This window comes from Microbacterium sp. (assembly GCF_051860965.1).
In the GTDB taxonomy this organism is placed as follows: Bacteria; Actinomycetota; Actinomycetes; order Actinomycetales; family Microbacteriaceae; genus Microbacterium.
Genome location: NZ_JBIMKU010000005.1, coordinates 1 through 387,416, shown reverse-complemented (window position 1 = coordinate 387,416; position 387,416 = coordinate 1). Strand labels below are relative to the sequence as shown.

At 68.4% G+C, this 387,416-nt stretch carries 390 protein-coding genes, 1 tRNA gene and 3 pseudogenes; 238 read left to right on the top strand and 156 right to left on the bottom strand.

The genetic code is table 11. The annotated features are described in order from the left end of the window. The first annotated feature begins 600 nt into the window (after nucleotides 1-600). Nucleotides 601-1,545 carry a sugar transferase gene (locus ACTIFV_RS12340; protein ID WP_439593076.1) on the top strand — a complete coding sequence of 315 codons (945 nt, stop codon included), beginning with the start codon at nucleotides 601-603 and terminating at the stop codon, nucleotides 1,543-1,545. 59 nt (nucleotides 1,546-1,604) lie between these two features. Beyond that, nucleotides 1,605-2,993 carry an SIR2 family protein gene (locus ACTIFV_RS12335; protein ID WP_439593075.1) on the top strand — a complete coding sequence of 463 codons (1,389 nt, stop codon included), beginning with the start codon at nucleotides 1,605-1,607 and terminating at the stop codon, nucleotides 2,991-2,993. 1,724 nt (nucleotides 2,994-4,717) lie between these two features. On the opposite strand, the gene ACTIFV_RS12330 is transcribed toward ACTIFV_RS12335, so the two are convergent. Further along, a complete protein-coding gene (locus tag ACTIFV_RS12330; protein WP_439593074.1) occupies nucleotides 4,718-5,782 on the bottom strand; it encodes a protein kinase domain-containing protein in 1,065 nt (354 codons plus the stop codon). Between the two features lie 272 nt (nucleotides 5,783-6,054). On the opposite strand from ACTIFV_RS12330, the gene ACTIFV_RS12325 reads away from it, so the two are divergent. Both ACTIFV_RS12325 and ACTIFV_RS12320 read left to right on the top strand, forming a co-directional pair. Next, the gene (locus ACTIFV_RS12325) at nucleotides 6,055-8,835 is read left to right on the top strand and encodes an AAA family ATPase (protein ID WP_439593073.1); all 2,781 of its coding nucleotides are present in this window, start codon (nucleotides 6,055-6,057) and stop codon (nucleotides 8,833-8,835) included. Between the two features lie 15 nt (nucleotides 8,836-8,850). Beyond that, nucleotides 8,851-9,066 carry a hypothetical protein gene (locus ACTIFV_RS12320; RefSeq protein WP_439593072.1) on the top strand — a complete coding sequence of 72 codons (216 nt, stop codon included), beginning with the start codon at nucleotides 8,851-8,853 and terminating at the stop codon, nucleotides 9,064-9,066. Here ACTIFV_RS12320 and ACTIFV_RS12315 read toward each other — a convergent pair. After that, a complete protein-coding gene (locus tag ACTIFV_RS12315) occupies nucleotides 9,057-9,314 on the bottom strand; it encodes a hypothetical protein (RefSeq protein ID WP_439593071.1) in 258 nt (85 codons plus the stop codon). The two genes, ACTIFV_RS12320 and ACTIFV_RS12315, sit on opposite strands and share 10 nt — an antisense overlap. A 76-nt stretch (nucleotides 9,315-9,390) precedes the next feature. Between ACTIFV_RS12315 and ACTIFV_RS12310 the strand changes: the two genes are divergently transcribed. After that, on the top strand, nucleotides 9,391-9,702 hold the full coding sequence (locus tag ACTIFV_RS12310) for a hypothetical protein (RefSeq protein WP_439593070.1): 312 nt from the start codon (nucleotides 9,391-9,393) through the stop codon (nucleotides 9,700-9,702). A gap of 68 nt (nucleotides 9,703-9,770) precedes the next feature. On the opposite strand, the gene ACTIFV_RS12305 is transcribed toward ACTIFV_RS12310, so the two are convergent. The 11 genes from ACTIFV_RS12305 to ACTIFV_RS12255 are packed head-to-tail and all read right to left on the bottom strand — an operon-like array spanning nucleotide 9,771 to nucleotide 20,498. Further along, nucleotides 9,771-10,223: a single-stranded DNA-binding protein gene (locus ACTIFV_RS12305; RefSeq protein WP_439593069.1), complete on the bottom strand. Its 453-nt coding sequence runs from the start codon at nucleotides 10,221-10,223 to the stop codon at nucleotides 9,771-9,773. 25 nt (nucleotides 10,224-10,248) lie between these two features. After that, a complete protein-coding gene (locus ACTIFV_RS12300) occupies nucleotides 10,249-10,776 on the bottom strand; it encodes a hypothetical protein (protein WP_439593068.1) in 528 nt (175 codons plus the stop codon). After that, nucleotides 10,773-11,171, bottom strand: a complete 399-nt coding sequence (locus tag ACTIFV_RS12295; protein WP_439593067.1) for a hypothetical protein — start codon at nucleotides 11,169-11,171, stop codon at nucleotides 10,773-10,775. Before ACTIFV_RS12295 ends, ACTIFV_RS12300 begins: the two co-directional genes overlap by 4 nt. After that, nucleotides 11,168-12,985 carry a type IV secretory system conjugative DNA transfer family protein gene (locus tag ACTIFV_RS12290; RefSeq protein WP_439593066.1) on the bottom strand — a complete coding sequence of 606 codons (1,818 nt, stop codon included), beginning with the start codon at nucleotides 12,983-12,985 and terminating at the stop codon, nucleotides 11,168-11,170. Before ACTIFV_RS12290 ends, ACTIFV_RS12295 begins: the two co-directional genes overlap by 4 nt. A 26-nt stretch (nucleotides 12,986-13,011) precedes the next feature. Beyond that, nucleotides 13,012-14,316, bottom strand: a complete 1,305-nt coding sequence (locus tag ACTIFV_RS12285) for a ParA family protein (protein WP_439593065.1) — start codon at nucleotides 14,314-14,316, stop codon at nucleotides 13,012-13,014. Next, entirely contained in the window at nucleotides 14,313-15,914 is a 1,602-nt protein-coding gene (locus tag ACTIFV_RS12280; RefSeq protein WP_439593064.1) for a hypothetical protein, read from the bottom strand. The genes ACTIFV_RS12285 and ACTIFV_RS12280 overlap by 4 nt, the downstream gene beginning before the upstream one ends. Continuing rightward, the gene (locus tag ACTIFV_RS12275; RefSeq protein WP_439593063.1) at nucleotides 15,914-17,407 is read right to left on the bottom strand and encodes an SCO6880 family protein; all 1,494 of its coding nucleotides are present in this window, start codon (nucleotides 17,405-17,407) and stop codon (nucleotides 15,914-15,916) included. Before ACTIFV_RS12275 ends, ACTIFV_RS12280 begins: the two co-directional genes overlap by 1 nt. Further along, nucleotides 17,404-18,909: a hypothetical protein gene (locus tag ACTIFV_RS12270; protein WP_439593062.1), complete on the bottom strand. Its 1,506-nt coding sequence runs from the start codon at nucleotides 18,907-18,909 to the stop codon at nucleotides 17,404-17,406. Before ACTIFV_RS12270 ends, ACTIFV_RS12275 begins: the two co-directional genes overlap by 4 nt. Continuing rightward, nucleotides 18,828-19,124, bottom strand: a complete 297-nt coding sequence (locus ACTIFV_RS12265; protein ID WP_439593061.1) for a hypothetical protein — start codon at nucleotides 19,122-19,124, stop codon at nucleotides 18,828-18,830. The genes ACTIFV_RS12270 and ACTIFV_RS12265 overlap by 82 nt, the downstream gene beginning before the upstream one ends. A 23-nt stretch (nucleotides 19,125-19,147) precedes the next feature. Then, on the bottom strand, nucleotides 19,148-19,759 hold the full coding sequence (locus ACTIFV_RS12260) for a M23 family metallopeptidase (RefSeq protein ID WP_439593060.1): 612 nt from the start codon (nucleotides 19,757-19,759) through the stop codon (nucleotides 19,148-19,150). 1 nt (nucleotide 19,760) lies between these two features. Beyond that, nucleotides 19,761-20,498 carry a hypothetical protein gene (locus ACTIFV_RS12255; protein WP_439593059.1) on the bottom strand — a complete coding sequence of 246 codons (738 nt, stop codon included), beginning with the start codon at nucleotides 20,496-20,498 and terminating at the stop codon, nucleotides 19,761-19,763. A gap of 381 nt (nucleotides 20,499-20,879) precedes the next feature. Between ACTIFV_RS12255 and ACTIFV_RS12250 the strand changes: the two genes are divergently transcribed. Continuing rightward, complete coding sequence (locus ACTIFV_RS12250; protein WP_439593058.1) at nucleotides 20,880-21,197, top strand: hypothetical protein; 318 nt, start codon at nucleotides 20,880-20,882, stop codon at nucleotides 21,195-21,197. Nucleotides 21,198-21,563: 366 nt separating this feature from the next. Here ACTIFV_RS12250 and ACTIFV_RS12245 read toward each other — a convergent pair whose 3' ends face one another. Further along, nucleotides 21,564-24,191: an exo-alpha-sialidase gene (locus ACTIFV_RS12245; RefSeq protein ID WP_439593057.1), complete on the bottom strand. Its 2,628-nt coding sequence runs from the start codon at nucleotides 24,189-24,191 to the stop codon at nucleotides 21,564-21,566. Between the two features lie 169 nt (nucleotides 24,192-24,360). Here ACTIFV_RS12245 and ACTIFV_RS12240 point away from each other — a divergent pair, with 169 nt between their 5' ends. The 7 genes from ACTIFV_RS12240 (at nucleotide 24,361) to ACTIFV_RS12210 (ending at nucleotide 32,803) form a co-directional block, all read left to right on the top strand. Then, nucleotides 24,361-25,035: a GntR family transcriptional regulator gene (locus ACTIFV_RS12240; RefSeq protein ID WP_439593056.1), complete on the top strand. Its 675-nt coding sequence runs from the start codon at nucleotides 24,361-24,363 to the stop codon at nucleotides 25,033-25,035. Nucleotides 25,036-25,104: 69 nt separating this feature from the next. Then, on the top strand, nucleotides 25,105-25,977 hold the full coding sequence (locus ACTIFV_RS12235; RefSeq protein WP_439593055.1) for a dihydrodipicolinate synthase family protein: 873 nt from the start codon (nucleotides 25,105-25,107) through the stop codon (nucleotides 25,975-25,977). Between the two features lie 72 nt (nucleotides 25,978-26,049). Further along, nucleotides 26,050-27,342 (top strand): ABC transporter substrate-binding protein, encoded by a 1,293-nt coding sequence (locus ACTIFV_RS12230; RefSeq protein WP_439593054.1) that lies wholly within the window; start codon nucleotides 26,050-26,052, stop codon nucleotides 27,340-27,342. A gap of 70 nt (nucleotides 27,343-27,412) precedes the next feature. After that, nucleotides 27,413-28,327, top strand: coding sequence for a carbohydrate ABC transporter permease (locus ACTIFV_RS12225; protein WP_439593053.1), 915 nt, complete (start codon nucleotides 27,413-27,415; stop codon nucleotides 28,325-28,327). Nucleotide 28,328: 1 nt separating this feature from the next. Further along, nucleotides 28,329-29,228, top strand: a complete 900-nt coding sequence (locus ACTIFV_RS12220) for a carbohydrate ABC transporter permease (protein ID WP_439593052.1) — start codon at nucleotides 28,329-28,331, stop codon at nucleotides 29,226-29,228. Between the two features lie 18 nt (nucleotides 29,229-29,246). Then, nucleotides 29,247-31,142 (top strand): glycoside hydrolase family 127 protein, encoded by a 1,896-nt coding sequence (locus ACTIFV_RS12215; protein ID WP_439593051.1) that lies wholly within the window; start codon nucleotides 29,247-29,249, stop codon nucleotides 31,140-31,142. Beyond that, nucleotides 31,091-32,803: a fucose isomerase gene (locus ACTIFV_RS12210; RefSeq protein ID WP_439593050.1), complete on the top strand. Its 1,713-nt coding sequence runs from the start codon at nucleotides 31,091-31,093 to the stop codon at nucleotides 32,801-32,803. Before ACTIFV_RS12215 ends, ACTIFV_RS12210 begins: the two co-directional genes overlap by 52 nt. A 588-nt stretch (nucleotides 32,804-33,391) precedes the next feature. Here the strand turns inward: ACTIFV_RS12210 and ACTIFV_RS12205 are convergent. The 3 genes from ACTIFV_RS12205 to dgoD are packed head-to-tail and all read right to left on the bottom strand — an operon-like array spanning nucleotide 33,392 to nucleotide 36,131. After that, on the bottom strand, nucleotides 33,392-34,243 hold the full coding sequence (locus ACTIFV_RS12205) for an SMP-30/gluconolactonase/LRE family protein (RefSeq protein WP_439593049.1): 852 nt from the start codon (nucleotides 34,241-34,243) through the stop codon (nucleotides 33,392-33,394). Then, the gene (locus ACTIFV_RS12200; RefSeq protein WP_439593048.1) at nucleotides 34,240-35,007 is read right to left on the bottom strand and encodes an SDR family NAD(P)-dependent oxidoreductase; all 768 of its coding nucleotides are present in this window, start codon (nucleotides 35,005-35,007) and stop codon (nucleotides 34,240-34,242) included. The genes ACTIFV_RS12205 and ACTIFV_RS12200 overlap by 4 nt, the downstream gene beginning before the upstream one ends. Beyond that, nucleotides 35,001-36,131: a galactonate dehydratase gene (gene dgoD, locus ACTIFV_RS12195; protein WP_439593047.1), complete on the bottom strand. Its 1,131-nt coding sequence runs from the start codon at nucleotides 36,129-36,131 to the stop codon at nucleotides 35,001-35,003. Before dgoD ends, ACTIFV_RS12200 begins: the two co-directional genes overlap by 7 nt. Nucleotides 36,132-36,247: 116 nt before the next feature. Between dgoD and ACTIFV_RS12190 the strand changes: the two are divergent. The 7 genes and pseudogenes from ACTIFV_RS12190 to ACTIFV_RS12160 form a co-directional block, all read left to right on the top strand. Further along, a pseudogene (locus ACTIFV_RS12190) lies at nucleotides 36,248-36,439 on the top strand (FadR/GntR family transcriptional regulator); the annotation flags it as partial. A 21-nt stretch (nucleotides 36,440-36,460) separates the two neighbouring features. Beyond that, nucleotides 36,461-37,009 (top strand): FadR/GntR family transcriptional regulator, encoded by a 549-nt coding sequence (locus ACTIFV_RS12185; RefSeq protein ID WP_439593087.1) that lies wholly within the window; start codon nucleotides 36,461-36,463, stop codon nucleotides 37,007-37,009. After that, on the top strand, nucleotides 37,006-37,851 hold the full coding sequence (locus ACTIFV_RS12180; protein WP_439593046.1) for a fumarylacetoacetate hydrolase family protein: 846 nt from the start codon (nucleotides 37,006-37,008) through the stop codon (nucleotides 37,849-37,851). The genes ACTIFV_RS12185 and ACTIFV_RS12180 overlap by 4 nt, the downstream gene beginning before the upstream one ends. Continuing rightward, a complete protein-coding gene (locus ACTIFV_RS12175) occupies nucleotides 37,848-38,612 on the top strand; it encodes an SDR family NAD(P)-dependent oxidoreductase (protein ID WP_439593045.1) in 765 nt (254 codons plus the stop codon). Before ACTIFV_RS12180 ends, ACTIFV_RS12175 begins: the two co-directional genes overlap by 4 nt. Nucleotide 38,613: 1 nt before the next feature. Beyond that, nucleotides 38,614-39,600: a phosphotransferase family protein gene (locus ACTIFV_RS12170; protein ID WP_439593044.1), complete on the top strand. Its 987-nt coding sequence runs from the start codon at nucleotides 38,614-38,616 to the stop codon at nucleotides 39,598-39,600. Continuing rightward, nucleotides 39,597-40,910: a phosphopyruvate hydratase gene (eno, locus tag ACTIFV_RS12165; RefSeq protein WP_439593043.1), complete on the top strand. Its 1,314-nt coding sequence runs from the start codon at nucleotides 39,597-39,599 to the stop codon at nucleotides 40,908-40,910. The genes ACTIFV_RS12170 and eno overlap by 4 nt, the downstream gene beginning before the upstream one ends. Further along, entirely contained in the window at nucleotides 40,907-41,824 is a 918-nt protein-coding gene (locus tag ACTIFV_RS12160; protein ID WP_439593042.1) for a glycoside hydrolase family 43 protein, read from the top strand. Before eno ends, ACTIFV_RS12160 begins: the two co-directional genes overlap by 4 nt. Here the strand turns inward: ACTIFV_RS12160 and ACTIFV_RS12155 are convergent. Next, on the bottom strand, nucleotides 41,814-42,866 hold the full coding sequence (locus tag ACTIFV_RS12155) for a LacI family DNA-binding transcriptional regulator (RefSeq protein ID WP_439593041.1): 1,053 nt from the start codon (nucleotides 42,864-42,866) through the stop codon (nucleotides 41,814-41,816). The genes ACTIFV_RS12160 and ACTIFV_RS12155 overlap by 11 nt on opposite strands. Nucleotides 42,867-43,021: 155 nt before the next feature. Here ACTIFV_RS12155 and ACTIFV_RS12150 point away from each other — a divergent pair, with 155 nt between their 5' ends. The 7 genes from ACTIFV_RS12150 (at nucleotide 43,022) to arfA (ending at nucleotide 55,131) form a co-directional block, all read left to right on the top strand. Next, entirely contained in the window at nucleotides 43,022-44,701 is a 1,680-nt protein-coding gene (locus ACTIFV_RS12150; RefSeq protein WP_439593040.1) for an ABC transporter substrate-binding protein, read from the top strand. Nucleotides 44,702-44,759: 58 nt separating this feature from the next. After that, complete coding sequence (locus ACTIFV_RS12145; RefSeq protein ID WP_439593039.1) at nucleotides 44,760-45,755, top strand: ABC transporter permease; 996 nt, start codon at nucleotides 44,760-44,762, stop codon at nucleotides 45,753-45,755. Nucleotides 45,756-45,769: 14 nt separating this feature from the next. Beyond that, nucleotides 45,770-47,461 (top strand): dipeptide/oligopeptide/nickel ABC transporter permease/ATP-binding protein, encoded by a 1,692-nt coding sequence (locus tag ACTIFV_RS12140; RefSeq protein WP_439593038.1) that lies wholly within the window; start codon nucleotides 45,770-45,772, stop codon nucleotides 47,459-47,461. After that, nucleotides 47,458-48,480 (top strand): ABC transporter ATP-binding protein, encoded by a 1,023-nt coding sequence (locus tag ACTIFV_RS12135; protein WP_439593037.1) that lies wholly within the window; start codon nucleotides 47,458-47,460, stop codon nucleotides 48,478-48,480. Before ACTIFV_RS12140 ends, ACTIFV_RS12135 begins: the two co-directional genes overlap by 4 nt. A gap of 42 nt (nucleotides 48,481-48,522) precedes the next feature. Next, on the top strand, nucleotides 48,523-50,301 hold the full coding sequence (locus ACTIFV_RS12130; RefSeq protein ID WP_439593036.1) for a beta-L-arabinofuranosidase domain-containing protein: 1,779 nt from the start codon (nucleotides 48,523-48,525) through the stop codon (nucleotides 50,299-50,301). A 46-nt stretch (nucleotides 50,302-50,347) separates the two neighbouring features. Continuing rightward, a complete protein-coding gene (locus tag ACTIFV_RS12125) occupies nucleotides 50,348-53,464 on the top strand; it encodes an RICIN domain-containing protein (protein WP_439593035.1) in 3,117 nt (1,038 codons plus the stop codon). 122 nt (nucleotides 53,465-53,586) lie between these two features. Then, on the top strand, nucleotides 53,587-55,131 hold the full coding sequence (gene arfA, locus ACTIFV_RS12120) for an arabinosylfuranosidase ArfA (protein ID WP_439593034.1): 1,545 nt from the start codon (nucleotides 53,587-53,589) through the stop codon (nucleotides 55,129-55,131). A 644-nt stretch (nucleotides 55,132-55,775) separates the two neighbouring features. Here the strand turns inward: arfA and ACTIFV_RS12115 are convergent. The 6 genes from ACTIFV_RS12115 to ACTIFV_RS12090 form a co-directional block, all read right to left on the bottom strand. Beyond that, nucleotides 55,776-56,012: a hypothetical protein gene (locus ACTIFV_RS12115; protein WP_439593033.1), complete on the bottom strand. Its 237-nt coding sequence runs from the start codon at nucleotides 56,010-56,012 to the stop codon at nucleotides 55,776-55,778. Nucleotides 56,013-56,120: 108 nt separating this feature from the next. Further along, a complete protein-coding gene (locus ACTIFV_RS12110; protein WP_439593032.1) occupies nucleotides 56,121-56,768 on the bottom strand; it encodes a histidine phosphatase family protein in 648 nt (215 codons plus the stop codon). After that, nucleotides 56,765-58,258 (bottom strand): FGGY-family carbohydrate kinase, encoded by a 1,494-nt coding sequence (locus ACTIFV_RS12105; protein WP_439593031.1) that lies wholly within the window; start codon nucleotides 58,256-58,258, stop codon nucleotides 56,765-56,767. Before ACTIFV_RS12105 ends, ACTIFV_RS12110 begins: the two co-directional genes overlap by 4 nt. After that, on the bottom strand, nucleotides 58,259-59,764 hold the full coding sequence (locus ACTIFV_RS12100) for an FGGY family carbohydrate kinase (protein WP_439593030.1): 1,506 nt from the start codon (nucleotides 59,762-59,764) through the stop codon (nucleotides 58,259-58,261). Beyond that, nucleotides 59,761-60,822 (bottom strand): 2-hydroxyacid dehydrogenase, encoded by a 1,062-nt coding sequence (locus tag ACTIFV_RS12095; protein WP_439593029.1) that lies wholly within the window; start codon nucleotides 60,820-60,822, stop codon nucleotides 59,761-59,763. The genes ACTIFV_RS12100 and ACTIFV_RS12095 overlap by 4 nt, the downstream gene beginning before the upstream one ends. Nucleotides 60,823-60,939: 117 nt before the next feature. Further along, nucleotides 60,940-61,731, bottom strand: coding sequence for a DeoR/GlpR family DNA-binding transcription regulator (locus tag ACTIFV_RS12090; RefSeq protein ID WP_439593028.1), 792 nt, complete (start codon nucleotides 61,729-61,731; stop codon nucleotides 60,940-60,942). Nucleotides 61,732-61,926: 195 nt separating this feature from the next. Here ACTIFV_RS12090 and ACTIFV_RS12085 point away from each other — a divergent pair, with 195 nt between their 5' ends. The 3 genes from ACTIFV_RS12085 (at nucleotide 61,927) to ACTIFV_RS12075 (ending at nucleotide 65,202) form a co-directional block, all read left to right on the top strand. Next, nucleotides 61,927-63,006: a substrate-binding domain-containing protein gene (locus tag ACTIFV_RS12085; RefSeq protein ID WP_439593027.1), complete on the top strand. Its 1,080-nt coding sequence runs from the start codon at nucleotides 61,927-61,929 to the stop codon at nucleotides 63,004-63,006. A gap of 148 nt (nucleotides 63,007-63,154) precedes the next feature. After that, nucleotides 63,155-63,934, top strand: coding sequence for an ATP-binding cassette domain-containing protein (locus ACTIFV_RS12080; RefSeq protein ID WP_439593026.1), 780 nt, complete (start codon nucleotides 63,155-63,157; stop codon nucleotides 63,932-63,934). Nucleotides 63,935-63,951: 17 nt separating this feature from the next. Further along, a complete protein-coding gene (locus ACTIFV_RS12075; protein WP_439593025.1) occupies nucleotides 63,952-65,202 on the top strand; it encodes a sugar ABC transporter permease in 1,251 nt (416 codons plus the stop codon). A gap of 272 nt (nucleotides 65,203-65,474) precedes the next feature. On the opposite strand, the gene ACTIFV_RS12070 is transcribed toward ACTIFV_RS12075, so the two are convergent. From ACTIFV_RS12070 to ACTIFV_RS12045, 6 genes are all read right to left on the bottom strand, one after another. Next, nucleotides 65,475-66,506: a LacI family DNA-binding transcriptional regulator gene (locus tag ACTIFV_RS12070; protein ID WP_439593024.1), complete on the bottom strand. Its 1,032-nt coding sequence runs from the start codon at nucleotides 66,504-66,506 to the stop codon at nucleotides 65,475-65,477. Between the two features lie 13 nt (nucleotides 66,507-66,519). Then, nucleotides 66,520-69,024 (bottom strand): glycoside hydrolase family 2 protein, encoded by a 2,505-nt coding sequence (locus ACTIFV_RS12065; RefSeq protein WP_439593023.1) that lies wholly within the window; start codon nucleotides 69,022-69,024, stop codon nucleotides 66,520-66,522. Continuing rightward, complete coding sequence (locus ACTIFV_RS12060) at nucleotides 69,021-70,400, bottom strand: glycoside hydrolase family 28 protein (protein ID WP_439593022.1); 1,380 nt, start codon at nucleotides 70,398-70,400, stop codon at nucleotides 69,021-69,023. Before ACTIFV_RS12060 ends, ACTIFV_RS12065 begins: the two co-directional genes overlap by 4 nt. A 30-nt stretch (nucleotides 70,401-70,430) precedes the next feature. Next, complete coding sequence (locus ACTIFV_RS12055; protein ID WP_439593021.1) at nucleotides 70,431-71,273, bottom strand: carbohydrate ABC transporter permease; 843 nt, start codon at nucleotides 71,271-71,273, stop codon at nucleotides 70,431-70,433. Nucleotides 71,274-71,284: 11 nt separating this feature from the next. Further along, nucleotides 71,285-72,214, bottom strand: coding sequence for a carbohydrate ABC transporter permease (locus ACTIFV_RS12050; RefSeq protein WP_439593020.1), 930 nt, complete (start codon nucleotides 72,212-72,214; stop codon nucleotides 71,285-71,287). 100 nt (nucleotides 72,215-72,314) lie between these two features. Further along, entirely contained in the window at nucleotides 72,315-73,595 is a 1,281-nt protein-coding gene (locus ACTIFV_RS12045) for an ABC transporter substrate-binding protein (RefSeq protein WP_439593019.1), read from the bottom strand. A 223-nt stretch (nucleotides 73,596-73,818) separates the two neighbouring features. On the opposite strand from ACTIFV_RS12045, the gene ACTIFV_RS12040 reads away from it, so the two are divergent. From ACTIFV_RS12040 to manD, 4 genes are read left to right on the top strand one after another with little or no spacing between them, the layout of a single operon-like run. Next, the gene (locus tag ACTIFV_RS12040; RefSeq protein ID WP_439593018.1) at nucleotides 73,819-75,771 is read left to right on the top strand and encodes a glycoside hydrolase 5 family protein; all 1,953 of its coding nucleotides are present in this window, start codon (nucleotides 73,819-73,821) and stop codon (nucleotides 75,769-75,771) included. Beyond that, the gene (locus tag ACTIFV_RS12035; RefSeq protein WP_439593017.1) at nucleotides 75,768-76,730 is read left to right on the top strand and encodes an ROK family protein; all 963 of its coding nucleotides are present in this window, start codon (nucleotides 75,768-75,770) and stop codon (nucleotides 76,728-76,730) included. The genes ACTIFV_RS12040 and ACTIFV_RS12035 overlap by 4 nt, the downstream gene beginning before the upstream one ends. Then, nucleotides 76,727-78,055: a glycoside hydrolase family 28 protein gene (locus ACTIFV_RS12030; RefSeq protein ID WP_439593016.1), complete on the top strand. Its 1,329-nt coding sequence runs from the start codon at nucleotides 76,727-76,729 to the stop codon at nucleotides 78,053-78,055. Before ACTIFV_RS12035 ends, ACTIFV_RS12030 begins: the two co-directional genes overlap by 4 nt. After that, nucleotides 78,052-79,290 carry a D-mannonate dehydratase ManD gene (manD, locus tag ACTIFV_RS12025; RefSeq protein ID WP_439593015.1) on the top strand — a complete coding sequence of 413 codons (1,239 nt, stop codon included), beginning with the start codon at nucleotides 78,052-78,054 and terminating at the stop codon, nucleotides 79,288-79,290. Before ACTIFV_RS12030 ends, manD begins: the two co-directional genes overlap by 4 nt. 126 nt (nucleotides 79,291-79,416) lie before the next feature. Here the strand turns inward: manD and ACTIFV_RS12020 are convergent, their stop codons facing one another. Further along, nucleotides 79,417-79,806, bottom strand: a complete 390-nt coding sequence (locus tag ACTIFV_RS12020; protein ID WP_439593014.1) for a DUF2510 domain-containing protein — start codon at nucleotides 79,804-79,806, stop codon at nucleotides 79,417-79,419. 258 nt (nucleotides 79,807-80,064) lie between these two features. On the opposite strand from ACTIFV_RS12020, the gene ACTIFV_RS12015 reads away from it, so the two are divergent. Further along, nucleotides 80,065-81,159 (top strand): hypothetical protein, encoded by a 1,095-nt coding sequence (locus ACTIFV_RS12015; protein WP_439593013.1) that lies wholly within the window; start codon nucleotides 80,065-80,067, stop codon nucleotides 81,157-81,159. Between the two features lie 56 nt (nucleotides 81,160-81,215). Here the strand turns inward: ACTIFV_RS12015 and ACTIFV_RS12010 are convergent, their stop codons facing one another. Continuing rightward, a complete protein-coding gene (locus tag ACTIFV_RS12010) occupies nucleotides 81,216-81,821 on the bottom strand; it encodes a TetR/AcrR family transcriptional regulator (RefSeq protein ID WP_439593012.1) in 606 nt (201 codons plus the stop codon). Nucleotides 81,822-81,906: 85 nt separating this feature from the next. Between ACTIFV_RS12010 and ACTIFV_RS12005 the strand changes: the two genes are divergently transcribed. From ACTIFV_RS12005 to ACTIFV_RS11995, 3 genes are read left to right on the top strand one after another with little or no spacing between them, the layout of a single operon-like run. Continuing rightward, nucleotides 81,907-82,878 (top strand): ATP-binding cassette domain-containing protein, encoded by a 972-nt coding sequence (locus tag ACTIFV_RS12005; protein WP_439593011.1) that lies wholly within the window; start codon nucleotides 81,907-81,909, stop codon nucleotides 82,876-82,878. Next, nucleotides 82,878-83,675, top strand: coding sequence for an ABC transporter permease (locus tag ACTIFV_RS12000; protein ID WP_439593010.1), 798 nt, complete (start codon nucleotides 82,878-82,880; stop codon nucleotides 83,673-83,675). Before ACTIFV_RS12005 ends, ACTIFV_RS12000 begins: the two co-directional genes overlap by 1 nt. Continuing rightward, the gene (locus ACTIFV_RS11995) at nucleotides 83,672-84,349 is read left to right on the top strand and encodes a hypothetical protein (protein ID WP_439593009.1); all 678 of its coding nucleotides are present in this window, start codon (nucleotides 83,672-83,674) and stop codon (nucleotides 84,347-84,349) included. The genes ACTIFV_RS12000 and ACTIFV_RS11995 overlap by 4 nt, the downstream gene beginning before the upstream one ends. A 51-nt stretch (nucleotides 84,350-84,400) precedes the next feature. On the opposite strand, the gene ACTIFV_RS11990 is transcribed toward ACTIFV_RS11995, so the two are convergent. From ACTIFV_RS11990 to bla, 3 genes are all read right to left on the bottom strand, one after another. Next, nucleotides 84,401-85,096: a 4a-hydroxytetrahydrobiopterin dehydratase gene (locus ACTIFV_RS11990; protein ID WP_439593008.1), complete on the bottom strand. Its 696-nt coding sequence runs from the start codon at nucleotides 85,094-85,096 to the stop codon at nucleotides 84,401-84,403. A gap of 136 nt (nucleotides 85,097-85,232) precedes the next feature. After that, nucleotides 85,233-85,589: a MarR family winged helix-turn-helix transcriptional regulator gene (locus ACTIFV_RS11985; protein ID WP_439593007.1), complete on the bottom strand. Its 357-nt coding sequence runs from the start codon at nucleotides 85,587-85,589 to the stop codon at nucleotides 85,233-85,235. Nucleotides 85,590-85,803: 214 nt separating this feature from the next. Further along, on the bottom strand, nucleotides 85,804-86,562 hold the full coding sequence (bla, locus tag ACTIFV_RS11980; protein ID WP_439593006.1) for a class A beta-lactamase: 759 nt from the start codon (nucleotides 86,560-86,562) through the stop codon (nucleotides 85,804-85,806). Nucleotides 86,563-87,111: 549 nt separating this feature from the next. On the opposite strand from bla, the gene ACTIFV_RS11975 reads away from it, so the two are divergent. From ACTIFV_RS11975 to ACTIFV_RS11960, 4 genes are all read left to right on the top strand, one after another. Then, nucleotides 87,112-88,632, top strand: a complete 1,521-nt coding sequence (locus ACTIFV_RS11975; RefSeq protein WP_439593005.1) for an alpha/beta hydrolase — start codon at nucleotides 87,112-87,114, stop codon at nucleotides 88,630-88,632. Further along, complete coding sequence (locus tag ACTIFV_RS11970; RefSeq protein WP_439593004.1) at nucleotides 88,629-89,318, top strand: hypothetical protein; 690 nt, start codon at nucleotides 88,629-88,631, stop codon at nucleotides 89,316-89,318. The genes ACTIFV_RS11975 and ACTIFV_RS11970 overlap by 4 nt, the downstream gene beginning before the upstream one ends. Nucleotides 89,319-89,379: 61 nt before the next feature. Continuing rightward, complete coding sequence (locus tag ACTIFV_RS11965) at nucleotides 89,380-90,342, top strand: DUF5996 family protein (RefSeq protein WP_439593003.1); 963 nt, start codon at nucleotides 89,380-89,382, stop codon at nucleotides 90,340-90,342. Between the two features lie 45 nt (nucleotides 90,343-90,387). After that, nucleotides 90,388-90,876 carry a VOC family protein gene (locus tag ACTIFV_RS11960; RefSeq protein WP_439593002.1) on the top strand — a complete coding sequence of 163 codons (489 nt, stop codon included), beginning with the start codon at nucleotides 90,388-90,390 and terminating at the stop codon, nucleotides 90,874-90,876. Nucleotides 90,877-90,889: 13 nt separating this feature from the next. Here the strand turns inward: ACTIFV_RS11960 and ACTIFV_RS11955 are convergent, their stop codons facing one another. Beyond that, nucleotides 90,890-91,342: an HIT family protein gene (locus ACTIFV_RS11955; RefSeq protein WP_439593001.1), complete on the bottom strand. Its 453-nt coding sequence runs from the start codon at nucleotides 91,340-91,342 to the stop codon at nucleotides 90,890-90,892. Nucleotides 91,343-91,615: 273 nt separating this feature from the next. On the opposite strand from ACTIFV_RS11955, the gene ACTIFV_RS11950 reads away from it, so the two are divergent. Beyond that, nucleotides 91,616-92,575 carry a CPBP family intramembrane glutamic endopeptidase gene (locus tag ACTIFV_RS11950; RefSeq protein ID WP_439593000.1) on the top strand — a complete coding sequence of 320 codons (960 nt, stop codon included), beginning with the start codon at nucleotides 91,616-91,618 and terminating at the stop codon, nucleotides 92,573-92,575. 175 nt (nucleotides 92,576-92,750) lie between these two features. Here the strand turns inward: ACTIFV_RS11950 and ACTIFV_RS11945 are convergent, their stop codons facing one another. Together ACTIFV_RS11945 and ACTIFV_RS11940 are read right to left on the bottom strand one after the other, a co-directional pair. Continuing rightward, a complete protein-coding gene (locus ACTIFV_RS11945) occupies nucleotides 92,751-93,038 on the bottom strand; it encodes a hypothetical protein (protein ID WP_439592999.1) in 288 nt (95 codons plus the stop codon). 90 nt (nucleotides 93,039-93,128) lie between these two features. Then, on the bottom strand, nucleotides 93,129-93,881 hold the full coding sequence (locus ACTIFV_RS11940; RefSeq protein ID WP_439592998.1) for a MerR family transcriptional regulator: 753 nt from the start codon (nucleotides 93,879-93,881) through the stop codon (nucleotides 93,129-93,131). A gap of 287 nt (nucleotides 93,882-94,168) precedes the next feature. Here ACTIFV_RS11940 and ACTIFV_RS11935 point away from each other — a divergent pair. From ACTIFV_RS11935 to ACTIFV_RS11905, 7 genes and pseudogenes are all read left to right on the top strand, one after another. Then, nucleotides 94,169-94,591, top strand: a pseudogene (locus ACTIFV_RS11935) (ATP-binding protein); the annotation flags it as partial. Between the two features lie 297 nt (nucleotides 94,592-94,888). Continuing rightward, nucleotides 94,889-96,910, top strand: coding sequence for a LuxR C-terminal-related transcriptional regulator (locus tag ACTIFV_RS11930; RefSeq protein ID WP_439593086.1), 2,022 nt, complete (start codon nucleotides 94,889-94,891; stop codon nucleotides 96,908-96,910). Nucleotides 96,911-96,999: 89 nt separating this feature from the next. Next, on the top strand, nucleotides 97,000-97,701 hold the full coding sequence (locus tag ACTIFV_RS11925) for an alpha/beta fold hydrolase (protein ID WP_439592997.1): 702 nt from the start codon (nucleotides 97,000-97,002) through the stop codon (nucleotides 97,699-97,701). 85 nt (nucleotides 97,702-97,786) lie between these two features. After that, the gene (locus ACTIFV_RS11920) at nucleotides 97,787-98,335 is read left to right on the top strand and encodes a small multidrug efflux protein (protein ID WP_439592996.1); all 549 of its coding nucleotides are present in this window, start codon (nucleotides 97,787-97,789) and stop codon (nucleotides 98,333-98,335) included. 29 nt (nucleotides 98,336-98,364) lie between these two features. Next, complete coding sequence (locus tag ACTIFV_RS11915; protein ID WP_439592995.1) at nucleotides 98,365-98,958, top strand: DUF4260 domain-containing protein; 594 nt, start codon at nucleotides 98,365-98,367, stop codon at nucleotides 98,956-98,958. Continuing rightward, a complete protein-coding gene (locus ACTIFV_RS11910) occupies nucleotides 98,958-100,235 on the top strand; it encodes a glutaminase (protein ID WP_439592994.1) in 1,278 nt (425 codons plus the stop codon). Before ACTIFV_RS11915 ends, ACTIFV_RS11910 begins: the two co-directional genes overlap by 1 nt. 137 nt (nucleotides 100,236-100,372) lie before the next feature. After that, on the top strand, nucleotides 100,373-101,032 hold the full coding sequence (locus ACTIFV_RS11905; RefSeq protein WP_439592993.1) for a DUF1345 domain-containing protein: 660 nt from the start codon (nucleotides 100,373-100,375) through the stop codon (nucleotides 101,030-101,032). 413 nt (nucleotides 101,033-101,445) lie between these two features. Here ACTIFV_RS11905 and ACTIFV_RS11900 read toward each other — a convergent pair whose 3' ends face one another. From ACTIFV_RS11900 to ACTIFV_RS11890, 3 genes are read right to left on the bottom strand one after another with little or no spacing between them, the layout of a single operon-like run. Next, entirely contained in the window at nucleotides 101,446-102,435 is a 990-nt protein-coding gene (locus tag ACTIFV_RS11900) for a carbohydrate kinase family protein (protein ID WP_439592992.1), read from the bottom strand. Then, nucleotides 102,411-102,743 (bottom strand): hypothetical protein, encoded by a 333-nt coding sequence (locus ACTIFV_RS11895; RefSeq protein WP_439592991.1) that lies wholly within the window; start codon nucleotides 102,741-102,743, stop codon nucleotides 102,411-102,413. Before ACTIFV_RS11895 ends, ACTIFV_RS11900 begins: the two co-directional genes overlap by 25 nt. Next, nucleotides 102,743-103,648, bottom strand: coding sequence for an SIS domain-containing protein (locus ACTIFV_RS11890; RefSeq protein ID WP_439592990.1), 906 nt, complete (start codon nucleotides 103,646-103,648; stop codon nucleotides 102,743-102,745). The genes ACTIFV_RS11895 and ACTIFV_RS11890 overlap by 1 nt, the downstream gene beginning before the upstream one ends. Before the next feature lie 182 nt (nucleotides 103,649-103,830). On the opposite strand from ACTIFV_RS11890, the gene ACTIFV_RS11885 reads away from it, so the two are divergent. Genes ACTIFV_RS11885 through ACTIFV_RS11850 form a run of 8 tightly spaced genes read left to right on the top strand, consistent with a single transcriptional unit; the run spans nucleotide 103,831 to nucleotide 110,686 of the window. Next, the gene (locus tag ACTIFV_RS11885) at nucleotides 103,831-105,141 is read left to right on the top strand and encodes an ABC transporter substrate-binding protein (RefSeq protein WP_439592989.1); all 1,311 of its coding nucleotides are present in this window, start codon (nucleotides 103,831-103,833) and stop codon (nucleotides 105,139-105,141) included. Between the two features lie 8 nt (nucleotides 105,142-105,149). Continuing rightward, nucleotides 105,150-106,082: a carbohydrate ABC transporter permease gene (locus ACTIFV_RS11880; protein ID WP_439592988.1), complete on the top strand. Its 933-nt coding sequence runs from the start codon at nucleotides 105,150-105,152 to the stop codon at nucleotides 106,080-106,082. 8 nt (nucleotides 106,083-106,090) lie between these two features. After that, a complete protein-coding gene (locus ACTIFV_RS11875) occupies nucleotides 106,091-107,002 on the top strand; it encodes a carbohydrate ABC transporter permease (protein ID WP_439592987.1) in 912 nt (303 codons plus the stop codon). Continuing rightward, nucleotides 106,999-108,006, top strand: coding sequence for a D-2-hydroxyacid dehydrogenase (locus tag ACTIFV_RS11870; protein ID WP_439592986.1), 1,008 nt, complete (start codon nucleotides 106,999-107,001; stop codon nucleotides 108,004-108,006). The genes ACTIFV_RS11875 and ACTIFV_RS11870 overlap by 4 nt, the downstream gene beginning before the upstream one ends. After that, on the top strand, nucleotides 107,990-108,769 hold the full coding sequence (locus ACTIFV_RS11865; RefSeq protein WP_439592985.1) for a DeoR/GlpR family DNA-binding transcription regulator: 780 nt from the start codon (nucleotides 107,990-107,992) through the stop codon (nucleotides 108,767-108,769). Before ACTIFV_RS11870 ends, ACTIFV_RS11865 begins: the two co-directional genes overlap by 17 nt. Beyond that, complete coding sequence (locus ACTIFV_RS11860; RefSeq protein ID WP_439592984.1) at nucleotides 108,763-109,605, top strand: class II fructose-bisphosphate aldolase; 843 nt, start codon at nucleotides 108,763-108,765, stop codon at nucleotides 109,603-109,605. The genes ACTIFV_RS11865 and ACTIFV_RS11860 overlap by 7 nt, the downstream gene beginning before the upstream one ends. Before the next feature lie 18 nt (nucleotides 109,606-109,623). Next, nucleotides 109,624-110,004 (top strand): hypothetical protein, encoded by a 381-nt coding sequence (locus tag ACTIFV_RS11855; protein WP_439592983.1) that lies wholly within the window; start codon nucleotides 109,624-109,626, stop codon nucleotides 110,002-110,004. Nucleotide 110,005: 1 nt separating this feature from the next. After that, nucleotides 110,006-110,686: a polysaccharide deacetylase family protein gene (locus ACTIFV_RS11850; protein WP_439592982.1), complete on the top strand. Its 681-nt coding sequence runs from the start codon at nucleotides 110,006-110,008 to the stop codon at nucleotides 110,684-110,686. A 43-nt stretch (nucleotides 110,687-110,729) separates the two neighbouring features. On the opposite strand, the gene ACTIFV_RS11845 is transcribed toward ACTIFV_RS11850, so the two are convergent. Further along, nucleotides 110,730-111,416, bottom strand: a complete 687-nt coding sequence (locus tag ACTIFV_RS11845) for a hypothetical protein (protein WP_439592981.1) — start codon at nucleotides 111,414-111,416, stop codon at nucleotides 110,730-110,732. 72 nt (nucleotides 111,417-111,488) lie between these two features. Between ACTIFV_RS11845 and ACTIFV_RS11840 the strand changes: the two genes are divergently transcribed. Genes ACTIFV_RS11840 through ACTIFV_RS11820 form a run of 5 tightly spaced genes read left to right on the top strand, consistent with a single transcriptional unit; the run spans nucleotide 111,489 to nucleotide 116,811 of the window. Next, on the top strand, nucleotides 111,489-112,313 hold the full coding sequence (locus ACTIFV_RS11840) for a fumarylacetoacetate hydrolase family protein (RefSeq protein WP_439592980.1): 825 nt from the start codon (nucleotides 111,489-111,491) through the stop codon (nucleotides 112,311-112,313). 15 nt (nucleotides 112,314-112,328) lie between these two features. Then, a complete protein-coding gene (locus ACTIFV_RS11835) occupies nucleotides 112,329-113,696 on the top strand; it encodes a hypothetical protein (RefSeq protein WP_439592979.1) in 1,368 nt (455 codons plus the stop codon). After that, nucleotides 113,693-115,459 carry an IlvD/Edd family dehydratase gene (locus ACTIFV_RS11830; RefSeq protein ID WP_439592978.1) on the top strand — a complete coding sequence of 589 codons (1,767 nt, stop codon included), beginning with the start codon at nucleotides 113,693-113,695 and terminating at the stop codon, nucleotides 115,457-115,459. Before ACTIFV_RS11835 ends, ACTIFV_RS11830 begins: the two co-directional genes overlap by 4 nt. Next, entirely contained in the window at nucleotides 115,460-115,921 is a 462-nt protein-coding gene (locus ACTIFV_RS11825; RefSeq protein ID WP_439592977.1) for a hypothetical protein, read from the top strand. Next, on the top strand, nucleotides 115,903-116,811 hold the full coding sequence (locus ACTIFV_RS11820) for a 1-phosphofructokinase family hexose kinase (RefSeq protein WP_439592976.1): 909 nt from the start codon (nucleotides 115,903-115,905) through the stop codon (nucleotides 116,809-116,811). The genes ACTIFV_RS11825 and ACTIFV_RS11820 overlap by 19 nt, the downstream gene beginning before the upstream one ends. Here ACTIFV_RS11820 and ACTIFV_RS11815 read toward each other — a convergent pair. Beyond that, entirely contained in the window at nucleotides 116,808-117,695 is an 888-nt protein-coding gene (locus tag ACTIFV_RS11815) for a ribokinase (protein WP_439592975.1), read from the bottom strand. The genes ACTIFV_RS11820 and ACTIFV_RS11815 overlap by 4 nt on opposite strands. Before the next feature lie 156 nt (nucleotides 117,696-117,851). Between ACTIFV_RS11815 and ACTIFV_RS11810 the strand changes: the two genes are divergently transcribed. From ACTIFV_RS11810 to ACTIFV_RS11765, 10 genes are read left to right on the top strand one after another with little or no spacing between them, the layout of a single operon-like run. After that, on the top strand, nucleotides 117,852-118,856 hold the full coding sequence (locus tag ACTIFV_RS11810) for a LacI family DNA-binding transcriptional regulator (protein ID WP_439592974.1): 1,005 nt from the start codon (nucleotides 117,852-117,854) through the stop codon (nucleotides 118,854-118,856). Next, nucleotides 118,853-119,779, top strand: coding sequence for a carbohydrate kinase family protein (locus ACTIFV_RS11805; protein WP_439592973.1), 927 nt, complete (start codon nucleotides 118,853-118,855; stop codon nucleotides 119,777-119,779). The genes ACTIFV_RS11810 and ACTIFV_RS11805 overlap by 4 nt, the downstream gene beginning before the upstream one ends. A 57-nt stretch (nucleotides 119,780-119,836) precedes the next feature. Beyond that, nucleotides 119,837-120,499 (top strand): hypothetical protein, encoded by a 663-nt coding sequence (locus ACTIFV_RS11800; protein ID WP_439592972.1) that lies wholly within the window; start codon nucleotides 119,837-119,839, stop codon nucleotides 120,497-120,499. Continuing rightward, nucleotides 120,496-121,299 (top strand): energy-coupling factor transporter transmembrane component T, encoded by an 804-nt coding sequence (locus tag ACTIFV_RS11795; RefSeq protein ID WP_439592971.1) that lies wholly within the window; start codon nucleotides 120,496-120,498, stop codon nucleotides 121,297-121,299. Before ACTIFV_RS11800 ends, ACTIFV_RS11795 begins: the two co-directional genes overlap by 4 nt. Then, entirely contained in the window at nucleotides 121,290-122,162 is an 873-nt protein-coding gene (locus tag ACTIFV_RS11790) for an energy-coupling factor ABC transporter ATP-binding protein (protein WP_439592970.1), read from the top strand. Before ACTIFV_RS11795 ends, ACTIFV_RS11790 begins: the two co-directional genes overlap by 10 nt. Continuing rightward, nucleotides 122,143-122,937, top strand: a complete 795-nt coding sequence (locus ACTIFV_RS11785; RefSeq protein ID WP_439592969.1) for an energy-coupling factor ABC transporter ATP-binding protein — start codon at nucleotides 122,143-122,145, stop codon at nucleotides 122,935-122,937. The genes ACTIFV_RS11790 and ACTIFV_RS11785 overlap by 20 nt, the downstream gene beginning before the upstream one ends. After that, nucleotides 122,934-123,677 (top strand): BtpA/SgcQ family protein, encoded by a 744-nt coding sequence (locus ACTIFV_RS11780; RefSeq protein WP_439592968.1) that lies wholly within the window; start codon nucleotides 122,934-122,936, stop codon nucleotides 123,675-123,677. The genes ACTIFV_RS11785 and ACTIFV_RS11780 overlap by 4 nt, the downstream gene beginning before the upstream one ends. Nucleotides 123,678-123,704: 27 nt before the next feature. After that, on the top strand, nucleotides 123,705-124,463 hold the full coding sequence (locus ACTIFV_RS11775) for a glutamine amidotransferase (RefSeq protein WP_439592967.1): 759 nt from the start codon (nucleotides 123,705-123,707) through the stop codon (nucleotides 124,461-124,463). Further along, entirely contained in the window at nucleotides 124,460-125,134 is a 675-nt protein-coding gene (locus ACTIFV_RS11770) for a M24 family metallopeptidase (protein WP_439592966.1), read from the top strand. The genes ACTIFV_RS11775 and ACTIFV_RS11770 overlap by 4 nt, the downstream gene beginning before the upstream one ends. Next, on the top strand, nucleotides 125,134-126,111 hold the full coding sequence (locus ACTIFV_RS11765; protein WP_439592965.1) for a nucleoside hydrolase: 978 nt from the start codon (nucleotides 125,134-125,136) through the stop codon (nucleotides 126,109-126,111). Before ACTIFV_RS11770 ends, ACTIFV_RS11765 begins: the two co-directional genes overlap by 1 nt. A 6-nt stretch (nucleotides 126,112-126,117) precedes the next feature. Here the strand turns inward: ACTIFV_RS11765 and ACTIFV_RS11760 are convergent, their stop codons facing one another. Then, the gene (locus ACTIFV_RS11760) at nucleotides 126,118-127,197 is read right to left on the bottom strand and encodes a M20 family metallopeptidase (protein ID WP_439592964.1); all 1,080 of its coding nucleotides are present in this window, start codon (nucleotides 127,195-127,197) and stop codon (nucleotides 126,118-126,120) included. Then, nucleotides 127,194-128,018 (bottom strand): nitrilase family protein, encoded by an 825-nt coding sequence (locus ACTIFV_RS11755; RefSeq protein ID WP_439592963.1) that lies wholly within the window; start codon nucleotides 128,016-128,018, stop codon nucleotides 127,194-127,196. Before ACTIFV_RS11755 ends, ACTIFV_RS11760 begins: the two co-directional genes overlap by 4 nt. A gap of 51 nt (nucleotides 128,019-128,069) precedes the next feature. Here ACTIFV_RS11755 and ACTIFV_RS11750 point away from each other — a divergent pair, with 51 nt between their 5' ends. The 5 genes from ACTIFV_RS11750 to ACTIFV_RS11730 all read left to right on the top strand — a co-directional run bounded on the left by ACTIFV_RS11750 (nucleotide 128,070) and on the right by ACTIFV_RS11730 (nucleotide 133,398). Then, nucleotides 128,070-128,972, top strand: coding sequence for an HAD family hydrolase (locus tag ACTIFV_RS11750; RefSeq protein WP_439592962.1), 903 nt, complete (start codon nucleotides 128,070-128,072; stop codon nucleotides 128,970-128,972). Between the two features lie 220 nt (nucleotides 128,973-129,192). Next, the gene (locus ACTIFV_RS11745) at nucleotides 129,193-130,482 is read left to right on the top strand and encodes an ABC transporter substrate-binding protein (protein ID WP_439592961.1); all 1,290 of its coding nucleotides are present in this window, start codon (nucleotides 129,193-129,195) and stop codon (nucleotides 130,480-130,482) included. 67 nt (nucleotides 130,483-130,549) lie between these two features. Then, the gene (locus ACTIFV_RS11740) at nucleotides 130,550-131,473 is read left to right on the top strand and encodes a carbohydrate ABC transporter permease (RefSeq protein ID WP_439592960.1); all 924 of its coding nucleotides are present in this window, start codon (nucleotides 130,550-130,552) and stop codon (nucleotides 131,471-131,473) included. Between the two features lie 12 nt (nucleotides 131,474-131,485). Beyond that, nucleotides 131,486-132,328 (top strand): carbohydrate ABC transporter permease, encoded by an 843-nt coding sequence (locus ACTIFV_RS11735; RefSeq protein ID WP_439592959.1) that lies wholly within the window; start codon nucleotides 131,486-131,488, stop codon nucleotides 132,326-132,328. 65 nt (nucleotides 132,329-132,393) lie between these two features. Then, nucleotides 132,394-133,398, top strand: coding sequence for a LacI family DNA-binding transcriptional regulator (locus ACTIFV_RS11730; RefSeq protein ID WP_439592958.1), 1,005 nt, complete (start codon nucleotides 132,394-132,396; stop codon nucleotides 133,396-133,398). Nucleotides 133,399-133,457: 59 nt separating this feature from the next. On the opposite strand, the gene ACTIFV_RS11725 is transcribed toward ACTIFV_RS11730, so the two are convergent. The 4 genes from ACTIFV_RS11725 to ACTIFV_RS11710 form a co-directional block, all read right to left on the bottom strand. Continuing rightward, a complete protein-coding gene (locus tag ACTIFV_RS11725; RefSeq protein ID WP_439592957.1) occupies nucleotides 133,458-135,287 on the bottom strand; it encodes a glycoside hydrolase family 2 protein in 1,830 nt (609 codons plus the stop codon). A gap of 78 nt (nucleotides 135,288-135,365) precedes the next feature. Further along, the gene (locus ACTIFV_RS11720; protein WP_439592956.1) at nucleotides 135,366-138,101 is read right to left on the bottom strand and encodes a hypothetical protein; all 2,736 of its coding nucleotides are present in this window, start codon (nucleotides 138,099-138,101) and stop codon (nucleotides 135,366-135,368) included. 424 nt (nucleotides 138,102-138,525) lie between these two features. After that, nucleotides 138,526-138,981 carry a BLUF domain-containing protein gene (locus tag ACTIFV_RS11715; protein WP_439592955.1) on the bottom strand — a complete coding sequence of 152 codons (456 nt, stop codon included), beginning with the start codon at nucleotides 138,979-138,981 and terminating at the stop codon, nucleotides 138,526-138,528. Next, nucleotides 138,978-139,190 carry a hypothetical protein gene (locus ACTIFV_RS11710; protein WP_439592954.1) on the bottom strand — a complete coding sequence of 71 codons (213 nt, stop codon included), beginning with the start codon at nucleotides 139,188-139,190 and terminating at the stop codon, nucleotides 138,978-138,980. The genes ACTIFV_RS11715 and ACTIFV_RS11710 overlap by 4 nt, the downstream gene beginning before the upstream one ends. A gap of 440 nt (nucleotides 139,191-139,630) precedes the next feature. On the opposite strand from ACTIFV_RS11710, the gene ACTIFV_RS11705 reads away from it, so the two are divergent. The 9 genes from ACTIFV_RS11705 (at nucleotide 139,631) to ACTIFV_RS11665 (ending at nucleotide 143,718) form a co-directional block, all read left to right on the top strand. Then, complete coding sequence (locus tag ACTIFV_RS11705) at nucleotides 139,631-140,203, top strand: RNA polymerase sigma factor (protein ID WP_439592953.1); 573 nt, start codon at nucleotides 139,631-139,633, stop codon at nucleotides 140,201-140,203. Further along, nucleotides 140,200-140,790 (top strand): Asp23/Gls24 family envelope stress response protein, encoded by a 591-nt coding sequence (locus ACTIFV_RS11700; RefSeq protein ID WP_439592952.1) that lies wholly within the window; start codon nucleotides 140,200-140,202, stop codon nucleotides 140,788-140,790. The genes ACTIFV_RS11705 and ACTIFV_RS11700 overlap by 4 nt, the downstream gene beginning before the upstream one ends. Further along, entirely contained in the window at nucleotides 140,787-141,104 is a 318-nt protein-coding gene (locus ACTIFV_RS11695; protein WP_439592951.1) for a hypothetical protein, read from the top strand. The genes ACTIFV_RS11700 and ACTIFV_RS11695 overlap by 4 nt, the downstream gene beginning before the upstream one ends. Nucleotides 141,105-141,248: 144 nt before the next feature. Next, on the top strand, nucleotides 141,249-141,734 hold the full coding sequence (locus ACTIFV_RS11690; protein ID WP_439592950.1) for an Asp23/Gls24 family envelope stress response protein: 486 nt from the start codon (nucleotides 141,249-141,251) through the stop codon (nucleotides 141,732-141,734). After that, nucleotides 141,731-141,919: a DUF2273 domain-containing protein gene (locus ACTIFV_RS11685; protein WP_439592949.1), complete on the top strand. Its 189-nt coding sequence runs from the start codon at nucleotides 141,731-141,733 to the stop codon at nucleotides 141,917-141,919. Before ACTIFV_RS11690 ends, ACTIFV_RS11685 begins: the two co-directional genes overlap by 4 nt. Further along, nucleotides 141,919-142,314: a hypothetical protein gene (locus ACTIFV_RS11680; RefSeq protein ID WP_439592948.1), complete on the top strand. Its 396-nt coding sequence runs from the start codon at nucleotides 141,919-141,921 to the stop codon at nucleotides 142,312-142,314. Before ACTIFV_RS11685 ends, ACTIFV_RS11680 begins: the two co-directional genes overlap by 1 nt. Next, on the top strand, nucleotides 142,311-142,892 hold the full coding sequence (locus ACTIFV_RS11675) for a DUF6286 domain-containing protein (protein WP_439592947.1): 582 nt from the start codon (nucleotides 142,311-142,313) through the stop codon (nucleotides 142,890-142,892). The genes ACTIFV_RS11680 and ACTIFV_RS11675 overlap by 4 nt, the downstream gene beginning before the upstream one ends. Further along, complete coding sequence (locus ACTIFV_RS11670; protein WP_439592946.1) at nucleotides 142,889-143,503, top strand: hypothetical protein; 615 nt, start codon at nucleotides 142,889-142,891, stop codon at nucleotides 143,501-143,503. Before ACTIFV_RS11675 ends, ACTIFV_RS11670 begins: the two co-directional genes overlap by 4 nt. Nucleotides 143,504-143,544: 41 nt before the next feature. Beyond that, entirely contained in the window at nucleotides 143,545-143,718 is a 174-nt protein-coding gene (locus tag ACTIFV_RS11665) for a CsbD family protein (RefSeq protein ID WP_439592945.1), read from the top strand. Between the two features lie 78 nt (nucleotides 143,719-143,796). Here ACTIFV_RS11665 and ACTIFV_RS11660 read toward each other — a convergent pair whose 3' ends face one another. The 4 genes from ACTIFV_RS11660 to ACTIFV_RS11645 all read right to left on the bottom strand — a co-directional run bounded on the left by ACTIFV_RS11660 (nucleotide 143,797) and on the right by ACTIFV_RS11645 (nucleotide 146,233). Continuing rightward, on the bottom strand, nucleotides 143,797-144,195 hold the full coding sequence (locus ACTIFV_RS11660) for a PPOX class F420-dependent oxidoreductase (protein ID WP_439592944.1): 399 nt from the start codon (nucleotides 144,193-144,195) through the stop codon (nucleotides 143,797-143,799). Nucleotides 144,196-144,310: 115 nt separating this feature from the next. Then, a complete protein-coding gene (locus tag ACTIFV_RS11655; RefSeq protein WP_439592943.1) occupies nucleotides 144,311-144,589 on the bottom strand; it encodes a GlsB/YeaQ/YmgE family stress response membrane protein in 279 nt (92 codons plus the stop codon). A 184-nt stretch (nucleotides 144,590-144,773) separates the two neighbouring features. Further along, a complete protein-coding gene (locus tag ACTIFV_RS11650) occupies nucleotides 144,774-145,262 on the bottom strand; it encodes a class F sortase (protein WP_439592942.1) in 489 nt (162 codons plus the stop codon). Between the two features lie 146 nt (nucleotides 145,263-145,408). Beyond that, nucleotides 145,409-146,233, bottom strand: coding sequence for a DUF4397 domain-containing protein (locus ACTIFV_RS11645; protein WP_439592941.1), 825 nt, complete (start codon nucleotides 146,231-146,233; stop codon nucleotides 145,409-145,411). Nucleotides 146,234-146,429: 196 nt separating this feature from the next. Between ACTIFV_RS11645 and ACTIFV_RS11640 the strand changes: the two genes are divergently transcribed. Continuing rightward, nucleotides 146,430-147,425, top strand: coding sequence for an NADP-dependent oxidoreductase (locus tag ACTIFV_RS11640; protein WP_439592940.1), 996 nt, complete (start codon nucleotides 146,430-146,432; stop codon nucleotides 147,423-147,425). Next, nucleotides 147,422-147,688: a hypothetical protein gene (locus tag ACTIFV_RS11635; RefSeq protein ID WP_439592939.1), complete on the top strand. Its 267-nt coding sequence runs from the start codon at nucleotides 147,422-147,424 to the stop codon at nucleotides 147,686-147,688. Before ACTIFV_RS11640 ends, ACTIFV_RS11635 begins: the two co-directional genes overlap by 4 nt. A gap of 60 nt (nucleotides 147,689-147,748) precedes the next feature. On the opposite strand, the gene ACTIFV_RS11630 is transcribed toward ACTIFV_RS11635, so the two are convergent. Then, entirely contained in the window at nucleotides 147,749-148,132 is a 384-nt protein-coding gene (locus tag ACTIFV_RS11630) for an SHOCT domain-containing protein (RefSeq protein WP_439592938.1), read from the bottom strand. A gap of 235 nt (nucleotides 148,133-148,367) precedes the next feature. Between ACTIFV_RS11630 and ACTIFV_RS11625 the strand changes: the two genes are divergently transcribed. Then, a complete protein-coding gene (locus ACTIFV_RS11625) occupies nucleotides 148,368-149,099 on the top strand; it encodes an alpha/beta fold hydrolase (RefSeq protein WP_439592937.1) in 732 nt (243 codons plus the stop codon). A 75-nt stretch (nucleotides 149,100-149,174) separates the two neighbouring features. Here ACTIFV_RS11625 and ACTIFV_RS11620 read toward each other — a convergent pair whose 3' ends face one another. The 3 genes from ACTIFV_RS11620 to ACTIFV_RS11610 form a co-directional block, all read right to left on the bottom strand. After that, nucleotides 149,175-149,354 carry a hypothetical protein gene (locus ACTIFV_RS11620; protein ID WP_439592936.1) on the bottom strand — a complete coding sequence of 60 codons (180 nt, stop codon included), beginning with the start codon at nucleotides 149,352-149,354 and terminating at the stop codon, nucleotides 149,175-149,177. Beyond that, nucleotides 149,351-150,529 carry a 4-hydroxybenzoate 3-monooxygenase gene (locus ACTIFV_RS11615; RefSeq protein ID WP_439592935.1) on the bottom strand — a complete coding sequence of 393 codons (1,179 nt, stop codon included), beginning with the start codon at nucleotides 150,527-150,529 and terminating at the stop codon, nucleotides 149,351-149,353. Before ACTIFV_RS11615 ends, ACTIFV_RS11620 begins: the two co-directional genes overlap by 4 nt. Before the next feature lie 104 nt (nucleotides 150,530-150,633). Next, nucleotides 150,634-151,386 carry an IclR family transcriptional regulator gene (locus ACTIFV_RS11610; protein WP_439592934.1) on the bottom strand — a complete coding sequence of 251 codons (753 nt, stop codon included), beginning with the start codon at nucleotides 151,384-151,386 and terminating at the stop codon, nucleotides 150,634-150,636. A 120-nt stretch (nucleotides 151,387-151,506) separates the two neighbouring features. Between ACTIFV_RS11610 and pcaH the strand changes: the two genes are divergently transcribed. The 8 genes from pcaH to ACTIFV_RS11570 are packed head-to-tail and all read left to right on the top strand — an operon-like array spanning nucleotide 151,507 to nucleotide 157,892. Then, nucleotides 151,507-152,319 carry a protocatechuate 3,4-dioxygenase subunit beta gene (gene pcaH, locus ACTIFV_RS11605; protein WP_439592933.1) on the top strand — a complete coding sequence of 271 codons (813 nt, stop codon included), beginning with the start codon at nucleotides 151,507-151,509 and terminating at the stop codon, nucleotides 152,317-152,319. 1 nt (nucleotide 152,320) lies between these two features. Then, nucleotides 152,321-152,881 (top strand): protocatechuate 3,4-dioxygenase subunit alpha, encoded by a 561-nt coding sequence (gene pcaG / locus ACTIFV_RS11600; RefSeq protein ID WP_439592932.1) that lies wholly within the window; start codon nucleotides 152,321-152,323, stop codon nucleotides 152,879-152,881. After that, a complete protein-coding gene (locus ACTIFV_RS11595; RefSeq protein ID WP_439592931.1) occupies nucleotides 152,871-154,199 on the top strand; it encodes a lyase family protein in 1,329 nt (442 codons plus the stop codon). Before pcaG ends, ACTIFV_RS11595 begins: the two co-directional genes overlap by 11 nt. After that, entirely contained in the window at nucleotides 154,196-154,960 is a 765-nt protein-coding gene (locus tag ACTIFV_RS11590; RefSeq protein WP_439592930.1) for an alpha/beta fold hydrolase, read from the top strand. The genes ACTIFV_RS11595 and ACTIFV_RS11590 overlap by 4 nt, the downstream gene beginning before the upstream one ends. After that, nucleotides 154,957-155,352, top strand: a complete 396-nt coding sequence (gene pcaC, locus ACTIFV_RS11585) for a 4-carboxymuconolactone decarboxylase (RefSeq protein ID WP_439592929.1) — start codon at nucleotides 154,957-154,959, stop codon at nucleotides 155,350-155,352. The genes ACTIFV_RS11590 and pcaC overlap by 4 nt, the downstream gene beginning before the upstream one ends. Then, nucleotides 155,349-156,080, top strand: coding sequence for a 3-oxoacid CoA-transferase subunit A (locus tag ACTIFV_RS11580; RefSeq protein ID WP_439592928.1), 732 nt, complete (start codon nucleotides 155,349-155,351; stop codon nucleotides 156,078-156,080). The genes pcaC and ACTIFV_RS11580 overlap by 4 nt, the downstream gene beginning before the upstream one ends. Then, entirely contained in the window at nucleotides 156,077-156,724 is a 648-nt protein-coding gene (locus ACTIFV_RS11575; protein ID WP_439592927.1) for a 3-oxoacid CoA-transferase subunit B, read from the top strand. Before ACTIFV_RS11580 ends, ACTIFV_RS11575 begins: the two co-directional genes overlap by 4 nt. Before the next feature lies 1 nt (nucleotide 156,725). Further along, the gene (locus ACTIFV_RS11570; RefSeq protein WP_439592926.1) at nucleotides 156,726-157,892 is read left to right on the top strand and encodes a thiolase family protein; all 1,167 of its coding nucleotides are present in this window, start codon (nucleotides 156,726-156,728) and stop codon (nucleotides 157,890-157,892) included. 47 nt (nucleotides 157,893-157,939) lie between these two features. On the opposite strand, the gene ACTIFV_RS11565 is transcribed toward ACTIFV_RS11570, so the two are convergent. The 3 genes from ACTIFV_RS11565 to ACTIFV_RS11555 are packed head-to-tail and all read right to left on the bottom strand — an operon-like array spanning nucleotide 157,940 to nucleotide 159,044. Further along, a complete protein-coding gene (locus tag ACTIFV_RS11565; protein ID WP_439592925.1) occupies nucleotides 157,940-158,221 on the bottom strand; it encodes a DUF1905 domain-containing protein in 282 nt (93 codons plus the stop codon). A 9-nt stretch (nucleotides 158,222-158,230) separates the two neighbouring features. After that, entirely contained in the window at nucleotides 158,231-158,725 is a 495-nt protein-coding gene (locus ACTIFV_RS11560) for an SRPBCC family protein (protein ID WP_439592924.1), read from the bottom strand. After that, nucleotides 158,718-159,044: an ArsR/SmtB family transcription factor gene (locus ACTIFV_RS11555; RefSeq protein WP_439592923.1), complete on the bottom strand. Its 327-nt coding sequence runs from the start codon at nucleotides 159,042-159,044 to the stop codon at nucleotides 158,718-158,720. Before ACTIFV_RS11555 ends, ACTIFV_RS11560 begins: the two co-directional genes overlap by 8 nt. 244 nt (nucleotides 159,045-159,288) lie before the next feature. On the opposite strand from ACTIFV_RS11555, the gene ACTIFV_RS11550 reads away from it, so the two are divergent. Genes ACTIFV_RS11550 through ACTIFV_RS11525 form a run of 6 tightly spaced genes read left to right on the top strand, consistent with a single transcriptional unit; the run spans nucleotide 159,289 to nucleotide 167,333 of the window. Further along, nucleotides 159,289-160,590, top strand: a complete 1,302-nt coding sequence (locus ACTIFV_RS11550; RefSeq protein WP_439592922.1) for a C-glycoside deglycosidase beta subunit domain-containing protein — start codon at nucleotides 159,289-159,291, stop codon at nucleotides 160,588-160,590. 44 nt (nucleotides 160,591-160,634) lie between these two features. After that, the gene (locus ACTIFV_RS11545) at nucleotides 160,635-162,110 is read left to right on the top strand and encodes a C-glycoside deglycosidase beta subunit domain-containing protein (RefSeq protein WP_439592921.1); all 1,476 of its coding nucleotides are present in this window, start codon (nucleotides 160,635-160,637) and stop codon (nucleotides 162,108-162,110) included. Beyond that, complete coding sequence (locus ACTIFV_RS11540; RefSeq protein ID WP_439592920.1) at nucleotides 162,107-163,033, top strand: alpha/beta hydrolase; 927 nt, start codon at nucleotides 162,107-162,109, stop codon at nucleotides 163,031-163,033. The genes ACTIFV_RS11545 and ACTIFV_RS11540 overlap by 4 nt, the downstream gene beginning before the upstream one ends. After that, complete coding sequence (locus ACTIFV_RS11535) at nucleotides 163,030-164,184, top strand: GDSL-type esterase/lipase family protein (protein ID WP_439592919.1); 1,155 nt, start codon at nucleotides 163,030-163,032, stop codon at nucleotides 164,182-164,184. Before ACTIFV_RS11540 ends, ACTIFV_RS11535 begins: the two co-directional genes overlap by 4 nt. Beyond that, nucleotides 164,181-165,674, top strand: a complete 1,494-nt coding sequence (locus tag ACTIFV_RS11530; protein WP_439592918.1) for a family 43 glycosylhydrolase — start codon at nucleotides 164,181-164,183, stop codon at nucleotides 165,672-165,674. Before ACTIFV_RS11535 ends, ACTIFV_RS11530 begins: the two co-directional genes overlap by 4 nt. A gap of 27 nt (nucleotides 165,675-165,701) precedes the next feature. After that, the gene (locus ACTIFV_RS11525; RefSeq protein WP_439592917.1) at nucleotides 165,702-167,333 is read left to right on the top strand and encodes a DUF5597 domain-containing protein; all 1,632 of its coding nucleotides are present in this window, start codon (nucleotides 165,702-165,704) and stop codon (nucleotides 167,331-167,333) included. Nucleotides 167,334-167,400: 67 nt separating this feature from the next. Here the strand turns inward: ACTIFV_RS11525 and ACTIFV_RS11520 are convergent, their stop codons facing one another. The 3 genes from ACTIFV_RS11520 to ACTIFV_RS11510 form a co-directional block, all read right to left on the bottom strand. Beyond that, nucleotides 167,401-169,575 (bottom strand): glycoside hydrolase family 3 N-terminal domain-containing protein, encoded by a 2,175-nt coding sequence (locus ACTIFV_RS11520; RefSeq protein WP_439592916.1) that lies wholly within the window; start codon nucleotides 169,573-169,575, stop codon nucleotides 167,401-167,403. An 80-nt stretch (nucleotides 169,576-169,655) separates the two neighbouring features. Next, nucleotides 169,656-170,948 carry an ABC transporter substrate-binding protein gene (locus ACTIFV_RS11515; RefSeq protein WP_439592915.1) on the bottom strand — a complete coding sequence of 431 codons (1,293 nt, stop codon included), beginning with the start codon at nucleotides 170,946-170,948 and terminating at the stop codon, nucleotides 169,656-169,658. Nucleotides 170,949-171,105: 157 nt separating this feature from the next. Next, nucleotides 171,106-174,297 (bottom strand): glycosyl hydrolase, encoded by a 3,192-nt coding sequence (locus ACTIFV_RS11510; protein WP_439592914.1) that lies wholly within the window; start codon nucleotides 174,295-174,297, stop codon nucleotides 171,106-171,108. Nucleotides 174,298-174,467: 170 nt separating this feature from the next. Here ACTIFV_RS11510 and ACTIFV_RS11505 point away from each other — a divergent pair, with 170 nt between their 5' ends. Together ACTIFV_RS11505 and ACTIFV_RS11500 are read left to right on the top strand one after the other, a co-directional pair. Then, complete coding sequence (locus ACTIFV_RS11505; protein ID WP_439592913.1) at nucleotides 174,468-175,430, top strand: carbohydrate ABC transporter permease; 963 nt, start codon at nucleotides 174,468-174,470, stop codon at nucleotides 175,428-175,430. 3 nt (nucleotides 175,431-175,433) lie between these two features. Continuing rightward, nucleotides 175,434-176,270, top strand: a complete 837-nt coding sequence (locus ACTIFV_RS11500) for a carbohydrate ABC transporter permease (protein WP_439592912.1) — start codon at nucleotides 175,434-175,436, stop codon at nucleotides 176,268-176,270. On the opposite strand, the gene ACTIFV_RS11495 is transcribed toward ACTIFV_RS11500, so the two are convergent. After that, nucleotides 176,260-177,246: a LysR family transcriptional regulator gene (locus ACTIFV_RS11495; RefSeq protein WP_439592911.1), complete on the bottom strand. Its 987-nt coding sequence runs from the start codon at nucleotides 177,244-177,246 to the stop codon at nucleotides 176,260-176,262. The two genes, ACTIFV_RS11500 and ACTIFV_RS11495, sit on opposite strands and share 11 nt — an antisense overlap. A gap of 138 nt (nucleotides 177,247-177,384) precedes the next feature. On the opposite strand from ACTIFV_RS11495, the gene ACTIFV_RS11490 reads away from it, so the two are divergent. Genes ACTIFV_RS11490 through ACTIFV_RS11445 form a run of 10 tightly spaced genes read left to right on the top strand, consistent with a single transcriptional unit; the run spans nucleotide 177,385 to nucleotide 186,724 of the window. Next, nucleotides 177,385-178,179 carry a TIM barrel protein gene (locus ACTIFV_RS11490; protein WP_439592910.1) on the top strand — a complete coding sequence of 265 codons (795 nt, stop codon included), beginning with the start codon at nucleotides 177,385-177,387 and terminating at the stop codon, nucleotides 178,177-178,179. Further along, nucleotides 178,176-179,708, top strand: coding sequence for a GMC oxidoreductase (locus tag ACTIFV_RS11485; RefSeq protein ID WP_439592909.1), 1,533 nt, complete (start codon nucleotides 178,176-178,178; stop codon nucleotides 179,706-179,708). The genes ACTIFV_RS11490 and ACTIFV_RS11485 overlap by 4 nt, the downstream gene beginning before the upstream one ends. Nucleotides 179,709-179,755: 47 nt before the next feature. Then, the gene (locus tag ACTIFV_RS11480) at nucleotides 179,756-180,178 is read left to right on the top strand and encodes a C-glycoside deglycosidase beta subunit domain-containing protein (protein ID WP_439592908.1); all 423 of its coding nucleotides are present in this window, start codon (nucleotides 179,756-179,758) and stop codon (nucleotides 180,176-180,178) included. Next, nucleotides 180,175-181,281: a sugar phosphate isomerase/epimerase family protein gene (locus ACTIFV_RS11475; RefSeq protein WP_439592907.1), complete on the top strand. Its 1,107-nt coding sequence runs from the start codon at nucleotides 180,175-180,177 to the stop codon at nucleotides 181,279-181,281. Before ACTIFV_RS11480 ends, ACTIFV_RS11475 begins: the two co-directional genes overlap by 4 nt. Beyond that, complete coding sequence (locus tag ACTIFV_RS11470; protein WP_439592906.1) at nucleotides 181,278-182,321, top strand: sugar phosphate isomerase/epimerase family protein; 1,044 nt, start codon at nucleotides 181,278-181,280, stop codon at nucleotides 182,319-182,321. Before ACTIFV_RS11475 ends, ACTIFV_RS11470 begins: the two co-directional genes overlap by 4 nt. 14 nt (nucleotides 182,322-182,335) lie before the next feature. Beyond that, complete coding sequence (locus ACTIFV_RS11465; protein WP_439592905.1) at nucleotides 182,336-183,118, top strand: nuclear transport factor 2 family protein; 783 nt, start codon at nucleotides 182,336-182,338, stop codon at nucleotides 183,116-183,118. A 10-nt stretch (nucleotides 183,119-183,128) separates the two neighbouring features. Beyond that, nucleotides 183,129-183,545, top strand: a complete 417-nt coding sequence (locus tag ACTIFV_RS11460; protein WP_439592904.1) for a C-glycoside deglycosidase beta subunit domain-containing protein — start codon at nucleotides 183,129-183,131, stop codon at nucleotides 183,543-183,545. Between the two features lie 14 nt (nucleotides 183,546-183,559). After that, nucleotides 183,560-184,723 (top strand): Gfo/Idh/MocA family protein, encoded by a 1,164-nt coding sequence (locus ACTIFV_RS11455; RefSeq protein ID WP_439593085.1) that lies wholly within the window; start codon nucleotides 183,560-183,562, stop codon nucleotides 184,721-184,723. Nucleotides 184,724-184,734: 11 nt separating this feature from the next. Then, nucleotides 184,735-185,736 (top strand): sugar phosphate isomerase/epimerase family protein, encoded by a 1,002-nt coding sequence (locus ACTIFV_RS11450; RefSeq protein WP_439592903.1) that lies wholly within the window; start codon nucleotides 184,735-184,737, stop codon nucleotides 185,734-185,736. Nucleotides 185,737-185,743: 7 nt separating this feature from the next. Next, the gene (locus tag ACTIFV_RS11445; RefSeq protein WP_439592902.1) at nucleotides 185,744-186,724 is read left to right on the top strand and encodes a Gfo/Idh/MocA family protein; all 981 of its coding nucleotides are present in this window, start codon (nucleotides 185,744-185,746) and stop codon (nucleotides 186,722-186,724) included. Nucleotides 186,725-186,730: 6 nt separating this feature from the next. Here the strand turns inward: ACTIFV_RS11445 and ACTIFV_RS11440 are convergent, their stop codons facing one another. Both ACTIFV_RS11440 and ACTIFV_RS11435 read right to left on the bottom strand, forming a co-directional pair. Next, complete coding sequence (locus ACTIFV_RS11440) at nucleotides 186,731-188,167, bottom strand: hypothetical protein (RefSeq protein WP_439592901.1); 1,437 nt, start codon at nucleotides 188,165-188,167, stop codon at nucleotides 186,731-186,733. An 84-nt stretch (nucleotides 188,168-188,251) separates the two neighbouring features. Continuing rightward, a complete protein-coding gene (locus ACTIFV_RS11435) occupies nucleotides 188,252-189,517 on the bottom strand; it encodes an ROK family protein (RefSeq protein WP_439592900.1) in 1,266 nt (421 codons plus the stop codon). Nucleotides 189,518-189,621: 104 nt separating this feature from the next. Here ACTIFV_RS11435 and ACTIFV_RS11430 point away from each other — a divergent pair, with 104 nt between their 5' ends. The 11 genes from ACTIFV_RS11430 (at nucleotide 189,622) to ACTIFV_RS11380 (ending at nucleotide 201,813) form a co-directional block, all read left to right on the top strand. Beyond that, a complete protein-coding gene (locus ACTIFV_RS11430) occupies nucleotides 189,622-190,662 on the top strand; it encodes a Gfo/Idh/MocA family protein (RefSeq protein ID WP_439592899.1) in 1,041 nt (346 codons plus the stop codon). Beyond that, nucleotides 190,659-191,426 (top strand): hypothetical protein, encoded by a 768-nt coding sequence (locus ACTIFV_RS11425; protein ID WP_439592898.1) that lies wholly within the window; start codon nucleotides 190,659-190,661, stop codon nucleotides 191,424-191,426. The genes ACTIFV_RS11430 and ACTIFV_RS11425 overlap by 4 nt, the downstream gene beginning before the upstream one ends. A gap of 104 nt (nucleotides 191,427-191,530) precedes the next feature. Continuing rightward, nucleotides 191,531-192,550, top strand: a complete 1,020-nt coding sequence (locus ACTIFV_RS11420) for a VOC family protein (protein ID WP_439592897.1) — start codon at nucleotides 191,531-191,533, stop codon at nucleotides 192,548-192,550. 77 nt (nucleotides 192,551-192,627) lie between these two features. After that, the gene (locus ACTIFV_RS11415) at nucleotides 192,628-193,587 is read left to right on the top strand and encodes a fumarylacetoacetate hydrolase family protein (protein WP_439592896.1); all 960 of its coding nucleotides are present in this window, start codon (nucleotides 192,628-192,630) and stop codon (nucleotides 193,585-193,587) included. Further along, on the top strand, nucleotides 193,584-194,576 hold the full coding sequence (locus tag ACTIFV_RS11410; RefSeq protein ID WP_439592895.1) for a cyclase family protein: 993 nt from the start codon (nucleotides 193,584-193,586) through the stop codon (nucleotides 194,574-194,576). Before ACTIFV_RS11415 ends, ACTIFV_RS11410 begins: the two co-directional genes overlap by 4 nt. Nucleotides 194,577-194,609: 33 nt before the next feature. Further along, complete coding sequence (locus ACTIFV_RS11405; protein WP_439592894.1) at nucleotides 194,610-195,746, top strand: FAD-dependent monooxygenase; 1,137 nt, start codon at nucleotides 194,610-194,612, stop codon at nucleotides 195,744-195,746. Continuing rightward, nucleotides 195,743-196,747: an amidohydrolase family protein gene (locus ACTIFV_RS11400; RefSeq protein ID WP_439592893.1), complete on the top strand. Its 1,005-nt coding sequence runs from the start codon at nucleotides 195,743-195,745 to the stop codon at nucleotides 196,745-196,747. Before ACTIFV_RS11405 ends, ACTIFV_RS11400 begins: the two co-directional genes overlap by 4 nt. After that, on the top strand, nucleotides 196,744-197,715 hold the full coding sequence (locus ACTIFV_RS11395) for a fumarylacetoacetate hydrolase family protein (RefSeq protein WP_439592892.1): 972 nt from the start codon (nucleotides 196,744-196,746) through the stop codon (nucleotides 197,713-197,715). Before ACTIFV_RS11400 ends, ACTIFV_RS11395 begins: the two co-directional genes overlap by 4 nt. A gap of 172 nt (nucleotides 197,716-197,887) precedes the next feature. Then, nucleotides 197,888-199,348: an MFS transporter gene (locus tag ACTIFV_RS11390; RefSeq protein ID WP_439592891.1), complete on the top strand. Its 1,461-nt coding sequence runs from the start codon at nucleotides 197,888-197,890 to the stop codon at nucleotides 199,346-199,348. 30 nt (nucleotides 199,349-199,378) lie between these two features. After that, nucleotides 199,379-200,947, top strand: a complete 1,569-nt coding sequence (locus tag ACTIFV_RS11385) for a GMC oxidoreductase (RefSeq protein ID WP_439592890.1) — start codon at nucleotides 199,379-199,381, stop codon at nucleotides 200,945-200,947. Further along, complete coding sequence (locus ACTIFV_RS11380; RefSeq protein ID WP_439592889.1) at nucleotides 200,944-201,813, top strand: ThuA domain-containing protein; 870 nt, start codon at nucleotides 200,944-200,946, stop codon at nucleotides 201,811-201,813. Before ACTIFV_RS11385 ends, ACTIFV_RS11380 begins: the two co-directional genes overlap by 4 nt. A gap of 5 nt (nucleotides 201,814-201,818) precedes the next feature. Here ACTIFV_RS11380 and ACTIFV_RS11375 read toward each other — a convergent pair whose 3' ends face one another. The 3 genes from ACTIFV_RS11375 to ACTIFV_RS11365 all read right to left on the bottom strand — a co-directional run bounded on the left by ACTIFV_RS11375 (nucleotide 201,819) and on the right by ACTIFV_RS11365 (nucleotide 204,345). Beyond that, complete coding sequence (locus tag ACTIFV_RS11375; RefSeq protein WP_439592888.1) at nucleotides 201,819-202,601, bottom strand: SDR family NAD(P)-dependent oxidoreductase; 783 nt, start codon at nucleotides 202,599-202,601, stop codon at nucleotides 201,819-201,821. 144 nt (nucleotides 202,602-202,745) lie between these two features. After that, a complete protein-coding gene (locus ACTIFV_RS11370) occupies nucleotides 202,746-203,948 on the bottom strand; it encodes an NAD(P)/FAD-dependent oxidoreductase (protein ID WP_439592887.1) in 1,203 nt (400 codons plus the stop codon). A 76-nt stretch (nucleotides 203,949-204,024) separates the two neighbouring features. Further along, nucleotides 204,025-204,345 carry a DUF7882 family protein gene (locus tag ACTIFV_RS11365; RefSeq protein ID WP_439592886.1) on the bottom strand — a complete coding sequence of 107 codons (321 nt, stop codon included), beginning with the start codon at nucleotides 204,343-204,345 and terminating at the stop codon, nucleotides 204,025-204,027. 140 nt (nucleotides 204,346-204,485) lie between these two features. Here ACTIFV_RS11365 and ACTIFV_RS11360 point away from each other — a divergent pair, with 140 nt between their 5' ends. The 3 genes from ACTIFV_RS11360 to ACTIFV_RS11350 all read left to right on the top strand — a co-directional run bounded on the left by ACTIFV_RS11360 (nucleotide 204,486) and on the right by ACTIFV_RS11350 (nucleotide 205,659). Further along, the gene (locus tag ACTIFV_RS11360; protein ID WP_439592885.1) at nucleotides 204,486-204,833 is read left to right on the top strand and encodes a hypothetical protein; all 348 of its coding nucleotides are present in this window, start codon (nucleotides 204,486-204,488) and stop codon (nucleotides 204,831-204,833) included. Nucleotides 204,834-204,847: 14 nt separating this feature from the next. Then, nucleotides 204,848-205,144 carry a DUF7882 family protein gene (locus ACTIFV_RS11355; RefSeq protein ID WP_439592884.1) on the top strand — a complete coding sequence of 99 codons (297 nt, stop codon included), beginning with the start codon at nucleotides 204,848-204,850 and terminating at the stop codon, nucleotides 205,142-205,144. Nucleotides 205,145-205,326: 182 nt separating this feature from the next. Beyond that, on the top strand, nucleotides 205,327-205,659 hold the full coding sequence (locus ACTIFV_RS11350; protein WP_439592883.1) for a hypothetical protein: 333 nt from the start codon (nucleotides 205,327-205,329) through the stop codon (nucleotides 205,657-205,659). Between the two features lie 27 nt (nucleotides 205,660-205,686). Here the strand turns inward: ACTIFV_RS11350 and ACTIFV_RS11345 are convergent, their stop codons facing one another. Next, nucleotides 205,687-206,583 carry a universal stress protein gene (locus ACTIFV_RS11345; RefSeq protein ID WP_439592882.1) on the bottom strand — a complete coding sequence of 299 codons (897 nt, stop codon included), beginning with the start codon at nucleotides 206,581-206,583 and terminating at the stop codon, nucleotides 205,687-205,689. Further along, nucleotides 206,580-208,055, bottom strand: a complete 1,476-nt coding sequence (locus ACTIFV_RS11340; protein ID WP_439592881.1) for an APC family permease — start codon at nucleotides 208,053-208,055, stop codon at nucleotides 206,580-206,582. Before ACTIFV_RS11340 ends, ACTIFV_RS11345 begins: the two co-directional genes overlap by 4 nt. Nucleotides 208,056-208,184: 129 nt before the next feature. Here ACTIFV_RS11340 and ACTIFV_RS11335 point away from each other — a divergent pair, with 129 nt between their 5' ends. The 3 genes from ACTIFV_RS11335 to ACTIFV_RS11325 all read left to right on the top strand — a co-directional run bounded on the left by ACTIFV_RS11335 (nucleotide 208,185) and on the right by ACTIFV_RS11325 (nucleotide 212,002). Continuing rightward, nucleotides 208,185-208,871, top strand: a complete 687-nt coding sequence (locus tag ACTIFV_RS11335) for an SGNH/GDSL hydrolase family protein (protein ID WP_439592880.1) — start codon at nucleotides 208,185-208,187, stop codon at nucleotides 208,869-208,871. Between the two features lie 24 nt (nucleotides 208,872-208,895). Further along, nucleotides 208,896-209,882 (top strand): endonuclease/exonuclease/phosphatase family protein, encoded by a 987-nt coding sequence (locus tag ACTIFV_RS11330; protein ID WP_439592879.1) that lies wholly within the window; start codon nucleotides 208,896-208,898, stop codon nucleotides 209,880-209,882. A gap of 167 nt (nucleotides 209,883-210,049) precedes the next feature. Further along, on the top strand, nucleotides 210,050-212,002 hold the full coding sequence (locus ACTIFV_RS11325; RefSeq protein ID WP_439592878.1) for a diguanylate cyclase domain-containing protein: 1,953 nt from the start codon (nucleotides 210,050-210,052) through the stop codon (nucleotides 212,000-212,002). Between the two features lie 3 nt (nucleotides 212,003-212,005). Here ACTIFV_RS11325 and ACTIFV_RS11320 read toward each other — a convergent pair whose 3' ends face one another. After that, nucleotides 212,006-212,299, bottom strand: coding sequence for a DUF7882 family protein (locus ACTIFV_RS11320; protein ID WP_439592877.1), 294 nt, complete (start codon nucleotides 212,297-212,299; stop codon nucleotides 212,006-212,008). Nucleotides 212,300-212,342: 43 nt separating this feature from the next. Between ACTIFV_RS11320 and ACTIFV_RS11315 the strand changes: the two genes are divergently transcribed. Further along, nucleotides 212,343-212,600 carry a hypothetical protein gene (locus ACTIFV_RS11315; protein ID WP_439592876.1) on the top strand — a complete coding sequence of 86 codons (258 nt, stop codon included), beginning with the start codon at nucleotides 212,343-212,345 and terminating at the stop codon, nucleotides 212,598-212,600. A gap of 2 nt (nucleotides 212,601-212,602) precedes the next feature. Here ACTIFV_RS11315 and ACTIFV_RS11310 read toward each other — a convergent pair whose 3' ends face one another. Next, nucleotides 212,603-213,385 (bottom strand): EAL domain-containing protein, encoded by a 783-nt coding sequence (locus ACTIFV_RS11310; protein WP_439592875.1) that lies wholly within the window; start codon nucleotides 213,383-213,385, stop codon nucleotides 212,603-212,605. A 115-nt stretch (nucleotides 213,386-213,500) separates the two neighbouring features. Between ACTIFV_RS11310 and ACTIFV_RS11305 the strand changes: the two genes are divergently transcribed. After that, complete coding sequence (locus ACTIFV_RS11305; RefSeq protein ID WP_439592874.1) at nucleotides 213,501-213,812, top strand: DUF7882 family protein; 312 nt, start codon at nucleotides 213,501-213,503, stop codon at nucleotides 213,810-213,812. A gap of 391 nt (nucleotides 213,813-214,203) precedes the next feature. Further along, nucleotides 214,204-214,437 carry a hypothetical protein gene (locus tag ACTIFV_RS11300; protein WP_439592873.1) on the top strand — a complete coding sequence of 78 codons (234 nt, stop codon included), beginning with the start codon at nucleotides 214,204-214,206 and terminating at the stop codon, nucleotides 214,435-214,437. A gap of 41 nt (nucleotides 214,438-214,478) precedes the next feature. On the opposite strand, the gene ACTIFV_RS11295 is transcribed toward ACTIFV_RS11300, so the two are convergent. Both ACTIFV_RS11295 and ACTIFV_RS11290 read right to left on the bottom strand, forming a co-directional pair. Further along, a complete protein-coding gene (locus tag ACTIFV_RS11295) occupies nucleotides 214,479-214,979 on the bottom strand; it encodes a VanZ family protein (RefSeq protein ID WP_439592872.1) in 501 nt (166 codons plus the stop codon). Then, nucleotides 214,976-215,587 carry a M15 family metallopeptidase gene (locus tag ACTIFV_RS11290; RefSeq protein ID WP_439592871.1) on the bottom strand — a complete coding sequence of 204 codons (612 nt, stop codon included), beginning with the start codon at nucleotides 215,585-215,587 and terminating at the stop codon, nucleotides 214,976-214,978. Before ACTIFV_RS11290 ends, ACTIFV_RS11295 begins: the two co-directional genes overlap by 4 nt. 86 nt (nucleotides 215,588-215,673) lie before the next feature. On the opposite strand from ACTIFV_RS11290, the gene ACTIFV_RS11285 reads away from it, so the two are divergent. From ACTIFV_RS11285 to ACTIFV_RS11275, 3 genes are all read left to right on the top strand, one after another. Beyond that, entirely contained in the window at nucleotides 215,674-216,345 is a 672-nt protein-coding gene (locus ACTIFV_RS11285) for a response regulator transcription factor (RefSeq protein WP_439592870.1), read from the top strand. Further along, on the top strand, nucleotides 216,342-217,424 hold the full coding sequence (locus ACTIFV_RS11280) for a sensor histidine kinase (protein WP_439592869.1): 1,083 nt from the start codon (nucleotides 216,342-216,344) through the stop codon (nucleotides 217,422-217,424). The genes ACTIFV_RS11285 and ACTIFV_RS11280 overlap by 4 nt, the downstream gene beginning before the upstream one ends. 129 nt (nucleotides 217,425-217,553) lie before the next feature. Further along, a complete protein-coding gene (locus ACTIFV_RS11275) occupies nucleotides 217,554-218,939 on the top strand; it encodes a hypothetical protein (RefSeq protein WP_439592868.1) in 1,386 nt (461 codons plus the stop codon). A 138-nt stretch (nucleotides 218,940-219,077) separates the two neighbouring features. Here the strand turns inward: ACTIFV_RS11275 and ACTIFV_RS11270 are convergent, their stop codons facing one another. The 4 genes from ACTIFV_RS11270 to ACTIFV_RS11255 all read right to left on the bottom strand — a co-directional run bounded on the left by ACTIFV_RS11270 (nucleotide 219,078) and on the right by ACTIFV_RS11255 (nucleotide 221,889). Beyond that, on the bottom strand, nucleotides 219,078-219,482 hold the full coding sequence (locus ACTIFV_RS11270) for a DUF6855 family protein (RefSeq protein WP_439592867.1): 405 nt from the start codon (nucleotides 219,480-219,482) through the stop codon (nucleotides 219,078-219,080). A 33-nt stretch (nucleotides 219,483-219,515) separates the two neighbouring features. Then, entirely contained in the window at nucleotides 219,516-220,364 is an 849-nt protein-coding gene (locus ACTIFV_RS11265; protein WP_439592866.1) for a PhzF family phenazine biosynthesis protein, read from the bottom strand. Further along, on the bottom strand, nucleotides 220,361-220,879 hold the full coding sequence (locus tag ACTIFV_RS11260; RefSeq protein ID WP_439592865.1) for an NADPH-dependent FMN reductase: 519 nt from the start codon (nucleotides 220,877-220,879) through the stop codon (nucleotides 220,361-220,363). Before ACTIFV_RS11260 ends, ACTIFV_RS11265 begins: the two co-directional genes overlap by 4 nt. A 125-nt stretch (nucleotides 220,880-221,004) precedes the next feature. Then, on the bottom strand, nucleotides 221,005-221,889 hold the full coding sequence (locus tag ACTIFV_RS11255; RefSeq protein WP_439592864.1) for a helix-turn-helix transcriptional regulator: 885 nt from the start codon (nucleotides 221,887-221,889) through the stop codon (nucleotides 221,005-221,007). Between the two features lie 92 nt (nucleotides 221,890-221,981). Here ACTIFV_RS11255 and ACTIFV_RS11250 point away from each other — a divergent pair, with 92 nt between their 5' ends. After that, nucleotides 221,982-222,347: an aldo/keto reductase gene (locus tag ACTIFV_RS11250; protein WP_439592863.1), complete on the top strand. Its 366-nt coding sequence runs from the start codon at nucleotides 221,982-221,984 to the stop codon at nucleotides 222,345-222,347. A gap of 203 nt (nucleotides 222,348-222,550) precedes the next feature. Here the strand turns inward: ACTIFV_RS11250 and ACTIFV_RS11245 are convergent, their stop codons facing one another. Further along, entirely contained in the window at nucleotides 222,551-224,269 is a 1,719-nt protein-coding gene (locus ACTIFV_RS11245) for an IlvD/Edd family dehydratase (RefSeq protein ID WP_439592862.1), read from the bottom strand. Nucleotides 224,270-224,372: 103 nt separating this feature from the next. On the opposite strand from ACTIFV_RS11245, the gene ACTIFV_RS11240 reads away from it, so the two are divergent. From ACTIFV_RS11240 to ACTIFV_RS11220, 5 genes are all read left to right on the top strand, one after another. Continuing rightward, a complete protein-coding gene (locus ACTIFV_RS11240) occupies nucleotides 224,373-225,293 on the top strand; it encodes an SMP-30/gluconolactonase/LRE family protein (RefSeq protein ID WP_439592861.1) in 921 nt (306 codons plus the stop codon). Further along, on the top strand, nucleotides 225,290-226,138 hold the full coding sequence (locus ACTIFV_RS11235) for a fumarylacetoacetate hydrolase family protein (protein ID WP_439592860.1): 849 nt from the start codon (nucleotides 225,290-225,292) through the stop codon (nucleotides 226,136-226,138). The genes ACTIFV_RS11240 and ACTIFV_RS11235 overlap by 4 nt, the downstream gene beginning before the upstream one ends. Then, entirely contained in the window at nucleotides 226,135-227,157 is a 1,023-nt protein-coding gene (locus ACTIFV_RS11230) for a zinc-dependent alcohol dehydrogenase (protein WP_439592859.1), read from the top strand. The genes ACTIFV_RS11235 and ACTIFV_RS11230 overlap by 4 nt, the downstream gene beginning before the upstream one ends. Further along, nucleotides 227,154-227,828, top strand: coding sequence for an SDR family NAD(P)-dependent oxidoreductase (locus ACTIFV_RS11225; protein ID WP_439592858.1), 675 nt, complete (start codon nucleotides 227,154-227,156; stop codon nucleotides 227,826-227,828). Before ACTIFV_RS11230 ends, ACTIFV_RS11225 begins: the two co-directional genes overlap by 4 nt. 130 nt (nucleotides 227,829-227,958) lie before the next feature. Then, nucleotides 227,959-230,733 carry an FAD-binding and (Fe-S)-binding domain-containing protein gene (locus ACTIFV_RS11220; protein ID WP_439593084.1) on the top strand — a complete coding sequence of 925 codons (2,775 nt, stop codon included), beginning with the start codon at nucleotides 227,959-227,961 and terminating at the stop codon, nucleotides 230,731-230,733. Nucleotides 230,734-230,772: 39 nt separating this feature from the next. On the opposite strand, the gene ACTIFV_RS11215 is transcribed toward ACTIFV_RS11220, so the two are convergent. The 4 genes from ACTIFV_RS11215 to ACTIFV_RS11200 form a co-directional block, all read right to left on the bottom strand. Further along, entirely contained in the window at nucleotides 230,773-231,540 is a 768-nt protein-coding gene (locus tag ACTIFV_RS11215; RefSeq protein ID WP_439592857.1) for an IclR family transcriptional regulator, read from the bottom strand. After that, nucleotides 231,537-232,286 (bottom strand): SDR family NAD(P)-dependent oxidoreductase, encoded by a 750-nt coding sequence (locus ACTIFV_RS11210; RefSeq protein WP_439592856.1) that lies wholly within the window; start codon nucleotides 232,284-232,286, stop codon nucleotides 231,537-231,539. Before ACTIFV_RS11210 ends, ACTIFV_RS11215 begins: the two co-directional genes overlap by 4 nt. A 28-nt stretch (nucleotides 232,287-232,314) precedes the next feature. Next, nucleotides 232,315-234,492 (bottom strand): RNA polymerase recycling motor ATPase HelR, encoded by a 2,178-nt coding sequence (gene helR, locus ACTIFV_RS11205; RefSeq protein WP_439592855.1) that lies wholly within the window; start codon nucleotides 234,490-234,492, stop codon nucleotides 232,315-232,317. A 216-nt stretch (nucleotides 234,493-234,708) separates the two neighbouring features. Next, nucleotides 234,709-235,971, bottom strand: a complete 1,263-nt coding sequence (locus tag ACTIFV_RS11200) for a hypothetical protein (protein ID WP_439592854.1) — start codon at nucleotides 235,969-235,971, stop codon at nucleotides 234,709-234,711. Between the two features lie 3 nt (nucleotides 235,972-235,974). On the opposite strand from ACTIFV_RS11200, the gene ACTIFV_RS11195 reads away from it, so the two are divergent. Then, nucleotides 235,975-236,556 (top strand): DUF1697 domain-containing protein, encoded by a 582-nt coding sequence (locus ACTIFV_RS11195; RefSeq protein WP_439592853.1) that lies wholly within the window; start codon nucleotides 235,975-235,977, stop codon nucleotides 236,554-236,556. A gap of 6 nt (nucleotides 236,557-236,562) precedes the next feature. Here ACTIFV_RS11195 and ACTIFV_RS11190 read toward each other — a convergent pair whose 3' ends face one another. The 6 genes from ACTIFV_RS11190 to ACTIFV_RS11165 all read right to left on the bottom strand — a co-directional run bounded on the left by ACTIFV_RS11190 (nucleotide 236,563) and on the right by ACTIFV_RS11165 (nucleotide 242,655). Next, nucleotides 236,563-237,720, bottom strand: coding sequence for an AI-2E family transporter (locus ACTIFV_RS11190; RefSeq protein ID WP_439592852.1), 1,158 nt, complete (start codon nucleotides 237,718-237,720; stop codon nucleotides 236,563-236,565). 63 nt (nucleotides 237,721-237,783) lie between these two features. Next, on the bottom strand, nucleotides 237,784-239,466 hold the full coding sequence (locus tag ACTIFV_RS11185; RefSeq protein WP_439592851.1) for an aminotransferase class V-fold PLP-dependent enzyme: 1,683 nt from the start codon (nucleotides 239,464-239,466) through the stop codon (nucleotides 237,784-237,786). Between the two features lie 56 nt (nucleotides 239,467-239,522). Continuing rightward, complete coding sequence (locus ACTIFV_RS11180; protein ID WP_439592850.1) at nucleotides 239,523-239,912, bottom strand: MmcQ/YjbR family DNA-binding protein; 390 nt, start codon at nucleotides 239,910-239,912, stop codon at nucleotides 239,523-239,525. 144 nt (nucleotides 239,913-240,056) lie between these two features. Continuing rightward, nucleotides 240,057-241,241 (bottom strand): acetyl-CoA C-acetyltransferase, encoded by a 1,185-nt coding sequence (locus tag ACTIFV_RS11175; RefSeq protein ID WP_439592849.1) that lies wholly within the window; start codon nucleotides 241,239-241,241, stop codon nucleotides 240,057-240,059. Beyond that, entirely contained in the window at nucleotides 241,238-241,885 is a 648-nt protein-coding gene (locus ACTIFV_RS11170; protein ID WP_439593083.1) for a 3-oxoacid CoA-transferase subunit B, read from the bottom strand. The genes ACTIFV_RS11175 and ACTIFV_RS11170 overlap by 4 nt, the downstream gene beginning before the upstream one ends. A 2-nt stretch (nucleotides 241,886-241,887) precedes the next feature. Next, nucleotides 241,888-242,655 (bottom strand): CoA transferase subunit A, encoded by a 768-nt coding sequence (locus ACTIFV_RS11165; RefSeq protein WP_439592848.1) that lies wholly within the window; start codon nucleotides 242,653-242,655, stop codon nucleotides 241,888-241,890. 106 nt (nucleotides 242,656-242,761) lie between these two features. Between ACTIFV_RS11165 and ACTIFV_RS11160 the strand changes: the two genes are divergently transcribed. The 3 genes from ACTIFV_RS11160 (at nucleotide 242,762) to ACTIFV_RS11150 (ending at nucleotide 244,400) form a co-directional block, all read left to right on the top strand. Then, nucleotides 242,762-243,547 (top strand): IclR family transcriptional regulator, encoded by a 786-nt coding sequence (locus tag ACTIFV_RS11160; protein WP_439592847.1) that lies wholly within the window; start codon nucleotides 242,762-242,764, stop codon nucleotides 243,545-243,547. A gap of 102 nt (nucleotides 243,548-243,649) precedes the next feature. Then, nucleotides 243,650-244,141, top strand: coding sequence for a gluconokinase (locus ACTIFV_RS11155; protein ID WP_439592846.1), 492 nt, complete (start codon nucleotides 243,650-243,652; stop codon nucleotides 244,139-244,141). 40 nt (nucleotides 244,142-244,181) lie between these two features. Further along, nucleotides 244,182-244,400 carry a hypothetical protein gene (locus ACTIFV_RS11150; RefSeq protein ID WP_439592845.1) on the top strand — a complete coding sequence of 73 codons (219 nt, stop codon included), beginning with the start codon at nucleotides 244,182-244,184 and terminating at the stop codon, nucleotides 244,398-244,400. Between the two features lie 34 nt (nucleotides 244,401-244,434). Here the strand turns inward: ACTIFV_RS11150 and ACTIFV_RS11145 are convergent, their stop codons facing one another. The 9 genes from ACTIFV_RS11145 to ACTIFV_RS11105 form a co-directional block, all read right to left on the bottom strand. Beyond that, entirely contained in the window at nucleotides 244,435-245,469 is a 1,035-nt protein-coding gene (locus ACTIFV_RS11145; RefSeq protein ID WP_439592844.1) for a LacI family DNA-binding transcriptional regulator, read from the bottom strand. After that, nucleotides 245,462-246,982, bottom strand: coding sequence for a sugar ABC transporter ATP-binding protein (locus ACTIFV_RS11140; protein ID WP_439592843.1), 1,521 nt, complete (start codon nucleotides 246,980-246,982; stop codon nucleotides 245,462-245,464). Before ACTIFV_RS11140 ends, ACTIFV_RS11145 begins: the two co-directional genes overlap by 8 nt. A 60-nt stretch (nucleotides 246,983-247,042) precedes the next feature. Further along, nucleotides 247,043-248,068: an ABC transporter permease subunit gene (locus ACTIFV_RS11135; RefSeq protein WP_439592842.1), complete on the bottom strand. Its 1,026-nt coding sequence runs from the start codon at nucleotides 248,066-248,068 to the stop codon at nucleotides 247,043-247,045. Further along, nucleotides 248,065-249,111, bottom strand: a complete 1,047-nt coding sequence (locus ACTIFV_RS11130) for an ABC transporter permease (protein WP_439592841.1) — start codon at nucleotides 249,109-249,111, stop codon at nucleotides 248,065-248,067. Before ACTIFV_RS11130 ends, ACTIFV_RS11135 begins: the two co-directional genes overlap by 4 nt. Then, nucleotides 249,108-250,652 carry a sugar ABC transporter ATP-binding protein gene (locus ACTIFV_RS11125; RefSeq protein ID WP_439592840.1) on the bottom strand — a complete coding sequence of 515 codons (1,545 nt, stop codon included), beginning with the start codon at nucleotides 250,650-250,652 and terminating at the stop codon, nucleotides 249,108-249,110. The genes ACTIFV_RS11130 and ACTIFV_RS11125 overlap by 4 nt, the downstream gene beginning before the upstream one ends. A gap of 104 nt (nucleotides 250,653-250,756) precedes the next feature. Further along, nucleotides 250,757-251,746, bottom strand: a complete 990-nt coding sequence (locus ACTIFV_RS11120; protein ID WP_439592839.1) for an ABC transporter substrate-binding protein — start codon at nucleotides 251,744-251,746, stop codon at nucleotides 250,757-250,759. 271 nt (nucleotides 251,747-252,017) lie between these two features. Further along, complete coding sequence (locus ACTIFV_RS11115; RefSeq protein ID WP_439592838.1) at nucleotides 252,018-252,551, bottom strand: DUF1992 domain-containing protein; 534 nt, start codon at nucleotides 252,549-252,551, stop codon at nucleotides 252,018-252,020. Beyond that, the gene (locus ACTIFV_RS11110; protein ID WP_439592837.1) at nucleotides 252,548-253,390 is read right to left on the bottom strand and encodes an NAD-dependent epimerase/dehydratase family protein; all 843 of its coding nucleotides are present in this window, start codon (nucleotides 253,388-253,390) and stop codon (nucleotides 252,548-252,550) included. Before ACTIFV_RS11110 ends, ACTIFV_RS11115 begins: the two co-directional genes overlap by 4 nt. Before the next feature lie 112 nt (nucleotides 253,391-253,502). Next, nucleotides 253,503-254,393 (bottom strand): oxygenase MpaB family protein, encoded by an 891-nt coding sequence (locus ACTIFV_RS11105; RefSeq protein ID WP_439592836.1) that lies wholly within the window; start codon nucleotides 254,391-254,393, stop codon nucleotides 253,503-253,505. A gap of 37 nt (nucleotides 254,394-254,430) precedes the next feature. Between ACTIFV_RS11105 and ACTIFV_RS11100 the strand changes: the two genes are divergently transcribed. The 5 genes from ACTIFV_RS11100 to ACTIFV_RS11080 all read left to right on the top strand — a co-directional run bounded on the left by ACTIFV_RS11100 (nucleotide 254,431) and on the right by ACTIFV_RS11080 (nucleotide 260,246). Next, a complete protein-coding gene (locus ACTIFV_RS11100) occupies nucleotides 254,431-255,408 on the top strand; it encodes a LacI family DNA-binding transcriptional regulator (RefSeq protein ID WP_439592835.1) in 978 nt (325 codons plus the stop codon). Nucleotides 255,409-255,518: 110 nt separating this feature from the next. Further along, nucleotides 255,519-256,229, top strand: coding sequence for an L-ribulose-5-phosphate 4-epimerase (locus ACTIFV_RS11095; protein WP_439592834.1), 711 nt, complete (start codon nucleotides 255,519-255,521; stop codon nucleotides 256,227-256,229). Beyond that, the gene (locus ACTIFV_RS11090; RefSeq protein WP_439592833.1) at nucleotides 256,226-257,779 is read left to right on the top strand and encodes a xylulokinase; all 1,554 of its coding nucleotides are present in this window, start codon (nucleotides 256,226-256,228) and stop codon (nucleotides 257,777-257,779) included. Before ACTIFV_RS11095 ends, ACTIFV_RS11090 begins: the two co-directional genes overlap by 4 nt. A gap of 14 nt (nucleotides 257,780-257,793) precedes the next feature. After that, the gene (gene araA / locus ACTIFV_RS11085; RefSeq protein WP_439592832.1) at nucleotides 257,794-259,296 is read left to right on the top strand and encodes an L-arabinose isomerase; all 1,503 of its coding nucleotides are present in this window, start codon (nucleotides 257,794-257,796) and stop codon (nucleotides 259,294-259,296) included. 5 nt (nucleotides 259,297-259,301) lie between these two features. Beyond that, a complete protein-coding gene (locus ACTIFV_RS11080) occupies nucleotides 259,302-260,246 on the top strand; it encodes an aldose 1-epimerase family protein (RefSeq protein ID WP_439592831.1) in 945 nt (314 codons plus the stop codon). A gap of 38 nt (nucleotides 260,247-260,284) precedes the next feature. Here ACTIFV_RS11080 and ACTIFV_RS11075 read toward each other — a convergent pair whose 3' ends face one another. The 3 genes from ACTIFV_RS11075 to ACTIFV_RS11065 all read right to left on the bottom strand — a co-directional run bounded on the left by ACTIFV_RS11075 (nucleotide 260,285) and on the right by ACTIFV_RS11065 (nucleotide 261,582). After that, on the bottom strand, nucleotides 260,285-260,809 hold the full coding sequence (locus ACTIFV_RS11075; RefSeq protein WP_439592830.1) for a hypothetical protein: 525 nt from the start codon (nucleotides 260,807-260,809) through the stop codon (nucleotides 260,285-260,287). A gap of 2 nt (nucleotides 260,810-260,811) precedes the next feature. Beyond that, complete coding sequence (locus ACTIFV_RS11070) at nucleotides 260,812-261,231, bottom strand: DUF4383 domain-containing protein (RefSeq protein WP_439592829.1); 420 nt, start codon at nucleotides 261,229-261,231, stop codon at nucleotides 260,812-260,814. A gap of 153 nt (nucleotides 261,232-261,384) precedes the next feature. Next, nucleotides 261,385-261,582 (bottom strand): hypothetical protein, encoded by a 198-nt coding sequence (locus ACTIFV_RS11065; protein ID WP_439592828.1) that lies wholly within the window; start codon nucleotides 261,580-261,582, stop codon nucleotides 261,385-261,387. 124 nt (nucleotides 261,583-261,706) lie between these two features. Here ACTIFV_RS11065 and ACTIFV_RS11060 point away from each other — a divergent pair, with 124 nt between their 5' ends. Both ACTIFV_RS11060 and ACTIFV_RS11055 read left to right on the top strand, forming a co-directional pair. Then, nucleotides 261,707-262,138: a YdeI/OmpD-associated family protein gene (locus tag ACTIFV_RS11060; RefSeq protein ID WP_439592827.1), complete on the top strand. Its 432-nt coding sequence runs from the start codon at nucleotides 261,707-261,709 to the stop codon at nucleotides 262,136-262,138. Between the two features lie 26 nt (nucleotides 262,139-262,164). After that, nucleotides 262,165-262,545 carry a DUF5684 domain-containing protein gene (locus ACTIFV_RS11055; protein ID WP_439592826.1) on the top strand — a complete coding sequence of 127 codons (381 nt, stop codon included), beginning with the start codon at nucleotides 262,165-262,167 and terminating at the stop codon, nucleotides 262,543-262,545. A 4-nt stretch (nucleotides 262,546-262,549) separates the two neighbouring features. Here ACTIFV_RS11055 and ACTIFV_RS11050 read toward each other — a convergent pair whose 3' ends face one another. Beyond that, nucleotides 262,550-263,383, bottom strand: a complete 834-nt coding sequence (locus ACTIFV_RS11050; protein ID WP_439593082.1) for an SDR family NAD(P)-dependent oxidoreductase — start codon at nucleotides 263,381-263,383, stop codon at nucleotides 262,550-262,552. A 91-nt stretch (nucleotides 263,384-263,474) separates the two neighbouring features. Here ACTIFV_RS11050 and ACTIFV_RS11045 point away from each other — a divergent pair, with 91 nt between their 5' ends. The 6 genes from ACTIFV_RS11045 to ACTIFV_RS11020 all read left to right on the top strand — a co-directional run bounded on the left by ACTIFV_RS11045 (nucleotide 263,475) and on the right by ACTIFV_RS11020 (nucleotide 268,812). Then, nucleotides 263,475-264,053, top strand: a complete 579-nt coding sequence (locus ACTIFV_RS11045; RefSeq protein WP_439592825.1) for an asparagine synthase — start codon at nucleotides 263,475-263,477, stop codon at nucleotides 264,051-264,053. A 38-nt stretch (nucleotides 264,054-264,091) separates the two neighbouring features. Beyond that, nucleotides 264,092-264,164 (top strand) — tRNA-Arg (locus tag ACTIFV_RS11040). A 170-nt stretch (nucleotides 264,165-264,334) separates the two neighbouring features. Beyond that, on the top strand, nucleotides 264,335-265,084 hold the full coding sequence (locus ACTIFV_RS11035; protein WP_439592824.1) for a dienelactone hydrolase family protein: 750 nt from the start codon (nucleotides 264,335-264,337) through the stop codon (nucleotides 265,082-265,084). Nucleotides 265,085-265,192: 108 nt separating this feature from the next. Next, nucleotides 265,193-265,558, top strand: coding sequence for a VOC family protein (locus ACTIFV_RS11030; RefSeq protein ID WP_439592823.1), 366 nt, complete (start codon nucleotides 265,193-265,195; stop codon nucleotides 265,556-265,558). Between the two features lie 73 nt (nucleotides 265,559-265,631). Then, nucleotides 265,632-267,197 carry a glycosyltransferase gene (locus ACTIFV_RS11025; RefSeq protein WP_439592822.1) on the top strand — a complete coding sequence of 522 codons (1,566 nt, stop codon included), beginning with the start codon at nucleotides 265,632-265,634 and terminating at the stop codon, nucleotides 267,195-267,197. A gap of 46 nt (nucleotides 267,198-267,243) precedes the next feature. Beyond that, nucleotides 267,244-268,812, top strand: a complete 1,569-nt coding sequence (locus tag ACTIFV_RS11020; RefSeq protein ID WP_439592821.1) for an L-serine ammonia-lyase, iron-sulfur-dependent, subunit alpha — start codon at nucleotides 267,244-267,246, stop codon at nucleotides 268,810-268,812. Nucleotides 268,813-268,984: 172 nt separating this feature from the next. Here the strand turns inward: ACTIFV_RS11020 and ACTIFV_RS11015 are convergent, their stop codons facing one another. Continuing rightward, the gene (locus tag ACTIFV_RS11015; protein WP_439592820.1) at nucleotides 268,985-269,965 is read right to left on the bottom strand and encodes a hypothetical protein; all 981 of its coding nucleotides are present in this window, start codon (nucleotides 269,963-269,965) and stop codon (nucleotides 268,985-268,987) included. A gap of 333 nt (nucleotides 269,966-270,298) precedes the next feature. Here ACTIFV_RS11015 and ACTIFV_RS11010 point away from each other — a divergent pair, with 333 nt between their 5' ends. Genes ACTIFV_RS11010 through ACTIFV_RS10995 form a run of 4 tightly spaced genes read left to right on the top strand, consistent with a single transcriptional unit; the run spans nucleotide 270,299 to nucleotide 272,743 of the window. Then, a complete protein-coding gene (locus ACTIFV_RS11010) occupies nucleotides 270,299-270,907 on the top strand; it encodes a TetR/AcrR family transcriptional regulator (RefSeq protein WP_439592819.1) in 609 nt (202 codons plus the stop codon). A gap of 10 nt (nucleotides 270,908-270,917) precedes the next feature. Then, nucleotides 270,918-271,208 (top strand): DUF4287 domain-containing protein, encoded by a 291-nt coding sequence (locus ACTIFV_RS11005; RefSeq protein ID WP_439592818.1) that lies wholly within the window; start codon nucleotides 270,918-270,920, stop codon nucleotides 271,206-271,208. A gap of 36 nt (nucleotides 271,209-271,244) precedes the next feature. After that, entirely contained in the window at nucleotides 271,245-272,012 is a 768-nt protein-coding gene (locus ACTIFV_RS11000; protein WP_439593081.1) for an ABC transporter ATP-binding protein, read from the top strand. Beyond that, entirely contained in the window at nucleotides 272,009-272,743 is a 735-nt protein-coding gene (locus ACTIFV_RS10995; RefSeq protein ID WP_439592817.1) for an ABC transporter permease, read from the top strand. The genes ACTIFV_RS11000 and ACTIFV_RS10995 overlap by 4 nt, the downstream gene beginning before the upstream one ends. Nucleotides 272,744-272,755: 12 nt before the next feature. Here ACTIFV_RS10995 and ACTIFV_RS10990 read toward each other — a convergent pair whose 3' ends face one another. After that, entirely contained in the window at nucleotides 272,756-273,196 is a 441-nt protein-coding gene (locus ACTIFV_RS10990) for a MarR family winged helix-turn-helix transcriptional regulator (protein ID WP_439592816.1), read from the bottom strand. A 43-nt stretch (nucleotides 273,197-273,239) separates the two neighbouring features. On the opposite strand from ACTIFV_RS10990, the gene ACTIFV_RS10985 reads away from it, so the two are divergent. Next, complete coding sequence (locus ACTIFV_RS10985; RefSeq protein WP_439592815.1) at nucleotides 273,240-275,066, top strand: DUF2207 domain-containing protein; 1,827 nt, start codon at nucleotides 273,240-273,242, stop codon at nucleotides 275,064-275,066. 202 nt (nucleotides 275,067-275,268) lie between these two features. On the opposite strand, the gene ACTIFV_RS10980 is transcribed toward ACTIFV_RS10985, so the two are convergent. Continuing rightward, entirely contained in the window at nucleotides 275,269-276,033 is a 765-nt protein-coding gene (locus ACTIFV_RS10980) for a glycoside hydrolase family 16 protein (protein WP_439592814.1), read from the bottom strand. Continuing rightward, a complete protein-coding gene (locus tag ACTIFV_RS10975) occupies nucleotides 276,030-276,629 on the bottom strand; it encodes an ArsR/SmtB family transcription factor (RefSeq protein ID WP_439592813.1) in 600 nt (199 codons plus the stop codon). The genes ACTIFV_RS10980 and ACTIFV_RS10975 overlap by 4 nt, the downstream gene beginning before the upstream one ends. A gap of 55 nt (nucleotides 276,630-276,684) precedes the next feature. Between ACTIFV_RS10975 and ACTIFV_RS10970 the strand changes: the two genes are divergently transcribed. Beyond that, nucleotides 276,685-277,272 carry a dienelactone hydrolase family protein gene (locus ACTIFV_RS10970; protein WP_439592812.1) on the top strand — a complete coding sequence of 196 codons (588 nt, stop codon included), beginning with the start codon at nucleotides 276,685-276,687 and terminating at the stop codon, nucleotides 277,270-277,272. A gap of 105 nt (nucleotides 277,273-277,377) precedes the next feature. Continuing rightward, the gene (locus ACTIFV_RS10965; RefSeq protein WP_439592811.1) at nucleotides 277,378-278,838 is read left to right on the top strand and encodes a cryptochrome/photolyase family protein; all 1,461 of its coding nucleotides are present in this window, start codon (nucleotides 277,378-277,380) and stop codon (nucleotides 278,836-278,838) included. A gap of 13 nt (nucleotides 278,839-278,851) precedes the next feature. Here the strand turns inward: ACTIFV_RS10965 and mmuM are convergent, their stop codons facing one another. Together mmuM and ACTIFV_RS10955 are read right to left on the bottom strand one after the other, a co-directional pair. Beyond that, nucleotides 278,852-279,730 carry a homocysteine S-methyltransferase gene (gene mmuM, locus ACTIFV_RS10960; RefSeq protein WP_439592810.1) on the bottom strand — a complete coding sequence of 293 codons (879 nt, stop codon included), beginning with the start codon at nucleotides 279,728-279,730 and terminating at the stop codon, nucleotides 278,852-278,854. A 9-nt stretch (nucleotides 279,731-279,739) separates the two neighbouring features. Then, nucleotides 279,740-281,878 (bottom strand): MMPL family transporter, encoded by a 2,139-nt coding sequence (locus ACTIFV_RS10955; RefSeq protein WP_439592809.1) that lies wholly within the window; start codon nucleotides 281,876-281,878, stop codon nucleotides 279,740-279,742. A gap of 80 nt (nucleotides 281,879-281,958) precedes the next feature. On the opposite strand from ACTIFV_RS10955, the gene ACTIFV_RS10950 reads away from it, so the two are divergent. Next, nucleotides 281,959-282,459 (top strand): MarR family winged helix-turn-helix transcriptional regulator, encoded by a 501-nt coding sequence (locus ACTIFV_RS10950; protein WP_439592808.1) that lies wholly within the window; start codon nucleotides 281,959-281,961, stop codon nucleotides 282,457-282,459. Beyond that, nucleotides 282,459-282,695, top strand: a complete 237-nt coding sequence (locus ACTIFV_RS10945; protein ID WP_439592807.1) for a hypothetical protein — start codon at nucleotides 282,459-282,461, stop codon at nucleotides 282,693-282,695. The genes ACTIFV_RS10950 and ACTIFV_RS10945 overlap by 1 nt, the downstream gene beginning before the upstream one ends. A 3-nt stretch (nucleotides 282,696-282,698) precedes the next feature. Here ACTIFV_RS10945 and ACTIFV_RS10940 read toward each other — a convergent pair whose 3' ends face one another. Continuing rightward, the gene (locus ACTIFV_RS10940; protein WP_439592806.1) at nucleotides 282,699-283,370 is read right to left on the bottom strand and encodes a response regulator transcription factor; all 672 of its coding nucleotides are present in this window, start codon (nucleotides 283,368-283,370) and stop codon (nucleotides 282,699-282,701) included. A gap of 138 nt (nucleotides 283,371-283,508) precedes the next feature. On the opposite strand from ACTIFV_RS10940, the gene ACTIFV_RS10935 reads away from it, so the two are divergent. Together ACTIFV_RS10935 and ACTIFV_RS10930 are read left to right on the top strand one after the other, a co-directional pair. Beyond that, a complete protein-coding gene (locus ACTIFV_RS10935; protein ID WP_439592805.1) occupies nucleotides 283,509-283,796 on the top strand; it encodes a GlsB/YeaQ/YmgE family stress response membrane protein in 288 nt (95 codons plus the stop codon). Between the two features lie 136 nt (nucleotides 283,797-283,932). Beyond that, nucleotides 283,933-284,613 (top strand): hypothetical protein, encoded by a 681-nt coding sequence (locus ACTIFV_RS10930; protein ID WP_439592804.1) that lies wholly within the window; start codon nucleotides 283,933-283,935, stop codon nucleotides 284,611-284,613. On the opposite strand, the gene ACTIFV_RS10925 is transcribed toward ACTIFV_RS10930, so the two are convergent. Continuing rightward, entirely contained in the window at nucleotides 284,574-285,884 is a 1,311-nt protein-coding gene (locus ACTIFV_RS10925; protein WP_439592803.1) for a nucleotide disphospho-sugar-binding domain-containing protein, read from the bottom strand. The two genes, ACTIFV_RS10930 and ACTIFV_RS10925, sit on opposite strands and share 40 nt — an antisense overlap. After that, the gene (locus ACTIFV_RS10920; protein WP_439592802.1) at nucleotides 285,881-288,034 is read right to left on the bottom strand and encodes a glycosyltransferase; all 2,154 of its coding nucleotides are present in this window, start codon (nucleotides 288,032-288,034) and stop codon (nucleotides 285,881-285,883) included. Before ACTIFV_RS10920 ends, ACTIFV_RS10925 begins: the two co-directional genes overlap by 4 nt. Nucleotides 288,035-288,148: 114 nt before the next feature. On the opposite strand from ACTIFV_RS10920, the gene ACTIFV_RS10915 reads away from it, so the two are divergent. Genes ACTIFV_RS10915 through ACTIFV_RS10900 form a run of 4 tightly spaced genes read left to right on the top strand, consistent with a single transcriptional unit; the run spans nucleotide 288,149 to nucleotide 291,202 of the window. After that, nucleotides 288,149-289,312, top strand: coding sequence for a polysaccharide pyruvyl transferase family protein (locus ACTIFV_RS10915; RefSeq protein WP_439592801.1), 1,164 nt, complete (start codon nucleotides 288,149-288,151; stop codon nucleotides 289,310-289,312). A 9-nt stretch (nucleotides 289,313-289,321) separates the two neighbouring features. Continuing rightward, complete coding sequence (locus ACTIFV_RS10910) at nucleotides 289,322-289,837, top strand: 2'-5' RNA ligase family protein (RefSeq protein WP_439592800.1); 516 nt, start codon at nucleotides 289,322-289,324, stop codon at nucleotides 289,835-289,837. Continuing rightward, nucleotides 289,837-290,331 carry a GNAT family N-acetyltransferase gene (locus tag ACTIFV_RS10905; protein WP_439592799.1) on the top strand — a complete coding sequence of 165 codons (495 nt, stop codon included), beginning with the start codon at nucleotides 289,837-289,839 and terminating at the stop codon, nucleotides 290,329-290,331. Before ACTIFV_RS10910 ends, ACTIFV_RS10905 begins: the two co-directional genes overlap by 1 nt. 52 nt (nucleotides 290,332-290,383) lie before the next feature. Continuing rightward, on the top strand, nucleotides 290,384-291,202 hold the full coding sequence (locus ACTIFV_RS10900) for a zinc-ribbon domain-containing protein (RefSeq protein WP_439592798.1): 819 nt from the start codon (nucleotides 290,384-290,386) through the stop codon (nucleotides 291,200-291,202). 1 nt (nucleotide 291,203) lies between these two features. Here ACTIFV_RS10900 and ACTIFV_RS10895 read toward each other — a convergent pair whose 3' ends face one another. Continuing rightward, nucleotides 291,204-292,028, bottom strand: coding sequence for a phospholipase (locus tag ACTIFV_RS10895; RefSeq protein ID WP_439592797.1), 825 nt, complete (start codon nucleotides 292,026-292,028; stop codon nucleotides 291,204-291,206). A gap of 138 nt (nucleotides 292,029-292,166) precedes the next feature. Then, on the bottom strand, nucleotides 292,167-292,811 hold the full coding sequence (locus tag ACTIFV_RS10890) for a TetR/AcrR family transcriptional regulator (protein WP_439592796.1): 645 nt from the start codon (nucleotides 292,809-292,811) through the stop codon (nucleotides 292,167-292,169). A gap of 117 nt (nucleotides 292,812-292,928) precedes the next feature. Here ACTIFV_RS10890 and ACTIFV_RS10885 point away from each other — a divergent pair, with 117 nt between their 5' ends. Together ACTIFV_RS10885 and ACTIFV_RS10880 are read left to right on the top strand one after the other, a co-directional pair. Next, complete coding sequence (locus ACTIFV_RS10885; RefSeq protein ID WP_439592795.1) at nucleotides 292,929-294,389, top strand: MFS transporter; 1,461 nt, start codon at nucleotides 292,929-292,931, stop codon at nucleotides 294,387-294,389. Further along, entirely contained in the window at nucleotides 294,386-295,072 is a 687-nt protein-coding gene (locus ACTIFV_RS10880; protein ID WP_439592794.1) for a DUF899 domain-containing protein, read from the top strand. The genes ACTIFV_RS10885 and ACTIFV_RS10880 overlap by 4 nt, the downstream gene beginning before the upstream one ends. A gap of 2 nt (nucleotides 295,073-295,074) precedes the next feature. Here the strand turns inward: ACTIFV_RS10880 and ACTIFV_RS10875 are convergent, their stop codons facing one another. Then, the gene (locus tag ACTIFV_RS10875) at nucleotides 295,075-295,557 is read right to left on the bottom strand and encodes an Lrp/AsnC family transcriptional regulator (protein ID WP_439592793.1); all 483 of its coding nucleotides are present in this window, start codon (nucleotides 295,555-295,557) and stop codon (nucleotides 295,075-295,077) included. 111 nt (nucleotides 295,558-295,668) lie between these two features. Between ACTIFV_RS10875 and ACTIFV_RS10870 the strand changes: the two genes are divergently transcribed. After that, nucleotides 295,669-296,898 carry a trans-sulfuration enzyme family protein gene (locus tag ACTIFV_RS10870; RefSeq protein WP_439592792.1) on the top strand — a complete coding sequence of 410 codons (1,230 nt, stop codon included), beginning with the start codon at nucleotides 295,669-295,671 and terminating at the stop codon, nucleotides 296,896-296,898. Between the two features lie 77 nt (nucleotides 296,899-296,975). Here ACTIFV_RS10870 and ACTIFV_RS10865 read toward each other — a convergent pair whose 3' ends face one another. After that, nucleotides 296,976-297,650, bottom strand: coding sequence for a VOC family protein (locus ACTIFV_RS10865; RefSeq protein ID WP_439592791.1), 675 nt, complete (start codon nucleotides 297,648-297,650; stop codon nucleotides 296,976-296,978). Nucleotides 297,651-297,801: 151 nt separating this feature from the next. On the opposite strand from ACTIFV_RS10865, the gene ACTIFV_RS10860 reads away from it, so the two are divergent. Continuing rightward, nucleotides 297,802-298,635: an aldo/keto reductase gene (locus ACTIFV_RS10860; RefSeq protein ID WP_439592790.1), complete on the top strand. Its 834-nt coding sequence runs from the start codon at nucleotides 297,802-297,804 to the stop codon at nucleotides 298,633-298,635. After that, the gene (locus ACTIFV_RS10855) at nucleotides 298,635-300,710 is read left to right on the top strand and encodes a S9 family peptidase (RefSeq protein ID WP_439593080.1); all 2,076 of its coding nucleotides are present in this window, start codon (nucleotides 298,635-298,637) and stop codon (nucleotides 300,708-300,710) included. The genes ACTIFV_RS10860 and ACTIFV_RS10855 overlap by 1 nt, the downstream gene beginning before the upstream one ends. Nucleotides 300,711-300,765: 55 nt before the next feature. Here ACTIFV_RS10855 and ACTIFV_RS10850 read toward each other — a convergent pair whose 3' ends face one another. The 5 genes from ACTIFV_RS10850 to ACTIFV_RS10830 all read right to left on the bottom strand — a co-directional run bounded on the left by ACTIFV_RS10850 (nucleotide 300,766) and on the right by ACTIFV_RS10830 (nucleotide 304,712). Then, nucleotides 300,766-301,698 (bottom strand): DMT family transporter, encoded by a 933-nt coding sequence (locus ACTIFV_RS10850; protein ID WP_439592789.1) that lies wholly within the window; start codon nucleotides 301,696-301,698, stop codon nucleotides 300,766-300,768. 52 nt (nucleotides 301,699-301,750) lie between these two features. Continuing rightward, nucleotides 301,751-302,494, bottom strand: coding sequence for an SDR family oxidoreductase (locus ACTIFV_RS10845; protein WP_439592788.1), 744 nt, complete (start codon nucleotides 302,492-302,494; stop codon nucleotides 301,751-301,753). Between the two features lie 22 nt (nucleotides 302,495-302,516). Further along, on the bottom strand, nucleotides 302,517-302,741 hold the full coding sequence (locus tag ACTIFV_RS10840) for a hypothetical protein (RefSeq protein WP_439592787.1): 225 nt from the start codon (nucleotides 302,739-302,741) through the stop codon (nucleotides 302,517-302,519). A gap of 49 nt (nucleotides 302,742-302,790) precedes the next feature. Continuing rightward, nucleotides 302,791-303,780, bottom strand: coding sequence for a DNA-3-methyladenine glycosylase family protein (locus ACTIFV_RS10835; RefSeq protein ID WP_439592786.1), 990 nt, complete (start codon nucleotides 303,778-303,780; stop codon nucleotides 302,791-302,793). A gap of 203 nt (nucleotides 303,781-303,983) precedes the next feature. Continuing rightward, nucleotides 303,984-304,712 carry a winged helix-turn-helix domain-containing protein gene (locus ACTIFV_RS10830; RefSeq protein WP_439592785.1) on the bottom strand — a complete coding sequence of 243 codons (729 nt, stop codon included), beginning with the start codon at nucleotides 304,710-304,712 and terminating at the stop codon, nucleotides 303,984-303,986. 530 nt (nucleotides 304,713-305,242) lie between these two features. Here ACTIFV_RS10830 and ACTIFV_RS10825 point away from each other — a divergent pair. The 4 genes from ACTIFV_RS10825 (at nucleotide 305,243) to ACTIFV_RS10810 (ending at nucleotide 306,569) form a co-directional block, all read left to right on the top strand. After that, nucleotides 305,243-305,542 (top strand): GNAT family N-acetyltransferase, encoded by a 300-nt coding sequence (locus tag ACTIFV_RS10825; protein WP_439592784.1) that lies wholly within the window; start codon nucleotides 305,243-305,245, stop codon nucleotides 305,540-305,542. A 2-nt stretch (nucleotides 305,543-305,544) separates the two neighbouring features. Then, on the top strand, nucleotides 305,545-305,958 hold the full coding sequence (locus ACTIFV_RS10820) for a DUF1622 domain-containing protein (RefSeq protein ID WP_439592783.1): 414 nt from the start codon (nucleotides 305,545-305,547) through the stop codon (nucleotides 305,956-305,958). Nucleotides 305,959-306,036: 78 nt separating this feature from the next. Next, the gene (locus tag ACTIFV_RS10815) at nucleotides 306,037-306,261 is read left to right on the top strand and encodes a hypothetical protein (RefSeq protein WP_439592782.1); all 225 of its coding nucleotides are present in this window, start codon (nucleotides 306,037-306,039) and stop codon (nucleotides 306,259-306,261) included. Further along, nucleotides 306,261-306,569, top strand: a complete 309-nt coding sequence (locus ACTIFV_RS10810) for a hypothetical protein (protein WP_439592781.1) — start codon at nucleotides 306,261-306,263, stop codon at nucleotides 306,567-306,569. Before ACTIFV_RS10815 ends, ACTIFV_RS10810 begins: the two co-directional genes overlap by 1 nt. On the opposite strand, the gene ACTIFV_RS10805 is transcribed toward ACTIFV_RS10810, so the two are convergent. Together ACTIFV_RS10805 and ACTIFV_RS10800 are read right to left on the bottom strand one after the other, a co-directional pair. Further along, entirely contained in the window at nucleotides 306,560-307,288 is a 729-nt protein-coding gene (locus ACTIFV_RS10805) for an alpha/beta fold hydrolase (protein ID WP_439592780.1), read from the bottom strand. The genes ACTIFV_RS10810 and ACTIFV_RS10805 overlap by 10 nt on opposite strands. A gap of 40 nt (nucleotides 307,289-307,328) precedes the next feature. Continuing rightward, nucleotides 307,329-307,547: a hypothetical protein gene (locus ACTIFV_RS10800; RefSeq protein ID WP_439592779.1), complete on the bottom strand. Its 219-nt coding sequence runs from the start codon at nucleotides 307,545-307,547 to the stop codon at nucleotides 307,329-307,331. 174 nt (nucleotides 307,548-307,721) lie between these two features. Between ACTIFV_RS10800 and ACTIFV_RS10795 the strand changes: the two genes are divergently transcribed. The 3 genes from ACTIFV_RS10795 to ACTIFV_RS10785 all read left to right on the top strand — a co-directional run bounded on the left by ACTIFV_RS10795 (nucleotide 307,722) and on the right by ACTIFV_RS10785 (nucleotide 312,900). After that, nucleotides 307,722-308,876 (top strand): exonuclease SbcCD subunit D, encoded by a 1,155-nt coding sequence (locus ACTIFV_RS10795; protein ID WP_439592778.1) that lies wholly within the window; start codon nucleotides 307,722-307,724, stop codon nucleotides 308,874-308,876. Then, nucleotides 308,873-311,866: an AAA family ATPase gene (locus ACTIFV_RS10790; protein WP_439592777.1), complete on the top strand. Its 2,994-nt coding sequence runs from the start codon at nucleotides 308,873-308,875 to the stop codon at nucleotides 311,864-311,866. Before ACTIFV_RS10795 ends, ACTIFV_RS10790 begins: the two co-directional genes overlap by 4 nt. Before the next feature lie 191 nt (nucleotides 311,867-312,057). Then, on the top strand, nucleotides 312,058-312,900 hold the full coding sequence (locus tag ACTIFV_RS10785; protein ID WP_439592776.1) for an SGNH/GDSL hydrolase family protein: 843 nt from the start codon (nucleotides 312,058-312,060) through the stop codon (nucleotides 312,898-312,900). Nucleotides 312,901-312,963: 63 nt separating this feature from the next. On the opposite strand, the gene ACTIFV_RS10780 is transcribed toward ACTIFV_RS10785, so the two are convergent. Next, nucleotides 312,964-313,941, bottom strand: coding sequence for a hypothetical protein (locus tag ACTIFV_RS10780; protein ID WP_439592775.1), 978 nt, complete (start codon nucleotides 313,939-313,941; stop codon nucleotides 312,964-312,966). Between the two features lie 48 nt (nucleotides 313,942-313,989). On the opposite strand from ACTIFV_RS10780, the gene ACTIFV_RS10775 reads away from it, so the two are divergent. Continuing rightward, entirely contained in the window at nucleotides 313,990-314,175 is a 186-nt protein-coding gene (locus tag ACTIFV_RS10775; RefSeq protein WP_439592774.1) for a hypothetical protein, read from the top strand. A gap of 3 nt (nucleotides 314,176-314,178) precedes the next feature. On the opposite strand, the gene ACTIFV_RS10770 is transcribed toward ACTIFV_RS10775, so the two are convergent. After that, on the bottom strand, nucleotides 314,179-314,736 hold the full coding sequence (locus ACTIFV_RS10770; RefSeq protein ID WP_439592773.1) for a phosphorylase family protein: 558 nt from the start codon (nucleotides 314,734-314,736) through the stop codon (nucleotides 314,179-314,181). Nucleotides 314,737-314,899: 163 nt separating this feature from the next. Here ACTIFV_RS10770 and ACTIFV_RS10765 point away from each other — a divergent pair, with 163 nt between their 5' ends. Beyond that, nucleotides 314,900-316,369 (top strand): MFS transporter, encoded by a 1,470-nt coding sequence (locus ACTIFV_RS10765; protein ID WP_439592772.1) that lies wholly within the window; start codon nucleotides 314,900-314,902, stop codon nucleotides 316,367-316,369. A 163-nt stretch (nucleotides 316,370-316,532) separates the two neighbouring features. Here ACTIFV_RS10765 and ACTIFV_RS10760 read toward each other — a convergent pair whose 3' ends face one another. Further along, nucleotides 316,533-317,993, bottom strand: coding sequence for a phytoene desaturase family protein (locus ACTIFV_RS10760; protein ID WP_439592771.1), 1,461 nt, complete (start codon nucleotides 317,991-317,993; stop codon nucleotides 316,533-316,535). A 90-nt stretch (nucleotides 317,994-318,083) separates the two neighbouring features. Between ACTIFV_RS10760 and ACTIFV_RS10755 the strand changes: the two genes are divergently transcribed. Continuing rightward, nucleotides 318,084-318,662 (top strand): hypothetical protein, encoded by a 579-nt coding sequence (locus ACTIFV_RS10755; RefSeq protein ID WP_439592770.1) that lies wholly within the window; start codon nucleotides 318,084-318,086, stop codon nucleotides 318,660-318,662. Nucleotides 318,663-318,734: 72 nt separating this feature from the next. Here the strand turns inward: ACTIFV_RS10755 and ACTIFV_RS10750 are convergent, their stop codons facing one another. Next, nucleotides 318,735-320,786 carry an NAD(+) synthase gene (locus ACTIFV_RS10750; protein ID WP_439592769.1) on the bottom strand — a complete coding sequence of 684 codons (2,052 nt, stop codon included), beginning with the start codon at nucleotides 320,784-320,786 and terminating at the stop codon, nucleotides 318,735-318,737. A 64-nt stretch (nucleotides 320,787-320,850) separates the two neighbouring features. Between ACTIFV_RS10750 and ACTIFV_RS10745 the strand changes: the two genes are divergently transcribed. The 4 genes from ACTIFV_RS10745 to ACTIFV_RS10730 are packed head-to-tail and all read left to right on the top strand — an operon-like array spanning nucleotide 320,851 to nucleotide 326,522. Next, complete coding sequence (locus tag ACTIFV_RS10745; protein WP_439592768.1) at nucleotides 320,851-324,354, top strand: TM0106 family RecB-like putative nuclease; 3,504 nt, start codon at nucleotides 320,851-320,853, stop codon at nucleotides 324,352-324,354. Between the two features lie 51 nt (nucleotides 324,355-324,405). Next, the gene (locus ACTIFV_RS10740; RefSeq protein ID WP_439592767.1) at nucleotides 324,406-324,729 is read left to right on the top strand and encodes a DUF3467 domain-containing protein; all 324 of its coding nucleotides are present in this window, start codon (nucleotides 324,406-324,408) and stop codon (nucleotides 324,727-324,729) included. A 48-nt stretch (nucleotides 324,730-324,777) separates the two neighbouring features. Continuing rightward, on the top strand, nucleotides 324,778-325,293 hold the full coding sequence (locus ACTIFV_RS10735) for a hypothetical protein (protein ID WP_439592766.1): 516 nt from the start codon (nucleotides 324,778-324,780) through the stop codon (nucleotides 325,291-325,293). Then, nucleotides 325,290-326,522 (top strand): type III PLP-dependent enzyme, encoded by a 1,233-nt coding sequence (locus ACTIFV_RS10730; protein WP_439592765.1) that lies wholly within the window; start codon nucleotides 325,290-325,292, stop codon nucleotides 326,520-326,522. The genes ACTIFV_RS10735 and ACTIFV_RS10730 overlap by 4 nt, the downstream gene beginning before the upstream one ends. Nucleotides 326,523-326,631: 109 nt before the next feature. Here the strand turns inward: ACTIFV_RS10730 and upp are convergent, their stop codons facing one another. Next, nucleotides 326,632-327,264 (bottom strand): uracil phosphoribosyltransferase, encoded by a 633-nt coding sequence (gene upp / locus ACTIFV_RS10725; RefSeq protein WP_439592764.1) that lies wholly within the window; start codon nucleotides 327,262-327,264, stop codon nucleotides 326,632-326,634. A gap of 64 nt (nucleotides 327,265-327,328) precedes the next feature. Here upp and tadA point away from each other — a divergent pair, with 64 nt between their 5' ends. After that, on the top strand, nucleotides 327,329-327,760 hold the full coding sequence (gene tadA / locus ACTIFV_RS10720) for a tRNA adenosine(34) deaminase TadA (RefSeq protein WP_439593079.1): 432 nt from the start codon (nucleotides 327,329-327,331) through the stop codon (nucleotides 327,758-327,760). 5 nt (nucleotides 327,761-327,765) lie between these two features. On the opposite strand, the gene ACTIFV_RS10715 is transcribed toward tadA, so the two are convergent. From ACTIFV_RS10715 to ACTIFV_RS10705, 3 genes are all read right to left on the bottom strand, one after another. After that, nucleotides 327,766-328,704, bottom strand: a complete 939-nt coding sequence (locus ACTIFV_RS10715) for an LLM class F420-dependent oxidoreductase (RefSeq protein ID WP_439592763.1) — start codon at nucleotides 328,702-328,704, stop codon at nucleotides 327,766-327,768. Between the two features lie 126 nt (nucleotides 328,705-328,830). After that, nucleotides 328,831-329,796: a cation diffusion facilitator family transporter gene (locus ACTIFV_RS10710; RefSeq protein ID WP_439592762.1), complete on the bottom strand. Its 966-nt coding sequence runs from the start codon at nucleotides 329,794-329,796 to the stop codon at nucleotides 328,831-328,833. A 31-nt stretch (nucleotides 329,797-329,827) separates the two neighbouring features. Beyond that, nucleotides 329,828-330,940 (bottom strand): alpha/beta fold hydrolase, encoded by a 1,113-nt coding sequence (locus ACTIFV_RS10705; RefSeq protein ID WP_439592761.1) that lies wholly within the window; start codon nucleotides 330,938-330,940, stop codon nucleotides 329,828-329,830. Between the two features lie 118 nt (nucleotides 330,941-331,058). Here ACTIFV_RS10705 and proC point away from each other — a divergent pair, with 118 nt between their 5' ends. After that, on the top strand, nucleotides 331,059-331,892 hold the full coding sequence (gene proC / locus ACTIFV_RS10700) for a pyrroline-5-carboxylate reductase (protein WP_439592760.1): 834 nt from the start codon (nucleotides 331,059-331,061) through the stop codon (nucleotides 331,890-331,892). 2 nt (nucleotides 331,893-331,894) lie between these two features. Here proC and ACTIFV_RS10695 read toward each other — a convergent pair whose 3' ends face one another. Together ACTIFV_RS10695 and ACTIFV_RS10690 are read right to left on the bottom strand one after the other, a co-directional pair. Continuing rightward, nucleotides 331,895-332,566, bottom strand: a complete 672-nt coding sequence (locus ACTIFV_RS10695) for a potassium channel family protein (protein WP_439592759.1) — start codon at nucleotides 332,564-332,566, stop codon at nucleotides 331,895-331,897. Beyond that, nucleotides 332,559-333,938, bottom strand: coding sequence for a TrkH family potassium uptake protein (locus tag ACTIFV_RS10690; RefSeq protein WP_439593078.1), 1,380 nt, complete (start codon nucleotides 333,936-333,938; stop codon nucleotides 332,559-332,561). Before ACTIFV_RS10690 ends, ACTIFV_RS10695 begins: the two co-directional genes overlap by 8 nt. Nucleotides 333,939-334,071: 133 nt before the next feature. On the opposite strand from ACTIFV_RS10690, the gene ACTIFV_RS10685 reads away from it, so the two are divergent. The 5 genes from ACTIFV_RS10685 (at nucleotide 334,072) to ACTIFV_RS10665 (ending at nucleotide 335,643) form a co-directional block, all read left to right on the top strand. Beyond that, entirely contained in the window at nucleotides 334,072-334,479 is a 408-nt protein-coding gene (locus ACTIFV_RS10685) for an ArsR/SmtB family transcription factor (RefSeq protein ID WP_439592758.1), read from the top strand. Nucleotides 334,480-334,650: 171 nt separating this feature from the next. Then, nucleotides 334,651-334,842 (top strand): helix-turn-helix domain-containing protein, encoded by a 192-nt coding sequence (locus ACTIFV_RS10680; protein ID WP_248145271.1) that lies wholly within the window; start codon nucleotides 334,651-334,653, stop codon nucleotides 334,840-334,842. Between the two features lie 84 nt (nucleotides 334,843-334,926). Beyond that, nucleotides 334,927-335,025, top strand: a complete 99-nt coding sequence (locus ACTIFV_RS10675; RefSeq protein ID WP_003792170.1) for a 30S ribosomal protein bS22 — start codon at nucleotides 334,927-334,929, stop codon at nucleotides 335,023-335,025. Between the two features lie 67 nt (nucleotides 335,026-335,092). After that, nucleotides 335,093-335,386: a rhodanese-like domain-containing protein gene (locus tag ACTIFV_RS10670; RefSeq protein WP_439592757.1), complete on the top strand. Its 294-nt coding sequence runs from the start codon at nucleotides 335,093-335,095 to the stop codon at nucleotides 335,384-335,386. Then, on the top strand, nucleotides 335,383-335,643 hold the full coding sequence (locus ACTIFV_RS10665) for a glutaredoxin family protein (RefSeq protein WP_439592756.1): 261 nt from the start codon (nucleotides 335,383-335,385) through the stop codon (nucleotides 335,641-335,643). Before ACTIFV_RS10670 ends, ACTIFV_RS10665 begins: the two co-directional genes overlap by 4 nt. A gap of 3 nt (nucleotides 335,644-335,646) precedes the next feature. On the opposite strand, the gene ACTIFV_RS10660 is transcribed toward ACTIFV_RS10665, so the two are convergent. The 4 genes from ACTIFV_RS10660 to ACTIFV_RS10645 form a co-directional block, all read right to left on the bottom strand. Further along, complete coding sequence (locus tag ACTIFV_RS10660) at nucleotides 335,647-335,823, bottom strand: YegP family protein (RefSeq protein WP_439592755.1); 177 nt, start codon at nucleotides 335,821-335,823, stop codon at nucleotides 335,647-335,649. Nucleotides 335,824-335,924: 101 nt separating this feature from the next. Further along, a complete protein-coding gene (locus ACTIFV_RS10655; RefSeq protein ID WP_439592754.1) occupies nucleotides 335,925-336,698 on the bottom strand; it encodes a class I SAM-dependent methyltransferase in 774 nt (257 codons plus the stop codon). Nucleotides 336,699-336,755: 57 nt separating this feature from the next. Next, nucleotides 336,756-337,955 carry an MFS transporter gene (locus tag ACTIFV_RS10650; RefSeq protein ID WP_439592753.1) on the bottom strand — a complete coding sequence of 400 codons (1,200 nt, stop codon included), beginning with the start codon at nucleotides 337,953-337,955 and terminating at the stop codon, nucleotides 336,756-336,758. Nucleotides 337,956-338,059: 104 nt separating this feature from the next. Next, nucleotides 338,060-338,707: a dihydrofolate reductase family protein gene (locus ACTIFV_RS10645; RefSeq protein WP_439592752.1), complete on the bottom strand. Its 648-nt coding sequence runs from the start codon at nucleotides 338,705-338,707 to the stop codon at nucleotides 338,060-338,062. 97 nt (nucleotides 338,708-338,804) lie between these two features. Between ACTIFV_RS10645 and ACTIFV_RS10640 the strand changes: the two genes are divergently transcribed. Continuing rightward, entirely contained in the window at nucleotides 338,805-339,032 is a 228-nt protein-coding gene (locus tag ACTIFV_RS10640) for an RNA-binding S4 domain-containing protein (RefSeq protein ID WP_439592751.1), read from the top strand. Between the two features lie 8 nt (nucleotides 339,033-339,040). On the opposite strand, the gene ACTIFV_RS10635 is transcribed toward ACTIFV_RS10640, so the two are convergent. Then, a complete protein-coding gene (locus ACTIFV_RS10635) occupies nucleotides 339,041-339,577 on the bottom strand; it encodes an AAA family ATPase (RefSeq protein WP_439592750.1) in 537 nt (178 codons plus the stop codon). Between the two features lie 117 nt (nucleotides 339,578-339,694). On the opposite strand from ACTIFV_RS10635, the gene ACTIFV_RS10630 reads away from it, so the two are divergent. After that, nucleotides 339,695-340,597: a hypothetical protein gene (locus ACTIFV_RS10630; RefSeq protein WP_439592749.1), complete on the top strand. Its 903-nt coding sequence runs from the start codon at nucleotides 339,695-339,697 to the stop codon at nucleotides 340,595-340,597. 8 nt (nucleotides 340,598-340,605) lie between these two features. On the opposite strand, the gene dinB is transcribed toward ACTIFV_RS10630, so the two are convergent. Beyond that, on the bottom strand, nucleotides 340,606-341,802 hold the full coding sequence (gene dinB / locus ACTIFV_RS10625; protein ID WP_439592748.1) for a DNA polymerase IV: 1,197 nt from the start codon (nucleotides 341,800-341,802) through the stop codon (nucleotides 340,606-340,608). 115 nt (nucleotides 341,803-341,917) lie between these two features. On the opposite strand from dinB, the gene ACTIFV_RS10620 reads away from it, so the two are divergent. The 5 genes from ACTIFV_RS10620 to ACTIFV_RS10600 all read left to right on the top strand — a co-directional run bounded on the left by ACTIFV_RS10620 (nucleotide 341,918) and on the right by ACTIFV_RS10600 (nucleotide 345,030). After that, on the top strand, nucleotides 341,918-342,940 hold the full coding sequence (locus ACTIFV_RS10620; protein WP_439592747.1) for an NADPH:quinone reductase: 1,023 nt from the start codon (nucleotides 341,918-341,920) through the stop codon (nucleotides 342,938-342,940). Nucleotides 342,941-343,026: 86 nt separating this feature from the next. Then, the gene (locus ACTIFV_RS10615; RefSeq protein ID WP_439592746.1) at nucleotides 343,027-343,677 is read left to right on the top strand and encodes a VOC family protein; all 651 of its coding nucleotides are present in this window, start codon (nucleotides 343,027-343,029) and stop codon (nucleotides 343,675-343,677) included. After that, on the top strand, nucleotides 343,677-343,811 hold the full coding sequence (locus tag ACTIFV_RS10610; protein ID WP_439592745.1) for a hypothetical protein: 135 nt from the start codon (nucleotides 343,677-343,679) through the stop codon (nucleotides 343,809-343,811). Before ACTIFV_RS10615 ends, ACTIFV_RS10610 begins: the two co-directional genes overlap by 1 nt. 95 nt (nucleotides 343,812-343,906) lie before the next feature. Beyond that, entirely contained in the window at nucleotides 343,907-344,434 is a 528-nt protein-coding gene (locus ACTIFV_RS10605) for an RNA polymerase sigma factor (protein ID WP_439592744.1), read from the top strand. Then, entirely contained in the window at nucleotides 344,431-345,030 is a 600-nt protein-coding gene (locus ACTIFV_RS10600; protein WP_439592743.1) for a hypothetical protein, read from the top strand. Before ACTIFV_RS10605 ends, ACTIFV_RS10600 begins: the two co-directional genes overlap by 4 nt. 15 nt (nucleotides 345,031-345,045) lie before the next feature. On the opposite strand, the gene ACTIFV_RS10595 is transcribed toward ACTIFV_RS10600, so the two are convergent. The 7 genes from ACTIFV_RS10595 to aspS all read right to left on the bottom strand — a co-directional run bounded on the left by ACTIFV_RS10595 (nucleotide 345,046) and on the right by aspS (nucleotide 352,615). Beyond that, nucleotides 345,046-346,311, bottom strand: a complete 1,266-nt coding sequence (locus tag ACTIFV_RS10595) for a MinD/ParA family ATP-binding protein (RefSeq protein ID WP_439592742.1) — start codon at nucleotides 346,309-346,311, stop codon at nucleotides 345,046-345,048. 67 nt (nucleotides 346,312-346,378) lie between these two features. Next, a complete protein-coding gene (locus tag ACTIFV_RS10590) occupies nucleotides 346,379-347,479 on the bottom strand; it encodes an ABC transporter ATP-binding protein (RefSeq protein ID WP_439592741.1) in 1,101 nt (366 codons plus the stop codon). Next, on the bottom strand, nucleotides 347,476-348,285 hold the full coding sequence (locus tag ACTIFV_RS10585) for an ABC transporter permease (RefSeq protein ID WP_439592740.1): 810 nt from the start codon (nucleotides 348,283-348,285) through the stop codon (nucleotides 347,476-347,478). The genes ACTIFV_RS10590 and ACTIFV_RS10585 overlap by 4 nt, the downstream gene beginning before the upstream one ends. After that, a complete protein-coding gene (locus ACTIFV_RS10580) occupies nucleotides 348,273-349,211 on the bottom strand; it encodes an ABC transporter permease (RefSeq protein WP_439592739.1) in 939 nt (312 codons plus the stop codon). The genes ACTIFV_RS10585 and ACTIFV_RS10580 overlap by 13 nt, the downstream gene beginning before the upstream one ends. Then, on the bottom strand, nucleotides 349,190-350,320 hold the full coding sequence (locus tag ACTIFV_RS10575; RefSeq protein ID WP_439592738.1) for an ABC transporter substrate-binding protein: 1,131 nt from the start codon (nucleotides 350,318-350,320) through the stop codon (nucleotides 349,190-349,192). Before ACTIFV_RS10575 ends, ACTIFV_RS10580 begins: the two co-directional genes overlap by 22 nt. 127 nt (nucleotides 350,321-350,447) lie before the next feature. Then, nucleotides 350,448-351,251 carry a tyrosine-protein phosphatase gene (locus ACTIFV_RS10570; RefSeq protein ID WP_439592737.1) on the bottom strand — a complete coding sequence of 268 codons (804 nt, stop codon included), beginning with the start codon at nucleotides 351,249-351,251 and terminating at the stop codon, nucleotides 350,448-350,450. Nucleotides 351,252-351,274: 23 nt separating this feature from the next. Next, nucleotides 351,275-352,615 (bottom strand): aspartate--tRNA(Asn) ligase, encoded by a 1,341-nt coding sequence (aspS, locus tag ACTIFV_RS10565; protein ID WP_439592736.1) that lies wholly within the window; start codon nucleotides 352,613-352,615, stop codon nucleotides 351,275-351,277. Nucleotides 352,616-352,775: 160 nt separating this feature from the next. Here aspS and ACTIFV_RS10560 point away from each other — a divergent pair, with 160 nt between their 5' ends. The 7 genes from ACTIFV_RS10560 to ccsB are packed head-to-tail and all read left to right on the top strand — an operon-like array spanning nucleotide 352,776 to nucleotide 358,725. Then, nucleotides 352,776-353,435 carry a DedA family protein gene (locus ACTIFV_RS10560; protein WP_439592735.1) on the top strand — a complete coding sequence of 220 codons (660 nt, stop codon included), beginning with the start codon at nucleotides 352,776-352,778 and terminating at the stop codon, nucleotides 353,433-353,435. A 38-nt stretch (nucleotides 353,436-353,473) separates the two neighbouring features. After that, on the top strand, nucleotides 353,474-353,872 hold the full coding sequence (locus ACTIFV_RS10555) for a DUF6264 family protein (protein WP_439592734.1): 399 nt from the start codon (nucleotides 353,474-353,476) through the stop codon (nucleotides 353,870-353,872). Between the two features lie 46 nt (nucleotides 353,873-353,918). Continuing rightward, nucleotides 353,919-354,548 carry a histidine phosphatase family protein gene (locus tag ACTIFV_RS10550; protein WP_439592733.1) on the top strand — a complete coding sequence of 210 codons (630 nt, stop codon included), beginning with the start codon at nucleotides 353,919-353,921 and terminating at the stop codon, nucleotides 354,546-354,548. After that, a complete protein-coding gene (locus ACTIFV_RS10545) occupies nucleotides 354,545-355,150 on the top strand; it encodes a TlpA family protein disulfide reductase (protein WP_439592732.1) in 606 nt (201 codons plus the stop codon). The genes ACTIFV_RS10550 and ACTIFV_RS10545 overlap by 4 nt, the downstream gene beginning before the upstream one ends. Further along, nucleotides 355,147-355,986, top strand: a complete 840-nt coding sequence (locus ACTIFV_RS10540; RefSeq protein ID WP_439592731.1) for a cytochrome c biogenesis CcdA family protein — start codon at nucleotides 355,147-355,149, stop codon at nucleotides 355,984-355,986. The genes ACTIFV_RS10545 and ACTIFV_RS10540 overlap by 4 nt, the downstream gene beginning before the upstream one ends. 37 nt (nucleotides 355,987-356,023) lie before the next feature. Beyond that, entirely contained in the window at nucleotides 356,024-357,694 is a 1,671-nt protein-coding gene (gene resB / locus ACTIFV_RS10535) for a cytochrome c biogenesis protein ResB (RefSeq protein ID WP_439592730.1), read from the top strand. 5 nt (nucleotides 357,695-357,699) lie between these two features. Continuing rightward, a complete protein-coding gene (ccsB, locus tag ACTIFV_RS10530) occupies nucleotides 357,700-358,725 on the top strand; it encodes a c-type cytochrome biogenesis protein CcsB (RefSeq protein WP_439592729.1) in 1,026 nt (341 codons plus the stop codon). A 241-nt stretch (nucleotides 358,726-358,966) separates the two neighbouring features. Here ccsB and ACTIFV_RS10525 read toward each other — a convergent pair whose 3' ends face one another. Further along, entirely contained in the window at nucleotides 358,967-360,883 is a 1,917-nt protein-coding gene (locus ACTIFV_RS10525; protein ID WP_439592728.1) for a YhgE/Pip family protein, read from the bottom strand. Next, on the bottom strand, nucleotides 360,880-363,642 hold the full coding sequence (locus ACTIFV_RS10520) for an MMPL family transporter (protein ID WP_439592727.1): 2,763 nt from the start codon (nucleotides 363,640-363,642) through the stop codon (nucleotides 360,880-360,882). Before ACTIFV_RS10520 ends, ACTIFV_RS10525 begins: the two co-directional genes overlap by 4 nt. Before the next feature lie 124 nt (nucleotides 363,643-363,766). Here ACTIFV_RS10520 and ACTIFV_RS10515 point away from each other — a divergent pair, with 124 nt between their 5' ends. Then, on the top strand, nucleotides 363,767-364,405 hold the full coding sequence (locus ACTIFV_RS10515) for a TetR/AcrR family transcriptional regulator (protein ID WP_439592726.1): 639 nt from the start codon (nucleotides 363,767-363,769) through the stop codon (nucleotides 364,403-364,405). On the opposite strand, the gene ACTIFV_RS10510 is transcribed toward ACTIFV_RS10515, so the two are convergent. Next, nucleotides 364,402-365,379, bottom strand: a complete 978-nt coding sequence (locus ACTIFV_RS10510; protein ID WP_439592725.1) for an o-succinylbenzoate synthase — start codon at nucleotides 365,377-365,379, stop codon at nucleotides 364,402-364,404. The two genes, ACTIFV_RS10515 and ACTIFV_RS10510, sit on opposite strands and share 4 nt — an antisense overlap. 94 nt (nucleotides 365,380-365,473) lie before the next feature. Here ACTIFV_RS10510 and ACTIFV_RS10505 point away from each other — a divergent pair, with 94 nt between their 5' ends. From ACTIFV_RS10505 to ACTIFV_RS10485, 5 genes are all read left to right on the top strand, one after another. Beyond that, nucleotides 365,474-365,809: a PadR family transcriptional regulator gene (locus ACTIFV_RS10505; RefSeq protein WP_439592724.1), complete on the top strand. Its 336-nt coding sequence runs from the start codon at nucleotides 365,474-365,476 to the stop codon at nucleotides 365,807-365,809. Between the two features lies 1 nt (nucleotide 365,810). After that, a complete protein-coding gene (locus ACTIFV_RS10500; protein WP_439592723.1) occupies nucleotides 365,811-366,767 on the top strand; it encodes a permease prefix domain 1-containing protein in 957 nt (318 codons plus the stop codon). Nucleotides 366,768-366,828: 61 nt separating this feature from the next. After that, nucleotides 366,829-367,626 (top strand): LLM class F420-dependent oxidoreductase, encoded by a 798-nt coding sequence (locus ACTIFV_RS10495; protein WP_439592722.1) that lies wholly within the window; start codon nucleotides 366,829-366,831, stop codon nucleotides 367,624-367,626. A gap of 24 nt (nucleotides 367,627-367,650) precedes the next feature. Further along, a complete protein-coding gene (locus tag ACTIFV_RS10490; protein ID WP_439592721.1) occupies nucleotides 367,651-368,547 on the top strand; it encodes a 1,4-dihydroxy-2-naphthoyl-CoA synthase in 897 nt (298 codons plus the stop codon). After that, nucleotides 368,547-369,701: an AMP-binding protein gene (locus tag ACTIFV_RS10485; protein WP_439592720.1), complete on the top strand. Its 1,155-nt coding sequence runs from the start codon at nucleotides 368,547-368,549 to the stop codon at nucleotides 369,699-369,701. The genes ACTIFV_RS10490 and ACTIFV_RS10485 overlap by 1 nt, the downstream gene beginning before the upstream one ends. Here the strand turns inward: ACTIFV_RS10485 and ACTIFV_RS10480 are convergent, their stop codons facing one another. After that, nucleotides 369,702-370,079 (bottom strand): VOC family protein, encoded by a 378-nt coding sequence (locus ACTIFV_RS10480; protein WP_439592719.1) that lies wholly within the window; start codon nucleotides 370,077-370,079, stop codon nucleotides 369,702-369,704. A 135-nt stretch (nucleotides 370,080-370,214) separates the two neighbouring features. Here ACTIFV_RS10480 and ACTIFV_RS10475 point away from each other — a divergent pair, with 135 nt between their 5' ends. Next, nucleotides 370,215-371,195, top strand: coding sequence for a 1,4-dihydroxy-2-naphthoate polyprenyltransferase (locus ACTIFV_RS10475; protein WP_439592718.1), 981 nt, complete (start codon nucleotides 370,215-370,217; stop codon nucleotides 371,193-371,195). Between the two features lie 6 nt (nucleotides 371,196-371,201). Here the strand turns inward: ACTIFV_RS10475 and ACTIFV_RS10470 are convergent, their stop codons facing one another. Continuing rightward, nucleotides 371,202-371,465 (bottom strand): DUF4229 domain-containing protein, encoded by a 264-nt coding sequence (locus tag ACTIFV_RS10470; protein WP_439592717.1) that lies wholly within the window; start codon nucleotides 371,463-371,465, stop codon nucleotides 371,202-371,204. Nucleotides 371,466-371,529: 64 nt separating this feature from the next. On the opposite strand from ACTIFV_RS10470, the gene ACTIFV_RS10465 reads away from it, so the two are divergent. The 6 genes from ACTIFV_RS10465 (at nucleotide 371,530) to ACTIFV_RS10440 (ending at nucleotide 376,757) form a co-directional block, all read left to right on the top strand. Further along, complete coding sequence (locus ACTIFV_RS10465) at nucleotides 371,530-371,988, top strand: PLD nuclease N-terminal domain-containing protein (protein WP_439592716.1); 459 nt, start codon at nucleotides 371,530-371,532, stop codon at nucleotides 371,986-371,988. Between the two features lie 2 nt (nucleotides 371,989-371,990). Further along, nucleotides 371,991-373,823 carry a 2-succinyl-5-enolpyruvyl-6-hydroxy-3-cyclohexene-1-carboxylic-acid synthase gene (gene menD, locus ACTIFV_RS10460; RefSeq protein WP_439592715.1) on the top strand — a complete coding sequence of 611 codons (1,833 nt, stop codon included), beginning with the start codon at nucleotides 371,991-371,993 and terminating at the stop codon, nucleotides 373,821-373,823. Nucleotides 373,824-373,842: 19 nt separating this feature from the next. Next, a complete protein-coding gene (locus ACTIFV_RS10455) occupies nucleotides 373,843-374,706 on the top strand; it encodes a polyphosphate kinase 2 family protein (RefSeq protein WP_439592714.1) in 864 nt (287 codons plus the stop codon). Nucleotides 374,707-374,847: 141 nt separating this feature from the next. Further along, nucleotides 374,848-375,207 (top strand): PadR family transcriptional regulator, encoded by a 360-nt coding sequence (locus ACTIFV_RS10450; RefSeq protein WP_439592713.1) that lies wholly within the window; start codon nucleotides 374,848-374,850, stop codon nucleotides 375,205-375,207. Nucleotides 375,208-375,210: 3 nt separating this feature from the next. Continuing rightward, nucleotides 375,211-376,113: a permease prefix domain 1-containing protein gene (locus ACTIFV_RS10445; protein ID WP_439592712.1), complete on the top strand. Its 903-nt coding sequence runs from the start codon at nucleotides 375,211-375,213 to the stop codon at nucleotides 376,111-376,113. Further along, a complete protein-coding gene (locus tag ACTIFV_RS10440; RefSeq protein ID WP_439592711.1) occupies nucleotides 376,113-376,757 on the top strand; it encodes a DUF998 domain-containing protein in 645 nt (214 codons plus the stop codon). Before ACTIFV_RS10445 ends, ACTIFV_RS10440 begins: the two co-directional genes overlap by 1 nt. A gap of 109 nt (nucleotides 376,758-376,866) precedes the next feature. On the opposite strand, the gene ACTIFV_RS10435 is transcribed toward ACTIFV_RS10440, so the two are convergent. Beyond that, entirely contained in the window at nucleotides 376,867-378,159 is a 1,293-nt protein-coding gene (locus tag ACTIFV_RS10435; RefSeq protein ID WP_439592710.1) for an isochorismate synthase, read from the bottom strand. 112 nt (nucleotides 378,160-378,271) lie between these two features. On the opposite strand from ACTIFV_RS10435, the gene ACTIFV_RS10430 reads away from it, so the two are divergent. From ACTIFV_RS10430 to ACTIFV_RS10410, 5 genes are all read left to right on the top strand, one after another. Then, a complete protein-coding gene (locus ACTIFV_RS10430; RefSeq protein WP_439592709.1) occupies nucleotides 378,272-378,823 on the top strand; it encodes a DUF402 domain-containing protein in 552 nt (183 codons plus the stop codon). 72 nt (nucleotides 378,824-378,895) lie between these two features. Beyond that, on the top strand, nucleotides 378,896-379,633 hold the full coding sequence (locus ACTIFV_RS10425; protein ID WP_439592708.1) for a demethylmenaquinone methyltransferase: 738 nt from the start codon (nucleotides 378,896-378,898) through the stop codon (nucleotides 379,631-379,633). Nucleotides 379,634-379,642: 9 nt separating this feature from the next. Continuing rightward, nucleotides 379,643-380,698, top strand: a complete 1,056-nt coding sequence (locus ACTIFV_RS10420; protein WP_439592707.1) for a polyprenyl synthetase family protein — start codon at nucleotides 379,643-379,645, stop codon at nucleotides 380,696-380,698. A gap of 57 nt (nucleotides 380,699-380,755) precedes the next feature. After that, nucleotides 380,756-382,129: an FAD-dependent oxidoreductase gene (locus tag ACTIFV_RS10415; RefSeq protein ID WP_439592706.1), complete on the top strand. Its 1,374-nt coding sequence runs from the start codon at nucleotides 380,756-380,758 to the stop codon at nucleotides 382,127-382,129. 19 nt (nucleotides 382,130-382,148) lie between these two features. Next, a complete protein-coding gene (locus tag ACTIFV_RS10410) occupies nucleotides 382,149-383,153 on the top strand; it encodes an alpha/beta hydrolase (protein WP_439592705.1) in 1,005 nt (334 codons plus the stop codon). Between the two features lie 3 nt (nucleotides 383,154-383,156). Here ACTIFV_RS10410 and ACTIFV_RS10405 read toward each other — a convergent pair whose 3' ends face one another. From ACTIFV_RS10405 to ACTIFV_RS10395, 3 genes are read right to left on the bottom strand one after another with little or no spacing between them, the layout of a single operon-like run. Continuing rightward, nucleotides 383,157-383,885, bottom strand: coding sequence for a hypothetical protein (locus tag ACTIFV_RS10405; protein ID WP_439592704.1), 729 nt, complete (start codon nucleotides 383,883-383,885; stop codon nucleotides 383,157-383,159). Between the two features lie 41 nt (nucleotides 383,886-383,926). After that, the gene (locus tag ACTIFV_RS10400) at nucleotides 383,927-385,165 is read right to left on the bottom strand and encodes an RNA polymerase sigma factor (protein WP_439592703.1); all 1,239 of its coding nucleotides are present in this window, start codon (nucleotides 385,163-385,165) and stop codon (nucleotides 383,927-383,929) included. Beyond that, nucleotides 385,162-385,554, bottom strand: a complete 393-nt coding sequence (locus ACTIFV_RS10395; protein WP_439592702.1) for a YciI family protein — start codon at nucleotides 385,552-385,554, stop codon at nucleotides 385,162-385,164. Before ACTIFV_RS10395 ends, ACTIFV_RS10400 begins: the two co-directional genes overlap by 4 nt. Before the next feature lie 207 nt (nucleotides 385,555-385,761). Between ACTIFV_RS10395 and ACTIFV_RS10390 the strand changes: the two genes are divergently transcribed. The 3 genes and pseudogenes from ACTIFV_RS10390 to ACTIFV_RS10380 all read left to right on the top strand — a co-directional run. Further along, nucleotides 385,762-386,055: an ArsR/SmtB family transcription factor gene (locus ACTIFV_RS10390; RefSeq protein WP_439592701.1), complete on the top strand. Its 294-nt coding sequence runs from the start codon at nucleotides 385,762-385,764 to the stop codon at nucleotides 386,053-386,055. Further along, nucleotides 386,048-386,437 carry a VOC family protein gene (locus ACTIFV_RS10385; protein WP_439592700.1) on the top strand — a complete coding sequence of 130 codons (390 nt, stop codon included), beginning with the start codon at nucleotides 386,048-386,050 and terminating at the stop codon, nucleotides 386,435-386,437. Before ACTIFV_RS10390 ends, ACTIFV_RS10385 begins: the two co-directional genes overlap by 8 nt. 171 nt (nucleotides 386,438-386,608) lie before the next feature. Next, nucleotides 386,609-386,980: pseudogene (locus ACTIFV_RS10380) on the top strand (DUF2510 domain-containing protein); the annotation flags it as partial. A gap of 338 nt (nucleotides 386,981-387,318) precedes the next feature. Here ACTIFV_RS10380 and ACTIFV_RS10375 read toward each other — a convergent pair. Then, nucleotides 387,319-387,416 (bottom strand): integrase core domain-containing protein (locus ACTIFV_RS10375; RefSeq protein WP_439593077.1); only part of this gene is annotated, 98 nt, incomplete at its 5' end.

Genomic DNA, 387,416 nt, shown 5'->3' with positions numbered 1-387,416 from the left:
CAGGATACTGACCAGGAGACAACGCCCTGGGCCAGATCAGAGCGACACCCCTGGGCCAATTCAAGTTGACATAGTCAAACGTCGCCTACGCATCCTCAGAGAACCAGGTTTCCTTGACTGCGCTGCGGCGCAGAGGTCGCCGCAGCGCACTAGTCTTCACTCACTAGCTCGCAACACTTGGAAGCCCCCGATGATCCGAGAATCCGCCGCTGAGGCTGACCGTCAACTAGGCGAACAGCGCTCGGCTTGTGAGTCTTTGGCGACTCGAGCGGGCTTGATGGTCGGCGTGACTGGAGCGATACTAGCGTTCGCTGCGACACGGTCGACCGCCCAAACAACCGACCCAAAGCTGGGGTACTGGCTCATCGTGGGAGCGGCTGTCCTGGGAGTGGTCGTCTTTTGGGCGGCCCGAGTTGGGGTTGGTCCAACGCCGGCCGCGTTGCTCACGACATCGGATCCAGACGACTTGACTCGTGCCAAGCTGTTGTTGGTGGAAGCGAACGCTCGCGTCCTTCTGCGCGTGCAAGTACTGTTCACCGCGCAAGTCATCGCAACGATAGTCGGCGTCGTTGAGTTGGCGCGCCTGATGTGGGAGTTGCCGTGAGCGAAGTCGCGTTCTGGACTTTCATGGAACTCCAGTTTGCGAACATCCATGAAACTCTGGCAGGTGACGACGGTCAGGAAGGCGGCGCCCTCGACATCGATCCAACTAGTGCGACAACTTCAACTTCTCGCCTAGATGAACCTCGGTCGATATTCCCGAATGTCATCGGATGGATCGCTGCCGACGCGAATCGCCAAGCCATCGGACTCAAAGACACCGCGGATTTCACTCGAGCTCGTCGTATGTTGTCTCCCCGGAGCCCGCTGGGTCCTCTGCTGGGGCTGACCGACAAGGACCTTGACCGAGCACTGACTCGAGTCCATGAACGTCATGCCTTGTCTCACGCGCAGGCAACGCTGAAGCGAGCATTGGATGTCGTGGCCGCGGTTGCCGCAATGGTCTTCCTGTCGCCTGTAATGCTGGTTGTGGCGATCCTCATCAAACTGGACTCGCCAGGGCCGATTTGCTTCTATCAAGAACGGATCGGCATCGGAGGGCGTGTGTTCCGCCTGCTCAAGTTCCGAACCATGCATCTCGATGCTGAGCATCTACTAGCCCGCGCAGTAGCGGCGGTTGCAGATGGCGAAGGATCGAATGGCGTTCTCTTCAAGATGATGGACGACCCCCGCATCACCCGCGTTGGCCGGTTCCTACGGCGCTACTCGATTGACGAATGGCCGCAGTTCCTGAACGTCATTGCCGGGCACATGAGTATCGTCGGGCCGCGGCCGAGCCTTCCAAGCGAGCAGCTCTACCGCCAGAGCGATCTTCGCACGCTTCCAGGGATCACCGGTCTGTGGGCGATAGCTGACCATCGAGACTTGTCATGGGAAGAAGCCGTGCGAATCGACGATGCTTATGGGGCGAACTGGACCCTCCGAGGCGACCTGCGCATCATGTTACGGACGCTCATGAGGAGCTTGCGCCCGGTGAGGTACTAAGTCCTGCCGTCTTTATGCCTCCAGCGTCAAACGGCAGGTGGCGTGGCAGTATCGATTCCGTGAGCGCTCCCGACATCTCCGCAGAGTTGATGGACCAACTGAAGGGATCTGGCGGGGAGAAGCACACAACCCTCTTCCTTGGTGCAGGGGCTTCAACGACTTCGGGGCTTCCCGACTGGGACACTCTCGTGACACGTCTGCTTCTCGCGGGGAAGTCAGTACCGGATGCGGCCACTGCCCAGTTGCTGCTCGCGCGTCAGGACCCGTTGATGGTCGCTGAGGCCGCTCGCGCAGCACACGGCGGACGCTGGAACCAAAAGCTTCGGCGGGCGCTGTACGAAGGAGTGATCGCAATGGAAGCCTCGCCACTGCATTTGGCAGCCACACGCCACCTGCTCGAGGGCGACACGCACGATACAACCCTTGCCACCCTCAACTTCGACAACTTGCTCGAGCAAGTCATTCTCCATGAGAGGCCCGACAAGTCAGTCGGCTCGAGAACTACTCAGGAAGTTCCCGACTGCGATTACATCGTGCATCACCTTCATGGGGTCGTCACGCCATCCGAGGTCGGAAACTGCGTACTCACTTTGACGGAGTTCCTTGACCTCATCGGCGACGAAGAGGCATGGCAGCGCACATTTCTCGCAGAGTCCCTGGAACACGGGGCGCTGGTGATTGCAGGTACGTCCTACCGCGACCCTGACATTCGCCAATGGCTTCATGCCGCAGTTCGGAGGGCGCCCGATACGCACGCTGCGATGGTGCTTCTCGCACGCCAGGGCTTCGGAGTGTCGAAGTCAGAGTTCGAGGCGATGCGAACGTCGCTGACCGCCCAGTGGGAGCGTGTCGGCGTACGCGCGGTACTCATGGAGGACTTCTCCGACGCCGCGCAGGTCATCCGTGAGTTGCGGGTACTAGGTCGGGAGGGGTACCTGTCACCCCAGGCGCGCAGCAAGGCCGTTTGGACGCATCATGCCGACAGGTTCGTTGAACTACAGGAGAGATTTTCTACGCAACTGGAGGCAGATGCGTCCAGGATTGCGCAGGAGATGGATGCGGCGGCCCTGAACGCTTCGCTCTGGTTGGCGCGCGGTGATGGAACCGTCGTCAGGTGGGCGTCTCAGGATCGGACGTACCGCGACCTGGATGCGCTCCGCGCGGTACCCACGGGCTTTGACAGTCCGTGGGTCGCAGGGAAGGCTGTGTCTGCGGATGCGCTCCTATTCCAGAACCTCGAAACCCTCCCGACGCGCCGATGGCGATCAGTACTTGCCGCACCACTGCCAGTCTCGCATCCAACCCTGCCAGAAGTGACGACAGCGGTTCTCACGATTGGGTTGCCAGAGACGGCGGAAGCATACGACGACTCGCGGATGCTTTGGGGGCCGGTTATCGGAGAAGTGAGCAACCAGTGGAGCGAACGTCTGGGTGAGACATTCGTATGAAAAGCGCGTGCGCGGCGGACGGCGAACCTATACTCGGGAACAAGCAGAGGGGGACTACATGGCGAAGTCCAGTGCATCCGGCTACCAAAGCCTTGGGAACGGTGTGTTCCGGGTCGGCGGAGTGGCGACGCGCAGTGCTGTGACTGGCAAGTACGTCACCTTGCCTTCAACGAAGGCGAGGCAACCTGGCGAGAGCGGCTCCGCTTCGAAGCGGAGCCGGTAGCTTCTTTACTCTGAGGCGGTTCGTAGCTGTCGACGAAGGCGTTTCATCCATACTTGTGCGTCGACGGTCTTCGTCGGCACATCTATCAATTGACTGTATAGAGTCCGCCCGAGGTCAGTCTGAGCGCGAGCCTCCTCAAAGGACCACATGATCTGGCAGAGATTTGCGAGATCACGTGCGTCACTCTTGATGAGGTCGGCCGTTGCCTGGCGGTAAAGGGCTCGACCAGCGCCGACGTCACCCGCTCGGAATCGAGTCAAGCCGCGCGTTGCTGTGAGAGTCGCTTCTTGCTCCGGGTCGTTCGATGTAGCCAGGCTCAGGTATTGATCGGCTTCATCTGTGTGCCCGAGCCTTGCGGACGCGAATGCGGCATTGTTGAGAAGTATTGGATTTAGCGGGTGGGTCCGAAGTCCGACTTCCGCGTATTCGACGGCCAAGGCGTAATCTTCGAGCCCAGTTAGAGCTACATAGGAAGCGTTCACTGCGGCGCTCAACGAGAACGGTTCATCAGCAATCCAACTCGCAACGGCACTTTGCGCCCGCCGCCAGTCCGCGACTTGAACTGAGGCAAGCGCTTCGGCTTCGTATGCTCGCGGTGCCGACTGTACCGTGCCGACATCCGCGAGACCGTGATCTCGGGCCCACACGGCTTGCGCGAGTGCGTTGTCAGTCGGATCGCGTACGGCGTCCAACATCAAACCCCGCGCCCGTTTCTCCCGTCCCGCACGCAACTCCTCGCTCGCTAGCGCAGCTGCAAGTTCGCTCGCGCTGAAAGGGGAGACAGAATTGTCGATGAGTAGCTCGCGAGCGGTCCGGATGAGCCGAATAGGAACGTCGGCTAACTGAGATACGGCAATGTGCGCGGCAAGCAGCCACGGATCCGACTGGAGGCGGTCCGAGCTGCTCAGCCAACGGAGTGCTTCGCCAAACTCATTGGCATGGACAAAGAATCGGGATGAGGATCTCAGGACCAAGCGGTTGTCTGGGGCTATCGCAAGCGCCGCTCTGATTGCACGCGTCGCTTGATCGGTGTTGCCCAACGTCACATGAGCGAGGGCGAGGTCAAGCCAACGAAGCGCACTTCGAGGATGCTCCCGGAGATATGCCCGGAGCCGGTGCACCCGAAAGCGAGCGTGCTCGTCAAGCTCGGTGGCTGAGACAAATCGCAAATCGGGCTCGTCGACTCGATCCGCGCGCTGCGCTGTTAGGCGTTCGATCACGTCCGGCCTAAAGGGACCTTGTTCCAAGATGGATATTGCCTGGGATTCGAGGGATGAAGTCGCCCCCAGTCCCGCCGTGCGAATTGTCGACAACAGATCCGCGGCCGTCCAGGGATTGGCGTGCGCGGCGAAGTCAAGCTCGCGTCGGCGCACGCTCTCGCGGAAGTCCAGCGCGCCTTGCTTCGTCGGCCGAGCGGGACTCAACTCTCGAGAAGTGGCTCCCGCGCGCGTCGGTCTCCAGCGCGGAACGACGTTTCGATTTTCGTGCGGACGGAGGAGGCTCACCGTCGGCGCGATCTCTCTACGCTAGCTTGCTTGCTCAACCGGTCCAGCATCGAGACGACGCGGCTCAGCGAGAACTGCGGCGTGGTGCCGCGCGACGCGGCGTGTCGGCGAGCTGGGTCCGAGTCGCACAACGAACTAAGTAGTTCCACGACGGTCTCATGGGTCCACGCCGGTAGACCTTCTCGAACAGTCTGAATCGCGGCATCCGTCGCGTCGCGAACCGAGGGCTCAACGTCTACGTAGTCACCTGCCCAGACGTCCCACCGAAGGTCAGGATCGAGATTCTGGTAGATGAGCGTCTGAATGTGAACGCCGCTCAAGACGAAGGCGATAAGGCCTCCCAACTGGTAGAGATCAGTACCCTTTCTGCGCTGATCGTTGCTCCCTGGAACCTCACCATAGAAGTACTCGGGAGGCGCGTATGTGGCATCTCCAGGAAACATCTCGTTGTCGAACCTGTATGGCCGGTCGCTAACAATAGCTCTCCCGAGGTCCGCCACCTTCGCATGCGAGAGTCGTGAGCCGAAATCGATCCCAAGGATGTTGGAAGGCTTGAGGTCTTGATGTGCTATTCGAGCACCGTGAAGCTCGGTCACACCAGCTGCAACGTCGTGCAAGAGCGCGAAGCGAAGCGCGAGGTCTTCATCGTCGAATTGAAGCGGAAGGACAACTCGGAGGTCGCCCAAAGCGGGCTCGAAGATTATGTAGCTGAGCAGACCCATAGGGAAGGTCGGGTCTCGACGCGTTTCGCTGTCGAGCGCTAGAACGATGCGCCTCATCCGAAGACCTTCGCACTGGTTCAGAACAGCAACCTCGTGCTGAAAGTCCGCAGTGAGTTCCTGGATTGCGTCGATCAGGTTCTCGGCGCTATACGCAGTTTCGAAGTCGAACACCTTGCAGAAGGCTTGTTGCCCGCCGGCGCGGCTGACGAGATAACAGACCGAGAAGGATCCGCCGGTCGTGGGGCCGGACGCGTCAGCACGTTCCGTAACAATCCACCCGTCGATGAGCTCGGTGCCAATGAGCTGGTCATAGGCAGATGGAGCGAACTCTGCACTCACGTCGCTCCTTCCTAGCCGGCACGAAGTTCTCACTCGGTTCCCAGGGCCGAGATCTCTTGTGAGCGTAGTCGGCCGTTCAACATTCACCGAGGTAACCACGCCTCCAGCGCGGAGATCTATGGTTGGTCGCTCGACATTCGAGTTCCGACGTCCGACAAAGCCGAACACAGGCACTGCGCGCGACTCGGCCGATCGAAGTAGTCCCGGTAGCCCACGTCATACCGAAACCGCAAAAAAGAGTGATGCAAAATGAGTGATGCACGCAGGCACCAATGTGTAATTACTTCACAGATTCACATCGGGCGGCGTACTCTGAAGTCATGCGGGGCGGACTCGAGAGGTGGAAGCGAGGCGCTGGTTCAGGCGGACTGAAGCAGGCCGTCAACTACGCGTTCGAGGGCACGTGCGACTCGCACTTCCGCACTTCGACCGGAGTAGCCGCACTCGACGCATACGCGAACGTCGCCACGGTCTCCCGGTTCACCGTCACCGATGAGCGCATCGCTCGAGATGCGCTCGCTCCCGCGGAGCTCCGCGCATGGGTCGATGGGCGCGACCCTAAGACGGGTGCCGAGCGCGGGGTGATCTACGCGGCGCCGAACTCCGACCTCGTTCTGGACGGCACGGTCAACGCGCCGAAGACGTTCAGTCTCGCCGCGCTCCTACATCCGGAGATCGGGGCGGAGTTCGAACGGCTCCAAGATCGGCTGCGCGACCGGATCGTTCGAACGTGGCAGTCGGAACTCAACGCTCGACGAGGTCACGGAGGACTCATCCGCGAGGACATCGCGCAGATCGAGGTAGTCGAGCTGCAGCACCGACGATCCCGGTCACTCGACCCCCACCTCCACCGTCACCTCTGGCTGAACGTGAAGGTGCTGGGGCGTGACGGCCGCTGGTCGAACGTCGACTCCCGCGTCGCGATGAAGCTGCACACCCTTATCAACGCCGAGGGAGACCTGGCCGCCCGCACGGACCCCGAGTGGATCGCGGTGCTCGCCAAACACGGCTATACCGTCAACGCGGACGGGGAGATCGCGCAGCTCGTGCACGCCGTGCGTCCGCTCTCGCGCCGATCGAATCAGATCGAGCTGAACCGGTCACGGTTGCTGGCAACGTGGCGTGACGAGCATCGCGGCGCCGAGCCGAGCTATGACGTGTTGCGTCAGATCGACCGCCGTGCGTGGGCGACCTCGAGGCCGAACAAGCCCGGCACGGTCAACGAGGACGAATGGGAGGACGCGGTCCGCGCCGAGCTCGCGCAGATCGATCGCGCACTTGTCCATCGGGCTGCACCTCGTCCGGTGCAGGCGGTCTCGATGGCGAATCTCGATCGGACCCTTTTGGCGGAGATGGGGGTGGTCGATGCCGACGATCGGTCGACCGGATCTGGCGGCCGATTCAGCCGATTTGATGTGCGTGCCGGTGTGGTCCGCGCGATCTCTCGCTCTGGTGTCATCGCACCACGCGAGGAGCTGGACGGCCTGATCGACGAGGTTACCGCGTCGGCGATCCGGACCACCGTGAAACTCGTGGATGCCGCGGGCGCGCCAGGGCACGTGAAGTGCCTGATGTCGTCGGAGACCGTGCGCGCCAAGATCCGGCTTGCCGGACTGCTCGACGCCCTCGCCCAGCCCGGTGGGACTGAGCCTCGTGCGGTGATTCGGCGGCTGGCGGCCAGGGTGGTGGGTGCGAAGACGCTGGATGATGCGCAGGTTGCTGCGGCTCGAGCGATCGCCGGCGATGACCGACTGGTCACGGTCACTGGTCCGGCGGGGGCAGGCAAGACCACGATGCTCCGTGTCGCGCACGCCGCGGTCGCACGTCGTGGGGGCCGCATGGTGGTCGTGGCGCCGACGAAGAAGGCCGCAACTGTGGCCGCGCGAGAGATCGGCACGTCCGCCTCGAGCATCCACGCCCTGCTGTTGGACCACGGGTATCGCTGGTCGCGGGATGTTGCCGGGGCGCAGGTCTGGTCCCGTCTCACGCGAGGTGAGGTTGATCCGACCACGGGTCACGTCTACGCGGGTCCGGTGCGATTCGCGGTGGGGCCGCAGGATCGGATCGTTGTCGACGAGGCAGGGATGGTCGACCTTTACGCCGCAGCCGCGCTTGCACAGATCGCGGTCGACACCGGCGCGCGGATCGCGTTCGTTGGCGACCCGTGCCAAGCCCTGCCCGTCGGGCACTCGGGCGCGATGGCCGCCGCCACGAGACGTGCGGCCACTACGGTCGAACTGCAGTCCGTGCACCGCTTTCACGATCGGGAGTACGCAGAACTGACCCTCCGGCTACGTAACCCCGCCAGCGACGAGGACGCCCTGGCAGTAGCAGCGGACCTCGACGCCGCCGGCCACCTCCACCGCGTCGCCTCACGCGAGGAGGCGCTCTCTGCGATGGTCGACGGATACTTCGCGCACACTGGGTGCGGTGATCGGGTCGCTCTTGTCACCGGCAACAACGCCGACGCGGACGCCATCAACGAAGCGATCCAGCAACGACGTATCGACTCCGGCGACCTCAACCTCCGCGAGGTTGCGATCGGTCAAGGGGAGCAGCGGCTTCTCGTCGGCGACCTCGTGCAGACTCGCCGCAACGACCGCGCGAGCGGCGTCGAGAACCGCGCGTCGTGGATCATCCGCCGCATCACCGCCGACCACATCGACCTGATCAGCCCCACTGATACCGCCGACCTGCGCCGAATCACACGCGCATACGCGGAAGAGCATGTGCACCTCGCGTATGCCTCCACGGTTCATGGCATCCAGGGGGAAACGACGGACGCGTCGATCGTCGGACCCGACGTCGACGCCGCCGGCCTCTACGTTGGCCTCACCCGCGGCCGCACCCACAACGCCGCCATCACCATTGCCGACGGCCAGCAGCACGCCATCGAGAACATCGCCCGCAGCATGCGCCGCGGAACCCCGGAGGTCACCATCGAGGACTCCATCCGCGCCGCACGCGCGGAACTCGCCAGAACTCGTGGCAACACCCCCGCGCCGATGGCCCCGGTCGCCGCGCTCATCGCGAGTACTCGCGGCATCGCCTGACCCTGAGGAGTTGACATGACTGACCCCATCCCGCTGTACCCGGCCCCGTTCATCGTCTGGCGACTGACCGACGAAGAGGACGGAACGATGCGGATCGAAGCGATCAATCGATCCGGTTGGGCCGAGCAGGAGATCTGGTGCTCGATCACCGACGCGCGGTTGTTGGCCGACGCGATCCACGGACAGTTCCCGTCTGATCGTGGGCAGGCGTCGGCGCCTGATCAGTCGTAGGTGCGGTGGACGTGCCAGCTGGCGTCGCCGCGAAACACGTCGAACACGAACGCGTCACCGCTGTCGTTCGTGCCTTGAAACCGCCATCCGTAGAGACCCCTGCCGCGTTCTGCCGCGGACCAGATCGAATCGCGCAACCGGGTCGGAGAGTCGGTCACGATCCATCGTTGGCCGCCGAAGAACATCCGCGCCGGGATGTCGTCGACCATCCATATCGTGACTTCATGCCCCACATCGATCGCCGTCATGAATGAGAGATTAGAACATAAATACGATAGACGGTAGCCTGACGGTGATTGGTCGGAGGGAGGGGGACCCGGGTCGGTGGGTACGAACCGACGGTACGCAGAGCAGGTCGACCGGCGCATGGACGAGCGGATCCTGCAACGGATCGCGGACGAGTTCCCCCTGCAGTCGCTCACGGAGAAGGAACGCCAGGCGGACCGGTTGCCGGTCACGCGGGACCCTCGACCGAAGAGCTGCCGCGCGTGGGTGCGGTTCGGCCCGCACCCCATGCTCGTCGACGCGAAAGTCGCGGTGTGGAACGACGTCGCGTGCGGGATCATCTTCATCGTTCGCGATAAGGAGTACCGATGCTGGGTGTGGGCCAGCGCCGTGAGTCCTCCGGTCGACTAAGTGAGGGGCTAACGCGTGGAAGCGGGGTGAGAGTACGCTGACTCTCACCCCGCTTCCTGTGCACTCAGTTAGCGAGAGATCCCTGTGGCGGCGTACGAGGCTGGCACGGCTACTGGCCCCGAAGCGGACGTGTCCGCGGCGGGGCCGTTAGCTTTTGGGGAGCGCTCGACGGTGACGCCGGCGAACTTGAGGGAGGCGCCGACGTTGTCCGCGACGATGTCGCGGGTTTCGCGGGTCTGCCCGGTTTCCTTGTCGGTGTAGGTGCCGAATCGGAGGTCGCCTGCGACGATGACGCTGTCGCCCTTGCGGAGCGAGTTCGTCACGTGCTGTGACTGCTGGTTGAACACGACCACGCGGTGGTAGACGGTGCCGGCGTCTTCCCACCGGTTCGTGGTCTCGTTGAGTCGGCGGTCGTTGACGGCGACGGTGAATCGGGCGTACTCGTTGCCTGATTCGCCGGCGCCGTGTTCGGGGTCACCGGTGAGGTTGCCCTCGATAGTGACGGGGATCCTGGTGGTCATCCTTCTTTCCTTTCGTTGGCCGCACCTAGTGTTGGTGCGGGGTGGCGTGGGCCTGGGTGGTCCACGCGGTCCATGCGTTCTCGTCGGTCACTGTCGCCCAGGAGCGGGATGGTGTGTCTTGGTGCCCGTTGGAGCATCCGCCGCCGTAGGCGTGGGTGAGCCGGGGGCGGGCGATGGCGAGGCGTTCGTGCCAGCCAACGGGTCCGAGGCCGGTGTCGGCGTCGTCGAAGCAGACCACGTGCGCGGTGTGCAGGGCCGAGAGCTCTTCGACGAGCTGCTCGTGCTGCCACCAGCAGTTCGGCACGGTGGAGATGGGGACGCGGTAGCGGACGGTGAACCATTCGACCCAGTCGCGGAGGTCCGCCCACACCTGTTCAGCTTCTCCGCTGGTGAGGTAGCGCCAGTTGATGATCTCGGCCGCGATCGGTTCGGAGGATTCGTCGCGGTCGATGTCACCGGGATCCTCCTGAGGTGGGGGCTCGGGGTCGGAGGCGGTGACGCCGGCGAACGCGTCGATTGCGTCCTGCGGCTCACCGTCATCAGGGAAGCTCATGCGGTTAGCTCCTCGGTGGGGTGGGCGAGTTTGCGGCGCAGGTGGTCGAGGGCGATGTGGGTGGCGTGTCGTCGAGTGCGGTGGCGGGCGAGGACTTGGTCGCGGTCGATGAGCCTGTGCAGCAGGTCGTGGCAGTAGGGGTGGAGAGGGATCAGGTCGCTGTGCGGTTCGTGGGCGACCCAGTGCCCATCGCTGGAGCGGTGGACGCCGGTGTAGTCGGCGTGGTGGAGTTCGAGCATGTTCTTGACGTCGGGGATGCCGCACGCCTGGCAGCGGAGGGTTTCCCCGGAGCGGGTGTGGTGGGTGAACCATCGGTCGCGTCGGGCGAACCATGCGGGTGAGTGGAGGTAGCCGGTGCGGTAGCCGCGGTCGCGGATCTTGCGGCGGTTGCTCATTCGTCTTTCACCGCCTCCGCCGGTTTAGTCTTCACCGGCACTTCCGCCGGCTGGGGCGGCTGAAAGGCGGTGCGGAACACGGTCTGCTGTTCGGTTTCGATGGTCTGTTTGCCGTGGTGGATGGCGCGGGCGTCGGAGCGTTCGTCCCATCCGGCGAGGTCGAGGAGGACGCCGCGGCGGTTGCGGTAGGCGAGGAGTCCGAGGGTTTGCGGCATCCGGCGGATCTCGTCGACCGACATGAGCGAGCGGCGTTCGTGGTGCTCGCTGGTGGAGTGCCCGGCGTCGCGGGTGGACCAGGACCGGAGGGTGCGCTGGGTGTCGCGGCTGCCGAGGAGCGCTTCGATGTCTTGGAGGTGGGTGACGTGGGAGGCGCCGCCGAGGAGGACTTTGGCGGTGGCGGCTGCCCAGATGGTGTCGGCTTCGGCGCGGGACCAGGCGGTTTCGGCTTGGGAGAGGGCTTGGAGGACGACGAAGGTGCAGATGCCGCGGCCGCCGCCGTCAGCCATCGTGCGGGGCAGATTTCCCCAGCGGAACATGTTCACGATCTCGTCGAGGATCAGCCCGAGCGGTTTGTGCAGCCGTGATCCGGTCGAGGCGAGCGCCTTCGTGCGGGCGACTTCGACAATGTCGTCCAGCACCGCGGACAGCCACCCGCCCATCGCGGACGCGCCGGACGCGGACCCGATCAGATAGAGGGTGTTGGCGTCGTCGAGGAACTCTCGCGGGTCGAAGGCGGGGTCGCCGGTGCGGGGGCTGAGGGTGTCGCGGATCTGGGGGACGGCGAGGGGGGCGACGGCGCCTTGGACGCCGAACCAGATGGAGGAGGCGAGCTTCTCGTCGCCGGTGATGGTGGCTTCGAGACTGTCACCCCAGCCGGGTGCCCCGTCGATGCGGAGGATCTCGGCAGCCTGGAGGGCGAGGGAGGGTGAGGAGCCCCATTCGTAGAGGGTGGCGACGGTGCGGTTGCCGACGGCGGCGGCGTGGAGGAGGCGGGCGAGGACGACGCCGGATGCTTGCGCCCATTCCTGGTTGGTGTTGCTGGTTCCGAGGGCTGTGCCGGTGATGATCGCGGTGCCGCGCTGCATGGCCACGAGGGGGTCTTCGCAGCCGGCGATCGGGTTGACGCGGAGGGTGTGTCGGATCCCGGAGAGTCCTTGCGGGTCGAACACGTGGACGGTGCCGCGTTGCTGGCGCATCGCCATGGTCGCGGTCAGGTTGTCGTTCGTGGTGGAAGTGGTGACAAGCGGGCCGGTCCAGTCGAGGATCGCGGAGATCAAGACTCGGTAGCCCTTACCTGATCGTGGCGGGCCCTCGAGGGCGACGGAATCCTCAATGGAGACGAACACGTCGGTGCCGCGGGAGCGGCCGACTCGCCATCCCACGTCGGTCGCGGTGGGCTTTGCCAGATCGGGACGCAGCTGCTTGGCGCGGCGGAGGACCGCTCTGGCGGAGAGGTGTTCGCGGATCTCGCTCGAGGTGGCGAATCCCGGGCGGGTGCGCAGTTCGGCGATGAACGCGCGATCGGACTGCCGATACCGTCGCACTGCGATGACGATGCTGATCGCGAGCGCGACGATCACCAGCAGGGCGAGGAGGTCGGCGACGCGGATCTGCCATAGCGGCAACGCGCAGCCCGCGGGTGGCGTGTAGGTGGCGGGGTCACCGGTGAGGGCGAGCCACAACCCGGAGAGGAGGCCGGTGGGCGTGGGGCGATCGCCGCAGACAAGCTGGGTGATCGCCTCCGCGATGAACGCATAGGCGAGCGCCGCCACGACACTGGCCGCGATGCCGATCGCGATGACCTTGCCGAGCACGCTTTCACCCATGATCGAGTCCGTTCCTACAGGCCTCTGGTCGCCGCGGCGGTGGCTCGGATCCACGCGTCGCGAGTGCGGGGCCGGAGGTTGTCGAATCGCAGCCCACCGGACTTCAGCGCCGGGTCGTAGGGGATGACTTCCACGGCGCGGACGTGAGCGGTGAACCCCTCGACGATCCGCTTCACTGCGGTGTGGTGGGTGGGTTCGGACTGGGTGACGACGATGACCGCATTCTCTGCCAGGGCACGGGAGTGGTCGTCGCGGGTGCGGAGCGCGTCGAGGAGGAGCGCGGCGGATTCGGCGGACTCGGGTGCTGCGAGCGTGGGGATGACCAGTTGCGTGGTGGCGTCGATCATGCTCAGCCACCGGTCGGCGGACTCGTCGTTGCCCGAGTCGAAGACCACGACTCGGTAGTAGCGGGCGGCGACCTGCATCAGCCGGTCGAACTCCTCCGCCGTGAGCCGCTGGTCGGCGGCGAGCAGTTCCGGGTTGGAGCGGAGCACGTCGTACCGGTCGGCGTGCTGGTGGTGCACGAACGCGGTGATGTCGGAGACGGCGGCGGCGGTGGCGAGAAGGTCGTCGGTGTGGTGGAGAAGGTCGCGGATGGTGGTGTCGTAGAGGCCGGTCTCGGTGCGCCATCCCAGGGTGCCGCGAGTGTCGTTGTTGTCCCACGCGAGAACGTTCCCTCCTCCGTGGCGTGCGATGACGGCGGCGATCATCGCCGTGGTCATCGTCTTGCCGACGCCGCCTTTGCCGTTCGCGACGCTGATCGTGCGGCATCCCGCCCAGTGCGTCGAGACCGCCGCGATTGCATCGTCTCGTTCCCGCTGCGCGTGAGAGATGGGCAAGGAGATGCCGAGTCGCGCCAGGAGTCCCCGTGCGCCTGCCGGCTCCGAATCGGAGGCAAGGAAAGTGGGGCGCTCGGTGACAGGCCCCGCATCCGCCGCCCGAGCGGTGGTGTCGCCGGTCGGATCCGGAGTCTCTCTCGTCACCTCTCCTCCCACAACATCGCTGTTGGACTCGATCTGGGCCATCCGCTGGTCGATCCAGCTGCCGGGGTCCTCGTCGGTCTCGCGGGCTTGCGCGCGGGTGTCGGGTGGGAGGGGTGCGAGTGTGCCGTCGACGCTGACGAGGAGGTGGTGGTCGCCGCGGTCGCCGCTGGTGACCAGTTCGATGGGGGCGCCGGTGCGGCGGGCTTCGTCGGTGGCTTTTCGGACGATGGCGAGGCGGATGTCGTCGCCGGGGGTGACGGTGATGGGTTCGCGGTGTCCGTCGCCGGCGATGTAGGTTGCGGTGGGTCCGGTGACGGTGGCGTAGGCGCGGGTCATGACAGCTCCTTTTGGGCGGTGGCCAACCAGCCTTCGACACCCGGGTCAGGCGTGGGTGCGGGTTCGGCGGGCCAGAGGCTTTCGAGGTCGTCGGGTTCGAGCAGATGGAGGTGCGGGTCGTTCTGATCGGGGGTGACGGCGTCGTCGGTCTTGAACAGTTCGTATTCCCACTCGGTGGAGGTGGCGAAGCAGTCCACGAGGTAGGAGTATTGGCCGACGTAGGCGAGGAACTCGCCCTTGCGGAGCTGGCGGGCCATGTCGACGTGTGGGGCGGGCAGGTTGAGCCGCTCGCGGAGGTGGGTCTGTTCTTGGTGGTTCACGCGGAAGATGAACTTGTTCTCGATGTCTCCGATGATTGAGTAGGCGAGGGCGCGTTCGAGGGACTTCTCGTCGCCGACGGCGTCCAGGTCGCCCATCTTGTGCAGGATGACGATGTTGCTGATCCCGTAGTGGCGGGACAGTTTCAGCCACTGCTGGAACATCTGCAGTGACGCGAGCGATGTCATGTCACGCCATCCCTCCTCCCGCACCACATACCGGGTGCGCTTCGCGTCACGATCGGAGATCACGGCCTGGATCCAAGCGGTGGAGCACACCTGGGTGAGCTGCGCGGCGAGCTCACCTCGAGAGAACAGCTCGCTGGTGTCGGTGACGACGATGGGCGCGTCCTGGTCGAACTCGACCGTGGACGCGTCTTCGAACAGGCCGGAGAGGTCGCCGTCGACGAACCGCCGCAGCACGAACCGAGGTTGCACCGCCCCCGGTGCCACCTGCCGTTCCTGATCGGTCCCGACGGGCGGATGCTCGAGTTGGTGATAGACGCCGCGGAGAGTCGGCTGGTCGTTGGTGTCGGCGATGCACCGGTCGAGGGCGTCGTGCATCGCTGCATGTTCGATGGCGGTGAGTCTCGCGCCGAGGGTGAGTTCGACGATCGCGATGAGAGTGCCGGTGCGGCGCTGCTTCACCATCTGCTCGTGCACTTCATCGGAGGTCCCCGTCCGCCTCGGTCCACGATCCAGCGGGTTGAGGCGTGCACCCGTGCCACCACCGAGACGGATCACGCGACCACCCGGAATCGCGTCAGCGAGAGCGACCCATTCGCCCTTCGGATCCGACGGAACGACCACCTGGTGCCCGAACGCGATCGATCGGGTCGTGAGCGTCTTGATGGTCGCGGACTTTCCTGAGCGGTACGCGCCGAGCACGAGGACGTTTGTCGAGAACGTGCCCCGGTCGGACGTATCGACATAGGCGGTCCAGGGGGAGAAGTGCCAGAGTGCGTCGGCGTTGAGGTCGACCCCGACGATCGGCCCCCTATGGCCGAGCCCGGCGTCCGCGACGAACGGGAAGATTCCGGCGAGGTGCTGCGAGGTCGCCTGATGCGGTGGCAGCACCGGCCGCGCCAGATTCCAGTACCCACCGCTCACGAGCCCCGGCCCGAACGGCCCGGCCACGGCAGGTTCGGGGAGGCTTCGGTCGCGCCGCCCCACGTGTGCCGGCTCGTCCTGGCGCAAGGTGGTGGCGACTTCTCGGCGCAGGTCGGCCTGTTGCTTCCGGGTGAGGCCGGCGGGGGTGAAGGTCACGCTGTGGCGAGCCATCACTTCATCCCCAAGCCGACTGGATATGCGTTCACCATCAGCGCCTCTGCCTGCTGGCAGTAGAGAATCTGCGCCTCCATGCCCGCCCGCGAGAGGGCGTTGCGCATCCCCGCGATCGCCTGATCCAGCTCCGGTTCAGACGGGGCGGTGATGGTGAGATAGGCGCCGTATCGGAATTCGCCGTGACCGGCGACGATCTCTTGCTCCTGTTTCTCTAGCGCGTCCCAGTCCGCGGCGTCCGCGGCAGATCCGTCAGCGCCGCGCTTGGCGCGCAGCTTCTCGTTCCCGCGCCATACCTTCTTCTCATCCCGAATCCGTTTCAACGCCTTCGACACTGGGACGGGCGTGAGTACGAGCGACAGGATGTGGGTGACCGCCTCACCGGTGTGCGGGTGGCGGGCGAACACGATCGGCGACACGAAACCGACCGGCGCATCCGACCGCGGCCACTCGTGGATCCACATCGTCGTGTGCACACCCGAGTCGGTGATCACGATCCCGTTGCGACCCTTCGGTTCCTCCAGGTACATCGGTCCGATGGCAATCGGGTCGACTCCCGCTTGCGCGTCGTCGCGGTTCTGCACGGTCGGGGCGAACGCCGGGTCGACCGTGAGACGACCTAGAGCGGCAACGTCGCGGGTGGTGAGCCAGTGGCGGACGCGGATCTTCGCCGCCTGCAGGGCGTCGGCCAGGTTGCCTGCCTCGATGTAGGCGAGGGAGGTGATGGCTGCCTTCCCGCCGCCGAGGGACTTCAGCTGCGCGCCAAGCGCAACGAGGTCAAGGGTGAAGGTGAGGTAGTTGCGATGCGAGACCGCGAACCGCTCCGAGGCATCCATGACGGCCTCATAGTTGGTGGCAAGCGGAGAGCGCGCGTCCAGGTCACGGCGACGCTGCACGGTTTCGTAGTAGTCACGGGCGGCACGGATCGTGGTGGGAATGGTGCGCTCCTGCAGTGTGACCCGCTTTACCCCCGGACGCTGCGTGAAGGATGCGAGAACCGATGCCCACTGCTGAGCGAGGTCGTACCGCTCCGGAGTGTCGTGCATGAGGAATCCCTGCACCTCGAGTTCCGCCGTCACCGACACGGACCGGTCGTGCGGGTTGTACACGCACCCCATCCCGTCCATCTCCCACAACTGCAGCGACGCCCGCACGCCCGGCAGGTTGAGCGTCCCCGCCAATCGGGTCTGCTCTGGACGAAACGCCTGCGTCGTCGCGCCCATCGCTTGCCGCACCTGTTTCATCAGCCACAGACCCGCCATACGCGGCGTCGAGATCCCATGGATGCTCGTTAGCGCCGTCACTCCGAGCGCGAGATAGATGGGCGCCGCGTAGAGCAGCCCAAGCGGCCCGAATCGGTTCACGGCGATGAGGAGGACGAGGCCGGCGGCGGCGACGAAGCCGAGCTGCCAGCCGTCCATGCCCATCACCACGCCCTGGCGCGAGCGCCGAGGCAAACGCACCGGACGAGTCAGATCAGTCGACGTAGTCATGAGCTACTCCTTGCACTCGTCACCGGGGCTGGCGTGGGGCTCGTGGATGCGGCTGAGGGAGCGGCCGTCGCTGGGGTGCCCTCTTTGATGGCGGAAGCGGGTGAGGTCGATCGCGCAGGTGTGGAAGGACCACGGGGTGGGGAAGCTGTGGACACGCGAGATGCCACCGACCCTCCTCGTCCGATCGCTCCGGTTGCGATGCCTGCGGGTGACGCGCCGAGCCGAGACGGGATGCGCACGGCAGTCCTTGCCGCGTTGGAGCTCACGCGCCCCGCGTGCGAGGCCGCGCCCGATCCCACCCCGTCCGCCGCGACGGCACCGACGAAGGAGAAGAGTCCGAAGATCGCGAATGGCGCGAATGCCACAAGCACCAATCCGATCAGCAGAGGCCACGAGCGGGGATCCCAGATCGTCTTCACCGTCGAGAGCCCGTTGATGATTAGGGTGATGAACCCGATCGTGAGGGGGCCAGTCAGGAGAAGAACGGCGACGGCGGAGATGTAGCGGACGACCCATTGCGGCCCGATGCCCCGGACCGGGAAGACCATCCAGGCAACCGGTCCGACGGCGATCAGCGCGGCGAGCACGATGTTCCGGAAGGTAAACACCAGCATCAGCAGCAGCATCCCGATCATCAGGAGCCCGTGCAGAACGAATGCGAAGAAGTAGTTCGCCTGACCGCCCGCCCACATCACCCCCTGCAGCGTCGCGAACAGGCCGCCCGCGCCGTCACGGTTGAGGATGTACCACGTCATATCGTCGATCGCATTCAACAGATGACCCGTCAACCACAGGGACAGCGGCACCGCCACCACGGCGATGAAGCTGCGAACGATCGCACCCACGAGCTCGCCACGATCCCCGGACACGACACCGGCGGCGACCGCCCACACCATCGCCCCGAACAACACGATCAAGATCGCCCACTGCCAGAACGACCACTCATCCGCCGCAGCCGTCCACAATAAGCTCGACGTGTCGAATCGCATGTTCTCCGCAACGGCGAACATCATCCCCGTCGCCGACAACGCCATCCCACGACCCGCGTTCTCGAACGTCAGGCAGACGGCGTCGCCAAGGCTGCAGCCGTATGCCACCACGGCCGGCTTCCCTCCGTCTGCCCGAATCGCCAACTCATGGTCGTCGTACGTAGTGCACACGGTGACCTTTGAGCCCTGCAGCAGCACCCCGAGGAAGCAGTCTTGCGCCACGACGTCAGCAGCGCTCGTTGGCGTGCAAGAAACCTGTCCGTCGCTTTCACTGCACGCGACGGGGTATGTCGGCGCTGACCACGGTTCTCCCTCAACGCTCGCGCTCGCAACCACAACGGGGGTTTCGGCGGCGGTGGCAGGGGCGAGCGCACCGGTCGCGAGGAGGAAGCCGAGGCCTGCTGCAGCGAGGATTGCGCGGGGGGTGGGCATCAGAATCCGAAGTCGAAGTTTACGAACCATTGGAAGAGGCCGGATGCGGCGCCGAGGACGGCTGCTGCGATGAAGATCCACAGGATGTTCTCGCCCGCCCACGTCCGCACCCGGTCCGGCGCGAGGCCGCGGAACGCAAGGGATGCGCCGGCGATGATCAGCATGATCAGGACGGTGATGAGCGCACCCGCGAGGATGTAAGACGCGATCACCTGGAAGCCTTGGAAGAAGGGGGCGGAGAAGTCCGGTTCGATGTCGGGGATATCGACGTCCGCCGGGATGAGTGCGTGGGTCATGTTGTGTGCTCCTTGTTGTGGTCCTAGGCGAGGGGGAGTCCGCGGGCGGCCATGAACGGCTGCGGATCGATCGCCCGACCGCCGAGCGAGACCTCGAAGTGCAGGTGGCAGCCGAAGGACCTACCCGTGTTGCCCTCGGCGCCGATCGGCGTCCCCGCGGTCACCTCGTCCCCGTCGCGGACGAGGAGGGATCCGGTGGTCATGTGGCCGTACAGGGTGATGAGCGAGTCGCCGTGATCGATACGCACCGTGATGCCGTAGCCGGAGTAGGTGCCGGCGGTGATGACACGGCCCGGGCCGGCGGCGTAAATGGTGGATCCGCAGCCCTGGGCCATGTCGTAACCCTGGTGAGCGGTAGAGCAGTAACCGCAGCCGATCACCGGGTTAAATCCATACCCCCGCCCTTTCGTATAACGCCCTGCGAGCGGATAGCCCCACTCGCCACTGACCATCGGCGGCGCGCCGGACGCGATCGTACCGGTCACCGCCTGGCCAGCAACGGCGAACGGGATCGCGATCAGCGGTGTGAGGATCAGGGCGTTGAGTAGGAGGAGGAAGAGGATGGTGGCGAGGGCGATCCGCTTTCCAGTCCTCGTCTTGGCGAGGGCTGCGATCGCGGTGGCCGGCGCTCCCATCTCAGGGCTCCAACGGCTCCGTGAAGAATCGAACCACTTTGCAATCCCCCGGACGCTGCGCACTACCCGGTGTCGGAACCGACTCCGGACCGCACAGCACCTGCACGCTCACCCGCACCACATCATCGAACGAGGTCTCCCCGCCCGACCCGTCGCCCTGGGTGAAGGTCAGCGTCATATCCGCAGTGCCGATCGACATGTCCCCGGACGCATCGTCCGGCACGTCCGTGAACACCACATCGCTCGCGGTCTCCGCGACGACGCGCCCGTCGCTGCGCGCGAGTGAATCCCACTCCTCCTGCGGAAGCACGACTCCCTGCCTGAGCTCAAGCTTCGCGGCCGTTAGCTCGGCCTCACGGTCGTCCTCGCTGTTGTAGCGGGTGTCGGAGGTGAACCAGGTATCGAGATAGGCGAGCCAGTCGTCGCGGTCAGCCTTGGTCGTGTCGAAGGTCGAGGCAGCAGCGATAGCAGCGCGGATGTAGGCGTCTGCGTCGGTCGTGATCGGTTCCGGAATCCATCCTCGATCCGTCACCGTCGCGTCTACCACGTCGCCACCCTCATTCGGTATCGAAGGATCAGTGCTCGGCTGCTGCGAATCGCTCGTCGAAGGAGTTGGTGCGGCACCGCGCGTCGCGGTAACGGCGATCACGATGATCGTCGCGATTCCGACCAGCAGAATGATCCCGCCGATGATCGCCCACATCAGACCCCGGCGCCCGGACGACTGCCTCGCCATCATGCTCTGCCCTCCTGATCGATCAGGACCGCGTTTACCGAGTCATAGGACGGGCCCGTCGTCGGTTCCCGTAGGGGCAGTTTATGCACTCGAGTCGAAATCCGAAACAAGATCAATTTTGCATTTCGGGTGATACGCGCGCGAGGCTCACGGGGTGTGCCGGGGGGTCTACATGCCGCGATCGAATCGAAGGATACGCCCGATCCCCGCGGTTGTCTGTCGGATCTTTGGGGGACAGCGCGGTGAGGGCTAGTTGATTCGACCCTCGCTCTCCCCTGACCCGTCCATTGCATGACTGAAACATACACTGTTACAGTCGAGAAGTGAACCACTAAATGTCCCAGTCGGCTGGACGAGGCGGGCCACGCAGAGCGACAATGTGACGTGCCGAAAATCGTCCGACCCGCCAACAGCGAGCTCGCGGAGGACCCGATCAAAGCGTTCGGCAATCTCACGAAGATCGGGGTGATCGGTTACCTTCGCCAATCCCCCGCGAGCACGCGCGCCGAAGTTGCTCGTGCGCTCCAGGTGCAACCCATCACTGCGGCTCGCGCGCTCGCAGAGCTTCTCGAGGTCGGACTGATCGCAGCTGATCCCCCGCGCGATGAAGCTGGTCGAGGTGAGTGGGTGCGCTACACCGTGAGCAACTCAAACGTCGCCGAGCTCTACCTGCAGCTCGGTATCGCTCTCGGGGAGATCTAGCTAGAGGACGGACAACTCCGTCATCGTCTCGTGAGCTCAAATGTCTCGCGCGCTGTCGCTACGTGAGCTCCGTCGGCGAAGGCAGTTGTTGGCGGTATCCAAGTACTCCGACCGCGTTCTGGTGAAGGAGCGGCCGCGTATGCGCTCGCCGGATGTTGGTCTCCTTAGGTAAACACCTAGTCAGTAGGTGCACGACTCCACTGAGAAGGTCCGATCGCTGTTGCCCGGTGGAACCAGCGACCCACGCACGACAGCAAACCTTCTGATGGAGGGCAAAAGGATGTGCCTTTGACGGCAAGGTGCCTGTGGGAAGGGGAAAGAGCCTCTCCCGCAGGCACGTCAAGCCAGCCAATAGCGCGGGTCTGATTAGCCCGCCAGTCTTACGTAGTCGATCACGGCGGACGTGGACCCTGAACTTGACGCCTTGCCGAATGACAACTGAGCCTGTGCGCTCGCGTTGGCGGCGACGGGAGCGTGCACTCCGAGGTTCACCCCGTCGCGGCGCACGACGGCGGAGCCGTCGGACTGAACGGCAATATCGTAGACATGGTATGAACTTGCGTTGTCCAGCCCGCTCGCTAAGACGTCGAAAGTTGTTCCGTTGTAGTAGCGCAACGCTGTGGGGGTAATGGATAGATTGAACATTCGCTGACTACCCAGGTTGAGTGTGAAGTTCAGGCCCTCCCCAGTTCCTTGCGTCACGCGCGCGTTGAGCGAGGCAACGATGCCGGCGGACGTTTCGTAGCATTCGGTCAGGCCATTCCGTGACCATCGGGCCAAGCCGGAGGGGGCCGCAAGCGCGAGGGTTCCGCTTGAGGCGACGGTGTCTGTGGACTCAGGTCGCGCCCCGGTCCATGACCATGATGGTGATGCGTTAGACGGGAGGGTGTCGGCTTCAAAAAGGGTGGACTTCACTGCGCGGTAGGTTATTGAATCGACTGTCGCGTTTAGGCTTCCTGAACTTGATGCCTTGCCGAAGAACACGTTGGCGGTTGTCGATGCTGAGGTGCTCGTAGACGGGAACGTTCCGAGAACGCTGCCATCGCGGAGCACGGACGCGGCGCCGCCGTTTACCACCAACTCGTAGGTGTGAAATGCTCCTGCGTTATCAAGTTGGTCTGCAATCGTCGCGAACCCCGAACCGGTGTAGTAGCGGACAGCGGTCGTGGTGATGGAGAGGTTGTAGAGCCGACTCGAGCCTGCGTTGACGCCCAGGTTGAGGCCCTCGCCGGTTGCACTCGTCACACGCGCGCGCACGTCGAGCTTGAATGTTTCGTTTGAGCTCAAGCCCCCCAGGGATGAGGTGTTGGTCCAGCGCGACTGACCTGAGGTGCTGTTGACTGTGAGATTTCCGGCCGACACCGACGAGGTGGATGATTCGGTGCCCGCCCCCGACCACGTCCACGCTGGCGTGGAGGCAGTAGGTCTCACGCTGCCGTCATAGATGGCCACTCGTGCAGTGCAGTTCGACCCGGCGGTGACTTCGGCGGCAAGGGAAGTGTTGCGGGACGGATCTTGTGCGACGACGACGTAACGAAACTCACCGCTCGTGCCGACATCGCTCCATGACGTCGTCGTCACCTGGGCGACGAAGTTGGACGGGATGAGAGGGGGACTGCCAGCCGACGCGGCGCCTCGGTAGACGAGGTAACGGACCTTGCCACTGGCGTCCGTCGAAGGTGACCAGGTGAGAGTGTTACCCGTCGCGCTCGTCGCGCCCACCAATCCATTTACAGCGGTCGGTGCAGTCTGGTCGGAGGTTGCGTTTGGCAGGCTTGCGATAGGGACTCGCGTGATCTCGACGTCTTCCTTGTTCGTGGCGTAGCTGGCGAACACGAACCCGTTCCAGACGGTTGTTGACGGGTAGCTGTAGCAGTCGCCGCATTTGTAGAGACCCGGGAACCGTCGGGCTTGATGATCGGACGCGCCGCGAAGCAGGAAGGAGCGGTCGAAGGTGACTCCGTCGTTGCTGAGGGTTAGTGCCAAAGGGGTCCGCGCGTCCGCTTGGACAAGGGTGGGGGTGGAGACGATGTAAGCCCTGCCATCGGGAAGGTTTCCTGACGCGGGAAAGTTGCGGGCGTTCGTGAAGTTGGTCTGAACGGGCTTTGTCCACGTTGCGCCACCGTCGATGCTTCTGGATGCGAGCATAGTGAATCGAGATTGATCACGAAGCAAGACGATATATGCGCCGTCGGAGGCTTCATAGACTGCTGGCTCTATGTCGCGTCCGCTTGCTAGCAGGGGCATGGTTCCCGCCTGCCAGCCCGACAGTCCAGATGCGTCGTCGGTGTAGTAGGGAATGTTAATTCGGCTCCCGTTCTGCGCATAGCCCTGAGCGATAGCGACAAGGCGGCCGGTTGAAGTCTTGATTACGGACTGGCCGATGGCGCCCTCAAATGCCGTGCCGCTGTCGTCCAGGAGCTCGACGGGTGCGGACCATGTTGTCCCGTCGGTCGATGTGGTGATGAATGTGCGCCAATCATCGTTGTCGAAGTCATACTGACCGATATAGGCCACGAGAGTGTTGCCGTCAGTCCACCAACTGCCTGATGACGAGAAATATTGGCCGCCCCCGATGTTGGCCGGCGCCAACAACATCGGCGCGGACCAGGTGGCACCGTAATCCGTGCTGGTCGCGTAGTTCACAACACCGTCAATTTCGTCTTCGCCGGCGGAGGATGCCTGCCACATGGCGTACATCTTGGACTTGAAGCCGACGATCCGCACATTGTGGCTGAACTTAAAGGCGCTGTTCGTCTGCGGCGCATACACGGTCGCGGTGGTCGTACCAGTAGCCCGGACGAGACCCTGGTCGGCCTGCGACGAGTCGAAGGTGCCGGGGAACAAGTCGATCGGAGCGCCCGTGGGGGTGTTCACGGAAGCGTTTGGCAATGCTGAAGCAGCCCCGCCTGCGAACTGCAGGGTAGCCACGAGTGCAACGGCGACCGCAACGCCGACGGCTCCCCGGGATCGTTTGTGGGAAGAAAGCATCATCGCTCCATTCGTTCAAGTTCGTTAACAGTGCACTGTAAACGAACAATGGTCAAACAGGCTTCCTGAGTCTGTCGCGAAGTCTCAATGAGCCCGCGGGGGGAGCGCGCTCAGGCTGCAGGTGGGAATATGACTTCCTGCCGTAATCTGTCGACGGTAGGCAGGAGTAGTGATGTCCGATGTTGTGAAAAGGCCCGTCTCGCTCGGCGAGCAGGTGGCCGCGGTGCTTCGTCGACGCATTGTGCGCGGTGAACTCGGACCCGGTGACCGACTCACGGAAGAATCGTTGGCAGAGGAATTCGAAGTCAGCCGCGGTCCTGTGCGGGATGCCATCACGCAGCTCGTATTCGAGCGCCTGCTGCGAATACAGAAACCACGGGGTGTGTACGTGGTGGGTTTGAATGCAGAAGACATCGAGCAGCTCTACAGTCTGCGTGGTGCGTTGGAGCGGCTCGCCATCTCGCGAGCGATGCGAAGCGCGGTCGATGAGCGATGGTTGCCGCTGACAGCTTCCGTAAGCCTCATGAACGATGCCGCGGACACCCGCGACCATGCCGGCTTCCTTCGCGCGGATCTTGCGTTTCACAGTGAGATCTATGTCCTGTCGAACCATCCCCGGCTCGAAGCCGCCTGGCGGCAGTACTCGCCCACGTTCGAAGCGCTCCTCGAGGCGACAATCAACCACGACGACGACCTGCACGAGTCAGCGGCAGACCACCAGAGACTGCTTACCCTCATGCAGGCTGGCGATGAGGATGTTGCAGTGGATGCCCTCGAACGGCATCTTGAAGGCGCTCTCAAGCGCATGCTTCTCGAGCTTGAGCATCCTTCTGATCGAGAGCGTTGACAGTTCACTGTAAACAGTGCAGACTCGTCACAGCCGCAGTCAGCGGCTGCGATAAGAGAGTCAGCCTCAGTGTCGATCGAACAGGTCATCGTCGCCCTCCCCACGCTGTTCACCACGGAGGACGCGCTAGACGTCGACAACATGCAGCGCCTTTTCGACAAGACTGCGCTGCACGCCGATGCTGCGTTCGTCACCGGAACTAACGGAGAATTCCTCGCCCTGTCCCGAGGCGAGCGCGCCGACGTAGCGCGGCTCGCGCTCGCCTCATTCGGCGTAGAGCGGACCATCTTGCACGTGGGGGCGGTCACCACGTCGCAGGTAGAAGGGCTAATCCAGGACGGAATTGCGCTGGGCGCCACCCGGTTCGCCGTCACGCCGCCCCTGACGTTCGCGACCGACCAGTCGAGTATCCGGGCGCACTTCGCTCAGGTGAGGAAGCTGACTGCCGGACTAGCGCTCTACGCGTACCTCTACCCGGAAATCTGCCGCAACACCGTTGAGCCGGAAGAAGCGGCATTCCTCGAAGACCTGGGCTTCAATGGGCTGAAGATCTCAGGTACCGCCGCCAGGAAGTTGGACGACTACGCGCGGCGGCTGTCCATCCCCGTCTGGACCGGGGATGACCGGGACCTCGCATCGGCTCTTTCACGCGGAGCGACTGGTGTCGTCTCCGGCTGCGCCAATATCGACGCGCGCGCGTGGTCAGAGGTAAAGACCGCTCTCCTCGGTTATCACGACGCGCGAGCCGTGGCCGACGCCCAGGATCGTGTGAACGAGATTGTCGACGCGGTGGGACCCAGCATTGCTCACCTCAAACTCGGCCTGTCCGTTCTCGGTTGGGGAACCGGGAGCCTCCGACTCAACCTGCCTGCAGTGCCTGCCATTGACGCGGCACGCATCGGTCGACTGCGCGAGGAGGTCTCACTCAGCGACCGCCCCTGACCTCCTCGACGCCGAGGACCACCAAATACACAATGCACACCGAAGTGCCCTGCAAATCACAGGAGAACCAGAATGAAGAAGACCGTATACCGACTGGGGTCGATTGCAATCATCGTCGCCCTGGGCGTGAGCGCCCTGGCGGGGTGCGCCGCCGCCACTCCGACCCAGCCCACAGAGGAGCCCGCCGACAACGTGACCGAGCTCACGGTCTGGGCACGAGGCAACGCCATCGGGGAGGGGCTGTTCAAGCCGCTCGTTGATGAGTGGAACGCCACCCAGGATGTCGAGATCAGCCTCACACTTATCCCGAGCGCGGACATGCCCGCCAAGATCGCCACGGCCGCGGGTGCCAACCAGCTGCCCGACATCATCATCGCCGATGTCGGATACCTGCCGGCCCTGTCCAAGCAGGGGCTCCTGCAGGATCTGAGCGAGAACATCAGCAGCCTCGACTACGCGGATGAACTGGCCCCGTCGGCCATCCGTCAGGGCACCTCCGGCGACAAGCAGTTCGCCGTTCCCGCCTCCATCGACGCGTCGGTCATGTACGTGAACAAGTCGCTCCTCGCCGATGCCGGCGTCGATGATATCCCGACGAGCCTCGACGAAGTCGCGGAAGCGGCGAAGGCGGTTCGCGCTCTCGGAGACGACAAGTACGGCTTCTACGCCGCGGGAAGCTGCGGGGGATGCTTGATCTTCACCACGGCGCCCACCGTATGGGCCAACGACGGCGAGCTGTTCGAAGACGACGGAACGTCAGTCACGCTCGACACGCCCGAGATGAAGGAATCACTCGAGTTCTACCAGGGGTTGTGGAACGACGGGGTAATGCCGGCAGAGTCCAAGGCCGAGACCGGCTCGAACTGGAACAACGTCTTCGCGCCGGGCAACCTCGGCATCCAGTTCGTCGGTGCCAGCCTCCTGTCGACGCTCAAGACGGCCAACGTCCCGTTCGACTGGGACGTGTCCGCGATCCCCGGGCCGACCGGTGGCGAGTCCTCCTTCATCGGCGGTGACGTCTTCACCGTCACGAAGGATGCGCAGAGCGTAAACGCGGCCTGGAAGTTCATCAGCTGGGCGACCGAGGAGGCTCAGCAGGTCGACCAGTACGCGAAGGATGGCTGGCTGGTCGTTCGCACCGACCTGACCGACAACGAGTACACGGCCGATGACCCGCGGCTTCAGAAGGTCAACGACCTCATCGCTGTGGGCAGCACCCCGAACTCCGCATCCAACGCAGCCATCTTCAACGACCCGGCGGGCCCGTGGCTTGCGGCGTTCCGCAAAGCGGTCTACGACGGTGACATCGACGGGGCACTGGAAGAAGGCGAGAAGGCCGCTCAGGCCCTCTTGGACCAGGGCTGACCGGACAGTCCTTCCCGATCACCCCGGGGCTCCGCGCCCCGGGGTGACCTCCCCTTCAGAAAGCAGCGACATGGCAACCACAACCGCCAGGATGCTTCCGAGGCGCGGTCTCACGAAGGCTGTCCGGGAGAGCATTTCCGGGCTCGTCTTCGTACTGCCAGCCACGATCCTTCTCGTCATCTTCTTCGCCGTTCCGCTGGTCACGTCCGGCGTGATGTCGTTCTTCAACTGGCCGATCTTCGGCGAACCGGAACCGAACGGCGTCAGCAACTATGTTCGCGCGCTTCAAGACCCCATCGTCTTGAACTCCATCGCCTTCACCTTGTTTTACACAGTGCTCGTCACGGCCCTGACCCTGGTGCTGTCTTTCGGGCTGGCTGTCCTCGTGCAACGCGGAGGACGGGCCATCGGCCTCTTTCGGACTGCCATCTTCCTACCCTCCGCTATCGGCCTCGGCCTGGCCGGACTGCTGTGGGGCTTCCTCTACAACGCCCAGGTCGGTATCTTCTCCGCCCTCGGCCAATGGCTGGGACTCGCGGACGGTCCAATCCTCTTCTTCGACACTCAAGGCTCGGCCTTGGCTTCCGTCGTCGTGATGGTCCTTTGGAAATCATTGGGGCTGAGCATGCTGGTCATGCTTGTCGGACTGCAAGGTATCCCGACCGAGCTCTACGAGGCCGCGCGCATCGATGGAGCATCTGGCGGACAACAGCTCACACAGATCACGCTGCCGCTCATGCGACCGACCTTCGCGCTTCTGCTGGTCCTGAATCTTTCGGGAGCGCTCCTGTCCTTCGACCAGTTCTTCACCATGACCGCGGGCGGGCCAGACCAGAGCACCCTCACTATCGTCTTCGCGATCTACCGTGCCGCGTTCACACAGTTGCAGCTCGGGTACGCCGCCGCCCTCGGAGTGCTGTTGATGGCGCTGGTCGTTTTGGTCAATCTGATCCAACTCGCGGTCGTACGCGGAAGGAACCGGTGACATGTCCACCACGCTCCGCTCAACACGCTCCGCCTCGACCGCAGTGTCGACGTCCCCGAAATCCAAGAAGCGCCGCAAGTCATCGATGCGCGGACTTCTGACGCTGCTCGTCGGAGCAGTGGTCGCCTTGACCTTCCTATTCCCGTTCGCCTGGTCTGTGTTCATCTCCTTCGGCATCTCGCCAGGTGGGCAGGCGCAGGTCGTGCCGCAACAGTTCGGGTGGGACAACTATGCCCGACTGGTCGACTATGGGTCAGGGATCCTCACATACCTGGGCAACACGGCACTGGTCGCGACGCTTTCGGTCGCTTTCACCCTCGCGGTCGCCATTCCCGCAGGCTATGCATTCGCTCGCTTCGCCTTCCCCGGACGTGCGCTGCTGTTCTTCGCCATCCTCGCGGTCATCATGGTCCCGCACGCGAGCCTTCTTGTGCCGATGTACACCCTGTTGGCGAAAGTCGGTGGCACCAACTCCCTTGTCGTGTTGGCGCTCATCTACGCCACGTTCCAGCTCCCGTTCGCGGTCTACATGATGCGGAACTCGTTCGAATCCATCCCACGCGAACTGGACGAGAGCGCGCTCGTCGACGGCTGCGGGCCGATTCGCGCGCTATGGAGCGTGCTTCTGCCCATCGTGGTCCCCGGGATCGTCACCGTTGCACTGTTCGCGTTCCTAGCAGCATGGAACGAGTTCCTGGCACCCCTGATCTTCCTCACCAGCGATGACAAGTTCACACTCCCGATTGCGCTCTCATCAGTATCCGTCGGCGAGATGGGCTCCGTGGACTACGGCGCTCTGCAGGCAGGCATCACCGTCAGCGTCCTTCCCTGCATCATCATCTTCGTCGCGTTGCAGAAGTACTACGTCAACGGCCTTATCAGCGGCGCCCTCAAAGGCTGACCGCATGGAGAACCACTCATGAGGAACCCCGTCCACCCCACTCGCTCCGCCATCGCCGAGGCCGACCCGCTCGACGGTGAGTTCATCGTCCGCGGCGGTTTCTGGGGCAGATGGCGCGAACGCAACGCCAGCGCCTCCATCGACCATGGAATTGACTGGATGGAACGCGCCGGATACCTCCACAACCTCCGGCTAGCCGACGGATCAGCACACGGTGACTACCGCGGCCCGCACTGGATGGACTCCGACCTGCACAAGCTCCTCGAGGCCATCGCCTGGGTCCCCGCCGATGCCCGCGACCCCGCGCACGCAGAGTTCTACGAGCAGATAGTCGAGCTTCTGCAAAGCGCCCAGCTCGACGACGGTTACCTGAACTCTTACTACCAGACCGCGGGGTCCGGCCGCCGATGGACAGACTTCGCATTCGGCCACGAGATGTACCTTGGCGGCCACCTGATCCAGGCCGGAGTGGCAGGACACCGGAACTTCGGGGACGACAGGCTCCTGACCGTCGGAACGCGATTCGCCGACCACCTCTGGGACAGATTCGGACGAGACGGCGAGTCCCGCATCGACGGTCATCCTGAAATCGAAATGGCCCTCGTCGAGCTCTACCGGACAACCGGCGAAGAACAACACCTGGAACTGGCGAAACTGCTCGTCGACCGACGTGGCTACTCATCGCTTGGACCGGGGCACTTCGGCCTCCTCTACTGCCAGGACGCGACACCGATCCGTGAGATGCGAGAGCTGGACGGTCACGCCGTTCGCGCGCTCTACTACGCCGCCGGAGCGACAGACGTCGCCGTGGAGACCGGCGACCAAGACCTCCTCAACAACCTGGAAACCCTGTGGGACGACCTGGTCGCTACGAAGTCCTTCGTCACCGGTGGTGTCGGTTCCCGGCACTTCCACGAAGCCATCGGTGATTCCTACGAGCTCCCGCCGGACCGTGCGTACTGCGAAAGCTGCGCGTCGATTGGCAAGATTATGTGGTCGCACCGCCTGCACCTGGCGACAGGGAAGGCGAGCTTCGCCGCAGAAGCAGAACGAGTCCTCTACAACGGGTTCGCCGCATCGACATCAGCAGACCGCACGCACTTCTGGTACCGAAATCCGCTGTACCAACGCGAGGCAATCACACCCGCGCCTACCGACAGCCTCCTCGAAGAACGCATCGACATCGGCACGCGAGCGAGTTGGTACGACACCTCGTGCTGTCCTCCGAACATCATGCGAACTGTTGCCAGCCTCGACAGCTACCTCGCCTCGATGTCCGGTGACGTGCTCAACCTGAACCACCTCGTCCCCGGCGAAGTACGCGCCACCATCGCTCAGCGTGACGTCACCCTGGAGATACAGACCGGCTTCCCCACCGCTGGCGGCGTCTCCCTGCGCCTTCTCAACGGCCTCCCGCAGAGGGTCCGCGTACGCATCCCGGAATGGGCGGAGGCAGCGTCCGTGCATGGCGACATGAATCGTCGACACGTGGCGGCCGGCGAGTACGCGGAGGTCCTTGTGGGCACTGAGTACGTCCACATCGACATTCCGCTCACGCCGCGCCTTGTATTCCCCGACCGACGAATCGAAGCCGTTGCGGGCCAGGTCGCTGTGGCCCGCGGACCTGTGATCCACGCCTTCGAGGCGCTGGACCTCGACGACCCGAATACCCTGCACGACCTCGTGGTCAGCACCGCAGACGCGCCGGCCGAACACGGCGAAGCCACCGACCTTGACCTCGGCCCCGACCTCCTCGTCGTCGGCGGTGTCATGAAGAGCGCCGCCCCGGCGAGCCCCTACGGTCCGCGTCTACCCGAAGCCGCGGTCAAGCCGCTCATGCTGCGAAGCCGCCCATACGCAACGTGGGCGAACCGAGGAGCGACCGCAATGCGGGTATGGACGCCTGCCGACTGACCGGCGCAAGAGGAGAAGAACTGATGGTGCTTTACGACTACCCGACCGCCGAACCCCGCCTCGAGATGCCGTCTCGGACGGCTTATCTCGTGGCATCTGGCGATTTGCGCGAGCCCGCAAACGTTGCTGGCTGGCCAGCGCAGGTTGAACTCGAAAAGAACATCACCCGGATCATGACAGACCTTGGATGGTCGGTCATCCGCGGGAACACTACTGACCCTCTAACCGGACACGGCTTCATCTCCGGCCAGCGGATGGGTCTCAATGTGTTCGCACAGATCCCACCGAGCGCGCCACTCATCGTTGCCGAAGCGGTATGGCAGTACTCCCATCATGTCCTCGCCGGATTGCGAACCCACACCGGTCCCATCCTCACGGTCGCGAACTTCTCCGGCGAGTGGCCCGGACTGGTCGGACTCCTCGGACTCAACGCAAGTCTCACCAAGATGGGGAGACCATACGCAAGCGTTTGGTCCGTCGACTTCGACGACGTGTGGGCGCGCGACCGCATAGACGAGTGGACTCTAACTGGGCGAATCGAGCATGACTTCTCCCACGTGCGCGGCCTGCCCGACCTCCCTTCGAGCCCGGAGGCGGATCTTGGAAGGGCGTTGGGCGACCAGCTGCTTCGTGAGAAGGCGATCATCGGTGTGTTCGATGAGGGCTGCATGGGCATGTACAACGCGATCTTCGACGACGAGCTTCTCAACCAGACCGGCATCTACAAGGAGCGGCTGTCGCAGTCGGCGCTCTATGCCGAGATGCTGAACGTGACGGATGCCGAGGCGGACGCGGCGTACGACTGGCTGATCGAGGCGGGCATGACCTTCGTCTACGGCGAGGATGCTGCGACCGAGCTCACCCGCGACCAGGTGCAGTGGCAGCTGAAGATGTACATCGCAGCGCTCCGGATCGCCGACGACTTCGGTCTCGACGCTGTGGGCATCCAGTACCAGCAGGGGCTCAAGGACCTCACTCCGGCATCAGACCTCGCCGAAGGCATCCTCAACACGACCGATCGCCCGCCGGTCTTCTCGCGGGACGGGAAGCGCGAGCTGCACGCCGGTCGGGCCTTCCCGCACTTCAACGAAGCCGACGAAGGGGTCGCGGTCGACGCGCTCATCACCGACCGTGTCTGGCGGGCGATGGGACTTGTTCCCGACAACACCCTCCACGACGTGCGCTGGGGCGAGGACTACGACGGCGAGTTCGTCTGGGTCTACGAGATCTCGGGCTCGGTCCCCGCGTCGCATCTCGGCGGGTGGGACAAGGCAGAGGGCTGGCGCCAAGGCCACGTCTTCTTCCCAGCCGGCGGCTCGACGATCAATGGCACCTCGAAGCCGGGCGAAGTCGTGCTGTCGCGCGTGTTCATCGCCGACGGCATCCTCCAGGTCGATCTGCTCCGCGGCACGGTCGTCGAACTGCCGGAAAAGGAGACGCAGCGGAGGAAAGACGCGACCAACCCCGAATGGCCCATCGCGCACGTCGTCCTGCACGACGTCTCCCGCGACCAGTTCATGGCACGTCACAAGGCGAACCACGCCCAGCTCGTCTACGCGCCCGACGCCGACACCGCCGACAAGGCCCTCCTCGCCAAAGCCGCCATGTTCGAGCGCATTGGGATCAAGGTCAATCTCGTTGGTGCGATCAATGGGATCTAGCTCAACACCGATGTGCACGAAGCAAGAGGCCGTGCCTCACCGGCCCATCATTCGAGAGGTGACGGCGTCGCGCTTCTTTGACCTTCTGATTGCTACGTCGCTGGTGATCGCGTGGGGGTGTATCGAACTCCCCTCGCCCGCGTTCGGCTCCGTTGGCGTAAGCGAGCACAGACCAACGGTCCTATATCCCCCTTCGGCATTGTCGTACTGCTCGTCCTCGATTGGATGCACCGAGTGAATCTCCGCTAGATCCTCACCTGTGCGATCATTGATCGCCAAATCATCTGAGTGGTGGCCGGATCCATGACGGCTTCAAGTCCGTGGCCATCGATCGCACGATCAGCATCATCGGGTGGACTCCACCGCGTTGGGTGTTCACGCGCCGGCCCTCCGTCCCTCCGTCCCCGGGAGCCTGACGTCATTTCGGTCTGCTCTGACTGGGGGTCCCACCCCAGTACTGCCCACCCGTGCAGGCCGATTGGCTTGTCGGCTACCAAGCCCCGTACCGATGGCCGCGGGAAGACTTCGGGAGTAGCTGTCGACGACACAGCACGACTCCACGCTCTCGCGAAGGGTTGAGAACGACGCTCAGCAGCCAGAAGTCATCTGCGACGCGGCAAACAGTCGCCCCGCGAGAGGCTGAGTCGCATAGGCGTCAGCGGTCAACCCGACGCGCGCTGTCGTGACCACGAGTGTCGTGAGACTCGGGCCCGCGAACACCGCCGACGTGACCTGTTTCGCTGGGACGCGAATACGCCCCGACTGCTCGCCCGACGGTGAATAGCGACGCACCTCTCCCCCGCCCCAGATCGCAACCCACAAGTCGCCTGTGGCATCCACGGTCATACCGTCGGGGTAGCCGTCGTCGATGCGGATCAGAGGGCGCCACACGTCGAAGTGCGGTCCCTGGGCGCGGGAGATCGTGCGGGCTGTTGTGTCGACATGGTAGAGCCACTGGCCGTCGGGGGAGAAGGCAAGCCCGTTGGACAGGCCGATTCCATCGCGCAGCATCGTCCATGTTCCGTCCGCCTCGAGTCGAGCAAGCCGCTCGTCGCGGGCGCCGTCGTCGGCGCCGGGGGTTAGCGTGCCCGCGATCACCCGTCCTTGCGCGTCCACTATCGCATCGTTGAAGCGGCGCCCCGTTGCGTCGTCGGTAAACAATGCGTCGGAGAGATGTCCGGTGCCGAGGTCGAGGACGCGCCCGCGCTGCGGCACCACGAGTCTGCCCGTGGCGCTGCGCACGCAAAATCCGACCGGTAAGTCCGAGCGGTACAGGAGTCGTGGCTCGGCGAGTCGCTCGCCATCGAAGCTCGCTGCCCACACGGCACCGTCGTCGATGTCGACCCAGCGCAGGAGCCCACTCTCTCTCTCCCAGGCGGGACCCTCTGCGAGCGCGAAGGACCGAGCGCTGATCGGATGAACCTGCCACTCGATGGTCATGCGTAGCGTGCTCCGAGTCCACCGTCGACCGCCCAGTTCGCGCCGGTCACGAAGCCGGCGCGGTCCGACGCAAGGAACACGATCACCTCCGCCACCTCTCGCGGCTGGGCGATGCGCCGAAGTGCGTGGGTGTCGTCGATGCGGCGGCGCTCAGCGGCATCCAGCCGAGCGAGATCGTCGAGGACGCGTTGGCTGGCAGTCCAGCCGGGACTGACCGTGTTCACGCGGATGCCGCGGGGGCCGAGGTCGAGCGCCAGCGATCGGGTAAGACCCGTCAGGCCCGCCTTCGCGGCGGGGTAGGGAAAGGCCCCTTCCGCCGTCAGGGTGGCGTGCAGGGAGGCGATGTTCACGATCGACCCGCCGCCTGCCGAGATCATCCCGGGAGTGACGGCTCGGCTGAGCAGCCAGGGGGCACGCAGATCGAGGTCAATTACCTCGTTCCAGCGTTCGGTGGTCGCATCGACCGGGTCCAATCCGCCATCTCGGCTGGCGCTATTGACGAGGATGCGCGGCGGTCCGTCCGTGGCGCCGATCCGCGCGATCGCCCTCTCAATCTGGTGCTCATCGGTGATGTCGACGTGGAGGAACCGGGCGCGCTCGCCGATACGCCCAGCGAGCGCCGACCCGGCGATCTCGTCGACATCGATGATCCAGACGATCCCGCCTTCGCGCGCGCCCACCTCTGCGGTCGCCGCTCCAATACCGTGTGCACCGCCCGTGATGATTGCGAGGCGGTCTTGCCAGAGTCCGATTCCACTCACCATTCTGCATACCCTCCGTCGTCATGTCGCCAGGTGGGAGCATGCCAGTCGTGTCCGATGCGCGCAGCGTCGCGCACAGCCGCCTCGTCGATCTCTACACCTAGTCCTGGGCCAGTCGGACACTGGATCCACCCCTCCCGGATGTCGAAGACCGAAGTATCGAGCAGGTAATCGAGGAGGTCGGCGCCTTCGTTGTAGTGGATGCCGAGGCTCTGCTCTTGGATGAGGAAGTTGGGCGAGGCGAAGTCGACCTGCAGGCTTGCAGCGAGCGCCAGAGGGCCTAGCGGGGAGTGCGGAGCCAGTGCCGCGCCGGCGGTCTCGGCCGCTACGGCGATCCGACGCGTTTCGGAGATCCCCCCGGCGTGCGAGACATCGGGCTGGGCGATCGCGAGCCCCTCGGCAAGCAGCGGCGCGAAATCCCACCGCGAGTAGCAGCGCTCGCCCGCCGCGATCGGGATCGATGTGCTCGCGACGATGCGCGAGACGTGGCGAGGCAGCAGCTCGGGCACGACCGGCTCCTCGACGAACATCGGTCGGAGGGGCTCGAGCTCCGGCAGCAGTCGGATCGCCATCGCGGGGCTCACGCGACCGTGGAAGTCCAGCGCGAAATCTGCCATCCCGAGGGCCTCGCGCGCCTCTTCGGCTCGAGCAATGATTTCCGCGACCGCGGCGAGGGAGTCGACCGGCAGGAGTGGTCCTGACGCGTTCATCTTGACCGCGGTGAGGCCTTGTTCGAGCCGTGCGGCGATGTGGTCCTTCAGCGCCGCGGGATTGTCGCCGCCGACCCAACCGTAAACCCGGGCCCGGTCGCGGACGGCGCCGCCCAAAAGCTCGTACACGGGAACGCCGTGGCGTCTGCCCGCGACGTCCCAGAGGGCCTGGTCAACCCCCGCGATCGCGCTGGAGAGCACCGGCCCGCCGCGGTAGAAGCCGCCCCGGGTGAGTGTCTGCCACAAGTCCTCGATGCGAGTCGAATCGGCGCCGACGATCAGGGGGCGAAGATCCTCGAGGGCTGCGGCGACGGTGCGAGCTCGGCCCTCCACGATGGGTTCCCCCCACCCCACCACCCCGGCCGTTGTCTCGACACGAACGAACAGCCATCGCGGCGGGATCAGAAAGGTCTCCATGCGGGTGATCGTGTCCACCAATTCATCCCATCTTGTATGACAGCAACGCGCGGATTCGCGGAGAATTATGCTGATTCGTGACTTGAGGACCTAAAGGTATCTGATATGTTGCCATCATGAAACCTGCTTCGGAGGACGAGCTCAGCTCGACGCGCGTCATTCGCCTCCTCCGCGAGATGGTGGTGACAGACCTGCGGCCAGGTGACCGCCTGCCGGGAGAGTCGGAGTTGGCCGCGCGGTTCGGTGTCTCGCGTCTGACGATTCGAGAGGGGATCAAGGCGCTGTCGGGGCGAGGGCTCGTCGCGGTGCGTAGGGGAGCGCGCCCGACCGTGCTCGCGCAGGACAGCTCACTCCTGTCCGACTACTTCGGGATCGAACTGCGCCGCGACCCGCGCGGCCTGCTCGAGCTGCTCGACATCCGTCGCTCGCTCGAAACCCTGAGCGTCAGCGATGCCGCTGCAGCGTCGACTCCCGCTGCGGTCGCCGCGCTGACGGCGCCGATCGACCGCATGGCCGCGGACGTCGAGCAGCTTCGACACGGCGACGACGTCGGCGAGGCCTTCCATCAGGCGGATCTCGACTTTCATGCTGCGCTGTCGCTCATCTCCGGCAATCGGATGCTCGCGCGACTGATCGACGGTCTGACGCAGTCGCTGCACGACAGCTTCCTCGTGTCCGCCCAGGGGCACGCGTTGCGCGGACATGGCGCCGAGGAGGTCGTGGCCGCCCATCGAGCGATCGCTGACGCCGTCGCGGCTGGAGACCGGGCGCGCGCAAAGGCTGCGATGCTTAGCCACCTCGACGAGACCGAGCGCGACCTGCTCGCCGTCCTGTCGGCGACGCCAGAACATGCATCGAATCGAAAGGACGAGCAATGAGATTGGCCCGCTGGGGAGAAGAGGGACGCGAGATCCCCGTCGTCATCCGACCGGATGGGCACGTGGTGGATGTCTCGCACGTCATCGGTGCCGATTCTCGCGGCCTGTACGAGGAAGGCGCGTTGTTGTGCCTGGCGGAGGCGGCTTCCACTGTTCAGGCCACCGTGCCGAAGACTGCGCGACGCGGCTCGCCTGTGCCGACTCCGGGAAAGATCGTCTGCGTCGGGCTGAACTACCGAGCGCACGCACACGAGGCCGGCATGGCGATTCCCGACGAGCCCATCCTGTTCATGAAGGCGCCCGACACGGTGGTCGGCGCCGATGACGCGCTGATGATCCCGCCCGGTAGCCTCAAGACGGACTACGAGGTCGAACTCGGAGTCGTGATCGGACGCACGGCGCGGCGCCTGCCCGACGACGCGGATCCGCTCGATCACGTCCTGGGCTATCTCGTCCTCAACGACGTGTCCGAGCGCGAGTACCAACTCGAACGCGGCGGGTCGTGGGACAAGGGCAAGAACTTCGAGACCTTCTGCCCGCTCGGACCGGAACTGGTGACGGCGGATGAGGTGCCCGACCCGCAGGCTCTACGCTTGACGTCACGCGTCAACGGCGAGGTTCGACAGGACTCGTCGACCGCCGACATGATCTTCCCGGTCGCGGAACTCGTCCGCTATATCAGTCAGGTCATGACGCTCTATCCCGGGGACGTGATCGCCACCGGCACACCGCAGGGAGTCGGGTCCGGATACACGCCACCTCGTTTCCTCCAGGCAGGTGATGTGGTCGAGATCGAGATCGAGACGCTCGGTCTGCAGCGACAGACGTGCGAGCCCTCATGAGCAATGTTGCCCCCGCCTTCGATGGCGGATATACGGTGATCGTCGTCGGCGGGGGCGGCGGTATCGGCCGCGCCACGGCACTGCACCTGGCCGAGGTGGGCGTCGGAGTCGCCGTCGCCGACCGCGATCTGAACGCCGCTCGATCGACCGTGGACGCCATCGGTTCCGACGACCGCGCCATCGCGGTCCGCGCCGACGTGGCGGACGAAGGAAGTGTGAGCGCGGCGCTCGCCGAGATCCTGAGGTGGCGGCCTCAGGTGCATGCACTGGTGAACACAGCGGGGATCCAGGGTCCCCTGGGCCACCCGAGCCATGAGGTTGACATCGCCGACTTCGAGAAAGTCGTGCGCGTCAATCTGACCGGAGCGCTCGTTCTCACGCGCGTCGTCGTGCCGCACATGCTTGCGCACGGGTACGGCCGGGTCGCGCATGTCGCCTCGATCGCCGGCAAAGAGGGCAATCCGAACATGATCGCGTACTCGACGAGCAAGGCGGGGCTGATCGGGCTTGTAAAGGCCCAGGGCAAGGAGTACGCGCAGACCGGAGTGCTCGTCAACGGCGTCGCTCCCGCCGTCATCCGTACGCCCTTCCTCGACACCCAGCCGGCCGAAGTGGTGCGCTACATGGAGGAGAAGATCCCTATGGGTCGCGTCGGTGAGGTCGATGAGCTGGCCGCCCTCCTGCAGTTCATGATCTCGCCCGGCTGCAGCTTCACCACCGGCTTCATCTTCGACGCCTCCGGCGGGCGGGCGACCTACTGACATGTCGGAGGAGCTGCTCTCGGAGCAGACCGTCGCAGCATACCTGCGTGGGCGCGGTCTGCTCGACTCGGGCCCGGCGTCCGTGCGCGAGCTGAGCGGCGGCGTCAGCAGCGTCGTGCTCGCCGTCCAGCAGAACGATCGCCGGATGATCGTCAAGCAGTCGCTCGAGCGCCTCCGGGTGGCGCGCGAATGGCATGCGCCGCGCACGCGCATCCTCGCCGAGAGTGCGGCACTCATGGTCACGGGCCGCATCGTCCCGAGCGTCGTGCCGCCCGTCGTGGACGAGGATCCTGACCGCCTCGCTCTCGTGATGGGCGAGGCGCCCGAGGGGTGGACGGACTGGAAGTGCCGGCTGATGTCCGGGAACGTGGACATATACCTGGCGCGGAGCCTCGGACGCGCGGTGGCGAGTGTGCATCGAACAACGGAGGCCGTGCCGCTCCCCGCGGCGATCGAGGGCCAGGGCGACATGTTCCGCCAGCTCAGGCTCGAGCCCTACCATCACGAAGTCGCCTCACGGCTTCCGCATCTGCGTTCCGCCGTCGAACGCGTGATCTCGTCGCTGGAGGTCCGCCGGTGCCTCGTGCATGGCGACCTCTCGCCGAAGAACATCCTGACCTCGGGCAACGGCGACTTCTGGTTGATTGACTTCGAAGTCGCGCACCGCGGCAACCCCATGTTCGACATCGCGTTCCTGCTGTCGCACCTCCTCCTCAAAGCAGTGCATCTACCTGGCTCTGCACCGCAGCTCGCTGAAGCGGGCCGGGTCTTCGTCGCTGAATACACCGCGGAGTGGCCCGACGGCGCACCAGGGGAGGAGCTCTCCGCACAGGTCGGATGCCTCGTTCTGGCGCGTGTGTTCGGAAAGTCCCCTGTCGAGTACTTGACGGCTGACGAGCAGAGTGCAGCGGTCGCCGTGGGAGAACACCTTCTCAGCCGCGAGTCTCACGTCGTGCGCGACTACTTCGATCTGGTGAGGGTCCCATGAACAACGCCGCCATCCGCCACGTCCACGCATGGGAAGCCCTCGATTCTCGCGGACGCCCGACCGTGGCCTGCACTGTCGAACTCGTTGACGGATCGACCGGTAGGGCGGTGGCACCGTCCGGGGCGTCCGTCGGGCGCCACGAGGCTGTGGAGCGCCGCGACGGCGGTCCACGCTACGACGGGTGGGGAGTCGAGCGCGCGGTCGAGACTGTCAACACCCAGCTGGCTCGGCTGGTGACCGGCGCATCCGTGACCGATCGTCGGGCGTTGGACGCCGCGATCGCGGAGGCCGACGGCACGTCTCAACTCGCGCGCTTCGGGGGCAACGCCACCCTCGCGCTATCGCTCGCGATGCTGCAGGCGGAGGCCGCCCACGCGCGCACCCCGCTGTGGCAGCTGCTGGACGGCGGAGACTCTCCGCTCATCCCCATGCCGATGATCAACATCCTGTCGGGAGGTGCGCACGCCGGACGGGCCATCGACCTGCAGGACTTCCTCGTCGTCCCGGTGGGAGCGACGACGTTCGCCGAGGCGATCGAATGGGCCGACCGCGTCCGGCGCGCCGCTGCTGAGCTCATCGACCGCGCTGGCGGCACCGCGTCCTTAGTAGCGGATGAGGGTGGGCTCGCAGCCCGCCTCGGATCCAACGAATCTGCGCTTGCGCTGCTCACTGAGGCGATCGAGAACAGCGGTCTCGCTCCCCGTACCGACGCGGCGATCGCGATCGATGTCGCGGCGAGCCAGCTCGTCGGTGACGACGGCGCCATCCATCTTGAGGGCGAGTCTCAGACCCTCGACACTCATCACTGGGTCGAACGCCTCGCCTCGTGGGTGCGCCGGTACCCGATCGTGTCGATTGAAGACCCGCTTGGTGAGGACGACTGGGACGGATGGGGCGCCGCAGCCGAAGCCCTCGACGGTGTCCAGCTTATCGGTGACGATCTCTTCGCGACCACCGCGGCCCGAGTGAGCCGGGCCGTCGAAGAGGGCAGCGCGAACGCGGTGCTCGTGAAGGTCAACCAGGCGGGCACCGTCACGCGCGCCGAGGATGTCATGCGCCTCGCCGGGGAGACGAAGCTCGCGACCGTGGTCAGCGCACGCTCCGGTGACACCGAAGACTGGTGGCTGAGTGACCTCGCCGTCGGCTGGCGCGCAGGACAGATCAAAGTTGGGTCGACGATGCGCGGTGAGAGAACGTCGAAGTGGAATCGCTTGCTCGAACTCGAGAGTCTCGGACGAACGCAGTTCGCGGGCCACGGTGCGCTGGCGGTTGCGCGCACCTTCGCCACCGCCGACGGGAGCGCGGGATGAGTCTGGCGGCCTCCCTTCCCGTCTACGACGGATACTTCGCCGATCCGTTCGTCACGGCCGACGGCCGCGGCGGCTTTGTCGCCGTCGGCACGAATCCGCACCTGGACCGCGAAGACGGGCGCGTGTTTGAAGTGCTGCGTTCAAATGACTTGCGTCAGTGGCGCAGCGTCGGCGCGGCGCTGGAACGGCTGCCCGAAGAACTCGGCAGCGATTACTGGGCACCCGAGATCACGTACGCTGACGGCCGGTGGTGGTTGTTCTATTCCGTTGGCCACGACATCGTCGGACATCACCTCCGGGTTGCGGTGAGCGATGAGCCACACGGCCCCTACGTGGACATCGGCGTTAACCTCACACCTGACGAGAGATTCGCCATCGATCCTCATCCGTTCCAAGACGTTGACGGCGCGTGGTACCTCTTCTTTGCGCGCGATGTGCTCGGCCACGCTCGGCCGGGAACCCATCTTGCGATGGCGCCACTGATCGACATGCGAGAGCTCGGTGGGATCCGAAGTGTGCTCACGCCTTTCGGCGATCAGCAGATCTATCAGCGGAGACGCCAGATGTATGGCGGGGTGTTCGACTGGCACACCCTCGAGGGCCCGTCCGTCATTCGGGACGGCGGACGGTACTTTCTGACGTTCTCGGGGGGTGCTTGGACGGGACCGGGCTACGGCGTGTCATGGAGTTCGGCAGACGCAATCGAAGGCCCCTGGGTGCCGGCGTCGACTGACTCGGTGCCACTCCTCAGGACATCAGGCGACGTCGTCGGGCCTGGCCACAATTCCGTGTTTGCAACCACGGACGGCCAACGATGGATGGCGTTCCACGCGTGGGATCCGCGCCTCACCGCGCGACGCATGCACATCGAGCGGTTCGAGCTCGAAGCGGGTCGTCCGCGCATCATGCTTTGACGGCAACCGTCGAATCCCGGACGATGAGCCGTGGTGCGATTTCTATTAGCTCGTGGTGCTGTGCGGAGCCGTCGACGGCCTCGTACAGCTTGGCGATGGCAACGCGTCCCATCTCGTCATGATCGGCGGCGACTGTGGTGAGAGGGACCGACAGGCCGGAGGCGATAACACGATTGTCGAAACCGGTTACGGCGACGTCGTTGGGTACCTGCAGACCCGCCAGCCTCAACGCCTCGATCGCTCCCACCGCGACGTAGTCATTGCTGCACACGACCGCGTCTGGCCGTTTGCCATCGTCCAGAATCGACGACATCGCGTTGTACCCGCTACGGGCATTCCAGTCCGCCGCAACGATAAGGCCTGGATCCGCCACGAGGCGGCGCCGATCATGCGCGTCGTGGTACCCCTCGAGTCGACGCGCCCCGGCTTCGAACGCGGCAGGCCCGACCATCGGCCCTGTGAGGTGCGCGATATGGCGGCGGCCGAGCTCAAGCAGGTGCTCGGTGGCAACGCGCCCCGCCTCCCGGTCGTCGGGGACGACGCTCGGCACGTCGAGGTCAGGCGAGTAGCAGTAGACGTAGACGATCGGGGTGCGGCCCGTGCTGGCCGCACCGGCGCTCCGCGGGCGCACGACCGCATCCATGATGATAAGCCCGTCGACCTGCTTGTCGAGGAACGCCTGCAGATGGCGCTGCTCGCGGCCGCGTTCCCCAAGGGTGTTGGACAGGAAGATGCTGTAATCCCGAGACGCGGCGTACCGCTCCAGACTCCGAGAGATGGCGTTGCTGAACACACCCTCGTCGTCATCCGTGATCGCGCCAAACGTGCGAGACGTTCCGGCACGTAACCCGCGAGCCAGCTCATTCGGTCGGTAGCCGAGCCGCTCCGCAGCTTCGAGGACCCGTTGACGTGTGCGCTCGGGTATCGACTGCCCGTGATTCATTGCCTTCGACACGGTGGACGGCGCCACCATCGCCACTCGGGCGACGTCCTTGATCGTCACCCGCCGCCCGCGCGGTGCGCCCATGACGTTTTCGTCCATGCGATGAACATATCGTGCGAATCGATTTCGGAAAAGTTTTCCTAGCGAACAGCATTGCCGCGAATCCGATGATCTGCGATTGTCGGAGACAAGGAATTCGATTTCCTAAATTCACATCGTTGCCCTATGGGGCACCCTGTTGCAAAGGAGCAGCAATGAACAGCAGACGCCGCCTGAGCGCAGCACTCGCCGCGGCCGCCATCGTCTCCCTCGGTCTGGCGGGTTGCGCGGGCTCGACGCAAGCCGAGACGAGTGGTGCAAGACATCTGCAGATCCCTGTGCTCGCCAGCACGGCCTTCGTCCAGAACTTCAACCCGTTCAGCCCTGGGGCAGTCATCGCCACTAAGGGAACCATCTATGAGCCGCTGTTCGTAGTCAACAAGTCCAAGGCGGGCGAGGAGACTCCGTGGCTCGCGACTGCCTACTCGTGGAGTGACGATCTACTCACGCTGACCTTCACATTGCAGGAGGGCGTGAAGTGGTCCGACGGCGAGTCGTTCACCGCCGATGACGTCGTCTTCACATATGAGCAAGGCAGGGAGAACCCGGCCCTTGACCTCGCCGGATTCTGGACCAGCATGGACGGCAAGTCCGTCACGAAGACCGACGACAACACCGTGGCATTCCAGTTCGGCACCCCCGACGCGACTCGCTTCACTCAGTTCGCCAACACGAGCTACATCCTCCCCGAGCACATCTGGTCCGCGCAGTCCGATCCGGTTAACTGGACAAACCCAGAACCTGTAGGAACCGGCCCGTTCACGCAAGTGGAGTCGTTCGCGGCTCAGAGCTACACCCTGACGGCCAACCCCGTCTACTGGCGTGACGACGTGGCGATCCCGGGCATCGACTACACGCAGTACGCCAGCCAAGACGCCGTCGTGCAGGCCCTTAAGTCGGATAAGGCGGACTGGGGTGGAGTTGTTATCCCCGACATCGAGAAGACCTATGTCTCCGCTGACCCCGAGCACAATAAGTTCAACTACTCCGCCAACACGTCCTCGCTGATGCTGTGCGTGAACTCCACGGTCAAGCCTCTCGACGACCCGGCTTTCCGCAAGGCGCTGTCGATGTCCATCAACCGCGACGCCATCCAGAACAACGCGGTCTACGGCTATGCGATCCCCTCCAGCGCAACGGGAATCGGCGCGCAGTTCCCCGATCTCGACATCACAGCGAAGGATCCGTCCCTCAACGACGTCGTCACGTATGACATCGACGCGGCCAAGGCCATGCTGGCCGACGCCGGATACGAGACGGTCGACGGGAAGCTGATGGACAAGTCCGGTCAGCCGATATCGCTGAAGCTGCCCGTGACGTCGTCGTGGTTCGACTGGGTGAGCACGGCCCAGATCATCTCCGACGGGTTCACCGAACTCGGCATCGACGCAGCCCCCGACCCGCTGCCCGACTTCGCGGGATGGTTCGACCGCCTGCAGAAGGGCGACTTCGCGGTCTCGGAGTGCGGCGGCGGCCTGTTCGACTCTCCGTCGGCGTACTACTACACGATGTTCGCCAGCAGTCTGCAGGCGCCCATCGGGGAGCCGGCGCAGCAGAACGCCTTCGGCCGGTGGAGCAGCCCTGAGATGGACGCCGTCTTCGACGAGCTCCGCACCACTTCGGACCCGCAGGCAAAGGCAGACCTCGAGACTGAGGCGCAGGAAATCTTCGTCGACAACCTGCCGAATATCCCGCTGAACTCCGCTCCGTACTGGCAGGCATTCACCACGCACAACTACACCGGCTGGCCGGATGCCGACGACAACTACTCAATCGGCATCGCCAACGACTACAACCAGCTGCTGCTGTTCACATCGTTGAAGCCCGTCGAGTAACCGCCGGAGGGACGCGACCCGCCCGAGTCGCGTCCCTCCCCTCACCGAAAGCTGGTCGATGATGCCCTTCATCCTCCGCCGGGTCGGCTTCTACGTCATCGCTGCCTGGATCGGCGTGACCATCAACTTCCTCCTCCCTCGGCTCATGCCCGGGGACGCCGCCACGGCTGCATTCGCAGCGCAGTATCAGAAGCTGAGTAGCAATCCCGCAGCGCTCGAGCAAATCCGGGCGGCCTTCGGGATCACCGACGACCCGATCTGGGTGCAGTATGGGCAGTACCTCGGCGGTCTGTTCACAGGCAATCTCGGCGTCTCCTACACGTTCTTCCCGACGTCGGTGAGCGACGTGATAGCGCAGAGTCTTCCCTGGACGATCGCGCTTGTCGGTTGCGCCGCCCTGATCGCCTTCGTCATCGGATCCCTTGTCGGCATCCTCGCGGCCTGGCGCCGCGGAGGATTCGTCGACACATTCTTTCCACCTTTCGCCTTGTTCCTCGGAGCGTTCCCCGCCTTCTTCCTCGGGCTGCTGTTGCTGTACTTCTTCTCCGTCCAACTCGGGTGGCTCCCATCGGGGCACGGGTACACGCCAGGGATCCCGCCGAGCTGGCAGTGGACCAGCATCCTGGACCTCGTCTCCCACGCGGTCCTGCCGGCCGCGACGATCGTCTTCATCTCGATCGGCGGCTGGATCCTGTCGATGCGCAACACGATGGTGAGCGTCCTGAATGAGGACTACATCACCCTGGCCGAAGCTCGGGGCCTCTCCCAGCGCCGAGTGATGTTCGGATACGCCGCGCGCAACGCGCTTCTGCCCCAGCTCACCGGACTCGCGCTGGCGCTGGGTTTCCTCGTCGGCGGTCAGGTGCTCGTGGAATACGTCTACACCTATCCAGGGTTGGGATCGATCCTCGCTTATGCCGTCGGGTCGAAGGACTACCCGCTCATTCAGGGGATGCTCCTGGCCGTCACGATGTGCGTACTCGCAGCGAACTTCCTCATCGACATCGCCTATTTGGCGCTCGATCCCCGCACGCGAGAGGTGGCCGTCGGATGAACACTGTAAAGCTCGTGGTATCCGACTGGCGGAGCCGGCTGGGTATCGGGATCGTCCTCTTTTTCGTTCTCCTGTCGGCGGTCGGACCGGTGGTGTTCCCCGGCGATCCATCGAAGCCTGACTACTCCGTACCCCCGAACCAGCCGCCCTCTGGCGCGCATTGGCTCGGCACCGATCAGGGTGGGCGCGACATGTTCCTTCAGCTCGTGCACGGAGGAGCGCCCAGCCTTGCGGTGGGCTTCTCTGTGGGCATCATCGCAACCGTGCTCGCCGCGCTCGTCGGGGTGCTCGCCGGGGCGTCCGGCCGTCTGACTGACGGTGTGCTCACACTGCTCACCAACGTCTTCCTGCTCATCCCGGGGCTGCCGTTGGTGATCGTCATCGCTTCGTACGTCGAGACTTCATCCAACGCGCCGATCATCCTGATCCTCGCGCTGACCGGCTGGGCGTTTGGCGCTCGCATCCTGCGCAGCCAGGCGCTGTCGATCCGCGGCCGTGACTTCGTCGTGGCTGCCGTGGTGCGAGGCGAGTCCCGCTGGCGGATCGTGACCTCGGAGATCCTTCCCAACATGGTCGGCCTCCTCGCCACCATTTTCATCTCAGCCTCCGCGGGAGGGGTGGCCGCGATGGCGGGACTGCAGTTTCTGGGTCTCGGCGACATCAGCGAGGTCAACTGGTTCACGTCTCTGTACTGGGCGCAGAACTACGGCGCGGTGCTCACGGGAGCCTGGTGGACTTTCCTTCCGGCGGGCCTGGCGATCGCGCTCCTTGTCACCGGCCTCGCCCTGATCAACTACGGAATCGACGTCATTGGCAATCCGCGACTACGCGTGCCACGCACGCGGCATCGTGAGCGCAAACAGCTCGAAGCTCCTCAGCACGGCGCGCGTACGTTCGTCAGCGAACCGAGCGCCGCTCTGCTCGACGTTCGCGATCTCGTCGTCGACTACCGGACACCCGAAGGCCTCTTCCGCGCCGTGGACGGTGTGTCGTTCGACGTCGTCCCGGGCGAGGTGTTCGGAATCGCGGGTGAGTCGGGATCGGGCAAAAGCACCGTCATCCAGGCGATCCTTCGGCTCGCCCAGACGTCGACGGTCGTTTCCGGTGCGCTCCGCTTCGACGGTGTCGATCTGCTCGCGCTGGATCAGAGCTCCCTGCGTTCACTGCGGTGGGAGCGGATCAGTCTCGTGTCGCAGAGTTCGATGAACGCGCTGAGCCCGGTGAAGACCGTCGGGGATCACTTCGTGGACACGATTCAATCCAAGCGCTCGCTATCGCGCCGTGACTGTCTGAATCGCGCCGGGGAGTTGCTGGCCATGGTCGGAATCGAGCAGTCGCGTGTGCGTAGCTACCCGCATCAGCTCTCGGGCGGGATGCGACAACGGGTGGCGCTCGCACTTGCGCTCGCGCTGGACCCACAGCTGATCATCATGGACGAGCCCACGACCGCGTTGGATGTTGTGGTGCAGCGCGAGATCCTGCAGCAGATCGCCGATCTGCGCGAGCGTCTAGGTTTCGCGATGATCTTCATCACCCACGACTTGGCGCTGCTTATGGAGATCAGCGATCGGATCGCGGTGATGCGCAACGGTGATTTCGTCGAGGTGCTGGACGCTGTGGGGATGCGCGATCACGCTGAGCATCCCTACACGCGATCGCTACTCGCCGCGTCGCCCGAGATCCGAATGAGCGAGGTGTCGCGATGAGCGTGACCGAAAACACGTCGAGCACAAGCGGACAGGCCTTGAGCATCGACGGCCTGACCATGCACTTCCCGGCCCACGGACGCGGACAGTTCGTGCACGCGCTGGATGACCTGCGCTTCGCGGTTGAACGCGGCAGGATTCTCGCCATCGTCGGAGAGTCAGGCAGCGGCAAGAGCACCGCGGCTCGCCTGATCAGCCTCATCCACTCACCGACGGGCGGGACGGTGCGCATCGACGGTGTCGACGCCACCGCGCTGCGCGGCCGACGCCTTCGACGATTCCGACGGCGTGTGCAGATGGTGTTCCAGGATCCTTTCGGCTCGATGAACCCCGCCCACCCCGCGCATCGACAGATCGATCGCGCACTGCGGCTGCACACGTCACTGCGCGGTGACGCGCTTGTGAAGCGTCGGCGCGAATTGCTCGCGTCGGTCGAGCTCACTCCGCCCGAAAGATTCGAAGGGCGCTACCCCCACGAACTCTCCGGTGGGCAGCGCCAGCGCATCAACATCGCGGCGGCGCTCGCCGCTGACCCCGACGTGCTCCTTGCCGACGAGCCGGTCAGCATGCTGGACGTTTCGATCCGGGCCGGAGTCCTCCGCCTCCTCGACCGGCTGCGCGCGGAGCGCGGCATCGCAATCGTCTTCGTCACCCACGACCTCGCCAGCGCGCAGGAACTCGCCGATGACACCCTCGTTCTCTACGCCGGTCAGTCGATGGAGCAGGGCGCGACCGACGAGGTCATCAACTCTCCACTCCACCCCTACACGCGTCTGCTGCTCTCCGCGGTGCCCGCCCCCGAGAAACGAGGCCAACGCATCGAGGCGCGAGGTGAGGTGCCCACCATCGTCAACCCCCGACCGGGATGTCGATTCGCCGCGCGGTGCCCGATCGCGACGGACATATGCACGCAGCAGGATCCCGACGTTGTCGTCGTCGATACCGCTCGCGGCCGACGCGTCCGCTGCCACGCCTACGACCCCGCACAAGCCTCCCATTTTCCCGAACTCGCCCAGTAACTCTTCCGAACTCGCCCAGTAACCCCGAAAGGCTCCTGCCGAATGAACCCCTCAGCTGAACTCTCGGACACTCTCCCCGAGGCTCGTCCGGCCCACTTCGACAGGCCCGACATCCTTCCTCGCGGGAACGTGACCTTGCTGCCAAGTCGATGGAAGGACCAGTATGACGCCGCACGCGACTACTACGTCGACGTGCTGCAAGAGGACGACATCCTGCACGGGTTCCGTCGGGCCGTCGGGCTCCCCGCGCCCGGAGCGCCCCTCACCGGTTGGTGCCGTGAGGACAGTCGGGTGGTGTTCGGTCAGTGGCTGTCGGGTCTTGCGCGATTCGCGGGCGATGGCGATGCCCGCGCGGCGCAGAAAGTCAAGGCGCTCGTGCGCGGCTGGGCTGAAGTGTTCGAGAAGGATCCCGTTCTTCTCATGCAGCATTATCCGTTCGACAAGGTGGTCGGAGGCCTCGTCGACGTCGCCGCGTTCGTTGACGACGATCTCGCCCTCCCTTTGCTGTCGCGCATGGTTGACATCGCCGAGAGCACCCTCTCGCGCGTCAACATACCGGCCGCAGCGTGGCCGCCTGAGCTCGCCGACGGCGACGAGCTCGAGTGGTACACGCTCACCGAGAACCTCATGCGCGCGTTCGAGCTCACGGGTGAGGAGCGCTACCGCGACTTCGCTCGCGTGTGGGAGTATTCCGACTTCTGGAACAGCTTCGTCCCCAGCGCCGACCCGGACGGACTTGAGGGCCTGCACGCCTACAGCCACCTCAACGCCGTGAACGGCGCGGCGGCCACTTACCTCATGACGGGCGAAGAACGGTACCTGGCGATCGCGGTCCACGCGCACGATTGGTTCCGCTCCACCCAGGTCTATGCGACCGGCGGCTTCGGACCGTCCGAACGGACCATGCCCTCGGATGGAAGTCTGGGGCGCGCCCTCGAGTTCCGCGCCGACGACTTCGAGTCGCCCTGCGGTTCGTGGGCCGCCTTCAAGCTCGGCCGCCACCTGCTCCGCGCGACGGGGAACGCCCGCTTCAGCGATTGGACCGAGCGTCTCGTCTACAACGGGGTCGGAGCTGCGCTCGGCATCAGCGAGGGCGGTCGCCACACCTACTACGCCGACTATCGCGTCGGCGGCGGGATGAAGACCCCCTACCACGACACATACGCATGTTGCTCTGGCAGCTACTCACAGGCGATCAGCGACTACACCGATCTGATCTTCCTACGCTCAGGCGGCACCGCCTACGTGAACCTCTACGTACCGGCCGAGGGGTCGATTGATCTCGAAGCGGGCTCTCTGCTGGTGCGTCAGCAGACGGCCTATCCCGCCGACGGGCGCGTCGTGCTCACGGTGCGCGCCGATGCCGGCGACGTGAATGCCGCCATAGCCCTCAGACGACCGGAATGGGCGGCGCACGTCGCCATACGAGTGGACGGCCAGATTGTCCGCGCTGACGCTGATGACCTCGGTTGGATCCGTATCACGCGGCAGTGGGGCGAGGAGGAGAGGCGCATCGAAATCGACTTCGATCTCGAGTTCCGTGCCGAGGCTGTCGACACGGAGCATCCTGAGCGGGTCGCCTTCCTGCGCGGTCCGGCGGTCTATGTCGTCGAAGCGAGCCACCACGAGCCAACGCCTGTCCTCCCGCGCGATCTGAACGGGTTCGTGGCGCCGGATGCTGCGGAGCTGGGCGTGTGGCGCTTGCCAGATGTTGGCGATCGGGCCTTCCGCGCGAAGCTCAAGCCGTTCTATGCGGCGCGGGCCTACGAGCCCTACCGCCTCTATGTCGATCTGCCTGAGCTCCCCCAGCAGCTCTGGTGATCGTCTCCAGTTCCCCATCCAACCAACCAAACCCAAAGGTCCCGCAATGAAGCAGAGATCCCTCCTTGCCCTGTCGACAGTGTGCGCACTAGCGGCGACACTCGTCCTTGCGCCGCCCACAGTCGCACCGGCGAGCGCTGCGACAGCCACTATCAGCAAATCGACGTTCCGCGACAAAGTCCTGGCGATGGTGCTGGGCCAGATCGGAGGAACTCTCACCGGCTACGAATACGTCCATCGCATCGAGGGCGGCATCATTGACAAGACGAAGCCCTGGGTCGCGATGCCGGACTCAGCGTTCCAGCTTCTAGGCGGGACGCTGGGTGGCGGGGGAGTGACGAGCGAGTACACGTTTCCGTCCCGCCTACCACAAACGGGGGTAGTCGATTCTGACGACGACTTCATCATGGAGTTCTTTTACCAGCACGTCATGGACGAGTACGGAACTGACGTCAACTTCATGAACCTCCGTGACGAGTTCATCCAGCACGACGTTTACAGCTGGGGTGGAACCGATCTGGCGATGCGCCAGATCTACGAAACCAACCAGATCCCTAACAACGCAGGAAAACTTGAGTACGGAAACGTGGCCTACTGGATCTCGGAGCCGTACATCGAAACCGAGATGCTCGGCGCCAACTATCCGGGAATGCCTGCGTCCGCGGCGGACTGGTCAGGCATCCCCGGCCGGATGACAGGAGACATCGATAATGTCGACTTCGGGCGATTCTGGGCCAGCGCGTACTCCGAGGCGTTCTTCCGCACCGACTCGCGGGACGTCCTCCAGGCAGCCTCCGCTAGCTTGCCGCAGGGTTCGTGGGCGCGAGCAATTTACGACCGCGCGGTGCAGCTTCATACCCAGAACCCGACCGACTGGCGATGGGCGGCTCAGGAGATCGTCAACATGCAGATGCCGATCTTCGGCGTCTCGCAGATGATCACCAGCGACCGGGCATCCGACATCAACAACGCCTTCGCCATCCTTGCCGTACTGTACGGCGCAAACGACTACACCTCGACGCTGAAGATCGCTTCGCTCGCTGGGTACGACGGCGACTGCACGGCCGCCACCGTCACAGGATTGATGGGAATCCTCAAGGGAACCGCCGGAACGCCATCTGCCTTCAAGGATGAAATCTACGACAACGGCAACGGTGTCATTCACCAGGTGTACGACTACGCGAGCATTCGCAAGGACTACCCCGTGAACGAGAGCATCGACGACATCGTCGGCCTGTTCCAGTCGAACGCCGAGAAGGCGATCACGGCCAACGGCGGGACCGTCGGCAGCGCCGACTACACCGTGCAGCGCCAGGCGTTCCCCACGCCTCCCGCCGAGATCCCCATCACCAACGGCGGCTTTGAGTCGGGAAACCTGACGAACTGGACGACGACTCAGTCGACGAGCGGTCAGATTCAGCTTGCGGAATCGCAAGACGACGTGGCACAGATACCGAACTCGGCCATGGGACGCTACCGCGGTACTGTCGTCACGACCAACACGACGGCCTCCGCGGGCATGTATACGACTGTGACGGGACTGACCGGCGGCGCGACGTACACGGCGTCGGCCTGGCTACGCAGCCCTACGGGCCGGGAGTCGAGACTCTACGTCTCCAACTTCAATGGCGCGGGAACCAAGCTCTACTCGACGGCAGTGACCGGGTCGACGCAGCAGATCAACTACGTGCCAGCGCCTGTCGAGACGAGCTGGGCGCGCCGTGAGATCACCTTCACTGTCCCGGCCGGTTACACGAGCGCACGCATCGGGCTGGACCTGCCGCCTACTAGCAACCCCGCAAAGTGGGGATCGATCGACGGAGTGAGTCTTCGCAAGGCCGACGGGTACATCGCGGGATCTCGGGTCGAAGCGGAGTCGATGTCTCTGGTCGGAGCGGTAGCATCCGCGAACTCGACTGCGTCTGGTAGTCAGGTCGTCTCGCTGAGTTCCGCCGCCTCGTCGGCGTCCTTCACCTACTCGAATCCCACCCGCGGTGAGAAGACAGTCCGCATCCGCTACTCCAACCCCGGTGCAGCAGCGCTGCAGGATCTCTACGTCGACGGCGCCTACGTCGCTCGCGTCCAGTTCCCGTCCACCGGCGACGGTTCGATCGTGTCGGAGAACCTGGTGGAGGTGATGCTTCCGCTCAACGCCGGCAACAGGACGATCAAGCTCGTTCCGTACCGCGGGACGGTGAACCTGGATGCGGTGAACATGTCGCACAAGCGCAACCTCGTGAACGCCGTCACCTACATCAACAACGACACCGATTACCTCGTCAACAACGGCATCTACACAGTGACGGCCAAGCACAGCGGCATGAAGCTGTCGGTGACGAGCGACTCGATCACGGCGGGGGCCGACGTGATCCAGCGGACCGGTACCGGTGCGCAGGCTCAGCAGTGGGCCTTCCAGTACGCCGGTGGTGGCTACTACTACGTGAAGAACATGGGCACGGGCAAGGTCCTCGATGTCTCCGGAGGCGGCTCTGCCGACGGCGCGGAGGTCGGCCAGTGGAACCAGCTCGCGGTCGACAATCAGCTGTGGAAGCCGATCTACGTCGGCAATGGCTACTACCGACTCGAAGCCAAGCACAGCGGCAAGGTGCTCGACGTGCAGGGAGGTGGCACGGCATCCGGCGCGAACGTCTGGCAGTGGAGCTGGGGCGGGTTCGACAACCAGCTGTGGCGTCTGGACGATGCTCCCGCGGACGCAACGCGCGTCGTCTCCGGAGCGACCTACTCGCTGACTGTCAGGCACAGCGGCAAGGCCCTCAGCCTCCAGAGCGGCGGTACCGCCGCTGGAACGCTGACCACTCAGGACGTCTACTCCGGTGCGTCGACTCAGAAGTGGGTGATCACGTCGCTCGGCTCCAACTTCTACAAGATCGGCTCGGTCGGCGCGGCCGGTAAGGTCCTGGCAGCGGTCGGGACGGCCCGCGGTGACGCGGTCGCGCTGGCCAACGACACCGGCGCCGACGCCCAGAAGTGGACGCTCTGGATTCAATGGGACGGACAGGTGCGCATCGTCAACAAGGCGACAGGCATGGTCCTGGACATCGCCGGCGGCTCCACGGCCAACGGAGCGCAGGCGTGGCAATGGCCGCTGTTTGACTACATCGGCGCCAACCAAGATTGGAAGCTTGAGCTTCTGAATCTGTAGCAAGGTCATTCGGATGACCTTGGTCACCGGGATGCTTAGGTGGGGTGACCGTGCCTACGCGCGGTCACCCCCACGCGGGCCACCGTGTCAGCATCGATTCAACGAGGATGAGAGGGTTTTCGATGGCGACCGCCACCGTAGTACTGGATCGCGACTTCACCGCTGGGCACGTTCCCCGTCGGCTCTTCGGCTCCTTCGTCGAGCACATGGGGCGGTGCGTGTACACCGGCATCTACGAGCCTGGGCACGCGCGCGCAGACGACCGCGGGTTCCGTCAGGACGTCCTGGAGCTCGTCCGCGAGTTGGGACCGACCGTGGTTCGCTATCCCGGGGGTAACTTCGTCTCGGGCTACGAGTGGGAGGACGGTGTGGGCCCGGTCGAGCAGCGCCCGCGCCGCCTTGACGGCGCCTGGCACGCGATCGAGACGAACGCGTTCGGCCTGCACGAATTTGTCGACTGGTCGCGGGCTGCCGGCGTCGAAGTAATGGAAGCGGTCAATCTCGGCACCCGGGGTGTCGAGGCCGCGCGAGCCCTCGTCGAGTATGCGAACCACCCGGGAGGCTCGAAGTGGAGCGACCTCCGAATCGCGAACGGGGCGAAGGATCCATTCGACATCCGTCTGTGGTGTCTGGGCAACGAGCTCGACGGCCCGTGGCAGATCGGCCACAAAACGCCTGATGAATACGGGCGGCTCGCTGCCGAAGCGGGTAAAGCCATGAAGATGGTCGACCCGACCATCGAGCTGGTGGCTGTGGGCAGCTCAAACTCCCGTATGCCGACTTTCGGGGAATGGGAGTATGCCGTCCTCTCGCACGCTTACGAGCAGGTCGACTTCATCTCCTGCCACGCTTACTACGAGGAGGAAGAGAACGACGCTGCGAGCTTTCTCGCGTCGGCGCTCGACATGGATCACTTCATCTCCTCTGTCGTTTCCACGGCGGATGCCGTGCGCGCGAAGCGGCGGGACAAGAAGTACGTGAATCTCTCATTCGACGAGTGGAACGTCTGGTACGAGCGTGGACCCGAGACACCGGACAAACCGCAAATCGTCGCCGCGTCGTCCGTATGGCAGGAGCATCCGCGGCTCATTGAGGATCAGTACAACGTCACGGACGCTGTCGTCGTCGGCACTCTGCTGCATTCTCTTCTGCGGAACGGAGATCGTGTGAAGATCGCGAACCAAGCGCAGCTGGTGAATGTTATCGCCCCCATTCGATCGGAGCCTGGCGGTCCCGCTTGGCGCCAGACCATTTTCTGGCCCTTCGCGCGCATCGCCGCGCTCGCTCGGGGCCTTATCCTCACGCCCGCAGTGCAATCGGACCGCTACCCCACGAGCCGGTACGGCGATGCCGACGTGGTCGATGTCTCTTCGACTTGGGACCAAGACCTCGGATCTCTGTCGCTCTTCCTCGCGAACAGAGGACTCGACGAAGACGCGGACGTGCAGGTGTTGCTGCGGGGGCTGAGGGCTGTGAACGTCGCGTCTGCTGAGGTGCTCACTGTGCCGAAAGAGGGGGATCGCTTCTCCTTCAACTCCCAGCATGCGCAGGCGGCAGTGGGAATGGCGCCTTTGAAAGTCGAGATCGGGGACGAAGCCAACTCGCTCCAAGTCTCACTCCCACCACTAAGCTGGGCGGTCGTGACCGTTGCGGTGCAGAAGGATTGATCGTCGGCTTGTTAGCCTGCGCCGCAGGTTCGGTGTGATCGTAGTTATCCGCCGCCGCAAACCCACCGTAAGTTGAGGGACTGAGCGCTGCGCGCGTCCGATGGACTGCTCAACGCGGTGCGGGAAGTTTTCGAGAGGAATGCGCTGGCATCGGTCGCCGCGACGCACGTCGGCGAAAGGTCGACATCCGCGTCAACACAGGGAGGGGGGTTGCCTCCGTCACAGCCATGAAATGTCGATACGTCGGAGTTCACTCCCTCCGCTCCGCGTGAATACATCTGAGGACGATGTCGCGAGATCCGACGTCGCCCCTCTGATCGAGAGCAGAGTGGCGACGTCGGAATTCCGTGGCTGGAGACTCCATGCGATCCCCGTTATGCTCCGAAACAAGGGTTCAAATCCCACGTCTCCTCCATAAATACCTGATCAGAGGCTGTTTCTGCGCGGCGATACCCACGCGTACGCCGACTGTCTCCTCGTGAGGCCAGCGGCTGCGTCCGGAGAACTCGCAACCGTTCCGTGTCGGCGGGTCCCCGGGTGAGCGCGAACCTCTCCGCATCCGCCGCGGCCTGATCTCGCGGCTCCAGCGCACCGTCAGAGCGCGCAGCGTCCCGGCCGGAGCGGAACGAAGCGCGGCTGGCGCGTCAGGGTGTGAGCTTGGCACGCATGACGGGCACCGAGTCGTGCCAGAGCGCTGAGTCCGCGGTGGCAACGGCGAGGATCGACGCGTCGACGATGCCCGTTCGGATACGGATGCCTTTCGCCTTCGCGAGGCGGCGGATCTCGGCCCGGATCTCCGAAACGTCGTCCGACGGCTGGATGCCATGCGCACATTGCCCGTCGGCCACCGCGCAAGCAAGCAACCGCTCAGCGATCGACATTGTCATGAGCTGATTGTGGACCTGGACGCCGCAGTGCGCGACCCCCGACCCGCGACCCAACGGCGGGATAGCGGTTTCGGCAGCGGCCGACCGCTTCGCCGCCGACCGCTACAGTCGCGAACTTCCGGGAGGCGCCGAGTTGTACCGCAGGAGCGCGCCGGCGCCCGCCAGATCGGCGACCGTAGATGCGCGGGGCGCGGTCAACGTCGTGATTCTCGCGTTGTCGAGCCTGGGGAAGCGGCGCCGGTAGTCGTCGAGAGGGATGCCGAGGGTCCTGCAGAGCATTAGGCGGATCAGGGTCGTGTGACCCACCACCAACATCGTCGAGTCGTCGGACACGTCCTGGCTCAGTCGCAGGATCGCCCACAGGCCGCGGTCCGCCGCTGAGGCGCCGAGTTCTCCACCCGGAAGCGGAGAGGATGCGGGAGCGGCCAGGAACTCCGCGAGTCCGTCGGGGAACGCCTCAGTCATCTCGTCACGTGTCATCCCCTCCCCGCGACCGAAATCCACCTCTCGAAGCCCCGCATCGACTCGCAACTCCGTGCCTACGGCAGCGGCTACCGGGCGCGCGGTCTCCTGCGCACGTCGAAGGTCGGAGGAGACCACCAGATCGATCCCGGCCGATTCCGCCCAGGGGATGAGCGCCCGCGCCTGTTCGCGGCCGCGCGCGGTGAGATCGATGTCGCTGATTCCCGCGTAGCGATTCTCCGCGTGCCAGACCGTCTCGCCATGGCGCACGAGGTGCAGTGTGATCATGAGTCCAGTCCGATCAGTGCGGCGGAACGCAGGTCATCCGTGATCCATCCGCGTTGCGACAGGTGAGCGATGAAGTTGCCATAGCCTTCCGCAATGGCCGCTCGACGGCGCGAACGCGGTGAGAGGGGCTGTGCCGCGGGGACCATACGACGAGCGACAGTCTGCAGCGGGTTTGCATCGTGCGCGTCCGCGACTGCCAGGGCGCCCGCGGCGGCGAGCATCGCCATGCCGACCGCTCCCTCGCCATGCGCGGCAGGAGCCACCTCGCGCTGCAGCACGTCTGCGCGCAGCTGGTTCCAGATCCTGTTACGTGAGCCGCCGCCGGTCAGCAGGATCTGGCCGTCGGTGTCGTACCCGGTGAGCTGCAGGAGGTCGAACGCGAGGCGCTCGACGTAGGCGACGCCGTACAGGACAGCAGCGAAGGTCGCGAGGTCGTCTCCGTCGGGGAGGAGGCCGACGGCGTCGGGTGCGACGAAGGGGAATCGTTCGCCGCGGCCGACGAGCGGATACGAGACCGGGGGTGGAGCGTCGACATCGAGCGCCGCGGTGAGCGCATCGATGTCTCGCCCGGGCAGCAGCGCGGATATGGCCCCGGCGCCCGTGCTGGAAGCACCGCCGGGATACCACCCGCTGCCGAACGGTGCACGGTGGGCGTAGACGGCTCCGGTGGAATCGACGTGCCGAGCGGAGGCCGCCCCCTTAAGGACGAGGGTCGTGCCGAGCACCGAGTTCCAATACCCAGGGCTGAGCGCCCCCGCAGCGATCTGCGCCGCGCATCCGTCGGTCATTCCCGCGACGATGAGGCATCCCTCCGGGAGGCCGGTCGCCTCGCTGCCCGCCGCGTCGACGTTGCCGATGACCGATCCGGACTCGGCCAGGCTATTCACCGCGCTGGGTGCGACCCCGAGGGCAGCGAAGACCTCCTCGGGCCATCGCACCGCGTCGAGATCGGCTCCCGTCTTCAGCGCCGAACTGAGGTCGGAGGGCAGCAGCCGACCGGCGAGCATCGCGGTAATGACGTCGGGCTGATGGGCGATCACGGTGCCGGGTGCGGCGACTCCATCACGCAGCATCCGCATCAGTTTGGGGAGTCCCCAGGACGCCTGCATCCGGTAGCCGAGTCTCGACCACACGGCGGCGCCGGCATCCCGCACCACCGGAAGGTATTCGGATCCGCGCTGATCGTCGTACATCACGCCCATGCCTCGCGGCGCGCCCGTGAGGGCATCGACGGCCACGAGAGTTCCGGAAGTCCCTGACACGGCCACCGCGCGGGGGAAAGCGTGCGGCGGGAGTGCCGCGATGGCGTGCCGTAATGCTTGTGTCGTGGCGGCGAGCCAGTGAGCGGGGTCCTGCTCGTGGCGTTCGCCGTCGCGCACGCTGCGGAGCGGCTCGGCTGCCGCCGCCAATTCGACCCCACGCCCGCTCACCGCGCTCACGCGGACACTCTGCGTGCCCAGGTCGATCCCCACCCACACGTCCTGCGTCATCTATCCGCCGTCCGTTTCGTCCGGGCGCCACGTCGCCCACCGCTCGGCGAGTGCTGCTCGGGTGAGCAGGAAGTCGTCGTGCCGGTCGTCGAAGAAGGTGCGCAGGGCGGGGTCGGGCACGTGCAGCGCGCCGCGGGTCACCGTCGCCGCCGCTGCCTCGGCGAGACCTGAGTAGGCACCCGCTGCGACAAGTGCGTGCAGCATCGCCCCTTTGGCGCCGATCTGAGTCCCCTCGACGCGGACAGTGCTGATCCCCGTGACGTCGGCGATGACCTGGCACCATAGGGCGCTCGCGGACCCGCCGCCTGAGAGAACGAGTTCTTCCACCTCGGCGCCGGACGCGACCACGCAGTCCCGGATCGTATGTGCAAGCCCCTCCAGCGTGGCTCGTGCGATGTCGGCTCGACTGGTCCGGGTCGTGATTCCCAGCATGGCGCCGCGGGCGTCCGGGTCGAGGAACGGCATCCGCTCACCCGCCTCCGAGAGGTAGGGGAGAACGCGCACTCCGCGTGCTCCGGGCGCTGATCCACCGGCCAACTGGGTGACCTCGGCTGCGTCAGTGAGTCCGAGGAGATCACCCACCCACCGCACGACCTCTGTGCCGGCAAGCGTGGGGAATGCTCGCACGATGAGCGGGCCAGGGCTGAGCAGTGTCAGCCCGGTTGGTGCGCCGGACGTCACGGCCGAGCGTGTGACGACACCGGTGCACAGAGTGGTTCCGAGGATGCAGAACGCCGAACCTGGGGAGACGCTGCCGCCGCCGGCACCCGTCGACACGACGTCGTAGGGAGCGAGGGTTACCGGGATGCCGTCGGGCAGACCGGTGATGCGGGAGACACCGGGCAGCAGGGGCGCAGTGAGCTCGTCCTCGCAAAGAACCGGGGGTATGAGCGCACGGATCCCTTCGAGCCCGAACAGTTTGAAGAGCGACGGCGCGTAGCTCCCGGTCTCGACATCGAGCCAGGGAGCCGATGCGTCCGAGGGATGTAAGCCCCGGCACCCCGTCAACGACTCGAACAGCCAACTGCCGCACGTGACGACGTCGCGTATGCCGGCGATCGCGGCGGGATCGTTCTCGAGGAACCAGGCGAGGATCGCGTGCGGAAGCCCGAGGTTCCCGAGGGAGCCGTTGACTCTGAAGGCCTGCTCGAGGAGTCCGTCCCGCGTCCAGCCGTCGACGATGTCGACGGCACGGGCGTCGTTCCACAGGACCGCGGGACGAGCCGGCTGTCCGTCGTGTGCGACCATCCACGCTCCGTCACCCTGAGCGGTGATCGCGATGCGGTCGATGGTGCGATCCGTCTGCCCGACCGCCTCGGCGATGCACTCCAGAACAGAGTCGCGGACCTCGGTCATGTCCTGCTCCGCCCAGCCGGCATGCGGAGAGGAGAGCGAAGTCTTGCGGCGAATCACCAGACGCTCCGTACCGAATTCATCAAAGACGACGGCCTTGATCAGGCTCGTGCCCGCGTCGACCGCAAGCGTGGTCCCAGAGCTGGTCGTCACGGCGCGGGACTGAGGTCGAGAGTGGCGAGGACATCGGGGTTGGCGACGTGGGCCGGTGTGCGCCGCGCGATGAAGTCGCCGACGTCGCGCGCAACGATGCTCGCAGCGCGCACGGCCGTCTCGCGCGTCGCGCCTGCAAGATGCGGCGATACGACGACGTTCGGCTCGGAGAAGAGGGGCCAGTCGGTCGGCGGCGGCTCGATGTCGTACACGTCGAGGGCGACCGCTCCCAGCTGACCGGAGCGCAGCAGCCGGGGAAGGGGTGCGTAGTCGAGGAGGCCGCCTCGCGCGGCGTTGACGAGGACGGCTCCGCGAGGAAGGAGCGCGAGAGCTCGCTCGTCGATCATCCGCTCCGTCTCCTTCGTCAGGCGTGCGTGCAAGCTCACGACCGAACTCCGCGTCAACAGGCTGTCGAGCTCACTCACCTCCACCCCGTCGGCCGTGAGCGCCGCGGGGTCGGCGTAGGGATCGTAGACGACCACCTTCGACCCGAACGCTCGCAGCAGGCGGGCCACGAGTCGTCCGATCGCACCGTATCCCACCAGGCCCACCGTCGCCCCGTCGAGTTCGAAACCCACGTTCTCCCACGCGTAGTAGTCGCCGCGCCATGTCCCGCGCTTGAGCTCCGCATCCATGAGCGGAATGCGCCTCATCGCGGCCAGGATCAGGCCGACGGTGAACTCCGCAGCAGCCTGCGCGTTCCTCCCGGGCGCGAAAGTGACGAGCACGCCGGCGTCGGTCGCGGCCTGAAGATCGACGTTCACCGGTCCTCCTCGACACACCCCGACCATGCGGAGGTCGGGAAGCGCGGCGAAGACGTCCGATGTGAACGGCGCCATCTGTGTCACGGCGATGCGCGCACCCGAGAGGGCTTCGATCGTCGAGGCCACCGTGCCGCTGGCTTCCGACACGTTCTGCACGACGCCGAACGGCTCGTGCGGCCACGCCAGTTGCAGGGAACTGAACGTGGCGACATCCGGCCCCAATTCCTTTTCGAGCGCTGTCTGGAACAGGTGGGGCGTGACGAAGAAGTCGCCGGCAATGGCGATATGCGGCATATCGTTCCTCCTGCAATCAGTGGAGCCGACATGGCGTCTGCGCCTGATGCCCGGAACTCTACCACTCAGGATGGTATAAATATCAAACGAGGTGCGATGTGCCGTGGGGCAACCGTCTCAGCGTGGCGAGGATGGCGCGACATGGACGGCCGCGTGTTCCGCGATGCGCTCTCGGACGCGCTCATCCACGTCCTCAGTGAGGATCACGTCGGTGAACACCGAGATCGGCACGTAGCGGTGCAGCGATGTATGACCCACTTTCGATCCGTCCATCATGAGTACGCGTCGCCGGCCAGACTGCAGCATGGTGCGCTTCATCGTCACGATGTCCTGCTCTTGGTGGTAGGTCATCCGTTCATCCATCGTCGATGTTGACTGGAAGGCGATGTCCACGGCGTATGCCTCGAGATTCGTCTGGTCAGGCGGTGCGATGAACGAGTCGTGTGTGCGTGAGTACGCCCCGCCGATCATGATCAGCCGCACGTCGGGGGCGTCGCGGAGCACGGAGAGAACCTGGCAGTAGTTGGTCACGACCGTGATGGGAGCGGATGCGGGGAGCAGATGTGCGAGGGCGAGCACGGTAGTCGAGTCGTCGAGCATCAGTGACATCCCGGGCTCGATGAAGGACGCCGCGGTCCGCGCCAGCGCGGCCTTCTCCTCCGCTCGGCGGAGGAGACGGAAGTCCGAGCTGGACTCGAAGACGCTCGTCGGGAGCGCTGACACGCCGCCGTGGAACTTCCTGACAAGGTTCCGCGCGGCCAGGTCCTCGAGGTCGCGGTGGACGGTCATCGCACTGCGACCGGTCAACTCCGTCAGTTCCGCGGCTGTGGCGGATCCGACCTGCAGCACGTGATCGAGGATGATCCGCTGTCGCGCGGAGCGGGATGCGGGCCCGGATGCCGAAGTCATAGGTATCCCTTCTCCTCAGCATCGTAGCGGCGCGTCGACGAGTACTCCCCGCGCGGCTTCGACGGGTTTTATCATCTGCATTGACAATTCTACCGCCGTGATTGATATAGTCACGCTAGCGCTCTACGGTGACCGCGAGCGTTCCTGCACCTGCATCATCACAACCCCGTACGCGGGGCTCAACGAGGAGATTCGATGAAGAAGTCATACCTTCGGCTCGCAGCCGTATTGGGAGCTCTCGTGCTGGGGTCATCCCTGGCAGCCTGCTCGGCCGACACGGACGGCGGGGGCGCCGGCGGGGGCGACGCCGCCGAGTCCGGGGTGATCGCGTTCCTGATGCCGGACCTCGCATCGACGCGGTACGAGGAGCAGGACGCTCCGTTGTTCACGGCCAAGGTCGCTGAGCTGTGCCCCGAGTGCGAGGTGATCTACCAGAACGCCGACTCCGACCCGGCCAAGCAGCAGCAGCAGGCCGAGTCAGCGATCACGCAGGGAGCGAAGGCCATCGTGCTCGACGCGGTCGACACCAAAGCCGCGGCCACCATCGTCACGAGCGCTCAAGCTGCCGGGATCCCTGTGATCACGTACGACCGGCCGATCACCACTGCGCCCGCCGACTTCTACGTCTCGTTCGACAACGAGGAGATCGGCAATCTGATCGCCACGTCCCTCGTCGAGAAGCTCGACGCCGACGGCGCCGAAGGCGGAGTCCTCATCGTCAACGGCTCTCCGACCGACGACGCGGCCCAGCTCATCAAGGCAGGAATGAACGCCGGTGTCGAGGGGAGCGCGTATGAGATCCTCGCTCAGTTCGACACGCCGAAGTGGGACCCCCAGCAGGCGCAGGACTGGGTGAGTGGTCAGATCACGCAGTTCGACGACATCGTCGGCGTCGTGGCCGCCAACGACGGTACCGGCGGTGGGACGATCGCGGCGTTCCAAGCGGCCGGTATCACGCCGATCCCACCCGTCACCGGCAACGACGCCGAACTCGCCGCCATCCAGCGCATCATCGCCGGAACGCAGTACAACACGATCTCCAAGCCGATCGCGACCGTCGCCGAAGCCGCTGCGGAGGTTGCCGTCCAGCTCATCCGCGGAGAGACGCCCTCAGCCGACACCGAGCTCTTCGACACGCCATCGCAGCTGTTCACCCCGACCGTGGTCACCGCGGACAACGTGAAGGAGATCATCTTCGACGGCGGGATCTACACTGCCGCTCAGGCCTGCACCGGCGAGTTCGCCGCACGCTGCGCCGAGCTGGGCATCGAGTAATCGCAAAGCCGCCTGAGGCGTCGGGTCGGGTCTCCCAACCCGACGCCTCAGACGCACCTACCGCTGTTCCCTCGGCATCCCATCAGAAAGGCGCGTCGTGACGAGCGAAACCCGATCACCTCACCCGCAGATCCATAACGTGCTCACGATGCGCGCCATATCCAAAAGCTTCGGGGCCGTCGCCGCCCTCACGGACGTCGACTTGACAGTCGACTCGAGCGAGGTCGTTGCGATCGTCGGCGACAACGGTGCGGGCAAGTCAACGCTCGTCAAGGTGCTCTCAGGCGTTCACAAGCCGGACTCCGGCACCATCATCTTCGGCGGCGACGAAGTGAGCATCAGCTCGCCAACGGACGCGATCGACCGCGGGATCGCGACGGTGTTCCAGGACCTTGCGCTGTGCGACAACCTGGACGTCGTTCAGAACCTGTTTCTCGGACGGGAGATGACGCCGATTCGCCTCGACGAAGTGTCGATGGAGATCAAGGCGTGGGAACTGCTGCGGCAGCTCTCGGCGAAGATCCCGTCCGTGCGCATCCCGATCGCCTCGCTCTCAGGCGGACAGCGCCAGACCGTCGCGATTGCGCGGTCGCTTCTCGGTGAACCCAAACTGATCATCCTCGACGAACCGACAGCGGCGCTCGGCGTCGCGCAGACTGCGGAGGTGCTGAACCTCATCGAGCGCCTGCGTGAGCACGGCCTGGGTGTCGTGCTGATCACGCACAACATGGACGATGTGCGGGCGGTCGCCGATCGCGTCGTCGTCCTTCGCCTCGGGCGCAACAACGGCGCGTTCGCCGTCAAGGAGACCAACACCCAAGAGCTCATCGCCGCCATCACGGGCGCCACCGACAACGTCGTCACGCGCCGGAGGGCTGCCGTCGACGCCGCCTCCGCCACGAATGCATCCGCGCCCGCGGGCGCGTGATAGATAGGAATCCCGACATGACCGGAACAGTGCAGACGCCCACCCCCACGGATCGTCAGGACGAACGGTTACGCGCCGACGCCGGCGGGCTTCGCGGGTTCCTCTCCGCATCCGTCAGTCGGGTGCGTGGCGGCGACCTCGGCTTGCTGCCCGTCATCGTCGGCCTCGCCCTCATCTGGACGATCTTCCAGATCCTCAACCCCTTCTTCCTCTCGAGCAACAACCTCGCCAATCTGCTGATGCAGTCCGTGCCGGTCGGTGTTCTCGCGCTCGGGATCGTCTGCGTGCTGCTGGTGGGAGAGATCGACCTGTCGGTCGGTTCAGTGAGCGGACTGTCCGCGGCCATCGTCGCAGTCACCTTCGTCAACCTCGGCTGGCCCCTGCCGCTCGCGATCCTCACATCATTGGCGGCGGGCCTGGTCATCGGATTCTTCTACTCCGTCGTGTACATCCGCCTGGGAGTGCCGTCATTCGTCATCACGCTCGCCGGGTTGCTGGCTATCCTCGGCCTTCAGCTGCTGACCCTCGGCAAGTCCGGAACGATCAATCTGCCGGTCGACTCCTTCCTGGTCTACTTCGGCCAGCAGGCCTTCGTGCCGAAGCCGCTCGCCTACGTTCTCGCGGTGGTCGTCGCAGGCAGCCTATTCGTGACGACGTTCCTGACCGCTCGCCGGCGGACGGCGGCGGGCCTGTCGTCGAAGCCTCTGAGCGTCAACATCGCCGCATCAGCCCTGCTCCTCGCCGTCCTGCTCTTCGCGGCGTGGTTCCTCAACCAGAGCCGAGGTGTGGGGTGGATGTTCGTGTTTTTCGTCGTGCTCGTGCTCGTCATGAACTACGCGCTGACGCGCACATCGTGGGGGCGCTCGGTGTTCGCCGTCGGCGGGAACAAGGAAGCGGCACGCCGATCAGGGATCAACGTGTCCGGCGTGTACATGTCGGTCTTCATGCTGTGCACGACATTCGCTGCACTCGGTGGGTTGCTCGCGGCCGCCAGGCTGAACTCGGCAGGCCCACAGACGGGCACCGGCGACGTCAACCTCAACGCGATCGCCGCTGCTGTGATCGGTGGGACGAGCCTGTTCGGTGGGCGAGGTTCGGCTTTCGCGGCGCTCGTAGGAGTCCTGGTCATCCAATCGATCTCGAGCGGGCTGACACTGCTCAACCTCGACTCTTCCATCCGATTCATCGTGACGGGCGCTGTGGTGCTCATTGCGGTCGCCCTCGACGCCGTGGCACGCCGATCGCGAAGCTCGAGCGGGCGAGGATAGCGCGGCGATGGCGGGACACGTCGGTCAGACCGAGAGGTTCGATGGCGGTTGGGTTTAGCGGTCTCTAGTCGAGACGCCCCGAACAGTGTGTCGCAAGATGGCCGAAACGGCATTCGGCGAGCGGGAGCATACCGGGACAAGCGCGTGGGCATTCAAGGGCGACTGAACAACTCTCGCGACTGATAGCCCATCGTCGCGTCCGATATCGAAGACTTGGAAGTCGCGACAGATGTGTTCGGTCATCACTTTACGGAGTGAATGGGTTCGGGGGCTCACCGGATCGACGTCACGTCCTGGTCAACGAGAAGGCTGGCGGTCGACCCTCGGGGAATGATGACCGGGCGGGGTCCTTCCCGGTCGATGGTGTGACCGGTGTCGATGAGCTCTAGCAGCGACTGAGCTGCGGTTCGGCCGAGTTCAGCGATATCCCGGTGCATTGCCGACAGAGGCGGATGGGTGAGTGAGCACAGAGGAGAGTCATCCCAGGCGAGAAGGTTGAGCTCGCGAGGCACATCGATGCCCATCTCGGAGGCGACGGACAGGCCGGCCACGGCCATGATGTCGTTGTCGTAGACGATGGCCGTGGGCGGATCGGGGCGGGTGAGTAATGCCCGTGTGGCTCGCGCACCCTCCTCGCCGGTGAAGTCGGTGATCTCATCGCCCTGATCTTGCAGGCCGGCTTCTTGTAGTCCTTCGGTGAAGGCGGCCGCTCGGAGGAGGGAGTGCGCGAGTGTGGGTGTGCCTCCCACCCTCGCGATTCGACGGTGTCCGAGTCTTACCAGGTAGCGCACCGCATCGAGCATTGCTTTGCGGTCATCGGTCCAGACATGGGGAAGTCCGGCGGCAGCGTCGTCGTCGCAGACCAGCACCGCCGGCACCCCTATATCCCGAACGGCATCTGTGCGGACGTCCGGGATCGAAAGGTCCACGACGAGCACCCCATCTACCCGCCGTTCAGTCCACCACTTTCGATACGCCGCAACCTCCCTCTCGTGTGTGTCTACAACTTGGAGCATGAGGGCGATCTCACGTGCCGCGAGCGCAGCCTCGATGCCGGAGATGAACTCCATATAGAACGGTTCGGTGCCGAGCATCTTGGGCGGTCGACGAAGGACGAGGCCGATGGCGTCCGCCTTGGACGTCGAAAGTGAGCGGGCAGCGCTGTTCGGTGTCCAACCGAGCTGTGCCGCGATCTGCTGGACGCGTTCGCGCGTGTCCCGGGATACGCCGGGTTTGTTGTTGAGCGCGTACGAGACCGCACCTTTGGAGACGCCGGCTTCCCTCGCGATGTCGCCGATGGTCACTCTCACGCAGACCTCAATCCCGGGCTAGCCCGTCCGTGAGCACACCCGTCAGGATGCGGGTATCCGCTTGCCCTGGCTCATTCAACCACCGGATGACTCCGGGCGCCGACAGTTCCTCGACGGTTACGGGTCGGTGATGGTGAAGCTGCAGATGCACGGGCTTGCCGGGCACAACTGTTAGGTCGCTGTCGGAGACCCAGGCGTCCGGTTCGATCCGGTCGGCGAAGACGACCAGGCCCCGAACGACTGATGGCGCGGTGAGTGTGACGAGCTGCCCCCCGTCATCCCAGGCATGGACGCTGACGTCGACGACGGTCGATTCGAGCGCGAGATCTTTGTCCTCCACCCACGTTCCGACGGCGAGCAAATCCCCCTGGTCGCTCTCTGCCAGCAGAAACTCCGACGTCGGCGCGTGCGGGCTGACGACGGCGCCGGCCAGCGGGTAGTGCGCGACCTCACCTGGCGCTACCGCCGCAGAGATCACATCCTTGGCGAGTTCGACCCCCTGTATGTCGACGCGACGGATCGTTACGGCGGTCGCCCATTCCTCCGCGGCGTCATTGACAAGTGAGACCGACGCCGCGCCGGGGGTGGTCGTGATTCGCGCGATCCGGTCGGCGTATGCGCGGCGCAGCGCGTGCCACAGGGGTTTACGTCGGCCGTCCCCGTCAACAGCAGCCCATGACACGACCGGCCAACAGTCGTTGAGCTGCCAGACAATGGCGCCCATACACAGCGGCTTGAGCGAACGGAAGTGCTCGATGCCGTAGGAGACGGCGCGCGCCTGTTGCAGCTGCGCCAGGTAGTGCCAGTCCGCCAGGGTGGTCGGTTCCGGTAGGTGCGGGGCCATCCCTCGACGGATCTTCCCGACTCCGTCATCGGCCTTCTGGTGCACCAGCATGTTAGGAGATGACTCGGTGAGCGGTTCGTCGTGGACCCACTCGGTCAGCGTGGACCATGCCGGCGGGCCCTGGTAGCCGAACTCCGACACGAACCTGGGCCGGTAAGCGGAGTACACCGTGTAATCGGCACGATTCCACGCGTCCCAGATGTGCATGTTTCCCCGGCTCGGGTCGTTCGCGTGAAGCTCGGCGTTGCCCGAGTATGGGCTACCCGACCAGTACGGAACATGCGGCGCTAAGCCCTTGACGAGGTTCGGCAGTACCTCTTCGTAGTAGCGCAGTCCCCACGTTCGCCCGGCGAGCTCTTCCTGCCACCCCCAGTCGAACCAGCCCCAGATGTTCTCGTTGCAGCCATTCCAGAGGATCAGGCTGGGGTGAGACGAGAGTCGGACGATGTTGTCGACGGCTTCGGCACCGACTTCGTCGAAGAGCGGCTGTTCCTCCGGGTACGCGGCACACGCGAAGAGGAAGTCCTGCCAGACGAGGACTCCCTGTTCGTCGCAGATGTCGTAGAAGTCGTCGCTCTCGTAGATCCCGCCTCCCCAGACGCGAAGGAGGTTGACGTTCGCTTCCACGGCCTGGATGACTCTGTCTTCGTAGCGCTGCGCGCCGATGCGGCTGGGGAAGCAGTCGTCGGGGATCCAGTTCGCTCCTCGGATGAAGATGGGCGTGCCGTTCACACTGATGGTGAAGGAAGCCCCGTCCGCGTCTTCGGAAGTGTCCAGGCGAACATCGCGGAAGCCGATCTGGCGAATGCTCGACTCAGTCTCCTCGCCGTCCACGACCATCGCGATGGTCAGGTCGTAGCGGGTCTGTTCCCCGAGGCCGCGAGGCCACCACAGTTCCGGCTCGGGAACATGAACTTGGATGCTGGCGACGCCGTCAACGACGGGAGCGTCCACGCTGACCCCCGCAACGGATGCAGTGAGGACGACGGAACCGGCCTCTGAATCCGTGTCCACGCGGGCTGTGATGTCGACGACTCCGGCCCCGCTGGCGCTGACGGACGGGGACACGCGGGTCTGTGAGATGCGCGCCCCGGTCCAGCTGACGAGGCTGACGGGCTTCCAGATGCCGGCGGTGACCAGCTGGGGACCCCAGTCCCATCCGAAGTTCGCGGCCATTTTCCGGATGAAGTTGAACGGAGTCGGATAGGCGTTCGGGCGGTTCAGGAGTCGTTCGCGTTCCGCCTCCGCGTACGCCCATGCGGAGTCGAAACGAACCTCGATGGTGTTACCGGTCGGGTGCACGACGTCGGTGACGTCGACACGGTAAGTGCGGTGCTGGTTGACGCTGCGGAGCACTTCACGTCCGTTGACGGTAACCGTTGCGACCGTGTCGAGACCTTCGAACAGCAGCTCGTGATTGTTCTCGCCCGTCGGAAGGTCGAACGAGGTGTTGTACGTCCACACGGTGTGGCCGATCCACTGCAGCTCAGCCTCCCCGTTGTCGAGGTACGGGTCAGCGATGATGCCGGCCGCGAGCAGATCGGTGTGCACGACGCCGGGCACCCGCGCCGCGACAGGGGCGCTGAGCGCATCCGCGAGGGTTGGCGGTAGCGGTGAGGAGGCTCGAACCTGCCAGTGGTCGGTGAGCGGGGCAACGACAATGCTCATGCTCGCGCCACCTCAACCACTCGCGCGTTGCCGACGTGCTTGACGGCATCCAGGCCAGGGTGCGCGGCGTCGCCAGCGAAACGGTCCAGAGTGACATCGGAGGAGTCAACTTCGAGGGCGTGTGCGAAGTACTCCGGGGAGTCTCCCGCCCAGCGCACGCGAGTGTTTCGGAACTCGACGCCTTCGGCGTTGTGGACGTGGATTGCCGATGTCGGGTGCGAGATGGGTCGCGGCTCTTCGCGGTAGGGCCGGTTGTCGATAAAGCCGCCATCGAACGGCCCCCACTTGGCGAGTTCTACGGTGACGTCATCGAAGACGATGTCTTCGATGTGGCCGGGTTCGAATCCGGAGATGAGGATGCCGTTCTCCGCGCGCGCGACGATGTGGCTGAAGCGGACGTTGCGGATGGTGCCGAGGCCTTCGTGCCACGGGTATGCCGACACGTAAATCGGTTCACCGCGGCCCCACCAACGGTCGTCATAGATCTGCGTTTCGATGGTGATGTTGGTAAAGAGGATGTTCTCGTAGAGGGAGTCCTGGCCGAGGTTGACGGATAGTCCGCGGTGGCTTGCGCGGATGACGCAGTTGCTGACGGTGACGTTGCGGATCGGGGAAGTCGCGTCTACACCGATGACGACGGCGCTGGAGCGGGTCTCGAGGACGCAGTTGGTGATGGTGATGTCTTCGCAGGGGCCGGAGTCGGGGTATTCCTCGCAGGCCTTGAGCGAGATGGCGTCGTCGGGGCAGCGGATGTCGCAGTCACTGATACGGACCAGCCGGCAGCGGTCTAGGTCGATGCCGTCTGCATTGGGCAACTTCATGTCGTTGCGGATTCGGATCCCGTTGATCCGGACGCTTTCGCACCCGGTGAGCCGCACCGTCCACAGTGCGCCGTCGCGGTAGGTCGTTTCGGTGAGAGTGACGTCTTCGCAGTCGATGAAGAACAGTGTGAAAGGTCGAGAGACGGGCATCGCGTAGATCTCGCCCTGATCCTCGAGGACGTAGTGGCGTCCCGCGCCGTCAATGATGCCGGCGCCGGTGACGGCGATGTTGGTGGCGTTATACGCGGCAAGGAAGATGCCGGACGCGTCCGTATCGTCTCGCACGGTGCCCGATGACAGGGCGGTCACGACCTGTCGTTCGGTGATGTCCTCCCATTCGCCGCTGGCCTGGAGTGTGGCGCCACGCTCGATGTGCAGTTCGACGTGAGAGCGCAGGACAAGCGATCCCGACAGGTACGTCCGCCCAGCCGGGACGGTTACCTTCCCGCCGCCCGCAGTGTGCGCGGCGTCGATGGCCGCCTGAATCGCGGACGCGTCGTTGTGAGCGCCGTCACCGACGGCTCCGAACTGGGTGATGTCAAAGAGGGAGGACAACGTAGGCACTTTCTGTTCGAGGGGGGTTTGTCAGGACTTGACGGCACCCTGAAGCAGGGCGTCTTCCAGGCGGCGATTGAGGACGATGTACACGATGTACACGGGAATCATCGTGATGAGCGCCCCGGCAAGCAGCACGCCGTACTGTGTTTCGGTGAGCGAGATGAGGGTGGGAAGCGCGACCTGAGCGGTGCGCACCTCCGGGTCGGGGCCGCCGAGGATGAGGACGAAGAGGTACTCGTTCCAGAAGCTCAGGAAGTTGAGGATCGCGACCGTGGCGATACCGGGCGCCACGATGGGCGTGTAGATGCTGATGAGCACGCGCAGCCGGTTAGCACCGTCCATCATCGCGCTTTCCTCGAGCTCCACCGGAACGCTTCGCATGAACTGCGCAAGCAGGATTACCGACAGGGGCAGTACGGACGCGGGGAAGAACAAGTAGAGGAACTCACGCGTGTGGAACAGGCCGATGGCGATGGCCAAGATCACGGTCGGTACGAGGGCAGCGAACCCAGGGATGAGCAGACCAAGTGCGAAGAATCTCTCGACGATGATTCCCGCCTTTCCCTTGGCGCGCGCGATGGCGTACGCGGCGGGAATCGCGAGGATCAGGGTGAGGATCTCGGCGATGACGGTGATGAGCACCGAGTTCATCAGGCCGGTGCCGAGGTCAGCACGCTCCCATGCAGCGACGAAGTTGTCGAGGGTGAAGCTCCCGGGCAGACCGAACGGGTTGTTGAAGATCTCGCTGTTGTTCTTGAACGACGAGATGACGAGGAAGTAGATCGGGATGATGAGCAGGACGGCGTACAGCCAAGTGAGGGCGTGCGCGACCGGGTTCAGCCGGGTGGATCTGGTCTTGGTGCGAGACACGGGTGAAGCTCCTAGTACCGGGGCCGGAAGATGCGGCGGATGAGCAACATGCCGAGGATTCCGACGAAGAAGAGAATGACGCCGACCGCCTGGCTGTATCCGACCTGCGACTGCGTGAACGCCTTGTCGTAGATAAGGAAGGACAGGTTGGTGGATGAACTTCCGGGGCCGCCCCTGGTGAGCAGAAGAATGGTTCCGGCGGAGGTGAACAGCACCCAGATGAACTGCAGCATCAGGATCACGCCGAAATAGTCTCGACAGATCGGGTACGCGATTCCCCAGACTCGACGCCAGTGGCTGGCGCCGTCCAGTTCTGCGGCTTCGAACACGTCACCGGGGATCGCGGACAGTCGTGCGCTGAAAAGAATCGCCGTGAAGCCGATGCCGCTCCATAGGTTGACGACCATTACGACACCGAATGCGGTCTGGCTGGACGCAAGCCACGGGGTCGAAAGAGCGCCGAGGCCGATGTTGTCGAGGACACCGTTGATGAGTCCTGTCGGGGAGAAGATCGAGAGGAAGATGACTGACATCGCGGCCAGCGACAACAGAGCCGGGGTGAACAGAACGACTCGGAGGATGCGGTGCCCTCGGGGTTTGAGGCTGACGTAGTAGCCGAGCATGAACGCGGTGGGCAGCATCAACGGAAGAACAATGGCCAGCTGGACGACCGAGTTTCGAACGGCGGTCCAGAAGACGGGGTCGGTAAACACCTTCTCGAAGTTGGCGAGGCCAGCGAACGAGCTCGGTGAGACGAAGCTGCGCCAGTCCAGCAGCGCAATGTAGAACATCGCGAACAGTGGTCCGACGGTGAAGATGAAGTACCAGACGACGGCAGGCAATGCAAGAAGGGCGAGGCCACCGTTACCGTCGCGCCGACGGCGGCGACGCGGAGGCGTCGCTTCGTCGAGCACGCTTCGAGCGGCGATGGTTTGGGACATGTCAGGGCCTTTCTTCGCTGGAAGGTCGGTGGGGCGGTGCAGTCGAGTGCACCGCCCCACCAATGTGCCGTACCGAGTTCTCAGATGGGACCGGTTTCGGTCAGCCGTACAGCGCGTCCAGCGCGCCGCAGATTGCGTCGGGAGTGGTTCCCGGAGCGAACGCGACGCTGGTCTCGCGGATGATGGGGTTCTGAACGCTACCCGGCACGATGGTGTCAGGCATGACCGCGAAGTCCACGAGGCTGGGAAGGTCGTTGACAGCCTGCGCGGTGATGGAGTTGGCAATCTCGCCGCCAGCCGAGTCCGTGATAACAGCGGTCGGCCCATTGGTGGCCGCCGACCAGGCCGCGGCCTCCTCAGGCGTGTACCAGGCGGTGATGAACTGCTTGACGAGGTCGATCTTGTCGTCCTTCGCGCCGTTGGGGCTGACCCAGAAGCCCTGGCCGGTGTATCCCTCGTACGCGGTCGGCTTCTCGAACGTGCCGTTGGAGGGAATCGGGAAACCTCCCAGCACGACGTTCCCGCGCAGTGCGTCCGGAGTACCACCGAAGGCCCACGAGCCAGCGGTCATGATGGCTGCCTTGCCCTCATAGAACGCGGCGTTCATCTGGTCTGCCGTGTAGCCCTCAGCGTCGTCGACGAACAGGCCAGCGTCGCGGAGTTCGGTGAAGAGCTCGATGCCCTTCATTGCGTTGTCACTGGCGCAGAAGCCACCCTCGGAGTAGACCTTCGTGGTCTCGTCCGCGTCCATGTAGGACTGCACGATCTGCAGGAACAGCTTGTTCCCGGACCAGTCAATGCCGCCGATGACCATGGGCGGGATGCCGGCCTCCTTGAGGAGCTTGACGTCCTCGAGGAGCTCGTCGATTGTGGTCGGCGGTGCGTCGATGCCGGCCTGTGCCAGAAGGTCGGTGTTGTACCAGACCGGCCAGACGAAGCCGTTGTACGGGAAACCCTGCACGACACCGTCGGCGTTCGTCCAGGCGGCGAGTGCCTCGGGGTTGATCTTGTCGGTCAGTCCCCAGTCATCGAGGTAGTCCGACGCCGGAACGACGATGCCCTGGTCCACCCAGTCCACGGTCTTGTCGGCGAGGTTGACCATCACGACGTCTGCCTCTTTGCCGCCAGCGACAGAGGTCTCGTACACGTCGGGGATCTCTTCCCCTACGCGTGTGAGCTTGACGGTCGCACCGGTCTCCTTCTCGAAGTTGGCGACGAACGCGTCCAGCGCGTCGCCGGCTTCGGTGCCCGCCTGGGTGACGGTGAGCACTGTGAGGGTGTCGGGGTCGCTGCCACCTCCCGACGAGCAACCAATCAGGGAAACCCCGAGAGCGGACACGGACAGGATTGCTGCGGCTGCTGCGGCCTTGCGGTTCATCATGCCTCCTTGCATGGACAGGTGCGGGTGTGCATCGGAAGTAAAACACGAACCGACGCCGGATGTCAATGAACCGGTTAAGTGCGATATCCGCTGATTTCCTCTACAGTGTTTCGCATCAGCCCACTCAACTACTGAACGTTCAGTAGTCTTCGCATCGCCCCGCGGCGAGTCGGCTAGATCAGCTCGCTGTCCAGACGGACCGCCCGATGAACGGATTTCAACGATGAAGCGTCAGTCTGCCAAAGTCATCATCGATGGCCGCGCCCGCAACTGGCTGGGTGTGAACTTCTGGTCCCGCGCGGGCGGTCCGCGTATGTGGCGGGATTACGATCCGGTGCTTGTGCGCGAGGAACTCCGCTCGATGCGGGACCTGGGGCTGAACGTGACGCGCAGCTTCGCCTACTGGCCGGACTTCATGCCGCAACCCAACACGCTCGATGAGACGAGCGTGGAGCGGTTCGTCGACTTCCTTGACGCGCACCTCGAGGTCGGGCTCACCACGATCCCCAGCTTCATCGTCGGACACATGTCCGGCCAAAACTGGGATCCTGCGTGGCGCAACGACCGAAACATCTTCACGGACGTCTGGTTCGTCGCCCAGCAGGCTTGGTACATCCGCGAGCTTGTCGCCCGGGTTGCTGACCATCCGGCCATCGAGGCGTGGCTTCTGACTAACGAGATCCCGATCTACGGCGACTGGGTCAACCGCGGCATCGGCACCATCGACCACGCCTCCGTCACCAGTTGGGCGCAGATACTCATCGACGCGGTCCGAGCAGGCGGTTCCCACGCCCCCGTCTCGGTCGGCGATGGCGCGTGGGGCGTTGAAGTCACCGGCGCCGACAACGGCTTCCGAGTGCGGGAGATCGAACCGCTCGTGGACTTCCACGGCCCGCACGTCTACCGCATGGAGACCGACCCCGTCCGGCAGAATCTCGGGGCGGCGTTCATCTGCGAGATCCTCGACATCGGCGGCAAGCCCGTGGTGATGGAGGAGTTCGGAGTCACCAGCGACTACGTCAGCGAAGAACACGCCGCGAACTACTATCGGCAGATCCTGCACAACACACTGCTAGCCGGCGCTACCGGATGGCTGGCGTGGAACAACACCGACTACGACTCTCTCGCCGACGTCGAGCCGTATTCGCACCACCCCTTCGAGATGCACTTCGGAATCACCGACAAGAACGGGGCTATCAAGCCCCAGGGGCATGAGCTTCGATTGTTCGCCGACCTGCTGGAGCGGATCGACGCATCGGGCCTGACGCGTCCAGACTCCGACGTGGTGCTCATCGTGCCCTCTTACCTCGAGGCGCAGTATCCGTTCACGCAGCCGCAGGACAAGGCAGTCGTTTTCGACGTCAGCAGGCAGGCGTACGTCTCCGCTCGCGAAGCAGACATCCCCGTCGGCGTCGCCCGCGAGTTCGACGGGCTGCCGGCGGATGCTCGGCTGTATCTCCTGCCGTCTGCGAAGCAGTTCACCGCACCCGGCTGGGCGTTCCTGCGCTCACGCGCACACGCCGGTGCGACGGTGTATGCCTCCAGCTTCCTGGGCGAGCACCGCACGCAACGCGGGACCTGGTGGCCCGACCTCGATGAGACCTTCGGCGTCCGCAGGCTCAGCCGCTACGGCCTCGTCGACCCGGTGACCGCAGATGAGGTCTACTTCCACTTCCAGCAGGACTTCGGCAACATCCGGGCCGGCGAAACTCTCCGTTTCCCAGTCGCCGGGAACGAGGACTCCCGCGCCTACCTCGCCGTGGAATCCGCAGGTGCGGACGTCATCGCCGTCGACGGACAAGGACGGCCCGCGCTGCTGCGTCACCGGACAGGAGCGGGCCAGTTCGTGCTGTCCACATACCCGGTCGAGTACTTCGCTGCTCGCATACCCAACGTCAACCCGAGCGACGCCTGGCGGGTCTACTCGGCCCTGGCCCACGAAGCTGGCGCAGCACCCGACGTCTGGGTGGAAACCCCGGACGTCGTGGTGGGCACCCTCGTCCACGACAACGGAACCGAGTACATCTGGGTCGTGAGCCAGTCCGACACACACGCGACGGTGACTGTGAGCAGCTCGCGCGGTCGCTTGACTGATCTGGACGGCCATCGTCGCGAGCAGGTCGAGCTGGATCCTTACGGCGTCAAGGTCCTCCGCCGTGAGGACGAACCGCAATGATCGCCTGGGCGCTGGCACTGGACATCGGTGGGACGAAGGCAGAGAGCGCCCTCGTCGGACCCGATGGGTCCGTGCTCGCTGCCTCGCGGTCACGACGAGTCACTGGCCGGGACATCACTGAGGTTGAGTTTGGTCGGGTCATCGGCGAGCTCGTCGACAACGCACTCGACTACCTCGACGAGGACGCCACCCTTCTCGGTGGCGGAGTCGCCTCGGCAGGACCAATCTCGCTGTTCAGCGGCGCCGTGTCACCGCTGAACCTGCCGCGCATCCGTGATTTCGATGTCGTCAGCACCATCAGCCATCGACTGAGCGGGCGAGGTCATCGAGTCCCCGTCGTGTTGCGCGGAGACGGAGCGGCAATCGTCCTCGCCGAGCGATGGAAAGGTGCGGGACGCGGCATAGACAACCTGATGTCGATAGTCGTTTCCACCGGAATTGGTGCCGGAATCATCGCCGACGGACGCCTGGTGTCAGGGCATTCGGGAAACGCCGCCCACCTCGGCGCGGTCGAAGTTTCGGGCATCGTCGGGGAAGACACCTACGGCGCCCCGGGAACACTCGAAGCCATCGCCTCCGGACCGCACACGGTCTCCTGGGCGCAGCGCGAAGGGTGGGCCGGAGACGACGGGACTGCGCTTAGTCGTGCGTACGCTGCCTCTGACCCGGTCGCCGTCGCCGCCGTGCAGCGGACGGGCCGCGCGATCGGCCAGGCCGTGTGCAGTGCGGCCGCCATGTTCGATCTGGAACTGGTCACCGTCGGCGGCGGCTTCAGCAACGTCTCACCAGACCTGCTGACGCTCATTCGAGAGCCCGTCGCCCGTCACCACTTTCCGTTCGTGCGTGCACTACGCGTCGAGCGCTCCCCACTCCTGAGCGACGGTCCCCTCATCGGTGCAGCCGCCCTTGTGCATCGAAAAGACTTGCTCCCCACCTCGACCGAGAAGATCCTGACATGACAATCGACTTCCTCCCCGAAGACTTCGGCGCCATCGGCGATGGACATGTACTCGATACAGACGCGCTGCAGGCAGCCATCGACGCCGCAACAGATGCTGGCGGCGGGCGGGTACTCCTCCGCCCCGGCCGCACCTACCTGGCCGGATCTGTGCGCCTCCGGTCCCACGTCGAACTGCACATCCCCGCCGGCGCAACCCTGCTCGCGTCCCCCGACTTCCAGGACTTCAGCATCACTCAACTCGGCGTCGTCCAGATGGACGAGCCCAGCAGCGGTCATATGACCGACCTCACCGCGTCCTTCCTCTTCGCCGCGGACTGCGAGGACATCTCCATCACGGGCACGGGCGTGATTGATGGGAACGGCCGCGCGTACGTCACGGCCCCGGGTGAGGGAATCCACTTCGGATCCGCCAACCGCGTCTTCACGGTCCACTTCCGAGATGTCGTCGGCATACGCATCAGGGACGTGCGCATCGAAGACGGATGCCTCTGGACGGTCCGCCTGTCTCGGTGCGACGACGTCGTCGTCCACGCCATCAGCATCCGCAACGACCCGCGCATGCCCAACAGTGATGGCATCGACATCGACGCCTGCCGCAGAGTCCGGATCAGTGACTGCGACATCATCGCCGGCGACGACGCCATCTGCCTCAAAGCGGCAATCGAGTCCACCCGCGACGGTCGAGTGTGCGAGCAAATCACTGTCACCAACTGCACGCTCAGCAGTTCCTCCACCGCGATTCTGTGCGGAGTGGAATGCGACACCGCGATCCGCGACGTCGTCATCAGCAACTGCGTCGTGCACACCAGCAACCGCGGCCTGGCGGTCAGCCTCCGCGAACGCGGGACCATGGAGCGCATCCGATTCGAGAACATCACCGTGGACAGCACCTTCTTCGACGACCGATGGTGGGGAAACGCCGAACCGATCTACGTCACGGCCAGCGCACGCCACGAACGAGCCGGACGGATATCTGACATCTCATTCCGCGGCATCACCGCACGCGCGCCCCGCGGAATCTTCGTGTGGAGCGACGATGGCGGCTCCGTCGACGTCAGCCTGAGCGACATCAATCTGCAACTCATCACGGTCGCGCACGGGAACCCGGACCGCGGCGACCTTCGACCGCGCGCCGACGGCGGCTATTTCGCAGACCCCGTGGCAGCCTTGAGAGTTCATGGCCAGTCTCACGTGCAGGTCGACCGGGTGGCAGTCACCCTGGGCTCGGGCGTCGCGCGTGTCCCTCCTGCCGTGATCACGGGCGATGCATCCGTGGACGGCGACGTGGTCGTTCGAGACACGTACGAAGGTGACACGCGATGAGGATTGACCGCGCCGAGATCATCGTCACGAGCCCTAACCGGAACTTCGTGACGTTGAAGATCACAACGGACACCGGTGTGACCGGACTCGGAGATGCGACCCTGAACGGCCGGGAGATGGCCGTGGTCGCCTACTTGAAGGAGCATGTCGCTCAGCTCCTCATCGGACGAGATCCCGCGCGGATCGAAGACACATGGCAGTTTCTCTACCGCGGCGCCTACTGGCGCCGGGGACCGGTGACCATGGCCGCTATCGCAGCCGTCGACATGGCGCTCTGGGACATAAAGGGCAAGGTTGCAGGGCTGCCGGTGTATCAGCTGCTCGGTGGTGCCTCACGGAACGGCCTTCTCGCGTACGGCCACGCGTCCGGCAAGTCGACCCCAGAGCTGTTTGACTCGGTGCGTTCGCACCAGGAACAGGGCTACCGGGCGATCCGCGTGCAGACGGGGGTGCCAGGCCTCAAATCCGTCTATGGAATCGCCTCCAACGCCACCTTCGAAGCGAACACTGGCGTGCGGTACGACCATGAGCCCGCCCAGCGCGGCGCGCTGCCGAACGAGGAGGACTGGGACACCCGGTCCTACCTTCGGCATGTGCCCACCGTGTTCGAAGCGGTCCGCAACGAGTTCGGTCCCGAGCTGCCCCTCCTGCACGACGCTCACCACCGACTCACTCCCATCCAAGCCGCCCAGCTCGGCAAGTCCCTCGAACCGTACGACTTGTTCTGGCTCGAGGACGTCACGCCAGCCGAGAACCAGGAAGCACTCCGGCTCGTCCGCCAGCACACGACGACGCCCTTGGCCATCGGAGAGATCTTCAACACCGTTTGGGACTACCAGCAGATCATCCGAGAGCAACTCATCGACTATGTCCGGTCCGCAGTCACGCACACAGGTGGCATCTCCCATCTCAAGAAGGTCCTGGACTACGCGTCCCAGTACCAGATCAAGTCGGGCATGCACGGGCCAACAGACATCTCTCCCGTCGGAATGGCTGCTGCCATGCACCTTGGCTTGTCGATCCACAACTTCGGCATCCAGGAGTACATGAAGCACGGAGCGAAGACAGACGCGACCTTCGAGCAGTCCTATACCTGGAGCGAGGGGATGCTCCACCCCGGGGACAAGCCCGGGCTGGGCGTAGAACTCCACCTGGACGAGGCCGGCAAGTATCCCTACGAGCAGGCCTACCTGCCCTACAACCGTCTCGCAGACGGCACCATCCACGATTGGTGACTGACGTTCTCAAAAAGTGAGACGGCGTTCGTCGTAGTTCCGTCCCTCCGAAGCTGCCGGCATCTCCGACCACGCCGGCCGCGCGGTGGTTACGTGGGCCACGCACGCGACGTATAGGTGGCGGGGTCAGCTGAGCCGCTCGAACACCATCGTTGCCTGAATCCTGTCTCCCCCGCCGAATCCACCGCTGCCCGATGACGCCGTGCTGATGGTGTGAAGTCGGTAGCCGAGAGCGGCCTGCTTGTTGATCACCTTCTCCAGCTCGGTGAGGTTGCCTGATCCCGTACCGAAGAACTTCTCTTTGAGCACAACCTGCAAGACGACGTAGCTCATCCCGACAGGCGCAGGGCGCGGTTGCGCGCCGGCGACCGCGTCAGCCTGCGCGCGGCTGATCATGCCGTGCAATCCGGGCTCCTTGGGTTCGGGTTCCTGGAAGGAATCGGTCCACTGCTGACCATCCCACCACCGCTGTCTTCCGGACCCGTCGTCGTACCACCCCGCCTGCGTACCGGCCACGAGATCCTCGATTCGTCACATTGCTGTCGATAGCGCAACCGTAGTGGGAAGGGGATGACTTCAGGCGGAACGGTCCGGGGAGGTCCTGGGCGCCGCGCGCCGGCCCGAAGTGCGACCGACCTCTTGCTGTTCGCTTTAACTTTGGCCTCGTCGCGGGGTCGGCGGGGGCCTCACCGTTCCTGATGCTCCTTGCGGGTTCGGTCGCGTTCGGCACGGTGCCAAGTGTGCGTCTCGAGTCGGTGTGGGAGGGTTGGCGGTATGCCCGAGCCCTCGGTTCGCGTCCGCGAGTGCACGAAGCTGTTCGACATGCGCGACGGGTACCCGTTCGCCCGCAACGTCCTCGGCTTCAGCGATCCGAGCATGGCGTGGATCGAGGATCGCTGGATCATGTTCATTGGCGGGATGGTCCCCACGTTCCGCACCAACATCTACAGTTTCGAGCTCCCCCCGGGCGCTCCGGTGACAAGCGATCAGTGGCGTCCGAGCCCGTCAGGCGTGGTGTCTGCCCGGCGCCTGCGCCCGATCGTCGCGCAGCCGGGGCGGGGATCGTGGAACCGTTGCATGCATTCGGTGTGCTTCGCGCGGGGTGTGGCCGACGGCGAAACCGTTGAGCGCATCTATCACGCGGGCCGATCGTCCGAAACCGTCCTGAATGGGCGCCTGCCCTATCGGATCGGCTATCTCGAGAGGCGACACGGCGAGTCATGGCGCAGCGCCCCCGCCCCTCTGCCCCTGCACGGTCCCGGTCTGCCCAGCGTTCTCGAGCCGAAGGTCGAGTATCACGACGGACTCTGGCGTATGCGGTTCCTGACGATTCCCGCAGCCAAGCCCGGCTCCGAAGACCCGGCGCAGTTTCGGATCATGCACACCACGAGCGTCAACGGTCGCGACGGTTGGACAACTCCCGAGGAGTGGTTCGGGACGAAAGACGGATTCTTCGACAGCGTCGTCGTGCACGACGACAATCGAGCGCTCATGGCGATCACCCGAGACTCAGACCTCGAAGGACGCGTGAACAATCCACCGCAGGGTGTTTGGCTCAGTGAAGCTGACGGTCCTGGCGACCCGCGGCCCAACTGGTCGAGACCGGCGAGAGTCTTCGCGGCAGAAGACGCGGGTTACGAGTGGACGGCGCGGGGAATGTGCGCGCCGTCCGCAGTGTGGGCGGACCCTGAGCACGAAACGCTCAGCGTGTTCTTCGCCGGCGCACCTCGCGACCGCACCTGGAGTCGCCTCGCGATCGACGCCGTACGCCGTCGCAGGCTTCCACCATTCCCCTCACCCGTCTACTTCACCATCGGCCGCCTTGACCTCGACGTCGGCGGCTCCTCAGATTTAGCCCGGCTCCAGTAATCAACATTAATCCGACTCGAACCGACTAAACACGCGCGTGCTCAACCGGAAGGACCTCACGTTCCAAGCGGCAGCGACACGTCGGGAATGAAGAGCGCCAGGTTCGCGTCGAGCGCCCGCAACGCGGTGTCGTGCGGAAGCCCCGCGCTGAGTGTTGCAACGGCCAGTCCTTCCGCGGCGGCGAGGAGTGTCGTCGCAGCGAGCTGTGGTTCCGGGTTTCCTGCGCCCATCGAGGCGAGGAGATCGCCGATGTGGCCGGTGAGGATACGGTCTCCTTCGCGAAGCCTCTGGGCGGCGTCGGGATTATTGACCGCGTATGCCTGGAACGCCAGGGCGACACGGGCGTCGTCCGCCTCGTCCGGGCTCATCGGAATTAGGCCCGCCAGGAGGACGCGGATGACATCCACGTATTCCGGGTCGTCGCCCAGGCGGGAGAGCTCCGCGGTGATGCGCTTCTCATAGCGTTCGCTGGCGACCCCCATCGCGTACTGCATCATGGCGTCTTTGGTGGGGAAGTAGTGCTGCACCATCCCTGACGTCACGCCGGCCTCCGTGGCGACGTGACGCAGGCTCACCTCGTTCAGTCCGTCACGCGAGACCACGCGTAATAGCGCCTCCGCGATGCGTTGCCGGCGCTCCTCCTGATTGACGCGTTTGGGCACGGCATCAGCTTTTCACATTGCACTCGCATTGACAAATGCCCAGAGGAATGTTTGCATTGCGAATGCAACGCGAAAAGGGGGACTGATGCAGGAGACATTCGCGATCGAAGCGGCACGGTTGGTCAAGACGTATGGCGACAAGAGGGTGGTAGACGGGGTTTCGTTCGCGGTACCGCCGGGGTCGATACTCGGGCTGCTAGGCCCAAATGGGGCGGGCAAGACGACGGTGGTGCGGATGCTGTCCACGCTGCTGCGTCCCAATGGCGGGGCGGCTTGGGTCGGCGGGTGCGATGTCGTCTCGAAAGCCGATCAGGTGCGCCGGTCGATCGGGCTCACCGGTCAGTCCACATCCGTTGACAGCGACCTGTCGGGAGAGCAGAACCTGGTCATGATCGGACGGCTCCTGGGTTTCTCCCGCCGTGCGGCGAGGTCCAAAGCTGCCGAGCTTCTCGAGGAGGCGGGTTTGTCCGACGCCGCCCGCAAGCAGGCGAAGACGTACTCGGGCGGGATGCGGCGCCGCCTCGACCTGGCGATGAGCATGCTGGGCGACCCTGCGGTGGTGTTCCTCGACGAGCCCACCACGGGCCTTGACCCTGCCCGTCGCGGGGACACGTGGTCGATGATCCGTCGCCTCGCCGAAACGGGAGCGGCCGTTCTGCTCACCACGCAGTACCTCGAGGAGGCCGACAACCTGGCGAATCAGATCGTCGTCATGGACCACGGCTCCGTCATCGCCGAGGGCACCGCCGAAACCCTCAAACGTCGGCTCGGCACCCAGACCCTGGATGTGCACCTCAGCGACGTGCGGATGCTGGGTGCCGCGGTGTCGGCGATCACGGCGCTGCTCGCCGCCGCGCCGACGGTCGATGTCCAGACCCGGCGCGTTTCGGTCGCGGTGGCCTCGGCGCGGGACATGCCGGCCGTCGTTCGTGCTCTAGATGACGCGGCTGTCGGTGTCGACGAGCTGCAGCTGAGACTCCCCAGTCTCGATGACGTCTTCCTGACTCTCACCGGCGCCCGCACGACGCTACCCCAGACCCAGGAAGGAACTTCGTGATGACCACCACGACGCGCCCCGCCCGCCCTCGCGCCTTCGCTCCGATCGAGCAGTGCGGCACCTTCGCCTGGCGTGGAGTCGAGAAGATCCGCCGGAACCCCGCGGGGCTCACCGACGTCGTTCTCGGGCCCGCGATCTTCCTCGTCCTGTTCGGGTACGTCTTCGGCGGCGCGATAGCGGGAAGCACCTCGGAGTACCTGCAGTACGTGTTCCCCGGAATCCTCGGGCTAACGACGCTCCTCGCGACGATGGGCGTTGGAGTCGCGATCAGCACGGATCTCAAAGAGGGAGTGTTCGACCGGTTCCGGAGCCTGCCCATCGCCCGCATCGCGCCGCTGGCGGGCGCAGTCCTGGCCGACATCGTCCGACAGATCGTGTCCCTGACTGCGCTGATCGGCTTTGGGCTGCTCCTCGGCGTCCGATTCGACACCGACCCGGCATCGTTCCTCGCCGGCTGCGCGCTCGCGATCGGGTTCGCGCTGGCTCTGTCCTGGGTGTGGGTGCTCCTCGGCGTCGCGATCAACGAACCGCAGGCGGTCCAGGGCATCGGTGCGCTGCTGATCTTCCCACTGTCGTTCATCAGCAACATCTTCGTGCCGGTCGACACCATGCCCGGATGGATGCAGACCATCGCCGAGTGGAATCCGGTCGGACATCTCGTCGAGACCATTCGAGGCCTGTGGATGGGCGGGCCGGTGACAGAACCGTTGCTGGCCACCCTCGCCTGGATGGGTGTCTTCCTGGTCGTCTTCGTGCCGCTCTCCCTGATCGCTTATCTCCGGAGAGCCTGCGGATGACCACGAAGCCTCAGGACGCGGCCGCCGGCACCCGACCGCGAAAGATCGGTCCCGAATTGTGCGGCGCCGAACGCACCCGCCACCTCATCAGTCGCGCCAGCGCGATGGAAGCCGCCGGATGGCGGAGCATCGGACGGGCGATCACGTTTCGCCCACGCGTGCCGATGGGTGCCTCGGCGCACAGCTACGACAAGCCCTTCCGCACCGTACTCATCATCTTCCTGGCGCTCTCCGCCATCGAGGTGCCGATCGTCGACCTCATCACCCACCCTTGGCCCGTCGTCCGCTTTCCGCTCCTCACGCTCGGCATCTGGGGCGTCCTCACCATGACCGGAATGCTGCTGTCCTACTACACCCGACCCCACGCGGTCGGCCCCACCGGCATCCGGGTACGCAACGGTGGGGAGATCGACATAGATCTCCCGTGGGCGCTGATCGCCTCCGTTGAACGAAAGCGCAGATCACTCCCGGACGCGCCGTCCCTCTCGCTCAGCGGTTTGGGAGCCACCCAGGCACTCAACCACGTCGCCCAAGACGGCACTGACATCGATATCAATCTCGAAGCCCCCACCCTCATTCGTCTCCCCCAGGGAGACGTCACCGTCTCAGCCGTCCGCATTTCCGTCGACGACATCGACGCCTTCCTTACTGCCGTCCGCACGCACATCCCATAACGCTCGCTCCAACAGCGAGAACATCACGTCCCGTACACGCCCGCCTAAAGTTCACTGTGTCTCGGCGACGCACAGGACTCCGGTGTTGCCGTCCTGGTCGGCGATCACGGTGAGCGCCGGGGCGCCGCTGTCATCGACCACGCTCCCGCCTGCAGCGACGGCGGCGGCGATGCGCTGCCCAGCGACCTGGCGCGGGACGTAGACCTCGACATGGAATCTCTGGCTCGCTGGCCGGCGCTGATCGGCGTGTCCAAACCAGAGGTTCGGTACGCGTCCCAGGGCGTCTCGGATCTCATCGCTGGGGGACCCGTTCCCCTGCGCCTCAGGGTTCCCGGTGAGGAGCGCCGCCCACACAGGTGCGATCGTCGCTGAACGAGCTGTGTCGAGGCCGAGCTCGAGGACACTGACCGATGCCGGGTCAGCCTGCAGCCCGTGTTCGGCGGCGATCGCGGTGATCCGCCGTGCGAGGTCGACGTCCTTCTGGGTGACCCATTCGACGACGTGCTCGGCGCCGTTGTCGTCCCGGTACACGGCGTCGGAGCTGACAGCTTTGAGGTCGACGTACCCGTCGCGGACCGACACCCCAGGGTGATGCCCGAGGGCGTCGCCCGCCTCGCCGACAGCGGTCACGAACCGAGCGCCATCGCTGAAGCCGCCGGTGAGGTAGCGGGCGTGCAGTCCCTGCGCCAGCTTGCGCCAGTCGATCAGTCCGGCGTCGGCGATCTGCGCGCCCGTCATCATGTCCATGTTCGTATCAGCCCTTCGTCGGCGGGAGGAAACGTCGACCAATGGGAGGCCCGGCGGTAGGCCCAGTTCATCCCATATGCTCACGCCGTTCAAGGGGCCCGCACCGGCCCGTCGACGCGGAGTGCTCGCCGACGAATCATCGCGGGCTCGTCAATCGCTCGAGGATGCTGCGGAGCGCCTGGCGCTCGGTGGCGTCGAGGCCCTCCAGGTGCCGCTCCTCGCACTCCATTAACGCGAGCGACAGAGACTGCCTGAGCCGTTCTCCGGTCTGGATCAGCGTTTTCCGAGTGGGCGCGCCGATCCTGCGCGTCGCGTACCCGCTCGATGAACCCCGGCCCTCCAGCTCATTGAGAGTCGCGGTCGTCGTCGTGCGGTTAACACAGAGCACCGCGCCGATCTGACGCTGACTCGGACGGGATCCGCCGTCGAGCAGCGCGAGCACGCAGTACTCGCGGCCCGCGACACCGAGATTGGGCAGAGCCTCCTCGCCCATCGATTGCGCACGCTGCGTCGCATCTGCAACAGAACGGGCGTGGTCACTGAGTGCGCGTGGAAGCGAATCCGCGCGTGCGCTAAAGCGTTGCCTGATCGCGAAGCTCGAGCGGGCGAAGACAGCGCGGCGATTGCCGGACGCGCCGATGTCGAGGGCCGATGCAGCCCTCCTGTGATCTGGCTCGGGATCGCGGGGTGAGCTGTCGCTTCTGTAATCAGTCGAGCCTCGCGAGCACGGTGGCGGCGACCTCTGCCACTAGCTCATCGTCGTGGGGACGATCCGCCCCGCCGCGCGTTGTGAGTACTGCAATGACGATGCGATCCCCACTCGGTAGTCGAACGATCGCGATGTCGTTCCGAGTGCCGTAGCCTCCGGCGCCGGACTTGTCGGCGACTGTCGTGTCTTCTGCTGCGCCGGCGCGGATCAGCGTGTCCCCGGTCTTGTTGCCGCTCATCCAGTCGATGAGCGTGGCCGACCCATCGGCGCTCAGTTGCCCACCCAGCGCAAATCCGCGAAGCGATTCAGCCATCGCACGAGGCGTGCTGGTATCCCGCGAGTCACCCGGCACGGCAGTATTCAGTTCGGGTTCAAATCGCTTCGGCATGGTGGTGTCGTCGCCGGCCCGCGCGAGCACGGTGGCGAACCCGTCAGGGCCGCCGAGCTCTTCCAGCAGCAAGTTGGCCGCGGTGTTATCGCTTGTGCGAACGGTCGCTTCGGCGAGGGCACGGATGGACATTCCCGTGCCGACGTGCTGTTCAGTGACCGGAGAATACTCGACCAGGTCTGCCTCCGAATAAGTCACGATCCGCTCGAGGTCTTGCCTCTCCTGGAGGATCGCGGCAGCCAACAGCGCTTTGAACGTCGAGGCGTATGCGAAGCGTTCCTCTGCGCGGTAGGCGATCGCGACTCCGGTCTCGGTGTGGACAGCGTAGACACCCACCCGAGCGTCATATTCCGCTTCGAACGCAGCCATCTGATCGCTTACATCGATGGTCCGTGCGGGAGGCTCCGTCGCGACTCCGGGACTTATCGACGGAGACGTGCCTCCCGGGGGGCTCGGCGCGCATCCCGGTGCGAGAAGAGCGAGACATGTCGCGATGGACACGACCATAAAGATTCTTGGAGGTCGGCTCGCACTCGTTCGCGTTCTCATTGTTCCTCCGCTGGTATCGATGATGGCTCAGAAGCTTCGAGTAGACAGCCTGTCGTCGCCACTCAGTCCAACTCGCAACCCCAACCTGGTGCCAGCGGCCGAGAGTCTTCGGAGTCGTGCCGGTGAGTCCCGCGAGCCCGCGCGCGTTCCGAGGCACGCGGCTGCCGTCCGGTCCTGGGGGCAGTAAGGCCTTGCCCGCCGAGGGATCTCGGGTTGAGCACTCGGCCTCCCGAGGGCGCCTCGCGAACAACGGCTTGACCATGTGCCAGGAACACCCCGTCTGCTGGAGCCATGACTCACACCAGACCGTCGAGACGAAGATCGACGCGCCCAGGCCGCGGCGCCGTGGCTGTGGCGCTGGGAGCAGTGATGCTTGCACTCAGCGCCTGCGTGTCCACCTCGACCTCCGAAGCGCGGTCGGATGCATCGGATGAGCTGGACGGGTTCTACAAACAGGACCTCGACTTTCGCGGTTGCGCGGAGTTCGCGCCGACGGAGTCCGCATCGCAGTTCTTCGCGTCGGAGAACGTCGAGTGCACGTATCTCGAAGTGCCGATGGACTACTCCTCCCCCTCCGGAGAGGAAATGGAGGTCGCCGTGTTGCGCGTCCCCGCCGAGGGAGATCCGCAAGAGCGAATCGGATCGATCATCATCAATCCTGGCGGACCCGGGGAATCCGGAATGCTGATCGCCGCCGCCCTCAGCATGCGGCTGTCCGGGACACCATTGATGGAACGTTTCGACCTCGTCGGGTTCGACCCCCGAGGCGTCGGCGCCTCGAGGCCGGCGATTCGGGGCTTCTCTGACGCTGAGCGTGATGCCGGCACGGCGAGGACGACCTTGCTCGGCACGTCAGGTTCCTGGACGGAAGAGGACACTGCGACTCTCGTGGACAAGTGCGCCGCAGCCTCCGGGGGGAAGGAGGTGCTCGCCGCGGTCGGGACTCGACACGCGGCTCGCGACATCGACGTGCTGCGCGCAGCTCTCGGCGACGAGAAGCTCACTTTCCTCGGCCTGAGCTACGGAACCCGACTCGGCGCCGTGTACGCCGAACAGTTCCCGGAGAACGTGCGGGCAATGGTCTTCGACGGGGCGATCGATCCCCGTGTTGACGGAGAGGGACAGCGAATGGCGACCTTCGAGGGGTTCCAACGGTCTTTCGATCAGCTCGCTGCGCATTGCGCACAGGATGCTGATTGCCCGCTGGATACCGACCCCGAGTCGGCGACGGAGACATTCCAGGATCTGGTGCAGCCCTTGGTGCGGGATCCGGTTCCTGCGGGCAACGGCCGCACCGCTGATTTCGCACAGGTCACCGGGGGAGTGGGGGTCAGTCTCTACACCCGCGAGGGTTGGGATGCGGCGATCGCAGGAATCGCGCAACTGAAGAACGAGGGTCGCGCGGATCAGCTCCTCGCTCTCCACGACCTCTATACCGGGCGGGGAACGGACGGAGTGTGGTCGAACTTCTTGGACGCGAACTTCGCGATCAACTGCATGGATGAAGAACGTCGTTCGCCCCAAGTCGAAGCGAGCCTGCGCGCTCGGATTGCGGCGACCAGTCCGTGGTTGGACTCCGGCGAAGACTTCACCGGCAGCTCAAGGCATGCCTGCGAGCATTGGCCCGCCGATCCCACTCTCGGGTTCCCCTATGCGCAAAATCCGTCCCCGCTTCCGGAGACGCTGGTCATCTCCATCACCGGCGACCCCAGCACTCCGTACGAGGGCGGCGTAAGTCTGGCTGACTCGCTGGGGGCCGCCCTCCTCACCGTGGAAGGCGCCCGCCACACCATGGCGTTGCAGGGCATCAGCACCTGCGTCGACCAGACGGTCACCGCGTATCTCATCGATCTCGCCTTGCCGCATGAAGATGCACGCTGCCGCCTGTGAGGAAGGAAGCCACCGTGCGTGATTGCGCGATCACGGCGAGAGACGGGGACGGTCGAACGCTGGGGGAGTACCGCGTCACCGAGTTCTTCTCGCGGACGCTGTTCTTCGCCGAGATCCCCGAGGCGACGAAGCTTCACGAGTATGCGGTCGATGTGCACTACTACGCCGACGAGCTCGAGACCGGCGGACAGCAGGACGTGAGTGCCGAGGCGCCTGCGGCTCTGTATCGCGACGGTGTGCAGATCCTGCGGTCAGACATTCCGAGCGTCTTTCCGGTACCAGGCGGAGTGATCGAGGTAGCCACCTCGATGTACGGGCTGCGCCGCATGCATTACGTCCCGGACGAGGGGACTCCGCTTCCATTGCGCCCCCATCAGCGCTCACCGGAAGGCATCAGGGCAGGGTTCGCCCGCAGCTTCCCCCGGATGAGCGCCGTATTCGGCCGCGTAGCGGTGATCGTGATGATCGTGGGAGTGATCGCCGCCGTCCCGCAAACCATCGAGACCGTGAGCCGGCTGGACCTCATCGCCGATCAATTCGGCGTGTTCACTTCCCCGCTGAGGCTCCCGGACTGGCTCAACAGCATGTTGGCCGTGGCGACCGTCGTCGCGTGCGTAGAACGCGCTCTCACCTTGCGAAGTCATCGGCTGGCCGACACGGTGCGGGATCTGGCGGAGGGCGAGTGAATCGCACACGGGATGCGCTGAGCGCAACGCATCCGTCAACCCAGAGGTACCGCTGCTCACGATGGAGAAGAACATGACCTTGGATAAGCCCGCATCGAGCAGGGAATGGCCCCGCCTGCGCGTCGAAGACTGGACCGCGACCCGTGACACGCTGCACATGTGGCTCCAGATCGTGGGCAAAGTGAGGCTCGCGCACGCACCGCTCGTCAACCACTGGTGGCAGGTCACGCTTTACGTCACCCCGCGGGGGCTCAGCACGGGCAGCATTCCCGACGGTCGCGGACTGTTCGATATCGAGTTCGACTTCATCGACCATCAGCTCCGCGTCCGTCACAGCGATGGAGGCGTCCGAATCGTGCGGCTGGAGGCGAAGACGGTTTCGGAGTTCCATGCACAGACGCTGCAGGCGTTGCGGGAGGTGGGCATCGAAGCGGAGATCTCGTCGGGGCCGAACGAGGTACATCCCGCGATTCCGTTCGCCGACGACACCGAGCACGCCTCCTATGACCCGGTCGCCGTCCGCCTGTTCTGGCAACAGCTCATGCAAGCGCACCGGGTGATGGAACAGTTCCGGTGCCACTTCGTCGGCAAGGTGAGCCCTGTTCACTTCTTCTGGGGGTCGATGGATCTCGCTTGCACGCGGTTCTCGGGCCGGAGGGCGCCCGCGCATCCCGGCGGTGCTCCGAATGTGGGCGACTGGGTGATGGTCGAGGGCTACTCGCGAGAGCTCTTCAGCTGCGGGTTCTGGCCCGGCGGGGGAGACGAGGGAGCGTTTTACGCGTACGCCTACCCGGAGCCTGAGGGGTTCGCCGAGCATCCTGCCGGCCCAGGAGCTGCCTACTACAGCCGGAAGAACGGCCAGTTCCTGCTGCCCTACGAAGCAGTGGCGACGGCGGAGGATCCCGACCAGACGGTGCTGGACTTCCTGCACGCCACCTATCTGGCCGCCGCCGAACACGGCGACTGGGACCGTGAGTCTCTCGAAGACCACCCCGACCGGTGGGACCACCTCCGCGGCTCATGACCGCAACGACTAAACGAGCAATAGCGCTCAAGAAAGGACACATCGATGGCCACTCACGCCAACCTTCCCGCCCCGGTCGAGGGGATCGTCCTCACCCATTTCCTCACCGTCCGCGACGTCGTGAGGTCGCGTGACTTCTACGCCGCAGTCTTCGGCGGCGAGGTCGTGCTGGAGGAGAACCCTGCGATCGTGAAGATCGCAGGGAGCTGGATCATCATGAATCCCGGAGGCGGCCCTACGCCCGACAAACCGGGGGTCTCCTTGACCGCACCCGAATCAGGCGACCCGGTGTCCAGTTTCCTCAACGTCCGCGTAGCCGACATCGCCGCTTTCTACGCGGACGCCGTGAGCAAAGGTGCAGAGTTTCTCACTGAGCCCATCGATCGAGAAGCCGAACTGCGATGCTACCTGCGCGACCCCGACGGCTACCTCATCGAGATCGGCCAGGCCACCGGCATGCTTCGCGGTGTGTACGCAGCCCGAGAGGCGACCGCCGGAGACATTGGTACGGGCCTGGCGCGCGCCCGTACCTGACCTCGACTCTTCGCTACAGCCCAGCGGCGAGGCCCCCGGCATACCGGGCGATCGCGTCGAGGCTCGACGACGACCCTGGTGGGAATGGCATTTTCAGTCGATCCCTCGTCTTGTCGTGATAGCGCGGAATCACGTGCCAGTGAAAATGAGGGATGGTCTGCCAGGCCGCTGCGCCACAACTATTGAGGAGATTGACTCCCTCAGCGCCGAGTTGCGCGCGCATGACCTTGGCGATTCGCTGGGCCACGAGTGTGGACGCTACTAGATCGTCGGTGGGAATCGACTGAAGGTCGACGCTGTGCCGCTTCGGAATGACGAGCAGGTGACCGTCCGACCCGGGATCGGTGGTCATGAACGCGAGTGTTGCCTCGTCCTCGGCAACTTTCATCGACGGGACAGTGCCAGCCACGATCGCACAGAAGACGCAAGGTTCCTCCAGTTCATACTCACCGTTCGTCTCGCTCATAGTCGTTCCCTCTCTGTCCACGCGCACGATGTGCCAACAGCGCCCTGAGCCGCCATCTCACACGGTGTCGCGGGGACACAGTCAAGATGCGCTCGCTCCGCGACGGTTCGACCATCGCCCCTGGATTGACAAACGTTCCGAGTCAGGTCTCGCCGCCCTCGCAGCCTGCACACTGGACGGATTTGACCCTGTCCTGGGCACATCGTGTGGGGTTGATCACATGACACGTAGACAACACTCTGCCCTTCTCGCTCCGGTGGCTGTGAGCGCCGAATGAGCACCGAACACACGAGCCTGCACCCAGACGACCGAGACACCGACGACGCGTCTTCGGTCAGCCTTCCCGATCGACCGTTCGGCGTTCACTTCCGGGTGCCGCGATGGAAGTCACTGATCGTCCTCATCGCGATCCCGGCGACGCTCTTCCTCGTCCAGATCATCGTCTTCCAAGGCGTTTACGCGATCGAGGGGCCGCCTGTCCCGAACGAGACCGCCCTCACACCCCTCGCGATCGCCGCTACCGGCATCAGCACAGCGATCACCGCCGTGCTCATGACCATCCTGGTGGCTGCCATGGCCAAAGTGTCATGGAGAGCGGTGTTCCGTCACAACCGAGCTTTCGACTGGCGTCGAGTCGGCATCTATCTCCTCGGATCCGCCGTCCTGGTGGTCCTGGCGATCGTGGCGACAGTTCTGATCGCCCCCGCCTCGATGGGGTGGGGCACTTTTGCCATCAGCGCGACGACGATCGCGGTCATCCTCGTGAGCCTCATCGCCATCCCGCTGCAGTCCGCTGGAGAAGAGATCGTGTTCCGAGGCGTGCTCGTTCCGACCGCCGGTTCCTGGTTCCGCGACATCCGCCTCGCCGTCGTCTTCGGCATCCTGCTCTCCGGAGTCCTCTTCGCCGCCGTTCACGTGACGTTGGATCCGTGGCTCGTCAGCTATCTCATCGTCTTCTCGGCCAGCATGACCGTGATGGGTCTCCTCAGCGGCGGCCTGGAAGCCGCCATGGCCCTTCACGTCGCGAACAACTTGATCCTCGGCGTGGTGAACGCCCTGTTCGCCGGCGGCGGATCTACGACCGTCGACCGCGGCGTCGGTGCTGGCCCTGGCGCCGGTGTGCTCATCCTGATGGTGATGAACCTGGCGGCGGTGACTATGGTCTGGTTCGTGGAACGCACCAAGCGGCTGCGAAAGCAGGCTCAGGTGAGTGCGCTCAAAGCGAGGCAGTGAGGACACTCGGCGTTATGCCGGGTAGGGGTGGGGCACTGGCAGCATGCTGGTGCCCCACTCAAGTCTCCCCCGAGCAGGTCCTACTGGTACTGGAACGATTTGACGGACACAGCGCAGCATCCAGGGCCGGCGTCGCGGCTGATCGTCACGTTCGTTCTTCAGCCAATGCCTGAGGCTAGACAATCTCCCCGGCGGCCTGCTTCTTCGCTGCTCGGTTGACGAGGATCTTCCCAACCGCTGCGGCGATGAGCAAACCGAGCGCCACATACTGCAGAGCGCCCGCCCTGAGGAAGAGTTCAGTGACTCCTGACGGCAGCGTCTTGAGGAGTCCGAAGTCGAAGTAGTAGTACCCGACATAGGCGAGGAACAGCATGGAGGATAGGAGAATCACTGCGTTGAGAGCGAGGTTGAGAGGTTTCATGATGCCTTTGGGATCGAGTTCGTGCGAGCGCAGAGGCGTCACATCGGTCTCTTGCGTCCGATCGAGTTCGCCTCTTGAGCCCCACACCACACCGTGTTGTCGGGACCGGGTCAAATGACCCGTGTCGGCGCCTCAGTCGGATTCTGATCCGGCCGCCCGTAGATTTTCGAGCGCGATCTTTCCCGCACGGGTGAAAACGTCCAGCTGCGCGGGGTTGTATAGCTCTTCCGCGGCGGCGACGAACGTCTGCCGGGCTCGATACCGATTCTTCGAAGCTCTCCGCAGAGGATCGGTGAGCCAGGGATAGTCGATGAGATTCTGTGTGATCGTCGGAGCGAGTCGTGCTGCGAGACGGCTCCGAGTTTCCTCGTCCGCATCGGGCGAGAGCGCATCGATTTCACCACTGGCTTCCCCAGCCTCCACATCGACTTCGACCATGTGACGGAGATCGTCCATGGCGTCCTCGTCGTAGAGGCGGCTATACACGTGGATGATCGAGCTATCCGGTTCGGAAAGGTGGGATGCCACGGCGGCGAAGCCTGCCGGAGCATCCGCGGGAGCATTCTTGCTGAGGATCACAGCGATGTCCGCGCGAGCCTGTTGTATTCGTTGGATGGTGGCGGCGAGCTCGACATCCAGTTCGCGGAGAGTCTCCGGTGCCGCATCACCTCCCTGACTCACGTCGGCGATACGTGAGAGGGGGACGCCGAGCTCTGCGAGACGTCGGATGCGGAGCAAGCGGACGAGATCCCTCACGCCGTACTGCTTGTAGCCGTTGTACCTTCGCTCGGGCTCCTCCAACAGTCCGAGCCGGTGATAATGACGGATGGTGTTGACGGTCGTCCCGGCGAGCTCCGCGACTTCGCGCGTGCTCCAGGCTGTCATCTCGAGAGCGGGCCGTGGTCTGGCCCCGCGAAGAGCAGTGTCATGCTGACGATGGCCGCCATGCTGACGCGTTGGGGGCGTTCGTCCGCGGCACGACGGCGAGTCGAGGTGCCCATGCCGCGGGGAGCGCCGCCGGTTCTTCTGGAACTGGTGGTGTTCATGTGCCTAGCCTGATCGGGCCAGCCGCCGTTCGCGTCGGTGGTCGTTACCTAGTTCGCCACTTTTCAGTCCTTGTTCCCTACGCTGGGGGTGACGTCCGCCTCACACGTCGCCAGAAGGGACAGCGGATGCATCTCCTCGGCCGGCAGACCGAGCGACGCCTCATCGGCGAACTCCTGGCTGAGGCGCGCGCCGGCCGAAGCGGCGCCCTCGTTCTTCTCGGCGAGGCGGGTATCGGGAAGACCGCTCTTCTGGACGCCGTGGAGCAGGACGCGCAGGCGGAGGGTGTCGCCGTCGCGCGGCTGACGGGCCACGAGTCCGAACGTCAGCTCACCTTCGCCGGATTGCACCGACTGTTGACACCGCTGCTGGGATCGATGGGTGGTCTTCCGCTTCCCCAGCGGACGGCGATCGATGTCGCTTTGGGGAGGAGTGGCGGACCTGCTCCCGACCAGTTCCTGGTCGGGTTGGCGACTCTGACATTGCTCTCAGAGAGCGCAGAGGATCAGCCGCTGATCTGTCTCGTCGACGACGCTCAGTGGTTGGACGCCGCTACTTCTCGCGTGCTCGCGTTCGTAGTCCGACGTATCGCCGCGGAGGGTCTGGTGTTCGTTCTCGCCATGCGGGGGGCCGAGAGAGCGCCGAACGACCCGTTCTCTGATCTTCCTGCCGTCACGATGGCGGGCCTGAGCGACTCCGATGCCCGCACACTTCTGGCTTCCGCGGTGCAAACGCCAGTCGATGAAGGGTTACGGGAGAGGGTTGTCGTCGAGTCGCGGGGGAACCCGCTGGCCCTGCTGGAGCTGTCCAGGGCAACTACGGCGACCCAACTGGCGAGCGCGTTGACCGTGCCGGAGTCGATATCACCACCACACCGGGTCGAAGCGCTGTATCGACAGCGATGGGAGTCGCTGCCCTCGCAGTCGCGCCTCTTCACCCTTCTCGCCTCCGCGGAGCCCACCGGAGACCCGGCGCTCCTCTGGTCGGCGGCGGCGACTCTCGGCATCGATGTCGATGCCGCAGCGGCTGTGGAGGCGGCCGACTTGCTTGATATCAGCGCCTCCGTGCGCTTCCGTCATCCCCTCGCCCGTTCCGCCGTATATGGCGGCGCGACCGAGACCGATCGACGCCGTGCGCACGCGGCGCTCGGCGCCAGCATCGACGCGGAGGTCGACCAGGACCGCCGCGCCTGGCACCGCGCGAAGGCCGTCGAGGGGACCGACGAGTCCGTCGCCGAAGAGACCGTCGCCGCAGCGGAAAGGGCACTGGCTCGCGGGGCGATGGCGGATGCGGCAGCCCTGCTCGAGCGTGCTTCCGAGCTCACCCCGGATCGCTCGCTCCGCGCGCAGAGGGCACTTCTGGCGGCGAGTGCTCTGCACGAGGCGGGCTCATCAGCTGCCGCGCTGCGATCGCTCTCGATCGCCGAGTCCGGACCCCTGGATGACGACGAGAAGGCGCGGATCAGCCTCTACCGGTCGATGATCCATTTCGACATGACTCACGCGGGCCGGGCAACGGCGGAGATGGTCGCCGCTGCCGCCGCGCTTGCGCCCATCCATCCCGCAATGGCGCGCGAGACGTACCTCGTCGCACTCAACTCCGCGGTGATCACGGGCGGCGGTGATGGCCTCAGCGTGCGGGAGGTGGCGGGCGCAGCGGTGAACGCTCCGGCGCCGCAGGGGCGATCGGCGCCCGCTGATCTCCTCTTAGACGCGCTCGTCGCGGTGTATACGAAAGGCTTTGCTGCGTCCGGCGCTCCGGTGCGCGAAGCCCTGGCGGCGTTCCGACGGGAGCTGGATGAACCCGACGAGGGCGACGAGTCCGAACGCACCGGGAGGTGGCTGGCGTATGCGGCCAGAACCGCCGGCGCCATGTTCGACGACGAACTGTCGATTCGATTGGGACTGCGAAACGCGGAGCGCGTTCGCGAGAGCGGTTCGCTGGCCTCGCTTCCGGCCGCGCTCGTCGCGTGCGGCTCGGCTCTGGCGATCGCTGGGGATCTCGCGGGCGCTGCTGACTTCGCAGCGCAGACGGCAGCTGTGGCCCGAGCAACCGGCGCGCCCGTTCCGCCCTACGCAGACCTCTTCCTGGCGGCATGGCGCGGGCGGGAGGCTGACGCGGTTCGCCTCGCCGAGATCGCCGCCGAGGTGGGGGACGGTGACGGCGCGGGCCCGAGCCTCGTCCACTACGCGCTCGCAGTGGGCCACAACGCCACGGGACGATACGCCGAGGCGGCGGATGAGGCCCGGAGAGCGAGCCGATCTGCCGAACTCGTGACCGGCAGCCTCGCTCTCCCTGAGCTCGTCGAGGGCGCATCCAGAGCGGGCCAGCGTGAGGCCGCCATCGCGGCATCTGAAGAACTCCTCTCGCGAACCTCGATCTGCGCGACTCCGATGGCACAGGGGATGGCGGCACAAGCGCGCGCGCTCGTCACGGACGACGAGTCCGCCGAGGGGCTTTACGAGGCGGCGATCGAGCATCTCGAACGCACCCGACTCCGCGGCTCGCTGGCACGCGCGCAGCTCACCTACGGCGAGTGGCTTCGCCGAGCAGGTCAGCGCCAGCGCGCTCGCGAGCAGCTGAGGACCGCGCATGCGACGTTCTTGAGCATCGGAGCGGAGGAGTTCGCGCAGCGTGCGGCGGGTGAGTTGCGCGCGACCGGCGAGCATCCACGTTCCCGCACCCATGGCCCGCCGACCCTCACCGATCAGGAACTGCACATCGCACGGCTGGTCGCCCGCGGAGGAACGTCGCGGGAGGTCGCCGCTCAGCTCTTCCTGAGCCCCAGGACGATCGAGGCACACCTGCGAAGCATCTTCCGCAAACTCGACATCACATCGCGTCGGCAGCTGAGAGAACTGGACCTGTGATCCGCCGCGCATCTTGACCCGGTGGTGAGGACACACCCTTCACTGGTCGCCTGGGCGCTCACGCGCCGCGCCCGGATCGAGAGGAACCAATGAGCTCACCGACCGTCGTACTCGTGCATGGAGCATTCTCGGATTCGTCCAGTTGGAACGAAGTGATCGCGCGGCTCGACGAGGACGGTATCCCCGTGATCGCGGTGGCGACTCCGCTCCGCAGTCTGGCGCATGATGCGGAGTACGTGCGCGGCATCATCGACTCCCTCGGGAGGCCGACAGTTCTGGTCGGCCATTCGTACGGGGGGATGATCATCACGCAGATCGGCGCCCACGAGAACGTGCAAGGGCTGGTGTATGCAGGCGCCTTCGCCCCAGACCTCGGAGAAAGTGCAGGAGAGCTTTCGATCGCCTTTCCCGGCAGCACTCTCTGCCGGCACATCTCGCGGCGCGCGATCCCGGGAGGAGCGGAGATCCTCATCCACCGCGACGCCTTCATCGAACAGTACGCAGCCGACGTGCCACGATCGCTCGCTTCGGCGATGAGCGTGACACAGCGCCCCATCACGGAGCGCGCGATCTTCGATCGGCTCACCGGCGTCGCACCCGCATGGCGCACACGCCCCAGCTGGTTCGTGTACGGCGACGAAGACCGCAGCATCCCCAGCGGATTGCTGTCCTTCATGGCGAAACGGGCCGACCCCGTCCAGCGGAGGGTCCTCTGCGGCGGATCGCACGCTGTCCCCGTCTCACAGCCCGACGCGGTCGCGGATGTCATCCTTTCCGCGCTCGCCGTGTAGGGGCTCGCTTGACCTCGTGGTGAGAACACAGCTTTGACTGCTCGAAGGCACACGCCAGCGCCTTCGAACAGGAAGCAGAAAGATCATGTCCTCGAACCCGTACGAAGGTATTCGAGACCTCATCGGCGGGCTCCCCGAGATCGTCCAGCCACTTCTCGTCGCCGGCCTGGGCATGGTTCCCTACGTCGAGGGTGAGGGGTCGACGGTCATCGGGATCCTCGTCGGCATCAATCCCGTCGCCGCGGCGGTGGCCGGAGCATCCGGCAACATCCTCAGCGTGGTTCTGGTCGTGCTTCTCAGCGCTCAGGTTCGGACCGCGATCGTCGCCCGGCGCATGACATCGGCGGCGGGTGGCGAGTACACCGGGGCGGATACCTCGTCGCCAGGCGAGAAGACGACCCGTCGCTCGAAGGGCCGTGCGCGGCTCGCCGAGTGGTCGACGAGGTTCGGCGTCCCGGGAGCGAGCATCCTCGCACCGTTCGTTCTCCCGACACAACTGACCGCCGCGTTCTTCGTCGCCGCCGGCGTCGGCAAAGGGTGGGTCATTCTCTGGCAGGTGGTGGCGATCGTTCTGTGGACAGGACTTATTGCAGCCGCCGCTCTCGGATTCCTGAGCGTCATCGGGTGGGCGTGAGTCCATCTCCTCCACGAAAGGAAAATCAGATGACTTTGCAATTCACTCCCACCGGCACTGCCGCAACCACGGTCATCCAGCGGGTGGAGAACGGGCTCGTGGCGCTGTCGCTGCTTCTGGCGACGATCGTGTGGGGACAGCCATGGTGGGTGCTTTTCGCCCTCTTCCTCGTCTTCGATCTCTCGGCCCTCGGCTACCTTCACGGACCACGAGCCGGGGCGGTCGTCTACAACCTCGTTCACAACTACTCTGGCCCGGCAGTCCTCGCGAGCGTCTGGTGCGTGCTCCTCGTGAACGGTCATGACACGGTGTGGCTCGCGCTGCTCGCCGCATCGTGGGCGTTCCACGTCGCCGTCGACCGCGCGCTGGGATACGGGCTCAAGCTGGATGACTTCTCTAGCACCCACCTCGGAGCGATCGGGCGACCCGTCGCTGCGGCTCATCCGGCACGCCACCGGAGCACGTTCGTGGCAGTCGATCCCGCGACCGTCGCGATCTCGCGGACACCGAGCGTGCTCCCCTCCGCCTCCGCCGGCCCCAAGCCCGTCTGGATCACACGAATGACACCCCATGATCCTCGCGGCGGTGCGGGACGGGTGCTCGGCGCGGGCGGTGGAGCGTGATGAATTCTCTGGTACCCGACTATCTGGATGCGGTTCTGCGGCGGGCTCAGTCGGATTCTTCCGGCCACACTGCGCAGTACATCCCGGAACTGGCCTCGGCCGATCCGGACCGACTGAGCGCGGCCTTCGCCACATTGGACGGCACGATCTACGTCTCCGGTGATGCTGAAACGGAGTTCACGATCCAGTCGGTCTCGAAACCGTTCGTGTACGCGCTGGCACTCGAGGACAGAGGCTTCGATGCTGTCCATGCGAAGGTCGACGTCGAGCCGTCGGGCGAGGCATTCAACGAGATCTCGCTGGAGCCCGAGACGGGACGCCCGCGCAATCCCATGATCAACGCCGGCGCCATCGCCGTGCACTCGTTGGTCGATGAACCGAACGCGAGCTCTGACGATCGTCTGGAGCGGGTGCTGCGGGGGCTGTCGGCTTTCGCCGGCCGCCCTCTGGACGTCGACCTGACGGTGTGCGAGTCCGAGCTGACGAACGCCCATCGCAATCTCGCCATCGCGCACATGCTCCGCAGCCGTGAGATTCTGCTCGATGATCCCGCGGCGGTGGTCGAGGGCTACATCCGTCAGTGCTCGATCAACGTCACCACCGCAGACCTCGCGGTGATGGCGGCGACGTTCGCCAACGGCGGGGTCAACCCTGTCACGGGTGAACGTGTGATCGCGGCGCCGGTTGTTCGTCAGGTGCTCAGCGTCATCTCGACGTGCGGCATGTACGACGCAGCCGGAGACTGGGCGACGCAAGTGGGTATACCCGCCAAGAGCGGGGTGTCGGGTGGGATGATCGGTGCGTTGCCGGGTCAGCTGGGGATCGCGACGTTCTCCCCTCGGCTCGACAGCCACGGCAACAGCGTCCGCGGAGTCGCGATGTTCGAGCGGTTCTCCCGTGACATGGGCCTGCACGTGATGGAAGTGCCTCCGACCGCGCTGTCCACCGTTCGGTCAAACCGCGTGCACGGGACTGGCCCTGACGGAGTGCGAGCGTTCGAGTTGCAGGGCGGAGTCCGCTTCGCCGGCGCCGAGCGTGTCGTCCGCGAGGTGATGGAGACGGCGCCCGAACAGGTCCGGGTGGTGCTGGACTTCACGAAGGTCTCATCGGTCGACGATGTGGCGAGGCGGATGCTGCTCGAAGTCGCGCAACGACTGCTTACCGACCGGCACGACGTGTACATCGTTGACCCTGACGCGATCATCGTCGAGCGGGCGGGGCGGGCGGCACTTCACCTCTCCGTCATCGATCGGATCAGCAGCTTGACTGTGTCGTGACCACACGGTGTCGGATGGAGCGAAGACACGGCTGGCCGCAACCGCGCGTCCAATGAGCCGTACGCCGAATCCGGGGGCAGATGAGTATGGCTGCACGCTACGTAAGCGATCTCGCGCGCGCGAACTGGAGCTCGTTGGTGAGCTTCACGCTCGGCCTCGCGGCAGTCATCGTCTACGCGGGCGTGTGGGGAGATCGGCCGTCGCTGGACACTTCGACGCTGCTCATCGTGTTCTACTTGGTTGCGTGGCCGTCGTTCGTCGCGTGCTATCTCGTCTGGACTCACCTTCTGTACATCAGACAGGATCATCAAGCGATGGGAGCCAGCTCTCGCCGCGAGCGCCGCTCCAGGGGCAACTGGTGGATCAGGCTGCTCGGCTACGGGGGCGCGTCCAACTGGGCGCTCACGGGGGCGGTCATCGCTGTTGCGCTGACGATCGTCGTATCCCAGGACACCGCCGTTCGCGATCAATGGGTGTTCATCCTGCTTGGGCTGCTCACTGTTGCGAGCTCCTGGGCGCTCATCGTCTACTCGTTCGCCCTCGAGTACTTACGACTTGAAGCCGATTCGGCCGAAGAGAACGTCGACATCGAACTGCACGTCGACGGCGCGCCGAGGTTCGTCGACTTCCTCACCCTCGCGATTCTGATCTCGACGATGGCAGCCACGGTCTCCGCGACGATCCGCTCGAGTCGCGCGTGGACTCTCATCCGCCTCAACGTCCTCTTCGCGTTCACGTTCAACACCGTGATCGTCGCGATGATGGTCTCTCTGCTTTTCGGCGGGCTGTTCGAGTAGCGGACGGCGCTGGCGATGCGGGAGATCTGGCCGCACGCCTCCGAACGGCCCCATCGATCGCGACGCTCTTCGCGCAAGGTCTCTCAGAGAAGCGGCCCGTGGCGCTCCGACTAGCGTGAACATTACTGAGAACAATTCGGAGAGATCGGATGCAGGGAACTCCGCGGTGTGAGAGGCGAGATGGGCGAGATCTCGCGGTTGTGTGACTCTGTGCCATCGCTGTTATGCCGGACGCTGAGGGTTCAAATCCCACCGTCACCGCCACCACAGAAGCCCCGAGATCCCTTGCAAACACTGGGATCGCGGGGCTTCTCTCGTTCCGGATCGGCGGCGATGAGGAGCTGGATGCTCCGAGCGCTGTCACTACATGACGACACGTCGGCGCCGTCCGCCGACCGAAGCCCCGGCCCCCGTCAGATCGGGAGCAGCGTGACGCGCGCGGCGATGTCCTCCGCCACTCGCCGAGACGGCTGAGCCGCGACGCCGCCCGCGCTGCGCGTCGAGGCCGTGCCGCATGCCACGCCGAGCGCGAGACTGCGGTCGAAGGCCAGCCCCGACAGGCGGCCGGCGAGGAACCCCGCGGCCAGGCTGTCTCCGGCGCCGACGGTGTCCACGAGCGCACCCTCGACCTCGGGCACCCGCGCCTTCACCCGCTCGGTGCTGCCGGCGAGCCGCCTGTGGGCGATCGCCCCCTCTGCTCCGAGCTTGTGCACGACGACCGCGCCATCGGGCATCCGGTCCAGCAACGACGCGGCCGCGGCGTCAGGATCTGAGAGTCCCGTGATCCCGGCCAGTTCTTCGTCGTTGCCGAAGAACACGTCGGCGTGAGCGACCAGGTCCAGGATGCCGCGGTCCCAGCGCTCCTCCGGGTCGAAGTTGCCGTCGATCGATGTCGTGAGTCCCGCTGCGCGGGCACGGGCGAACAGGGCGGGCCCGTCATCCCACAGCGCACGCTGGAGGAACCAGCTTCCGATGTGGAGGTGCGCAGCCCCGTCGAAGGCGTCGGGAACGTCGGCCGCGGCCGTCTCGCCGATCGTGCCCATCGCAGTGAGGATCGCCCGGTCGCCGTCGGGGCGAGTGAGATGCGTCGACGAACCGGTCGCAAGGGACGGGTCGACACGCACGCGTGACACATTCAGCCCGCGCGTGGCGAGCTCGCGGAGGATGAAGTCACCGAACTCATCGCGTCCGACGACGCCGATCATGGTCGTGGGCACTCCGGCTGCGGCTGCCCCGCACGCCGTGATCGCCGATGAGCTGCCCATCGTGAGGGCCGTGAACGGCACGAGTTGCTCGTGCTGGCCGAAGCGGATGTCATCGTCGGTCAGGCCGACGATGAGATCGACGCAGAGCTCGCCGACGACGAGCAGCCGGCCGGTCACCCCGGGAGCGGCGTCAGCCATTGCGTCCACACCCCTTCGCAGTCGAAACCGTGCTGCCGGCACCAGGAACGTACCGATTCCTCAGCGGCGCGCAGCGTCGCCTCCATCTTGTCGCGTCCGCGATCCGACCCCTGCACGGTCACGATAATCCAGGCGGACGCGTCGGCCGCGGTATCCGCCCCGCTCTTCGCGCTCGCTCCGGTGGGGGTGTGCACGGCGATGACATCCCCGTCGCCGAGTCCCAGCGCCGATGCCGCGGCGCCGGCGATATCGATGAGGAGTCGCCCGACCGACGGATGCGCGGGACCAGCGACGGTGATGACGGGCATCAGCCTGTCACGAGGACCGAGCGGTTGAGGAACGGAGGGGTGTCGGGATTGCGACCTGCCTCGCGCGCGAGGGCGAGAGCGAGACGGTGGGCGAGCACGAGATTGGCCTGGGGGTCGAGTGCGTTCGAGTAGACCGTCGCACCGGTGGAGCGCACGTCGGCGGCGACGACCTCGGGCACGTCGCCGAGGATCCAGACGAGCGAGTCGGGACCGGCGCACGAGATGGGGCCGTGCTGGTACTCCCAGACGGGGTACGCCTCGGTCCACGTTCCGGCGGACTCGCGGAGCTTGAGGGCTGCTTCATGCGAGAGGCCGACCGTCCAGCGGTGGCCCAGGAAGACGACCTGCTTGACCTTCGCGGGGTCGGCGGGAAGGGGCAGCTCGAGCGCGGTGCGCGCGTCGGCCACGAGCGTGTCGGGAATGAGCCCGATCGAAGCGCGGAGAGCGGTGAGAACCGTGGTGGCGAAACGCGTCTGCACGACCGAGATCTCGTCGGCGAAGCCGAGGTGCACGATGCGGTCGCACAGTTCGCCGAGCGGGGTTTCGACGTCGCCGAGGATCGCCGTGATGCGATGTGTGCCCCGGTAGCGCTCGACGACCTCGACGACGTCGGCGGTCGTGCCCGATCGCGAGATCACGACGATGTGCTCGTCGTCGTCGATCCACGTCAGCTCGGTGGGGATCGCGGCTCTCGTGCGGCCGAGGCCCGCGTCGTTCCGGAGGTACGCATAGGCGTCGCCCACGTAGTACGAGGTGCCGCAGCCGATGACGATGACCTTCTCGCCCTGCTGTGGCAGCAGACCCAGCTGCTCGGCGGGCAGTGCCAGCGCCTGCGTCCAGATCTCCGGCTGGCTCGTCAGCTCCTGCTCAGTGACGACGCCCAAGGCGACGTTGCTGTCGTTCATGCGGTTCCTCCTGGGGCATCCTCGTCTGCGAGGACTCGACTGAGTGAGCACGATTCAATCAGAAATGAGCAAGCAATGGAAGTTCTTGACTATTTCGTCGCATTTGGTGAATACTCGACCCAACCAAGAGGCGCAACGCAGCACCGCGGGAGCGCCGCAGACGAATCCGAGGGGATCGCAGCGTGAAACTCAGCAACAAGCGTGTTGTCGGCGGGGCGGCCATGCTCGCCGCAGGAGCACTCGCATTGACCGGCTGTGCCGGTTTCGGCGGCGGCGGCGGGGGTGACTCCGACGGCGACAGCCAGTCGCTCACGTTCACCACGTGGGGCAGCGAGGCCGAGGAGATCCAGTTCACCGAGCTGATCAAGCAGTTCGAGGCCGATCATGACGGCGTCACCATCGACCTGAACGTCGTGCCCTACGACCAGATGTTCTCGAACATCGACGCACAGCTCGCATCCGGAGACGCGCCCGACCTGTTCCGCGTCGACTACGGCAACCTCGGCGTCTACTCCAGCCAGGACCAGCTGCTCGACCTCAGTCCGTACTTCTCCGACGACGAGATCGCCGAGTTCGTCCCCGCGATGTGGGAGGGCGTCTCGTACGACGGCAAGCCATACGGCGTGCCTCATCAGACCGACGTCTCGGCGCTCCTGGTGAACACCGACATGGTCACCGCGGCAGGCCTCGACCCGTCGACCTTCCCGACCACGCAGGAGGACGCGTGGACGTGGGACGAGTTCGCCGACGTCGCCGCCGAACTGCGCGCCGCACTGCCCGCCGACAAGTACCCGTTCGTCTACAACTGGCAGCTCGGCGGGGCCCCCCGCTGGCTCAGCTGGCTGTTCCAGGCAGACGGAACCTTCATCGGCGAGGACGGCACGAGCTCGACGATCGTCTCTCCTGCAGGGGAGAAGGCGCTCGACTTCACGAAGAGCTTCTTCGAGAACGAGTGGGTTCCGCCCACGAGCTCGACGAAGGGCACCGTCTACGCCGACAACCTCTTCACCGAGCAGACCGCAGCCATGGCCTTCGTCGGCTCGTTCCTCGTGCCCGATCAGAACTCGCTGAACGAGTTCGAGTGGACGGCGATTCCCATGCCGCGTGACGAGCGGGGTGCGACCGACCTCGGTGGCAACGCGCTGGTCGCGACGAAGGATGCCGCCAACCCCGAGCTGGCGGCGGAGTTCCTGAAGTTCATGGTGTCGGCGGACGCGATGTCGGCTTTCTGCGCCGCGACGAACGAGCTGCCCACGCGACTCGACCTCGCCGGCGACGCGATCACGTTCGAGGTCCGTCCCGATGTCATGCCGGTGTTCGTCGACCAGGCCGCCACGATCGAGGCATCCGACGTCAAGCAGCTCACGTCGCCGGCGATGGCCGCGATCAACACGGCGCTGCAGGATCAGCTCGAAGCGGCCTTCATCGGCGGGCAGTCCACGGCCGATACGCTGGCCAATCTCGACAAGGCGATCCAGGAAGCCCTGAACTGATGATGACCGTGACCGCGCCCGTCCGGGAGAGTGCTGCGGCGCCCTCCCGGGCGGGCGCGGCGCGCCGCATCGCGCGCCTGAAGGAGTCGCTGACGGGGTGGGCGTTCATCGGGCCGAACCTCATCCTCCTGGTGCTGTTCATGTTCCTGCCGATCCTGTGGGCGGTGATCCTGTCGTTCCAGGAGACGCGCGGGTTCGGCGACCCGGAGTGGGTGGGGCTCGACAACTACGTCCGCATGGCGTCCGATCCCGTCTTCTGGCTCAGCCTGGGGAACACGATCGTGTTCACGATCGTGACCGTGCCGCTCGTCATGGCCGGCGGACTCGGACTCGCGGTGCTCGTGAACTCGGTGCTGCCGGCGCGCGGCATCTGGCGGACGATCATCGTGCTGCCCATGGTCATCTCGGGTGTCGCGTCCGGAATGATCGCGGTCGCGCTGTTCTACCAGAGCAACGGGCTGATCAACAAGATCCTCATCGCCATCGGGCTGCCGCCGGTGTCGTGGCAGTCCGACGGCACGGCAGCGATGATCTCGGTCATGATCGCCGCGATCTGGCTGCGCATCGGGTTCAACATGGTCATCTATCTCGCGGGCCTGCAGGGCATATCGCCCGAGCTGTACGAGGCCGCACGGATCGACGGTGCCAGCCGCTGGCAGCAGTTCCGCTCGGTGACGGTTCCGCTCGTGGGTCCCAGCACGTTCTTCCTGCTCATCATGAACGTGATCGCCTCGTTCCAGGTGTTCGATCTGATCTTCGTCATGACCGGCGGGGGCCCGGGCAACGCGACCTCGGTGCTCGTCACGTACGCGTATCGCAACGGCTTCCAGATCCGGGAGCCCGGCTACGGTGCCGCGATCGGCATCGTCATCCTCCTCATCACGCTCGTCTTCACCTTCATCCAGTGGAAGACCAGCCGTACCCGCGACATGGTCGAATAGGGACTCCGGTGGCTCAGACAACGACTCTTCTCCAGATCGCCGAAGCCGATCAGTACGGCGAGCGGCAGGCCAAGCGGCTGCAGCGTCGACGCCGTCGCCGTCAGGGCGAGCGCAAGGGCATCGTCCTTCGGACCGTGATCGCGATCATCGTGTGCGCGATCGTGATCTTCCCGCTGTACTGGATGCTGGTGATGGCCTTCTCGCCCCGCGGCGAGGTGTTCTCAGCCGAGCTGCGATTGTGGCCGAGCCAGATCACCTTCGACAACTTCGACCGCATCTTCCGGCGCTTCGATGTCTTCGCGTGGTTCCAGAACTCCGTCGTGATCGGCCTCTTCGTGACGGTGCTCACGGTCTTCGTCAATCTGCTCGCCGGCTATGCGTTCGCGCGACTGCAGTTCCGCGGCCGCAACACGATCTTCCTGCTGACGCTCGCGACGATGATGATCCCGGTCCAGGCGATCATGGTCGCGCAGTTCAAGCTCGTCTCGGGGCTCGGGATCTACGGCACGTACTGGGGCGTCATCCTCCCGGGCGCCGCTGCGGCCTTCGGCATCTTCCTCGCTCGGCAGTTCTTCATCAGCATCCCGGAAGAGATCCTCGAGGCGGCCCGCATCGACGGCGCGGGTCAGGTGCGCATCTTCCTGCAGGTCGTCCTGCCCCTGTGCAAGCCGCTCATCGCGGTGCTCACCCTGCTGACGCTGATGTCGAGCTGGAACGACTTCGCGTGGCCGCTCATCGCACTGAAGGAGAACTCGCTGTTCACTCTGCCGATCGGCCTGCTGTACCTGAAGAACCAGACGTCGCCCGACTACGAGTCGATCATGGCGCTCGCGCTCATCTCGGTTCTGCCGATGGTGATCCTCTTCCTGTTCTTCCAGCGGTACTTCGTTCAGGGCTTCGCCCGGAGCGGGATCAAATGACCGTCACGTATCTGTGCACGCTGGACCTTCCCGACGCGTGGTTCGCCGAGCTGTCCCAGCGCGTTCCCCAGGCCAGCATCCACCGACTCGCCCCAGGCGAGGAGCCGAGCACCGAGCTTCTCGCCGAGGTGGATCTCCTGCACACCAGCGAGTGGTTCCCGGATGCCGCGCACGTGCCGTCGCTGCGGTGCGTTCAGCTGGACACGTCCGGCGTGGACCATGTACGGCGGACGTCGCTGTGGGACACCGACATCCCGATCGCCACCCTGGGCGGCATCGCCCCCGTGCCGATGGCCGAGTACGCGATGATGACGATCCTGGAGCTCGCCCACCGGATGCCGCGCATCCAGGAGCTGCGCGATGCCCGCCGATGGCCCACGAATGCGGACCGGCTGGCGCGGCTCACTCCGCGCCAGCTCGCCGGCGCGACCCTGGGGATCGTCGGGTACGGGCGCATCGGGCGCGAGATCTCGAGGCTGGCCTCCGCTTTCGGGATGCGCGTGCTGGGGGTCAAGAGGACGGCGTCGGCACGACCGGCATCCGGGAAGTTCGACACCGGACGCCGTGCTGCGGAGGAGGACCCGACCGTGCTCTTCGGAATGGACCGTCTCGACGAGGTGCTTGCGCAGAGCGACGTCCTCGTCGTCGTGGTCCCGCTCACGGAGCTCACTCGCGGGATGCTCGGCGCGAGTCAGCTCGACCTGCTCCCGCACGGAGCGCTCGTGGTGAACATCGCGCGCGGCGGCATCCTCGACGAGTCGGCTCTTCTCGAGCGGCTGCGCGACGGACGCATCGCCGCGGCCGCCCTCGACGTGTTCGACGACGAGCCACTTCCGCCCGGCTCCCCGTGGTGGTCCGAACCGAACACGCTCGTCACGCCCCACGTGGCGGGGCTCGCCCCGCAATATCATGCACAGACACTCGACCTCGTGGTCGAGAACTTGACCAGGCTCGCCGAACAGCGACCTGTACTGAATGAGGTCGATCGTGTCTCCGGCTACTGAACCCGTCCTGGGCGTGAAGCGCCAGCGCGAACTGCTCAACTACATCCGCGCGTACGGCGTCGGCTCGGTGAGCGAGATGTCGCGGCTGCTCGGCGTGAGCACGTCGACCGTGCGTCGCGACCTGAACGAGCTGCAGGACCGCGGATTCATCGAGCGCGTGCACGGCGGCGCGACCCACGTCAGCGACGATGTCGAACCGCTCCGGCCGCTGCGCGAGATCGCCTTCGCCGACGAGAAGCGCCGGATCGGGCAAGCGGCCGCACGACACGTGGCCGACAACTCGACCGTGCTGATCACCGGTGGTACGACGACCGAGGCGATGCTGCCGTTCCTCGGCACCGTCAGCGGACTGACGGTGCTCACGAACAGCCTGAATGTCGTCAACCGCGTCTCGCAGTACAGCGACATCGCGATCATCGTGCTCGGGGGCGTCCTGCGCCGGCAGGAGATGAGCCTGCTCGGCCACCTCACGATCGCAGGGCTCGACGAGTTCGGCATCGACCAGGTGTTCACGGGCGCATTCGGCTTCGACCCCGAGATCGGCGTGACGGGGACGAATCTCAGCGAGACGCAGACCGACCGATCGCTCATCTCGTCCGCCCGGGCGCTCGTCCTCCTCGCGGACCACAGCAAGCTCTCGCAGCGCGGCCCCGCCCGGCTCGTGCCGACGAGCGCGGTCACGACGCTCGTCACCGACGAAGACGCCGACGACGAGGTGCTCGAGCGCTTCCGCGCGGCGGGGGTGACCGTAGAGACATGCTGACCACTGCTGCCCGCCTGCTGGATGCAGGCGACGGCGCGAGCGTGCCTGCGATCGCGGCATTCAACGTCATCACGCTCGAGTACGCCGAAGGGATCGTCGCGGGTGCGGAGCGCGCCGGTCTCCCTGTTCTGCTCTCCGTGAGTCACAACGCCGTGCGATTCCATGGTGCGCTCGCGCCGCTCGCGGCCGGCTGTCACGCGCTCGCCGAGGCCGCGGCCGTGCCCGTCGGCCTGCACCTCGACCACTGCGAGGACGCCTCGCTGGTCGAGGAGGCCGCCGGCCTCGGCTTCGGGTCGGCGATGTTCGACGCCTCGACCCTGCCCTACAGCGCGAACGTCGCCGCGACCGCCGCCGTGGTCGCCCGCGGACACGAGCTCGGCATCTGGGTCGAGGCCGAGCTCGGCGAGATCGGCGGCAAGGACGGCGCACACGCTCCCGGTGTCCGCACCGATCCGGACGAGGCCGCACGATTCGCCGCCGCGACCGATGTCGACGGACTGGCCGTCGCGGTCGGGACGTCGCACGCCATGACCGAGCGCACGGCGCACCCGGATGACGAGCTCATCTCCCGGCTCGCTTCGGCCGTTCCCGTCCCGCTCGTTCTGCACGGTTCGTCCGGCGTGTCCGACGAGGGTCTGGTCGCGGCCGTCGCCGCCGGCATCCGCAAGGTCAACGTCGGCACGCAGCTCTCGGTCGCGTACACCGACGCGCTCATCGCGCACCTCGGCCCCGGTCCCGACCCGCGGAAGGCCCTCGTCACGGCCCGCGAGGCCATCGCGGCCGACGTCGCGCGCCTGCTCGGCGTCATCTCGACCCCGGCCCCCGTCCTCTCCTGAACTCCCGAAAGGAATCCCATGTCCGCCACTGTCAGCGGGCCGTCGTCGCACGCCGGTGAGCCCACCCCCGCGCAGCTTCTCGAGGCCGGCGACATCGTGGGCCTGATGCGCGCCTGCCACGACCGTCGCCTCGAACGAGAGGGCATTCCGATGGTGCTCGGATTCGTCGATGAGAGGGGTCCGATCCCCGCCGCCTCCGATCCCGCGCAGCTCGCGGAGGGCGCCTCCTACGCGGACGTCTTCGACCGCTACACCGAGGCCCTCGTGCCCTTCGCGCGCGACGACGATGAGGGCGCGGTCATCGCCGCGATGCAGGTCGTCGCTTTCACCCACTTCGCCCCCGGCGCCGCGCCCATCAGCGCCGCCGCCCCCGCGGCATCCCTCAACGAAGGAGTCTGACGTGACCCAGCCGTCGTTCACCGCACAGCGCGAGCAGCTGCGCAGCGGCCACTTCATCCGCGTGGTCAACTACCACTCGACCCCGAACTCCGCTCGAGGCGAGCTGGCCGACGAGCTCGCGCGGTTCGCCCGCGACTACGCCCCCGTCACTCTCGACGACCTCGACCGCCTGTTCGAGACGGGCACATGGCACAAGGACAAGCCGGGCCTCATTCCGGTGTTCTACGAGGGATACCGCAACTCCGCGACTGTGGCCGCACCGCTGTGCGACGAGTTCGGGCTCACCGGCTGGTTCCCGATCGCGACGTCGTTCGTGGACTGCGATCCGGAGTACCAGGAGGCGTTCGCCCGCGCCCATTGGATCTCGCTCGTCGAAGAGGACACGCAGGGTGGGCGGATCGCGATGAACTGGGACGAGGTCCACGACCTCTCGACGAGGCATGTCATCTATCCGCATACGGCTCACCACGAGGGGTTCGACACCGTCCTCTCGGACGCCGACATCGAGCGCGAGGTCGTCGACTCCAAGCGACAGCTCGAGGCGGTCACAGGTCAGCAGGCACCCGCCTTCGTATGGCTGCACGGCTCGTCCTACGGTCAGAGCCCGCGCCACGACGCCGCCGTCAAGGCGGCCGGCTATCGCTACCAGTTCGCCAACACGATGATCCATCGCGTGAACTGATTCGCCGCTTCACCGACGAACCGGCCGGCGAAGCCGCTCCGTGTCAGGTTCGGGGGACGGCGAGATGGCGGATCGCGCCCTCGCGGTCACGCCACGTGAGCTCTGTCGTGCCCCCGTGACGGAGGGATGCAGCGGCCCGCGCCGTTCCCGGCTCGATGGCATCCGGGTCCACTCCTGCCGCGACGACGGCGGAGGTCGCATCGTCCGGCAGGCCGGGGCCGTCGCCCGTCGGCATCCAAGCGCGGAGAGGATAGCCGTCGGGCGGCGAGAAGAGGTGCATGATCGCACCGGCGGTGTCCTCCACCGTCAGCCGCAGCGTGCCCGCCTGGTGCGATGCGCCGAATCGGGAGACCTCGACGGCCGCAGGGAGATCCCGCTTCTGGAAGCCGGGGCCCGGCGACCAGAACCAGCTCTCGAGCACGTGGTCCTCGTCCAGCGCGAGAACTTCGAGGTGGTCGGGGCCGAGCGCGGATTGCAGGATCGCCGCGTCCAGATAGCGCCGACCCGCGGCGAAGGGGAGTCCGCTGCTCCACGAACCCGGCGGCACCTCGGGGGACTGGAGTGAAGCCGCCTCGAGATCGGCGTTGAACCAGAACACCCACAGCCCGTCGGCCGTGTCGCACGCGACGAGCTCGAGGTTCCCGCGGTCGCCGTACGCACCCTGCACGAGACTGACGGCGCCTGTGGTGAGACGCTTCGGGCCGACGGAGAGGGGTTCGCGTGCAAGCATGTGACTATTCTTGCTCATTTCTGCACGTTTGTGACAGACTGGCGACGACGCATCCGGATCCGAAGGAGAATCATGAGAATCGCCCGCGCCGTCATCGATGGCAGCCCTCGCATCGTGGTGAAGGACGCGACGTCGGTGCGACTCGCTCCGGCCGATCACGCGGACGACGCTCTGGCGGCGATCGCCGCCGTCGCGTCCGGCGCCGCGGATTCGTGGGAAGAGCTCGACGAGGCGTCCCTCGATCTCACAGCGCCCGTCGCCTCGGCCGGGAAGATCATCGCCGTCGGACTCAACTACGCCGATCACACCAGCGAGACCGGATTCACCCAGCCCGAGAAGCCGCTCACGTTCGCGAAGTACCCGACGTCGCTCACCGGGCCGAAGGACGACATCGTCGTGCCCGGGCATCTGGCGCAGCAGGTCGACTACGAGGCGGAGCTCACGCTGCTCATCGGCCGCCGGTGCGGCGGCACCACACCCGCCACCATCGACGACGTCGCCGCGTACACCGTCGCGAACGACGTGTCGGCCCGTGACGTCCAGTTCGGCGATGTGCAGTGGACGCGCGGCAAGTCGTTCGACACGTTCACTCCGCTCGGCCCCTGGCTGGTCACGCCCGACGAATTCGGCGATCCGTCCGGTCACCGGATCTACACCCAGGTGAACGGCCAGACGCTCCAGGACGATTCGACTTCCGAGCTGATCTTCGACGTGCCCGCGCTGCTGGCTTTCATCTCGGACGGCGTGACTCTCGAGCCCGGCGACCTCATCCTCACCGGCACGCCTGCGGGCGCCGGAGCCTTCCGCACCCCGCCTCGTTACCTGCAGGATGGCGACGAGGTCGTCTGCGGCGTCGAGGGCATCGGGGAGCTCCGCAACCGAGTGACCGTTCGCTGATCGGAGAGAAGGATCATGACCAGTGACACCCGCGTCCTCGTCCTCATCGGCGCAGGTTCCGCCGTGTTCACCCGGGGACTGCTCGCCGACCTGATCGGCGCCGACGATCTCGGTGCATGGGAGATCCGGCTCGTCGACGTCGACGCGGCGAATCTCGACATCGCGGCCGATCTGGCCGAGCGGATGGTCACCGCGCGCGGAGCCGGCGAGAAGATCCGCGTCACGCGCTCCACCGATCGACGCGCCGTCCTCTCGGGGGCCGACTTCATCGTCACGTGCGTCGGGGTCGGCGGCAGGCCCGCGTGGCAGCTCGACCACGAGATCGTCCAGAGACACGGCATCCACCAGCCCGTCGGCGACTCGATCATGCCGGGCGGCATCTCGCGGCTTCTGCGCACGACCCCGGTGCTCGTCGAGATCGCACAGGACATCGCCGAGCTGGCGCCAGAGGCGTTCTTCTTCAACTACTCCAATCCGATGACTGCGAACGTGCAGGCGATCCACCAGGAGACGGGGCTCGAGGTGGTGGGCCTCTGCCACGGCATGCACCACATCCAGCGCGAGCTCGCCCAGCTGATCGATGCGCCGTTCGAGCGCACCTCGACGCTCTATGCGGGCATCAATCACCTCACCTTCATCTACGACTTCCGACTCGACGGTCGCGATGCGTGGCCACTCATCCGTGAGCGGGTCCGCCGAGAACTCGCCGAGGCGCCCGATCCGGCCGATATCGGCAACATCTTCTACGAGAAGCCGACGGCGTGGCACAACCCCTTCGCATGGGAGCTGTTCGAGCGGTACGGCGCCTTCGCGGCAGCCGGGGATCGGCATGTCGTGGAGTTCTTCCCGGAGCGCTTCTGGCAGGGCGACTACTACGGCAAGAAGCTCGGGATCGATGCGTTCTCGCTCCCCGAGATCCTGGAGTGGGGCGAGGACCGCTATCAGGGGATGCGCCGCCAGGCCACGGGCGAGGAGCCCCTGGATCAGTCGATCTTCGACCGCTCCGGCGGTGAACAGGAGCAGCTGATCGCGATCATCCGCTCCATCACCTTCGACTCGCGAGCGATGTTCAGCTGCAACGTCGTCAACCGAGGCCTCGTGCCGGGGCTGCCCGAGTGGTCGGCGGTGGAGATCCCCGGCGTGGCCACGGCACGCGGCATCCGCCCGATCGCGGTGCCCGACCTCGGCAGGCCGCTCACCGCGATCCTCGCAAGACGCCTCGCCTCTGTCGACCTCGCCGTCGAGGCGGCTCTGAACGGCGATCGCGACCTCGTCATCGAGGCGATGATCGCCGACGGCGCCGTGTTCGATGCGGACACGGCCGCGGCCCTGACCGACGATCTGATCGCCGCACAGGCGCAGCACCTGCCGAGGTTCTCATGAGCGCCGAGAACCTGGGCTCGACGGGTCTGGCGGACCGGCCCTGGGGCGAGGGCCTGAGAAGTCAGGTCTGGTTCGGCGACCCCGGCAAGACCGGCTTCATGCACCGCTCGTGGCTGCGCAGCGAGGGTCTTCCCGACGACACGTTCGAGGGACGCCCGGTCATCGGCATCGCCAACTCGTGGTCCGAGCTCACGAGCTGCAACGTCCACCTGCGCGCGCTCGCAGAGCACGTCAAGCGCGGTGTCTGGCAGGCGGGCGGCGTGCCGTTCGAGTTCCCCACGACCTCCGCCGGCGAGCCGCTGGTGCGCCCGACGGCGATGCTCCTGCGCAACCTCATGGCGATGGACCTCGAAGAGACGCTCCGCATGAACCCCCTCGACGGCGTCGTGCTGCTCGCGGGGTGCGACAAGACCACCCCGGCGTATCTGATGGGGGCGGCATCCGTCGACCTGCCGACACTGCTGATCACGGGTGGCCCGATGCTCAACGGCAAGTACCGCGGAACCGACATCGGGTCAGGCACCTCGGTATGGCGCTTCACCGAGGCGTATCGCGCCGGGCAGATCTCGGCGGAGGACGTCCGTGAGGCGGAGGGGTGCATGGCCCGGAGCCAGGGTCACTGCATGACGATGGGCACGGCCTCGACGATGGCCTGTGTATCCGAGTACATGGGGATGCAGCTCCCCGGCACCGCCGCGCTCGGCGCCAACGACTCCCGCCGGGCAACGGCCGCTCATCTCGCCGGTCGCCGCATCGTCGAGATGGTGGCGGAGGACCTCCGGCCCTCCAAGATCCTCACGCGCGAGGCGTTCGAGAACGGCGTGCGGGCCAACGCGGCGCTCGGCGGCTCGACGAACGCCGTCATCCACCTTCTCGCGCTCGCTCGACGTGTCGGTGTCGAGCTCACTCTCGACGACTTCGACGAGCTCGTGCGCGACATCCCGGTCCTCGCCGATCTGATGCCGTCCGGACGGTTCCTGATGGAGGAGTTCCAGGATGCCGGCGGCACCGCGGGACTGGCGGAGACGCTCGGCGACCTGCTCCACAGGGACACGCTCACCGTGACCGGGTCGACGCTGCGCGAGAACTACGCCGGAGCGCAGGTCTGGGACGAGGAGGTCATCCGGCCCCTGGACAATCCCGTCAAGCCCGTCGGGTCCGGTATCGCCGTGCTGCGCGGCAACCTCGCCCCGCGCGGTGCCGTCATCAAGCAGTCCGCGGCGACGCCGGACCTGATGGTCCACTCGGGTCGCGCGCTCGTCTGGGACTCGCTGCAGGCGTACCTCGCGGACGCCGACGATCCCGAACTCGACGTGACCCCCGACGACATCCTCATCGTGAGGAACGTCGGACCCAAGGGCTATCCGGGGATGCCCGAGGTCGGCAACATGCCGCTCCCGCGCAAGATCCTGGAGGCGGGCGTCATGGACATGGTGCGGATCTCGGATGCCCGGATGAGCGGCACCTCCTATGGCACGGTCGTGCTGCACGTCGTGCCCGAGGCGGCTGCGGGCGGACCTCTCGCCCTCGTGCGCACGGGTGACACGGTCTCGCTGGACGTGCCCAATCGTGTCATCTCGATGGATGTCGACGAAGCGGAACTCGAGCGGCGCCGCGAGTCGTGGACCCCGCCCGTCGTGCCCGGCGCGGACCGCGGATGGACTCGACTGTACGTCGAACACGTCGTGCAGGCGGACGAAGGCTGCGACCTCGACTTCCTGCAGGGCCGCAGCGGCGCTGCGGTCGGACCTCAGGCGTTCTGAGTGGCCTGCCGTCGCGTGCTCGTCGTGGGGTCGAGCGGCATTCTCCGTCCCGCCGTGGAGGCCCTGCGCGCCGACGGCGTGGAGGTCGTTGCCGTATCGCGGGCCGGCGCGGACGGCTCGATCGCGGTGGACGCACGCCATCGGGATGCCCTCGAGGCGGCGCTCGAGGGGCGATCGTGGTGCCAGGCGTTGGTCTATCGCCCGGCCATGAGCGAGGAATCGCTCGCCTTCGTGCGCGCGGCGACATCCGAGCGCTGCGTCGTGGTGCTCACGAGCGACGCCGCCGATCCTGCGCTCGGTGATGTGGTCGTTCCGGATGACGCGCTGCTGCTCGGGTGGTGTGCGAGCGGTGCGTCGCGTTGGCACCGTCCCGCGGAGATATCGGAGGCGGCGCTCGCGGTGCTGACGGACGGCGCACCGCGGATTCTGGGAGCGGTTCGACCGTGGAGCAGCAGACCATGATCGTGAGTCTCGCGTTGTCGCCGAGTCTCGACATCACCTACGACGTGCCGGTGCTCCGTCAGGGCGACATCACCCGCCCCCGTGCGGTGACACGGGTCGCCGGCGGAAAGTCCCTCAACGTCGTGCGTGTCGCCCACGCGCTCGGAGCGGACGTTCGCACGGTGGCGGCGCTGGGCGGCCACACCGGTGCGTGGATCGCGGAGCTGCTGGCTGCCGAGGACATCGACGTCGAGGTCGTCCGCCTCTCGGAGCCGACGCGCGTCTGCTCGGCGATCGTGGAGATGGGCGACAACCCGACGAGCACCGACCTCTACGAGCCCGCAACGCCGCTGTCGGCGGCGGAATGGCGGGGTTTCGCCGCAGCTGCCATCGCCGAGTCGTCCGCGTCCGCGGGCTGGGTCGTCGTCGCAGGATCGCTCCCGGCGGGCATCGACCCGCAGTGGGTGGCAGCGCTGGTCGATGCGCTCAGGAGCGCGGGGGCGAGATCGGCCGTCGACAGCTCGGGTGCGGGGCTTCGAGCGCTGGCCGGCCATGCGGATCTCCTGAAGATCAATCGCCTCGAGGCTGCCGAGCTCCTGGGCGGCGAGCAGTCGGATGCCGAGTCCGCTGCGCGGAGCATCGCCTCGTCGCACGACTGCGATGCCGTGGTCACCGACGGGGTGCGAGGCGGGTTCGCCGTCATCGGCGGAGCGGGCCTGCCCCTCTCACCCCCGCAGACACGGGGTCGGTACCCGGCCGGCAGCGGCGATGCCTTCCTCGGGGGACTGCTCGCGGGCCTCGATTCAGGACTCGAGCCCCCCGAGGCTCTCGCGCAGGCCCAGGACGCGGCGGAGCGCAACGCCCACGTGCCCGGTCAAGGAGTGCTCGGTCCTGCCCGCCAGTCCTCCTAGAGCAGAGCGTCGATCTCGTCCCAGGTCGGCATCGAGCTCGACGCTCCCGGGCGGGTGACGGCGATCGACGCGCCGACCGTGGCGGCCGCGAGGGCCGTCGGCAGATCGGAGCCGAGGCTCAGGCGGGCCACGAGCACGCCGACGAACGTGTCGCCAGCGCCGGTCGTGTCGATCGCCGTCACCGGGCGCGGTGCGATCTCGTGCTCGACGACTCCGGCTCGCGCGACGAGTGCGCCTCGCGATCCCCGCGTCATGATGACGAGTCCTGCCTGGCGGCTCAGGCGGATGGCCGCATCCACCTCGTCGTCGGTTCCGGCGAGAGCGCACGCTTCTCCCGCGTTGGGGACGAGGATGTCGGTCATGCGCAGGAGAGCCGGCGCGATGTCCTGGACGGGCGCCGGTGTGAGGACGGTCCGGATGCCGGCATCGCGCGCGACGGCGAACGCCTGCTCGACGAGCGCCATCGGCCGCTCCAGCTGGGCGACGAGGTATCCGGCCGTCGCGAGCGCGGCCTCGGTGGACTCGTCGAGCGTGTCGACGGCGTGATTGGCGCCGGGAACGACGACGATCGAATTCTCCCCTCCGTCGAGGACGGAGATGTGCGCCGTCCCGGTCGGGGTGTCCACGTCGGCGAGCAGGTCGACGTCCACGCCGTCGGCGGTCAGCACGTCGCGCAGCTGTGCGCCGAACGGATCGCGCCCGACGGCGCCCGAGAACAGCACGTCGCCGCCCGCCCGCGCCGCGGCGATCGCCTGATTCAGCCCCTTGCCGCCCGCGACCGTGGTGAACGACGAGCCGAACATCGTCTCGCCGGGCTCCGGGATTCGCGGCTGCCTGACGACGAAATCGAGATTGGCGCTGCCCAGGACCATGATGCTGCTCATTCAGGTGACAGTAGCCGCATCCCGACCAGGCGTCATCTTCCGCGGCGAGGAGATGCGGCACGACGGAATTGACTCTTGCGGCTCGGACGTCGCCGCTCCTATAGTCGGTCCAAAGCGCTTTGCCAAAGCGCTTTGGACAAGATGGGAAGGCACGGAGTGGTATCGATCGCCGACGTCGCCCGGCTCGCCGGAGTCAGCGCCACGACCGTGTCGCATGCCATCAGCGGCAAGCGGAAGGTCAGCGGCGTCGTGCGCGAGAAGGTGCACCACGCGATGCGCGAGCTCAACTACGTCCCGACGCGCGCCGCACAGAATCTCGCTCTCGGACGCACGGGCATCATCGCGCTCGTCGTGCCCGACATCGCGATCGAGTACTTCGCCGAGCTCGCCAAGAACGTCGAGGCGGTCGCGGTGGCCCGCGGCTACAACGTCATGATCGCCACCACCGGCTTCGATGCGGAGCGCGAGGCCAGCTATCTCGAGATGATGGCGTCGCGGGCCGTGGACGGCATCGTGTTCGCCTCGGGTGCGGTGCTCCGCTCGCGCACGCGCACGGCTCTCACGCACGGACTGCCGATCGTGCTGGTCGACGAGGAGGTCGCAGGCGTCGAGCTCTGCACGATCGTCTCCGACAACGAGGAGGGCGGTCGGCTCGTCGCCGAGCATCTCATCGGGCTGGGGCACCGATCGGTGCTCGAGATCCAAGGTGCGAGCGCTCCGGTCACGAGCGTGCGGCGCAGCGAGGGATTCGCCGCCGTCTGGGCCGCGCACGGCGGCGTCATCAGGACCGAGACGGGGGACTACTCCGCCGAGAGCGGTCGCCAGGCGGCCGAGCGGCACCTCGCGTCGTTCGCGAGCAGCGAGATCACCGCGATCTTCGCCCACAACGACCTCATGGCTCTGGGAGCGATCGACGGTCTCCGCTCGCAGAGGATCCGCACGCCGCGCGATGTCTCGGTCGTGGGCTTCGACGACGTGTCGCCGGGCAGATACAGCTTCCCCCAGCTGACGACGGTCCGTCAGGACGTGCGATCGCTCGGAACCCAGGCGGCGGCGGCGCTGCTCGACGCGCTCGAGAGCGGCGACGACCTCACGATCGATCGCACCGTCATCCCCGTCGAGCTGGTCGTGCGCGGCTCCACCAAGGCGGTGCGCTCATGACCCGACGCCACGCGGTGTTCTTCGGCGATGTCGCCGAGGACGAGTACTACGTCGCGCCCTACTTCCCGTCCGCCGGCGACAAGGTCATCGTGCACGAGCTCGAACGGCAGTTCGGAGGCAGCGTCGCGAACGCCGCCTGCATCTACGCCGGGTACGGCATGCCGACCTCGTTCATCTCGCAGCTGAACTCCGGTGCGCTCACCCAGCGACTGCTCGCGCAGCTTCGCGAGCAGGACGTCGACACCGCGCACGTCATCTTCGACGAGACCGTCCCCGATTCGCACTGCATCGTGCTGCTCTCGGGTGAGCAGCACATCGTGCTCATCCCGACCCTGGGCATCACGCGTTCCGACATCGACGACGACGCGTTCGAGCGGATGGCGACGGCCGAGTTCCTCGTGACGACGCTGACGGATGCCAAGCCCTTCCGCCGAGGCGAGCAGAAGGCCGCGGAGGTGCTCGAGGCACTGCGTGCGAGAGGGACGAAGATCGTCGTCGACCTCGATGTGTACAACCCCGAGAACCATGATTCCCACCTGCTCGAGCACTGCGACATCCTCTTCGTCAACGCGCTCGGCGCCCAGCGTCTCAGCGAGTCGGGCACGTCGATCGATGAGCTCATCGCCGGCGGCGCGACCGCCGTCATCGTCACCCGCGACAGCGAGGGCTGCGAGCTGCACTCCGCCGACGGCATCCATTCCGTGCCCGGCATCCCGGTCGACGTCGTCGATGTGACGGGCGCCGGCGACACCTTCACGAGCTCGTTCCTGTTCGCCTACTCGAACGGGGGCGATCTGCGCGAGGCGGCGGAGTTCGCGAACGCCGCGGCGACCCGCGCCGTGACCCGCACCGGGGCGCGCGCCGGCCGCGCCACCGCCGAAGAAGTCCAGGCCTTCCGTCGATCCGTCCAACGAGTCCCCTAGCGAGAACCCGACCTACACCGCCGATCCCGATCTGGCTCACACAGAAAGGAAGCCACCATGGCCTCCAACGGCAAGTTCGCAACACTCATGCACAGCTATGGGCGTCTGACGCTCTTCCTCATCCCGATCGGCGTCGCCGTCAACTTCGTCGGCGGGCAGATCGCGCTGCTGCTGAAGCTGCCGATCTATCTCGACAGCATCGGCACGATCCTCGTCGGCGCCATCTGCGGTGGTCTGCCCGGCGCGCTCGTGGGTCTGCTCTCGAACGCGATCAACTCGATCACCTCGCCGCCGACATTCGCATTCGCGATCCTCAACATCGCGTTCGGTCTGCTCGCGGGCTTCCTCGGCCGCAAGGGCATCTTCCGCGTCTGGTGGAAGGCGCTGCTGTCGGCCATCCCGTTCGCGTTCATCGGCGGCTTCTTCGGCGCGCTCATCACCATCTGGGTGTTCGGCGGCCTGGCCGTCGGCGGCGGCGCGATCGTCGTCGGCGCCCTCACGGCGCTCGGCATGGATCTGAACACGGCGAACTTCGTGGCCCAGATCCCGATGGACATCCTCGACAAGGTGCCCACCGTGATGATCGTCTACCTCATCATCAAGGGGATCCCCAAGCGCCTCATGGTCAAGCTCCCGCTCGGCTGGGTCTATCTGGGAAAGCCCGACCCGCGCGCTCCCCGCCCGGTCGACACCGCCACGCCGACGAACCCGGCCGTATGACGACGACACCGCTGCACACCGTCGCCGACACCTACCGTCGTGTCGCCACGCTGGGCAATCCCATCCTCGATCTGAACCCGATCACGCTCCTGCTGTCGATCGCCTTCGTGACCGTCGTCGCGGTGGCGGGCAGCGGATGGGTGGTGCCGGTGGCGGTGTCGGTGGTGTTCGTCCTGATCGCGTTCCTCGCCGGCCGGGGGCCGAGCTATCTCAGCACCATCCTCAAGCTCTGGCTCGTGGTCGGGTTCCTGCTGTTCATCCTCCGCGCCCTGCTCACCGAAGGCGAGACCGTGCTGATCCCGCTCGGCCCGATCGCCGTGACCATGGAGGGTGTGCAGGACGGTCTGCGCTTCGCGACCATGGTCATGGCGATCTGCGGCGGGGTGACGCTCTTCTTCGCCCTCGTGTCGATGCGCCACCTCACGCTCGCCCTCGAGCGGATCGGCGTGAGTCCTCGCGCGAGCTTCGTGCTGCTCGCCTCGTTCCAGTCCATCGCCGACCTCGGTGCCATCGCCCGCGTCGTCCTCGACGCGCAGAAGGCGCGCGGCATCGAAACCGAAGGGAACGTCTTCGTGCGAGCCAAGGCCTTCTTCCCGATCCTCGCGCCGGTCTTCCTCAGCGCGCTCTCGGCGACCGAAGAGAGGGCGATCGCCCTCGACGCCCGCGCGTTCAACAGCCGGGGACGCAAGACGAGTCTCGTGCAGCTGCGGCCGACCCCGGGCTGGGAGTGGCTCGTCGTCGCCCTCACCGCGCTTCTCGCGATCGCCGCCATCGTGGGAGGTGTGCTCGGATGGCTCTAGCCTCCTTGCGCGATGTGCGCTTCACGTACGAGAACTCCGAGCATCCCGCCCTCGACGGGCTGACCCTCGAGCTCGAGCCCGGGCTGCTCCACGGCATCGTCGGACTCAACAGCAGCGGCAAGACGACGCTGTGCGGCCTGCTGCGCGGACTCATCCCGCATTTCCACACCGGTGAGCTCACGGGAGAGGTCGAGGTCCTGGGCCGCCCGCTCCTCGACTGGGATGCAGACGAACTGTCGCGGTCGATCGGCTGCGTCTTCGACAACCCGTTCACCCAGATCAGCGGCATCCGCGACACCGTCTTCGAGGAGATCGGCTTCGGTCTCGAGAACCTCGGTGTTCCGCGCGAGCAGATCATCGAGCGCGTGCAAGAGGTGATCGAGCACCTGGGCGTCGCCGCCATCGCACAGAAGAACCCGAACGAGCTTTCGGGCGGGCAACGGCAGAAGGTCGCGTTCGGATCGATCATCGCGATGGATGCCGACGTCATCGTGATCGACGAGCCCACCTCGCAGCTGGATCCGGAGGCGTCGGAGGCGGTGTTCCAGATCATCTCGATGCTCAAGGATCGCGGCAAGTCGATCGTGCTCGTCGAGCACAAGATCGACCTGCTCGCCGAGTACGCCGACACGATCACGGTGCTGCACGAAGGGCGGGTGGCGCGCACGGGCCCCACACGGGAGGTCTTCGGCAGCCCCGGACTCGAGGAGTTCGGGGTGCGCCCGCCCGAGGTCTCGGAGTTCGCATGGCGACTTCAGGCGGCCGGTCGACCGCTGCCGTTCTTCCCCGTGACGCGGGACGAGGCCGCGCGGGCCGTGGCTCAGCGCATCGAGGAGGTGTCGCATGGCGATCGAACTGCGTGACGCGGGCTTCGTCTACCCCGACGGATCCACCGCGATTCAGCGCATCGATCTCACGATCGAGTCCGGCGAGCGGGTGGCGATCGTCGGTCAGAACGGCGCCGGCAAGACGACGACCGTCAAGCTCATGAACGGGCTCCTCAAGCCCACGTCGGGGGTTGTGCTCGTCGACGGCGTGCCGACCGAGGGGCGCACCACGGCACGTGTCTCGCGTCAGGTCGGCTATGTGTTCCAGAACCCCGACGACCAGCTGTTCGCGGCCGACGTGCGATCTGAGATCGAATACCTGCCGAAGTACCTGAAGTGGTCGAAGGAGAAGACGGCGGAGCGCGTCGAACGGGCCGTGCGCCTGACCGGCATCGCGGACCACCTCGAGACGAACCCGAAGGATCTGCCGACGGCGATCCGCAAGTTCGTCGCCATCGCGGCGGTGCTCGTCTCGGAATGCGACTACGTGATCCTCGACGAGCCGACGGCGGGACTCGACATGCGCGGACTCGCGCTGCTGCACGGACTGCTCGACAGCCTGCAGGCCGAGGGGATCGCCGTGGTGACGATCACGCACGACATGCGCTTCGTCATCGACGCCTTCACCCGCGTGATCGCGATGGCACAGGGGTCCGTTGTCGTCGACGGGCCGCTCTCATCGGTGTTCTGCGACGACGGCGTGCTCGAGCGCTCGCGACTGAAGCGGCTCGACGTCGCGCAGATCGCCCGTGATCTCGGCCTGAGCAGCACCGCAGTGACTCTGGAAGACGTGGAGGTCTTGATCCCATGAACATCGCTGACTTCGCCGAGGCATTCGGCGACCGCACCGCGGCATTCGCCATGCTCCATCTGAAAGGCGACAACGCGGCGCAGCGGCTCGAACGGGCGCGCCGCGAGATCGACCTCCTCTGGGACAACGGCGTCGATGCGATCATCGTCGAGAACTACTTCGGCGACACCGACGACGTGGTCGCGGCGCTGGAGTACCTCCGCGCCGAGCGGCCCGACGTGCGGTTCGGCATCAACGTGCTGAAGGACGACTGGCGCGCCTTCGAGCTCGCGGCCGAGTACGGCGCGGCCTTCGTGCAGCTCGATTCGGTGGCCGGTCACCTCGTCCCCGACGATGACGCGATCTTCGCCGACCGTCTCGACCGTGCACGGGCAGACGCGGGATGCCTGGTCTTCGGCGGCGTGCGCTTCAAGTACCAGCCGTACCTGTCGGGGCGGCCCCTCGCGGTCGACCTCGCCCTCGCGGTCGAGCGCTGCGACGCGATCGTCGTGACCGGTGAGGGAACCGGCCTCGACACCCCGACCGAGAAGGTGCGGGAGTTCCGCCGTGTCGTGGGGCCGGATTTCCCGCTCATCGTCGGGGCCGGCGTGACGGCCGAGAACGCCGAGACGCAGCTGGCCGACGCCCAGGCCGTGATCGTCGGCAGCACCCTCAAAGACACCCGCGTTGACACCGGCGACGTCGCCGGCGAGAACGTGGCGACGTTCGTCGCCGCCGTTCACGGTCTGCAGCGCGCCTGATCCACCACTCAGAACGGAGCACCACCCATGGCACGCATCCTGTTGGCCGGCGAGTCCTGGTCGACGACGTCGGTCCACACGAAGGGATTCGATTCCTTCTTCACGTCCTCGTACGAAGAGGGCGCATCCCACTTCATCGGCGCCCTCGAGCGCGGCGGCCACGAGGTCGACTTCATGCCGAACCACGTCGCCTCGGATCGATTCCCCGCCACGGTCGAGGAGCTCTCCGCGTACGATGCGGTCGTCCTCAGCGACATCGGGGCCAACACCCTGCTGCTGCCCGCCGGCGTCTTCGCCCGTGGGCAGCGGATGCCGGATCGCCTCGCCGTGCTGGCCGAGTGGGTCCGCGCCGGCGGAGCCCTGCTGATGGTCGGCGGCTATCTGAGCTTCCAGGGCATCGAAGCCAAGGCGAACTATCGTTCGACGGCCCTGGCGCCGGTTCTGCCGGTGATCCTCGAAGTGGGCGACGACCGCGAAGAGACCCCGCAGGGCGTGCAGCCCCGGGTGCTCGCGCCTCACGCCGCGACGGCGGGCGTCCCTGCGAAGCTTCCGCACATCCTCGGGTACCAGCGCTTCCAGCCGCGGCCCGCGACCGAGACGCTGATCGCGGTCGACGGGCGGCCGCTGCTCGTCGTCGGCAGGGCCGGCGAAGGGCGGGTCGCGGCATTCGCCACCGACATGGGGCCGCACTGGCTGCCCGCAGAGTTCCTCGAATGGGAGGGCTTCGATCCCCTGTGGCAGAGCATGATCGGCTGGCTCGTCTCCGGAGCGGAGGACGCACGATGAGCGCGGTCGAGGAGTTCACAGACGAGCCGCCCGCGGGTCTCGTCGAGGCGCAGCGCATCGCCATCCGGGTCGCCGAGCGAGCGGCTGAGCTGGCCGTTCCCGGGCAGACGGAGCGCGAGCTGCACCGGATCGTGAACCAGCTCGTGCTCGACGAGGGCGCGGTCGGCGTCTGGACGCCCACGACCGTCGGGTTCGGCGCGGGCACGCTCAGCTGCTATCCGACCGACGTTCCCAGCGACCGTGCTCTGTGGAACCTCGATCTCGGCATGATCGATGTGCACCCGGTCACTCCCGACGGCTGGTGGGGCGACTGCACGCGCAGCTTCCTGCGGGGCGACAACCACGCGCAGACCGCTGCGCTGGCGACCATCGAGCGGCTTCACGCCGCGGTGCTGGCTGCAGCGCGACCCGGGATGCGGGCCTGCGACTGGTTCGCGGTGTTCACCGAAGAGCTCGAGAAGACGCCCTTCGTGCTGCTGGATCGCCTGAGCAACATCGGCCACTCCCTCACGGCGAACTCGTCGTACGACGACGGGTACATCGATGCCTCCAACGAGACCGTCATGCGCGGCGCGTGGGCGGTGGAGCCCTTCATCGGCAACCATCTCTACGGTGTCAAGCGCGAGGACGTCGTCTGGTTCGGTCCGACGCGCGCCACGGTGATCCGCTGATGACCCGGCTGCTGCTGGATGTCGACACCGGCGTGGACGACGCGCTCGCCATCGGCATCCTCGCTGCGCACGACGACGCCGAGATCGTGGGCGTCTGCTGCACCGCCGGCAACGTCTCGACCGCGCGCGTGGTGCAGAACACGCTCGCGGTGCTCGATCTCTTCGGGATCGCGCAGGTGCCGGTGTGCGCCGGAGCCGATGTGCCGCTCGGCGGTCCCATCGGCTCGGCAGAGGACGTCCACGGACAATCGGGACTCGGCGACGCCGTGCTGGCGCCGTCTGCGCGGGCCCTCGACCCGCGGCATGCCGCACAGCTGTGGGTGGATTCCGTGCGCGCCGAGCCGGGCGGAATCGTGGGCCTCGTGACGGGCCCCCTGACGAGCCTCGCGCTCGCGGTCAAGCTCGAGCCGCGGCTGCCGGAGCTGCTGGCCGGCCTCGTGATCATGGGCGGCTCCTTCGATCACCGCGGCAACGTGAGCGGGGCCGCGGAGTGGAACATCTTCGTGGACCCCGAGGCGGCGAAGATCGTGTTCGACGCATTCGCGGGGCAGCCGGAGTCGCGGCTGCCGGTCGTGTGCGGCTTGAATGTGACGGAGCGCGTCATCCTGCGCGGCGAGCACATCGACGAGGTGCGGCGCCGCGCGGGCGTCACCGACATCACGCGCTTCGTCGACGACATCATGCGTCCCTATTTCGGCTGGTACGAGAAGCTCGGTGCGGGCACCCAGGCGCCGATGCACGATCCGCTCGCCGCGGTCGTCGCGGTGGAGCGCAGCCTCGCGCTCGCCGCGCCGGCGACAGTCGTCGACGTCGAGCTTCGGGGCACGCTCACTCGTGGCATGACGATCGCGGACTGGGACGGGGAGTGGTCGAGACCGTACAACGCCGTGGTCGTCACGGAGGTCGATGCGGATGCCGTCCTCGAGCGCATCGTCGACGGGCTCTCGCGGCTCTCGGCGAAGGTGTCGCCCGGGTAGTCGATCTCAGTCCTGGAGCAGAGCCCGGTAGATCTGCACGGCGTCCGAGATGTCGGCCACGGCGCACGACTCGTCGCTGGTGTGCGGCTGGTCGATCCCGCCCGGCCCGATGATGAACACCGCGGGCGAGGAGGTGTCGGCGAGCACCGCGCCGTCGGTGAAGTACGAAACGCCTTCGCCGCGGGGCTCGACGCCGGTGACGGATGCCGCGGCGCGCCCGATCCGCCGGCTCAGCTCGCTCTGCGGGTCGGTCCACACTGACGGTACGGTCAGGATCTCGGACACCCGTCCACCTGGTGTCGCCGCGAGCACGTCGATCACGCGCTCGGGGCCCTGCCCCGGAACCGTGCGCACGTCGACCGTGATCGACGCGAGGTCGGGCACCAGGTTGGTCTGCTGGCCGCCCGTGATCGTGCCGACATTGGTCGTCAGGCCGCCCAGCGCCGGATGGGGCGGCACCTCGTCCAGGTCGCGAAGGGCCAGGATCGCCTCTGCCGCACGGGTCACGGCGTTCACGCCGAGCTCGGGGCGCGACCCGTGCGCCGACCGACCGCGGACGGTGAGATCCAGCCAGGTCGCGCCCTTGTGCCCGAACCGCACCTCGTTTCCGGTCGCTTCGCCGACGATCAGGACGGGTGCCGGATGCAGCAGACCGGACGCGGCGATCGCGCGCGCTCCGTGGCATCCGGTCTCTTCGGCAGATGTGAAGATCACGGTGAAGGGCGCGGCGTCGAGCTGGGCGGCGTCGACGGCTGCGCTGATCATGGCGGCAGCGCCGGCCTTCATGTCGCTGCTGCCCCGACCGTAGAGTCGCCCGTCCACCACCTCGCCTCCGAGGGGATCGACCGACCACGACGCCGCATCGAACGGCACGGTGTCGAGATGGGCGGCGAGCGTCGTCGGCCCGCCCCCGCGCCAGTGCGCGACCAGGTTGGGCCGACCCGGCTGCCAGGGCACACGCGTGAGGGTGAACCCCGCTGCGGCGAGGATGTCGGCGACGACGTCGATCGCCTCTTCCTCGCCGCCTCCGGCCGTGTCGATGCGGACGAGTCGTCGGGCGAGGTCGAGGGCGTCGATCCCGCTCACGTGAGTTCGTACGCGCTCGGGCGCCGATCGCGCAGCGGGTTGTTGAACTTGCCCCAGGCGCGGCTGCGCCGGGCCTCGGCGAGGTCGACGTCGGCCACGAGCAGCGCCTCCGCGGCGGCATCGGCCGGGCCGGCCACGGGCCAGCCCGTGTGCGAGGCGATCAGGCTCTGCCCGATGAACTCCTGGCCGCGCTCGGTGCCGACCCGGTCGGCGGCGGCCACCACGATGCCGTTCGTGTGCGCCGCGGCCATCGTCAGCACTGTCGCCATCGCGGCCTCGCCGTCGCGCTGACCGGGGATCGGCACCCAGTTGGTCGGCACGCAGACGAGGTCGGCCCCCTTGCCGGCGAGCGTGCGATAGCTCTCGGGGAACCAGCCGTCGTAGCAGATCAGCATCCCTATGCGGCCGTGACGGGTGTGCACGACGGGGAAGCCCAGATCACCCGGTTCGAAGTACAGTGCCTCCTCGTCCCACAGGTGCACTTTGCGATACACGGCGTGCGTGCCGTCGGGCTGGGCGAGGAAGGCGGCGTTGTAGAGCGATGCGCCATCCTGCTCGGCGAAGCCGGCCACGATCACGACGTCGAGCTCGCGCGCGAGCTCGAGCCAGCGCGAGGTCGCCGGCCCGTGACCCGCGACCTCGGCGAGCGCGAATGCCTCGTCGCGGCTCTGGAGCATGTAGCCCGTGCTCACGAGCTCCGGAAGCACCACGATGTCAGCACCCCGGTCGGCGGCTCGGGCGATGACATCGGCGGTGCGCTCGACGTTGTGCACGACGTCTCCGAAGCGCGGTTCGAGTTGTCCGACAGCCACGGTCGTCATCCCGCGCCCTCCCCTGAATCGTTAACATAAGGATCACACATCGGGTGCATCGTGGCATCGGACGAAACCGGCCGACAGGACAGCGTGACGACGACGGTGGATGAATCACTCGGCGCGGATGCCGCATCCACTCTGTTCGTCTCCGACCTGGACTTCACGCTGCTCGGCAGCGATGCCTTCGTGAGTGCCAGGACGACCCAGGTGATCAACGCGCTCGTGGATCGCGGGCTGCGATTCACCTACGCGACCGCCCGCTCTCACCGCTCGGCCTCGCGCGCGACGAGCGGCCTGCGCCTCGACCTGCCGGTCATCACCTACGGCGGCACGATGACAGTCGACCCTGCCTCGGGAGTCCCGCACGACGTGCGCTCGATGCCCGCCGACGCGATCGCCACGATCCTGGACTCCACGCGGGACGAGCCCGACCTGCAGCCTCTCGTGCACACCTTCTCGGGCGGTCGCGATGCGATCTCGTGGCTCGAAGGGAGTGTGTCCGGCGGTCTCTCTCATTTCGTCGACCAGCGCCCCGGCGATCCGCGGCTCGCACCGGTGGCGTCGTGGTCGCAGGTCGACCTGTCTGCGGCGTACTACGTGAGCATCATCGGCAGCCGCGACGAGGTCGCCGCGCTGGCCGCGCGCCTGCGGGATCGGCTCGGGGGGTGCCTGCTCATCCTGTCGGAGGATCCCTACGCGCCCGGCGTGCACTGGCTCGAGATCCACTCCGATCTCGGTTCCAAGGCGAGTGCTGCGCGGGCGCTCGCGGATCGGCTCGGGATGACGCGCCTCGTGGCATTCGGCGACAATCACAACGACATCCCGCTGTTCGAGGTCGCGGACGAGGCGTACGCGGTCTCGAACGCGGTTCCCGAATTGCTGCGGCGTGCCACAGCCGTCATCGGCGACAACGATTCGCACGCCGTCGCCGAGTGGCTCGCCACCCGGTTCGCGCTCTGACCTTGATCCCACATTCTCAGACCCCGATGCGCAGCTTTGCAGCGCAGCAATGCCACGTTGCAAAATGATGGTGAGTGTGTCAGAGTCATACCGCGGGGCACCCTGAGAACCAGCCCGCACCAAGGTGACGCGGGTCGCATCGATCACTGTCACGGGCGCGCGATCGCAGAGAGGCGATCGCGCTCGCAATCCACAGAAAGAGGTAATGATGCCATCGAGGATGCTGCGACCGCTGATTGCGGTCCCCGTCATCGCCATCGCGGTGGGAGGTCTTCTGGCCGGTTGCTCTGCGGGCGGCGGAGGAGGCGACACCGACGGCGGCGTGACGAAGATCTCGTTCTGGGCTCGTGATGCTCAGGAATCCTTCGTGCCAGAGCTGGCCGAGGCCTTCAACGCATCGCAGTCCGAGATCGAAGTGGAGGTGACGATCATCCCGGGAGGTCAGTACACGCAGAAGTTCGCCTCGGCGACCGCTGGCGGCACGCCGCCCGACGTCGCGGCGATGGACCTCGTCCTGGTCCCCTATTACGCTCAGGCGGGCGCGCTGCTGGACCTGACGGAGCGGGCCGAGTCGCTCGACTACATGGACGACTTCGACAGCGCGCACCTCGGCACGATCGAGTGGGACGGCAAGACGGTTGCCATCCCGTTCTCGGCAGAGGCGAGCGTTCTCTACTACAACAAGGACCTCTTCGCGGCCGCGGGCCTCGACCCCGAGAAGCCCCCGACCACGTGGGACGAGATGAAGGAGTACGCCAGCAAGATCACCGCGCTCGGCGACGGCAACCACGGCTTCTGGATGGTCGGAAACGCCACCGGCGGAACGCTCTTCACAGTGACCCCGTACATGTACGCGGCGGGCGCGGATCTTCTCACCGAAGGCCCCGATCCCGACAATCTGGACTTCGACTCGGCGCCGGTCAAAGATGCGCTGACGTTCCTGCGCGACATGTGGCAAGCCGGCGACATGCCGCCCGACGCGAAGTCCGACACCGGCGCCGGCTTCTACTCCACATTCGCGACGGGCAAGGTCGGAATGCAGGGCGGCGGCGCCTTCGGCATCGCCGACATCATCGCCCAGGACAAGTTCGACCTCGGCGTCACGTTCCTTCCCGGCCCGACCGACGGCACCCGAGGCAGCTTCGCCGGTGGCGACGACCTCGTGATTCCGGCTGGCTCCAAGAACGCGGATGCCGCGTGGAAGTTCATCGAGTGGGCGACGTCCGTCGAGGCGCAGGAGAAGTACCTCGCCGACCTGGGGACCACGCCCGTCCGGCTGAGCGTCGCCAAGGGCTACTACTCCGAGAAGGATCCACGCCTCGCCACGCTGGCGGAGGCGCTCGAACTCGGCAAGACGCCCGTCACTCCTGACCTCTACCCGATCTTCAACAACGCCGGCAGCCCGTGGAACAACCTCCTCCAGGGAGCCATCTTCGGGTCGGACTCGGTCGACAGCGTCGCCAAGGAACAGCAGGCGATCGCTGAAGATCTCATCACGACACAGAAGTAGCGCTCGTCGAGCGGGCCGGCATCCGGGGATCGCGGGTGCCGGCCCGAGCGGCGGAAAGGGAATGGGCATGACGACGACAATGGGCAGGCGGCAGCCCCGGATGCGGTCGACCAGGCGAAGTCGGCGCGAGGCGAGAACCGGCATCCTGCTGGTCCTGCCGGCAGCGGTGATGCTGCTGATCTTCTTCGCGGCGCCGCTCGTGCAGATGGTCTGGATCTCCTTCCACGACTGGCCTCTGCTGGGCACGCCGACGTGGATCGGTCTGGAGAACTATCTGACGATGTTCGACGACGCGTCGTTCGTGCAGAGCCTCGCATTCACCGGTCTGTACACCGTCATCCTCGTTCCCGTTCTGCTCATCCTCGGCATGGCGCTGGCGCTGCTCGTCCGTGTACGCCGACGCGGTGTGGGAGTGTTCCGCACGATCTTCTTCGCCCCGGTCGTCATCGGCTTCTCGCTGGCTGCGTACATCTGGATCTACCTGCTCGATCCGCGCGTGGGTCTGTTCGATCAGCTCCTCAAGACGCTGGGCATCACGTCGGCCGCGGGCTACTGGCTGGCCAACCCGGAGCTTGCGCTGCTGTCGGCAGTCGTGATGGTCGTCTGGAAGTCCGTCGGCTTCGGAATGCTCCTCCTTCTCACGGGGCTGCTCGCGATTCCGGACGAGCTCACCGATGCCGCGCGGATCGACCGAGCCGGGCCGGTCCAGACGTTCCGATACATCACCCTCCCACTCCTGCGTCGACCGATCGCGCTGACGCTCGTCTTCAGCGCGGTCGCCTCCGTGCTCGCCTTCGAGCAGTTCTATCTGCTGACCGGTGGCGGTCCCGAGGGTCAGACGACCACCGTCGTCATGGAGATCTTCCGTGTCGGATTCAACAACTTCCAGCTGGGACTCGCATCCGCGATGTCCATTTTCTTGATGGCGATTCTCGTGCTCATCAGTGCGATCCAACTGGGGATCCTGCGCGACAAGCACGATACAGAGTAGGGGAGTCCTCACATGCGTAAGAACACCGCCGCGCGGGGCCTGCTCTGGTTCGCGATCTGCACGAGCATTGCGGCGCTCTTCCTCTTCCCGCTGTATGCCGTGGTCACGGCCGCCTTCAAGTCCCCGGCCGAGCTGAACGGCTCGCCTCCCACGCTGATCCCGCGCTCGTTCACGCTCGAGAACTTCGCGGCGCTGCAGGGCCTCGGTAACGGGGTGTGGGTTCACATCGGGAACAGTGCGATCCTCGCCGTGATCACGGTCGTCGGGACGGTGATCATCGCCACCCTCGGCGGCTGGGGGTTCGCGAGGTACAGATTCCCAGGTCGTGGAGTCGTCTTCGTCGCGATGCTGTCGGCGCTCATGGTGCCGTTTCAGCCGCTGCTCACGCCGTTGTTCCTGGTGCTCAAGTCGCTCGGCCTCGGAAACACGCTGTTCGGGCTTGCGCTGGTCTTCATCACTTTCCAGCTTCCGTTCGCGCTCTTCGTCATGCGCAACGCCTTCATGCACGTGCCGCAGGCGCTCGAAGACGCGGCGCGGGTGGACGGAGCATCCGGCTGGAAGCTCCTGACTCAGGTCCTGCTTCCTGTCGTGCGCCCTGGCATCATCACTGTGGCGCTCTTCGCGTTCCTCAGTTCGTGGAACGAATTCCTCGCCGCGCTCATCCTGCTGAGCGACCAGTCGCTCTTCCCGCTGCCTGTCGCTCTGTCGGCCGGCGCGGTGAACGGCAACAACGGCGTGCGCTGGCCGCTCCTCGAGGCGGGGGTGCTGATCACCATGATCCCGTGCCTCGTCCTCTTCTTCACGCTGCAGAGGTACTACACGACCGGACTGGTCGCCGGAGCGGTCAAGGAGTGAGAGCTGGACGCGGCGAGGGATCGTGCAGCGATGCAAGATCCTATGGCCACCGGTAGCGTGTAACCATGTCGAAGCGGCTCACTCTCAGCGACATCGCGCGTCGCGCGGAGGTGTCGCCTCGCACGGTGTCGAACGTCGTCAACGGCTACGTGCCGGTGTCCGACAAGCTTCGCGAGCGTGTCGAGAAAGCCGTCAACGATCTCGGGTACAGCCCGAACTTCATGGCGCGCAGCCTTCGCAGCGGTCGAACAGGACTCATCGCGCTCGTCGTGCCAGAGATCGACGTCCCGTACTTCGCGGAGCTGGCACGCATGGTCACCGAGCTCGCTGAACCTCTCGGTTATCGCATCATGATCGATCAGACGTCGGGGGTCGACGCCAGCGAGCGCAGCCACATCGCCCGAGCGACGCAAAGCACCCTCTTCGACGGCATCATCTTCAGTCCGCTGCAGCTGTCACCGACCGAGCTCGCGGAAGTCGCCGGCACGACTCCTTTCGTGCTGCTGGGCGAGCATTCGCAGGAACAGTCCTTCGATCACGTCGGACTCGACAACGTGGCGGCCGCTGGTGACGTGGTGGCGCACCTCTACGCGACCGGTCGACGCCGGATCGCCGCGATCGGGCAGAACGTGAACAGGCCCGCCAGCACCGAGGTCCAACGGTTCGACGGCTACCTGCGGGGTCTCGAGAGGCATGGCCTCGCTTTCGACCCGACCCTGGTGGCGCCGTCGACGAGTCGCCATCGGCAGCTGGGGTACGACGCCACGCTCGAGATCCTCGACAAAGGTCGGCCGGACGCGATCTTCTGCTTCTCCGATCTTGTCGCGATCGGCGCCCTGCGAGCCCTCGCGAGCAGGGGGGTCCGTGTCCCGGAAGAGGTCGCGGTGGTCGGATGGGATGACATCCAGGAGGCGTCCTTCTCGAACCCGACTCTTTCGACGATCGCGCCCGACAAGAATCTGCTCGCGGCGACGGCGCTGTCGTTCCTGGTCGACCGGATCGCCGATCCCGCGATCCCCCCTCGGGAGTTCGTCGTGCCGCACCGCCTCGAGATCCGGCAGAGCTCGTAAGGCCCGCTCTGCATGATGGATGAGGGGGGAGGAGCGCCGAGGGCACCCCTCCCCTTCACTCATTGCGCGTCTCGTTCGTACGCAGCCGGGCGGTTCTGGACGTCAGCGATCCGGGCGATGTCGAACTTGGGCGTCCGGTCGGCGTAGTAGAGGCCGTTCTCTTCCTGGAATGTGTCCGTCAGCTGGGTATAGCAGTAGCCGAACATCAGCCGATCGTCGAGCAGGGCGTCCGTGAGCCCTGCGAATCGCGCGTGCCATTCTTCGACGCTGCGAACTCGCTGGCCGTAGCCCCACGATCCCCGACGCTCAGCATCCTGAGAGTCCGCATCGGCGGTTTCGGCGATGGCCGGATTCCACCAGATGCCACCGTACTCCGAGACGAAGTAGGGCTGGCCCCCGTAGCCGATCGAGATCACCTCGTCGTTGCGCAGATTGACGTACGGGTCCCCTGTGGCGAGGCCCGCGTGGTTGGCTGCGAAGGCGACGGGATCCTGCTCATAGTCGTGGCCGTCGTAGATGTCGGCTCCGCGGACGCGATGGGAGTAGCCGGACGCGTCCACCACGGGCCGCGAAGGATCGGCGAGTTTGGTCGCGAGGTACATCGCATGAGTCACGTCATCGAGTTGTGTGATGCGATCGTGGAGTGCCTGGTGGGTCTCGTTGAGGGGACACCAGCCGATGATCGAGGGGTGATTGTGATCGCGCTCGAGCACTTCCAGCCACTGGGTCACGAATGACGCCGACGGCTGCTGGTGGAATGCGGTGCTCGCGGCGCCGTCGATCGCGCCCCAATCGCCGAACTCTCCCCACACGAGGTAGCCGAGCCGGTCGGCATGGTACAGATACCTCTCCTCGAAGACCTTCTGATGCAGACGTGCGCCGTTGAAGCCGGCCTCCATGCCCAAACGCATGTCGGTGATCAGCGCCTCGTCCGAGGGTGCCGTCATCAGCGTGTGCGGCCACCACCCTTGGTCGAGGACCAGGCGCTGGAAGACCGGTTCTCCATTGAGCAGCACGCGGCGCCCGTCGATGCTGACAGATCTGAGACCCGCATAGGCCTCGACACGGTCGACCTCGCCGTTTTCGTCGAGGAGAGTGATCGAGACGTCGTACAGGTGCGGATCGTGAGGATGCCAGAGACGCACGCGTTCCGCCGCCACCGACACGGTGAGGCGCGGAGCGAGATCCGACCCGGCTCGAACGTCGGCCGTCGCCACGACGCCGGCGTCGTCGCGGAACTCCGCGCGCACAGTCAGGCCCGGGCGCGCGTTGATCACGGGCACCACAACATCGAACGACGAGTCGGCGACCTGTGGGGTGATCCTCGGCCGTCCGACGCGCGTGCGCGGGACCGCTTCGAGCCATACCGTCTGCCAGATGCCCGTCGTGCGGGTGTAGTAGCACTCGGAGTTCTCGTAGCGGCTCGCTTGCTTGCCGCGAGCCTGAGGCTCATCGCGGCTGTCGCGGGCTCGCACCACGATCGTGATGTCCTCGCCGCTGCGCGCGACGCCGCCCAGGTCGGCGGTGAAGCCCGTGAAGCCACCTCGATGTCGGGCGACTTCCCGACCGTTCACCCATACCGTGGCATCGTGGTCGATCGCACCGAAGTGCAACAGCACCGTCTTATCGCCCCAGCCTTTCGGGACGGTCACGGTTCGCCTGTACCAGACGGCGAGGAGGAAGTCGGTTTCGCCGATCCCGCTCGCCTCGGACTCCGGGGCGAACGGCACGAGGATCTCGTCGCGCAAGTCCCGGACCAGCAGGCCGCGTTCGAGGCCGGAATCGCTCTTGTCGATCTCGAACTGCCACTCACCGTTGAGTGAGAGCCAGTCGTCCCGCCTCAGCTGCGGGCGGGGGTGCTCAGGGCGTGGAATGTGCGATTGCGTCATTGTGTGCGATTTCTGTGAAGGGCGGCGCCTGAGGCACGGGCGCCGAAGGGGCGTACGGGGTGATGATCTCGGGCGGGGTCAGCTCTCGAGCGGGTCCAGTTCCCAGGGAATGCGGACGCGGAAGTCGTCGCTCACAGCGCCGTCGCGCACCGCCCAGACGATCGCGTCGGGCCGATCCAGGATGACCGCCGTCCGGGAGTAGACGTGGGCGTCGAGAACCCAGAGATCTCCTGCGCCCTCGACCCGACGCAGACGCCGGTCGGTCAGCGACCCGCTCGCGACGTGGATGGTCGCGAACACCTCATCGGCGTTCTCGGCACGCACGTGGAGTGTGAACTCCGACTGGGAGGCTACGGAGTCGGGGGTGACCCATCCCTCGCGCACGCGTGGACCATCTGCACCCGCCCGACGAAGCGGCGGCACGACGTGAAGGGGCCCATCGGTGAACCGGATCGCAGAGTCGCCGAGGCTCTCCAGATCCGCTGCCACATCTTCGGGTACCTGCAGGTACGGCCCGAGGAACTGGTGCAGTCCGAGCACCGGAAGCACGATCGAGAGCGTCCGAGGTCCGACGCTCGCGAGGTGCTCGGTCAGGTCGCACCACCACACCACGGTTGACTCCGGCCACTGATCGACGTCCGCTTCGACGAGGGAGTAGCGACTCATCTGCTCGTGGACGAAGCGGTAGACCTCGGTGTCGACGGGGATGCCGTCGACGAGCACCTGAAGGTCGGGAGAATCGTCGGCGTCGAGGAGCGGGATGACCAGGATGGCTCGCTCGGGATCGACGTATGCGAACGTGTCGGGGATGAGGGGTAGTCGTTCTCGGAGAAGAAGTGCCTCATGCCGAGACGCGTCGAGCGCGCGGGAGAGTGCCGGGAGTGCGCAATGGATCGTTCGGCTCGGAGCCGCCTCGCGATTCGGGATCGGCACGCGACGATTCATCTCGTCGCGCCAGAGGTCGAGGGCGACCGCAGCGCTCCGAGCTTCGGTCGACTCGAGAGGTGCACGGGTGTCGACCGACTCGGGATCCGTCGTCACCGCATACACGAGAACGCTGAACGCGGGGACGTCGGCGTCGAAGCGCACGGGAACGGCGTCCGAACTCCACCGGCGGCTGGGGCTCTGCACGTCGACGACTGTGCCGCGCGCGCTCAGCGTCTCGGGAAGGTGATCGTGGAGGTCGACGCGCACCCGGGCGGGACGGGGCCCGGGATTGCAGAGGAACAGGTGAGCTTCGTCAGGGCCGCCCCGCAGATACCAATCCACAGCGCCGAGCTCCACCTGCGCGCCGCCTGCGATGTCGTACGCGGGTGTCTCCGAATGAGCTTTGGCCCACTCGAGCCACCATCGGTACTCCTCGCGAATCGCCGAGGGCACATCGCGGGGCGGCAGCGTGGGCAGCGTGGGGGCCCCGCCGATGGCGATGGCCGAGAGCAGCCCGAACCGCCATCCCCACCAGTCGAAGGTCTGCCCCAACACGGTGTCCTCGACACAGATCTGACTCATTCGACCCATGACGGGGTGATTGAGCTCGGCGGGCAGGTAGCGGAAGTTCTGGCTCCACCACGCCTGCTGGCGCGAGCCGTTGGCGTTGAGCCGCTCGGCGCTGAGCTCGGGGTACAGCGCCGAGCCCCATTCCGCCTGCTGCTCCCAATAGCCCTCATGCTGGCTGATGCCTTTGAGGCCCCACGTGCCATCTTGCTTCTGGCCGTAGTAGCCCTGCAGGTGCAGTCCCGCGAATCTCTCATGCAGCGCTGCAATCATCTTCTGCCCGTTCAGCCATCCCGCGTGGACTCCCTTACCGGGTAGGTGACCGTGCGACTCGGAGTAGCAGTGGATGCCGTCCCCCGGTCCGGGGTCCCACGACCAGGCCGACAGGCCGTAGGTCTCGATGGTGTTGATCGACACCGTCTCCAGCCAGCGCGCGTACTCCTCGTGAGCGAGGCAGTTCTCCTTCGCGAGAGTGCCATCGCGGCGTACCTTGCGCCAGGAGTCGGGGGCATCCGAGGGCAGCCCCAGCCCGGGTGCATTCGAGTAGGGGAGGTTTCCGGCCGCAACGCCCATGTAGTAGCCGACCTCCAGACCGCTTGCGCGAGCGTGATCCATGATCTTGGCTGCGCGCGACCCTGCGGGCTCGAGCTCCCACGTAGCGTCGGGTGCGTTGGTCGGCACGGAAGCGTCGACGAGCGGGACGGTGAGGAGCAGGTCGCCTCCGAGATCGACGAAGTTGTCGATGGTCTCGATCCACAGGGCCTCCTCGGCATCCGTGGCCGGCGCGTGGGGAAGAGGCAGCCAGTACGTGTAGAGGATCGATCGATGGCGGAGCGGCAGCGGTGACAAGAAGTGGCGGACGACCGCGCGCAGGGTCGTGATCTCCTCGAGATCCATCGGAAGGGCTTCAGACGGGTTGCGGAATCGCGCGCGGGGGCGCGACTCGCCGACGCCGACCCGCGTCTTGGGCGGCACCGGCTGAATCGTGCTTCCGCTGCGGTGCGACACTGCGAAGAACTGAGGAGAGCTCTCGAAGCGCGCGCTCACACGCATGGCGGGCTCATACGAGACCGTCACCGTATCGCCGAGCTCCGTGTGCGTATGGGGGTTCTGCACTCCGCTGAGCAGAGAGTCCGTCGTCGTCCGGACAGTGACGGCGAACGGCGCCTCCGCGAACGTCCGAACCTCCGCTGCCTCCTCGATGTCGTCGATAGAGAACGTCACAGTGACTCGCTCGATGAGAAGGTCCGTCGGTCCGGTGACCGCGAGCCGGCGCGTGACGAACTCTCGGCCGCTCGCCTCGACCGTGGCGTAGGTCATCGAAAAGCCGAGTCGTCCACGCGTTGCGGTGAAGCGCGTCTGCGATCGATCGGATGAATCAGCCGCCCGCTCGAATCGCAGGTCGGCCGAGTGAAAGTCGACCCCATCGACGCGGATGGACCAGGCGTCCTCGCGGAGACCGACCAGCCGGCCCGCTGCTCCCACACGATCGAGCATGCCGTTCGACGTGAAGCTCAGCATCGAGATCTCCTTCTCATTCAATATTGCAACGCTGCAAACATAGGCCGCACACACCGCAAAAGGCAAGTGCGACTCGGCGCTCCTCGTCGCAGGTCACGTCCCGCGTCGGGACGATGAGGCGAATCCGCCGGCCGTTGCGAACGAGTTCGATCAACGCCAGGAGGGGACGACGACGAGTCGAAGGCTGACGTCCGCTTCGTCGACCGCGGGGTCGGTGTGCGTCTCAGGGAGCGTCGCGGCTGCGGACGCGGAACCAGAGGCTGAGCTCGCGCGCAGCGCGGAGGACACCGTCCGGCTCGTCGAGGTTGTCGAGATCGTCGAAGGTGCTGCGGAAGCCGGCGGGCGGGGGAGAGCCGGATTCGCGGACGGGCTGGTAGGCCATCGTCCAATCGGCGAACTGACGTCGCTGAGGGTGACCGTCGTTCAGGACGCGGACACCGGTGTGACGCGGGTCCTTCTCGATCGTGGCGAGCAGAGACCGGACCTCCGCCTCGGGCCCTTCCAGGAACTGGATGAACCGCCCGTTGCGGTAGAGGAGGAGTCCCGTGATTCCGCGTGCGCCGTTGTCGCGCCGCGACTGCTCCAGAAGGCTCCCGAATACCTCGTCGTCGAACGAGGATGCCGCGGTGCTCGCGTAGACGAGCGAGTAGAGGTCGGCATCCTCCGCGCGCACCGTCACTCGGACCCCTCGGACTGCTCGAAGGACACCACGGCCTGCATCGCGTCGTCGAGCCGAGCGTGCGTGCTGATCGGCCGCGTGTGCGCGTCGAGTGCGACGAAGCGTCCGTCGGGCAGCGCGTCGATGCATCCGAGGAACGAACCGTCTCGACTTCCGACGTAGAACCCCTCATCGACGCGCGCCCACATCGCATCCATGATGTCTGTCATCTTTCTCCTGCATCCCTTCGGTTCGACGCTGACCGACGTGCCCGACGCGCGTCCTGCTCCGGACCGACCACGAGGCGGCCCTCGAGGATCGTGTCCTCCTGGACCATCGGAGCTCCGTGGGCGTCGACGACGGAGGGTGTCTGGCGCCTCAGTCCTCTGCCCCCAGGTGAGTTCTCCGAGGCGCCAGACATGTGTTCGAGTCAGAGGGGAGACCCGAATCTCGACCTGTCTGACGCGCCCATCCCAGTACAGCACCCCCGCCCGCGGACAGCCCAATTGCCGGCGTCTATGGACAGGGCGGGGCGAATCCTGTATTGCAGCACGAGTGTCGAGGGTGGATGCCTAACCCCTCGAGCGTGCGATGGCAACCCCCTCTCGCCGACACTCGGCCGGAGTAGTTTCGCCCGTGTGAGCAGGGGGATCCGGACTCGGGAGGCGACATGGGCCCGGTGAGCGCGGAGTCGACGACGCGACTGCAGTCCGTCGCCGACCGGATGCTGGTCGAGCGCGCGGTGCAGAACGACGCCGAGGCGTTCGGAGAGCTGGTCCGACGCCACTCCTCGCTGATGCGGGCCTACGTGTATCGCATCGTGGGTTCGCTGGCGGACACGGATGACGTGGTCCAGGATGCCTTCGTGATCGCGTGGAAGCAGCTGCCGACGCTGCGCGACGCATCGGCCGTGAAGGCGTGGCTCATGCGCATCGCCGGCCGGGAGGCGCTCGCGTTCGTCGGTCGTCGACCCGCCGAGGCGGTCCTGGACGACTATTCGTTCTCCGCCCCCCGGACCACTCAGCCCGAACAGACGGCGATTCGCAACGCGCAGCTGCGAGCGCTGTCGGGTGCGCTAGACAAGTTGAAGGAGGATCAGCGTCGAAGCTGGCTTCTGCGGGAGATCGCGGACTGCAGCTACGACGAGATCGCGGAGCTGATGGACATTCCCCCGAGCACAGTACGAGGCCTGCTCTCCCGAGCACGGGCCAGCATCGCGATCGAGATGGAGGGCTGGCGATGACGGACGACAACGCGAACACCCTCGACTGCGGCCGCACGATCGAGGAGCTCAGCACCTACCTCGAATCCGGTCGCATCCCTTTCGATCCGCACATCGAGACCTGCCCCGAGTGCCTCAATGCGATCGAGGCTCTCGAACGCGTGGGCAGACTCTCCCGAGATCTGATCGCGGACGACGCTGCCCACCTGCCGCGGCCTCCCGAGAGCTGGTTCGAGGGCATCCTCTCGGCGATCCACAGCGAACTGCGCGCCGGACGGAGCTTTCCGATCCATCATCCCGATCCCCGTGTCGCGATCACCGTGACCGAAGGGGCGGTCCGGTCGCTCGTGCGGTCTTCCGCCGATGCCATCGACGGGATCTACATCGGTCGCACCGAGATCGTCGGAGACGCCGAGACGCCGGGTGCTCCGGTGCAGATCGACCTCACGGCCTCGGTCGCGTGGGGACGGTCGATCCCCGAGCTCACCGAGTCGCTCCGCGATCTCGTCTATCGGGTCCTCGCACAGCACACCGAACTCAATGTCACGGCCGTCAACGTCCTGGTCGAGGAGCTGCACGGCATCACCGCAACGGAGGAGCGCGAATGACCACCACACCGCCGGACGATCAGTCCGATCTCGTCGCCCGCGTCCGTGCCGTGGACGGTGTGACGGACGTGTACTCGCCGCACTCGACCCTCACCAGGATCCCCGGGCTCATCGCCTCCGCGACGGGCGCGTCGGATGACCGTCTCGCCGAGATCGCGGTCTCGATAAGAGACGGTGCCCCCGTCGTCGCGGCCCGGATCGCCACCTCGATCGTCGACAGCACGGCGGACTCCGCGCGACGGGTGGCGGATGCTCTGCTCGCGAACACGCCGGCGGATGCGACCATCACGATTCAGGTCGCGCGCATCCATTGAAATCTGCGCGGTGAGATTCGTCGAAGTTTTTTGTGACGAATCCGTGCGTGAGCCCCTCTTATGTTCGAGGCCGGATGGAAACGGCCCTGGCCGACGCCCCGCCCGGGCGCGGACCACGTCTTGAACAGAAGAAATGAGCACATCATGGCTACCGACGATCAGAAGACTCCCGCCAGCTCCGCGAAGAGCGCATCGGCACCGGCATCGCGTGTCGACCGCACGTTCTCCACGCCCCTCACCTCCGACGTCGCGGCCGCGGCCGGCACGACCGTGATCTCCGATGCGGTCGTGGCCAAGGTCGCCGGCATCGCGGCACGAGAGGTGCCCGGCGTCTACGCCCTCGGCGGTGGCGGTGCCCGCGCACTCGGCGCGCTCCGCGACGCCGTCAACGCGACCGACCTGACGCAGGGCGTGAAGGTGGAGGTGGGTGAGACCCAGGCCGCCGCCGACCTCACGATCGTCGTCGAGTACCCGACCCCGGTCCACCAGGTCGCCGCGCAGGTGCGCTCGGCTGTCGCCGCAGCGATCACGCGCCTCGTGGGCCTGGAGGTCGTCGAGGTCAACGTCGAGGTCAACGACGTCCACCTGCCCGGTGACGACAACCAGCCCGAAGAGTCGCGCGTCTCATGAGCGCCACCTTCACCGGTGCGCTCGTAGGCGCCATCCTCGCCGCGTCCGCCCTCCTGTTCGGGTTCTGGGGATTCCTCCTCGTCGCCCTGTTCATGGGGATCGGAGCGATCGTGGCCCGAATCGCGTCCGGACAGCTCGACGTGCGAGCCGTGACGAACGCCTTCACCGGGCGGCGCACCTCCTGATGCGCGCCGACGAGTACGGCATCGCCGGTGGCGGCCCCGCGGGGGTCGCCACCGGGGAGCAGGAGGCTCCGGGTCGCATCGACGTCAAGGACCGCGTGCTCGTCAAGGTCACCCAGGAGGCCTCCGCGAGCATGATCGGCGTTTCGCGCGGCGACGTGTCGGTGGATGTCTCGTCCTACCGCGACGGCCTGATCGTGCGGCTGGCGACGCCCCTTCCCGTCCCCGATCTCGAAGACCTCGACGCAGTCCGCGCGAGCCCGCCCATCCTCGAGCGCGCCGCGCGCCTCCAGGAGGATCTGCGAGACCGACTCTCGCAGCTTCTCGGCCGCGAGATCGTCAAGATCAACCTCACCATCACCGGTGCCACCATCCCGGAAAGGAAGCGAGTCCGATGAGCACTCCCGCGCTGAAACGCGTCGTGCGTCGCGAGACGCACTCGCCTCGCACGGTCGCCATGTTCGTCGCCGTGATCCTCCTCATCCTCGCGCTGCTCTACGTCGCGGTCGAGATCGTCCTCTACCTCGCCGCCCAGCCCGCGCTCCTTCTGGGGCCGGGCGCGGGCCTCGCGTGGCTCGTCGGGCTTCCGAGCGGTCAGCCGGGCCCGGTGATCGCGGGGGCGGTCGTGCTGACGCTCATCGGCCTGGTCCTCGTGATCCTCGCGGTCACCCCGGGTCGGCTGTCGAAGCAGACGATGCAGTGGCGGGAGCGCGCGGTCGTCGTGGACAACGGCGTCGTGGCGGCATCCCTCGCGCAGCACATCAGCCAGGAGACGGGGATCGCTCGCGAGAACATCCTGGTCGGCGTCGGCCATCGCACGGCGGACGTCACCGTCCGTCCCGGAGCGGGCGTCCCATTGGAGTCCGCCGAGGTGCAGCGCATCGCCGACGACGAGATCGACTCGTACAGCCTCACTCGACCCGTCAAGGCGCGAGTGAAGGTCGAACGACCCGAGGAAAGCGAGCTGGAGGCGTGAACAACACCAATCGTGCGCTGAACCGCATCGTCCTGTTCGTCATCGGGCTCGTCTTCTTCGCGCTGGGTGCCGTCGTGATCACGATCATGGCGTGGCCGACCGCGGGTGAAGTGTGGACTGCCGCGGGCGAGTCCGCCGAGGGCTGGATCTCACAGGCCATGCAGGCCACCGCCATCGCCGGCACATCGCTGACCTGGCTCGCCCTGGGTGCAGTCGCCGCCGTGATCGTCGTCATCGTCCTGCTCGTCCTCGCGCTGACCAGTGTGAGCGGCCGCAGGTCGAAGACGGTCATCCGCTCGAACGGCTCCCAGAACCCTCTCGGCCGCGTGACGGTCACCGAGGCTTTCGTGTCGGACGCGCTCAAGAACTCTCTCGCTGCGAAGGACGACGTGCTCTCCGCCAGCGTCACGGCGAACACGATCCGAAACGAACCCGTCCTGCATGTGAGCGTCACGCCGCGCCAGAACACCAGCCCGCGTCAGATCGTGGAGCACGTCGACCGGCTCGTGTCGAACCTCGCCGCCCTGACCGGGCAGGACACCGCGACGTACATCTCGGTGCACACGGGCATCCGCGCCCGACTCGCACACGACCAGCGTCGGCTCTCCTGAGCCAGCGCGCACAGATCAACCCACAAAGAAAGGAGACCCTCATGGGACTCGACGACAAGATCAAGAACGCTGCCGAAGACCTCGCCGGAAAGGCGAAGGAGGCGGCCGGCAAGGTCACCAACAACGACAAGCTCGTTGCGGAGGGTAAGGCCGACCAGGCCAAGGCCGACGTGAAGAAGGCGGGCGAAGACGTCAAGGACGCCTTCAAGAACTGACATCTGAAGAAAGAGGGGGAGCGCGACGCCGAGCCGCGCTCCCCCTCTGTCGTGCGCTGTTCGGGAGCTGAGGTCGATCTATTCCGCGCTGATGCGCAGGATGACCCGGTCTCCCGGCCGTCGCTGAAGGCGCCGCACGAAGCGCTCCACAGCGAGGAAGGCACGGAACGTGAACCCGTACTTCGCAGCGAGCACGGCGTTCGCACGCTCATCCACCTCGACCACGCGGGCCTGCGCGGTGACCGTCACGGCACCGGGCTCGATCTTTCCCATGCGGCTGCAGGGCTGCATCGTCACGGCCGGGTTGCGGCGAAGCCGCTTGACCTTCCCCGTCGAGCGCTCCGTCGTGACGACGAGCTCGTCGCTGTCGGCGGCCATCCATACGGGGGTGGCGACGACCTCGCCGCTCCGGCGGAACGTCCCGAGCGAGACGAACTCGCTCGTCGCGATCTGCGACCACGCATCCGCATTCCCCATCGGGCGCACCTTTCTGTCGAGCGGGACCTGTCATCGAGGGGACGGCCGCAGCAGCGACCGCCCGAATGCAGAGGACTCGGGCAACCGCGAGGTCGCCCGAGTCCGTGAGCCTGGCTCAGGCGCGCGATGCTCCGCGGCGGGACACGGCCACGTAGATGCCGAGCACGATGATCGCGCCGATGATCGAACCGATGATGCCGGAGGGCTGCAGGAACCCGCCGTTCGGGTCGCTGCCGAAGATGAGGAACCCGAGGAACCCACCGACGAACGATCCCACGATGCCGAGCACGATCGTCAGCAGGATGCCGAGGTTCTGCTTGCCGGGGATGACGGCACGAGCGATGAAGCCGGCGATGAGGCCGATGACGATCAGGCCGAGAATGGTCCAGAGCATGTGTTTCTCCTTCGGGTTGCGGGCGCCATCCGGGGGTGGGGCGCTCCGGTCGAAACGTCGATCACGCTAGCAACGGTCTGAGTTCCCGGTGAAGAAACCGCCGACCCTTTACAGCGCCGCTCGGAAGAGGTATGCGTGCCAGGTTCCGGCTCCGGACAGGATCCGGGTCGACATGATCTCGTCGTCAGCCGACGGGGGTCGCGACGGCGACGACGTTCTCGCGGTAGCGTCCGGTCGCGGAGTCGTACGCGCCGCCGCACGTGATGAGCACCAGCTCTCGCGGCCCCGTGCGCGCGAAGAGCTCGTCGACGGGCAGTTCCGTCTTGGGGTAGTAGGTCACCGATGCGATCGAGTACTGGTGGACGATGCCGGCTGCATCGGTCACGTCGACGACGGTTCCCGCGGCGAGGTCGCGCACCTGGCTGAACGGGCCGATCGGATAGTCCGGTGCATCGACATGCGCCGAGATGACCACGTGGCCTTCGTCGAGCGCGGGATCCGCGCCGTAGCGATACCACCCGCCGATCGCGGGATTCTCCGGCAGCTCCATGAATCCCCCCTCGACGACGCCGACGGGGACGACGGGGACGTCGAGACCGATGGATGCGATCACGACGCGTTCGGGCGGAACCGCCGGCCGGACCGGCTCGGCGGTGGCGGGGCGGACAGGCACCTGGATGGACGGAGTCGGTGCCGGGGCGGGGGTCGCGGTGGCCGTCGCCGATCGGGCTGCGGTGTCCGCAGGGACACCGCAGCCCGAGAGGGCGAGGATCAGAGCGGCTCCGCCGAGCGCCCCGACGATCCGCGCGTGCGGGGAGATCAGCGTCGGTTCCGTGCCCGCACGATGACGACGCTGGACGCCGCGGCGATCGCTGCTGCGAGAAGGATGCCGCCGATCAGAAGCGTCTGCATCATCGCGTCACGCTCGGCCAGCTGTCCGCCGGTGCCCGAGGGGACTCCGCCGGGCGACGAGTGCAGGCCGGAGATGGTCTGGACGGCGAGTGCCAGGTTGTCGTCCTCGAGGCTGCCCCACGCGTAGACGATCGTCAGGACGCCCTCCTGGATCGCGACGTCGGTGGGTCCGAGGAGCGGGTCGGTCGTCCCCGCCGCTGCGACGCTGGCGGCCACGGTGCTGACCGGGAGGTTGAGCGTCGACTCGTTCGGGTTGGTCAGACCCTCGATGACGGGGGTGCCGCCGGCGAGGATGTCGACCGCGGGCGCGGCGGCGACATGGCGGACCGTGAGTCGACCCTGACCCGGGGCGGTCTGCGACGTGTCGTTGACGAACGGGGTGAGCGTGGGGTCGCCCGCCTCGCTCAGGTGCGCGACCGCCGTGTAGCTGGTGTTCGCCTCGAGTGTGACGCTGGCCGGTCCGAGGATCGGAGCGCTGTCGTCCGCGGCATCCGGCGCCGTGAGCGCGACCTCGTAGGTGCCCGCGGGCAGCTCGAGGGGGCCCGCGAGATCGCCGGGCTGGAAGTCGTCGAGGGTCAGGTCGCCGTTGACGTAGACGTCGACGGGCGTGTCGGGGATGCCGTGCAGCACCGACAGGTCGGCGGTGGTGGGCGACAGGGCGGTGGCGGGTGCGATCAGGGAGACTGCGGCGATCGCGCCGAGGGCCACGCCGGCGGCGAGGGACTTGCGCATGGGAGAACCTCCTGCTGAAGGGGCGACCGTGCGCCGCCCATCGGAGGGTTCTTCCCGCGGTTCGGATCCCACGGATGCACCGGTGCGCGAATCCGCCCGAATGGGATCAATCGGTCGGTGTCTGCATCCAAGAGTCGACCTCGTCCGGAACACACACATGTCCGCGAAACGTCCGCTGCGGGAAGGCGAGGACACCGTGCCCAGAAGACAAGAGCGAGCCGACGTCGTCGAGTACGACCGCCTCGGAGGCGGAGAAGTGCTAGAGGTCCGCTCCCGTGACCTCGCTCCCCCCGGAGCCGGCGAAGTGACGGTCGAGGTCATCACCGCCGGCATCAACCACATCGACGGCTTCATCCGATCCGGCAGGGAATCGGGCTGGACCGACGAGCCCTGGCCCCGGAGGTCGGGCAGCGACTTCGCCGGGATCATCACATCGGTCGGTGCGGACGTCGGTCGCTTCTCGCGAGGCGATCAGGTGGTCGGACACCTCCGGTCCGGGGCGCAGGCGACATACGTCACCGTTCCCGCCGCGTCGCTCGTGAAGAAGCCCGCGCATCTCACCTGGGAGGCGGCCGGTGGGCTCTTCCTCGCGGGTGCGACGGCCCTCGACACCCTCGACGAGCTTCGCATCGCCGCCGGCGATGTCGTCGTGATCTCCGCCGCCGCCGGCGGCGTCGGCAGCATCGAAGCCCAAGTGGCGAAGCACCTCGGGGCGACCGTGATCGGCACGTGCGGCGACCGCAACTTCGACTACCTGCGCCAACTCGGGATCAAGCCCATCAAGTACGGCGAGGGGATCGATGAGCGGATCCGCACCGCCGCCGGCGGGAAGCAGGTGACCGCGATGATCGACAACTTCGGTCAGGACGGGCGAGAACTCGCCGAGGCACTCGGTGTGGCCCCTGCGCGGTACCGTTCGAGCGAGGACCGCCGGGCCACCGAGATGCGTCTGCTTCAGGATGACGGGCCCTCGATCGCGCGGGCTACGGCATTGCTGGAGCGCCTCTGCCGCCTGGCCGAGACGCGATCCTTCACACTCCTCGTGTCGGGGTACTACCCGCTCGCGGACGTCGCGGAAGCCTACGAGGACCTCGCGCGCATGCACGCACGGGGCAAAGTCATCCTGGGCACCCATCCCGTGACGACGTGGCGCACCCTCAAGGCCCGCGACTTCTTCGAGGCGGCGAGTTGACCCGGAACGAGCCCGGCTTCATCAAGGAACTGCGCATCGACGGGATGGACGCCGTCTCGACCAGGCATGCGCTGGAACGGCTCCGTGAGGAGTTCCCCGGGCTGTCGGAATCGCGCATACGCGCTGCGCTGATCGCGGAGTGGGAGGCGTACACGGGCGGGGTCCCGCTGGTCGTCCCCTCGGAGGTCGTCTCGGGAGCGCGCGAAGTGCTCGGCGGCGGGAAGGTCATCCACCTCGCTCGCCTCGTCGACGCCGATCGCTGAACACCGCATCGCGGCGACGGCGGGGCGGAAGTACGTAGACCTCCGCCCCACCGGACTGCCCTACGCCAGGGCTTTGGCCTTCAGTGCGTCGTACTCGGCCTGAGTGATCGCGCCGGAGTCGAGGAGCTTCTTGGCGGACTCGATCTCGCCGGCCGCGGATGACGTGCCGGCGACGCTGCGGATGTAGTCGTTCGCCTCGCTCTGGGCCTGCCCGCGTCGTTCGAGCTCACGCTGCGCCATGCCGCGACCGCGCGCGATCAGGTAGATCAGCGCCGCGAGGAACGGGAAGACCACGAGGAAGATCACCCAGCCCGCCTTCCCCCACCCGTTCAGAGTACGGTCGCGGAACAGGTCGATGATGATCGTGATGAAGATCCAGATGCAGGCGAAGAGGATGTAGAACCAGAAGATCCACAGGAGGAAGTCCCAAAAGCTGCCGGTCATGGTCGTGTGCCTTTCGTTCGTGCCGACGCGGTTCGCGGCGGTCCCACTGTGCTCTGGATCTCCTCCCGCTTCATCACCCGCACAGGGTGAGGAATAGCGCTCGCCGGAAGGCCGGCCGCCTCTCGAACGGGGGGTCTGGTGGCGCTGCCGCGGCGCCCCTAAGGTGACTCGTGACGCGGCCGGTACGCGCCGACGCCGATCTCAGCTCCTCCATCGCAACGAAAGGGAAAGTCGCGTGTCCGAAAACAAGCCGACCATCGTCCTCGTTCACGGGGCGTGGGCCGACGCATCGAGTTGGAACGCCGTCACCGGCCCGCTGCAGGCGGAGGGCTACAGCGTGCTGGCACCGCCGAACGAGTTGCGCGGCCTGACGTCGGATTCGGCGTACATCGCGTCGTTCCTCGCACAGCGCACGAGCGGTCCGGTCGTGCTCGCGGGCCACTCCTACGGCGGAGCGGTGATCACCAACGCCGGCACGCAGGGTGGCGATGTGCGGGCGCTCGTCTACGTCGATGCGTTCATCCCGGACGAGGGCGAGACCGTGGTGAGCCTCCTCGACGGCTCGTCATCGGCTCTCGCGGTCGCCGACCCGACGACCGTCCTCGACGTCGCAGGGTACCCGGGAGCGCCGGAGGGCGCCGCCGATGCGTTCCTCAAGCCCGACACCGTGCACAACGCCTTCGCCCAGGATCTCCCCGAGGCCGACCGCTGGAACATCGTCGCGACGCAGCGCCCGATATCCTTCGTCGCGAACGTGACGCCTTCCGGACCGCCGGCCTGGAAGACGATCGCGAGCTGGGCGGTGCTCGGCACCGAGGATCGCGTCATCCCGATCGACGTCCAGCGCCGCATGGCCGAGAGAGCGGGATCGACGATCAGCGAGGTCGCGGCTTCGCACGTGTCGATGGTGTCGCAGCCGGAGGCGACCCTCGCCGCGATCCGCGCCGCAGCCGACTCCATCGGCTGACATCGGACGTCGCGATGCCGGTGTCGGCGCCGTGAGAGGCCTGCTCGAGACGGATGTCAGGACTCTCGTCTCTCGCTACTCGGGCCGACGCGCCGTCGTCGCCGAGCGCTCGGCATACGCGGTGCGGAAGGCGAGCAGCTGCCGCGCGCGTTCGGTCTGCGTCCGCGCGGGCGGCTGGGCGGCGAGCCACCGAGTGAGCTCGGCCCGGTAGCGGGTGAGGGCCGCGAGGCTCCCGTCCCCCGTCCGCGCACTCACGAGAGCGGCCAGCCGGTGTAGGCCTCGGCGAGGTAGGTCGATCCCGCCTCGGACTCGACGACCGAACGCAGTTCGCCGAGCTGCCGCAGACGGTCGAAGTCGGAGGCATCCGGAGCCACGTGCAGCATGCTCGTCATCCACCACGAGAAGTGCTGCGCCTTCCAGATGCGGCGCAGCGCCGTCTCGGCGAAGACCTCGACGAGGCGGGAGTCGTTCTCGTGCAGGAGGGCTTCGAGGGCGCGGGCGAGCACGAGCACATCTGCGACGGCGAGGTTCATCCCCTTCGCCCCCGTCGGCGGCACGGTGTGCGCCGCGTCGCCCACGAGCGCGACACGACCGTTGAGCAGGGAGTGCGCGACGAAGCTGCGGAAGCGCAGGATGTCGCGCTGGAAGATCGTGCCTTCCCGCAGAGTGGTGCCGGGCACGCGCGCCTGCAGGGCCTCCCACAGCTCCGCCTCGGTGTAGCGATCGGGGTCCTCGTTCGGATCGCACTGGAAGTACATGCGCTGCACGGTGTCGCTGCGCTGGCTGATCAGCGCGAAGCCGTCGGGCGAGTTGCTGTAGATGAGCTCGGGTGCGCTGGGCGGCGCCTCGCACAGGACGCCGAACCACGCGAAGGGATACTCCCGGAAGTATCCGCCGGTCGACGAGCCCGTCACGGCTTCGCGGGCGACGCTGCGCGAACCGTCGGCGCCGACGACGAACTCGGCCTCGATGACGAGGTCGTGCCCCGCGGCATCCGTCCCCACGATGCGGGGACGGGCGGATGCGGCGTCCTCGACCCGCAGCGCGGTCACCCCGAAGCGAAGGTCCTGCCCCGCGGCGAGCCGCGCGGCGATCAGGTCCTTCAGCACCTCGTGCTGGGGGTAGAGCCAGACACTGCGCCCGACGAGCTTGTGGAAGTCGATGCGGTGCCCGGCGCCGGCGAACCGCAGTTCGATGCCGTCGTGTCGATGCCCGACGCTGCGAGCCCGGCTGAACTCGCCGAGCGAGTCCAGAACCTCGACGGTGCCCTGCTCGAGGATGCCCGCGCGGATCGTGGTCTCGATCTCGTCGCGGGACCGCTGGTCGATGACGACCGACTCGATGCCGGACGCCGCGAGCAGATGCGACAGCAGGAGCCCAGCTGGTCCGGCGCCGATGATGGCGACCTGTGTGCGGACGGTGGTGGTCATGGTGTCTCCTGCGACTGGGCGGCTCCGTTGCCCGTCCAGTGTCGACGCTCACCGCCACGACAGACGTCGCCACTCCCATTGAACGGGATGCCGCGATTCCGCACTCAGCGCCGTCGGCCGAGCGCCCGTTCGATGTCGCGGGCGGCGCGGTACAGCTCGGCGAGCGGCGGCTCGGTCGGGGTCTCGCGCGGGAGGACCACCGACAGCGCCGCCACGACGAGGCCGGTCTCGTCGTGGAGGGGAACGGCCACGCCCGTGGACACCTCCTCGATGTAGCCGGGTGCGATCGCGTGGCCGAGGGTGCGGATCTCGGCGAGCTTGCGCCGCAGCGCTGTGCGGTCGACGATCGTCGACGGGGTGAGCCGGGTCAGGCGCTGCTCGAGCACGCGCGCCTGCAGCGTCTGGTCGGCGTAGGCGAGCAGCACCAGTCCCGACGACGACGCGTGGAGGGGGAGTCTCCCGGCGACGCGCGTGACGTTCGAGCCCGACTCGGGGGCGCTCAACCGCTCGAGGAACAGCGCCTCGTCCTGCTCGAGGATCGCCAGCTGCGTGTGTTCTCTGACCCGCGCCTGCACGCGCTCCATGAACGGCAGCGCCGCCTGCCGAAGGCGCAGGGCGTGCGACGATCGTGTCGCGAGCTCCCACAGGCGCATGCCGATGCGGATACGGCGCTCCTCGTCGCGCTCCAGCAGTCCGGCTTCGACGAGTTCGCCGACGATGCGATGCGCCGATGAGCTCGGCAGATCCGCACGGCGTCCGATCTCGGCCGTCGTCTGCACGGTGCGGGTCGGCGTGAACGTCTCGAGCACGCGCACGAGGCGATCGGTGACCGAGTCGCCGGAGTCGGAGTTCGCCATGGGACAGAGCATGACACAGGGAGGACGCGATTCCCATTGGATGGGAAATCGGGGCGGCAGGGTTCGCTCGTCGCCGACGATGGATGACGTCACGAACCCGATGGCGTCGAAGGGGACCCCATGACCGAACGCACCGCCGCTGCGCCCGAGTCGCTCCTCGCGACCGCGGAGCAGGTGCGGCAGTCCGTGATCACGCAGGAGATCGTGGACCTCCACGCCGAGTATGCGGGGCGCGAGGCGGGAGGCGAGCGGCTCCCCGCGACGATGCACGACTTCCCGCCCTACCGTTCCAGCATCCTGCGGCATCCGACGAAGAACCCGAAGCTCGTCGACCCCGAGACGATCGAGCTGCTGTCGCCTGCGTTCGGACAGCGCGACGTGGCTGCGATCGAGTCCGACCTCACGATCCAGCACGCGGGCGAGCCGCTCGGTGAGCGGATGACGGTGCGCGGCCGGCTGCTCGACTCGTGGGGGCGGCCGCTGGCGAATCAGCTCATCGAGCTCTGGCAGGCGAACTCCGCGGGCCGCTACATCCATCAGCGCGATCAGCACCCCGCACCCCTCGACCCGAACTTCACGGGCGCCGGACGCGCCGTCACGAACGATGCCGGCGAGTACGCCTTCACGACCATCAAGCCGGGGCCGTATCCGTGGAAGAACCACATCAACGCGTGGCGACCCGCCCACATCCACTTCTCGATCTTCGGCTCCTCGTTCACGCAGCGACTCGTGACGCAGATGTACTTCCCCGGCGACCCGCTGTTCGCCCTGGACCCGATCTACAACACGATCTGGCGCCAGAAGGATCGCGACGCCCTCGTGGGCGCGTACGACCACGACCTGACCTCTCCGGAGTGGTCCACCGGCTATCGCTTCGACATCGTCGTGGACGGTCCTGATGCCACGTGGTTCGAGCCCGAGGGGGAGCACTGACATGGCCGTGCCCGGCAGGACCCATCGCCCCACCCCCGGTCAGACGGTCGGACCGTTCTTCGCCTACGGAGTCGAGTACCCGAAGATGCACGAGGTCGTCTTCCCGCATTCGCCGGGAGCGATCGTGCTGGGCGGCACGATCACCGACGGCGCGGGCAACGCCATCCCCGATGCCTTCGTCGAGATCTTCGGGGCCGATGCCGACGGCACCGTGCCCCGTGCACGCGGTGCGTTCCGCCGTGACGACCACACCTTCACAGGGTTCGGCCGCGCGTTCACGAACGACGACGGCCACTACGAGTTCTGGACGCGCCAACCGGGCTCGGTCGGCGGCCGCCCGGCGTTCTTCGCCGCGATCGTCTTCGCGCGGGGACTGCCCGACAAGCTGCACACGCGCATCTACCTCCCCGGCGACGAGGTCGCGCTCGCCGCCGACCCGCTCCTGTCGTCGCTGGACGAGGATGAGCGGGCTACGCTCATCGCGACACGAACGCCCGATGGCGGACTTCGCCACGACATCCGGCTGCAGGGCGAGAAGGAGACCGTCTTCCTTGCCTTCTGAGCCCGCCTTCGACGCCGGACTGCTCTCGCCCGTGACCGTCGGGCGGGACGAACTCGTCTCGGACACCGCGTTCCTCGACGCCCTCGTGCGGGCCGAGGTCGCCCTCGCCGGTGCCTACGCCGACGTCGGCGTCGCACCGCTCGAAGAGGTGCAGAGGATCGAGAGGGAGTTCCAGGCGGATCGCGGGGCGCGCACCTCGACCGGCCTCGAGAGCTCCGCGATCGCGGAGGCCGCTGTCGCGGGCGGCAACCCCGTCATCCCGCTGGTCTCCCAGCTCAAGGCCCGCGTCGACGTCGATGCCGGTCGCTGGATCCATCGGGGAGCCACGAGTCAGGACATCCTCGACACCGCCGTCATCCTGGTCGCCGCAGGGGCCGTCACGCAGGTGCGTGCGTCGCTCGCGCACACGACCGAGTGGCTGCTGCAGCTCGCCGAGCGGCATCGCGACGACGTCGCCGCCGCGCGCACCCTCACGCAGCACGCCGTGCCGACAACCGTCGGGCTCCGGGCCGTGACGTGGGCGCGCGCCGTCCGGCGGGCCGCAGACCGTCTCGCCGGACTCGAGCTGCCCGCACAGCTCGGCGGTGCGGGGGGCACGCTCGCGTCATTCGTCGAGATCACCGGATCGGTGGAGGCCGCCCGGGCGCTCGTCGCCCGCTACGCCGACCGACTGCAGCTCGTGACCCCCGACGCGCCTTGGCACGTCACGCGCTGGCCCATCACCGAACTCGCCGATGCCCTCGTGCAGGCCGTCGACGCGCTGGGCGTGTTTGCGACCGACGTCGCCACGCTGAGCCGGACCGAGATCGGCGAACTCGCCGAGGGCGTCGGAGGCGGCTCGTCGGCCATGCCGCAGAAGCAGAACCCGACCGAGGCCGTGCTCATCCGCTCCGCGGCGATTCGCGCACCTCACCTGGGCGCGACGCTCCACACGGCGGCTGCGCTCGCCGTCGACGAACGGCCGGATGGCGCGTGGCACGCCGAGTGGCCGACGCTGCGCGAGCTCCTTCGGCTCGCGCTCGGGGCCTCGGCGCACGCCTCGTCGCTCGCCGCCCACCTGCGGGTCGACACCGCGGCGGCCGCCCGCAATCTCGGGGCCACGCGCGGACTCATCCTCGCGGAGCGGCTGTCCCTCGTGCTGGGTCCGGAAGCGGCGAAGGCGGTCGTCGCCGAGATCGAGGGCGGCGCGGACGCGGCGGATGCCGTGCGCCGCGCGGCCGCGGCATCCGGAGTCGATGTCGACGACCTGCTCGACCCCGCGCGCTACACGGGGGCGGCGGCCGCGCTCGTCGACGACGCTCTGCGGAGCAGGCGATGACGGCGATCGCGTTCACCGACATCGTCGGGCCGGCAGGGGCGCCCCTCCTCGTGCTCGGGCCCTCGCTCGGCACCTCGACGATCCTGTGGGAATCGACGGCTCCGGCGCTCGCCGAGCGCTATCGCGTCACCGCGTGGGACCTCCCCGGTCACGGCGCGTCCGTCCCGGCCCGCGAGTCCTTCACGGTCGCCGACCTCGCCGACGCGATCGCCACCGTCGTCGACGAGCTCCGATTCCTCTACGCCGGTGTCTCGCTCGGCGGTGCGACGGGCCTCGAGCTCGCACTCCGGCATCCCGAGCGCGTCCGCGCCGCCGCGATCATCGCGTCGGGCGCGCAGCTCGGCGACCCCGCGGCCTGGCACCACCGCGCAGCGCAGGTGCGCGCCCAGAGCACATCGAGCCTCATCATCGCGTCGGCGCAGCGGTGGTTCGCCGAGGGGTCGGTGGCGCGGCATCCCGAGCTCACCGGTCGCCTGCTGCACGCGCTGCAGGACGCGGATGACGAGAGCTATGCGCTCTGCTGCGAGGCGCTCGCGGAGTACGACGTGCGAACCGCCCTGCCGCAGATCGGAACACCGATCCTCGCCGTCTGGGGCGAGTCCGACAACGTGGCGCCGAGCGCGAAGGCGACCGAGATCGCCGACGGTGTGGGAAACGGCGGTACGGCGATGATCCCGGATGCCGCGCATCTGCCGCCCGCGGAGCAGCCGGACGCGCTCGCCGACGTGCTGCTCGCATTCTTCGAGGAGGAGACCTCATGACGAACGATCGACTCTCGGACGCCGAGCGCTACGACCAGGGGATGACGGTGCGCCGTGAGGTGCTGTCGGACGCGCACGTCGACCGCGCGACGGAGGGGGCCACCGCGCTGACGGCTGACTGGCAGGACTTCATCACGCGCGTCGCGTGGGGCGACATCTGGTCTCGTCCGGGACTCGATCGGCGCTCGCGATCGATCGCCGTGCTGTCGTCGCTCATCGCGCACGGGCATCACGACGAGCTCGCGATGCACCTCAAGGCGGCGCGGCGCAACGGCCTCACGGTCGACGAGATCCGCGAGGTCATCCTGCAGTCGGCGATCTACTCGGGGGTCCCGGCGGCCAACTCCGCCTTCCACATCGCGAACGATGTGCTGCGCGAGGACCTCGGATGATCGACAAGACGGTTCCGGATGCCGCGACCGCCGTCGCCGGCATCTCCGACGGCGCGACGGTGCTGATCGGCGGGTTCGGCCGCGCCGGGCAGCCGGTCGAGCTCATCGACGCGCTCATCGCGCACGGAGCCTCGGACCTCACCATCGTCAACAACAATGCGGGCAACGGCGATACCGGCCTCGCGGCGCTGCTGGCGGCGGGCCGCGTGCGCAGGATCGTGTGCTCGTTCCCGCGGCAGCATGACTCGTGGGTTTTCGACGGACTGTACCGGGCGGGCGAGATCGAGCTCGAACTCGTGCCGCAGGGGAATCTGGCCGAGCGCATCCGCGCCGCCGGCGCCGGCATCGGGGCGTTCTTCTCGCCGACGGGCGTGGGGACGCAGCTCGCCGACGGCAAGGAGGAGCGCGAGATCGACGGACGCCGCTACGTGCTCGAGTATCCGATCAAGGCCGACTTCGCGCTCATCTCGGCACTGCGCGGCGACCGGTGGGGCAATCTCGTCTATCGCGAGACGGCCCGCAACTTCGGACCGATCATGGCGACGGCGGCGACCACGACGATCGCGCAGGTCGACGAGATCGTCGCGCTGGGGGACCTCGATCCCGAAGCGGTCGTGACGCCCGGCCTGTTCGTGGATCGTGTCGTCGCGGTCGGTGAGCGCGTCTGGCTGCGGGACGGTGCCTTCGTCGGAGGGGTCGACATCGAGGGTCGGGAGGTCGACCAGTGAGCAGCCGGATCAGCCGGGATGCCCTCGCCGCCCGCGTCGCCGTCGATATTCCCGAGGGTGCATACGTCAACCTGGGCATCGGTGCGCCGACGCTCGTCGCCAACTATCTGCCGGCCGACCTCGAGATCGTGCTGCACACCGAGAACGGCCTCCTCGGCATGGGCGCGGCACCCGACGACGACGCGATCGACCCGGATCTCATCAACGCGGGCAAGCAGCCCGTCACGGCACTGCCCGGTGCGGCGTACTTCCACCACGCCGACTCGTTCGCGATGATGCGCGGCGGGCACCTCGACGTCTGCGTGCTCGGGGCCTTCCAGGTGTCCGAGCGCGGCGATCTCGCGAACTGGTCGACGGGTGCGCCGGGGGCGATCCCCGCCGTGGGCGGCGCGATGGACCTCGCGATCGGCGCGAAGCAGGTCTTCGTCATGACCGATCTGCTCACGAAGGACGGCGCGTCCAAGCTCGTCGGCGCGTGCACGTATCCTCTGACGGGGGTCGGCTGCGTCACCCGGGTCTACACCGACCACGCCGTGTTCGACGTGACTCCCGAAGGCTTCGTTGTGCGCGAGGTCTTCGGCGACAACACGGTCGACTCCCTCGCCGCCCTCACCGGGCTGCGGTTGACTCGGAGCGGAGACTGACATGACGACGTACATCTACGACGCCGTGCGCACGCCCTTCGGCCGCGCCGGCGGCGCGCTCTCGGGTGCGCGGCCCGACGATCTCGCGGCGGTCGTCATGCGGGCGATCGTCGAGCGGACGGGGATGGATGCGGCATCCATCGACGACGTGCTCTTCGGCGACGCGAATCAGGCGGGCGAGGACAACCGCAACGTCGCGCGGTTCGGCGCGCTGCTCGCGGGGTTCCCGACGAGCGTGCCCGGCGCGACGGTCAATCGGCTGTGCGGGTCGTCGATGGAAGCCGTCATCCAGGGGTCGCGCGCGATCGAGGCGGGCGACGCGCGGATCGTGCTCGCCGGCGGTGTCGAGTCGATGAGCCGCGCCCCGTACGTGGTCGAGAAGCCGAGCCGGCCGTTCGCGGCATCCGGCAATCCGACCATGTGGAACACGGCGATCGGCTGGCGCATGACCAACCCCGCTCTGCCGACGGAGTGGACGATCTCGAACGGTCAGTCGGCCGAGAAGCTCTCCGGCATCTACGACATCTCGCGCGACGCGCAGGACGCGTTCGCCCTGCGCAGCCATCGCCTCGCGGCAGCCGCATGGTCGGTCGGCGCGTACGACGCCGAGATCGTCCAGGTCCCCGGAGCGGAGCTGACGCGCGACGAGGGCATCCGCGACGACACGACCCTCGAGAAGCTCGGTGGGCTGAAGGCCCTCTTCGCGGCCGACGGCACGGTCACGGCGGGCAACTCCTCGCCGATCAACGACGGCGCGTCGGCGATCCTGCTGGGTGCCGAGGGGGCGATGGGTGCCGAGCCCCTCGCCCGGATCACGGGTCGCGGCGTGTTCGGCAACGACCCCGACGTGTTCGGCGTGGCACCCGTCGAGGCGGCGAACCGCGCGCTCGCACGTGCGGGGCGCACCTGGGCCGACGTGGACGTCGTCGAGCTGAACGAGGCCTTCGCCTCGCAGTCGCTCGCGTGTCTCGCAGGCTGGCCCGAGCTCGACCCGGAGCGCGTCAACGTCCACGGCGGCGCGATCGCTCTCGGGCACCCGCTCGGAGCATCCGGCGGCCGCGTCATCGGCCATGCCGCGCACGAGCTGAAGCGGCGCGGCGGAGGAGTCGCGGTGGCCGCCCTGTGCATCGGTGTCGGCCAAGGGCTCGCGGTCGTGCTGGAGCGGTAGAGCGGGCGCGCACGGAACGACCGCGCGCTCTCCGCACGAGCACGGACTCAGGCTCTCGTCGAGACCTCGGCGTCGCGCAGCGACACGGTGACGGTGTCGCCTGGCTTCTTGTCGATCGCGTCGAGGATCGCCTGCTTCACCGGGAGCAGGTGCCGGCCGCGGTAGGGGAGCAGCGACGTCGTGACGGCGACGCCGTCGATCAGCGCCTGCACTTTCACGGCCTTGCCCGTGCCGAGGATCGCGGTCGAGTCATCGAGGATCGCGCACGTCCATCGATGCGGTCCCATGTCGCCGAGGAGGATCGTGATGAAGGAGTGATCGAGAGGCATCCGGATCTCCTAACGGCCGGCCAGAGCGAAGTATGCCGCGCTCAGCTCTCGCCACCGCTGCACCCAGTCCTGCGGCTCCGTCCCGTCGATGTGCGCGTGAAGGTCCTCCGCGTGAGCCTGCCAGCCCGCCCCATGGTCGGCGTACTCGGCGAGCGGGAGTCCCCGCTCCTCGATGACGAGCCGCGTGCCATCGCCCTCCGGGCTGAGGCGGGCTTCCATCACGGTCGACGGCTCGCCCGGCTGCTGAGTGCGCACCCGCAGAAGGCGAGGTGCCTCGCAGACCTCCACCACCCCCGCGCCCGACCACCCGCTCGTGAAACTGGCCTGGAACTGCCCTCCTTCGCGCAGGTCGCCGCTGACGTCGGCGATCCAGCGTGCGAGGCGCTCGGGCGTCGTGATGGCCGCCCAGAGGTCGTCGACGGCAGTCTCGTACACGTCCTCGACGCGGACCACGCCGAGCCCGTTCTCTTCGCGCAGCGTTGCGAGCAGCTTTTCTTCACTCATCGTCGTTCCTTTCCTTCTTGCCTCGGCTGATCTCGGTGTGGAGGGCGCTCATCCGCTGCGTCCACGTGGCTCGGTAGGGGGCGAGCCACTCGTCGAGCTCGGTGAGCGGCTCGCTGCGGAGTTGGTAGATGCGCCGCTGCGCGTCGGGTCGCACGTCGACGAGTCCCGATTCGCGCAGGATGCGCAGATGTCGAGACACCCCGGGGCGCGCGATGGTGACGAGCTCGGCGAGCTCGGACACGGTAGCCGGCCCACGACTCAACCTGTCGAGGAAGGTCCTGCGGTTCGAGTCTGCGATCGCGACGAGAAGAGCATCCATGGCCCTAAAGTACACATCCATGTACGTACACGCAAGGGTACATTACCCTCTCTTCTCTGCGCTGCGGCGGGTCTCGATGGTCGCACCCCGCGCAGCGCTCGCTTCTATGTGCGCATCAGACCTACTTATGCTGAAACGAGGCATAAGCGGGTAGCGTGGAATCGGACCTGTCGAGGTCTCGCGCGACGTCGCCGTCACGCGGCCAGGGGGATGCGCAGCATCCCGGATCGAAGGTGACCACCCGATGCTTCTCGAGAGAGATCTGATCCAGTCCGTGGGGTTCCGCAACGTCCGCGAGGGCGGTGAGATCATCGGCTTCCAGTTCCGCGTCAGGATGCCGTCCTATCGCGGGATGACGGCGTCGCTGATCGACGGCATCGGGGTCTCGATCCCGGGCCTCGTCGACGTCGCGGCCGATGTGCCGCTGTGGACCCTGCAGGGGACGACGTACACGCTCGCCGAGCTGTGGGAGAGCGACGGCGTGCGCTGGCCGCTCGAAGAGGCCGCCGTGGTGACCGTTCCGCTCCCGGGCGGCCTGCCGGACGGCATCCACGAACTGTCGATCGACCTTCGTCTGCGCATGTCGTACATCCCCGTCGAACACCAGCCCTCGACGTACCGGGTGACCAAGCACGTCACCCTCGCGCCGGAAGCCGTCGGAGCGCCCTTCAAGTACGGCGTCTCGCTGTACAGCTTCATGGGCGACTACGGCACGGTCCTCGATCTCGAGACCGCGCTCGCCGGTATCGCCGACATCGGAGCGACGGGCGTCGAGATCCTGGGTGAGGGTCACATCCCGAACTATCCGAGTCCCTCGCAGGAGTGGGTGGACGACTGGTTCCGCCTGCTCGACCAGTACGGTCTCGAGCCCACCAACTACGGGTCGTGGATCGACACGCGCCTGCACTCGAGCGGCGACAACGCGCGTGACATGACCGTCGAAGAAGGTGCGGCGGCGCTGCAGCGCGACCTGCGCCTCGCGAAGCGACTGGGCTTCCGGTTCGTCCGACCGAAGATCGGCGTCGTCACGAGCGATCTCGTGCCGCACCCGATCTGGACCGAGGTCGTCGAGCGGAGCCTCCCGCTCGCCGAAGAGCTCGATGTCGTCATCTGCCCCGAGATCCACGCGCCGACGCCCATCAAGCACGAGGTCGTCGAAGAGTACGTGGAGTTCATCCGGCGCACCGGAACGAAGCACTTCGGACTGCTGATCGACACCGGGATCTTCCAGGACCGACCCATCCCGCTCAAGCCCGGCGAGCTGCCCGGGCGACGGCCCGCGTTCATGGACGGCATCGCGGTCGACCCGGCGGACTTCGGGGACGTCGTGGACGACGTCGTGTTCATCCAGGCGAAGTTCCACGACATCGACGAGAACCTCGAGGACCAGCAGATCCCGTGGGAGCGGGTGCTGCGCGCCATCAAGGACGCCGGCTACACGGGATACCTCTCCAGCGAGTACGAGGGCGAGCGCGAACCGTGGCGCTCCATCGAGCAGGTCCGCCGTCAGCACTCGCTGATGCGCCAGATCGCCGACCGGCTCTGAGCCGCGGCATCCATTCCACCGAAGAACTGCGAAGGACACATGTCATGCCGAACGGACTGATCCAGGACGACAGCCTGCGCGTCCATCCCGACGGGCTCGCCCTCTCGCTCACGCTGCCGTGGTACCGCAGCCTCTGGCTGTCGTCGGTCGGCGCACTGCGCGTGAGCGTGGACGGCGTCGACGTCGACCAGGGCGACCTCGCCTTCGAACTCGGAGGATCGCGATACGGCATCGACCAGCTGCCCGCGCAGAGCGAGGTGCTGTGGTATCTGCAGGAGCACCCGCAGCTCATCGTCCGCCGGGTCGAGCCCGTCGCCCTCGGCGAGACGCACGACATCGGGATCGTCGGCGAGCTGCGTCTGCCCTACATGCAGATCGCGCCGGGCCAGGACGGCGGACCCGGGATGTACGTCCCGAACTTCGTGCGTCAGTCGCTGACGCTGACGGCGACGGATCGGGATGCCCCGGCCCCAGCGCTCGTCGGCGATGTCGCTCCGCCACCCCCGGCGACCGAAGAGGATCCGTTCCAGCTCGGCCTCACGCTCTACTCGGCGAGCGCGGAGTTCCGGGCCGGGTGGTACGACTTCGACGGCCTGCTCTCGCGGGTCGCCGAGTTGGGCATCGGTCCGGGCATCGAGATCGTCGCGTCGCAGGTGCTGCCGACGTACCCGCACGTGTCGGACGACTTCGAGCGCAGCTGGCGGGCTGCGTTCGACAAGTACGGGTTCGATGCGAGCTCGTTCGGCGCGAACCTCGACATGGGCAGGCGGCGCGACCGCGACATGACGCCCGATGAGGAGTTCGAGTTCAGCGAGCTGATGTTCCGCGGGGCGAAGAAGCTCGGCTTCCCGCTCGTGCGCATCCAGTCCGCCAAGCCCGATCTCCTGCGTCGGCTTCTTCCGATCGCGGAGGAGCTCGACCTCAAGCTCGCCTACGAGATCCACGCGCCGATGGGGCCCAACGCTCCGGCCGTGCTCAAGGTCCGCGAGACGTACGCCGACCTCGACTCGCCGCTGCTGGGGTTCGTCGCCGACTTCTCGTCGACGATGCACGCGATGTCGCCGACCCTGCTGCGCGCGGTGCGACGGGCGGGCCTGGACGACGACGCCGTCGATCGGCTGCAGTCCATCTGGGCGACGGATGCCTCGATGCAGGAGCGTCAGCAGGAGTTCATCGGCTATCTGAACGGCCGGGGATTCGACCCGGGCCGCCTCGGCTCGTTCGCCCACCTCGCGTTCAACATGCACGGTCATGTCGCGCCCCGGGAGTGGGCCGACATCATGCCGCAGATCCTGCACGTGCACGCGAAGTTCTACGACATCGACGACTCGGGCCAGGAGCCCGCGATCGACTACCCCGAGCTCGTCCGGGTGTTCGTCGAGGGCGGCTACCGCGGGTACTGGTCGAGCGAGTGGGAAGGACACGCGTTCGCCGAGCTCGGCGAGGTCGACCCGCTCCTGCTCGTGCGCCGGCAGCACGACCTGATCCGCTCCAGCATGCGACAGCTGCAGTCGGCATGACGCACGCCGAGGACCACACCGTCGTCGACATCCGCTCGCTCCCGTTCCCCGACGCATTGCGCTGGCTGCGCGAGAACGGCGAGCCCGCCGACCCGCGGACGGACATCGATACCGTGTCGCTTCGACGGAGGTTCCCGCATCTCGCGGATGTGACGATGACGAATCTGGTCGTGCCGTCGCCGCACGGTCCGCAGCCCGCGCGGGTGTATCGCGATCGCACGGCCGCACACGCGGGGCGTGCGCTGGTGTGGGTGCACGGCGGAGCGTTCATCGGCGGCCACCTCGACATGCCCGAGTCGCACTGGGTCGCGCTCGAACTCGCTTCGCGCGGCATCCCGGTGTTCGCCGTCGACTACACCAAGTGTCTCGGCGACGTGCACTACCCGGTGCCGTCCGACGACGTGCTGGCCGCGTGGCGCCACGCACGCGCCGCATCCGACGAGCTGCTGGGCGTCTCCGCAGACGCGCTGCTGCTCGGCGGTGCGAGCGCCGGTGGCACGCTCAGCGCCGGCGCCGTGGCCCGACTGCGGGATGCCGGCGACGACGTGCCCGCTGGGCTGGTCAGCGTCTACCCGGCCGCGCACCCCGACGGCGGCCGCCCAGGCGAGGTCCCCGACCCGGCATCGCCGATGACGCAGATCGCGCTCAACTACGCCGGTTCGGCGGAGAAGCTCGCCGATCCGCATGTGTTCGCCGGACTCGGCTCGGGTGCGGGATTCCCGTCGACCCTGGTGGTCGTCTGCGAAATCGACGGTCTCCGGCCCTCGGGCGAAGCCTTCGCGACGACGCTGCGCGATGCCGGGGTGGACGTGACTCTGCACGTCGAGCTCGGAGCCGATCACGCCCACATCAACGAGCCGTCCGATCCCACTGCCCTCCCGACGATCGAGGCGATCGCCGGCTGGATCCGGGCCGCGTCGTGACCCCCGATACGCGGGCGTTGCTGCGGGCGAGCCTGCGCGGAGCTGTCGACGTCGATGTCACCTCCACCGGGATCGTGCCCTTGCGGCTGCCGCTCAGCGCGCGCACGCAGATCGACTCCGACTGGATGCGGATCGCCTCCGAACAGGCATCCGGCGTGCGCCTCGAGTTCTCGACGGCGGCGACGTGGATCGAGCTCGTGGTCGAGACCACCGGGCTGTACTTGCCCTGGGTGCCCGAGCACGTCCGCTGGGCGGTCTTCGCGTCGACGATCGACGGCCGCCCGGCCGCAGATGCGCGCGTCACGGGGGGATCGGAGCTGCACCTCGGAGAGCCGGGAGGCCCCCGGTTCGTCCAGGGGCATCCCGCCGCCGTGCGTATCGAACTCGGCGGCGACGGGCGGAAGGAGCGACGCGTCGCCGTGTGGCTCCCGCAGACCGACACCGTGGAGCTGCGCGACGTCCGCGCAGACCGGCCTCTCGCCCCGGCCGAGACCCATGGCGAGCTGCGCTGGTGGCACCATGGCAGCTCCATCAGCCACTGCATCGAGGCCGAGAGCCCGCTGGGCGTGTGGCCGGTGGCGGCGGCCGACCAGCTGGAGCTCGATGTGACCAATCTGGGGTTCGCCGCGAACGCCCACCTGGACCCGTTCACCGCGCGCGCGATGCGGGACTCGGCCGCGGATCTCCTCAGCCTCAAGATGGGCATCAACATCGTGGGCGGCGACACCATGAAGCACCGCACCTTCACCCCGGCCCTCCACGGATTCCTCGACACCCTCCGCGAGGGCAAGCCCGCGACGCCGATCCTGGTCATCTCTCCGATCTTCTGCCCCATGCATGAGGACACCCCCGGACCCACCGTGACCGACCCGGTGACGGGCGAGCGCCGGGGTACATCGGTGACCGAGCCGAATCCCTTCGAGCCTCCGCTGACGCTCCGGAGCGTGCGGAAGATCCTCCGCGACGTCGTGGCCTCGCGCTCAGCGGACGACCCCGCGCTCTTCTACCTCGACGGTCTGGACCTCTTCGGCCCGGACGACGTGGACGAGCTCCCGGATGGGCTGCATCCCAGCGCGGCGGGATACCTGCGGATGGCGGACAGGTTCGCGGCATCTCCCGTCGTCTCCGCCTGGATGGCGGCGAGTCGATGAGCACCGGATCGACGTACGCCAACCCGATCCTCCCGGGCGACCGGCCCGACCCGGCGATCATCAAGGTCGGCGACGAGTACTGGATGACGTACTCGTCGTTCGAGGCCGCGCCCGGTCTGCTGCTCTACCGGTCGACCGACCTCGTCAACTGGTCGTACGAGTGCGCGGCGCTGCCCGAACCGGTCGGCAACACGTTCGCCGTCGACATCGCGGAGCATGGCGGACGCTTCTTCATCTACATCCCGTTCATCCCGACCCCCTGGTCGAACCTGACGGACGCCTCGATCTTCGTCATCCATGCCCCCACCATGAGGGGGCCATGGTCGGAGCCGATCGATCTCGGCATCCGCGGTGTCATCGATCCGGGGCACATCGTCGGCGAGGACGGGCGTCGCTACCTGTTCGTGAGCGGCGTTCGCCGGATCGCGCTGGCCGACGACGGCCTCTCGACCGCGGGCGACCTCGAGCACGTCTACGACGGGTGGCGGTACCCCGACGACTGGGTGACCGAGGCGTACGCCCTCGAGGGACCGAAGCTGTTCCGCCGTGGCGAGTGGTTCTACCTCGTGAGTGCGGTCGGCGGCACGGCCGGGCCGCCCACGGGGCACATGGTGATCGTCGCGCGCTCGCGATCGGTGCACGGCCCGTGGGAGAACCACCCCGCGAACCCGATCGCGCGGACGCGGGATGCCTCGGAACGCTGGTGGTCGCGAGGCCACGCGACGCTCGTGCCGGGGCCCGGGTCCGCGGACGAGTGGTGGATGGTCTCGCACGGGTACGAGAACGGCTATCGCACCCTCGGTCGGCAGATCCTCCTCGAGCCGATCCGCTGGTCGGAGGACGGCTGGCCCGAAGCTGCGATCACCGATCCGGGCGGCGAGATCGACGCCCCCGCGGGCGCGTCCCCGCAGCATCCCGCGCAGGAGATCGCCGACGACTTCGCCACGCTGGCCCTCGGCGAACGATGGGGCTTCCACGCTCCGGCTCCCGGAGAGCTCGGCCGCGTGCGTCTCGATGACGGGCTCCGGCTCGCGGGCAAGGGGACCGGGGTCGGTGACACCTCACCGCTGACGATGCTGACCGGCGACCATTCCTACGAAGTGGAGGTCGAGGTCGACGCGACCGCTCTGCGCGGCGAGGCGGGGCTGCTGCTCTTCTTCAACAATCGGCTGTTCTGCGGAATGGGCATCGACGGCGATCGGATGCTCAGCTACAGCGGCGGCGTCCGCTCGCACTGGCGTCAGCCCGTGCCCCGGGCCGATCGCCTGACGCTGCGGATCCGCAATGACGCCCACATCGTCACCGGCTGGTTCCGCGCAGACGGCGGCGAGTGGGAGCGCCACGGCGTCCGCTACGAGACATCCGGCTACCACGCCAACACCGTCGGCGATCTACTGAGCCTTCGACCCGCCCTGTACGCGGCGGGCGAAGGTGACGCGGTGTTCCGCAGCTTCCGCTATACGCCGCTGGACCGACGTCCGAGATCCTGAAACACCGCAGACCTGACGAGGAGCCCCGTGGCAGACCACCCCATCCCGCGTCCCTGGACGATCGCCGCCGAGACGCCGTTCGCGCTGCGGCGCGATGGCGTGCCCGCCCTGCTGCTCGGCGGGCAGGTCCACAACTCCTCGTCGTCGTCGCCGCGCGCGATCGCGGAGTCGTTCGCGCATCTTCGCCGCACCGGCGCGAGCACGGCCCTCGCGCCGGTGAGCTGGGCGCTGTCGGAGCCCGAGGAAGGCGTGCTCGACTTCACTCTCGTCGACGCCATGGTCGACGAGGCCGGGCGGCACGGACTGCGGCTCGTGCTGCTGTGGTTCGGCGCCTTCAAGAACGCGGCTTCCACGTACGCCCCCAGGTGGGTGCGCGCCGATGTGGCGCGGTTCCCCCGTGCCGCGGTCGAGCCGACCCGCGCTCAGGCGTTCAGCTACGAGGGTGCGATGGCCAAGCCCGTCCTGTCGGTGTTCAGCCCCGATCTTCGGGCGTCCGATGCCACAGCATTCGAGGCGCTGATCCGGCACATCGCGGATGTCGACATCGACGGCACGGTGGCCATGGTGCAGGTGGAGAACGAGTCGGGCCTCCTCGGAGACAGCCGCGACCGCTGCCTCCTCGCGGAGCAGGCATGGTCATCGGCGGTACCAGCTGAGGTTCTGGCACACCTCGGGCAGCCGGGTGCGGGGTCGACCCTCGCCCGCACGCTCTGGGAAGCGGCGGGGCAGCCGACTCGCGGATCGTGGCCGGAGGTGTTCGGGGACAGCACCGCGGCTCACGAGGTGTTCATGGCCTGGGGGTTCGCGAGCTACGCCGAGCATCTCGCCGCGCGAGGCCGAGCCATCGCCGACATCCCGATGTACGCCAACGCCTGGCTCGGCCCCCAGCCCGGACAGGACGAGCCCGGCCAGTGGCCGAGCGGCGGCCCGTCTTCACGCGTCCTCGACGTGTGGCGTGCCCTCGCACCGTCGCTGGCACTGGTCGGACCGGACATCTACGTGGAAGACGCCGAGCCGACCATGGCCGCCTACAGCACGGGGCAGCCTCTCTTCGTGCCGGAGTGCCGTCCTCGCGCGGGCGAGCTCGTGCGCGCCGTCGGCGCGCACCGGGCGATCGGCTGGTCCGCCTTCGGTGCAGACGACCTCAATCCCGACGGTCAGGTTGCGGAGACCCTCCGTCTCCTCGTCGCACTCGAGCATGAGATCACCGCGGCTCAGCAGCGCGGGAGCATCGCAGCGGTCGTCCTCGAACCCGGGACCGATGCGGCCACAGTGGGCGTGGACGGCATCCGGATCACCACTCGTCCGGCGCTCGCACTCCTGCAGCGGATGCTGCTGGACGCCGGCGTCTTCGTGCCCGACGCGGAGCTGACGGTCCAGGACGAGTCGCTGCCGGGCGCCGTGGTGCCGCACGCGGGCGACCGCCGGCCCTTCGGCCTTTTCATCGGCTCAGGCGACGGCAGTGTGATCGTGGTCGGCCGCGAGCTGGCCCTCGACTTCTTCATCGACGGCCGCACGCTCGAGATCGACTCGGTGGAGGAGCTGCTGCTGGAACACGATCGAATCGTCCCGGGCCGCATCCTCAACGGCGACGAGCGACTCCACCTCCTGCCGACCCATCGCGTCGGCGCGACCCGCATACGGCTGGTCAGCATCTGACTCGCCGAGGGCAGGTTGCGGCCGGTGCTCGGACGGGACGCGCGGTGGTCGCGATGGCATCGCGAGGTCACTCGGTGACGAGCAGCGTCAGCGGCGTGGCGTCCGTTCCGTCGGTCACCGTGATGATCAGCTCTCCGGACTCGACGACGTAGGAGCTGTCGTCGTCCCAGAAACCGAGCTCATCCCATCCGAGCTCGAACTCGACCCGGACCGTCGCGCCCGCTTCCAGCGTCACGCGGCGGAATCCGCGCAGCCGTCGGACGGGCTGGGCGATCGTCGCCACCGGGTCGGCCAGATACACGAACACGACGTCGTCACCCTCGCGGTCGCCGACGTTGCGCACGGTGGCGCTCACGATGAGGCGTTCGCCGCCGCGCAGGCGCGCGACACTGATCGAGGATGCCTCGAGGGCGTCATCCTCGAGACGGAAGCGCGTGTAGCTCAGGCCGTGGCCGAAAGCGAAGCGCGGACCGCGTTCGAGGTCGAGGAACTTCGACGTGTAGTAGTCGTCGAGGTTGTTCGGGCCCTGCAGCCCGACGTCCCAGCGCTCGACGGCGAGCGACCCGCCCGTCTGTGCGGGTCGACCCGTGTTCTCGTGATCGTGATGGATCGGGATCTGGCCGACCGCGCGAGGGAAGGTCATGGGCACGCGTCCCCCCGGATCGACCGCTCCCGCGAGGACGCGGGCGATCGCCTCGGGCCCGCGGGTGCCGAGGTGCCAGGTCAGCAGCACGCTGGGTGCGCGCTCGATCCAGTCCTCCACGACGAGCGGCCGGCCGGTCGCGAGCAGGACGATGAACGGCACCCCCGTGTCGGCGATGGCGTGGATGAGACGCTCCTGATCGCCGGGGAGCCGGATGTCGCTGCGCGAACTGGCCTCGCCCGAGATCGAGCTGGGCTCGCCGACCGCGACGATCACGAGGTCGTTCTCGCGTGCGAGCTCCGCAGCCCTGGCGATATCGACCTCTGATGGGTCGAGGAAGCCGGTGCCGGGAGCGGTCGTCCAGGTCGCTCGGGGGAACTGCACCCGCAGCGCGTCGTCGAGCGTCCCGGCCTCCGCGCCGAAGTGCTGCACCCACGCGCCGAGATGGTCCCTACTCGCGGCGTAGGGCCCCGTGAGCAGGATGCGACGCGGGGCATCCGGCATCGGCAGCAGACCCCCGTCGTTCTTCAACAGCACCATGCATCGCTCGGCCGCCCACTGGGCGCGCTCGAGCGTCTGGGGCGACGGCGCCGTGAGTTCGGCCGCCGGGTCGGCGTACGGGTCCTCGAACAGGCCCAGAGCGGATTTCACCCGCAGCACGCGCAGGACGGCATCGTCGATCCGCGCCGCGTCCACGGCGGAGGGCTCGAGCAGGGCGACGCCGTCGCGAGTGAGCTCGGACCCGCCCATCACGACATCGAGGCCCGCCGCGAGTGCGCGAGCGACGGCTTCGGGCTCGTCGGCCGCGACGCCGTGCGCGACGAGCTGGGCGACACCCTCGGCATCCCCGACGACGACCCCGTCGAAGCCGTACTCGCCATCGAGCACGTCGGTCAGCAGCCGGCGATGCGCATGCATGGGCGTGCCGTTGAGGGAGGTGAACGCCGCCATCACCGATGCGGCGCCCGCCTCGACCCCCGCTCGGAAGGGTGGCAGACAGGTCTCGCGCAGACGCCGCCATGACACATCGGTGGTGTTGTAGTCGCGTCCGGCCTCGGCGGCACCGTAGGCGACGAAGTGCTTGAGACAGGCGGCGATGGCGCCCGACGAGCCCATGTCCTCACCCTGGTACGCGCGCACCTTCGCCGCCCCGAACGCCGACACGAGGAACGGGTCCTCGCCGAATCCCTCGACGACCCGTCCCCACCGGGGGTCGCGGGTGACGTCGACCATCGGGGAGAAGGTCCAGGTGACTCCGCCCGATCGCGCTTCGGCGGCCGACACCCGCGCGTCCGCCTCGGCGACCGAGACGTCGAAGCTCGCCGCCTGGGCGAGCGGCGTCGGGAAGATCGTGAACTGGCCGTGGACGACATCGAGTCCGATGAGCAGCGGGATGCCGTGCGGGCTGTCTTCGACGGCTGCGCGCTGGAGGGCGTTCGCGCGCTCGGCGCTCTGCGGCCAGAAGAGCGCGCCGATCCCGCCGCGCGCGAGAGCGAGAGCGTCGCCCTCGTCTCTTCGCCAGATGATCTGCAGCTGGGCGAGCTTGTCGGACCACGACATGCGGGCGAGGAGCTCGTCGAGGTCGGGAGTGGTCATCATCGTTCCGATCGTGGGGGTCGCACACAGGACGGTGGCCGCCCGGGAAGTCCCGGACGGCCACCGTCATCACGTCGTGCCGGTCACTGATCCCAGGCGGCATCCATCTCGTCGAGAACCTGGTCGATCGTCTTCTGGCCCGTCAGCAGGGCCTGGACGCCGCCGCCCAGTGCGTCGTAGACGGCCGGGTTCGGCCACGTCGCGTTCGGCAGGCCGGCGTAGGAGCCGCTCGAGAGCAGCTCGCCGATCGGCGCGTACTGCGGCAGCAGCGAGGACTCGTCGATGCCCGTGATCGGCACGGCGCCCGAGAGGTCGGCGTAGGCCTTGGCGTTCTCGGGCTGGGCCACCCAGTCGAGGAAGGCCTGCGCCGAGGCCTTGACCGCGTCGTCGGACGAGGCGTTGATCGCCCAGGCGTAGTTCGCACCGGTGACGGTGAAGGCCTTGTCGCCGTCGACCGGCGGGAACGCCTGCACGTTCAGCTCGGCGCCGGTCGCATCGCTGATCGAGGCCGCTGCGCTGCCGGGGACCGCCGCGGTGAGCGACGTGCCGCCGCCGAGACCGGCGGTGATGCTGTCGAACGTGCCGCCTGCGGCGCCGTCCTGGTAGCAGCCCGAGTCGTTCATCTCGACGATGTCCTCGAGGACGTCGCGCCAGCCGCTGTCGGCGAACGTGACGTCGCCGGCTGCGCGCTGCTCGTTCCAGTCGGGGGTCTCGGCATACACGCGCGTCGCGGAGATCAGCATCGAGAAGAGGCCCGTGTTGAACGGGATGCCGCCCGCGAGCACGATGAACGACTTGCCGCCGTCACGCGCGGTGGTGCAGGCATCCAGCAGCTCCTCGTAGGTGGCAGGGTACTCGCTCACGCCCACCTCGTCTCCGGCCGTCACGTTGAAGACGAGCCCGACGGGGGTGAGAGCCGTCGGCTGGGCGAAGGTGTCGCCGTCGATCTGGAACTCGGCCTCGGCACCCGAGGGGATCAGCCCCGCGGACGTCTCGTCGAGCGGCTCGAGGAACCCCGCCTCGGCGAGGGTGACGACCGAGATCGGCTGCCCGGTGCCCGGCGCCAGGATCATGACGTCCGCCGCGTTGCCCGCCTGCAGCTGCGTGGTGACCTGGGTGTTGTACGCGTCGGACGGGTAGGGGATGACCTCGATCGGGACGCCCGTCTCCTCCGTGTACTTGTCGAGGATCTGCGCGTAGAAGTCGTCGGCGTCGTTGGCCTGCGCGACCATGACCGAGAATCCGACGGCGTCGCCGTCTCCCGAGTCGCCTCCGTCGTCGGAGGAGCCGGCGCAGCCGGCGAGGACGAGCACACCGACGACCGGTGCCGCGAGAAGACCCCACCGGAGGTGCCGGCGAGAGGAGAGCTGTGACATGTCGAGCCTTTCTTGACGTCATTGTCGCCAGCGGTGCAGCTGGCTCGGCTTCGGGGCCGCACCTCCACCCTCGCACCATTTGTTTGATTTCGACATAACCATCCCTTATGTGCGCCAATAGGCCGATTGATCCGCGCAGTGCGCGCCGGGGCGAGCGTCAGCGAGCGAGCAGGAGGCGCACCCGGCCGTGCACGCCGGCGTCGATCGGCGCGGCGGACTCGTCGAAGACACCCGTCATCGGTGCGAACAGGCCGGTCGAGGTCGCCCCGGCGTCGGCGATGAGGCGATTGCGCCAGGGAGTGGCCACCTCCACTTCCACCGTGTTGGCACCCGGGCGGAGCGTGCCCGTCACCTCCACGCGGAACGGTGCGGTCCACACGATTCCGCAGTCGTGGCCGTTGACCGTGACGCGGGCGATGTCGCCCACCGATGCGATCTCGAGGTAGGCGGAGGGTGCGGCGGCGCCACGATCGTCGAGTGCGAAGTCGTGGCGGTAGACGCCGACTCCCGAGAACCCGCGTTCGGGAACCCCGAGGCCGGTCCACCACGTGGGCCGTGGGGAGAGGGGATGCTCGTCGCCGCCGTCGATCTGCACGGTCCACGCTCCGTCCAGCGCGACCTCCGCGAGCGGAGCGGCCCCGGTCATCGGCCCTGACTCCTCGAGCACGAAGAGCGACCCGAACGGCGGCAGCACGACGACCTGGGTCGTCGCGTCGTCCGAGCGCCTCAGCCCGACCCGTCGCACGGCCACCGGGTCCCAGCCCGAGAGCTCGACGCCCTCTGCAGGTGTCACCCGCAGATGGAGCTCCTTCGCCGTGGGGTTCGCGAGGAACGTCACGAGCCGTTCGTCCACGATGCGGGAGATCCGGTTCACGTGACCGCCCGAGACGCCCAGCATCGGCCGCAGGCCGAGGGTGGCCAGCGCCGTGCCGAGGTCGGTCGCCAGGACGCGCGAGGATGCCCAGAGGCGGTCACGCGCGGTGCGGAACGCCTCGAGGTCGTCGCTCAGCGACGGCGAGCACTCCGGGGGCATGCCGACCACCGTCGCGCCGGCGTCCACGAGTCGCTGGATCTGGGCGAGCGCCGCGAGAGTCATCCGCCGCGAGGAGCCACCGAGGTGGAGCAGGCGATACGCGGCTCCCTCCGAGACGATCCTCCCGTCTTCGACCCGCAGCACCCGGGAGAGCGCGTCGGGTCCGACGTAGTCGAAGTCGAAACCCGCCGGCACGGAGTCGTCCTCGGAGAGTCCGTAGAGTCCGGTCACGGGTGACTCCTCGCCGATGAAGACGGCGATGTCGACCGCGGGGCGCCCCGCGCTGAGCAGGGCGCTGCAGCGTGCCAGGTAGTCGATCCACGGTCGCGCCATGCCCGACCACGTCTCGTTCACGGTGAACGCCTGGCCGAGGAAAGGCGCGAGCGCGATGCCGGGAGGAGGCGCCGACAGCGGCTGGTGCGGCGACGTGTGGATGCAGAACCGCGTGACACCGAGGCAGAGCTGCAGGTCGGCGATGTGCTTGAGGGACTGCGGCGACCACGACCACGGGCGGCCGAAAGACGTGAAGGCCTCGCTGCCGGTCCAGCGCTTGCCGTACACGTGCGCCACCGACGACGCCCCTTTGAGATCGGCGATGTACGTGGGCAGCGGCCCGGCCTCGGAATCGAACGTCCACATCGCGCCCATCGGCACATCGGCGTGGGAGCGCATCGCGAGATCGTCGCCGAGCTGCGGCCGGCGGTCTTCGAGGGCCTCGGCGTAGTAGAGCATCCCGCGGCGGTGGGCCTCGGTGGCGAGCGTCCCGTAGTACTGCTCGGCGAAGAGCTCCGCGATGGTGCGTCGGTAGTCGAAGAGGAATCGGTCCGAGTCCGCCGCACTGCCCACGAGCAGACCGGTCACGGCCGCCAGCCAGGGGAGAGGGTCGTATCCGCGCTTCGTCGTGAAGTGCTCGCGCATTCGATCGGTCCAGTTCTGAGCTCCGGACTCGATGCTGTCGCTGAGAAGGGCCGAGAACCGACGCGACGTCGCGTCGGCGCTCTCGCCGTGACGTTCGAGGTGCGAGCTCAGGTACGCCGAGACGCGCTCGCCGTCGAGCTTGTCGACCTCGAGCCCTGTCGAGTCGGCCGGGGCCGGCCCGTTCGTCTGGCCGGTCAGCGATGCCCCGAGTCGCAGCACGCGCCAGGACCCCGGCGGCGCATCCCACCGCAGGACGCCGTCCGTCACGGCGGAGGTGAGATCGATCACGTCGGAGGGATCGATCGCGCCGCCGCCGGCTCGCGGGTCGGTGTCCGAGGCGTAGTAGTCCGCGACGACGCCGAAGCCCGCCTTCACCTCGGCCTCGTGGACCCGACCGGCGCCGCGCAGACTGAACTCCGACACTCGGAACTCGTCTGTGCGGCGCAGGACGGGAGGCACGCGCACGCCGTCCTCGACCGGCGGCAGCGCCGCCGCGGCGCTGTCACCCGAGAGGAGGAGCCGGAATCGGCGGGCCGTGACGGGCGCGAAACTCGCGGTGCGGGAAGGCACGGTGCTCGGATCGAGCCGGGCGACGTCGCGGTAGGCGACGCCGTCGTCGCTCGACTGCAGGAGTGCCTCGGCCGGAGGCGCCGCGCCGAAGCCTCGTGGACCGGGCAGCCCGACGACGACCGAACCTACCGTGACGGGAGCATCGAAGACCTGCTCGATCCACGCGCTGGATCGTTCATCGGGATGACGGGGCAGCGAGACGAACGTGCGGAACGTCGCGTCGAGCAGGCAGCTCGCGTCGTCGACGGCGGCGGATGCCGCGAACCGAGCCGGCCGAAGTGGATCGCCGTCGAGGTCGAAGGGAACGGCGACGACCGCCCAATCGGTCGCGTACACCGGCTCCTCGGACCCTCCCCACCGGGGTGCGTCCTGGTAGGGCCCGGCGACGGCGGGGAGCGGGGGCAGCTCGCACTCCACGCGGGCGCCGCCCTCGATCACCGTCTGACTCCAGACGACCTTCTTCATGGCGTCCTCGGGTCGCACCCACGGTCCGCCGGCCGCGCTCCATCCCGAGGAGGTCGCGATGGCGAGTTCGAGACCGAGTCGGTCCGCCGTCCGCACGGCCGTGTCGATCGCGTGGTCCCAGCCCTCCGACCCCGGTCTGACGGGTTCGGGCACCACGAGCGGAACGCCCATCCCCCCGTCGAACAGCTGCACCCCGCGCACGCCGACGGACTGCATCCACTCCAGGTCGCGAACGATGCCGGCCGGATCGATGTTTCCGTCCATCCAGTGCCACCAGACCCGCGGCCGCGCGTCGTCGGGAGGCTCGACGAAGGCGCCCCACAGATCCCGCCCTGCGATGGACGTGTGCTCGTCGGTGCTCATGTCGATGAATCCTCGCAGTCGGGTGCCGGGCCACGCCCGGTGCGCTTTCGCATCACGACTTATACCGGATATCGCTATGACTAATGTGTCTTTTCGACGCAAGAGTGTGATAGTTGCTCTTGGGTGATCCCGAGCACAGACGGGCCCCTGACGACGAGGTCAGAGAGTAGATGACAGTGACGATCGACGAGAACACCACTCGCACCCTCACCGTGCCGCCCAAAGCCCGGCGTACTCCGCCTCCTCGCAACCGTGAGCGCAAGCCGCTGATCAGCTACGGCCACTGGTGGTGGGCCCTCCCGGCCGTCGTCCTGGTGATCGGCGTGCACTACGCTGCGACCCTCACCGGAGGCTTCTTCGCCTTCACGAACTGGACCGGTCTGGGCGACTGGGAGTTCATCGGCCTCAAGAACTTCGAGCGCATCTTCAGCGATCCGCAGCTCGTCGGCGCCGTGTGGAACACGCTGTTCCTTGCGTTCGGCTCCGTGATCCTCACGAACGTCATCGGGCTGCTCTTCGCCCTGGCCATCAACCGCACCCTGAAGACCCGCTACATCCTTCGCACGCTGCTCTTCATGCCGGTCGTGCTCAGCCCGCTCGCCGTGGCCTACGTGTGGAAGTTCATCTTCCAGTTCAACGGGCCCCTCAACAACCTGCTCGGAGCCCTGGGCCTCGAAGAGCTGCAGAAGGTGTGGCTCGCCGACCCCACCTGGTCGATCTGGGCGATCCTCATCACCGTCGTCTGGCAGCAGACCGGATTCACGATGGTCATCTACCTCGCGGGGCTCGCGTCGGTGCCGATCGAGGTCGAAGAGGCTGCCGCGCTGGACGGTGCCGGCATCTGGGGCCGGTTCTGGAATGTCACGGTGCCCGCGATCCGCCCGTCGATCGCCATCGCCACGACGCTCGGCATCATCCAGGGGCTGCGCATCTTCGACCAGATCCTCGCGCTCACCGGCGGCGGCCCCGCCGGCGCCACCGAGACCCTCGCGACCGAGGTGTACAAGCAGGCCTTCTCGCTGGGCCAGTTCGGCTTCGGCTCGGCGCTCGCGCTGGTGCTGACCGTGATCATCCTGGCGTTCGCCATCCTCCAGCAGTACGTCACCCGCGACCGCGACGCCGGAAAGGCCTGAGCAATGTTCCGCTACACGAAAGCCACCGCGGTCCGCGAAGTCCTCATCTGGATCGTCGCCCTGCTCATGCTGCTGCCCTTCTACATCCTGATCGTGACGTCGCTGAAGACCGATGCGGAGACCCTCACGACGAGCGCCGTCGCGCCGCCGTCCTCACTCGACTTCAGCGCCTTCATCGAGGTGCTGACGACGACGGGCCGCAACAGCATCCCGATGAGCATCCTCAACAGCGTCATCATCACCGCCGGCGCGATCTTCGGGCTCGTGCTGCTCGGCTCGGTCGCCGCCTACGTCATCGCGCGCCGCACCCGCCGGTGGACGACGTGGACCTACTACCTCGTGCTCATCGCGATCATCCTGCCCGCGCAACTGGGCACCGTTCCGCTCTACATCGGCGCGCGCAGCGTCGGTCTGACAGGCAACGCGCTCGGCATGATCCTGCTGTGGATCGGCATCCTGCTGCCGCTGTCCGTCTTCCTGTACGCGAGCTTCTTCCGGGGCCTGTCCACCGAGTACGAAGAGGCCGCCGTGATCGACGGCGCCTCGCCGACGCAGGCGTTCTTCCGCGTCGTGCTCCCGCTCATGGCGCCCGCGACCGGTACCGTCGCGATCCTCGCGGGCCTCATCGTCTGGAACGACTTCTTCAACTCGCTGATCTTCCTGGGCGGGTCGACGACGCAGACCCTCCCCGTCGCGATGTACACGTACGTCGGCGGGCTCGTCTCGGCGTGGAACAAGATCTTCGCCGTCGTGATCATCTCGATGATCCCGATCCTGGCGTTCTACATGTTCGCGCAGAAGCGCTTCATCCAGGGCTTCGCCGGTGGACTCAAGGGCTGACGGTCGAGTCGACGGGCTCGATCGGCTCGACGTACCGGGCTCCCGCGGCGAGCTCGGACTTCACCTCGCGCGCCGCCTCGAGGAAGACGGATCGCATCCACGCGTGCTCGGGGTCGCGATCGTGCACGGGATGCCACCACAGCGCGTTGTTGGCGGGCGTCGCGTCGAAGGGCGGTTCGAGGATCCGGATGCCGCCGAGTCGCGCGATCTCGGGTGCGAGGGCGGCCTGGACGAGGCCCAGGCGGTCGGTTCCGACGATGAAGTGCCCGAGCGACAGGAAGCTCTCGACCACGACGTCCACGACCGGTTCGAGGCCCAGCATCTGCAGCTGTCGACCGGCCGACGTGAAAGCCGATCGCGAGCGGTAGGTGAACACCCAAGGGCATTGGCTGATGATCTCCATGCTGAGGCCGTCGGCGACGAGTTCGTTCGTCTCGTCGGCCACGACCACCCAACGGTCGCGCCACAGGTCTTCATACGGGAAATCGGTGAGGTAGCCGTGCGGGATCACCATCGCATCGACCGAGCGCAGGCTGTTCGGCGCGTCGTCGACGATGGGCGTGTTGTGCAGCATGAAGCGGAACCGCACTCCGGGAGCCGTCTGCGCAGCGACCCGCGACACGGCCGCGCCGATCGTCGCGAACCCGTAGTCGGACCCGTAGATCGAGAACTCCCGCGTCGAATCCTCGGGCGTCCACGTCGCCTGGCTCTCGAAGACGCGTCGAGCGGCGTCGAGAGCGATGGTCGTGTGCTCCGAGAGCCGCAGCGCGAGGGGCGTCAGCTCGTAGGAGTTGCCGCGACGGGCGAGGATCGGGTCGTTGAAGTGATTGCGCAGCCGTGCGAGCGAAGCGCTCAGCGCGGGCTGGCTCAAGTGCAGGCGCTCCGCCGCCCGGGTCACGCTTCGTTCCGTGAGCAGCGCGTCGAGGGCGACCAGCAGGTTCAGGTCGAGGCGGGAGAGCAACGGGTGGTCGGTCACGGCTCTGTGATCCTCTCTGCGTCGAGGGACTTCATCTTATCGATTCGATCTATGCCGGCGGCATCCATCATTCGTCGAAGCGATGCCGCCTGATCCAGACGTCCCACCCGTTACAGACAACGAAGGATCAGCGAACCCATGTATCAGCTCTCACCCAACATCGAACTCCTCTTCACCGAAGCCGGCGACTACCACGACCGCGTCCGCGCCGCCGCCGCCGCCGGCTTCACGGCTGTCGAGATGTGGGGGCCGACGGGCGTCGATGCGCCGTCGACGCCCAAGGACCTCCCCGCGCTGAAGGCCGCGCTCGAAGAGACCGGCACGCAGCTCACCGCGCAGCTCTCGGAGCCCCGCACGCAGTTCATGATCCCGCCGTGGGACCACAGCGAGTTCTACCGCAAGCTCGACGAGGGCGTCGAGATCGCGCACGATCTCGGCTGTCCCCGCATCGTCGTGGGCAGCGGCACCGGGTTCGGCGGCTGGAAGCGCCAGGTGCAGCTGGACAAGCTCATCGAGATCTATCAGAAGGCGATCGCCCAGATCGAGGGATCCGGCATCACCCTCGTGCTCGAGCCGGTCAACGTGCGCGTCGACCACCCCGGATCGCTGCTCGACCGCACCGCCGAGGGTGTGTATGTCGCGCGGGGCGTCGATTCGCCATACTTCGGGGTCCTCTACGACATCTACCACTCGGCCGTCGAGGGCGAGGACATGGCCGCAGAGCTGGCGAACGCCGGATCGATCGTGAAGTACGTGCAGCTCGCCGACACGGATGGCCGCGGAGAGCCGGGAACCGGATCGCTGGACTGGCCGGCGACCCTGGCGACGCTGCGCTCGTCGGGCTACGACGGACCGATCGGCCTCGAGTACTACCCTCAGGCCGCCTCCGCCGAGTCCGTGGCGTACATCCGCGAAGTGGCGGCGGGCGCGTGACCACGCGGTACCCCGCATCCGTCGACGTCGCCATCGTCGGCAGCGGTCCGACGGGCGCGGCGTACGCCCGGATCCTGAGCGAGCAGGCGCCGGATGCGACGATCGCGATGTTCGAGGTCGGTCCCACCGTGTCCGATCCGCCCGGTGCGCATGTGAAGAACATCGCCGACCCCGACGAGCGTGCGCACGCGCAGCTCCTCTCGGAAGGGCCGGATGCGCAGGATGACGGCGAGCGGGTCGGCGGCATCGTGAAGACCGCCGCGCGTCGCGCGCGTCCGGGCACCTATCTGCTCGACGCGGGCTATCAGGTCGACGGCGAGGACGGCCTGCCGGTCGCGGCGTTCTCGAGCAACGTCGGAGGGATGGCCGCGCACTGGACGGGGGCATGCCCGCGACCCAACGACAGCGAGCGCATCGGCTTCCTCGATGCGGAGGGCGTGCTCGATGAGCTGCTGTCCGAGGGCGAGCGGCTGCTCGGCGTGACGACGGGTGCCTTCGACGCCTCACCGCACGCGCCGCTCGTTCGCGGACGCCTCGCCACGGCCGCCGACGAGGGGCGCGAAGAGCACGAGCGCGTGCAGCGGATGCCGCTCGCCGTGCACCGCCGCGACGACGGTCAGCTCGTGTGGTCAGGCTCGGATGTCGTGCTGGGCGAGCCCACGCGCGCGAACCCGAACTTCACTCTCCACGATGAGTCGCTCGTGACGCGCGTGCTGATCGAGGATGGTCGGGCCGCCGGTGTGCAGGTCACCGACCTGCGTTCGGGGGAGAGTCACGAGGTGCACGCGCGCTTCGTCGTCGTGGCCGGCGATGCGCTGCGCACGCCTCAGCTGCTGTGGGCGTCCGGCATCCGTCCCGCCGCCCTCGGCCGCTATCTCAACGACCAGGCGCAGATCGTCTTCGCCGTGCGCATCCGCGACTTCGTCCCGGCCGCGGGCTCGGAAGGCGAGGCGCGCACGGGTCTGAGCGAGTACAGCGGTGTCACCTGGGTGCCGTTCACCGACGAGATGCCCTTCCACGGCCAGGTCATGCAGCTCGACGCCTCACCCGTCGCGCTCGCCGAGGACGACCCGGCGGCACCCGGTTCGATCGTCGGGCTCGGGCTCTTCTGCGCGAAGGATCTGCAGGAGTCGGACCGCGTGGAGTTCTCAGAAGATGCTGTCGACGGATACGGGATGCCGGCGATGACGCTGCACTACACGCTCAGCGCCGCGGATCACGCGACCATCGATCGTGCCAAGGCGGAGGTCGTGCGCCTGGGCACGGCGATCGGCGAGCCCCTCGACGACCGGCCGTTCATGATGCCGCTCGGCGCGTCGCTGCACTACCAGGGCACGACCCGCATGGGCGAGACCGACGACGGCGACAGCGTCTGCGGGCCCGACAGCCAGGTCTGGGGCGTGCCCGGACTGTTCGTCGCGGGGAACGGCGTCATCCCGACCTCGACGGCCTGCAACCCGACGCTCACGAGCGTCGCCTTGTCCGTTCGCGGAGCGCGGTCGATCGCCTCCGCACTTGCTTCTGTCTGATTCAGACATTAGAGTGTAGAAAGCATGACAAAGATGTCCGGCCGACCATGTCGGCCCAGAACCTGGAGGTTCGCGTGATCCCCGACCGCATCATCGAGCAGGGAACGCTCACGACCCACGAGGGCCGCGCGGCCGTCGAGGTGCGCTTGCCGTGGTACCGGGCCCTGCCGGGCTCCTGCATCGCCGGCGCGACGCTCACGATCGACGGCGTCCCCGCTCCCGCGGACTCGCTGCGGTGGCGGATGAACGACCGCGAGTTCACGTTCGACGAGCTGCGCACGACCATCGACGAGTGGTGGTTCCCCACCGATTCCGCCGTCCTCTCCGGTGACGTGCCGGCGGAGGCGGATGCCGAGCACGAGGTCTCGGTCGGTCTCACGCTCTACATCCCGTACATCATCATCTCGGACACCGAGACGCTCCACATCGACGAGTCCAACACCAAGACCATGAAGGCGGTGGCGGCATGACCGTCCTCGGCACTCCCATCCAGGGCGTCACGCTCTACAGCTTCACCCGCGCGTTCCACGGTCGCGAATACGACCTCGAGGGCCTCATCCGCAAGACAGCGGCCGAGGGGTTCGGCCCGGGCCTGGAGGTCATCGGCTTCTCGAGCTTCCGCGGCTTCCCCGAGATCGACGACGCCTACGCCGGCTGGTTCAAGGACCTCGTCACCGAGGTCGGGCTCGTGACGACCTCGCTCGCGGTCAACGCCGACATCGGCATCCACCGCGATCGTCTGCTGAACCAGGACGAGCTGATCGCCTACATGACCCGGCAGATCCAGGCGGCGGCGAAGCTCGGCTTCCCGATCGCGCGCGTGCAGATCTCGATCGAGCCCGACTCGATGGAGGCGCTGGCGCCGATCGCCGAGGCGCACGGTGTCACCCTCGCGCTCGAGGTGCACGCCGACCAGTACGCGTCGCACCCGCGCATCCTGGCGCTCCGCGACCGGTACGAGAAGGTCGGCTCGCCGTTCCTCGGCTTCACGATGGACTGGGGCGCCACCGTGTCGGGCTTCGCGCCGTCGCTCATCGAGGCCTACCGGCGCCGCGGAGCCTCGGAGGAGCTGCTCGGCCAGGTCGTCGACCTCTGGAACACCTACTACGAGCAGGGACCGCCCGCCGACCAGGCAGAGCACGGTCAGCGCTTCGGATCCTTCATCGGCCTCGCCGCGCGCAACGGCCGCCCCGACCTCGGCATCGACTTCGGCATCAACGGCACAGGACTCTTCGGCCCCGCTCGCGTGGACGACTGGCTCGAGATCCTCCCGTGGATCAAGCACGTGCACGGCAAGTTCTTCGGCATCGACGAGAACGGCGAAGAGCCCTCCGTCCCCGTGCGCGACCTCATCCGGCTGCTCGTGGAGAACGGCTACAACGGCGCGATCTCGAGCGAGTACGAAGGCTGGCACTGGAACCACTGGCAGTCCCCGTTCGACATCATCCGTGCCGAACAGACCGTCCAGCGGTCCGCCGCGACGGACGCGGGATCGCACATGACCACCGACCTGGCCGAGGCGCGCGCGCAGCTCGCCGCCTGGCTGCCCACCATCGAAGGAGCGAACGCATGACCGAGCACGACGGGATCGCCGGCACCGGCATCAAGCTGGGGACGACCCTCTACTCCCTCACGAGCGAGTTCGCGGCCGGCCTCTACACGCCCGAGACGCTCATCAAGGCCGTCCACGACGAAGGCATCGGGCCCGGAGTCGAGTTCAACATCGCGCAGCTGCTGCGCACCTATCCCGATGTGGACGACGCCTTCGTCAAGCTGTGGTTCGACTCGCTGGAGAAGTACGGACTCGAGGCGAGCGCCGTCGGCACCAACCTCGACATGGGCCGCCGCAAGGACCGCGACATGACCCCCGACGAGGAGCACGACTTCCTCGCCCGTCAGCTGAAGACCGCGCACACGCTCGGCTTCAAGAAGGTCGTCATCCGCTCGCACGGCAAGGAGCTGCTGCGCAGCCTTCTGCCGCTGGCGGAGAAATACGACCAGTACCTCGGGTACGAGATCCACGCGCCGTCGGGTCCGAACAACCCGCAGGTCCTGCAGATGCGCGAGATGTACGACGAGCTCCAGTCCGAGCGCCTCGGCTTCACGGCCGACTTCTCGTCGACGATGCACAGCCTCTCGCCCACTCTGCTGCGCACCCTCGGTCAGATGGGCATGGACGAGAAGCACTTCCCGGTCATGGACGAGATCTGGCACGAGCCGACGCCGATGCACGTGCGCAACCAGAAGTTCGAGGACTACCTGTCGGGCGAGGGCGTCGACCCGCTGCGCTTCGGCCCTTTCACGCGCCTCGCCTTCAACATGCACGGACTCGTGCCCCCGGAGGAGTGGCTGGACATCATGCCGCAGATCTTCCACGTGCACGCCAAGTTCTACGACATCGGCGCCGACGGCGAAGAGCCCGCGATGGACATCTCGCGCATCGTGAAGCAGTTCGTCCTGGGCGGCTACCGGGGATACCTCTCGAGCGAGTGGGAGGGCCATGCCTTCTCCGACCTCGGCGAGAGCGACCCGATCGACCTCGTGAAGAAGCAGCACGTGCTGATGCGCCGTGCGATCGAAGACACCGTCGCCGCGGCCCCCGCTGCGGTGTGAGGACAGGATCAGGAATGTCGGACACCGTCGTCGCGAACACCCTCGAGGATCTGGCCGCCGAGCTCGCCGGTCTGCGCGCCGAGGTCGCCGCAGCCCGCGCCCTGGCTCAGCGCGCCGAGGACCGCGGGCAGGTCGAGAATCTGTTCAACCGCTACATGTACCTGCACAACGCCTTCCAGGACGAGCAGATCATCCCGCTGTGGGTCAAGGAGGGCACGCCCGGCATCCGCGCGCGCTACACCAACGCCGGCCAGTACACGACGTGGGAGAGCGTCACGCGCTACCACCGTGACCGCCCGAGCCCTGAGGGCAAGCTCATCCTGCACTACACGACGAGCCCCGTCATCGAGGTCGCTGCCGACGGCCGGACGGCCAAGGGCGTCTTCACGATCGCGGGCAGCGAGTCGGGGCTCACCGATCCCGAGGTGGCCAAGGCGTTCCCCGACATGTACTCACCCGACGAAGTGCTCGGCAAGAAGGTCTGGGCGCATTGGGTGTGGTGCAAGTACGCCGTGGACTTCCTCAAGCAGGACGGCGAGTGGAAGTTCTGGAAGTTCCGCTGCTACGAGCTCGCCCGCGCGCCCTTCGAGGAGAACTGGGTCAGTTTCGGCCTCAAGAACCAGGGGGCGTTCGACCTCGACCTCATGTACTTCGGCGACGACGGCAAGCCCGTCTTCATGCCGCCGGCCGACGAACCGGTGCCGAGCACCAATCACCCCTACAGCCCGACCACCGTCCAGAAGCTCGAGCCCGTGCCGCCCGTCGCGCACGACACGTTCGACGACACGTTCAAGTAAGGATCCGGCCATGGCCACCCACAACTCCCTCTTCTCCGAGAAGGACGTGCGTCGCACGGACACCGGTCTCGCCGTCGCCGTGCAGCTGCCCTGGTACCGCAGCCTCTGGCTCTCGGCGGTCGACGGCGTCGCGGCGACCGTCGACGGCGTCGAGATCGCCACCGACAAGCTCCGGTTCGTCCTCGAGGGCCGCGAGTACCGCATCGAGGAGCTCCCCGAGCAGTCCGAGACCCTCTGGTTCGTCGCCGACAAGCCCGAGGTCGTCATCGACCTGGGTCGGGCTCCCGAGGCGGGCGAGAAGCACACGGTCGAGATCGTGCTGACGATGCGCCTCCTCTACATGCAGATCATGCCGGGCGTCGACGGCGGCCCGGGTCGCTACGTCACCAACCGCGTGCCGGTCGAGCGGGAGCTGGTGCTGGCGTGACACTGCGCGTGGCCATGATCGGCTACGGGTTCATGGGCGCCACCCACTCGGTCGGCTGGCGCCAGGCGCCCCGCGTGTTCGATCTGCCCGAGGCCGTCGAGATGGCCGTCATCGTCGGCAGGAACGCGGATGCCGTCGCCTCCGCCGCGGCGCAGTGGGGCTGGTCCGAGTCGGCGACGGACTGGCGCGAGGTCATCGCGCGCGATGACATCGACGTCGTCGACATCGTCACACCCGGCGACTCGCACGCCGAGATCGCGATCGCGGCCCTTGAAGCGGGCAAGCACGTGCTCGTCGAGAAGCCGCTCGCCAACACCGTCGCCGAAGCGGAGGCGATGGCGGATGCCGCGGCCCGCGCGGCCGCGCGCGGCATCCGCTCCATGGTGGGTTTCACCTACCGGCGCGTGCCGGCCGTGACCTTCCTGCGCGATCTGATCGCCGAAGGGGTCGTCGGCAGGGTGCAGCAGGTGCGCGCCGCCTATCGTCAGGACTGGCTCGTCGACCCCTCGATGCCGCTCGCGTGGCGCCTGCAGAAGGAGCACGCCGGATCGGGAGCACTCGGCGACATCGGCGCTCACATCATCGACATGACCCAGTTCGTGACCGGACAGGACGTCACCGCCGTATCCGGCACGATCGAGACCATCGTCGCCGAGCGACCCCTGCAGGGCTCGGGCTCCGGTCTGTCGGGCACGGCGGCCGAGGGGTTCGGGGCGGTCACGGTGGACGACGTCGCGATCTTCACGGGGCGCCTCGCGAACGGGGCGCTCGTCTCCTTCGAGGCGACGAGATTCGCGACGGGGCGCAAGAATGCGCTCACGATCGAGGTGTCGGGCGACCGGGGCGCGCTCGCGTTCGACCTCGAAGACCTCAACAGCCTGCAGTTCTACGACCGCACGGCGCCGGGCGACCGGCAGGGCTTCACGAAGATCCTCGTGACCGAAGGCGACCACCCCTACGTCGGGGCCTGGTGGCCCGCGGGTCACATGCTCGGGTACGAGCATGGATTCTCGCACCAGGTCGTGGACCTCGTGACGGCGATCGCCGACGGCACCGATCCGCACCCGAGCTTCGCCGAGGGGCTGTCGGTGCAGCGGGTCCTCGACGCCGTCGAGCGAAGCGCAGAGAACGAGTCCGCCTGGGTCCGCACCGCCGCGGACGTTCCGGCATCCATCTGAAGGAGACATCCATGGCCCGTCCCATCACCCTGTTCACCGGCCAGTGGGCCGACCTGCCGTTCGAAGAGGTCGCGCGCCTCGCGGGCGAGTGGGGCTACGACGGTCTCGAGATCGCCTGCTGGGGCGACCACCTCGATGTGTCGCGGTGGGATGACGCGGAGTACGTCCAGAGCCGCCTCGACATCCTGGAGCGCAACGGTCTGAAGGTCTACGCGATCTCCAACCACCTCACGGGGCAGGCGGTCTGCGACGACCCGATCGACGAGCGGCACCGTGACATCCTCTCCGACCGCGTCTGGGGTGACGGTGACCCCGAGGGGGTGCGCCGGCGCGCCGCGGAGGACCTCAAGGACACCGCCCGGTTCGCGGCGAAGCTCGGCGTCACGACCGTCAACGGCTTCACCGGGTCGTCCATCTGGAAGGCCGTCGCGATGTTCCCGCCGGCGTCCGACGAGTTCATCGCCCGCGGGTACCGGGATTTCGCGGACCGCTGGAACCCGATCCTCGACGTGTTCGAAGAAGTGGGCGTGCGCTTCGCGCTCGAGGTGCATCCGTCCGAGATCGCGTACGACTACTGGTCGGCCAAGGACGCCCTCGAGGCGATCGGCCACCGCGAGAGCTTCGGATTCAACTTCGACCCCTCGCACTTCGTCTGGCAGCAGCTGGACTACGTCGCCTTCGTGCTCGACTTCGCTCCGCACATCTTCCACGTGCACGTGAAGGAGTCGATCACCAACCTCGACGGGCGCAACGGCGTGCTCGGCTCGCATCGGCCGTGGGCGGACCCGCGGCGAGGCTGGACGTTCGTGTCGACCGGGCACGGCGCCGTGAGGTGGGAGCCGCTCTTCCGCGCGCTCAACGCGATCGGCTACGAGGGCCCCACGAGCGTCGAATGGGAGGACGCCGGCATGGACCGTCTCATCGGCGCGCCCGAAGCGCTCGCGTTCGTGCGCCGTCTCGCCGAGATCACGCCTCCCGCGGCGGCGTTCGACGCCGCGTTCAGCACGAAGTAGGCGTGCGGTGAGAATCGGCGTCCTGGGCGCGGCCGGCATCACCGAGCGGGCGATCGTAGAACCCGCACGCGAGCTGGACGGCGTGAGCGTCGTGGCGATCGCCGCGCGAGAACCCGAGCGCGCACGCGAGATGGCCGATCGGCTCGGCGTGCCGAAGTCCGGTGACTACGACGCGATCCTCGCCGATCCCGACATCGACCTCGTCTACATCCCCCTCCCGTCGACGGTGCAGGCGCAGTGGGCGGTGCGCGCGCTGCGCGCAGGCAAGCACGTGCTGTGCGAGAAGCCGCTGTCCGCGAACGGTGCGACGGCGGCCGAGATCGCGACGGCGGCGGATGCCGCGGGCAGACGCGCCTTCGTGGGCTTCCACTACCGCCTGCACGGCTTCACGCGCCAGCTGCTCGAGGTGCTCGCCTCGGGGGTGCTGGGAGAGGTGCAGCGGGTCGAGTTCGACTACAGCATCCCGCATTTCGTCGTGCAGCCGGGGAACATCCGCCTCGACGCCGACCTGGGCGGCGGATCCTTCATGGATGTGGGGTGCTACGCGGTCGACCTGATGCGCGTGGCGTGGGGCGAGCCGACGGTGATCTCCGCGGAGGCGGTGCTGTCGGCCGACGATCCCCGGGTCGATCTGCAGACGGATGCCGTGTTCGAGCTGCCCGGCGGGATTCCCGCGACCGTGCGCTCGTCGTTCATCGGCGACGACCGGGGGAGCATGTCGCTGCGGGTCACCGGCGCGGCGGCGTCCCTCGAGGCGACGGGCGTCATCGTGCCGCAGTGGGGGGCCACGCTGCGGGTCTGCGCCGGCGACGAGGTCGTCATCGAGGAGCGGGCGGTCGACGGCGAGAACAGCTACGCGCGTCAGCTCGCGCACGTCGTCGCGGCACTCCGCGACGACAGCCCCAGTGAGCTGGATGCCGCTCTCGGCGTCGGCACGATGCGGATCATCGACGACGTCTACCGAGCGGCCGGGCTGCAGCCGCGCTGAGCCTGCTCAGGCGGGCGCGCCGGACCCCGCGAGGAGTGCGGCACCGGCGAGCGCGAGATGGCGACGAGTCATCTCGGCAGGATCGGCGTCGAGCCACTCGTGCCCGCCCCACTCGCTGCAGAGGGTTCCGGTGAACCGGACGGCGGCGAGCTCGCCGGCGATCTCGCGGATCGGCGTCGAGACGCGTCCGGCAGAGTCGTCGAGATCCCAGAACTTGAGGTGGACCGCGCCGACGAGGGGGAGCGCGCCGCGCAGGTCGCTCGCCCGTGAGCGGCCGAAGCGCACCAGCAGGTTCATGAACGCCGTGTGCACGTCTGCCGGCACGCCGCCCGACCGCAGCAGGTCGACGACGGCGCCGTTCGTGGCGGGGTCGGCCCAGTCGGTCTCGAGCCGCCGGAGGAGGGATTCCGGCACGCCCGCCGTGCGCAGCAGGTCGACGTAGCTGGGTGGGAGCGACGGCATCAGCATGCTGATGTCGAGCAGCAGACGCACACGCGGATCATCGATCGACACGAGGGTCTCGATCGCCTCGCGCGTGCCGGGGGAGTCCGGGGCCTGCTGGCCCTGGATCTCTTCGAACAGCACGAGATCGAGCTCGTGCAGCACGGGCAGGACTCGACGCAGCAGGGGCGCGCCGGCCTGGCCGATCGGCAGGCGCACACCGATCGCGCCGACGCGCGCGGCCGCGTGCAACTGCGGCAGCAGGAACGCCAGACGCTCGTCCTCGGTGCGCCGGCGCAACGGCGACACCCAATCGTCCAGGCTCGCGCCCACGATGCTCACGCTCCCTCCCCGCGCGTCGAGGTCATGGCGCAGAGCGTCAACCTCCGCGGCCGAGGGCGCGGGGAAGGATCGCCAGAGCTGACCGGGCTCGACCTCGATCACGTCGGCGACACCGGCGGCCACGATGTCGACAGCGATCTGCGGGGCGGGGCGGTCGGCGCGGATCACCTCCGGCGTCCAGTTGAAGGCGGATGCCGCGAGCGTCCAGTCCGCCGGGAGCGCGGGAACGTCGGACACGGCGCCGCGTTCTGCGCGCGCCTCGACACGCGCGCTCGCGGGTGCCGCGGCATCCGGAGTCAAAGTTCGTCGGATGTGGAACGGCAACGACAGCGGGCCATCGGGCCCCGTCTGCAGGTAGGGGACGGTGAGACGGAATGAGACGGATATCTCGTGCACTCCCGGCGAGAGGGCGGCTGCGCCGTGCACCGCGATGCGGTCCTGCAGGAACCACCATCCGGGCTCTCCGGCGAGGTCCTCGGCGGAGAGGCGACGTCCGTCGAGCTCCACGATCAGCCCATCCGCTTCTGTGCCGTCGATCGCGACGGTCAGATCGGTCAGGCATGCGAGCGGCAGGGAGCGGATCCAGGGGAGCCCGAGCCGGATGACGAAACCGTCGTCGGTGGAGCCGAGGGCATCCTCGCGCAGGGCGGTGAGAGTCATGGCACATCCTCGTGTCGCGGCTGTCGGGGCGCGACAGGCTTATGGCGAGAATCTACACGCTTTAGTCGAAATGCGAAATAAGTGTCAAGTTCCCGCGTGGATCGCCCGGACGGTCGGCTGGCCGTCGGCGAACCAGCGGGGGAAGGTCACGTCGAACAGCTGCTCGCGGACCATCTCGGCGCCGCCGCGCAGCGGCTCGCGCAGGTCGTTGATGGACTGCACGATGCTCAGGTCGCGTGTCGCGAGCGGGAGGGACAGCTCGTACACGCGCTGTCGCACCTCGGCGAGGAAGACCTCACCCGCGCCGACGACGGCGCCGCCGATCACGATCGTGCCGGGGTTGAACATGTTGACCAGCGCCGCGATCGACTCCCCGACGACGCGGGCGCATCGCTGGACGAGCGAGATCGCGAGCGCGTCGCCGTTCTCGGCCGCGCGCGCGATGGTCTCGGGGGTGAGAGCCTCGCCCTCGCGGGTGCGTTCGGCCAGAGCTCCCGTCGCGCCGTCGGCGACCGCCGCCTCGGCATCGCGCACGAGGGCCCAGCCGCCCGCGACGGCTTCGAGGCAGCCGGTCTTCCCGCACCGGCACAGGGCGTCCGAGCCGGCGACCCGGACGTGGCCGATGTCGCCGGCTGCGCCGTTCGCACCGCGGTGGATCCGGCCCTGCGAGAGGAGCCCCGCTCCGATTCCGGAGCCGACCTTGCAGTAGATGAGATCCAGTCGCTCGTCGGCGCGACGGGCTCGCTCGTTCAATGCCAGCAGGTTGACGTCGTTGTCGACCCAGACGGGGGCGTCGTAGCGCTCCTCGAAACGGCGTCGGATGTCGAAGCCGTTCCAGCCCGGCATGATCGGCGGCGCGACGGGCCGCCCGGATTCGAAGTCCACGGGCCCGGGAATGCCGACGGAGATGCCCCAGACGGGCGCATCGGGGGTGCGCGCGAGCAGTTCGTCGATCATCGCGAGTGCGGTGTCGAGCGTCTCGGCCGGACCGCGCGAGATGTCCCAGGTCCGATGGGTCTGGTCGATGACATCGCCTTCGAGCATCGCGATGCCGACGTGGATGTGCAGAGCGCCCAGCGCGCAGACGACGATCCGACCGCGGGCGCTCCGGAAGCGCAGGGTGCGAGGGGCCCGGCCTCCCGATGAGGGCCCGAACTCGCCGTCTTCCAGGTACCCCATCTCGATCGCCTGATCGACGCGCTGCGTGACGACCCCGCGACCGAGGCCCGTGACCCGCCCGATCTCGGGACGAGTGGATGCGTCGCCTGCGCGAACCATGTTCACGATGCGCAGCAGGCTCGTGACCTCGTCGGTCTGCGCACCGAAGCGCAATGTGGATTCCCTGGCCATGGTTGATTTTTACACAAGATCCGGCTTGTTCAGCGCTATTCGCGACATCTATGGTTGAGATTCTGTGGACTTAGGTACACTTTGGACGGAACAAAGGAGTCCGGATGCCGCATGGAGTCGGGATCGTCGGCGCCGGGCCCGGGGTCGCGGCGCTGCATCTGCCGACCCTCGCGCGGCTGCATCCTCTCTTCGAGGTCGTGCACATCGCCGACGCAGGAAGCGGGCGCGCAGGCGAGCTCGCCGAGCGGGTCGGAGCGCGTTCGTCGTCCGGAATCACGGAACTGCTCGATGACGACCGGGTCTCCATCGTCGCGCTGTGCAGTCCGCCGGCCGAGCACGCGGCACAGATCCTGGCGAGCGTCGCGGCGGGCAAAACCGCGATCCTGTGCGAGAAGCCGCTCGCGACGACGCTCGACGACGCCGAAGCCGTCATCGACGCCTGCCGCGCGGCGGGCACCGCTCTGCTGGTGGGCACCAATCACCTGTACGACCCCGCGTGGATGCGCGCCAAGCATCATCTCGTCGCCGGCAGGCATGTCGTCCGAGCGATCGCGGTCACTCTCGCACTGCCGCCGAACGGCCGCTATCACGATGTCGTCACCGAGCTCGCGACGCCCGCGGCGGCACCGAGCCGAGGGGCGCCGCCGTTGCACCTGCCGGAGGTCGCGGCATCCGTCGTCCGTCAGCTTCTCGCAGGTCTCGCCGTCCACGACCTGCCGATGCTGCGCGACCTGGCCCCCGATCTCGAGAGCGTGGTCTTCGCTCGAGCCGTCGCGCCGCTGGGCTATGTCGTCGGATATCGGGCGTCGGGCATCCCGGTGCGGCTGGCGACCGTGATGCTGCCCGACGGCGCCGACGCCCTGTGGCGCCTCGACATCACGACCGACACCGACCGTCTCGAGGTCGCCTTCCCGCCCGCCTTCGTGCATGTCGGCAGCGCACGGGTCAGGGTCTCCACGGCATCGGGTGTGGTGACCACCTACCCGATCGCGGCCGAGGACGGCTATGTCGCGGAATGGCGCGCACTGGCCGACGTCCTCGACGGCGATGCGGTGATCGAGTACGACGAACTGCTCGACGACGCCCGCTACGCGCTGACGCTCGCCGACGCTGCGGCGGCGCTCATCGAAGGCGCAGAGCGATGACCCGCCGGCCCGTCGTCCTGACGGACGACACCGCTGGGGGGCGCTATCGCGCGGCGGTCGCCGAACTCCCGCTGACCGCGCAGCTCGCAGAGCGCGCGGCCGGTGCCGTCGTGGTCGTGACAGGCGTGGAGTGGGTCGATGCCGCGTTCGCCGCGGCAGAGGCGGGTGCCGCGGCGCTGATCGTCGCCGATCCCGCTGTCGCGCCGGCGGATGACCTGCGCCGACTCGGGCAGCGGATCGTCGTGCCGGTCGTCGTCGAGCGGCCGCTTCTCCGCCCCGACCTCGCCGCGCAGGCGGTGCGCGGTCGGGGCGATGACATGCCGCGCGTGATCACGGTCGACGCCGTCGCGGGGGCGGCGCGCCGGGCCGTCGTCGTCCGAGACGCCGTCGGCTGGATCCGGGCGCTCGCCGGCGACGACCTCGACGTGCGCTCCGCCGCCGGAGGGCTCGCGCTGCTCGAGACGAGCGCGGGCATCGCGGCGACGCTGTCCGTCGCCGCGACCTCTCGCGGCGAGGGGTGGATCCGCGCGCGAGCGCTCGGAGAAGTGCGCACCGAGGTCGAGGTGACGGGTCGCGACGGGCGCCTCGCGACATCCTCGAGCGCCGGTCGGCTCCGTGCGCCGGGGCTCTTCGAGTCTTCGGAACGTCTCGCGCTGCGTCGCGCGATCGAAGCCGCCGACTCCGGAGAGCGCTCCGCCGACCTCGCCGAGCTGCTCGCCGATTCGCTGCTCGCAGCCGAGTGCGACGGTGTCTTTAGGGCATAGACGGCACTGATCTTCGGCATCGGCGATATGGGATTCCCCGATATGCCTGAGTCGGGCGAAAGTGGTGGTGGGATCACCCGCTTGTCTTGTCGAAAGGATCGAAGATGATCAAGCTCCTCTCTCACCTCTCCTATGTCGCCATCACGACGCCCGACGTCGAGGCGTCCGTGAAGTTCTACGAGGAGCAGGTCGGCCTCACGGTCGTCGATCGCGTCGACGGCGCCGTCTACCTGCGCTGCTGGGGCGACTACTACGCCTACTCGCTCGTGGTCCTTCCCGGCGACGAGCCCGCGCTCGCGACGATGGCGTGGCGCACGTCGAGCGCCGAGGCGCTCGAGGAGGCCGCGAAGCGTGTCGAGGCCTCGGGCATCGAGGGCGAGTGGCTCGACGACGTGCACAAGATCGGTCGTGCCTACCGCTTCACCGGACCGTTCGGCCACTCGATGACGCTGCACTGGGACGTCACCCGCCACGATGCGCCCGGGCACGAGGCATCCATCTACCCGGACCGTCCCGAGAAGCGCTCGAAGATCGCCGGCGCCCCGCGCCAGCTCGACCACGTCACCGTCGCCACGCAGGACGTCGACGCGTTCGTGAAGTGGTACGTCGACGTCCTGGGCTTCCGCTTCATGGCGCGCACGGTCCTCGACGAGGCGCCCATCTCGGTGTTCTCGGTGCTCACGACCAATGAGAAGTCGCACGACCTGGGCGTCGTGCTCGACGGCTCGACTCGCGCCGGTCGCATCAATCACTACGCCTTCTGGGTCGACACCCGCGAGGAGCTTCTCATCGCCGCCGACACGCTCATGGAGAACGGCACCCCGATGGAGTACGGTCCCAACATCCACGGCATCGGCGAGCAGACCTTCCTCTACTACCGCGAGCCGTCGACGCTGCGGATCGAGCTGAACACCGGCGGCTATCGCAACTACGTCCCCGATTGGGTGGCGAACACGTGGCGTCCGTCGCAGGGCTCGAACAACTTCTACCGCAACGGCGCCATGCCGATGTCGATGACGGAGTCGTTCCCGCCCGCCGACGGCCCGAGCGCGACCGAGGAGGGCGTGCCCGACGAGATCAAGGACGCACTCCTCAACCCCTACGCCAAGCACGGCCAGGGCTGATAGACCCGAGAGCGGGAGCGCTGTGATGTCGCTCCCGCTCTCGCACCACCACCCGTTCACCCCGACTCGGAGAACACATGACGACGACGTCAGCAGGGCTCACCGCCCCCTTCGCCCTCGCTCGCTATCGGGTGGGTGACACCGCGCGGGTGGGGCTCGTCGCGGGCGAGCGCATCCGACCGCTCGATGAGAGCGTGCTGCCCCGTGGCCTCAACGGCTTCCTCGCCGCACCCGACTGGGAGCGCCTCGGCGCGCTCGCGACCGGCGAGGGCGGGGGATGGATGCCGCTGGCCGATGTCACGCTCACGGCGCCTGTCGAGCCGCGCCAAGTTCTCCAGGCGGGCGCGAACTACCGCGAGCACGTGATCGAGCTCGTCGCCGCCGGGCTCACGCAGAACACCGACCGCACGCCGGACGAGGCACGGGCGTTCGCGGCGAAGATGATGGACGACCGCGCGGCGAACGGTGAACCGTACTTCTTCATCGGCCTGCCCGCGTGCGTCGTGGGAGACGACGTCCCGCTCGTGCTGCCCGCCTACAGCGAGGTGCACGACTGGGAGCTCGAGCTCGCGGTCGTCATCGGCCGCGAAGCTTTCCAGGTCTCGCGGGAGGACGCCCTCGACCACGTCGCCGGCTACACGATCGTCAACGACATCACCACGCGCGACCTCGTGTTCCGCAAGGACATGAAGGAGATCGGCACCGACTGGTACCGGTCCAAGAACGCCCCCGGCTTCCTGCCGACCGGACCGTTCCTCGTCCCGGCGCCGTTCGTCGACGGCGGGAACATCGACGTGCGCCTCGACCTGAACGGCGAGACGAAGCAGAAGGGATCCACGAGCGATCTGCTCTTCGGCATCGCCGCGCTCATCGCGGGGGCGAGCGAGACGATGCCGCTTCTGCCCGGCGATCTGCTGCTCACCGGGAGCCCTCCCGGCAACGGCCAGCACTGGAAGCGATTCCTGCGCGACGGCGACGTCATGACGGGAACGATCGAGGGGCTCGGCACGCAGGTCGTGCGGTGCGTGGCGCCATGACCGATCCCTCCGAGAACCCTGCGGACATCGACCGCCACGACCCCGAGGCCGAGATCGCCGCTCGCGCCACGGCCTACCGCAACTGGGGCCGCTGGGGTGAGGACGACGTCCTCGGCACACTCAACTTCATCGATGCCGCCAAGCGCGTGGAGGCCGCGGCGCTCGTCCGAGACGGCGTCTCGATCTCGCTGTCGCAGTCGTTCGACACCGACGGCCCGCAGAAGGGCTGGCGGCGCCGGACGAACCCCGTGCACACGATGACGGACACGGGGGTGGATGCCGAGCGCGGCAATCAGGGCTTCCCCCACGGCATCGGCGGCGCCGACGACGTCATCGCGATGCCCCTGCAGTGCTCGACGCAGTGGGACGGCCTCGGTCACATCTTCGATCACGGCTTCGCGTGGAACGGCCGTCGCGCGGGCGACGTCGTCACCAGCGAGGGAGACCTCGTGACCGGGATCGAGCATGCGGCATCCGTCATCGTCTCGCGGGGGGTTCTTCTCGACCTCGGGCGGCACCTCGAGCCCTCGACGGGCGAGCTGCCCGACGGCTACGCGATCAGCGCCGCCGAGCTCGACGCGTGCGCGACCGCCGAGGGGGTGGTGATCGGACGCGGCGACATCGTGCTCGTGCGCACCGGCCGTCTGGCCCGTGCCCGGCGCGAAGGCTGGGGCGAGTATGCCGGCGGCCCGTCGGCAGGACTCTCCCTCACGACCGCGGGATGGCTGCACCGCACCGAGATCGCGGCGATCGCGACCGACACGTGGGGCTTCGAAGTGCGCCCCAACGAGTTCGACGTCCCGTCCTTCCAGCCGCTGCACCAGGTCGTGATCCCGAACATCGGACTGACGATCGGCGAGATGTGGAACCTCGACGCACTCGCGGCATCCTGTGCCGAACGAGCACGCTGGGACTTCCTGCTATCGGCGCCGCCGCTGCCCATCACGGGAGCGGTCGGATCGCCCATCAACCCCGTCGCGATCTTCTGACCGCGACCGAAACGAGAACAGAGAGGTTCTGACATGACCGCAGTACGCAAGGTCGCGATCGCCGGCAGCGGCGTCGCGGGGCTCGCCGCCGCCATTCAGCTCGCCAAGGCCGGCGTCGAGGTCGACGTCTTCGAGGCCAAGCCCGAGCTGAGCGCGCTGGGATCCGGGATCTCGCTGCAGGGCAACGCGCTGCGCGTCTTCGACGCTCTCGGGGCGTGGGACGACATCCGGGCCGCGGGCTACCCGTTCGAGGGGCTGCACCTGCGCGCACCTGGGCCGGGCGCGCCGATCGTCGCGCAGCTGCCGGACGTCAAGACGGGCGGGCCGGACTACCCGGCCGCGATGGGGATGCCACGGCCCGAGCTCGCGCGCATCCTGCTCGATCACGCGCAGCGCGCGGGTGCCCACGTGCATTTCGGCAGGAAGATCACGGGCGTCGAGGCTCGGGGGGAGGACGCCGTCGAGCTGTACGTCGACGACGCCTCAGCGGGAGAGTACGACCTGGTGATCGGCGCCGACGGGCTCAACTCGACGGTCCGCGAGCTGATCGGCATCGAGGCGAAGCCGGAGCCGACGGGCATGGGCATCTGGCGGACCTTCGTGTCGCGCCCCGCCGAGGTGGAGCGCAGCGAGCTGTACTACGGCGGCCCGGTCTTCATCGCGGGGTACACCCCGACCGGGGAGGACAGCATGTACGCGTTCCTCGTGGAGAAGGCGGAGGACCGCTTCGGGACATCCGACGAGGACGCCACGCGGATCATGCTCGAGGAGTCGCGCGCATACGACGGTCCGTGGAACTCGATCCGCGCCGACCTGGAAGCGGGCGCGCACGCCAACTACACGTGGTTCACGAAGCACATCGTCGACGAGCCCTGGAACCGCGGCCGTGTCGTCATCATCGGCGACGCCGCGCACAGCTGTCCTCCGACGATCGCGCAGGGCGCGGCGCAGGGACTCGAGGACGCCCTCGTGCTCGCCGAGCTGCTGACGACGCGCGACGACGTCGACCAGGAACTGTGGGACGAGTTCCATGAGCGCCGCGTCCCGCGCGCGAAGAGCGTCGTCGAGGCGTCCGTGCAGCTCGGTCAGTGGCAGCTCGACGGCGTGCGCGACGCCGACGTCCCGGGCCTGATGTTCGGCATCGCCAAGCAGATGTCGGTGCCGGCATGACGACCGACGTCCACGCGCATCTGCTCCTGCCCGCGATGCACGCGGAGGTCGAACGACGCGCGCCCGAGCTCGTCGCCGCGGCCGCCGACCTCGAGCGCCGTCGAAACGGCATCGAGAGTCTTCAGGCGTCCGGGGCGATGATCGGTGCGCGCATCCCCAAGCTCACCGACCTGTCCGCCCGACTCGCCGCGATGAACGAGCAGGGTGTCGACCGGCAGTGGGTGAGCGTCTCGCCGAATCACTTCTACCCATGGGCACCCGAAGGGCTGGCCGTGTGGGTCGCAGGCGAGACGAACCGCCTCGTCGCCGAGCACGTCGCGCAGGCGCCCGACCGCCTCACCGGGCTCGGTGTCGTGCCCTTGCAGCATCCTGATCGCATCGTCGAGTATCTCGATGACGCTGTGCTCGGCCGTGGCCTCGCGGGCGTCGAGATCTCGTCGTTCGCGGGCGACATCGAGCTGTCGGACGAGCGCCTCGAACCGTTCTGGGCGCGCGCGGCCGAACTCGGCTGCATCGTCTTCCTTCACCCGTTCGGCTGCAGCCTCGACGAGCGCCTCGACCGGTTCTACCTGTCGAACACCGTGGGACAGCCCACCGAGAACGCCGTCGCCCTCTCGCACCTCATCTTCGCGGGGGTGCTCGACCGGCATCCCGGCCTGCGAATCGTGGCGGCACACGGCGGCGGTTACCTGCCCTTCGCGATCGGGCGGTCCGATCGCGCGTGGCAGGTCCGGCCCGAGGCGCGCCGCTGCGCGCACGCCCCCTCGACCTATCTGCGCAAACTGTGGTTCGACACCGTCGTGCACGACCCGTCCGCCGTGCGGCACCTCGTCGAGGTGGCGGGCGCATCGCAGGTGCTGCTCGGCAGCGACTTCCCCTTCGACATGGGGCTCGACGATCCCGTCGCCCTCGTGCGCAGCGCGGAGCTGTCGCCCGAAATCGAAAGAGCAGTGCTCGGTGACAACGCCGACGCGCTCGTCGGCAGTCGGGTTCGCGCATGAGGATCGCGAGATGGGCCGACGGTGAGAACTCGGGGGAGGGCTTCGTCGTCGGTGATCGCGTCGTGGCGTTCCCGGACGGCCTGACCGTCGCGCAGGTGCTGACGCGGGGGCTGGATGCCGCCCACGACCTGTACTCCCGGGTGGCGGCGCACAGCGGTACGGCGCTCGCCGACGTCCGGCTGCTCGCCCCGGTCGTGCCGGCATCCATCCGCGACTTCGTGGCCTTCGAGGAGCACGTCGAGGGCGTGAGCGCGTCGGTGGACGGAAAGAGCGAGGTGGTTCCGGAGTGGTATCAGGCGCCGACCTTCTACTTCACGAATCCGCACACCGTGCTCGGCCCCGGCGACACGGTGTCCCCGCCCCAGACGCAGCGCCTGGACTTCGAGCTCGAGATCGCGGCGGTCGTCGGCGGCGTGGCAGGTTCCGACGGGGCGAACCTGACGGCGGATGCCGCGGCATCCCACATCTTCGGCTACACGATCATGAACGACTGGTCGGCGCGTGACGTGCAGTCGAGGGAGATGAAGGTGCGGCTCGGACCGGCGAAGGGCAAGGACTTCGGCACGTCTCTGGGTCCGTGGATCGTCACCGCCGACGAGTTGGCGCCTTTCCTCGACGCGGAGGGCTTCCTCGCGATCCGCGCCGAAGTGTACGTCAACGACGAGCTCATCGGCCACGATCTCGTCTCGAACATGGGCTGGCCGTTCGGCGAGCTCGTCGCCTACGCGTCCCGCAACGCGCGGGTTCTGCCGGGCGACGTGCTCGGCTCGGGCACCGTCGGCAACGGCGGATGCCTCGGCGAACTGTGGGGGCGGGCGGGGGAGCTGACCCCGCCGCCGCTGCGCGAGGGCGATGTCGTGCGCATGCGGGTGGAGGGCCTCGGTGAACTCGTCGGGACCGTCGGCGCCATCGTCCCCGCGCCGCCGCTCCCGCCCGCACGCGAGCGTTCACGTGCGCGACACCGCTGATGCTTTAGTTGGAATCAAGCAGAAGTTGGTCTAGAATGGACATGACGTCGGGATCCTCGCGGATCCGTTCCCGCGCGTGATGCAGCGCTCGGGGCACACCCCGTCGCGTCGACAGCCCGATCGTTCGGGCGGACCACGCATGCTGCTCACGCCCTGGAGACTCCGTCTCCTCATGATCTCCCTCCTGACCGTCTCGTTCCTCGGGGCGCTGGACCACACCGTCGTGGCGACGTCGCTCGCGACCATCGCCGGCGATCTCGGCGCCGTCCAGCAGATGAGCTGGGTCATCGTCTCCTATACGCTCGCGAGCACCGTGATGCTGCCCGTGCTCGGCAAGCTCGGCGACCTGCTGGGCGTCCGGCTCGTGTTCCTCGCGAGTCTCGTGCTCTTCCTCGTCGCTTCGCTCTTCTGCGGTCTCGCACAGGACATCACTCAGCTCGCGATCGCGCGCGTCGGACAGGGGATCGGCTCGGCCGGACTCCACCTCATGCCGCAGACGATCATCGGCTCCGTGGTCGCTCCGCGCGACCGCCCGCGCATCCTCTCGGTCATCGGCGCCGCGTTCCCCATCGCGATCCTGGTCGGCCCCCTCGTCGGCGGGCTCATCACGGATGCGTGGGGCTGGCGATGGGTGTTCTGGGTGAACATCCCCGTCGGAATCGTCGCACTCGTGCTCGCCGTGATCGCGGTGCCGCACGTCCCCGGCCGTTCAGGTCGCAGATTCGACATCGCCGGCGCGCTCGTGCTCGGCGTATCGATCACGGCGCTCGTGCTGGCCGCGAGCTGGGCGAGCGTCGGAGGCGTCGGCATGCCCGTCGTCGTCGCCGCGGTCATCGCCCTGCTCGCGCTCGCCGTCTTCATCGCGATCGAGCTGCGGGTGGGTGAGCCCCTCGTCCCGCTGCACCACTTCGCGAACCGGACCATCCTGATCTGCATCGTGCTGTCGACCGTGATCGGCGTGGGCCTCTTCTCGGTGGTGTCGTATGTGCCGACCTACATCCAGATGGCGTACCGCACGAGCGCGACGGTGTCGGGACTCGTTCCGATCGCGACGGTGTTCGGGATGCTCGTGAGCACGCTCTTCACCGGCTGGCTGGCCAGCAGGTCGGGGCGGTACCGCCCCTTCCCCATCATCGGCACGACCGTCGCGGCCGCCGGGCTGCTCATCATGGCGTTCCTGCCGCCGGGGCTGCCGCTCTGGGTGCCGATGGCCGTCATGTTCCTCGTCGGCATCGGCACGGGCGCATTCATGAACCTCCTCGTCGCCGTGGCGCAGAGCGCCGCGCCGCGCTCGGACACCGGCAGCGTCACCGCGACGGTGAGTCTGGTGCGCCAGATCGGCTCGACGACGGCGACAGCCGTCGTCGGCGGTCTCATCGGAGCCGGCGTCGCTGCGGGACTGCCGGCGGGGCTGGATGCCGCGACCCTGACACCGGCCGTCGTCCACGCCTCATCGGCCGCCGTGCAGGCGCAGGTCGCCGCGCTGTACTCGGCGGTGCTCGCACCGATCTTCATCGGTCTCGCGATCGCCTACGCGGTCGGCATCGTCGCGGCCCTCCTGCTCCCCGACCGACGTCTGTCGGATCACCTCGAACCCGAACCCGCGCCGACGGCCGAGACCGCCGTCGTCTGACCCGCATCCCGTACTCGAAGAGGAGACGTCATGTCGCACCACCCCACCATCGCCGTCGTCGGCAGCGGACCCATCGGATCCGCGTACGCCCGCGTGCTCGTGGAACAGCTCCCCGACGCGCGGGTCGTCATGTTCGAGGCCGGTCCGCAGCTGACCGCGATTCCCGGCGAGAGCGTCCGCAACATCCCCGATCCGGACGAGAAGCAGCGCGCACGTGAGCTGTCGCAGGGCCCGCAGTCCGGTGCCCTGCGTGAGTCGCTGGGCATCCCCGCAGGCGTGGTGGTCGAGGGGATGTTCACGGCGCGACAGGGAACCCACCTGCTCGATTTCGGCGGCGAGGGCTCCGCCCACGCGCCCACGTTCCCGGCGGCTGCCGCGGCGACGAACGTGGGCGGGCAGGGTGCCCACTGGACGTGCGCCACGCCGTCGCCCGCGTTCAGCGAGAAGATCGCCTTCATTCCGGACGAGGAATGGGACGACCTGCTCGCCACCGCGAAAGACCTCCTCCATGTGCAGAGCGCTGCCTTCGCCGACTCCGCGGTCGGCGAGGGCATCCGGTCGCTCCTCGAAGAGGAGTTCGGCGACGAGCTTCCCGAGGGCTACGGCCCGGGCACTCTTCCGGTCGCCGGCGACCCGCAGCCCGACGGCTCGATGCGGTGGGCGGGCGCCGACGTCGTGCTCGGGCCGCTCATCGATCCCGCCTCCCCGCTCAGCGAGCGGTTCACCCTCCACGATCTCAGCTTCGTGCGGCGCATCGTCGTCGAGGGCGACCGGGCGATCGGGGTCGAGGTCGAGGACCTCCGCACGAAGGAGACGCGCTTCGTCGGCGCCGACCTCGTCGTCGTCGCCGCCGACGCGTTCCGCACTCCGCAGCTGCTGTGGGCGTCCGGCATCCGGCCCGTCGCCCTCGGCCGATACCTCACCGAGCACCACGTCGTCATCACCACCATCGCGGTCGACGCCGATCGGATCGGCCGGTTCGCGAGCGAGCAGGACCTCGAGGCCGAGATCGCCCGGCGCTCCCTGAACCCCGCAGATCCCGTCGCCGCGGTCAACCGCATCCCGTTCTCCGAGCCCGACCATCCGTTCTCACTGCAGGTGATGTACGCCGAGAACCCGCCGTTCCAGCTCGATCCCACGCACCCTGCGGCCGGCAATCGCTGGGGGTACGTCAACATGGGCTACGGCGTGCGCAAGCATCCGCGCGTCGAGGACGGAGTGACGTTCTCGGACGATGAACTCGACTACCGAGGTCTTCCGAACATGACGATCGAATACGCGCTGACGGATGTCGAGAACGCCGAGATCGCCGAGGCGACCGAGCTGCTGCGTCGGGCAGGCGGTGCGCTCGGCACGTTCGTCGCCGAGCCGCGGCTGCTGCCGAACGGCTCGAGCCTGCACTACATGGGCACGACCCGCATCGGCGAGACCGACGACGGCACGTCCGTCGCCGACCCGTGGTCGCGCGTCTGGGGTGTCGACGGTCTGGTCGTCGGCGGAAACGGCGTCATCCCCACCGCCAACACGATGAATCCCACCCTGATGAGCGTCGCCGTCGCTGTGCGCGGCGCGCGCAAGGCCGCCGAGGACCTCTCATGACCGACCAGCTCGACGTCCTCATCCTGTCGGGGCACATGACGCGCGAGCACGACAACGAGCACCGCAGCTTCCGTCAGCACAACGCCTGGCTCACGACGCTGCTCGAGGACACGGGCCGCTTCCGCGTGCGCGTCGTCGAGGACCCGCGGGGTCTGGGCGCCGAGATCATCGACAGGTACGACGTGATCGTGGTGGTCTTCGAGGGTCGCGACGGCTACCACGAGAAGGCGGTCGGCTTCGGCGAGGAGACGGATGCCGCGCTCCTGCGCTTCGTCCACGACGACGGCAAGGGGATCGTCTGGTTCCACGGCTCCGCCGCGCAGGAGGACGACTGGGGGTACCCCGACGAGTACAACATCATGCGCGGTTCGCGGCTGACGGTGGCCGGCGGACTGCGCCCGAGGCCGTGGGGCGAAGCGCAGCTCGACACGGTCGAGCCGCGGCATCCCATCACCGACGGCATCAGCGCCCGTTGGACCGTCACGGGCGACGACATCCTGACGGGCGTCGAGATCCTCGACGGCGCGCAGGTGCTGCTGACGACCTTCGACGATCTCGGCTCGTACGAGAAGGCGCCGGTGTGGCCGATGTCGCACTATCCCGTGGCCATCCCGGCAGAGGGCATCGCGGCGCTCCCGGGCATCGACACGGACCAGCCGATCGCGTGGATCAACGAATACGGCGCCGGCCGGTCGTTCACGATCACGATCGGCCACGACATCGACACGTTCCGGCGGATCGAGTTCATCCGCATGTTCCCGCGCGGAGTGGAGTGGGCGGCGACGGGTGAGGTCTCCCTGCACGGTCCGGATCGTCGAGGCGATCGACGGTTCCTGCCCTGGCCGTACTACAACCACGAGGGCTGAAGGCGTCAGCCGCGCGCGATCCGATCGGCCATGAACTTGACCCCGGCCGACGACGTCGAGCCCCCGTCCACCGGGATCTCGGCGCCCGTCACGTAGGCCGCGTCATCCGACAGCAGGAACGCCACGACGCGCGCCACCTCGTCCGGCGTGCCGGTCCGCTCGAGCGGCGTGAGGGCGAGCTGGGCATCCCTCATCGCCGCGGGAGCGTTCTCGGTCATCGGCGTGTCGATGAACCCCGGATGCACGATGTTCACCCGGATGCCGCGGGGTCCGAGTTCGGTCGCCGCGACGTGCGTGAGCCCGCGCAGGCCCCATTTGCTCGTCGTGTAGGCGACCGGGTAGTGCGCGTTCAGCCCGGCCGAGGACCCGATGTTCACGATCGCCGACCCCTCGCCCATGAGCGGTGCGAGCGCCTGCATCCCGAGCATCGGTCCGGTCAGATTGATCGCCAGCACGCGGTCCCAGTCGGAGCGGTCCGTGTGACCGAGGCGAGTCCGGTGCGTGACTCCCGCGTTGTTGACGAGTCCGCGCAGCGGCTCGCCCGCGAGCAGGGTCGACAGCTCGTCCGCGAGCGCTGTCCATGCGGATTCGTCGGCCACGTCGAGCTGACGGTAGACGGCGCCGCTGTCCACCGCATCGGGGGAGTCGGCCGCGACGTCGGTCGCGAAGACACGTGCTCCGGATGCCACGAGCAGCCGAACGGCGGCGAGACCCTGGCCCCGCGCCGCTCCGGTCACGACGACGACGCGTCCACCGAGACCGCGGGAGGGATGCGCGACGCTGCTCACACGTCGACGCTAGCCGCGGCATCCCGTATCCGGAATCCGCGATCGCTGATAGCGCGCATCACGAGACGCGAGGTGCGCGCTCGTGCGTTCGCGGAAGGATGGATGCATGGTCCCCTCCGCCCTCGCCTTCGGGCGCGGGCCCGCTCAGGCGCGCCCGTGCAGGATCAGGTTCCAGTAGACCCACGGCAGGATCCACCGGTCGAAGACGTAGGAGAGTCGCCGTTCCCGGTACAGCGTCTTCCACCCCGGCACGGTCGGGGCGAGTCGACCGGCGCCGTCGAACTCGGCGAACACGACGGTGTGGCGACTGACCGTGATCGGGCACACGGTGTACCCGTCGTACCTGTGCGAGGGAGCCTTGCCGCTCAGCACCGCGAGAAGATTGCGCGAAAGGACCTTCGCCTGGGGCCGGATGGCCCCGCCCGAGCGCAGAGTCGTGACGGATGCCGCGTCCCCCAGCGCCCACACGTCGTCGAAGCGACGCGAGCGGAAGGTCTCGGGATCGACGTCGACGAAGCCGTGCGGGTCCGTCGGGTCGGCGAGGCCGGAATCGGCGATCCAATCCGGCGGTGACTGAGGGGGAGCAGCATGCAGAAGGTCGTAGCCGATCGTCTCCGTCTCGTCGCCGCGGCGGATGACGATCTCGCGCTGCTGGGGTCGCACCTCCGTCAGCGCCGCGTCGAACCGGGTCTCGATGCCGTATCCGTCGATCTTGCGCTGCAGCTCCGCGCTGATCGCAGGGATGCCGAAGGGCGACGACTCGGGCGAGACGAAGACCACGCGGATGCCGGCCAGGCGCCCGGTCGCGCGCCACCAGTCGCTCGCGAGGTACATCGGCTTCTGCGAGACCCCCGCGGCCGAGGCGGGCTCGGGCTGCTGGACGAACACCACCGTGCCCCCGCGCAGGTCACGCAGTGCGGGCGATGCCTTCGCCGCGAGATCGAGCGTGTAGCTGGACACGCCGCTGGGCTCTGCCATGGCGGCCTCGAGTCCCGGCACGGCGTCGTACCGTGTCTCGAGACCTGCCGTGACGATCAGATGCTCGTAGGCGAGCTTCCTCCCCGAGCCGAGGGCGACCGTGCGACCGTCGGGATCCACGCTCACGACCCGGTCTCTGATCCACGTCACACCGCGCGGTGTGACCTCCGCCTGCGCACGAACGGCATCCGACGCCCTCGCGAGGCCGCCCGCGATGTACGACTGCAGCGGCGCGAACACATGCTCCGTCCGCGGCTCGATGACCGCGACATCCTTCACCCCGCTGCGCCGCAGGCGTCCTGCGACGGAGAGTCCGCCGTTGCCGCCGCCGATGACGAGCACGCGATGTCGTTCGGATTCGATGTCCATGTCCCCAGTGCAGTCGAGGCCATCGGCATCGGCAATGACTTGACACGGGCGGTGACGCGGCGCGCTGCGCCGGGAGCTACTCGGGCTCGGGTACGAGTCGGAGCCCCGTCGTGCCGCTCGCGACCCGACTGAGCTCCTCGAGCCACTCGCGGTTGAGCGGGCGGTCGCGCGGACCGTCGTAGCTGAAGTAGAGCGACGAGCTCTTGGAGATCCACACGGATCCGTGTTGCGCGGGGGCGGCGGATGACTCGTCGCCGCCGACCCGGGGCTCGTCATCCCAGTTGAAGCTGAAGCTCTCGTTGCGGCGGATCTTCGTCATGATCACGGCCTGCAGATGCAGAAGGCCCCAGTCGTCGATCTGGATCGCGGGCGCGACTCCGTAGATCAGGTGTCCCATCGACGCATCCCTCCCTCTCGGTGTGCCGGAGCCTCGATACTAGACGCCAGCGCACGATCTCGGCCCCTGTCGGGATAGCACACTCGATCGCCGGGGGGAACGGGCCGCCGGACCGGGGGTGAGCCGTGTAGACCTGACGTATGGACCGGATCAACTATGCGGGCGACTCCTTCCTCACCGGGAGCCTCATCGCACGCGCGCTGCTGGATTACGCCCAGGCGCTCGCCGAAGCAGGATCGGCCGGGACCATCGAGATCCCTACGATCGGCGCCGACGGGGTCCACGGCATGACGGTGATGCTGGTCGGCCCCTCCAGCCAGCTCACGGCGACGTCCGTGGCGACGGATGTCGCCGAAGTGGAGGATGCAGCGCTCATCGCGAAGCTCGCTTCGCTCTCCGACGAACTGCGCCGCACGACCATCCCCACCGCAGCGCCGCACGCCGGAGACCAGCCGCCGGCCGGCTCCTTCTCGGAGTTCGGGATCTAGATCGGCCGCGCGTCATGGGCAGATTCACCTACGAGGGCGACGTCCGGGCCGAGTTCGAGGACCGCCTTCTCGCTCACATCCAGATCGTGGTCGGCAACAAGCTGCGCCGTGACGAGCCGTTCTTCTTCTCATGGAAGGAGGACGCGAGCCTCGGGATGAACCGGATGTCGATCTGGGTGCATCCCCACTCCACGCTGGTGTTCAAATACCACGGCAGTCGTCCGCCCTCGGTCAATCCCGCGTGGCTCGAGGCCCTCATGCACACGGCCAACTCCCCCACCGGCCTGTACGCCGTGCCCGAGCCGGACTAGCGCTCAGTGCAGGTGCTGCGCCGCTTGTCAAGAGTGCGGTGATCCGCTCGTCCGCCCCGCATGATGAGGCGGAACCCGCCGTGACGGAGAAGCACATGCACATAGGCAGCACAGCAGGCCCTCGCCGTCAGCGGCCTGCGAGCACGACACGCAGCGTCGTGTCGATCGAGCAGAGGCAACCGATGGCAGGCGCGGCCGAAGAGAATCCACACGCCTCCGACCCACCGGAGCACGACGGCCTGGTGCTCGTCAGGATCGACGCGGATCACTGGCTGATCCACGACAGCGGTCACCCGACGACCGATGCCCGCCACGTCGTCGCCTGCATCGAGGAGTCCGAAGACGGCATGGATGTAGTGTGGGTCGCCCCTGGAGTCCCCCTGCCCACCCGGTACCGCACGGCTGGTGACATCCTCGACGACCTCGTCCGCTGGCGCGAGGGATCGCGGCGGGACACCAGACCCGCCGCCATCGCGAGCTTCCCTCCGCCGACGTCGCGTCGTCGCTCGAGCTGACGTCGGCTTCGAGGGCGACCACGGCTCCTAGTCCGCCGCCGAGCCGGGCACGATGACGACCGGGACGGTCGCGTGGCGGACGATCTTCGATGCGCTCGAGCCGAGGAACACCTGCGCGAGACGGTGGGTCGACGAAGACCCCAGCACGAGGAGATCGCCGTCCGTCCAGTCGATCGACGCGATCGCCGCGCCCCAGTCCGGACCGCCTGCGGTCACCATGTCGAGGTTCGCCGAGGTGAAGCCCATCGACGCGAGATGGGCGGCGGCCTCCGCCTGAGCGGATGCCGCCTGCGTCGCCCACAGGTCGATCACCTGCGTCTCGGCGTGGCTGACGTCGCTCGTGACGGGTCTGCGCACGGGGCTCACGAGGAACGTGACCACGCGCAGCCGCGCGGATGAGCGCCGACAGATCTCGGCGACACGTGTCAGGAGCGACCAGCTGCGATCGTCATCGCGGAAGGCGACCGTGACCCTGGTCACCCCGAGAGCGGTCTCGTAGTCGCGCGGGGCGATGGCGACCGGGACCGTCGACGAGTGCAGCAGACGGTCCGTCTTGGACGTCAGGCGGATGCGTCCAGGCTCGGCGTCACCGCTCGACGCGACCACGAGGATCTCGGCATCCCTCTCCACCGCCTGCTCCAGGAGCGTCTGCGGCACCGATCTGCCGGGTACCCAGATCGCGGATCCGTCGATATCGGGATGACGGGCCAGATCTGCGGCGGCGCGCGCCGCGCTCTCGACGCCGATGGACTCGGCCCAGTGCGCGAACTCGCGATCGGTGCCCGCGGCCGCCGGCGTTCCCCACCCGCGGGGGACGACCGAGACCGCGACGACGGGTTGCGGCACCGAGCGCGCGAGCTGGCACGCGAGCTCGATCGCGCCGCGATCGTTCTCGTGCGGGCCGTACCCGACGACGTAGGTCACTTCTCATCCTCGGGGTGGATCGGCTCGGCGATCTGCTCGTCCGACGTGTAGCTGCTGAGGGTCGCGTGGCGCCTGCCGTAGAAGAGGTAGAAGACGAACACCAGCACGAGCCAGCTGACGCAGATGATCCAGGTGACCGGGCGCAGGCTCGTGAGCACGTAGACGCACACGATCACCGTCAGGATCGGGACCACGGGGTAGAGCGGCACTCTGAACGGACGCTCCAGATCGGGGCGCCGACGCCGCAGCACGATCAGCGAGATCGCGACGACGCTGAAGGCGACGAGCGTGCCGAACGAGACGCTGTCCCAGAGGTACTCGGAGGGGACGAAGCCCGCCACGATCGCGACGAGGATCGACACGATCACGGTGTTGAAGACGGGCGTTCCGTGCTTCGCGCTCACCGTGAGGAACCGCTTCGAGACCATGCCGTCGCGTGCGATCGAGAACAGGATGCGCGTCTGTCCGTACAGCGTCACGAGGGTCACCGAGAAGACCGAGATGACCGCGCCCGCAGCGAGGATCGTGGCCCACACCGGGGTGCCGGTGACGAGCTCCATGATCTTGGCGAGGCCCGCCTCACCCGCCTCGGGCGTCGAGAACCACTCCACGGGCTGCGCCGCGACTCCGGCGATGGCCACCAGCACGTAGAACACCGTGACGATGAGCAGTGCGCCGATGATCGCGCGCGGGATGGCCTTCTGCGGGTTCCTGACCTCCTCGCTGGCCGTCGCGATGGCATCCAGGCCGATGTAGGAGAAGAAGATGACACCGGCCGCGCCGCTGATCCCGGATGCCTGGGCGAAGAAGTTCGAGAAGTGGTCGGCGTTGAACGCGCTGAAGCCGATGACGATGAACATCGCCAGCACGGCGAGCTTGATGCACACCATGATCGCGTTGACCGTCGCGGACTCCGAGGCGCCGCGGATGAGCAGCAGCATGCACAGGACCACGAGGATGATCGCCGGAAGGTTCACGATGCCGCCGGTCGCGACACCGTCGCTTTCGGTGATGAACGATGTGGAGAGCTCGGGCGGGAGCTGCCAGCCGAACAGCTGGTGGAGCAGCTCGTTGAAGTAGCCGCTCCATCCCACCGCGACAGCCGACACGGCGACGCCGTACTCGAGCAGGACGCAGCCGCCGACGAGGATCGCCGCGCCCTCGCCGAGCGCGTGGTAGGTGAAGGAGTAGCTCGAGCCGCTGACCGGGATCGACGAAGAGAGCTCGGCGTAGCAGAGCGCGGCGAGCCCTGCCGCGACGGCGGCGAGGAGGAACGAGATGATCACGGCGGGCCCCGCGAGCGGGATCGACTCGCTCAGCACGAAGAAGATGCCGGTGCCGATCGTCGCACCCACGCCGAACATCATGAGCTGGAAGGTGCCCAGATTGCGCTTCAGCTCTTCGCCGGGGTGATGCTTGCGCTGGAAGATGATCGGCTTGCGCCGGAGGAGCTGCTGTCCGAGTCCGGGCATTTCGGCCTCCAAACGAGGGTTTCCACCTCCCGGTGAGGCGAGGTTGCCCAAGTCTGGTCCCAGCCTCGCCGCAGGGCAAGACTCTCTCTTCGCGCACATCCATCGAGCAGACGGCGACGAAGATGGAGTATGCGCCGCTTCGCCTCACTCCGTGCCGTCGTCGGCCTGGTGTTGGTCGGACTGGGTCTGGCGGGCTGCGTGGCGACGCCGACACCGCCGCCCGCGGAGGGTGACGGGCCGATCGTCGCGTTCTACGGCGACTCGTACACGCTCGGCACCGGAGCGAGCGAGCCGTCCGCGCGCTGGTCGTCGATCGTGAGCGCCCAGCGAGGCTGGCGCGAGTTCAACCCGAGCGTCAACGGCCTGGGCTTCGTCAACAATCGGCAGGCCGTCGGGGACGGCGATCTGCCCGACCAGATCATCGCGCAGGATCCCGAGATCGTCTTCGTCACGATGGGCCTGAACGACAACTTCAGCTTCGATCGCGCGGGTGACGGCATCCTTCGCGCCATCCGCGACGACTTCACGCGCCTGCACGACGCGCTGCCCGACGCCCGCTTCATCGTCGTCGAGCCGTTCTGGTACACCGCCGATCGCCCGGAGTCCGTCGAGACGATCATCGGCTGGGTCCGCGAAGAGGCCGACGCGATCGAGGCCGACTGGATTCCGGATGCCAGTCGCTGGCTGGACGGCCATTACGCGGGCGATCCCGACAGCTGGATGGCGGCGGACGGTCTGCACCCGAACGACACCGGCTACGCCGAGATGGCGGAGAGGATGGATGCCGCGCTCCGCGCGCTCGATCCCGCGCTGTAGTCGGCGTGAGGTTGACTGGAGGTGATGTCTTCCTCCCAGGTGCGGCCCCTGCGGCTCGTGGTGGCGCTGGCCGTGGGCGCGGTCGTCGCGGTCCTGCTGGTGTGGCCCCAGTCGTTCGGGCTGCAGACCACGATGGTCTTCGCGCAGCTCGTCGCCTTCCGGGCGCCGTCGAGCATCGTGCTCGCGATCGGGTCGCTCCTCTTCGCCGTCTTCGCGCTGTGGAAGCGCACGTGGGGCATCGCGGCGGGCCTGTCGATCGTCCTCGGGGTCGCGGCGGCGGCCGGCGGTGGCATCCTGCTCGCCCGCGGGTCGGCGCAGGCGCTGCCGCAGGGCGAGCTGACGGTTCTGGTGTGGAACACGCAAGGCGGTGCGGCGTCGCCCGAGAGCGTCGCGCGCCTCGTCCTCGAGTCGGACGCCGACATCGTGAGCCTTCCGGAGATGGATGCCGATGCCGTCGCCGCCGTCGCGCGCCTTCTGCGCGGCGAGGGGCGCGAGATGGCGTTCGACACCGCATACGGAGAGACGGGCGACTCCTGGATCCCGACGTCCGTGCTCATCGATGAGCGTCTCGGCGAGTACCGCGTCGACGCCACGGCAGGGTCGACGCCGGGTCTGCCGAGCGCGGTCTGGCGACCTGCGGACGGCCGTGGCCCGACGGTCGTGGCGGCGCATCCCTTCCCTCCCCTGCCTTCCGGGATGGATGACTGGCGTGCGGGGTTGGCCTGGATCGCAGATCGGTGCGACGACCCCGACGTGATCATCGCGGGGGATCTGAACGCGACCGTCGACCATCTCTGGGGTTCCACCGGCCCCTGCCGCGACGCCGCCGTCGCCGCGAGCGCGGGCGCCGTCGGCACCTGGCCCGTGTCCGCGCCCGCCTGGATCGCGTCGCCGATCGATCACGTCCTCGTGGGTCCGGCGTGGACGGTGCGCGGAGCGCGGGTCATCACGTCCTACAACGGTGCGGGCGCCGACCATCGCCCGATCGTCGCTGTGCTCACCGAGCGCTGAGACAGGCATCGACCGGCTCGCATCCGCGGCTCGCCGGTGAGCGACGGCGGCGCTCGCGCGACGATGCGCGCAATCGATGCTTACAATCGAGGGGAGCGAAGTTGCTCTCGTCAGGCAGCGTCACCCCGTCGTCAGGCAGTAGATTTCCCGACACGCGAAGGCCCAGATTGACCGATACGTCCGCCCTCCCCACCGATGACAGCCGTGAGAGGGCGCTCGACGAACTGCTCCGCGCTCGCGAGTGCGCGGCTGAGCCGATCCGCACGCTGGGGCGGGTGCAGTCCTACGGGATGCTGTTCGGCGTCGACGAGTCATCCGGCCTCGTCGTCATGGCCAGCTCCAACGCCTCGGAGTGGCTGGGGCGCGATCTGCGCGAGGCGGGCGACGACCTGCTGATCTGGGCGCTGGGCGAGGGCCTCGCCGTCGACCCCGTCAGAGGCGAATTCGACGGGCAGAAGTGCGACATCATCGTGCACCGCGGCACCTCTCCGCTGATCGTCGAGCTGGAGCCGGTCGTCCCCGGGCTCGACTACGTGCGAACGGGGGTCGTCAGCGCACTGCAGCGACTCTCCGGCATCACGGACCCGGACGGGGTGCGGCAGGCGGCGGCCCGCGAGATCAAGCACATCACGGGCTACGACCGCGTGATGTGCTACGAATTCCATGCCGACGGGCACGGCACGGTCGTCGCCGACGAGCGCGAGCCCGACATGGAGCCGTACCTCGGTCTGCGCTTCCCCGCCTCCGACATCCCCTCCCAGGCACGCGCGCTCTACATCGAGAAGCGCTCTCGTGTCATCGCCGACACCGACGATCCGGGGCTGACGCTCCACACCATCCTCGACCCGGCCCCCGCCTTCGACCTCGGTCTCAGCGAGCTCCGCTCGGCCTCCCCGCATCATCTGCAGTTCATGCGCAACATGGGCCAGGCCGCGACCGTGTCGTTCGCCCTCGTCGTCGACGACCGGCTCGTCGGCATGTTCACGTGCGCGCATCGCGCGCCGCGCCGCATCCCCGTCCTGCTGCGTCGGGCCATCGAGGTCATGGCATCGCAGGTCGCTGCGCAGCTGTCGGCGGCGGAGCAGATCCGCGATCTGCAGCGCCAGCTCGCCGCGCGGCAACGGCGCGCGGCGATCACGGCGCCCCTCTACGGGCGTGCCGATCCCGGAGAGCTGCTGATGACGGGCAGGCACACGGTGCTCGATGTGGTTCCCGCCGACGGAGCGATCCTGAGGATGGGCGGGCAGACCCGCACCGTCGGGTTCGTCCCCGATCCGGCGCCGCTGCTGCTGGCGATCGACGCTCTCGCCGAGGACTCCCTGGTCTCCGAAGCGCTGGCGAGCGAGCATCCCGCGCTCGCGGCCGTCGCTCCCGATGTCGCCGGTCTGATCACGGTGCCTCTGGGAGACGGCGGGGATCGACTCGTCTTCGTCCGGGGCGAGGCCGCGCGGTCGGTCGACTGGCTCGGAGATCAGCGCGCCGCCAATCGAGACCAGCCGCTGTCTCCGCGGCGCTCGTTCTCGTCGTGGCGCGAGGAGGTCCGTGGGCGGAGCATGCCGTGGGGCGAGCACGCCCGTGACGCCTTCGATCTCGGCGACGACATCCGCGGCGCGCTCGCCGCGCGCGCCCAGGCTCAGCTGGCGGAGCTCGCCTGGCGGGACGCGCTGACCGGGCTCCACAACCGCCGGTTCCTCGATGACCGTCTGAGCGGACTGCTGCAGGGCGCGGCCACCGATGTCGGGATCATCTTCGTCGATCTCGATCGGTTCAAGCAGATCAACGACAGCCACGGCCACGAGGTCGGCGACGCCGTTCTCGCCAAGGTCGGCAAGCGACTCTCCAGGGTGGTCCGCGAGTCCGACGCCGCCGTCCGGCTCGGGGGCGACGAGTTCGTCATCGTCTGCGCCGATGTGTCGGAGGAGGAGCTGCAGGCCATCGCGACGCGTGCCCTCGAGGTCATCGCCGAGCCCGTCGAGGTGGACGGACTGGTCCTGTGGGTGACGGCCTCCGCGGGAGTGCGCAGGGCGGGCGCCGGCGCTGGCGCCGCCGAGATCCTCAGTGCAGCGGACGCCGCGATGTACCGGGCGAAGCGATCGGGCGGCGGCCGCGCGTCGGCGTGAGTCTCACGGAGCCGGTTCGGGGACGATCCGCAGGCCGCCGGGAGAGTTCGCCGTGTCGACGAGATCTTGAAGCCATGCGCGGCTGATCTCGGGCATCTGCGCCTCGTACTCGAATCGCAGCTGGGTCACCGGCGAGATCCACACCGACTGGCGTCGACCGCCGGTCTCGTCCACCATGGCGAACGACAGGCTCTCCTGGCGCCGCAGCTTCGCCATGATGACGAGCTCGAGATGAGCGAGCGTGCGATCGTCGATGTCGAACGACGTCGGGGGAGACCCGTAGTGGAAAGCGCCCATCTTTCCAGTCTAGGCGTCGGTGCGGCACGGCTACGCTGGAGCCATGGCGATCGTGAACCGACTGACCGTGGACGGCCGTGACTACTTCCTGCCCGAGCCCGTCACCGAGCTCAAAGGGCAGATCCTCGCTGCCATCCGCGAGGGCGGCGGCTACGTGAACATCCCTCCGCTGCGCGGGGGGCCGGGGATCGACATCCTCTTCTCGCCGGGCATGCCCGTCACCTGGGGGCAGATCGAGGTTCCGGATGCCCCGGTCCCGGCGGCCGATGACCCGGCGCCCATCGACGGCTACGACGTCTGACGTCAGCTCCTCGCAAGCGCCCGCTCGAGGTCGTCCGCCATCGCCGGACGGCCCCAGAGGAATCCCTGACCGCGATCGCAGCGACGACGCAGTGACCTGTCGAGATCATCGACGGTCTCGATCCCTTCGGCGACGATGCGCCAGCCTCGCTCGATGCCGATGTCGACCACACGCGCAACGGCGTCGTCGGCTGCGGCGTCCGGGCGCTGAGTCAGCGAGCGGTCGATCTTGACCTCGTCGATCGGCAGCCACTCGAGCATGTCGAGCGTGGTCTCGCCCCCACCGTAGTCATCGACCGAGATCGAGATCCCCGCGCCGTGGAGCAGTTCGATCGCGCCGTTCATCGTGGGACGCAGCTGCGGGGGCGGGACCTCGGTCACCTCGATCGTCACCGCCGACGGAGCAAGCCCGGTCGGCTCCAGCGCCCGCGAGACCCGCTCGGCGTAGGGGACGGTGAAACGCGTCGGCGAGGCGTTCACCGCGAGGCCGATGTCGTGGCCGGACGCCCGCCAGCGAGCCACCTGCGTCGCGGCGCGACCGAGGATGTGCAGATCGAGCTCGTCCAGGAATCCGCCGTCCTCGGCGAGCGGGATGAAGACGTCGGGCGGCACGTCGCCGTGCTCGGCGTGGTGCCACCGCGACAGCGCTTCGACCATCACAGGAGTGGGCGAGGCAGGATCAGCGGCGTATGACGCGAGATCCCACTGCGGCTGATAGGCGATCGCCAGCTGCGACGCCGCGAGGGCGGCACGCAGATCTCGGGTCAGCGCGGTTGTCTCATCCATATCACCCAGCGTGCACAGGCCCTCGATTTCGTGCAACGCGAGCATTCTCGCCTCGATAAGAGTATTATCGCGGCCCCGGATGGGGCTCGCACCTCCACGACATAGGATCGCAGTAATGGGAACGCTCAGTTACGACTCGAAAGTCACCGCCTCGTTCGACGACCGGGTGCTCGCACATCTGCAGCAGGTCATCTGGGCGAAGCTCCGTCGCGGCGAAGCGTTCCCTTTCACGTGGAGCGATCCGAATCGCGCCGGACTCGGCCGCACGTCCGTCTGGCTCACCCCCCATGCGACACTCTCGTTCCAGTACTTCGGAAGCCGGGCCGCCCCGCTGAACCCCGCGTGGATCGACGCGCTGACGAAGGCCGCGAACTCGCCGGCCGGCCTCACGCTGGTCCCCGAGCCCGGAGAGGGCGCCCCGGGGTAGACGACTCTCGCCCCGCTGTCAACCCGCGCCACTCGCGGCGACGCCGCATTAGCGTCGACCGCATGACCTGGGGAGATGCGATCCGCGTACTCGAGCGAGACAGGCTTTCGGACGGAAGCGGTCGGCGTTCACGACGTCGCTCCACCGCGATGACGACTCCGCATGAATCGTCCCCGGGTGTGTACAGGTCGCAGCCGATGCTCGCGCCGACCGTCGCGTCGACGCTCGCTCTCATCACGGTGAACATCGCGATCGCCGGAGCGATCTTCCTGGTCGGCGCGGCGCTGCTGCGCTGAACTGTTCGCGGCACGGCCGCCGTGCGGTGTCAACCCCGTGCGCTTCGGTCCCGTCCCGAGCAGGCTGGAGCCATCACGTACGGAGGGAGCGCGTCATGACCGACACGAACGACGGCCAGGGGGCCATGCCGATGCCGCACGGCTCGGATGACGCGGCGAAGGCGCCTGACCAGGATCCGGCGGTGACCATGCCGCACGGCTCGGATGACGGAGCCCCGACGCCCGACCAGGTTCCGGCCGTCACGATGCCTCACGGATCGGACTCCGATGCGCCGCTGCCCGAGCAGGATGGCGCGCTGCCCATGCCGCACGGGGGCGACCCGCAGTAGCTTCGGACACCGGAGCGAACGACGACCGCGGGTCGATTCGATCACAGCGGCGAGATCGGTCTCATCGGCTCCGCGAGGTACGCGAGCAGCGCCACGGCCGCGATGGTCGTTCCCACGACGCACAGGGCCGCGCCCGCGCGGCGACCGACGAGCCCCGCGAGCAGCAGACCGAGCGCGCCCCCGGTGGTATTGGTGATGACGTCGGTGATATCGGTCACGCCGACGCCGAGTACGAACTGGGTCGCTTCGAGCGCCGCGCTGGTGAGGGCGATCACCGCCAGCGAGGTCCACCACCGGCGTCCGAGCAGGCCGAAGTAGACGCCGAACGGCACGAAGACCCCGATGTTGCCGAGCACCTCCCGCGGCGAGCTGGAGCCTGCGTCCGCCGTGCGCACGAACGGGATCAGCTTGATCGTGCCGGTGCCGTCGGCGATGAACGGTGTGTGAAGCTTCCACACGACCAGCCAGACGAGGACGACGAGGTACGCCGCGAAGAGCAGGACGAGCAGCGGGCGCGTCCGGGTGCGCACAGCGCCGGTCATCGCTGCAACCTCGGGTCCTGGGTCGGATCGCGATACGTCGGCGGGCAGCCGTTCGCCGCCGCGTCGGGGTGCAGCTCGAAGTGCCAGGGCTCGTTATCGTAGACGTCGCAGAGGCCGTAGGCGGCGCCGTGCTCCGCGAGCCATTCCATCGCGTCGTACGAGCCGACGTCGACGGCATCGCCCGACACGTGCAGCGACGTCGCAGCGGTCGCGACCCACCGAGACGCCTCCTCCGCCGACCCGTACTGTGAGACCGCCTCTCGCAGCAGACGGTCCTGGTACTCGGGCGATCGCCACCCGCTCGTGATGGAGATCCGGATGCCGCGGGCTGAGGCATCCATCGCCGCCGCGCGCAGCGCCGACAGCAACCCTCCGTCGAGGTTCACCACCCCCGCGTAGGCGTCGTCGACAGACGCGCCGCCGGAGGGCAGGATGCCGTCGCCGTCGTCGACGACCCCATCGGGCTCGACGAGGGGCGGTACGGCGGGTGCGCGCTCGAGCGAGGTCGACGCCGACGGCTGCGCGAGGATCACGAACGTGACGATGGATGCCGCGACCGTGCAGAGAGCCGTGAGCGCGACGGCGCGGCGGGCGGTGGTTCTTCGCATGCACCCATTCGACGCGTGCGCGTGTTGCCAGGCCGTATGCGGTTCTCGATATGCCGACGATATGCCGCGCCTCGTACGATCGCAGGATGCGCGTGCTGATCGTGGAGGACGAGCCCCTGATGGCGGCGGCGATCCGCGACGGACTGCGACTCGAGGCGATCGCGGCCGATGTCGCCGGCGACGGAGACGCGGCACTCGAGCTGCTGAGCGTGAACGCCTACGACATCGCGGTGCTGGATCGCGACATTCCGGGGCCGTCGGGCGATGAGATCGCCGAGCGGATCGTCGTCGCGCACAGCGGCACCGCGATCCTCATGCTGACCGCCGCCGATCGCCTGGACGACAAGGCATCCGGATTCGAACTCGGTGCCGACGACTACCTGACGAAGCCGTTCGACATGCGCGAGCTCGTGCTGAGGCTTCGCGCGCTCGACCGGCGACGCGTGCACACCCGCCCGCCCGTGCCCGAGATCGCGGGCGTCCGCCTCGATCCGTTCCGTCGCGAGGTGTACCGCGACGGCCGCTACGTGGCACTCACCCGCAAGCAGTTCGCCGTGCTCGAGGTGCTCGTCGCCGCCGAGGGCGGGGTCGTCAGCGCCGAGGAGCTGCTCGAGCGGGCATGGGACGAGAACGCCGATCCGTTCACGAACGCCGTACGCATCACGGTGTCTGCTCTGCGCAAGCGGCTGGGCGAGCCGTGGGTCATCGCGACCGTGCCGGGCGTGGGGTACCGGATCGACATCGGAGCGTCCGGATGACGGCGCGAGAGCCCGGCCCGAGTGCGCGGCTGAAGCTCACCCTCAGCTACGCGGCGGTGATCATGCTCGCGGGGGCCCTGCTGCTCGCGGTCGTGTGGGTCTTCCTGCTGCGGTACGTGCCCGAGCAGTCCGTGCCCGGCACGGGGTTCACGCCCAACCGCAGCGATCTCGTGCGGGCGTTCGTTCCGCGAGCCGCGTGGGCGATGCTCGCTCTGCTGGCGTTCGGTCTCGTGGGCGGCTGGCTTCTGGCAGGGCGGATGCTGGCGCCCCTCACCCGCATCACGCGCGCGACCCGCGCTGCCGCGAGAGGCGACCTCTCGCACCGCATCGAGCTCGAGGGACGTCAGGACGAGTTCCGCGAGCTCGCCGACAGCTTCGACGCGATGCTCGCGCGCATAGAGGCGCAGGTCGCCGAGCAGCAGCGGTTCGCGGCCAACGCGTCGCACGAGCTGCGCACGCCGCTCGCGATCACGCAGGCGATGCTCGATGTCGCGCGCAGCGATCCCCCCGCCGACAGCGGCGAGCTCGTGGCGCGGCTGTACAGCGTCAACGCGCGGGCGATCGCTCTGACGGAAGCGCTCCTCATGCTGAGTCGCGCGGATCAGCGGTCCTTCGTGCGTGAGCCCGTCGACCTGTCGCTCGTGGCGGAGCAGGCGGTCGAGCTCCTGCTTCCGCTCGCCGAAGCGCGCGACGTCGTCATCGAGGCATCCGGAGCCGTCGCGACCGCCGCAGGTTCGCCCGCGCTGCTGCAGCAGCTCGCGACCAACCTCGTGCACAACGCCATCGTGCACAATCTGGCGTCAGGCGGCACGGTCCTCGTCATGACCGCGACGGAGGAGCGATCCGTGGTGCTGCGCGTCGAGAACACCGGGCCGATGCTGAGCCCGCAGCTCGTCGCGACGCTGACCGAGCCGTTCCAGCGCGGTACGGAGCGCATCCGCTCGGATCACGCGGGCGTGGGTCTGGGCCTCGCGATCGCGAAGAGCATCGTGCGGGCCCACGACGGCGAACTCGCTCTCGTGCCCCGAGCCGACGGCGGACTCGCCGCGACCGTGCGCCTGCCCGCTGATCGTCACTGATCCGATCCTCAGTTCTCGCTCAGCGGGAGAACGCTGAGGCCGGCTTCACCCTCGGCGAAGGCTGTGCTGAGGGGCGCTTCATAACCTCCATGAGGTCGCACATCGGCGGCCCCATTCGAGGAGAATCCCATGCTCACCACGTCGGTCGTCGCGGCAGCTGTCGCCGCGGGTCTTTCTTTCGGCATCGCGCTTCCGGCCCAGGCGGCCGACTGCACCGTCGACCGCGTGCTCGTGAGCGCGGCCGTCGAGGGTGTGCCCGCCATGTACGGCGACGCCCCGATCCTCACCGAGGCGCAGGAGGCCTGGATCGAGCGGATGCTGGTCTCCCCGGCGGTGGACGAGGTGTCGCACGTCGTGCACCACGAGGCGGTGTACGCACCGCGCGTCGTGATCGACCGGCCGTTCGTCGCTGCCGTGCCCGCGGTCGACGAGGTCTCGCACATCGTGCGCCACCCCGCCGTCACCGAGACCGTGCGCCACGCCGCCGTCACGAAGGAGGTCTCGCACGACGCCGTGACGAAGGTCGTCCACCACGACGCCGTGACGAAGAACGTGCATCACGAGGCCGTGACGAACGTCGTCCGCCACGACGCCGTGACGAAGAACGTCCACCACGAGGCCGAGACCAAGGTCGTGCACCACGACGCGGTCACCGCGACCGCCTACACCCGCTACTCGTGGGTCGGCGGCAAGCAGGGCCCGCGCGACGGGAGCACCCCGGCCACCGCGCCGAAGGACTGGAACGCCGACAACAAGAAGTACGACGGCTCGAAGACCAACGTCGTCACCCAGCAGGGCAACGGCAACGGCTCCTACTTCTACTGGTGGGAGCGCGACGAGATCCAGACCCCCGCGTACGACGAGACGGTCGTCGTCACACCGGCGTGGGACGAGACGGTCGTCGTCACCGACGCCTGGGACGAGAAGGTCGTGACGCCGGCGTGGGATGAGAAGGTCGTCGTCACCGAGGCGTGGGACGAGACGGTCGTGGTGACGCCCGCGTCGACCGAGACCGTCATCGTGACGCCGGCGTGGGACGAGACCGTCGAGGTCGCGCCCGCGTGGGACGAGAAGGTCGTCGACGTCGAGGCGCGCCCCGGCACGCCGGAGCAGGTCGAGGTCTCGCACGTCGAGTACGACCTCGTGACCGAGGCGTGGGACGAGACGATCATCGATGTCGCGGCGCAGGCCGCCGTGTACGCCGAGATCACGCATTCCGCAGTGCCCGCCACCTTCGGCGAGCCCGCGCTGATCAGCCCCGCGATCGACGCGATCCCGGCGGTCTACGAGGACGTCGAGTCCTGCGTGTCCTCAGCCGGTCCCGACGAGCTGCCGCTCTCGGCCGACGGCGAGACCGAGGGTGCGGGTGCGAACGTCGCGCCGGCCGCCGCCGTCACCGAGCTCGCGCTGACCGGCGGCGGCGTCAACCCGATGCTGCCGATCGCGGCAACCGCCCTCCTCGCCGGCGGCGTGGCTCTCATCGCGACGCGTCGCTCGCGCCGCGGCGACCGCTGAGCCTGCCTCTCCCTCGTCCACTTCGCCGAACCCACGCACTTTCCTCCAACCCACTCGCTCTCGCGCGCAGAACCGTGTGGGTTCGGTGGGAGTGAGTGGGTTCGAGCGCGGGCGCGGGCGCGACGTGCCCGACGAGCTCTACCGGGCGCGGACCCGGTTGTTGCGCGGCTGGTGTTCGAGCTCGACGAGCCCCAGCGCCTCGAGAAGCGGCGGGATGTACATCCCGAATCGGCCCCGATAGCCCCTGCGCTGTCCGTACCAGCCGCCGACGGGGTTGTCGGGTGATCGGCCCCACGCCTCCACGGTGTCGGGCGCCGCGTCCTTCTTCTCGTCGGCGGCTCCGAGCAGCATCCAGTCCCCGCGGTCCTTCAGCATCGCGTGCAGATCGTCGATGGCCGAAGCCAGATAGGTCAGGCGCGTCGAGCCGACCTGGCAGACGAGCAGATCATCCTCGCGATGGATGGTGTACTCGGACGACAGCGGGGGCGTCCTGAGACGCCACGGGTCTTCGGGCGTGCCGCTTCCGGAGGACTGATCGGCCATGGTCGCGACACTACTCGCGGGGCTCGCGGCGGGCTACACCCGGATCGTCCCGTCGACCACGACCTCGGCGCGACCGCCGACCCAGATGCCGTCGTCGTCCTGCGCGATCGAGATGCGACCGCGGCGCCCGAGCGCCGTTCCCTGATGCGCCCTGTAGGGCGCCTCGACCCGACCGGTGTCGAGCAGCCACTGCGCGGCAGCCGCATTCAGACTGCCGGTGACGGGGTCTTCGCGGAGGGGTCCCGCACCATCGGTGAAGAAGGCGCGCAGCTCGAAGTCATGGTCGGTGCCGTCTGGTGCCGGTCCGATGACGCCGATGTCCCACACGCCGGGGTGGCGCGAAGCATCCGGAACCAGGTCCAGCACCTTCTCTGCGCTGTCGAGCAGCACGCCGATCCACCCCGGTCCGTTGTCGAGCCATTCGGTCGCGACGACCCTTGCGCGATCGACGCCGAGGATCGCGATGACGTCCTCGACGAGGTGCGGATCGACAGCGCCCGACCGGATGCGAGGCGGCGCCGCGAACGCGAGGATGGCGTCGTCGACGCGCACGGGGATGAGCCCCGCCCGGCACTGCTGGATGACGAGTCCGTCGTCGCGGGGCGTGCCGCCGGCGGACAGCCACGCGCGGGCGGTGCCGAGCGTGGGGTGCCCGGCGAACGGCAGTTCGAGACTCAGGCTGAAGATGCGGACGGCGTAGTCGGCTGCCGGCTCGGTCGGCTTCGTGACGAACGTGCACTCCGACAGGTTGGTCCATACGGAGATGCGCTGCATCTGCTCGGTCGACAGGTCGTCAGCATCGAGCACGACGGCAACGGGATTGCCGGTGAACGCGCCGTCGCCGAAGACGTCGACCTGACGGAAGGGAAGGACGTCGGTCATCCATCGATGCTTTCACGCAGCACCGGCGCGAGGCGAGACCATTCGCCGTCGAGCCATGCCGTGACGATCTCCGTCCGGCGATCGGCCTCGCCGGCCGGGAACGCGATGCCCCGCGTGGGCACGGAGGCCCCGAGCTCGACGAGGAGAGGGCGGAGGGTGAGCTCGACCGCGAGCGCGTGGGTCGGAGCCCCGATCGTGAGGATCGGAACCGCCGTCACGGCGCTCAGACCGGCCGTCGGGTAGCGGTCGAGGAAGCTCTTGAGCAGTCCCGTGTACGCGGCCTTGTAGGTCGGACTCGCGACGACGAGCAGATCGGCTGAGGCGACGCGCGCGAGCAGCACGTCGATGTCGGGACTCGGGAAGACGAACAGCTGGTCCGCGGCGTCCGCGAGATCGATGGTCTCGGCGATCGCGGCGCCGCTTCGGGCTGCGAGCTGCCCGGCGACCTCTTCGGCGACGAGGCGCGTGCGCGAGCCGCGCTGGGGGTTTCCGACCAGGACCTCGATCGTCGGCATGGGAACTCCTCGTCGGGATGGGTGCGCTGCGCTCACACGGTATCCACCGTGGCGTCCCTGTGTCCGCCGGCGCGGAACACGGCGTAACCCTCGCTCAGCAGAGTGGATGCCGGTCCTGCCCCGCGTCACGACTCGGCGGCCGCGCCCTCCTGTCGAGGGGCGGGCAGGTCGGTCGTGGCGGCCCAGCTCGCGAGCACACGGAGGGCATCGGCCGACGGCGACCCGGGCTCGGCCGTGTAGGTCGAGAGGGTGAGACCCGGATCGGCCGGAAGCTCGAACGCCTCGTACGCGAGTTCCAGCTCGCCGACGACGGGATGATGGATGCGCTTCACTCCCGATCGGTGGTAGCGGACGTTGTGCGCCGCCCACAGCGTGCGGAACCGCTCCGATCGCGTCGACAGCTCGCCGACGAGGTCGGTGAGGCGCTTGTCGAAGGGGTTGCGTCCCGCCTCGCCGCGCATCGTCGCGACGAGCTCCTGCGTGTTCTTCTCCCACTCCACGTAGAAGTCCGGAGCCGCGGGATCGAGGAAGGCGAAGCGCGCGCTGTTCGGATTCGGCTCGGCGAAGATCGGCGCGTAGAGCGCGCGTGCGAGCGGGTTGGCCGCGACGTAGTCGAAGTAGTTGTTGCGGATCAGCGCCGGTGCCTCGGTGATCGCATCGAGAAGGCGCAGGATGCTGGGCCGCAGCGTGTTCTGCTGTTTGCGCGGGCGGCGCGCGGTCGGCGAGGCGTTCGCCGTGCGCGCGAGATCGACGAGGTGCGCGGTCTCGGCGTCGTCGAGCTGCAGCGCCCGAGCGAGGGCGTCGAGCACGGTGTCGGATGCGCCGGACAGGTCGCCCCGCTCGAGGCGCGTGTAGTAGTCGACGCTCACGCCGGCCAGCAGCGCGACCTCCTCACGGCGCAGCCCGGGGACGCGGCGGTTGCCGCCGTACGCCGGGAGTCCCGCTCGGTCGGGGGTCAAGCGGTCCCTGCGCGACGTGAGGAACTCGCGCACTTCGCTGCGGTGATCCATGACTCGACGCTACGCCCGCTCGGCGTCGCGGGGGAGGGTCTGGCGGTACCGGGCACGGGGGACACTGTCATGCATCCGCTCCGGGCGGTTTAGTGAGGGCCCTCGATCGACGTCACTCTCGACAACGCCGTCACGATGCCCGCTCTCGGGCGGGCGTCTTCCAGAGCGCCCCGGAAGAGACCGCCGCCGCGGTCGACACGGCGCTGCGCACCGGGTACCGCGAGCACGGCAAGTCGCCGGCACAGATCATGCTCCGCTGGCACCTGCAGGAGGGACGCTCGGCGATCCCGAAGTCGGTCACGCCTGCGCGCATCGCCGAGAACTTCGACGTGTTCGACTTCGCGCTGAGCGCCGACGAGCTCGCCCGGATCGATGCTCTCGACACCGGTGTCCGCAGCGGCCCCGACCTCGACGTGGCACGTGACGAGTTCTTCGATCGCGTGATCGACGAGGCCTGACCGCCGCGCCCCCCGCCGCCCTTGACCGTCGGGGGGCCCGGTCGTTCACAGGCATTCCGTCGCACGCCCCGGGCATCTACGATCGAGGTAACCCGACTGCTGGGGCGTCGGACCGATCTTTGGTCGCTGCCACGCGCGCGGGCGAGGTTCCCTCGGCATTGCGTGCCCCCCAACTGCGCGGCCGAGGGAACCGTCACCTCGCCTCAGTGGGACTCGCGCGACACCTTCGATCCCGAACTCCCGACGAGGAAGTCGAGGTCGGCGCCCCTGTCGGCCTGCAGCACGTGGTCGACGTACAGTCGCTCCCAGCCCCGACGCGGCGCGGCGTACGCATCCACGGTCGCCGCATTCGGGGTGCGGGCGGCGAGCTCATCGGCGGGGACGTCGAGGTCGAGCCGGCCCGCACGGACGTCGAGGACGATCCAATCCCCCGTCCGCACGACGGCGAGCGGACCGCCCGCGGCGGCTTCAGGGGTGACGTGCAGCACGACGGTGCCGTATGCCGTTCCCGACATGCGACCGTCGCAGATGCGGACCATGTCGCGCACGCCCTGTTCCAGGAGCTTCGGAGGCAGGGGCATGTTCGACACCTCCGGCATCCCCGGGTAGCCCTTCGGCCCGCATCCGCGGAGCACCATGATCGAGTCCGCGTCGACATCGAGGTCGGGGTCGTCGATCCGCGCGTGGAAGTCCTCGATCGAGTCGAACACGAGAGCACGCCCGCGGTGCTTCAGGAGGTGCGCAGATGCCGCGGCCGGCTTGATGATCGCGCCTCCGGGCGCGAGCGACCCGCGCAGGACGGTGATGCCGGCGGCCGGCAGGAGCGGCTCGGCGCGGGGCGTGATGACATCGGCGTCCCAGATCCTCGCGTCCTCGAGGTGGTCGACGAAGGGGCGTCCCGTGATCGTGAGCGCGGTCGGGTCGAGCAGATCGCGCACTTCGCGCATGACGGCGAGGAAGCCGCCTGCGCGGTACAGGTCGTCCATCAGGTAGCGCCCGGCCGGCTGAAGGTTGACCAAGAGCGGCACGTCGGCGCCGATGCGGTCGAAGTCGTCGATCGTGAGGTCGATCCCGAGGCGTCCGGCGATCGCGAGCAGGTGCACGACGGCGTTCGTCGAGCCGCCGATCGCCGCGAGCGCGACGATCGCGTTGTGGAAGCTCGCCTTCGTGAGGAAGGTGGACGGTCGGCGGTCCTCCGCGACGAGGTCCACCGCGAGCCGGCCGGTCAGATGGGCGGCCTCGAGGAGCCGGGAGTCGGGTGCCGGAGTGCCGGCGAGCCCGGGGATGATCGTGCCGAGCGCCTCGGCGACGAGGGCCATCGTCGAGGCGGTGCCCATCGTGTTGCAGTGGCCCTTGGACCGGATCATCGACGACTCGGACCGCAGGAACTGCTCCTCGGAGAGGGTGCCGGCGCGGACCTCTTCGCTCAGCCGCCAGACGTCGGTGCCGCATCCGAGCGCTTCGCCGCGGAAGTGGCCCGTGAGCATCGGCCCGCCGGGCACGACGACGGCGGGAAGGTCGACGGATGCCGCGGCCATGAGCAGCGCGGGGATCGTCTTGTCGCAGCCGCCGAGCAGGACGACCCCGTCGATCGGATTGGCGCGCAGCATCTCCTCTGTCGCCATCGCCGCCATGTTGCGCCACAGCATGGCCGTCGGGCGCACCTGCGTCTCGCCGAGGGACACGACCGGGAGGTCCAGCGGGATGCCGCCGGCCTCGTAGATGCCGTTCTTCACCGACTGAGCGACTTCGGTCAGGTGCGCGTTGCACGGGGTGAGGTCGGACGCCGTGTTCGCGATCGCGATCTGCGGTCTGCCGTCGAAGGCGGAGGCGGGAACGCCTCGCCGCATCCAGGCGCGATGGATATAGGCATTCCGATCGTCGCCCGAGTACCAGTCGTCGCTGCGGAGGTTCGGCGCCATCGCTTTACCAACTTTCGGAAAATACGACTATCAGATGGAATACGGCTAGCATAGCTCCCACACGCGGACTCCCCGCGGAGTGCGACCGACGAAGGGAACGCGGGTGAGGGATCTCGGCACGGCGCGAGCCGCGACATCCGAATCCTTCGATCTCGCCGAAGGCCCGTTCTGGGACAGCCGCCGCGACGTCCTCTCGTGGGTGGACATCACCCAGGGTCATGTCTACCGCGCTCGACTGCTGCCCGGGGGAGTCATCCGCGTCGATGAGCGGATCGAGGTCGGCGCGCAGGTCGGGACCGCGTCGCCCGGGGTGGACGACGAACTCGTGCTCGGCCTCGGCGGCGCGATCGTGCGGCGCGGTCTGGACGGCACGCTGACGACGCTCGCGGTGGTCGCTCCCGCCGAAGAGGTCGACGGCCCGGCCCGGAGAAGACTCAACGACGGGATGCCCGACCCCCGCGGCCGGTTCGTCGTCGGCACTCTTCGCAAGGGCGAGTCGGATACGCCCGAGATCCTGGTGCGTCTCGAGGCCGACGGCACGCTGACGACGATCGACGACGATCTCGGTCTCTCGAACGGCCTCGCGTGGTCGGCCGACGGGTCGGTGATGTACTCCGTCGACACGATCCGGCGCGTCGTCTACCGGCGCAGCTATCCCGATCTCGGACCGCGGGAGATCCACATCGAGCTGACCCACGGCTACCCGGACGGCATCTGCCTCGACGCCGACGACCACCTGTGGGTCGCGGTGTGGGGCGCGGGAGAGGTGCGCAGGTTCGATCCCGCCGGCGCACTCGTCGGCGTCGTCGTGGTCCCCGCGCCGCACACCTCGAGCGTCGCCTTCGCCGGCGCCGATCTCGGCACGCTCGTCATCACGACCGCGCGCTCCGAGCTCAGTGAGCAGCAGCTCGCCGACTGGCCGGACTCCGGCCGGCTCTTCACTTTCGACCCCGGCGTGCGCGGCCTGCCCGCGACGCTGTGGGGCGGCGCATCCATCGACGAAGGAACGGAACGACGACCATGAAGCTCGTGCGCATCGGAGCCCCCGGAGCAGAGAAGCCCGGCATCCTCATCGGCGACGATCGCTGGATCGACGTCTCGGATGCCGTGGACGACTTCGACGAGGCGTTCTTCGGCAGTGGCGGGCTCGCGCGTCTGGCCGCGATCGTGGAGGGACGCGAGGCGCTGCCCATCGGCGATCAGCGCTTCGGCGCGCCGTTCGCGAGGCCGCATCAGATCATCTGCGTCGGGCTCAACTACGCCGATCACGCGGCCGAGAGCGGACAGGCGGTCCCCGACGAGCCGATCCTCTTCACGAAGTCGCCCAACACCCTCGTCGGCCCGAACGACGACGTCCGGATCCCGCGCGGTTCGACCAAGCCCGACTGGGAGGTCGAGCTCGGCATCGTGATCGGCGCCCGCACGAGCTACCTCGACTCGGTGGACGAGGCCCGCGACCGCATCGCCGGGTACGTGCTGGTCAACGACGTCAGCGAGCGCGCGTTCCAGATGGAGCGCGGCGGGCAGTGGCTCAAGGGCAAGTCGGCGGAGACCTTCAATCCAGCGGGCCCGTGGCTGGCGACCCCCGACGAGATCGCCGATGTGAAGGACCTCGACATGTGGCTCGACGTCAACGGCGTCCGCCGCCAGACGGGGTCGACGTCGACGATGATCTTCGACCCGTACGTCATCGTGCACTACATCAGCCAGTTCCTCGTGCTCGAGCCCGGCGACCTCATCAACACCGGCACGCCTCCGGGCGTCGGACTCGGATTCACGCCCCCGATCTGGCTGCAGGAGGGCGACGTCATGGAGCTCAGCATCACGGGCCTCGGCGCGCAGCGGCAGAGGGTGATCCCGCCGCGATGAGGGCCCTCGTCATCACAGGCCCGAACCGTGCCGAAGTGCAGGACGTCGAGTCTCCCGTCGTCGCACCCGGCGATGTCGTCGTCGACGTCCAGCGCGCGGGCATCTGCGGCACCGACGTCGAGCTGTTCACCGGCGAGATGCAGTACCTCCATGACGGCGTCACGACCTTCCCCGTCCGCATCGGGCACGAGTGGATGGGCACTGTCTCGGCGGTGGGCGAGGGGGTGGATGCCTCCTGGCTCGGCCGGCGCGTGACAGGAGACACGATGCAGGGCTGCGGCGTCTGCCGACGCTGCCGGTCGGGCCGTCAGCACGTCTGCGCCCTCCGCGACGAACTGGGCATCCGCGACGGTCGCCCCGGAGCGCTCGCCGAGCAGGTGGCGGTTCCGGCATCCTCTCTCCTCGCCCTCCCCGACGCCGTCGACGACGCGGCGGGCGCGCTCGTCGAGCCGGGTGGCAACGCCTTCCGGTCCGTCGAGGCCGCGCAGCTCGCGAAGGGCGACCGCGTGCTCATCGCCGGGCCGGGCACGATCGGTCTGCTCTGCGCGATGTTCGCACAGGCGGCCGGTGCCGAGGTGCACCTGCTGGGTCGCAGCGAGCGCTCGCTCGCGTTCGCGCGATCGATCGGCTTCGAGAACGCGTGGGCGGATGCCGAGCTGCCCGATCTCGAGTGGGATGCCGTCATCGACGCGTCGAACGCGCCCGACATGCCCGCCCGCGCGGTGCAGCTCGTCGAGCCGGGAAAGCGCGTCGTCTACGTCGGTCTCGCCGGCACGCCGAGCCAGATCGACACGCGCGAGCTCGTGCTCGCCGACGTCACTGCCGTGGGCATCCTGAGCGCGTCGCCCGGACTCGCCGGCACGATCGAGGCCTACGCCTCCGGGGCGGTGGATCCGCGTCCGCTGGTCGCGGCGACCGTCGCACTCGATGAGCTGCCGGCGATCCTCGCGGGCGAGCGCCCGTCCGCGGCCGGCCCGGGCCCGAAGTTCCACGTCTCACTGCAAGGAGTTCTCCCATGACCCGCGCTCTCGTCACGGGCGGTGCCAGCGGCCTCGGTGCCGCCACAGCCGCCCGTCTCACATCGGACGGCATCGAGGTCGTGCGCGTCGACCTCTCGGGCGACTGCGATGTCGTGCTGGATGTGACGGATGAGGATGCCGTCGCGGCGGCCGTACCGCACGTCGGACCGATCGACATCCTCGTGAACTCGGCGGGCATCGTCGGCCCGAACGCTCCTCTGCTGACGACGACCGCCGCGCAGTGGCGGAGCGTGCTCGATGTGAACGTGCTGGGCACGGTCGCGACGATGCGGGCGTTCGTGCCCGGAATGGTCGAGCGCGGGTGGGGGCGTGTCGTGAACATCGCGAGCATGGCCGGCAAGGACGGCAATCCGAACCTCTCGGTGTATTCCGCCTCGAAGGCCGCCGTCATCGCGCTGACGAAGTCCGCCGGAAAAGAGCTCGCGACGACAGGTGTGCTCGTCAACGCGATAGCCCCCGCGGTCATCGCAACCCCCATGAACGATGACACGCACCCGGATGTGCTCGCCCACATCACGAACCTCATACCGATGAAGCGGGTGGGCCGAGCTGACGAAGTGGCCGAGCTGATCGCCTGGCTCGTGTCGGACCGCGTGTCGTTCTCGACGGGCGCGGTCTACGACATCAGTGGCGGCCGGGCCACTTACTGACCGTGGCTCACCGCATGACTGCGACGATCAACGACACACGGTCCGTGCCCTGGAGCAGTCCACTGTGACCGTCCTCGGTTCCGCTCTTGCGGATGTCTCCGAATCAGTGCCCTCGGCGATCTCGGATGCGATGGGCGAGGCATCCCGTATCAAGACCCGTGCGATCGATCGTGTGGCGTATGCGAGTGATGCGTCGCATTACCTGAACACGCCGAAGGCGGTGCTGATTGCTGAGGATGCCGCGGAGGTGGCGGCGATCCTGCGGGCGGCGGGTGCGAGTGGGTCTCGTGTGACGTTCCGGTCGGGTGGGACGAGCCTTTCGGGGCAGGCGTCGACGGATGGGCTGCTCGTCGACACGCGCCGGGGCTTCCGCCGCATCGAGGTGCTCGACGGCGGGGCTCGCGTGCGGGTGCAGCCGGGCGCGACGGTCCGGCAGGTCAATATGCGCCTGCTGCGACACGGCTATCGGCTTGGACCGGATCCGGCGAGCGAGGCGGCGTGCACGATCGGCGGTGTGGTCGCGAACAATTCGAGCGGCATGGCGTGCGGTATCACCGAGAACACGTATCGCACGCTCGAGTCGCTCGTCTTCGTTCTGCCGTCCGGCACGGTCGTCGACACCGCGGCTCCCGATGCCGATGCGCGTCTGCACGCCACCGAGCCGACTCTCGTCGAGGGGCTGCTGCGGTTGCAGCGGCGTGTGCGGGAGAACCCGGCATCCGTCGCTCTGATCGAGCGGCAGTTCGCGATGAAGAACACGATGGGCTACGGCGTCAACGCGTTCCTCGACTTCGACTCGCCCGTCGAGGTGCTCATGCATCTGCTCATCGGCAGCGAGGGGACACTGGCGTTCATCGCGGAGGCGACATACCGCACGGTGCCGCTCAAGCCGAAGGTGACGACGGCGCTCGCGGTGTTCCGGACGCTGGATGATGCGACGCGCGCGCTGCCGCAGCTGGTGGCGACGGAGGCGGCGACGCTGGAGCTGATGGATGCCACGAGCATCCGGGTGGGGCAGTCCTTCTCCGACGCGCCCCGCGAGATCCTGGGGTTCGATGTGGTGGCCGAAGCCGCTCTGCTGGTCGAGTACCAGGCGATGGATGATGAGCACCTCGTGGACCTCGCCGGTCGGGGCGCGCGGGTGCTCGGTGAAAGCGCGCTGCGCACTCCCGCCGTCTTCTCGCCCGACGCGAACAATCGCGCGACGGCATGGAAGCTGCGCAAGGGGCTCTACGCGACCGTTGCGGGTGCGCGACCATCGGGCACGACGGCGCTGCTGGAGGACATCGTCGTGCCGGTTCCGGCTCTCGCGCCGACCTGTGAGTCGCTGCAGGAGCTGTTCGCGCGGTACGGCTACCGCGACAGCGTGATCTTCGGACATGCGAAGGACGGCAACATCCACTTCATGCTCACCGATCGGTTCGAGGGCGACGAGGCACTCGGGCGGCTCGTGGGGGCCACGGACGAGATGGTCGATCTCGTGCTCGACCACGGCGGCAACCTCAAAGCCGAGCACGGCACGGGCCGGGCGATGGCGCCGTTCGTGGCCCGGCAGTACGGCGCCGAGCTCTACGACGTCATGCGCGAGATCAAGCGGCTGTGCGACCCCGCCGGCATTCTCAACCCCGGCGTCATCATCGGCGACGATCCCGACGCGCACATCCGCGACATCAAGCTCGCCGAGCCCGTCGAGGTCGAAGCCGATCGCTGCGTCGAGTGCGGCTACTGCGAGCCCGTGTGCCCGTCGAAGGATCTGACTCTCACTCCGCGGCAGCGGATCGTCGTGCGCCGCGGGATCGCGAAGGCCGAGGCATCCGGCGACCACGCCCTCGCCGCGGAGCTGGAACGCGACTACGACTACGTCGGCGTCGACACGTGCGCCGTCGACGGCATGTGCGTCACCGCGTGCCCCGTGCTCATCAACACGGGCTCGCTCGTCAAGCGCCTGCGCCGTGAGGATCAGAGTCCCGTGCTCGCCGCCGGGTGGAAGGTGGCGGCGAAGGCGTGGGGTCCGGTGACGCGGGCGGGGGCGCTCGCCCTGTCGGCGGCGGATACCGTGCCCGCTGGTCTCGTGCGCGCCGCGACGACCGCAGGTCGTTCTCTGCTGGGCGCCGACACGGTGCCTTCCTACTCCGCCGATCTGCCCGGCGGGGGAGCGCCCCGGCGAGAGCTCGCGGGCACGATCGGCACGGGCGAGACCATCGCGGTCTACCTGCCCGCCTGCACGGGCAGCATGTTCGGCCCCGCAGCCGGAGGCATCGGCGTGACCGAAGCGTTCCGGCGACTCGTCGAGCGCGCCGGGGTGCGGGTCATCGTGCCCGACGGCATCGAGTCGCTCTGCTGCTCCACGCCGTGGACCTCGAAGGGCTACACGGGCGGACGCGACGTCATGGCGGCCCGCGTCATCGCCACGGTGCGAGAGTCGTCACGGGACGGTGAACTCGTCATCGTCAGCGACGGCGCGAGCTGCACCGAGGGGTTCGCGCACATCTTCGACGACGCAGGCCTGCCCCATCGCACGGAAGACGCCGTCGCCTTCGTCTCCCGCGTCGTGCTTCCCGCACTCGGCGAGATCCAGCCGATCATCGACTCCCTCGTGCTGCACCCCACCTGCTCCTCGACGCAGATGGGCCTCGACCCCGCACTCCTCACCGTCGGCAACGCCGTCGCACGGGCCGTGACCGTGCCCGACGCGTGGGGATGCTGCGGCTTCGCCGGCGACCGTGGGATGCTGCACCCCGAACTCACCGCCTCAGCCACCGCCGCCGAAGCCGCCGAAGTGCGCGCGCTCGGCGCCGACGCCCACGCCTCATGCAACCGCACCTGCGAGATCGGCATGACGCGTGCAACCGGCCACGAATACATGCACGTCCTCGAACTCCTCGAAGAAGCCACGCGCGACTGAGCGGGCCGCATCATGCACAGCGTCGCTCGGAATCGCGGACTACGCCGTGCGCCCACCTGCCGCGATGGTGCGAAGCTCGTTCACGCGAGCAACGAGATCTGTCAGCGGCAGGCGGAACGCGAGCGCGCTCACGCTCACAGCGCCGCGCGCCGGAAGTCCCTCGCCCAGTCGCAGCGGTACGGCGATGCAGTTGACGCCGGGCTCGTTCTCCTGGTCGTCCACGGCGTAGCCGAGCTCGCGGGTGCGCTGCAGCTCGGACCACAGCGCGGCCGGGTCGGTCACAGTGTTCGGCGTCCGCTTCTCGAGCGGCTGAGCCCCGAGCACGCGACGCAGCTCGCCCTCGGATGCCACGGTGTCCGCGAGCAGGAGTTTGCCCACAGCCGTGCGATACGCGGGATTGCGTCCACCCACGACGGAGGTCAGGCGCACGGCGCCCGACGAAGGATCGACCTTCGCCCGGTACACGACGTCTGCGCCCTCGAGCACCGCGTAGTGCGCCGTCTCGCCGAACCGGTCGCTGAGCGCGCGCAGGATGGGCTCGACGATCGCGGCATCCGGTCTCGCCGCGTAATTCTCGAACGCGAGGCGGATGAACTCGTCGCCGAGCACGTAGACGCCGCGACTCAGCTGCGTCGCGAGCCGCGCGGTGCGCAGCGAGGTGAGCGCACGGTGGATCGTGGACTTCGGGCTCTGCAGCGCCTGCGTCAGCTCGTCGAGCGTCGCGCCGGAGGGATGCTCGGCGAGCTCGATCAGCACCGCGAGCACGCGGTCGGACCCGACGAGCTTCGCGGCCTCGGGCGATGTCATACGCGCACCGATCGCATGCCACCGTCGACCGAGAGGATCGTGCCGGTCGTCGAGGCGGCGCGAGGAGAGGCGAGGGATGCCACCGCCCACGCGACCTCATCGGCGCTCACGAGCCGGCCCATCGGCTGGCGCTTGCGCAGTGCCTCGGCGGCGGCTTCGGGGGACTCGGCGGCCTCGAGCAGACGCGCGACCCAGGGTGTGTCGGCGGTTCCCGGCGAGACGGCGTTGACGCGGATGCCGTCGGCGAGATGATCGGCTGCCATCGCGAGAGTCAGGGCGGCGACCGCGCCCTTCGTCGAGGCGTAGAGGGCGCGATCCTTCACGCCGACGTGCGCGACGACGGACGCCGTGTTGACGATGGATGCCGCGTCCGACGCCCGAAGCCACGGCAGGCAGGCCCGGGTCATCCGTGCGATGCCGACGACGTTGACGTCCCACACGCGGTGCCACTCGGCATCGTCGTTCGCGGCGATATCGCCTGCCGCGCCGATGCCCGCATTGTTGATGAGCACGTCGATGCCGCCGAGCTGTGCGGCGATCGTCTGGACGGCCGCGATCACGGTCGCGTCGTCGGTGACGTCCGCCTCCACGGCCAGGACGCCGTCCGGTGTCGAGCCCATCTGCCGGTCGACGATCGCCACCCGTGCACCCCGCGAGCGGAGCTCGCGCGCTATCGCTGCGCCGATCCCGCTCGCGCCCCCCGTAACGACGGCGACGAGTCCTTCGAAGTCCAGAGCATCCGACATGAATTCAGCATATCGGAGCGCCGTTCCATCATCCGGTTGAATTCGCCGTCAGGATGACGAGCCGCTGCGTCGCGCGAGTCATCGCGACGTAGCGGTCGACCGCTCCCTCGATCCCGTCTCCGTACGACTCGGGATCGATCAGCACGACGAGGTCGAACTCGAGTCCCTTCGCCAGCTCGGGGGTGAGCACGCGCACGCGCGCCGACGGCGGGAGCGGGGCAGCCGGAACCCCCTGCGCGACGATGACGCACGCCACGCCGTCCTCGCTGTCGGACAGCCACCCGGCGAGGATGCCCTCGAGCTCCGTCGCGTCGCCGTATCGCACCGGGCGGCCGCTGCGCCGCACCGACGTCGGCACGTTGGCGTCGGGGAGCGCGGCCCGGATGACGGGCTCGGCCGCGCGCATGACCTCCTCGGGCGTGCGGTAGTTCACCGTGAGCGTGGCGACCTCGATGCGGTCGAGCCCGATGTGCTCCAGCCGCTCGCTCCACGACTCGCGGAACCCGTGGCGGGCCTGCGCGCGATCACCCACGATCGTGAAGCTCCGCGACGGGCAGCGTTCGATCAGCATCCGCCACTCCGCGTCGGTGAGCTCCTGCGCCTCGTCGACGATGATGTGGGCGAAGGGTCCCGCGAGCAGATCGGGGTCCGCCGCCGGCAGCGCCGACTGGTCGTCGAGGGAGTTCTGCGCGTCCTCGCCCTTGAGGATCGACATGATCATGAGGTCGCTGTCGTCGCCGGCGATGAGGTCGTCGACGACGGCCGAGCGCCGGTCGCGCTCGGCCGCGCGGGTCGCCTCGGCGCGGATGCGGCGCCGCGTGTCCTCGGGGTCGCCGATGCGCCGTCGGGCTGCATCGAGGATCGGCAGATCCGACACGGTCCACGCGCGAGGATCGTCGCGCTGGAGCGCCGCGACCTCGTCCGGTGCGAGCGAGGGCGCGCAGCGGCGCAGGTACGCGGGCACGGAGAAGAGGTCGGCGACGACGACGGATGCCTCGAGCAGCGGCCACGCGCGCGTGAAGACGCGTCCGAGATCCTCGTGGCGCGCGAGGGTGCGGCGCAGCAGCGCGCGCGGCACGTCGACATCGTCGAACTGGTCCAGGAGGATCTCGAGCACCTCCTCCCAGACCTGATCGCGTGCCTCGTTGTGGGTGGCTCCGGGCTCTGCGGCCGCGAACGCGTCGGCCCACTCCGCCGCCGTGATCCAGAGATCCGCCCACGGCGTCGAGACGAGCAGGTCCTCGGTCGGCGGCTCCTCGTAGAGACGGACGGCCGGCTCGATGGCATCCAGCAGCGTGCGTCGCGCCTTGATCGCGGCGACCGTGGGATCTCTCTCGACTGCAGCCGACGCTCCCTCGTCGACGAGATCGCGCACCGTGCAGGTCAGGACGCCCTCCTCGCCGAGGCTCGGCAGGACGTCCGACACGTACGCCAGATAGGGCTCGTGCGGCCCGACGAAGAGCAGCCGCCCGCGCCCCTCGCCGAGCTGGGGATCGGCGTAGAGCAGGTAGGCCGCGCGGTGCAGAGCCACGACCGTCTTGCCCGTGCCGGGACCGCCGTCGACGACGAGGGCCCCCCGCGCGCCCGCCCGGACGATGGCATCCTGATCCGTCTGGATCGTGCTCAGCACATCGCGCATGCGCGACGAGCGCGAACTGCCCAGGCTCGCGATGAACGCCGACTCGTCGTCGGGCGAGACGAGCACGCCCGACGCACCGGGGACGAGGATCTCATCCCAGTAGTCGGTGATGCGCCCGCGCGTCCACCGGTACCGACGCCGGCTCGACACTCCGAGCGGATGCGCCGGTGTCGCAGCGAAGAACGGCTCCGCGGCGGGCGAGCGCCAGTCGACGAGAAGGCGCGAGCCCGCGGCATCCGTCAATCCCAGCCGGCCGATGTAGACGGTCACATCGTCGGCCACGAAGCGACCGAGGCAGATGTCGATGCTGTATCGCCGCAGCGTGCGCAGACGAGCGCTCAGCCGGTGGATCTCGAGGTCGCGCTCGAGCGCCGCCTCGCCGGAGCGACCCGGCTCGCGTCGCACGCGCGCCAGGCGGGACTCCAGATCGGCGATCTCGCGTTCGAGGCTGTCGGCGATCCGGGCGAAGTGGCGTTCGTCCGCCGCGATCAGGTCGGGTTCGGCCTTGGCGGCGAGGCGGTCGGGAAGAGCGAAGACGGGGGTCGTCACGAGGGGCTCCGTTCTCACGCGCGGAGGCAATGGATGCCGCGCACGGCCGACCAGTATGCGCCCGCGAGGGGGCCTTGCGGCAAGCCCCCATCGCCGCCGTATCCTGGAAGTGCGGGAGGATCTCAGTTCGACGCCGAACCCACCCACCGCTCGCGAACCCACGCACTCTCGTCGACGGAACCGAGTGGGTTCGAGAGAACCGAGTGGGTTCGCGAACCGCGGGAGCTGCCCGGTCTACCGGCAGGTGGCCGCCTTGTCGATGAGCTCCTGCGGCGGGTATCCGTACGCCTGCACGCCGTTGCCTTCGTCGGTGTGCCCCATGCTGATCGCCCACGCCGTCGCCCACGCCTCGTTCTGCGCCTGATCGGCCGAGTCGAACATCTCGTGGCATTTCGAGGTGATGGAGTGGCCGACCTCGTGCGCCACGAGGGCCTTCGCGGACGCACCGGGCCACGTCTCGGCGACCGAGTTCGAGAGCGTGATCGTCGAGAACCCGCCGTCGGCGGTGTTCCATGTCGCGGTGCCCGAGATGCCGTACGGGCCGCCGACGCCGTTCACGTACGGCGCCCAGTCGAACTCGAGCAGCACGCCACCGGCGATCGAACGCGCGAACGCCTCGACCTCGAGGCGCGTCGCGTACAGCGGCCCGGCCTTGGTCTCGAGGACGGCTGCCGCCGAGCTCTTGAGCGCGGCGGCCTGCGTCGCGTAGGCGGCGAACGCGTCGGCGGCGGCGGCATCGACCGTGGCCTGCTGGACGACGGCATCGGAAGCCTCGCGGAAGTCGATCACGACGGCGTTGCGCGCCGAGACGTTCGCGACCTCGAGCGCGTCGGCCGCCCCGGCGACGGAGGCGTAGAGCGCGGTGGCCGCGGCATCCAGGTCAGCGTCCGCGGTGTCGATCGCGGCGTCCGCCGCCGTGAGCGTGCGGGTCAGATCGTCGAGCGAGCCGGTGGTGCTCTCGAGCGCCGGCACGGCATCGAACAGCTCCCACGTCCACAGCGGCTTGTCGTCGTCAGGTCGTGCGACCGGCGCGCCGAGTGCGGACTGCGCTTCGTCCACGGCCTTCGCACTGGCCGCCGCCGCCTCCGCGAACGCCGCCCGCGCGGCGGGATCGACCAGCTCGTCGGTGGCCGCCGCGGCGATGGCATCGGAAGCCTCCACTTCGGCGCTCGCCGTCGCGACGAGTTCGCCCACGTCGTCGCGGGCCGCGTCGGCGTCTTCGGACGCGGCCCCGGCCGCGAGCAGCGCCTCGTCGAAGGCGAGGTTGGCGCTGACGTGCACGTAGGCCGCGCCCGCGATGAGGAGTGCGGCGAGGCCTAGTCCGACCGACCAGCCGACCACGGATCGCGAACCCGCGGTGCGCCGATCGGGCGGTGAGACCCACTCGTGATCCGTCGAGATCGGAACGACCCCGTACTCCGAGGCGACACCGTAGGTCGCCGCGACCGGAGGATGCGCGGGGGCGTCCGTAGGGTCTCTCGGAGGGGGAAGCGTCACATCATGAGTGTAGATAAGCCCGGCCGCACGTCGGTCGCGGGCGACACAATGGTCCACGTGCAGCATGTCGCGTTCTTCCGCAACGTCAATCAGGGGCAGCGCGGCCACCCCTCCACGGCCGATCTGCTGGGCGCCTTCCGCAGGGTCGGCGTCGATGATGCGGCCGCGTTCCAGAGCAACGGCACGGTCATGTTCACGGCTCCGGATGCCGCGGCCGTCCCGCAGGCCGTGCGCGCGCTGCTGGCAGAGCGGGGGATCTTCGACGATGCGATCGAGGTGCGCCCGCTGACGTTCGTCGAGCGGATCGTCGCCGAGCACGCGGCAGCGCCGGATGGCGGCCGCTGCGAGCTCACGCTGTTCGACGCGTCGCGGCGACTGGGAGACGCATCCCTCGTCCGCCAGGAGGCGAGCCGGCGGCGCTGCGCCGTCATCGACGACGGTCCCGGCTGGGCCGTCGTGCGCAACGACCACGATCGGCAGAGCAACGGCACGCCGAGCGTCCAGGCCGTCACCGGGGCGCCGGCCACCTCGCGGGGGATGCTTACTCTCGCGCGCCTGATCGAACGGTTCGCGAGCGCGGAGTGAGCCGCGCTACGCCTCGATCGGACTCTTCGGTCGGGCCCATCGAGCCGGCTCGTTCGGTCCGTTCCAGACTTGGATGACCCCCCACGCGGCCGCCGTGATCGGCACAGCGAGCACGGCGCCGACGATGCCGCCGAGCACCGTGCCGACGGTCAGAGCGACGAGGATCACGAAGGGGTGCAGCTTCATCGACCGGCCCATGAGCACCGGTTGCAGGAAGTTGCCCTCGAGCTGGTTGACGAGAACGACGACACCGACGACGAAGAGCGCATTCACCCAGTCGTTGGCCACGAGCGCCACGAGCGCCGCGAGGATTCCCGCGAGGGTCGCACCGACGATGGGGATGAACGCGAGGAGGAAGACGAGCACGGCGAGCGGGATCGCGAGAGGGACCTGGAGAATGACGAGACCGATGTAGATGCCGATGGCGTCCACGAGGGCGACGGTCGCGGTGCCGCGAACGTACGAGCCGAGCACCGTGGTCGTCTTGTCGCCGATGCGGCGGGCGCGCAGGTAGTTCACGCCGTGGAACGGGCGCAGGAGGAACTCCCACATCTGCGGGCCGTCCTTGAGGAAGAAGAAGAGGATCGTGACCATGAGCACGAGCCCCGTGACGAAGTTGGCGACGGCGCCGACCCCGGCCAGCGCGCCGGAGCCGAACTGTGCGCTCGTGACGAAGCCGGTCAGCTTGTCCACCCACTCCTGCAGCTGATCGGGCTGCAGGAAGTCGAAGGGCAGCGTCTGGATCCACGCCAGCAGCTGCTGGAACCCGTCCTCGGCCTGCGAGTAGAGGTCGTCCCACTGATCGCGGACGGCCCACACGATGAGCCAGCCGAGCAGGCCGAGGATGACGACGATCGCGAGCAGCGTGATGACGGTCGCGAGCAGCGACGGGATGCCTCGCCGACGCATCCAGCTCATCACCGGCTGGAAGGCCGATGCGAGGATCAGCGCGATGACGAGCGGGATCGTGACCAGCGTCAGCGACTGGATCGCGAAGATGATGGCCGCCAGGACCACGACGACGACGATCAGCTGGAGGGCACGCACGCTGAGACGGCCGAAGCCGTCGGCCCAGAGGCTCCACGGCGCGCGCCCGGCCTTGAGGGTGACGGATGCGTCATCCAGCCGCACGGTGCGCGGTTCATCGCTTCGGAAGAGTCCCATGCGATGACGGTACGTGCCACCGGAGAGTTTCGGCCGCCCCTTGCGCGCGACGCGCGGATTCGTCTAGCGCTGGAGGGATGCCGGAGGCAGGTCGAACCACCGCAGATGCTCGAAGTCGTCGCTGAGCCGATCATCGGCCACGTGCTCGGGCTCGCCGTCGGCGTACGGATCGGGCAGCGATGCGAACAGAGCACGTGCGGCGACGAGATGCTCGGCGAGCGCGGACTCGGGCATGCGCTCGTCGCGCCGTGGGTAGGTGAGCGCGCCGTCGCGGTCGTAGTGCAGCTGATCCAGCCGGAGGGGCGGCTCGACGACTCCCGACTCGTGCACCCAGAGTCCGGTCTCGGGCGAGAACCGGTAGTGCGGCACGAGCTTGTGGCCCTCGTCCGCGATGAGAGAGACGGAATCGACGATGTACTGGAAAACCTCGTCGCTGATGAAGTAGTTGAAGCTCACGCGCACCCACCCGGGCTTGATGCCTTCGCAGCCGCCGGCGATCTCGCGCTCGAACTCGTGCGAGCGCTCGAGGTCGATGCCCAGCAGGCGGTGACCGTACGGGCCGGCGCACGAGCAGCCGCCGCGCGCCTGGATGCCGAAAAGATCGTTGAGGATGGCCACGACGACGTTGTGGTGCAGGTAGCGTCCGCCCGGGCGGGTGATGACGAACGAGACGATCGAGAGGCGGTCGGCCGTCGCGTTGCCGAGGATCTGGATCGATGGATGCGACGCCCACGCCGCGCGGGCGCGGGTGAGGAAGCCGCGCTCGAGCTCGCGGATCGTCTCGACTCCGACGGCATCCTTCAGCGCGAAGACGAGCCCGGCCCGGATCGACTCGATGATCGCCGGCGTCCCCGCCTCTTCGCGATGTGCGGGGTCGGTGATGTAATGGTGCTCGAGCGGATTGACGTAGGCCACGGTGCCGCCGCCGACGGACTCGGGCACGGAGTTGGTGAGGATGCGGCGGTTCACGACGAGGACACCCGGGGTTCCCGGACCGCCGATGAACTTGTGCGGCGAGAGGAAGACGGCGTCTTCGTTCGACGCGTCGATGTCGACGTACGGCGCCGCGGCGGCGTAGTCCCAGAACGCGAGCGCGCCGTGGGCATGCAGCAGCTCGGTGATGCCGGCGGTGTCGGTGAGGATCCCGGTGACGTTGCTCGCCGCGCTGAACGAGCCGATCTTGAGCGGTCGGTCGGCGTAGCGCTCGAGCTCGGCTTCGAGGCGCGCGAGGTCGACATGGCCGTCGGCGTTCTCGGGGATCGTGACCACGTCGGCCAGCGACTCGCGCCACGGGAGCTCGTTGCTGTGGTGCTCGTAGGGGCCGAGGAAGACGACCGGGCGCCGATCGGCGGGGATCTGCGCCGACAGGCCGTGCTCGCGATCGAGGTCGGCCGGGATCCGCAGCCCCAGGATGCCGATGATCTTGTTGATCGCGGCGGTCGAGCCGTTCCCCGTGAAGATCACGACCGTGTCGTCGGTGCCCTTGACCGCGCGGTGGATGATCGCTCTGGCGTCTTCGCGCAGGCGGGTCGTCTGCAGGCCCGTGCCACTGGACTCGGAGTGCGTGTTCGCGTAGCGCGGGAGGACCTCGTCGCGCACGAAGTCCTCGATGAATCCGAGCGCCCGTCCGCTCGCGGTGTAGTCCGCGTACGTCACGCGGCGCGGACCGAACGGGCCGTACATGACCTGGTCGTCGCCGATGACGGATGCCCGGATGCGGGCGAGGAGGGCGGGCTCTTCCTGCACGGGTGAAGGATACTCCGGTCGCTCTTCGGGGCTGTGGCTCTCCGGGGCCGCTCGCCTCACGCCGTGCGGTCGTCGAACTCGCGGCGCAGGTACCTCGGCGCCTGGACGCGCCATGCTTCGGCGACGAGCTCGGCGAGATGATCGGCGTCGATGGATGCCGCGCGGAACGCGATCTTCGGCTCGCCCCATGTGGTCGTCTGAGGCAGGAAGACGTCCGGCGCCATCTCGCGCAGAGCGAGCGCGTCGAGCGGATCGGCGAGCTTCACGCCGATGCACAGCTCGGTTGCGACGATCTGACGTACGGGCTCGGGGATGCTCGGGTACGGAACGCACTCCCACGCATAGGGCTTGTTGCGCACGAACCATGCGCGCCCACCGCCGGACGAGCGCTCTTCGCTGCCGGGCAGCCCCGCGGCGATCGCGCTGACGTCGTCGAGAGTGGGCACGACACGACCCTATTCCGCACCTCCGACGCGTCGTGTCCCACTTTGCCCGCTTCGTGTCCCAGTTCGCCTCGGAATCGCGCCCGATAACGAGGCAAACTGGGACACGCAGACGGGTCTGGGGCTCGAGCCCCAGCGGACCGCGCGTCAGCGGGTGAGGATGAGCGCGTCGCCCTGGCCGCCTCCGCCGCAGAGGGCCACAGCGGCGGTGCCGCCTCCGCGCCGGACGAGCTCGTGCACGGCGTGCACGACGAGACGGTTGCCGGACGCCCCGATGGGGTGGCCGAGCGCGATGCCTCCGCCGTGCGGATTGACGACGTCGTCCGTCAGCCCGAGCTCGGCCTGCGAGCGGACGACGACGGCACCGAAGGCCTCGTTGATCTCGACGATGTCGAGGTCGGAGACGGAGATGCCCTGCTTCGCGAGCGCCTTCTCGATCGCACGGGCGGGCTGAGCGTGCAGCGAGTTGTCAGGGCCCGCGACCTGACCCGACGCGCCGACGACGGCCAGGACGTCCCAGCCGTTCTCGTCGGCGTGCGAGCGGGTCGTGAGCACGACCGCCGACGCGCCGTCCGAGATCTGCGACGCATTGCCGGCCGTGATCGAGCCGTCCTTCGAGAAGGCGGGGCGCAGGCCCGCGAGGGTCTCGGCCGTCGTCTCGGGCCGGACGCCCTCGTCCTTCGTGACGACGATCGGCTCGCCGCGGCGCTGGGGGATCTCGATCGGCACGATCTCGGCCTCGAACAGGCCCTGCTCGTGCGCCGCTGCGGCACGCTGATGCGAGCGGGCGGCCACGGCATCCTGAGCCTCTCTCGTCACCTCGAAGCGTGCGTTGTGCCGCTCGGTCGACGCGCCCATGCTCTCGCGGTCGAACGCGTCGGTCAGGCCGTCGTACGCCATGTGGTCGAGCACCTCGATCGAGCCGTACGCCCACCCGTCTCGCGAGCCCATGAGCAGATGCGGCGCGTGGGTCATCGACTCCATGCCCGCCGCGACGACGACGGTCGCGTCGCCCACGCGCAGCATGCGCGCACCGTCGATGATCGCGGTGAGGCCAGAGAGGCACACCTTGTTGACACTGCCGGCGTGGACGTCCCACCCGATGCCCGCGCCGATCGCGGCCTGGCGAGCCGGGTTCTGACCCGACCCCGCGGGCAGCACCTGACCGACGAGCACGGCATCGACGGCGGATGCGGGGATGCCGGCCTTCTCGAGCGCGCCCGCGATCGCCCGCGCGCCGAGCTCGGGGGCGGTCAGCGCCGCGAGCTGGCCCTTGAGTCGCCCCTGCGGCGTGCGCGCGGCGGCGACGATGACGACGTCGTCGTGATTCATGGTTCGATTCTCTCCTGGATGATGAGGGGAGGCTCGGTCGCGGCGATGACCTCGTCGACCGTGACGCCGGGGGCGGTCTCCACGAGCACGAGCCCGGCATCCGTCACGTCGATGACGGCGAGGTCGGTGATGATGCGGTTGACGACGCCCCGGCCGGTGAGCGGGAGAGAGCAGTCGTCCACGATCTTCGCCGAGCCGTCGCGTGCGACGTGCTCCATGAGGACGATGACCTTCGCGGCGCCGTGCACGAGATCCATCGCGCCGCCGGGACCCTTCACCATCTTGCCGGGGATCATCCAGTTGGCGAGGTCGCCCGTCGCCGAGACCTGCATCGCCCCGAGGATCGCGGCATCGATCTTGCCGCCGCGGATCATGCCGAAGCTCGTCGCCGAGTCGAAGAACGCGGCACCCGGCAGGGTCGTCACCGTCTCCTTGCCGGCGTTGATGAGGTCGGGGTCGACGTTCTCCTCGGTCGGGTACGGCCCGACGCCGAGAATGCCGTTCTCGGACTGCAGCACGACCGTGACGCCGTCGGGCACGTAGTTGGGCACGAGCGTCGGCAGGCCTATGCCGAGGTTGACGTACGCGCCGTCGGCGAGTTCTGCGGCCGCACGCGCGGCCATCTCGTTGCGGGTGAGGGCCATGGTCATGCCTCCGTGACGGTGCGGCGCTCGATGCGCTTCTCGATGCCGGTGCCGACCTCGACGATGCGGTGCACGTAGATGCCGGGCAGATGGATGCTGTCGGGATCGAGCCCGCCGGGCTCGACGAGCTCCTCGACCTGCACGATGCACACGCGCCCCGCCATCGCGGCGAGCGGGTTGAAGTTGCGCGCCGCCTTGTTGAAGACGAGGTTGCCGTGGCGGTCGCCCTTCCACGCGTGGACGAGCGCGAAGTCGGTCACGATCGCCTCTTCGAGCACGTACTCGCGCGGCTCGCCGCTCACGTCGAAGGTGCGGACGTCCTTGGCGGGGGATGCCACGGCGATGCCGCCGGAGCCGTCGTAGCGCCGGGGGAGGCCGCCCTCGGCGACCTGCGTGCCGACGCCGGTCTGCGTGTAGAACGCCGCGATGCCCGAGCCGCCCGCGCGGAGCTTCTCGGCGAGCGTGCCCTGCGGCGTCAGCTCGAGCTCGAGCTCGCCCGAGAGGAACTGGCGCTCGAACTCCTTGTTCTCGCCGACGTACGACGACGTCATCTTGCGGATGCGCTTGGCGTTCAGCAGCACGCCCAGCCCCCAGTCATCCACTCCGCAGTTGTTGCTCACGATGCTGAGGTCGGAGGTGCCCTGCTCCAGCAGCGCTTCGATGAGGGCGATGGGATTGCCCGACAGGCCGAAGCCGCCGACGGCGAGCGAAGCGCCGTCGGGGATGTCGGAGACCGCCTCGGCGGCGGATCCCCAGGTCTTGTCGATCACGTGTGCTCCTTCGCGTTCGTGCGTCTGCTCCACACTGCGCGCCGCCGACCGTGCGTGTCACGGCAGGGATTGCCATGTGGAACCCGACGCGTCTATCGTCCATATCGTGGACACCAGCGCGACGATCCCCGGGGCGCAGTCGATCGCGCGCGCCGCACGCCTGCTGCGGTTCGTGACGCAGGCGTCGGCCGACGGACTCGCCGTCAGCGATCTTGCGCGCAAGGCCGAGCTCACGCGCCCCACCGCGCATCGGCTCCTCACCGCGTTGCGCCACGAGGGACTCGTCGATCAGGACGAGCGGACGGGACGATGGATGCCCGGGCCCGAGCTCTATCTCATGGGGCAGGTCGCGGCATCCCGCTACGACATCTCGACCATCGCGCGCGACATCGTGCGCTCCCTCGCCGTGCGGACGGAGGAGAGCGCGTTCCTCTCGGTGCGCCGCGGTGACGAGACGGTCTGCCTGCTGCGCGAGGAGGGCAGCTTCCCGATCCGCTCGTTCGTGCTGTCCGAGGGTGTGCGCTTTCCCCTCGGCGTCGCGTCGGCGGGGCTCGCGATCCTCGCGTTCCTTCCACCCCACGATGTGGACGCCTACTTCGAGCGTCATCCCGAGCTGGTCGAGCAGTGGGGCGGGGCGCACGGCGAGAAGCGTCTGCGCACGCGACTGCGCGAAACGCAGGAGCGCGGCTACGCCGTGAATCCGGGCCTCATCGTCGAGGGGTCGTACGGGCTGGGCGCGGCGGTCTTCACGCGCGAGGGGCACCCCCAGTGGGCGTTGAGTCTCACGGGCGTGCGGTTCCGGTTCGGGCCCGATCGGATCGCCGAACTCGGCCGCACGCTGCTCGCGCACGCCCACCAGCTCTCGTCGCGCATCGCGGCATCCGGGCGCTGAGCCTCCCCCTCACTCGAGTGTCCACGGATCGCGGCTCGAGCCATGTCATAGTCGCGATCCGTGGACACGGGGCGAGGGGTGGGCGTGAGTAGCCTGGATCGCATGTCGATCGTCGTGATGGGGGTCTCGGGCGCGGGCAAGTCGACGGTGGCGGCGGCGCTCGCGGCGGCTCTCGGCGGCGCGTACATCGACGCGGACGACCTTCACCCCGCCGAGAACGTCGCGAAGATGGCCGCCGGCGTACCGCTGGACGACGGAGACAGGATGCCGTGGCTGCGCCTCGTCGGGGGAGCGCTCGCCGAGGACCGGCTGGTCGTCGTCGCGTGCTCGGCGCTACGGCGGACGTACCGCGACGTGCTGCGGGATGCGGCATCCCGCGTCTTCTTCGTGCACCTCGACGTCGACCCGGCCGTCCTCTCGGCGCGCCTCGCGCAGCGGACCGATCACTTCATGCCGGCGAGCCTCCTCGCGTCGCAGCTCGCGACGCTCGAGCCGCTCGACGCGGACGAAGCGGGGATCGTCGTCGACGCGGCTGCGCCGCTCGCCGAGATCATCCCCGCTGCAGCAGAGGCGTGGCGCAGAGCGGAGTCGTAGGCTGAGATCACTCATCTCCCCGTTGCCCGAAGGAGCGCACATGGCCGGCAAGTACGACCTCGAGACGACGACACTCGGCACCCTGCTCGACGACCCCGAGGCGCGGGCGATCATCGTGGAGCTCGTGCCGGAGCTGCCCGATCACCCGATGATCGGCTTCGCGAAGGGCATGCCCGCCGCAGCGGTGCTCAAGATGGCCGGCGGCCAGCTGCCTGCCGACACCCTCGAGCAGCTGACGACCCGCATCTCCGCACTCTGACGCGGTCGGCCGCGCGGCATGCGCGGCGTGGGACTCAAGCGGGCGGTGCGGTCGACTGCCGCACCACGAGGTGCGTCGGGATCGGTGTGTCCTCTGTGACGCTGTCGGGCTCCTCGACCGCGATGAGCACCTTCTGCATGATGAGTTCGCCGAGGGTGTCGAAGTCCTGGCGGACGGTCGTGAGCGCGGGGTAGAGGTAGCCCGCCTCGGGCACGTCGTCGAAGCCGACGACGCTGACATCCTCGGGCACGCGCAGACCGCGCTCGCGCAGCGCGGACAGGACCCCGATGGCCATGTGGTCGTTCGCGACGAAGATCGCGGAGCCCGGTGAGATCTCGAGGCTCTGCGCGATGCGATGACCGCTCGCCGCCGACCAGTCGCCGATGCTCGGCTCGACGGCCTCGAGACGCCGCTCGGCGAGTTCGTCACGCCAGCCGCGGACGCGCTCGAGCGCGTCCGTCGCTCGCGTCGGACCCGCCAGGTGCAGGATGCGCGTATGGCCGAGCTCGGCCAGATGCCGCACCGCGGAGCGGGCGCCGCGATACTGATCGATCGACACGATCAGAGGGCTGCGACGCGGAGTGGAGGCCGCCGCGACCACGGGCACGCTCAGATCGAGCCCGCGCACGATCTCGAGCACGCCCACGTCGACGACCACGAGGACGATCGCGTCGACCCGCTGGCGGAGCAGCCCCTCGATCACGCTGCGGACAGCCGCCGGATCGTTGTCGAGTCCGCTCACGGTGTCGACGTTGTACCGAGCCGCGCGCGCCGCGAAATTGAAGTGCATCGCGATCGAGGTCGGGCCGAATGCGAGCGCACCCGGCGTCACGAGACCGATCGTGCGCGTGCGGCGCGTGACGAGCGCCCGCGCGGCAGGCGAGGGGCTGTAGCGCAGCTGCGCGATCGCCTGCTCGACGCGCGCGCGGGTGGCCGGCCGGACGTTCGGCAGATCGTTGATGACGCGCGACACCGTCTGGTGCGACACCCCGGCCAGTCGTGCGACGTCGAAGATGTTCGCCGCACGGGCCGAGCCGTCCTCGGCGACGAATCCTCCCGGCTCAGCCATCGAGCCCCTCCGGCTGGGCGACGAGCGCCATCAGCGAGTCGACGGTGAGGTCGTCCGATGCCCGCACGTCGACGATGCGGCCCTCCCGCAGGATGGCGATGCGGGTCGAGACGCGCAGTACTTCTTCGAGTTCGGCCGAGATGAACACGACCGACAGGCCGTTGGACGCCATCTCGCCGACCAGGTTCTGGATCTCGACCTTCGCGCCGACATCGATGCCCCGGGTCGGCTCGTCGAGAAGCAGCACGCGCGGCGACAGGGCGAGCAGACGTGCGAGGAGCACCTTCTGCTGATTCCCGCCCGACAGGGTTCCGGCGGGGCGGTCGAGATCGGCGGGACGGATGTCGAGGGCGTCGACCCAGCTCGCGGCGAGCTCGCGGCGCCGCGCGTTCGGGATGCGCCGTGCCACACCGCGATCCGCCTGGACGGCGAGCGTGATGTTGTCCAGAACGCTCAGGTGGCTGATGATTCCCTCGGTGCGGCGGTTCTCGGACGAGTAGACCACCCCGAGCGACATCGCCGAACGCGGGCTGTGCGGTGCACCGCTCTTGCCGGTGATGCGCACCACCCCGGAATCGAGGCGGTCGATGCCCGAGATGCCGCGCGCGAGCTCCGTGCGACCAGAGCCGAGCAGCCCCGCGACGCCGAGGACGTCGGCTTCGAACAGATCGATGTCGGCGTCGACGATGCCCGAGCCGACCGTGATGCCCCGCGCGGTGAGGTAGGGCGCCGTCTCGTCGTCGGCATCCATCGCTCTGGCGGGCGCCGCGACGTCGGCGGCGGCGCGCCCGAGCATCGCCTGCACCAGATCGATCCGCAGCAGCTCCTTCGTCAGGTACTCGCCGACGAAGCGTCCGTCGCGCAGAACCGTCACCCGGTCGCACAGCTCGTACACCTGATCGAGGAAGTGCGACACGAACAGGATCGCGACCCCGCGCTCCTTGAGCTCGCGGACGACGCGGAACAGCTCGGCCACCTCGTCGAGATCCAGGCTCGAGGTCGGCTCATCGAGCACCAGCACGCGCACATCGGTCGAGATCGCGCGTGCGATCGCCACGAGCTGCTGCACCGCGAGGGAGTGAGTGCCCAGCAGCGACGCGGGATCGATGTCGATGCCGAGATCGACCAGCACGTCGTGCGCCTGCGCGCGCATGCGGCGCCAGTCGATCGCTCCGAAGCGGCGCGGCTCACGACCCAGCAGGATGTTCTCGGCGACCGAGACGTTAGGGAGAAGGTCGATCTCCTGATACACGGTGCTGATCCCGGCCTGCTGCGCGTCGTGCGGGGAAGCGAAGTGCACGGTCTCGCCGGCGAGGACGAGCGTCCCCGCGTCGAGGCGGAGCGCGCCGGTGATCGCCTTGATGAGCGTCGACTTGCCTGCGCCGTTCTCGCCCATGAGCGAGTGGACCTCGCCCGGGAAGAGGCGGAAGTCGACATCGTCGATCGCCGCGTCGGCACCGAACCGCACCGTCGCCCCGGTCAGCTCCAGGAGCGGCCGGACAGCGGTGTTCATTCCGCCATTATCGTGCCTGCCGTGCGTGCGCACGCGGCCATCCTCTCGGCGCGTGGGCAGCTATCGTCGGCGTCTCGTCGATCGCGCCACGATCGCCCGCTGCACGACGATGAACAGCAGGAGCAGGACGCCGATGATGATCTGCGTCCAGGACTGCTCAGCGCCCATGAACGAGATGATCTTCTTGATCGTGCCGTAGACGAGCACTCCGACGAGCGAGCCGAGGACGTATCCGGTGCCGCCGGTGAGCAGCGTGCCGCCGATCACGACGGCCGCGATGGCGTCGAGCTCGGTTCCGATGCCGTTCCGGGGGTAGCCCGCGCCCGAGTACGCCGTGAGCAGCAGACCCGCGAGCCCGCCGCACACGCCGCTGATGACGTAGACCACGACCTTGGTTCGCGCGACCTTGAGCCCCATGAGACGCGCCGACTGCTCGCCGCCGCCGACGGCGTAGACTGTGCGGCCGAACCGCGTCCAGTGGAGGACGAAAACCGCGAGCGCCACCGTCGCGAGGGCGATGACACCGGTCGGGGTGATGTACCAGTCGCCGACCGTGAAGCGCGTGCGCTGCAGCCACAGCACGGCCGGGTCCTCGACCTTGATCGACGAGAGGCTCACGACGAACGCGAGGCCCCGGGCGAGGAAGAGTCCGGCGAGGGAGGCGATGAACGGCTGCACGTCGAACTGCTGCACGAGCACCCCGATCAGCAGGCCGATCACGGCTCCGCCGATCAGCATCGCCGGGACCGCCACGACGACCGGGACGCCTTGCGAGAGCAGCGATGCGCCCAGGATGCCCGTGAACGCCATCACCGATCCGACCGAGAGGTCGATGCCGCCCGTCAGGATCACGAACGTCATTCCGACCGCGAGCACGACGAGATAGGCGTTGTCGAGCAGGAGCGCCGACATGTTGCGTGCGGTGAGGAAGTTGCCGAACTGCGCCTGCGCACTGACCAGGAGGATGATGAGGATCGCGATCGCCGCGAACGTCGGCAGCAGGGACGCACGCCGACTGAGGAACGTGCTGTATCGCGCGCCGAGGCCGAGGACCGTGCGCGCGGGGGTGTCCAGTTCGGTCGTCATGACGCCACCTCCGCCGTGATCGTCGTATCGGTGCCACGGGTGGAGCGCCTGCGCGCGAGCTCTCGAATCCACCGATGGAGCCGTGGGGACTGCACGATGACGACGACCACCACGACGACGGCGAAGAACACGGGACTCTGCGCCGGCGGCACGCCGAGGAACAGGATGGTCTTGTCGAGCGTCTGAATGACCAGGACTCCGACCACCGTTCCCGCGATCGTGAACTTGCCGCCCATGAGCGACGTGCCGCCGAGCACGACGGCGAGGATCGCGTAGAGCTCGATGAACTGCCCTGCGGCGTTCGCGTCGGCGGCGCGGATGTTCGAGCTGTAGATGACTCCTGCCAGACCTGCGAGCACCCCGCTGGTCACGTAGGCGCCGAAGATGATGCCCCGAGCTCGGACCCCGGCGAGGCGACTCGCCTCGGGGTTGATGCCCACCGCCTCGGTCAGCACGCCGAGCGCCGTGCGACGCTCGACGAGCGAGATGACGACGGCTGCGACGACCCAGATGAGGAAGGCGACGGGCAGGAAGAGGAGGTAGCCGGTCGCGATGAACGAGTAGGGCGCGCTGTTGACCGTCGTGATGAATCCGTCGGTGATGAGCAGTGCGACGCCGCGCCCGGCGAGCATCAGCACGAGTGTCGCGATGATGGGCTGGATGCCGACGACCGACACCAGGAACCCGTTCCACACCCCCAACACGAGCGAGACTCCCAGGGCCGCGGCGACCGCGACGGCGACGGTCGCGAGGCTCTCGGGGTCGCCGGACGTGTCGATGATCGTCAGGGCGACCGCGCCCGAGACGGCCATGATTGCTCCGACCGACAGATCGATGCCGCGTGTGGCGATCACGATCGTCATGCCCAGAGCCACGAGCATGAGGGGCGCGCTCGTGCGGAGGATGTCGATCAGCACACCGTAGAGCTGGCCGTCCTGCACCGTGATGCTGATGAAGCTCGGCCGCACGATGGTGTTGACGACGATGAGCGCCAAGAGCGCCACGATGGGCCAGAACAGCCGGTGTCGTGCGAGCTTCTTCATGCCGCGGTTCCTTCGTCCTTGTTGGCGATGTAGTCGATGAGCTGGTCGAGGTCGAGATCCTGAGAGGGGAGCTCGCCGATGGCGCGGCGATCCCGCATGACGACGATGCGCTGCGCGATGCGCAGCACCTCCTCGAGTTCGGAGGAGATGAAGATCACCGAGAGGCCCTCGCCGCTCAGCTCGGCGACCTTGCGCTGGATATCGGCCTTCGCGCCGACATCGATTCCGCGAGTGGGCTCGTCGAGGATGATCAGCTGCGGTGCCGTGGCCAGCCACCGCCCGAGCAGCACCTTCTGCTGATTGCCGCCGGACAGATTGCCGGCGAGCATGTGCGGGTCGGCGGGGCGCACTCCCAGTGCGGCGATGTACTCGGACACGAGGGCATCCTGCTCTGCGCGGCGCAGCCTGCGCAACGCGCCCCGCTTGGCCTGCACACCGAGCACGATGTTCTCCGCCACCGTGAGGTCGGCCACGATGCCTTCCGCGCGCCGGTTCTCGGACGAGAACGCGATGCGGTTGTCGATCGACTGCCGGGGGGAGTGGAGCTTGACGGCGGAGCCCGTGATCTCGACCTGGCCCGAGTCCGCACGATCGGCGCCGTAGAGCAGCCGGACGAGCTCGGTGCGCCCCGACCCCAGGAGTCCGGCGATGCCCACGACCTCGCCCTCGTATACCTCGAGGTCCGCGGGCTGCAACTGACCGCGGCGGCCGATGCCGGTCGCGCGCAGCACGGGCGTGGTCTCGCGGTCGATGACACGGCTCGACACCGAGGCGAGTGCGGTGAGCTCGTCGAGCTCGCGCCCGATCATCTTCGTGACGAGATCCGCGCGCGGGAGGTCGCCGACGAGGTACTCGCCGACGAGCTTTCCGTTGCGCAGCACGGTCAGACGATCCGAGATCTCGTAGATCTGGTCGAGGAAGTGGCTGACGAACAGGATCGCCACACCCTGGGATCGCAGTTCGCGGATGACGGCGAAGAGCCGCTCCACCTCGTCGCGGTCGAGGCTCGAGGTCGGCTCGTCGAGGATCAGCACCTTGGCATCCAGCACCATCGCCCGCGCGATGGCGACGAGCTGCTGGACGGCGATCGAGTGGCTGGCCAGGATCGATCGCGTATCGAGGACCTGCCCGAGGCTCTCGAGGTGCCGGGCGGCTTCGCGGTGGGTAGCGCGCCAGTCGATTCCCCCACCACGGCGCGGCTCGTGTCCCAGCATGACGTTCTCGCCGACGGAGAGGTTCGCGCAGAGGTTCACCTCCTGATACACGGTCGACACACCCGCCGCCTGCGCGGATGCGGTGCCGTCGAAGACCTGATCGGCGCCGTTGACCGTGATGGTGCCGGCGTCGATCGGATAGACACCCGTGAGGGCTTTGATGAGCGTCGACTTGCCCGCGCCGTTCTCGCCCATGAGCGCGTGGACCTCGCCCGGGTGGAGTGTGAAGTCGACGCCGTCGAGCGCGAGCACGCCGGGGAAGCGGATGGTGATCCCCGACATCGTGACGACGGGAGTCAGTGAGGTGAGTGCGGTGTTCGCGGACATGGGCGACATCGGCCTTTCCAAGGTCATTGCCGCGCACGTCCGCCGAGCCCGAGAGCCCGGCGGACGTGCGCCGACGATGGTGCGTGCGCGGGATTCGACGGGCGTCAGTACAGACGCGAGTCGATGACCTCGGCAGCCTGCTCGGGAGTGAAGCTCTCGTCGGTGACGAAGTAGGTCTTGTCGACCGTCTTCCCGTCGAGGACGTCCTTGACGATCCCGGCCGCGAGCTCGCCCAGCAGCGGGTTGCACTCGACGATGAAGTTGATCTTGTTGTCGATCAGGGCGAGCATGCCGTCCTTCACCGCATCGATCGAGATGATCTTGATGTCTTCGCCCGGCGTGGCGCCGGCCGCTTCGATCGCCTCGATCGCACCGAGGGCCATGTCGTCGTTGTGCGCGTAGACCAGGTCGATGCCGTCGACGCCGTACTTCTGGAGGAAGCCCTCCATGACCTTCTTGCCACCGTCTCGCGTGAAGTCGCCGGTCTGCGAGTCGATCTTCTCGATCGACGTGTCGGCGATGGCCTCGTCGAAGCCCTCCGCGCGGTCGTTCGCGGGCGCCGAGCCCGTCGTGCCCTCGAGAACGACGAGCTTCGTCGGGTCGGCGAAGTTCTCGGCGGCCCACTCGCCCGCCATGACGCCCTCGTTGCGGAAGTCGAGTCCGACCCAGCTCGCGTAGAGGTCATCCGATGCCGAGACCGTGCGGTCTTCGAGGACGACGGGGATGTCGGCATCCTTCGCCTCCTGCAGCACGTCGTCCCAGCCATCGGTCACGATCGGCGCGATGACGATCGCGTCGACGCCCTGGTTGATGAAGTCGCGCACCGCGGCGATCTGCGCGGCGGGATCGTTGTCCGCGGCGTTGAACGTGAGCTTGAAGCCGTTCTCCTCCGAGAACGCCGCCTTCATCGACTCGGTGTTCGCGGAGCGCCAACCCGACTCCGACCCCGTCTGCGCGAAGCCGACCGTGATGAGCTCGCCCCCGCCGCTGTCTCCGCCGTCGCCACCTGCGTCGGTGGAGCTCGCGCAACCGGTCGCGCTGAGGGCCATCGCCCCCAGAAGTGCGATGCCGGCCAGAAGTGTCTTCTTCTTCATTCCAAAACCTCCTCGTTCTGGTTCCGGCGTCGATGCCGGTCTCGTGTTCCCCAGCCCACCGTGGGCCGCGTTCTGAATGTTAGCCCTAACATTCCTGATCGACGCAAGTTGTGAGCGGTAACACTTCGATAACGGCATGTGTTTGCGGGACCGAACGCTTCAGTCACCGATCGATCCCGCTCGCCGAAGTGAGGGATAACATTCGAGGGCGCCGCTCCTCTCGCACGGCTCGCCCCGAACCCTGTGGCTGAGAGCCGATCGTGACGAAAGGTCAGCGGGGGCGGCGCCAGAGCCTCCGGCGGCGCGGGGGCGCGGCATCCGTCGTCGCCTGCGACTCGCGCTCGGCGCGACGGGCGCGCCAGGCGTTCATCTCGGCAGCGACGTCGCGTACGGGGGTGACCACGGGCGGCCCGCCGAGGAGCTGCCGGCGGGCCTCGATGACCCGGCGGTTGAAGTCCTCCAGCGTCTCGCGCACATCCGACTCGCGGGCGAGCGCGTCGAGAGTCGATTCCAGCTCGGCATCCTCCACTCGCAGCCGCAGTGCGGGCGGACCGAGCCCCGTGAGGTTCTCTCGCTCGATCTTGCGGCGGATCCACCAGTCCGGGTCTTGGCTTGCACCCAGATGCGGGATCGGCTCACCCGCCCCCGGCAGGTCGTCGAAGTCGCCGCGACGGATCGCCTGCTGGATCGCCGTCTCGACGTAGGCCGCCGTCTCGCGCTGCGTGGGTGTGCGCGCCGGCTCCTCGGGTTCGGCGTCGGCGCCCTGTCGATAGCGGGCTGCGGCGAGTCGGGGGTCTTCGCTCATGCATCCCGCCACGAATGCCGGGGCTCGTAGCCGAGCAGGCGACGCGCCTTCTCGATCGACAGGAGGGTCTCGTGCGTGCCGAACTCGCGGGCGATGGGCACGTCGGGGAAGACCTCGGCGACGAGTTCCGCGTTCGGGCGCGACATCACCGAGTCGGCTGCCGCGATGATGAACTGGTCGAATCCGGGTGGCGCGACCGCGAGCGCGCGCTCCACCGCCTGTGCGCCGTCACGCGCGTCGATGTAGCCCCACAGGTTCCACTTCCGCAGACGTGCGTCGGCATCGAACGACGGGAATTCGGCGTAGTCCTCGGGCACCATGACGTTCGAGAAGCGCAGCGCCGTGATCGAGAGATCGGGATGCCAGCGCACGAGCTCGACCGCGAGCCGCTCCTCGAGCGTCTTGACGAGCGAGTACACGGATTCGGGGCGCGGCGCATAGTCCTCGTCGACCGGGATGTACGGAGGCGGCACATCGAACGGCAGGCCGAGCACCGTCTCGCTCGAGGCGTAGACGATGCGCCGGATGCCGAGCCGCACGGCCGCCCAGAAAACGTTGAAGGTCGCCGCCATGTTGTTGTGGAAGGTCGCGACGTCGCTGCGGATGCCGGGAGCCGGGATCGCGCCCAGGTGCACGACCGCGTCGAATCCGATCGGGCGGTCGCCCACTCCGGCCATCGTGTCGACGACCTGGCCGTAATCGGTGAGGTCGACCTGGACGAAGCCCGGCCCGCGCTCGCCCGCGATGTCGAGACCGACGACGTCGTGCCCGTTCGCCCTCAGCTCGCGAGCGACGACGGTTCCGAGCTTTCCCGATGATCCGGTGAGGGCGATGCGCATGCCTCCAGCGTGCCATCCCGCGTGCGCCGGCGGGTCGGATGCCTCGTTTCGCGACGGGTCTGCCCGGCGCGGGCCGAGTGCTCTCCCCGTCGCGGACACTCGCGGGTGGGGATCACGCCTCGGCGGGCTCGGCGCCGGCGAGCCGACGATGGCGCTCGCGCGCGAAGTCCTGAGCCCGGGGTCCGGAGCCGAGCGCGCGCTGCGAGACGGCGAGCACGATGCGCGTCGCCGAGATGACGGGGAGGATGGTGCGGCGCAGCCCGAGCAGCTTTCGATACCGGTGCGGCAGCGAGGCGACCGCGGCCGCGAACAGCACGCGATAGGCCACCCGCATCGTCCCCGTGAAGGGCACGTCGCGCAGGAAGCGCACGACCGCGTCCACCCGCTCATCGCGGCGGAGCTCTCCGCGATCGAGGTAGCCGTCCATCCTCGCCCGCAGGTCGGCCTCCGTCTCGGGCGGGTGCTCGACCCGCATGAGGCGCCCGGCGATCGCCCACTCCCGCACGTACGCGTCTGCGCCGCCGGGGATCGGTCCGCCCCAGCGCTCGTGTGCGCCGAGGAACGCCTCGGTGAAGGCCAGGTGCACCCACTCCACGAGCGATGCGTCGGACGCCGAGTACGCGCGGGGTCCGGCATCCGTCGCATACGTCCCCTCGACCCGCTCGTGCAGGCGACCCACGCGCGCCGTCTCCCGCTGCGCCTGCGCGGTCGATCCGTAGGTCACGCAGATGATCCAGCGCACGGTGCCCGTGAGCCTGCCGATCGGGTCTTCGCGGTAGCGCGAGAAGTCGTGCACGCCCGCCATCGCGCCCGGGTGGAGTGCCTGGATGAGGAGGGCCCGGATGCCGGCGACGAAGGTGGCCGTTCCCGCATGGACCGTCCAGACCGCGCCCCCGTCGGCGAAGTAGCCGTCGTCGCCGCCGTCGGCGAGAGCGCGCACCCACGCCGGGGTTCCGTCGGGATCGCCCGCGAGCGCCGTGAGCAGTCGCGCGCGCAGTGTCATGTCTCCAGCGTGCCACGCGGTGGGTATCGTGAGCGCGATGGACGAGGCGCCGAACGGTCGAGTGGGTGTGCGCGATGTCGCGCTCGCGGCCGGCGTGTCGACGCAGACGGTCTCGCGCGTCCTCAACGACCATCCGAACATCCGGCCCGAGACGCGGGCGCGCGTGCTCGCCGCCATGGCGGCCCTCGACTACCGCGTCAACAACGCCGCCCGTGCACTCGGCACGAGGACGACCCGCACCCTCGGCGTGATCGCCTCGGATGCCACGCTCTACGGTCCGTCGATCGGAATCGCGGCTCTCGACGCCGCTGCGCGAGAGGCGGGGAGGTGGATCGCGACGGCTTACGCGGATGCCGCGTCCGAGGCATCCGTCATCGCCGCCGCCGACCGCCTGCTCGCGCAGGGCGTCGACGGGATCATCGTGCTCGCGCCGCACGTCGCGACGCTCGCCGCGCTCGAGCGCGCCCACACGAGCGTGCCCGTCGAGGCGCTGCACACCGCGCTCGGCGCGGAGCGGCAGCGTCAGGGGGGAGCGCTCGCCGCCGAGCACCTCGTGGCGCTCGGGCATCGGCGGATCGCTCGGCTGTCGGGTCCGGATGACTGGCTCGAGGCGATCGCGCGCGATGACGGGGTCGCGGCTGCGCTCGCCGCGGCGGGCGTGGATCCGGGCCCGGTCTGGCGCGGCGACTGGAGCGCTGCGACGGGCGCCGCCCTCGCACCCGACGTCGCCGACGCCGTGCGCGCGGGGATCACCGCCGTCGTCGTGGCGAACGACCAGATGGCGCTCGGGCTCGTCGCAGGCCTGAAGGCGGCCGGCCTGGACGTGCCGGGGGACGTGAGCGTGGTCGGCTTCGACGACAACCCGGATGCCGCGTTCTACGCCCCCGCGCTCACCACGGTGCGGCTCGATTTCCTCGGTGAAGCGCGCCGCGCCGTCGCCGCCGTGCTCGACGCCGACGCACCGTTCGTCGGCGCCGCCGTTCTGATCCCTCGAGCTTCGGCGATATCCCGCTGATCGCCGCCGACGTCGTGTCGCCATGGAGGGGTCGTCGGGTGCGGGCTGGAGTCTGATCGATGTTACCGGTAACATCGATCGGAGCACCCACGAGACCAACGGAGGCCACCGTGACCGTCGACTTCAGCCCGCAGGTCGAAGCGGCGATCGCCGCCACTCGCGAGGATGTCGCCGCCCTGCACGCCGAGCTCGTGCGCTACGGCCTCGTCATCTGGACCGGCGGCAACGTCTCGGGCCGGGTTCCCGGCGCCGACCTGTTCGTCATCAAGCCGTCGGGGGTCTCGTACGACGATCTCGCCCCCGAGAACATGATCCTGTGCGATCTCGACGGACGAGTCGTCCCCGGGTCCGCAGGCAGTGATCGCAGTCCCTCCAGCGACACCGCCGCGCACGCGTACGTCTACCGTCACATGCCGGACGTCGGCGGAGTCGTGCACACCCACTCCACCTACGCCGTCGCGTGGGCCGCGCGCGGCGAGGAGATCCCGTGCGTCATCACCGGCATGGCCGACGAGTTCGGCGGGCCGATCCCGATCGGCCCCTTCGCGGTCATCGGCGACGATGCGATCGGCCGGGGCATCGTCGAGACGCTGACGGGCCACCGCAGCCGCGCGGTCCTCATGCAGAACCACGGTCCCTTCACGATCGGCGTGTCGGCGAAGGACGCCGTCAAGGCCGCCGTCATGTGCGAGGACGCCGCGCGCACGGTGCACATCGCGCGCGAGGCGGGGCCGCTCGTGCCGATCCCGCAGGAGAAGATCGACGCGCTCTACAACCGCTATCAGAACGTCTACGGCCAGAGCGGGGACGATCGGCGATGAACGCGGTCCTCGGAATCGAGCTCGGATCGACCCGCATCAAGGCCTGCCTCGTCGACGCCGACGATCCGACCGTGGTCCTGGCCGTCGGCAGCCACGGGTGGGAGAACCGGTTCGAGGACCGGATGTGGACGTACGCGCTGGATGACGTGTGGGCGGGCCTGCAGGCGGCCTACGCCGATCTCGTCGCCGCGCTCGGCGACCAGCCGCCGACGTCGTTCGCGGCCATCGGCGTCTCGGCGATGATGCACGGCTACCTCGCCTTCGACGCCGACGGCGAGCTGCTCGTCCCGTTCCGCACCTGGCGCAACACATCGACGGGTCCGGCGGCGGCCGAACTCACGTCCCTGTTCGGAGCGAACATCCCCCTCCGCTGGTCGATCGCGCACTTCCATCAGGCCGTGCTCGACTCCGAGGCTCATGTGCCCGACGTGGGCTTCCTCACGACCCTCGCGGGCTACGTGCACTGGCGGCTCACGGGTCGCGCCGTCCTCGGCGTCGGAGATGCATCCGGCATGTTCCCGATCGATCCTGAGACCGGCGACTACGACGCCCGCCTCGTGGGCCTCTTCGATCGCCTCGACTCAGCCGCCCTCGGGGGCAGGAGCATCGCGGCGATGCTCCCCGCAGTCCTGCCGGCGGGTGCGGATGCCGGCTCCCTCACGGCCGAGGGAGCGGCGCTCCTCGATCCGACGGGTGCCCTGCAGCCGGGGGCACCCGCGTGCCCACCCGAGGGCGACGCCGGCACGGGCATGGTGGCTACGAACGCGGTGGCTCCGCGCACCGGAAACGTGAGCGCCGGCACGAGCATCTTCGCGATGGTCGTTCTCGAGCGGCCGCTCACGCGCGTGCACCACGAACTCGACCTCGTCACGACGCCTGCGGGCGATCTCGTCGCGATGGTCCACTGCAACAACGGCGCGAGCGAACTCGCCGCCTGGGCGGACCTGTTCGCGCGGTTCTCCGCGGCATCCGGCAACCCGCTCCCTGCCGACCGGGTCTTCGAGACGCTGTTCCGCGAAGCCCTCGACGGGGATGCGGATGCCGGGGGTCTGCTCGCCTACAACCACCTCGCGGGCGAACCCATCGCAGGTCTGGTCGAAGGACGCCCGCTCTTCGTCCGCACGCCCGACAGCCGTTTCACGCTCGCCAATGTCATGCGTGCGCAGCTGTACGGCGTCTTCGGCACGTTGGCGCTCGGGATGCGGGTGCTCGCCGACGAAGGCGTCGTGCTGGAGCGCATGCAGGCCCACGGCGGAATGTTCCGCACGGCCGGCGTCGCGCAGCGCTTCCTCGCGGCGGCGCTCGACGCGCCCGTCGCCGTCGGCGAGACCGCGTCCGAGGGCGGCGCGTGGGGCATCGCCGTGCTCGCGGCCTATCGGCGTCAGGCATCCGGACTCGACCTCGCGACCTACCTCGACGAGCGCGTGTTCGCGGGTGCCGACGCATCCATCGCCGATCCCGACCCCGCCGATGTCGCCGGCTTCGCGACGTATCTCGACCGCTACCGCGCGGGCCTCGCCGTCGAGTCCGCCGCCGTCACCGCTCTGTGAACCGAAGGACCACCATGACCCTCTCCTCCTCGCTGGACGCCTACGAAGTCTGGTTCGTCACAGGCAGCCAGAACCTCTACGGCGACGAGACGCTGCGCCAGGTCGCCGAGCAGTCGCAGGCCGTGGCCGACGGCCTGGGCGCGCTGCCCGTGCGCGTGGTGTGGAAGCCCGTGCTCAAGGACTCCGACTCGATCCGCCGGCTCGCGCTCGAGGTCAACGCGCGCGACGACGTCATCGGCGTGATCGCGTGGATGCACACCTTCAGCCCGGCCAAGATGTGGATCGCCGGCCTCGACGCCCTGCAGAAGCCTCTCCTGCATCTGCACACGCAGGCGAACGTCGAGCTGCCCTGGGCGGACATCGACTTCGACTTCATGAACCTCAACCAGGCGGCGCACGGCGACCGGGAGTTCGGCTACATCCAGACGCGCCTCGGCGTCGCCCGCAAGACGGTCGTCGGCCACGTCTCCAACCCCGCCGTCGTGCAGCAGATCGAGGACTGGCAGCGTGCCGCCGCCGGCTGGACCGCCGCGCGCACCCTGAAGCTGGCGCGCTTCGGCGACAACATGCGCTACGTCGCCGTCACCGAGGGCGACAAGACCGAGGCCGAACTGCGCTTCGGCGTGCAGGTCAACACGTGGGGCGTCAACGAGCTCGTCGAGGCGGTGGATGCCGCATCCGCCGCCGACGTCGACGCACTCGTCGGCGTCTATCTCGACGAATACGATGTCGCCCCCGAGCTGCGGCCCGGCGGCGACCGCCACCCGTCGCTCCGCGACGGGGCGGCGATCGAGATCGGACTGCGGTCCTTCCTCGAAGCCGGCGACTTCGGTGCGTTCACGACCTCGTTCGAAGACCTCGGCACGCTGAAGCAGCTGCCCGGTCTCGCGGTCCAGCGACTCATGGCCGAGGGCTACGGCTTCGGCGCCGAAGGCGACTGGAAGACCGCCATCCTGGTGCGCGTCGCGAACGTCATGGGCGCGGGTCTTCCCGGTGGCGCGAGCCTCATGGAGGACTACACCTACGACCTCGTACCCGGGTCCGAGCGCATCCTCGGCGCCCACATGCTCGAGGTCTCGCCGTCACTCACGACCGAGAAGCCCCGCCTCGAGGTGCATGCCCTCGGCATCGGCGGCAAGGACGATCCGGTGCGGCTCGTCTTCACGGCCGACCCCGGTCCGGCTCTCGTCGTCGCGATGAGCGACATGCGCGATCGGTTCCGCCTCGTCGCCAACGTCGTCGAGAACGTCGAAGCCCCCGACCTTCCGAAGCTGCCGGTCGGGCGTGCGGTGTGGAAGCCCGCACCCGACTTCGCGACGTCCGCCTCGTGCTGGCTCGCGGCGGGGGCCGCCCACCATACTGTGATGACGACCGCCGTCGGCATCGAGGTGTTCCGCGACTTCGCGGAGATCGCCAAGACCGAGCTCGTCGTCATCGACGAGGACACCACGGTTCGCGGCTTCCAGCGCGAGCTCCGGTGGAACCAGGCGTACTACCGACTCGCTCAGGGGATCTGAAACTCATGGCACGAATCCCGACCTCCGGGACCCAGCACGCCCTCCGCTCCGGCGACTACGAAGCCGTCATCGCGAGCGTCGGAGCATCCCTCCGTTCGCTCACCTACCAGGGGCGCGACCTCGTCGTGCCGTTCGACGCCGACGAGGTGCGTCCGGCCACGCGCGGCGCGATCCTCGTGCCGTGGCCGAACCGCGTCGTCGACGGCAGGTACTCGTTCGGCGAGCGCGACTTCCAGCTCGCTCTCACCGAACCGGCGCGATCGCACGCGCTGCACGGCTTCGGCACGTGGCTCGACTTCGAGGCGATCGACAAGGGCCCCGACCACGTGACGCTCTCCGCCGTCATCCAGCCGCAGGTGTCGTACCCGTGGCGCATCGTCGTCACGACGACGTTCGCGCTCGGCCCCGATGGGCTCACGCAGACCGTGACGGGTCGCAACGAGTCTCTCGAGCCGGCGCCATGGGGCACCGGTCCGCACCCCTACCTCGCCGCCGGTGAGGGTCGGGTGGACGACTGGACGCTCGAGCTGCCTGCCGCGCAGGTGCTCGCCGTGACCGACGACCGGCTCTCGCCGATCGACCTCGAGCCCGTCGGCCAGGACGACCCCGCGCGCTTCGACTTCCGCACCGCCCGCCAGATCGGCGCGGTCGAGATCGACCACGCCTTCACGGCTCTGCACCGCGACGACGCCGGCTTCGCGACGGTCCGGCTGACGGATGCGGCGGGTCGAGGCGTCGAGATGACGTGGGATGCCGCGTGCCCGTGGGTGCAGATCCACACCGCCGACAAGCGGGTCCCCGCCGACAGCCGGCTCGGTCTCGCGGTCGAGCCGATGACGTGCGCACCCGACGCGTTCAACGCCGAGAAGTATCCCTACGACGCCGGGCTCATCGTGATCGAGCCCGAGGCATCCACGTCGGCCTCGTGGCGCATCTCGGCGATCGCCTGACGCGTACCGGATCCGCCCTCGCCGCGGTGACGCGGGGGTCAGTGGTGGCCGGGGTCCACGATCCCGTGGTCGCTGTGGTCCGGCGCGAGAAGGCCGGCCTCGGTCGCGCCGAGTGCTGGCGTCACGAGTCCGGCGACCAGGACGGCGGCGATCATCAGCACCGAGAGGCGCGGAGGCGCGGCATCCGTTCGCCTGCGACTCTGCCGCGCGCACGCGAGGGCGACGGCGATGAGAAGCACGGATGCCGCGCCCACGGTCACGACGCTCGTGCGCGCTGGATCCAGCGCGAGCATCGTGACCACCGCGGCCAGGGAGGCGAGGGCGCCGGTGACGCCCGCCCATGGAGCGAGAAGGTGCCCCCGGGCGAGCGTCACGGCTCCCCATACGAGTCCCGCTGAGCCGAGCGCGATCAGCACGACTCCCAGCCCCCAGGGGGAGCCGCCTGACGTGAGAGCGCCGGCACCGAGCGCGAGCTCGATCAGGCCGACACCCCACGCCGCGACCGCAGCCCACGCCGGGGTGGCCCGGCGCGTGACGACGGTGGGGAGAGTGTCGGCCGTCATCGTCAGACCGTCCGCGGGCTCTGCGCCGAGCGCACGCTACGGTCTGCAGCGAGGCCCACACCCAGCAGCACGAGCGCGCTCGCGAGGTGCAGGAAGTGGTCGAAGGTGTTGAGCGCGAGGATGTTGAGCGCCGTGCCGACGAGGAAGAAGCCGACGATCCCCAGGAGCAGGTAGACGGCTCCGATGATCGTGTTGATCGTCTTCGCGGCCACCACCGACGACAGGCCTGCGATGAGGAGCGCGGCTCCGACGAGCAGGTGGACGATGTTGTGGAGCGGGTTCACCTCGAAGATCCCGAGGATCAGTCCACCTTCGGTCGCGACGAATCCGACGCCACTGGTGTAGGCGAAGCCGAGCGCTCCGACGAGAAGATAGACGGCGCCGAAGATCACGGCGACGAGGCGGTTCGGTGAGGATCGCATGACAAGACCTCCAGTTCATGCACGACTGATGCCGTGACAAGACGTGTTCGGAACATGCCCGGCATCGGTTTGCCCCCCGGGCAAAGCAGAAGGCCCCGAAGTACTCTTCGAGGCCCACCGCTTGTCGCCCTGGAACGGGCGGTCGTGAAGGGATCAGCTGTCGCGCAGCTCTTCCTTGATGCTGTTGCGAGTCTTCACGGACTCGGCCTCGGCCTCGGCCTTCTTGACGTCGGCCTCCGCCTTGTGCTCGTCGACCTTGTCGCCGATGCGATCCGTCGTGTCTTCGAAGCCACGCTTGATCTTCTCGCCAACGGCTTCCGCCGTCTCCTTGGCGTCATCGAGAAATCCCATGATGTGCTCCTTTCGTGAGGCTCTGCCTCGACGCTACGTCTCGCCTGCCGAAACGGCAGGGGCTTGCGCGCCGACGCCCGGATTGCTAGTGACGGGATGCCAGGGTGATGGCACACTCGGAGACATGCGATTCGAGACCACGATGTCCCAGATGGGCAAAAACACCGGCATCGAGATCCCCGCCGACCTGCTCGAGCAGCTCGGCGGCGGCAAGCGACCGGCCGTCAAGGTCGTCGTGAACGGATTCGCCTACGACAGCACGGTCGGGGTGATGGGCGGTCGCTTCCTCGTTCCGTTCAGCTCCGACAAGCGCGCGGCATCCGGCATCTCGGGCGGCGACGCCATCACGGTCGACATCGAGCTCGATACGACGCCCCGCACGACGGTCGTGCCAGATGACCTCGCGGCCGCGCTGGCCGCCGCCGGCGTCGCCGACGCTTTCGACAGGCTCGCCCCCAGTGCGCGCAAAGCGCACGTGACGAGCGTCGAGGGAGCGAAGGCGGACGACACCCGGGCGCGGCGTGTGACGGCCATCGTCGCGAAACTCCAGGGCTGACCGCCGCGCACCCCTATGCTGAGCGCATGCTCGCAGCATCCATCACATCCCAGGCGGATCTCACCGGCCTGTACACGTCCACAGGCGTCCTCGGACTCATCTGGTACGTCCTGGTCGCCATCGCTCTGTGGAAGGTGTTCTCGAAGGCGGGATGGCCGGGGATCCTCGCGATCATCCCGATCGTCAACCTCTTCATCCTGGTGAAGATCGCCGGCTACTCGGCCTGGCTCGGGCTGCTGTTCCTCATCCCGATCGTCAACATCGTCTTCCACATCATCGTGGCGTTCCGCGTCGGCCGCGGATTCGACAAGGGCGGGGTGTTCTCGTTCTTCCTGCTGTTCCTGATCCCGTGGATCGGCTACTTCATCATCGGATTCGGCAGGGCGCAGTACACCAAGCCGGTCTGATCGCTCAGCCGATCGGCGTCGTCGTGTCGATCGCGTCCTTGAGCGGCTTGCGCATCGGCGCCCAGTAGTGGGTCGGGGTGACCCGCGACAGGACGTCGACGAGTCGAGCCTCGCGACCGACCATGACCCGCGGCTTGCGCTTGACCGTCGCGTCGACGATCCGGCGCGCGGCGTCGGCGGGCTCGGTGTGGTACATGGCGGCCTGCGCCGCCGCGGCCCGCTGCGCGACAGCCGGGTCGATCGCCGCAGCGTAGCGGCCGTGCAGGATGATGCCGGTCTTGACGCCCGCGGGATAGATCGCCCCGACGGTCACGCTCGAGCGCTCGAGCTCGTGCCGCAGCGACTCGGTGAACCCGCGCACGGCGAACTTGCTCATGGCGTACGGGATGCGGCCGGCGGGCGCTGCGAGGCCGTAGATCGACACGAGATGCGTGATGTGCGCCGCCCGCTCGCGGCGCAGAGCGGGCAGGAGCGCCTGGGTGATGTTGACGGTGCCCCAGAGGTTGACGTCCATGAGCCAGCGCATCTCTTCCATCGTGACCTGGTCGATGTCGCCGAGCATCGAGGATCCGGCGCACGTGATGAGCGTCTGCAGATGGGGGTGGGATGCCTCGATCTCGCCCGCGAGCGTCGTGACCGCCGCGTCGTCGGTCAGATCCACGACGTGGGTCGTGTGTCCCGTGCCGGTGAGACCGAGTGCTTCGAGCCCTTGCCGGTTGCGGTCGACGAGCGCGAGGCGCGCGCCTCTCCGATCGAGTTCCCGCGCGACTTCGGCGCCCATGCCGCTCGCGGCGCCCGTGATGACGCTCGTCCTGCCCCGCACGTCGAGGCGCTGCATCCTGCCCACGGAAATGTCTCCTGTCGTCGTCGAACCGGACATTCGATTGTCGCCGACTCGCGGAGCGTGCGCGGACGCTAGCCTCAGTGCTGTGGGGAAGACTGCGGATGCGATCGCCGAGGGTGTCTCCATCGCGGCCGCCGCAGCGCGTCTGGCGGTGCGCAACCACATCCTCGTGCAGGCCATCGCCCACGACGAGACGTTCGACGTCGAGCAGGTCGCCCCGTTCGCCCGAGAGACGCTCGAGGCGCTGGCGGCCGAGCAGGAGGCCGCTGCCGACCTCACCAAGAAGCAGCGCAAGAAGGCGTGGGGCAAGTTCACCGACCCCGACGGCACGCACGACTATCGCGATCGCGACACCCGCAATCTGCGCAAGCGCGAGCGTCAGTACCGCGGTGTCGCGAAGGCGCTGCGCAGTCAGGCCGCGGACACGGCGTCCGTGGCCGCGCTGGTCGAAGAGGCGCGCGACGCCGCGTGGGGCGACGTCGAGGCGAACCTCCAGCGTCGCCTCAAGGTCGAGGGGATGCGGGCCGACCTCGATCCCGATTACCAGACCATGCGCGCGGCGCGCATGCAGTCACTGCGCCTCATCGATCTGCCGCGTCTCGCTGCGCACCGCCGTGCGCTCGGCCGCGACTCCGACCCCGATTCGTCGTCGGAGCATGAGTGAGGTATTCTGGACGCTGGTCTTCGCGAGAGCGTGACCATGCGCCCGTAGCTCAATGGATAGAGCATCTGACTACGGATCAGAAGGTTGGGAGTTCGAGTCTCTTCGGGCGCACACTGTGTTGAGACAGTATTGAAACGGTCCGCTTCGGCGGGCCGTTTCGCTTTCCCGCGGGGGCCCTCCGATCGGCGCGCTCTGGTGCGGCAGGGGCTTTCGGTGTAGTACTTGTCGAAACGGCACCCGCGTCGGCGATGCTCGGCGCTTCCTGGGGAAGGGCAGTCGCAATGGCGATCGAGCACGCGGCCTGGCTGCCCTCAGGATGGACCCGCGAGGAGTACGTCGAAGGGGATCGGTCGCACGTCTTCTACACCGTCGATCGAAGCGGCGTCGAGTCGCCGCCGAGCGTCCTGCTGATGCACGAGCTCTGGGGGATCAATCCGGACCTCCTCGAGTTCGCCGAGGCGCTCGCCGAGGACTTCCGCGTGGTCGTGCCGTCGATCGTGGGTCGGGACGGTTCGCCGACGATGGTGGACACGCTGACCCAGATCTGCATCCGTCGTGAGGTGCACCTCTTCGCGCGGGACGGCGTGAGCCGAGCCGTTCCGTGGCTGCGGAGGTTCGCCACCGCTCACGTCGGGCGAGGCGGGCGATACGGCGTGGTCGGCATGTGCTTCTCGGGCAACTTCGCGCTCGCCCTCGCCGTCGACCCGGACGTCGCCGCCGCGGTGGTCGCACAACCCGCGGTGCCCTTCTTCGCCGGCCTCGGACTGTCGGACGACGACCGCCGAGCGCTCGGGGCTCGCGAGAAGCTCTGCGTCCAGGCATACCGCTTCGACGGCGACCTCCTCTCGCGCGAGAAGACGGTCGCGCTCGCCGAAGAGCTGCTGGGCGACCGGCGGATGGATGTCCGGCGGCTGCCCAAGCCCGCGATGATGGCGCACTCCACGCTGACCGGCGAGCACCGCAGCACCGAGTCGGTCGCGAGGGTTCGGGCCTTCCTGCGGGAGCGGTTGACGCCAGAGCCGGCGACATGAGCGCTGCATCCGATGGGTCGACGCGCGCACTGGCATGATCGTGCGTGACCGCTGCTGCGGGCCGGGCGACCACCGCGCCCCGCTCGAGCGAGGCGTGAGGAGTGGAACATGAGGGTCGCCCAGATCGCGCAGCACGCCGATGACCTGCAGCGTGCCGCCGACTTCTACACGGTGCTGCTCGAGACGCCGCCTTCGGCGACGTTCGACCCGCCCGGCCTCCTCTTCTTCGACCTCGACGGGGTGCGGCTGCTGCTCGATCGTGCCGCACCGAGCTCGCTCGTCTACCTGCACGTCGACAACGTCCATGAGACGCTCGAGCGACTGGAAGGGCTGGTGGACGTCGTGAGGCGTCCGCACGTGATCTTCACCCACGAGGATGACGGGCTCGGCCCCGCAGGCCACGAGGAGTGGCAGGCGTTCATCAGGGACTCCGAGGGCAACACGATCGGTCTGATCGCCTTCCAGCTCCCCTGAGTCCGAGGTTGCACGTCGGTCCGCGAGATGCAAGCCCCTCGGATTCTCCGCCTCCGCGGGGTTGGCTGTCACGATGCCGCCGCCTTCCACCCCTCGAGTCAGCGTCATCGTCCCGGTCTTCGAGCCTGGACCGGAGTTCGACGAGCTGATCGCGTCGCTCGACCAGCAGACGCGCGACACCGACGAGTTCGAAGTGCTCCTGTGCGACGACGGATCGGGCGAATCCACGCGTCATCGTCTCGAGCGGGTCGCGCGCTCGCGGCCGAACGTCCGCGTTCTCACCCTCGCGCACACGGGGTGGCCGGGGACACCGCGCAACCACGGGATCGACGAAGCCCGTGGGCGCTACCTCTTCTTCGCCGATCAGGACGATCGGCTGTTCGCCGGAGCGCTCGAGTCGATGTGCGACTATGCCGACGAACTCGGCTCTGACGTCGTCGTCGGCAAGGTCGTGGGCATCGACGGGCGCAGGATCCCTCAGCGGATCTTCCAGCGGGACATCACCCACGCTGTGCTCGGCGACGACCCGCTGCTGGAGCTGCTCACTCCGCACAAACTGTTCCGCACGTCGTTCGTGCGGAGGGAGGCCATCCGGTTCCCCGATGGCAGGGTGCGGCTCGAAGACCACCTGTTCGTCATGCAGGCGTACTTCCGCGCCACACGGATCTCGATCCTGTCCAGTCGACCCTGCTATGCGTGGCGCAAGAACCATGGCAGCGCGAGCTCGTCCCGGATCGATCCAGAGACGTACTTCCCTCATCTCGAGCGTGTGCTCGCCCTCGTCGAGGACAACACGGAACCCGGTCCGCTCCGCGAGACCATGCTTCGGCACTGGTATCGCGGCAAGATCCTCAAGCGGCTCGAGGGGAGGAGGCTTCTCCGTCAGCCCGATGACTACCGTGTTCGCTTCCTCGACGTGGTCGAGCCGCTCGTGCGCCGGTGGTTCCCACCGAATACGGACGCGGGGCTCACGTTCCCTCATCGGGTTCGATCTGCCCTCCTGCGCGCCGGGCGCCGGGGAGATCTGGTGAGTCTCGCCGAGTTCGAGGTCGGTCTGCGGTGCAGCGCGACTCTCGTCGGCGGCACGTGGCTCGACGACGGCACCCTCGAGCTGAGGATGCACGTCGAGGCGGTCGATGCGTCGGGAGACGCGCTCGTGTTCGCGCAGATCGGGGGGCGCGAGCTCTGGCGGCCGCCGCCGCCGATCGAAGCGAGTGGACTGGGCGACGAGGTGCTGGACGCGACGCGGGATCTGCGGGTGAGCTCGGCGACCCTCCATCTCAGCGATCGAGCAGGACGCATCGCCGGTCCGGCTGCTCGCGGGGGGAGATCCGCCGGCTTCGTCGTTCGCCCATTGAACGTGTTCCCGCGCGGGAGCCGTTCACCCGGTGGCGTGCTCTCGGTGCGCGTGCGGCACGTCGGATGGGAGCTGACGGCGGGCGTCCTCGCCGATCGTGACGTCGTCGACGGATTCCCCGCATCGCCGTTGCGAGCCGGCCGCCGGATGCATCTGGAGACGGGGCCCGGAGGCAAGGTCTCGCTGGTGCGCGAAGCGGGGAGGGGCGCCGTCCGCGACTACCTGGCGAGGGCGATCCGCCGCGTTCGCGCCCTCGCCCCTCGGCACCCTGCTCAATCGTGATGCCCGGTGCTGCGCACTCTGCGCCGTGACCGCGTAGCCTGGACGGGTGAGCGCGTACGTCTCGGCGTTCGAGCTGTTCTCCATCGGAGTAGGACCCTCGAGCTCCCATACCGTCGGCCCCATGCGGGCGGCCCTCGACTTCGTCGTGCGCCTGCGCGAACAGGGGCTTCTCGATCGCGTGGGCCGTGTCACGTGCACGCTGTACGGCTCGCTCGGCGCGACAGGCATCGGGCACGGCACGCCGGACGCCGTCGTCGCGGGACTCCGAGGGCTCGCGCCCGAGACGGTCGATCCCGATGCGGTGCGGTCCGCCTGGAGCGCGTGGCGATCGGGTGAGCCGCTCTCGCTCGACGGCACGCGCGACATCCCCTTCGAGAAGGGCGACGTCGTCTTCGCTCCGCGCACACGGCTGCCGGGGCATCCCAACGCCATGACGCTGGAGGCGTGGACGGATGCCGCGCACGGCCCGCCCCGCGCGACGACAGGTCTCGTGCGCGAGACCGGCTCGCCACGCGAGATCGCCGCACCCATGAGCGACGAAGGTCTCGTGCTGCGCGACACCTACTATTCGGTCGGCGGAGGCTTCATCCGCCGCGACGGCGAGCCGCCCCGGGTGCGTGCGCATGCCTTCCCCCTCGACTTCGCGAGCGCCGAGGAGCTGTTGGCCGTCTGCGACGAACGAGGGATCACGATCGCCGAGGCCGCCCGACTCAACGAAGAGGCGCTGCGCGATGACGACGCGATCGCCGCGGGTCTCGATGCGATCTGGGATGCCATGGCGGCGTGCGTCGAGGCCGGGTTGGCAGAAGAGGGTGTGCTGCCCGGGATGCTGCAGGTCAAGCGTCGTGCGGGGTCGATCCGCGCACAGCTCGACGAAGCCGAGGCGACGGGTCACCGCGAACTCCCCGGCGAGTGGCTGGGCGCGTTCGCGCTCGCCGTCAACGAGGAGAACGCCGCGGGCGGGCGCGTCGTGACCGCGCCGACGAACGGCGCCGCCGGCATCCTCCCCGCTGTCGCGATGTACTGGTGGCGCTTCCTCGCCGACTCGGGCCTCGGCGCCGGAAACGCGGTCACCCCGTACGGCGAGCTCGTCGGCAGTGCGCTGCTCGGCTTCCACCCCCCGGTCGCGTCGCTCACCGAGGAGTCGCCCGAGGCGGTGGTCGAGGCGAATCGCCGCCGAGGCATCCGTCGCTTCCTCCTCACCGCCACCGCGCTGGGTTCGCTCTTCAAGGCGAACGCGTCGATCTCGGGCGCCGAAGGCGGGTGCCAGGCCGAGGTCGGGTCGGCCTGCGCGATGGCGGCCGGCGGCCTCACGGCCGTCATGGGCGGCACGAACCGGCAGATCGAGAACGCCGCCGAGATCGCGATGGAGCACCACCTCGGCCTCACCTGCGACCCGGTCGGGGGGCTCGTGCAGATCCCGTGCATCGAGCGAAACGCGATCGCCGCGTCGACCGCCGTCACCGCCGCGCGCCTCGCGCTGCGCGGCGACGGCAGCCACTACGTGTCGCTGGATGCCGTCGTCGAGACCATGCGGCAGACCGGCATCGACATGTCGACGAAGTACAAGGAGACGAGCGAGGGCGGCCTCGCGGTGAACGTCATCGAGTGCTGACGCCGATGAGTTGTCCGTCGATCTGGGTGTCGCAACCTGTGGCGATCCCCATCTGATACCCGCCACTCACGACACTCACTTCGCGCAACAGCGATGTGGGTGGCAGAGAGCGCAGGAACCGCCCCTCGCTTGCACGCGAGACATGACACCCACGTGCTGGCCAGTGGACGCCTCATCCAGCCCAGCCACGGCGGGTGAGGACACTGCGCACGACGCCGACGCCCCGGTCGGGCTGCGAGCGGATCGGATGCGAGTCCAGGCGCACCACCTCCCACCCGGCTGCCGCGTAGGCGGCGTACTTGGCGAGGTCGCGAGTCCACTGCGCTCTGCTCGTCCGGTGGTGATCTCCCTCGATCTCCACCGCAGTTCTGAACGCGCGATAGACGATATCGCTGATGCCGAGAAGGCTGCCGTCAGCACCGCGGATCTCGACGTCGAGTTCGGGGTCGGGAAGTCCTGCGTCCTCAGCCAGCAGCCGGAAGTCGGTCTCGAGGGGCGACATGCTTCCTTCGCGCACCCGGGTGGCAGCGCCCAGGAGAAGCGGCCGGTTGCGTCGATGAGGAGCGTATGCCGCGCGGCGAAGTTCATCGATGCTCGCGAGCCGGCGCGTGGGCTGCGGTCTGCCCCGACTCTCCCTCGGAACACGGACGATGGCATCGCCGAGGATGACGAGTTCCCGCTCGTCGAGCTCCGCCGCGAGCGCCGCCCATACCGAAGCCGGACTCGCCATTCGCAGACCTTCGTGATCACGTATGGACACGAGCTGCGGCGCCGTCTTCATTCCTCGAACGCCGCGTCCTCGCGGGGCTCGGCGGGGTGCGAGAACCGCGACGTGAAGATCCGGCTCATCGTGTGTCAAAGGGAGGCCGTAGAGCACCGCGGCGGTGCGACCGGTGAAGAACTCATCGCTCGCCATCACGCGCGCGTAAGCCAGCGCGCGACGACGCACATCGCTCTGCTGCGCGAGATCGATCGCGAGAGGCTTGGGCGTGTCGACCGGCGGCTCGTGCTCGACGGTGACTCGAACGCCGTGGAACGTGGACTGCAGGTCGGATGCCCGTAGCCTTGCCGCGGTCACACCGAGCGCGCGCCCTTCCGCGACCGTGAAGGCGCTTCCGAGTTGCGCAGGAAGAGGTTTGGGACGCCGCGGCATCCGCCTACTCTTGTGCGCCCGCGAAGTCGGGAGGCGGTCCTCGCCCTACGTGTGCGGAACGCGTACCGAGCGCCGTTCAGGGGAGGAGGAGACCACACGCCCCTGCCGCTCATTGCCTTCCCACCTTGCCCGGGTGAACAAGGGGTCTCAATCTGCTGCCACTGTCGACAAGATCCCGCACTCTGTGACCCCTCGTCCGAGCGAGCGGGAGCCAAGGGTCACAGATCGCGGCTATCGAACGGCTGAACCCTGCAGAGCGTGACACCTGCATCGACGCTCGGGGTGCAGCTCTGCGCGCGGGACAGACGCGCGTTCCGGTCCTAGGCTGAGCGCGTGCCCGAGTACGTCGTCCCCAGTGCGCGCCGCGGTCGCGGACGGCCCCGTGCCGGCGAGCCGAGTGCGCGCGACGGCATCGTCGCGGCAGCCGTGGCGGAGTTCGCCGACCTCGGCTACGACGGCGCGACGATCCGCGGCATCGCGGCGCGCGCGGGCGTGGACCCTGCGCTCGTGCACCACTACTTCGGCACGAAGGCCGACCTGTTCGGGCACACGATCGGCGCACCCATGCGACCCGACGTCGACATCCCGTCGATGCTCCGCGCTCCGCTCGACGATCTCGGGGAGCGCATCGTGCGCTACGTGCTCGAGGCGTGGGAGCGTCCCGAGGTGCAGAAGCGCGGGGTCGTGCTGCTGCGCTCGGCGATCGGCAACAAGCTCGCGACGCCGCTGCTGGCCGGATTCCTGTCGCGCGAGCTGCTGGGGCGGATCGCGGATGCGCTGGATGCTCCGGATGCCGCGCTCCGCGCGAGCCTCGTCGCATCGCAGATCGCGGGGCTGCTGGTGGCGAGATACGTCCTCAAGCTCCCGGCGCTGGCCCAGGCATCCGTCGACGAGCTCGTCGCGCGTGTCGGCCCCACCGTGCAGTCTTACTTGACCGGCTGAAAGGAAGCGCATGTCGTTCCAGGCATATCTCGACAACATCGAAGACAAGACGGGGCTCACGCCGAGGCAGTTCATCGACCTCGCATCCGAGAAGGGCTTCGGCCCGGGCACGAAGGCGGGCGAGATCGTGACGTGGCTGGGCGAGGACTACGGCCTCGGTCGCGGTCACGCGATGGCGCTCGTCCACGTCATCACGAAGGGCGCGAAGATCGACGCGAAACACGTCGCGTCCGGCACCGCGCACTCCGACGCGTCCGACACGCTCTGGCTCGAGGGCAAAGCATCCAACCCCGCCCCTTGACCCGCGCGCGGATCGAGGCGGATAATTCATCGTGTGATGAATAACGCCGTCGTCGTCCGCGGCCTCCGGGTGAGGCGCGGATCGACCGAGGTCTTCGCGGGACTCGACCTCGCGATCCCGCGCGGTCAGATCACGGGCCTGCTCGGTCCCTCGGGATGCGGCAAGACGACGCTGATCCGATCGATCGTCGGGGTTCAGAAGGTCGCGGGCGGCACCGTCACGGTGCTCGATCATCCCGCGGGTTCCCGTGTTCTGCGCGACCGCGTCGCGTACGACACGCAGGCGGCGTCGGTCTACGCCGACCTCACGATCCACCAGAACCTCCGCTACTTCGCACGGCTCATCGGAGCGCCCCGCACCGACATCGACCGCGTCATCGAGCAGGTCGGGCTGAACGACCAGAGGCACCAGACGGTCGAGTCGCTGTCCGGCGGCCAGGAGAACCGCGTCTCCCTCGCGATCGCGATGCTCGGCGCACCCGAGCTCATCGTCCTCGACGAGCCGACGGTCGGCCTCGACCCCGTGCTCCGCGGAGAGCTCTGGGCCCTCTTCCGCTCCCTCGCCGACGCCGGCGCCACGATGCTCGTGTCGAGCCACGTCATGGACGAAGCGCTGCGGTGCGACCGCCTCGTCCTGCTGCGCGCGGGGCGCATCATCGCCGACACGACACCCGATCGGCTGCTCGCCGACACCGGGACGACGGATCCGGATGCCGCGTTCCTCAGGCTGATCGAGCGGGACGCGGCATCCACCGCCGATCATCCGCGCACCCGCCGCGAAGCGCGTGAGGAGGATGCGTCGTGAACGGCGCGCGCACCCTCGCGACGGCGGCCCGCGTGCTGCGGCAGCTCAGTCACGACCCGCGGTCCATCGCGCTGATGATCATCGCGCCGAGCCTGCTCGTCGGCCTCTTCGCCTGGCTCTTCAGCGAGCAGGACGGCGTCTTCGACCAGTTCGGCGGCCCGATCCTCGCCCTGTTCCCGTTCATCGTGATGTTCCTGATCACGTCGATCACGACCCTGCGCGAGCGGCGATCGGGCACGCTCGAGCGCCTCATGACGACGCCGATCGCGAAGGCCGACTTCATCGTCGGCTACGCGCTCGCGTTCGGACTCATGGCGGTCCTGCAGGCCGTGATCACCGTGACGTTCGCCGTGTGGGTGTGCGGTCTCGACGTCGAAGGGCCGGTCTGGCAGCTCGGACTCGTCGCGGTCGTCGACGCGCTGCTCGGCACCGCACTCGGCCTTCTCGCGAGCGCCTTCGCGCGCACGGAGTTCCAGGCGGTGCAGTTCATGCCCATCCTGGTGTTCCCGCAGATCATCCTCGGCGGCCTGTTCATGCCGCGCGACCAGATGCCGCAGGCGCTCGAGGTGATCAGCGACTTCCTGCCGCTGAGCTACGCGATCGACACGATCAATGCCGTGACCGCCGGCGACGAGGGCTGGGATGTCTGGCGCCCGCTGCTCATCGTCGTCGCCTTCGCCGTGGGCTCGCTCATCCTCGCGTCGCTGACGCTTCGCCGCCGGACGCCGTAGCGCCTCCGACCCTCAGCAGCCGTCGGCGGGCTTGCGCAGCTTGGCCGTGAGATCGCGCAGCTGTGCGAGCTCGCCGTCGCTCAGCTGCGACATCCGATCCGCGATCGATCGTCCGTGGGCCGTAGCGATGCGGCGGAAGGATGCCGCACCCTCCTCGGTCGCCCGCACGAGAGATCCGCGACCGTCGTCGGGGTCCTGGCACTTCGCGATGAGTCCCCGCGTCGCCATGCGGTCCACGAGCCGCGAGACGCTCGGCTGGCTGATGAGCATGTTGGCCGTCACGTCGCGCAGTCGGGCGGTCATGTCGGGCGCACGCGTGACGGTGAGGAGCACGTCGTACTCCGCCTGCGACAGCCCGGTGTCGTCGAAGTCGCAGCTGATCTCGGCGAACACCTCGTGCTGAGCGCGGAAGAGGCTCTCCCAGGCATCGATGGCGAGACGGCGATCTGTCACAGCCACCAGCGTACGGCGAACCGCCCGCCCTAGGCTGTGCGACATGACGCGTCAGCTCGGTCGAGGCATCCGGAGCCTGCTCCTCGTGCTGCTCATCGCGCCGCTCGCGCTCCTCGCGGCGTGCAGCGTCAGCGTCTCGCTGGGCGACGAGCCTGCCGCGCCCGTCTCCACGAACGTCGACGACTTCACGTTCGAGAGCCTCGACGTCGAGTACACGCTCAGCCGAGCAGAGGACGGAACGAGCCGCGCGACGGTCGTCGAGACCTATGTCGCGATCTTCCCCGAGTACGACCAGAACCGCGGTATGCGGCGCATCGTGCCCGAGACGTACAACGAACCCGCACGCTCGGCGGACTGGCCGACGCATCCCGAGCTCGTCTCCATCACCGACGAGAACGGCGATCCGCGGCCGTCCGAAACGGAGTCCGAAGACGGCTGGTACTCGATGACCTCGCGCGCGGGCGACTACGTGCACGGACGGCAGACGTATGTGTTCACCTACACGCTCGAGAACGTCACGAGCACCACGGACGGCGGCGTCGACGAGTTCTACTGGGACGTCAACGGCAACGACTGGGCGCAGCGCTTCGGGCGCGTCACGGCCCGCGTGACGATGGATGCCGCGCTCGCCGCCGCCCTCAACGGCGACGTGAGCTGCTACGTCGGCTCTCAGGGTTCGACCGATCTCTGCGAGTCGACGGTGGATGCCGGAGTCGCGACCGCGACCGCGACGGACCTGCAGGCCTACCAGGGGCTGACGATCGCGATCGGCTTCGACGGAGGCACGTTCGCGCCCTTCGACGGCTCCTACTTCGCGTCGCCCTGGGGCTGGCTGCAGGGCGTGGTCGGCGTGGCAGCGATCGCCGCGCTCGGAGCGGCGATCGTCACGCGCGTCCGGCGCCTGCGGGACGAGCACGGGCGGCCGACGATCATCGCCGAATACACGCCGCCCCCCGGCGTCGACGCGCTCGAGAGCGCGATGCTGCTCGGGCTCACGACGAAGGCGATCCCCGCCGAGGTGCTCGAGCAGGCCGTGGTCGGCTCATTGCGGATCGTCGAGGGTCCGCGCAAGTTCTGGGGCGGTCACAAGCTCATCGCGGAGCTCCTGGACCCCTCGCGCGCCGACGGCGACGGCCTGATGCTGCTGCGGGGCCTGTTCCCGCAGGGTGTGCCCGGCGAGCAGTTCGAGTTCGGTCGGACCGACACGCGCTTCTCGACGGCGGCGCAGGCGATCCTCAAGGCCGCGACGACAGAACTCGACCGGCGTGGTCTGCGCCGCACGGTGCCCACGGGATCCCGCGCGTGGCCGATCATCGTCGCGATCCTCGCCGCCGCGGCGGCCTGGATCCTCGGCTTCGTCGCACTCGACGACGGCGTGCACTTCGTCGTGCCGCTCATGGTCATGGGCGTCTCGATCGTCGTCGTCATCTCGGTGATCGGCCTGGTGTCGCGCAAGCCGTTGACGGCGAAGGGCGCCGAGGTGCGCGACCACCTGCAGGGACTCAAGATCTTCATCGAGTGGGCCGAGGCGGACCGCATCCGCATGCTCCAGTCTCCGGTCGGCGCGGAGCGCATGCGGGTCGACGTCGACGATCCACGGCAGATGCTCAAGCTGTACGAGACCCTGTTGCCGTATGCAGTCGTGTTCGGCCAGGAGAAGCAGTGGGCGAAGGAGCTCGCGGTGCTCTACGGCGCCGGCAACGCACCCGTCTGGTACGCGGGCACGGGCGGCTTCGACGCGAGCTCGTTCTCGTCAGGCATCTCGAACCTCTCCGCCTCGTCGTCCTCGTCGTCGTCGACCTCGGGTGGATCCGGAGGCGGAGGATCGTCCGGTGGTGGCGGCGGTGGGGGAGGCGGCGGCGGGGTGTAGTCACCCGTCGGCGCGGCTCATGGCAAGAGTAAGGGCCGGTCGGAGAGGCTTCCGACCGGCCCTTGTCCCTTGCACCAAGAGTGTCCTGCAATCACATGTCCGGTAGCTGCCACAGCAAAACAACTACCGTGCTTGCACTCTATAACGACCAGATAACGGAAGGGAAGAGGTCGGCGTTATCTTTTCGTGATTCTTTGCCGACTCATAGGTTCGACCCAGGTTCGAATCGACCGTCGACATCGGCGCCCTGCCGGACTTCGGTGTCGGTGATGCGCACCCAATCCACCAGCATCGCAGCGGGCAGTGACGACGATGCCAGGTCGTTACCCGGCCACCGGCCCCCGATCGCGAGATTGAGGATGAGGAAGAAGAAGTGGTCGAAGGGCCACGGGCCGGGCAGCGACCCGGGTTCGATGCGGAAGTACTCCCGACCGTCGATGTCCCACGCCACGTGATCGCGGCTCCAGTCGACGCCGTGGATGTGGAAGTCGTCAGCGAGGATCGACCCCGGCGAATGTCGTCGCCCGACTCCCCGGCCGACGCCCGCGTAGCCCGAGCCGTGGACCGTCCCGAAGACGGCGGTCGGGTCGCTTCCGACGTGCTCCATCACGTCGATCTCCCCGCATGCTGGCCAGCCGACCTCGTGGATGTCGGTGCCGAGCATCCAGAACGCCGGCCATACCCCCGCGCCGGACGGAACCTTGATGCGCGCGGCGAAGTGCCCATAGCGGAAAGCGACCTTTCCGCGCGTTGTGAGCCGCGCGGAAGATATGCCGCCCGGCACCGCCGCGTCCGCCCGCGCCGTGATCGCGAGGCCCTCACCGGTCAGCGCGGCGCTGGCCTGTGATGCTGTGTAGAACTGCCTCTGATCGTCTCCCCATCCGCCACCTCCGAGGTCGGCAACCCACACTGCGGGATCGGGCCGCGCCCCCGCCGGTCCCTCGAACTCGTGCGACCAGGCATTCACAGTCGATCCGCCCCGTTGGGCGTCGGCAGGGGGTCGGGGAGCGCGGGGAAATCGGTCGGGTAGAGGGCCACGGACAGCCCGAACGTCTGGTCGCCCTGGCGAGGAAGCTCCGAGAAGGCGGCGACCAGCTCTTCGACACGTGACCAGAAGGCGCGGGCTTGATCGCGCCGGATCCGAACGTGGCGCGTGTTCGCCCACATCGTGTCAGCCCGGTAAGCGTCCTCCGACTCCCGCACCGCGTCGCGCAGCGGGTGCGCCCACGGCGGCGGATCGGCCTGGCCGGCATCGAGTTCGCCGACGATGAACAGTCGGGCCGTGCGACCGTAGAAGCGCTCCTCGATGGCGCGCACGCGGCGGGTTCGCACGGCCGTGAGCATGTCGGCCTCGACGAGCACCGACACATGATGGGCGACCGTGCTCTTCGGGCGCTCGAGGGCGATCGCCAGTTCTGTGATGGTGGCGGCGCGCTCCAGGAGCAGATCCAGGATCGCGGCCCGCAGCGGATGCGCCATCGCTTTGAGCTCGCGCGCTGACGTCACGACGCGCTTTGCAGCGAGCGGGTAGTCCGGGATGTCGCGGGAGCCATTGACCATCATTTCGGAACATTCTAGATTAATGGTTCATTGAATGCCGAGATTGAGGAGGCGGAACATGGCGAACGTCGTGATGTTCCATCACATCCAGGGCCTGACCCCGGGAATGCGACGGATGGCCGACACCATTCGGGCTGCGGGTCACGACGTGCATGCACCCGACCTTCACGACGGTCGCGTCTTCGAGACCATCGAACAGGGCGCGGCCTTCCGTCAGGCCGGCGCGGCGGAAGTGGATGCGCGCGCCGACGAGGCCGTCGCGCAGCTTCCCGAGGACCTCGTGTACATCGGAGTCTCCTCCGGCGTGATGCAGGCGCAGCGACTGGCGCAGACGCGAAGCGGCGCGCGCGGCGCGGTGCTGATCGAGGCCGCCATCCCGATCACCGGCGAATGGGCCTTCGGCGTGTGGCCCGAAGGCGTTCCGGTGCAGATCCACGGCGCGGACGCTGACGAGTTCTTCGCCGGCGAAGGCGACATCGACGCGGCGCGGGAGATCGTCGCGACCGTCGAGGACGCGGAGCTGTTCGTCTATCCCGGCGACCGCCACCTCTTCGAGGACGACTCGCTCCCGTCGTACGATGCCGAAGCCACCGCGCTCCTGACCGAACGAGTGCTCGCCTTCCTCGACCGACTCGACACGCGCTAGCTGGTTGCTGCCGTATCGCCTCAGCCGCACGCCGTCGGCATCGACGAGCACGCCCCGAAGCGCAAGCCCCCTCCGCATCCGTGGCGGACGCGCGAGCATAGAGCGATGAGCCGCACTCGATGGATCGTCGCGAACCAGCTCGGCACCGCCTTCGACGACGGCGGACGGATGCTGATCGTCGAGGCCAAGCGCGCGTTCGGGCGACGCCCGATGCACCGCCAGAAGGCGCACCTGTACCTTTCGGCGATGCGCCACCGTGCGGAGGAGCTCGGTCGGCGAGGCGTCTACAAGAAGGCCGATACGTTCCGGGAGGCGCTGGAGGGGCGGGACCTGGAGGTGATCGATCCGACGAGCTACGCCGCTCGCCGGCTCGCCCGTGATCTGGGCGCGGAGATCCTCCCGAGCCGGGGGTTCGTCACCAGCGAGGCGGAATTCACCGCCTTCATCGGCGAGCAAGAGCACGCGCGCATGGAGGACTTCTATCGGTGGGTCCGCGGACGCACCGGCATCCTGATGGAGGCTCCCGATCATCCGGCCGGCGGGCGCTGGAACTTCGACGCCGACAACAGGCATCCCGCACCGAAATCCCCCACCCTGGGCCTGCCGGAACCGTGGTGGCCGGCCGAGGACGACATCGACGCCGACGTCCGCAGAACCCTCGACCGCTGGGAGCGGGACGGAGACGTCCGACTCGTCGGCGACGACGGGCCGCGCCGGTTCGCGGTCACAGGCGACGAGGCCCGGAGCGCTCTGCACGACTTCGTCGAGACGCGGCTGAACGACTTCGGGCCGTTCGAGGATGCGATCCTGACGTCCGACTGGACGATGGCGCACTCCCTCCTCAGCGTCCCCATGAACCTCGGCGTGCTCGATCCGCGGGACGCGATCGACGAGGTCGTCGCCGCCTTCGGCAGGGGTGACGCGCCCCTGCAGAGCGTCGAGGGATTCGTGCGTCAGATCCTGGGGTGGCGCGAGTGGATCTGGCACTCCTACTGGCGCTTCGGCGAGGACTACGTCACCAGCAATCGGCTGAACGCCCGCCGACGGGTGCCCGTGGCGCTGCAGGATCTCGACGCCGACGCCATCGAGGAGGAGTGTCTGTCGCAGGCCGTCCGCGGCGTGCGTGAGAACGCCTGGGCGCACCACATCCAGAGGCTCATGGTCATCGGCAACCACGCGCTGCAGCGCGGATACCGCCCCCACGAGATGAACGACTGGTTCGTCTCGATGTTCGCCGACGGCACGCCCTGGGTCATGCCCGCCAACGTGGTCGGGATGACGCTGCACGCCGACGGCGGCCGCGTCGCGACCAAGCCGTACGCGGCGGGAGGGGCGTACATCGACCGCATGAGCGACCACTGCGGGAGGTGCCGGTTCGATCCCAAGAAGCGTCTCGGCGAGGATGCGTGTCCGTTCACGGCCGGCTACTGGGCCTTCCTCGACCGGGTCGAGTCCCGCATCGAGGGCAACCACCGCATGCAGCGGCCGCTCGCCGGATTGCGACGACTCGCCGACCGGGACGCGGTGGTCGAGCAGGAGCGCCGGCGTCCGGGCCTGGGCGCGTAGCCGACGTCGCCGATCACCCGGCGGGGCGGATGCCGGAACCCCTCACCGCAGCCGCGAGGGCGCTGATGTCCGACGGCGTCGTGCGGCAGCATCCACCCACCAGGCGTGCGCCTGCCTCGACCCACGAAAGCGCCGACTGCGTGGAGACCCCCGACGCCCCGTGCCAGGCGCGGGATCGTGAATCCCACAGCTCGCCGCTGTTCGGGTAGGCGATGCCGCTGATCGACGAGGGGACGACCGCGAGCGCCGGCAGGACCTCGTCGGGACGGCAGCAGTTGACTCCCGCGGCGAAGGCTCCGGGGGTCTCAGACGCGAGCGCGAAGGAGTCCGCGACGTCGGCACCGGTGAACCCCGTGCTCGAGCCCGACAGGCTGACCCACGCGGGAACTCCGAGGTCTGCGATCTCTGCGCAGACGGCCTCGACCTCGACGAGACTGGGGATGGTCTCGACGGCCAGGCAGTCGGCGCCTGCGTCGGCGAGAGCGGCCAAACGCGGCCGGTGCCACGCCCGCAGCTCGTCGACGGTCGCGCCGTAGAGGCCGGTGTACTCGCTCCCGTCGGCGCGGACGGCACCGAACGGACCCACCGATGCCGCGACGAATCTCGCGCCGGAGTCCCGCGCGAGACGCACGCTGCGGTGCAGCAGGGTGTGCACATCGTCGTCCGCCAGACGCCCGCCGAACCCGACCTGGTACGAGGCGGTGATGATCACGTCGGCCCCGGCATCCACGAACTCCGCGTGCGCGGCCCGCACCTCGTCGGGAGAATCCCGCAGCAGCCGCGCAGACCACAGATCGTCGCTCAGGTCGTTGCCGCGGGCCTCCAGCAGCGTGCCGAGACCACCATCGAGCACCAGCACCTCGTCGCCGAGGGTGGATGCGAGATCGGGCACACGTCAACGTTACCGGCCGGCCCCCACCGCGACCGGCTCCGGGTCGACGCCGGCCGTGGCGGCGGGAGCGAGGGCGTCCGCTCCCTGCGCGGCGGCGTCCGCATCCCTCAGCTTCGGCGTGCGCGGCCACCAGAAGGCGTCCTTCGTGATGAAGGCGAGTGCGGGTACGACCACCGTTCGCACGAGCAGGGTGTCGATCAGCACGCCGATGCAGACGATGATGCCGATCTGCGTCAGCGTGATGAGCGGGAGCACGCCGAGCACGGCGAAGACCGCCGCGAGCAGGATGCCCGCGCTCGTGATGACGGCGCCTGTGGCGGCGAGCGCCCGGATCATGCCCTGCGTGATGCCCAGGTGCTCCGACTCCTCCTTGGCCCGCGTCACGAGGAAGATGCTGTAGTCCACGCCGAGCGCCACCAGGAACAGGAAGCTGAACAGCAGCACGTTCGTGTCGATGGCGGGGAACCCGAACAGCGGAGTCTGGAAGAGCCACCAGCTCAGGCCGATCGCCGAGAAGAAGCTGGCGACGACGGCCAGGAGGAGCAGCAGAGGCGCCACGAGTGCACGCAGCAGGACGACCAGCACGATGAAGACGAGCACCAGGATGAGCGGGATGATCAGCGCCTGATCGCGGGCCTGCGCGTTCGAGACATCGAGGGCCTGGGCGTCGAGACCGCCCACCAGGCCATCGCCCGCACCGACGTCGTCGAGGGTCGCGCGCATCCGCTCCACCGTCGCGAAGGCCTCCTCGGTTTCGGCGCTCGCGCTCAGGGTGACGTCGATCCGTGCGAGATCGTCGGTCGTCTCCCCGATGGTCACCTCGTCGACGCCGTCCAGATCGGCAAGGGCGCCCGCGGCGTCTTCCGCGTCGTCGACGGGCACGATGACGACGGGCGGAGAGGTGGTGCCCGCCGAGAACGCATCGGCGAGGACCTCCTGCCCCTGCACGGCTTCGGGCTTCTGCAGGAACCTGTCGTTCTGCGACAGCCCCGTCTGCACGAAGAAGAGTCCGCTGGCCATGGCGCCGAGCACGACGAATCCCGCCGTGGCGACGACGATGGGACGCTTCGACACGGCGCGGCCGAGCTTGCCCCAGATGCTGCGCGAGATGGCGTCGGGTGAGCCGAATCGCGGGATGTAGGGCCAGAAGAGCCCGCGGCCGAACAGCAGCAGAGCGGGAGGGAGGACGAAGAGCGCGAAGATCATGGCGACCACGATGCCGACCGCGCACGCGAGTCCCAGCGCCCGGTTGCCCGCGAGCTCGGCGAGGAGCAGCGTGAGGAGGGCCAGGGCGACGGTGGAACCGCTCGCGATGATCGCGGGCCCGGCGCCGCGAAGCGCCCGGCGCATCGCCTCTCGGCGACTCTCGTGCAGGCGCAGCTCGTCTCGATATCGCGCGATGAGCAGGAGCGCATAGTTGGTCCCGGCGCCGAAGACGAGCACAGACAGGATGCCGGTGACCGACGCGTCGAGCTGGACGCCGACGGCGCTCGCCACCTCTCGGGCGACGATGCCCGCCAGAGCGTCGGCGAGGCCGATGACGACGAGCGGGACCAGCCAGAGCCACGGGCTGCGGTAGGTGATCAGCAGCAGCACGGCGACGACGATCACCGTGGTGAGCAGAAGAGTGAAGTCGGCTCCGGCGAACACCGCCGCGATGTCGACCTCGAACCCCTCCGCACCGGTCAGATACACCCGGACGCCGTCGAGATCCGCGGATGCGGCGTCGCGCAGCGCCTGAGCACGCTCGGTCTGGGCTGCCACGTCGGGCTCGGGATCGAGCGGGACCACGACGAGGGCCACCGTCCCGTCATCCGAGAGCTGGGCGGGAGGCACGAACCCGTCGCTGGACAGGTCGGCCAGCTCCCCGCGCACCTTCTCGTCGATCAGGCCGAGGGCGGCGTCGTCCAGCTTCCCCTCGTCGGACGCGAAGACCAGGAGAGCGGACGTGCCGTCGGCGCTGGGGAACTCGTCGAGCAGCTGGTCGACCTGGACGGACTCGGCGGTGTCGGGCAGGCCGACCGACGGCGCCGTCTCGGATTCCTCGCCGCCCGCGACGGTGAAGAGGACCGCGGCGGCGAGGGCCGCGAGGACGAGCAAGATCCACGACGTCTTCGCGGATGTGAGGAAGCGCAAGAGCCCGCTCATGACCACTCTCCCGGTTGTGATAAAGCTTTGAATATCAAATTATTCGACTATCGAATGAATGTAGCGGTATCGTGGAAGACATGCAACCGGCGGAGTGGGATGCGGAGGACGTCGTCGCGGACGACTTCGCGCCCACGCGTCCGGCGACCGCCCTGCTGCGGGAGTTCATCGAGATCAGCGAGCAGTTCGAGCGATCGATCGGTGCCGAACTGGAGGTCAATCCCACCGATCTTCAGGCGATGGAGCACCTGCTCATGAGCGGACCGCTCGGCACGACCGAGCTGGCGCGCCGAGTGGGCATATCTCCCGGCGCTGCCACGACGTCGATCGATCGTCTGGTCGCGCTCGGGCATGTCGCCCGCGAACCGCACCCGAGCGATCGTCGGAGCATCCTCGTCGTCCCTCAGCCCGCGTCACGCGATCGCGCGATGGGGCGGCTTCTGCCCATGATCATGGGGATCGACGCCGAGCTCGACGCGTTCACGCCGGCCGAGCAGGAGACCATCACGAGGTACCTCGGGCAGGTCGTCGAACGACTGCGCGCCCACGTCGACCCGGACGGTGCGGCGACGGAACCCTAGTGCTGCGCCCCGCGGTCGTGGTGGCGGGGCTCACCGTGGTCGACCCGTTCGTCGCGGTCATCCTCGGCATCACTGTCCTCTACGAAGCGGCGAACGCTCCAGCGTGGAGCTTCGTCGTGCTCGCCGTGGCCGGCGCTGCAGCGATGTGGGGGGTGTGGTCGCTCGCTCGCGCGGTTGAGAAGGACCCGGCGAGCTCATCGGCTGCCGGGCAGCCGCAGCGCACACGGCCGGGCTGAGCCTCACGGCCCTCCCATCCAGTGGTCGATGCGGTGGGTGTCGGGGGTGAATCCATGACGGACGCCGTAGAGGACGGCCTGCGTGCGGCTCGTCGCGCCGATCTTGCGGTAGACCGACCGGATGTAGGACTTGACCGTGTTCGGGCTCAGATACGTGAGGGCGGCGACCTCGGCGTTGCTCTTGCCCTGCGTGATGAGGGCGAGGATCTCGGACTCCCGGTCGGTGATGCCGTCCAGGCGCCCCGGCCAATCGAGGCCCGGTGCACTGGGAGCACGCCGGCTCTCTTCGCTGAAGACGAGTTCGCCCGCGTGGACCGCCTCGATCGCGGCGACGAGCTGCGGTGCGGTCAGGGTCTTCGAGAGGTAGCCGTGCACCCCTTTCCGGCGGGCGGACTCGATCAGCTCGGGGTGGAAGTTCCAGGTGTACATCACGACCCGCCGCGCCCGCGGGTTGGCGATGAGCTCCGAGATCTCGTGATGATCGGACTCCGGCTGCGCGAACGAGTCGTAGAGCACGACGTCCACGACATCGCTCACGCCCCGGTTCGCATCGATCTCCGCGACCAGCACCCGGTCGCGGTACTCGTCGAAGAGATGCGCCAGCCCTTTCAGCACGACGTCGTAGTCGTCGACGAGGGCGACGGTGATCGGCCGCGTGCGCGGAGCTGAGGGCATGCCCGAGTTTTACACCCCCAGGGGTATGCCGCCACACCCCGAGGGGTGATGAAGTCGGACATGTCGCGACCCGCGGCATCCGTGCACCTAACGGTGCGCGACCGGATACGCCGATCGGCGTCCATCAGAGGAGCAACCATGCTCGGTCTCATCATCAGCATCATCGTCATCGGTCTGATCGCAGGATTCATCGCCCGCGCCGTCGTCCCCGGCAAGCAGGACATGAGCATCCTCATGACCATCGTCCTCGGGATCGTCGGCTCGTTCGTCGGCGGATTCCTCGGCTACCTGCTCTTCGGGCAGGACGCCGCCGACGGCTTCTTCCAGCCGGCCGGCATCATCGGCTCGATCCTCGGCGCGATCATCGCGCTGCTCGTCTACGTCATGGTCACGCGTCGCTCGACGGCCGGACGTCGTCGCTCCTGAGCCGACGTCGTCGAGCAGTCGCCGTGACGTGCGGAGACCCGCGCGAAGCTCCCTGTATCCGGACAGGATGCGGGGAGCTCGGCGTCGGTGGCATGGTCGGGCGTCGGGGGATCGTCCGGCGACGTACGCTGATCGGGTGTCACCCTTCACCGTCGTCATCCCCTGGCGTCCCGCGCCCTCTCGCATGAGCGCGTACGAGTTCGTCACCGACTGGTACGCCCGGAACATCCCCGAGGCGACCGTGCGCTCCATCGACACCGATGACGACGTCTTCGTGCTCGCGGCGTGCCGCAACCGGGCCATCGCGAGCGTCGACCCCGACGAGGTCGTGGTGCTCAACGACGCCGACACGTTTCCCGAGGTCGACGCCCTGCGGTCCGCCGTCGCCGCGGCGCGCACCAGCGGTCGGGTGCACCTGCCCTACACGGAATACCACTGGCTCGGAGCCGAGGGCACGGCCCAGCTGCGCGCGGGCACCCCTGCGAGCGAGTGCGTCTTCGACCTCGTGATCGGCGCGTGCTCCGGCGTCTACGCGACGACGCCTCGCACCTGGGCTGCGCACGGCGGACAGGACGAGCGCTTCCGTGGCTGGGGGTTCGAGGATGCCGCCTGGTACCTCGCGTACGAGACGCTGATCGGCGCTCCGCCCGTGCGCCACGCCGGCAACGTCTACGCCCTCCACCACGTCGCCGAGGTGCGCGAAGGCAAGGGCTACGACGCCAACGCGGCGCACATGGAGCGCTACCGCGCCGCCGCGGGCGACGTCGCCGCGATGGCTCAGCTCGTGGGCGTCGAGATCCCCGTCAGAAGCTCATAGGCGATCCGCGGGCCCGGATGCCGCGCCTGGTCGTCTGCGATCTCGCGGAGGAGGTCCTGCCCCGCGGCGGGCAGCCGACGCACCTCGCGCAGGGCCTCGACGAGATCGTCGACGGTCGCCGAGTTCGGCGGCAGCGCTCGGCCGACGCCCACGCGCTCGACCGCGGCGGCCCCCGCGAACTGGTCGGTCGAGAACGGGAGCACGAGCAGGGGTACACCCGTCCCGAGCGCCTCGGTCACGGAGTTGTTTCCCCCGTGGGTCACAGCGAGGGCCGCGCCGTCGAGCAGTCGCACCTGCGGCAGATAGTCGCGCACGAGCCATCCGTCCGGGATGCCGCCGAGCTCCGAGACGGGCGTCGAGCCGGTCGCGACGGCGGCGCGCATCCCGATCATCGAGAGCGCTTCGACCACGCGGCGCAGCACATCGCCGCGCACCGACAGGAAGCTCCCGAAGCTGACGTAGGCGTAGTCGCCGGCCTCGGCGATCCATCGCTCCACCTCGACGTCGACCGGCTCGGCCCTGCGCGTAGATCCGAGGAAGGCGTGCGGCGGCAGCGCTCGGCCGTCGCCCGCGGCGAGGGCGGAGGGGTAGTTGTAGAGCACGGTCTCGCCGTGCTCGGCGAACGCGTCGGCCGTCGGCGCGGCGCGGGGATCGAGCGCCGCCGCTGCGCGGTTCCACTCTGCGGTGAAGCGGGCGGACACCTCCTCGCACAGGGCGTGCAGCTCGTCGAGAGCCGCCGGATCGGGAGCGAAGGATGCCGGCCAGAACGGCGGGAATCCGTAGACCTCGTCCGCGACCGGAAGAGCGCTCGGGTGACCCAGCACGACATCGCCGTACGCGATCCCCGCGGTCTGCAGAGCCAGTCGCGCGCTGAAGGCGAGGTGGTCGACGATGATCGCCGACGGCCGGACGCTCGCGACGGCGGCGAGCACCCGGCGACCCGTCGCGACGGGATCCCACATCAGGTCGGTCAGCCGCTCGGATGCCTGGTAGCGCAGGGTCTCCACCATGCCGACTCTGGTCGCGTCGAAGAATCCGCGCAGTGACGCCGATTCCTCCTCCGGCTGGTCGTCTGCCGAGATCACCCGCGCATTGCTGCCGCGCCCGAGCGGCAGGTCGAGCCGCTCCATGCCGAATTCGCGCACGATCGGGTCCGTCGCCGGTCCCGTCGCGATGACGACCCGGTCACCGGCATCCCGCCACGCCGTCGCGAGGGTCGCGAGGGGCAGCAGATGCGAGGCGTAGTCCGGGCTGATGACGAGAAGCGTCACAGGGCGGACTCCGATGCGCGGATGAGCTCGGCTTCGTCGGCGACCACGTCGCGGTAGACGGGGCCGAGAGCCGCCGCCATCGCCTGGATCGTGAAGCTCGAGCGCACCATCTCGTACGCGCGGTCGGCCCTGTCGCCTTCGGGAAGGGCCGCGGCAGCCAGCGCCGTCGCGACCGCCCGCTCGAGCTGGTCGGCGTCCCAGGTCTGGGTGAGCACGCCGGTCGAGCCGTTCTCGACGTAGGTCGCAGGACCGCCGCCGTCGGGGGCGACGACCATGAGCCCCGTCGCCATCGCCTCGAGCAGCGCGATGCCGAACTCCTCCTTGAGGCTCGCGCAGACGTAGACGCCGCGGGATGCCGTGAGCCCCGGCATCCCGAACCTCACCGCCGCGAGCCACAGCGCGGCGATGTCGTTCGGCTGGTGCCCCGCGAGCAGGAGTCCGGACTGCGCACGCGTCTCCTCCGGAACGGCGGCATCGATGCGCTCGAGCTGCTCGCGCTCGTCGAGCGAGGGGTTCTCGAGGTCGCCGCCGATCACGAGCAGGTTCGCGCGGGTCTGGAGAGGGCCCCGCGCCCAGGCCTCGACGAGGGTCGCCATGCCCTTGACCCGATGCAGACGCCCGACGGTCACGATGATCGGCAGTGCGCGGCGGTCGGGGGCGAGGGCCTCGATGCGCTGGCGCAGCTCGGCGATCGCGGGATGAGCCGGGGCGCCTTCGGCGTGGTCGCGAGCGACGACGATCGCCCGGTCCACGACGTCCACGTCGACGCCCTCGGCAACGACGGTGTGCCGTTCCGGATGCGAGGTGATGTCGATGCCGACGAGCTGGCGCATGTCGCGCTGCAGCTGCGGCCGCGGGAAGAGCACGGTGTGCGCCGCGTTGGAGGCGAGATTCTGCACGAGCCGAGCGCGGAACCAGTAGTGCTCCTCGAGGTCGATCTCTCCGAAGCGCTCGCGCGTGAGGGCCCCTGAGCGATCCATCGACTGGATCACGCCGTGCGGGTCGGGGGCGACGGTGAAGACGACGGGGATGCCGAGCTCGCGCGCGACATCGGCAGCCGCGAGGCTTCCCACATCGGCCATGCGCAGGTGCAGCAGATCGACGTCTCCCGCGGCGCGGAGGATGCGACGTATGCCGCGCCGCGCCGTCACGCGCAGCGGCCACGCGGCAGCCGACGGGACCGGCGCCGCCTTGAGAGGGACGTGCCCGTAGACGTGCCCCGAGTTCACGGTCCCGATGTCCAGCAGATCGGACGCCGCCTGCGCGACCGGTCCTCGCGACAGGGTGACCACGCGGCGCACCCCCGCTGAGGGATCGGCGACCAGCGCGTCACCGAGGCGGACGAGGAGCGTCGCGATGCCCCCGTTGTCGCCCGCGCCGGCCGAGGCCAGCGACGGATCGATGTCGGCGTGGAGGAAGAGCTGGGCGATCGTGAGCCCGGGTCCCCCGGGAGAGGGGAGCGGAGGCGTCTCGGCCAAGTCGATCAGGGCAAGGCGCGCGACGTCGGCGAGCAGGCCGTCGCCGCCGACGAGGTCTTCGAGCGGCTTGGTCAGTCCGGGTTCGCCGCGACGCTGTCCGAGCGCCGACACGGCGGCGATGCGCACGTCGTCGTGCTCTCGCGCATCGCCCGCGACCTGCAGCAGGGTGCGGGTCGCGATCGCCGGGCGGACGAGCCCGAGGGTCTCGACGAGCCGGGCCCGCGCCTCGGGGGCCTCGGTGCCGATGAGCGCCGTCTCGAGCGCGACCGCCAGCGTCTCGGCCGACATCGTCGACCACTGTTCGAGCGTGCGCTGCGCGAGCATGCCGGTGAATCCGCCCGCCGCGACGAGTCCGATGAGTCTGCCGATGGCGTCCGGCCGCGGCAGACCCGAGCCGAGCGCCCACGCCGCGTGCTCGCGGATCGTCGCGCGACCGTCAGACAGCAGGCCGCTCAGCATGCGCGCGGCCTGGTCGTCGAACATCTCGGCGAGGGCGTGCACGGCGGCGATCGCCGCGACCTGATCCTCGCCGGCGAGGGCCGATCCGAGCACACGGAGTGTGCGCACGCCGGGGTCGCGCCCGGCCTCGAAGGCCAGGTCATCGGCAAGACGCATCGCGTCGATGATGCCGGGTGCTTCGCGCACTGCATCCAGAGCCGTCTGCACGCCCATGATCACCCCTCGCTCCGCCCCCCGATCGCGGGCGGGCACTCGATCGTATGGCCTTCACCTGGCCGCATCCTGGCCTAGCGTTGATCCGGCCGTCTGACTACCCTGAGGAGTTTCATGAGACTCGTGATGATCGGCGACGTGGGCGTCGTCGACGACATGATGCACATCGGCGATGAGGCCATGTTCGAGGCGGCTAGCGACGAGCTGGTCGGTCGCGGTGCGCGGATCACGGCCGTCTCGTCCGCTCCCTCCGAAACGGCCGTGCGGTACGGCGTCGAGGCCGTTCCGCGCATCCGGTTCGACGGCCTCGACCGCGAGGCCGCCGAGCGTCGGCTGCGCGCGGTGCTCGAGGGCGGGGGATCACTCGCGGACGACGATCCGGCGCGCGCCGTGATCGGCGCGGTGGCGGCAGCCGACGGCGTCGTGATCGCCGGCGGCGGCAATCTCGCCTCGACCTGGCCGCTGCACGTCTACGAGCGCGCGGCGCTCGCGGGGATCGCCGCCCGCGCGGGTGTTCCCCTCGTCGTCTCGGGGCAGACCCTCGGCCCGAGGCTCGAAGGCCGGGATCGCGAGCTCGTCGCCGCACTGATGGCCGGAGCCCGTCTCACCGCAGTGCGGGAGTCCGCCTCGCATCGCCTGGCCACCGACCTGGGGGTCGAGAGCCGCCTGGGTGTCGATGACGCCTCGTTCCTCGGAATGCGGGAAGCGGATGCCGCGCGCGGCGGCGTGCTGGTCAGTCTCTCCCTGAGCCTGGGCGGTGCGTCGAGAGACGAGACGGTGGAGCGACTGGCGGCGCTGGTCGATGCCGCGACCGAGACGGTCGGGGCGCCGGCGACCTTCCACGCCCACTTCGGCCCGCTCGTCGGGACGACTCCGCGCGGCGACGCGCTCCTCCACGAGGAGGTGCGTGCGCGGATGCGGAACCCGTCGAGCGTGGTGCCATCCGGGGAGGCGCGGGATGCCGCATCCCTCGCTCGTTCGTCGGCGCTGCTGATCACGGGCCGATACCACCCGGCCGTCTTCGCTGCACCCGCCGGGGTGCCGGTGCTGGGTCTCGTGACGGACGAGTACACCTCGATCAAGCAGCGCGGCGCGCTGGACCATTGGGGTCAGGATGCCGTCGTGCCCATCACGGCAGCGGAATCCGACGGCGTCGCGACGCTCCAGACGCTGTGGAGCGCGCGCGAGGGCCTTGCAGACGAGGCATCCCGTCGGCTGCCCGGTCATCGTGCCGCCGCGGCATCGTGGTGGGACGATGTCGCCGCGGTGTTCGGCTGAGGGACGCTCGTGACGATCAGCATCGAGCTGCTGCTGGACGCGCAGTCCGAAGCGCTCGTCCGCGCTGACTGGGAGCGGCTCGAGCGCGCCGGGCACTCGAGCCTCGCTGCGCATCGGGCGCCGAGCAATCGCCCGCACATCACCCTCCTCGTGCGCCCGGAGCTCGGCGATGTCGCGTTCGCGGGTGCGGTCGCGACGCTTCCGCTCACCCTCCGGCTGGGCGACCCCCTGATCTTCGACCACGGCGAGCGGGTCGTCGTCGCCCGATCCGTGCGGCTCGACGAGCCCCTCGCCGATGTGCACCGCGCGGTCCACGACGCGGTCCCACCGGGCGAGGACGCCCCGCACACCCGCCCCGGCGACTGGACGCCGCACGTCACGCTCGCCCGGAGGCTCCGCCGCGAATCGCTCGACGACGCGCTGCGGCTCCTCGCACCGGGCCACGAGGCGCAGGCGGTGTCGCTGCGGCGATGGGACTCCGAGGCGCGGACGATCACCGACCTCGGCCCTGGCACGATGGAGTGATGCACTCCGTCATCCGGCAGCCGACTCTCGATGACGCGGAGGATCTCGTCGCGCTGCATGTCGCGACCTGGAAGGAGACCTACGGGCACCTGCTGCCCGAGGGGTTCTTCACGTCCGCATTCACCGAGGGCCGACGGCGGATGTGGCGGCATGTGCTCGCAGAGCCGAGCGACGAACGTGTCGTGCGCGTCGCCGAGGCACGCGGGCAACTCGTGGGCTTCGCCTTCGTCGGACCGCCCTTCGGCCCCGCGGCCGCGGACTCGCGGCGCGACCGGCATCTCTACAGCATCTACGTGCTCGCGACCCATCACGGCAGCGGCATCGGTCAGGCGCTGCTCGACGCCGTGCTGGGGGACGGCCCGGCCATGCTCTGGGTCGCGAAGGAGAACCCGCGCGCGATCGCGTTCTACCGCCGCAACGGCTTCGCGTTCGAGGGCACGGAGCAGGTGGACGACATGGCGCCGACGATCACCGAGGCACTCATGATCCGCTGACGGCGGAGTCGCCGACGGCGGCGGTGTCGGATGCCGCGGCTAGCGTTCCGGCATGGTCGAGCGGGTCGAGGCATGGTGGGCGCGCAGGCAGTTCTCGCGCGGCGCCGATGTGCCCTACGCCGTCGGCACGTATCGCGAGGCGTGGGCGCCGTACCCGATGCTCATCCGGCAGTACCATCCCGACCTCAACGCGGGGATCATGCTGACCCAGGTTCCGCCGGCGGCCGACGTGCTGCTGCTGTGGCAGTGCGACATGGGGCACACGTTCGCCGCGACGCCGACCGAGCAGCGGTCGCGACCCGGGCGGGAGCGACGGCGGTCGGCGTGGTGTCCCGAGTGCGCGCAGCGCGCGAAGCCTCCGCGGGTGCGGGCGGCCGCGGCATCCCGCACCCGTCCGAAGGCCAAGCCGCTGTGTGCCAAGACGCCCGCTCTCGCGGTCGGCGAGCCGTTCGTCAGCGAATGCGCGCCGCGACCGGCATCGGCGGTCGAGGCGCGGCTGCATCAGGACCTCTTCGCGCGCCTCGGAGTCACGTCCGGGCTCAACGCCGTGAGAGTCGCGCGCCCGTTCTTCGATCACGTCGAGGTGTGGCCCGACATCCTGCTGCCCGAGCTGCGCATCGCGATCGAGTACGACAGCACGGGTCGTCACGGGCTCGAGCACGTGGGCGCGCGCGAGACGGCCGACCTGCGCAAGGATCGCGCGCTGCGGAGCGCCCATTGGGAGGTCGTGCGCATCCGCACCGGCAGGCTCGAGAAGCTCGGTCCGCACGACCTGCAGCTGTCGTCGCTGTCGCGCAAGAGCCTCGACCGTCTGATCGACGTGCTCCGCGACATCCGCGGTCCGCTGCTGGTCGATGCCTACCTGACCTGAATCAGTACCAGTTCGTCGCCTGCGAGTGACCCCATGCGGCACACGGAGAGCCGTACGCACGCGAGATGTAGTCCAGGCCCCAGGCGATCTGCGTCGCGGCGTTCGTCTGCCAGTCCGCCCCGGCGTCGGCCATCTTGCTTCCGGGGAGCGCCTGCGGGATGCCGGTGGCGCCGCTGCCGGCGTTGTAGGCCTGGTAGTTCCAGCTCGACTCCTTCTGCCACAGCGACGAGAGGCAGGAGAACTGATCGCCGCCCCAGCCGTAGCGCTCGGCCATGAGGCGCTGAGCCGTCGCCTTCGCTCCATCGGGGGTGTTCGCGGCCGCGAGCGCAGCAGCCTCGGCGGCGGCCTTCGCAGAGGCCTCGGCCGCAGCATCCGCCGCCGCCTTCTTCGCCACGGCCTCATCGAACTTCGCCCTGACCTGCGCGATGCGCGTCTGCGCCGTGCTCGTCGCCGCCTCGACATCGTCCGCGAGGGCGGGCACGAGCAGGAGGGGCAGCGTCTCGAGGTCGTCGAGGCGGTCGATCGAGTCCCGGAGCGTGGTCGTGTCGATCGCGGTCGCGCTCGAGATCTCGAGGCCGGACGCATCGATCTCGTCGGCGATCGCCTCGACGTCCACGAGGGTCGCGCGGGCCGCGTCGAGCGACTGGTCCGCGTCCGCCGTGACGTCGACCAGAGTCTCGGTGACCGGCTGCTCGCCGGTGGCGGCCATGGCTCCCACGGCAGCGCCCGAGGCGAGCAGGGCGCCGACCACGACTCCCGTGGCGACGAGGAGGGGCGAGCGGTGACGGGCGCGGCGGACGGACGTGAAAGTGGAGCGTTTCTGCATGGATGCGTGCGCGGTTCGGGTGTGCGTCCGCACGGTGACGCGAGGTGCCCTCGGGTCGGGCACGGTGTTCGAGTCTGCGCACCCTGTCTGGACGAAACCCCAGGCCTGCCTGGCAGAACCGTGTGAGCGGCCGTCCGATCAGGCGGGGTCAGCGGTCCCTCGAACGCCCGCGATCGCCGCCTCGACCACGGCCGCGGCGAGGGCGTCGATGACGTCGGGCGGCTGCCAGCGCACCGGGCCGTGGACGGCGATGTCGGCGAATCCGTGCACGGCCGACCAGCACGCCCATTCGGCCAGCGGGCGTCGGTCGGGCGCCAGGGCGCCGGCATCCACCATCGCATCCAGCGTGTCCATCAGCAGCTGGAACGGCGCGACGACCTCGTCGTCGAGCGTCACGATGCCGTCGCTGGCGCGCGTGTCCTGTGTGAAGAAGGCGAGCTCGAACCAGCCCGGCTCGGACCGCGCGAAGTCGATGTATGCGCGACCGACGCGACGAAGGCGTTCGATGGACGCCTCGGCGCGGCCGAGACCCGACGGAGCGTCGTCGACGCGCGCCGTGATCGCGCGGGCGAGGGCCAGTTGGGACTCGCCGGCGACGGCCTGCACCAGGGCGTCACGATCCGCGAAGTGACGGTAGGCCGCGTTCGGGGAGACCCCGGCGGCGCGGGTGACCTCTCGCAGCGTGAGTGCCGACGGTCCGCCGCTGCGGGCGAGCTTGAGACCCTCGTCGACGAGAGAACGTCGGAGGTCTCCGTGATGATACGTGCGTGCCTGCAAGGTCATTGCGCCACTCCGGCCGAGTGTGTACGGTGTGAACATCGAAATGTGTACGGTGTCCACATCCACACTACTCGCAGACGATCCCCCACCGCAGCGCCGCACCGACGACCACGAGGAACCATGACCGACACGATCGCCGAACCCCCTCAGCAGAAGCCGGGGCCGCAGACGCTGCGCAGCTTCTACCAGGTGCTCGTCAACACGGCGCTCGCGAACGTCACCTCGAGCTTCCTCTGGTGGGGGCTCACCTTCTGGGCCTACCTCGAGACCCGGTCGGTGCTCGCGACGGCGATCATCGGCGGCTCGTTCATGCTGCTCACGGCACTGCTCGGCGTCATCTTCGGCGCGCTCGTCGACCGCATCAAGAAGAAGGCCGTCATGATGCTCTCGAGCATGGTGACACTGGTCTCCTACCTGTTTGCGGGTGCGCTCTACTTCACGTTCCCCGAGTCCGTGCTCGTCGACTGGGGCGGCCCGTGGTTCTGGGTCTTCGCAGGCGTCATCCTGATCGGCGGCGTCGTCGAGAACCTGCGAAACATCGCCCTCTCGACGACGGTCACGCTGCTCGTGCCCGCCGATCGCCGCGATCGTGCGAACGGTCTCGTGGGCACGGTCCAGGGCATCGCGTTCGCTGTGACGAGCGTGTTCTCGGGCCTGTCGATCGGCTTCGCCGGCATGGGCGGGACGATCGTGATCGCCATCGTCGCGACAGCTGTCGCGCTCGTGCACCTGCTGTTCGTGGGGATCCCCGAACGCGGGGTCGCCCACGTCGAGGGCGCACCGAAGGACTTCGGACTCAAGGGTGTCCTGCCCGCGGTCATGATGGTGCCCGGGCTGCTCGCGCTCATCCTCTTCTCGACCTTCAACAACCTCGTGGGCGGCGTCTTCATGGCGCTGATGGACCCGTACGGGCTCACGCTCTTCCCCGTCGAGATCTGGGGCATCGTGCTCGGCGTCACGAGCATCGGCTTCATCGTCGGCGGCATCATCGTCGCCACCTTCGGCCTGGGCAAGAAGCCCGTCCGCACGATGCTGTGGGTCAACATCGGCGTCGCGGTGCTGGGAATGACCTTCGCCATCAGAGAGGTGTGGTGGATCTACGCCCTCGGCATCCTGCTGTTCATGTGCCTCATGCCGATCGCCGAGGCGTCGGAGCAGACGATCGTGCAGCGGGTCGTGCCCTTCGAGAAGCAGGGCCGCGTCTTCGGCTTCGCGCAGAGCGTCGAGTCGGCCGCTGCGCCGCTGTCCGCATTCGTGATCGGGCCCGTGGCGCAGTTCTGGCTCATCCCGTACATGAATTCGTCCTCCGGGCAGAACGCGTGGGGCTGGCTGCTGGGCGAAGGCGAGGCCCGCGGCATCGCGCTCGCCTTCATGGCTGCGAGCGCGGTCATGCTCGTCGTCGTGCTGCTCGCGTTCGTGTCGAAGCCGTACCGCCAGCTGACCGAGGCATACGAGAACGCCGCACCCTCGCTGCCCGTGGACGGCGAGGGGCCGGATGCCGCGACGCCCGCGGCCGGGAGCGTCGAAGCCGCGGCATCCATCGACGACGCCACCGACCAGACACAGGAGGTCAGATCATGACGACCGACACCACCGCGCTTCCGCCGATCGTGAGCGCCGACGAGTGGCGCTCCCGACTGGCCGAGCTGCGCGTGCGCGAGAAGGCGGCGACGCGCGAGCTCGACGCGATCGCGGCGCAGCGGCGACGCCTGCCGATGGTCGAGATGCCCGACTACACGCTCGTCGGCGAGGACGGCCCGGTGCGGCTCGTCGACATCTTCGACGGCGCGTCGCAGCTCATCGTCTACAACCACATGTGGTTCGAAGGCAAGGAATGGCAGTGCGGTGGCTGCACGAGCCTCACGACGCAGTGGACCAGGCTCGGCTTCCTCGAGCCGTATGACGCCCGTTTCGTCATCGTGACGCAGGGGCCGATCGACGAGGCGCTCGCGTATCGCGAGAAGGTCGGCAACCGCATGGACTGGTACTCGACGGCCGACAGTTCGTTCGGTGCCGACGTCGACGCGCCCCCCGGCGGAGGATTCGCCGTCAATGTCTTCCTGCGCGATGGCGACACCGTCTACCGGACGTGGCACACGAACGGCCGCGGCACCGAGCAGCTCGCCTACACGTTCCCGCTGGTCGACCTGCTGCCGTACGGCCGTCAGGAGGACTGGCAGGACTCGCCCCAGGGGTGGCCGCAGTCGCCCGCGTACAGCGGCTGGCTCGAGTCGAAGGATGTCGCGCGGCTCTACGGCGCGTGAGCTCACGCCCCGTCGAGGAACCCCTGCCAGCCATCGGCTTCGGCGTGCTCGAAGATGAGGTTGGTCTCGGTGTGAGCGACCGCGGGATGCCCCGTGAGGTGGGTCAGGACGAACTCGCGCAGTTCGGCCGAGTCTCGCGCCAGCACGTGCAGCAGGAAGTCGTCTGCTCCGGCCATGTGGAAGAGGCTCACGACTCCCGGGAACGTCGTGGCCGTGCGCCGGAAGGCCTCGATCTCGGCGCGCGCATGCTTCGCGAGACGGATCGCGATGAGCGCCTGAACAGTCGCACCCAGCACGTCGGGGTCGAGCTCGACGCGGTACCCGCGGATGGCGCCGTTCGCCTGCAGCCGTCGTAGACGAAGCGACACCGTCGACTCGGCGATTCCGAGACCGGCCGCGAGCGCCGCTCCCGATGCCCGGGCGTTCGACGACAGCGCGCGCAAGAGGGCGCGGTCGATTCGATCGAGGTCAAGCTTCTGCGGCACGTGCGGCTCCGTCGGTGAATCTGAGGGAAGGATCTGCGATGGTAGGGATGCTGCTCGTCGATCCTTCGAGGATGCTTGAGGATACTGCGGGAATCTGTTCTCTTTGGTGACATGCACCCCGAGAACCACCGTTTCGAGACCCGCGCCGTCCACGGCGGAATGGCCGGTCTCCGCGAGGCCGGCACACACGTGCCGCCCATCGAGCTGTCGACCACCAATCCACTGCCCGACGTCGAGACCGGCGGCCTGTCGTATGAGGAGCTCGCAACGGGTCATGACCTCGACCCCGGGCGCAGCGCGGTCTATCAGCGTCTCTGGCAGCCGGGAGTCGCCCGGTTCGAAGAGTCGCTGGCCGGCCTCGAGGGCACCGACGGTGCTGTCGCCTTCTCGTCGGGCATGGCCGCGCTCACCGCGTGCCTCATCGCGACCGTCTCGTCGGGAAAGCCGCATGTCGTGGCGGTGCGCCCGCTCTACGGGGGAACCGACCACGTGCTCGAGAGCGGACTGCTCGGCACCGAGGTGACTTGGGCGACCGTCGACGGCATCGCGCGCAGCATCCGTCCCGACACGGGTCTCGTCATCGTCGAGACCCCCGCCAACCCCACGCTCGAACTGCTCGATCTCGAGGCTGTCGTCGCCGCTGCGGGCGATGTTCCCGTCCTCGTCGACAACACCTTCGCCACGCCCGTGCTGCAGCAGCCCGCGCGGCACGGCGCGACCCTCGTGCTCCACAGCGCCACGAAGTACCTGGGCGGGCACGGCGATGTGATGGGTGGCGTCGTCGCCGGCCCGACCGAGTGGGTCGAGCATCTCCGTCGCGTGCGCGCCCTCACCGGCGGCCTCCTGCACCCGATGGGCGCGTACCTCCTCCACCGCGGACTGCGCACCCTGGCGATCCGCGTGCGCGCGCAGCAGGCGACGGCGCAGATGCTGGCCGAGCGGATCAGCGCCCATCACGCGGTGGCGCGCGTCTGCTACCCCGGACTGCCGGGCCAGGATCCGCAGGGACTCCTCGGCCGCCAGCTGGCCGGACCCGGATCGATCATCGCGATCGAGCTCGCCGGCGGCTACGACGCTGCCGCCCGTTTCACCGAGGCGTGCGAGCTCGTGACCCATGCCGTCTCGCTCGGCGGTGTCGACTCGCTCGTGCAGCATCCCGCATCCCTCACCCACCGGCCTGTCGTCGGCGAGGCGAAGCCCGGCGCCGGCATCGTGCGGCTCTCGATCGGACTCGAGCATGTCGACGACCTGACCGACGACATCCTCGCCGCGCTCGATGCGGCCGAGGCTGTGGCCGCGCCCCTCGACATCGCGACGGAGGGGATGCTCCAGACCCGCTGAGCGGGCGTTTCCCGGCGCTCTGCTCGTTCGCCGAGCGGACGACCCGCACGCCGTGCGCCCTTACTGTGCCTCGGCGGTCAGTCGCCTTCTTCGTGATCCTCGAAGTCGGGCCACGCGGCGAGGTCGACGCCGTGGTTGTCGGGTGATGCGATCGTCCAGTGCCCCGGAGCGTTCGAGTCGTCGACGATGCGCCCACCGGCTGCGACGGCGGCGTCGACCCGCGCGCGGATGACGTCGGCCGGCACCGACACGTCGATGTGCGTGCGGCCGCGGCCGGGTTTGGACGGCGTCAGATCGTGGAACCACAGATGTGGTCCGCGGCGGTTCGGATCGATCGCGTCCTCGTCGAAGAGGTCGACGTAGCCGAGCGCCGCCGTCCAGAACGGCCGGGTGTCGACGCCTTCGGCCTGCGCCACCGCGATGCCGACCGTCTGCACAGCCGACGGGTCGGGCGCGAGCCCCTGCTCGCGAGCGATCTCGGAGATCTGCGCGGCCAGGACGGCGTCCGTCGGCCCCACCGCGCCGTCCTCGCGCGTGAAGAGCCGGATCGTGACACCGTTCGGACGCAGGTCGACGTCGGGACTCTTGTCGAGGGATGCCGCGGCGTCGGCGACCGCGCTGACGAAGCGCGCTCCCGCGGTGAACGTGTCAGTGCGGAAGAACGCGTGCGCCCCCCAGAAGAGCACCCGCCAGTCCTCGACACCGGGAGAGGCGTGGAACTGCTTCGCGGTCATGCGTGTGAACTCGCTCATGGTCGTCAGTGTAGGGACGGGCACCGACACGAGGACAACAGCCCGAGGTGACGAGGTTTCGGGGCCGACGCATCCTCCTCCCGCTGTCCTCTCCTCACCTCGCGAGGGCTGCAGCCGACTACTCACGTGAGGAAAGAGGCAGGATGGAGGGATGGTCAGCATCCCCAACGTGACTCTCAATGACGGCGCCTGGTTCCCCGAGCTCGGTCTCGGCACCTACAACCTGCGGGGCGAGGACGGTGTCGCCGCGATCGTCGCGGCGATCGGCTCGGGCTATCGACTGCTGGACTCCGCGGTCAACTACGAGAACGAGGCCGAGGTCGGCGAAGCCGTGCGCTCGTCGGGTCTCGACCGCGACGATCTGCTCGTGACCTCGAAGATCCCGGGCCGCGATCACGGCTTCGACGAGGCGATCGCGAGCATCGAGCGCTCGCTCGAGACGCTCGGCCTCGAGCGCATCGACCTGCAGCTCATCCACTGGCCGAACCCCAGCGTCGGCAAGTGGCTCGACACGTGGAGGGGCATGATCGAGGCGCGCGAGCGAGGACTCGTGCGCTCGATCGGCGTCTCGAACTTCACCGAGCCGATGCTCACCCGCCTCATCGACGAGACGGGTGTCACGCCCGTCGTGAACCAGGTCGAGCTGCACCCCCACTTCCCGCAGGGCGCGCTGCGCGCCTTCCACGCCGAGCACGGCATCCGCACCGAATCGTGGAGCCCGCTCGCCCGCCGCACCGAACTGCTGTCCGAGGCGATCGTGGGCGAGGTCGCGTCGGCGCACGGCGTCACCCCGACCCAGGCCGTGCTGCGCTGGCACACGCAGATCGGCTCGACTCCGATCCCGAAGTCCGCGTCTCCCGAGCGGCAGGTCGAGAACGCGGACGTGTTCGGCTTCGCGTTGACGGATGCCGAGGTCGCCGCGATCTCCGGTCTCGAGCGCGGGCGCCTGTGGGACGGCGACCCCGACACCCACGAGGAGATGTGATCGTGACGACCCCGTTCCACTCGCTCACCGACTATCTGACCATCCCGCGCATCGAGGGCCTCGCTCTCTCGCCCGACGGCACCCGCGTCGTCCTGACCGTCGCAACACTCAAGAAGGATGCGACGGGCTTCGACCGGTCGCTGTGGGCGGTCGCGGCCGACGGAACCGAGGGCGCGACGCGGCTCACCCGCTCGGCGAAGGGGGAATCGGCTCCCGCCTTCACGGCCGACGGCGACGTGCTGTTCGTCTCCGCCCGCCCGGACGCGGAGGCCGACGAGGACGACGAGTCCGGCCAGCTGTGGATCCTCCCCGCCGCCGGCGGCGACGCGCGTGCGGTCACACGGCTCGCGGGTGGCGTGGGTGAGATCGCCGCGGTGGCCGAAGCATCCGGCCGCCTCGTGATCGCGGCGGACCTGCTGCCCAGCGCCGACACGATCGAAGCCGACGCGAAGCTGCGCGCTGCGCGCAAGAAGAAGAAGGTCGCCGCGATCCTGCACGAGTCGTACCCCGTGCGGTACTGGGATCACGACCTCGGTCCCGCCGAGCCGCATCTGCTCGCGCTCGATCTCGCCGGGCTCCGCGACACGGTCGGAGCGGTGCGCGACGAGTCCGCCGCGGACGCAGACCCCGATGCGGTGACGCCCTACCCCGCTTCGCTCCCGCGTCCGGGCGACCTGACGCCTCAGCCCGGCCGTTCCGCAGCGGCCGCCGGCGTCGCCATCTCGCCGGACGGCGGCACGGTCGTCGCGGCGCTGCGCGTGCCGGAGGGAATGGATGCCCGCTACCGCCTGGTCGCGATCGACGTCGCATCCGGAGAGCACACGATCCTCTTCGACGAGCCGCGCGTCGACTTCGAAGCGCCCGTCGTCAGCCACGACGGCGCGCGTCTCGCGTACCTGCGGTCGGTGAAGGGGACGCCGGCCGGCCCGACCGAGCAGGAGCTCTGGATCAGCGCGCTGGACGGATCGAAGGCGCGCCGGATCGCCGAGGAGTGGGACCGCTGGCCGTCGTCGTTCTCGTTCGACGCCGGCGACGACGCTCTGATCGCGACCGCCGACCAGGACGGTCGCGGGCCGATCTTCCGCGTACCTCTCGACGGGGGTTCGCCGTCTCAACTGACGACCGATGACTTCACGTACACCGATGTGCGCGTCGACCGCACGTCGGGCGACCTGGTCGCGCTGCGGTCATCGTGGATGGCCCCCTCGCATCCCGTGCGGATCGCTCGCGACGGGTCGATCACGGTCCTGGCGGCGCCGGTCGCGCTTCCCGAAGTGCCCGCGACGATGGTGGACGTCCAGGCGACGGCCGAGGACGGCGCTCGGGTGCGCGGGTGGCTGCTGCTTCCGGAGACGGATGCTCCGGCCCCGCTGCTGCTGTGGATCCACGGTGGTCCGCTCAACAGCTGGAACGCGTGGAGCTGGCGCTGGAACCCGCAGCTCGCAGTCGCGCGCGGCTACGCCGTGCTGCTGCCCGACCCCGCACTGTCGACGGGCTACGGCCTCGACTTCATCGCGCGCGGCTGGAACGCGTGGGGTGCTGCGCCCTACACCGACCTGATGGCGATCACCGACGAGGTCGTCGCACGGGCTGACATCGACGAGACGCGCACGGCCGCGATGGGCGGATCGTTCGGCGGCTACATGGCGAACTGGGTCGCGGGGCACACCGACCGCTTCGATGCGATCGTCACCCACGCGAGCCTGTGGGCGCTCGACCAGTTCGGTCCGACCACGGACTTCTCGCCGTACTGGCAGTCGATCTTCACACCCGAGGCGATGATCGAGCACTCGCCGCATCGGTTCGTCGCCGACATCCGCACCCCGATGCTGGTGATCCACGGCGACCGCGACTACCGCGTGCCGATCGGCGAGGGACTTCGGCTGTGGTCGGAGCTCAATGCCCGGTTCGCGGGCGAGGACGGCACGCTCGAGCACCGGTACCTGTACTTCCCGGACGAGAACCACTGGGTGCTCAAGCCGCAGCACGCGGTCGTCTGGTACGAGACGGTGTTCGCGTTCCTCGCGCAGCACGTGCTCGGCGAGGACTGGAAGCGCCCGGACGACCTCGGCTGAGCATGCGGGGGCGGGGCCCGGTGCGGCACGCCTCCGGTGCGGGGGAGCCCGGAGGTCAGCCGTCGGCCGGCGCGAGGTCGGCGGGCTCGGGCAGACCCGACCCCGGCGGACTCGGCTCGATGTCGGGCGTCGCGAGCGTCGCGATCATCACTCCGATCAGCGCGATCGCGCCGCCCACCGCTTTGAGCAGGTCGAGCGGTTCACCCATGAGCAGAGCGAACCCGTAGCCGAGAGCGGGGATGGCCGCCGTCGCGACGCCCGAGATCGCGGCCGGCAGGCGCTCGGCGCCGTAGTTGAAGAGCACGAGCGTGGGTGCCGTCACGACGAGCGCGAGGATCAGGATGCTGAGCAGTCCGCGCGCGTCGCTCGGGATCGCGACCGTGCCCGTCACGAACTCCCACCCGAGCCACGGGAGCATGATGACCGTGCCCCAGATGCCTGTCGCCGTCGCGAGCACGATCGCGTCGGGCGCGTCATCCCGTCCCGCGTCCTTGCGCAGGAGCACGGTGTAGAGCGCGTAGGCGGCGAGGGCGGCGATGTTGAGAAGCACGCCGACGTCGACGCGGAATCCGGATGCCGCGACCAGCCCGACGCCGACGGTCGCGAGTGCCAGGCCGAGCCACGTGCGGCCCGACAGCTTCTCGTGGATGAGGGTGACCGCGGCGATCGCCGTCAGCACGGGAAGGAACGCGGCGGTCAGCGCCGCCGTGCCCGGCGTCGTGAAGAGCAGGCCGATGTTCGCGAGCGAGTAGTACAGGCTCACGCCCGTCAGGCCCAGCACGATCGTGCGCGGCTGGCCGATCGCTCGCAGGAAGCCCGGACGCCGAGCGGCGAGCGGCACGAGCACGACCAGCGCGATCGCGAAGCGGCCGACCGAGAGGACAGCGGGGGAGCCCGTCTCGAGTGCCCAGCCCGACACGACGTAGGCCGCCGACCACAGGAGCACCGAGAGGCCGATCGCGGCGAGCGGAAGCCAGCGCTGAGACACGAGCAATCAGTCTAGGTCCGAGGGGTTCGGCGCGGGATGGTTCGCGAGACGCTCAGCGCGTGCGCGCGAGCCACTCCGCGAACGTCTCGCGACCCAGCTGCGCACCCGGACCGGGGAGCAGCGAGCCGTTGCGCTGCTCGCGCCCGGCGGCGCCGGGGAGCGAGATCGCAGGGATCCATCCCCGGTGACCCAAGGCGGCGGCATAGGCCCGCACCATCGCGACGAGGCTCTCCTCACGAGGTCCTGCGAGATCGGCGGCGCGCCCGGCCGGTGCGGCGACGGCGAGGTCGACCAGGCGGGCCGCGACCTCCGCTGCCGCGATCGGCTGCGTGCGCATGCGCGGAGCGAGATGAACGGGCCCGACCTTCGCGCGCGCGTAGATCTGCTCCGCGAACTCGTGGAACTGCGTCGCGCGCAGGATCGTCCACGGCACGGGGCCCGACTCGACGACGCGCTCCTGGGCCACCTTGCCCTGGTAGTAGCCGCTCGCCGAGCCGTCGACGCCGACGATCGACAGTGCGACGTGGTGCCCGACGCCGACGCGCTCCTCCGCCGCGAGCAGCGTGCGGCTCGCGCCCTCGAAGAACGCGATCGCCTTGTCGCGGTCGAGCGTCGACACGCTCGACGTGTCGATCACGACGTCGGCGCCGCCGAGAGCGGCATCCACTCCCTCGCCCGTCACGACGTCGATCCCGGCGCTGCGCGTCAGCACCGCGACCTCATGGCCTCGTGACCGGGCGATGTCGACGACGTGCGCGCCGACGGCTCCGGTTCCTCCGGCGACGGCGATCTTCACAGCGTGCGACCGTCGGACGCGATCAGAGCTGGGCGCCGTTGTCGTCGCGGTCCTCGACGCCGACGCTGCGGCCGCGCCACGATTCGTACGCGATCAGCCAGCCCAGCGAGACGATCAGCGCGAGGAGCACGCCGAGCCACACGTTGCCCCAGACGAGCCCGAAGACGATGCCCAGTGCGAACACGAGCGCAGTGCCGAAAGCCCATCCGGTGTGCCCGCGCTGCCAGCCGGGTCGACGATTCGCCATGCCCACAGCCTAGACGGCCGGCGCGCGGGCCGCCGGGACTGTCGGGCCGTCAGCGCTCGCGGTGATCTTCGGGATGCAGGCGCGGTCCGCGTCGGGGCTCCCGCGGGCCGTGCGCCCAGATGAGACGGATGACGCGTTGACGGTGACCTTGCCACGGCTCGAGGAGTTCCAGCATCCCGTCGTCGTCGACGCGGTGTCCGGTCAGTGCGAACCCGACCTCGTGGGCCAGGTGATAATCGCCGACGCTCACGGCGTCGGGATCCCCGAAGGCCCGGATGCGGGTCTCGGCGCTCGTCCATGCCCCGACCCCTCGCAGACTCGTGAGGATGCGCTCGCGCTCGTCGCCCGTCGCGGCGGCGTTCGCGGTGCGCTCGATCGCGTCGCCGCGGCGGGCCGCTTCGACGACGGTGCGCGCCTGGGGAGGCTCGAGCCCGGCGCGATGCCAGATCCACGACGGCACGTGCCTCCAGCCGTCGATCGTCGGCGGCGCGAACATCGGCTCGGGCGTCGGGCCGGGTGCGCGCTCTCCGCGCCACTGCACGATGCGCCGCCAGGCGCCGAACGCCTGCACCCCGGTGACCTTCTGCTCGAAGATCGCGCTCGCGAGCGCGTCGAAGACGAGGTCGGTGCGGCTGAGGCGGAGGTCGGCGTTGCGCCGGTGGGCTTCGGCGACGAGTGGATGCCGCGACGCGTCGAAGCCGGATGGGTCGTCCTGCGACCCGCACAGCGCGGGCACCTGCGCGAGCGCCCACCCCGCGCCCGGTCCCCATGCGGCCGCGCGCACCGAGCCGCCGGCGGTCTGGCGCAGGGCGATCGTCGCGATGCCCAGCGGCGTGCGGCTCGTACGCCAGATCACGGCGCCGGCCGTCTTCATCGTCGGGTCGCCCGCGCCGCGGCGCTGAGCGAGCACCGTGCGCCGCAGATCGAACCGTTCGCGGGGACGGTACTCCGTCTCGACCGGTCGCTCGGCGACGGGCCGCGGATCGCGGCGAGCTGCGGCATCCCGCGACCCCGCGATCCTCGTGAGCGGCGTCGTCATGCCGCCCACCCTACGCCGGAGCCGCCGACATCGAAGCCGCCCGTATCGCGAACCCACTCACTCGTCGCGAGCCCACGCACTTCTGCTCGCCGAAGCGGGTGGTTTCGGCGAAAGTGCGTGGGTTGGGCGGAGGGGGTGGGCTCGCCGAAGAGGGTGGTCGGCGAAAGCGCGTGGGTCTGAGCAGCGCGCACGACGCGCGCTGCTCAGAAGCGGTCGGGCGAGGGCGTGCCGTGGCCGTAGCGGATCGACACGTCCGCGTGACGGTCGAAGCGGTAGCCGACGCCGCGCACCGTGCGGACGATGTCCTCGTAGCGGCCGAGCTTGGCGCGGAGCCGACGGACGTGCACGTCGATCGTCCGCTCACCGGGAGCCTCGTCGTCGGTCGTGCCCTGCCAGAGCGACGACACGAGCTCGGTGCGCTCGATCGTGCGACCCTCGCGCAGCACGAGGTACTGCAGCAGCTCGAACTCCTTGAAGGTGAAGGCGGCCGACTCGCCGTCGATGAGCACGCGCTTGCGCGAGATGTCGACGACGACTCCGCCGGGAGCGCGGTCCTCGTCTTCGGGCTCCTCGTTCTTGGTCCGTGCGATCGCCGAGGGCTCGTGCAGCGCCAGGCGCACGACGTCCACGTCGCGTCCACCCGAGCCCACGGGGGCGAGGGCGACGGTCGCGTACGTCTCGGCGGTGGGTGCGAGGTCCGCGAGCGTGCGGCGCAGAGCGTCCACGAGCACGCCGAGCGAGACTCCGGATGCCGCGACCTTCGCCTCGTCGATGCCGACGTAGAGTGCGAAGCCGCGCGGTGCGGTGCCCGCGGGGAGCGCGCGTTCCTCGGCGGGACGCTGCGGTGCGATGGTCTCGACCGGCGCGGTCACGGCGCGGAGGTGACGGGCGGGAGCGGTGGTGGGGCGTTCGAGCAGAGCGGTGTTCGACATGATGATGGTCCTTGCGGGAGTGAACCCGGGCCGACGGCTCGAGCGGGTTCGAGTGGGTGCTGCGATGCTGCCCCGATCGGGGCGGTGCGAGGCATCCGGATGCGCGTGATCGACGCGGCTGGCCGGTGCTTCGGGGGACTCGCTGCGGGTCGTGTTCAGAAACGACGCGAGGGTCCGGCGGGTGTCACCGTGCTAGTGGCACATTCGACAGCACATGACATCGCTGCTGGCCATCATGGCGCCAGCGGTCCCGTTCGCCTCCCAGGCGGACAGAGAGCGTGCGGTGTCAGTCATGAGGCCGATTATGACCGAATGCGTCCGGATGCGTCAAATCGCGCGGTCGCGGCATCCGGTTCATGACGAAATGTGACACTTTGCTCAGCCGACGCCCGAGGGTGCGTCGAAGGTGTTCGCCGTGGACCTGTCCGAGGTGACCCGTTGACGCGGGCCGCGCGCGGTTGCGCAGAAGCTCAGCGAAAACACGGCTGACTGCGCGCCGCCGTGAGGACGGGCGGGTTTAGCCTGTGGGGGTGACTGAGCTTCGCTTCACGCACGAGTCGGATGCGTCGCGGTACACCCTGTACCGCGGTGACGATCTCGTGAGTGCCCTTGACTACCGGGACGACGGCCGTACGGTCGCGATGACCCGCGCATACACGGTGCCGACCTTCCGCGGCCACGGCTACGCAGGCGTCGTCGTCGACAAGGCGGTCGCGGAGCTCGAGGCGAAGGGCGATCGCGAGGTGATCCCGGTCTGCTGGTACGTCGCGGACTGGTTCGCGGCGCATCCCGACCGTGCAGGAATCGTCCGTCAGCGGCATTCCGCCTGATCATGCGCTTCGAAGACGTCTTCACCTACATCGCGGTCGGATTCGAGGCCATCGGCGCTCTGGCGATGATCGTCGGGTTCGCGATCGCGATCGTGCTCGGCATCCGCTCCCTCCAGCGGCGCGAGGGCGGCTCGGCCGCGTTCCAGGTGCTGCGCACGACGCTCGGCTCGGCGATCCTGCTGGGCCTCGAGGTGCTCGTCGCGGCGGACCTGATCCGGACGATCACTTCGAAGCCCTCGCTCGAGGACGCCGCGATCCTCGGACTCATCGTGCTCATCCGCACGATCCTGTCGATGTCGATCCAGATCGAGATCGAGGGCACACTGCCCTGGCGGCGCGCGCTGCTCACGAGCGGCGGTCAGATGGTCGGCGAGGCGATCGCGCGCGATCGGGCGAAGAGCCGCGCGGCCGGATAGGGCCGCGGGATCCGGTTGTCAACCCATCGCACCGCCCTCGCGGCTGGGTGATGCTGAGACCGACGAGAGGAGTCCGCCATGGACCGAGATCTTCCCGAGGGCGTCATCGACGCCGACCCGCCGGGCGGGTGGGAGCCGGTGCACGACGGCGAATCGTCGGAGCAGAATGCGGATGCCGCGGGCTCGCCGGATCTCATCGAGCAGTCCGGCGACGTGCTCCGGCCCGACGACCCCGTCGAAGGCGAGATCGCGCGACAGGCCGCCGATCCGGATCTGAGCACCGACCGAGGCGAGGAGCCCTGATGAGCAACGACACTGTGAACGACGGCCACGACCACTACGGGCAGGACGCCGGCGGGAACAACCTGACTGCCGGAGAGACGCAGCGCGATCTGGCAGGAGCGGCCGAGCAGAGCGTGCCGGCGATGTCGCAGAACAACGCGACGGATGCCGCGAAGATCGACGGCATCATCGGGCAGACGCGGCAGGACGGTCACCAGGATCGCGACGCCGTCGTGCATGTTCTCCGTCAGCGATTCGAGCAGTCCGGCGTCGAGGTCCCCGAGGAACGCCTGGACGAACTCGCGGATCGCGTCCTTCGTCAGGACTGAACGAACGAGCGGATCGCCGCGGCGGCGGGTGCGGCATCCCGGATCATCGTCTCGTGCCCGTGACCGTCGATCTCGACGAGCCGTGCATCGGGGATGAGATCGATCACTCGCTCGCACCATGCGTGGGGTGAGACGATGTCGTTCTCGCCGCGCAGAACCAGCGTCGGCGCTTCGATGCGGGGATAGGAGTCCTCGGGGCGGTGCACGAGCATCGCGCGGAACTTCGCGCGCAGCCTCGGCCCGGCGCGAACGTACTCGCGGGCGCCTCGCAGAATGACCTTCGGGCTCTCCACCGCGATGTCCGCGAGGAGCCGCCCGATCTGGCGCGGCGCGGTGCGCGCGTCGGGATCCACCGTCGGTGCGATGAGGACGAGGCGTCGGACGAGTGAGGGATGTCGCACCGCGACCTCGGTCGCCACCTGAGTCCCCATCGAGTGGCCGATGACGACGACCGGTTCGTCCACGCTCGCGCGAAGGTACGCCGACACGAGGTCCGCCGTGCGCTCCATCGTGAGGGTGCGTCGCGGCTCGGGCGCTTCACCGTAGCCGGGGAGATCGATCGCGATCGTGCGCGCTCCCGGGCGGAGCGCTTCGTCGAGTTCGATGAAGACGCTGCGGCCCATCCCGATGCCGTGGATCATGACGAAGATCGGACGCCCCGTGCCGTGCGACTCGGCGACGAGGGTCGCACCGGCGTGAGTGAAGTCGCGTCGCGTCACATGTCGAGCGTAGGGGAGCGGCCGACGGCATCCGCGCGCGTCAGCAGGCCGCGCACACGGGATCCGAGAGAGCGCCCCCGCCGAACGGCAGTGCCATCGTGGCGCGGCGCGGGCGCGGTGCCACGTCGCGGGGTGCCCATGCGCTCGCAGCTCGGGCCGCGAGATGTTCGCGGATCGACGAGCGCAGGGCGGCGTCCCTGTCGAGCCGGGCGGACTCGAAGCGGTACTGGTGTTCGGCGGCGGTGACGAGAGAGAGCATGGTTTCCTCCGTGGGTTCCGGTGACCAGAACGTAGGGACGGGCTCGGACATTGCCGGTCCGCAGTGCTGTGGCAGGAATCCTCGGGACCTCGGCAGGCGTGCACGCGGATCGCTGTGGGCGAACCCGCCGCGGGCCTTCCGGGCGATGTCGGGAGCCGCGCCTACCGTGAAGGCATGCGCATCCTGCACACCTCTGATTGGCACATCGGGCGGTCGTTCCACGGCCACGCCACGCTCGATGCGCTGAGCGGTGTGCTCGAGGCGCTCACCGCTCAGGTGCGCGCACACGACGTCGACGTCGTCATCGTCGCGGGCGACGTCTTCGACTCCGCCGCACCGGCCGCCGCCTGCTACACGCTGCTGACCGACGCGCTGCGCGGCCTCGCCGACGCCGGCGCGCAGATCATCGTCACGAGCGGCAACCACGACTCCGCGGCACGCCTCGGCTTCCAGTCCGCGCTGCTGCGCGAGGGCATCCACGTCGTCACCGATGCGCGGTCGGTCGGCACGCCGATCACGATCGCCGACGTCGACGGGCCGGTCCACTTCTACGGCATCCCGTTCCTCGAGCCCGCACTGGTTCGCCACCTGTGGCCCGAGGTGCCGCTGCGCTCGCAGCGCGCCACGCTCGAGCACGCGATGCGGCTGGTGAACGACGATCGCGCGGCGCGCGGCGGCCGATCGGTCGCGATCGCGCACTGCTTCGCGGCGGGGGTGGATGCCACGCCGGGCGTCGAGCGCGAGATCCGGCAGGGCTCGCTCGACGTCATTCCACTGTCCACCTTCGACGGTCCCGACTACGTCGCCCTCGGGCACATCCACGGCCGTCAGACGCTCTCCGACCGCGTGCGCTACGCCGGCGCGCCCCTGCACTACAGCTTCGGCGAGGGGGACAAGCCGCGCGGCTCGTGGCTCGTCGAGCTGGATGCCGGGGGCCTCGCGGCCGTCGAGTGGCTCGATCTCCCCGTCCCCCGCCGGCTGCAGACGCTGCGCGGCACGCTCGACGAGCTGCTCACATCCACGGACTTCGCCGGTGCGGAGCAATCGTGGGTGTGCGCCCAGTACACCGATGCGACTCCGCAGCCCGATCCTATGCGCCGGCTCCTGACGCGGTTCCCCCACTGTGCGACCGTCGTGCACACCCCCGAGGGGGTGCGTGAGGCCGACGGCCTCACCTACGCGGGGCGCGTGCGCGCCGCCCGTTCGGACGCCGAGTTGATCGACGCGTTCCTCGTGCACGTGCGGGAGGGCGAAGGCGCGTCCGAGCGGGAGCTCGAGCTCATCCGCGACGTCATCGACGAGCGGTCGCTCGCCGAGGTCTCGGCATGAGGCTGCATCGGCTCGAGCTCGAGGGCTTCGGGCCGTTCCGCGAGCGGCAGACGATCGACTTCGACGTTTTCGCCGACGACGGCATCTTCCTGATCGCGGGTCGCACGGGCGCGGGCAAGTCGAGCGTGCTCGACGGTGTGTGCTTTGCGCTCTACGGGGGTGCCCCGCGCTACGACGGCGCCGAGAAGCGCCTGCGCAGCGATCACTGCGCGCCCGAAGACCCGACGACCGTCTCGGTGGAGTTCACCGCCCGAGGTCGCCGGTGGCGGGTCACACGCTCGCCCGAGTACGACCGACCCAAGCAGCGGGGCACGGGCCTCACGACCGAGCCGCATCGCGCGCAGCTCGAAGAGCGGATCGACGGCGCGTGGATCGGCCGAGCCGCGCGCCCGGTCGACGTCGCACGAGAGCTCGACGAGATCCTGGGGCTGTCTCAGCAGCAGTTCCTTCAGGTCATCCTGCTCGCGCAGAACCGGTTCGCCGAGTTCCTCCTCGCCAAGAACGACGAGCGGCAGCGCCTGCTGCGCCGGCTCTTCGGCACGCGCACGTACGAGGACTACCAGACGGCCTTCGATCAGCACCGCAAGGACTCCGAGCGCGCGCTGTCCTCCGCCGGCGAAGGCGTGCAGCTGCTGCTCCTCGAGGCGGAGCGCCTGCTGTCGAACGACCTCGACGCTGGTGAGCTCGTCACCGACGGCGCCGTGCCCGAGCGCATCGCCGCCGTCTCGGTGGGGGTTCAGCGCGCCGACTATCGAGTCGGCGCACTGACGCTGGAGCGCACCGCCGCCGACGTGGCGCACCGCGATGCCGAGAGCGCCCTCGTCGAGGCCCGCGCTCTTCGCGCGCGACAGGAGCAGCGGATTCAGGCCCGCACAGCGCTCGCGGCCCTCGAAGCCCGGGCGCCCGATATCGCCGCGCGGCGCTCCACTCTCGAGCGCTCGAACGCCGCCGAGGCGCTGCGCGCGCCGCTCGAGGCCGTTGAGGCCGCAGCGCTCGACGACGACCGGGCGGTCCGCGCGGTCGAGTGTGCGCGCGCCGCGTGGGCGACCGCATCGCCCGACGAGGCGGATCTCGATGCCGCGGGTCTCTCGAGTCTGGTCGAGCAGCTCACCGGCAGCCTCGCCGTGTGGGCGCTCGCGGCCGAGCGCGAAGAGTCGCTCGTGCGCGCCGAGGCGACGCTCGCCCACGATCGCGAAGAGTCCGCACGCCTCGAGAACGCACTCGCGACGATGGATGCCGCGCGAGCGCTCGTTCCCGTGCGGCTTCACGAGATCGGCGACGAGCTGGAGACGCTGGGCTCGGCCGAGTCGCGGCTGCAGGCCGCGGCCGCCGCGCTGGCGGTCCTCGACGCGCGACGGGCGGCGGCCCGCGAGGCGGCCATCCTCGCCGACGAGCTGACCGTGGCGGAATCCTCCTACCTCGAAGCGTCCATGCTCCTCGACCGGGATCGCGCGGCGGTGACGGAGCTCCTGCAGCGGCGCCTCGCCGGTCACGCGGGCGAGCTGGCCGCGGGCCTCGTCGACGGCGAGCCCTGCGTCGTCTGCGGCTCGCTCGCGCACCCGCATCCGGCCCCGGCGTCCGACGCCCCCGTGACCGATGACGAGATCCAGCTCGCCGAGGCGGCCCGCGACCGCGCGGCAGCCGTGGAGAAGGCCGCCGCCGACGCGGCGCGCGCTGCCCGGGCGGCCCATGCCGAGGCGGCGGCGCGCGCGGGAGGCGAGAGCGCCGACGTCCTCGATCTCGCGCAGGGCGAAGCCGCACGCGCCGTGGAGACCGCGCGCGCCGACGCGGCGCGCCGCGAGCTGCTCGCGCGCGAGCGCGAGGAGCTCGTCGAGATGGATGCCGCATCCGCCCTCGAGCGCGACGCTCTGGCCGCCCAGCTCGCCGCTGTCCGTGACGCCCTGGTGGCGGCCGAGGCTGCAGCGGCGCTCGACCGGTCCGCCGTCGATGCGGCGAAGGGGGGATTCGACTCCGTCCGAGAGCGGATCCGTGAAGCCGACCAGCGCCGCTCGCGTGCGGCATCGCTCCTGAGCGCCGAGGCCGCCGCCGACTCCGCCCGCTCAGCGCTCGCGCGCGTCCGCGCCGACCTGGATGGGCGGGTCGCGGCATCCGTCTTCTCCTCATCCGACGAGGCGACCTCGGGGCTTCGCGACGCGGCCGTCCGGGCCGCGCTCGACGCCGAGATCCGCGAGCACGACGCCGCGATCCGCGCTGAGCGCGACAGACTGCGCGATCTCGAGCTCGCGCTCGCCGGCGAGCCCGAAGAGCTCGTCGATCTCGCCGCCGCCTCGGTGCGCCAGATCGAAGCCCGAGAGCGATGGAGCGCGGCGGTCGATGCGGTCGCTGCGTCGACGCAGACGGCCGCACGCCTGCGCGACCTCGTCGATCGAGCGACCGACGCGCACGCCGCGATCGATGGCGCCGCCGCCGACCATGCCGTCATCGTGCGCCTCGCCGACACGCTGGCGGGTCGCGCACCCAACACGCATCGCATGACTCTCGAGTCGTTCGTCCTGGCCGCCGAGCTCGAAGAGATCGTCGCCGCCGCGAACCTGCGCCTCGACGACATGTCCGCGGGCCGCTACCGACTGCTGCACAGCGATGCGAGAGCAGGGCGCGGGGCCGCGGGCCTCGGGCTCGAGGTCATGGACGCCCACACCGGGCAGCCCCGTACGCCGCACTCGCTGTCGGGCGGCGAGACGTTCCTCGCGTCGCTCGCGCTCGCGCTCGGTCTGGCCGAAGTCGTCACGTCTCGAGCGGGCGGCGTGCGTCTCGACACGCTGTTCGTCGACGAAGGTTTCGGGTCCCTCGACGACGACACGCTCGATCTCGCGATGCGCACGCTCGACGAGCTCCGCCAAGGCGGACGCACGGTCGGCCTCATCAGTCACGTGGCGGCGATGAAGGAACAGCTCCCGGCGCAGCTCGTCGTCGAGGCGACGGCGCACGGACCGAGCGTCATCCGGCAGGACGCTCCCCTCCCCGCCTGATCGCGCACCGCCCTCTTGTCGAGGTGCGATGCGCGGGTGTAGCTTGACCGCGAGATCGGCCGTGGAGGCCGGTAACCCGTCTCGCCTGTACCCGTCCGGCCGCGGCTCGCCGCGCCCTGTTCCACCACTCGCCGGCGCAGCGTCGTCGGCGACCCGTCGTCCACATCGTCGTGAACCGATCGGAGTCGTTCGTGCACATCTTCACTCGAGGGCGTCGTGCTCTCACCGCAGCGGCAGTGGCCACCCTGCTCGTCTCAGCAAGCCTCTTCAGCGCGGGTGCGGCCACGGCCGCTCCGCCCTCGCCCGCGAGGATGGCGGCGCTCGGCGACTCCATCACGCAGGCCGCGATGTCGTGCAGCGGCCTGATCAGCTGTCCGACGAACAGCTGGTCGACGGGCTCGACCGCGTCGGTGAACTCGCACGCGTCGCGCCTGCGCGCGGCGGGTGCGACATCCCTCGTCGCCTACAACAACGCGGTCTCGGGTGCTGCCTCGAACGCCCTCCCCGGTCAGGCGCAGAAGGCGGTCACGCAGGGAGCCCAGTACGTGACGATCGAGATCGGTGCCAACGACGCGTGCACCAGGACGGTCGGCGCCATGACCCCGACGGCGACCTTCCAGGCGAACGTGCAGGCCGCGCTCTCGGCGCTCGCCGCGAGCCCGGCCTCGCCTGAGATCTTCGTCGCCAGCATCCCGAGCCTGCAGCGCATGTACGACCTCAACAAGTCGAGCACATCCGCTCGGCTCGTGTGGGGGCTGCTCAAGATCTGCCAGTCGATGCTCGAGAAGCCCACGAGCACCGCGACCGCGGACGTGCAGCGCCGCGCCGCCGTGCAGCAGCGCGTCGACGAGTACAACCAGGCGCTCGCGCTCGCGTGCGCCTCCGTCGCGAAGTGCCGGTACGACGGGGGAGCCGTCGCGAACTACGCGTTCTCGAAGGCGGATATCTCGATGCGGGACTACTTCCACCCGTCGCTGAGCGGTCAGGCGACGCTCGCAGCCGTCACGTGGGCGCGCACGCAGTGGGTTTCGTAGCCCGGCGAACGACGGCGGCGCGGCATCCGATATCGGGATGCCGCGCCGCTGACTCTCGCGCGACTACTTGACCAGGTGCTCCTGGGCGGCATCGAAGATGACGTCGTAGAAGCGCACCGCCTGGTCCTCGGTGAAGAGGTCGGCTTCCGACATCGAGCTGACGAAGGTGTCGCGGGCGGCCTCGCCGGCGAGCAGGAAGCTCTCACCCGTCGACACGAGCGACTCGTCGGTGAAGATCTGGCCGAGCATCTCCTCGGTGACCGAAGGGTCGACCTCCTGCATGATCGCGAGGAGCTCGGGGCGCACCTGCGCGAGATACGCAGCCTCATCGTATGCACCCGTGGCGGCCTCCTCGCCGGAGTCGGTCTCGGTCTCCGTCCCGGTCTCCGACTCGGCGGGGGCCTCGGACTCGACGGCGGTGGAGTCACCGAGGTCGGAGAGGCTGGTCCCGGTGGCCGCGAGGCCGATGACCGCGAGCGCCCACACGAGCGCGGCGACCCAGAGGACGCCGCCGACCACCGAGACGATGATCGCCGCGATGCCGATTCCCTTGCCGCCGTGCTTCTTGCCCGCGAGGGCGATGATGCCCACGATCAGCGCGGCGAGCAGCAGCGCGCCGCCGATGAGTGCGAGGACGAGCGAGACCCACAGGATCGGGATGAAGGCGACGAGCACCAGGATGAAGCCGAGGATGCCGGCGCCGAGCGCGATCCACGCGAGCCTCTTCGAGCGAGTGTCGGGAGCCTTGGTCGCGGGTGCGCCGTATCCGGGCTGACCGTATGCCTCGGTCGGCTGGACGCTCGGGTCGGCCGGCGCGTAGGCCTGGGTCGGCTGGACGCTCGGGTCGACCGGCGCGTAGGCCTCGGTCGGCTGTGCGTTCGGGTCGGCCGGCGCGTAGGCCTGGGTCGGCTGGACGCTCGGGTCTACCGGGGCGTAGGCCTCGGTCGGCTGTGCGCTCGGGTCGACCGCGGCGGGCTCGCCGGAGACGGGGGCGGGCTGCGCGTCGGGGTGCGAAGCGGTCGGATCGGTGGGGTTCGACATGGATTCCTTGCGTCTGCTGTGTGTTGGGGGACGTTCTAGGCTAAACGCATGACGAAGAACACTGTGTGGACCATCATCGGCGTGATCGTCGCCGTCGTGATCGCGTGGGTGCTCGTCAACGTGCTGTTCTCGATTCTGTGGTTCATCGGCAAGCTCGTGATCGTCGCCGTGGTGGCGCTGCTCGTCTTCCTCGTTCTGCGGGCGGCGTTCGCGCGCAGCGGCCACGAGTCCTGACGCTCAGACTCCGTATTCGGCGCGCACGACGTCGCGCAGCTGCGCGCTGCATGCGGCGACGGTCGTGCGCCAATCGGTGATCGCGTCGCCTTCGGCGCGGTCCGAGACAGACTTGAGGACACGGATCGGGATGCCGAACTGCTGCGCGACCCACACGTAGGCGTAGGTCTCCATGTCGACGAGTCCGGCACCGAGCGGACGGATGACCTGCACCGCCTCGGAGTCGTCGACGAAGTGATCGCCCGTCGCGATCGTGACGCCCTCGCGGCCGAGCTCTACGCGGGGCGGCAGGGAGACGTGCTGCCCGACGACGCCGTCGATGTCGGTGACATCGTGCTGGATCGCGGCATCCACGTCGTAGACGATCGCATCGAGACGTCGGTCGATCGCCCCGGCCGTGCCGACCACGAGGATCTCGTCGTACTCCGTCGCGTCGAGCGCGCGTGTGAGGGCGTAGGTCGCCTGCAGCTTGCCCGGGCCCGTCACGAGTCGGTCGAACCCGGGAAGGGTCTCGGGGAAGGCGACGAGTTCGGCATCGAGAGCAGCGACGAGGAGTTTCACCGTCCCATTGTCCCAGGCTGGAGTGCGATCGATCGTCGAGGTGCCGAGATCGCTCGCGTCACCGACCGGCTCCCCGGACCTCGGCATCCCACGCCACCCGGAGGCGGAGGCTGCGTTTCGCGCGACCGGCCCCCTCGGCTCGTCACGGCGATAGCCTGAGCCGGTGACGACCGCTGCGCCCCAGACCGAAGCCATTCCGCTGTCGTCGGGTGCGCGATGGCGCGCGTTCTGGGTCTGCGTCGCCGTCGCGGCCATCACGATCCTCGACCTCACCAAGGTCAATGTCGCGCTGCCCTCCATCGGCAACGTGCTCGACGCGAACTCGACGCAGCTGCAGCTCATCGTCTCGGGCTTCGTGCTCACCTTCGGGCTCGTGCTCGTGCCCGCCGGGCGTCTGGGCGACCAGCGTTCCCGTCGGATGCTGTTCGTGGTCGGTCTCTCGCTCTACACGCTCACGAGCATCGCCTGCGCTCTCGCGCCGACGTCCGAGATCCTGATCATCGCGCGGCTGTTCCAGGGCGTCGCGGCGGGAATCCAGATGCCGCAGGTGCTCGGCATGGCTCAGGAGCTCTTCCAGGGCGCGGAACGCGGCCGCGCGTTCGGGCTCTTCGGCGCGACGATCGGTGTCGCCACGGCGTTCGGTCCGACGCTCGGCGGCCTGCTGATCGCGATCGGCGGAGACACCGACGGCTGGCGCCTCATCTTCTGGATGAACGTGCCGCTGTGCCTCATCGCGATCGCCCTCGTGCTGTGGATGCTGCCCAAGACGCGCACGCGCTCTTCGAGGCCCGTGCAGCTCGATCCCTTCGGGCTCCTGCTGTTCGCGGCATCCGTCGTCGCCTTGATGTGGCCGTTCCTGTTCACGACCGGCGCGCCGACCGACAATCCGGCGCGCTGGTGGCTGCTGGTCGCGTTCGCGCTGTTCGTGTCGGCCTTCATCGCATGGGAGCGCCGGTACCAGAGCCGCGGCAAGAGCCCGCTCATCCCACTCAAGCTCTTCCGCATCGGGTCGTATCGCAACGGCACGCTGCTGCAGACGGCGTACTTCACGGCGGCGCCCGCGATGTTCCTGCTCGGCACGCTGTTCCTGCAGCAGGGGCTGGGGCTGGCGCCGGTGTTCGCCGGCATGATCTCGATCGGCTTCGCCCTCGCGAGCGCTGTCACGTCGGTCATCGGCGGCAACCTCGTCAATCGCTTCGGCCGCGTCGTCGTCGTATGGGGGCTCGCCGCGATCCTGGCGTCGGTCGGCGGCCTGGTCGCCGCCGCGCTGTACACCGACCCGGCGTGGACGCCCTATGTCATGGCGGCGATCATGATCGTCGGCGGCGCGGGCGGCGGACTCGTGATCGCCCCCAACCAGACCCTGACCCTCGCGGACGTGCCCGTCAAGCAGGGCGGAGTCGCGGGATCGGTCGGTCAGCTCGGGCAACGCATCGGCACCGCCGTCGGCACCGCGGTCGGCTTGTCGCTGTTCTACGCGACGATCTACCGCGAGACGGGCGGCGCGACCGACATCGTCGTCTACCACGACGCGTACGCCTTCGGCATGATCGCGGTCGGAGTCTTCCTCGGGCTCGCCTTCATCGTCGCGATCGTCGACCTCACCGCGCGCCGCAAGGGCCGCGACGACTGACCCTGCCCGCGTCGGGCTGCGCGACTTCGTGGGTCCGATCGCGTCGCGAGACCACTTCGTATTCACGAAACGACTCCCCATGTGCGCTCGCGACGGGTCGCTTCGTGAATACGAAGTCGATTCGATGAGGCCGGAGCTGGGCGCGTGTGAACCCATCGACGCCTCAGCGGGGGAAGAGGTCGTCGAGGGATGCCGGGGCTCCCGCATCCCGCAGCACTTGGCGTGCCGCGAGCCACCCCGCCATTCCCGTCACGCCCGGGCCCGGCGGTGTCGAGGCCGAGGCGAGATAGACGCCCCTCATGGGCGTGCGCCACGGTGTGCGCGAGATCACGGGTCGGCGGAAGGCCTGACTCATCGTGAAGGCGCCGCCCAGGATGTCTCCGCCGATGTCGGCGGGGTTGTACGACGCACGCTCGGCGGCGCTCAGGCTGCTCGACGCGAGGATGCGCTCGCGGAACCCCGGTGCGAAGCGCTCGACCTGGCGGATGACGAGCTCCGTCGCATCCAGCGTCGATCCCATCGGGACGTGGATGTACGCCCACAGCACGGCCTTGCCTTCGGGCGCGCGGGAATCGTCGAGCGCGGACGGCTGCACCGACAGCACGTAGGGGCGCTCGCTCACACGCCCGGCCGCGACGGCGTTCTCGCTCGCGGCTATCTCGTCCGCCGTGCCGCCGAGGTGCACCGTCGGCGCGAGCGCGACGTCGGGATTCGCCCACGGCACCGGACCATCGAGGGCGAAGTCGACCTTGGCCGCTGCCGGGCCGTAGCGGTAGCGGCCGATCGCCCGCGCATACGAGGGCGGAACGGCGGGATGCGTGAGCGCGAGCCGCGGCGAGGTGTCCAGCAGCAGCACATCGCCGCGTGAGGGATCGCCGGCATCGAAGCCGTCGAGGCTCGTGACGTGGACGCCGGTCTCGACCGTGCCGCCGTGCGCCTCGAGGTCGGTCACGAGTGCATCGGCGATCCGCTGCGCTCCGCCGCGCGGGTACGCCCACCCGTCGCCGGCGTGCCCGTGCGCGGCGAGGAAGATCCCGGATGCTGCGGCACCGAGCGACGGCATCGGGGCGTTGGCGTGCGCGAGCACTCCGGCGAGCAGTGCCGCGCCCTCCTCGGTCGAGAAGGTGAGCCGGTCGAGACTCGTGCCGGTCTGCAGCACGCGCGCACCGAAGCGGGCGACGGCGACGGGATGCCGCGGCACCCTCAGCAGCTGATCGCCCGTGTACTCGAGGATCTCGTCGAGGTGCCGCGTCAGCGGACGCACGAGCGCGCGCCACGCGTCGCCGTCGCGGCCGAGCCCCGCGGCGGTGCGCTCGAGGTCGCGCCACGCGATCGCGGCTCGTCCGCCGTCGAGCGGCTGTGCGTACGAGGCATCCGGAACCACCCATTCGATCCGCTCGCGCAGTCCGAACGCGCGGAAGAACGCCGAGCTCAACGCCGCCGGGTGCACGGCCGAGCAGACGTCGTGGCGGAAGCCCGGGAGCGTGAGCTCGGCCGTCCGCACGCCGCCGCCGACGGTTCCGGATGCCTCGACCACGCGGACCGCGTAGCCCGCGCGCGCGAGGGCGACCGCTGCGGCGAGTCCGTGGGGACCGCTGCCGATCACCGTCGCGCGTCGCGCCATGCATCCATCCTTTCACCGCGGCGTCGCCTACCGCTCCGCGTCGGGACCGGCCAAGATGAAGAACGACGTCCCGCGCGAAAGAGGTGGACCATGCAATCCGTTCTGCTCGACACTCCGGCCGGCATCTCGGCTCGGCTCGGCTGGGATCCGAAGCTGGCGGAGCACGACCGCAAGCGCATGCTCGCCACGGAGCTCGTCGCAGCCAAGCTCGGCGTCGACGAGAGGGATGTGCGCGTCGAGCGCGAGGCTCCGGGCAAGTTCGGGTTTCATACGCAGCTCATCGCCGAAGTCGACGGCCAGCCGATCCCGTACGCGATCCGCAATGCCAACTTCCGCGCCGCTTCCGTCGTCGCTCTGCACGATCCGGACATCACGGTGGGCCTCGATCTGCGCGACTCCCACCCCGACGATGTCGAGCTGCACACGATGACGCGCCACTCCCATCTTCCCGACGTGAGCGACCTCGGCAAGCTCATCGCGCATTGGACGCGCGTGCAGGCGATCCGCGACGCGGACGGTCGTGGTGCGCGCGTGCAGGGCGACCACGTGCGGCTGGACAGCCCGCTCACGAAGGGCTGGATCCCCGATCGCAAGGTGCACTACAACCTCGTGGATCTCTCGCGCGACAGCTGGATCATCACGCTCGCGTACGCGCCCGCGCCCGCCTGAGCCTCGTCGATCGGCACGCTCTTCCCGCCATCGACTGAGTCCGCCCGACTGATCGGGCCCACGCCGGAGCGATCAGGCGGGTGGGAGGGTCGCGTCGAGCTCGGCGAGCCAGACCGCAGCGTTCCCGTCGGACGGCGCGCGCCAGTCGCCCCGTGGCGAGAGCGAGCCCGCGGGCGACACCTTCGGGCCGTTCGGGATCGCCGACCGCTTGAACTGCGCGAACGCGAAGTAGCGCTGCAGGAAGACACGCAGCCACTTCGCGACGGTCGGCAGGTCGTATGCGTAGCGGTCCTCGTCGGGGAAGCCGGGCGGCCAGGCTCCGGCATCCGGATGCGACCACGCGCGCGACGCGAGGAAGGCGATCTTCGACGGGCGGAAGCCGTACCGCAGGACGTGGAAGAGCGCGAAGTCGTGGAGCGCGTAGGGCCCGATGCGGTCCTCGGTGGACTGCAGCTTCCCGTCCTGGCCCGCGGGCACGAGCTCGGGCGAGATCTCGGTGTCGAGCACCGATTGAAGGACATCCGCCTCGCGGCTGTCCACACCTTCGCCCGTGGAGATGACGTACCGGATGAGGTGCTGGATGAGTGTCTTCGGAACGCCCGCGTTCACGGCGTAGTGGCTCATCTGGTCGCCGACGCCGTACGTCGCCCAGCCGAGGGCGAGCTCCGACAGATCGGAGGTGCCGATGACCAGTCCGCCGTTCTGGTTCGCGAGGCGGAACAGGAAGTCGGTGCGGATGCCGGCCTGCACGTTCTCGAATGTCACGTCGTACACGGGCTCGCCGTCGGCGAAGGGATGCCCGATGCCCTGCAGGATCTCCGTTGCGGCCGGTCGGATGTCGATCGTCTCGATGGATGCTCCGACCGATTCGGCCAGCGCGATCGCGTTCGACTTCGTGTGGTCGCTCGTCGCGAATCCGGGCATCGTGTACGCGAGGATGTCGCTGCGCGGCCGGCCCATGCGGTCCATCGCGCGCGCCACGACGAGCAGCGCGTGGGTGGAGTCGAGCCCCCCGCTCACGCCGATGACGGGCTTCGGCGAGCCGATCGCCTGCAACCGCTGCATGAGCCCGGAGACCTGGATGTTGAACGCCTCGTAGCAGTCCTGTGCAAGTCGCGCAGGGTCGTCGGGCACGAACGGGAATCGGTCGAGCGGGCGCAGGAGACCGATGTCGGCCGCGGGCGGGTCGAGCTCGAAGTGCACCGTGCGGAAGAGCGGCTGATGCGTGCGGCGGTTGTCGTCGAAGGTGCCCTGGCGCAGGCGGTCCTGCCGAAGCCGGTCGAGGTCGATGTCAGCCACCGAGCTCCGGGGGCCGTCGGGGAAGCGCTCCGTCTCCGCGAGGAGCACACCGCCCTCGTAGACGAAGGTCTGGCCATCCCACGAGACGTCGTTCGTCGACTCGCCCATGCCGGCTGCGGCATATGCATACGCGGCGAGACAGCGGAGCGACTGGGACTGCGCGAGATCCTTGCGGTCCTCGGCTCGCGCGATCGTGATGGGGCTGCCGCTGAGATTGAGCAGCACCGTCGCACCGGCGAGCGCCGCCTCGGAGGACGGCGGGATCGGCACCCAGACGTCTTCGCAGACCTCGGCGTGCAGCACGAGGCCGGGCACGTCGAGCGAGGCGAACAGCAGATCCGGTCCGAACGGCGCCTCGAGCGATCCGACGCGGATGTCCTCGCCGCGCTGGTCATCGCCCGGCGCGTACCAGCGCCGTTCGTAGAACTCGCGGTACGTCGGCAGATAGGACTTCGGCGCGACACCCAGCAGCTCCCCGCGATGGATCACGACGGCGCAGTTGTAGAGGCGGTTCCGGTGGCGCAGCGGCGCTCCCACGACGAGCACGGGGAAGAGGTCTTCGGATGCCTCGACCAGCCGCTCGATCTGCACGACGACGGCATCGAGCACGGCATCCTGCATCACGAGATCGTCGATGGCGTACCCGGTGAGCGACAGTTCGGGGAAGACGGCGACGGCGACGGCGTCCTCCGAGCATTCGCGCGCGGTCTCGAGGATCGCGTCGGCGTTGGCGGCGGGATCGGCGATCGCGACGGGCACGGTGCAGGCCGCGACGCGCGCGAAGCCGTGCCGGTAGGCGCTCTCGAACGGGAGGCTGTTGCTCACGTCCCCAGTCTGGCAGGTGCCCGCGGCGAACGGCCATGTCGCGGGCCGCGGCTAGGGTCATGGCATGCGATACATCCCAGGCGAAGGCCGGATCGTCTGGAGCGCGAGCGACCTCAAGTCCGCCGCCGAGTGCGAGTTCGCATGGCTGCGCCGGATCGACGCGAAGCTCGGTCGTGTCGAGGCCGTCGTCGAGCCCGAGGACGAGACGCTCAAGCGCGCGGGTCGGATGGGTACGGCGCACGAGCGCCGCGTTCTCGAGAGCTATGTCGAGCGGTTCGGGCGCGACGCGGTCATCGAGATCCCCGAGACGAGTTCGACGGATGCCGCGGCCCTCGACGACGCCGTCGCCATGACCGACGACGCTCTCGTCTCGGGCGCCGAGGTCGTCTACCAGGCCGCATTCTCGACGAGCGACTTCGTCGGCTTCGCCGATTTCCTCGTGAAGGACGCCGACCGCTGGGTCGTGCAGGACACCAAGCTCGCCCGCCACGCGCGGGTCACCGCCCTCATGCAGCTCGCCGCCTACGTCGACCAGCTCGACCGCCTGGGCATCCCGCGCGCCGATCGCGTGGAGCTGCTGCTGGGCGACGGCACGACCAGCATCCACGAAGTGGATGACCTCCTGCCGGTCTTCCGCCTGCGCCGAGCGCGACTCGAGGCTCTCATCGCCGACCGCCGCCTCGACCTGGGTCGCGAGGGCGCGGCGATCGCGTGGGGCGACGACCGCGGCGAGCTCGGCGTGGTCGCCTGCGGTCGCTGCGCGACCTGCGAGCTCGAGGTCGAGGCATCCCGCGATCTGCTGCTCGTCGCCGGCATGCGGCCCGTCCAGCGCGCTCGTCTGCGCGCCGAGGGGATCGCGACGATCGACGCGCTCGCGAGCGCGGTCGCGCCGCCGCCGCGCATGAACGCCGACACGTTCCGCATGCTCCGCACGCAGGCGCGACTCCAGCTCGACAGCCCCGCGGGCGGGGTCGTCGCGACGGTCGAGAAGACGCCGATCCCGACGTACGAGGTCGTGCAGCCCAAGGCGCTCGGCGCCTTGCCGCGACCCGATCGCGGCGACCTCTTCTTCGACTTCGAGGGCGATCCGCTGCACACCGAGAGCGATCCGACGGTGTGGGGCATCGACTACCTGTTCGGCTGGGTCGATCTGCACGAGCAGTACACCGCCCTCTGGGCGCACAGCTTCGCCGACGAGAAGCGCGCGCTCGAGACGTTCCTCGACATCGCGCAGCTGCGGCGGCTGCAGCATCCCGACATGCACATCTACCATTACGCCCCGTACGAGCCGACGCATCTGCTCGCCATGGCGGCGCGGTACGGCGTGCGCGAGGCCGACGTCGATCGGCTGCTGCGCGACGGCGTGTTCGTCGACCTGTACCCCGTGGTGCGCCGGGCGTTGCGGGTCGGCTCGCGGTCGTACTCGATCAAGAAGCTCGAGCCGCTCTACATGGGCGACGACGTGCGCACGAGCGACGTGCAGAAGGGCGACGACTCGATCGTCCGCTACGTCGAGGCGAGAGCGCTGGCAGACGAGGGGATGGATGCCGAGGCCGCCGCGATCCTCGCCGACCTCGCCGACTACAACCGCTACGACTGCGTGTCGACCCTGCGCCTACGCGATTGGCTCGTCGACCGCGCGCGCGAGGCGGGACTGCGGCCGACGCCCAATCCCGACCCGAGCGAGACGGCGTACGAGCCGTCGGTGCGCGCTCTCGCGCTCGAGCGCCTGGCGGAGGGCCGGCCCGAGAACGAGTCCCAGGCGCTGCGGCTCGGCGCGGCCGCGATCGACTACTACCCGCGAGAGGCCAAGTCCTTCTGGGCGACGCACTACCTGCGTCTGCGCGAACCCCTGTCGCTGTGGGAGGAGTCGCGCGATGTCATCGCGATCGACCCCGAGCGCTCCCGGGTGACCGAGGACTGGCACTTCCTCGAGAGCGGGCGCGGCGGTGAGCGGCGCATCGTCGAGCTCCGGGGCGAGCTCGCGCCCGGCACGCGGCTCGCCGTCGGCACCAATCCCTTCGCGCTGTACGAGCTGCCCGCTCCTTACCCGTTCGACGCGATGCCGCGCTGGATCCATTCGGCGCGGAGCATCACGGTGCTCGAGACGCTCGACGACGGCGTGATCGTCGAAGAGCGCGCGGTCGACGGCATCACGTGGAGCGAACTGCCGCTCGCGCTGACGCCCGCCGCCCCGCCGCCCGCGGGCAATCAGCAGGCCGCGATCGACGCGTGGGCGGATGCCGTCATCGCCGCGTCGCCCGCGCTGCCCGCCGACCCCGGCACCGACATCCTGCTCCGCCGCCGGCCGCGTCTGCGCGATGATCGGGCGCTGCCGGCATCCACCGGCGACGACGTCGATGCGATCACGCGGGCCCTCCTCGATCTCGACCGCAGCTACCTCGCGGTCCAGGGGCCTCCGGGAACGGGAAAGACGTACGTCGGCTCGCACGTCATCGCCCGGCTCGTGCGCGATCACGGCTTCAAGGTCGGTGTCGTCGCGCAATCCCACGCGGTCATCGAGAACATGCTCGATCGCATCGTGGCGGCTGGGGTTGCCAAGGCGCAGGTCGCGAAGGCGCCGAAGACGGATGCCCCGTCCGACCGGCTGTCGTTCACCGCGATCCCCAAGAACGGCGTGGCCGCGTTCACCGCGGAGCAGTCCGGCGGCTTCGTCGTCGGTGGCACGGCGTGGGACTTCGCGCACGAGGGCCGCATTCCCCGCGGCAGTCTCGATCTGCTCGTGATCGACGAAGCCGGGCAGTTCTCGCTCGCGTCGACGATCGCCGTCTCGCTCGCCTCGCAGCGGCTCCTCCTGCTCGGCGACCCGCAGCAGCTGCCCCAGGTGAGCCAGGGAACCCATCCCGAGCCCGTCGACACGTCGGCGCTCGGCTGGGTCATGGACGGGTCCGACGTCATTCCGCACGAGTTCGGCTACTTCCTCGCGCGCACGTGGCGCATGCACCCCGCCGTCGCCGCACCCGTGTCGGTGCTCTCCTACCGCGGCGAGCTCGCGGCGCATCCCTCGACGGCGCTGCGCGAGCTCGACGGGGTCGCACCGGGGCTCCGGACGGTCCCGGTGCGCCATCGTGGCAACGCGACGCAGTCGCCCGAAGAGGCCGACGCCGTCGTCGAGATCGTGCGAGGGCTGATCGGACGCGAGTGGCGCGACATCCGGGTCGACGACGACGGAGTGACCACGCCGCGCGACGCGCGCCCTCTCGACCAGCGCGATCTCATCGTGGTGACGCCCTACAACGCGCAGCAGGTCGCGGTCGAGGAAGCGCTCGCCGAGGCCGGCTACCCCGACATCCCGGTCGGCACGGTCGATCGGTTCCAGGGGCAGGAGGCCGCTGTCGCGATCGTCTCGCTCGCCGCGTCGTCGGGCCGGGATGCCCCGCGCGGCCTCGAGTTCCTGCTCCTGCGCAACCGGCTCAACGTCGCGATCTCGCGCGCCATGCACACGGCGTACCTCGTCTACTCGCCGGGGCTGCTCGACGACCTGCCGTACACCGCCGAGGGCGTCGCACGCCTCAGCGGCTTCGCCCGTCTGGTCGGGCACCCCTGACGCGTCGCGCGCGTAGACTCGCGGCACGCTCACGTCCCGACGGAGGTCCCCGTGGCAGATGACGACGCTCCCCGCCAGTTCGAGATCGATCTGCCACCCGAAGAGATCGCCGGTCACTACGCCGATTTCGCGAACGTCTGGCACACGCCGACCGTCTTCGTGATGGACTTCCTGACGCTCGCGCAGCCGCCGCACGACGCGGTCGATGCCGAGACGGGCGAGCACCGCACGATCGTGCCGGCGCGTGTCGTGAGCCGCATCCGCATCCCGCCCGAGCAGGTCTTCGAGCTCGCGAAGGCGCTCACGCAGCAGCTCGAGTTCTGGGAGCAGGAGACCGGCCGCCGGCCCGCTTCAGGACCCTTGCTCGGCGACTGAGTATCAGGCGGCGGGTCCCTTCCTCTCATCAGGAGGAAGGGATCGCGCATGAGCACCACCGAGCAGGCCGTCGAGGCATCCATCGACGACGAGGCACCTCACGGGCGCCGCGGCTTCGTGTTCTGGGTCGTTCGCTATCTGCCCGCCGAGATCGCCGGCACCGCGGCGATGATGGTCGCGGGCCTCGCCATCACCTTCTGGACCGATCACCCCGCCGCCGTCGCGGTCGCCGCGCTGCTCGGCGAGATCATCGGCTTCTACGCCGTGCTCGCGATCTCGGTCGGACTCGAGCAGTCACGGCTCGGCGTCTCGGGTCGCAAGCTCGTCACGGCGACCTTCCTCCTGCTCGTCGCCGAGTTCGGCGCCGCCGAGCTCCTCGACACGCTCCTCATCCGGCCCGCCGCGCTCGTTCTGGGCGTCACCCTTCTCAAGGATCCGGTGTGGGGCCTGCTCGCGGGCAAGATCGTCGCCGACGTGATCTTCTACGCTGTCGCGGCGGGCGCCTTCACGATCACCGACAAGATCGGCCTGCGCCGGCGCGCTGCCGAGGAGCGATCGGCATGAGCAGCGAACTCATCGACCTGCGTCGGCGTGAGACGGCGGCACTGCTGTCGACCGACGCGGCTCGCGCGGCGCTCGCGCTGCACGGCACACCGCTGCTCCTGCTGTCGCCCGAGCGCGTGCGGCGCCAGTACCGGCGCCTGCGGGCCGCCCTGCCTTTCGTCCTATTCCACTACGCCGTCAAGGCGCTCGCCGACGACGCCGTGATCGCTGCGCTCGCGGGCGATGGATGCTGCTTCGACGTCGCGACGGGCGAGGAGCTCGCGATCGTGCGACGTCACGGGATCGACTCGGACCGCGTCATCCACACGCATCCCATCAAGAAGCCGACCGAGATCGAGGAGGCCCTCGCCCAGGGCGTGCGGACGTTCGTCATCGACAACGAGACCGAGCTGGCGAAGTTCGAGGGAGCACCCGCCGACGTGCGTCTGCTCGTGAGGCTCGCGTACCGCAGCCCTCACGCGAAGAGCGATCTGTCGACGAAGTTCGGTGTCGGTCCCGTCGAGGCCGGACGGCTCGTCGGCATCGCGCGGGCGCGCGGCATCCACGTCGCCGGGTTCAGCTTCCACGTCGGCAGCCAGCTCGACGATCCGGACCGGTTCGCGGATGCGGTCACCGAGACGCTCGCTCTGATGCACGCGCTCGAGTGCGAGCACGGCGTGCGGTTCACGGTGCTCGACATCGGAGGGGGATTCCCCGCCGCCTACGACGCGCCTGTCGCCTCGATCGAGGTGCTCGGCGCGCGCCTGCGCCCGGTGCTCGAGCCCCATGCCCACCGTCTCGAGATCATCGCCGAGCCGGGGCGCATCCTGGTCGCCGAGTGCATGACGCTCGTGACGAGCGTCGTCGGCATCGCCGAGCGCGGGGACGGCCGCTGGTACTACCTCGACGACGGCGTGTACGGCTCGTACTCCAACGTCGTCGCCGAGGACGTGCATCCCCTCGTCTTCGCCGTGCGCGAGCTGCTGGGTGCCGACACCGACGCGCACCGCTGGTCGACCGTCGCCGGACCCACGTGCGATTCGACCGACGTCGTCGCCCGCGAGGCGATGCTGCCCGACCTCGCCGTCGGCGACCTCGTCGCGAGTCCCGTCATGGGCGCCTACACCGCGGTCACGGCGTCGCGCTTCAACGGCCGCACGCTCACACCCATCGCCGTCGTCGGGTTCGGGATGCCGCATCCCGCCGTCGCCGTCGACCCCGTGCGGGAGCGGGTCGACGCGCTCGCCTGACCGTCCACGGATCGCGGTTCCGAACCCTTCAGAACCACCACTCGTGGACACCGAACGGATCGGATGCAGCGTCGTGGCGCGCGCAGCGCTCAGACGCTGCCGGGAGCGCTCAGACCGTGCCGTAGAGGCGGTCGCCGGCGTCGCCGAGGCCGGGCACGATGTAGCCCTTCTCGTTGAGCCGCTCGTCGAGCGCGCCCAGCACGAGCGTGACGTCGCGCCCCTCGACCTGCTTCTCGATCGCGGCGACGCCCTCGGGGGCGCCGAGGATGCAGATGGCCGTGACGTCCTGCGCGCCGCGGTCGAACAGGAACTCGATCGCCGCGCCTAGCGAGCCGCCCGTCGCGAGCATGGGGTCGAGCACGAAGCACTGGCGGTCGCTGAGGTCGTCGGGCAGGCGCTCGGCGTAGGTCGTCGGCTCGAGCGTCTCCTCGTTGCGGGCCATGCCCAGGAACCCGACCTCGGCCGTCGGCAGGAGCGTGACCATGCCCTCGAGCATCCCGAGCCCCGCGCGCAGGATCGGCACGACGAGCGGGCGCGGTTCGCTGATCTTGACGCCCGTCGTGGTGGTGACCGGGGTCTGGATCTCGATCGGCTCGACGCGCACGCTGCGGGTCGCCTCGTACGCGAGCAGCGTCACGAGCTCTTCGGTGAGCTGCCGGAACACCGGCGAGGGCGTGCGCTCGTCGCGCAGAACCGTGAGCTTGTGGGTGATGAGCGGGTGTTCCGCGACGTGCAGGCGCATAGGGCCAGATTAGCCGGGGTCGTAGTCTCGTGGTGTGCTGATCGAACCCGCCGACCTCGCCGCGATGCGGCGCGCTCTCGCGCTCGCCCGCGAGGCCGCGGCGGCCGACGACGTTCCCGTCGGAGCGGTGGTGATGGATGCCGCGGGCACCGTCATCGGCGAGGGGCGCAATCTGCGCGAAGCGACCCACGACCCGACCGCGCATGCGGAGGTCGTCGCGCTCCGCGCTGCCGCGGCATCCATCCGATCCTGGAATCTCGACGGCTGCACGCTCGTGGTCACCCTCGAGCCCTGCGTCATGTGCGCGGGTGCCGTGCTGCAGTCACGGGTCTCGCGACTGGTCTTCGGCGCATGGGACGAGAAGGCGGGCGCCGCCGGTTCGGTCTACGACGTCGTGCGCGACCGCCGCCTGCCCTATCGCACGGAGGTCGTGGCGGGTGTGCTCGAGGCCGAGGCATCCACTCTCCTGCGCGCCTTTTTCGACACCCGCCGCTGACCGGGTCAGCGCGGCAGGTGGGGGAGCACCTCTTCGCCGAGGTACTCGACGTGCTCGAGGTCCTGCAGATCGAGGAGCTGGAAGTGCACGCGCTGGATGCCGAGAGCGGCGTATCGCTCGACGTGCTCGCCGATCTCGTCGGCGTCCCCCACGATGTTGACGCCGTCGCGCACGTCGTCCAGCGTCCGGCCGATGCGCTCGCTCACGCGCGAGGTGCGGCGCGCGATGGCCGCAGCATCCGCCCCCGCGAACGTCGACATCGCGACCGACAGCTTGAGGGTCTCGGGATCGCGCCCGATCCGCTCGCACGCTGAGCGCACCCGCTCGACACGCGCGCGGATCTCGTCGTTCTCGGGGAATCCCACGTTGTACTCCGTGGCGAACCGAGCGGCGAGCTCGGGAGTGCGCTTGGGCCCACCCCCGCCGACGATGAGCGGCACGGGCGACTGGCGGGGCTTGGGCAGCGCCGGGCTGTCGGAGAGGTCGTAGTGCTGCCCGTGGAAGGAGTACGTCTCGCCGAGCGGCGTGCTCCACAGGCCCGTGACGACCTGCAGCTGCTCCTCGAGCAGATCGAAGCGCTTCTTGGGGAAGGGGATGCCGTACGCGGCGTGCTCCCGCTCGAACCAGCCCGTGCCGAGCCCGAGTTCGACGCGGCCATCCGACATGTCGTCGACCTGGGCGACCTGGATCGCGAGGATGCCCGGGTGCCGGAAGGTCACCGACGACACGAGTGTGCCGAGCCTGATGCGCGACGTCTCGCGAGCGAGCCCGGCGAGCGTCGTCCAGGCGTCGGTGGGCCCGGGAAGGCCCGTGCCGCCGCCCGTGAGGTAGTGGTCGGACCGGAAGAAGGCGTCGAAGCCCAGCCGCTCGGCGCTCTGCGCGACGGCGAGCTGGTCGCCGTAGGTCGCGCCCATCTGCGGCTCGGTGAAGATCGTGTACTCCATGCCGCCAGTCTTCCAGCCGGCGCGCGTCGAGACGGACCCTTCGCGTCGAACCGCACCGCGACGACGTCGGATTCGGGAGCGCCCGGGTTCGACGAGGTGCCGGCGAGGGGACCGGCGGAGGGGCGCTCAGTCCAGCGCGCGGATGACGAAGTCCTCGGTCGGCGGCGACGGATCATCGCCGGGCCGGTACACGTCCGGCTCGAGGTAGATGACCCGCGCGGTCGGCACAGCCTCGCGGATGCGCGCCTCGACGACGTCGATGTCCCGCGCGACCTCGTGGAGGGACTTGTCCGTCGGGAGGGCGAGCTTCGCGGCGACGAGCAGCTCGTCGGGTCCGAGGTAGAGCGTCTTGATGTGGATGAGCTTGTAGACCTCGGGCCCGTTCTCGATCGCGCCGACGATGCGGTCGTGATCGGCATCCGTCGCCCCTTCTCCGACGAGGAGGCTCTTCGTCTCGATGCCCAGCGTGATCGCGACGAGGATCAGCAGCGTGCCGATCATGAGCGTGCCGATCGCGTCGAAGAGGGGGTTGTGCGTGATCGCCGTCATGCCGACGCCGAACAGGGCGAACGCGAGACCCGTGAGCGCCGCGACGTCTTCGAGGAGGACGACGGGCAGCTCGGGGGCCTTCGCGCGCCGCACGAACGAGACCCACGACTGGCCCTTCTCGCGCACGTGATTGCTCTCCTGGATCGCGGTGCGCAGGGAGAACGACTCGAGCACGATCGCGACGATCAGCACGCCGATCGGGATCCACACGTTCTCGACCTCGTGGGGATGGATGAGCTTGTCCACTCCCTCGTAGATCGAGAAGAGGCCGCCGACCGAGAAGAGGATGATCGCGACGACGAAGGCGTAGACGTAGCGTTCGCGGCCGTGGCCGAACGGGTGCTCCTTGTCGGCCGCCTTGCGTGCGCGTCTGCCGCCCAGCAGCAGGAGCAGCTGATTGCCCGAGTCGGCGACGGAGTGGATCGCCTCGGCCAGCATGGACGCCGAGCCCGAGAGGAACCACGCGACGAACTTCGCCAAGGCGATGCCCATGTTCGCGAGGAACGCGGCGATGATCGCCCTGTTGCCGCCGGATGCGCTCATGGCGAAAGCCTAGCCCCGCCCGGAGGGCGGTTCAGTCGGCGGAGCGCAGGATGATCGCCTCGGTCGGCGGCGCGGGGTCCGCCGGGGCGCCGACGTAGCCGATGCGTTCGAGCAGCGCGCGGCGGAACTCCGCCGGGCGCTCGAGGTGGGGGGAGTGGCCGACGCCTTCCAGGGCGATCTCGGTGACGTCGCCACCCGCGGCCGCGTACGCCCCGAGCACATCACGGGTCTGCGCCTTCATCTCCTGGGCGGGTGCGACCTCCGCCCCCGGCCACCCCGGGATGATCCCGAGCTGGCCCAGGTAGTTGAGGTCGTAGAACGACGCGTCCGACACGATCGCATCGGCGGTGCCGTGGATCCACAGGATCGGCGGCTTGACGGCGAGGTCGACGATCCCGGACGTGTCGAAGTGGCCGGGAGTCATGGTGTTGAGCACGCCGATGTCGCCGGCGGCGAAGCCGGGCCAGTTCTCGCTCGCCACACCGTCTCCGGGGTAGTTGCCGGTCGCGGTGGACGTCGTGAGCATCGACTCGACCCACGTGTCCTCGTGCTCGCTCGTGTACCCCGACGCGACGTAGCCCGAGCGGAACACGCTGCGCGGAGAGGTCTGCGCCTCGTCGCTCTTGTCGCCGTCGATGAGACGCTGGACGAAGTCGGGGTTCGCGCCGCCCCCGCCCGTCCCGGCGTCGTCGGTCGTGAGGCGCGTGCCGTCGCGACGCGTGCCGCCGAACCCGTAGGGCGAGACGGGCGCCTGCAGCGTCAGGCTGAGTGCCGGGTGATCGAGCGCGTACTGCATGACGACGCCGCCGCCCATCGACCAGCCGACGAGGTGCGCCTCGGGGATGCCGAGCGCCTGGAGCGTCGCGAACACGTCGTCGCTGAAGTCGCGCACGCCGCGGGTGGCGTCGATCGGCGCGTGCTCGGTGCCGCCGAAACCGCGCAGGTCGATCGCGATGACGCGCAGGTCGCCCGGGAGGTCCTGCATGATCTCCTGCCAGAACAGGCTGGACGAGACGTTGCCGTGGATCAGCACGACCGTCTGCTCGGGAGCCGTGGCAGGGTCGTCACCTTCGCGCTCGAGAATGCCGACGGCGAGCCGGGGCGTCTCGACGATGCGTGCGGTGATTCCGTCGAAGAGGGTCATGCGGGTTCCTCCGAGTGGGGCTCGCGGGGGCATCCATGCTCCCGTCGCCTCGACTATAGCCCCGCGCCCTCACTATGTGAATGACCTTTCATGTCCATGGCTTCCTAGGATGGATGCCATGACCGACGCACTGCCGCACATCGCCATCCTCGGAGCAGGCTCGATGGGAGGTGCGATCCTGCAGGGCCTCGTCGCCTCGGGCGTCGCGCCTCGCGTGACGGTCACCAATCGCACGCGTGAGAAGGCGCAGGCGCTCGCCGGACTCGCGGGGGTCGCGAGCGTCGCTCTCGAGGAGTCCGAGAGCGGGAACGCGGATGCCGCGGCCGCGGCCGACATCGTGCTGATCGGCGTCAAGCCCGCGATGGTGCCCGATCTCCTGCGCGAGATCGCGCCGAGCGTGCGTCCTGGCACGATCATCGTGAGCCTCGCCGCCGGGGTCACGATCGCGACGTTCGAGAGCATCCTCGCGCCCGGCACGCCCGTACTGCGCTCGATGCCCAACACCCCGGCCGTGGTGGGCAAAGCGGTCACGGGACTCGCGCCGGGGACGGCTGTCACTTCTGCGCACACCGCTGTGGTGCGTCGGCTGTTCGAGACCTGCGGAGTGGTCATCGAGGTGCCCGAAGAGCAGATCGACCCGCTCTCGACGATCTCCGGCTCGGGACCCGCCTACGTCTTCCTGCTGATCGAGGAGCTCACGAAGGCGGCCCTGGGCAAGGGCTTCAGCGAGCCCGATGCCCGGCTCATGGCAGAGCAGACCTTCATCGGCGCGGCGGCGCTGCTCGAGGCATCCGGAGAGGACCCCGCCGAGCTCCGCCGTCGCGTGACCAGCCCGAAGGGCACCACCGAGCGCGCGATCGCCGTGCTGCAGGCCGCGCGACTGGACGTCGTGTTCGAATCGGCGACGGACGCCGCGCTGGCCCGCGCGCGCGAGCTCGCGAAGGGCGCGTAGCCCTACCGGTCGAGGGCCGCGAAGCGCTCGATGTCGCTGTTCGTGCCCGACACGATGATGAGGTCGTGGTTCGTCACGATCGTGTTCGCCTCGGCATAGCGGAAGGGCTTGCCGGGGCTCTTCACGCCGACGACCGTGACGTTGTACTTCGTGCGCACGCCCGACTCGTTGAGCCCCACACCCCGGATGAACTTCGGCGGGTAGAGCTTCGCGAGGGCGAAGTCGTCGTCGAAGCGGATGAAGTCCAGCATCCGTCCCGACACGAGGTGCGCGACGCGCTCGCCGGCCTCGCGCTCGGGGTAGATGACGTGGTTGGCGCCGACGCGGGCGAGGATCTTGCCGTGCGACTGCGAGACGGCCTTGGCCCAGATCTGCGGGATCTTGAGGTCGACGAGGTTGGCGGTGATGAGGACGGATGCCTCGATCGACGAGCCGACGGCGACGACCGCGACCTGGAAGTCCTGCGCGCCGATCTGCTTGAGGGCATCCATGTTCTTCGCGTCGGCCTGCACCGTGTGGGTCACCCGCTCGGACCACTTCTGCACGAGGTCGAGACTCTCGTCGATCGCGAGCACTTCTCGCTCGAGTCGGTCGAGCTCGCCCGCGCAGGCCGCGCCGAAGCGGCCGAGTCCGATCACGAGGACCGGGGCGTCGTTCCTGATGCGGTCACCCAACGATCGGCCTTTCCACCGGCAGCGAGTACAGCTGCGAACGGGATGACGCGGCCACGGCCGCGGCGAGAGTCACTGTACCAACGCGACCCATGATGATGGTCACCGCCATGACGTAGACGGCGGGGTCCGGCAGCCCTTCCGTCAGGCCCGTCGACAGGCCGACGGTCCCGAACGCGGAGATCACGTCGAAGAGCACGTCGCCGAGATCGGCCTTCGTGATCTGCGTGATGATGATCGTCGACAGGGCGACGATGGTCGAGCCCCACGCGACGACCGAGAGCGCGACGCGGAGGACATCGCTCGGGATGCGTCGTCCGAACACCTGGTTCGACGCGCGCCCCTTGGCCTCGGACACGACCGCGAGCGCGATGATGGCGAGCGTCGTGACCTTGATGCCGCCGGCGGTGGATGCCGACCCGCCGCCCACGAACATGAGCATGCAGGCCACGAGCAGGCTCGATTGATTGAGCTCTCCGATGTCGAGGATGGCGAAGCCCCCGGACCTCGTCATCGCAGACAGGAAGAACGCTTGGAACGTCGTATCCCAGGCATCCTTCGTCCCGAGCGTCAGCAGGTTGTCGTACTCGAGGATGAGGAAGACGACTCCGCCCGCGCAGAACAGCAGCACGGTCGTGATGACCGTGAGCTTGGCGTGCAGCGACCACTTGCGCACGCGCCACAGGTGGCGGCGCAGCGTGTAGATGACGGGGAACCCGATCGAGCCGAGGAAGACGCCGAACATCAGCACGGTGAGGAAGAAGTAGTCGTGGCGGAACGGCTCGAGTCCGTCGGCGTTGGGCGTGAAGCCCGTGTTCGTGAACGCCATCGCGGCGAAGTACGGGGCCTCCCACAGCGCCGTGTGCCACGGCACGCCGGCCACGAGCAGTCCGGGATACAGCATCACGGCCACGAGCGCCTCGATGGCGAGGGTCGACAGCGCCACGGTGGCGAGCAGGGATCCGATCTGGCCGAGCTGCACCGTCTGGCCCTCGTTGACCGGTCCGCCGTGCGTGCGCAGCGGGTTGGAGTCGCTCGCGGCGATGAGCTTCGCGCGCAGGCCGAGACGGCGCGAGATGACGAGTCCGAGGATGGATGCCAGGGTCAGCACGCCCAGCGCGCCGATCTGCACGCCGAGGAAGACGAGCACGTGGCCGAACGGCGACCAGTGCGTCGCCATGTCGACGGTCGCGAGCCCCGTGACGCACACCGTCGAGACGGCGGTGAAGAAGGCATCCGCGAACGGCGTCACCCGTCCATCGGCCGCCGCGATCGGCAGCGAGAACAGCCCCGTGAAGACGAGGATGAGCGAGAGGAAGATCAGGATCGCGAAGCGAGCGGGCGAGCGCTGGGTGAGTTCGCGGAAGAACTCCATGAACTCGTGGCCGATGCTGCGCAGGCGCAGACCGCCCGGAGCGCGCGTCGCCTCCGGCATCCCGGTCCTTCCTGTCACCGTCCCACGGTAGGCCCTCATGGTACTCCGCGGGGGTCACGACTACTCTGAGCACATGGCGGACATCTTCGACGTGATCGCGGACGGCACACGTCGCGACATCCTGCGGCTCCTCCTGGATCGATCCGGCACGGGGGAGGCCGGCACGAGCGTCTCGCACATCGTCGCGGATCTCGGGGTGAGCCAGCCCACCGTCTCGAAGCACCTCAAGGTGCTGCGCGAGGCGCATCTCGTCTCGGTCCGCGAAGAGGGCCAGCACCGCTACTACAGCCTGTCGCCGGAACCTCTCGACGAAGTGGATGACTGGCTCGTGCCCTTCCTCGGCGACGAGCCCGACTACGCGCTCGCCGCCGCATCGACGCTTCCGGACTCGGCTGCGCACGCGGCAGAGGTCGTCGGCCGGGCGGCCGCCTCTGCCAAGCACGCCGTCACCAACGCGCTGAAGAAGCTCCCCGGGCGCTGAGCGCGGGCCGCGAGCACGACGGCGCCGAGTCCGCGCGGAGCGAGGTGCGGCCGGTGAGCACGACCTGCATCCACTTCCGTCCCACTGGTCACATCCGTCACGCGGGTTTACACGCGTCCCCGCTGGGCTCTAGAGTGTGCTCAGCACTCATGGGGACGAAGGAGGGGTGCCATGGCGGAGCTGCCTGATGTGCGCTTCCTGACGGTCGCCGAGGTCGCCGAGCTGATGCGCGTATCGAAGATGACGGTCTACCGTCTCGTGCACGCCGGCGAACTACCCGCCGTGCGCTTCGGGCGCAGCTATCGGGTGCCCGAATCGGCGGTCACAGAGGCTCTGCATCGGCCCATCGCCGACGTCGGCTAGACTGATCCGAGGCATTTTTCCGTTTTGCCCGTTGCCCGGGTGCAGACCACTCTGCATCCAGACCCCGATCTAGTGAGGTTTTCCGTGGGTTCTGTCATCAAGAAGCGCCGCAAGCGCATGGCGAAGAAGAAGCACCGCAAGCTGCTTCGCAAGACTCGCCACCAGCGCCGCAACAAGAAGTAAGCGGCATCCGCACCAAGCGCCTGTCCTCCGGGACGGGCGCTTCGTGTCTCAGTACTCGGGAGTTGTCATGAAGTCGATCGACGTCCACGAACTCAAAGCCCGGGAGGGTCGTCCCCTCATCGATGTGCGCGAGACGTGGGAGTACGAGCAGGGTCACGTGCCCGGCGCCGTCAATCTGCCGATGTCGACCATCGGCGAGCACCTCGACGAACTCCCGGCCGAGGCCTTCGACGTGATCTGCAAGGTCGGCGGCCGCTCCGCCCGGGTCGTCGAAGCGCTCGCCGCACGCGGCTTCGACGCGACCAACGTCGACGGGGGCACCGACGAGTGGATCGCGGCCGGGTACCCCATCGAGTCATGACGACCGTCACCCTCATCACGAAGGTCGACTGCCACCTGTGCGAGGTCGCACGGGAGGTCATCGAGGCCGTCGTGGCGGAGTTGCCGGATGCCGCGGCCGACGAGGTCTCCCTCGAAGAACTGCCGATCGAGAGCGATCCTCGACTGCAGGAGCGCTGGTGGGACAAGGTCCCGGTCGTCTTCGTCGACGACGACCTGCTCGGTCACTGGCGCATCGCGCCCGATCGGCTGCGCGAAGCCCTGCTCGCCCGCGCCTGATCGCTACAGTTCGACGGTCTCGGCGGTGGAGGCGTTCGCCTTGACCGACTCGATCCCGTTCAGAGCGCTCGCTTTGGACGAGTAGCCTTCACTGGTCGCGATGACCTGTCCGTTGGATGCCTTGAGGTTGAAGCGATACTGCCCGGCCTTGTCGACCCAGAGCTCGAACTTTCCGGCCACGGTGATCCCCTTGTCTCGGGCGCCCACGTGCCGCGCTCTGCGGAGCCGCGCCCGGTCGTCACGCTAGCCGCCTGCGGCGCGCGACGGAAGAGCCCCGTGCGTCACCGCCGCGGCGTCGGCACGGTGCCGCGTGCGGCCCAGGCCGATCCCGTGACCTCGAACGGTGCCGGCGGCATCTCCGACCGCATCGCGCGCTCCAGTTCCGCGAGACCGGTCTCGTCGAGCGACGACATGTATGCTCCCACCGGTCCCGCGCCCTTCAGGTACGGCGTCCACCAGTCCTCGAACGTCGGATGCATGAGCCGTACGGTCAGCTTCGTCTCGACGACGTCCTCGAGGCCTGCGCTCGTCAGGTAGTCGGTCAGCTGCCCGGATCGGGTGCCGGGAAGCTCGGACTCGCTCGGCGCCGAAGGGTCGATGCTGCTGAGGACGTCCCAGAAACGGCTGAGTGGGCTCGTGCCTCCCGCGTGATCCCATGTGCACGCCGCGACGACGCCGCCGGGCCGCGTGACGCGCGCGAGCTCGCCGAGATCGTGCACGGGATCCTTGAGGAAGTGGATCACGAGCTGCGCGAGCGCGGCGTCGAACTCGGCGTCCGCGAACGGCAGAGCGCCGGCGGTGGCCACCTCGATCCGCACGTCGGGGAACCGCTCGCGCGCCGACGCCGCGTACGACTCGGAGGGGTCGACGCCGGCGACTGAGCCGGCGCCGACGCGTGCGACGAGTTCGCGCGTCAGAGCGCCCGGGCCGCAGCCCACGTCGAGGACGCGCTGGCCGGCATGCACGAGGGCGAAGTCCGCGAACGGCGCACTGAGGCCCGTCGAGTAGCGTCCCATGAACGCGTCGTAGTCGACTGCGGCGCCGCCGAAGCTCATGGGCACACCGTAGGACCTCGCGCTCGTCGGCGGAAGACCATCACCGCGCGGCGGCGGTCAGACGAGCGCGGCGGGCGCGCTCCGGTTGAGCCGGTTGAGGCGCTCGGACATCCACAGCCCCAGCAGCATGAGCACGCCGAGGAAGAGCGGGAAGATCCACATCCCCGAGCCCGCCGAGATCACGCCGAAGAGCGGCGGCGCGAGGGTCGAGCCCGTATAAGCGGCCGCCATCTGCACCCCGATGATGGCCTGCGAGTTGCGCCGCCCGAAGTTCACGGGAGTGGAATGGATGATGGCCGGGTAGATCGGTGCGCAGCCGAGGCCCGCGATCACGAGGCCCGCGAGCGCGAGCACCGTCGTCTGCACCGGGAGCGCCAGCAGCACGACGCCGAGCCCGACCGTGAGGAACCCGCCGCGGATCATCCAGCGATCGCCCACGCGGTCGGCGAAGAACCCTGCGAGGAAGCGTCCGGCGGTCACACCCAGCAGGAAGAGCGAGGCGAACGCGGCGGCGGTCGCGGCATCCACCCCCCGATCCGTCACGAGGTACGTCGACGCCCACAGCATCGCCGTGCTCTCGAGCGCGCAGTAGGCGAAGAAGGCGGTGAGGATGAGCCAGACGCCCCGGATCCGCAGCGCCTTCGCGAGGGGGACGTGCGTGGCGCCCCGCCCGGATTCCTCGTCGTCGGGGTCGCCCGCGACGATCGGGTTGACCTTCTTCCACAGCGGGATGCTGATGAGCAGTCCGAAGGTGAGCGCGGCCTGGACGAGTCCGATGATCAGATACGCGCTCGACCAGCCGAGGTCCTGAGTGAGGGCGAAGCTCATGATGAACGGGCTGATGGATGCGCCGAGTCCCCAGCAGGCGTGGAGCCAGTTCATGTGCCGCGCGGCGTAGTGCAGCGCGACGTAGTTGTTGAGGGCGGCGTCCACGGCCCCGGCGCCGAGCCCGTACGGGATCGCCCACAGGCACAGCATCCAGAACGAGTCCGAGACCGAGAAGCCCACGAGCGCGGCGGCCGTCATCCCGACGCTGACCGCCGTCACCAGGCCGACTCCGAAGCGGCGCGTGACGCGCTCGGACGCGAGACTCGACAGGATCGTGCCGCCCGCGATGATCATCGTGACGGTGCCCGCGAACGCGATCGGCACACCGAGGTCCTGATGCATGACCGGCCAGCCGGCGCCGATGAGGGAGTCGGGAAGCCCGAGGCTGATGAAGGCGATGTAGATGATCGCGAGCAGGAGGGAGTACACGGCGGGGAGGGTCTTTCAGGCGATGGATGCCGCGCGAGACCGGCGGCGATCCGCCTATCGTATCGATTCGACGTCGGCGGCGCTCACCGATGTCGAGGGAGGTGTCAGCGCGTGAAGGTCACGTGGATGGTGCCGCTCTCGGCGACCACGGTCTCCGCGGTGTGGGTGTGCTCGAGACCGCGGAGGTCCTCCCACACGCGATTGCCGCGCCCCAGGACGATCGGCGCGATCGTGACGTGGAGTTCGTCCACGAGGCCGGCGCGCAGGAACTCCCGCGCCGTGCGGATGCCGCCCCCCACCCGCACGTCGAGGCTTCCGGCGGCGTCGCTCGCCTCGGCGAGGATCTCCTCGATCGCGCCGCTGCGGAAGTGGAACGTCGTCCCGCCGGCCATCTGGATCGATGGGCGCGGCGCGGAGTGGGTGAGAACGTAGACGGGGCAGCCGAACGGCGGCTCGTCGCCCCACCAGCCCCTCCACTCCGCGTCGTCCGGGTAGGCGTGCAGGCCGAACATGGCGGCGCCCATGATCTCCGCGCCGACACCCTCGAAGAACGAGACCGCGAAGGCGTCGTCGATCCCGGTCGTGCCCGCGCCGGTCGTATCGCCGAACACCTTCTGCCGGAACGTCCGCGTCGCCGCGTACGTGGCGGTCAGCGCCCCCCAGTCCTCGCCCATCGGGTTGTCCGAGGAGGCATCCGGCGCGGCGGTGTAGCCGTCGAGCGAAGCGAACAGGTCGATGCGAACACGGGTCACGTCAGGTCTCCTTCGATGGGGCGGGAGAGGATGCCGATCTCAGGGCGAGGCGGTCCTCCCTACGATCATCTCGCAGCCGGTCGGCTAGCATTCGGGCATGACGAAGCCGGCTCGAATCGAGGACGTGTCGATCGGTGGCGACGGGATCCGGCTCGGCCAGTTCCTGAAGTTCGCGGGAGTGCTCGACACCGGCGGCGACGTGAAAGAAGCCATCATCGACGGGTTCGTGACGGTCAACGGCGAGGTCGACCGTCGACGGGGTCGCCAACTGCAGATCGGCGACGTCGTGACCTTCGAGGGTCGTTCGGTGCGCGTCAGGCCGTAGGCGCGGGTTCACGTCGGCGAACCGAAAGCGGCCTCCTCGAGGCGCGCTGACCGCTGCTCCCGATCGCCCGCGATCTCGACGATCCGCGTCCCGTCGCCGACGAGGTCGGGGTCGTCGACGAGGTCGAGCAGGACGTCGTTCATGGCTTCCCGGAGCTCCTCGTCCTCGTCCGCGCCCACGCTGATCGCATCGGCCGAGTTCAGGGGGAGGACCACGAGCACGTCGACGCCCTCGAGGGCACGGCGCGTGACCTGAGCCATCCGCTCCCATTCCTCGCGCGAGACGGGGGCGTCGAGTGCCGTCAGGTACGCGAGGAAGTCGAGCGGGCCCCGCTCGGCGATCAGATCCCCGGGACCGTCGGCTTCGAGTCGTGCCGCCGAGACTCTGAGCTGTGCGACGAAGGACGCCGCGCTCGGGCCGTCCCACATCTCATCCACGAGGTCGAACGGGTCGGCGAGCACCGTGAACCCGGGGTGGCGCAGCGCGAAGTCCGAGATCAATGTGCTCTTGCCGCTGGCGTGTGTGCCCGAGACGACGATCCGCATGGTGCGACTCTAGAGCTCGCGCCCCGCTCCCGTCGGTTGATGCGCAGGTCACCCACGCGCGCTACGCTCAGTGCCACTGACGACGCCGGCTTCTGGGGAGACGATGCGATGTCGACGATGATCGAAGCACCTCCGAGTCCGGAGCCGGACGCCGCGCCCGCGCGATCGAAGATCGTGAGACGCACCGCGTGGTCGGTCGTCGTGCTCGTCGGCATCGCGCTCGTCTTCGGCGGCGCGCTGCTGTTCAGCTGGATGATCGATGAGACGCACTTCGATCGCCCGAGTGACGGTTTCGATGCGCTCGAGACGCAGATCGCGAGCCTTCCGCTCGTCGCGAGCGTCGAGAAGGAACGCTGGGTCGAGGCGCCGACGTTCTCTGACCCCACGTCGTGGATGTCCGTCACCGTGGCCTCCGCAGGTCTGCCCGACGTGCTCGAGGTCGCGTGCGACAACGAGTACCCCGATCCCGTGACGTGGTCCTTTCGCGTTCTGACACCGGCGTCGTCCGAGGTGACGCTGAACTCGACGTCATTCCCCGCCGAAGCCGTCGGCTGTCCCGACTTCGGGTTCGACGCGATGCGCCTCGTCGACCAGATCGATCGCGTCGCACCGGGCATCCCGGTTCAGCCCTCGATCTGGCAGGACGGGCTGCTCTCCCTCGTGATGCTGGAAGACCAGACGGCGACCGGGTACACCGACGTCCTGCCGCTCGTCGAGCACGCCGACGCCCTGGTCGCCTCCGCCGGTCTCGATGCCGGCTCTCAGGTCGAGATCAACTCGATGAACCTCGGACTCATCCTCGAGCCGGGCGAGAGCGGCGACTATCTGGCCCTGCTCACCGCGCTCGCGGCCGATCACGCCGTGACCAGCTTCTGGGCCGACGGCGCCGGCACCCCGACCGACGGGATCGAGAAAGTGCAGATCATCGGCCCCGAGAGCGAGCACCGGGCGATCGAGGAGCTGATCCGCTCCTCATCCCTGCACATCGCCGATCTGCCCGTGCGGTTCCTCGAGCAGTAGCTGCGGCGCTACTCGTGCTCGGGCAGCACGGGCGTCGACCACCCGGGGTCGCGTCCGAGCTGCGTCGCGCGCGAGACGGATGCCGCGCCGAACCGATCGCGCAGCGTGTCGAGCACGGTGTCGAGGCGGGCTCCGTCATCCCACTCGAGATCGAGCTCGGGCGGCATGCTGTCGGCGTGACCCAGCCCCGTGAGCGATACGCCGATCAGAGTGATCCCGCGCTGCGCGATCTCGGGAAGCGCGGCCGCGAGCAGACCACGCGCCACGGCGAGCAGCACCGACGTGCGGTCGGAGGGGATGCTGAACGACCGCGAACGCGTCGCCTTCGCGAAGTCGCCGAAGCGCAGGCGGAGCACGACGGTGCGGCACACGCGGTCGTGATCGCGCAGACGGCGGCCCAGTCGGTCGACGATCTGCGTGAGGAAGAGATCGAGTTCTTCGGGTGAGCGGGGGCGGCTGCCGAGCGCGCGCTGGGAGCCGATCGACCCGCGCCGTCGGGTCGTGTCGACCGGCCGGGGATCCTGCAGGCGGGCGAGAGCGTGCAGATGCGCGCCGGCCGCCCTGCCCAGCAGACGTTCGGCCGTCGCGGCTTCGAGGTCGGCCAGTTCGCCGACGGTGTGGATGCCGAGCCCGTGCAGCTTCGCGCCGGTGACCTTGCCGACGCCCCAGAGCCGCTCGACGGGGAGCGGCAGCAGGAACTCCTGTTCGCGCTCCGGCTCGACGACGATGAGGCCGTCGGGTTTGCTCACCGCGCTCGCGACCTTCGCGAGGTACTTCGTGCGTGCGACTCCCACCGAGATCGGCAAGCCGACCTCGGCACGCACGCGCTCGCGCAGCCGTATCGCGATCGCCTCGGGCGTGCCCGAGATGCGGCGCAGCCCCCCGACTTCGAGGAAGGCCTCGTCGATCGAGATGCCCTCGACGAGGGGTGTGGTGTCGCGGAAGATCGCGAAGACGTCCTTGCTCGCGGCGGAGTAGGCATCCATCCTCGGCCGCACGATCACGGCATCCGGACACAGCTCCCGCGCCTGCCGGCCACCCATCGCGGTGCGCACCCCGCGCGCTTTCGCCTCGTAGCTCGCCGCGAGCACCACCCCGCCGCCGACGATGACCGGACGACCGCGCAGCTCCGGCTGGTCGCGCTGCTCGACGGAGGCGTAGAACGCGTCGAGGTCGGCGTGCAGCACGGTCGCCTCACCCCGCATCCGATCCTCCCCACGATCACCGGACCTGGATCGTCGCACCATCCGCCGACAAGGAGGGAAGGCCCCGAGCGGGATCGCGAGGAATGAACGAGGTGCGCCACGGCTTGCACGGAGGATGCGCGCAATCGTCTACTCCCGTCCTGGCAGCTCCTCCGTCCTCGAGCCGGTCGACCGCGAGCCGGGTCAGCCCGGCCCCGGCGAGGTGCGCGTGCGCGTCGCCGTGTCGGGAGTCAACCCGACCGACTGGAAGGCGCGCGCGAGCAAGCCGCTCGAGTCCGTCGAGGTCGTTCCGAATCAGGACGGCGCCGGGATCGTGGATGCCGTCGGCTCGAGCGTCACCGGCCTGCGCGTCGGCGACCGCGTCTGGATCTTCCTCGCGGCGCACGAGCGCCCGACCGGCACGGCGCAGGAATTCACGGTCGTGCCGGCGAGCCGAGCCGTCCGGCTGCCCGACGGCGTCGGATTCGATGTCGCCGCGAGTCTCGGCGTGCCGGCGATGACGGCCCACCGTGCTCTCACCGTGCACGAGTTCGGTCCGTCGCACCTCGCGCCCGGCGCGCTCGACGATCGTGTCGTGCTGGTGCAGGGCGGCGCCGGGGCCGTCGGTCACGCCGCGATCCAGCTGGCGGTCTGGGCCGGTGCGACCGTGATCGCCACCGTGAGCAGCGATGAGAAGGCGGAGCTCGCCCGCGCCGCGGGTGCGCACCACGTACTCCGGTATCCGGATGCCGAGCTCGCCGCCAGGGTGCTCGAGCTCGTGCCGGGCGGAGTCGATCACATCGTCGAGGTCGCGCTCGCCCAGAACGCGGCGTTCGATGTCGAGGTGCTCGCCAACCACGGCAGCATCGGCTACTACGCGAACAACAACGGGGACGAGTTCACCGCTCCGATCGTGACGAGCTTCGCGAAGAACGCCCGCTGGCAGGGGCTGCTCCTGTACACCGTCGGCACCGAGGCGCTCGCCGTCGCGGCGGAGGACATCACGGCGGCGCTCGAGGCGGGCGTGCTGCCGGTGGGAGCCGATGCCGGGCTCCCGCTGACCTGGTTCCCGCTCGACGAGACGGCCGCCGCTCACGACGCCGTCGAAGCCGGAGTGACCGGCAAGGTGCTGATCCGCGTCGCGGACGACCTGGTCTGAGCCCGAGGACGCGCACCCTTCCCGTGGGAGGGGTGGCGGGTACCGTGTAACGCGCGGGGCGCCGCCGCTCCGCGAAGGAGGCACCCATGAGCGTCATCACCCCCGCGGCTTTCCACCGCGCGTCGGGCGTCACCGACTGGCGCGTGACGGGCTCAGGTCCGCATGCCGTGTTCACCGCGGCATCCCTCGCCGACGCCGCACGCCTCGTCGCGCCCGTCGTCGCGGCAGCCGAGCGATTCGACATCCTTCCCGACGTCGATCTGCGGCCCGAGGGAGTCGCCGTGCGGATCCCGAGTCGCGAGGGCGAGGGCATCCCGGCCGCTGCGACGGAGTTCGCGGCGGTCGTTTCGCAGGCGGCTGCCGACCTCGGACTGAACGCGGATCCGGCGCTCGTGCAGACTGTCGGCATCTATGTCGCGCAGCACTCCCAGGCGGATGTGCGACCGTTCTTCCTGGCGGCGCTCGGCTACGAACCGCTCGGCGACACGGACGCCGTCGACCCGCTGCGCACCGGTCCGCAGCTCGCCTTCAATCCGATCTCGGGCGACGCCCCCTCGCGAGGGCGCACGCACTTCGACGTCTTCGTGCCCGCTGATCAGGCGCAGGCGAGGGTGGATGCCGCGCTCGCCGCGGGCGGTCGACTCGTGGACGACACGAACGCGCCGGCCTGGTGGTCGCTCGCATCGCCCGACAACCACGGCGTCGACATCGCGTCGTGGACCGACACATTCGACTGATGGCCCAGAGCAGCCCGCTTCTGTGCCCGACGTGCGGCGATCCGCTGGTGTTCGAGATCCTCGACGACGAGCGGTTCCTCGTCGCGTGGTCGTGCGTGAACTGCGGTCTGATCCGCACGACCGAGCCGGTCTGATCCCCGCCCCGTCGCGTCCGGTCCGCACATACCTCGTCGGAGGCGAAGCCGAACTGTAAGGATCAGGCCGGTCCCGGACACTTGAGGGTGTGGAGATGACGAACGGCGAGAATCGCCGCGGGCAGTTCGAGCAGCTCGTCGCTGCGATCGCCGACCCGGTGAGTCGGTATCTGCGGCGTCGCACGGATGACGCGACGGCCGACGATGTGCTCTCCGAGACCCTCGTCGTTCTCTGGCGGCGCTTCGACGATGTGCGGGAGCCCGCGATCGCGTGGGCTATCGGCATCGCGCGCCGGCAGCTCGCCAATGCCGTCCGCACGCAGCGCCGTCAGGACCGCGTTGCACGTCGGCTCGCGGAGAACACACCGGAACCCGTCCGCGATGACTGGACCGCCGAGGCCGTCCGCGACTCGCTCGCCCGCATGCGTCCCGCCGACGCCGAGATCATCAGACTCTGGGCGTGGGAAGGCCTGGAGCCCGCGCAGATCGCCGAGGTCCTCGAGATCACGCCGAACGCGGCCGCGGTCCGACTGCACCGCGCACGACGACGATTCGCCGAGCAGTTCGGTAAGGATTCCGTGCACTACGGACAGTCCTACATAGACGAGAGGACGCACCCATGAAGACGCATCACCCCGAGACGGATCGCGCGACGATCAGCGCGGCGGACCCGGCGATCGGCCGCCCGCCCCTGCGGGCGGATCAGACGATCGCGCTCGCGCAGAGGGCGATGGATGCCGACGCGCAGCCCCTCGCGCGACCGCGGACGCGACGCACGATGTTCGCGGGTCTCGCGGCGGCCGCAGCCGTGGTCGTCGCGGGGGCGGTCGTCGCCCTCACGGTCACGACAGGGCCTGCGCCTGCGCCGGTGGCCCTCGAGCAGGTGCCCGGCGGAATCGCAGCGAAGTGCATCGCGCCCGAGGCGCCCGCGCTGGCCGACCTCGCCGACACGCTGCTCCGCGCTGACGTGACGGGGATCTCCGACGGGATCGTGTCGCTCACGGTGACGGACACGCTCTCCGGGGAGCCGGTGGGCGCGATCGAGGTCGCGCAGGGCGACGGGCTGGTCTCCGACGGAGGACCGCTCGTCTTCGACCCCCAGGGGACGTACCTTCTGGCGATCCAGGACGGCGTGATCCTCAGCTGCGGACTGAGCGGCCCGGCCACGGCGCAACTCGAGTCGCTCTACGCCGACGCGGCGCGCCTCGCCGCCGGCTGATCGACGGGCGGGCGCTCAGAGGCGGGCGGCGATCGTCGCGGCGACGGTCAGCCAGGCATCGCGCGTCTCGGGTGAGAGGGCGTCGAAGTCGACCGGACCACCGTCCACGAGCGCGGGGTCGTACGGCACGTGCTCGACCACGGCCGTGACCTGAGCGAAGTGCGCGTCTAGGCGGTTGCGCAGACGCCGATCGGTCTTGTCGGAGGGCGAGGCGAGCACCGTGACGGCTTCGTCGATCTTGGCGCCGAAGCCCTTCTCGCGCAGGCCGTCGAGCAGCCACGCGGCGCTCGCCGCGGTGTCCTCGCGGACGGTCGACACGATGACGAGCTGGTCGGCGGCGGCGACGGCGGCGACCCAGTTCGACGCGCGCATGTTGTTGCCGGTGTCGATCACGATCATGCGGTAGTACCGCGCGAGCATCGCGTGAAGCCGATCGAACGCCTCGGCGTCGATGGTGGAGGATGCCGCGGCATCCTCGTCCGATGCCAGCACGTCGAAGCGCGAGTCGACCTGCGCGCGCACGTAGCCGTCGAGCTGCGCGAGGCTCGCGCGGCTGAGGTCGGCGAACTGGTCGAGGTTGTCGAGCAGGTCGACGGCCGTGTTGCTGTGGGGCGTGCTGCGGGCACGCCAGCCGAGCGTGCCGCGGGTCTCGTTGTTGTCCCACGCGAGGGTCGAGCCGCCGCGCAGCGTGCCGAGCGTCTCGGCCAGCAGCAGCGTGCTCGTGGTCTTGTGCGCGCCGCCCTTGGGGTTGAGGATCACGATCGTGCGCGAGCCGTCGAGGCGGCGCTTGACGGCGCGCTCGCGCTCGAGCTTGCGGCGTTCCTGCTTGTTCGGCTTGAGCGTCACGCGACCGTTCGTGACGCGACGGACGAAGCCGGGCCAGCCGATCGTGCCGCGGTCGCCGGCGGGCTGATCGCGCGAGGCGAGCAGATCGTCGACCGTCGGCTTGGGACCGCTCGACGACGACCTCTGCAGCGCCCCCGCCGCGGTCAGGGGGCCGGGTTCGGGCACGCGCGCGGGGCGCGGTGGAATGGCGATCGGCTGGTCTCCGATCGAGCCGTCGGGGTTCACGATCAGCGGATAGCGCGAGGAGCCCTCGACGATCGTGGCGGTCACGGGCCTGCCGGCGGCGGCCGCGACCTGGCGGACGGCTTCGACGAAGCGGCTCTGCAGCGCGGGGCTGTCCGCCGCAGTGATCTGTTCGGAGACGCCGTCGATGACCACTTCCGCAGAGGTGCCCGAAAGGATGTTGACGACGGGTTCGCCGGTCTGAGATTCCACGTTCACTCCTCGCGCCCGGGCGGCCGGGCGTCTGCCAGCCTACCCAGGTGGGTGCGAGGAGCCGGACTCAGGATGCTGCGGGACGTACCGTGACGGGCTCGTCGGCGATCTGCAGTCGCACGCGGTCGTCGTACTCGACGCGCTCTCCGGCCGAGTGCTGCACCTGCACGAGCGTGCCGTCCTCGAGCCGCACGAGCGTGCGTCGCATGCTCCCGAGGAACGTGCTCTCCTGCACCGCGCCTGCGACGCCTTCGCTCGCGAGCCGCACGTTCTCGGGGCGCAGGAAGACCTCGACCGGTCCGTCGGCGACCGACGAGAGCAGTGGCAGCCGGCGCCCCCACACCGTCACGGATCCGCCCGACGCGACCCCGGGGACGATGCTCGAGATGCCGACGAACGCCGCGACACCCGGCGTCGCGGGCCGCAGATAGAGCTCTTCGGGCGTGCCGATCTGCTCGATGCGACCGGCATTCATGACGGCGATGCGGTCCGACACTGCGAGAGCCTCCTCCTGGTCGTGCGTCACGAAGACCGTCGTGATGCCGAGGCGCAGCTGGATGCGGCGGATCTCGTCGCGCAGCTGCACCCGCACCTTCGCGTCCAGGGCCGAGAGCGGCTCGTCCAGCAGGAGCACGCGGGGCTCGGTCACGAGAGCCCGCGCGAGCGCGACGCGCTGCTGCTGTCCGCCGGAGAGCTGGTGCGGGAAGCGGTCGGCGAGGTGGCCGAGCCCGACGAGCTCGAGCGCGTCGGTCGCGCGGCGCGCGGCATCCTTCGCCCCCACGCCCCGCCGACGCAGACCGAACGCCGTGTTGCCCTGCACCCGCAGGTGAGGGAACAGCGAGTACGACTGGAAGACCATGCCGATGTCGCGCTTGTTGGTGGGCACGCGCGAGACATCGCGGTCGCCGAGCAGCACCGTGCCTGCGGTCGCCTGTTCGAGTCCTGCGAGTACGCGCAGCGCCGTCGTCTTGCCGCAGCCCGAGGGCCCGAGCAGCGAGATGAACTCGCCCGGAGCGATGTCGAGGTCGATGCCGTGCAGGACGCGGGTCGAGCCGTAGTCCTTCGCGACGTCGCGGAACTCGACGCGGGTGCCCGCGGCGGCATCGGCGAGCAGGACGTTGTCGGAGGTGCGGGGGAGAGCGCGTGCCGGGGTGTCGGCGGTGGTCATGCGCGGACCTTTCCGTCGCGCGAGCGGGCCGCGCGACCGATGAGGACGAGAAGGAGGAAGACGAACAGCAGCGACAGGAGCGTGAAGATCGCGGACGCGTAGGGATCGATCTTGTTGGCGACCACGAGCGCCGTCTGCAGCACCTGGCGGTTCAGGAGCGACGCGATCGTGAACTCGCCCAGCACGACGGCGACCGAGATGAGGGATGCCGCGAGCAGCCCCTGGCGCAGGTTCGGCACGAGCGCCCGGAGGACGACGGCGAGCCAGCCCGCACCGAGCGAGCGGGCGGCTTCAGCGAGCGTCTTCAGGTCGACCGCGTCGATGGATGCCTTGATCGACCGATACGCGAAGGGGAGCACCGTGATGCCGTACGCGAACGCCAGGGTCCACGCGCCCGTGCCGAGCGTGCGACCGATCTGCAGGTAGATGGGCGCGAGGCCCACGACGAGCACGATCGCGGGGATCGTGATCGGCAGCAGGACGATGAATTCGAATGCGCGTGCGAGCTTGGGAAAGCGCAGTTCGATGAGGATCATCGTCGGCAGCAGCAGGAAGAGCACGATCGCGACCGTCACGACGGCGAGGATGAGCGAGTTTCCCAGGCCGGTCCAGATCGGCGTCAGCACCTGCGTGTTCGCCGGGTCGAAGACGCGGATCCAGTTGTTCAGCGAGTAGCCGCCGGTCGCGCGGTCCTGCAGTGTGAACAGCAAGGTGGAGACGAGCGGGATCGCGAACAGGATCCCCACGACGAGGCCGATGATCCAGCGCGTGACGCGGCCCGGCGCGAGGCCGTTCACGACTGCCACCGCGCGGCACGGTTCTGGATGAGCGAGTACAGCCACATGACGACCCCGACGACGACGATCATGCCGAGCGCGAGGGCGCCGGCGAGGTTCTCGCGTCCCAGCACCGTCTCGCTCGTGAGGGCCGCGCGGATCTGCAGCGGCACGATCTGCGAGCCCTGGCTCGCGAGAGCCGCGGCGGTCGCGTAGGACGAGAACGCGTTGGCGAACAGCAGCAGGAAGCTCGCGAGGAACGACGGCGCCAGCACCGGCATCCCGATCCGGAGCCAGAAGCTGGAACGCGTGCCGCCCAGCGTCAAGTTCGCCTCGGCCCACTGCGGCTTGAGCGCCGAGAGTGCCGGCAGGAACGTGATGATCATCAGGGGGACCTGGAAGTAGATGTAGGGCAGGATGAGCCCCGGCAGCGAGTAGAGCCAGCTGCCCGGCTGGATGTCGATCGCGAACGTGTCGCGCAGGAAGACCGTGACCACGCCCTGGACGCCGATCGTGGCGATGAACATGAACGCGAGCATGACGCCGCCGAACTGGGCGAGCACACCGGTGGCGGCATCGAGGATGCTGCGGATGAATCCGGTGGGCGGCAGGCCGAGAGCCGCGTAGCAGACGAGCGATCCGATCACGGCGCCGACCGCGGCGGTGAGCAGCGAGAGCCAGGTCGTGTTCCAGAAGGTGACGAGGATGACGGGATCGCCGAGCGCGGCGATGTTGTCCCACGTGAACGCACCCTCGCCATCGAAGAGCCCCGTGCTGATGGCGAGGACCGTCGGCAGAGCGAGGAACAGCAGCACGTAGGCGGCGAACGGCGTGAGCCCGAGCCACGCCCAGCTGATGCTGCGGGTCGAGGCGGGCGCGCCCGACCGGGCCGGAGCGAGCTGCTCCGACCCGGCGGGTGCGAGGGCGACCTGGGTCACTGAACCGCTGCGGCCCATTCGGCGCCCAGAAGCGTGCCGGCGGCCGTCGACTGCGCCTCGGTGGGCACGACTGTCTCTTCGGGCGCGGCCGGAAGAGCCGCCGCGAGCTCCTCGTCGATCGTGCCGGCCGCGATCATGGCCTCCATGCGGACGGGGCGTGCACCGCCCTTGAGCCACAGGTTCTGCACCTCGTCGCTGTAGAGGAACTCCTGCCACAGGCGCGCGGCGGCCGGGTTCGGAGCGTCGACGTTGATGGCCTGGTTGTAGTAGCCCGCGTAGCCGATGCCGTCGAACACCTTGACCTTCCAGTCGGGGTTCTCGGCCTGGTGCGAGGCGTTGAGGTAGTCCCAGTCGAAGACGACGGGCGTCTCGCCCGACGTGATCGTGCCGGTCGTGACATCCACCTTCAGCAGGTTGCCGGCCTTCTGCAGCTCCGAGAAGAAGTGGATGCCGGGCTGGAAGTCGTCGAGCGTGCCGTCGTTCTGCACGGTCGCGAGGCCGACCGCCGCGAACGCCGCGCCCGCCTGCGTCGGGTCGCCGTTGATCGCGACGGCGCCCTTGTAGTCGGCGCCCAGCAGATCGGTGATCTCGGCCGGCTCATCGAACTTCGACGAGTCGTAGCCGACCGACATGTACCCGCCGTAGTCGCCGACGAACAGACCTGTCGACTCCTTGAGCGCGTCGGGGATGTCGTCCCACGTCGCGACCTTGTAGGCGGCGAACTGATCGGTGCTCTGCAGCGCGACGGTCAGGCCGAGGTCGAAGACGTCCGGCGCCGTGTCGAGGCCGGCGTTCGTCTCGGCTGCCTGGATCTCCTCGGCGCTCGAGATGTCGGGCGACTGCTCGTTGACCGTGATCTCGGGGTACTTCTCGGCGAAGAGGTCGATGATCTCGCCGTAGTTGGCCCAGTCGCGCGGGAGCGCGATGACGTTGAGCTGGCCCTCGGCCTTGGCCGCGGTCTCGAGGTCGGCGAGCGTGCCGAAGTCGGCGAGGCTCGTGGCGGTGGATGCGTCGGCACCATCGCCCTCGGCGGCGGGCGCGGCACCGGCCGCGCAGCCTGCGAGGACGAGGGCGGCCGATGCCGCGAAGGCGATGCCGATACCGGCACGGCGGAAGGACGGAGACATGGAGGTTCCTCTCGGGTTTCCGGGCACGCCGAAACATGCTCGGGATGCAGGGACGAGAGGAACCTATGAGCGGCGGGTTACCGGCCGCGGCGCCCAAGGTGAACGGCGGATGAGCCGCGCGTGACGATCAGCCCGCGAGCTTCTCGCGAAATGCCGCGAGCTCGGTGTCGGTCAGTCCGCCGGAGCGCAGATAGGCCGCGGAGCCGCCGTGCGCGTCGAGCCAGGCGAGGGCCTCCTCGATCGCGGCGGGCGGGCTGCCGCCCATCATCTCGGCCAGTTCGGGGGTGACCGTCACGCCGAACTTCTCGACCATGGCCGTCATCCCGTCGAGCCACGCGCCCTCGAGGTTCTGCTGGGTCTGGGCGTAGTCGGCGATGATCGCGTCGTGGTGCACCCCCGCCGCGTCGAGGAGGACCGCCGTCGCGACACCCGTGCGGTCCTTGCCGGCCGTGCAGTGCACGAGGACACCGGGGTGCGCAGGGTCCGCGGGGGCTGCGACGTAGCGCGCGACCTGGGCGAACGACGCGGCGCCGTGCTCGAGCATCGAGACGTACATGTCGCCGAGCTTCGGCAGGTTCGCCATCGCGTGTTCGGCTGCACGGCCCGCCGCCGTGTGATCGCCGAGCACGCGAGCCGTCAGCGCCTCTTTGATGGTGCTCGACATCGCGCCCTCGAGCAGCGGCAGGTGGACCTCGCGGATCTTCCGCGCGTCGGGGCGCCTATCGGGCGCCGTGATGCGCTCCTCCTCGGTGCGGAAGTCCACGATGACGCCGATGCCCGATGCCGCGAGCTCAGCCTCGCCTGCGGGCGTCAGCGCGTGCAGGGCGTCCGACCGGTAGAGCACTCCGTACGCCGTGGGATCACCAGATGTCGGGAGTCCCCCGAGATCGCGGAAGTTGAACGTGCCTTCGAGCCCGGTGAGAACAGTCACCGGGCCAGGCTATCCGCCTCGGACTAGGGAGCCAGGCGCGTGGGGCCGCGGAAGAGGTACGTCACCTCGCGGATCGACGACTCGCCGAGCAGCAGCATCATCACGCGCGCCAGACCCATGCCGAAGCCTCCGTGCGGCGGGGCGCCGTACCGGAAGAAGTCGAGGTAGAAGTCGAGGTGCTCGGGGTCGAGCCCCTTCTCCTTCGCCTGCTCGACGAGCACGTCGACGCGGTGCTCGCGCTGGGCTCCCGTCGTGATCTCGACGCCCTTGAAGAGCAGGTCGTACGACTTCGTCAGCCCCGTCTGCTCGTCGCGCATGTGGTAGAACGCGCGGATTCCGGGGTGGTAGTCGGTGATGAAGACGAACTGGTGTCCGTACGTCTCCTCGACGTACGCCGCGATCTGGCGCTCGCCCTCGGGGTCGAGGTCGCCGTCGGTGCGGGGCACCTCGTAGCCGCGGCTCTTGACGATCTCGAGCGCCTCGGCGAGCGGAATGCGCGGGAACGGGATGCTGGGCACCTGCACCTCGAGACCGAAGAGCTCCTCGATCTCCGCCCCGTGCTTGTCCTTGACGGCCTGGAAGGCGGTCTGCAGCAGCTCCTCCTGCATCCGGGCGACGTCTTCGTGCGAGTCGATCCAGCTGATCTCGGCGTCGATCGAGGTGAACTCGGTCGCGTGCCGCGACGTGAACGACGGGTCGGCGCGGAACGCGGGCGCGATCTCGAAGATCTTGCCGAAGCCGGCGACCTGCGCCATCTGCTTGAAGAACTGCGGCGACTGCGCGAGGTAGGCCGTCTTGTCCTCGAAGTAGGGCACCTCGAACAGCTCGGCGTTCGACTCTGAAGGCGAGGCCATGAGTTTCGGCGAGTGCACCTCGATGTAGTCGCGCTCGATCCAGTAGGTGCGCAGAGCGTGCTCGAGCGTCGTCTGCACGCGGAAGATCAGGTTGTTGCGCCGCTGGCGCAGATCGAGGAAGCGCCAGTCCATGCGCTTGTCGACGCTCGAGTCGGCGGCGATCGGGGTCTCGGGGTTGGCCGCCGCCGCGATGTCCAGCGAGCCGAGCTTGATCTCGACGCCGCCGAGCTTGACCCGCTCGTCGTGCTTGAGCTCGCCATGGGCCGTGAGGAACGTGCCCGTCGCCAGGTTCGAGATGGTGTCGGTCAGCGCGAGGGCCGCGGCATCCTGGACCTCGCCGTCCTCCGACGGACGGGTCGCGGGGTTCACGAGCTGCACGGCGCCGGTCTCATCGCGGAGGATGACGAACTGCACCTTCTTCTGATCGCGGACGGTCTCGACCCACCCGGACACCGTGACGGGTCCGTCTGCGCGGGACAGGAGCTGGGAGACGAGGGTGCGTTCGGTCACGAGGGTCCAGTCTACGTGGGGCGGGATGCCCGTCCGCTCCGCTGTTTCGGGGGCTGACCCCCAGGTTCTCGTAACCTTGCGCGGTTAGCGTCGAGGGCGTCGTGTCCGTGCCGGACGCGGCCTGCCGATCACCGACATGCGCCATCTCGACGGGATACCGATGACCGACAATGTCTCCGAAGCGTCCTGGCTGAGCGTGCTCGCCGACTGGACCGTCTCTCTCATGGACGTCATCGGCGCGCCGGGCGCGGGTCTCGCGATCGCGCTCGAGAACCTCTTCCCGCCCCTGCCGAGCGAAGTCGTGCTGCCGATGGCGGGACTCGCGGCGAGCCGCGGGGCGTTCACGCTCACGGAGGCGCTCGTCTGGACGACGGTCGGCTCGATCGTCGGCGCCTTCGCGCTGTACGGCCTGGGTCGCTGGCTCGGCGTCGCCCGGCTGCGCGCGGTGGCCGCCAGGGTGCCGCTCCTGCATCCGGAAGACGTCGACCGGACGGTGGCGTGGTTCGCGAAGCACGGGGGCAAGGCCGTGTTCTTCGGGCGGATGATCCCGCTCTTCCGCAGTCTCATCTCGATCCCGGCCGGTGTCGCCCGCATGCCGCTGTGGCGCTTCGGTCTGCTGACGGCCGCGGGCAGCCTCGTGTGGAACTCGATCTTCGTGCTCTGCGGGTGGTTCCTCGGGGAGTCGTGGCACGTCGTCGAGGCGTACGTCGACGTCGTGCAGTACATCGTCGTGGGGCTCGTCGTCGTCGGCGTCGCCTGGTTCGTCTACGCGCGGGTGCGTTCGCTGCTCGACTCGCGCCGGGATGCCGCCACCGACTGACGCTCCCGCCGGCGGGGGGCGGGCGCTAGCATGCTCGCGTGACGACACCGCCTCCGTACGGCTACCCGCCTGACGCCCACGTTCCCGCGCGGCCGAGCGGCAAGCCGCCGGTGAAGGTCTGGGATGTCGTCCTGACGATCCTCTTCCTCGTCGGCGATGCCGTGCTCGCGGCGATCATGTCGTTCTTCGGGTTCTTCCTCGCGATGGCGAGCGATCCGTGCGGAGTGCGCGAGTGCAGCAGCGAGCTCATCGGGCTCGGCGTCCTCGTCGCCGTCGCCCTGCCGTGGGTCTTCCTCCTCATCACGGTCGTGGTCTCGATCATCCTGCTCGTGCGCCGGCGCATCGCCTTCTGGGTGCCGCTCGTGGGAGCCGCCCTGATCATCGGCTCGTGGTTCGTCGGCGCCGTCATCGCCGCAGCGGGGGTGCCCACGAACTGACCCGCGCTCAGCCAGCCCACAAGGACCGCAGACGTAGACTGGAGGGGTGCCCGCGGATCGTCTTCATCTCGTGCGCCACGGAGAGGTCCACAACCCCCGTCGCGTGCTGTACGGGCGGCTTCCCGGGTACGGACTGAGTGCCGACGGCAGGCGGATGACGCGGCAGGCGGCCGAGTACATCCACGGTCTGGGCCGACCGATCTCGAGCCTCGTCTGCTCACCGCTGCAGCGGACGCGGGAGTCGGCCGAGCCCTTCACCGAGCTCTTCGGCATCGAACCCGTCATCGACGAGCGGGTCATCGAGCCGACCAACGTCTTCGAGGGGCGCCGCATGGCACGCGCTCTGTTCAACCCCTGGAACTGGCGCCACCTGCGCAAGCCCGCTCTTCCGAGCTGGGGCGAGCCGTACCTCGACGTCGTCGGCCGCATGAACGCCGCGATGACGCAGGCGTGGGATGCCGTCGACAGCGGCGACGTCGTGATCGTCTCGCACCAGCTCCCGATCTGGATCACGCACCTCGCCGTCGCGGGGGAGTCGCTGCGCCACGACCCCCGTGCGCGCCGCTGCGCCCTGTCGAGCGTGACCTCCTTCGAGATGGTCGACGGCAAATGGACCGAGGTCGCGTACGCCGAGCCGGCCTCGACCTCCGGAGCCGTGGACGTGGGAGCGGTATGAGCGGCCGGATCGCGCGGGCCGCGGCATCCATCGTCGTCGCACTCGGACTCGTGGGCGCCCTCGCCGCCTGCACGAACGACCCGCTCGCCGAGCAGTACCGTGCCGGCGACAACAAGGGCTACATCGCCGCGGACGGATTCCGCTTCGTCGAGATCCCCGAGGCGGACCGCACCGATCCCATCGAGTTCGAGGGCGTGCTGGATTCCGGGGGCACGACGACGAGCGCCGACTACCTCGGCGAGGTCACGGTCGTGAACTTCTGGTACGCCGCATGCGCGCCCTGCCGCGTCGAAGCGCCGATCCTCGAGGAGGTCAACTCCGAGCTCGCCGGTGACGGCGTCCAGTTCCTGGGGGTCAACCTCTACGACGGCGCGGAGGCCTCGCGCGCGTTCGCCGAGACCTACGGCGTCACCTACCCGAGCGCCCTGGCGACCGAGGACGGCTCGATCAAGCTCGCGTTCGCGGGCCAGACGCCGCTCAGCGCGGTGCCCGTGACGCTCGTGCTCGACCGCGACGGCCGCGTCGCGGCGCGCCTCATCGGGCAGATCTCCGAGGCATCCATCCTGTCGTCGATCGTCAGCACCGTCGTGGACGAGCCGTGAACCCCGGAGACCTCGTCGCCGACGGCTCGCTGCTGATCGCGATCCCGATCGCGGTGCTGGCCGGACTGGTCTCGTTCCTCTCGCCGTGCGTGCTGCCCCTCGTGCCGGGATATCTCGGCTTCATCGGCGGCGCTGTCGCTCCGCGTCCGGCACGCGAGGGTCGGAGAATCGCCGTTCCGTCGCAGGATTCCGAGCGGATCCTCCGACCGAGCGTCGATTCTCCGACGTTGACGACGGATCCTGAGCAGTCGGCGCCCGGGCGCGGGCGCCTGCTGCTCGGAGTGCTGCTGTTCATCGCGGGATTCACGGTCGTGTTCGTCGCGATCAACATGCTGGGCGGCACGCTCGGCCGGTTCCTCGTCGAGTACCAGGACCTCATCACGCGTGTGCTCGGCGTCGTCATCATCGGCATGGGCCTCGTCTTCATCGGCCTGCTCGGGTTCGCGCAGCGCATCCAGCGACCTCAGGTGCGCGGCAACCTCGGACTCATCGGCGCTCCGCTGCTGGGCCTCGCGCTCGGCATCGGCTGGGCGCCGTGCATCGGCCCGACGCTCGCGGTCATCCTCGGCATGTCGTTCGATGCGGGCTCCGCAGGTCGCGGAGCGCTCCTGGGCCTCGCGTACTCGCTCGGCCTCGGCATCCCGTTCGTCCTGATCACGCTCGGCTTCGGCTGGGCGACGCGCTCCGTCTCTTTCATCCGCCGCCACATCCGCGCGGTCAACATCATCGGAGGCGTCCTTCTCATCGTGCTCGGCCTGCTCATGGTGACGGGAGTCTGGACCGCCTGGATGGCGCAGCTGCAGGGGGTGTTCCTCAGTGTCCCGACGATCCTCTGACGACGTCGCGGTCGATCCCCTCCGACCGTCCGACCACATGGATTCGACCGACGAGGTGACTCAGCCCGCTTTGGGCTTCGTGGGATGGATGCGGTGGGGCTGGCGACAGCTCACGTCCATGCGCACGGCACTCGTGCTGCTGCTCCTGCTCGCGATCGCGGCGGTGCCGGGCTCGCTCGTGCCCCAGCGCAGTGCCGACCCGAACGGCGTGACGCAGTGGCAGGTCGACAACCCCGACCTGTACCCCGTGCTCGAGTTCTTCAAGCTCTTCGACGTCTACAGCTCGCCCTGGTTCTCGGCGATCTACATCCTGCTCTTCGTGTCGCTCATCGGCTGCGTCATCCCGCGCACGAAGCACCACTGGAAGGCGATGCGCGCGCTCCCACCGCGCACGCCCGCGCGTCTCGAGCGCCTCGACGCGCACCGCACCGAGGTCGTGGAGCTCGCGGCTGATGCGGATGCCGCGGCCGACGCCGAAGCCGCGATCTCGCTCGCCGAGCGGCAGCTGAAGAAAGCCGGCTACCGCGTCCAGCGCTACGACGCGCGCGGCGCGCTGTCGGTGTCGGCCGAGCGCGGATACCTGCGCGAGACCGGCAACCTGGTCTTCCACGGCGCACTCATCGGCGTGCTGCTCGCGGTCGGCATCGGCGGCGGACTCACCTACACCGGCCAGAGCGTTATCATCGAGGGCCGCTCGTTCGTCAACACGCTGCTCGACTACAACTCGTTCAATCCGGGTCGGTTCGTCGACGCCGATCAGCTCACGCCCTACTCGCTCACACTGGACTCGTTCGACGTGTCGTACGTCCAGCCCGGTCAGCAGGGCGCGGGTCAGGCAGGCGACTTCGCGGCCAACCTGACGACCCAGCTCGCGGGCGAGCAGCCCCAGGACGGTGTCGTGCGCGTGAACCACCCGCTCGACATCGCCGGCGACCGCGTGTACCTGATGGGCAACGGGTACGCGCCGACCCTCACGGTCCGCAACGCCGCGGGTGACGTCGTGCTGTCGGACCCCATCCCGTTCCTGCCGCAGGACACCACGATGACCTCCCTCGGCGTCGTGAAGATCCCCGACGGGATGCCGGAGCAGCTCGGCCTCGTGGGCTTCTTCTATCCGACTCAGGTCGAGCTCGCCTCCGGCGCGTTCACCTCCAGCTACCCCGACCTGATCTATCCCGTCATCACGCTCGAGGTCTATCAGGGCGATCTGGGCATCGACGACGGCACGCCCCGCTCGGTCTACACCCTCGACACGGGCGACATGGAGAAGATCGGCGGCCGCGGGGTCGAGGGCGCTCCCACGATCGAGCTCAAGCCCGGCGAGACCGCCGACCTGCCGAACGGTCTCGGCACCGTCACGTTCGAGAACGAGGCGCCCGACAACGCGAACGGCTACGAGGGCTCGGTCAAGCGCTACGTGTCGCTGTCCGTGCACCGCGACGTGGGTGCCCCCTGGGTGCTCGCCTTCGCGCTGCTCGCGCTCGGCGGCCTGCTCGCCGCGCTCTTCGTTCCGCGCCGGCGGATGTGGGTCAGAGTGCAGCCCGAGGGGCACACGCTGCACGTCACGTACGCGGGGCTCGCGCGCGGCGAGGATCCGACGCTGGATGCCGCGGTCGAGCAGGTCGCGACCCGGCACGGCGTCGAGCTCGACGGCGTTCTCGGACAGCCGGCTCGCCCGGCTGAGGCATCCACCACGGAAGTAGACTGACGAACATGCCCGGATCAAGCCCGCTCTCGATCGACGACATCTCGCTGCTGCTGGTGTGGACGGCGATCGCGGTCTATGCCCTCGCGTTCATCGCGTACGGCATCGACCTGGCGCGCCGCTCGGCCATGGCCGTCGAGGTCAAGGATCGCGAGCTCGTCGGAGCCGCGGCATCCGGCCGCACCACCATCGGGCAGGTCCGCGAGCAGGAGCGCGCCGCCGAGGCCGCTCTCAACGCGCCGCCGTCGCAGCGTCCGCGGCTCGTGTGGGCACGCATCGGCACGTCGCTCACGGTGCTGGGCTTCCTCTTCCACCTCGGCGGCGACGTCACGCGCGGCATCGCCGCGGGACGCGTTCCGTGGTCGAACATGTACGAGTTCTCGCTGACGGGCACGCTGCTGATCGTGGCGGTCTACCTCGCGGTGCTGTTCCGGTACGACCTCCGGTTCCTCGGCACGTTCATCACGGGCCTCGTCGTCGTGCTGCTGGGCGGTGCGACGCTCGCGTTCTACGTCGAGGTCGTGCCGCTGATGGACCCGCTCAAGTCGGTGTGGCTCGTCATCCACGTCTTCGTCGCGTCGCTCGCGACGGCGCTCTTCGCACTCGCCTTCGGCCTCTCGGTCCTGCAGCTCATGCAGGCGCGCCGAGAGCGCAAGGCGGTCGCCGCCCTCGAGGGCGATGCCGTCAAGGCCGGCCCCGGCTTCCTGCGGACGCTCCCGAGCGCCGAAGCTCTCGAGTCGCTCGCGTACCGCTTCGCGATCCTCGGCTTCATCTTCTGGACCTTCACGCTCATCGCAGGGTCCATCTGGGCGAACGATGCGTGGGGCCGCTACTGGGGCTTCGACACGAAGGAAGTCTGGACCTTCGTGATCTGGGTGCTCTACGCCGGATACATCCACGCCCGCGCGACGCGCGGCTGGCGGGGGAGCCGCTCGGCATGGCTTTCGATCATCGGCTTCACCGCGGTGATCTTCAACTTCACGATCGTGAACATGTTCTTCAAGGGCCTCCACGCCTACAGCGGCCTGAGCTGAACCACCTGCTGCGGGCTGGGTGCGCGGTGCGAGCCGCGCGCGAGGCCCGGCAGCCGCGCCGCGGTGGCGCGATTGGAGACGTCGCACCACGTGGCCCCGCAGACTCCTGAGTTGAAGGACATCGGGCCGGGTGTCCTTCCTTTCAGGAGTCCGGCCGGGTGTCCTTCGTTTCGGGAGCCGCTGGGCCGTCCTTCGTTTCAGGAGTCTCTCGGACAGGTGCGCGAAGAGTTCGCGGCCAGCCTCAGGCCGGAACCGGCGACGACTTCAGTAGCGCCCGTGCCGAGGTCGTGCGCCTGCGAGCGACCGCGAGGATCGTCGCGCCGAACGCCAGCGCGGCCCAGATGATCAGGCCGGCGACCGCGGCGCCGAAACCTCCGGCCGACGTGAGCGCCGCGACCATGCCGTGGTAGGCCGGTGCCGTCGGCATCAGCGAAGCGAGACCCGAGAGCGCACCCGGTGCGGTCGACACCACGCCGGTCGCGATCGCGAGCACTCCGACGAGGGCAGCGATCCATCGGCCCGCGCCGCTGAAGACCGCGACCAGGGCCTGGTTCACGGCGGCGAACGCGACTCCCGCGACGACGGCGATGCCGGCGAAGGCCCACCACTGACCCCAGTCGTACGAGGCGGCGATCTGCACGACTCCGGCGACGAGAAGTCCCTGTGCCGCGCCGAGGGCCGCAGCGGGCAGGAACGACCGGAACGCGAGCGCGACCGACGGCTCACGCGCCGACAGCGCCCGGCGCGACACGGCCTGCAGGGCGATGAAGGTGCCGAGCCCGCCGAACCACAGGGCGAGCATCGCGAGCAGCGGGATCGCCGAGGCGCCGAAGAGCGACGTGCCGACACCTTCGGCCTCGACGGGGTTCGCGACGACGTCGGCGAGAGTGGATGCCTCGGACCCGCTGTACGACGGAACCTGCTCGACCGCTGTCTGCAGTCCCGAAGCGAGCTCACCGGTGCCGTCGGCGAGCTGGCGGACGCCGTCGGCGAGCGAGACCGCTCCCGTGCCGGCCTGGTCGATGCCGCCCGCGAGCTGCGACGCGCCCGACGCGAGCTGGCCCGCGCCGGCGGCGGACTGGTCGATCCCGCCGGCGACCTGGGTCACGCCGGCACCGAGTGCGGTGATGTTGCCCGCGATCGTGCGGAACTGCCCGGCGATCGTCTGGGCCCCTGCCGTCGAGAAGCCGCCGAGGGCCGTGACCGTGCCTGCCGCAGCCTGCTGGCTGCCGGTGGCCGCCGTGACGAGGTTCTGGCAGTAGGTGGGGTCTCCACCGTTCGCCACGCACTGCTGGGCGAGAGCGAGAACACCCGATGCCGCCTGCGAGGAGGTCCCCGCGACGTCGCTCACCTGCGAGGGCACGAGTCCCGTGGCGACGAGCTGGTCGGCGCCCGCGTTCACCCCGGCCGCGAGCTGGTCGGCGCCTGATGCCGCGCCGCGCGCGCCGCCCGCGAGCTGTCCGAGTCCGGACTGCAGAGCCGTCGCCCCCGAGGCGAGTCCCGACGCGCCGCTCGAGAGCTGCGGGAATCCGGCGGCGAGCTGGTCCGCGCCGTCCGCTGCCGAGGTCGCGCCCGATGCCAGTTCGGAAGCGCCCGAAGCGGCGGTGCCGAGCTGATCGCCCAGGGTCGTGAAGCCGAGGAACACGTTCTCGAGGTAGACGGACGACAGCTGCTGTCCCATGACGGATGCCGCGGCCGACGCGACCTGGGCCGTGATGGCGTCGTCGACGATGAGGCTGTCAGGCGGCGTCTGCACCTGGATCGTGGCCTTCTCGGGGGTCTCGCCGGGCCGAGTCGAGGTCGCTGCAGCCGAGAAGTTCGCGGGGATCGTGATCACGGCGGCGTAGGTGCCGTCGGCGAGCCCCTCGGCCGCGTCGTCGGCGTTCGAGATCGTCCAGTCGAGGTTCGACGGCTGGTCGTCGGCTCCTTCGACGAGACCCGCGGTGAGCTGGCGTCCCAGCGGCACGAGCTGGTCGTCGATCGTGACCGGCTCGTCGTCGTTCACGATCGCGGCCTGCATGCCGTCGAGGCGCTCGACGGGGTTGTAGAGCGCCGCGACGAGGATGCCGCCGATCACGACGGGCAGCAGCAGCACGCCGATCAGCGTGAGCCAGGTGATGGGCTTGCGCGAACGGGCGCGCTCGAGAACGGTGGTCATGCGGTCACCTCGGTGGTCGGGCGGATGCCCGCTCGCAGGGGAAGGGAATGGATGTCGGAGCGCCGCGCGTCGGCGAGCATCGCGAGCGCGCGGCCCTCGTTCTGCGCCGTCGCGACGAGGGTCAGCGTGCGGCCGGTCGCGGCATCCCGCAGCACCGCCGCCACCTGATCGCGCTCGGCCGCATCGACGGCGTCGAGGCCGTCGACGACAACGAGCGTCGTCTTGCCCCGCAGGGCGCGGCGCAGCTCTCGCGCAGGGTCGTCGGCGTCGGCGAGAAGGGCCACACCGACGTGCGCACGCACCCACGCCGCACGACCCGGGAGCAGGTGACCCGCGACACGGAGCAGCCCGTCGCTCGGCGCGAGGCGCCCGGCGACGGCGAGCGCGAAGGCGCGGCCGGCGCGCGGATCCCCCGTCGCGACGAGCGTTCCGCCCGGCTCGATGCGGAAGTCGGCTCCGTCGAACAGCGCGACCTCGCCTGCGGCGCGTCCGGTCTCGGCGCGGACCGCGACGCGCTCGCCGACGACGGCCGCGGTCGTGTTCGGCTCGGGCCAGTCGGCGAGGGCGAGCTCGCGCTCGACCGCCTCACCCTCGATGTCGAAGTGCGGGAGCACGCGTTCGAGCCAGCGCGGCATCCACCAGGCCTTCGCTCCGAGCAGCGCCATGAGCGCGGGGATGAGCGTCATGCGCACGAGGAACGCGTCGATCGCGATGCCGACCGCGAGACCCAGGGCGATCGGCTTGATCGACGAGTCGCCCTCCGGCACGAACGCCGCGAAGACGGCGAACATGATGAGCGCGGCGGCCGTGACGACGCGAGCGGATGCCGTGAATCCCGAGCGGATCGCGGCGACCGCGGTGCTCTTGTCGGCCTTCTCGCCGCGGCGGACCGCGTGCACATAGTCCTCCCGCATGCGCGAGACGAGGAAGACCTGATAGTCCATCGCGAGGCCGAAGAGCACACCCATGAGCACGATCGGCATGAAGCTGATGACCGGCCCGACCCGTGCGACGTGGAGCAGATCGGCGAACCAGCCCCACTCGAAGACGGCGGCGACGACGCCGAAGGCGGCGGTGACCGACAGCAGATAGCCGGCGGCTGCGGTCAGGGGCACGGCGATCGAGCGGAACACGATCATCAGCAGGATGAACGAGAGGCCGACGACGAAGAGGCCGAAGGGGAAGAGCGCCCCGCCGAGGCGATCGGAGATGTCGATGCCGACGGCGGTGAACCCGGTGACCTTGAGGTCGACGCCGTACTCGTCGGCGAGCTCGGGTGCGAGGGACCGCAGATCGCGCACGAGCTGGGCGGTGGCGGGGTCGTCGGGCGCGGTCTCGGGGATCACCTGGATGATGCCCGTGTCGGCGGTCTCGTTGGGTGTCGCGAGTGCGATCTCCTTGACGCCGGGCACCTTCTCGACTTCGGCGGCGAGGTCGTTCATGAGTCCGACGGGGTCCGTCGACGTGACGATCGTGCCCGTCATGATGAGCGGCCCGTTGAAGCCCGGGCCGAACTGCTCGGCCGCGAGGTCGTACGAGATGCGCGCCTGCGACGACGCGGGCTGCACGCCGGCGTTCGGCAGGGCGAGGGCGAGACTCGAGGCGGGGATCGCGAGCACGCCGAGTCCCACTACGACGGCGACCGTCGTCACGACGGGATGCCGTGTCACGCCCGTGACCCAGCGGTCGGCGAACCCGCGGCGCGGCTTCTTCGCGGCAGCGCGGGGCTTCGGCATGCGCCCGACGACGCGACCCTTCACGAAGCCGAGGAGCGCCGGCGTGAGGGTGACGGCGACCGCGACGGCGATCGCGACCGCGGCGGAGGCGGCGATGCCCATCGTGGTGAGGAACGGGATGTTCGCGAACGACAGCCCGATCAGGGCGATGAGCACGGTGACGCCCGCGAAGACGACCGCAGACCCTGCCGTGCCCGTCGCGCGGGCGACGGACTCCTCCGGGTCCATGCCGCCGCGCACCTGGTCCTGATGTCGCGCGGCGATGAAGAGGGCGTAGTCGATCCCGACGGCGAGCCCCAGCATCAGGGCGAGCAGCGGCGTCGTCGAGGAGATCGACGCGAAGGCCGTCGACAGCAGGATGAGCGCCATCGAGAGAGCGACGCCGATGAGCGCCGTCGCGAGGGGGAGCCCGGCGACGAGGAACGACCGGAACGTGACCATGAGCACGAGCAGGGCGATGAGGATGCCGACGAGCTCGGTCACCGTGATGCCCGGCACCGACACCGAGAAGAGGTCGCCGCCGAGCGCGACCTGCGATCCGCCCGGCAGCTCCGCCTCGAGGGCGGCCGCGGCATCCGTCAGCTCCTGCTTCGCCTCGGGCGAGACGTCCGTCGCCTGTCCGTCGAACTGCAGACGGATGATCGCAGCGCTCTCGTCCTCGTTGACGAGTCCGCTCACCGTCTCGTCGAAGGGATCGGTGACGCCCAGGACGCCGTCGATGCGGCCGAGATCGGCGACCGTGTCGGTGATGGCCGACGCGTAGGGCTCGTCTGTGACCGCATCGCCGTCGTCGGCGACGATGACGATCTGCGCGCTCGTGCCGCTCACCTGCGGGAACGTGCGGTTGAGCTGCTCGAGACCCGCTTGGGCTTCGGTGCCGGGGATCGAGAAGGAGTTGTCGGTGCCCTTGCTGAACGCGAGCGCACCGCCGCCCGCGATGCCGAGCAGCAGGATCCAGGCGATCAGGACGCGCCAGGGGTGACGGAACGACCAGCGGCCGAGCGCGTAGAGAAGAGTGGACAACAGCGCCTCCGAGCCGAGTCAGGTCTTTTCGATACAGCGCTGTATCGGATACATGAGTGTATCGTAAGGCGGACCGCTCGCCCGAGCCTGAGTAGTCCATGTGAAGATGGCGGAAGGAGGACCCATGACCGACGCTGGTGTCACGACCCGCCGCCGCGAGGCGACGCGTCAGAAGCTGCTGGATGCCGCGGCGCAGGTGTTCGCCGAGGTCGGGCTGGACGCGGCATCCGTCGAGGCGATCTGCGAGGCCGCGGGCTTCACGCGGGGCGCGTTCTACTCCAACTTCGAGACGAAGGACGAGCTGTTCCTCGAACTGGCGGGTCGCGTCGCGAGAGAGCGGGTGGATGCCGTGCGCGGCCGTGTCGCCGAGCTCGAGCGCGACGGCGACCTGCGTGACGTCCCCGCCGACCCGATCCGGATCGTGCAGAGCGTGCTCGACACGTCGGCCAACGACCGGCTGGGCGTCCTGCTCATGAGCGAGATCCGCATCCATGCGCTGCGCAATCCCGACCTCGCCACCGCCTACCTGCAGCAGGAGCAGGAGATGGCCGACAGCGTCGTGCAGATCATCGCCGACATCGGCCGCGCGGGCACGCTGCGCTTCCGCATGCCGCCCGAGCAGTGCGCGCGACTGTTCCTCACCGTGTGGGAGGGCACGTCCGTGCGTGCCGTGATGGCGGGTGCGTCCGACGACGAGATGTGCCGTCGCACGAACGAGGAGCTCGCGCGACTCGCGCAGCTGGTGGTCGAGCCGCCCGTCTAGCTCGCAGCGTCCAGGAGCGCATGGCAGCGCGCGACCCGATCGAGCCACCATGCGACGCGGTCGGGGGATGCCTCCACCCGGTCGAGATCGAAGGGCGAGACGCGGCCGACCGGCAGCATCCCGCGAACCGGCACGAGAGGCGGCTCGGCGACGTCCGTCGTGAACAGCGCCGCCGTGCCCAGTCCGCAGTCGAAGTCGAGGCTGGGCAGTGCCGCAGCGAGCGCGGTGCCCATCGCGAGACCCACCGAGGTGTCGAGCGCGCTCGAGACGATCGCCGGCAGACCCGCCTCGGCGACGATCTCGAGTGCCCGGCGCACACCGCCGAGCGGCTGCGCCTTCACGACGAGGAGGTCCGCGGCGCCGGCGCGCGCGACGGCGAGCGGATCCTCGGCTTTGCGCACGCTCTCGTCGGCCGCGATCGGGATGCCCATGTACTTCACGCGGCTGCGCATCTCGGCGAGCTCGTCGATGCTCGCGCACGGCTGCTCGACGTACTCCAGGTCGAACTCGGCGAGCGCATGGATCGCGTGCTCGGCCTCGTCGACGTTCCAGCCCCCGTTCGCGTCGACGCGGACACGCCCCTCGGGCCCCATCGCCTCGCGCACCGCGCGGACGCGGGCGACGTCGTCGGCGACGGACTGCCCGCGCTCGGCCACCTTGACCTTCGCCGTGCGGCAGCCGTCGTATCGTGCGAGCACTTCGGCGACGGATGCCGCGGCCACGGCGGGCACCGTCGCGTTGACCGGAATGAGCTCGCGCACCGGCGCGGGCTGCGGCATCCATCCGAAATCGATCGCCGCCGCGAGCCACGTCGCCGCTTCGAGGTCGTCGTATTCGACGAACGGCGAGAACTCGGTCCAGCCCTCGGGCCCCTCGAAGAGCACCGCCTCGCGGACGTCGACGCCGCGGAAGCGCGTCGCGAGGGGGAGGGCGACCACTCGCGCCGATGCGAGCAGCTCTGAGAGGGGTGTCACCTGACGAGTCTCTCACCGTCGCGTCCATCGGCGTTCCGTGCGGCCAACGATGTGCGATTGACTATGGTGTGTGACGCACAGTACAGTGTGAGGCATGAGCGAAACCGAAGCACTCGAGACGCACCTGCAGGAGCTGCGTCGCGGCACGGTCGTGCTGGCGTGCCTGCGACTCCTCGAGAAGCCGGGGTACGGCTACGGCCTGCTCGAAGAGCTGCAGGGGAGGGGGTTCGACACGGACGCCAACACCCTCTATCCGCTGCTGCGGCGGCTCGAGAAGCAGGGGCACCTCACGAGCGAGTGGAACACCGACGAGGCACGGCCTCGCAAGTTCTACCGCACCAGCGCGGCCGGCACGAGACTCGCCGTCGCCCTCACCGAAGAGTTCCGCGCCATCGCGACAGCGGTCGACGCACTCCCGAAGGAGAACTGACATGAACGCCACCCTCACCGACCGCTACGTGGATGCGGCGACCCGCAGCGTGCCCGAGAAGCAGCGTGCGGAGATCGCGGCCGAGCTGCGCGAGCGCATCGCCGACCAGCTCGATGCGCGACTCGAGGAAGGCGAGCCGCGCGAGACGGCGGAGCGCGCCGTCCTCACCGAGCTCGGAGACCCCGACAAGCTCGCCGCGGGCTACACCGACCGCAAGCTGTACCTCGTCGGCCCGCGCTACTACCTCGACTGGTGGCGACTGCTCAAGCTGCTGTGGGCGATCGTTCCCGCGTGCGCCGTGTTCGGCGTCGCACTCGGAATGACCCTCGCGGGCGAGAGGTTCGGCGAGATCATGGGAACGGTCTGGGCTGTGCTGATCGGCACGATCGTGCACGTCGGCTTCTGGGTCACCCTCGTGTTCTTCATCGTGGAGCGCTCGGGCGCGAACGCCCCCATGTCTGCGACCTGGACCCCCGATGCGCTGCCGCAGCCACGGGAGAAGGGCACGACCTTCGGCGAGATGATCGCGAGCCTCGTGTTCCTGTTTCTCGCGGCAGGAGCCGTCGTGTGGGACCACTTCATCGGCTTCGCGCCCAGCGCGCCGGGGCTCTCGTTCCTCGACCCCGGCCTCTGGCCGTGGTGGGTCTTCCTGCTGTTCCTCGTGATGGCGATCGAGGCGATGCTCGCGGTGCTCGTGCACGTGGTCGGGCGGTGGACCATCGCGTTCGCCGTGCTCAACGCGATCCTCGCGCTCGCGGTGGCTGTTCCGGCGCTCGTGCTGCTCACCCAGGACGCGCTGATCAACCCCGAGTTCTTTCCGACCGTGATCCCCGACGGCTCCGCCGACACCGTGGCGAGCGTCCTGGCGGTCATCAGCGGGTTCCTCATCGCCGGCATCGCCATCTGGGACATCGTCGACGGGTTCCTCAAGGCCTGGCGCACTCGCACGGTGCGCTGAACACGGAGCGGGTCGAGGTCCATCGGCCCTCGACCCGCTCCGTCGTCCCTAGGCTGGGGGAATGCTTCTCGACACCCCGGTCCGGCTCGGCATCCAGATCCAGCCGCAGCACGTCACCTACCCCCAGATCCGCGACGCGGTCTTCCGGCTCGAAGAGCTCGGCGTCGACATCCTGTTCAACTGGGACCACTTCTACCCGCTCTCGGGCGACCCCGACGGCCTGCACTTCGAGTCGTGGACGATGCTCGCGGCATGGGCCGAGCAGACCGAGCGCGTCGAGTTCGGCGCCCTGGTCAACTGCAACAGCTACCGCAACGCCGACCTGCAGGCCGACATGGCGCGCACGATCGACCACATCTCGGCCAAGGGCGGCGGCGAGGGCCGGTTCATCTTCGGCACCGGAGCCGGATGGTTCCAGCGCGACTACGACGAGTACGGGTACGACTTCGGCACGCCCGGCACCCGCCTGAACGACCTGGCCGAGGGCCTCGACCGCATCGAGGCCCGGTGGGCGAAGCTGAACCCCGCGCCGACGCGCGACATCCCCGTCATGATCGGCGGGAAGGGCGAGCAGAAGACGCTGCGCATTGTGGCGAAGCACGCCGACATCTGGCACAGCTTCACCCAGGGCGACGACCTCACCCACAAGATCTCGGTCATCGAGCGGTGGGGCGAGAAGGACGGCCGCGACACGAGCGGCATCGTCATCTCGAACGAGCTGAAGGACCGCGACGAGTCCGACGCCGACGACCTCTTCGCTCGCGGCGCACGTCTGTTCACCCTCGGCTTCGGCGGACCCGACTTCGACTACTCCGTGATCGAGCGCTGGCTCGCCTGGCGGGACGCCAAGAACGCGTGACGACTCGGCCCTAGAGTGAAGCCCATGGTCTCGGAGCTCTTCGACGCGGATGAATGGATGCCGGCACCCGGTGCCGATTCCTACACCGACATCACGGCCCATGTCTCGAACGACGGCCGCATCGCGCGCGTCGCGTTCGATCGACCCGAGGTGCGCAACGCCTTCCGGCCGCGTACGGTCGACGAGCTCTACCGCGCGCTCGACATCGCCCGCCAGGATCCGAAGATCGGCGTCGTGCTGCTCACGGGCAACGGGCCGAGCCCGAAGGACGGCGGCTGGGCGTTCTGCTCGGGCGGCGACCAGCGCATCCGGGGCCGTGACGGCTACAAGTACTCCGAGACGGATGCCGTCACCGATCCGGCTCGCGAGGGTCGCCTGCACATCCTCGAGGTGCAGCGACTCATCCGCTTCATGCCGAAGGTCGTCATCGCCGTCGTCCCCGGGTGGGCCGCCGGCGGTGGCCACTCGCTCAACGTCGTGTGCGACCTGTCGATCGCGTCGGCCGAGCACGGGCGCTTCAAGCAGACCGACGCGGACGTCGGCTCGTTCGACGCCGGCTACGGCTCGGCGTACTTCGCCCGCCAGATCGGGCAGAAGAACGCGCGCGAGATCTTCTTCCTGGCCGAGGAGTACTCCGCCGAGCGCGCGTACGAGCTGGGGGCGATCAACCGCGTCGTGCCGCACGCGGACCTCGAGCGCGAGGCGATCGCGATGGCGCGCGTCATCCTCGGCAAGTCGCCGACCGCGATCCGCATGCTGAAGTACGCCTTCAACCTCGTCGACGACGGCCTGGTCGGCCAGCAGCTGTTCGCCGGCGAGGCGACGCGTCTCGCCTACGGCACGGAGGAGGCGGTCGAGGGCCGCGACTCGTTCCTCGAGAAGCGCGACCCGGACTGGTCGCCGTACCCGTACCACTTCTGATGCGGCTCGAACCCGTCACGGGCGACGACCCGCGCGACATCCTCCGCGCGCTCAAGGCGGCACTGCACGGCGCGGGCCCGGCGCTGTCGCTCGGCCTCGTCGGTCACGTCGGCACCGAGGTGCGCGCCGGCGCCGCTGTCGTCGTCACGACGTCGGGATCGACGGGCGTGCCCAAGAGCGTCGTGCTCGGTCGCGACGCGCTCACGGCGAGTGCGCTCGCGACGGCCGACCGCATCGGCGAGGGGTCGTGGCTGCTCGCGCTGCCGGCGAGCTACGTCGCGGGACTCCAGGTGCTCGTCCGCGCCATCGTGGCGGATCGCGAACCCGCGATCATGAGCGGGTCGTTCACGCCGCAGGCGTTCGCCGCCGCCGCGCTCATGATGGCGTCGACGGAGCACGGCTCCCGCATCCCGACCTTCACGTCGCTCGTGCCGGCGCAGCTCACGACGCTGCTCGACGCGGCCGAGCACGATTCGGCCGTGCTCGCTGCGCTGCGCTCGTTCGAACGGATCCTGATCGGCGGTCAGGCGCTCCCGCCCGTCACGCTCGAGCGCGCCGAGCGGGCCGGCGTGCGCATCGCGCGGACGTACGGCTCCACCGAGACCAGCGGCGGCTGCGTCTACGACGGTCTGCCGCTGCGCGGCGTCGGCGTCCGGGTCGTGGATGCCGAGGTGCAGCTGTCGGGGCCGACCCTCGCCGACGGGTACCTGGGCGATGAGGAGCTGACGGATGCCGCGTTCCGCCGAGACGCCGACGGCACGCGCTGGTACCGCACGGGCGACGCCGGCATCGTCGAGGACGGCGTGCTGCGCATCCGCGGCCGCATCGACAATGTCATCGTCTCGGGTGGCATCAACATCTCGCTCGATCGCGTCGAGCGCGTCGTGCGGAGCGTGCCGGGTCTCGCCTCCGCCGTGGTCATCGGGGTTCCCGATCCGCGATGGGGTGAGGCATCCGTCATCGTCGCGACGCGGGGCGAGGCCCTCCGTCGCAGCGAGTCGATCCAGCTCGACGAGGCGCGGGTCGCCGTGGCCGACGAGATCGGCGCGCACGCGCGACCTGCGCGGCTGGTACTCGTCGACGAGCTGGCGACGCTGCCCTCGGGCAAGCCCGACCGTGAGGCCATCCGCCGCGCCGTCGCGGCGCTGCACTGATCAGCCGCGGTCGCCGGTGTCGATGACGCAGAAGCGATTGCCCTCGGTGTCTTCGAGCACGATCCAATCCGCATCCGGCGGATAGCCGTCGAAGTCGACCTCCCGGGCGCCGAGAGCGAGGAGTCTCGCGATCTCTGCGGCCTGGTCGTCGGCGTAGAGGTCGAGATGGATGCGCGGCGGATAGTGCACGGGGTACCCGGTCACCGAGAGCGCGATGCTCGCTCCGGGCGCGTCCCAGTCCGTCTTGTACGGCGGGTCGAGGATGACCCAGTCGTCGCTCGGCTCGCTCCGGTCGACGTAGCCGAGTGCGGCGCGCCAGAAGTCGCCCGCGCGGGTGATGTCCTCGACCGTGAGGACCGTCGTTCCGAGGCTGAGCATGCATCCATCCTCCGCCGAAAGCACTTCGCGCGCACGAGGACTCTCGTTGTGTACGCGTTTACGCAGTGATCTCGTGAGGAGGAAGTGCTTTCGGGATGCTGGAGCCCATCGGAAGGGCATCTAGGATGACTGCTCGTGGCAGGTACCTCCAGCAAGAAGCGCAAGGCGCACGGTCCGAAGAAGCAGCCGCCGCGCGGCAATCCGCAGAAGGCGCACGCGCCGCGCGATCCCCGCGCCGTGGCCAAGGCGACGTTCGGCGACTGGGTCGGCGCCGCGCGACTGCGCACACTGCCCCTCGCCATCACGCCGATCCTGGTCGGCACGGGTGCGGCCATGCTGGTCGTGGACGAGCTCCACTGGGTCATCGCACTCTTCTGCCTCATCGTGTCGGTATCCCTGCAGATCGGCGTGAACTACGCGAACGACTACAGCGACGGCATCCGCGGCACCGACGACCACCGCGTCGGACCCGCGCGCCTCACCGCCTCGCGCAAGGCGAAGCCGCGGACCGTGCTCGTCGTCGCACTCGTGTTCTTCGCGATCGCGGCGCTCGCCGGACTCGCCATCACGATCCGAACACAGCAGTGGTGGTTCCTCGCGGTCGGCGCGGTGTGCATCCTCGCGGCGTGGTTCTACACGGGCGGCAAGCGCCCCTACGGCTACTACGGTCTCGGCGAGCTCTTCGTCTTCGTCTTCTTCGGACTCGTCGCCACCCTGGGCACGACCTGGGTGCAGGCTTTCGCGCTGCCGCAGGAGGCGTGGTTCGGCGCCGTCGCCGTCGGTCTGCTCGCGTGCGCCGTACTTCTGGCGAACAATCTGCGCGACATCGATCAGGACCGCGAGGCCGGCAAGCGCACCCTCACGGTGCTCATCGGCCGCACCGCCACGCGCTGGCTCTTCACCGTCTTCGTGCTCGTGCCGTTCGTGCTCGCCGGCTTCCTGGCACTGTTCTACCCGATCGCGTGGCTGGCCCTGCTCGCGCTGCTGGCGGCGCTCCCCGCGATCCTCATCGTCTGGACCTACCGCGAGCCGAAGGAGCTCGTCGTCGCGCTGGGGCTGACGTCGCTGACCTCGGTCGCGTACGGCGGATTCCTGCTCTGGGCCTTCATCGGCTGATCGGGTTCAGCGACCGTCGGCCCCGTCCTCGACCTCTTCGTCGCTGGCCGCACTCCTCTCCTCGCGGCGGCGCGCGGCGAGACCGGCACTGACCTCGTCGAGCGGACGCCGCAGGAAGAGCATCGAGAGACTGAGACCGATGAGGGCCGCGAAGACCGCTGCGAGCCAGTAGTACTCGCGGAACAGCGGGAAGATCATGAGGATGCCGAACGGCACGAGGAACGCCAGCAGACGCAGCACCGTGTAGACGACGACGGAACGCGCTCTCATGCCTCCATCGTAGGCGAGTCACTCTCGCAGGCCGCCCCCAGCCGGACGCGCCTAGGATGGAGCCGTGGCCCGTGCACTCCTGATCGGTGGACTGGTGGCGGCCGTCTTCTGGGTCTTCACCATCGTCGACTGCGCCGTTCAGCCGCCCACGCGCCATCGCGGCGTGGGCAAACCCGCCTGGATAGCGATCGTCGTGCTCATCCCCGTCCTCGGCGGCATCCTCTGGCTCACGGTCGGCCGTGTCCGCCAGAGCCAGATCGCCGCTCGCCGGGCACCCGACGACGACCCGGAGTTCCTCGGCAAGCTCGGCGCTCGCAGCGACCAGGACGAACGCATCCGCCGACTCGAGGAGGAGCTCGCTCTCCTCGATTCCGAGGACGACGATCCCCGGTGGTCGCCCCCTGCCGCGGACGCCCCGCCGGATGTGTCCGAGCCCCGCGCCGTCGACGGCACCATCGAGCCGCCGGACCCGCGCGCAGACGGTGACGACGACGCGCGCGATCAGCGCGGCGCCGTCGGCTGACCGTGGCGAGCGCGCACGGCGTGGACGCGTCGCGCCCTGATGGGGATCGTTCGCCGGCGACGGATGCCGCGTCCGCGCTCCTGTGCGCACTGATCGAACACGGGGTCCGGCACATCGTGCTCAGCCCGGGCTCGCGGTCGCAGGCGCTCGCGCTCGTGGCGGCGGAACTCGAACGGCGCGGCCTCGTGCACCTGCATGTGCGGATCGACGAGCGCGTGTCGGGATTCACGGCGCTCGGCATCGGACGCGAGAGCGCGATGCCCGCGGTCGTCGTCTGCACCTCGGGGACGGCTGCGGCGAACCTGGTGCCCGCAGCCCTCGAAGCACACCACGCCGGTGTGCCGCTCATCCTCCTCACCGCCGATCGGCCCCCCGAGCTGCGTGGCGTCGGCGCCAACCAGACGACACGACAGCCCGGCATGTTCTCGCCGAACACGAGGTACGAGGCCGATCTGCCGACGCCCGAGACCGTGGACGCGGAGGGCGACGACGAGCAGAGCGCGATGCTCCGCGCCGTCGCGGCCGACGCCGTCGCCGCGGCTCTCGGCGCGGGCCTTCGCTCCGCGGGCCCTGTGCACATCAACCTCCCCTATCGCGAGCCGCTCGCCGGGGCGCTGCCGGAGTGGCTCGGCGTGCCCGAGACCGAACTCGCCGTCGAGCCCGACGTCGACCTCGACGCACCGCCCGAGCCGCAGGCTCCGGACGAAGAGGCCTTCGGCGCCCTATACCAGGGCGGCGGAGGAATCGGCGAGGCGGACCTGCCGGCCGAGCCCGACGACGACCCCTTCGTGCTCGAACGCGGACCCCGCACGATCGTCGTGGCGGGCGCCGATGCGGGCCCGACGGCAGAAGAGCTCGCGCATCTGGGCGGCTGGCCGCTCGTCGCCGAGATCGTGAGCGGTGCGCGCTACGGTCGGCACCTCGTGCACGGCTATCGCACCCTCCTCGCCGACCCGGCACTCGGCGGTCGCGTCGAGCGCGTCGTCGTCCTCGGCCATCCCACGCTCTCGCGCGAGGTGGCCGCGCTCCTGTCGCGCCCCGATGTCGAGGTGCTCGCCCTCCGGGGTCCCGGCGAACCGCTCAACCTCAACGGCGAGACCGTCGCGATCGACTCCGTCGCGGTCGCGTCGGGCGAGGCCGATCGAGAGTGGCTCGGAGAATGGATGCTGGCATCCCGCGCGGCATCCATCGACCTCTCTCCGCCCGCCCCCGACGCCGCCGCCCTCTCCTCGGCCGTGCCGAACGAGCGACTCGGCGCGATCGCGGCGGAGCTCGCGGTCGTGCGGGCGCCGCTGGACCGCACCACGCTCGTGGACGCCGTGTGGCGGGCGACGTGGCCGCACGATCGCCTGGTCTTCGGCTCGTCGCGGCTCGTGCGCGTCGCCGACACCGTGCTGGGCGGCAAGAAGGTGCGCGTGCATTCCAACCGGGGTCTCGCCGGCATCGACGGCACGATCGCGACCGCGACCGGCGTCGCCCTCGCCAGCCAGGCCGGCGGAGAAGCGGGGGTCACGCGCGTGCTGCTGGGCGACCTGACCCTTCTGCACGATGTGGGTGCGCTGCTCCTGCCGCCGGGGGAGCGCGAGCCCCGCATCCAGGTCATCGTCGGCAACGACGGCGGCGGGACGATCTTCGACGGACTCGAAGTCGCGGCCGTCGCCGGAGGCGACGCGATGAATCGCGTGCTGTACACGCCGCACACGACCCGGCTCGAGCACCTCGCCCTCGCCTACGGCTGGGAGTACCAGCGCGTCACGACGCGCACGGCTCTCGATCAGGCGCTCACGTCGCCCGTCGGCGGTCGGCAGCTCATCGAGGTTCCGCTCGAGCGCTGACCCCGGCCAGAATGGGCGCATGACCGCGAAGAGCCAGCACTACTGGACGACCGATGCGAGCGACATCCTGCGGGTGGACGCGGGATTCCGTCTCGCCGACGTCGATCCCCGATCCACTCCGGGGCACACCGGGCGCAAGGACCACGGCACGCAGGACCTCGCGACCGGCGTCGCCGAGCTCGACGAGTACCAGGAGCGGCTGTACGCGGCATCCCGATCCGACGCCACCGACGCGAGCGTGCTGCTCGTGCTGCAGGCGATGGACTCCGCCGGCAAGGGCGGGATCATCCGGCACGTCGTGGGCTCGGTCGACCCGCAGGGGGTCATGCTCACCGCGTTCAAGAAGCCGACGGCCGAGGAGCTCAGCCACGACTTCCTGTGGCGCATCGAGAAGCGCGTTCCCGAGCCGGGCTTCATCGGGGTCTTCGACCGCTCGCACTACGAAGACGTGCTCATCGGACGCGTGCGGCAGCTCGCGCCGGCCGACGAGATCGAGCGCCGCTACGGGGCGATCAACGACTTCGAGAAGCGGGTGACGGATGCCGGCACCCGCATCGTCAAGGTCATGCTGCACATCTCACCCGAGGAGCAGAAGGCGCGGCTGGGGGAGCGGCTCGAGCGGCCGGACAAGCACTGGAAGTACAACCCCGGCGACATCGACGAGCGCGAGCTGTGGCCCGCCTACATGGACGCGTACCAGACCGTCTTCGAGCGGACGTCGACGGATGCCGCGCCCTGGCACGTCGTGCCCGCTGACCGCAAGTGGTACGCGCGCCTCGCGGTGCAGGCTCTCCTGCTCGAGGCTCTCGAGAAGATCGATCCGCAGTGGCCGGCCGCGACGTTCGACGTCGCCGTCGAGAAGGCGCGGCTCGCGGCATCCTGACCCCGCCCCTGCGCCCCGAGTGTCCACGGAGTGCGGTCATGACGGCGCCATAGCCGCGATCTGTGGACACTCAGCGGGGGAGAGGTGTCCTTCGCATAGATAACTGCTCGATTTAGTAGTTGATCTGATACAGTACTTGACATGACCAAAGACGATGCCTTCGCCGCCGATCTGCTGCGCGGTCACACCGACACGATCGTGCTCGGTGTGCTGCGTCGCGGTGACAGCTACGGCTTCGAGATCTACAAGGCCATCCGCGAGGCGACCGGCGGCGACCACGAGATCAAAGAGGCCACGCTGTACGCCACCTACCGCCGCCTCGAGAAGGACGGCCTCGTCGAGTCCTACTGGGGCGACGAGACGCAGGGCGGCCGGCGCAAGTACTACCGGATCACCGACGCGGGGCGCGCGGTCTTCCGCTCCAACGTCACGGCCTGGGTCGCCACCCGCCGTGTCATCGACTCCCTCCTCGACGTCGCGTCGAACACTCCGAAGGACTGAACCATGAACACCGACATCCACCGTCTGCTCGACGAGGCGTTCGCCGGCGTCGAGATGACCCCCGATGCGCAGGATCTGAAGGAGGAGGTCCGCGCGAACCTCGTCTCGCGTACGGCGGAGCTCGAGGCATCCGGCCGCACCCCTTCCGACGCGGCGCGCATCGCCGTCGCGGAGCTCGGCGACGTGCGCGAGCTGCTGGGCGAGATTCCGGATGCCGCGCCCCGTGCGCCTGCGGGCGACTACGCCGCGCAGCTGCAGCGCCACCACGTGCGTCCCAGGGTGGGCTTCGTCGTGCGGGCCGTCGTCTGGTCGCTCGCGGCCGTCGTCGGCATCGCGCTGGGCGTCCTCGGTGCGACCGGCGTGCTGCCTGTCGTCGTCGGGCCCGTGATCGGGTTCTTCGGCATGGCCGCGACCGCGCTCGGACTCCTCGTCGGCGATTCGCTGCATCAGGAGACCAGCACCAACCATCCGATGCCCGAGAACCGCGCGGGCGGGTTCGCGGGTGCCACGTTCCTCGCTGCGTACGGGCTGTTCTTCGGCTTCCTGGTCGCCGTCGGCGCACTGCCGATCTGGTGCATCGTGTTCGCCGCGCTCGGCGTGATCGCCGCGATCGTGCTGTTCGCATTCCTCGGGGCGAGTCAGACCAATCGTCACAAGGCGTGGGTCCGGCAGGCGAGGGCGCACGAGCCGGTGAACCGCTTCGAGCGCGAGCCTGAGACCGCCGCCCGCTTCGGGATCTACTCGGCCGTCATCTGGCTCGTGACCTTCGCGGTCATCGCGGTGCTGATCTTCACCGTCGGCTGGTGGTGGGCGCCGCTCGCCTTCGCGGGGGGCTTCGCGGTCATGATGCTCGTGCTCGCGCGGATGCTGTTCGCGACCGAGAAGCAGGATCGGACGGCCCGCTGATGCGCGCGCTCACCTGGCTCACGGTCGCCGGCGCCGCGGTCTTCACGGTCGCATGGATCGTGCTCGGAGCCGTGAGCCCCGGGTACGAGCTCTTCGGCAACAGGATCGCGCCGTACTCGTGGATCAGCCAGCCTGTGAGCGGGCTCGGGCTGGGGGTCACCGGCCCGTGGATGAACGCGGCGTTCATCGTCGGTGGTCTGCTCGTGCTCGCGGGCACTCTCGCGACAGCCCCTTTCTGGTGGCATCGGGGAGGACTCGGACGCGCGGCGATCGTGCTCAAGTCGCTGTCGGGCGTCGGCATGGTCGTATGCGGTGCCTTCACGCTTGAGTCGATGATGCTCCACCTGACGGGCTTCCTCCTCGCCGTGCCGCTGCCCGCGGTGGGGTTCGCGCTCGCGGGGCTGTCCCTGCGACGCGAGCACTCGGGGCTCGGTCTCATCGGGATGGTCGGGGGCGGGGCATCCCTCGTCCTCTTCGCGATCTTCATGGCGATCTTCGATGCGACCGGCGCGGGCGGCAACGTGGGAATCGCCGGCCTCGTGCAGCGCGTGCTCATCGTCGTCACGCTCGCGACGCTGTCGACGCTCGCCGTCGGCTCGGTGCGCGTCGCCGCGCCGGCCCGCGCGCTCGCCGTCCACGCCTGAGTCCTGTCGCGCCGCAGTGTGCACAGCGTCGGGGATCCCCGACGCCACGCCGACAGCGGCAGAGGGATGACGGAGCGCCGCGCGGGATCCCCGACGCTGTGATCGGGGCTCAGGCGAGCGCGTCGACGATCGGGCGGAACTTCACCCGGGTCTCGAGCAGCTCGGTCTCGGGCTCGCTGCCCGCGACGATGCCCGCGCCCGCGTGCGCGACGACCGGGATGGTGTCGGAGTACGCCGAGAAGCTCCGCAGGAACGGCGCCCCGACCTGGGCGCAGCGCAGGGCGATCGCCCACTCGCCGTCGCCGTTCGCGCCGACCCAGCCCACCGGACCCGCATAGCGCCCGCGGTCGAAGGGCTCGAGCCGCCGGATCAGTTCGATCGCCGCGTCCGTCGGGGTGCCGGCCACGGCCGCCGTCGGGTGCAGCCCCGCGACGAGATCGAGCGCGGATGCCCCGTCGTCGAGGTCGCCGGCCACGTCGGTCGCGAGGTGCCAGAGGTTCGGCAGCTCGAGCGTGAACGGCTCCCGATCGGCGCGCAGCGACCGGGTGTGGGGGCCGAGCACGTCGAGCACGCTGCGAACGGCGTAGCGGTGCTCGTCGAGGTCCTTCGAGCTCGACGCGAGGGCGAGGGATGCCGCGGCATCCTCGTCCGCGTCGGCACCCCGCGCCGTCGTGCCGGCGAGCACCCGCGCCGTCACGGTGCCGCCCGCAACCGTGACGAGGGTCTCGGGGCTCGCCCCGATGAGGCCGTCGACGGCGAAGGTCCACGTGTCGGGATACCCGGTCGACAGTGCGCGGATGAGGCGACGCAGGTCTGCCCCGGCCGGAATCGTGCCCACGAGGTCGCGGGCGAGCACGACCTTCGCGACCTCGCCCGCGGCGATCGCGTCGAGGCCGGCGCGCACGGCGGCCTGATATCCCGCGGGGTCGAGCTCGCCCGGTCCGAGCGTCGCGGACCAGTGCGGGCCGTACGACTGAGGCGCGAACGGCGGGTCCTCGTCCGGTGCGACGGCGTCGAGGTTGCGGATGCGGGTGACCCACGAGCGGCCATCGCGCCGGCCGACGATGAGCGGAGGGACCATCAGGGCGGCGGACCGCTCGGAGCGCGCGTCGAACGGGAAGGCGCCGAACGCGACGAGGCCCGTGCCGGGAAGGTGCACGTCGTCGTCGACCTCGGCGGCGGAGCACAGCCAGCGCCAGCCGTCGGCGTGGGGCGCGGCATCCATCGTCACGTGCCGCCCCGGCGCGTAGCCCGCGATCGGGCGCCCGATGCCGACGATGCCGTCGCCGCGGCGGAGGAAGGCGAGCGGCTCGGACGGTGAGGTGTACGAGATGAGGTCGTCGATCGCCTCCACCTCGCGGGTGTGCGCGACCAGGCGCGGAGGGCGATGCTGGTCGGTCACGCATCCAGCCTACGACCGCGCAGCGGGGGGTCAGGCGAAGAACGACTCAGCCGCCGAGCACTCGACCCCGCTCGCGGAGCCGGCGCCGCGCGCAGATGCCTAGACTCGCAGCATGAGCGCGATCCCCGTCCGTCCCGAGCCCGGAACGCGGCTCGTGTTCCGCTGGCGCAAGTGGGACGGCGGTCCGCACTGGGCGCACGACTGCATCTACCTCGGCTCCGACGAGTGGGGTGACTGGTTCGGTCAGCCGACGGGCTGGCGCAGCCACCGGCCCGGGCGCGACTTCACCGTCGACGGACCCAACGTCACACTGCTGCCGCCGAACGGCGAGTACGTCGTCACGATCAACCAGGTGCCGCCGGCGAAGTACCGCATCTACATCGACATCTCGTGGGACGCGAAGTGGGAGGGCGACGAGCCCACCGGCATCGACATGGACCTCGATGTCGTCCTCGCCGTCGACGAGCGCGGACTGTTCATCGACGACCAGGACGAATGGGCCGAGCACCGGGTCGCGTACGGCTATCCGCTCGAGATCGTCGACAAGCTCGAGGCGCGCGCCGTCGATCTGGAACGACGGGTGGATGCCGGCGAGCCGCCGTTCGACACGGCGACGGGCGACCGCTGGCTCGCGCGCCTCGCGGCCCTCCCGATCGTCGAATAGCCCCGCCCGACCTGCGAGAGACGCCACCCGCACATCGGCCGGACGTGCGGACGCGGAACCTAGACTGGACGCGTGACCGAGCCCCAGCCTGACCGCGCCGACGCGAACCGAGCAGATCTCGGCAAGGACCCGGCGAAGGTCAGCGGCATGTTCGATCAGGTGGCGCAGCGATACGACCTCACCAACGACGTCCTCAGCCTCGGCAACGACCGTCTGTGGCGGGTCGCCACGACACGCGCCGTCGCACCGCAGCCGGGGCAGCGCATCCTCGATCTCGCCGCCGGCACGGGGGCGTCGAGCGTCTCCCTCGCCCGCAGCGGCGCAGAGGTGGTCGCGGCCGACTTCTCGCCCGGCATGATCGCCGAGGGCCGCAGGCGGCACTCCGGCATCCCGAACCTCACCTTCGAAGAAGCGGATGCCACGGCCCTGCCGTTCGACGACGACTCGTTCGACACCGTCACGATGTCGTTCGGGCTGCGCAACGTCAACGAGCCCAAGAAGGCCATCGCCGAGCTGCTGCGCGTGACCAGGCCGGGCGGGCGACTCGTGGTCTGCGAGTTCTCGCACCCGCCGTCGCCGGCCTTCAACGGCCTGTACCGCTTCTACAACGACCGCATCCTGCCGGTCGTCGCCCGGGCGATGAGCTCGAACGCCGAGGCTTACGACTACCTCAACGAGTCGATCCGGGACTGGCCCGACCAGTCGACGCTGTCGGCGTGGATCCGGCAGGCCGGCTGGAGCGACGTCGCGTATCGCAACCTCTCGTTCGGCATCGTCGCACTTCACCGGGCCACCAAGCCCGCCGGGTAGGCTGGACCCGTGACTCCCTCAGCTCCGGGCTCGCGGATCGCGGGCAAGCTGGGCCTCAAAGATCGCATCTTCGCCGGCCCGCGTTCCCGGCGACTGCTCGCCACGGTCGAAGCCGGCCTCGAGCAGGTCGACGCGGCGCTGGCCAGTGAGCTGCGCGTGACCGACGCGCTGGCCGATTCCGCGAGCCGGTACCTGTACGAAGCGGGTGGCAAGCGCGTGCGTCCGATGCTCGCGATCCTGACAGCTCAGCTCGGCGAGGGCACGACTCCCGCCGTCATCGAGGGAGCCGCCGCTCTCGAGATGACCCACCTCGGTTCGCTCTACCACGACGACGTGATGGATGACGCCGACAAGCGTCGTGGCGTGCCCAGTGCCCACGCGGTGTGGGGCAACAACGTCGCGATCTTGACGGGCGACCTGCTGTTCTCCCGCGCGAGCCAGATCATGGCGCGGCGGGGCGAGCAGGCGATCCAGCTCCAGGCCGACACCTTCGAGCGGCTCGTCCTCGGCCAGATGCACGAGACGCTCGGCCCCGGCGAGGGCGCCGACCCCGTCGCGTTCTACCTGCAGGTGCTGTCCGACAAGACCGGCTCGCTCATCGCCGCCGCCGCTCAGGCGGGGGTCATCTTCTCGAACGGGCCCGTCGAGCTCGAGCGGCCGATGGTCGTCTTCGGGGAGAAGGCGGGCGTCGCCTTCCAATTGCTGGATGACGTCATCGACCTGTCGTCCGACCCCGACGAGACGGGCAAGGTGCCCGGCACCGACCTGCGCGCGGGCGTGCCCACGATGCCGTATCTGCTGCTCGGGCAGCGGACGGATGAGGCATCCATCGCCTTGCGCACGACGATCGACGACGGGGTCGCCCGCATCGCCGACGGCGCGGACCCGTCGATCCTCGATGCGCCCCTCGCCCAGCTGCGCGAGCACGAGGCGACGCAGGCCACGCTCGACCTCGCGAACGCGTGGTCTCGGGAGGCGATCGACGCCCTCGCCCCGGTTCCGGACGGACCCGTCAAAGAGGCGCTGACGCGCTTCGCGCAGGCCGTCGCCGACCGCTCCAGCTGACACCGCGCGCGTTCGTCACGCCGCGCGCGCTCAACGACCGAAAGAGGAAGACTCTCCATGACCAAGCTCCGACTGGCAATCGTCGGCGCCGGGCCCGCGGGCATCTACGCCGCCGACATCCTCCTCAAGGCCGAGCGCAAGTTCGACGTCTCGATCGACCTCTTCGAGCAGCTTCCCGCTCCGTACGGCCTCGTGCGGTACGGGGTCGCGCCCGATCATCCGCGCATCAAGGGCATCATCACGGCGCTGCGCGAAGTGCTCGACCGCGGCGACATCCGCATCTTCGGAAACGTCCGCTTCGGCGAGGACATCACGCTCGAGGATCTGAAGCAGCACTACAACGCGGTGATCTTCGCGACCGGCGCCATCCACGACGCCGACCTCGAGATCCCCGGCATCGACGCGGTGGGCTCGTACGGCGCCGCCGACTTCGTCAGCTGGTTCGACGGACACCCCGACGTGCCGCGCGAATGGCCGCTCGAGGCCGAGTCGCTGGCGGTCATCGGCAACGGCAACGTCGCGCTCGACGTCGCGCGCATGCTCGCGAAGCACGCCGAAGATCTGCTGCCGACCGAGATCCCAGACAACGTGCACGCGGGGCTCGCGGCATCGCCCGTCACCGACGTGCACGTCTTCGGCCGCCGGGGCCCTGCGCAGGTCAAGTTCACGCCGCTCGAGCTGCGCGAGCTCGGCGAGCTGCGCGATGTCGACATGGTCGTCTACGACGAGGACTTCGACTACGACGAGGCATCGAAGGCCGCGATCGCGTCGAACAAGCAGGTCATGGTGATCGACCGCGTCCTGCAGTCGTGGCGCAAGCGGCCGAGTGTCAACAACGCCGGAGGCGAGGCATCCCGCCGCCTGCACTTCCACTTCTGGGCGAAGCCCGTCGAGGTCAAGACCGACGACGACGGCCGCGTGGCGTCGTTCGTCTACGAGCGCACGCGCCCCGACGGCCAGGGCGGTGTCGTGGGCACGGGCGAGCTGCGCGAGGTGCCGATCCAGGCGATCTATCGCGCGGTCGGCTACTTCGGCTCGCCGCTCGCGGGCGTGCCCTTCGACAAGCGGCACGGCGTCATCCCCAACCATGAGGGCCAGGTGCTGCGCAAGGACTCGAACGAGCGGGTTCCGGGTGTGTACGCGACGGGATGGATCAAGCGCGGGCCGGTGGGTCTCATCGGCCACACGAAGTCCGACGCGATGGAGACGATCCGTCACCTCATCAACGACCAGGGCTCGTGGTGGCACCCGACCGAGACGGCCGAAGAGGCGATCCCCGCACTCCTCGCCGAGCGCGGCGTCGCGTGGACCGACCTCGACGGCTGGCACCGGCTCGATGAGCACGAGATCGCGCTGGGCGCTCCGCACGAGCGCGCGCGCATCAAGGTCGTCCCGCGCGACGAGATGGTGAAGATCTCGCGCGGGGAGTGACCCCCACTAGGCTGGCGCGATGACGAGCGAGTGGGTCACGGACGTCCTCGGAGAGCCGTTCGATCAGCTGACGATTCCACTCGGCACCGACGACGAAGGCGACATCTTCGCGACGGTCGTGCGCCTGCTTCCCGAACACGCGATCCTCGGTGGCATCTTCGGCGATCATCGCCCGTTCCACGACATCGACGTGCTGTACGTGCACGGGTGGTCGGACTACTTCTTCCAGAAGCGCCTGGCCCGGTTCTGGGCGTCGCGTGGGGCCCGGTTCTTCGCGCTCGATCTGCGCAAGTACGGCCGCAGCCTGCGTCCCGGCCAGACTCCCGGCTACATCGCGGATCTGCACGACTACGACGCCGACATCGGCGCTGCGCTCGAGGCGATGGGCCGCGGCACCGACGGTGCGGGGGAGCGCCGGCTCGTTCTGATGGGCCATTCGACGGGCGGCCTCACGCTCAGTCTCTGGGCCGCGCGGCATCCCGAGCACATCGCGGCCGTCGTGCTGAACAGTCCGTGGCTCGAGTTCCAGCTGAGCGCGACCACGCGTGCCGCCATCTCGCCCGTGCTGGGCATCCATTCCCGCTACCGTCCCTTCGATCTGTGGCCGCAGACCGACCTCGGCTTCTACACCCGGGCGCAGAGCGAGGTCGCCGATCCCGACGATCCCGTCGAGGTGAACCTCGCGTGGCGGCCCGCGCAGACCATGCCGGTGCATGTGGGATGGATGCACGCCGTCATCGCGGGTCACGCAGCGGTCGCCGCAGGGCTGGGTATCACGGTGCCCGTCTGCGTCCTGCTGTCGGCCCGATTCGTACCGCCGACCCGCTGGGCCGAGGAGCTCACATCCGCCGACACGGTGCTCGTGGTCGACGACATCGCGCGGGCGGCTCTCAAGCTCGGCCGCTCGGTCACGATCGAGCGGATCGACGGCGCGCTCCACGACGTGTTCCTGTCGCGTCACGACGCGCGGGAGGATGCATACTCCCGCCTCGAAAGGTGGACGACCGCGATGCTCGCGCGCTGACGCTCAGCGACGCCGGCGTGCGCGCGGCTGCAGATGCGCGGGCAGTTCATGCATCGTGCGGCGCGGCCCGTAGCGACGCCAGACCTCGAGGTACGCCCGGTAGACCGACATGCCGGATGCGAGGATGACGAGCAGTCCGGACAGGATGCCCGCCGCGATCGCCCAGCCGACCGACAGCCCGGTCAGTGTGACGAGGCCTCCGACGAAGAGCCCGAGTACGCAGGCGTTCACGATCACGATGAGGAAGGCCGAGCTGCCGCCCATGACGTTCGCGTCTGTGCGCCGCACCATCGGCGAGTAGGTGACCTGCATCCCGAGCATGTCGTCGGTCGTCGCCTCGAGGAAGTACTCCTCGACTTTCGGGTCGAGGTCGACGTACGCGCCGCGCAGCCGGTTCATCGCCGTGACGAACATCATGTCGTCCTCGGCGACGTTGAGGACCCTGATCTGCGTCAGAAGACCGACGATGCCGAGGAAGGCGAGGATCGAGAGCGCTGCGGCGGGGAACCAATCCGAGAAATCCGTTGCCTGACCGAGCAGCCCGATCGTCACGAGCCCGGCCGAGACGAGCGTCAGGAAGATCGTGATGCGCGTGAGGACCTCGCTCTGCGTGGTGCCGCGCGCTGCGAGCAGGCCCCAGTGCTCCGTCGCGAGGATCTGCGCGCGGCGGGCGAGCACGGCATCGGACTCCGGAGGCTCCGGCGTGGATGGCGCGGCTGCTTCGGCGGCCATGGCCGCGATTGTCCTCCTGGCGGCGCCGACGCGCCAGGGGGCTAGCGTGCACCGCCGAGCTGATCGAGGCGGCGGGTCAGATACGCGCGCTCGCCGGGATTGCCCGCGAGGTGGATGGCGCGCTCGTAGGCCGCGCGCGACTCGTCGCTGCGCCCGATACGGCGCAGGATGTCGGCGCGTGCCGCATGGTAGGCGTGGTAGCCGTCCAGGGGTTCTCGCAGGCGCTCGAGCTCAGCCAGTGCCACGTCGGGGCCGTCGACCTCGGCGATCGCGACAGCGCGGTTGAGACGAACGATCGGCGACGCATCGGCCGCGATCAGCCGGTCGTAGAGGGCGATGATCTGCGACCAGTCGGTGTCCCCGGCGGAACGAGCGGCGGTGTGCACGGCGTTGATCGCAGCCAGCAGCTGGTACCGCCCGGGCGGCACGCCGGTCGCGATCCGCTCCCGCACGAGGGCGTGGCCCTCGAGGATCATGGCGCGGTCCCACGAGCCGCGGTCCTGCTCTTCGAGCGTCACCAGTTCACCGGTCCGGGACACGCGCGCAGGACGCCGGGCGTCGCTCAGGAGCATGAGGGCGAGGAGCCCGGCCGCTTCCCCCTCGTCGGGCAGCAGCGCGTGCAGCAGGCGGGCGAGACGGATCGCCTCGTCGATGAGCGCGGTCCGCAGCGGGTCGTCACCGGCGGTCGCCAGGTACCCCTCGTTGAAGATGAGGAAGACCACGGCGAGCAGGCCCGGGAGACGCTCGCGGATGTCGTCATCCGACGGCACGCGGAAGGTGACACCGGATGCCGCGATCTTCGCCTTGGCGCGGGTGATCCGCTGCGCCATCGTGGTCTCCGGCACGAAGAAGGCGCGGGCGATCTCGGCGACCGTCAGGCCGCCGAGAAGTCGCAGGGTCAGCGCCACCCGGGCCTCCATCGTCAGCACGGGATGACAGCACACGAAGACCAGCCTGAGCCGGTCGTCCTCCACCGGTCCTGTCGGCTCGTGAGGAGTGTCGTCGCGGAGCATGTCGGCCGCCTGATGCTTGTCGTAACGACGGGATTCACGGCGCAGCCGGTCGAGCGCTTTGCGCTGCGCCGTCGTGGTGAGCCACGCGCCCGGATTGGGCGGGACACCGTCTCGCGGCCACCGCTCGACCGCCGCGAGGAATGCCTCGGCGGTGGCATCCTCGGCGATGTCGAGATCGCCGAACCGGCGCGCGAGTCCGGCCACCACCCGCGCCCACTCGTCGCGGTGGGCACGGGCGATCGCCGCATCCACCGAGGGTGGCGTCACGTCTCCCGTGCGGGAGCGCCGAACTTCTCGACGATCTCGTCGAGATCCGACGGGAAGCGATGGACCTCCTGCGGCCAGTCGAGCGAGACCGCCAGGCGTCCCGCCCAATAGCGCGCCGCCTCGTCGTCGGCCGCCTCGATGACGGTGAATCCGCCGAGGTGCTCCTTGGTCTCGACGAACGGCCCGTCGGTGAAGACCGCCTTTCCGTCCTTGCTCACGACGTTGAAGATCGCGGTGGATGCATCGATCCCGCCGTCCGCATAGAGGAAGACACCCGCTTCCTGCATGTCGTCGAGCACGGCTCGCGAAGCCTCGCTCTTGCGGACCAGCTCGTCGGCGGTGTGCAGCGGCACCCACTCGTCGTTGAATGCGATCAGATACTTCGGCACTGTCGTGTCCTCTCATCAGGACGAGAGCCGTCGATGGGCTCTCGGGTCACGGCGACCCAGCGGGCCGCTCACCTGATCCACGAACGGAGGCGCCCGGATACGACACTAACGCCGAGATTCTTCCGGCGCGGGCTCGAATCTGTTGCTCGGGAGACGACGCGGCCCGTCGTCTTGACAGGCAAGTAGCAACTTGCCTAATGTGGGGGCATGGGTGATGTCTTCCGAGCGCTCGCCGACCCGACGCGGCGGACGATCCTGGACGAGCTCGTCGTCAAGGACGGGCAGTCGCTCTTCGAGATCTGCTCGCGCCTGATCATGCGGCACGGGAGCACCTCGACGCGGCAGGCGATCTCTCAGCACCTCGCGGTCCTCGAAGCGGCGGGCTTGGTCCTTTCTCACCGCGAGGGTCGAACCAAGATCCACCACCTGAACACCGAACCGCTGCGCCCGATCATCGAGCGCTGGCCACTGCAGAAACCGGAGAGCGACCACCATGCCTAGGATCACCGTCACCAGCGTCCTCGTCGACGACCAGTCGCGCGCACTGAGCTTCTACACGGACATGCTCGGCTTCGTTCCGAAGAACGACGTGGACCTCGGCGAGTTCCGTTGGCTCACCGTCGTGAGTCCGAGCGAACCCGACGGTGTCGAGCTGCTCCTCGAGCCGGACGCACACCCGGCGGCTAAGACGTTCAAGCAGGCGCTCGTCGAGGACGGCATCCCGTACACGTCCTTCGCCGTCGACGACGTCTACGAGACGCACCGCGAGCTGACCGCGCGGGGGGTGGTGTTCCCGCAGGCGCCGGCCGAGATGGGGCCGATGGTGACCGCGATCCTCGACGACACCTGCGGCAACCTGATCCAGCTCACCAGCGCGATCTGACCGGATCCTGCCTGAGGCGAACGTCGATCAGCGGTAGTTGACGGACTGCATCTGCCCGGTTGCGGGTGGTTGGCGAAAGGTGAAATCCGCGGAACCACGCGGATTTCCGGTTGTTCGCGGATGGGTCGTGGAGCCCTGAAGTGAGGATTCTGCGGACTTTCTGCGGACTGGATGCGGACTCTGAACGGTCACCCTTCGCACGTCGTGGCTACGCCCGCGGCTCCTCTCGAGGGTCGCACAGTCGACCCGCGTCCGTTCGGCGCTTTCACGGCGTATCCTCGCGCTGGCGCGCTGCGGTACTCCATGGTCACCGCACTCCCGCGCTCCGACTGCGCACCTGAGCAAGGAGCGCCGCCGCCTAACAGAATTCCGCTCTGGATGACTGACACGGCCTCCGATAGAGTCAGCGCCATTGGGGTAGTTCGTCTGGGGAGACGCTTCTGGGGAGTGGGTGCGATGGGGAGTGCGTTGCCGGGTTGGTTTCCTGACCCGACCGATAAGTCGAAGATGCGCTGGTGGGACGGCAACGGCTGGACGCCGCACGTCTCACGAGACGGCCGCGTCTGGGTCGAGACCCCGTCGGCGCCGCCGACCGGAGCGCGACTGTGGCGAATGCCGCTCTGGCTATGGATCGTGATCGGTGTCGTACTGCTCCTCCCGCTGCTGTTGCTCGCGCCGGTCGTTGCGCCGATCGCGCTCGTTGTACTCATCACCGCGCTCGTCGCGCTGATCGGTCGTCGGCAGACGTGGCTGCGCCTGGGGTCGAGAAAGTCAGCGATTGCAGTGACGTCGGTCGCCGCAGCTGTCCTCCTCGTGACGGGGAGCATCAGCGCGAGCGCGATGTCAAACATCGGCAATCAGACGCGTCTAGATGTACGGGGTCAGGACGTTGGTTGCAGTCGGCTGATCGGGGGGTTGCCTCCGAGGGCTGAGTGGCGTCGTCCAGTGTTGTAGTGCTCGAGCCAGGGGTCAAGTGCTG

What these genes read in the sequence shown, in the direction of transcription:
- ACTIFV_RS11800 (WP_439592972.1), top strand. Translation starts at nt 119,837, where the DNA reads ATGGCCTCCAACGGCAAGTTCGCAACACTCATGCACAGCTATGGGCGT.
- ACTIFV_RS10860 (WP_439592790.1), top strand. Translation starts at nt 297,802, where the DNA reads ATGGTCAGCATCCCCAACGTGACTCTCAATGACGGCGCCTGGTTCCCC.
- ACTIFV_RS10430 (WP_439592709.1), top strand. Translation starts at nt 378,272, where the DNA reads ATGAGCGCGATCCCCGTCCGTCCCGAGCCCGGAACGCGGCTCGTGTTC.
- ACTIFV_RS12265 (WP_439593061.1), bottom strand. Translation starts at nt 19,124, where the DNA reads ATGACCCACGCACTCATCCCGGCGGACGTCGATATCCCCGACATCGAA.
- ACTIFV_RS11255 (WP_439592864.1), bottom strand. Translation starts at nt 221,889, where the DNA reads ATGGATCACCGCAGCGAAGTGCGCGAGTTCCTCACGTCGCGCAGGGAC.
- ACTIFV_RS11290 (WP_439592871.1), bottom strand. Translation starts at nt 215,587, where the DNA reads ATGCGAAGAACCACCGCCCGCCGCGCCGTCGCGCTCACGGCTCTCTGC.
- ACTIFV_RS11075 (WP_439592830.1), bottom strand. Translation starts at nt 260,809, where the DNA reads ATGACGGCCGACACTCTCCCCACCGTCGTCACGCGCCGGGCCACCCCG.
- ACTIFV_RS12105 (WP_439593031.1), bottom strand. Translation starts at nt 58,258, where the DNA reads ATGACGCAGGACGTGTGGGTGGGGATCGACCTGGGCACGCAGAGTGTC.
- ACTIFV_RS11360 (WP_439592885.1), top strand. Translation starts at nt 204,486, where the DNA reads ATGGACCGGATCAACTATGCGGGCGACTCCTTCCTCACCGGGAGCCTC.
- ACTIFV_RS10480 (WP_439592719.1), bottom strand. Translation starts at nt 370,079, where the DNA reads ATGCTCAGCCTCGGAACGACGGTCCTCACGGTCGAGGACATCACCCGC.
- ACTIFV_RS11130 (WP_439592841.1), bottom strand. Translation starts at nt 249,111, where the DNA reads ATGAAGAAGCTCGCACGACACCGGCTGTTCTGGCCCATCGTGGCGCTC.
- ACTIFV_RS11015 (WP_439592820.1), bottom strand. Translation starts at nt 269,965, where the DNA reads ATGCCGCGGCGTCCCAAACCTCTTCCTGCGCAACTCGGAAGCGCCTTC.
- ACTIFV_RS11500 (WP_439592912.1), top strand. Translation starts at nt 175,434, where the DNA reads ATGTTCCGCTACACGAAAGCCACCGCGGTCCGCGAAGTCCTCATCTGG.
- ACTIFV_RS10385 (WP_439592700.1), top strand. Translation starts at nt 386,048, where the DNA reads ATGCCTAGGATCACCGTCACCAGCGTCCTCGTCGACGACCAGTCGCGC.
- ACTIFV_RS11260 (WP_439592865.1), bottom strand. Translation starts at nt 220,879, where the DNA reads ATGCCGACGATCGAGGTCCTGGTCGGAAACCCCCAGCGCGGCTCGCGC.
- ACTIFV_RS11960 (WP_439593002.1), top strand. Translation starts at nt 90,388, where the DNA reads ATGGCCACTCACGCCAACCTTCCCGCCCCGGTCGAGGGGATCGTCCTC.
- ACTIFV_RS10830 (WP_439592785.1), bottom strand. Translation starts at nt 304,712, where the DNA reads ATGTCGAACACCGCTCTGCTCGAACGCCCCACCACCGCTCCCGCCCGT.
- ACTIFV_RS11870 (WP_439592986.1), top strand. Translation starts at nt 106,999, where the DNA reads ATGACCGTCACGTATCTGTGCACGCTGGACCTTCCCGACGCGTGGTTC.
- ACTIFV_RS11310 (WP_439592875.1), bottom strand. Translation starts at nt 213,385, where the DNA reads ATGGATGAGACAACCGCGCTGACCCGAGATCTGCGTGCCGCCCTCGCG.
- ACTIFV_RS10630 (WP_439592749.1), top strand. Translation starts at nt 339,695, where the DNA reads ATGATCGAAGCACCTCCGAGTCCGGAGCCGGACGCCGCGCCCGCGCGA.
- ACTIFV_RS10490 (WP_439592721.1), top strand. Translation starts at nt 367,651, where the DNA reads ATGGTCTCGGAGCTCTTCGACGCGGATGAATGGATGCCGGCACCCGGT.
- ACTIFV_RS12220 (WP_439593052.1), top strand. Translation starts at nt 28,329, where the DNA reads ATGTCCACCACGCTCCGCTCAACACGCTCCGCCTCGACCGCAGTGTCG.
- ACTIFV_RS10935 (WP_439592805.1), top strand. Translation starts at nt 283,509, where the DNA reads ATGCTCGGTCTCATCATCAGCATCATCGTCATCGGTCTGATCGCAGGA.
- ACTIFV_RS10525 (WP_439592728.1), bottom strand. Translation starts at nt 360,883, where the DNA reads ATGACCACCGTTCTCGAGCGCGCCCGTTCGCGCAAGCCCATCACCTGG.
- ACTIFV_RS11780 (WP_439592968.1), top strand. Translation starts at nt 122,934, where the DNA reads ATGAACATCGCTGACTTCGCCGAGGCATTCGGCGACCGCACCGCGGCA.
- ACTIFV_RS11350 (WP_439592883.1), top strand. Translation starts at nt 205,327, where the DNA reads ATGGCAGGCGCGGCCGAAGAGAATCCACACGCCTCCGACCCACCGGAG.
- ACTIFV_RS11275 (WP_439592868.1), top strand. Translation starts at nt 217,554, where the DNA reads ATGCTCACCACGTCGGTCGTCGCGGCAGCTGTCGCCGCGGGTCTTTCT.
- ACTIFV_RS10445 (WP_439592712.1), top strand. Translation starts at nt 375,211, where the DNA reads ATGAACACCGACATCCACCGTCTGCTCGACGAGGCGTTCGCCGGCGTC.
- ACTIFV_RS11630 (WP_439592938.1), bottom strand. Translation starts at nt 148,132, where the DNA reads ATGACCGGCAGCTTTTGGGACTTCCTCCTGTGGATCTTCTGGTTCTAC.
- ACTIFV_RS11785 (WP_439592969.1), top strand. Translation starts at nt 122,143, where the DNA reads ATGGCGATCGAACTGCGTGACGCGGGCTTCGTCTACCCCGACGGATCC.
- araA (WP_439592832.1), top strand. Translation starts at nt 257,794, where the DNA reads ATGACCCTCTCCTCCTCGCTGGACGCCTACGAAGTCTGGTTCGTCACA.
- ACTIFV_RS11370 (WP_439592887.1), bottom strand. Translation starts at nt 203,948, where the DNA reads ATGGACATCGAATCCGAACGACATCGCGTGCTCGTCATCGGCGGCGGC.
- ACTIFV_RS11660 (WP_439592944.1), bottom strand. Translation starts at nt 144,195, where the DNA reads ATGGGGAATGCGGATGCGTGGTCGCAGATCGCGACGAGCGAGTTCGTC.
- ACTIFV_RS10735 (WP_439592766.1), top strand. Translation starts at nt 324,778, where the DNA reads ATGAGCACCACCGAGCAGGCCGTCGAGGCATCCATCGACGACGAGGCA.
- ACTIFV_RS11070 (WP_439592829.1), bottom strand. Translation starts at nt 261,231, where the DNA reads ATGCGATCCTCACCGAACCGCCTCGTCGCCGTGATCTTCGGCGCCGTC.
- ACTIFV_RS11860 (WP_439592984.1), top strand. Translation starts at nt 108,763, where the DNA reads ATGCTGACCACTGCTGCCCGCCTGCTGGATGCAGGCGACGGCGCGAGC.
- ACTIFV_RS10580 (WP_439592739.1), bottom strand. Translation starts at nt 349,211, where the DNA reads ATGGGCCGCAGCGGTTCAGTGACCCAGGTCGCCCTCGCACCCGCCGGG.
- ACTIFV_RS10665 (WP_439592756.1), top strand. Translation starts at nt 335,383, where the DNA reads ATGACGACCGTCACCCTCATCACGAAGGTCGACTGCCACCTGTGCGAG.
- ACTIFV_RS11590 (WP_439592930.1), top strand. Translation starts at nt 154,196, where the DNA reads ATGACGGCGATCGCGTTCACCGACATCGTCGGGCCGGCAGGGGCGCCC.
- ACTIFV_RS12110 (WP_439593032.1), bottom strand. Translation starts at nt 56,768, where the DNA reads ATGATCACACTGCACCTCGTGCGCCATGGCGAGACGGTCTGGCACGCG.
- ACTIFV_RS12275 (WP_439593063.1), bottom strand. Translation starts at nt 17,407, where the DNA reads ATGACTACGTCGACTGATCTGACTCGTCCGGTGCGTTTGCCTCGGCGC.
- ACTIFV_RS11400 (WP_439592893.1), top strand. Translation starts at nt 195,743, where the DNA reads ATGACGACCGACGTCCACGCGCATCTGCTCCTGCCCGCGATGCACGCG.
- tadA (WP_439593079.1), top strand. Translation starts at nt 327,329, where the DNA reads ATGCGGCGCGCTCTCGCGCTCGCCCGCGAGGCCGCGGCGGCCGACGAC.
- ACTIFV_RS10975 (WP_439592813.1), bottom strand. Translation starts at nt 276,629, where the DNA reads ATGATGGTCAATGGCTCCCGCGACATCCCGGACTACCCGCTCGCTGCA.
- ACTIFV_RS10710 (WP_439592762.1), bottom strand. Translation starts at nt 329,796, where the DNA reads ATGAGCGCATCCGGCGGCAACAGGGCGATCATCGCCGCGTTCCTCGCG.
- upp (WP_439592764.1), bottom strand. Translation starts at nt 327,264, where the DNA reads ATGCGCCTGCACGTCGCGGAACACCCGCTCATCACCCACAAGCTCACG.
- ACTIFV_RS11940 (WP_439592998.1), bottom strand. Translation starts at nt 93,881, where the DNA reads ATGACAGCCTGGAGCACGCGCGAAGTCGCGGAGCTCGCCGGGACGACC.
- ACTIFV_RS11150 (WP_439592845.1), top strand. Translation starts at nt 244,182, where the DNA reads ATGGCCGGCAAGTACGACCTCGAGACGACGACACTCGGCACCCTGCTC.
- ACTIFV_RS11685 (WP_439592949.1), top strand. Translation starts at nt 141,731, where the DNA reads ATGAGCGCCACCTTCACCGGTGCGCTCGTAGGCGCCATCCTCGCCGCG.
- ACTIFV_RS11410 (WP_439592895.1), top strand. Translation starts at nt 193,584, where the DNA reads ATGACCGATCCCTCCGAGAACCCTGCGGACATCGACCGCCACGACCCC.
- ACTIFV_RS11655 (WP_439592943.1), bottom strand. Translation starts at nt 144,589, where the DNA reads ATGCTCTGGACCATTCTCGGCCTGATCGTCATCGGCCTCATCGCCGGC.
- ACTIFV_RS11565 (WP_439592925.1), bottom strand. Translation starts at nt 158,221, where the DNA reads ATGCCTCTCGATCACTCCTTCATCACGATCCTCCTCGGCGACATGGGA.
- ACTIFV_RS10575 (WP_439592738.1), bottom strand. Translation starts at nt 350,320, where the DNA reads ATGTCTCCGTCCTTCCGCCGTGCCGGTATCGGCATCGCCTTCGCGGCA.
- ACTIFV_RS12125 (WP_439593035.1), top strand. Translation starts at nt 50,348, where the DNA reads ATGAAGCAGAGATCCCTCCTTGCCCTGTCGACAGTGTGCGCACTAGCG.
- ACTIFV_RS12080 (WP_439593026.1), top strand. Translation starts at nt 63,155, where the DNA reads ATGCGCGCCATATCCAAAAGCTTCGGGGCCGTCGCCGCCCTCACGGAC.
- ACTIFV_RS11395 (WP_439592892.1), top strand. Translation starts at nt 196,744, where the DNA reads ATGAGGATCGCGAGATGGGCCGACGGTGAGAACTCGGGGGAGGGCTTC.
- ACTIFV_RS12050 (WP_439593020.1), bottom strand. Translation starts at nt 72,214, where the DNA reads ATGTCCCAAACCATCGCCGCTCGAAGCGTGCTCGACGAAGCGACGCCT.
- ACTIFV_RS11645 (WP_439592941.1), bottom strand. Translation starts at nt 146,233, where the DNA reads ATGCGCAAGTCCCTCGCCGCCGGCGTGGCCCTCGGCGCGATCGCCGCA.
- ACTIFV_RS10410 (WP_439592705.1), top strand. Translation starts at nt 382,149, where the DNA reads ATGACGAGCGAGTGGGTCACGGACGTCCTCGGAGAGCCGTTCGATCAG.
- eno (WP_439593043.1), top strand. Translation starts at nt 39,597, where the DNA reads ATGAACAACGCCGCCATCCGCCACGTCCACGCATGGGAAGCCCTCGAT.
- ACTIFV_RS11965 (WP_439593003.1), top strand. Translation starts at nt 89,380, where the DNA reads ATGGAGAAGAACATGACCTTGGATAAGCCCGCATCGAGCAGGGAATGG.
- ACTIFV_RS12090 (WP_439593028.1), bottom strand. Translation starts at nt 61,731, where the DNA reads ATGACTTCGGCATCCGGGCCCGCATCCCGCTCCGCGCGACAGCGGATC.
- ACTIFV_RS10835 (WP_439592786.1), bottom strand. Translation starts at nt 303,780, where the DNA reads ATGACGACGCCGCTCACGAGGATCGCGGGGTCGCGGGATGCCGCAGCT.
- ACTIFV_RS10965 (WP_439592811.1), top strand. Translation starts at nt 277,378, where the DNA reads ATGAGCCGCACTCGATGGATCGTCGCGAACCAGCTCGGCACCGCCTTC.
- ACTIFV_RS11580 (WP_439592928.1), top strand. Translation starts at nt 155,349, where the DNA reads ATGATCGACAAGACGGTTCCGGATGCCGCGACCGCCGTCGCCGGCATC.
- ACTIFV_RS10495 (WP_439592722.1), top strand. Translation starts at nt 366,829, where the DNA reads ATGCTTCTCGACACCCCGGTCCGGCTCGGCATCCAGATCCAGCCGCAG.
- ACTIFV_RS11790 (WP_439592970.1), top strand. Translation starts at nt 121,290, where the DNA reads ATGGCTCTAGCCTCCTTGCGCGATGTGCGCTTCACGTACGAGAACTCC.
- ACTIFV_RS10685 (WP_439592758.1), top strand. Translation starts at nt 334,072, where the DNA reads ATGGCGGACATCTTCGACGTGATCGCGGACGGCACACGTCGCGACATC.
- ACTIFV_RS10655 (WP_439592754.1), bottom strand. Translation starts at nt 336,698, where the DNA reads ATGAGCTTCGGCGGCGCCGCAGTCGACTACGACGCGTTCATGGGACGC.
- ACTIFV_RS11740 (WP_439592960.1), top strand. Translation starts at nt 130,550, where the DNA reads ATGACGACGACAATGGGCAGGCGGCAGCCCCGGATGCGGTCGACCAGG.
- ACTIFV_RS11305 (WP_439592874.1), top strand. Translation starts at nt 213,501, where the DNA reads ATGGGAACGCTCAGTTACGACTCGAAAGTCACCGCCTCGTTCGACGAC.
- ACTIFV_RS11440 (WP_439592901.1), bottom strand. Translation starts at nt 188,167, where the DNA reads ATGACTCTCACCGCCCTGCGCGAGGATGCCCTCGGCTCCACCGACGAC.
- ACTIFV_RS11895 (WP_439592991.1), bottom strand. Translation starts at nt 102,743, where the DNA reads ATGCCCGTCATCACCGTCGCTGGTCCCGCGCATCCGTCGGTCGGGCGA.
- ACTIFV_RS11365 (WP_439592886.1), bottom strand. Translation starts at nt 204,345, where the DNA reads ATGGGACACCTGATCTACGGAGTCGCGCCCGCGATCCAGATCGACGAC.
- ACTIFV_RS11115 (WP_439592838.1), bottom strand. Translation starts at nt 252,551, where the DNA reads ATGAGCGAAGACCCCCGACTCGCCGCAGCCCGCTATCGACAGGGCGCC.
- ACTIFV_RS11505 (WP_439592913.1), top strand. Translation starts at nt 174,468, where the DNA reads ATGACAGTGACGATCGACGAGAACACCACTCGCACCCTCACCGTGCCG.
- ACTIFV_RS12295 (WP_439593067.1), bottom strand. Translation starts at nt 11,171, where the DNA reads ATGAGCAACCGCCGCAAGATCCGCGACCGCGGCTACCGCACCGGCTAC.
- ACTIFV_RS10590 (WP_439592741.1), bottom strand. Translation starts at nt 347,479, where the DNA reads ATGACCACCGCCGACACCCCGGCACGCGCTCTCCCCCGCACCTCCGAC.
- ACTIFV_RS11540 (WP_439592920.1), top strand. Translation starts at nt 162,107, where the DNA reads ATGACGCACGCCGAGGACCACACCGTCGTCGACATCCGCTCGCTCCCG.
- arfA (WP_439593034.1), top strand. Translation starts at nt 53,587, where the DNA reads ATGGCGACCGCCACCGTAGTACTGGATCGCGACTTCACCGCTGGGCAC.
- ACTIFV_RS11755 (WP_439592963.1), bottom strand. Translation starts at nt 128,018, where the DNA reads ATGACGACCGTGGCTGTCGGACAACTCGAACCGCGCTTCGGAGACGTC.
- ACTIFV_RS10815 (WP_439592782.1), top strand. Translation starts at nt 306,037, where the DNA reads ATGGACCGAGATCTTCCCGAGGGCGTCATCGACGCCGACCCGCCGGGC.
- ACTIFV_RS12015 (WP_439593013.1), top strand. Translation starts at nt 80,065, where the DNA reads ATGCCCGAGCCCTCGGTTCGCGTCCGCGAGTGCACGAAGCTGTTCGAC.
- ACTIFV_RS12115 (WP_439593033.1), bottom strand. Translation starts at nt 56,012, where the DNA reads ATGTCGATCGCTGAGCGGTTGCTTGCTTGCGCGGTGGCCGACGGGCAA.
- ACTIFV_RS10790 (WP_439592777.1), top strand. Translation starts at nt 308,873, where the DNA reads ATGAGGCTGCATCGGCTCGAGCTCGAGGGCTTCGGGCCGTTCCGCGAG.
- pcaH (WP_439592933.1), top strand. Translation starts at nt 151,507, where the DNA reads ATGACCGAACGCACCGCCGCTGCGCCCGAGTCGCTCCTCGCGACCGCG.
- ACTIFV_RS10705 (WP_439592761.1), bottom strand. Translation starts at nt 330,940, where the DNA reads ATGACCCTCTTCGACGGAATCACCGCACGCATCGTCGAGACGCCCCGG.
- ACTIFV_RS12315 (WP_439593071.1), bottom strand. Translation starts at nt 9,314, where the DNA reads ATGACGGCGATCGATGTGGGGCATGAAGTCACGATATGGATGGTCGAC.
- ACTIFV_RS11320 (WP_439592877.1), bottom strand. Translation starts at nt 212,299, where the DNA reads ATGGGCGCTTTCCACTACGGGTCTCCCCCGACGTCGTTCGACATCGAC.
- ACTIFV_RS11610 (WP_439592934.1), bottom strand. Translation starts at nt 151,386, where the DNA reads ATGGCGAACTCCGACTCCGGCGACTCGGTCACCGATCGCCTCGTGCGC.
- ACTIFV_RS11555 (WP_439592923.1), bottom strand. Translation starts at nt 159,044, where the DNA reads ATGGATGCTCTTCTCGTCGCGATCGCAGACTCGAACCGCAGGACCTTC.
- ACTIFV_RS11695 (WP_439592951.1), top strand. Translation starts at nt 140,787, where the DNA reads ATGACCACCACACCGCCGGACGATCAGTCCGATCTCGTCGCCCGCGTC.
- ACTIFV_RS11110 (WP_439592837.1), bottom strand. Translation starts at nt 253,390, where the DNA reads ATGCGCATCGCCCTCACCGGATCATCGGGAAAGCTCGGAACCGTCGTC.
- ACTIFV_RS11570 (WP_439592926.1), top strand. Translation starts at nt 156,726, where the DNA reads ATGACGACGTACATCTACGACGCCGTGCGCACGCCCTTCGGCCGCGCC.
- ACTIFV_RS11545 (WP_439592921.1), top strand. Translation starts at nt 160,635, where the DNA reads ATGCCGAACGGACTGATCCAGGACGACAGCCTGCGCGTCCATCCCGAC.
- ACTIFV_RS12035 (WP_439593017.1), top strand. Translation starts at nt 75,768, where the DNA reads ATGATCGCCTGGGCGCTGGCACTGGACATCGGTGGGACGAAGGCAGAG.
- ACTIFV_RS11420 (WP_439592897.1), top strand. Translation starts at nt 191,531, where the DNA reads ATGATCAAGCTCCTCTCTCACCTCTCCTATGTCGCCATCACGACGCCC.
- ACTIFV_RS11220 (WP_439593084.1), top strand. Translation starts at nt 227,959, where the DNA reads ATGGGCGAGGCATCCCGTATCAAGACCCGTGCGATCGATCGTGTGGCG.
- ACTIFV_RS11235 (WP_439592860.1), top strand. Translation starts at nt 225,290, where the DNA reads ATGAAGCTCGTGCGCATCGGAGCCCCCGGAGCAGAGAAGCCCGGCATC.
- ACTIFV_RS11815 (WP_439592975.1), bottom strand. Translation starts at nt 117,695, where the DNA reads ATGAGCAGCATCATGGTCCTGGGCAGCGCCAATCTCGATTTCGTCGTC.
- resB (WP_439592730.1), top strand. Translation starts at nt 356,024, where the DNA reads ATGGATTCGACCGACGAGGTGACTCAGCCCGCTTTGGGCTTCGTGGGA.
- ACTIFV_RS12305 (WP_439593069.1), bottom strand. Translation starts at nt 10,223, where the DNA reads ATGACCACCAGGATCCCCGTCACTATCGAGGGCAACCTCACCGGTGAC.
- ccsB (WP_439592729.1), top strand. Translation starts at nt 357,700, where the DNA reads ATGCCCGGATCAAGCCCGCTCTCGATCGACGACATCTCGCTGCTGCTG.
- ACTIFV_RS10800 (WP_439592779.1), bottom strand. Translation starts at nt 307,547, where the DNA reads ATGCTCTCTCTCGTCACCGCCGCCGAACACCAGTACCGCTTCGAGTCC.
- ACTIFV_RS12130 (WP_439593036.1), top strand. Translation starts at nt 48,523, where the DNA reads ATGAACCCCTCAGCTGAACTCTCGGACACTCTCCCCGAGGCTCGTCCG.
- dgoD (WP_439593047.1), bottom strand. Translation starts at nt 36,131, where the DNA reads ATGGAGACCTTTCTGATCCCGCCGCGATGGCTGTTCGTTCGTGTCGAG.
- ACTIFV_RS10600 (WP_439592743.1), top strand. Translation starts at nt 344,431, where the DNA reads ATGAAGACGCATCACCCCGAGACGGATCGCGCGACGATCAGCGCGGCG.
- ACTIFV_RS11680 (WP_439592948.1), top strand. Translation starts at nt 141,919, where the DNA reads ATGCGCGCCGACGAGTACGGCATCGCCGGTGGCGGCCCCGCGGGGGTC.
- ACTIFV_RS11480 (WP_439592908.1), top strand. Translation starts at nt 179,756, where the DNA reads ATGTCGGCCCAGAACCTGGAGGTTCGCGTGATCCCCGACCGCATCATC.
- ACTIFV_RS11765 (WP_439592965.1), top strand. Translation starts at nt 125,134, where the DNA reads ATGACCCGGCTGCTGCTGGATGTCGACACCGGCGTGGACGACGCGCTC.
- ACTIFV_RS12160 (WP_439593042.1), top strand. Translation starts at nt 40,907, where the DNA reads ATGAGTCTGGCGGCCTCCCTTCCCGTCTACGACGGATACTTCGCCGAT.
- ACTIFV_RS11900 (WP_439592992.1), bottom strand. Translation starts at nt 102,435, where the DNA reads ATGGCTGACGCCGCTCCCGGGGTGACCGGCCGGCTGCTCGTCGTCGGC.
- ACTIFV_RS10715 (WP_439592763.1), bottom strand. Translation starts at nt 328,704, where the DNA reads ATGGAGTACACGATCTTCACCGAGCCGCAGATGGGCGCGACCTACGGC.
- ACTIFV_RS11615 (WP_439592935.1), bottom strand. Translation starts at nt 150,529, where the DNA reads ATGACCACCACCGTCCGCACACAGGTCGCCATCATCGGCGCCGGACCA.
- ACTIFV_RS11490 (WP_439592910.1), top strand. Translation starts at nt 177,385, where the DNA reads ATGTATCAGCTCTCACCCAACATCGAACTCCTCTTCACCGAAGCCGGC.
- ACTIFV_RS12135 (WP_439593037.1), top strand. Translation starts at nt 47,458, where the DNA reads ATGAGCGTGACCGAAAACACGTCGAGCACAAGCGGACAGGCCTTGAGC.
- ACTIFV_RS12320 (WP_439593072.1), top strand. Translation starts at nt 8,851, where the DNA reads ATGACTGACCCCATCCCGCTGTACCCGGCCCCGTTCATCGTCTGGCGA.
- ACTIFV_RS11030 (WP_439592823.1), top strand. Translation starts at nt 265,193, where the DNA reads ATGAGGGTCGCCCAGATCGCGCAGCACGCCGATGACCTGCAGCGTGCC.
- ACTIFV_RS10780 (WP_439592775.1), bottom strand. Translation starts at nt 313,941, where the DNA reads ATGTCGAACCCCACCGATCCGACCGCTTCGCACCCCGACGCGCAGCCC.
- ACTIFV_RS11720 (WP_439592956.1), bottom strand. Translation starts at nt 138,101, where the DNA reads ATGACCTACGCCACGGTCGAGGCGAGCGGCCGAGAGTTCGTCACGCGC.
- ACTIFV_RS10920 (WP_439592802.1), bottom strand. Translation starts at nt 288,034, where the DNA reads ATGGGCGTGCAGACGGCTCTGGATGCAGTGCGCGAAGCACCCGGCATC.
- ACTIFV_RS10500 (WP_439592723.1), top strand. Translation starts at nt 365,811, where the DNA reads ATGAACGCCACCCTCACCGACCGCTACGTGGATGCGGCGACCCGCAGC.
- pcaG (WP_439592932.1), top strand. Translation starts at nt 152,321, where the DNA reads ATGGCCGTGCCCGGCAGGACCCATCGCCCCACCCCCGGTCAGACGGTC.
- ACTIFV_RS11470 (WP_439592906.1), top strand. Translation starts at nt 181,278, where the DNA reads ATGACCGAGCACGACGGGATCGCCGGCACCGGCATCAAGCTGGGGACG.
- ACTIFV_RS12005 (WP_439593011.1), top strand. Translation starts at nt 81,907, where the DNA reads ATGCAGGAGACATTCGCGATCGAAGCGGCACGGTTGGTCAAGACGTAT.
- ACTIFV_RS10485 (WP_439592720.1), top strand. Translation starts at nt 368,547, where the DNA reads ATGCGGCTCGAACCCGTCACGGGCGACGACCCGCGCGACATCCTCCGC.
- ACTIFV_RS12325 (WP_439593073.1), top strand. Translation starts at nt 6,055, where the DNA reads ATGTGTAATTACTTCACAGATTCACATCGGGCGGCGTACTCTGAAGTC.
- ACTIFV_RS11425 (WP_439592898.1), top strand. Translation starts at nt 190,659, where the DNA reads ATGACCCGCCGGCCCGTCGTCCTGACGGACGACACCGCTGGGGGGCGC.
- ACTIFV_RS10450 (WP_439592713.1), top strand. Translation starts at nt 374,848, where the DNA reads ATGACCAAAGACGATGCCTTCGCCGCCGATCTGCTGCGCGGTCACACC.
- pcaC (WP_439592929.1), top strand. Translation starts at nt 154,957, where the DNA reads ATGACGAACGATCGACTCTCGGACGCCGAGCGCTACGACCAGGGGATG.
- ACTIFV_RS12150 (WP_439593040.1), top strand. Translation starts at nt 43,022, where the DNA reads ATGAACAGCAGACGCCGCCTGAGCGCAGCACTCGCCGCGGCCGCCATC.
- ACTIFV_RS10670 (WP_439592757.1), top strand. Translation starts at nt 335,093, where the DNA reads ATGAAGTCGATCGACGTCCACGAACTCAAAGCCCGGGAGGGTCGTCCC.
- ACTIFV_RS10840 (WP_439592787.1), bottom strand. Translation starts at nt 302,741, where the DNA reads ATGGCGAATCGTCGACCCGGCTGGCAGCGCGGGCACACCGGATGGGCT.
- bla (WP_439593006.1), bottom strand. Translation starts at nt 86,562, where the DNA reads ATGGCTGCGTTCGAAGCGGAATATGACGCTCGGGTGGGTGTCTACGCT.
- ACTIFV_RS11340 (WP_439592881.1), bottom strand. Translation starts at nt 208,055, where the DNA reads ATGCCCGGACTCGGACAGCAGCTCCTCCGGCGCAAGCCGATCATCTTC.
- ACTIFV_RS12145 (WP_439593039.1), top strand. Translation starts at nt 44,760, where the DNA reads ATGATGCCCTTCATCCTCCGCCGGGTCGGCTTCTACGTCATCGCTGCC.
- ACTIFV_RS10745 (WP_439592768.1), top strand. Translation starts at nt 320,851, where the DNA reads ATGCGATACATCCCAGGCGAAGGCCGGATCGTCTGGAGCGCGAGCGAC.
- ACTIFV_RS11690 (WP_439592950.1), top strand. Translation starts at nt 141,249, where the DNA reads ATGGCTACCGACGATCAGAAGACTCCCGCCAGCTCCGCGAAGAGCGCA.
- ACTIFV_RS11855 (WP_439592983.1), top strand. Translation starts at nt 109,624, where the DNA reads ATGTCCGCCACTGTCAGCGGGCCGTCGTCGCACGCCGGTGAGCCCACC.
- ACTIFV_RS11675 (WP_439592947.1), top strand. Translation starts at nt 142,311, where the DNA reads ATGAGCACTCCCGCGCTGAAACGCGTCGTGCGTCGCGAGACGCACTCG.
- ACTIFV_RS10970 (WP_439592812.1), top strand. Translation starts at nt 276,685, where the DNA reads ATGGCGAACGTCGTGATGTTCCATCACATCCAGGGCCTGACCCCGGGA.
- ACTIFV_RS11195 (WP_439592853.1), top strand. Translation starts at nt 235,975, where the DNA reads ATGAGTGTAGATAAGCCCGGCCGCACGTCGGTCGCGGGCGACACAATG.
- ACTIFV_RS11000 (WP_439593081.1), top strand. Translation starts at nt 271,245, where the DNA reads ATGAATAACGCCGTCGTCGTCCGCGGCCTCCGGGTGAGGCGCGGATCG.
- ACTIFV_RS11100 (WP_439592835.1), top strand. Translation starts at nt 254,431, where the DNA reads ATGGACGAGGCGCCGAACGGTCGAGTGGGTGTGCGCGATGTCGCGCTC.
- ACTIFV_RS12175 (WP_439593045.1), top strand. Translation starts at nt 37,848, where the DNA reads ATGAGCAATGTTGCCCCCGCCTTCGATGGCGGATATACGGTGATCGTC.
- ACTIFV_RS11475 (WP_439592907.1), top strand. Translation starts at nt 180,175, where the DNA reads ATGACCGTCCTCGGCACTCCCATCCAGGGCGTCACGCTCTACAGCTTC.
- ACTIFV_RS11560 (WP_439592924.1), bottom strand. Translation starts at nt 158,725, where the DNA reads ATGAGTGAAGAAAAGCTGCTCGCAACGCTGCGCGAAGAGAACGGGCTC.
- ACTIFV_RS11705 (WP_439592953.1), top strand. Translation starts at nt 139,631, where the DNA reads ATGGGCCCGGTGAGCGCGGAGTCGACGACGCGACTGCAGTCCGTCGCC.
- ACTIFV_RS11735 (WP_439592959.1), top strand. Translation starts at nt 131,486, where the DNA reads ATGCGTAAGAACACCGCCGCGCGGGGCCTGCTCTGGTTCGCGATCTGC.
- ACTIFV_RS11005 (WP_439592818.1), top strand. Translation starts at nt 270,918, where the DNA reads ATGTCGTTCCAGGCATATCTCGACAACATCGAAGACAAGACGGGGCTC.
- ACTIFV_RS10640 (WP_439592751.1), top strand. Translation starts at nt 338,805, where the DNA reads ATGACGAAGCCGGCTCGAATCGAGGACGTGTCGATCGGTGGCGACGGG.
- ACTIFV_RS11430 (WP_439592899.1), top strand. Translation starts at nt 189,622, where the DNA reads ATGCCGCATGGAGTCGGGATCGTCGGCGCCGGGCCCGGGGTCGCGGCG.
- ACTIFV_RS11230 (WP_439592859.1), top strand. Translation starts at nt 226,135, where the DNA reads ATGAGGGCCCTCGTCATCACAGGCCCGAACCGTGCCGAAGTGCAGGAC.
- ACTIFV_RS11920 (WP_439592996.1), top strand. Translation starts at nt 97,787, where the DNA reads ATGTCCTCGAACCCGTACGAAGGTATTCGAGACCTCATCGGCGGGCTC.
- ACTIFV_RS11835 (WP_439592979.1), top strand. Translation starts at nt 112,329, where the DNA reads ATGACCAGTGACACCCGCGTCCTCGTCCTCATCGGCGCAGGTTCCGCC.
- ACTIFV_RS12085 (WP_439593027.1), top strand. Translation starts at nt 61,927, where the DNA reads ATGAAGAAGTCATACCTTCGGCTCGCAGCCGTATTGGGAGCTCTCGTG.
- ACTIFV_RS11270 (WP_439592867.1), bottom strand. Translation starts at nt 219,482, where the DNA reads ATGGCCGATCAGTCCTCCGGAAGCGGCACGCCCGAAGACCCGTGGCGT.
- ACTIFV_RS11950 (WP_439593000.1), top strand. Translation starts at nt 91,616, where the DNA reads ATGAGCACCGAACACACGAGCCTGCACCCAGACGACCGAGACACCGAC.
- ACTIFV_RS10505 (WP_439592724.1), top strand. Translation starts at nt 365,474, where the DNA reads ATGAGCGAAACCGAAGCACTCGAGACGCACCTGCAGGAGCTGCGTCGC.
- ACTIFV_RS12200 (WP_439593048.1), bottom strand. Translation starts at nt 35,007, where the DNA reads ATGGTGAGTGGAATCGGACTCTGGCAAGACCGCCTCGCAATCATCACG.
- ACTIFV_RS10730 (WP_439592765.1), top strand. Translation starts at nt 325,290, where the DNA reads ATGAGCAGCGAACTCATCGACCTGCGTCGGCGTGAGACGGCGGCACTG.
- ACTIFV_RS11775 (WP_439592967.1), top strand. Translation starts at nt 123,705, where the DNA reads ATGGCACGCATCCTGTTGGCCGGCGAGTCCTGGTCGACGACGTCGGTC.
- ACTIFV_RS11975 (WP_439593005.1), top strand. Translation starts at nt 87,112, where the DNA reads ATGCTTGCACTCAGCGCCTGCGTGTCCACCTCGACCTCCGAAGCGCGG.
- ACTIFV_RS12045 (WP_439593019.1), bottom strand. Translation starts at nt 73,595, where the DNA reads ATGATGAACCGCAAGGCCGCAGCAGCCGCAGCAATCCTGTCCGTGTCC.
- ACTIFV_RS10795 (WP_439592778.1), top strand. Translation starts at nt 307,722, where the DNA reads ATGCGCATCCTGCACACCTCTGATTGGCACATCGGGCGGTCGTTCCAC.
- ACTIFV_RS11830 (WP_439592978.1), top strand. Translation starts at nt 113,693, where the DNA reads ATGAGCGCCGAGAACCTGGGCTCGACGGGTCTGGCGGACCGGCCCTGG.
- ACTIFV_RS10470 (WP_439592717.1), bottom strand. Translation starts at nt 371,465, where the DNA reads ATGAGAGCGCGTTCCGTCGTCGTCTACACGGTGCTGCGTCTGCTGGCG.
- ACTIFV_RS11805 (WP_439592973.1), top strand. Translation starts at nt 118,853, where the DNA reads ATGACCCGACGCCACGCGGTGTTCTTCGGCGATGTCGCCGAGGACGAG.
- ACTIFV_RS11065 (WP_439592828.1), bottom strand. Translation starts at nt 261,582, where the DNA reads ATGGGATTTCTCGATGACGCCAAGGAGACGGCGGAAGCCGTTGGCGAG.
- ACTIFV_RS11105 (WP_439592836.1), bottom strand. Translation starts at nt 254,393, where the DNA reads ATGACACTGCGCGCGCGACTGCTCACGGCGCTCGCGGGCGATCCCGAC.
- ACTIFV_RS10820 (WP_439592783.1), top strand. Translation starts at nt 305,545, where the DNA reads ATGCGCTTCGAAGACGTCTTCACCTACATCGCGGTCGGATTCGAGGCC.
- ACTIFV_RS10615 (WP_439592746.1), top strand. Translation starts at nt 343,027, where the DNA reads ATGAGCGTCATCACCCCCGCGGCTTTCCACCGCGCGTCGGGCGTCACC.
- ACTIFV_RS12205 (WP_439593049.1), bottom strand. Translation starts at nt 34,243, where the DNA reads ATGACCATCGAGTGGCAGGTTCATCCGATCAGCGCTCGGTCCTTCGCG.
- ACTIFV_RS11795 (WP_439592971.1), top strand. Translation starts at nt 120,496, where the DNA reads ATGACGACGACACCGCTGCACACCGTCGCCGACACCTACCGTCGTGTC.
- ACTIFV_RS11210 (WP_439592856.1), bottom strand. Translation starts at nt 232,286, where the DNA reads ATGTCGGATGCTCTGGACTTCGAAGGACTCGTCGCCGTCGTTACGGGG.
- ACTIFV_RS10900 (WP_439592798.1), top strand. Translation starts at nt 290,384, where the DNA reads ATGGTCGAGCGGGTCGAGGCATGGTGGGCGCGCAGGCAGTTCTCGCGC.
- ACTIFV_RS11170 (WP_439593083.1), bottom strand. Translation starts at nt 241,885, where the DNA reads ATGGCCCTCACCCGCAACGAGATGGCCGCGCGTGCGGCCGCAGAACTC.
- ACTIFV_RS11840 (WP_439592980.1), top strand. Translation starts at nt 111,489, where the DNA reads ATGAGAATCGCCCGCGCCGTCATCGATGGCAGCCCTCGCATCGTGGTG.
- ACTIFV_RS12000 (WP_439593010.1), top strand. Translation starts at nt 82,878, where the DNA reads ATGACCACCACGACGCGCCCCGCCCGCCCTCGCGCCTTCGCTCCGATC.
- ACTIFV_RS11890 (WP_439592990.1), bottom strand. Translation starts at nt 103,648, where the DNA reads ATGAACGACAGCAACGTCGCCTTGGGCGTCGTCACTGAGCAGGAGCTG.
- ACTIFV_RS11155 (WP_439592846.1), top strand. Translation starts at nt 243,650, where the DNA reads ATGTCGATCGTCGTGATGGGGGTCTCGGGCGCGGGCAAGTCGACGGTG.
- ACTIFV_RS11455 (WP_439593085.1), top strand. Translation starts at nt 183,560, where the DNA reads ATGATCGGCTACGGGTTCATGGGCGCCACCCACTCGGTCGGCTGGCGC.
- ACTIFV_RS11050 (WP_439593082.1), bottom strand. Translation starts at nt 263,383, where the DNA reads ATGCAGCGCCTCGACGTGCGGGGCAGGACGAGCGTCATCACGGGCGCC.
- ACTIFV_RS11330 (WP_439592879.1), top strand. Translation starts at nt 208,896, where the DNA reads ATGTCTTCCTCCCAGGTGCGGCCCCTGCGGCTCGTGGTGGCGCTGGCC.
- ACTIFV_RS11385 (WP_439592890.1), top strand. Translation starts at nt 199,379, where the DNA reads ATGTCGCACCACCCCACCATCGCCGTCGTCGGCAGCGGACCCATCGGA.
- ACTIFV_RS11300 (WP_439592873.1), top strand. Translation starts at nt 214,204, where the DNA reads ATGACCGACACGAACGACGGCCAGGGGGCCATGCCGATGCCGCACGGC.
- ACTIFV_RS10885 (WP_439592795.1), top strand. Translation starts at nt 292,929, where the DNA reads ATGACCGACACGATCGCCGAACCCCCTCAGCAGAAGCCGGGGCCGCAG.
- ACTIFV_RS10940 (WP_439592806.1), bottom strand. Translation starts at nt 283,370, where the DNA reads ATGCCCTCAGCTCCGCGCACGCGGCCGATCACCGTCGCCCTCGTCGAC.
- ACTIFV_RS10415 (WP_439592706.1), top strand. Translation starts at nt 380,756, where the DNA reads ATGACCAAGCTCCGACTGGCAATCGTCGGCGCCGGGCCCGCGGGCATC.
- dinB (WP_439592748.1), bottom strand. Translation starts at nt 341,802, where the DNA reads ATGCGGGGTGAGGCGACCGTGCTGCACGCCGACCTCGACGCGTTCTAC.
- ACTIFV_RS11520 (WP_439592916.1), bottom strand. Translation starts at nt 169,575, where the DNA reads ATGATGACCACTCCCGACCTCGACGAGCTCCTCGCCCGCATGTCGTGG.
- ACTIFV_RS12255 (WP_439593059.1), bottom strand. Translation starts at nt 20,498, where the DNA reads ATGATGGCGAGGCAGTCGTCCGGGCGCCGGGGTCTGATGTGGGCGATC.
- ACTIFV_RS11700 (WP_439592952.1), top strand. Translation starts at nt 140,200, where the DNA reads ATGACGGACGACAACGCGAACACCCTCGACTGCGGCCGCACGATCGAG.
- ACTIFV_RS11665 (WP_439592945.1), top strand. Translation starts at nt 143,545, where the DNA reads ATGGGACTCGACGACAAGATCAAGAACGCTGCCGAAGACCTCGCCGGA.
- ACTIFV_RS11510 (WP_439592914.1), bottom strand. Translation starts at nt 174,297, where the DNA reads ATGAGCACCGACGAGCACACGTCCATCGCAGGGCGGGATCTGTGGGGC.
- ACTIFV_RS11845 (WP_439592981.1), bottom strand. Translation starts at nt 111,416, where the DNA reads ATGCTTGCACGCGAACCCCTCTCCGTCGGCCCGAAGCGTCTCACCACA.
- ACTIFV_RS10955 (WP_439592809.1), bottom strand. Translation starts at nt 281,878, where the DNA reads ATGAGCGGGCTCTTGCGCTTCCTCACATCCGCGAAGACGTCGTGGATC.
- ACTIFV_RS10635 (WP_439592750.1), bottom strand. Translation starts at nt 339,577, where the DNA reads ATGCGGATCGTCGTCTCGGGCACACACGCCAGCGGCAAGAGCACATTG.
- ACTIFV_RS11190 (WP_439592852.1), bottom strand. Translation starts at nt 237,720, where the DNA reads ATGGGACTCTTCCGAAGCGATGAACCGCGCACCGTGCGGCTGGATGAC.
- ACTIFV_RS10680 (WP_248145271.1), top strand. Translation starts at nt 334,651, where the DNA reads ATGGCGGAGCTGCCTGATGTGCGCTTCCTGACGGTCGCCGAGGTCGCC.
- ACTIFV_RS10560 (WP_439592735.1), top strand. Translation starts at nt 352,776, where the DNA reads ATGACCGACAATGTCTCCGAAGCGTCCTGGCTGAGCGTGCTCGCCGAC.
- ACTIFV_RS12260 (WP_439593060.1), bottom strand. Translation starts at nt 19,759, where the DNA reads ATGGGAGCGCCGGCCACCGCGATCGCAGCCCTCGCCAAGACGAGGACT.
- ACTIFV_RS11995 (WP_439593009.1), top strand. Translation starts at nt 83,672, where the DNA reads ATGACCACGAAGCCTCAGGACGCGGCCGCCGGCACCCGACCGCGAAAG.
- ACTIFV_RS11145 (WP_439592844.1), bottom strand. Translation starts at nt 245,469, where the DNA reads ATGGCTGAGCCGGGAGGATTCGTCGCCGAGGACGGCTCGGCCCGTGCG.
- ACTIFV_RS11090 (WP_439592833.1), top strand. Translation starts at nt 256,226, where the DNA reads ATGAACGCGGTCCTCGGAATCGAGCTCGGATCGACCCGCATCAAGGCC.
- ACTIFV_RS12230 (WP_439593054.1), top strand. Translation starts at nt 26,050, where the DNA reads ATGAAGAAGACCGTATACCGACTGGGGTCGATTGCAATCATCGTCGCC.
- ACTIFV_RS10865 (WP_439592791.1), bottom strand. Translation starts at nt 297,650, where the DNA reads ATGAGCGAGTTCACACGCATGACCGCGAAGCAGTTCCACGCCTCTCCC.
- ACTIFV_RS10985 (WP_439592815.1), top strand. Translation starts at nt 273,240, where the DNA reads ATGACGCGTCAGCTCGGTCGAGGCATCCGGAGCCTGCTCCTCGTGCTG.
- ACTIFV_RS11140 (WP_439592843.1), bottom strand. Translation starts at nt 246,982, where the DNA reads ATGAACACCGCTGTCCGGCCGCTCCTGGAGCTGACCGGGGCGACGGTG.
- ACTIFV_RS10455 (WP_439592714.1), top strand. Translation starts at nt 373,843, where the DNA reads ATGACCGCGAAGAGCCAGCACTACTGGACGACCGATGCGAGCGACATC.
- ACTIFV_RS11280 (WP_439592869.1), top strand. Translation starts at nt 216,342, where the DNA reads ATGACGGCGCGAGAGCCCGGCCCGAGTGCGCGGCTGAAGCTCACCCTC.
- ACTIFV_RS10620 (WP_439592747.1), top strand. Translation starts at nt 341,918, where the DNA reads ATGCGCGCAATCGTCTACTCCCGTCCTGGCAGCTCCTCCGTCCTCGAG.
- ACTIFV_RS10870 (WP_439592792.1), top strand. Translation starts at nt 295,669, where the DNA reads ATGCACCCCGAGAACCACCGTTTCGAGACCCGCGCCGTCCACGGCGGA.
- ACTIFV_RS10440 (WP_439592711.1), top strand. Translation starts at nt 376,113, where the DNA reads ATGCGCGCGCTCACCTGGCTCACGGTCGCCGGCGCCGCGGTCTTCACG.
- ACTIFV_RS10950 (WP_439592808.1), top strand. Translation starts at nt 281,959, where the DNA reads ATGCAACCGGCGGAGTGGGATGCGGAGGACGTCGTCGCGGACGACTTC.
- ACTIFV_RS11265 (WP_439592866.1), bottom strand. Translation starts at nt 220,364, where the DNA reads ATGACCGACGTCCTTCCCTTCCGTCAGGTCGACGTCTTCGGCGACGGC.
- ACTIFV_RS11770 (WP_439592966.1), top strand. Translation starts at nt 124,460, where the DNA reads ATGAGCGCGGTCGAGGAGTTCACAGACGAGCCGCCCGCGGGTCTCGTC.
- ACTIFV_RS11955 (WP_439593001.1), bottom strand. Translation starts at nt 91,342, where the DNA reads ATGAGCGAGACGAACGGTGAGTATGAACTGGAGGAACCTTGCGTCTTC.
- ACTIFV_RS11035 (WP_439592824.1), top strand. Translation starts at nt 264,335, where the DNA reads ATGGCGATCGAGCACGCGGCCTGGCTGCCCTCAGGATGGACCCGCGAG.
- ACTIFV_RS12095 (WP_439593029.1), bottom strand. Translation starts at nt 60,822, where the DNA reads ATGCCGCATATCGCCATTGCCGGCGACTTCTTCGTCACGCCCCACCTG.
- ACTIFV_RS12225 (WP_439593053.1), top strand. Translation starts at nt 27,413, where the DNA reads ATGGCAACCACAACCGCCAGGATGCTTCCGAGGCGCGGTCTCACGAAG.
- ACTIFV_RS11285 (WP_439592870.1), top strand. Translation starts at nt 215,674, where the DNA reads ATGCGCGTGCTGATCGTGGAGGACGAGCCCCTGATGGCGGCGGCGATC.
- ACTIFV_RS12030 (WP_439593016.1), top strand. Translation starts at nt 76,727, where the DNA reads ATGACAATCGACTTCCTCCCCGAAGACTTCGGCGCCATCGGCGATGGA.
- ACTIFV_RS11550 (WP_439592922.1), top strand. Translation starts at nt 159,289, where the DNA reads ATGCTTCTCGAGAGAGATCTGATCCAGTCCGTGGGGTTCCGCAACGTC.
- ACTIFV_RS11390 (WP_439592891.1), top strand. Translation starts at nt 197,888, where the DNA reads ATGATCTCCCTCCTGACCGTCTCGTTCCTCGGGGCGCTGGACCACACC.
- ACTIFV_RS12040 (WP_439593018.1), top strand. Translation starts at nt 73,819, where the DNA reads ATGAAGCGTCAGTCTGCCAAAGTCATCATCGATGGCCGCGCCCGCAAC.
- ACTIFV_RS11355 (WP_439592884.1), top strand. Translation starts at nt 204,848, where the DNA reads ATGGGCAGATTCACCTACGAGGGCGACGTCCGGGCCGAGTTCGAGGAC.
- ACTIFV_RS10890 (WP_439592796.1), bottom strand. Translation starts at nt 292,811, where the DNA reads ATGACCTTGCAGGCACGCACGTATCATCACGGAGACCTCCGACGTTCT.
- ACTIFV_RS10610 (WP_439592745.1), top strand. Translation starts at nt 343,677, where the DNA reads ATGGCCCAGAGCAGCCCGCTTCTGTGCCCGACGTGCGGCGATCCGCTG.
- ACTIFV_RS11315 (WP_439592876.1), top strand. Translation starts at nt 212,343, where the DNA reads ATGGCGATCGTGAACCGACTGACCGTGGACGGCCGTGACTACTTCCTG.
- ACTIFV_RS11225 (WP_439592858.1), top strand. Translation starts at nt 227,154, where the DNA reads ATGACCCGCGCTCTCGTCACGGGCGGTGCCAGCGGCCTCGGTGCCGCC.
- ACTIFV_RS12240 (WP_439593056.1), top strand. Translation starts at nt 24,361, where the DNA reads ATGTCCGATGTTGTGAAAAGGCCCGTCTCGCTCGGCGAGCAGGTGGCC.
- ACTIFV_RS10545 (WP_439592732.1), top strand. Translation starts at nt 354,545, where the DNA reads ATGAGCGGCCGGATCGCGCGGGCCGCGGCATCCATCGTCGTCGCACTC.
- ACTIFV_RS11730 (WP_439592958.1), top strand. Translation starts at nt 132,394, where the DNA reads ATGTCGAAGCGGCTCACTCTCAGCGACATCGCGCGTCGCGCGGAGGTG.
- ACTIFV_RS11415 (WP_439592896.1), top strand. Translation starts at nt 192,628, where the DNA reads ATGACGACGACGTCAGCAGGGCTCACCGCCCCCTTCGCCCTCGCTCGC.
- ACTIFV_RS11215 (WP_439592857.1), bottom strand. Translation starts at nt 231,540, where the DNA reads ATGACATCGCCCGAGGCCGCGAAGCTCGTCGGGTCCGACCGCGTGCTC.
- ACTIFV_RS12075 (WP_439593025.1), top strand. Translation starts at nt 63,952, where the DNA reads ATGACCGGAACAGTGCAGACGCCCACCCCCACGGATCGTCAGGACGAA.
- ACTIFV_RS12245 (WP_439593057.1), bottom strand. Translation starts at nt 24,191, where the DNA reads ATGATGCTTTCTTCCCACAAACGATCCCGGGGAGCCGTCGGCGTTGCG.
- proC (WP_439592760.1), top strand. Translation starts at nt 331,059, where the DNA reads ATGACCGACGCACTGCCGCACATCGCCATCCTCGGAGCAGGCTCGATG.
- ACTIFV_RS11465 (WP_439592905.1), top strand. Translation starts at nt 182,336, where the DNA reads ATGTCGGACACCGTCGTCGCGAACACCCTCGAGGATCTGGCCGCCGAG.
- ACTIFV_RS10895 (WP_439592797.1), bottom strand. Translation starts at nt 292,028, where the DNA reads ATGCAGAAACGCTCCACTTTCACGTCCGTCCGCCGCGCCCGTCACCGC.
- ACTIFV_RS11175 (WP_439592849.1), bottom strand. Translation starts at nt 241,241, where the DNA reads ATGAATCACGACGACGTCGTCATCGTCGCCGCCGCGCGCACGCCGCAG.
- ACTIFV_RS11530 (WP_439592918.1), top strand. Translation starts at nt 164,181, where the DNA reads ATGAGCACCGGATCGACGTACGCCAACCCGATCCTCCCGGGCGACCGG.
- ACTIFV_RS11120 (WP_439592839.1), bottom strand. Translation starts at nt 251,746, where the DNA reads ATGAAGAAGAAGACACTTCTGGCCGGCATCGCACTTCTGGGGGCGATG.
- ACTIFV_RS12170 (WP_439593044.1), top strand. Translation starts at nt 38,614, where the DNA reads ATGTCGGAGGAGCTGCTCTCGGAGCAGACCGTCGCAGCATACCTGCGT.
- ACTIFV_RS12065 (WP_439593023.1), bottom strand. Translation starts at nt 69,024, where the DNA reads ATGAGCATTGTCGTTGCCCCGCTCACCGACCACTGGCAGGTTCGAGCC.
- ACTIFV_RS10405 (WP_439592704.1), bottom strand. Translation starts at nt 383,885, where the DNA reads ATGGCCGCCGAAGCAGCCGCGCCATCCACGCCGGAGCCTCCGGAGTCC.
- ACTIFV_RS11460 (WP_439592904.1), top strand. Translation starts at nt 183,129, where the DNA reads ATGGCCACCCACAACTCCCTCTTCTCCGAGAAGGACGTGCGTCGCACG.
- ACTIFV_RS11515 (WP_439592915.1), bottom strand. Translation starts at nt 170,948, where the DNA reads ATGTCACAGCTCTCCTCTCGCCGGCACCTCCGGTGGGGTCTTCTCGCG.
- ACTIFV_RS11025 (WP_439592822.1), top strand. Translation starts at nt 265,632, where the DNA reads ATGCCGCCGCCTTCCACCCCTCGAGTCAGCGTCATCGTCCCGGTCTTC.
- ACTIFV_RS11060 (WP_439592827.1), top strand. Translation starts at nt 261,707, where the DNA reads ATGCGATTCGAGACCACGATGTCCCAGATGGGCAAAAACACCGGCATC.
- ACTIFV_RS11380 (WP_439592889.1), top strand. Translation starts at nt 200,944, where the DNA reads ATGACCGACCAGCTCGACGTCCTCATCCTGTCGGGGCACATGACGCGC.
- ACTIFV_RS12285 (WP_439593065.1), bottom strand. Translation starts at nt 14,316, where the DNA reads ATGACCCGCGCCTACGCCACCGTCACCGGACCCACCGCAACCTACATC.
- ACTIFV_RS10880 (WP_439592794.1), top strand. Translation starts at nt 294,386, where the DNA reads ATGACGACCGACACCACCGCGCTTCCGCCGATCGTGAGCGCCGACGAG.
- ACTIFV_RS11055 (WP_439592826.1), top strand. Translation starts at nt 262,165, where the DNA reads ATGCTCGCAGCATCCATCACATCCCAGGCGGATCTCACCGGCCTGTAC.
- ACTIFV_RS11435 (WP_439592900.1), bottom strand. Translation starts at nt 189,517, where the DNA reads ATGGCCAGGGAATCCACATTGCGCTTCGGTGCGCAGACCGACGAGGTC.
- ACTIFV_RS10390 (WP_439592701.1), top strand. Translation starts at nt 385,762, where the DNA reads ATGGGTGATGTCTTCCGAGCGCTCGCCGACCCGACGCGGCGGACGATC.
- ACTIFV_RS12155 (WP_439593041.1), bottom strand. Translation starts at nt 42,866, where the DNA reads ATGGACGAAAACGTCATGGGCGCACCGCGCGGGCGGCGGGTGACGATC.
- ACTIFV_RS11725 (WP_439592957.1), bottom strand. Translation starts at nt 135,287, where the DNA reads ATGACGCAATCGCACATTCCACGCCCTGAGCACCCCCGCCCGCAGCTG.
- ACTIFV_RS11135 (WP_439592842.1), bottom strand. Translation starts at nt 248,068, where the DNA reads ATGACGACCGAACTGGACACCCCCGCGCGCACGGTCCTCGGCCTCGGC.
- ACTIFV_RS10915 (WP_439592801.1), top strand. Translation starts at nt 288,149, where the DNA reads ATGAGACTCGTGATGATCGGCGACGTGGGCGTCGTCGACGACATGATG.
- ACTIFV_RS11405 (WP_439592894.1), top strand. Translation starts at nt 194,610, where the DNA reads ATGACCGCAGTACGCAAGGTCGCGATCGCCGGCAGCGGCGTCGCGGGG.
- ACTIFV_RS10515 (WP_439592726.1), top strand. Translation starts at nt 363,767, where the DNA reads ATGACCGACGCTGGTGTCACGACCCGCCGCCGCGAGGCGACGCGTCAG.
- ACTIFV_RS11925 (WP_439592997.1), top strand. Translation starts at nt 97,000, where the DNA reads ATGAGCTCACCGACCGTCGTACTCGTGCATGGAGCATTCTCGGATTCG.
- ACTIFV_RS11125 (WP_439592840.1), bottom strand. Translation starts at nt 250,652, where the DNA reads ATGTCCGCGAACACCGCACTCACCTCACTGACTCCCGTCGTCACGATG.
- ACTIFV_RS10905 (WP_439592799.1), top strand. Translation starts at nt 289,837, where the DNA reads ATGCACTCCGTCATCCGGCAGCCGACTCTCGATGACGCGGAGGATCTC.
- ACTIFV_RS12280 (WP_439593064.1), bottom strand. Translation starts at nt 15,914, where the DNA reads ATGGCTCGCCACAGCGTGACCTTCACCCCCGCCGGCCTCACCCGGAAG.
- ACTIFV_RS12300 (WP_439593068.1), bottom strand. Translation starts at nt 10,776, where the DNA reads ATGAGCTTCCCTGATGACGGTGAGCCGCAGGACGCAATCGACGCGTTC.
- ACTIFV_RS10775 (WP_439592774.1), top strand. Translation starts at nt 313,990, where the DNA reads ATGACGAAGAACACTGTGTGGACCATCATCGGCGTGATCGTCGCCGTC.
- ACTIFV_RS10690 (WP_439593078.1), bottom strand. Translation starts at nt 333,938, where the DNA reads ATGGAGTTCTTCCGCGAACTCACCCAGCGCTCGCCCGCTCGCTTCGCG.
- ACTIFV_RS10810 (WP_439592781.1), top strand. Translation starts at nt 306,261, where the DNA reads ATGAGCAACGACACTGTGAACGACGGCCACGACCACTACGGGCAGGAC.
- ACTIFV_RS11910 (WP_439592994.1), top strand. Translation starts at nt 98,958, where the DNA reads ATGAATTCTCTGGTACCCGACTATCTGGATGCGGTTCTGCGGCGGGCT.
- ACTIFV_RS11745 (WP_439592961.1), top strand. Translation starts at nt 129,193, where the DNA reads ATGCTGCGACCGCTGATTGCGGTCCCCGTCATCGCCATCGCGGTGGGA.
- manD (WP_439593015.1), top strand. Translation starts at nt 78,052, where the DNA reads ATGAGGATTGACCGCGCCGAGATCATCGTCACGAGCCCTAACCGGAAC.
- ACTIFV_RS12215 (WP_439593051.1), top strand. Translation starts at nt 29,247, where the DNA reads ATGAGGAACCCCGTCCACCCCACTCGCTCCGCCATCGCCGAGGCCGAC.
- ACTIFV_RS11990 (WP_439593008.1), bottom strand. Translation starts at nt 85,096, where the DNA reads ATGGACATGATGACGGGCGCGCAGATCGCCGACGCCGGACTGATCGAC.
- ACTIFV_RS11915 (WP_439592995.1), top strand. Translation starts at nt 98,365, where the DNA reads ATGACTTTGCAATTCACTCCCACCGGCACTGCCGCAACCACGGTCATC.
- ACTIFV_RS10760 (WP_439592771.1), bottom strand. Translation starts at nt 317,993, where the DNA reads ATGGCGCGACGCGCGACGGTGATCGGCAGCGGTCCCCACGGACTCGCC.
- ACTIFV_RS11450 (WP_439592903.1), top strand. Translation starts at nt 184,735, where the DNA reads ATGGCCCGTCCCATCACCCTGTTCACCGGCCAGTGGGCCGACCTGCCG.
- ACTIFV_RS10605 (WP_439592744.1), top strand. Translation starts at nt 343,907, where the DNA reads ATGACGAACGGCGAGAATCGCCGCGGGCAGTTCGAGCAGCTCGTCGCT.
- ACTIFV_RS12180 (WP_439593046.1), top strand. Translation starts at nt 37,006, where the DNA reads ATGAGATTGGCCCGCTGGGGAGAAGAGGGACGCGAGATCCCCGTCGTC.
- ACTIFV_RS11295 (WP_439592872.1), bottom strand. Translation starts at nt 214,979, where the DNA reads ATGACCGGCGCTGTGCGCACCCGGACGCGCCCGCTGCTCGTCCTGCTC.
- ACTIFV_RS11985 (WP_439593007.1), bottom strand. Translation starts at nt 85,589, where the DNA reads ATGGGCGAGGAGGCTCTGCCCAATCTCGGTGTCGCGGGCCGCGAGTAC.
- ACTIFV_RS11335 (WP_439592880.1), top strand. Translation starts at nt 208,185, where the DNA reads ATGCGCCGCTTCGCCTCACTCCGTGCCGTCGTCGGCCTGGTGTTGGTC.
- ACTIFV_RS10755 (WP_439592770.1), top strand. Translation starts at nt 318,084, where the DNA reads ATGCAATCCGTTCTGCTCGACACTCCGGCCGGCATCTCGGCTCGGCTC.
- ACTIFV_RS11245 (WP_439592862.1), bottom strand. Translation starts at nt 224,269, where the DNA reads ATGGCGCCGAACCTCCGCAGCGACGACTGGTACTCGGGCGACGATCGG.
- ACTIFV_RS11080 (WP_439592831.1), top strand. Translation starts at nt 259,302, where the DNA reads ATGGCACGAATCCCGACCTCCGGGACCCAGCACGCCCTCCGCTCCGGC.
- ACTIFV_RS11710 (WP_439592954.1), bottom strand. Translation starts at nt 139,190, where the DNA reads ATGACAGACATCATGGATGCGATGTGGGCGCGCGTCGATGAGGGGTTC.